Below are 461,373 nucleotides of genomic sequence, written 5' to 3'. Positions count from 1 at the left end.
CGTCTTCGGCTGCACGATGGCGGAGGTCACGGCGGCGACCGGCGGCGCGCAGCGCGAGCTCGCCGTCCCGGCCCGGTGGATGAACGAGCATTCCGGCGCTCCCGTCGACCTCCTGGGCGGCGTCCGCGACGCGGAGTGCCTCGCGCTGTTCGGCCGAGCGTAGCGCGCGGGACGGAGGGGATCGCCGCCGGAGCCCGGGCGCGGGTGACCGCGGCTGACGAAGGACTGCTGCTGAGGAAGCAGACGCGCTGAACCGCTGCTTGGATCCGAGCAGCGCGCGGGGCGAGCGCGCCGGAGGGGCGCCGAAAATCTCGGTCGGACAAGGGCGATGCGCGGCGCCGGCCTCGGGGCACGCGCGTTGCAGCGAGCGGCGCGCCAACACGGCCATCGACCTTTCACCGGCGACCTCGGCGCGCCCCTTTCCTTCTCGGGAGTCTTCATGACCGACCGTATTGCTCGTCTCAAGGCCTCGCCCTCCGTGGCGGTCAAGGAAAAGCTCGATTACCCCGTCATCGACACGGACATCCACACCAACGATTACTCTCCGGCGCTCGAGGATTTCGTCGCCACGTACGGCGGCGCCAAGCTCGTGGACGATCTGCGCAAGGCGCTGAGCTCACGCCGGCGGAACGCCGAGAACAGCAGCGGCAAGGACTGGTACGCCCAGACGCCCGAGGAGCGGCAGCATCACCGCACGGTCCGGTCCCCGTGGTGGGCGCGGGTGACGCGCAACACGCTGGACGTGGCCACGTACCACCTCCCGTCGCTGCTCGCCGAGCGGCTGGAGGAGCAGGGCTCCGACTACTCGGTGCTGTTCCCGAACAACACCCTCGCGCCGCTCGCCGTGAAGGACCGGGCCGCGCGGCAGGCGCTGACGCGCGCGATCAACCACTACCACGCGGATCTATTTCGCAAGTACAGCGACCGTCTCACCCCGGTGGCCGGCATCCCGCTGAACACGCCCGAGGAGGGCATCGAAGAGCTGGAGTTCGCCGTCAAGAAGCTCGGCCTCAAGGCGATCAACATCTCCGGCGGCGTCCGCCGCCCGATCAAGGCGATCGCGGAGAAGTACCCGCCGGACCAGCACCCGGAGATCGCGAAGTACGCGACCTACATCGACTTCTACGGCATCGACAGCGAGTACGACTACGATCCTTTCTGGGCGAAGGTGGTCGAGCTCGGCGTGCCCGTGCTCACCCACTATGGCAGCCAGGGCTGGACCGGGCGCTCGTCGATCAGCAACTACATGAACAACCACATCGGCCACTTCGCCGACGGCTCGGAGGCGTTCGCCAAGGCGCTGTTCTTCGGCGGCGTCACCCGCCGCTTCCCGGGGCTGCGCATCGGCATGCTCGAGGGCGGGGCGGACTGGGGCGCGCGGGTCTACATCCACCTCGTCGATCGCTTCCAGAAGCGCGGGCCCGAGGGCCTCAAGCACTACGACCCGGCGGCGACCGACCGCGCGCTCCTCACCGAGCTGTTCCGGCGCTACGGCGCGGATCTCGTGAAGGGGCGCTCCATCGAGGGCGAGCAGCTGATCGCCGACACGCTCGGGGTCGGGTACACGAGCGACGCGCGCCAGCCCGCGCCGGAGCACCGCAACGACTTCGCGGCCGCGGGCATCGAGAAGATCGAGGACATCCGCGATCGCTGGGTGAACAACTTCTTCTTCGGGTCCGAGTCGGACGACCGCACCATCGCGGCCGCGTTCAACGACAAGGCGAACCCGCTCGGCGCGAAGATCAACGCCATCTACTCCTCGGACGTCGGGCACTGGGACGTCCCCGACCTCACCGAGGCGCTCGCCGAGAGCTGGAACCTCGTGGAAGAGGGCGTCATCAGCGCCGAGGACTTCAAGGCGTACGTCTTCGAGAACCCGTACAAGCTCTACACCGAGGCCAACGCGAGCTTCTTCAAGGGCACGCGGGTCGAGGAGAAGCTCAAGCAGAGGGCGCAGGCGAAGGGCGACGAGCGGCGCGGCCCGCAGCCGGGCGCGCGGAACGAGGGCTCACCCGGCAAAGCGATCGAAATAAGCGCGTAGCCCCGCCGCGTCGAGGCCCGCCCCCAGCGCGAACATCAGCGCCAGCCGCGCCTTGGGCCCCGAGAGCGCGCCCGCGGCAATCACCCCGAGGCCCTGCAGCCGCCGCCCGCCGCCGGGCGCGCCGTACGTCGGCGTGACCCGGCCGCCGGGGCAGCGCGAGGTCAGCACCACCGGGATGCCGGCCTGCACCAGCGCCGCGATCGCCCCTTCCCAGCTCCCGCAGACGTTCCCGGCGCCCGAGCCCTCGATCACGACCCCGCGCGCCCGGGCGTCGAGGAGCGCGCGCAGGAGGAGGTCGTCCATCCCCGACGCCATCTTGACGAGGTAGACCCGCGGCTCGGGCGAGGCGAGCGGGAGCTGCGGCGTCCTCGCCGGGCGCGCGAAGACGCGGACGCCCTCGCCGTCGACCGCGCCGAGCGGCCCCGCGCCCGGCGAGGCGAAGGTGCCGAGCGCGGTCGTATGGGTCTTCATCACCCACCGGGCGGCGTGGATCTCGTCGTTCATCGCGACGAGCACCCCGAGCCCCCGCGCCGCCGGCGCGACCGCGACCCGCGCCGCCGAGACCAGGTTGCGCGGGCCGTCGGCGCCCGCCGTGCTCGCGTCGCGCATCGCGCCGGTGAGCACCACCGGGGTGTCGCCGTCGAGCAGCAGATCCAGCCCGAACGCGGTCTCCTCCAGCGTGTCGGTGCCGTGGGTGACGACGACGCCGGCCACCTCGGGATCGGCCTGCAGAGCGCGCGCGGCGCGCGCGACCTCCGCGATCCTGTCCGGGCCGAGGTTCCAGCTGCTCTCGAGGCAGAGCTCGGTGACCGCGATCTCGGCGACGCGCCCGAGCGCCGGCACGCCGGCGACGAGCTCCTCCGCGCGGACAGCGGGCACGGCGGCGCCCGTCTGCGGATCGACGCGGCTGGCGATGGTGCCGCCGGTGGTGACGAGGTGGAGTCGAGGCATGGGGTGGCTCCTTGGCAATGTCATCGTCGAATTGAACCTGGAAATCTATGGGGAGAAGGCGGAGAATGGGTCTGACCCGTGCCGAAACCTTCCCCTCTCCGATCGGTCGACCCTGCCGAGGCGCGCGCTGCTTCCGAGGAGCTCTCGTTTCACGAGGCGAGCCTCATGCCCGGATCGCCGTCCATGAGGGCGAGCCGAGATCTGGCGAGCGCCGTCGGACCGGCGGCCATCATCGTCATCTCGTTCTATATCGCGGCACAGCTCATCAGCCAGATCGCGAGCCTCAAGATCGGCGTCGTCTTCTCGCTGGCCGTCGATATGGGGACCTTCATCTATCCCCTTACCTTCACCTTGCGGGATATGGTCCACAAGACCATCGGCAAGCGCGGCGCCCAGACGCTGATTTTTTGCGCCGGCGGGGCCAATCTCCTGATGGCCCTCTATCTCCTCTGGGCCGCACGAGCGCCGTCCGACCCGTCCTGGGGTCTCGGCGAGCAGTACTCGGCCATCCTGAGCCCGGTGTGGCGAATCGTGCTCGCGAGCATCGTTGCGGAGGTCGTGAGCGAGCTGCTGGACACCGAGATCTTCCATCGGGTGCGCGAGGCCTACCTGAGAAGGTCCGGACCCAGGCGCCAGTGGCTCGCGGTCCTCGCGAGCAACTCCGTCAGCGTTCCGGTCGACAACCTGGTGTTTTGCTTCGGCGCCTTCGCCTTCGTGCTGCCGTTCGACGTGATCTGGCAGATCTTCGCCATCAACCTCGCGACAAAATTCGCCATGACCCTGATAAGCCTGCCGGGCATCTATCTCGTACCCGACAAGAAGGGCAGCGACGTCCCGGAGCGGCAGGCCTAGGCCGCGCTCCGGGGCCGCCCTGAGCCCGCCTTTTCGATCACCGCAGGTGCGCGAGCGGCAGCCCCGCGACGGGCGCGCGGAACGTGAGGAGCCGCGGCATGGCCAGCGACCCCATGTAGCACGTGCGGAGATCGGGCCCGCCGAACGTGATGCTCGTGGGCAGCTGCACGGTGTCCCCGGCGCAGGCGCCGAGATCCATCGGCTCGATGGTGCCGCTCTTCTGCTTGAGGGTCATCGCCTCGAGGACCTCTGGGCGCGGGTCCTCGAAGACGGTCTGGTGGCTGCCGTCGGGGAAGATCACCGAGAGGCCGTTGCGGCAGACCGCCGCCACCCAGATGTTGCCCTCGGCGTCGAAGGCGAAGCCGTCCATGTACCCGCCGATGCCGAGGTTGTCGGGGCCGAACTGCTCGGGATCGCCGAGGCTGCCGTCGTCCCGCACCGGGAAGCGGAGCAGACGGCCGGGGATGGTCTCGACGGCGTAAAGGAACTTCTCGTCGGCGTCGAGGCGCACCTCGTTCGTCATGCTGAGGTTGTCGGCCACGATGCGCGGGCCCTTCTCGTCGACGAGCACGATGTACCCGTCGCGGATGTTGCCCGCGACGGCGAGCCACCACGGGAGCTGCCGTGTCAAGACGGAGATCCAGAGGCGGTCGCGCGAGTCGACGAAGCAGAAGTTCACGGCGCCGAGCGGCTGGCCGTCGATGGAGTCGAGGAGGACCTCGGACCGGCCGTCGCGGTGGAGCTTGTAGACCTTGCCGCCGGACAGGGCGGCGACGATGAGGTTGCCCTGCCGGTCCATCGCCATGCCGTTCGGCTCGCCCACGTCCGGGCCGAGGGTCGCCTGCCTGCCGTCGGGATCGATGCGCGTCGCGATGCCGCGGGCGTCCGAGGTCCAGAGCGTGCCGTCCGCCTCGGCGATGACGCACTCCGGCCGGACCAGCCCCTGCCCAACGTGCTCGATCCGGGCCGGATCGAGGGTGAAGCCCCGCACAGATGACATGAATCGACCTCCCGGCGCGGCACCCCGCCGCGCGCTCGACGCGGGCGAGCATACCACCCCCATCCCGTCCACGAGGGGGTATCGGGAGGCGCCGCGTCACCCGGCCGGCCAGGCCGAACGAGCGCGACGCGCGAGGGCGAGGGCGAGGGCCTCCGTGGCCGGCGCGGCGGGCAATCCTCGGCGCGACGTCAACATTGCGAGCACGTTTCATCCGTGGAACACGGGTGTCGCACCGGAATCCGGATTGAACCCCGTTGTCACGTTCATGTAAGATCCATTTCTACATGGGAAGTCGTCTTCAATCGTGGAGCACGCTGGTGGTAGCGCTCAGCCTCGGGGTTGCCCTCGCTGCGTGCTCGGCGCAAGGCCCAGGCACCGAGACGTCCGCAGCGTCTGGCGGCGGCGGGGGCACCACGACGGGTGGAGGCGACAGCTCCAGCTCGGGCGACGACTTCAACCCCACGGGCCCGGGTGTCGGAGGCGGCGGGGGCAGCGTCCCGCTCGGGTTCACGGTCGAGCCGAGCGACCTCCAGACGATCCCCGTCGCGGCGGGGCAGACACCGCCTTCCGTGAGCTACATGGCGATGCGGATGGACGCGCCCATCAACGTCGGATGGTCGGTCGACCGCGGCGAGCTCGGGGCCATCAGCGCGGGTCCCGCGAGCATGGCGACGTTCACCCCCAGGGGGACCATGGGCGGCCTCGTCACCGTGCGGGCCGGCTTGAACGGCGAGACGGTCGAGCGCAACGTCTTGATCCAGCTGACCGCCGCGCAGAACGGCGCGGACGCGGCCGTTCCGGCCCAGGCGCAGCAGATCGCCACGGATCCGACGCAGCTCACGCGCGGCGGCGGCGTCGGCGGGGTCGGCGGCGAGGGCCTCGGCGTGGCGGTCACGAGCACGGCCACCCTCGACGCCTTGGAGCATCCCGCCAGCGACGGCGGGGCGGAGCAGCTCAAGTTCCTTTACCCGTACGACGGCACGGTGTGGCCTCGAGGCCTGCTCGCGCCGCTCCTGATGTGGCAGTGGGCGCCCGGAGACGCCGACGCGATCCAGATCGAGCTCAGGACCACGAGCGGCTCGTTCTCGTGGAAAGGGACGTTCGGGCGGCCCGAGATCCTGTCCACCACCGGCCGGCCGTTCATCCGGCACCCGATCCCCCAGGACGTCTGGACCATGGCCACCGACAGCGCCGGAGGGCCGACGCCCGACGGCTCGCCGGACCGGCTCACCGTGAGCCTCACCGTCGCGCGCGAGGGACGGGCGTACGGGCCGATCTCCCAGACCTGGACCGTCGCCCCGGCCCGGCTGTCGGGGATCATCTACTACAACTCGTACGGCACCCGCCTGGCGGAGAACTACGACGGGGCCGTGGGCGGCAATGGCCGGTTCGGCGGGGCCGTGCTGTCGATCCGGGCGGGAGACACCGCGCCCCAGCTCGTCGCCGGGGGGAACGGCGGCAACAGCCAGTGCCGGGTCTGTCACTCCGTCTCGGCCAACGGATCACGGCTCTTGGTCCAGAACGGGCTCGACTCCTACGGCCTGAGCGCGGCCTACGATCTGACCCCCGCGGGCGCCACCGAGCACGCCCTCTCGACTGCCGCGCCCTTCGCTGCGATCTCTCCGGACGGGTCGATCGCGCTCACCCAGGCGGGCGAGCTCCTCTCGCTGCCGAGCTCCACGCGCCGCCCGACCTCCGGGCTCGACGAGGTGGCCTACGAGCTCGGGACGCCGGCGTTCTCGCCGGACGGCACACACGTCGTGTTCAACGCGATGTCCGGCCCTGGCGCGAACCCCCGCAGGAAGCTCTTCGTGATGAAGTTCGACGCGACGACGGGCGACTTCACCGATCCCGAGGTCATCGTCGACGACACCGGCGAGCCCGCGGGCACGCGCCCGGGGTGGCCGGCGTTCCTCCCCGACAGCAAATCGGTCGTGTTCCACCACCAGACCGACCCGGGCAACGAGGGCGACGGCTTCGGCGATCTGAGGACGCGCCGGGGCGCCAAGGCCCATCTCGCCTGGGCGAGCATCGATGGATCCGGCACGGCCGTCCCCCTCGATCTGCTGAACGGACGGGACGGCCCGGGCTCGGTCTACCTGCCGAGCCTGAGCGCGCCGATCGTGATGACCTGCACCGCAGACGAGACTTCGGTGGGCGACATCGACAGCCGCCACAAGGACGACGTCAACATGAACTACGAGCCGACGGTCAACCCCGTCGCGTCGGGCGGCTACGCCTGGGTCGTGTTCACCAGCCGCCGCCTGTACGGGAACGCGGCGACGATCCCGCCGTTCTGCAGTGATCCCCGGGGGGTGGACCTGGTCACGAACATCACGACCAAGAAGCTCTGGGTCGCCGCCATCGACCTCGGCGCGACGCCCGGCACCGACCCGAGCCACCCCGCGTTCTACCTGCCCGCGCAGGAGCTGCTCGCGGGCAACGCGCGCGGGTTCTGGGTGCTCGATCCGTGCCGATCCGAGGGCGCGCCGTGCGATACGGGCGATCAATGCTGCGGCGGGTACTGCCAGCCCGGCGCCGACGGCGAGCTCGTCTGCTCGAACGCCCCGCCGGACGGACAGTGCTCGCAACCTCAGGAGCGGTGCGAGACGGCCGCCGACTGCTGCGATCCGACCAACCGCTGCGTCAACGGGTTCTGCGCCGTGGAGGGGCCCCTCTAGCGCCGGTCGCGTTCATCGATCGAGAGGATCGAGCCGCCAGGACGCCACGGCCGATCTGAAAATGAAAGTGAATTTCATTTGCGTTTCGGAGGACCCGTGCTATCTCGGACGCACCGTCGAGCGCGGCTCGTCGGGACGCGCTCTCCGCCGCCGATCGCGCCTCCGCTCCTGCTCGTGGGCTCGTGGGCTCGCGCTCAGCCGGGACGAGGATTCGATGACCCCTGCCATCGCCCGCGAAGATCTCCTCTCCACCGACGCCTACGACCTCGTGCGCGCGAGGTACCGCGGCCGCATCATCGAGCTGAAGCGCCGGCGCCGCGTGACCGTTGGCCTCCACGTCTCGGTCCTGTTCGAGTCGCGCGAGACGGTCCTCTACCACATCCAGGAGATCCTCTGGCTCGAGCGCCCCGTGAGGCCCGAGCGCGTCAGGGAGGAGATCGCGGAAAACGACCGCCTCGTCCCGAGGGCCGGCGAGCTCACCGCCACGCTCATGATCCATGGCGGGCCCCCGCTCGCGGGTCAGGCCCTGATCGCGGGCCTCGCCGCGGGGCAGGCCGTGGTGATGCTGATGCTCGGCGAGCGGAGGGTCGCCGCCGAGCTGCTCTCCCCCGTGGACGACCCCTGTTGCCCCGTGCAATACCTGCGGTTCCCCCTCGACCACGCCGCCGTCCGCGCGCTGCGCGAGCGGCGCGTGGATGTCCACCTGGGCGTCCACCACGCGGGCGGGCTCGAGACCGTCGCGCTTTCGCGCGAGACGGTGGACGAGCTCGCCCTGGGCCTCGGCGCGGACAGCGCGCCGGCCGCCCGCGCTCCGATGCTGTCGTCTGTCGCCGATTGTCCGTGAAAGGAATGGATATGACCGTGCTGGTGGGCAAGAAAGCCCCTGACTTCTCCTGCGCCGCCGTCCTGCCGGACGGCTCGATCTCCGACGCGTTCCGCTTCTCGAAGGCCGTCGAGTCGAAATATGGGCTCCTCGTCTTCTATCCCCTCGACTTCACCTTCGTCTGCCCCTCGGAGCTGATCGCGCTCGATCACCGGATCGAGGCGTTCCGCGAGCGCAACGTCGAGGTCATCGGGATCTCGATAGACTCTGCGTTCACGCACCACGCCTGGCGCGAGACCCCGGTGGAGCGGGGCGGCATCGGGCCGGTCCGCTTCACCCTGGCGGCCGACGTGAAGCACGAGATCTGCCGCGCCTACGGCGTCGAGAACCAGGACGGCGTGGCCCTTCGCGCGGCGTTCCTCGTCGACCGGGACGGCGTCGTGCGCTCCGCGATCGTCAATGATCTGCCGCTCGGGCGCAACATGGACGAGCTGATCCGGCTGGTCGATGCGCTCCAGTTCCACGAGCAGCACGGCGAGGTCTGCCCGGCCGGATGGCGGAAAGGCGAGCGCGGCATGACGGCCTCGACCACCGGTGTGGCCGCCTATCTCTCCGAGCACGCCGGCCAGCTCTGACCGACAACGAGGCGCGCCGCGGTCCACACGACGCGCGCGCGCCTCGCCGACCCGCCGCTCGAGCTCGTCGTGCGCCCACCTCAACGCGCCGCGACGATCATTCCATCGAGCCACGATCTTTTTCCACGACATGTTCTCCGATCGTGCGAATCGGAGGTTCCAAACAAATCCTGGCAATTCGCAGACTCGATTCGGAATGGGCCATACCCCGTGATGGATCGGGGCGCTCCCGCCTATCCAACCACTTTTTCCACCTCACGACGCGCAAAGGCCCTTTTCGTCCTGCTCGGGTGTGCCATGAATCTGCGCGTCGATGCCGCTCGTCTTCCTGCCCGACGATCTCCGCTTCTTCCTCTGGGACGACTCGGCCCCTGAGGGTCTAGCGGCCCGGTCGCTCGGCGAGACGACCCCGGCCGAGGCGGTGGTGGTCACCGAGGCGGGGCGCGCCGTGAGGAAGACCGGAGAGGCCGCGCCGCTCCTCGACGGCGTGTCCGCCCTCGCCAGCATGGCCCAGGACGATCTCGGGCGAGCGCCGCCGTCGGTCGCGGCGTGGAGCCTGGCGAGCAAGCTCGCGCTCGACCTCGTGGTGCGCGAGCGGGTCGTGCCCCGCGTCGCGCCCGCCAGCGCCGCCGGGGAGCGCGCCGAGGCCCGCTGGGCGGCGTCGCTCGCCGCCCCGGAGGACGCCGCGCGCGTCGCGGCGCTCGCCCGCGCCATGCCGCCCGCCGCGCACGCGGTGCCGGCCGGCGCGCAGGCCGCCGGCGCTCCCGATGGCCGCGGAGGCCGCGGGCGCCCCCGCGCGGGCGCCGCCCCGGAGGTGTGGTCCGCGGAGGCCCTGCTGCGCGCGTTCCTCGACGCCGTGGCGGACGCGCTCGCGCGCGGCAGCGCGACGAACCGCCCCAAGGCGCCGCCGCGGCCGGCGCACGCGCCCTGGGAGCACCGGCTGGTCCTCGCCCTGACGGGCCCGCAGGCCGCCTTCGCCACCGAGGGGCTCGCCGAGCGCGCGCTCGTCGCCGACCTCGACGCCTGGGCCCGGCCCGCGCTCGGGGCCTGCGACGCGCTGCGCGCGTGCTTCCGGCTGGAGCTGCCCGAGGGCGACCGCGGCTTCGCGCTCCGCTTCCTGCTGCAGGCGACCGACGATCCGAGCCTGCTCGTGCCCGCCGCCGACGTGTGGAAGGCCCGGGGGCGCACGCTGAAGGCGCTCGGGCGCGCGTTCTCCGATCCGCAGGAGGCGCTCCTCGCCGCCCTCGGCGCCGCCGCGCGGCTGTTCGCGCCGATCGCGCGCGCCCTCGGCGAGGCGCGGCCGGAGCAGGTGGCGCTCGAGCCCGCGGAGGCGTGGGCCTTCCTCGCGCAGGCCGCCCCGGCGCTCGGCGAGGCCGGGTTCGGCGTGATCGTGCCGGGCGAGCTCCTCGTCTCGGGGCAGCGCCGCCTGCGCCTCCGCCTGCGCGTCGGCGGGGCGGGCCGCACGGCCGGCGTGGTCGCGGGCGGCGCCGGGCTCGGCCTCGACGAGGCGCTCGACTTCGCGTGGGAGGCGGCGCTCGGCGACGAGCCGCTCTCGGCGCGCGAGCTCGCCGCGCTCGCGCGGCAGAAGTCGCCGCTCGTCCGCCACCGCGGGGCCTGGGTCGTCGTGGTGCCCGAGGAGCTCGCCGAGATCCAGCGGCGCCTCGAGGCCGGCGGCGGGCGCCTGCCGGCGCGCGAGGCGCTGGAGGTCGCGCTCGCGGGCGAGGCCGAAGTCGACGGCCTCTCGGTCCCCGTCGTCGCCGAGGGGGCGCTCGCGCAGGCGATCGCGCGGCTGCGGTCGGGCGCGGAGCGCGCCGCCGCGCCGCCCGCGGGGTTCGCCGGGGCGCTGCGCCCGTACCAGGCGCGCGGCGTCGCGTGGCTGCAGACGATGGCGAGCCTCGGCCTGGGCGCCTGCCTGGCCGACGACATGGGCCTCGGCAAGACGGTCCAGCTGCTCGCGTTCCTCTCGGGCCGGCGCGCGGCGGCGCCGGAGGACGCGCGGCCGGCGCTGCTCGTCGCGCCGACGTCGGTGGTCGGCAACTGGGAGCGGGAGGCGGCGCGCTTCGCCCCTGCCCTGCCCCTCGTGCGGCACTACGGCGAGGGGCGGGCCCGCTCCGCCGAGGAGCTCGCGGCGCGGGCGGCGAGCGCGCGGGGCGACGGCAGCCCGGGCGGCGCGCTCGTCGTGACCACGTACGGCCTCCTCCGCCGCGACGCCGCGGCGCTCGCCGGCGTGGACTGGGCGGCGGTCGTGCTGGACGAGGCGCAGAACATCAAGAACGCCGCCTCGCGCACGGCCCGCGCCGCGCGCGCGCTCCGCGCCCCGCACCGCGTCGCGCTGACCGGCACGCCCGTCGAGAACCGCCTCGCCGAGCTCTGGTCGATCCTCGAGTTCGCGAACCCCGGCCTGCTCGGCCCGCTCGAGGCGTTCCGGCGCGCCTACGCGGTGCCCATCGAGCGCTACGGCAACCGCGAGGCCGCCGAGCGGCTCCGGCGCATCGTCGGGCCGTTCTTGCTGCGTCGCGTCAAGACGGATCCGACCGTGGTTCCGGACCTCCCGCCGAAGATCGAGGCGCCGGTCTTCTGCGCGCTCACGCGCGAGCAGGTGACCCTCTACCAGGCGGCGCTCGACGAGGCGATGCGCCGCATCGAGGAGGCGGAGGGCATCGCCCGGCGCGGGCTCGTGCTCGCGCTCCTGACGATGCTCAAGCAGATCTGCAACCACCCGGCGCAGTACCTCGGGGAGGCGGGGCCGCTCGCGGGCCGGTCGGGCAAGCTCGCGCGCCTCACGGAGATGCTCGAGGAGGCGCTCGCGGAAGGCGATCGCGCGCTCGTGTTCACGCAGTTCCGCGAGATGGGCGATCGGCTGGTCCGGCACCTCGCGACGTCGCTCGACACCGAGGTCCTCTTCCTGCACGGCGGCACGCCGCGGCTCGCGCGCGACGAGATGGTGCGGCGGTTCCAGGACGATCCGCGGGGGCCGCGCGTGTTCGTCCTCTCGGTCAAGGCCGGCGGGGCGGGGCTCAACCTGACGGCGGCGAGCCACGTGTTCCACTTCGATCGCTGGTGGAACCCCGCGGTCGAGGACCAGGCGTCGGGCCGCGCGCACCGGATCGGGCAGCGGAGCGCGGTGCAGGTGCACAAGCTCGTCTGCGCGGGCACCGTGGAGGAGAAGGTCGACCGGATGCTGGAGCAGAAGCGCGACCTGGCGGCGCGGGTCGTGGGCGAGGGCGAGGCGTGGATCACCGAGCTCGACGACGCGTCGCTGCGCGAGCTGTTCGCGCTGTCGCGGGACGCGGTGGCGCTCGCGGGCGAGCTGGACGACCGCGACGAGCCGGAGCCGGACGGCGAGCGGCCGGAGGGGGGCGAGCCGGGGGAGCGGCCCGCACAGGGCCGGCAGCGGGGCTCCGCGCGAGCTGGGGCGCGCGGCCGGGGCGAGGCGCGGACATGAGCGCGCCGCGCTGGGCGCTGATCCGCCGCGAGGCCGGGCCGAAGCCGCCGCCGCCGGCGCGGGGCATCCGGATGAAGCGGGCCGGCGCGACCTGGTGGGGCAAGCGCTGGGTGGAGGCGCTCGAGCGGATGTCGCCGGACGACGCGGCCCGCCTCGGGCGCGGGCGCACGTACGCGCGCGCCGGGCGGACGCACGACCTCGAGGTGAAGCCGGGACTGGTCACGGCGCGCGTGACCGGCTCGCGGCCGCAGCCATACAAGGTGATCCTCACGATCGCGCGGCTCGACGACGCCACGTGGGCGAAGGCGATCGCGGCCATGGCGGCGCGGGCGAAGTTCGCGGCGGACCTCCTCGCCGGCCGGATGCCGGAGGAGATCGACGAGGCGTTCCGGAGCGCCGGGGCGAGCCTGTTCCCGGAGCGGCCGGAGGACCTCACCACGGCCTGCTCGTGCCCCGATTGGGCGAACCCGTGCAAGCACGTCGCCGCGGCGCACTACGTGCTCGGGGAGGCCCTCGACAAGGACCCGTTCCTGCTGTTCGAGCTCCGCGGGCGCACGCGCGCGCAGGTGATCGAGGCGCTCCGCGCCGCCCGGGGCGCCGCGCCGGGCGGCGCGAGGGGGCGGAGGGCGCGCGGGGGCGCGGGCCGAAAGCGCGCGCCCTGCGCCGCCGACGAGCCGCCCGTGGCGACGGTGACGCTCGGCCCGATGGAGGCGAGCGACTTCGACGCCTGGCGCGAGCCGCCGCCGGCGCTCGACGTGGCGCTGGCGCCGCCGCGGTCGCGCGGGGCGCTGCTGACCCAGCTCGGCGCGCCGCCCGGGTGGACCGAGGAGCGATCGCCGGCGGAGCTCCTCGGGCCGCTGATCCGGGCGGCGTCCGAGCGGGCGCGGGAGATCGCGATGGCGGAGGGCCCTCGTCGAAGCGGAAAATCCGATCGTTAGACTACCTAACGATCCGGGTGGCGCGGCGCCACGCGCCCGCGCGGTGGTGGTGGCCCATTTGCCCCGGAGCGATTCCCATGAAGGCGGGAAGATCATTGATCTTTTCTTCCCGCCTTCATGTTCAAATTCGGCCACCACCCGCGCGGTGGACCAGGGCGGTCCAGCTCCTGGACCAGGTGGAGCGCTGGAACCGGGTCGAGGCGCGCCCGCGCGCGCCCCGTCAGAAGCTCCGCGCGGCCGGGGTGCCCGCGCGGGACGCGGCGGCGCGCACTGCGGCGCGCTCCGACTCGGAGAGCACCACGTTCAGCTCGAGCACGTCGCAATCGCCGCTCCGCTCCACGTTGACGCTCACCTGGTCCAGATCGATCCGCTCGTACTTCGAGATCACCTGGAGCAGCTCCTGCTTGAGCCGCGGCAGATAATCCGGCTCGCCCGTCGGGCGCACGCGCTCGCGCGCCACGATGATCTGCAGACGCTCCTTCGCCACGGTCGCCGACTTCGGCTGCGACCTCCGGAAATAATCCATGATCGACATGGCACAACCCCCTAGGCGGTCGCCGCCTGGCCGCCGAAAATCCGGCTGAAGAACCCCTTCTTGGCCGGCTCGAGGAAGCGGTGCGGCCGCTCCTCGCCGAGGAAGCGCTGGACCACGTCGAGGTAGGCCTGCGCCGCGTCGCTCGTCGGATCGAGCACCACGGGCGTCCCGGCGTTCGACGCCTGGAGCACCGCCTGCGACTCCGGGATCACGCCGAGCAGCGGGATGCCGAGCAGCTCCAGCACGTCCTTGTGCCCCAGCATCTCGCCCTTCGCGACGCGCGCCGGCGCGTACCGCGTGAGCAGGAGGTGCGTCTTCACCGGCTCCTCGCCGAGCTCCGCCCTCCGCGTCTTCGCGTCGAGCAGGCCGAGCACGCGGTCCGAGTCGCGCACCGAGGAGACCTCGGGGTTCGTCACCACGATCGCCTCGTCCGCGAAATACATCGCCATCTGGGCGCCCCACTCGATGCCGGCCGGCGAGTCGCAGAAGATGTAATCGAAGCCCGCGGCGCGCAGCTCGTCCAGGATGCGTCCGACCCCGTCCATCGTGAGCGCGTCCTTGTCCCGCGTCTGCGACGCGGGCAGCACATAGAGGGTCTCGATCCGCTTGTCCTTGATCACCGCCTGGCGGACCGTCGCCTCGCCGCGGATCGCGTTGACCAGATCGTAGACCACGCGGCGCTCGCACCCCATCACGAGGTCGAGGTTGCGCAAACCCACATCGAAATCGATGGCAATCGTCTTGTAACCGAGAGCCGCGATACCGGACGCGAGGTTTGCGGTCGTGGTGGTCTTGCCGACTCCGCCCTTGCCCGAGGTGACGACGACTACCTTTGACACCAGAAACCTCCTTAGATGGTTCGAAAGACGTGGCTGTCCGACGGCCGAGCCCGCCCGGATGCCCGTCTCTCCGGCGCTGAGGAGGCGCCGTCGACGTGTTCGGAGCTCGGCGCCCACCCGATTCCCTTGAGGCCGGGGACGCGCTCGACTGGGTACGTCATGGCGCGCCGAACGAACAACTTTTTTGCGGCGAAACTTGCAGCGTACCCCATCCGGCGACCTGGTTCCAAATTCCCTACATGTAGGCAAACGCTGCACGGCCGCGGATCGCGGGCATTTTTGCGGGAAGAGGCGGCCCGGTCGCCGGGATCTCCGGGTCGATCGCCCCGCGCCCGCTGCGCGCCCGCGGCCTTTGGCGCGGTCGCTTATGCAATACTGTTGTCGGAATGACACCGGGTCAGCGGATCGGACCGCATCACGCGGTGGAGCGGCGGGCCGGGGCGGGCTCGCTCGGCACCGTCTACCTCGCGCGGCACGCCGAGACCGGCGAGCCGGCGGCGATCAAGGTCCTCCGGGATCCGAGCGAGGAGGCGCTCAAGCGGTTTGCCCGCGAGGCGCGCGCGCTGGCCGCGCTGCAGCACCCCCATATCGTCCGGTACGTCGACCACGGGGTGATGGCGGACGGCGAGCCGTACCTCGTGATGGAGTGGCTCGAGGGGGAGGACCTCGGCGCGCGGCTCGCGCGCGGGCGGCTGGAGCCGGCCGCGGCGCTCCGGCTCGCGGCCAGGGTCGCGGAGGGGCTCGAGGCCGCGCACGGCCAGGGGGTCGTCCACCGCGACATCAAGCCGCAGAACCTCTTCCTCCCGCAGGGCGACCTCGATCGGGTCAAGATCGTCGACTTCGGCCTCGTCCACCTCCGCGACGCCACGTACGCGCTGACGCGCGAGGGGCAGACGCTGGGCACGCCGTCGTTCATGCCGCCCGAGCAGGTCACCGGCGAGCAGGAGATCGACGCCCGCGCCGACCTGTACGCGCTCGGGTGCGTGCTGTTCGCGTGCCTGACGGGCCGGCCGCCCTTCGCCGCCGCGCAGCTCGTGGCCACGCTCGCCAAGGTGGTGTTCGACGAGGCGCCGCCGCCGAGCTCGCTCTGCCCGGGGCTGCCGGCGGCGCTCGACGCGTTCGTCGCGCGGCTGCTCGCCAAGAAGCCCGCCGCGCGGCCCGCCAGCGCCGCCGCCGTTGTCGAGGCGCTGCGCGCGCTCGAGGCCCGGCTCGGCGGCCCGGCCTCGTCGAGCGCGCCCGCCTCGTCGGCCGCCCTCACCGGCCGCGAGCGCCGCGTCGCCAGCGTGATCCTCGCCGCGGGCGCGGGCGACATCGGGCGCGGCCTTGCCGCCGCCGACCGGACCGCCCCGCTCGGCGGCGCCCCCCCGCTCGACGCCCTCGCCCTGACCGCGCAGGCGCTCCGCCAGGTCGTGACGCGCCACGGCGCCCAGCTCGAGCTGCTCGGCGACGGCTCCCTCGCGGCGCTGCTCCCGGGCGCCGGCTCGCCCACCGAGCTCGCCACGAGCGCCGCGCGCTGCGCCCTGACGATCCGCGGGCTCCTGCCCGGCGCGCGCGTGGCCCTCGCGACCGGCTGGGACGAGGTCGAGCGGACGCAGCCCATGGAGCAGGTCATCGACCGCGCCAGCGCGCTGCTCGAGGGCCGCGCCGAGGGCCCGGCCGACGGCGCGCCGCCGATCCTGCTCGACCCGATGACCGCGGCCCTCCTGAGCGACCGGTTCGAGGTCTCGCGCGGCGCGGGCGGGCTCGTGCTCGTCGGCGAGATCGAGCCCGCCGACGAGGCGCGGCGGCTCCTCGGGAAGCCGACGACGTGCGTGGGACGGGAGCACGAGCTGCTCCTCCTGCAGGCGACCTTCGACGAGTGCGCCGCCGAGTCCGAGGCGCGCGCGGTGCTGGTCACGGCCGGCGCCGGCGTCGGCAAATCGCGCCTGCGCCACGAGCTCGTGCGGCGCCTCGCGGCGCGCGGGGAGCCGGTCGAGGTCTGGACCGCGCGCGGCGACTCGATGCGCGTCGGCGCGCCGTTCGGCATGCTCGGCCAGATCGTCCGGCGCGCGGCGCGGCTGCTCGACGGCGAGCCGATCGCGGCCCGCCGGCAGAAGCTCGCCGCGCGCGTGTCGGCGCACGTGCCCGAGCCCCTGCGGCGGCCGGTCACCGAGTTCCTCGGCGAGATGGTGGGCACGCCCTTCCCGGACGACGACAGCGTGCTGCTCCAGGCGGCGCGGCAGGACGCGAAGCGCATGGGCGACCAGATGCAGTGGGCGTGGGTCGAGCTCGCCCGGGCCGAGTGCGCCGCCCGGCCGGTCCTGCTCGTCCTGGAGGACCTCCACTGGGGCGACCGGCCGACCGTCGAGTACGTCGACGCCGCGCTCCGGCTCCTCGCCGGCGAGCGGCTGATGGTGCTGGCGCTCGCGCGCCCCGAGGTGCGCAAGGCGTTCCCCGGCCTCTGGGGGGATCGCGCGCTCACCGAGCTCCGGCTCAAGGAGCTGTCGCTGAAGGCGTGCGAGCGGCTCGTGCGCGAGGCGCTCGGGCCGGGCGCGCCGGCGGCCACGGTCGCCGAGATCGTGGGGCGGTCGGCGGGCAACGCGTTCTTCCTCGAGGAGCTCGTGCGCGCGGCGACGGAGGGCGGCCCCGGCGGCGTGCCGGAGACGGTGCTGGCGATGATGCAGGCGCGCCTCGGCGGGCTCGTGCCGGAGGCGCGGCGGCTGCTGCGCGCCGCCAGCGTCTTCGGGGAGGTGTTCTGGCGCGGGGCCGCGCGGGCGCTGCTCGGCGCCTGGGTGGACGAGCCCGAGCTCGACGCCGGCCTCGCGGAGCTCGAGCAGCGCGAGCTCATCGCGCGCCGGCCGGACGCCAAGTTCCACGGCGAGGTCGAGTACGCCTTCCGGCACGCGCTCCTGCGCGACGCGGCCTACGAGATGCTGACCGAGGACGATCGGGCGCTCGGCCACCGCCTCGCGGGCGAGTGGCTCGCCCAGTCGGGCGAGACCGACGCGATGGTGCTGGCGACGCACTTCGAGCTCGGCGGCGAGCGCGGGCGCGCCATCCACTGCTACCGGCGCGCGGCCGAGCAGGCGCTCGGCGGCAACGACTACGCGGCCGCGATCGAGCGCGCCGAGCGCGCGATCGCGTGCGGCGCGGCCGGCGACGAGCTCGGGGAGCTCGCCACGATCCAGGCCGAGGCGCACCGCTACCGCGGGGATTTCGCCTCGGCCGAGCGGCACGCGGTCGCGGCGATGGCGGCGCTGCCGGAGGGGAGCGTGCGCTGGTACCGCGCGGCGAACCTGGTGGCCCTGGCGGCGACGCCGCTGGGCCATGAAGAGAGCGCCACGGCGCTCGCCCGGACGCTGTGCGCGCGCTGGTCCGAGCGGGCGGCGCGCGGCCCCGAGCTCATCGTGATGGCGCAGGCGGCGAGCGGGCTCCTGGTCCTGCGGGGCGAGTGCGAGGACGCCGAGGCGCTGTGCCGCCGGATCGACGCGGTGGCCGAGCGGTTCCGGGGCGATCCGGCCGTGAGCGCGACGATCCTGCGCCTCGGCATGCACCGGGCGATCCTGGCGGGGGATCTCGGCACCGCGCGCGAGCGCTGCGAGGCGGCGGCGCACGGCTTCTCGCAGGCGGGCGACGCGCGCATGGCGTGCAGCTCGCGGAGCAACGCCGGGCACCTCTGCAACGAGCTCGGCGCCTATGCCGAGGCCGCGGCCCTGATCCGCGCCGCCCTGGCCGACGCCGAGCGCCTGGCGCTCGCGAACACGGTGGCGCACGCCAAGGAGAACCTCGGCCGCGCGCTCCTCCACCTCGGCGCCCTCGACGAGGCGCGCGCCCTGGAGCTCGAGGCGCGCCGGCACTTCGTGGCGGCCGGCCAGCGGCGGCTCGAGGGCGGCACCTACATCTACCTGGCCGAGGTCTTCCGCCTCGCCGGGGACCTCGCCGCGGCCGAGGCCGAGGCGCGCCGGGCGTGCGAGCTCCTCGCCGACGTCCCCCCGCTCGTGCCGTGCGTGCTCGCGACGCTCGCGAACGTGCTGCTCGCCCAGGGCCGCGCCGCCGAGGCGCTCGAGAGCGCGGCGCGCGCCGCCGAGCTCGCCTCCGCGGCGGTGACCTCGCGCGGCCACCTCGAGACGGGCGAGTCCCTGGTCTACCTGGTGCACGCCGAGGCGCTCGCGGCGTCGGGCGACCTCGGCGGGGCCCGCGCCGCCGTCGCGCTCGGCCGCGATCGGCTGCTGGCCCGCGCCGCGAAGATCGCGAACCGCGCGTGGCGCGCGGGCTTCCTCGAGAACGTGCCCGAGAACGCCCGCACGCTGGCGCTCGCTCGGGCGTGGCTGGGCGAGCATCGATGACGTCGCGGTCCGCCGGCGAGGGACGATGCGCCCCATCCAGGCCTCCCCGCGGCGGAGCCCCATCGCGAACAATTAGTTAGCCTGGCGAAGTCGCGCCCTCGGGCTTCGGACGACGCGCGCAGCGCTCGCCGTAGCGCGTCGCGCAGCCCATGTCACCGCTGCGCCGAGATCGCCCGGTGGGCCGTGATGCGCGCGGCAGAAAAAGATCCCTGTCCGTGCAATTCGAGCGAAGGACGACCGAGGTCGCCGCATTCACCAGGTACAAACGAGCGGCGGCGCAGGGACCCGCCGAGCCTCGAGGACCGAGGCCGCTGGGCGCGCCGGACGTGCGTCGTTCTCCGGTCCTCGGGGAGCTCTCGGGGCAGCCCAGGTCCACGCCTGGGCCCCTCTCGCTCAGCTCGACAGCCAAGCGGAGCTTATCATGAGAAGAAGCATCATTTTCGTGGCCGCAGCAATCCTCTCGGCGTGCACGGGAGAGGTGGACGACCTCCCCCTGGCCGAGACGGACGAGACGCCCGCGGGCATCATCGGAGGCACCGTCGACGAGGGCGATCCGGCCGTGGCGATGCTGCGCATCTACCCGCGAGGCGAGGACTTCGGGGCGATCTGCACCGCTTCGCTCATCGCTCCGAAGGTGCTCCTGACCGCGGCCCACTGCGTGACGCCGGACAAGGTCGACGGCGGGACCGTCACGGCCTTCTTCGGCACCGACTCCTTTGGCGAGGAGGGGCTCTGGGTGAACGTTGTCGAGACCCACATCGACCCCGCGTACGACCACACGAACCATCAGGCGGGGCACGACGTCGCGGTGGCCATTCTCGCGGAGCCCGTCGCCATCCAGCCGCTCGCGTACAACCGGGCGCCGCTGACCGCGGACAGGGTCGGCGAGCCGGGCCGGCTGATCGGCTTCGGCGATGATCACGAGATCTGGGGGTTTGGCGGCCTCAAGCTCCACGTGTCGACCACCGTGCACACCGTCACCCCGTCGCTGGTCGGTCTCGGCGACCGGGACCACCACACGTGCGTGGGAGACTCGGGCGGGCCTGCGCTGATGGACGTGAACGGCGTCCCCACCATCGTCGGCGTGACGTCGTTCGGAGGGGTGCAGGCGCCCAGCATCTGCACCGACGGCTGGCATGCGCGGGTCGACCTCTCCCTCGACTTCATCGACCCGTTCGTGAACGCGCCCTAGCTCCGCGTCGCCCGAGCGGCGTCGCCAGGGTTCCTTCCCCCGCCCCTCGCCTTCACACCTACATTTCGAGCCAAACGCCACGATCCACGGACGTGAGATCGCGGTTCTTCGGGACCAGGCCCCGGCCACCGTGCCCCGAGCCACACATTCGCCTGAATTGTGCCTCGGCCCCCAAACCTCCCCTTACGGAACATTTACATCCCGCTTGACAGCGAGATCCTCGTTCTCGTAACACGAAGGATCGAGCATGCTCGCTGCTGCGTCGACTTTCACGCGAGGGTATCCCGCGCGACCGAGCGAACCACGGACGAGGAGGGATCTCATGAAGACGACGGGACGATGCTGGGCGGCCTTCGGGCTCATGCTGGCGGCGGCGGCGTGCGGATCGGGCGATGCCGGCGGCGAGGGCGCCGACAGCGACATCATCACGCGGGCGGATATACCGGACAACGAGTTCTTTCCGATGGAGCTCGAGTCGAGGATCGACAGCCTCGTCGCCGAGCTCAACAAGACCTCGCTCGAGCCGATGCAGATGGTCGTCTTGCTGAAAAACCTGTCCGACTTCTTCGAGCCGATCGCCGTGGGTGCGAACCGGGCCATCGGCGAGCTCGAGGCCATCGGGAACGTGCTCGGGCCCACGGACCAGCCGGACGATGATCCAACGACAACGCAGGACCTCCAGAACCAGCAGATCCAACAGGCGGTGGCGGACCGCGCCAAGGGGATCGGCGTCTCGCCCTTCGGCGACGTCAACAAAGCCGCCATCGACGAGGCGGCCGCGGCCGGGGTCCACGTGGTGACGTTCGACAGCGACCTGGTGGACTCGAAGCGCTCGCTCTACGTCGGATCGCTCGGCTACTCTGCCGGAAAAACGGCCGCGAGCACCCTGCTCGAGATGCTGCCCGAGCCGCCAGGCACGGTGTTGATCCACGGCATCACCGGAAAGGATTGGCCCGACGCATTCGACCGGACGCAGGCGGCCCAGGATGTGATCGGGAAGGCTGGCTACACGTTCACGGTGACCCAGGCCGCCTTCGTCGGCGAAGAGAGCGCCGACGTCGACCAGATGAAGGCCGTCCTCGAGGCCGCGAACCCGCCCGTCGTCGGCATGCTCGGCCTGTTCAACATCTCGTACCGGCTCGTGATGGCCGCAGAGGCCGCGGGCATCGAGGGTGTCCCCATCGTCGCCTTCGATTACGATCCGAAGACCGTCGAGTACATGCGCGAGGGGCGCATCCGGGCCACGCACACCCAGCGGCAGTACTACGAGGGTTACCTCGTGCCCTACATCCTCTACGGCATCAACACCATCGGCCTCGACGCGACAAAGCAGATCCTGGCCCCGCTGGTCGACGACAAGGGCCGGGTCAACATCGGCATCGACGTGGTCCTGTCGGAGAAGATCGACGACTACAACGACTTCCTCAACACGATCGGCGCCATCCAGTAGCGGCGGCGCAGCTCGCGGGAGGCCCGGCGCGGTTCCTGCCGGGCGCCGCCGGCGCCGTGGGATAGACTGGGGCCATGACCGTCATTCGCTTCTACCGCGCCGGCGACGCCCACGGGTTCTTCTCCAACTTCTCGCGCCACCCGTTCACGCTGAAAGGCAAGGTGTGGCCCACGAGCGAGCACTACTTCCAGGCCCAGAAGTTCGCCGGCACGGACCACGAGGAGGAGATCCGGAGTGCCCCCGGCCCCGGCGAGGCGGCCCGCATGGGCCGCCAGCGGAGCCGCCCGCTGCGCCCCGACTGGGAGCAGGTGAAGGACGACATCATGCGCGAGGCGGTGCTGGCGAAGTTCACCCAGCACGAGGATCTCCGCCGCGCCCTGCTCGACACCGGGGACGCCGAGCTGGTCGAGCACACCGCGAACGACGCCTACTGGGCCGACGGGGGCGACGGGAGCGGGCGGAACATGCTGGGGAAGATCTTGATGGAGATCCGCGAGCAGCTGCGCCGCCCGGCCTGAGGGCGAGCCGCCGCCCGCGCCGGAAGGTCCGAAGGCCCTCGCATGCCGCCGGGCGGCGCCGCCGCGGCGCTCAGAAATCCGCCACGTTGAACGGCTGCCCAGATACCGACGAATCGGGCCCAGTCCCGACCGGGTGGGTCTCGGCGATGCCGCTGATCGTGCCGGAGACGGCGCTGCCGGTCAGCTCGCCGCTCAGGTACACGAAGACCTCCCTGAAATCGGTGGGATCGACCTCGGTGACCTCGTACGAGCCCTGGAGCGCGTCGAGATCGATCCTGTGAAAGAAGCGGCCCGCGCCGACCTGCGGGACCCTGAGCGTGACCGCGAACGACTCGTCGAACGCGCCGTCCTCGGTCGAGAAGGCCAGCGGGACGTCGAGCTGCAGGTGATCCGCGCAGTCCACGGCGATCGCCGTCGACTCGGCGCCGCCGGGGCCGCTGTCCGCCACCTTCGCCACCGTCGATCGCACAAAGCGCGCCGCGACGATCTCGCCCGCGGCCACCGTCGCCGTGGTGCTGCCGCCCTGCGACCACGCGAGCGGGGCGGAGCGCTCCCCGGAGAGGGCGGAGAGCGCGTCTCGCGCCGAGAAGCCCAGCGGGGAGACGTCGTCGGCGCCGATGTCCTCCTTCACCTCGTCGCACCCGCCCTCGTTGACCTGGACGCCGCCGATCTGGCCGCCCGGCGCCGTGTCGTCCGAAGGCCCTCCGCCCTCGCCGGACACGCACCCCCACAGGCCAACGCTCATCACCGCCGCCGCCACCCAAGAAAGACAAAGCCGCTCGCGCATGTTCATGACCTCCTGCGGCCTACCTTGCGTCGGCCCCCGGAGCGACGCCAGCTCAGCTTCGCACATTTCATAGAGCAAACAGGCCTAGATATGTGCGAATCTGCGCTACGTGAACCACGAATCCCTCGCAAGAGAGCTGATCCGCGCGCTCCGCGGCCGGCGCTCGCAGCTCGGCTTCAGCCGCCGGCTCGGCTTCCGCACCAACGTCGTGTACACGTGGGAGTCGGGCAGGCGCTGGCCGACCGCGGCCACGTTCCTCGTCGCGGCCCGGCGCGCGGGCGTCGACGTCGCGGGGGCGGTGGGGCGCTTCTTCCCCTCGACGCCCGCCTGGCTCGCGCACACCGACCCTGCGTCCGCCGAGGGCGTCGCGGCGCTCCTCTCGGAGCTCCGATCGATGTCGCCCATCGTCGACGTGGCGCGCCGCGCGGGCAGGAGCCGCTATGCGGTCGCGCGCTGGCTCTCGGGCGAGGCCGAGCCGCGGCTCCCGGACTTCCTGCGGATGGTCGAGGCCTGCTCGCTGCGCCTGCTCGACTTCGTGGCCCTCTTCGCCGACCCGGCGGCGCTCCCGGCCGCGAGCGCGGCGTGGCGCACCCTCGAGGCCCAGCGCCGCGCCGTCTACGAGGAGCCGCTGCTGCCCGCGATCCTGCTCGCCCTGGACATGCCGTCCTACCGCGCGCTGCCGCGCCACGAGCCGGGGTGGATCGCGCGGCGGCTCGGGTTCCCCGTCGAGGACGAGGCGCGCTGCCTCGACCGGCTCGCCGAGGCCGGCCAGATCCGGAAGAGCCGCGGGCGGTGGATCGTCGCGCCGATCCGGACGGTGGACACGCGCCCCGACCCGGACGCCGAGCACCGGCTCAAGTGCTTCTGGGCGGGCGTCGGGCTCTCGCGGCTCACGCGCAAGGCCGAGGGGCGCTTCTCGTTCAATGTGTTCACGGTCTCCGAGGCAGACCTGGCGAAGCTCTCCGAGCTCCACGTGAGCTATTACCAGAACATGCGCGCGGTGATCGCCGAGTCGCGGCCGCCCGAGCGCGTGGTCGTCGTCAACCTGCAGCTCTTCCCGCTCGACGGGGGCTGAGCCGCCGGCGGCGCGCGCGGAGCGCCCCGGCGCGGCGAGCGGCGCGCGCGATTCACACGATGGCGAACGCCCGCACCGGGAACGTGCCGAAGGCGCGGACCTTCACCGGGACGGCGAAGAAGCGGGCGCCGGCGGCGGGGAGCCGTTCGAGCCCGGTCATGTGCTCGCAGATCGGGATGTCCGCGCCGAGCAGGATCGAGTGAACCGGCCGCGTGGGATCGGCCGTGTCGTCGATGTTGTAGGTGTCGACGCCCACGAACGCGGCGCCCGCGCCGGCCAGGAGCCGCGCCGCGCCCTGCGTGAGGAACGGGTGCCCCTCGAAATAGCGATCCGTGCGCCAGTGCTCGCTCCAGCCGGTGCGCACGAGGACGGCCTTCCCGGCGAGATCGAGCCCCTCGAAGGCGCCCTCGTCGATCGCGCGCCCGGACCGATCCCGCGCCTCGACGACCACGCTCTCCAGGTCGGCCAGCGATTCGAGCGGCAGGGCGGCGAGGTCCTTGCCGTCCGCATAGCGATGGAACGGGCTGTCCACGTAGGTGCCCGTGTTCGCGACCATGTCGATGCGGCCAATGTGGAATTCGACACCTTCCGCGTAGACGGCGCGGGACTGCTCGCGCGAGAGGAAGTCGCAGAGGATGGGCGCCGGCACGCCCTTGTACGTCACCATGCCGTGCTCGACGGTGTGGCTGAGGTCGACGAGGATTCGTGAGACGGGGGGGGTGGTCACGGTCCGCTCCTTGGGAGGGTCTCCGCGCGGCGGCGCATCTCGCGAGCGCGGTCGGGTCGCCGAGCCGCCGTCAGTCTCGCGAAAGCGCGCGACGAGATCCAGAAATCGGGCAATCCAGGCGAGTTGACACCCGCCCACATGCGCCGATAGAGTGTGACCACGGGGATGTCGCGCTCGGCCCGAGGGTCCTCGGGGCGAGCCATCGTGGATGGGTGCCGCATCGGGCGCTGGGTCGGGTGCTGTCATCGAAATGGATCATCGCGGGGAGATCGAGCGTGCCCGCGTGGAGAGCTGGATGCCTGGGATGAGTCGAGCCGTGCCGCGCCGAGCGCTCCTCCTGTCGGCGCTGATCCTGTCGACCGGCGCGGGGTTGGGCTGTCGGTCCAAGAGCGGAGGCGCGGAGAGCGGCTCCGTCGCGCCGGAGCGGGCCGCGAAGGCGGAGCCGGCGGCGTCCGCGTCGAAGCCCGCGCCGAAGGGCGCCGCGATGGTCACGATCGCGCGGGAGCAGCAGGCCACCTGGGTGCGCAATTTCAACCCGTTGCTCGCCGAGGGGAGCGTGCGCTTCCCGACGGTCGCCGGCATCTACGAGCCGATGCTCATCTACAACACGATGAGGAACGAGTACACGCCGTGGCTCGCGACGAGCTATGCGTGGAGCGACGGGAACCGGAAGCTCACCTTCACGGTCCGCTCGGGCGTGAAGTGGTCGGACGGACAGCCGTTCTCGGCGAGGGACGTCTCGTTCACGTTCGCGCTGCTCAAGAAGCACCCGGCGCTCGATCTCTCGGGGGTGTGGAGGTTCCTCGGCGCGGTGACCGCGGAGGACGAGTCGACCGTCGAGTTCGTCCTGAGGCGGCCCTATGTCCCCGGGCTCAGCTACATCGGCCATCAGCCGATCGTGCCGGCGCACGTCTGGAAGGACGTCGCCGATCCGGTCACGTTCGCGAACGAGAACCCGGTGGCGACAGGGCCGTTCACCGAGGTGAAGGTCTTTCAGAACCAGGTGTACGAGCTCGGCAAGAACCCGCACTACTGGCAGGAGGGCAAGCCGGCGGTCGACGGGCTGCGCTTCCCGGCGTACCCGAGCAACGATCAGGTGACGATGGCGCTCGTCAACGGCGAGGTCGACTGGGCGGGCGCGTTCGTGCCGGACATCGAGCGGGTCTTCGTCGCCAAGGATCCGGCGCACCATCATTACTGGTTCCCGCTCGTCGGCGGCACGGCCACGCTGTACCCGAACGCGACGAGGAAGCCGTTCGACGACGTGCGCGTGCGCAAGGCGATCAGCATGGCCATCGACCGGGAGCAGATCGTCAAGCTCGCGGCCGACAACTACACGCACGGCGCGGACGCGACGGGGCTGGACGACTCGTACGAGCGGTTTCGCAGCGAGAAGGCGGTGGCGGCGGGCGACTGGGTGAGGTTCGACCCGCAGCGGGCGAACGAGATCCTCGACGACGCGGGGTATCCGAGGGGCGCCGACGGGATCCGGACGAGGAACGGCAAGTCGCTGCGCTTCGAGATCAACGTGGTCAGCGGCTGGTCGGACTGGGTCCGCGCGGTGCAGATCATCGCGCAGAACCTGCAGACCGTGGGCATCGACGCGACGATGAGGACGTACGACTTCAGCGCGTTCTTCGCGGCGCTCCAGAAGGGCGCGTTCGACATGTCGATGGGGTGGACCACGGTGGAGCCGACGCCGTACAACTTCTACCGAGATCTCATGAGCACGGAGCTCCTGAAGCCCGTCGGCGAGGTGAGCGCGCGCAACTGGCACCGCTTCGGGGCGAAGCACGCCGACCCGCTGTTCCACCAGTTCGAGGCCGCGACGGATCCGAGCGACCAGAAGCGCATCCTCGACGCGATCCAGATGATCTTCGTGGAGGCCGCGCCGGTGATCCCGCTGTTCAAGAACCCGTCCTGGGGCGAGTACAGCACGAAGCGGTTCACCGGGTTCCCCACCACCGAGAACCCGTACGCCAAGCTGACGCCGAACAACCCGCCGGAATACCTGCTCGTCTTGACCGAGCTGCGGCCGAGGTGAACGCCCCGGGCGGGCGGGGGCGGAGGATCAGTTGGTGTCGTCGGAGGCGGGCTTCGGCGTGACGTCGAGGTTCACGGTCGCGACGGCGCCGTCCTCGACCTGAGCGGCTTGGCCCAACGAAGCGGCCATGACGGTGACGATGTAAGCACCCGCGGCGAGAGAGGGCACACGGAAGTTGCCGTCCTTGTCGGTCACCGGCGTGTGGCGCTCGAAGCCCTGCTTGCCGCCGCGGTTCGAGGCGACGAGGAGGCGCATCCCAGCGAGGGGCTTGTCTCCGGCGGTGACGCGCCCGCGGAGCTCGCCGGTCCCCGCGCCGAACAGAGAGATGTCGCGCTTCACCGCTTTGCCCTCCTTGACTTTCACGGACACCATGGTCGACCGGCTCTCATCGCGCAGCTCGACGCGCGCCATCCCGGCGGGCAGGTCGTCGATGCGATAGCGGCCCTCCTCATCGGCCACCACGTTCACGAAGCCGACGGAGCGGGCGAGGAGCGTGATCTTGGCGTGGGGGATCGGCGAGCCGTCCTCCCGGCGCGCCACGCCCTGGATGCTCCCGCCGGAGGACATGACCACCTTGACCGGCTCCACCTTGCCGCAGTCGGAGATGTTCGAGGCCAGCGTGGTCACCGCGTGGCTCCCGTCGTAAGCGCGCACCTGGATGTCCCCCGTGGGCACGTGCTCGAGCCGGAACGTGCCGTCGTCCCCGGTCTGCGTCTGCTGCACGTCGGCCGAGGACCGGAGGACCTCCTCGCTCACGGAACCGGACCCGAGGCGCGACTCGGCGTCGACGAACACACCCGGCAGCGGTGTGCCCTGCGCGTCCTCCACCCTCCCGGAGAGGGCGCACCCGCGGGAGAGCGAGAGCTCCACCGTGCCGGTCTGGCCGTGCTCGACGGAGAGCATCTCGGAGAACGCCGGCGCGTGCTCCTCGGCCGTGGCCTTGAGGATCACGTCCCAGGGGGGGATCTGGTCGATGCGAAAGGTCCCATCGGGGCTGTCGAACGTCTGCGAGTACATCGGCGGCGGCGCCGGCACGTCATCGGGAATGGCGGAGAGGACATCGATGGTGAAGCGGCGCACCGGCTCCCTGCGCTCGTCGAGGACGCGCCCGGTGATGACGCCGCTCCGCGAGAGCACGAGGCTCACGGTGTCGCCGCTGTGCGCGACCGTGTTGGTCGGGCCGTAGCCGGCCAGATCGGCCTTCAGCTGGTACGTCCCGTCCGGCAGCCTGAGCTCGAAGCGCCCGCGCTCGTCGCTCTTCACGGCGCGCGCGATCGAGGGGATGTTGCCGGCGACCTCGAAGGTCATTGCGGCGACGGTCGCGCCCGCGAGCGCGTTGCCGTCCGTGTCGTAGATGTCGCCGACGATCCGCGGGCCCTCGGGCTCGCGCGGCCCGGACGGCGCGGGGGCTCTCAGGACGGCCCGGTTACGGTAGGTGGACGGTCTCCTCGCTGTCTCGCTGCCGGCCTCGTCGCTGCCCGCAGAGAGGGTCTCGTTGGCCCTGGGGCGGGCGAGCAGCAGCACCACGGCCGCGATCGCGAGGGCGAGCAGGGCCAGCAGGAGGAGCCTGCTCGAGGACCTGTGAAGGAAGCTTGTTCTTGAGCTGTGCTGTTGCATCGTCGTGTCTCCAGGTGGCGCCCCCCCGGCGACCGCGCGGTCGTGCGGCGAACGCCTGGCACAAAAAGGGAGAGCCGCCGGCGAAAGCCGGCGACTCCCCTCCCGCCAGAGACCGGCGCGCCGCCGGTCACCGGAGCTCCCGTGTGCACCCCGGGAGCTCCGGCCGGCCGCCGATCTGCGGTGTTCCGATCGTGCGTCGAGGATCAGCTGTCGGTCGTGTCCTCGGCCTCCTCACCCTCGTCCGCGTCGATATCCTCGTGCCCGTCGCCAAAGCTCAGAGCGGTGCCTTCGAAAGAGTAATTGACGTTATCGAGGCCCTTGAAGCTGATCGAGCCCCACAAGTTGCCCTCGCGGTCCATGGCCCCCGCAAGCACCTGAACCCGCTTCTTGGCATTCCTGTAGAAGAGATTGCTGCGCTTGTTGCGGTCATTGGCGATGTAACCAACGTTCGGCTCCCTGTCGAGGTCCCTGCAGTCATAGTTGCCGGAATTCAGCTTCTGCAGCAGGAAGAAGTTGGTGCTGCCCGGGATATCCCCCTCGAAGACCACCTTGCAGGCGCGCGCACAGAACTCCACCGGGAAGCCGAGGTACTCACCCTCCTCGTCCTCGATGTAGACGGAAGGATCGCACTTCAACCTGTTGGCTTCGCTGATCTCGTAGCCACCGCTGATCTTGACATCCCACTCAAGGGTGTGCGCCATCGCGCCGGCGGAGAACGTCGCGGCGGCAAAGACAACAAGCGACGAAAGAATGGACTTCTTCATAATACCCCTCCAAGCATGACAACAATGAGCGTTCCCACGCCGGGACACGCCTCCCGGCGCACGGCTCCGCATCCGCCGGTGGGCCAGAGCGACGCCTGGTCGCCGGCTCACCTGCCTCCGCGGGCCCGAAGGCGGTCACGCTCTCGGCTGAGTTCTGCGTGACAGCGAGCGGTAAGCTATTCCACGAGTGCGCCGGTGCAAGAGCTTTTTCGGCTCATGGTATTGTTTCAGGGTAGTCGCGCTGGACGATAGTTGTTTGTTCCAGCGTCGCCAGCCTGCGGGAACACTGGGTTCGTCCTCGCCCCATCCATGCCTGTCGGGATCTGTCACCGGTGCTTCGACGTTGGTCCGGACGCGAGATGTCGACCACGTCCGATCCGACGAAGGTCGTTCGAACCGAACGACCTCTGCCCTGCGCGAGCGGCAGAAGGGCGGCGAAGGCTGCCTGTACGAACGCGCGCGTCCCGGGTGGTCCTCCGCCGAGGACTCGGTCGGCGCCCGTGCAGGCGACGCCCCGGCGGTCGGTTCGCCCCGGATGGCCAGCGGCGGCGTCCCGAACGGCGCGGCGGGCCGCCGCCTGCGGTGAACCTCGGCTGGAGGCGCCGCTGGCGCTACAGCCGCGTGACCACGAGCCCGTCGTTCTGCACCGAGATGCGGGCGGGCTTGCCGCGGTGCTCGTCGGGGATCTCGTCGGCCATGAGGTAGCGGCCGGCGATCGAGACGAACTCAGCCTCTAGGCTCATGCAGAAGATGCTCGCGTCCGCGTTGTTGTGGGCGCCGGCCATGGCGCGGCCGCGGAGCGGCGCGTAGACGTGGATGTTGTCGTTGGCGATGAGCTCCGCGCCCGAGCTGACCGGCGAGAGGACCACGAGGTCGCCGTGGGGGACGTAGATGACCTGCCCGCTGCGCACCGGGTGCCGCACGGTGAGGCCCGCGGGCGGCGGCTCGGCCGCGTCGGCCGCCGGCGCGGCGTCCCTCGGGCGCCGGGCGGGCCCAGCCGCTCCGCGGTCGGGGGCGGCCCCAGCGCCCCCGCGGTCCGCCGGCGCCGGCCCCACCGCGACGGGCCCCGGCGTTGGGGTGAGCCCCTCGGCTTGCGCGCCCTGGCGCGGCGAGCGCGTGAGCGGCGTCCGCAGCACGCCCAGGCCGGCGGCGACGGCCCGCTCGCGCTGGGCGTCGGTCGGGTTGCGCACGGCGATGGGCACGAGGTTGTGCTTCCGCAGGAGGCCGGCGAGGGCGCCGAGGTCGACAGGCTCGTCGCCGAGGGCGTCGAGGTCGAGCAGGATCGGCAGGTGCAGGAAGAAGTGCGGCATCTGCGAGATGTGGTCGGCGAGCTGACGCTCGATGGCCGGGACATCCGCCGTCCGCAGGCAGAGCATCGTGATGGCGGGCATGGTGCCCTTGAGCGCAAACGCCTGCTGCTCCTGCCGCTTCTCCCCTCGCCTGCCCGACACCATCGCTGTCCTCGCTCGCAAAAAGGTGCTTCCGCCGCGGCACTGTAACCCGGATCCGGCGGCGCGCGCCGGAAAAACCGGCGGGCGCGCTGTCGCCGTCAGCGCCGTCAGCGCCGTCAGCGCCATCAGCGCCGGCGCCGCCGGCGCCGTCGCCCCCGACGGGCCGGCGCGTCGCCGCTTGGCTGGCCGCCGCGGGCGATGCTAACGGTGGTTTGGCCATGCCCACCGCGCGCCGCGCCTCCGTACGGCGGCTCGACCTCGATCTCCACGCGGCGGCCTCCTCCGGTCGCCCGGGGGCTCCGCCCGTCGAAGCGCTCGGCCGTCACCTCGCCCTGGAGGTCCCCGGGGTGTTCTCGGAGGCGGAGCGCGCGGCGCTCGTCGAGGGGGTTTACGCCGCACGCGACGCGTGGACTGCCGACTTCGGAGGCGAGCAGTTCTCGCTGGGGCGCGCCTTTTATACGCACCTGGAGCAGGGGCGTTCCCGGGAGTACTTCGCCGACGCGGCCGCGTCCGACGCCCGCGTCGAGCGCCACCTCCCCGGCCTCCAGCGCCGGATGCGCGCGCTCGTCGCGGCGCTCACCGGCGGGCTCGCGCAGCCCCGGCGCGGCTTCTGCGGGCCGGGGGTGCACGTCTTTCCCGCGGGGGAGAAGGTCGCGCGCGAGGGCGGCGTCGTCCACTTCGACACGGAGGGGCTCTCCGACTACCACCTTGCCCGGCGGCTCCGCGCGATCACGGTGGTCGTGATGCTGGAGCTCCCCGACGCGGACGGCGGGCTCAAGCTGTGGGACGTCCTCTACGACGGGAGGGACGATCCGGGCGACGAGGCGCTCTCCGCGCAGAGCCTCGTGGCGAGCTATCGGCCTGGGGGCGCGCTCGTCATCGACAGCTACCGGCTGCACCAGATACAGCCGTTCTCCGGCGGCCGAGACCGGATCTCGGCGACGGTGCACGCGGCGGAGATCGATCCCGGCCGGTGGGAAACGTGGTTTTAACGAGGGGAACTGGGCGGCTGACGGAAGCTGCTCTACACGATCTTCCGCAGATAGTGAAACTTGGGATCGTTCAGATCCTCCGCCGTGAGCGCCCACCCCTCGTCGCGCGGGATGAGGTAGACGACATCCGACTTCACGCTGGCGAAACTCACGTGCCCGAGGTTCTGGAGAATGTGGCCGAACACGTCGCGGCGCCAGAGGCGGTCCTTGGGGATGTCGCAGACGGCGCAGAGCATCCGATCCGTGGGCGAGCCCTGGACCAGCAGGAACGCCATCGTGAACGTCAGGTAGCGCGGCTGGCCGCGGTACGGGTCTGGCGTCCCCGACGGCCCCCTGCGCGCGCCCTCCTCGGTGGTCATGCCGCGGGACCACATGCTGAAGTCGTTGAGCGCGCGGGCGTTGTCGTCGAAATAGTCCCAGCACCCCTTCTCGAGGACATGCAGGTTGGACAGCAGCGCCATCTGCGCGCGGCGGTACTGGTGCCATTTCTGGTTCAGGCTCATCGTCTCGCAATGGCCCTGCACGCACTCGTGCAGCGTGCGCTGCAGGACGCTCCCCGGGTCCATGCGCGCGCACACCTCCATCGCGAAGATCGAGTGCTCCACGCTAGCCTCCGTACCCTCCCGAAGCCCGGTTCCACGAGCCGCTCCGGCTGAGCGCCGCCCCGAGGATCGCGCCGGTGCCGAGCGCCACGACGACAGGCACCGTCCCGAAGCCGTCCGGGACCGGCGGCGTCCCGCCGGCGGCGCCGCCGCTCGAGAACGGCGTCGCCCGCACCATCGGCACATACCCCTTGCCCGGCCGCCGCACGGCGGGCTCGACCGGCGCCGGCCGGGGCGGCGCCCCCCACGGGTAGTCCACCCAGAACCAGCCGTGCGACGCGGCGCTGCCCCCGTAATAGTGAGGAGGCCAGTCCTCGGTGGCGTCCGCGGGCTTCGCCTCCGCAGGATCGGGCGCGAAGACGCTCGCGGCCATCATCGCCACGTGGAGCTGGCGCATCCGGTAGGCGACGAGATCGTCGTTGAGATCGTCCGTCTCGGTCGTGTCCGCCTCCGTGGGAACGACGTACAGCACGTAGCGGACGCCGCGCTCCCACAGGGTGTCGGCGGACGGCAGCCGCGCGACATGCCGGTTGTCGAACTGCGCCGAGTCGTCCGAGTAGGGCGAGAGCCGCTGGCGATCGAGGACGAACATCGTCGCGCGCGGGCCGGGGTGCGGGCGGGCGAAGAGCGGCTGATAATACGCCGCCGCGGCGAGCGTCTGGTGCGCCTTGACGACGCCGCGCGGATGCGGCCAGTTGTCGAACGTGAACACCGGATCGAACGCCTCCGCCGCGCCCGCGGCGAAGGCCACCGACTCCGGGCCATCCAGATCCACGATGACCGCGATGTCCCGGCGCAGGCCGCCGGCCGTCCGGGCGGCGAGGAGCAGGGACGCGAGCGCCTTGCCGCTCCGGTAGGCGCGCTCCATCGCCGGCGTGAAGATCGGCCGGAGCACGCTGCCGAGCGGCGTGATCGGCGCCGGATCCCCCTGGGCGACGAGCGTGGGCACGGCGGAGGGGGACTCGAACAGCGCGGGCACATAGTAGGCGCGCATGGCCTCGTCCGCAGGCCTGAGCTCGGTCGCCATCCTCGCGATCGCGGCCTGATCGAACGGCTTCTTCGACTCGCCGTCGAACGTCACGCTCTCTTGCGCCGCGCCGAAGCTCCAGCCGAAGGTCCGCTGCATGTCGAGCGCCCGCTTCCTCTGGACCTCGTGATCGTCCTCGGAGCACCCTTCACCCGCCACGGCGATCGCCGCCGCGACCCCGGCGAGCCCGACCGCGCCGAGCGCGACCAGGATCGCGTTCCGCCGCGAGGCGTCCTTCGGCGCCTCGGCGAGGCCCTTGTGCCACCAGCGCGCGCCGACGATCCCCGGCTTGTCGAGCAGCTCGTCCCGCTCGAACGGCTCATTCGGCCGGCTCACGCGGCGGCCTCCTCGCCGTCGCGCGGCGCGCCGTCGGCCGCCGCGACGCCTCCCGCCTCCGCGACGGCCCCCGCCCGCGCCGCCCGGCCGTGGTCGCGCCGGAGCGCCTCGATGAACTCCGGGGTGAAGGTGCCGTCGATGCGCACAGAGTACCTGAAGAAAGGATCCGCCTCGACGCCGTGGTAGTCGTGGTCGTTGAACCAGTAAGCCCGGCCCGCGACGGCCGTCTTCCGCCGCGCCCGCTCGTCCCAGAGGAACAGGCGCTTGTTGCCCGCGGGACAGAGCGTGATGAAGTGATCGGGCTCGCGCTCGACGCCGCGGTCCCCCTCCGCGCGCGCCCCCTCCCCTTCCCCGTCGCGGTGCACCGTGCCGTGATCGTTCGCCTCGAGACCCATGATGTTGCAGCGCCCGATCGACGAGAACGGCAGGCGCTTCACGTAGGCGATCGTCTTCGGGAAGAACGAGCGCGCGAGCCGGGTGAAATCCTTGCCTTCGCTCCGGCTCTTGTCGCTCCAGTAGCGGTTCGGGATCAGCTCGACATAGACCTTCCAGGGGAAGTAGACCCCATGGCGGAACTTGAGCCAGAGCATCTGCCGCCGCGAGAGCGGGATCTCGCGCTCCTCGCCGAACTCGAGCGTGGCGCGCGCCGAGCGGTCGATCGCCGAGGGGTCGTCCGAGAGGCGCTGGAAGGTGGCGAACTCCTCGTCGCCGAGGCCGCGGATCACCTCGCCGTAATCCGCGAGCGCCTCGCCGAGGCGCGACGGCGGCATGATGCCCATCGTGCGGTGGCTGCCGCCGGTGTAATCGATCGGCACCTGGGTGAGCCCGAGGCAGATCTCGTCGTGGAGCTCGCCGAGCGGCGCGAGGTCGAGGTACGGCGCGAGGTCGATATAGGGCCGCGCGAAGATGCCCGTGATGCCCTGAGTGCCGGAGTCGCTGGGAGATTCGACCATGGTCCGCCGCGGAGCCGGGCCGTCGCCGGCCGGTGGACGTACCCATATCACAAAGAGCGGCCCGCCCCGCAAACCCTACGCCCGAGAGCGCCGGAGCGCGCCTCGCGCGGGCCCTTCGCGGCGCGCGCCGGGGCTTGTGACGGCGCGGCGCGTTCTGTAGCGTGCGTCCCATGGATCTGTCCTACGTCATGGGGTTCGGGCTGGGCACGACGCTCGCTCTTCTCGCCCTCCTGCGCATCGGGCAGAGGATCTTCTCGCCGGCGCACACGGTCGCCCGCGATCTCGCCGAGAGCAACGCCGCGCGCCGGCTGCTCACGGTGGGCCAGGTCCTCGCGGTGTTCCTCGTCGCCGCGAACGCCGTCAAGAACTGCCTCGACGGGTCCAGCTTCGCGCGCGATCTGCTGTGGGTGAGCGCGTTCGCGGTCGTGGGCCTGCTCCTCGTGATCGCGACCGGCGAGCTCGGGATCCGGCTCCTGCTCAAGGCGCGGCTCCCGGCCGAGATCGAGCGCGGCAACGCGGCCGCCGGGCTCGCGGCGGGCGCGCACTACGTCGCGACCGGGCTCATCACCTCGCGGGCGATCGCGGGCAAGGACCTCGGCGATCTCGCGATCTCCCTGGGCTTCTTCCTGCTCGCGCAGATCACGCTGCACGTGTTCATCTCGCTCTTCCGGGCGCTCACCACCTACGACGACGCCGAGCAGATCCAGGGAGAGAACCTCGCCGCCGCCCTGAGCTACGCCGGCGCCTCGATCGCGGTGGCGATCATCATCGCGCGGGCGCTCGAGGGCGACTTCGAGGGTCTCTTCATCTCGCTGAAGGGCTATGGCGGCGTGCTGCTGTATCTGCTCGCGCTCTACCCTGTCCGGCAGCTGCTCGTGCAGAGCGTGCTGCTCGGCGCGCCGCTCGCGCTGCGCGGCGGCCGCCTCGACGCCGGCATCGCGGCCGACCGCAACGAGGGCATGGGCGCCCTCGAGGCGGCGACCTACCTCGCGACCTCGATCGCCATCGCGCGCCTCCTATGAGCCACGCTGTCCGGGCGTACGACGCCTTCGCCGCGAGGATCGTCGAGACGGGCCTCATCACCGATCCGTGGTTCGACGGGGCGCCGCGGTTCCGCGAGGAGCCGGTGCTCGTCACGGCGGCGGAGCAGCGCGCCCTCTACCGGGCCGCCGAGGAGGTCGCGGCGGTGTACAACGAGCTGTGCCTGCTGGTCGCGGACGAGCCGTCGCTGCTCGACGACTTCTTCTGTCTGACGCCGTGCCAGAAGGCGATGTGGCTCTCGTCGCAGCCGCTGTGGCACGGCATCGCGCGCGCCGACGTCTTCCTGACCGACGAGGGCCCCGCGATCGCCGAGCTGAACTGCGACACGCCGACGGGCGAGGCGGAGGCGGTCGTGCTGAGCGCGCTCGCCGCGGCGGACCACCCGGGCGCGGTCGACCCGAACCGCGAGCTCGGCGCCCGGTTCTGCGCGATGGTGGAGGAGGTCGCCCGCGCGCTCCTCGGCGAGGCCGCGACGCGGCGCCTCGGGTTCGTGTATCCGACGGAGTTCACCGAGGATCTCTCGGTGATCCGCCTTTACCGGCGCTGGCTCGAGGAGCGGGGCTACGCGGTGTTCCTCGGCTCGCCCTACAATCTCGCTTACGACGAGCGGGGCCTGTCCCTGTTCGACGTCCCGTTCTCGATCCTGCTGCGCCACTACAAGACGGACTGGTGGGGAGAGCGCTCGAGCGTGTGGACCGACGAGCAGATCCCCGACCCCGAGCCGCTCGCGGGCCCGCTCGGCGCCGTGCTCTCGGCCGCGGCCGACGGGCGCGTCGCCGTCCTGAACCCGCTCGGCGCGGTGCTGCCGCAGAACAAGCGCTCGATGGCCTTCATGTGGGAGCACCTCCACCGCTTCTCGCCGCACGCGCAGTCGGTGATCCAGCGCCACGTGCCGGTGACGTCGCGGCTGGAGACGGTGCACCCCGAGATGCTCCGCGCGCAGCGCGAGGAGTGGGTCCTGAAGAGCGATTATGGCGCCGAGGGAGAAGAGGTGATCCTCGGGCGCCACACGTCCGACGACGTCTGGCGCGCCTCCCTCGCCAAGGCGCGCGAGGGCCGGTGGATCGCGCAGCGGTACTTCGCGGCCCTCGAGAACGAGCGGCGGGAGTCGGTCAATTACGGCGTCTACCTCATCGCGGGCGAGGCGTGCGGCATCTACGCGCGCGTCCAGGCCGGGATGACGGACGCCGCCGCGCTGAGCGCGCCGGCGCTGGTGCGGTAGCCGGCGCGAGCGCCGCCCGCTATCGCAGTGCCGGCTCCTTTGTGCACTCGAACAGCATCGCATAGGGCCGCGCGAGGTAATTGCTCCAGAACGCCTCCCCGAGCGCCTCGATGCCTTCAGGCGCCACCTCGGGCGAGCGCCATCGGATCTCTCGAAACCCTGCGCGCCTCAGCGCGGCCTCATAGCCGCCCCGCGTCCAGTAGTGCGTCGAGATCGTCAGCTCGGCGTCGACCGTCGTCACCGTCACCTTCATCGGCGCCGCGTCCTCGAGACGACCGTCGACGGAGGCGCGCAGGCCGTAGGCGCTGTAATACGCAGGATCGTTCACGGCGAACGCGTCGTTCGGGTGAATGGCCACGAACCTCCCGCCGGGGGCGAGCGCCTCGTGGATGCCTCTGCACATCGCGGCGAGCTGATCGGGCGACGATGCGTGCGGCAGGACGTAGCAGGCCGTCACGAGATCGAAGGGGCCCAGCGCGCCCGCGTCGGCGATGTCGCGGCGCACGTACTCGACGCCGAGAGGGCTCCTGGCCTCCTCGCCGCGCGCGACGTCGAGCATCCCCTCGGAGAGGTCCAGCCCGACCACCCGGCGCGCGCCCCTCTGCTTGAGCATCCTGGTGATAACCCCTGTGCCGCAGCCGACGTCGAGGACGGCCTGGCCCCCCACATCACCGAGCGCCCTGGTGAGCGAAAAGTAGTCGACATGGCGGCGCACATCCAGGGCGACGGCCCTGCCATAGGTGTTCGCGAAGCTGTCATATTGACTCGACATGACCAATGACCTCCACCCGCGCTGAGTCACCTGCCCTACCCGTTCAACCCACGATCGACCTAACGCCTCTCGGTGCTGGTCTCGGCCGGTCGGCCGGCCTTCAGAAGCAGCGCCACGACGTCGTCGACGCGCTCGATGGGCGGCGGCCTCGGAGAGCCGTCACCGAGCCGAGCGCAGTAGTGGTCAATTTGAACATGAAGGCGGGAAGGCGGGAAGAAAACCTTAATGCTCTTCCCGCCTTCCCGCCTTCATGTGGACTCTCTCTGGGCAAAGTTGACCACTACCCCGAGCGCGGTGCGACGGCGATCGAACACCCCGGAGCCAGAGGCCGGCCGGCTCGCCAGCGCCGCTCAGAAGATCGCGCTCTTCCGCGCGCCCGAATCGGTCGTGCGCTGTCGGGGGAGCGCTCCGCCCGTGCTCCGCGGCGCCTCGGACGCGCGGGCGGGGCGCGCTGCGGCGGGCCGCGGCGCCGGCTCCGCCGCAACGGCGGGGGGCGGCGCGGGCTCCGGCGCCGCCGCGACGGCGAGCGGCGCAGTCTGGGGCCCTGCCGTCGCGAGCGGCGCTGCCACGAAGGCGGCCGGCGGGACGGCCGAGCACGCACCCGCCTGGGGTGCCCTGGACGTCTGCACCGCCGGCGCGCGGCGGGCGACGGCGCGCACCTCGCCGCCGACCGCGCGCATCGCGGCGGACGAGCTTTGCAGCTGCGCCCGGGGCAGCGCGGTGGCGAGCGCCATCCCCATCCCGAGCGCCGCGAAGAGCCCCGCGGCCGCGAGGCGCCCCCGGGGCCGCTGCGGCGGCGCAGCGCGCCCGACCGAGGCTGGCCCCACCGAAGCGGGCGCCACCGAAGCGGGCGCCACCGAAGCGGGCGCCACCGAAGCGGGCGCCACCGAGGCCGGCGCCGCCGAGATCGGCGCCGCGTCCAGGGCGCCGACCGCGGCCACGAAGGCGGAGACCATCGGCTTGATGGCAGGAAATCGCTCTTCAGGGTTCAGGGCGAAAGCGCGCTCGAACCACGCCTCCAGCTCGGGCGGCGCCTCCGGGGCCAGCGTCGATAGCGAAGGTCGCTCGCCGGCGAGGATGGAGGCGAGCACATCGGCGATGGTGCCGCCGACGAAGGGCTGGTGGCCGGTGAGCGCCACGTGAGCGACCACCGCGAGGGCCCACATGTCGAGCTGCGGATCCGCGTGCCCGTCGCAGGTGTGCTCCGGGCTCAGGTAGGCCGGCGTGCCCAGCACCACGCCCTCCGCGGTCTGGCGGGGGAAATCGGCCGGCAGATCCTGGCGGATCCACTTGGCGATCCCGAAGTCGGCGACCTTGGCCCGCAGGCGGCCGTCGCGTCCCTCGCGGAGGAGGATGTTCGACGGCTTGATGTCGCGATGCACGATCCCGAGGCCGTGCGCCACCGAGAGGGCCTCTCCGATCTGGGAGAGGAGCGCGGCGAGCTCGGCCGCCGGCACCGGCCCGCGCTCCTGGATCAGCTGCCGGAGGGATCGACCGCGCACGTACTCCATGACGAGGTACGGGCCTACCGCGGGATCTTCGCCGGCGTCGTGCACGGTGACGATGAGGTCGGTCTTCCGCCCGAGCTGCGCCGCGACCTGCGCCTCGAAACGGAAGCGCTCCATGGCGTCGATGGGCAGGCTCTGCCGCGGGAGAACGAGGAACTTGAGCGCCACATCGAAGCGCCGGACGCCGTCGTGCGCGCGCCACACCTCGCCCATGGCGCCGTGGCCGAGCGGATGCGCGAGCTTGTACCGTCCAGCGACGAGGCGGCCGGGCTGGAGCTTCGCTCGGGTCCCGTCCCGTCCGGCGTCGCGCGGCGCCGCCGGAGACGGCTGCGCTGGTTGCAGCTGCTGCACGCTGAGCGTCGAGGCGTCGCGCGCGATGTCTCTCGCCGAGGGATCGGGCCGTCGATCCGGAGCGGGCGGCTGGAGCATGCCCGTGACCTTCGTGGCGCCCCCGTGTCCCAGACCGGCGAGCGTGCCCATTCGCGGACGACCTGGGTTGAGAGGCCGGGACATGTCCGCAGCGTATCGCGAACGCGGGGACCTTTGAATCGCGAACACCCGGATCCCTCGCGCACGCAGCCCCGCAAGCCCACACGACAGCGTCGCGACGCGCACCTGTACGGCATGTTTCGCTCACCAACGCTCACGACGCGGCGCGGACGCGCGCCTCGCCGGCCCGGGGGCTCCTGGGGGCCGCGCGGCGGCCTCGCGCCTCGCACACGCGGCCGAGGCGTCCGCTCTCCGGTCGCCGGCGCCTCCGGTCCGCGATGCGAGAAGCGCGGAGAGCCGACCCGAGTTGATGTAGGACTCCTGAAGCGGCCGTCTCTTCGCGGGCGCGCTGATCGAGGAGGGATGATGACAAAGATTGCACTCGTCACGGGCGCGAACCAGGGCCTCGGCTACGCGATGGTCGCCCGGCTGTGCCAGGAGCTGCCCGCCGGAAGCACCGTGTACCTGGCGGCGCGGGATCCTGCGCGCGGCGAGGCGGCCGTGGCTCGCCTGCGCGAGGAAGGGCTGCAGCCGACGCTGGCCCAGCTGGACGTGACCGACGACGCCAGCGTCCAGGCCCTGGCGGAGACGCTGGCGCGCCGTCACGGCGGGATCGACATCGTGCTCTCGAACGCGGCCGCGCGCATGGTGAAGGAGCTGCCGCAGGCGGCCCAGGTCCGCACCCTCATCGACACGAACAACCACGGGACGTACCGGATGATCCGCGCCTTCGTGCCGCTGCTCCGCGACGGCGGGCGGTTCCTCGTGGTGGCGAGCGCCTTCGGCTCGCTGCGCAAGCTGGACCCGCGGCTTCACCACCACTTCGACCCTGCCACGCGATCGCTCGAGGACATCGAGCGCGTCATGGACGAGTACGTGGAGCTGGTCGAGCGCGGCGAGGCGGAGGCCCACCACTGGCCGGCGTGGATCAACATCCCGTCCAAGATCGCGCAGGTCGCCTCGATGAAGGTCGCCGCGGGCCAGCGGAAGGACGAGGCGGCGCGACGCGGGCTCCTCATCGCGGCGGTCTGCCCTGGGTTGGTGGACACCGAGGCGTCGCGTCCGTGGTTCGACGACATGTCGTCCGCGCAGTCGCCGATGGATGCCGCGAAGGACGTCCTCTGGATCTGCACGCACCCCGCGGGACCGCCAGACCTCTATGGCGAGCTTGTGCAGCACCGTCAGATTATTCCTTGGACTTGATGGGCGACCCGACCCAGGTTGGCTCGTCTCGACCCAACCCAGGTTGAGGCAACCCCGGACCGACCCAGGTTGAGGCAACCTCGGACCGACCCGGGGCAACCCCGGCCCGACCCAGGTTGAGGCAACCCCGGTCTGGGAGAGCAACCCAAACCTCGGTCGGCTCGCCGCGCGGGATCGCTCAGCCCGGGTCAGGTCGCTGAGCTCTGCGGTGCTGGGCGCGCCAGGCAGCGGGGGTGACGCCGTGATGGCGCCGGAACAGCCGCACGAAATGGCTCGAATCGGCGTAGCCGACGCGCTCGGCGATCACGTCGACATACTCGTCGGTCGCCAGGAGCCTCCGCCGCGCCTCGGCCAGACGCCCCTCCACGATCCACGCGACCACCGTGCGCCCGGTGGCCTGCTTGACCGCGGTGGTCACGTGGGCGGGCGTCCGGCGCACCGCCTCCGCGACCTCCTTCAAGGACAGGGGCCCGAGGCACCGGGCCTCGATCACGGCCAGCGCCTCCGCCACGATCGAAGGACGCTGCGCCGGCGCGGCCCGGACGCTGCCGCTCGCGCGCACGACCTCCGCGAGCACCAGCGCGAGCAGGCTCTCCGAGACCACCGGCAGCGCGCCCGCGGCCTGCTGCTCGCGCTCGAGCTCCCGGAGCAGATCGAGCACGTACGCCTGCCGCGCCGCGGGCAGCTCGACCACGGGCGACGCCCCGTGCCGGACCCGGTCGAGCGGGGCGAGCAGGTCGCCGTAGCGCGCCGGATCGAGGCACGTCCGGCAGAAGCCGATCCCCCACATCTCCGCATGGCTCGCCGACAGGACGCGGTGCGCGTCGCCAGCCGGAATGAGGTGGAGGTGCCCGGCCCGCAGCTCGAACTCGCCGCGGTGCTCGACCCGCATGCGGCCTCCGACATGCAACGCCAGGGCGACGTACGTGTGGACCGCCGGGCTCTGCATCGGTCGCGCGTAGTCGCCGTGGCACACATGCCGCATGAACCGGATCGGCGTGGGGTCGAGCTCGTCGTGGCTCACCCGCGAAGCGTACCACCTTCATCGCGGCGTGCTCGCGGCGCGAGAGCGGCAACCGAAACGACGCCAAGCCCACCGAAAAGACGGCCAAGGACGCGCTCCTCCGACGGCGGCGGGAAGACGCTTCGCGTCCCGTGCTCCCGGAGCCCGCCGCGGGCTCGCGTCACGAGCCTTCCGGGAGCGGAATGAACTCGGTGTCATCGCCGGGGATCGTGGGGAAGCGGCCCTCGCGCCAGTCGGCCTTCGCTCGCTCGATGCGCTCCTTGGAGCTCGCCACGAAGTTCCAGTAGATGTGGCGAGGTCCGTCGAGCGGCGCGCCGCCGATGAGCATGAGGTTCGTCGCGCCGATCGCCTCCGCGGCGACGGCCGCGCGCGGACGGAGCACGAGCATCGCGCCCGCGCCGAAGCGCTTGCCGTCGCAAGCGATCGCCCCGTCGACCACGTAGATCGCGCGCTCCTCGTGCTCGTCATCGATCGGCAGCGTCGCGCCGGCGTCGAGCCGAGCATGCACGTAGAGCGTCGGCGACAGGACCCCCGTGGGCGCCTTCGCGCCGTAGGCGGTCCCGGCGATGACGTGGAGCTCCGCGCCGTCGCGGCGCACGACGGGCATCGTCTGGCGCGGGTGATGCTCGAAGCGCGGCTCGATCTCCTCGTCTTGCTGCGGGAGCGCGACCCACGTCTGGATCCCGTGCATCCTGGCGCCGCGCGCCCGCACCTCCGGCGCGGTTCGCTCCGAGTGGACCACGCCGCGCCCCGCGACCATCCAGTTCACGTCGCCCGGCCGGATCGGCTGCTCCGAGCCGATGCTGTCGCGATGCACGAACTCCCCTTCGAGGAGATACGTGATGGTCGCGAGCGCGATGTGCGGATGCGGCCGGACATCGATCCCCTGACCCGGCGCGAAGTCGACGGGGCCCATGTGATCGAAGAAGAGAAAGGGCCCGACGTGACGTCGCTGCGCCGCTGGGAGCGACCTGCGCACCGTGAAGCCGCCCAGATCCCGCGGGCGCGGCTCGATCACGAGGTCGATGTTCGCGCTGTCGGCGCCCAGGCACTCCGGTTCCTTGTCGGGATATCGGCTCATCGAAAACTCCTTGCTCCCATGGCGCTCGTGCTCGTGGCGCTCAACCTAGCGCCCCGACGCGCGGGGCCGCAATCCCGTTCTTCCTCGCGCCCGGGGCCACGGCCGCCCTCGCCCGGCGAAGGGCGACGAGGAGAGCGGGAGCGTGCGATCGACCGCATCGAGATCGCCGACGGCGGCAGCAACTCGACCTCCGATATCGCTCCAGCCGCCCCTCTCCAGGACCGAGCGGACCCGGCCGAGGCTCCGGGGCGACCCCGACCTCGGTCGGATCGTCCATCGGAGTGTCGATCGATTGCCAATAGATCGTCGCATTCTCACGAGGGCGGATCGCTGATCCTCTATCCGCGGCGCCGCATGTGCAGCCTGGATGGACGACAGAGACCTTGCGCGATCGCCGCATTGCGCCGTGATGATCGCAGTACGACGCAACCACTTTTCAGGCCGTATCCCGCGCAAAGATCAGCGTCATCGATTATACTCCTCATCGATCCCGGGGCTCCGACGAGGCGCGATCCTGCAAAATTCCGCCTCCGGAGGCCTCTCGTTTTATGTGCGTCGTGCTGGCGTATCGCGCCTGGCATGCGCTCGAAGAGGAGTGGATTTATGAGATTGCCTACGATGGCCATAGCTTTGTCGATGGTGAGTTTGGCCAGCGCCGCATGCGGCGGGGTTCCGGGCGGCGGCGAGGGCGACGGAGGCTCCCAGAACAGCACCGGCACCGGCAACGGCGCCGACACCGGCACCGGCACCGGCACCGGCACCGGCTACGATGACAGCTTTGGCAGCGGGAACGATCTGGGATCGAGCGGGAATTCCGGTGCAAACGGCGCCAGCAGCGGCGGCTCGACGGCAGCAGGGCAGGCGTGCGCCACCGAGACCTCCCAGGCCGGGTTCCAGCAGGTGTACCTCGCCTTCGCGTTCGACGTGTCGGGCAGCATGGGCGCGAACGATGTGCCCTGGCGCGATCGGTCGCTCAAGTGGGATCCCGTCGTCGCCGCGACGAAGCAGTTCTTCGTGGATCCCGCCTCGGCCGGGTTCCGGGCGTCGCTCACGTTCTTCCCTGGCGCGGGACAGATGTGCAACGCAAGCACGTACCTGGCGCCGAACGTCGCGATGACGCCGCTGCCGTCTCCGGCGTTCGGCGAGGCGATCGATGCCGTCACGCCTCAGGACGACCGGAGCTGGCGCATCGGCACGCCGACGGCATTCGTGATCGAAGGCACGACCGCGTACATCGAGGAGCAACGCCAGCTGAACCCCGGGAAATACGCGATCGTCCTCGTGACCGACGGCTATCCGGAGCAATGCCGCCAGTCGAACTCGATCGAGGCCGTCGTCGAGCGCGTCGAGGCGGCGCGCGCCGCCGGCATCTCCACGTTCGTGATCGGGGTCAACAGCCCGCCGGTGGAGGGCGCGCCGCCGAGCCTCGATGAGAACCTGCGCGTGATCGCGGCGGCGGGCGATACAGGAGAGGCGTTCATCATCGACACCGGCAACGCGGCGGACACCACGGCCGCGTTCAAGGCGGCCGTCGAGGAGATCCGCGGCGCCGCGGTCTCGTGCACGATCCCGATCCCGCCGCCCCCCGACGGGAGGACGTTTGACAAGCAGAAGGTGGACGTGAAATACACGAGCGCCACGACCAACACCCCGACGTCGCTCGTGTACGATCAGGCCTGCGCGGCCGCCGGCACCTGGCGCTACGACGATCCCGCGAACCCGACCGCGATCGTGCTCTGCGACGACACGTGCGCCGTGGTGCAAGCCCAGGTCGAGGTGTCCCTGGGCGTCGACTTCACCTGCGAAGACGTGCTCGAAGTGCCGCTGTGATCGGCGGCGCTCCCCGGCCGGCGCGATCCCCTTCCAGGGATTTCGCCGGCCAGGCGAGCCGATCACGGCGGACGCGCGGCGGGCGAATCGAGCTTCGACGAGCTCCCTCCGCGGAAGGAGCTCGCGCGGATCATCGGGTCAGCGCGAGGTAGTGGTCAACTCTGCCCAGAGAGAGTCCACATGAAGGCGAGAAGGCGGGAAGATCATTCAGGTTTTCTTCCCGTCTTCCCGCCTTCATGTTCAAATTTGACCACTACCCAGCGTGACGTCAGGGACCACCGCGACCCAGGAACTCCATGAGCCAGGCCATGGCCGGCCGCATGGTGCCGTTCGAATGCTGAATGCCGGTGTTGTCCCGCCAGGTGGTGCCGACGATGTAGCCCCACAAGGTGATGCCCGGGACGGCGGGGTGATTCCAGAACATCGTGAACTGCTCCTCCATCACCCTCTTCTGCTGGTTGTCGTCCGCGATGCCGATATCGTACTCGGTGATGTACACGGGCTTGCCCAGCGCGGCGAGCTTGTCGAGGTAGCCCTTCACGGTGCTGGTGTTGATCTTGTAGGCGTCGTGGGCCTGAGCGCCGAGCGCGTCGACCGGGGCGCCCGCGTCGATGACCGCCCTCGCGATCCGCACGAAGTTGTTGTGGTCGTTCTCGTACTCGATGTTGTTGTAGTCGTTGAGGATCAAGACCGCGCCAGGGCAGAACTCGCGAGCCCACTTGAAGGAGTTCACGATCCAGTCCCAGCCGCTGGCGCCGTCGCCGCCGATGCCGTTCTTGTACGAGGGCGTGGTGTGGGGCGGCGGCTCGTTGACGACGTCGATGTACTTCGTGTCGGGGTAGCGCTCGCAGAACGACTTCATCCAGTCCCGCACGGCCGCCTGCTGCTCCGACCCGGCGAGGCCCCCGACCCAGTTCGGTTGCTGGCTGCCCCACACGAAGACGTGGTGCTTGAAGATGATGTTGTTGTCCTTCGCGTACTTGTAGATCGCGTCGAGCTTGCTCCAGTCGCGACGGCCGCGGGAGCTCTCGACGGAGCCCCACTTGCCCTCGTTCTCGGGCGTGATCTGGTTCCAGTAGGTCGCGAAGCCGTTGCGCACAGCGCCGCTCGTCGTGATGTTGCCGACGAACTTCGCGGCAGGGGTCCCGCCGCCTCCGCCGGCCCCGTTGTCCTCACCGCCCGCCCCGCCTCCGCCCGCGCTCGAACCGCCGGTCGTCGAAGAGCTGGTCGTCCCCGCCCCCCCGGTGCCGCTGGTGACCGAGCTGCTGCTGCTGCTGCTCGTCGTCGGGCCAGCGCTGGCGCCGGTCGTGGTCGTGGTCGTGGTCGTGATGGTGCCCGCTCCCCCCTCGCCGCCCGCGCCCCCCTCGCCGCCATCGCCCCCGTCGGAGCAGCCAGAGAGGGTCGCGAGCCCGAGCACGATCCACGTCGTGCCGCACAGCCATCGAGAAGAACGGTTCTTGTTCATGTTGGACTTCCGAGATTTGAGCGATTGGGGTGGAGATTTCAGGAGCGGGAGCGCCGACCGACAGCGACGCGAGCCGGAGCGCACACGCTCAGCGATGCCCACGCCGGGAGCCCGGCGCCTACAATTCCCGCGACCGGTGGAAGTGATCTGCGACATTCGCCTGAAAATGCCTACGCTTGGCGTTTTTCATCGAGAGGAAACATGCAGTGGCATTGGCTCCCCTGCGCCGACACGGCAACTTTGCACCTGAAGCCGAACTTGCGCCGCCGAGACGGTCGGTACAAGGTGGTCCGCGCCATGTCCGAGTTGAGCCGTTCGCAGATCGAGCACTTCATCACCCAGGGCTTCGTCCGCATCGACGCGGCGTTCCCCCGGGCGCTGGCCGACGAGGCCCGCGCCATCCTGTGGCGCGACACAGGCATGACCCCGGACGACCCCAAGACCTGGACGAAGCCGGTGGTTCGACTCGGGCACTACGGCCAGCGACCCTTCGTCGAGGCCGCGAACACCCCGGTGCTCCGCGCCGCGCTGGATCAGCTGGTCGGCAGCGGGCGCTGGCAACCGTGCGCCGCCCTCGGCACGTTCCCCATCCGCTTCCCCTCGCCCCTCGACCCGGGGGACGCGGGCTGGCACATCGACGTGAGCTTCGGCACCGAGAGCCCCGATTTCATGGAGTGGCGCGCGAACGTCCGGTCGCGCGGCCGCGCGCTGCTCATGCTTTTTCTCTTCTCGGATGTCGGCGAGGACGACGCGCCGACGCGCATCCGAGCGGGGTCGCACCTCGACATCGCGCGGCAGCTGGCGCCGGCGGGCGAGCCGGGGATGACCTTGCGCGAGCTGGCCGCGAACGGCTTCGCGGAGACGGCGCATCGGCCGCAGGTGCTCGCGGCGGGCGACGCGGGAACGGTCTATCTGTGCCACCCATTCCTCGTCCACACCGCCCAGCCGCACCGCGGCGCGCGGCCGCGCTTCATGGCTCAGCCTCCCCTGCTCCCGACCGAGCCGCTATCGCTCGAGCGCGAGCGCGGCGACTACTCCCCCGTCGAGCAAGCCATCCGCCTGGCGCTGAGCGGCGCGGCGGCCATCTCTCCGGACGGGACGCGCGAGCTCGCCCCCTAAACGCGCGGCCTTCTCGCGTAGAGGAAGCGCGCGTAGCCGAGCTCCGCGGCGTTCTTCGTGAGCTCGACGTTGGCCCACGCGACGACGTCGCCGAACGGCCGGTCCTGGAAGGGCCACCGCGTCCGCCGCGTCGAGCGCAGGTCGTCGTCGGTGGCCTGCTCGATCGCCGCCCGCCACCGTTCCTGAAGCCCGCCGACCCACGCGCGCACGCCGTCGGCGTCGCCAGGCCAGGTCACGTCCTCGCGCGCGAGGGCTCCGTCGCCGAACGAGTGGTCGAGCACCATCGACCACCAGAACCCGAGATGCCACGTCACCCAGGCGATGCTCGGCGGGCCGAGATCGTATCCCTCGTGCTCCGGCCAGTCGGCGCGCCACGTTCCATCGTCGGTCCGACGAACGTGCAATCCCTCGTCCGCAGGGCGCCACAAGCACTCTTCGGTGGTGAGCCCGTCGAGGTGGAAGCTGGTGAGCTGCCACGCTATCTCGAGCTGCCGGACCAGGTAGCCGCGAGCCTCGCCGGTCACGGGCGGAGGCGGGACCTCAGGGCTCTCGCGTCTCATCGCCCCAGCCTAGCACGGTCGCCCGCCCGCCGAGGGCCGAGGGGATTCACAGCCCGAGATAGGCCCTCCGCACTTCCTCCTTCCTCGCCAGCGCGCTCGCCTCGCCCTCCAGGTGGACGCGCCCCTCCGCCAGCACATAGGCGTAGTCGCTCACCGCCATGGCCATGGCCACGTTCTGCTCGACGAGGAGCATCGTCAGCCCCTCGGCCTTGAGCCGGCGCAGCGACTCGAAGAGATCGAGCACCAGCCGGGGCGAGAGGCCCAGCGACAGCTCGTCGAGCATCAGCACCTTCGGCTCGGCCATCAGCCCCCGCGCGACGGCGACCATCTGCTGCTCGCCGCCGCTGAGCGTGCCCGCCTTCTGGCCGCGCCGGTCCGCGAGGCGCGGGAACATCTCGAACACGCGCTCCAGGTTGCGCCGCAAGCCCGGCTGGGCCCGCCTCGAGAAGGCGCCGAGCTCGAGGTTCTCGAGCACCGTCATGTCGGCGAATAGCTGCCGCCCCTCCGGCACCAGCGCGAGCCCCTCGGCGGCGCGGGCGTGCGCGGGGAGGCGCGTCACGTCGTGGCCCGCGAACACCACCGAGCCGCGCCACGCGGGCAAGAGCCCCGTCGCGGCGCGCAGGAGCGTCGTCTTGCCCGCCCCGTTCGAGCCCACGAGCGCCGTCAGCCTCCCCGGCTCGAGGCGCAGGCTCACCCCCCACAGGATCTGCACCTCGCCGTAGCCCGTGACCAGCTCAGTCACCTCGAGCGCTGCCGCCATCCGAGCCTCCTGCCAAGAGCTCTCGCCCGAGCTTCGGGTCGCCGAGGTACGCCTCGATCACGCTCGGATCCGCGGCCACCGCCCGCGGCTCCCCCTCGGCGATGAGCTTGCCATAGTCCAGCACCACGATCCGATCGGAGAGGCTCATCATCGCCTGCATGAGGTGCTCGATCATCAGGATCGTGACCCCCTGCGCGCGGATGTGGCGGATCATGTCGATCATCCGGCCGACCTCGGCGGGGTTCAGCCCCGCGAGGACCTCGTCGAGCAGCAGCAGGTACGGCCGGGCCGCGAGGGCGCGCGCCAGCTCCAGCCGCTTCTTCTGCGCGACGTTCAGGCTGCCGGCCAGCTGCGCGGCGCGCTCGCCGAGGCCCACCAGCGCGAGCACCTCGTCCGCCACCCTGGCGGCCGCGCCGCGCCCGTGGCGCTCGCGGCCGTAGCAGGCGCCGAGCATCACGTTCTCGCGCACGGTGAGGTCGTGGAGCGGCCGCACGATCTGGAAGGTGCGGGCCAGCCCGAGGCGCGCCACGCGGTACGGCGGCAGGCCGGTGATGTCCTGGCCGCGGAAGACGATACGGCCCTTGTCCGGCGGGTGCACGCCGCTCACCACGTTGAAGAGCGTCGTCTTCCCCGCGCCGTTCGGCCCGATGAGGCCGAGGATCTCCCCGTCCGCGACGCCGAACGTGACGTCGCTCAGCGCTTGCAGGCCGCCGAAGCGCCGCGCGATCCCCTGGACGTGCAGCATCATTCGAGCACCCCCCGCGCGCGGGGCAGCCGCGCGCGCAGCCAGCCGACGACCCCGGAGGGCACGAACAGGACGATGAGCAGGAGCACGCCCCCCGCGAAGGCCAGGTGGAGATCCTTGAAGAGCGGCGTCGTGAGCAGGAAGCTGCGGAGGCGATCGTACGCGGCCGCCCCGAGGACCGGCCCGAGCGCCGTCCCCGCGCCGCCCAGCATCACCATGACCAGCGTCTCGATGGAGGTGTGCAGGCGGAAGGCGTCGCCCGGCTCGACGTTGCCGTTCTTGAAGAAGTAGAGCGTGCCGGCCACGCCCGGGAAGAACGCCGACAGCACGTAGGCGAGCGTCTTCAGCCGCGGCGCGTTCACGCCCATGACGAGCGCCGCGTCCTCGTCCTCGCGGATGCTGAGCAGGCCGAGCCCGAACCGCGAGCTCTTCACGAGCAAGCTGATGGCGACCACCACCACGGTGACCGCCAGGAGCAGGGAGTACGTGAGCCACAGCGCCCTCGACGGGCCGCCGTACTCCCCGTACACGGAGAAGTTGATCGACAGCCCCGTCGCGCCGCCGAACAGGGAGACGTTGTTCACGAAGGCCCGCGCCGCCTCGTTGATCCCGATCGTGGCCAGCGCGAAATAGGCGCCCCGCAGGCGCAGGATGGCGAGGCCGAGCAGGCCGGCCAGCGCGGAGGCGGCGAGGCCGCCGGCGAGCATCGCGAGGTAGAGCGAGGCGCCCCGCTGGCTCAGGAGGTAAAAGCCGGTGTACCCACCCAGCCCGAAGAACACGATGTGGCCGAAGTTCACGTAGCCCGTGTACCCGAGCAAGAGGTTCAGGCTGGAGGCGAGCGTGACGAACATCAGCAGGGTGAACATCGCCTCGCGCAGCGTGTCGCCGCGCGTCGCGAGCGGGAGGGCGCCGAGCGCCGCGACGAGGAGGAGCGTCAGCCAGAAGGCGGGGCGTCGGTGCGCGTTCATGTGCGGGCTCCCATGAGGCCGCTCGGGCGGAGCAGCAGCACGAGGACGAAGAGGGCGAACTCCACCACGGGCACCCAGCTCACGGGGAGGAAGATGGGGATGAGCCCCTCCAGCATGCCGAGCAAGAGCCCCCCGGCGAGCGCGCCGATGGGGTTGCCGAGGCCGCCCAGCACGCCGATGACGAACGATTTGAGCTGGTACGACTCGCCGCTCAGGATGGTGAAGGGAAAGAACGTGGCGATGAGCGCGCCGGACGCCGCCGCGAGCATCGTCCCGAGCCCGAAGCTGAGGGCCAGCACGCGAGAGGAAGGGATGCCCATCAGCTCCGCCGAGGCGCGGTTGCTCGCCACCGCGCGGATGGCCTTGCCGAGCCGCGTCCGGCGCAGAAACAAGGTGAGCGCCGACGCGACGAGGATGGCCATCAGGGCCGCCATGAGGCGCGTGCCCGGGAGCGCCACCGGGCCGAGGCGCGCCGTGCCGAGGGAGTAGTCGATGTTGCGCGGGGTGGTGGTCAGGAGCGCCGTGCCCAGCCCGATGAAGATCATGTTGACGGCGAACGTGGCCAGCAGGGTCGTCAGGTGGTGCGGCGCGTGGATCACGCGGTGCACGGCCACGGGGTAGATCAGGAGCCCGAGCAGCAGGCCCGCCCCGGCCACGGCGACCAGCCCGACATACGGGTTCACGCCGAGGTGCGTGAACAGGAAGTAGCTGGCGAACATCCCGAGCGCGATGACCGCGCCGTGGCTCAGGTTGATGATGCGCAGGATCCCCCAGATGAGCGTCATGCCCATCGCCGCGAGGCCGTACACGAACCCGAGCATGAGCCCGTCCACGAGCGACGTCAGCAGCTGGCTCGGGCCCGCGGCCGCCTGGTCGCGGGCCGGATACAGGGGTTTGGCCGTGCTGGCGTCCTCGGGCCAGACGACCCGCTTGACGAGCCTCCCCTGCTCGTCCTTCTGCCACTGGATGTAGACCATCTCGTGACCGACCTGGCGGCCGTGCCGTTTCGCGCTTGTGTCGTACTTCGTGTGGCCGAAGAACGTCAGCATGTCCGTGCCGTCGAGCGCCGCCTTGACCTTCGCCGTCTCCAGCGACCCCGCCCGCGCGACGGCCTGCTCCAGGATCAGGCCCGCGGCGTAGCCCCCCGCGCCGTGGTACGACGGCGTATCGCCGAACCGCTCTCTGTAGCGAGCGACGAAGTCGTGCACCGAGGGCCCGTGCCAGGGGAGGCCCGCGGCGCGCGCGGCCTCGGGGCTGTACTTCACGGTGGATTCCCACTGGCTCGGCCCGATCACGCCGAGCGCCGCCGCGCCGAGCTCGCCGAACCGCGGCTCCGGCGGCGCCACGAGCAGCGCGACGAACTTTGCGTGAATGCCCTTCTCCGCGAGCTGCCTGGCGAAGGTGCTCGTGTCGGCGAAGTGGCCGCCGCCCATGATGGCGTCCACGTCGCCCGGCATCCTGTTGATGAACGGCGCGAAGTCGGTGGTGCCGCTGGCGTAGCCTTCGAAGAGGACGATCTCGTAGCCCCTGGCCTCGCCGTGGCTCTTGGCCGCCGTGACCACGTCCGTGGAGAACTTGTCCCGCTCGTGGACGATCGCGACCCTCTTCGCCGACGGGTCGAGGTGGGCCAGCAGATCGAAGGCGCCGGTCAGGTAGCGGCTCGCGGGCGTGTAGGTCATGAAGGCCAGCGAATAGCCCTTGTCATGCGTCGAGTCCGACGACGCGCCCGCCGTGACCATGACGCGGCCGTACTGCTCGGCGATGACGGCCGCGGCGTCCGTCAGGCCGCTGCTGTACGGGCTGATCAGGAAATCGGCCCCGTCCTCGTTGATCAGCCGGGTGTAGAGCTGCTGGACACGATCCTTGTTGCTCTCGTCGTCATAGAACCGGATATCGACGGTGACGACGCTGCCGTCGGCGAGGCGGATGCCGCCGGCCTTGTTGACGTCGTCCACCCACATCTTGATGCCGTTGGTCTGCCGGGTCGACTCGACGTTGACGTTCCCCGTCAGCGACGCGGTGAACCCGACGATGGCCGTGCGCGAGGGGGCCGCCGAGGTCCCTTGCCGCTCGAGCGCGCTCGGCTGCGCTCTCGCGGGCGAGGGCGCGCTCCACGCGATCGCGACCAGCGTCAGGAAGAACAGGGCCAGCCTTCGCATCGCGGCATCCTACACCTCCGCGCCCACGTGCGCGCACACCATCCGCGGCGCCGGAAGCCGGCCCCCCCCGCCACGGCTCACGCGACGGTCCGCTCGGGGAAGTCGATCTGCTCCCACCGGTCTCCGGTCATGACCGCGCGCTGCTCGGCGTGGCGATTGAGCTCGTGGGGATAGCCGAGCGAGACCGCGCTGACCTCGTCCAGGCGGCGCAGGCTCGCGTCGTCGAGCGCGAGCGCCGCGGCGCCGAGGTTCTCGTCGAGCTGAGCGCGGGTCCGCGGCCCGAGGACGGGGGCGCTCGTGCCGCTCGTCGGCGGCGATTTCGTCTTCCTGCCCGCGCCCGAGGCGTATTCGCTCCGGAGCAGCCCCAGGGCGCGCCTGCGCGCGGCCGAGGACGTGACGCCGCCGGAGGAGTTCTACCGGTCGCGGCTGATCGTGCACGGCGGCGGCGGCGCGCCCGTCACCGTGGTCGCCGGGTGCTTCACCTTCGCCTCGCCCGACAGCGAGCTGCCCGGTCGGTCACCGGCTCTGGCCACAAAAAGAAACCGCCCGCAGGCCGAGGCCTGCGGGCGGTCGTCACGATCTGCGGCTCGGTCTACTTGAGACGAGCCAGCATATCGACCTTCTCCTTGTCGAGCTCGGTCCAGGTGCCCCAGCCCGTCTTGTCGGCGTCGGTGTACTTGTGGCCGTAGATGCCGCCGGTATCACCCGACTCGGGGTTGATGGACCAGTAGGTGAAGTCCGTCATCCCCTTCTTGATCAGGTAATCCGTGTACATGTTCTGCCACTCCCAGTCGTAGCGCTTGCCGGCAGGCAAGTGCGCCCACAGCTGGGCCAGCCCCGGATCCATCTCGTTCTTCGGCCAGTCCTTCACGCCGCCGAACTCGCCGGTGATCACGCAGAACTTCTCGTCGTGGAGGAACCCGAAGTGCTCGTCCCACTGCTTGGTCAGCCTCTCGACGGCCGCCGGGTTGGACCGTTCGATGTCCAGCCCGCACTTGGCCTTGGCGGCCTCCTCGTCCTCGAGCCCGGCGCACCCGGCCTGGGACTGATCGACGTGCTGCTTCTGAACGAACACGGCAGGCCCGTAGGTGTGGGGCGAGAAGCAGAGCCGATCCTTGGGGATCTGGATCGGGTAGGCGTGCTGCCCGAAGAAGTTCTCACCCCAGTTCGGGTTGAGGTTCTCATCGCCGTGGGGCTCCGGCTCCGACGTCAGGCCGCTGGTGCCCTCGGGCTGGAAGCTGCCGGACACGCCCTGGACAACGGCGATCATGTCGTCGTTCTCCTCTTTGATGACGTCGTAGCACGCCTTGGCCATGTCTGCCCACTTGGCCCAGGAGTACTTCCACGGCTCGTTGAAGCAGTCGATGCCGATGATGTTCTTGATGTTGAGCTTCTTGGGCAGCTGCGCGATCGTGCGGATGTCCGCGAGCCACTTCTCCATGCTGTAGGCGTCCTCGCCCATCGTGCAGTTGTAGGCGTCCGCCTTGTAGTCGTAGTTCTCGCGATTGCTGTCCACGTAGGGCGGAGCATCGTCGAGCCTGCCCGCGCGCCACCCGAGGTGGTTCGAGCAGGAGTGGATGCCGATGATGACGTTCAGGTTGTTCTTGTTGGCCTGGACGAGGAAGTCCTCGAGCGCCTCGCGCGCGTTGGCGTACGGGTAGACAGTCGCGTTGTTGTTCCTGATCTTGGGCGAGGTCCTGCTGTAGTCGCCGTCCGGGTGGTTGGCGACCAGGGTCTGCGGCGCGATCGGAAGCCGGATGGTGTTGAACTTGAGAGCGGAGCTCGTGAGCTCCTGCATCGTCTGCTCGATCGTGCGCGTGGTATTCACCCAGTTCATCGACCCGATGAAGAGCTCCATGGCGCCGGGGCGCTGGAGGTCGTCTTGTCCCTCGAGCCCGAACCAGTTGCCGCCGCGAACCTGGATCGCCGTGCCGTCCTGCGTCAGGCGGCCATCGGCGTTGACCCGGAAGCGGCCGGGCGGCGAGCCATCGGTCGCCGGCGTGGGATCCCCGTTCGGGTTGGTGGTGCCGCCGCCGCCGCCGCCGACGCCCGTGCCCGTGGGCATGCCAGCGCCAACGCCGCTGCTGGTCGGGGTGCCAGCGCCAACGCCGCTGCTGGTCGGGGTGCCAGCGCCAACGCCGCTGCTGGTCGGGGTGCCAGCGCCAACGCCCGCGCTCGCACCCGCGCCGCCCGAGCCCGTGGTGTCACCGCTGGACCCGTTCGAGCTGTCACCGCCGCAGCCGATGGCCAGCAGGCCGGCGATGGAAAAGGAACACAAAAAGATATGGCTTCCTCGGATTCTCATAGCTCCGCTCTTTCTTTAAGCCCGAACTCAGCGCACGGTACACGGCTTCGAGCGTCCACGCCCCCGTGACACAACCGCAAGCCAATCCAATCTCAAGGCTTGGTCGCGCTCGACGTCGACCCTGTGCAGAATTCGCAGACAGGCAACACCGACGGGTTGCCAACCGGGGCTGTACACTACCCGCCATAAAACAAGGGGTCAAGATGGGACGTGCCCCGCCATGCGGGCATGGCTGGATAATTATCGACAGAGTGTCGCTTTCCCACGGGGGTGGATCTCTTCATCGTCTCATCGATCCGAAGAGCGCACGCAGCAGGGATGTCCCTACAGCCTTGGCCTCGCGGAGCTTGACTTTCGGATCGGCGACGAATTTTCCGGGCCTCGACGCGCCGCCATGATGCTCCGTGTCAAGCTCTCGCGGCCTCATGATGCTCTGTGTCAAACCCAGGGAAACGGCGTGTCATTGCTCACGGCGGTCGAGCGAGGGCGCCGTCACCGTGCGCTTCGCCGTCATGCGGGGCGCTGGTAGCGGTGCTCCTGCGTGAGCCCGCCGTAGCCGTAGGCGCTGGCGCGCAGGTCCGCGATATGGATGTAGGAGTGCTCCGCCACCTCGCCGAGGAGCTCGCGCATCGCCTCGTGGACCGCCCTCAGGTAGGCCGCCTTCTCGGCCTTGGTGTTGGTCTCGTCGGTGATGCTGACCATCCAGTGATACGAGCGCGCGCCCTGCTGCGACAGCGCGCGCCCGGCGACGAACCAGCGCGAGGGCTCGATGAAGTCGATCACCACCGCGGTGAGCGACGGGTCCTTGTGCAAGATCTGCGCGGTCAGCGCGCTCGCCGCGGCGGCGGTCCGCTGCGCGAGCGCGTCGTCGGCGGGGCCTGAGATCTGGATATGGATATAGGGCATGACGGCTCCTTTCGAGTTGACGCCCTCATTCTAGGTCGCCATCATTGCGCAGAGAAGCAGAACAATTTCGTCCTATTCGGCAGAAATTCTGATGAATCACCTCGAGCCGCTCTGGTTGCAGAGCTTCGTCGCCATCGCCGCCAGCGGCGCGGTGGCGCGCGCGGCCCAGCAGGTGCACCGCACGCCCTCCGCCGTGAGCACGCACCTGCGCCAGCTCGAGACCGCGCTCGGCGCGCGCCTCGTCGAGCGCACCACCCGCTCGCTGCGCCTGAGCGCGCAGGGCGAGCGGTTCCTGCCCTACGCGCAGCGCCTGCTCGAGCTGCAGGCCGCCGCCCAGGCCGCGCTGAAGCCCGCGCCGCAGCAGGGCGTGTGGCGCATCGGGATCAGCGAGTACTTCCTTCCCCACCGGCTCCAGGCGCTGCTCGCCTTATTGGAGCATCAAGCGGCCGGCGCCCGGCTCGAGCTCCTCTGGGCGAGCTCGGCGGAGCTGCGGCGGCGATGGCAGGCCGGCGACGCCGATGCGGTCGTCGTGACCGCCAGCGAGCCGCTCCCCGACGCGCGCCTGCTGCGCCGCGAGCCGCTCGCGTGGGTGGTCGGCGCCGGCGTTCGACCGCCGGCCGAAGGCGCCATCCCGCTGGTCCTGCTCGGGTCGGACTGCCCCGTGCGCGCCATGGCGCTCGGCGCGCTCGCGCGCGGCGGACGATCCCACGAAGTGCGGCTCACCTGCAGCGGCAGCCAGGCCGCGGTCGCCGCGGTGCGCGCGGGCTGGGGCGTGGGCTGCCTCAACGCGTCGGCCGTACCGCCCGACCTCGTGAACCTCGCCCAGCAGGACGCGCGGCGCTGGCGCTCCCCCGGGCGGCTCTCCTTTTACGGGCTGTCCCGCCCCGGGTTCCAGCGCTTGCTCGGCGCGCTCGCGGCGTGGGCCAAGGCGGCCTGACGCCTCGCTGGCCGACGCTCCTCGCGGGCGCGGCGCCCCGGCCGGCGTGACACGGCACCCCTCTTCTTGACTTGACGCGGCGCTCGGGAGGAGAACCAATGGGCGTTTTCCTGTATCGGCTCGATATCGCCGCGGGCCGGCCGATCGCCGTTGACAGCGACCATGTTAACGTTCACATTCCGGCCTCGAAGGGGGTCTTCTGGCGCGTCGCTCCGGATGGGTGGATGCGCGCTCGGACCTTTTCATCGACGACGGCGCGATGGGTACCACCGGCGAGGAATCGTGAGGCTAAATCGATGAAGTCGAGCTGGATCCCGCGCGTTTCATGTCTGGTGGCGCTCTGCGCTTGCGGCGACGCACCGGACAGCGACGCGACGACCGACGGCGGCAGCACGTCGGAGGGCGGCAATCTCGCGGCCGGCGGCTCAGCGGGCGGCGGCGCCGGAGGCGCCGGCGGTCCAGGCTCGGGCGGCGCGGCCCAGGGCGGCTCGGCCGGCACGGGCGCCGGGGGTGCTTTCGTGCCCGGCGGCGATGGCGGAGGCGGCTCCGCTTACGTCCTCGACTGCGGCACGAACGGCGTGGCTATCGAGAGCGCGGGCCCGCCCGAGAACCGCGTCAACTACGTCATCATCGGCGACGGCTATGACGCCGAGGCCGTGAACACCACGTACCTCGAGCACATCGAGGCGGCGATGGCCCTGCGCTTCAGCAGCCCGATCGGCGAGCCGTACGGCAGGTATCGCAAGTTCGTCAACATCTGCGCCATCAAGGTGGTCAGCCCCTCGAACGGCGTCCCGGGCGTGCTCGGTTGCACCGGCGACGACGAGAGCCGCCTCGCGGACTGCGATACCCGCGCGGCGGACGCCGCGCTCGAGGCGAACCTCCCCGCCGGCTTCGAGGTCGACTGGCACGCCATCGTGCTGAACAACGATCGCTGGTGGAACACGGGCTCCTCCTGGATGCTCTGGTCGGGCGCGCACCCGGAGGCTGCCGGCGCGGCCCTGCACGAGGGCGGCCACGGCTTTCATCAGCTCGCCGACGAGTACTGCGCCAAGGCGACGGGCTCGGGCTGCGGCGCGAACACGTGCGGCGGCAGCGGCACCGAGTACGTCGAGGTGAACTCGACGGCCGATTGCACGACGACGGCCGGCAAATGGGACAAGTGGCTGGGCTACGACGCCGCCGACGCCACGGGCCTCCAGGGCACCTTCGTCGGCAGCCGCTACGTCGATGGCGGGCAATATCGCCCGTCGTCGAACTCGATGATGAACAGCCTGTTTGGAGGCCACAAGAACACGAGCTTCAACCCGGTCTCGCGCGAGAAGATGATCATGGATATCTGGATGCGCATCAAGCCGGTAGACTCGGCCGATCCGCCCGCCGGCGCCGTCACCGACCCGGCGGCGCTCGCGGTCAACGTGATCGATCCCGAGGTCATCAGCGTCGATTGGACGCTCGACGGCGAGGTGATCGCGACCGACGGCGGCCCCGTCTACAACGTCGCCGCGGCGGGCCTCCCTCCGGGCACGCACACGATCGTCGCCAGGGCCTACGACAACGCCGGCGAAGAGTGGGTGCGCTACCGCAGCGGCGAGTGCCTCGACCCGCCGCCGTCGACCGACCCCAGATACTACGATCCCTGCTGGGGTCGCGACAACTGGCCCCGCTCGCAGGAGACGGTGACGTGGACGGTGACGATTCGATGAGGTCGACGCGCGGGCGCTGGGGCGTGGCCGCGCTGGTGCTCCTCGGCGCGGCGCTATGGCTCGTCGATCGCTCGCGAGAGCCCGATGGACGAGGGCTGCCCTCGTCCCGGCAGGGAGCGTCGCAGGCGGAGACGCCGCGCGAGGCGGCGTCGCGCCACACGGCGAGCGCGCCGCCCGCGCTGGCCGCCAGCGCCGAGCCCGCCGCGGCGATCGGCGACCTGCCGGTCCTCGGGCCGAGCCCCGACGACCGGCACGACGGCCCCGCTCATCCTCACCCCATCACACAGCGCCACCTCGAGATGCAGCATGAAAACGGTCTGATCGCGCTGCTGAACGACGCGATGAGCGCGCGGGACGGCGCGCGCATGCGCGCGCTCGTGCACGAGTATCGCCGCACCCACCCCGGGGACCCGAGCCGGCTGCAGGACGGCTACGAGATCATCGCGGGGTGCCTCGAGGCGCCCGGCGAGGCGTCGAGAGCGGCGGCGGAGGGCTACTATGCCGAGCATCGCGCCTCGACCGTGCGGCGCTTCGTGCGCGCGATCTGCCTCGAAGGTGGTTGAAGGAGGCCCGCCCGAGCTGGCGCACGACGGGCCGAAGGGCGCCGCGCCCGCGGCGTCAGGCGTGATCGGACCGGCACGGTCCGGGAATCTCTGAGGCCGACCAGAGCGCTGCGCAGCGCCGCGCCGCCGTAAGTGCCATGGGCAGACGGGATGTCTGCGTCCTCCGCTGCAGCTCGTGGCCGCAAGGCGCTGCGCGTCCGTGTCTCTGCCGCGCAAGCGCACCTCGCGCATGCGCCGAGGGTCGTCCATTCATGAACAGCCGGGAAAGGCCGTATATGACATCCGATGAAGAACATTGCAGGGCCAATGCGTCGACGCGATTCCACCGAGCGGTCACGCGCGGCCGGCGCGCCCATCGTCCGTGCGCCGCTCCAGGCAGACGGGCGCTCGGCGCGCTCGGGGCCGCCTGGAGTCCCATGGTGCGGATGGGGGTCCTCTGCGGGGTACTGCCGCTCTCTTTGTCCGTGTTGTCCGTGCTGGGGGGTGGTTGTTCGGGATCGGACGACGCGTCGCCGAAGCCCGGCGATCCAGGCGCGCAGACCGGCGGGCCGGGCGGGCAGGCGGGAGGGCCGGACGGACAGGCCGGTGGCCCGAATGGGCAGGCGGGAGGGCCGGACGGGCAAGCGGGAGGGCCGGGAGGGCCGGACGACCCGGCGCCGCACCCGGAGGATCCGGAGAAGTACGTCGCGTTCGAGCCGGGATCCGACAGATTCCCCCTGGTCGCCGCCGGCAAGGCCGCGCCGCTCGTCGTGAGCTCGAGCGACCACGCGGGCGTGATCCGCGTCGTGAGCGACCTCAAGGCCGACATCGGGCGGGTCACCCTGGTCGAGCCCGAGGTCTCGCTCGACGCGATCCCGGCGGCGGAGGACGTGGTGATCATCGGGACGCTGGGCAAGAGCAAGCTCGTGGACCAGCTGGTGAGCGAGAACAAGCTCGACGTCGCCGGCATCGCGGGCCGCTGGGAGACGTCCCTCCTGCAGGTCGTGAACGATCCGGCGCCGGGCGTCCGCCGGGCGTTCGTGATCGCGGGCAGCGATCAGCGCGGGACGATCTTCGGCGCCTACGACGTCTCGCGGAACATCGGGGTGTCGCCCTGGCACTACTGGGACGATGTCCCGGCGCACCAGCACGACGCGCTGTACATCCTGCCCGGCCGCTACTCGCAGGGGGAGCCGAAGGTGAAATACCGCGGCTTCTTCATCAACGACGAGAACCCCGCCCTGGGCACGTGGGCGCGCAACACGTTCGGCCCCGCGCCCAACACGAGCCGCCCGAACGGCTTCAACCACGAGCTCTACGCCAAGGTGTACGAGGTGCTGCTCCGGCTCAAGGCCAATTACCTGTGGCCGGCCGTGTGGGGCAGGTCGCTCTTCGACGATGATCCCGAGAACCAGGCGCTGGCCGCCGCGTACGGCGTCGTGATGGGGACCTCGCACGAGGCGCCGATGATGCGAGCGCAGGACGAGTGGGATCGCTACGGGCAGTCCGGGGGCCGGTACGGCGGCAACGGGCAGTGGAACTTCGACAAGAACACGGAGGCGCTGAAGAAGTACTGGACCGACAGCATCCAGCGAATGAAGGACTACGAGAGCGTGGTCACCGTCGGGATGCGCGGCAACGGCGATCTGCCCATCGACGACGGCGGCAACATCGATCTGATGCAGCGGATCGTCGAGGCGCAGCGGAAGATCCTGGCCGACGTCACGGGCAAGGACGTCACCGCCATCCCGCAGGTCTGGACGCTCTACAAGGAGGTCCAGCGCTTCTGGGACGAGGGCATGCGGGCGCCGGACGACGTGATCATCAACTGGTGCGACGACAACTGGGGCAACATGCGCGAGCTGCCCGATCCGTCGGCGCCGGAGCGGTCGGGCGGCTACGGGCTCTACTACCACTTCGACTACGTGGGCGGCGGCCGGAACTACAAGTGGATCGACACGAACCTCCTCCCCAACATCTGGGAGCAGCTCCACCTGTCATATCGGTACGGCGTCGATCGGCTGTGGGTGGTGAACGTGGGCGACCTGAAGAACGAGGAGCACCCGCTCGAGTTCTTCCTGGACTACGCGTGGAACCCCGAGCGGTGGCCGATCGAGCGCCTGCCCGTGTGGGAGCGGCAGTGGGCGGCGCAGCAGTTCGGGCCGAAGCACGCGGCCGAGATCGCCGAAGTGCTGACGATGTACTCCAGGCTCCAGTCGCGCCGGAAGCCGGAGCTGCTCAACCGGGTCATCACCCTCAACCCGAACGCCAACATCGCCACGAACCCCGACAGCGCCGTGGTTTACGCCGACGGGAGCCCCTTCAGCCTGATCCACTACGGCGAGGCGGAGCGGGTCGTCGCGGAGTGGCAGGCGCTCGCGGCCGAGGCGGAGCGGATCAACGAGGAGCTGCCGGAGGCGTACCGGGACGCCTACTACCAGCTCGCGCTCTACCAGGTGAAGGCCAGCGCCAACCTGTACGAGCTCCGCCTGGCCGGGTTCAAGAACATCCTCTACGCCGCCCAGGGGCGCGCCGCCACGAAGGACATGGCCGCGACCGCCGAGGCCCGGCTCGCCGACGACAAGGCCATGTCGGACTACTACAACAATGCGCTGGCCGGCGGGAAGTGGAAGGGCTTCCAGACGCAGCCCAAGATCGGCTATGGCGGGCCGTATCCGGACTCGGGCTGGCAGCAGCCGGAGAGGAACGGCACCCTGCTGGACGACTTCATCTGGCCGGAGCTCAAGCAGATCAACGTGCCGCGCGCGGCGGACATGGGCGTGGCGATCGACGGGTCCGACAAGGTCTGGCCCGCGGAGCGGACGCCCGCGGTGCTGCCCGAGCTCAGCCCGTTCCAGACCCAGCCGGCCCAGTACATCGAGGTCTTCAACCGCGGTCAGGAGCCGTTCGATTACCAGATCGAGCCGTCGGTGCCCTGGGTGAAGGTCTCGCCGAACAACGGCACGATCGAGAAGGAAGTGCGCGCGACCGTGAGCGTGGACTGGGCGGCGGCGCCCCAGGGGACCACGGAGGTGCCGATCACGGTGACGGCGTCGAACGGGCGCACCGTGGTCGTCCAGGCGGTCGTCAAGAACCCGGAGGTGAACCGCGAGGCGATCGAGGGGTTCGTGGAGAGCAACGGGTACGTCTCGATGGAGGCCGAGCATTTCACCCGGGCCGTGAGCGCGGACCCGATCTCGTGGCAGCTCATCCCGGACATCGGCCGGACGGCGGGGGGCATGACGCCCTTCCCCGTCACCGCGGCCAGGCAGACGCCCGGCGGTGACAGCCCGCGCCTCGAGTACACGATCCACCTCTTCACGACCGGGAAGGTGACGGTCTGGGCGTACCTGTCGCCGAGGAACAACGTGCTGCGCACCGACGGCCTGAAGTACGCGGTGTCCATCGACGACGGGCAGCCGCAGATCGTCAACGTCACGACGGCGCTCAACGGCATCCCGATGAACAAGTCGTGGGAGAGGAACACGTCGGACAACGTGAACCGCACGTCGACCACGCACACCATCGCTCAGCCCGGCGCGCACGTGCTGAAGCTCTGGATGGTCGATCCGACCGTGGTGGTGCAGAAGCTGGTGGTGGACACGGGCGGGCTCAAGCCGAGCTACCTGGGGCCGCCGGAGAGCTTCCGCGCGACGCGGTAGCGCGACGCGGGGTGACGTCGACCAGCTACGACAGCACCGGCCCGTCGGCGTCCACCACCTACCATTAGGGCAACACCAGCACGATGTGGCTGACCTCGTGGGAGACGACGACCGACAAGACGTCGAGCCTCGCGTCGGGGAGCCACGACGGCTGGCACACACGCTCGCAAGGACACGGTGCCGTGGCCGGGTGACCCCCCACCTGGGTTGAGCCGCCCGCCCGGCCTCAACCTGGGTCGCCCCGCCCCCCTCGCCTCAACCCGGGTCGGGCCGACCCTCGGGCGCCCGCAGCGCCCCCACGATCGCCTTCCGCAGACAGGCCGCCGCCGGGTCCTTGTGCGTCCGCTCGTGCCACGCGAGCCACATCTCGTGCCCGAGGTCCGCCACGGGCAGCTCGACGACCCGCAGCGGGAGGTGCGACGCGAGCGCCTTCGCCGCGCGCCGGGGCATGCACGCGACGAGATCGCTGCCGGCCGCGGCCATCGCCGCGGGCGCGAACCCGGGGACCACCAGCGCGATCCGGCGGACCAGACCCTGCGCGCGGAACGCCCGCTCGACAAGCGCGTGCCCCCGGCCCGGACGGCCGAGCGTGATGTGCACGTCGATGAAGCCCAGCCGCGGAAACGCGCTCCGCGTCAGGCGCCGGCCCACGACCGGATGATCCCGGCGGACCACCCCCACGGTCGGATCCCGGTAGAGCGCCGCGACGCGGAGCCCAGGATCGCGCCGCCGCAGCACGATCGCCGCGTCAATCCCGCCCTGGGCAAGACCCCCCGAGGCGATCAGGGCGTCGATGCTCACCACCCGGAGCCGCGCGAGCGGCATCTCCCGCGCGAGCGCCGCCGCGACCAGCGGCACATCCGCGATCTGCGAGTTGTCGGCGCAGGCGAGCGTGAGCTCCCGGGTGGACGAGCGCGGGTCGAACGTCCGCCGGTGCTCGACCACCGACCGCACCTGGGCCATCGCCGCCGCGAGCTCCGGCAGCAGCTCCTCGGCCGCCGGCGTCGGCGCCATGCCGCGGCCATCGCGGACGAGCAGCGGATCGCCGAGGAGCTCGCGCGCCCTGGCGAGCGCGTTCGAGACCGCCGACTGCGTGACGCCCAGCCGGCGCGCGGCGCGCGTCGCGCTCCGCTCCTCGAGCGTCACCGCGAGCACGTGGAGCAGGTTGAGATCGATGGCGGATAGATTCACCACGGTGATGACATCTATCACGATCCATCACTGGAGGTGGCACGCGGCCCCTGTCTAGATACGGCCATGTCCACCCGCGAGAGACGCCCGACACGCGCTGGATTCGCGCCCCTCTGGCTCGCCGCCGCCGGCCTCGCCGCCGCCGCCGGCTGCGACGATCTCCGCCAGTGCGATCCCCCCGATCCGGAGCGCCAGGCCGCGCTGCCCGCCGCGCTGTCGCAGACCGGCCTCTACGCCGACATCGCCGCGGGGACGGTGGCGAGCGACGTGGTGGCCTACGCGCCCGGCTTCGAGCTCTGGAGCGACGGCGCGGACAAGCAGCGGTTCATCCGGCTGCCGAAGGGCGCGCAGATCGACACAAGCGCTCAGGATGCATGGCAGTTCCCCGACGGGACCCGCCTCTGGAAGGAGTTCCGGAGGGACGGAGTCCTCGTCGAGACCCGCCTGCTCGCCAAGGTGGGCCCCGCCCCCGAGGACTGGGCCGCGGTCGCCTATGTCTGGAACGCCGACGGGACCGACGCGCTGGCGACGCCCGGCGGCGCCGAGGACGCGCGCGGCACGCCGCACGACGTGCCCGCGGCGGCAGAATGCATGGGCTGCCACGGCGGGACCGAGAGCCGCGTGCTCGGGTTCTCGGCGATCCAGCTCGCCGCGAGCCGCGGCGAGGTCGACCTCGACGTGATCGCCGCCCGGGGGATGCTCTCGGATCCTCCGCGCCGGCCGGTCCGGCTCCCGGGAGACGCCGTGGCGCAGGCCGCCCTCGGCTGGCTGCACGCGAACTGCAGCCACTGCCACAACAGGACCCGCCCTAGCAGCGACGGCGCGCGCTGCTACGACCCGCAGCGCAGGTTCGACTTCACGCTCCGGGTCGACGAGATCGCGTCGGTCGAAGCCACCGCCACCTACCGCACCGCCGTGGGCACGGTGATCCGCCCGGGCGATCCCGACGACAGCGACGTTGTGGAGCGCGCCCGGAGGCGCGATCCGGACTGGCCTTCGATGCCGCCCCTCGGGACCGAGATCGTCGACGAGGACGGCCTGGCGGCGCTGCGCGCCTGGATCCGTCGCCTCTAGACCAGAGCGCGGCGCTCGGCCGGGCAGGACGGCGTTTTTGCCACACTGAGACAGTCCGCGACGGCCAATCGAGCGGCAACTCGTCGCGCGGCCTCAGCCGCGACGCGAATCGCGCGCTGCTCGCCTGGCACATGGATTGCCAACACGCCGACAGCGCGGCGCCAGGAATCCAGGACGAAACCGCTTCTCCTCGGCCCGACCACCACCATGTCCACCCGCTTCGACAGCCTGATCACGCGCCTGCGCAGCGCATGGAAACCGGTCAAACAACCCACCGCCCCGCGCGCCTACCGGTGCCAGTGCGAGCGGCCGGTGTTCTTCCGCAACAGCGAATGCCTCGCCTGCAAGACGCCGCTCGGTTATGAGCCCGAGCGCGCCCAGGTGATGCCGCTGAAGCCCGGCGCGACCGAGGGCACCTGGCAGCTCTGGCACGACGCCGCGGCCGCGCCGCGCCTCTACCGGCGCTGCGGCAACTTCGACACGGCGTCCGGCTGCAACTGGCTCGTCCCGGTGGCGGCGGAGACGCCCGCGCTCTGCGCCGCGTGCCGGCTCAACCGCACCATCCCGGACCTCACCGTCGTCGAGCACCAGGCGCTGTGGCGCCGCATCGAGACGGCCAAGCGACGGCTCGTGTCGCAGCTCCTCGCGCTCAACCTGCCGGTGAAGTCCAAGGTCGGCGAGGATCCGGAGCACGGCCTCTGCTTCGACTTCCTCGCCTCGCCGCCCGACGGGCCCAGGGTGATGACCGGCCACGCCGACGGCGTCATCACCCTGAACATCGAGGAGGCGGACGACGCCACGCGCGAGCGCATCCGCGCCGCGATGCGCGAGCCCTACCGCACGCTGCTCGGGCACTTCCGGCACGAGATCGGCCATTATTACTGGGACCGCCTGGTGCGCGACACCGGATGGCTCGCGCCGTTCCGGGAGCTGTTCGGCGACGAGCAGCAGGACTACGCCGCCGCGCTGAAGGCCAACTACGAGCAAGGCCCGCCCGCCGACTGGCCGCAGCGCTTCGTCAGCGCCTACGCCAGCATGCACCCGTGGGAAGACTGGGCCGAGACCTGGGCCCACTACCTCCACATGGTCGACACCGTGGACACGGCCCTCAGCTTCGGCATCGACGCCGACGAGGTGGAGCTCGACGTCGAGCCCTGGGGCGCCGACGCGCTGTGGCGGCCGGACGATCCAGGGGCCGCGAGCTTCCTCGGCTTCCTGAACGCCTGGGTGGAGCTGACGGCCGTGCTCAACGAGATGTCGCGCAGCATGGGCCAGCACGACTTCTACCCGTTCGTGATGCCGCGCCCCGCCGTGGCCAAGCTCCAGTTCATCCACCTCGTGGTGAACGGAGCCCTCGCCGCGACCCAGCCGGCCGCGACCCCGCCCGCCGCGACCTCGCCCGTCGCGACCGCGCCCGCCGCTATACCAGCGCCTTAGGCCAGGTGAACGAGAAGGCCGCGCCGCGCCCGACGTCCGAGTCGAGGGCGACGGTGCCGCCGCTGCTCTCGACGATCTTCTTCACGAGCGCGAGCCCGACCCCCGTGCCCTCCGACCGGTCCCGCGCCTCCAGCGTCTGGAAGATGATGAACACCTTGTCGTGGAAGCGCGGCGAGATGCCAGGGCCGTTGTCCGCCACCGTGAAGCGCCAGTGCGAGCCGGCGTCCGCGCACGAGACCACCGCGCGGCCGTTCCCCTTGTCGGGGTGGTGCTTGATGGCGTTGCCGATGAGGTTCATGAACACCTGCTGGAGCAGCGCGCGCTCGGCGACGACGCTGGGCAGCTGGCCGGCGATCTCGACGCGGAAGCCCCCCGGCGGCGACAGGAGATCCACCACCTCGTCGACGAGCGGGCCCACGGCGACCACCTCGGTGGGCACGCGGATGCGCCCGACGCGCGAGTACGCGAGGATGGCGTCGATGAGCGCGTCCATGCGCTGCACGCGGATGCGCAGGAGCTCCAGGTTCCGCTTGGACACGTCGCTGAGCCGCTCGCCCTCGTCGTCCTCGATCCACTGCGAGAGGTTCGCGATGCCCCGCAGCGGCGCCTTGAGATCGTGCGACGTGATGTAGGCGAACTGGTCGAGCTCGCGGTTCATGCGCTGCAGCGCCTCCGTGAGCCTCGCCAGCTCGTCCGCGCGCTGGCGCAGCGCGAGCTCCGCGTTCATGCGCTCCGTCACGTCGGTGCACGCGCCCGTCATCGTGAGCGGCCTGCCCTCGGCGTCGCGGAGCATGCGGCCGCGATCGAGCAGCCAGTGGACGCTGCCGTCGGGCCACACCACGCGGAACTCCAGGTCGAAGTCGGCGCCGTCGTGCACGCAGCGATCGAGCGCCTCGAGGACGCGCTCGCGATCGTCGGGGTGGACGAGGCCCGTGAACTGGTCGATGTGGCGCGCGGTCGCGCCCGCCGGCAGGCCGAAGAGCCGATCGAGGTTCTCGTCCCAGTCGAGCTCGTTCGTGGCCGGGATCCAGCGGAACGTGCCGGTCGCCGAGGCGTCGAGCGCCGCGCGGAGGCGCTCCTCCTTCTCCTGGAGCGCGCGCTGCGCCTGCCGCTGCTCGGTGATGTCGTGGCACGTGCCGAGCATCCGCGCCGGCCCGCCGTCGGGCGCGCGCTCGACCTCCGTGCGCGCGTGGACCCAGCGCGTGGCGCCGTCGGGCCGCACGATGCGGTAGGTCATCTCGCCAGCGCCCGCCTGCCAGAGCAGCGCCTCGAGCTCGGCGGCGACGCGCGCCCTGTCCTCCGGGTGGACGCAGGCGATGGCGGCGTCGGGCCGGACGCCGCCGCTCTCGCTCGGCAGGCCGTGGATGCGGAGCTGCTCCTCGGACCAGTCGAGCTTGCCCGCGGCGACGTCCCACGACCAGCTCCCGAGGTGCGCGACCTCCTGCGCCTTCGCGAGCTGCTCGCGGCTCTCGCGCAGCGCGCGCTCCGCGCGGGCGCGCTCGATGGCGATGGCGGCGAGGCGCGTCGCGACACGGACGATCTCCTCGTCGGCGGGGGTGGGCGCGCCGGGCGCGGACCGGTACACGGCCCAGGTGCCGAGCACCTCGCCCTTCGAGGAGACGATGGGCGTGGACCAGCAGGCGCGCAGCCCGAGCGGCAGGGCGAGCTGGCGGAAGTCGGCCCAGAGCGGATCGGTCGCGATGTCCTCCACGACGACCGGCGCGCGGCGGTGGGCGGCGGTGCCGCACGAGCCCGCGCGCGGGCCGACGAGGATCCCGTGCACCGCCTTGTTGTACGACGCCGGCAGGCTCGGCGCCGCGCCGTGCAGGAGGCGGCGGCCGTCCTCGCTCGCGAGCAGGACGGTGAAGCGGCGGCCGGCCGAGAGCTCCTCGGCGTCGCGGCACAGCACCTCGAGCGTCTCCTCGATGCCCTGGTCGAGGGCGATCATCTCGAGCACCTTGCGCTGCCACCCGAGGAGGATCTGCTGCCGGCGCTGCAGGGTGGCGTCCATCATCGAGCCGATCATGCGGACGGCCTTGCCGGTCGCGTCGCGCAGCACGAGGCCGCGGTCGTAGATGTACGCATATTCGCCGTCGGCGCGGCGGAAGCGGTACTCGCCGCTCCACGTCGTCGCGGTGCCGTCGATGGCGTCGTGGATGCTGCGCGAGACGCGCTCGAGGTCGTCGGGGTGGATGCGGCCGGTCCAGCTCTCGGGCCCCGGCTCGAGGTCGTCGAGCCGGTACCCGAACGTGCGCTCGAAGTTCTCGTTCCACCAGACCGTGCCGGTCGTGAAGTCCCAGTCCCAGATGGTGTCGTTCGTGGCCTTGGCGAGGAGGTGGAAGCGCTGATCGCTGAGGCACATCAGGTCCTGCGCCATCCGGCGCGGCGTCACGTCCTCGAGCGCGCCCTCGTAGCGCGCGACGCGCCCGGTCGCGTCGCGGATGGCCCGCGCGGTGATGCTGACCCACAGGTGCGTCCCGTCGAGGCGCACGAACTCGACCTCGTAGCCGTGGACGGCGCCCTCCTGGTCGAGGATGCGCATGATCTCCTGCCGCTGCCGCTGGTCGGCGTAGAAGCCTGGGACGGGCAGGTCGAGGAACTGCGTGTGGTCCGCGTAGCCGAGGAGGCGCGCGAACGCGCGGTTCGCGTCGATGAAGCGCCCCGCGGGCGTGGTCGTGAAGAGCGCGACCGGGCACCCGGCGTAGAACGAGGAGAGGCGATCCTCGCCGGAGAGCGGGGCGAGCTCCGCCTCGGCGCTCGCCGTCTCGGTGCGGGTTGCGGCGTGGGGTTGGCTGATGCGGAGGTCGTCGTTCATCCAGGGGCGTCCTTGCGGCGGGACACCTACCTTTGCGGGCGCGCTCGCACGAGCGCAAGCGCCATGCGCTCCGCGGCGTCATTCGGCGCACGCCCCGGCGCACTGCCGCGCCCGCCGCGCCCGGTCACCCGCGCGATCGCGGGCGCACCCCCGGCGAGCGGCATGCTCGCCGCTCCTACGCTGACAGCGCCGAGCGACTTCGCGCGACGCCCGATGTGCTGAATGACCCCGGTGCGAACACCCCACGTCCCGCCGAAGGACGCCGTCGTGCGGCCCCTACGGGACATCCATCAGCGACAGGTTGACCGCATCGCTGACCTCCTCCGCGCGGATCGCCTCGATCATCGCGTCGAAATCGTCCCAGTACCACAGCTGGTCCTCGTCGACCCCGAGGTGGTCGTAGCCCGGGAGCCCGTGATTCGTGAGCAGGATGATCATCAGGTCTCGCGCCGGATCGGGGTCGATGACCATGAGCGTCCCGGCGCCGCCGGTCTTGCTGTACGCGACGGTCGAGGTGTGATCGCCGCCGGGCCACGCGCCGGGATCGTACATCTCCCACCCGAGACCCTTGCCCGAGTAGAACAGGTTCTGGGCGAACGTGGTCGCCGGCGTCGGGAGGCCCATGTCGCCCGTCTGCAGCGTCGTCATGCGCTCCACCGAGGGCCGCGACATGATCCGCTGGCCCGGACAGGACAGGAGCATCGGGTTGCAGAGCGCGTCCGGGCCCCAGACGTGGACGCCCCGGTTCAGGAGCATCTGCCCGAATTTGGCGAGATCGAGCGCCGTCGAGAACAGGCCGTCGCACCCGGTCAGGTGGCCGTGCTGAGGGGTCCCCGTGTTCTCCTCCACGTCGTAGTCGGTCTCGTCCTGCACCTCGCCCCGCAGGTAACGCCCGCGCACGCTCGACCACGCCGTCCCCACGAAGCGCTCGCCCTTCGCCGGCATGTAGACCTTCGGCCGGTAGGACGTGCTCGACATCTCGAGCGGATCGAAGATGTTGGTCTTCATCAGCCCCTGCAGCGAATCGCCGCCCGCCTTCTCCAGCACGTGGCCGAGGAGGCGAAACCCGAGGTCGCTGTAGAGGACCTTCTGGCTCGGCGTGTAGAGCAAGGGCGCCGTGAGCATCGTGCGCCAGCGGTCGCTGGCGCCGAGGACGCCGCTCGCGTCCATGTCCTCGCCCGACACGTAACGCATCAGGTCCCTGACCGTCACGCGCGCCTTGTCCGGGCTCGTGGCGAACTCGGGGAAGTACGACGCGACCGTGTTGTCGATCTTGAAGCCGGGGAACCGGCCGGACTCCTGCATCCTCATCGCCAAAAAGACGGTGAACGGCTTCGTCATCGACTCGAGATCGAAGATCCCGTCGCGCGGCATCGGCGGCGAGGGCATGTCCGGCCAGCTCGCGTTGAACCCGTCGCGCTCGCCCAGCGCCTCGTGGAGCACGATCCGCCCATGGCGGGCGACCAGGAGGACGGCGCCCTGGATCTCCCCGCCCGCGATGGCGTCCTCCAGGGCCAGCGTCGCATCGCGCAGCCCGTCGCTGCTCATGTACACGGACTCCGGCTCCGCGGGCTGCAGCCTGCGGGGCCACGCGCCGCTCGAGGGCTGAGAGGCACCCCCGTAAGCGACGTCCGGCGCGCCGAGGCCCGCCAGGACCGCCAAGGAAGACACGAGAATAGACGTCGTTCCCATGGATGATGCCTCCTCGCCAGAGCTGCCCGGCGACAAAAGGTCGAGACCACCATGATAACGCGCTCTCCAGCGCGCCAGCTAGCCGGGTTTGTCCCGACAACGATGCTGGTTTAACGTACGCAGACGCCCCGCGGACACGCGGTGTCAAGACGAAACGAGCGCCCTTGTGCGAAGGCGCCGCCGCTCTGCACACGTGTCCGATGAACGCTCGCAAACAATCGCGCCGTCAGATGTTGCATAGGCCACATGCGGTGAGCGCGTCGCGCCCGACCTCTCCGTCCACGATGCCGCGGCGCTCCTCTTCGGCTTCGGCGCGCGGAGGGCGGGCGGGTCAGTCGATCGGTCCGCAGCCGAGCGCCCTCGATCTCTCGCGCGCCCGCGCCGCGGTCTGCGAGGGCGGGCTCGCGCCTCCCCAGCGCGCGACCACGCTCGCGTAGGCCTGGCACGCGCCGGCGATGTCCCCCGTCTGCTCGAGGGCCTGACCGAGGAACCAGAACGAGCGGACGTACGTCACCGGCCAGTCCAGCATATCGCACGTCATGACCGCCTTGCGGAGCGCGGGGATCGCGTGGCCGGGCATGCCCGCGAGGTGGTAGACCGCGCCGAGATCCGCGTGGACGTGGTGATCGACCTGATCGCTCATCAGCGCGCTGACCGGCAGCGCGGGGACAGCCTCCGCGGCCTCCTCGAAGCCCTCGATCCAGCGCGCGTGCGCCCTCACCACGGCGGAGAGCGCGCGCTCGGCGCCGGCCGGAGCGCCCGGCGGCGGCAGGTGCTCGGCGCGCCGCTCCTGGAACGCGGGCCAGGAGATGAAGCCCGCATGCAGCATGACCCGCAAGAGGTCCGCCGAGCCGCTGGCGCAGGCGACGTAGTTGTCGAGGCACGTCTCCGCGATGCGCGCCGCCTCGATCTCGCGATCGGTCTCGAGATAGATATCGACGAGCGCGCGGGCGACGTCGGCGTGCGCCCTCGACTCCGCGCTCATCCGCAGGCGCGCGCTCCGCAGCAGCACCTCGGCCTCCGCGAAGTCGCCCGTGAGCGCCCGCACGCTCGCCTCGTCGATCAGCGCGACGTAGCGCCGCTCCGAGTCCGGCAGCGAGACCCAGCCCTGCCGCAGCGGCACCATCACCGCGTCGGCAGACCGCCCCTGCGCGTAGCTCGACGACGCGAGCTTGCGCTGGATCGCCTGGCCCCTCGCGCCCGTCATCCACAGCATGAGCTGCAGGTCCTGCTCGACCTCGCCGCAGCTGCCGAGCGCGCTGTGGATCTCGCTCCTGACCTCGTAGCAGCTCGCCGCCTGGGGTGAGATCGCGAGGCACTGGTCGACGGCGGCGGCTGCGTCCTGGAACGACCCGAGGTGCCGCAGCGACCGCGCCAGCGCGGCCCAGCCCTGGGCGCGCTGGGGCTCGCTCGTCGTGGCCCGCGTCGCCGCCTCGACGCTGGCGTGGATGTTCCAGCGCAGCGCGTGGCGCGCGAAGAGGGCGAGCACCTCCGCGTCGCGCGGGCGCTGCGCGGCGAGCGCGGAGAGCCGCGCAGCGCAGAGCGCCGCGTCCCCGGGATCGCCGCCGAGCAGGGGCTCCATGGCGTGGAGGAGCGCTCGCTCGCGGGCGTCGAGCCCGTCGCGCAGCGCCTCGGCGCGCGCGTAATGCATCCGCGCCTCGGCGCGCTCCGGCGCGTAGATCGCGAGGCGGAGGTGCGCTGCGGCCAGCGCGTCGTCGAGGGCGATCGCCTGCCGCAGGCGGTCCGCCGCCTCGCCCTCGTTGGCGTCGCCGACGGCCTCGAGCGCGGCCGCGTACCGGGACAGCGCCCGCGGATTGATCGCGGGGGGCGGCGGCCGCTCCTCGACCGGAGCCGGACCCCCCCGCCACGCCAGCACCACGGCGACCAGGCCCGCGAGCGCCACGGCGAGGCCGATCGTCCAGGCCGCCGCCCGGGCGGCGGTGCGCCTTCCGGTCGAGCGGGGCTCCGCCGGGGGCGGCGGGGTGTTGGGGCGCTCGGTCGGCGCCATGGGGTCGACCTCGGCTTCCTCCACCGCCTCGCCGTCCGGCACCCGGACCGGCGGCCCGGAGGGGGCGGGCGCCGGCGACGCCGGCGCGTCCGAGCTCGGCGCCGCGGCCTGCTGCGCGAGCGCGGCGAGCACGCCGTGGACCTCGCCGAGGTCCGAGGGCCGGGCGTCGCGGGCCACGGACAGCATGCAGCGCACGAGGCGCGCGAGCTGCGGGGGCACGCCGGGCGCGGCGCTCTCCAGCGGGGGGATGCCGCCGGTCACGATGATCTTGAACACCTGGCCGGCGTTGTCGGCGCGCGTGGGGAGGTCGCCCGAGAGGCACTCGTAGAGGAGCAGGCCGAGCGACCAGATGTCGGTCCGGTGATCGACCGGATCTCCGAACACCTGCTCCGGGGACATGTAGCAGGGCGTGCCCAGCCTCGTCCCGCTCTCGGTGAGCCCCGGCGTCCGAGCGTCGTGCCCGCTCGCGGCCGTCAGCTTCGCGATGCCGAAATCGAGGACCTTGACCCGCTGGCTCGAGCCGTCGACGAGGAAGATGTTCTCCGGCTTCAGATCGCGGTGGATGACGCCCCGCGCGTGCGCCGCGGCGACGGCCGAGACGACCTGCAAGAAGATGGAGGCCACCTCCGGGAGGGACATCCTCGGCCCGCGAGACAGCCTGTCGGCGAGCGACTCGCCGGAGAGCAGCTCCATGATCATCACGGGCGCTCCGTCCTCGAGCGCGACGTCGTGCACCGCGACCACATTGGGGTGGTCGAGCTCGTGCGCGATCCTCGCCTCGCGCAGCAGGCGCAAGCGCACCGCGCCGGACACGCCCTTCACGAGCTTGAGCGCGACCCGCGCGCCGGTCAGCGCGTGGCTCGCGGCCCAGACCACGCCCATGCCCCCTTCGCCGAGCAGCCGATCCAGCCGGTACTGGCCTGCGACGATGTCGCCGGGGCGAAAGCTCCGCCTCCCGCCCTCGGCTCGCTCGTCGCCGTCGCCAGGCGGAGACCCCCTTCCCAGAGCGTCCGACGTCGCCTGGAGGTCCTGCGTGTCGCTCCCCTCCGGTGCGCTGCGCACGACAGACTACACTACGCGTCCGGTCTCACCTGTCCAGACCGAAAGCAGCCCGCGCCTACCGCAGAGAGAGCCGCTCCACGAACGCCGGCCCGAACACGCCGTCCACCCGCATCGCGTAGCAGCGGAAGAACGCTCGACGCGGCCCGGAGGCGGGTCTATCCACGCCGTCATGGAAAGCTCGCCGCGCGCGCCCCGGTGCGGACTCGCCCTGCTCGCCTCGCTGGCCCTCGCCGGCGCGCCGGGCTGTGGAAAGGACATCCAGCGGCCCTCGCCGGAGCCGACGCCCGGCGCTGCTCAGGAAGGAAAGGCCATGTCGCTCTACGACTTCACCGTGAAGACCATCGACGGGCAGGACCGCTCCCTCGGCGACTACCGGGGCAAGGTGCTGCTCGTGGTGAACACCGCATCGGAGTGCGGCTACACGCCGCAGTACGCGGGGCTCGAGGCGCTCCACGATCGGCTCAAGGATCGCGGCTTCGCCGTCCTCGGCTTCCCCTCGAACGATTTCGGCGCGCAGGAGCCGGGGACGGACGCCGAGATCGCCGCCTTCTGCTCCACGAAGTACGGCGTCAGCTTCCCCATGTTCTCGAAGATCCCGGTCAAGGGGGGCAGCAAGCACCCGCTCTATGCCTTCCTCACCCAGGCCCCGCCCGCCGGTGAGGTGAAGTGGAACTTCACCAAGTTCCTGATCGGCAAGGACGGGTCGGTGCTCGCGAGGTTCGAGTCGTCCGTGGCGCCGGACGACCCGAAGCTCACGCAGGCGATCGACAAGGCGCTCGGCGGCTGAGCGAGGCAGCGCCCGAGCCCCCGCCGCCGGCCGAGACGAGGCGGAAAGCTGCGCGCGTCCGAGCCGCCTTCAGCGGCTCGGAACCCACGAAGCGCCTACGGACCGACGTAGCGGTAGACGCGGATCCAGTCGTACTCGGCGCGCGTGGGGGCGGTGCTGCTGTCGACCGGGCCTGCCCAATCTGGCGAGCCAGAAGCCCAGATCGTCATGAGGATGTTCTGAGGGAGGACCATGCGTCCCATCTCCTCGGTGGCAGTGTGCAAGAGCGCTCCGTCGACGTAGAAGCGCGCCTCACCGGGCACCCATTCGATGACATAGGTGTGAAAGCCCGCTGCGGGGTTGAAGCCCAATGTAACGAGCTTGGGGAACTGGAGGTGGCCGGTGGCTGGATCAGCGGGCGGGATGTTCACCATGTGGTTGAACTGAACGCGATCGGTGTTTTTGCCCAAAAACTCGATGTCGAGCTCGTTCCAGTCGTCGGGCGGCCATGGGGTATAAATGAGCACCAGAGAAGAGACGACCGCGGAGCCCTGCGCGAACCGCGCTGACGCTTCTATTCTTCCGTAGGTCAGCGTCTCGCGAGAGCGCATCTCCACGCCGCGAAAGGGCTTGCTGGTATCGTTGGCTGCCGTCAGCGAAAGGCGCAGGATGCCGTCGCTGACCGCCGCGTTTTCGCCGGTGAACTGCGCGAGATTGCCGTCCCAGCTGTGGGTCATCAGCTGCCAGCGAGCGAGGTCGACGGTGTCGAACGGATCTTCCCAGGCGAGCTCGAAGCGGCCATCCCCAGCGCCGCCTCCAGCGGCGCCACCCGTGCCGCCAGCCGTCGCGCCGCTCGTCGCGCCGGAGCTTGCGCCGCTCGTCGCGCCGGAGCTTGCGCCCCCCGTACCACCTGCGCCGCCGGTCATGGGCATCTCTGGCGGCATGCCGCCATCGCCGCCGGTCATGGGGCCGGCAGCAGCCCCACCCGTCGCCGTGTTGGGGGGACCTCCACCGGTCCCGGGGGAGGAGCCCGGATCCGGCGAGCCGTTGGAGCATCCCGAGAACGCCAGGAGCGCGAGCAAGGCGAGGGCTGATCGACTTCGCATGCCGATCGCATACCCAACCGCCGCACGGCGAGCATCCAGGTTTGTGCGTTTCCGCAGCCTGAAGGCCGATTCGCGGAGCAGCGATGCCGGAACGAGGGGTCTGGTCGCGCGAGCTACCCGGGATCTCGGCGATCGTGCCGTGCGCTCAACGGTTCCAACCTGTCGGCGAGCAGCTTCCGGGTGCCTGGGTCGAGGAGCGCGCTGGGCGCCATGCCCAGCAACTCTCTGATCACCTGGTGACAGCGCGAGTAGCTGCCGAACCCGGCGTCGAGCGCCGCGTGAGTCAAGTGGATGCAGCCCTGTTCGAGCAGCTCGAGGAGCTTCAGCGTTTGCAGCCGGTTCTTGTACTCCGTCAGCGACAGCCCCTGGTCGCGGCGAAACTTGCGGCTCACATCGCCGCGGTTGCTGGCCAGGCGCCGGGTCAGCTCGTCGCGGCGGAGGCTCGGCGCCTCGACCAGCAGGGCCGCAGCGCGGTGGCCAAGGCTCACCTGCGGAGGAGGCGTCGTCTGGGCCAGCGCTGCGAACAGATCGAGCAGCCGTCCTTCGACAGCCGGGTCGTCGCGGCTGCTCGGCACCTGGGCCATCGCGTCTGCACAAGCCAGCAAGGCCGCCTCGTCGAGGCGCTGCGGAGGCCGAGAGAAGCTCGGCGCGCAGCCGTGCTCGCGCGCGAACGCATCGATCAGCTCGGGCCGGAACCCTACCACATAGAGCTCGAGGTCCGGGCTGGCGTCTTCGAGATAGTGATCCAGCCCGGGCGGGTACCACAACAGGGATCCGCGGCCCATCGGAACGCGACGATGCCCCACGCGAAAGATGGCGGTTCCCCGGACGACGAGGTTGAACTCCGGCTCGTCGTGGAAATGGGCTGGTCGCCGGTAGACGGGATGATATCGCCAGGCCTGGGCGCGTCGACCTTCGGGCATGGGGAACGACTGCCACAGCAGGTTCACGGTAAGTCCAAGGATAGTGCAGCCTGGTTAGGGAAGCACTCATGAAAAGCGGGGGCCAGGACAAGCAAACGGCTTCCGTGGAGTCATGCTCTCGCGGCTGCCCGCGTCTCGTACAGCCACGCTGTAGCTGTTCGGGGTCCACGGGCTCAGCGCCGATAGAGCCGCTGGAGCCGCTTCACGAACGCCGGCTCGAACACGCCGTCCACCCGGATCGAGTAGCGGAAGAACGGGTCCGGCTCGACCCCGTGGTAATCCATGTCGTTGAACCAGTAGATGGGTGCCTGGACGACCGTGCGCTCCTCCCCTTCCCTGTCGCAGACATAGAATCGCTTGCCGCCGCGCGGCGCGAACGAGATCGACTGCGCCACGCCGAGCGCGCTCCCGGGCTCGGTGTCGCGGTGCGCGGGCGCGTGGTCGTTCGCCTCGAGGCCAAAGAGCACGCAACGCCCGATCTCGACGAACGGAAGCCCGCGGAGGAACTCCACCGTCCGCGGGAAGACCGCCCTCGCCTCTGCCGAGAAATCTTTGCCGGCGCCGGAGTGCTTGTCCTCCCAGCGGTCGTTCTCGAGGAGGTGATAGCAGACCTTCCAGGGGAAATAGACGCCGTAGCGGTACTTCAGGTACAGCATCTGCGCCCGCGAGAGCGGGTGATCGGTCTCGTCTCCGAAGGTGTGCTCGCCGCCGCGATCGAGATCGAAGGCGGACGGGTCGTCGGCGAGCGCCACGAAGTCGCGGAGCTCCTCGCGCGAGAAGCCGCCGATGACCTGCCCGTAGTCCACGTACGGGTCCTCGTGCACCCACGGCGCGACCACGCCCATCCACTTCAGGCTCCCGCCGGTGTACGAGGGCTCGACGCGGCAGAGCCCGAGCACGATCTCGCGATCGAGCTCCGGGAAGCAGGACGTGTCGATCAACGGCGAGAGATCGATGTACGGGCGGCCCCACAAGCCGCACAGCTTGCTCACGACGCCCCCGCGCCGAGCGCCGCGAGGTACCGCTCGGCGACCCACCGATCGAACGCGTGCACGCCGTCCTCCACCGCGGCGTACGTCGACGGCGCGTAGCCCGGGGCGCGCATCCCGCGCTGCTGGCGCTCGCAGATCGACCGATCCTCGCGGTTCACGGTGTCCCAGAAGGCGAACACGTCGGCCGGATCGAAGGCGGGGGTGAACGCCGCCGGGTGGAAGTAGGTGTCGGCGACCACGAGGGTCCGGTCCGGCGCGCGCGGGGTGAGCCGGTACGTGAGCAGGTAGTCGGGCTGGAGGCTCGTGAGCAGGCCCGGGAAGAGCATGGCGTCGCGCACCCGCCGCCGCTCCGCCTCGGGGACGATCAGCGGCCGCGCCCCGCGCGCCGCGCCGAGCGAGACCGTCTCGGCGCCGGGGACGAGCTCCATGAGCCCGCCGAGCCACGGGCCGCCCCCGCCCCAGGACACGGCGTCGTCGCACGGGGTGAGCCGCTCCAGCGCGGGGTGGACGCGCGGGAAGTGGTGAGACTCCTGGAAGTTCTCGACGCAGAGCTTCCAGTTCGCGGCCACCTCGTACTCCACCCGCCGGCCCCGCCGGAGCGAGCGCAGCTCGGGGCGCGCGAGCCACGGCGGCGCGCCGCCGAGCGCGCTCTCGATCGGGGGCGCTCCTGGGTCGAGCGCCACGAAGAGGAAGCCGAAGAGGGCGCCCGCCCGCGCGGGCAGGAGGCCGTGCGCGCCGCGGTCGAAGCCGGGGGGCGCGTGGGGCGCCGCGCGCAGGGCGCCGGAGAGCTCGTAGGTCCAGCCGTGGTACGGGCACGCGAGCTGAGAGAGCCGGCCGCACGCGCCGTCGACGAGCGTCGCCGCCCGGTGGCGGCAGACGTTGTGGAAGGCGCGGATCTCCAGATCCGCGCCGCGGAGGACGAGGACCCCCGCCGGCGTGAGCGGCGCGAGCACCCACTCGCCGGGGCGGGCGATCTCGTCCTCGCGGCCGACGCAGACCCACGAGCGACCGAAGATCTCGGCCTGATCGAAGGCGAACACGTCCTCGTCCCAGTAGGCGCGCGCGGGCAGCGGGCGGGCGGCCGGGAACGGCGCGAGCACGGCGCGGAGGTCGGCGGGGGAGAGCGGGAGCGCCGGCAAGCGGGGCGATGCTACCAGAACGGGAGCGAGGCGCGCGCCGCGCGGCGCGCCGCCGGAGCGCGGCTCAGCGGGTCGGGCGCGCGTCGACCCCGAAGGTCAGCTGCGCCTCGTCGACCTCGACGCCGCGGAACCGCTGCACGTCGACGCACGGCTGGTCCACGTGGGGCGGGCACAGGTCGCCCTCGCACGTCTCCTCGGTCGTCCGCGTCACGACGCCCCTGACCGTCGACCCGTCGACCGTCATCGAGACGCTCACCCGCAGGCGGGAGATCGTCCTCGTGGCGCCGACGATCTCCCGGAAGCGGTCGTCGTCCCCGTCGTCGTCGGCGTCGACGAACCCGTCCTCGAGCTCATCGCGGTCGTCCAGCTTGTCGCCGTCGGTGTCGACAACGCGGTCGCGCGACGGATCCGTGTCGTCCTCGCCGTCCTTGTCGGCGTCGACGAACGGGTCGACGTCGTCCGAGATGCCGTCCTGGTCGGCGTCGGTGACCCTGTCGCGGAAGGGAAACTCGATGTCTTCGGAGCTGCCCTCGAAGGTATACGGGTCGTCCTCCGAGGAGCCATGCAGCACGAGACCGCCGGTGTCGAGCACCGCCTCGTCGTCGGTCGGGAGGTAGAGGAGCAGCGTCTGGCCGTCCCGGAACGTGGTGGCGTCGTACTTCTCCGCGAGGATCGGCCGGTCGCCGGGGAAGCAGCCGGGTGCCTGCTCGGGCGCCTCGAGGGCGACGCGGTACACCGCGTAGTCGCCCGCGGAGAGGCCGCCGCACGAGGCGACGCCGGCCAGGGCAGCCAGGAGGGCGGCGCGGGCCGAACGCGCACGAACGTCTCGTCGATCAAGCATGTCCATCTCCTCCGCGGCGCTCGGGGAGGCGCCACGGTTCAGCACTCGAATACGTCGCTCCCGCCGCACGAGTAGTAGCACTGTTCGCAGTTCAAGCACCTGTCGTAGCTGGAGTACGTCTGCACCCCGTCCGGATACACCTCCAGGCACTCATCGACGCAGGCGTCGTTCGCGCAGGTCACGAGGCACTGGACGAGGAAGTAGCAGTCGTCGCTGATCGTGCACGCCTCGAGCTCGTCGGCGCAGCTCCCCTCGTTCGCGCACGCGACGCACCCGCTCGTGGCGCTGCCGCAGACGCCGATGTCGTCGCAGGCGACGGCGCTGGTCTCGCAGTCGATGACGTCCGTGCCCTCCTCGCAGTACCCGGAGCCCTCGGGCTCGTCGCACTCGCCGTTGTTCACGTAGGGGCACGGCGCGCCCGCGCAGTCGGCCGCGTCGGTGCCCTCGTCGCAGATCCCGGTGCCCTCGGGCTCGTCGCACTCGCCGTTGTTCGCCTCGGGGCAGGTCGCGCCCATGCAGTCGTCGACGTCCGAGCCCTCGTCGCACCGGCCGGTGCCCTGGGGCTCGTCGCAGGTCCCGTCCTGCACCGACGGGCACGGCACGAGCTTGCAGTCGTCGACGTCCGTGCCCGCCGGGCACCGGCCGGCGCCCTCGGGCTCGTCGCAGATGCCGTTGCCGGTGTACGGACAGAAAGAGAGGCAGTCGGCCGGGTCGGTCCCGGCCGCGCACGTGTCGGTGCCCTGGGGCTCGTCGCAGATGCCGTCGCCGGCAGAGGGGCAGTGATCGCGACCTTTTGGCTCGAGACAGCCCAGCAGGGCCGCCGCGTGGGCGTTGCAGACCTCGGCCAGGTGATGACCATCCACGCACCGGCCCTCCAGGCGGACGCAGTCGGCATAGGCCTTGTGCTCGTCCTGACAGCGCTCCTCGGCCCGCTCCTCGATGGCCTCCTGCTCGGCCTCGCACAGGCCCTCGTCGTCCCCGGAGCAGTCCTCGCAGGCGCAGCGGGCCTCGCAGACCGTCGCGTAGACCGGCGGCCCGCCGTCGCCGCCGCCCGAGGTGGCGCAGGCGGCGAAGAGGCTGACGAGAGCTGCTGTGATCATCACGTGTGCGACACGCATGGGATCTCCTCATCATCTTCTGAAGCGAGGGCTCGTCCCGCCGGAGCGCAGCGCGCCGCCGCGAAGCCGGCGAGGGCACTACGACACGGCTGGCGCTGGGAGCTCCAGGTACCCTTCACCTGCGCACACCGCGCTCGTCCGATCCTCGCTTCGAATGTGATTGTAAAATTCTTCCAAAGGAAAACGGCTACGTATACCAGCTCAGCAGGCGGCCGGTCAATCATCGAGGCGGCGCTCGCGGCGGGCAGCAGCGGAGTGCGCGCGCTCGAGCTGGGCTCGAGTCGGGAGATCACAGCGGGTCACGCAGCGTGGCGACCGTGCGGCGACGTGTGGCATGTGAGGCGCGCGGGTCAGGAGGTCGACTCGCGCGGCGGGCGGAAAAACGATGCTGCTGCCCGCAATGCGTGCTGCGCGCGGCATGAAGCGGACCCGACAGTCCCGCGTGGTCGCCGTCGAAAAGCTGCTCTGAACGGGGCCGGCGGGGGCGGGGTGAGAGCGGCGTCGATCGAGCGCGGCGTTTCCGGGTGCTCTCCGCGCGGAAGAGCGGAGAGGAAGTGAAAAGAGCCGTTGGCATCCGTGTCGTTTCGACAGAAGATGCGCGCGCGCCCATCGCGCTGCGGCGCCTCGCCTCCGACGGCCGGCACCGCGTCACTGGACCCCTACCGGCTGGAGAGCAGCGGATGAAGATGCGATCTTTGGTGTGCCTCTTTGCGTTGAGCTTGGTGACCGCGGCGTGCGGCGATGACGACCCGACGACCCCCGGGACCGGCAGCAGCGGCAGCACGACGACCAGCGGCAGCACGACGGCGGGAACCGGCGGCGCTGGCGGCGAGGGCGGCGAGGGCGGCGAGGGCGGCGGCACCGGCGGCGAAGGCGGCGGCACCGGCGGCGAAGGCGGCGGCACCGGCGGCGAAGGCGGCGGCACCGGCGGCCAGGGCGGCACTGGCGGCGACGGCGGTGGTGGCGGCAGCGTCGCCTCCACCACCTCCGGCACCGGCGGCGACGGCGGCGGCGGCGGCAGCGTCACCTCCACCACCTCCACCGGCACTGGCGGCGACGGCGGCGGTGGCGGCAGCGTCACCTCCACCACCTCCGCCACCACCGGTACCGGCGGCGACGGCGGCGGTGGCGGCAGCGTCACCTCCACCACCTCCGCCACCACCGGTACCGGCGGCGACGGCGGCGGCAGCGTCACCTCCACCACCTCCGCCACCACCGGTACCGGCGGCGACGGCGGCGGTGGCGGCAGCGTCACCTCCACCACCTCCGCCACCACCGGTACCGGCGGCGACGGCGGCGGTGGCGGCAGCGTCACCTCCACCACCTCTGCCACCACCGGCACCGGCGGCGACGGTGGCGCGGGTGGCAGCGAGCTCGGCGCCGATGGCGTTGCGTGCTCGGAGGATGCCGCGTGCCAGGGCGGCTTCTGCCTCACCGAGATGTACGGCTGGCCCGCCGGCACCTGTTCAGGCTTCTGCGAATCGAGCAGCGACTGCGCCGGCGGCGGCTCCTGCGGATTCTTCCCGAGCGGCGCCGGCGTCTGCCTGGACGCGTGCACGGACTCGAGCGAATGCCGCGACGGCTATGGATGCTTCAGCGGGTTCTGTCAGCCGAACTGCACAAGCGACGCGCAATGCTCGGAAGTGGGCGTGTGCGACGAGGAATCGGGCTTCTGCGATGCACCCGGGGTCCCGGACGGCAGCCCCTGCACGCTGAACAACGAGTGCGCTGGCGAGTGGTGCATCAGCGAGGTCGGGGACGGCTGGCCGGGCGGCTACTGTACGACCGAGTGCGGCGGAGAGCTCGGCGAATGCGCCGACGGCAGTACCTGCGTCTCCGGCGTCTGCCTGGCCTCCTGCGACGCGGAAAGCGACTGCCGCGACGGCTATACGTGCAACAGCGACGACGGCATCTGCGTCCCGTCCTGCACCAGCGACGCTCAGTGCTCGGACGGGTACGTCTGTAGTCCCACGGGCCTCTGCGACCCGCCGGTGGTGACGGGGGATGGCGCCGACGGCGCCGCTTGCACCGGCGACGGCGACTGCGCCGGCGGCTTCTGCATCACTAACGCCAACTGGCCTGAGGGCTACTGCACGAGCTTCTGCGACGAGGAGAGCCTCGCCTGCGCCGGCGGCGGCGCCTGCGTCACCAGCGGCCTCTGCTACGCCGAGTGCGACACGGTGGAGGACTGCCGCGAGGGCTATTTCTGCACGTTCTCGCTCTGCCAGCCGTTCGAAGCCTCCGAGGACTGAGCGGTTGCCGGCGGCCCGCTCGATGGAAGAGCGGGCCTCTCGGGCCTTCTCCCTGAGGCGGCGAGCCCCGGTTCAGCCGGGCTCGCGCCCGCTCCGGCGGCGCCGGCGCAGCGCCGCCAGCGCGATCAGCGCGAGCGCTGCCGCCCCCGGCCCCTGGCCCGGGATCCCGGCCGTCCGGCAGCCGCAGCCGCTGGTGCTACCGCCGGCGCCCCCGGGCGCGGCCCCGCTCGGTCCGGCCGCGCTCCCGGCGCTGCCCGCGGCCGCCGCGCTCCCGCTCGCCCCCGCCGCGCCGCCCCCGCCCACGCCCGCGGCGCCGCTCGCCGACGACACGGAGCTCCCGCTCGCCCCCGCCGCGCCGCCCCCTCCCCCCGCGCCCGCGGCGCTGCCGGACGCCACCGTGCTCCCGCTCGCCCCCGCCGCGCCGTCCCCTCCCCCCGCGCCCGCGCTCGCGGCGCCGTTCGCCGACGAGGCGCCCGGCGAGCCCGTCTCGGCGACCAGCGCGAGGTACGCCTCGGCGAAGCGCTCGCCGAGGAGCTGGTACGCGGCGGAGTCGAAATGCCACGTATCGTCGGCCCGCCGCGGGGCGAAGTCGTCCGTGTCGACCCACGCGACCCGAGGGTCTTCCTCGGCCACGGCCACCTGCGCCGCGCGCACGGCGTCGATGTTCGCCTCTTTGCCGGCGGCGATGGGCCCGCCGTTCGCCGGGTAGAGGTTGTCGCTGATCCGGCCGAGCACGACCGGGAGCCCGGGCGCGCCGAGATCCTCGCGGATCGCCGCGATGAAGCCGCGCAGCGTGTCGCCGTAGGTGAACGCGGCCGCCCACCCCGCCTCGTTCTCGCCCTGCATCCAGAGGAGCCCGGCGATCTCGACATCGTGCCCCTCCGACTCGAGCCGCGCCAGGGCGTTGTCGAGCCGCGTCGGCTCGTCGGGGTAGCGGAGGGCGCGATCGCCTGTGTACGTCGCGGAGTCCAGCTTGCCGAGGAGCGCGTGGTAGAGCTGCGATTTGTAGAGCACCTCCGGATCCGGCCCCAGCCCGCGCCCCCAGTGGTCGACAAGGTTCGTGCCCCCCTGCGCCAGCTTCACGATCGCGATCCGGTGCTCGGGGTACGCCGCCGCCATCGCGTGGCCGAACGTGATCTCCGGCCCGTAGCGGCGCGCCTCGCCCTTCGGCTCGAGCGGCCCCCAGTCGGTGCTCGTCGCCGCGGCGTACGGCCCCCCCTCGCGCGCGTCGGGGTTGTGGTGGTCGTACCAGATGTCGGGCTGGCTCTGGAGCTCGGCCGGCAAAGCGGTGCCCACGCCGTAGCCGACCATGTTGGACTGGCCGGCGAGCACGAACAGCTTCACCGGCTGTGCCGCGGCGGACGCGGAGAGCGAGATCGCGAGAGCCGCCACGGCGATGCAGGACCGCTTCATGACACGGTATATTCTCCGCTGGCAGCGCAGCGTCAATACGCCGGCGCGCGGCGGGGGCCGCCGTCCGATGAGGTCGAACGCGACGGAGCGGCGGCGCGATCTTCGACCTTCGACGCTTGAATGCGCCGTTCGTCCGGCGTTCACAGGACAGGATGTCGGGGGTTTACCCCGCAGGTGCGCAACCTCGTCGAGCTCGCCTCTCGATCGCGATCAATCACGATCAATTCCCTTCGGGCGTCGCGTGGTAGGCGGCGCTCGACGTCGCGTAGACCCCGTTTGTCGCGTACGAGTAGCGGTGGGGCCGGACGTGATGCTCCGAGTGGCGCGCGCACCAGAGATCGGCGGCGCCGGTCTCCTGCCGGCGCTTCACGCACTCGGGGCAAGGCGGCTCGATCTCGGGCACCCGGCCGGCGGTCGCGTGATCCTTCGGCCGCACGATCCACACCGGGCAGCGCGCGAGCCGGGCGACGCGCTCGGCGACCGAGCCGAGGAGCAGCCGCTCGAGCCCGCGGTGGCCGTGCGAGCCGACGACCACGAGGTCGGCGTCGAGGTCGGCGGCGAGCTGAGCGATGTTCCCAGCCGCGTCGCCGCGGCGGAAGTGGACGACGACGCGCTTGAGCCGCCTGCCGTCGAGCTTGGCGCCCAGGGCGCGGACGCGCTCGCTCGCGCGCGCCTGGAGCTGCTGGAGCGCCACGTCGGGCTTGGTGGCCGCCGCCGGCGCCCGCGAGAGCCCGACGCCGACCCAGCTCTCGGGCTCGACGTAGACCACGTGCACCTCCGCGTTGTCGCGGCAGCAGGCGGACTCGAGCGCCTGATCGAGCGCGCGGTTGCTCAGATCCGAGAAGTCGATCCCGACCACGACGATGAACCGACCCGTTGCGCCCACGCTCGACATGACGTCCTCCTCAGCCTCGTTGCCAGTCCATCCGGGCCGGTTGTCCTGCTCTGCCCGGCGTGCTGCGCGGCGCGCCTCTCGGCACGCCGCGCGCGCGCTGCTCGCAGGGTTCGCACGGGCCGTGCCATGCGCTCCGAAAGGCGGCGAGCGGCGGGCCCTGCCATGCGCTCCGAAGGCGGAGAGCGGGCGACTCGCGCGCTGGGCGCGTCGCCCCGCGCGCGGCGGACCTCCGCGCGCGGCGCGCGGGGCGTGCATGCCTTTCGTCGCGGCGCAAACGGCGCGCGGCGGCGCGGGCGCGGCGCTCGGGGCCTGCCGCGCCTGCCGCGGCGTTCCGGGGCGCTCGGGCGTGGCACGGGCGGTGCTCATCGCAGGGCGCGCCTCGGAGCGAAGGCCGCGGAGGCGAGCGGAGAGATGACGATGACGACCCTTGGACCGATCAACGGAGAGCACCCCATCCCGCAGCACGCGATCCGCAGCGCGCGCATCGTTGGAGACGACGGCGAGGCGTCGGTCGTCGCGACCGTCTATTGCCCGCTCAAGGAGCGGTCGGCCACGGTGCCCGAGTGCGAGTCGTGCCGTCGGTTCCACGCGCTGCATTTCGACGCGGCGTCGCGCACGACGTCGGTCGTCTGCCATACCGAGCGCGCGATGTCGGCCATGGGGAGCGCGGACCCGCTGGCCGGGGTGGGTCAGCACGTGAATCCGGCGGCGCCGCTCGCCGGGATCATGAGCCGGGACGTCATCTGCGTGCGGCCGGAGGTCACGGTCGACGAGATCGCGGCCCTGCTCATCCGCCACGGGATCAGCGGGATGCCGGTCGTGGATGCGGACGGCAAGCCGGTCGGCATGGTGTCGCGGGCCGACGTGCTCCGGGCGGCCGAGGAGCGCGGCGACACCGAGGAATCCGAGCGGATGAGCTTGCACCCGGACGACGTCGCGCCGCTCGACATGGAGCAGGGCTTCTACGTGTACGAGCCCGTCAAGGTCACCGCGCGCGACGTGATGACGCCCGTCGTGGTGCAGCTGCACGAGAGCGCGAGCATCCGGCAGGCCGCGTCGCTGATGGCCTACGAGGGCGTGCACCGGCTGCCGATCGTCTCGGACGACGGCAAGGTGGTGGGCATCCTGTCGTCGCTCGACGTGCTGCGGTGGTTCGGGCGGAGCTGCGGATACCTGATCCCGCCGGGGCGCAGGAGAGCCTGAGGGGAGAGCGCCCCGAGCAAGAAGTTACGCGGACGTGTCTGCGGATCTGGGGGTCGACGTAGGACATCATACAGATCTGTCTGCGAATTTGGATCCAACAGTAGCGCATCATACAGATCTGCCTCCGGAGAGAGGCACTTGGTGTAGTTCATCATACAGATTTGTATCCGGGAGAGGCTCCTGGTGTAGCTCAGCATACAGATCTGTCTCCGGAGCGACGCTTCTGGTCTAGCTCAGCACACAGACCTGCCTCCTGCGGTGGTCTCGAGCCTTCCCGCGCAGGCGAGGTTGCCTGATCACGGCGGGCGACTCGCGACCGCACGCGTCCGCAACTTGCCGCGCTGCCGCCTGGCTGATAGCTCGCTGAGGGCATTCACGAACGGAGGCAGCGGATGAGCGAATACCGGACGACGGCGGCGGCGCCGGTGCTGGTGGCGGCGTTCCTGGGTCAGATCTTCGGGGTGGATCCGGTCACCGGGCGCGTGCTCTGGGAGCGCAAGCAGGACGGGGCCGGGTACTCGTCCACGGCGCTCCTGATCACGCCCGAGGCGATCTACGCGGCGACCTTCAACGGCGTCGCCTGCCTGCGTTACCCGACGGGCGAGCTGCTCTGGGAGGTGAAGACCACCACGCTCGGCCGCGCCACGCTGCTCCTGGAGGGAGACCGGCTCTTCGTCGCCAAGCAGGGCGAGATCGAGTGTTTCTCGCTCACCGGCCAGAGCCTCTGGCACAACCGCTTCAAGGGCAAGGGACTGGGCCCGGTCGCCCTGGGCGTGCCGGGCAACGTCGCCCAGTCCGACGACAAGGACTGACGCGCCGATGGCTACACCTGCAACGGTCCACATCGAAGTGGAGCTCCCTTCCGACCTTGCCCAGCTCCGCCTCCCGGAGGGGGTCGACCGCCGGCTCCAGGCGCTCCTGGACAAGCAGGATCGCGGAGAGCAGCTATCGGCGGATGAGGCCATTGAAGCCGAGGGGCTCGTCGATCTCGCCGAGTTGCTCAGTCTACTTCGGCTCCGCGCGTCGCCGAAAGAGCCAGCGCCTGCGCGATGAGCCGCGACAGCATGCCTGCCGCGCCATCCGCCGGCGAACCCCCTGCGCCCGCGCGCAATCGCTGCACGCGCGCCCTCGCCGGCGGCTGGAAGTCGGAGGTCGCCAGCGCCGCGCACGCGGCGCATCAAACCAGCTCAGGTCGCCCGCCGCGCTGACCACCGCTGCCAGAAGCCGAGCTCCGCCCGGTGGTCCGCATCTTGCTGACCCTCTTGCAGACGCCTGAATCGCTCGGATCGTCACGGACGCCCAGCGCCCGGGGAGGCCTCATGAGCTCTTCGACCCTTCGCATCCAGGATTGCATGACCAAGAGCCCGCACTCGATCGGCGCCGATCAGAAGGTCGGCCTCGCCCGCAAGCTCATGCGAGGACATCGCATCCGGCACCTGCCGGTGCTGCGCGGCGGCCGGCTGGTCGGCATGATCTCCGAGCGGGACATCTACTGGATCGAGACGCTCAAGGACCAAGAGGGCGACGAGCTCCTCGTCAGCGAGGCCATGTCGCCGAGCCCCTACGCCGTCGCGCCGGACGCGCCCCTCTCCGAGGTGGTCCGCGAGATGGCCGAGCACAAGTACGGCTCGGCCGTCGTGCTGAACGGCGCGCACGTCGTCGGCGTCTTCACGACGACCGACGCCCTGGCCGTCCTGGCCGCCTTGCTCGCCGAAAAAGAGACCGCCTGACGGCGGCCCGGCGAGCGCCGCGGCCCGCGCCCGCGCCGGCAACACCCCCTCCACTCCCCACCAGCACAGCAGGAAGAGGAACTCGATGCAACAGACGGTCACGGACTGGCAAACGCGCTTCGCCGACAAAGTGAAGACGGCCGAGGAGGCCGTCCGCGCGATCCCGCGGGGGCGGCGCATCCTCGTCGGCTCGGGCGCCGCGGAGCCGAGCGAGCTCGTGAACGCGCTCGTCGAGTCCGGCGATCACCTCGCCGACAACGAGATCGTCCACCTGATGACCGAGGGCCCCGCGCCCTACGTCCGCCCCGGCCTCGAGCGGCGGTTCCGGCACACGGCGTTCTTCATCGGCCAGAACGTCCGCGAGGCCGTCCACGAGGGGCGCGCCGACTTCATGCCGGTCTTCCTCTCCGAGATCCCCAGCCTGATCCTCTCGCGCCGCGTGCGCATCGACGTGGCCCTCATCCAGGTGAGCCCCCCGGACGCCCACGGCTTCGTCAGCCTCGGCGTCTCCGTCGACATCGTCCGCGCCGCCGTCGACTCGGCCGATCTGGTCCTCGCCGAGGTCAACCCGCAGATGCCCCGCACCCACGGAGACTCGTTCTTGCACGTGGATCGGATAACCCACCTCGTCCCGGTGGATCGCGAGCTGCCCGAGCGCGCGATCGAGCCGCTCGACGAGATCGACCGCGCCATCGGCCGGCACGTGGCGACGCTCGTGCCCGACGGCGCGACCCTCCAGACGGGCATCGGCAAGATCCCGAACGCCGTGCTCGCCGCGCTCGATGGCCGGAGCGACCTCGGCGTCCACACCGAGATGCTCTCCGACGGCGTGATGGAGCTCGTCCGGCGCGGCGTCATCACGAACCGCAGAAAGTCCCTCCTGCCAGGGAAGCTCGTGACCTCGTTCCTCCTCGGGAGCCGCGCCCTCTACGCCTGGGCCCACGACAACCCCGTCCTCGAGATGCGCGGCTGCGCCTTCACCAACGATCCGCTGATCATCGCCCGAAACGACCGGATGATCGCCATCAACGCGGCGCTCGCCGTCGATCTGACAGGCCAGGTCGCCGCCGACACGCTGATGGGCCGCTTCTTCTCCGGCATCGGGGGGCAGGTCGACTTCATCCGGGGCGCCGCGCGGAGCCGCGGCGGCAAGCCGATCATCGCGCTCCGGTCCACCGCGAAGGACGGCACGATCAGCCGGATCCAGCCGGCGTTCGAGCAGGGCGCCGGCATCGTGACGAGCCGCGGGGACGTGCACTACGTGGTGACGGAGCACGGCGTCGCCGACCTCTGGGGCCGGAACATCCGGCAGCGCGCGCTCGCGCTCATCGAGATCGCCCACCCCGATCACCGCGCCGACCTACTCGCCGCCGCCAAGCAGCGCCGCTACGTGTTCAGCGACCAGGTCGTCTCGCGCGCGGACTACCCCTCTCAGGAGGCGCGGGCGGCGAGCCTCCCCTCGGGCGAGGCGCTGCTCTGCCGGCCGGTCAGGCTCTCCGACGAGGCCGCGCTGCAGGACCTCTTCTATCGCCTCTCGGACGAGAGCGTCTATCGCCGCTTCATGAGCCACAAGCGCGAGCACCCCCACGAGGAGATGCAACAGCTCGTGAACCTCGATTACGAGCAGAACATGGCCATCGTCGCCTGCGCCGGCCCGGAGCGCGACGCCGTGGTCGGGATGGCCCGCTACGACGTCGATCCGAAGAACAACCTCGCCGACATCGCCTTCGTGGTCCGCGATGAATGGCAGGGAAAGGGGGTCGGCACCCTGCTCATGCGGCGGATGGCGGAGATCGCGAGGGCCCGGGGGCTCTCGGGGTTCGAGGCCGACGTCCTGCTCTCGAACAAGGCGATGATGCGGGTGCTCGAGAAGAGCGGGCTGCGCCTCAGCCTCGATCTCGAGGCCGGCGTTTACCACGTCACCGCGCGCTTCGACGCGCCCGAAGGCCGCGCGCCGGCGGCCAGCCCGAGCAGCGCGGCGACCGGCCATCCATGACTCGCCGCGTCCGGCCTCGTCGACGCCGCCCGCCGCGCGCCCGGCCTCGTCGACGCCGCGCGCCGCCCGCCGCATACGGTCCCGCCGCATACGGTCCCGCCGCACGCGGTGAAGACGCGTCGCGGCGCAGCCGCGGACTCGGTCGAGCCGCCTCCGAGGCAGCGCTCCGTGCCGCGCCCCACACGCCGAGACGGGCGCGTGCCTCGCTGGGCGCGCGGCGTGCGCCGCGAGATCGCGCCATGGTAGAGTGGCGCGCCTGTCCATGAGCCCCCTTGATCGCAACGAACTCGTGACGAAGCCCGCCGCCGTCGTGCCCTCGCTCGACGATCCGCTCGACGAGGCGCCCGGCGGGGCGGCCGCGCCGGCCTCGGCGTACGACGCCGCGCTCCGGGAGGCCGAGGAGCTCCGCCGGCGGCCCTATGTCTCCGCGGGCCCGGAGAACATCATCCGGCAGCACAGCAAAGGCCGGATGACGATCTGGGAGCGCATCCGCGTGCTGACCCCCGAGCCGCCGCGCGTGCTCTTCGAGAACTGGGGGCCGAACCTGGACGGCGCCTCGCTGGTCACGGCGATCCTGCGCATCGGCAGCCGCGACGTCGCGCTCTACGGCCACGATTTCACGGTCCGCGCCGGGTCGATGGACGCGACGAACGGCCGCAAGCTCGCGCGGCTGTTCCAGCTCGCGGGAGAGCGCGGGATCCCGCTCATCGGCCTCAACGACAGCGCCGGCGCCTACGTCCCCGCGGGGGTCGGCGGGCTCGACGGCTACGCCGAGGCGTTCGCGGCGCTGCGCAAGATCAGCGGCGTGGTGCCGAGCATCATGTGCATGTTCGGGTTCAACGCCGGCGGCGGCTCCTACCTGCCGCGGCAAGGCAGCTTCGTCATCCAGCCGGGCGGGACGTTCTTCGGCCTCACCGGGGCGGCGGTGGTCAAATCGGTCCTCGGCGAGGTGGTCTCGCCCGACGACCTCGGCGGCCCGCGGGTCCACGGCGCCTCGGGCGTGGCCGATCTCACGGTGCCGGACGAGGTCGGCGCGCTGCGCACCACCGTCCGCCTGCTCGGCTACCTGCCGAGCAACAACCGCGAGAGCCCGCCGTTCCAGCGGACGAGCGATCCGCTCGACCGCGAGACGAACGAGATCGACACGCTGCTCCGCAGGGCGCTCTCGTCGCCCACGGGCTTCAACACGCCGCTCGATATCAGCATCATCATCCAGCGCATCTGCGATCACGGCGACTACTTCGAGGTGCAGCCGCAGCGCGCGCGCAACACGATCACCGCGTTCGGGCGGATCGGCGGGCGCGTCGTCGGCTTCGTGGCCAACAACAGCGCGGTCGCCTCGGGGCAGATCGACGTGGCGGCCGCGTACAAGAACGCGCGCTTCATCCGCTTCTGCAACCTCTACAACATCCCGCTCCTCTTCATGGAGGACACCACCGGCTTCCTCCCGGGCCGGGAGCAAGAGGCGATGGGCATCGTGCAGGCCGGCCGGGCGATGCTCGACGCGATCATCGACGTGCGGACCCCGCGCATCCTGCTGCTCGTGCGCAACGCGTTCGGCGGCGCCTACGCCTCGTTCAACAACTACGCGACCGGCGCGGACGTCGTCCTCGCGCTCCCCACGACGCGCGTCGCCGTGATGGGGCCCGCCGGCAAGGAGTTCGTCTACAAGGACGAGCTCCGCAAGGTGCGCGCGCAGGCGAGCGCCAGGGAGAAGGCGGGCGTCAAGGAGCGGCTCGGCCGCGGCCTGGACGAGGCGAAGGCGAAGGCCGAGGCCCGCGAGGAGGCCGCGGCGTGGCTGAAGGCCAGAGAGGCTGAGTTCGGCGCGCGGTACGAGCGGGAGCTCATGAACCCGCGCGAGGGGCTCAGCCTGGGCTCCATCTCGCGGCTCGTGATGCCGCGCGAGCTCCGCGCGGTGATCGGAGAGAACCTGGAGTTCTTGCTCCGCCATTACCAGCCAGGGCCGTTCACCGGGGTTCAGCGGGAGTTTCATTGAGCATGGATGGGTTCGGGAGCACGCGCGGTTACGACCGCAATCCGATGGTGGCGCGCGACCGCCGGCTCGGCCGAGCGAGCTCGGCGTGGGCGCGGTCCTTCGCCGCCGACGACGTGCGGCCGCTGATCGTCGGCCGGGGTCCGATCCGCAAAGAGGCGATGGACGTCTTCGCCCAGATGGGGATCGAGCACTATGGCATCCTCCTCTCGGAGAAGGACTCGATCGTCTACACGCACGCGCTGGCGCCCGAGCTGCGGTGCATCCACCCGGCGCACGTGCACCGGGTCAAGGACTATACCGGCGCGACGAAGGACGAGCGCGTCAAGCTGATGCACGAGATCGTCGCGATCGCGCGGGCCGGCGGCTACACGCACGTGTTCGCGGGGTACGGCTTCATGGCCGAAGACGAGGAGTTCGTGCGCACCCTCGAGGAGGCGGGGCTCGTCTTCATCGGCCCCCGCTCGTCGGTCCAGCGCGCGGCCGGGCTCAAGGACGAGGCGAAGCGCACGGCGCTCGCGACCGCGGTCAGCGTGACGCCCGGCATCGACGACGCGACCCGGCGGATCGTGCTCCGCAAATGGCCCGATCACGCGGCCCTGCGCGCGGCCGCCGAAGGGCGCGGGCTGCTGCGCGACCCGGGCGCCGCGGCGCGGCTCGCCGAGGGCGTCCCCCTCGCCGAGGCGGCGGACGCGCTGCTCGCGGCGGCCTACGCGGCGCGCGTGGACCTCTACACGACCGACGAGCTCTGCGCGGAGCTCGAGCGGGGCGCGGCCGAGCTCCTCGCCCGCCACCCGGGGCGGCGGATCCGGCTCAAGGCCATCGGCGGCGGCGGCGGCAAGGGGCAGCGGCTCCTCGCCGGCGTCGCCCAGGGCGCGGCGGAGCCGGAGGCCGCGGCGCGCGCGCGGGCGGCCGAGGTCCCCGCGCTGGCGCGGGAGGTCCTCGCGGAGGTGAAGGCCGCGGGCGTCGGCGACAACAAGAACATCCTGCTCGAGCTCAACGTCGAGGAGACGCGGCACAACGAGATCCAGCTGATCGGCAACGGCGCGTGGTGCGTCGCGCTGGGCGGGCGCGACTGCTCGATCCAGATGCACGAGCAGAAGCTGCTCGAGGTGGCGATCACGCAGGAGGGGCTCCGCGAGGCGATCGAGCGGGCGCGCGCCGCCGGCGACGAGCGGCGAGCGGCGTCGCTCGAGCGCGAGCTCGCCTCGCTCGCCCGGATGGAGGCCGAGGCGGAGCGGTTCGGGCTCGCGGTGGGGCTGAACTCGGCGTCGACGTTCGAGTGCATCGTCGAGGGCGATCACCATTACTTCATGGAGGTCAACACCCGGATCCAGGTCGAGCACCGGGTGTCGGAGCTCTGTTATGCCCTCCGCTTCGAGAACCCGGCCGATCCGGCCGACGCGTTCGAGGTGACGTCGCTCATCGAGTGCATGGTCCTGCTCGCGCGCCACGGCGAGCGGCTGCCGCGGCCGGTCCGCGTCCGGCGCGAGGGGTCCGCGGTGGAGGCGCGCCTCAACGCCACGAACGGCGCGCTGGAGCCGCACGCGGGCGGCGTCATCGTCTCCTGGAGCGATCCGCACCCGCACGAGATCCGCGACGATCAGGGCATCTGCGTGAAGAACCCCGACACCGGGGTGTTCATGCATTACCGGCTCGCGGGCGCGTACGACAGCAACATCGCGCTCCTCGTGACCTACGGCGGCTCCCGCGAGGAGTCCTACCTGCGGCTCTGCGAGATCCTGCGCACGACGACGCTCCGGGGCAGCGATCTCCACACGAACCTCCTGTTTCATTACGGGCTCGTGCACTGGTTCCTCGCGCGGGACGTGTGGGCGAAGCCGACGACGCGCTTCGTGGTCCCGTACCTCACGCTGGTCGGCCAGCTCTCGGCGGAGCTCGGAGGCCTCGATTTCGACGCGATGTGGGCCGAGCTCGGCGCCCGCCACGAGCGCCGGCTCGCGGCGCAGGCCGGGGACGGCGCGGAGGCGGGGCTCAGGAAGGTGTTCGCGCTCAAGGACACGCTCGTGCGCCGCCCCGTGGAGCGGATCTGCGCGGAGCCGCACCTGCTGTCGGCGTGGCTCAGCCGGAACCTGGGGTCGTTCGAGGTCCGGTCCGGGCGGGTGCGCTGGCTCAAGAACCCGGTCGAGGTGCTTTCGGACACGTACTGGCTGCTCAACATGACGCCGCAGCCGCACGCCCCCGCGGCCCACGTGATCTGGGATCACGACGAGGCGCTCCTCGCGCGCGCGCTCGGCTTTTACCGGCGCCTCGGCGAGCGGATGGGCCAGGCGGGCGGCGCGCCGTCGTGGCCCGCGCTGCGAGAGGCCCTGTCGCAGCCCGCCGCGCCTCCGGGCTGGGACGGTGAGCTCTGGCGGCGGGTCCGCGGCGCGCACCTCGGCTTCCAGGCGGGGCTGGAGCTCCTCGACGCGCTGGTCCTCGCGGGCGACGCCGCGCGCTTCTTCGAGCTCCGGGTGCGCGAGGACGGCGAGGTCGTCATCCCCGAGCGCCTGCTCGACCGCGAGCTCGCGGCCCGGATGCGCAAGGTCCTCGCGCCGCCGCCCGCCACGCGGGCGAACGAGATCGTCGCGGTCACCGGCGGCATGTTCTACGCGCAGGAGGCGCCGGATCGGCCCCCCTTCGTGGCGAAGGGCAGCCACTTCGAGGCGGGCGATCCGCTCTACGTCCTCGAGGTGATGAAGATGTTCAACAAGGTGCTCGCGCCGTTCTCGGGCACGATCGAGGAGGTGCTCATCGACGGCGGCGAGGGGACGATCGTGCAGAAGGGGCAGCCGCTCTTCCGCGTGAGGCCGGACGAGGCGCACGTCGAGGAGGACGCGGCCGAGCGCAAGCGCCGCCGGCGCGAGCAGACGACGCGCTATGTCGACGCCATCTTCGATCCGGCGGGGCCCTGACGAGGCGAGCGCCGCGGCGCCCTGCCCCGGCGCTGGGCGCCCCTCCGCGGCTCGCCTTGACGGGCGCGCCGGGACCAGGGATCCTCGCGGGCATGCGATTCGCCGCGCTCGGGTCGATCGTGCTCTTCGCGGGCAACGCGCTCCTCGCGGGCGACGCGCGGGCCGAGCGAGCCGCGCCCGTCGCTCCCGTCGACACCACCCGGCGCGACGTGGGCGTCGGCCTCTCCGTCGGCGGGTTGGTCCTCGGCTCCGTCGGAGCGGGGATGTACTTCCTCACCCGGCCGCGCGGCGAGGATCTCTGCGGTTGCGCGTCGAAGGCGTGGGTCTTTCCCACCGTGCTCATGAGCCTCGGAGGCGCCATGGCCGTCACCGGCATACCGCTCTGGGTCACGGGGCAGATCCAGAGCGATCGCGCGAAGACCCAGGCGGAGCTGCACATCGGCCCGCTCGGCGGAGGCGTCCGGCTGCTGTTCTGAAGGGCAGCGGCGGACTCGGCTCACCTTCCGCGGTCGCGTGCTCAACCCGCCCTCCGCGCGCCGGCGGCCCCCCTCCGCCGGCAGCTCGCCTCGTCGCGCACAGCGACTCGGGCCTCGGGCGCCTCAGGCCGCCGGGGCGCGGCTCGCCGCGGGCGCGGCCATCGCCGCCGCCTCGCCGGCCGCGGCGGGCCTCGCCGAGGCGGCGCCCGCCGGCCGTCGCGTCCAGAGCCCCGCGACGAACGCCACGAAGGCCACGACGCCGGCGATGAACACGCTGTCCCCGACGAGGCGCATCCAGCGCAGCGCCTCGAGCACCGGCTGCTGCAGGAACTCCGCGCTCCGCGCGTACCACAGCCCGCGGTCGACGCTGGCCCACGCCTGCGCGAGGCCGATCGGCAGGAGGCTCAGCGCGATCATCAGCCCGAGCCCGGCGTTCATCCCCCAGAACGCCACCCGGAGCCGCGCCTCGTTCCAGACCGCCTCGGGGCGCAGCCGGCGGAGCATCACGAGCACGAGGCCGAGCGAGAGCAGGCCGTAGACGCCGAAGAGGGCGGCGTGCGCGTGCACGGGCGTCGTGTTCAGGCCCTGCATGTAATAGAGGGCGATCGGCGGGTTGATGAGGAACCCGAACACCCCCGCGCCCACGAAGTTCCAGAACGCGACCGCGACGAAGAACTGGATGGGCCAGCGATAGGCCTGCATCCACGCGCTCCGGTGCTGCATCCGCCACGTCTCGTGCGCCTCCATCCCGACGAGGACGAGCGGCACCACCTCCAGGGCGCTGAAGCTGGCGCCGACGGCCATGACCGAGACCGGCGTGCCGCTGAAGTACAGGTGGTGGAACGTGCCGGGGATGCCCGAGACGAGGAAGATGCAGGTCGACAGGATCGCCGCCCGCGCCGCGCTGTCGGGCCGCACGAGCCCGAGCCGCGTGAACAGGAACGCGATCGCCGCGGTGGCGAAGACCTCCATGAACCCCTCGACCCAGAGGTGCACGACCCACCAGCGCCAGTATTCCATGATCGAGAGGTGCGTCTTCGCGCCGTAGAACAGGCCCACGCCGTAGAACATCCCGATCGCGACCGTGGCGCCGGTGAAGAGCAGCACGATGTGCCGGCTCACGTCGCGCCGCGCGAGGGCGGGCCAGAGGGCGCGCAGCATCAGGAAGAGCCAGAGCGCGAGGCCGCCGAAGAGCGCGATCTGGAAGGCGCGGCCGAGGTCGACGTACTCGTACCCCTGGTGCCCGAACCAGAAGGACGCCTCGAGCGCGAAGCGCTGCTTGACCGACAGCCACTCTCCGGCGAGCGAGCCGAAGACCACGAGGACGAGCGCGCCGAAGAGGACGTTCACGCCGAGCCGCTGCCCCCTCGGCTCGCGCCCGCCCACGGCCGGCGCGAGGAAGAGCCCCGCCGCGAGGAAGGCCGTGGCGATCCAGAAGACGCCGAGCTGGACGTGCCAGGTGCGCGTCACCGCGTAAGGCAGGTAGTCGGCGACCGGCAATCCGAAGACCTCGTGTCCCTCGACCGTGTAATGCGCGGTCAGCGCGCCGAGCGCGACCTGGAGCGCGAGCAGCGCGACCACGACGACACAGTATTTGCCGACGGCCCGCATCGACGGGGTGAGCACCCAGCCGGCCAGCGGATCGCGCGCCGGCGCGGGGGCGGCCGCGTCCTCGGCGCGGCGGAAGGCGTGATACCACACGAGGGCGCCGATCCCCGCGAGCAAGAGCACGATGCTCACGACCGACCAGACGACGCTGGGGGCCGTGGGGACGTTGCCGATGAGCGGCTCATGAGGCCAGTTGTTCGTGTAGCTCGCGCCGGTGCCGGGGCGCTCCGCGGCGCAGGCCCACGAGGTCCAGAAGAAGAACGCCGTCAGCTTGTCGCGCCGCCCCGCGTCCGGGACCGCGCCCGTGTGCAGCGCGTAGCTCTCGCGCAGGCCGGTGAGCGCCGGCTCATCGCCGAACAGCGCGCGGTAGTGCGCCGCGGTCTCCTCGATCGCCAGCGCGCGATCCTCGGAGATCGTGAGCGTGCCGGTCGCCGGGTCGACGGCGCTGTCGCGCATCGTCCGCTGGAGCCGCGCCTTGAGCGCGGCCTGCGCCTCGTCGGGCAGCGCCGCGAACGGCGCGCCGTGCGCTCGCTGGCTCCAGAGCGAGAGGAGCGCCTCGGCCTCGCGATGGAGCCAGTCGGCCGACCAGTCCGGCGCCTGGTAAGCGCCGTGCCCCCAGACGCTGCCGACCTGCTGTCCGCCGATGCTCTGATAGACCAGCTGCCCATCGAGGATATCGTCCTTCGTGAGCAGCACCCGGCCGGACGGCGTCCGCACGATCTCGGGGATCGGCGGGGCCTTGCGGTACACCTCCCGGCCCATGAAGCCGAGGATCAAGAATCCAAGGGTGATGACGGCGGCGAGCGCCAGCCAGAGTCGTCGTAGGCTATGCATATCGACCTCGTTGTTCGCGCGAGCCCGCGGCGCGCCCGCGCCTCCGCGGCGCAGCTCCGGGCTCAGGTCGTGACGCCGGGTCATCAAGCAGGCGGCGTGCCGCTCCCCTTCCCCGCTTCATCTCGTGGGTGCTGGGGCGCACGTTTTGCGCCTGCGCGCACCCGTTGCTCGACGTCCTCTGCCGCGCGGGGGCGCCGGTGCGCCTGACGCGAGGCGAGGAGATTGGCGGGCTCATCGGTCGCTGATCGGTGGTTGAAAGGAGCTGTGGACAGAGGAGGATCCGAATGGCAATCACAGGTCATGGACGACCGAAGAACAGACCGCCGGTGGGCCCGGCGCAGGGTGGCTCGGGTGCTCTTGGCGTTCGCCGGCGCGGGCGCGCTGGCCGCGTGCTCGCCCAAGCGCGCCGAGGTCACGCCGCAGCCAGCGCCCACCGACAGGATCCTCACCGGCGCCGACGCGCTGGGCGACTGGACCACGGACGCGCCGGGGGTCAAACGCAAGATCACCGCCGCTGACCTCCCGCCGCCCAACGAGGACGAGTCGGTGGTCAACCGGCCGAGCAAGGCAGATCGTCCAGCCGGTGTGTTCCCCAAAGTGCCGTCAGGATTCACCGTCACCGAGCTCGCCACGGGCCTGGACGAGCCGCGCGTCCTCCAGGTGGCGCCGAACGGCGACGTGTTCGTGGCCGAGAGCGGGGCGGACCGGGTGACGGTGCTCCGGGACGCGGACGGCGACGGCAAGGCCGAAGCCCGCAGCGCCTTCGCCGAGGATCTCAACCGCCCCTTCGGCATCGCCTTCTATCCGTCGGGCACCGACGCGCCGACGCACGTCTACGTCGCGAACACCGACAGCGTGGTGAGGTTTCCTTACAAGACGGGCGACACGAAGGCGAGCGGCCCGGCCGAGCCGCTGGTCACCGACATCCCCTCGGGCAAGGAGATGGTGGGCGGCGGCGGCCACTGGACCCGCGATATCGCCTTCAGCAAGGACAATCAGCGGATGTTCGTGTCCGTGGGCTCGCGGTCCAACGTCGACGACGACGAGGACGAGCACCGCCGCGCCTGCATCCTGGCCTTCACGCCCGACGGCAAGGACGAGACGCTCTATGCGTCCGGCATCCGCAACCCGGTCGGGCTGGCGATCGAGCCGTCGACCGGCGCGCTCTGGACCAGCGTGAACGAGCGCGACGAGCTGGGCGACAACCTGGTCCCCGATTACGTGACGCGTGTGCAAGAGGGCGGCTTCTACGGCTGGCCCTGGTACTACCTCGGCCCGAACCAGGATCCGCGCCACGAGGGCAAGCGCCCCGAGCTGAGGGACAAGGTCCTCGTGCCGGACGTGCTGATCCAGTCGCACTCGGCGTCGCTCGATCTCTGCTTCTACACGGGCCACCAGTTCCCGGCCGACTACCAGGGCCACATCTTCGCCGCGGAGCACGGCTCGTGGAACCGCTCGCGGCGCACCGGCTACAAGGTGATCCGCATCCCGGTCAAGGACGGCAAGGCGGAGGGGTACTACGAGGACTTCATGACCGGCTTCGTCACGAGGACCGGCGACGTGTGGGGCCGTCCGGTCGGCGTCGCGGTGGCCAAGGACGGCGCGCTGCTGGTCAGCGACGACCAGAGCAACACCGTGTGGCGGGTCGCCTACGGCGGAAGCCGCGCTCCCGCCGATTGAGAAGCGCTAAGCGGCCGAGCCGCGGGAGCGGGGCGTGGCCGATCCACGCGCTGGCTCGACTCCCCGCGTCGGCGCTCGGCGCGTGCGTACGAGCGGGCGGGACGCTCTTCCGTGCAGCGGCTTCATGCGTGCACGCCCGAGGCGCGACCGCACGGCCGGCTCGATCCTGGCGAGCGCGCCATCGATCGCGGCTTGCTTCGACGCATCTCGATGCTCGGTAACGACGCTCGGCAGCCCGGAGAGGACCACCTTGATCCGGCAGATCTTGTCGATGCCTCCGCGCGGCCCGTTGGTGTCCGTCAGGCGAACGCTGATGCGTTCGATGGACGCACCGAACTTGCTGAGCCTCCTGCCCAGCTTCTGGCGGATGTGCTCCCGGTCCGTGGGATCGAGGTCCACCCCGATCGTGCGCACGTGGGCAGGCGGCTGCCCGCGGGAGCTCCCGGCCCGCTTGACGGGCCGCGGGAGCTCGGCCGGCAGCGCTGTCCGAAACTTGCTTGCCGCCACCTTGCGAGTTCGATCACCCATGATAGGTCCCCCGCTGCTTGCGGGGAGCGCTGCCGCGACGGGGGTGCTGCATGCGCCTCATCGCCGAGCCGAGCTCGGCTCCCGAGCCGAGCTCGGCCACGAGCTCATTGCGTGGGAGGCCGGCCCTCGCAGGCGTCCACGCCGGCGGATCGCTCGCGGGAAACGACTGCTGACAGGCCTCGTCCACGACGTCGACATCACGCAGGGGCCTGGCCGGCATGCCCACTTTTCCAGCCTGCCCGGCGCGCTGCTCCTCGCCCCGACGCCGCTCGTCGCCCGGCTGTTCTACGTCAATCCGGGCCGCCCGTCCCTGCGTGCACCCCATGGCGTGTCCCCCGCCCACGACATTGCGCCTTGCCGCCGCGTCGGCAAGCTCTTTCGCGGCCTCGAAGACGATCTCGGACAGCCGAGCTGCCTGTGGCCATGGCAGAGCCGCGCTCGTCCGCCGTGCCGGACGTACGCGAATTGCCGGAATCCCGCCCGCAGCCAGACATGCCGCATCGCGGCAATCAGGCCCGCGCCCCGAGGCAATCAGGCCCGCGCCCCGATAGGAGAAATTCATCTGTACGGCATGCGCTCTCGTCGTGCCCCGCCTCGTGGTCCGGTGGGCCCCGGACCACAATCCTCTGGTCATTTCGTAAATAGTATTGTTGAATCACGGGGCATCGGCTTGCCCGGTGCGCTCGAGGAGCGACGACGAGCTCTGGTCCTCAGGTCACGGGCCTGCGGCTCCTCGTCGAGCTCACCCGGACGTGCGGTTTCCTCTACATGGCTGCCTGACAGGAGCGAGGGGTATGTCGAAATTCCGCTTGAGTCGACGCGCCATGCTGCGAGGCGCCGGCGCCATCGCCGTCGCGCTCCCGTGGCTGGAGATCATGGGGACCGAGCGCCCGGCGCACGCGCAACCCGCCCCCGCCCGGCGCTTCCTCGCCGTCTACACGCCCGGCGGGACCGTGATGGACCGCTGGCGTCCGACCGGCACCGAGACGAGCTTCACCCTGGGCCCCATCCTGGCGCCGCTCGCGCCGGTGCAGGACCGGCTGCTCGTCGTCGACGGCCTCGACATGAAGAGCGCGCGCGGGGAGCAGCACCAGGCCGGGATCATCGCCTGGCTCACGGGCACGGAGCAGGAGGGCTCGAGCAACGGCGGCTACGGGAGGGGGCCGTCCATCGATCAGGTGATCGCCTCCCGGATCTCCGCCGGTCGGAAGGCGAAGGCGAGCCTCCAGCTCGCGGTGCGCTGGGCGACGGGCAAGTCCCACGGCCTGATGTCGCCCATGAACGTCGTCAATTTCGAGGACACCGCGCCGTACAGCCCCATCCCGCCGCGCCTCGATCCGGTGGAGATCTTCACCGAGCTCTTCGGCACGCTGAACCCCGGCGCCAGCGACGACGCCGCCCTCCGCCTCGCGCGGAAGCGATCGATCCTCGACTTCCTCGACGGGCGCTACGCCGCCCTCTCCGCGCGGCTCGGCGCGGCCGACAAGCAGAAGATCGACCAGCACCTCACGAAGCTCCGCGAGATCGAGCAGAGCCTCGGCAGCACGCCGGCCGCGGCGGGCGCTTGCCGGGTCCCGACGGGGGTCGACACGTCCGACTACGACCCGAGCTCGGGGCTCAACGCGGACGACAACGGCGCGAACGTGGACGCCTCGACCGACGCGGCCATCCCCAGGGTGGGCAAGCTGATGACGGACATGCTGGTGATGGCGCTCGCCTGCGACATCACCGCGGTCGGCACCCTGCAGTGGAGCGACACCGAGGCGAAGCACACGTTGCCGTGGCTGAACCTGACCGAGAACCACCATTTCTACCAGCATAACGGCGGCTACAAGCCAGTCGAGTGCGCGCGCATCCACACCTGGTACTCGCAGCAGCACCTCTATCTCTTGCAGGAGATGGAGAAGATCGACATGGGCGGGCATTCGCTGCTCGACGAGAGCGTCGTCTTCTTCGGCTCCGAGATCTCGGATCCGGCGACCCACGCGAAGAAGGACATGCCGTTCCTGCTGGCCGGCGGCGGCGGGGGCCTGCGCACCGGGCGCTGGGTCCAGTACCCGAGCCTCCCGCACAACGACCTGCTCGTCTCGATCTTGAACCTGTTCGGCGACCCCCGGACCACGTTCGGCTCGCTGGCGCACTGCACCGGGCCGCTCACGAACCTCACGTAGGCCCGGCCTTGCGGGCCGCGCTGCGAGCAGATTTCCGGCAGCGAGACCCGAAGGAGCGTAAGCTACCGCAGTGACACCTCCCCGCGTCTTCGAGGTCGTCGTGCCAGACTCCATCTGGGTCACCGAACGCCCGGTATGGTTCAGCGGCGTTCGCCTGCGATCGAGGACCACCGTCGTTCGACTCTCGGGCGATGCCCTCTGGGTTCATAGCCCCTGCACCCCCACGGACGACGTGTGCGCGGCGCTCGATGCGCTCGGCGAGGTGCGCTGGATCGTGGTGCCCAATCGATTCCACCACCTGCAAACGCCGGCCACTGCCGCTCGATACCCGGACGCGCTCGTCGTCGGACCAAGGTCTGCAGAGGCGCGCAACCCGCGCGTCCGCTCGACCATGGGCACGGACGATCCCGCGTATCTCCGCGCTACCCCTGAGCTGACCCCTATTCAGCTGAGGGGCGTTCCTTTTCTCGACGAGACGGTCTTCTTCCACCCGGCGAGCGGCTCTCTGATCGCCGCAGATCTGCTCATGTCCGCCTGCGCGCGCGACCACTGGACCTGGCGAGCTGCAGCGCGCATCACGGGACGCTACGGGAAAGTCAGGACGCCCCCCGACGTCCGAATGCATGCTCGCGCGAGCACGGCGGTGGCTGAGTCGATCGCGCAGATGCGCGCGCTGCCGCTACAGCGGATCCTGGTGGCCCACGCCGATCCGATCACGGATCGACCCGCTCAACGGCTCGCCGAAGCCTGGGACTTCGCTGTTCCTCCTCACCTGAGGCAGCCCGGCGCCACGCTCTAGCGTCGCAGCGCACCGAAGGGCCCGGCGGCACGGCGAGCGAAGGAGAATCGCTCGGCGACGAAAGAGGCTGAAACCATGGAAATCTCTACGGTTGTCGGCGACCGCTCGCCATCGACCGGTTCTTCTGGCGGGACTCCTGACCCGCGGTACTAGCCTCCTGGCCGAGCGCCCCCGCTCCCCCGGACCATGCGACCCTGCCTCCTGTTCCTCGTGCGCCACGGCCGCACCGCGGGTAACCGCGGCGGTCCCGCGACGCCGATGAGCGGGTGGACCGACACGCCGCTCGACGCGCGCGGGCGCGAGGAGGCCGAGGCGCTGGGCCGCCGCCTCGCCAGAGGCCCGGCGTTCGACGCCGTGTACGCGAGCCCGCTGAGCCGCGCGCTCGAGACGGCGCGGATCGCGGCCGGCGCGTGGGGCCCCGTCCGCCCGCACGACGGCCTGCGCGAGATCTGCTGCGGCGACGTGGACGGCGCGCCGATCGAGGAGGTCAAGGCGCGCCACGCCGCGCTCTGGGAGGCGAACCTGCGCCAGGACGACGACGACTTCCGCTGGCCGGGCGGGGAGAGCTACCGCGAGTTCCGCGCGCGCTGCCTCGCCACGATCGGCGCGATCGCCGCGGCGCACCCGGGGCAGCGCGCGCTCGTGGTCACGCACGCGGGCGTCATCGGCCAGATCCTCGGGGCGCTGCACGGCGTCCCGGCCGCGCGCTGGGAGCCGTTCCGGCCAGGCAACGCCAGCCTCACGTCGCTCTCGTGGCAGGGCGAGCGCGGCGTCCTCCTGCGCTTCGACGACCGCGAGCACGTCAGCGCCAGCACGCGTCGGCCCGGCGGATGACGCGCAGCCAATCCGCCGCGTTCCGGGCCGCGGCCGCGCGCGCGTCCGGCGTCGCGCCGGGCTCGCTCGCCCGGCACGCCAGCGCGAGGTGGACCCCGAGCGCGCCCGCGAGCGCGTTGGACGCGGCCGCGAACCAGTAGGCGTCGCGCAGCGGCCGGGTCAGCGCCGGGGCGAGGCCGCGCGCCGAGAGGTAGCCGGCGAGCAGCGTGTCGTGGCGGCGCCGCGCCTCCGGCTCCCAGGTGCCGAGGGCCTGGAGCCACGAGCTCACGTCCTCCAGCGGCGAGCCGATCCGCGCGCGCGCCCAGTCGAGCAGCACCGGCTCCACGACCCCGTCGCGCCGGCGGACCATGACGTTCCCCGGGTGCACGTCGCCGTGGATCACCGCGCGGCCGAGCGGCCGGAGCTCGAGGAGCTGGCGGCGCATCGCGGGCAGCGCCGCCACGACCCGCCGCAGCGCGGGCAGCGACCGGGCGAGCGCCGGGACCTCGCCGCGGGGCAGGCGCTCGGCCAGCGCGAGGGTGCCCCGCGCCGCGGCCAGGTTCTCGGCCTCGTAGTCCCACGCCGGCAGGGAGGCGCCCGGCGCCGTCGCGTGGAGGCGCGCCAGCCGCTCGAGCACCTGGGCGGTGTGCGCGCTGTCGGACCAGGGCCAGGCGTGCGCCGGCTCGATCCGCTCGAGGTAGAGCAGCCAGCGCCCGCGCCCGAGCCGCTCTACGCCGAGCAGCTCGGGCGAGAAGCGCCGCGCGACGGACCTCGAGAGCCGCCGGTAGACGGCCGCCTCGCGCGCCGCGGCGCCGTGCACGAGCTTGGCCACCAGCGCGACCCGGAGCGCCCGCGCGCCGCCGCGCAGCCGCGCGGTGACCAGCGCGACCTCCGAGCAGAGCCCGCCCGGGAGCGGGCGCACCTCGATGGCCGCGTCGCCGGCGGCACCGCCGTGGCGCGCGGCGAGGAAAGCCGCCACCGCGGCGCGATCCAGGGCACTTCGCGTCATCGATCACCTCCCCGAGCCGACATCGATCGCCTCCCCGAGCCGACGATGCGCCGAGTCCAGCTCACGATCCACCCTGCACCTCGAATCCGGTCCGCGCGCCGGCGCCGTGCGCCCGGCGATGCCGGAGCGGCGGCGCGCGGCCGCGCTGGAGCGGCCTCCCCGGGCGGCGGCGCGCGACCGCGAGGGCGGCGAGCGCACAAGGCCCGGAGAGCCTGTTCTGACTGGCTTCGGTTGCCCGGATGAGTATTCTCCCGTGCGGGTGTCGCGGCGGCAGAGCGCCGCGACAGGTCATCGCGGGACGGTCGGGCCGCCTTCCCCCCTTTGCGCGACGCCGCTCGCGCCCTGGCGGTCCCTTGAGTCGATCCCCATCACAGCACGCCCCCGGAACCTGGGCCCCCGCGCGCCGCATCGCCGAGCGCGTCCTCGGCCCGATCGAGCGGTTCCTGCACGTCGAGGCCGCCAGCGGGATCGTCCTCTTGGTCGCGTCCGTCGTCGCCCTCGCGTGGGCGAACTCGCCGTGGGGCGACGCGTACGAGCACCTCTGGCATCTCCCGATCACGATCGGCGCCGGCTCGCTGGTGTTCACGCAGCCCCTGCACTTCTGGATCAACGAAGGGCTGATGACGATCTTCTTCTTCGTCGTCGGCCTGGAGATCCGGCGGGAGATCCACGAGGGGGAGCTCTCGGATCTCAAGCGCGCGGCGCTGCCGGTCGCCGCGGCGCTCGGCGGCATGATGGCGCCCGCGCTCCTCTACCTGTCGCTCAACATGTCGCCCGCCTCGCGGCACGGCTGGGGCGTCCCCACGGCGACCGACATCGCGTTCGCGGTGGGCGTCCTGGCCTTGCTCGGCAAGCGCGTGCCCCCTGCCCTGCGCGTGCTCCTGCTCGCGCTCGCGATCATCGACGACATCGGCGCGATCATCGTCATCGCGCTGTTCTACTCGTCGGGCGTCGCGTGGAGCGGGCTGCTCATCGCCGGCGGCGGGCTGCTCGCGGTGCGGCTGCTCCAGCGGTTCGGCGTCCGCTCGCCCGCCGCCTACGTGGCCCCTGGCGCCGTCCTCTGGTGGGGCATGCTCAGCGCCGGCGTCCACCCGACGATCGCCGGCGTCGTCATCGGGCTGCTCACGCCGGTGCGCTCCTGGTTCGGCAGCCACGGGTTCCTCGCCGCGGCGCGCGACACGGTGGACCGGGTCGCCACGCTCGTTCAGCGCGACGACCACCGCGCGGACGAGCTGCTGCAGCCCCTCGGGCAGATCCGGCAGGCCCAGCTCGAGGCGCTGCCGCCCGTGGTCCGGCTCCAGGCGGCGCTCCACCCGTGGGTCGCGTACGGCATCATGCCGCTGTTCGCCTTCGCCAACGCCGGCGTCCGCGTCGACGGCTCCTCGCTCGGCCACGCGGCCTCGGGGACGATCCTGCTCGGGGTCATGCTCGGCCTGGTCGTCGGCAAGCCGATCGGCATCTTCCTCGCGAGCTTCGCGATGGTCCGGCTCGGCGTCTGCGCCCTGCCGCGCGGCGTCGGCTGGCGCGGGATCGCGGTCGTGGGCTGCGTCGCGGGCATCGGCTTCACGATGGCGATCTTCATCGCCGGCCTCGCGTTCGACGACCCCGCGAAGCTCGCCGCGGCCAAGCTCGGCGTCCTGCTCGCCTCGGCCGTGGCCGCCGTGGTGGGCCTCCTCGTCGGCAGGCTCGCGCTGCCGGCGGCCCCGGCGCTCGGCGCGGCGCGGACGGCCGCCGAGGCCGAGGCGTCGACGGAGCAGTAGCCCCACCCTCCGCGAGGAGTCCGGGCAGGAACCCAGAGGCGGACGCGATCGATCAACGATACGGTCCCTGACGCGGCGCCTCGCCGTCGAGCACCGACACGTCCACGTTCTCGTCGAGCCCCTCGAGCTCCTTCACGTGCCACTCGACCAGCATGCAGCCCGCGCAGATGTACGCCTCGAGCTTGCCGACCCTCCGGCTGCTCCAGACGCTCGGCTGCGCGATGGCGAGCTCGCTCCGCCCGTCGGCGTCCGCGTCGAGGACCTTGGGCGCGTGGAGGATCTTCCTCGCGCCGCATGCGGGGCAGCGTAGCTCGTCGCGCATCGACGCGGATCGCCGCTCGAGCAGCGCCTGGACCTCGCGCTCGAGCCGCCCCACCCGCTCCTCGAGGGAGCGCCCCGCCGGCGCGCTCGCGGCGTGGGCATCGGTGACGGGATCCGCGACGTGCGCGCTCGCGGCGCGGGAGAGCCTGGCGCCGCAGTCCGGGCAGAAGACATAGGCCTCCGGGTTCGAGCGGGCGCACGTGGGGCAGACCATGGCGACAGGATACGGGCGATTTCCCGCGGAGCGAACGGCAGGAAGGCCCGATCTCACTCCACCAGGATCTCCACGGCCACGAGCCGGTCCTCGCGTGTCCCGTCACCGGTGCGCACCATGCGCAGCCGAAAAGAGGGAAGGCATGCCCGCGCGACCCGAGCCGCCCCGGATCCGTCCGCGCGAGTCCGTGCTCATTGGCGACGCCCCTCCAGGGCTGCCTTGATGCCAGCGTGAAAGGCAGGGGACGCGGGGTTTTCTTCGAAGTTGACGATTCTCAAGGTGGTGTTCATAGCGATTGCGGTCCGCACCGCCTCCGCACCAACGTCCCCAATGGCGTTGTTGCGCAGCCGGAGAATCTTGAGCGAGGCGTTGTTGCGAAGGGCGTCGCCGACGCTCGCTGCGCCGACGTCGCAGATCTGGTTGTGGTTGAGGCTGAGCGCGATCAACGAGCTGTTGGATGCGAGCGCCTCTCCAATGGCCGCGGCGCCAACGTCGCCGATCTGGTTCCGCCCGAGCCCCAGCTCGACCAATGAAGTGGACGCTCGGAGAGCCTCTCCGATCGCCTTGGCCCCAACATCGCCCACTCGGTTTTCGTTGAGACACAGCGTCGCGAGAGAAGCGTGTTTTCTCAGGACATCTCCCAGAGCCTCGCCGCCGACGTCCCCTATCTCGTTGTTGAACAGCCACAGCTCCTTGAGCGCGGTGTTGGCGAGGAGAGCGTCTCCGATGGCCTTGCAGCCAAGGTCCGTGATTTGGCAGCCGCCCATCCTCAGGATAGTGGTCTTGCTCGTCTCGAGAGCCTTCGCGATAGCCTCCACCTGGGTTTGCCGGAGCGCGCCGTCGACCGTGACCTCGACCTGTCCGGCGTGGAGCCGCGTCACGGCTTCCTCTGCGCCGACGATCACGGCGTCCCTCCTGCAGACTACATTGATAAATGGGAGCGTCGCGCTGCTGCCCGCAGGCTCGTCGATGTCGGAGAACTCGACGAGCCCGTACGGACCGAACTCCCGCTTCACCGACTCGGCGTCGTAGAAGTACATCGGAAGACCGGGCAGGCGCTCGTACCAGTCGTCGCCGAGCCGGAGCCCATGTCCGTACATTGGCGCCTTCTTTGAGATGATCGTGAAGATCATGTGCCCACCGGGCGCCAGCTGGCGGTAGCAGTCTCGAATGAGCTTCTCGCGACCGCGGGCATCCAGGAGGAAGACAAGCCCGTAGCAGAAGATGCCGTCGTACTGCCGGCGGTCGAAGGGCATGTCGGTGACTGATCCGTGGACGATGGGGATCTCGAGACCGAGTCGCGAGCGGGCAAGCTCGATCGCCGCCGCAGAGATCTCGATCCCCGCCACTGACATCCCGCGCTCGAGGAACGGCTTCGCGTTCCTGCCGTAGCCGATGCCGGGTATCAGGACACTCTTGACACCGGCTCGAGCGAACGTGTCGCGCGCGAGAGAAGCAGACGTCGTCGGCTCCAGTCCCCACATCAGCTGCTTCTCGGCGAACGCGGTTTCCCAGAATTCGGTCATGATGGTTTGGCTCCTGCTCGTCGTGGACTACTCATGGCCTTTGGGGCGCCTCCACGATGTACTTCTTCACATGAGGGCGACGCACACGCCGGCCAGGACGGCGCGGCGCTGGGAAGGGGCGTGGATGGCTTGATCGGCGGCGCCTGCTCGTGTGGATGGATTCGCCTTCATCGTTCATCTCATGTCACTGGGAGGCGCGGGGCGAGCGGCCACCCGAGTCCGCACGTCCTCGCCCAGGGCCGCGAGCGTCACCTCGCCGAGGCGCGACAGAAGCAGCGACTCCGCAGCCTCGAACGACTTGCTAAGAGCCGCGTTGACCGCCTCTTCGACGGCGCAGCCGGGCGTCTCCGTCCGGTTCCCAATGGCGAGCAGCGAGGGCGAGCCGAGCGCAGTGTAGATGTCGCGCAGGGTCACCCTCGCGAGATCGCACGCCAGGGACCACCCCCCCCCATGTCCCTTCTCCGACCGGACGTATCCCTGCTCCCGGAGACCGGCCATGACTCGCCGGATCACCACGGGATTGGTGTCCATGGCTTTCGCCATCTGCTCGGACGTCAAGGGCCCCTCGTGCTGGGCCATGTGCAGCAGGACGTGAAGCACCCCGGAGAGTCGGCTGTCTCGTCTCACGCAACTTATGATGTTACATGACCGGAGGGTTGTCAAGGAGCACGGGCGCGGAAGCTCGGCCGTCGACCCGCGCCCAAGCGCTTCGGCGGCCTTCTCGAAGGGAAGCGCTCGCGGCGAGCTCGGCGGCGCCCCGCCGCCGCGGCGCGACCGTGGCGCCTGAGCAGCAGCGACGGCGAGGTCTCGGCGCAGTCCCGCAAACGCCTATTCGTTGGCACACTCCCAACGCGGCGAAGTGCTGGCGAGCCTCTTCCAGTCGGCGATGACGCGGACGGAGGGCTTCAACGAGGAGCGCGTGGGTATCGGGTGAGCGCGGCGCCGGTCCGGGTCGCGGCGCGTCCGCCGCGGAGGCGCGGTGAGGCGGCGCCGGCGATGGACGCGCCGCGGGCCCGCCCCGCGGCAGGGCTCCGCGCGAGGGATGTCTCGGTGCGGTCGGGGCCGGGGCGGACGCTCGACAGCCCCTCTCGGCGACCTCTGAAGATCGGCGGTGTTCGATTCATGAAACCCGTACGATCGGCAATCGGGACATCGTCGAGCACCACCTGATTACGAGTGCTCCCGACGCCTCGTTCGCGGCGGGCTCCGTCGCGGTGTGCGAGCCCGGCGCGGTCGTCGCGGGCCACGCGGGCCACGCGGGCCACGACTGCCGGCCGGGAGCGATCGCCTCATGACGCAGCGCCGCGACCACATGCCCCTCCACGCCGAAAAAAGCCGTACGTCCCGCTTGACCTTCATTCCGCGGTTGTGTGTAATCGGCTGCGCTGCGAATAGCCTTGAATTGTGGACCGTCACCCTGCCACGGCGTCGATGGACTCGCCCATCGACGCGTGAGTACCAGTGTGATGCAGCATGGTATCCGTGCCGACCGCGCCCCTGAAACGTCGGGGGCGCGCCCGTGTCACCGGCTGCCGCCCTGGAGCTCACTCCGGTGCTCCTGGGACGGTTCTGAACGAGATGCGTGACGCCCTCGCGTCGCTGCTCGGGCTCGCACACGGCGGCTGATGTTCTGCCCCTGAAGAGACTCCTGCCACCACACACGACATGACCTATCACGACTTCAGCTCCGAGGACGCCAGCATTCACCGATCGTTCGAGCTCCAGGCCGGGCGCACGCCCGGCGTCGTGGCCGCATCCTTCGGCCCTGACCGGCTCACCTATCAGGAGCTGAATCGCCGCGCGAACCAGCTCGCGCACCACCTGAGGAGCCTGGGCGTCGGCCGCGACGTCCTCGTCGCGCTCTGCGCCGAGCGCTCCCTGGAGGCGCTCATCGGGCTGCTCGCGGCGCTCAAGGCCGGCGGCGCCTATGTCCCTGTCGACCCCGCGTACCCGCGGGAGCGGGTCGCCTTCATGCTCGAGGACGCCGGGGCGCCCGTCCTGCTCACCCAGGCGCGGCTGCTCCCGTCGCTGCCGCGCCACGGGGCGCGCGTGGTCCTCCTGGACGGCGATCGCGATCTGACCGCGGGCTTCAGCGGCGAGGACCCGCCGGACACCACGGGCCCCGACGACCTCGCCTACGTCATCTACACGTCGGGCTCGACCGGCAGGCCCAAGGGCACGCTGCTGACGCACCGCGGCCTCACCAACCTCACCCGCGCGCTGGCCGAGCGATTCGACGTGGCGCCGGGCTGCCGCGTGCTCCAGTTCGCGTCCCTCAGCTTCGATGCGTCGGTCTGGGAGATCGCGATGACGCTCGCCCGGGGAGGCACCCTGGTGATGGGGGCGCAGGCCGAGATGATCCCCGGGCCCGCGCTGCTCGATCGGATGCGCGCGGAGGAGGTGTCGATCGCGACCTTCCCCCCCTCCGCGCTCGCCGCCTTCCCCGAGGGCGCGGAGCGCTCGCTGCCCGCGCTCCGGACCCTCATCGTCGCCGGCGAGACCTGCCCGGCCGACCTCGCCGCGCGCTGGGCGCAGGGGCGCAGGTTCATCAACGCCTACGGTCCCACCGAGTTCACCGTGTGCGCCACGATGGCCGACGGGCTCGACCCGGTTCGGGACCCCGGCGAGCCCCTCTCCATCGGCCGGCCGATCAGGAACGCGCGCTGCTACGTGCTCGACGATGCCATGCGCCCGGTCCCGGACGGCGAGGCCGGCGAGCTCTACCTCGGTGGACCCGGGCTGGCCCGGGGCTACCTGGGACGGCCCGAGCTCACGGCGGCGCGGTTCGTCCCCGATCCGTTCAGCTCCACCCCGGAGGCCCGGCTCTACCGCACGGGGGACGTGGTGCGCCGCCTGCCCGGCGGCGATCTCGCCTTCCTCGGGCGCGTCGACCAGCAGGTGAAGATCCGCGGCCACCGCGTCGAGCTCGGCGAGGTCGAGGCCGCGCTTGGGCGCCACCCCGCCGTCCGCGCGGCGGTGGCCGTCGCCAGCGAGGGCCGCCTCGTCGCCTACGTCGTCGCGCGCCCGGACGCGCCGGACGCGCCCCCGGCCGCCCCCCGGGCCGTCGTGCCCGCGCTGCGCAGCTTCCTCCGCGAGAGCCTCCCCGAGGTCATGATCCCGTCGACGTTCGTGCTGCTCGACGCGCTGCCGCTCGGCCCCAGCGGGAAGGTGGACCGCGCGGCCCTGCCGCCGCCGGACGCCGCCCGGCCCGATCGCGGCGACGGCGAGCCCCTCGCGCCGCGCAACCAGATCGAGGCGGCGATCGCCGCGGCGTGGGCCGAGGCGCTCGGGATCGAGCACCTCGGCGTCCACGACGACGTCTTCGACCTCGGGGCGCACTCGCTGCTCGCCGCGCGGGTGCTGTCGCGGCTGCGCCGCGCGCTCGGCGTCGAGCTCTCCCTGCAGAGCCTGTGCGACGCCCCCACGGTCGCCGCGCTGGCCGAGCTCGTGGAGTCGCTCCCCCGGCCGAAGCAGCGCCCGGCCGCCGCGGCCATCCGGCCTGCGCCGCGCGACCGGCCCATCCCCCTCTCGCACGGGCAGCGGCAGATCTGGCTCCACGCCTCGCTCCACCCGGGCGCGCTGTTCTACAACGAGCCGTTCTCCCTGCGCCTCCGCGGGCCCCTCGACGTCCCGGTCCTGGGGCGCGCCCTCGACGAGCTCCTCAGGCGCCACGAGATCCTGAGGAGCGTCGTCGCGGTCGTCGGCGGCGAGCCCGTGCAGCAGATCCTGCCCCCGGCGCCGCTCGATCTGCCGGTCGTCGAGCTGACCGCGCTGCCGGCGCTATCGGCTGAAGCGCGGTGGGGGCGCGCCGTCGCGCTCGCCACAGACGAGGCCCGGCGCCCGTTCGATCTCGCCCGCGGCCCGCTGCTCCGGGCCACGCTGGTCCGGCTCGACGAGGCCGACCACGTGCTGTTCGTGGTGGTGCACCACATCCTGATGGATGGAGTCTCCATCTTCGACGCGCTCCCGAGGGAGCTCCACGCGCTCTACCAGGCGTTCGCCGCGGGCAGGCCGTCGCCGCTGCCCGAGCGCGCGATCCACTACGCCGATTACGCGGTCTGGCAGCGGGAGCAGCAGCTGAGCGGCGCCCTCCAGCCGCAGCTCGATTACTGGAGGCGACAGCTCGCCGACCTGCCCACCCTGGAGCTGCCGACCGACAGGCCGCGCCCGGCCGCCCCGAGCCTCGCGGGGGCCCGCCACTGCGTCGCCCTGTCGCGGGAGCTCACGCTCCGGCTGAAGGCGCTGGCCAGGGAGCAGGGCGTCACGCTCTTCGTGGTCCTGCTCTCGGCCTTCAAGGCGATGCTCTACCGGTACGCGCGGCAGGACGAGGTCGTCGTGGGCACGTCCGCGTCGTGCCGCCACCCGCCGGAGACCGAGGACCTCCTCGGCTTCTTCCTGAACACGCTCGTGCTGCGCACCGACCTGCGCGGCGACCCGACGTTCCGGCAGCTGCTCGGGCGCGTGCGAGCGGTGAGCCAGGCCGCGCTCTCGCACCAGGACGTGCCGTTCGCCAGCGTCGTGCAGGCGCTCCAGCCGAAGCGGGTCCCCGGCCAGAACCCGCTGTTCCAGGTCGCCTTCGTGCTGGAGCCGCCCGTGCCGGCGCTCGATCCGGGCTGGACCCTGAGCCAGCTCGACGTGGACACGGGCGCGTCCAAGTTCGACCTGATGCTGGAGCTCGACGAGCGCGAGGATGGCATCATCGGGCGCATCGAGTACAGCACCGCGCTGTTCGACGCCCGCACCATCGAGCGGATGGCGGGCCACTACGAGGCCCTGCTCGAGGGCGCGTCGCGCGACGTCGATCTGCGCCTCTCGGCGCTGCCGCTGCTCACGCCCGAGGAGCGGAGCGCGCTCCGCGCGTGGGGCACCGCCCCGGCCGGCCCCGGGTCGGACGCGTGCATTCACCGCCTCTTCGAGGCCCAGGTCGAGCGCTCTCCCGAGGCCGTCGCGGTCGTCTTCGACGACGGCGCGGGCAACGTCACGTCGCTCACCTACCGGGAGCTGAACCGGCGGGCCAACCAGCTCGCGCACACCCTGCTCGGCCTCCGCGCGCCGGGGGCGCCGGGGCCCGGGGCCGCGCCCGGCCCCGACGAGGGGGCCCTCGCGCGCACCGACGAGGGCGCCCTCGCGCCCGAAGACCGCGTGGCCGTGTGCATGTACCGGTCGATCGAGATGATCGTCGCGCTCCTCGGCGTGCTGAAGGCGGGCCTCGCCTTCGTGCCCCTGGATCCGACCTACCCCACCGAGCGCCTCGCGTTCATGCTGGAGCAGGCCCGGGTCCGCGTGATGCTCACCCAGGTGCGCGTCGGCGCGGTGCTGCCGGGGTGCCGCGCGCGCGTCCTCTGCCTGGACGCGGATCCCGAGGAGATCGGCCGGGCGCGCGACGACAACCCGACGGAGCTGACGACGCCGGACCAACTCGCCTATGTCATGTACACGTCGGGCTCCACCGGCCGGCCCAAGGGCGTGGCCGTGCCGCACCGGGGCGTGGCCCGGCTCGTCAAGGGCACGACGTACGCGCGCTTCGCGCCGGACGAGGTCTTCCTGCAGCTCGCGTCGATCTCCTTCGACACGTCGCAGTTCGAGATCTGGGGCGCGCTCCTCAACGGCGGCCGGCTGGTCGTCATGCCCCCCGCGCCCGCGTCGCTCGACGACCTGGATCGCGTGATCCGGCAGCACGGGGTGACCACGGTGTGGCTCACCGCCGGCGTCTTCCACCTCCTCGTGGACGAGCGGATCACGGCGCTGCGCGGCCTGCGCCAGATCGTGGCCGGGGGGGACGTCCTGTCCCCGCAGCACGTCAACCGGGTCCTCGCCGAGCTCCCGGGGTGCCGGATGATCAACGGCTACGGGCCCACGGAGGCCGCGACGTTCGCCTGCTGCGCCGCGGTGGAGCGCCCGGTCGGCCACACGGTGCCCATCGGAAGCCCGATCCCCGGCACGAGGGTGCACGTGCTCGACCGGGATCTCAACGAGGTCCCGGCCGGCGTCCCCGGGGAGCTCTGCATCGGCGGAGAGGGCCTCGCGCGCGGCTACCTCGATCTGCCGGAGCTCACCGCGGAGCGGTTCATCCACGATCCCATCGGCGGCGAGCCGGGAGGGCGGCTGTACCGGACCGGCGATCGCGTCCGCCTGATGCCGGACGGGCAGCTCGAGTTCCTCGGCCGCATGGATCAGCAGGTCAAGGTCCGCGGTTACCGGATCGAGCTCGGCGAGATCGAGGTGGTCCTCGGCGAGCACCCGGCCGTGCGCGAGGTGGTCGTGGTGGCGCAGCCGGCGCGCTCGGGCGACCGGCGCCTCGTGGCGTACGTCGTCCCGCACGGCGGCAGGGCCGCGGCGCCGCCCGCGCAAGCCGGGGCCCGCGCGCGCCCGTTCATGGCGGATCCGACCGGCGGGCTCGAGCGTGCGATCCGCGATCACGCGCAGCGGCGGCTGCCCGACTACATGCACCCCTCGGCCATCGTGCTGCTCGACGCGCTGCCCCTCACGGGCAACGGCAAGGTGGACCGCCGCGCCCTGCCGGCCCCCGTCGAGCTCCGCCCCGAGAGCGCGCCCATGGTGGCGCCGCGGAGCTCGCTCGAGGAGCGGCTCACCGCGATATGGCAGGACGTCCTCGGCATCGAGCGCGTGAGCGTGCAGGACAACTTCTTTGATCTGGGCGGCCACTCGCTGCTCCTGATGCGCCTCCACGAGCGCGTCCGGGAGTCGTTCGGCAGCGATCTCTCCATCGTCGATGTGTTCGCGCGCCCGACGGTCACCGATCTCGCCGCGTTCCTCGCGAGCGGCAGCGGCGGCGGGAGCGACCTCTCGGAGGCCAACGCCCGGGCGCTGAAACAGCGAGAGATCCTGAAACGAAAGAAGCAGGCAGCCAAGAGCAGACAGAATGGATCCACTTGATCAACCCGTCCCGGAGGACCAAATCGCGATCATCGGGATGGCCGGCCGCTTCCCGGGCGCGAGGAGCGTCGACACCTTCTGGCAGAACCTGCGCGATGGGGTCGAGTCGATCGCGGCGCTCTCGGATCAGGATCTCGCCGCGGCGGGCGTGCCCCCGGAGGTGGCCTCGGACCCGAGCTACGTCCGCGCGCGGGCCGTGCTCGACGAGGTGGAGTGGTTCGACGCGGCCTTCTTCGGGATGACCCCGCGAGAGGCCGAGATCCTGGATCCGCAGCACCGCTTCTTCCTGGAGTGCGCGTGGGAGGCGCTCGAGCACGCCGGGTACAACCCCGAGGCGTTCAAGGGGACCATCGGCGTCTACGCGGGCGCGAGCGGCCACGACACGTACTTCCTGAGCAACCTTTACCCGAACCACGAGCTCAGGAAGGCGATGGACTATCAAGTCTACGTCGCCAACGACAAGGACTTCCTGCCCACGCGGACCTCGTACAAGCTGAACCTCCGCGGGCCGAGCGTCGCGGTCCAGACCGCCTGTTCCACCTCGCTCGTGGCCGTCCACATGGCCTGCCAGGCGCTGCTCACCTACCAGTGCGACATGGCGCTGGCCGGCGGCGTGGCCATCAACGTCCCCACGCGGTCGGGTTACCTGTACCGGCACGGTATGATCCTCTCGCCCGACGGGCGCTGCCGCGCGTTCGACGCCGAGGCGCAGGGGACGGTGGTCGGCAACGGCGCGGGCGTCATCGTGCTGCGCCGGCTCGAGGACGCCCTCGACAGCGGCGATCACATCGAGGCGGTGATCCGGGGCTCGGCCGTCAACAACGACGGCTCGGGCAAGATCGGGTTCACCGCGCCGGGCGTGGAGGGGCAGGCGCAGGTCATCGCGCAGGCCCTGGCGATGGCGAACACCGATCCCGAGACGATCAGCTACGTGGAGGCCCACGGCACCGGCACGCGCCTCGGGGATCCCATCGAGGTCGCGGCGCTCACCCGGGCGTTCCGCGCCCGGTCCCGCGGCCAGCGCAAGGGCTGGTGCGCGCTCGGCTCGGTCAAGCCGAACGTCGGGCACCTCGACGTCGCCGCCGGCATCACCGGCGTGATCAAGGTCGTGCAGGCGCTCCGCCACCGGCAGATCCCGGCCAGCCTGCACTTCAAGACGCCGAACCCGGAGATCGACTTCGCGAACAGCCCGTTCTACGTCAACGCGGCGCTCGCGGACTGGGAGCCCGGCGACGGGCCCCGCCGCGCCGGCGTGAGCTCGTTCGGCATCGGCGGCACCAACGCCCACGCCATCCTCGAGGAGGCGCCCCACGCGGCGGCGGCGCCCGGCGGGCGGTCCTGGCAGCTCCTCCTGCTCTCCGCCCGCACGAGGACCGCGCTCGACACGATCACCGAGAACCTCGTCGGGTACCTCAAGGCGCACCCGGACGTCAGCCTGCCGGACGTCGCGTTCACGCTCCAGGTCGGCCGCAAGACGTTCCCGCACCGGCGCATGCTCGTCTGCAACGACGCAGACGAGGCGGTGAGCCTGCTGTCGACGCTCGGGGAGCGGCGGGTCCTCGCGCACGTCGAGGAGGCCATCGATCGCCCGGTCGTCCTCATGTTCCCGGGGCAGGGCACGCAGTACGCCGGCATGGCGCGGGAGCTGTACGAGCGGGAGCCCACGTTCTGCGCCGGCGTCGATCTCTGCGCGGCCATGCTCCAGCCCGAGCTCGGGTTCGATCTCCGCGAGGTGATCTACCCGCCCCCGGGGCGGGAGGCGGCGGCCGCGGAGCTGCTCAAGCAGACGCGCTTCGCCCAGCCCGCGCTCTTCGTGATCGAGTACGCGCTCGCCACGCTCTGGATGGAGTGGGGCATCCGGCCCGCGGCGATGATCGGCCACAGCCTCGGCGAGTACGTCGCGGCCTGCCTCGCGGGCGTCTTCTCGCTGGAGGACGCGCTGAAGATCGTCGCCCGGCGGGGCAAGCTGATGCAGGAGATGCCGCCGGGCGCGATGCTCGCGGTCCCGCTGCCCGAGGCCGAGGTGCAGCCGCTGCTCGACGAGGGGGGCGGCGCGCTCTCGCTCGCGGCCGTCAACGGGCCGGCCGCCTGCGTCGTGGCCGGGCCCGAGGACGCCGTCGAGGCGCTCTCCGACCGGCTCTTCGCCGAGCGCGAGCTGGAGTGCACGCGCCTCCAGACGTCGCACGCGTTCCACTCCCGGATGATGGAGCCGATGCTCGCGTCGTTCACCGCGATCGTGGCCCGCGCGCGCCCGAGCGCCCCGAAGATCCCGATCGCGTCGAACGTCACCGGCACCTGGCTGTCCGCGGCCGACGCGCAGGACCCCGGGTACTGGGCGAGGCACGTGCGCGAGCCGGTGCGCTTCATGGCGGGGCTCGGCGAGGTGCTCGCCGATCCGACGCGCGCCCTGCTCGAGGTCGGCCCGGGCCGGGTGCTCGCGACCCTGGCCAAGCAGCACCCCGCGCGGGGCGCCCGCCGGGTGATGCTCTCGTCGATCCGGCACGTCCACCACCGCCAGTCCGACATCGGGTTCCTGCTGGAGACGCTGGGCCAGCTCTGGCTCTCCGGCGTCCGCGTCGACTGGTCGGGCTTCTACACCCACGAGCCCCGCCGGCGCGTGCCCCTGCCGACCTACCCGTTCGAGCGGAAGCGGTACTGGATCGACCCGCCCGCGCCCGCCGCCTCGAGCGCCGCGCGCCGGCCGGCGCGCAGCGCGCCGGAGCCGGCCGGCCTGCTCCACCTCCTGGCCTGGAAGCGCTCGGTGCTGTCGGGGTCGATGAAGGCGTCGGCCCGGCCGGCCAGGGCGCAGTGCTGCGTCGTCTTCGCCGACAGCTACGGGCTGGGCGCCCGGATGGAGATGCGGCTCCGCCGGGACGGCTACAAGGTCATCACCGTGCGGCCGGGCGAGGGCTTCGCCGAGACGGGCGAGGGCGAGTTCACCGTCGCCCCCGCGAGCCGCGCGGACCACGCGTCCCTCTTCGGCGCGCTGCGCGCGGCGGGCGTGTCCCCCTCGCGCATCATGTTCCTGTGGGGCGTGACCAAGCCCGCGCGCGCGCCGCTCGACGCCGGCCGCCTCGCGGAGGCCCAGCGGCTCGGGTTCGCCAGCCTCGTCGCGCTGGCCCAGGGGATCGGCGACGCGGGGATTCGCGACGAGGTGCGGCTCGGCGTCGTGACGAGCCACATGCAGAAGGTGACCGACGCGTCGGTGCTCTGCCCCGAGAAGGCCACGCTGCTCGGCCCGTGCGAGGCCATCCCCAGGGCGTACCCGAACGTCTCGTGCATCAGCGTCGACATCGACCTGCCGGAGCCGCGGACGCTCCAGGAGGCGAGGCTCATCGACCAGCTCCTCGCCGAGGTCACGCTGGAGCAGACCGAGCCCGTCATCGCCTACCGGAGCGGCGAGCGCTGGGTCCGGATCTTCGAGCCCGCGCGCATGGACCGCGCCGAGGGCCTGCCGCCGCGCCTCAAGGAGGGCGGCGTCTACCTGATCGCCGGCGGGCTCGGGGCCGTCGGCTCCGCCCTCGCGGAGCACCTCGCGAAGGTCGCGCGCGCGAAGCTCGTGCTCACGGGCCGGACGGCGCTCCCGCCCCGGGAGGCGTGGGGCGGCCTCGCCGGCGCGGGCGTTTCCGGCGCGGGCGCCCCCGCAGCGCTGCGCCGCAAGGTCGGCGCGGTGCTCGAGATGGAGCGGCTCGGCGCCGAGGTGCTCCTCGTGACGGCCGACGTCACGCGGCTCGACGACATGCAGCGCGCCGTGGCCGAGGCGCTCCAGCGCTTCGGGCGGATCGACGGCGTCGTCCACGCGGCGGGCGCCGGCCGCGCCGTGCCCCTCCACCGCATGACGCGCGAGGAGGGCGAGGCGCTGCTCGCCCCGAAGGTCGACGGCGCGCTCGTCCTCGACGAGGCGCTCCGGGGGCTCCGGCCCGATTTCGTCGCGTTGTGCGCCGCGCGGACCGCGGGCGCCCGCGGGGCGGGCCTCGCGGGCCAGTGCGCCGCGACCGCCTTCCTCGGCGCCTTCGCGCAGCGGCGGGCCGCCGGGGACGGCCCGCTCACGATCGCGATCGAGTGGGACCCGTGGCAGCAGAAGGACACCTCGCGCGGCAAGGAGCTCGAACCTGCGCCCGCGTCGAGCGACGGCGGTCCGGCCTCCGCGGAGGAGGGGCTCTCGCGCGACGAGGCGCTCGACGCGTGGATGCGCGTCCTCACGAGCCCCACGCCCCACGTCCTGGTCCTGAAGCGGGAAGCGCAGGCCAGGCAGCGCGCCGCGGCCAGCTCGAGCGCGCCCGGCTCGAACGCGCCGCCCTCGCGGGACGTCGAGTCCGAGGGCATCCCGAGATCGGTCCACCCGCGGCCCGACCTCGGTACGGCCTACGTGGCGCCGCGCGATCCGCTGGAGCGCGCCGTCGCCGAGACGTGGGAGAAGCTGTTCGGCATCGAGCGGATCGGCGTCCACGACGACTTCTTCGCGCTCGGCGGCGACTCGCTGCTCGCCGTCCAGCTCATCTCCCGGCTGCGCAGCGTCGTGAACATGGATCTCCCCGGCCACAGCCTGCTCAACGCGCCGACCGTGGCGGCCCTGGCCGAGCTCATCGCGCAGTCCGACTCGCCCTCATCCACCTCGCTGTCGAGGCGCTCTCCCGCGCGCCTCTTGCCCGCGTCGCTCGTGCGGATCAAGCCCGGCACCGGGCGGCCGCTCTTCCTGATGCACCCGGTCGGAGGGCACGTTTACTTCTACCACGATCTCGCCACCTGCCTGGACCCGGCGCAGCCCGTGTACGGGCTGCAGGCGCAGGGCATCGAAGGCAAGGCGCCGCCCTTGACCCGCGTCGAGGAGATGGCCGCGCGCTACCTCGAGGCGGTACGGCGGCACATCCAGCCGGAGGGCCCCTACGTGCTCGGCGGGTCGTCCTTCGGCGGGGTCGTCGCCTTCGAGATGGCGCACCAGCTCATCTCCGGGGGCGAGCGCGTCGCGCTTCTCATGATGATCGACACGCCCGCGCCCTCGGCGGTGTTCCCCGAGGATCTCGACACCCCCGAGCGCCTCGCCTACCTGATCAGCGGCGATGCGAGTCTCCCCGTCCCCGCGGAGGAGATCCGGCACCTCTCCCCGGACGAGCAGCTGCTCCACGTGCTCCAGCGCAAGAAGGGTGTCTCCCGGATGTTCCCGAAGCTGGCGCTCCAGGAGCTCGCCACGTTCCGCAAGATCGTCACCGCCAACCTGCAGGCGATGCTGCGCTATGTCCCCCGCCCCTACCCGGGTGACGTGCTCTTCTTCGAGGCGAGCGAGCGCGACGCCATGACCGTGAACAACCCGGCGCGGGGATGGCGCGATTTGATCCAGGGCCAGCTCACTGTCCACGAGGTCCCTGGCAATCACATCACCATGAATTTGCCGCCGAACGTGCAAGTCATGGCCGATCATCTGCGCGCGGCCCTCGAGGCGGCGGGACATCAGGGCTGATGTTGACGCCCGGCCGGCAGGCTCTTTACCATGGTGTGGAGCGGCGACGGCGGCGCCCCCCGCGCGGTCGCGCGGGCTCGAGTGCGGCCAGGGCGCGCGGCGGAGGTGGAGAATGTCGAAGATCACCGCGGAGCAGGCGAGAGAGGAGCACGTCGCGCTCCTCAAGGCGTGGACGAAGGCGGTGGGGGCCGTCAAGGACTACGGCTTCCTCGATCGCCACCTGGCCGAAGGCTGGCGGTACGTCGATTACAACGGAGTGCAGCGCGGCAAGGACGAGTACCTGAAGCTCGTCGACAGCATGTTGACGTACACGCAGGAGCTCCGGCAGTGCGACGTGCGTATCGTCGGCGGGGACGTCGCTATCGTGAGCGGCGTCTACCGCTCGCGCGCCGAGCTCAAGGGCGGTGTCAAGCTCGATAACACCATCGCCTTCACCGCGGTCTGGGAGTTCAAGGGCGGTGAATGGAAAGCCCTCGTGCACCACACGACGAGGATCCATGACGCGTCGTGATCGACGTCCGCGCCGACCGCGTCGACCGCGTCGAAGCGCTCCGGCGGCCGGCGCCTCGCCGGCGAGGCCGGAGAAAACGTTGACAGGGATCCTGCTTCGAGTACCGTCCACTCAGGGTCGTCCTATCGACGATCACCAGGGCTCTCATGGATCTTCGCCGGTTCCTCACGCACGCGGTGCAGATCGCATCTGCGCTGTCGAAACTTCATAAGTCAGGCACCCTTCACCTGGACATCCGCCCCGCGAACCTCTCCGTGCACCCGGAGAGCGGGGAGGTGTCGCTCGACGGTGGGCTGGCCGTGGTGCGCGGCGATCTCGGCCTCTCCGACGAGACGAAGATCAACCCGGAGTCGCTGCCCTACATCGCGCCGGAGCGGACGGGCCGCGTCGACTGGCCGATCGACGAGCGCGCCGATCTCTACTCGCTCGGCGTCACGCTGTACGAGCTGCTCTCCGGCAAGCTGCCGCTCGACGCCGAGGACGCGCCCGCGTGGGCGCACGCCCACATCGCGAGGGCCCCTGTGCCGCTCGCGGAGCTGGTGCATGACGTGCCCCGGATCGTCTCCGAGATCGTGATGAAGCTCCTCGCGAAGTCTCCGGAGGAGCGTTATCAGACCACCCGCGGGCTCTGGTCGGATCTCCTCATGTGCCAGACCGAGCTGGAGGAGCTCGGGATGATCGACTCGTTCCCGCTCGGGACGGCCGACATCCCGGACCGGCTGCAGCTCCCGACGAAGATCTACGGCAGGAGGCGCGAGCGCGCGATCCTGCTCAAGGCGTTCGAGCGTGTGGTCGCCACGGGCACGGCCGAGCTCGTGCTCGTCGCCGGGTACTCGGGCGTCGGGAAGACCTCGCTCGTGAAGGAGGTGCAGGCGCCCATCGTCCGCGAGCGCGGAGCGTTCATCTCCGGGAAGTTCGATCAGCTCCAGCGCGACATCCCCTACCGCACGATCGCCCAGGCGTTCGGGGAGCTCGTCCGGCAGATCCTGACGGAGAGCCCGCAGTCGCTCGCGGGGTGGAAGCACCGGTTGAGCGACGCGCTCGGCGAGGAGGGGCGGGTCATCATCGACATCATCCCGCAGCTCTCGCTGATCCTCGGCGAGCAGCCGCCGGTGCCGCCGCTCGCGCCGAACGAGGCGCGCAGCCGCTTCGTCCGCGTGTTCCATGCGTTCCTCGGCGTGGTCGCGCGCAAGCGGCACCCGCTCGTGCTGTTCGTGGACGACCTGCAGTGGGCAGATCCCGCCAGCCTGAGGCTCATCCGCGACGTCATCGCGGCGCCCGAGAAGCGGCACCTGCTCGTGATCGGGGCGTACCGCGACAACGAGGTGACCCCGTCGCACCCGCTCATGGAGGTGCTCCGGCAGATCCACGCCACGGGCGCGCGCGTCTCGACGCTCAGCCTCGACCCGCTCCCGCACGAGAACGTCCTCGAGCTCGTCATGGACACCTTCCGCTGCGAGGACGAGCTGGGGGCTCAGCTCACCAGGCTCCTCGTCCAGAGGACGGGCGGCAACCCGTTCTTCGTGGGCCAGTTCCTGACGGAGCTCTATCGCCAGAAGCTGGTCTGGGTCGATCCCGTGAGCGCCGTCTGGTGCTGGAACATCGAGGCCATCGCCGCGCAGAACCTGACCGACAACGTCGTCGACCTGGTGCTGGGCCGCCTCAGGCGGCTGGACGGCGAGACGCAGCGGGTCCTCTCCCTCGCCGCGTGCCTCGGCGCCCGCTTCGACGCCGAGGTCCTCTCGGCCATGTACGGCGAGTCGACCGAGACGACGCACGCCGCCATCTCCCCGGCCATCCGCGAGGGGCTCGTGGCGCGCCGAGGCAGCACGTACAAGTTCCTCCACGACCGCGTGCAGCAGGCCGCGTACCTGCTCATCCGCGAGGGCAACCACGCCTCGACGCACCTGCGCATCGGGCGCCTGCTGCTCGTCCAGACGCCGGAGGAGGCGCTGGAGGACCGGCTGTTCGAGATCACGAACCAGCTGAACATCGGCGCCTCCTTCATCACCGATCCGGGCGAGCGGCGCAGGACGGCCGAGCTGAACCTCCGCGCCGGCAGGAAGGCGAGGGCCTCCGGGGCCTACGGCTCCGCGGTGGCCTACTTCGCCGCGGGCTGCGCGCTGATCGGGGAGGACGACTGGGCGGGAGCCGACGATCTGCTCGCCTTCGCGCTGCACCTCGATCTCGCCGAGAGCGCGTGCGTGAACGGGGAGTTCGATCGGTCCATCGACCTCTGCTCGATGCTCCTCGAGCGCGCGCGCACGCAGCTCGACAAGGCGGCGGCCTACCGCGTCCTGATGCAGAACCACATGGCCCGGTCCGAGCACGACGCGTGCATCGGCGTCGGGCTGGAGTGCCTCGCGCTGCTCGGCATCAAGCTCGGGAGGCAGCCGGCCGACGAGGAGGTTGTCGCGGAGATCACGGCGCTGCGCGACGCGCTCCGCGATCACACGGCCGACGAGATCCTCGGCCAGCCGAGGATGACGGCGCCGCCGATGCTCGCGGCGATGGGCGTGATGGCCGTGATGTACGCCTCGACCTTCTACACCGATCCGAACCTCAACGACCTCCTGGTCTGCCAGATGGTCCGGCTCAGCCTGCTCCACGGCAACGCGGAGCCGACCGGCATCGGGTACACGTGCCTCGGCAAGGCGCTCTGCCAGAAGCTCGGCGCGTACCAGGACGGCGACCGGATCGGCAGGGTGGGCTACGAGCTGACCGAGAAGATGAACGCGCTCGTCTACAAGCCCGAGGTGGCCAACCTCTATGGCTGTCTGATCTCGGTCTGGACGCGCCACATCGACACCGGGATCGCCTGCCAGCGCGTGAGCATCCAGGCCGCGAACGAGGTCGGGAACCTGACGTGGGGGAGCTTCAGCAACATCCAGCTCACCCTGAACGTGATCGTGCGGGGCGACCCGCTCGAGGAGGCGTACAAGGTCGCGGTGAGCGCGCTCGACTACGCGACGAAGGCGAAGATCACGTTCGCCGCGGACGCGGTGACGAGCATGCTGCGCCTGGTCCAGGCGATGAGGGGCGCCACGCGCCACCTCGGCACGATGAGCGCGGACGACTTTGACGAGCAGGCGTTCGAGGACCGCCTCGAGAAGGAGAGCTTCCCGAGCGTGCGGCTCGTCCATTACGTGATGAAGACCGCGCAGCACCTCCTGGCCTCCAACCCCGACGAGGCGGCCCTGGCCGCGGAGAAGGCGGAGCGCAACATCTCGGGGGGCAACGGGATGTTGTTCTCGGCCGAGTACCACTACTTCGGCGCCCTCGCCCGGGCGGCCCGCTTCTCCGGGGCCCCGGCCGAGGAGCAGGCCGGGCTCCGGCGGTCGCTCGCCGGCCACGAGGAGCAGCTGCGCGTCTGGGCCGAGAGTTGCCCCGACAACTTCGCCGGCAAACACGCGCTCGTAGCGGCGGAGCGCGCGCGCGTCGACGGCAGGCACGACGAGGCCGCGGCGCTCTACGATAAGGCGATCGTGGCCTTCCGCGAGTCCCGGTTCATCCACCAGGAGGCGCTCGCGAGCGAGCTCGCCGCCCGGTTCTACCTGGATCGCGGCTACAGCGGCCTGCCGGGGCTCTACCTGCGGGAGGCGGTGGCGTCGTACTCGCGCTGGGGCGCGAGCGAGAAGGTGAGGCAGCTCGAGCAGCGGCATGCGCTCGTCCTGAACCAGGAGCAGCGCCGCGCGACGAGCAGCGGCGTCATGACGATGGCGGCGGAGGCCATCGACGCGCAGACCGCGGTGAAGGTCTCGCGGTCGCTCTCGAGCGACATGACGCCGAAGGAGATGATGGAGTCGCTCATGCGGCTCGTCGTCGAGCACGAGGGGGCGGAGCGGTGCTGTCTCCTGCTCATCGGGGACGGCCTGCGGCTCGCCGCCGAGGCCGTGGTGGACCGCGACGGCATCAGCATCCGCGTGTACGAGCGGAGCACGGCGCCGCTCGCGACCCGCGTCCCGGCGTCGATCGTCAACTATGTCGAGCGGACGCGGGAGCGGGTGGTGCTCAGCGACGTCGGGGCGAGCGGCGCCTTCGCCGGGGACGAGTACCTCGTGCGCGAGCGGCCGAAGTCGGTGCTGTGCATGCCGCTCATGAAGAACCCCGGCGAGGTGGGCGGCCTCCTCTACCTGGAGAACCGGCTGGTCCACGGCGCGTTCATCCTGCGCCGGCTGCCGCTCCTCGAGTTCCTGGCCGCGCTGTCGCTGCAGAACACCGTGCTCCGCGGCGAGCTGGAGCAGGAGGCGCTGAAGGTCCAGCGGACCGAGGAGGCGCTGCGCCGGAGCGAGAGGGCGCTCCGGGATCTGGCGGAGTCGAGCGACGTCCCCACGTGAGGCGCGGGCCGCGCCGCCGCACCGGCGTGGTGTGGCGGCGCGGCGTTCAGGCGCTCTCGAGCACGTGGCCCACGCTGTCGAGGAACGGCCTGTCCGACACGGAGAGGTGGAGCTGCACGAACCGCCAGTGATCCCCGTGGCGCTCCACCGTGCAGGTCAGTCGGAGCGCGGGCAGGTCGAAGCGCACGCCGCCCATGGTGGCGTGGATACCGAAGCCGGCCGTCCCGGCGCAGGCGGCCGCTCCCCCGGCCAGCAGACGCACCTGGACATCGCCGGTGATCCTGCACACGAGGTCCTTCAGGATCTCGCTCTGCCGCCGGAACGAGGCCTCGATCTCGGCCCAGCGCGTGAAGTGCAGCTTGTCGTGTGTGCCGTAGAAGATCAGGGCATCGTCACGTACGAACATGTCGCATAACGCGTCCACGTCGCCTCGCTCGAAGGCGCGCGCGAACTCGACGAGCATCTGGCGAACCGAATCTTCTGGACTTGCCGGCTCTCTCTCCGAGGACTCCATGCGCTCCGCTGCTCCCGTACCGATCCGAGCCTGATCTCGGCCGAGCATACAGCACCCCGGAGGCGACGCGCGACGCCCTGCGCGCGAAAGCGCTCGGAGCCCGGGCGGCTGCGCGCGACAAGGGTCGTCGCGGTCACGAACACGTAACACCACACGACCCCGACCAGCGCCAGCCGACCAGGTGCCCCCTCGAACCCCGGAACCCAGCTGACCAGAAACCCCACGAGCAGGAACAGCAGCCCCACGCCCTGCAGCTGCGCGATCGACATCCGCTTCAGGAGGGCGCCGACCGAGAGCGAGGGCAGGTACATGCTCAGGAGGTGCACCTGGATCACCCAGCTCGCCTGCTGGACCGAGCGCTGCTCGACGCCGCACATCTGGAGCGGCGTCGGCACCATGAGGAGGCTCATCACCAGGAAGGCGCCCGCGCCCATGGCCACCATGGGCCAGTACAGCGCGCGGGCGCGCGCGTCCGGCGCGGCGGAGGCCTCGGCGGCGCGCGCCTCCTGCGGCCCGTACGCCGCGAACGGGAGCGCCGCCATGAGCTGGAGCGCCGCGAGCATCAGCAGGGCAGCGGGCATGTACCTGGATGTCCGCCCCTCCAGCAGGCCGAAGAGCGTTCAGCGCGCGCCGGCGTCCGCCGCGGCGTCGGCCCCCGCCGCGGCGTCGGCCCCCACCGCGGCGTCGGCCGGCACGGGCTCCGGCGGCGCGCACGGCACGGTCGAGACGACCGCCCGCCACCGCGCCCCTTCGCGGACGTGCACCCGATCCGAGCGGAGGGCCGGCAGCGACCGCAGCGCCGCGAGGACCGCCTCGACTTCCCCGCTCGCCTTCTCCCCGGGGCTCGGCGGCACCTCGACGCAGCCGTGCAGCGCCTCCACGTCGTCCAGCCAGGCGAGCGCGGGCCGGGCTTCCTGGAGCCAGGGCCACCCGCCCTCCGGCTCGGCGACGATCGGCTCGGGCGCGATGGCGCGGTCCTGCACCGCCACCTCCGCGCCGAGCTCCCGCGACAGAGCGCGCCCGAGCAGGTCGGCCGCCGGGGCGCCGAGCGCCGGGCCGACGTGCACGACCTCCACGACGGCCGGCTCGTTGTCCGGGAACCGGAGCCGCCACGCGACGAGCGGCCCCGCCGCGTGCGGCCACGCGCCCCCGAGCGACGCGGCGAGCTCCCGCTGGACGAGCGCGAGCTCCGGCTCCTTGGGCGCCACGTCGATGGGCGCCGAGCTCGCCCGGACCGAGGCCGCCACCTCCTCCAGCGCGCTCGCGTCGAGCACCGCGATGACGTCGACCTTCGGGGTGACGCCCGCGACGACGGCGATCCGATCGCGCAGATCGCGCTCGAGCCGCTCCGCCTCGTCGGCCCGGCCGAGCAGCACGAGGCGCACGGCGACGCTGCCGTGGTCGACGGTGACGCTCGACCGCACCGTGCTCTGCGGCAGCGCGTCCAGCATGCGCACGATCGCCGTGCGGACGCGCACCTGCCACGACACCCGCGCGAGCGCCTCCCGGAGCGGGAGGTACACGGCCCCGAGGAGCGCGAGCGGCATCATCACGCGGAAGATCCACCCGTGGCGGAGCTCGAAGAAGACCTGCAGCGCGCGCGCCACGCGGCGGATCGCCCCCGGCTTCTGCTTCGCGAGCTCCGCGTGCTCGAGCTCCGCGGTGCTGACGGCGCTGTAGCCGAGGAGCAAAAAGCAGAGGATGGCGAACAGGAGGATCGCGCAGAGGTTCGCCGTGAAGAGCAGCGCGGCGCCGCTGGCGATGCTCTTCACCCGCGTGCCGATCCCGTAGCCGACGACGCAGAGCGGGGGCACGAGCGCGATGCCGATGGCCGTGCCCGCGGCGGTCGAGGTCGTGTCCGAGCCGGGCCGCACGGTGGTGTAGGCGGCCGCGATCGCGCAGAAGATCGCGATGAGCAGATCGAGCGCGGTCGGCGAGGTGCGCGCGGCGATCTCCGACGTCACCTCGTAGAACGGCAGCGTCAGGGTGAGCGCCGCGGCGCTCGTCACGACCATGACGACGCTGAAGGCGACGCGGGTGAAAGAGCGCAGCGCCAGGAACGGCGAGCCGATGGCGAGGCCCATCCCGAGCTCGACGATGGGCCCCATGAGCGGCGAGATCAGCATCGCGCCGATGACGACCGCGCCGCTGCCGAGGACGAGCCCGAGCGAGGCGATGCCCATGGCGAGGAAGAGCTGGAGCCAGTAGCCCGCCGACCCCTTGGCGCTCCGCTCCAGCATGCTCCGGACGATGGCCTCGCGCGCCTCGGGCTCGATCCCGAACGCGGCCGCGATGCGGTCCTGGAGCGCCCCCCACGCGGCGTGCGTCAAGCCACGACCCCGGCGCCCCGCCCCGCGCGGCCCGCGTCCAGCCCCGCGCGGCCCGCGTCCAGCCCCGCGTGGACCACGCGCAGGAGGCGCCGCACCGCGCCGGCGTCGGGCAGCCGGTAGGCGGCGCGGCTGCTCGCGTTGCCGACGTGGATGGTGCACGCGGACGGCGGCAGCGCCGCGAAGATGTCCTCGTCCGTGCGGTCGTCGCCGATCGCGATCACCGCCGCCCTCGCCGGCACGTCGTCCAGGATGAGCGGCACCACCCTGCCCTTGTGCACGCCGCGCGGCCGGACCTCGATCACCTTCGCGCCGGCGAGCAGCTCCAGCGCATCCATGGGGATGCGCGCCTCGAGGCGCGCGCAGAGCTCGCGGACGTGCTGGCTCGCCAGCTCGGGCTCGGCCGTGCGGTAGTGCCAGGCCAGGGTCACCGTCTTCTCCTCGATGAAGGTGCCCGGGGTGCGCCGGGTGACGTCCTCGAGGATCTTCCGCACCTCGCCCTTCCAGGCGGCGGCGTCCGGCTCGAGCGCGACCCAGTCGTCGCTCGCCTTGGGCCGAGACCAGAAGCCGTGCTCGGCGTGGAGGTGGAGCGGCAGCGCGCCGAGCCAGCGCTCGATGTCGGCGCGCCGGCGGCCGCTCACGACGTGCACGCGGTCGCGCTCGGACAGCGCCCGGAGCAGCGCGAGCAGCTCCTCGTCCGGCGCGGCGAGGTCGGGCACCGGCGCGAACGGGACCAGCGTGCCGTCGTAGTCGAGGATCCACACGCGCTGCGGCGCCCGGCGGACGCTCTCGACGACGCTCTCGGGCATCCCCCGGCGCGACGGGGGGGCCACCGCGGGCGCCGCTGGCGCGGCGCGGTCGAGATCGTCGAGGAACGTCTGCGCCCAGGTGTGCACGTCGTGCGTGGCCACGCGGCGGCGCAGCGCCGCCATCCGGAGCCGCTGCTCGGCGAGCGGCATGGCGATCGCCTGCTTCACGGCGGCGGCGACCGAGCCGATGTCGTACGGGTTGACGGAGATCGCCTCCGCGAGCTCGGAGGACGCGCCCGCGAACTCGCTCAGGATCAGGGCGCCGTCGTCGTCGATCCGCGCGGCGGCGTACTCCTTCGCGACGAGGTTCATGCCGTCGCGCAGCGGGGTGACCAGCATCACGTCGGCGGCGAGGTAGAGGGCGACCACCTGCTCGAACGGCAGCGAGCGGTGCATGTAGTGGATCGGCGTCGCGTACGTCGTGCCGTACTTGCCGTTGATGCGGCCGACCATCTCGTGGACGAGCCGCCGGAAGTCGGCGTACGCGCCGGCCGACTCGCGCGTGGGCACCGCGAGCTGGAGGAAGCGGACGTGATCGCGCAGCTCCGGCTCGCGCTCGAGGAACCGCTCGATCGCGAGCAGGCGGCGCGGGATCCCCTTCGTGTAGTCGAGCCGGTCGATCCCGAGCACGATCTTGCGGCCGCGCGCCTCGGCGCGGATGCGCGCCGCCTCCTCCCGGACGCCGGGGTGGCCCGCGAGCCGCTCGATCTCCGCGGCGTCGATGCTGATGGGGTGGACCCCCAGGGCGACCGCGCGCCCGTCGTGCTCGATCGCCGCCTCGCCCGGCTCGACGCCGAGCACGTGCGCCGCCGACGCGGCGAAATTCCGGCGGAAGCCGGCCGTGTGGAAGCCGATCAGGTCGGCGCCGAGCAGGCCCCGCACGATCTGCTCGCGCCACGGGAGGATGCGGAAGACCTCGGCGGACGGGAACGGGACGTGGAGGAAGAAGCCGATCCGCGCCCCGGGGAGGCGCCGCCGGAGGAGCGCCGGGAGGAGCAGGAGCTGGTAGTCGTGCACCCAGATCGCGTCGCCCGGCGTGTACTGCGCGGCGACGACGTCGGCGAAGTGCTCGTTGACGCGCTGGTAGGCCTCCCAGTCGAGCTCGGCGTCGAGGTTCACCTTGTCGAGCAGGTAGTGGAACAGGGGCCAGAGGACGCCGTTCGAGAAGCCGTCGTAGAAGCGGTGCTGCTCCGCGGCGCCGAGGTGCACCGGCACGGCGCGCATCCCGGCGAGCGCCGCGTCGGCGTCCTGCCGCTGCTCGGGGGAGAGGCTCGCGACGCTGCCGGGCCACCCGATCCAGACCGCGCAGTGGCGCTCGTGCGGGCCGCGCATCGCGGCGGCGAGGCCGCCCGAGGAGCGCGTGAGGGAGAGCGCCCCGCGATCGACGCGCACGCTGATCGGGAGACGGTTCGAGACGATGAGCAGTCGGGCCATGGAATTCCCCTCCTCTGCGGTGACGAGGCCGCTCGCCGGGCGCGAGGCGCGGCGCCGCCCTCGTCGGCCGGGCGCGAGGCGCGCCGGCGCCGGGACGAGCCGCGCGCCTCGCGCGAGGCCGCGTACCGCCGAAAACGAACAGGGCGCGACGCCCACCGCGGGGTCCGCCGCGGGCGCGCGTGGCTGAGCGAATACTTTGAACTCAAAACATATCGCGCGGCGTCGCGCAAGCTGATCCGGCGCGCCGGACGGCCGCGCGCGCCGATCGGTCGTCCACCTCTCACCTCGCCGCGCAGGCGTGTCGCGGCGCGTCGGGCGCCGATGGAGGTCAGGCGCATCCTGTCAGGCGCGACTCGCTCGAGGATGTCTGTTCGATCGCGCGGTATCGAGGCGGTGCATCGAAGCTGGCACCCCACCGCGCCCCTGCTACGCCACCCGCCACGGATACCCACGCTGGCGACATGGCCCACGCTGGCGACATGGCCCACGCTGGCGACATGGGGCCCACGCTGGCGACATGGAAGGAGTCCAAGCATGGCCCAGACACGGAACAGCGTGACGAGCCCGTGGGGCGAGCGGACGCCGTACTTCGGCGAGCATCAGTGGCCGGCGCGGGTCGACGAGCAGACCCAGGAGGAGCCGGAGCGATGGGTCCAGTCCTGCTGCGTGCTGTGCACGAACGGGTGCGGGCTCGATATCGGCGTCAAGGGGAACAGGATCGTCGGCGTCCGCGGCCGGGCCCAGGACGTCGTGAACCACGGCCGGCTGGGCCCGAAGGGGCTCCACGGCTGGGTCGCGAACAACAGCCCCGACCGGCTGACCCGGCCGCTGATCCGCACCGGCAAGAAGCCCGGCGACGCGTTCCGCGAGGCCACGTGGGACGAGGCGATGGCTCTCATGACCCGCCGGTGCAGGGACGTGGTCGCGCGGTACACGCCCGGCGCGGTCGCCATCTACAACAGCGGGCAGCTCTTCATCGAGGACTATTACACGCTCAGCGTCATCGCCCACGCCGGGCTCCGCACGAACCATATCGACGGGAACACGCGGCTGTGCACCGCCACCGCCGGCAGCTCGCTCCGCGAGACGTTCGGCCGCGACGGGCAGCCGTCCAGCTACCGGGACCTCGACGTCGCCGACTGCATCCTGCACGTCGGCCACAACATCGCCGCGACGCAGACCGTGTCGTGGATGCGCATCCTCGATCGCCGCCGGGGCCCGAACCCGCCCAGGCTCGTCGTGATCGACCCGCGGACCACCGACACCGCCCGGGAGGCCGACGTCCACCTGACCCCGCGCCTCGGCACGAACGTGGCGCTGCTCAACGGGCTCATGCACCTGCTGATCCAGAACGGGCATGTGGATCAGCCGTTCATCGATGCGCACACGGTCGGGTTCGAGGTGCTCCGGGAGAAGGTCGCGGCCTATCCGCCCCGGCGCGTCACCGAGATCACCGGCGTCCCCGTGGACCAGCTGAACGCCGCGGCCCGCCTGCTCGGGACGAGCGAGCGGCTCCTGGCCACCGTGCTCCAGGGCGTCTATCAGGCGCACGAGGCCACGGCCGCGGCGTGCCAGGTCAACAACCTCGTCCTGATCCGCGGCATGATCGGCAAACCCGGCTGCGGCGTGATCCAGTCGAACGGCCAGCCGACGGCCCAGAACACCCGCGAGACCGGCGCGGACGGCGAGTTCCCGGGGTTCCGCAACATGAACAACCCGGCGCACGTGGCCGACCTCGCGCGCGTGTGGAACGTCGAGCCGGACGTGATCCCCACGTTCGCGCCCCACACCCACTGCACGCAGCTGTTCCGCCTGGCCGAGCAGGGGTCGATCCGGATGCTCTGGATCATCGGCACGAACCCGGCTGTCTCGGTGCCCAACCTGCCCCGCATCCGCAAGACGCTGGCGAAGGAGGATCTCTTCGTCGTCGTCCAGGACGCCTTCCCGACCGAGACGACGCGGTTCGCGGACCTGGTGCTGCCGAGCGCGATCTGGGGGGAGAAGACCGGCACGTTCACGAACGCCGATCGGACGGTGCACATCTCGTACAAGGCCGTCGACCCGCCCGGCGAGGCGCGGCCGGACATGGATGTCTTCGTGGATTTCGCGCGCCGCATGGGGTTCACCGACAAGGACGGTCGGCCGCTGATCCCGTGGGACACGCCCGAGGGCGCGTTCGACGCGTGGCGCGCGTGCACCAAGGGCCAGAACTGCGATTACAGCGGCCTGACCTATGCAAGGCTCACCGGCGGCTCAGGCATCCAGTGGCCGGTGAACGACGCGCACCCCGACGGGACCGAGCGGCTGTATACGGATCTGCGCTTCCCGACCGGCGCCGACGCGTGCGGGAGCTACGGGCACGACATCGAGACCGGCGCGGCGGTCTCGCGCGAGGAATACTCGGCCAACGACCCGGCGGGCCGCGCGATCCTCAAGGCCGCCGACTGGTTCGCTCCACCGGAGTCGCCCGACGACGAGTACCCGTTGTGGGTGACGACCGGGCGGCTCGTTTACCATTTTCACACGCGAACGAAGACCGGACGGTCGCCGGTGCTGCAGGCGGCGGCCCCGGACGTGTTCGTGCAGATGAGCGCCGAGGACGCCGCGCGCATGGACGTGAGCGAGGGAGAGATGGTCGACGTCGTGACCCGCCGCGGCCGGGTGCGCGGGGCGGCGAGGATCGGGGATATCCTCCCAGGGCACCTGTTCATCCCGTTCCATTACGGATACTGGGACGAGGAGGGGACGGACGGGGCCGAGCCGGACGGGCGCCCTCGGGCCGCGAACGAGCTGACGATGACGACGTGGGACCCGGTGAGCAAACAGCCGGCCGTGAAGTTCGCGGCGGCCAGGCTGCAGAAGGTGAGCGCCGCGCGCAGCGCCGCCGCGAAGATCGCCGGCGCGGCGGAGCGGGCGGTCGCGCGCGCCGGCGCCGCGGCCTCGGCGGTCGCGTCGGCGATCGCGCGCCCTTCCGGCGACACCGCGGAGCGGCAGCGCCTGGGCGACTACCTCGGCCTGCTCCGGCTGGCCCACGAGCGGTTCATCGCGGCGTGCGACGCCGCCTCCGCGCACGAGCTCAACGAGGGCGAGCTGTCGATGGGGCTCTCGCGCTTGCAGGAGCTCTCGCGGCGGTCGCTCTCGTGGCTGGAGCCGGCGGCGCGCCCGTACAACCCCGCCCCGCCGGCGGGCGACGCGAACGAGCTTGGCTCGCTGCCGGAGAAGATCCGCCTGAACCGGGCCAGAGAGGGCAAGCTCGGGCAGCTCCGCGGGCTGCACGAGCTCTACGTGCTCGCGGCCGACCTGCACATCACGCTCGTCGCCGTGAAGAAGACGGCCATGATGCTGCTCGACCGCCCGCTCATGGCGAGCTGCGACCGCATCGAGGAGAACACGCACCGCCAGCAGGCGTGGCTCCTCACCCAGGTCGGCGCGCACGCGCCGCAGGTCCTGGGCGTCCCGTTCTGAGCCGGCGCGCCCGCAAGGCCGCGCGCGGGGCGGGCCCGCCGGCGCGCGGCGGGCCGCCCTGGCGCACGAGCGGCACGAGCGCGGCGCGGCGGGCGCTACGCGCGGGCCTCTCGCTGAGAGATCGAGCTCAAGAGCGCTGACGACCTCGCCCCGCCGTCCTTGTCGGCGATGTCCGACAGGCTGATGACGCCGACAGGATGCTTCTGGTCGTCGACGCAGACGATCCTCGACTTCTTGTGGTTGCTCATGAGGCTCGCCGCCACGTTCACGTCCTCGTCCGGACGGCAGCAGACGACCTCTCTGGTCATGACGTCTTCCGCCCGTGTCGACGCGGCCTGACGGTGCTCCGCGAGCACCCGGATCGTGAGATCGCGATCGGTGAGGGTCCCGATGACGGAGCCGTCATCGCCGCAGATCGGAACGAAGCCGATGTTCCGCGACTGCATCAGCTCGGCGACGCGCTCGACGGGCTCGCCCGCCTTGCAGCACGCCACGTCGGTCTTCATGAGCTCGGAGCAGTTCATGGTCTCTCCTCCTGGCATCGAATTCCGCTTCGTGTTCGAGACGCCCATCGTCTCGTCTGGAGATCCAGCACCAGCAAATGACGAGCCATCGCGCCGCGAGGCACGGGTGTCGAGCTCGCGACGAACAGGGGATGGCGCGAGATGCGATCCCGCGACGACCGAGCGGGCACGAGGCGGCGGCGCTCTCCAGCGCTCGGTCTGGTCAGTCCCCTGCCCTACCCCAGCCGCAGGCTGACCTCGTGCCGGCGTCGCCCGAGCCGGCGCCGGCCGCGGGGAGAAATCGTCGTCGGGCCGATGATCCTCGGCGGCTCGAGGGGTCAAAGAGACAGAGGCCGCGGCGGACCGTCCCGCTGCGCCCCGAGGAGCGTGAGCCATGGCGATCTTGACGATGACGACGTTCGTGACGCTCGACGGCGTGATGCAGGCCCCCGGCGGGCCGGGCGAAGATCCGAGCGGGGGATTCACCTACGAGGGCTGGGTGCGGCCCCACTTCGACGACGACCTGGGCGCCTTCATGGTCGACGTGTTCAAGCGCGCCGACGCGTTCTTGCTCGGGCGCGGCACCTACCAGATCTTCGCGTCGCACTGGCCCCGCGTGACCGACCCGGCCGACCCGATCGCCAGCGCCCTGAACGCGCTGCCCAAGCACGTCGCCAGCCGCACGCTCGGGCGCGCCGAGTGGGGCCCCGCGACGATCGAGCGCGACGTCGTCGCCGGCGTCGCCGGCCTGAAGCAACGCTACGAGCGCGAGGTGCAAGTGCACGGCAGCGCCGGCCTCGCGCAGACGCTGCTCTCGTACCGCCTCGTCGACGAGCTGCACGTGCTCACGTTCCCGGTCGTGCTCGGCGCCGGCAAGCGCCTCTTCGAGCGCGTCGCGCCCACGGCCTTCGAGCTCCGGGCCACGCGCGCGACCGGGCGGGGCGTCGTGCTCAACACCTACCGGCGCGCGGGCGAGCCGACGTTCGGCTCGTTCCTGCTCGACGGTTGAGCAGCCGCGGGCGACGCGCGGCAGCGTTCGCTCCCTTCTTCTTCTCCGTCACCAGGGACGAACTTGGGCGACGAATTTGCCGTGGCGAACCGTCGCGATCCATCGCATTTGCCGCGATTTTGGGGGCATCAGGCGATTGATCGCCCCCCTTCGGAGGGCATGGACCCAACCCGGGACCAACCAGTGAGCCCGGGGCTTGGCGTGCTCGCGCCAGCCGACCCGTCGCCTCGGGCCGCCGTGGTCGCCTCGCTCGCCGGCACTCTGAGCCGCGCCGTCGCCCTCGGGGATGAGGAGGCGGCCCGTGTAGTTCACGAGGCGATCGGGCGGCTGCTCGGGCTGCCGGTGTCACCGAAGCGGTGAGCAAGCTCGCGCGGACAATATCCTGCCGTATCGGGAAGGTCTGACTCCGCCCGCAGGAAGAAGGCGGCCATCTGGCCGCCGAGCGGCCACCTCCGCGCGGTTCCGAGGTCGTCGAGCCGCCCTACCCTGCGAGGTTCTCGTGGTTGATTGAGCTCAAGTCACGCTGTAGCTTCGCACGAATCTGGCGCAAGCTGCGGGGCCCGGGTGCCCACCGTCCCGCCAAGCCCGAACATTGATCTGCCCGAGGCTTGGAGGGTCGCGCCAGTTCGCCAGGCAGCAAACTGCAACTGTAGTACTAGCGGGCGACGAGGGCGAGCACGTGATCGCCGCCGTGTGCGTCGATGCTGCTCACGCCGCGAAAATCAGGAATCTGTATTGGAACCGATGAGCTCTTGAATTCACCGTTGCCCAGCGCGCCGAACTCGCCACGCCCCCAGCTCCAGACTGTAGCGTCCTCTGCCAGCGCCACGCTATTGTATGCTCCTCCGGCGATCGCATTGACTTTGACAGTGATTGGCGCCTGAGCCTCGACCGCCGTGAGGCTCCTATTTTCATCTACATTAACAACCCCAAGCTGGCCGGATCCATTGTATCCCCATGACATCACCCTACCATTGGAATACAGCGCCAGCCCATGGAACCCTCCGGCAGCAACATGGGTCACCTCGGCCCCCTCCAGCCCCCGCACAAGCGCGGGCAGCAGGACATTCGTCTCTGTCCCATTGCCCACCTGCCCAACTTCGTTGCGCCCCCAGGCATAGACGCCGACCCCTTTCCCGAGCGCCACACTATGCGAGGAACCACATACAATCTCGTCAATAGAAATATCAGAGAGGGCAGTGACCTGGATGGGGATGTGACTGTCCGTCGTGGTCCCGTCGCCGAGCTCACCAGAGCTATTGCTCCCCCAAGCCCACACCGTGCCGTCCTTCTTGAGCGCGAGGCAATGCTGTTGCCCCGCCGCGATGGCGTCCACATCATCTATATATGCCATGGTCGGCTTCGAGTGTGGCTCATGGTCGCTTGAGCTGTCACCCAACTCACCATAAGAGTTATCTCCCCACACCCAGACCTTGCCGTCGATATCGAGGGCCATGCTTATATACCCTCCAGCGGCGATGGCCTTGACATCAACGAGACCTCCAACAACCGTTGGAACCGGGATAGCAGCCACACCGGAATCGACGCCCAATTGACCGAACTGGTTGTTGCCCCAAGCCATCACCGTCCCGTCAGTCAACAAGGCCAGGCTGTGACTCGCCCCCGCAGAGACCGCCTTCACGTTCACGCCCGCCGGTGGTGATACAGTGATTTCGACAGGGCTCGCGCGGTTCACCGTGGAGCCATCACCGATCTGGCCGAACTGATTGGCTCCCCACGCGTACACCGCCATCGTTGCGCCGCCGCCGGTACCTCCACCGATGCCTCCGCCGGTCGTGGCTCCGCCTGCACCGGCGTCTCCCCGCCCATCTGTACCCCCGCCAGAGTCACCTGACAGGTCAGAAATGCCAACGATGCGACCACACCCCGCGCCGGCAATGAGCGCTCCAGTGAACAACCCCATAAAAACAAACCGACCATCCACTTTCACCATCACATCCACCCCCAACGCTCGAAACACAATATCTACATTATCTGCAAGGCCACGACCTCACATTCACTTCCAACGAGACGTAGACGGCGTCCGAACCACAGCCGTCTACGCAAACAGACACATTACGCCATGCGGAGTCCGTCCAGTCACCGAGCGGCCACCTCCGCGCGGTGCCGAGCTCGCCGAGCCGCCCTACCGCTGCAAAGGTTCTCGCGGTTGATTGAGCTCAAGCACCTGCCCGCCGGCGTTCACACCGCCTCAACCCTGCGAGCATCTGTGGATCCCGTGCGGGGCCCCATCGGATCGACTCCAGCGTTTACGACCGTTCCGCTGGCGACCGACCAAGGATGGATTGAATCATGTCGGTGCGCTCAACGTGCGGATCGTATGCTGAGAGAGCAGGCGAGGAACACGAATATGATTGTAGCATGACAATGCCGATCATCCATGGAACGAAGCTCTAGCGCATCCAAGGAACATCGCCCTGAACGCTCGTGGCGCTCCCGGCGAACCACACCGAGGCGGACGCCCGGGCTGCGGCCACGGTGCGGGACTGCAAGCCCGTGATCAACATTCCATCGTTCAGGATGTGCAAGGCATCGGCGAATCCGCAGGAATATCGTCCCAGAAAGAGGCGCTGATCCGCTAACGCCCCGTCACGTCCCGTTGTAACGAGCCGTCACGTGCGCTCGGAGTCGGCCGTCGCGTCGGCCGGGAATACCCCGCACCGCGGTCGGCCTTCGCGTGCATCTCAAAAATTCCCTCGGAGAACCGCCTCCATCCCGTTCTGCCCGATCACCGGCGTCACCTGCAATCCCGCCTTGCCATTCGCGGCCGGGCCGCTCTTTGGGGCCAGGTTCAGGAGGATCGCGGCCGTGGCGATTCCGACGCCGCCCACGACGAACCCTGCTGTCGATATTGCAGCCGAGGTGCGCGCGTCCTCGCCGAGGGCGATCCCCTCGTCATCGCACCGGCTCTTGTCGCGATCCTTGCAGTGCGACAACGCCGCGTCCCATTGCGAAAGTGTCTTGAATCCGAAGCCAGCGCCAAGGCCGATCCCAACAAGACCCACGGAACCTGCGGCAATCGCGCCGAGGTGAAACCCGTTCATGCCGGCTCCAGCCGGTGCCGGCGCCGGCCTTGGTGCCGGTGCAGCAGCGGCAGACGCAACGCCAGCGTCGTTCTTCAGGACGGGCACGCGGACCTCCAAGGTCGCTCCCGCGAGGACCTGCGCCGTCTGCTCCCACGCCTTCTTGCCCGGGGCCGTCGCCCGGATCGTGTGCTCCCCGGGATCGATCGCGGCAGGCACGTTCCACGTGCTGGGGTCGACGTCTGCGCCGTCGCGCTCCACCCGCAGACCTACAAGGTTCGCGATCTCCGCGGGGACCGTCAGGAGCAACATCGGCACCTTCGGCTTCAACGCCTCGGCGCGTTCCTTCGCCCGCGCTTCGCGGTCGCTGCGGCCGGCCGCCCTAGCGCTCTCGGCGACCTCCAGGAAGATGGACCACGCACTGCCGGTGAGTCCGACCGACTCATAACATTCCGCGAGGCGGTACTGGGTCACCATTCCTGGGTCGAGCTCATGGCTCTTCTTCAGCATCGGGCACGCGTCGGTGTACTTGCCGTTCTTCATCAAGGCGAGGGCCTCGTCGAACAACGCCTGCGCCTCCGCCACATGGGGCGAGGCCTGCGCGCTCGAAGGCGCCGCAGGAGGCGAGCGCTGCGCCGCTGAAGGCGCCGCCTGGACCGTTATTGCCAAGGCGATGCACGCCGTGAGGTGCCCGTGGACGTGTCGCGTTCGACTCGCTTTCATCTTGCCCCCGTGTTCCATGGCTCCGACTCAGTAACGGCCTCCGCCAAAACCGTCATCCCCGACCCTTCTGCCTGTCGTCCCGGGGGCGCGAGACCTCGTGCTTCGCGCCGGTGCCGGCTGTGGCGTCGCGGCCATGGCGCTCGCCGGCGGTAGGGATGACCGTGACGCCGCGGCCGGGGCGCTGGCGCTGCTCATGGGAGCGGGTACGGCGGCCTTGTTGTTCATCGCCGGCGGTTCCATCACGGAGGCGTCCGCTGCAGGCTCGGCGAGCCGCACCGTGTGAGCCGAAGAGGACGCCTGGTGCGCGACGTCTGCGTTTCTCGGAGCGGCCGTGTCGGCTGCGGCCCTGAGCTGCTGCGAAGCAACCCAGCCGCCGCCGGCCAACGTCAGGAGCGCTGCTACGCCGATCACCAGAGCTGCTCGCGACATCGTCGTGAGCGGCCGATCGGCCCTTCTCGAGGCGTCAGGGGCGCTGGTCCATGACGCGGTCACCGTCCGAATCGACTCGGTCAAACGAGCAGCGCTCGCCCCGTACGGCAGGAGCACCGGTGCGGGCTGCCCAGCGGGCGCTTTTGTCGGTGCAGGCAACGGCAAGCAAGCCGCCGGTGGTGCATGTGCCGGCTCGAGCATCGACCCATGCCGCGGCGCCGGTGGCCGGGGGACCAGGGCGCTGCTCGAGGGCAGGGCGGCCACGCCTGGCGCAGGTGCGTCGGCGATCTTCGTGGCGTCGTGGGGGAACGGCGCTCTCACGGTGGCCGTGCCGGCCGCGAACCGGGCGAGCGCCACCCCGAGCTCGTTGGCATCCGCGAAGCGGGCCGCCGGGTTCTTCTCGAGACACCGCAGGATCAGGGCCTCGAGACCCGGTGGCACATCGGGCCGCACAGCCCGCAGCGAATCGGGGCTGTCAGCGAGCACCGCCGAGCAGACCTCCGTGATCGTGCTGCCCGAGAACGGGACGCGGCCCGCAAGCATCCGATACAGGATCACGCCCAGCGCCCACACGTCGCTGCGCGCATCCGCGTTGCGCGCCCCGCGCATCTGCTCGGGCGACATATAAAGTGGAGTCCCGAGGACCGTGTTGGTCCGCGTCGCTTCCACGCCGTCGAAGGCTGGATCGGCGACCTTCGCGATGCCAAAGTCCAGCACTTTCACGCGCTCATCACCGCGCGGGCCGCTGGCCAGGAACAGGTTCGCCGGCTTGAGATCGCGGTGAACGATGCCGATCGCGTTGGCCTCGCCGATGGCGTCGCACGCTTGCACGATATAGCGCGCAGCGCGATCGACCGGCAGAACCACCTCCCGGTCAAGGACGGTCTTCAGATCGATGCCGTAGAGCATCTCCAGCACGATGTACGGCACACCGGTCTCGAGTCGGCCGACGTCGTGGATCTTGGCCACGTAGTCGCTCTTGAGGCGCGCTGCGGCGCGGGCCTCTCGGAGGAAGCGCTCGGTGCCCTCGGCGTCCGAAAGGGCAGTCGGGAGCATGACCTTGATGGCCCGCAGCTCGTGCAGATCCAGGTGCATCGCCGCCACGACGACGCCCATCGCGCCAGCGCCGAGCACGCGTTCAACCCGGTACTTCCCGGCGATGATCTGTCCGCCCCAGACAGGTATGGTGGTAGCCTCGATCATGTCGGCCACTCTCCCTCCTCTCCAGACCCGTAGCGCGCGAGGCTCCCTGGGTCGAATGAAAATGGTCCTTCGCCCTGCGCGCGCAGCGTCACCGCGACCTTCCCATCCGATGCATTGACGCTCTGCCTCCGCCGTAACGGTCAGATGTCCAAGGAGTCTTCCATGCCGCACCCTAGGGAACGCATGGATTTCGAGTACCTGAGCAGACAGCCTAGCCCGCCCCGAGAAGCGTTATTGGCCTGAACGTCACGTGGAGAATCGACGCCCCGTGAACATCGGCGCCGGACGTCCGCACGTCCCATCCATAACCTGTCCCGTCTTTACCAGGCGGTTCACGTCGATGTACCGGCTCATGAGCACGTCCGTCTGGGTCGCTGCGCACAGCGCGAAGCACGCGCCGTCGGTTCGGGCGTGCGTCGGAAGCCGGTGCGCGCGCTGAGCACGGCATTCAGCAGCCGCTCGTCAGCAGCGGCGAGAGACTCCGGAGCTGTGCTGTCGATGATCGTGCGATCTACTGGGAGGCCCGGCTCAGAACGGCGCGTCGCCGTCCTCCGGAACGATGATCGACTTCAGCGCCCCATCCTGGCAGTCGGCCTGGAGGCGGATGCCCCGCTCGGCGTCCGACAGGTCGAATCGGTGGGTGACGATGGGCTCGACGTCCACCGCCCCCTCGGCGACGAGGCGGATCGCCCGCGGGTACACGTGCCCCATGCGTCGGGAGAACTTGACCTTCAGCCCCTTGCGTCGGCACAGCGCCGCCGGCAGCGAATAGCGGTCGCCCTCGGGGATGCCCGCCAGCAGGATCCGCCCGCCGATGCGCGCGGCCTCGGCCGCATGGTGGAAGCCGTCGGGCGAGTTCGTCGCCTCGAGCACGAGGTCGACGCCCCGGCCGCCCGTCCACTCCGCGACGGCGGCGGAGGTCGGCGCAGCGTCGTGCGCGCCCAGCCTGCGCGCGGCCTCGGCCCGGTAGGCGATGGGATCGACCGCGAAGACGCGCTCGGCGCCGGGATGCGGGAGCAAGAACGTCATGGCGCGTCGAGCCTACCATCCCGCCCGACCACAACAAAATTCCACTCCTGCGGCTCCTCCGGGATGCGCCATCAAAAAAAGTTGAGTGGACGCCTCCAAGTGGTGACCGAAAGCCAGCACCTCATCCCACAACCACGTCGAGCTCTGGAAACGGTGATCTCGGACGTTCCGTAGCGGCGGCTCAGCGGGCCCTCGGTCTCGGAGTGATCCGCGACCAGCTCACGCGCGCCACGTCCGGCAGCGCCGGCGCCGGCGTTCGTCTCGTTTTCGATTGGCTTGAAAGGCGAGTACTACAATGAGAGCTATTGCTTATGGGACCATGGCCCTGGTCGTGGCGGGAGCCCTGGGTGCGTGCGGCGGGTCCGAGTCGGGCGATGACGGCTCCGGCGGCGCTCCGAATGCAGGCAGCGCGTCAGGGCAGACATCCAGCGGCGCGTCCGGGCAGACGTCCAGCGGCGCCGCGGGGCAGTCGTCCAGCGGCGCCGCGGGGCAGACATCCAGCGGCGCGGCGGGGCAGACGTCCAGCGGCGCGTCGGGCGGCGGAGACCCCGGCACGGGCGGCACCGACAGCCCAGGCGAGTCCATCTGCGGCGTGACGCCGGCCGCCGCGACCGGCCACGTCGCGCTGGAGAACCTGTGCCGTGGCGTGGTGGCCGTGCGCTCGGGCGAAGGCAACTTCATCAGCTGGCGGTTGATGGGCTACGAGGATCCCGAGATCGGGTTCAACGTCTACCGCGACGGCGCCAAGGTGAACGACGCTCCCATCACCGACTCGACAAACTACTTCGACTCGGGAGCCCCCGGAGACGCGAAATACACCGTCCGAGCCGTGATCGATGGCGCCGAGCAGGGCGACTCGGCCAACACGCGCGGCGGGGACTCGGGCACACCCACGTGGGCGCGAAACTATCTCACCATTCCGCTCAAAACACCCGACAATTACCAAGCCGGCGACGCCTCTCCCGGCGATCTCGACGGCGACGGCGACTACGAGCTCGTGGTCAAAGAGCAGAACAACCCGCGCGATCCGTCGCAAGACGGCCGCACCGGCCAGCCCAAGCTCGCGGCCTACGACACCGACGGCACCTTCCTGTGGCGCATCGACCTGGGCATCAACATCCGCGAGAGCGAGCACACCACGCCCTTCGTCGTCTACGACCTGGACGGCGATGGCCGCGCCGAGATCGCCGTCAAGACAGCGCCCGGCACACGCGATGGGAAGGGAGCGTTCCTGCACACCGGTCCCGCCGCCGACGATGACGACGCGCGAGACTACCGCAACGGGGCGGGCAAGATCTTGAGCGGACCGGAATACCTCACGGTCTTCAGCGGCGTCGACGGCGCGGAGCTCGCGACCATCCAGTACCACGCCCCCATCACGAGCGGCAGCTTCGGCGACAACAACGGAAACCGCTCGGATCGCTACAACGCCACGCTGGCCTTCCTCGATGACTCGGGCCAGCCGAGCGTCGTCATGCAGCGGGGCTACTACGCCCGAACGACGTTCGGAGCATACAATTACCGCGAAGGCCGGCTGAGCCTGCTGTGGAGCTTCGATTCGTCCGCGAACGGCAACGGCGCCTTCGCCGGCAAGGGCGTACACAGCGTCATGGCGGCGGACACGGACGGCGATTTGAGGCAGGAGATCATCCCTGGCGCCGCGACGATAGGCCCCGACGGCAAGGGCAAGTGCGCCGTCGACTTCTATGGACACGGCGACGCGATTCACGTCGCCGACCTGGTCCCCTCACGCCCCGGGCTCGAGGTGTTTCAGCCGACCGAAGCGGACGGCGTGCCCTCCTACTTCGTGCGAGATGCGGACACCTGCGAGGTCCTGTGGCGCGGCCCGAACAGCGACGGCGAGGGACCGGGCCGCGGCGCGGCCGACGACATCTCGCCCGACAACCCCGGAGGTGAGGCCTGGACCAACACCGCAGGCCTGTTCAGCGCGGAGAGCGGTCGCAACATCGGCTCCCGTCCCCGCCAGGTGAACTTCCTGATCTGGTGGGACGGCGACGAGAGCCGCGAGCTGCTCGACGGCAACACCGTCACGAACTTCGACGGCGAAGGCAGGGGCTTCACCGCGAGCGGCTGCACCTCGATCAACGGCAGCAAGTCGGTGCCGACGCTCAGCGCGGATCTGTTCGGCGACTGGCGCGAGGAGGTCGTCTTCCTGTGCGGCGACAGCCTGCGCATCTACACCACCGATCAGATCACCAGGCGCCGCATCTACACGCTGATGCACGATCCGCAGTACCGTGCCAACGTGTCGGCCCAGAACGCTACTTACAACCAGCCGCCGCACACCAGCTTCCACATCGGCGACGGCATGAGGGAGCCCCCCAGACCCGACATCACGGTGCGGTGATACCGGCGCGCCGTCGTGCGCCCGCTCACGGCGCCGCCGCCGCGCGGGGCCGGCGCGACGGGCTGGAGCGCGCGATCGAGCAGGTCATGGCGATCGAGCAGGCCATGGCCATCCCGACCCCGACGACGCGCGCCAGGGCTCCGTGGAGGGCGCCGGGATGCTCGGAAAAAAATCTACAATCACCGGCGCGCGCGACGGCTCATGGTGGGCGCATGACCCGACACGACAGCCACGCTTTTCATCTCTCCGACACCTATCTGCAGCTCCTCGACGGCGGCGCCGCGAAGCCGATCCCTGTGGACGCCGAGTTCTGGGCGAAGATCGGCGAGCGCGAGGAGCTGCACGCCGGCCGCATGGTGGGCCTCTTTCACATGGACAAGAGCCCCGATCACCGCGAGGTCCACCCCCGTGGCGACGAGGTCCTGATCCTGCTCTCCGGGGCGGTCGACGTCGTGCTGGAAGACGAGCTCGGCGAGCGCGTGATCGAGCTGCGCGATCAGGGCGCGTGCATCGTCCCCCGCGGCGTCTGGCACGGGCAGATCGTGCGCGCGCCGAGCGTGATGATCTTCATCACGCCCGGCGAGGGTACCCAGCACCGCGCGAGCTGATCCCACGCGATGCCCGGCGGCGGGCCCCCGCAGCGCCTGCGGGGGGTGCTGGCCGAGAGGCTGCCGGTTCGCGACGTCGCTCGCGAGCTCGGCCCGACGCGGCGCCGAGCCCGCCGTTGCGTTCAAGCGTGCAGCCCGCTCGCTGCCCACGCTCGGACGCATGAACCGTCCGATCCAGCCACTCCAAACGCTCGTCGCTCACGCCGCGTGGGCCAACCGACAGCTCTTCGCCGCCCTTCGCGACATCGATGCCTTCGGATCGCAGAAGGGCGCAGACCTCATCTTGCGCGTCCTCGACCACATCCACGTCGTCAGCCGCATTTTCCAGGCCCACCTCCAGGGCGTCTCGCACGGCTACGAGTCCACGCAGAGCGCCGTCCTTCCTGCGCTCGAGGAGCTCGATCGCGGATCCGAGGCCATCGACCGCTGGTATGTGGATACCGCGGCGTCGCTCGGACCGGAGGAGCTCTCACGACCTCGCGATGTGCGCTTCACCGACGGAAAGGTCGTGCCGATGACCGCCGCCACGATGATCCTCCACGTGGTCACACACACGACCCATCACCGCGGAAACGTGGACGCCATCATGTACCAGTGCGGGATGCCGCGCCGGAGGGACGGATTCCCCGAGTTCCTCGTCAGTCGAGCGTCCGCCACGTGATCGAGCTCAGCCCCTGCGTCGGCGTCATGCCGAACTGCTCCCGGAAGACGCGGCTCAGGTGGGCGCTGTCCGCGAACCCGGCGGCGGCCGCGGCGGCGCTCAGGCTCGCTCCCCCGTCCACCGCGGCGATGGCGCGGCGCAGGCGCTTCCACCGCAGGTACGCCCGCATCGGGAGCCCGACGTCGCGCGCGAAGGCGTGACGCATCTGCCGCGGCGAGAGCCCGGCCTCGTGCGAGAGGCGCGCGAGGTCGACCGGGTCGGGGCCGTCGAGGTAGGCGCACATCCGGCGCGCCGCCGGGTGTCGCGGCTCCGGCGGCTGACGCAGGTCGACGGCGGAGAGGATCGAGGCCATGAGGGCGCGCGCCATCTCCGGCGTGGGATCGCGGGGGACGCTCACGTCGATCGCGTCGCGGCCCCACGTCGCGCACCGGGGCTCGGCGTCACGAGAGAGCGCTCGGCTCGCCACGTCGTCCCCGTCGAGGAACAGCATCGCAGCGTGCGCGCACGCGCCGTGTCGATGGGGCATGCGTGGGGGAATGACGGCGGCGCCGGCGTGAAGGCGTCCGCCGGCGCCGTCCTCGATGCACAGCCCCTGCGGCGCGATGACGACCTGGGCCGCGTGATGCGCGTGGCGCCTCGTGGCGACGAGGGGGCCCACGTAGAGCATCCACGTCTCCGAGGCGAACACCGTACCGTTCAACCTCGCCGGCGTGCTCAACGGTGGCTGGCTCCCTCGGGGGATGTCGACATCCGCGGGTTCATCAGCTCGCCCATGCTAGCTCAGGCGCTCTGGAGGGCGAGGGGCTTCCAGGGCGGCCGCGAAGCGGACGCCGGGGTGCGGAGCGGGGCGGAGCCCCGAGGAGACGCGGCGAGGTCCAGAGCCGGGCGTCCGCCGCGGGAATCGGTTTGATCTCAAACAATGAGCGAGCTAAGAATCCGGTCATGAGCCTGTCCTTCTCTGGACCCAGGGGGTGGATCGAGCAGCGCTGGATCGTGTACGCGCTCCTGCGGGACAGCATCCAGCACCACCTCGAAGACGGGTGTCCGAGCGAGGAGTTCGCGGCGATCCATGGCGCGGCCGGGGCCCTCGGCGGGCAGCGCGTGGTGCTCCCGGCGCAAAAGCTCCACGACGAGCTTCGGCGGGCGCGGGCCTCGCTCGCGGGGCGCCCGCTCGACGCGCTGGCGATCAGCGGCCGGACCCGCGCGGTCCTCAGCCTGCGCTGGCCGCCGCCGGCGGAGCGAGAGACGATGCTCGTCAAGGACTGGGGCGACTCGGTGCCGCTGCTGGGCTCGCCGCCCGGCGACAGCCTCGACGACGTGTTCGGCCACCTGCTCGACGGCCTCCTGCGCATCACGGAGGGAGCCTCCGCGTCGGATCACGTCGAGGTCATGGACCTGTAAGCGCAAGCTCACCGGATCCGGAGGTCGATCGTCATGTCCTTTCCGCCCCGCTGGACGGCGATCGCGAGGTTGTCCGCCGAGCGCAGCCGGGCATAGGCCTGGAGGGCGCTCTGCGGGTCCGTCAGATCGAAGCCGTTGATCGACCGGAGGGTGTCCCCCTTGCGCAGGCCGACCGCGGTCAAGAGCGAGCCGGCCCCGACGCGCGAGAGGCGGACGCCGATCACCCGCTCTCCCTCGCGGACAGGGACAATCCGCGCAGAGCGCATGAGCTCGCCTTGCTTCTCCAGGACGAGATCGATCGCCGTCCGGTCGACGATGAACTCGGTGTCGCTCACCTTCCGGATCTTCGACGCGATCTCCGGCGGGAGCGCGCCGCGCTTCGGCGGCTTCGGCGCGGCGCGGGGCGCGGGCGGCGCCGGCGCGCGCCGGTTGTCGCCGATGCGGACCTGGCAGCGCGCCCCCGGCTCGGCCAGCCACACGCGGTCCCAGCCGATCGCGAGCACCGAGCGGCCCTCGACCGCGTCGCCCGCCCGGCGGAGGAGCGGCTCCCCTCGCCCCACCGCGATCGTGGCGAACGACCAGGCGGGATCCTCCGAGGCGGCGATGAGCAGCACGCGCGCGTCCTCGCAGGTCGGATCCAGCAGCGGATCGCCGAACGCCGCGGGGTCCTCGTCCGCCTCCTCGCGCGCGGGCCTCGGCGTGAGGGGCCCAGTCCTCGAGTCGAACGGGTTCCGCGCGAGGATCGCCGCCGCGCTGGTCGCGTGATCGCTGGGCGCGAGGACGGGCGGCGGCGGCGGCGGCTCCGGCCGAGCCGCGGGCAGCCCGGAGAGCCACGCTTCCTCGACGAGGTACGAGATCCCGGAGGCCTGCTGGTACGCAGCCGTCATGATCATCCCGCCGAGGAGCGCCGGGAAAGCTCGCTTGATGAGGACTTCCGGGATCAACGTCGTCTTCCAGATCGGGTGTCCGCGCGAGCGCCGGCGCCCCCCGCGACCCGAGGGCGGCCACGGATGGAGCGCGGGCGCCCGCGCGGGTGTTGCTTGCACGCCTTGCGCGCCGCGACCCTCGCGCGAGCGCAGCCTGCCCGTGGTGGAGCAGCATCCGTGCCCACGTGGCTTGGGAGTTGCTGCCCGCAGGCGCATGACGACAAGGACAGGCTCCGCACCGCGCCCCCGCCCCATCGCGCTCCTCGCCGCGATCGCCGCGATCGCCGCGACCGCCGCACCTCTGGCCGCGGGATGCGCGCCGGACCCGCAGAACGCGCCCTGTTCCAGAGATGCCGAGTGCCGGCGCCGCGACGAGGATCTCAGGTACTGCATCAGCGCGACGTGCGTGGAGTGCCTCTCCAGCGCGATCTGCGGCGCAGGGAACGAGTGCGTCGACGGGCGCTGCGTGCTCCGGTGCCGGGACGCGCGCGACTGCCGATCCGACCAGCTCTGCCGCGACGGCACGTGCGAGGACCGGTGACGTGCGACATCGTGTCGCATCTGGGACAATGGATCGCATGAACGCGCGAAGCCGAGAGGGGCGGACCATCATGGGGCTGACGCTCCAGCTGTGGCTCATGCTCCTCGTGCCGATCGTCCTGGCCGTCGCGCTCTACGGGGCGGTCATCCACACGACGCGGCACCAGTTCCTCCGCAGCCAGGCGGCCGCCGAGCTGCGCCACCACGCGAGCCTCGTCGAGGCGGCGATCGGCGGCGCCGTCGAGCGGGGCCAGGTCGAGCTGCTCAAGCACCGCATCGAGCGGCTCGCGCAGGCCGACCGCATCCTCGGGATCGCGGCGTTCGACGCGGCCGGGGGCCCGATCCTCGTGACCGATCCGATCGCCGGCGAGGCGGCGGAGCTCGCGGCGCTGGCGCGGAGGGCGCTCTCGACGGGCGCCGAGATCGAGGAGGAGCGCACGCTCGGCGGGGCGCCGGCGCTCGTGCGCACCGTCACGTTCTCGCAGCGCGGGCTGTCCGTGGTCGCCGTGGTCGTCCGGGAGCTGCGCTACCTGGACGCGTTCGCGCGCAGCTCGAACCGCGGGCTGGCGCTCGCCGGGGCCGCGCTCCTCGCCGCGACGGCGCTGATCGCCGCGTTCGCGAGCCGGGCGACGGTCGGGCGGCCGGCCGGCGCGATCGTGGCGGGCGTCGAGCGGGTGGCGCGCGGCGAGCTCGGGGTGACGGTGCCCGAGGGGGGCGCCGAGGAGCTCCGGCGGCTCGCGCGGGCGTTCAACGCGATGACCGCCTCGCTCGCCGAGGCGCGCGCCCACCTGGAGCAGGAGCAGGCCGCCCGGGCCGCCGTCGAGCGCAAGCTCCAGCAGGCGCACGCGCTGTCGGCCGTCGGGCAGGTGGTCGCCTCGATCGGCCACGAGATCGGCTCGCCCCTCAACGTCATCCTGGCGCGCGCGCGCCGCCTCGCCGACCAGCCCGGCTGGCCCGACGCCGCCCGCGGCGAGCTCGAGACGATCGCCACGCAGTCCGAGCGCATCTCCCGCGTGGTGGCGCGACTGCTCTCCATCGCCCGCCCGCCGCGGACCCTCGGCCGCGGCAGCGACGTGGCCCAGGTCGCGCGCGAGGTGCTCGCGTTCCTCGGGCCGGAGTGCCGGCAGCGCGGGATCACGACGCGGATCGACCACGACGAGGCGCCGCTCCACGTGGCGCTCGACGCGGATCACCTGTTCCAGGTGCTGTTCAACCTGTGCCTGAACGCGGCGCAGGCGCAGCCGAACGGCGGCGAGATCGCGGTGCGCCTCGCGCAGGCCGACGGCCGCAAGGCGTCGTTCGAGGTCGAGGATCGCGGCCCGGGCGTCCCGCCGGGCGTCGCCGCGCGCATCTTCGAGGCGTTCTTCACGTCGCGGGGCGACGGCGGCGGCACCGGGCTCGGCCTGGCGATCGTCGAGGGGATCGTGCGCGACGCGGGCGGCTCGGTCGAGCTCGTCCGCACCGGCCGCGGCGGCGCCTGCTTCCGCGTCACCCTGCCGCGCGGCGCCGCCGCGCCGCTCGCCGCGCGCGGCGTGGGCGTGGAGGCGCGCGCGTGAGCCCGCGCGCGCGGGTGCTCGTCGTCGACGACGAGCTCGAGATGGTGAAGCTCGTGGCCGACATCGCCCGCGACATGGGCCACGAGCCGACGACGCTGACCGCGCCGCTGCTCGCGCTGCCGCTCCTCGAGGAGCGGGAGTTCGACCTCGTCGTGACCGACGTGCGCATGCCCGAGATGGACGGGATCGAGCTCATCGAGCAGATCGCGCGCTTCGACCCGCGGGCGGCGATCATCGCCATGACGGCGTTCGGCTCGATCGACACCGCGGTCCGCGCGATGCGCGCCGGCGCGTTCGACTACCTGCCGAAGCCGTTCCAGCCGGCGGACATGGCGCTGCGGATGGAGCGGGCGCTCGGGCAGCGCGCGATGACGGTCGAGCTGACCGAGCTGCGCTCGGAGGTGGCGCACCGGTTCTCGATCGCCGGCATGATCGGCCGCAGCCGGGCGATCGAGGAGGTGATCGCGCTCGTGCGGCGCGTCGCGGACAACCCGGCGACGGTGCTCGTGAGCGGCCCGAGCGGGAGCGGCAAGGAGCTCGTGGCGCGCGCGCTCCACGGCGAGAGCCGGCGCCGCGGGCGGAAGTTCGTGGCGGTCAACTGCGCGGCGATCCCCGAGGCGCTCATCGAGGCGGAGCTGTTCGGGGTGCGCAAGGGCGCGTACACGGACGCGCGCAGCGATCGGCCCGGGATGTTCCAGGAGGCCGACGGCGGGACGCTCTTCCTCGACGAGGTGAGCGAGCTCGCGCTGCCGCTCCAGGCGAAGCTCCTGCGCGCGCTCCAGGAGCGGGAGGTCCGCCCGGTCGGCTCGGTGTCGTCGGAGCCGGTCGACGTGCGCGTCATCGCGGCGACGAACCGCGACCTGCGCGCGGCGGTCGCCGAGCGCGCCTTCCGAGAGGATCTCTTCTACCGGCTCGCGGTGATCGAGATCGCGATCCCGCCGCTCAAGCACCGGACGGACGACATCGTGCCGCTGGCCGAGCACTTCCTGGCGCGCGCGGCCGCGAACGCGGGCAAGCCGATCGCGGGGTTCTCGGGCGCGGCGCTGAAGCGCCTGCTCGCGTACGACTGGCCCGGCAACGTCCGCGAGCTGGAGAACGCGATCGAGCGGGCGGCGGCGCTCTGCGACGGCGGGCGGATCTCCCCGGACGACCTCCCGGAGGGCGTGCGCGCGCGGCGAGGCGCGCCGGATTTCCTGGAGGCCGCGGCGGATCGGCTGATGACGCTCGACGAGCTCCAGCGCGAGTACGCGCAGATCGTCCTCAGGCGCGCGGGCGGCAAGAAGCAGCGGGCGGCGGCGCTGCTCGGCGTCGATCGGCGGACGCTGCAGCGCTGGTTCGGCGGGGGGAGCGAGGGCGAGGAGGGGGCGTGAAGCCAGGTTTCACCCCGCGAGGAGCCAGGCGGGTACTGGTCGACTTTGCCCAGGGAGAGTCCACATGAAGGCGGGAAGGCTGGAAGATCATTCATGTTTTCTTCCCGCCTTCCCGCCTTCATGTTCAAATTAGACCACTACCCATGCTGGCCCATCGCGGGCCCTGTAACCTCCGGGCGAGGTCTCTGTACGTACGGGCCGAGAGATGCACGACGTCAAAGAGATCGAGGGAACAACCCATGAGTTCAAGCTGGTCAGCCTCCTCCACTGGGTCGACACGGTAAAGATCGAGAAATGGCTGGTCTCGCCGGGCGATGAGGTGACCAAGGACCAGCCCCTCGTCGAGGTGGTGACGGACCTCATCGGTCTGGAGTTCGGCCCAACGCACATCGGCGCGACGCTCCCCGCGCCGCGGGCCGGGAAGATCGTCCTCACGCGCGGGCAGGAGGGTGAGACCGTCTCGCTCCCCTCCGTGCTGGTCGCCTACGCGGTCGATCGCGGCGAGCCCGCGGCCATCGACGACCGATCGACCGCCGACCCGATCGCCGCGATGGTGCGCAGCCTCGCCGAGCTCACCAGGAGGAGGGACGAGGCCGCCGTCGCGGATCGCAAGAACGAGCACATCATCGCGGTCTGCCTGAGCGATCACGATCAGAAAAGGGACGAGCTGCTCCGCCGCTTCGGCAAAGCGGCGCTGGAGCCGCTCCTCAAGCTGCTCACCGAGGAGCCCCTCGGGCACGTCCGCTTCGAGGCGGCCACGCTGGTCCGGGAGCTGCGCAGCCACGCAGCGATCCCGGAGCTCGTGCGGGCGCTCGCGGACGCGCGCGACGACGTGCGCGCCACGGCCAGGGACACGCTCGGCGGCTTCGATCCGCGGCACGTGCGCGCGGCCCTGCTCCGGGCGCTGGCGGACGGCAGCGCGGCGGTGCGGTGCGCCGCCGTCGCGGCGCTGGCGCGGCTGGGCGACGCGTCGATCGTCCACGAGATCGAGCGCCGGCTCGACGACGAGGACGCGGCCGTGCGCCATGCCGTGGCCCTCGGGCTCGTCGAGTTTCACCCGGAGCGCGCGGGCGACGCGCTCTCGCGCCTGCAACGCGACCCGGACGAGGCCCACCGGAGCGATGCGGTCGCGCTCGTCGCGAGGATCGCCGCCGGGCCGGACGCGCTCGAGCGCCTCGCGCCCTGGGCCGGCGACCCCTCGCCCGCGGTGCGCGGCCAGGTCTACGCCGCGCTGGCCGGCCACGTGCAACGCACGCGAGGCGAGACGCTGCTGAAGCCGCTCCTCCGCCACACGGACGCGGGCATCCGCATGGACGCCGCGACGACGCTCGCGTCGATCGGCAGCCCGCTGGCCTCGCAGGCGCTGCTCGATCTGTCGCGAGATCCCTCGCCCGGCGTACGCCGGCAGGCCCTGTCCGCGCTGTCCTGGCTGCTCCACCCGGTGCACGCGGCGCACCTCGCGAGCGCGTTGCGCGATCCCGACCCCGGCGTGCGCATCATCGCCGCCTCTGCGCTCGCCCGGTTGCGCGACCCGAAGGTCGCGGCGCACCTCGCGAGCGCCCTCCGCGACCCGGATGTCCGCGTGCGGGTCGCGGCCGTCGACGGGCTCGCGGATCTCATGCTCTACCGGCGCACGCCGCTCCTCCCGACGATCGCCGCCGCGCTCGGCGACGAGATCTCGTGGGAGCAGCAGGGGCGCATGAGGCCCCTGCACTCGATGAGCTCTCATGTGCTCGACGCCATCGGCCGGGTGCTCGCCGCCGCCGCGGGAGACGGCGCCGCCGGGAGCACGTCGCCGAGGTCGGACGAGACCCGCGCCCTCCTGCGCGGCGCCCTGATCCGCGCGCTCACGCAGACGCCCTCGGCCCCCGTCGAGGCCGCCGCGGGGGTCGCCCGCCTGCTCGCCGATCCGGCGCTCGCCCCTGCGCTCGCCCTCGCGCTCTCGCGCAACGCGCCCTTCCCCGGGCGCAGCCAGCCTCTTTGCGCCGCGCTCGACGCCATCGGCGACGCCGCCGTCGCGCCGCTCGTCGACGCGCTCGTCGGCGCCGATCCGGAGGCGCGCCAGGCGGCCGCGGAGGCGCTGGAGCGGTACGCCGCCGCGGAGGCCGTGGACGCCCTGCTCGCCGCGCTCGGCGACCCCGCGCCCGCGGTCCGGGCGAGCGCGGCGGCCGCCCTCGCCGCGCACGGCGGCGGCAGGGCCGTCGAGCCGCTGATCCGCGCGCTGGGCGACCCGGAGTACGCCGTGTGCTGCAAGGCCGCGCTGGCGCTCGGGAAGGTCGGAGACGGCCGCGCCGTGCGGCCCCTCGTCGACCTCGTCGAGGGGCTCCTTCAGCGCCGCGTCGAGCGCCTGGAGGACCCGGAGTACAACAAGCTGATGAGCGGCGTCCGCGCGCTCGCGTACCTGCGCGATCCGAGCACGCTCGAGCTCATCGCGCGCTCGCTCAGCCACGCCGATTTCCGCGTCCGCCGTGACGGCGCCCGCTCGCTCGGGCACTTCGGCGGACCGGTCGCCCGGGAGCTGCTCCGGTTCGCGCTCCAGGACTGGTCGCCCGAGGTACGGCGCTTCGCGCGGGACGCGCTGGCGTCCATGAGCGCCTGACGAGACATCCACGCTTCGACGCGGAGCGGGACGGGGCGCGGAGCGGCGCGCTCGTACGCGCCGGCGGGCGCCCGGGCGGTCAGGAGGGGCGGTGGCCCTGAGCGCCGAGGAGGCTCCGGGTGAGCGGCCCCCCGTCGACGAGGAGCTCGTGCAGCGCCTCCTTGAGGTCCTCCTCGGCGACCGCGGCGCCGCGCCCCGCGTCGGCCGCGAACAGCGCCGCCCGCCTCAGGAGCTCGCGGATGAACGCCGCGCTCACCCCCTCGGTCCGCGCGATGAGCGGCGCGAGGTCGTCGCCCCTGAGCGAGAGACCGCGCCCGTAGAGCGCGAGCAGCCGCCGCCGGCAGTCGGCGTCCGGCAGCGGGACCTCCACGGCGAGATCGATCCGCCCCGGCCGCGCCGCCAGCGCCGGCTCCAGGGCCTGCGGGCGGTTGGTGGTCAGGAGGAAGATCACGTCGGTGTCCTCGGCGAGGCCGTCCATCTGGTTCAGGAGATCGAAGAGCAGCGGGGAGCGGCAGCTCGAGTCCGTGCTCTCGCGGTCCTGGGCGATGATATCGACGTCCTCGAGCACCACCAGCGACGGCTGGAGCGACCGCGCCATCGCGCAGGCCTCCTTGAGGAGCTTCACACCGAGCCCGGTGAGGAGCAGGGTGGTGCGCTCCTGCATCTGGCTCGCCAGGTACATCGCGGTCAGGGTCTTGCCGGTGCCCGGGGGCCCGTAGAGGAGCAGCCCGCGCTTCAGGTGTCGCCCCGAGGCGAGCAGGGACTCTCTGTGCCGGGAAAAGCCGATGGTCGATCGCTCGAGCCGCGCGAGCAGCGCCTCGGGCAGGATGAGCGATTCGCGCGCGATCCGCGGGAGGCTCTGGAGCTCGATCTTGGTCGCGGCCGGGAAGACGTCGGTGGCCTCGCTCAGGGTGACCACGCGGCTGCGGTAGACGTTGAGCCGGCGCATCAGGACGCGGAGCTCGGCGAGGAGGCGCTGGGCGCGCTCGTTGTCCCGCGCCATCACCTCGACGGTGAGCTGCTGGCGCCGGAACCCGGCGTCGTTCGGGCCGCGCACCAGCAGCGCGAAGCGCTCGTCCCCGTGGCCGAGGAGGTAGATGCCGCCGGCGACGCACGCGATGACGCGCTCCTCGTCGAGTCGGACGTTGCGGTACTGCACGGGGCCCAGCGAGGGCGGCGCCCCGCCGACCCCGGGTATCGCCGGAGGCGGCGAGACGAGATCGGGGAGGCTCACCCCGCGGAACATATCGCCGCCGGAGACGCCGAGCAGCTCGGCGGTGAACCCGCCGTCGCGGAGGTGGGTCTCGATGGCGAGCTGGAAGTTCGGGTGGTCCGAGGGCGAGAACTCCTCGGCGACGACCGGGAGGGCGCGGGGGTCGGCGCCGAAGTGCGCGCGGAGGCGGCCGAGGAAGAACGGCTCTTGCGCGGCCTGGGCCGCCGCCATGGCGCCCATCAGCTCCGTGAGAGAAGGTGTGGGGTTTTGGGGCTTGTCGTTGTCCATGATCTCGTCTCCGGCGTGGGGGGGGACGATATCACGCGACTCGGTGAGCTCGTTGGAGCTGTCGGTTTTGTCGGCGGAGCCGTGGATTGTACTTTGGACGTTATGATCGCCGCCGGTCGTTCGGAAAGTTTTCGGAAGATTGGAATCGCAATGGGATACTCCGGGAATCGCGCACGCGCACGCGCACGAAGGACGAGCACGGAAGACGAGAGACGAGAGACGAGAGACGAGAGACAGGTGGAGGCCGGCGTAGCGGACGGTGCCGCGGGGGGGGCGAAATTCACAAGCCTTCAGGGGGAGAGCCGAGACTCCAGCGCGGCTCGGAAGGGATGATGAGGCCCAGGATGGTTGATGGATATCAAGCCTCGACGGGGCGCAGGCGCCCTGCTCCGGGTCGACGGACCGTCCTTCGTTGCGTGGTCCGCCCCTCCGGAGAGGCGGACCTCCTGGACGAGGTCGAAGCAGGCCTCGTGTCCGGCGGCGATGCGCCGGCGCGACGCAGGATGGGTGTGCGAGGCGCGCCACGATCCCGGGCGGCCGGGGCGCCGGGGTCGCCGGAGCGAGCGGGCCCGGCCGCCGGAGGAGCGCGCCGGGTTTGCATCGGGCACGAAACCGGATCAATCGAGGACATGGAAACAACTGCGACGCAGCACCCGCAGGAGCTCCGCCAGCCGAGGCAGCTGAGCCTGAGCACGCTCCTCGCGGCCGCGACATGTCTCCTCACGGGCACGGCGATCGCCGTCGTCGCCGCGCTCGTGGTCGCCTCGACGACGATGCAACAGGCCACCCGGATCCTCGGCGACGCGAGCGAGAGCGTCCGCCTGGCGGACCGGCTGCAGGTCGACCTCTTCCTCGACGCGCACCAGCTCAGCCGCAGGGCCGGGTTGGGCAGCTTCGGGGCGATCGCCGACGACCATGCGTGGGAGCGCGAGCTGAGGGAGGGCCTCGCGGAGGCGCACCGCTACGTGAGCAGCCCGGAAGAGGGCAGCGTCCTCGAGGACGCGCAGCGGCGCGTCGACGCGTACCTCGCCCGGCGCCGCGCCGCCGACGACGTCAGCCTGCCCCCCTCGTCGGCCGCCGTGGCGCCCGCCGTGGACGCGCTCGACTTCGACGATGCCTTCCGGGCCCTCGATCGCCTGGTCGAGATCAACCTCGAGCAGGCCCAGGCGTCGAAGGCGCTCGTCGCGCGCCTCGGCCAGCGCGCGAGCTCCGCCGGCGTCGCGGCGGTCATCTTCTTCATGGCCGGCGCGTCCCTGGTCCTCCTCAGCGCGCGGCGGCTCGTCTACGGCCCCGTCGTCGCGATCCAGGAGGCCATCGGCCGCTACGGCGCCGGGGATCGCGCCGCGCGCGCGCCGCTCGTCGGGCCGCGCGAGCTCGGCGACATCGCGCGGGCCTTCAACAGCACGGCGGAGTCGCTCGAGCGCCAGCGACAGGCGCAGCTCGCGTTCCTCGGCGGCGTGGCGCACGATCTCAGGAACCCTCTCTCGGCGCTCCGGCTGTCCGTGAGCTTCCTCAGCCTCGACGGCCCCCCGCCGGATCCTCGCGTCCAGCGGACCATGGCGCTCGTTGGGCGGCAGGTCGATCGCCTCGAGCGCATGGTCGGGGATCTCGTCGACGCGTCGCAGATCGAGGCGTGCAAGCTCGACCTCAAGCTCGAGGAGCGCGACCTGCGCGAGCTCGCGCAGGAGGCGGTGGAGCTCTACCGCCCGGTCTCGCCGGAGCACCCGATCGAGCTCTCGCTCCCCGAGGCGCCGGTGCCCGTCCGCTGCGACGCGACCCGGATCGAGCAGGTGCTGAACAACCTCCTCTCGAACGCGCTCAAGTACTCTCCCGCCGGCGGCCAGGTCGACGTGACGGTCCGCGGCGGCGACGGCCGCGCCGAGATCGCCGTCCGCGATCGGGGGGTCGGGATCCATCCCACCGATCTGCCGCAGCTCTTCGAGCCGTTCCGGCGCCTCAAGGCGTCGGCGGGCGCGATCCCGGGGACGGGCCTCGGGCTCGCCGTGGCGAAGCGCATCGTCGAGGCGCACGGCGGCCGCGTCCTGGTCGAGAGCGAGCCCGGCGCCGGCTCGGTGTTCCGGGTCGAGCTGCCGCGCGCGTCCTGACCGGGCGCGCCGCCGCCGTGGAGGTCGCGTGGACCGCCCGGGACGGCGGCTTGACACCGCCGGTCGCGGCGGCGTGAATGCGGCGCGTGGATCCATCGCCGAGCCCGTCGTCGCGACCGAGCGCGCCGCGCACCGCGCCGTCCGGCGCCCCTGCCCCGCAGCGGCCGACGGTCGCCTCGATGCTCGCGCAGCCCGCGCCGGGGGTCGCCGCGACGGGCGCCGTCTCGATCGCGCCCCGGAAGCAGGCCGCGTGGATGCGGCCGACGCCCCTGCTGGTCGGCAGCGCCGCCCTGCTCGGGGTCGACCTCGCCCTCGCGATCACGCCGCGGGCGTCGGCCGCGCTGACCATGGTGGAGACGCTGCTCGTGCCCGCGTGGGTCGCGGCCGTGGTCTCGCTGGAGCGCCTGCGCAAGGCGCTCGCCGGCGCCAGGGTCGAGGCCCGCAGGCCCCGGCTCGCGCTGTTCCTGCTCGCGTTCGTCCTGCTGCTCGCGTGCCTCGGCGAGAAGTGGCTCCTCGTGCTCGGGCAGCCGGCCGAGGTGCTCGGGCAGCCGGTCGAGGTGCTCGGGCAGCCGGTCGAGGCGGTCGGGCAGCCGGCCGCGGCTCCGGGGCAGCGGGGCGTCGCGCTCTACCGCACGTACACGGTGCTCGCGTTCCTCGTGGCGCTCGGGGGCCTGCTCGGGCGCCGGCCGCTCGAGCGGCTCCTCGCCGCGGCCGCGGAGCACCCGGCCCGGCTCATGATGATGTCGTTCGCGGTCGCCACGCTGCTCGGCAGCTTCCTGCTCACCTTGCCGCAGTCGCTGCGGGACATCGCGCACGCCTCGTTCATCGACGGCCTGTTCATGTCCGCGAGCGCGGTGTGCGTCACCGGGCTCGCCGTGCACAACGTCGCCGCGACGTACACGCCGTTCGGCCAGGCGGTCCTGCTCCTCCTGGTCCAGGTCGGCGGGCTCGGGATCATGGTCCTGTCGACGTTCTTCGCCATCGTGGCCGGCAGGAGGCTCCGGCTCCGCGACGCGGCGGTGATGGCCGAGATGATCGACGCCGAGTCGTTCGCCCGGCTCCGCCGCAACGTCGCCGCGATCGTCCTGTTCACCCTCGTCATCGAGGCGGTGGGCGCGCTCGCGTTGCTGTTCAGCTTCCTGCCCCACCACCAGATCGCCTCCGGGCCGGTCCCCGGGGAGCCGCTCTCGGGCGCCGGCGATCACCTCTGGGCGGCCGTGTTCCATTCGGTCAGCGCGTTCTGCAACGCGGGCTTCTCGCTGTTCGGCGAGGGGCTGGTCCCGCTGGTCGGCTCGCCCGCGGTCTCCGCGGTCGTGGCGGCGCTGGTGATCCTGGGCAGCCTGGGCTTCCCGGTGCACGACGAGCTCCTGAGCCGGATCCGGCTGCGGCTCCGCGGCGAGCGGCCGCCGCGGCTGTCGTTGCACAGCCGGGTCGTGCTGCTCGCGACGGCGGCGCTGCTCGTGGCGGGGACCGCGGGTTACCTGCTGCTCGAGGCGCGCCGGTCGATGGCCGGCCTGTCGTGGCCCGTGAAGGTGATGGCGAGCTTCTTCCAGTCGGCGATGACGCGATCGGCCGGCCTGAACACGGTCGACTACAGCCTCATGGGCCCGGCGACCTGGATGCTCGCCTGCATCCTGATGTTCATCGGCGGCGGTCCGGGCTCGACCGCGGGCGGGGTCAAGCTCACGACGTTCGCCGCGCTGCTCGCGGCGCTGCGCGCCGAGCTGCGCGGCGAGGAGGCGCCGCGCCTGCTCGGGCGGACCCTGCCGGCGGCCACGGTGCGCCGGGCCCTGGGGGTCGCCTTCCTCAGCATGGTGCTCGTCGCGGGGCTCCTCCTGGTCCTGCTCGTCCTGGAGCCGCACAACCCGATGGGCCTCGCGCTGGAGGCGGTCAGCGCGTTCGCCACGGCCGGGCTGTCGGCGAACATCACGCCGTCGCTGAGCGCGCCGGGGAAGCTGGCCATCACGGTGGCGATGTTCATCGGGCGCATCGGGCCGCTGACCCTGGCGCTGGCGCTGGCGAACCAGGCGCGGGCGCGGAGCTACCGGCTGCCGGAGGAGCGCGTGGGGATCGGGTGAGCGGGGGCGGGGCGAGCGCGATCCGAGCTGGGCGCTCCCCTCTCGACATGGGAATCTCCAGGTCGGCTGCCTGGATGGGCGCCGGCGTCGAGATCGGATCCGGCGGGGGCGCGCCGATCAGGAGCTCGTGCAGGAGAAGGTCAGTCATGATGGCGGCCTCCGTCCGGCTCGGCGCATCGGCCCCAGGAGCGCTGAACGCGGCCTGAACTGCACAGGTCGTGCGCAACGGTGCGCGGCCTCGCTCTCCTTCCGCATCTCCACCACCGCCGACTCCGTCTGTTCGCGATAGGACAGCGCCGAGGCGGCGCGAGGGCCCTTCCCCGATGCGCTCCGCTCACGGTAGTTTTCCTTCTCCTGCCTCAAGGAGATGCGCGCCTGATGGAATCTGACTCGAACGCGTTGCTCGGGGAGTTCTTCGCCGGCTGTCCAGACTTGCTCTTCGTCGCGTCGGCCGAGGGGGCGCTGCTGCACGCGAGCGACGCGCTGCGGGAGGTGCTCGGCCCCGCGGCCTTGCAGGGCGCGACGCTCGCGGAGCTCGCTCACCCGGACGATCGCGCGGCGCTCGCGGAGGCCTGGTCGAGGCTGCTCGCTGCGGAGGGTCCCGTCACCTTCCGCGTTCGCCTGCGCGACGGAAGCGGGGCGCACCGGCCGCTCTCCTGCAACGCGAGGCGGTCGTCGGACCGCGGTGTCGTCTTCGGGACGCTCCGGGCCACGACCGAGGCGACGGAGGAGGAGCTCAAGGCGCTTCGCTCCAAGGCGCGCATGTTCGACGCCATCGTCGAGCACCTGGACGACACCGTGATCTGGGGGCTCGATCGCGATGCGGTGTGCTTCTACCACGAGGGGAAGGGGCTCGCGAACGCTGGGCTGAAGCCCGGGCATCTCGTCGGGGCGAACTGGTTCGAGATCTTCGACGATGAGGCGCGCAAGGCAGGCATCGACCTTCATGCGTGGTTCGACGGGACGACGCACCGCCATCGCGACGAGTTCTTCGGCATCTACTGGGACCTCTGGGCCATTCCGCTGCGCGACGATCGCGGTGAGCCCGGGGCGGGCGTGGTCTGCGTGTCCTTCGATATCACCGAGGCGAAGCGCGCCGAGAAGGAGCTGCGCACGCAGCTCCAGCAGATCGAGGCGCAACAGCGGGTCATCCGCGACCTCTCCACGCCGATCATCGAGGTCTGGGACGGCGTCCTCACGCTCCCGATGGTGGGGACGGTCGACAGCGTTCGCACCGCCGACGTCATGGACAGCCTGCTCTCGAAGATCGTCGAGAAGCAAGCGCGATACGCGATCCTCGATCTCACCGGCGTCGAGGTCGTCGACACGAAGGTCGCGAGCCACATCATCGAGCTCGTCACCGCGATCCGGCTGCTCGGCGCCGAGGGCATCGTCGCCGGCATCAAGCCGAACGTCGCCCAGACCATGGTCGCGCTCGGGCTCGACATGTCGCAGCTCAACACGCAGCGCAACCTTCGCGCCGCGCTCAACCACGCGATCCGGTCCATGACCCGCGCCCAGGCGCCGTCCGTCGCCGCGAGCCCGGCGCCCGCCCAGAAACCGGCGCCCTGAGGCCGCGCGCCCCGGCGGCTGCGCCGCCGCGTTCCCTAACAACCGAAACTCATGCCTATCACAGATCACACGGCGGGAGCCGGCGCCGCGCAGCAAGTGGGCTTCACGGGGTCGCAGAAGGAGTCCCGAACCCGAGGTCGTCCTCCCCGAGCCACGTCAACCTGGCGCCAGGTGGGGCCAGAGCAGGTAGAATTTGCGGCACAATCCAGCAACCCGCGAGGAATGCCTGGAGCTCGTCGACGCCATGGAAGTGGCGCGAGTACGGCTCATCGAACCCCTCGATTTCAACCAGCACCCGGAAGTCTCCGCCTGAAACGGGATCGCGCTCTGGCAACCCGATACGAACGATGATGTCGCGAACGTCGCTCGAACCGGCCAGGGTCATTTGAAGCGTGCGCACCAGCGATCTGGGAGGCGTATGCGTGCTCATGGGTTAGCCCTTGCACTTCCTGACGCATTCACCTTCCGTCCGTGCCCCATGCCTCCCCCCCCGCCTCCGGATGGTTCTCCCACTCCGAAGGCGGCGTCAACGGTGATCCAGGTCGCAATTATGTCCTCGACATCTTCACGCCTGCAGCGCGAGGGCAGCGGAACCCGTGACGAGAATTCCTACACCGCGCTCACGGGAATCGGCCCGGGCTCGTTCGGCTCCGTGGAACCCCCGCGCGCGACGTCAGGCGGAGCGGGCGCCGCTGATCGCAAGCGATGCCGGCCAGGCCGCGCCGATCGGGGTATCTAAGGCAGGCCGATCAGGCTACGGTTCAGCCACCGACGCCCCATGACATCAGCGTTCGTGCGACCCGCCATCGAGTCCGATCTCCCTCGCCTCCCCGAGATCGAACGCTCGGCCAGCGAGGCGTTCCGGGGGACGGACCTCAACCTCGATGCCCTCGCGAGCGTGACGCCGGCCGACGGCTGGCGGGATGCGCTCCGGGCAGGGACGCTCTGGGTCGTCGACGACGGCGCCGGCGCGCCCATCGCGTTCCTGGGCGCCGAAGCGATCGGCGACGAGCTTCATATCCGCGAGCTCGACGTCGCGCTCGAACGCCAGGGCCAGGGGCTCGGTCGGCGCCTGCTCGGCCATGTCATCGCGTGGGCGCGGAGCGCGAAGCTCCAGGCGATCACCTTGACCACGTTCCGGACCGTCCCCTGGAATGGGCCGTTCTACGCCGCCATGGGCTTTCGCGAGCTGCCGCCGGCCGAGACGCCGCCGCGGCTCGCGGCGATCCTGAAGAACGAGGCGCGTCAAGGCCTCGACCCGGCGCGGCGCTGCGCCATGCGGCTCGACCTCGGCGCGACGTGACGGCGCCAGGAGATCACTCGTCCGACAGATACGCGACCATGAAGCACATCTCCTGATTCGTCCCTTCCCCCCAGGGCACGTCCTGCGGCGGGAGCTGGAACTGCCCCTCGCTCTCGGCCGCGTTGTCCCAGGTGCACTCGGCCACGAATCGATCTCCCGTCCCCCAGCGCAGCGGCTCGTCGAACATATAGAGCGCTTGGTGGTGGAACTCGAACTCGCCGCGCGCCGCGCACTCCTCCTCGCCGCCGTCGCGCTCGACCCAGGCCCGGTACGAGCGGCCGAGCAGGTGCATGTGCGGCAACAGGCCGTAGACGAGCCGCGGCGGGCCCTCGTTCTGCGTGCTGCTCCGCTCGGTGTGCCCCTCGACGCCGGCGGGGATCGTGAAGGGCACCGGGCCGAAGACATCCATGTAAACCTCGGCGCGGGGCTGCTCGCGCGAGAGCTGCAGTCGATACCCCGACCGATCGCGGCTGCTCGTGCCCCGGCGCCCGAAATAATGCATCTGCAGGACGAGCTGCTCGCCTGGCTCGACGCGCACCCCGGCGCCCTCCGGCAGCCGCGTCACCCCGACGCCCGGCGCCCAGCTGTGGAGGAGCTGCCAGTCGAGCTCGATGACCGGATCGCGGCACGGGAAAGCGCGCGTCCCCGGCGGAACGCCGTATCCGATACCGGCGTCGCCGGCGAGATCCCGATACACGGCCATGTGGTGCACCACCGCGGGATCGCCGACCATCGCCTCGAACGCCGTGATCCAGGCGGGCTCCGTGAAGGGGTTGTCGATGATCGCGCAGAAGTACTCGTTGCCGTCGTCGTCGAGCGTCACGTCGTGCGCCTCGGGCATCTCGAGCGTGGCGTCGGGCGCCTCGATGGTGTCCTTCGCGCGCTGCGGCGGGGGCGCGTCGGCCGGATCGCCGAGCGGCGCGCCCTCGCTGGCCCAGGCCTCGAAGCGAGAGCGCTCCTCGACGGTGAGGCTCATCCGCTCCGCGCCCGCGTAGCTGCGGCAGCTCGGGTCGAGCACCGGCGGCGGCATGTCCCCAGCGCTCACCCGGAGGGCCATGAGCTCCGCAAGCCGCTGCGCCGTCGGGGCGTCCGTCAGCGCCACCCGGCCGACGCCCGCGCCGTCGTGGCAGGAGGCGCACGAGCGCTCCACGAGCGGCTGGATGTCCCGATACCACGTCACCTTCGACCCCGACGGCGAGGGCGCTTCCTCACCATCCCCACACCCCATCACCCCCACCGCCCCGAGCGCGAGCACCGCCGCGCTCCGCGCCCCGCGCACGGACCTGCACCACGTCATCGCACACCTCCGCTCTGCACGGCCGAACCAGGAGCCGCGGCCCTCAGGCCAGCTCCTCTCAATCGGTCGTTTCAAACAAACGTTTAAACTGCGCGCGATGACGTGTCAAGGACAGGGCAGACGACCGCGCGGAGCGCGCAGCTTTCCGACGGAGCGGAGAGTTGCAGGGGGATGGACCTGCCGGCAGCCCGCCGGGTGCGGCGCTGCCTCAGCGCCCGGCCGGACGTCGCGAGAAAATCCCCCTGAAATGGAAGAGGTTAGCCAGCGCTGTCGCCAGCAACGTGCCCACCGTGAGCTGCCGTGGCGAAGTACGCGCCCGGCGCCACGCCGAGGAGGCGCCGGAACGACGCGATGAAGGCGCTCGCGCTGCGGTAGCCCACACGCTCGGCCACCACCGCCACCGGCACCCCCGCGGCCATGTGCGTGAGCGCGGCGCGCAGACGGAGATGGGTCCGCCACTGCCCGAACGTGGACCCGGTCTCGGCCAGGAAGAGCCGGGCGAGCGTGCGCGCGCAGGCGCCCGCGGTTCGAGCGAAGGCCGCGAGCGTCCGCGGATCCGCCGGGTCGGACAGCAAGACGTCGGCGACGCGGCGGGACCGCGGATCGCGCGGCAGGGTCAGCTCGATGGGGTTGGCCTCCAGGGGCCGCAACAGGTCGAGCAGCAGGCGTTCGGCGTGGCCGCGCGACCGCGCGGCCGCGCTCGGGTCGGCGAGGAAGCCGATCAGCTCGCAGACGAGCGGCGACGCGGCGACCACCGTGGGGGCCGTCCAGCGGATCCGGCAGCCCCGGCGACGGACGTACACGCTCCGCATCGTCGCCGGCCGCGACGCCTCGACGGCGTGCACCACCCCTGCCGGGATCCACAGCGCGCGCGGCGGCGGCAGCACCCAAACCGCGGCGCCGACGCTGACCGCGAGCACGCCGCGGGCGCACCACACGAGCTGGTGCACGGGGTGCTCGTGCCAGTCGAAGCGCCGGCCGCTGGACATCTCGAAGCTGCCCACGACGATGGCGCCGGCGTCCGCGGGCAGGCCGAAGGACGGTTGTCTCTTTGTCGACATCGATTGGCAGAGTAGCGCATGGCGGACACCCATCGAGCCGACTACCGTTTGCGCATGTCGATGAACCGAATCCATCAATGGCTCTGCGCCTCGGAGCGCTGGGCCGACGCCGTCGAGCGCCAATTCCTCCCCTGGGCCCTGGCCGGGGTCGAGCTCGGGGGCGAGGTGCTCGAGATCGGGCCCGGCTACGGCGCGACGACCCGGGTGCTCCTGAAGCGGACGGCGGCGCTGACCGCTCTCGAGACCGACGCGGCGCTGGCGGACCGCCTGGCGCGGCAGCTCGATCGGCGAGCCCGCGTGGTCCACGGGGACGGCACCGCCATGCCGTTCGCCGACGGGAGCTTCACGGGCGTCAGCTGCTTCACGATGCTCCACCACGTGCCGTCGCCGGCGCTGCAGGAACGGCTGTTCGCCGAGGCGCTGCGGGTGCTCAAGCCGGGCGGGATCTTCGCCGGCGCCGACAGCATGCCGAGCCTCGGCTTCCGCCTCGTGCACATGTTCGACACGATGGTGCTCGTCGACCCGGCCACGCTCCCGCAGCGCCTCTCGACCGCGGGGTTCGTCGACATCGCGGTCGAGGCGGCGCCGCGCCGCGCGTTCAAGTTCCGGGCGCGCAAGCCGACGCGCCCGGCCGCGGCAGCGCACGGCGACAACGTCGCTCGTGGCGAGGCCGGCTAAGCAGGCACGAGCGCGTGCAGCGACGACAGCACGTCTTCGACGGCGCGCACGAGCGACGGGTCGAGCGTCACGCCCGCGGCGCGCCGATGATCGCCGAGGCGACGCCCGGCTGGCGGAGGATCCACGCGATCGCGAGCTGCGCGAGCGTCAGGCCGGCCTCCGCGGCCAGCGGCCGGAGACGCTGCACGATCTCGAGGACCCGCGGCTCCAGGAAACGGCGGTACAGGAACGAGCCCGCCGGAGACGCGCCGCCGACGCTCGTCGCGCCCCGCGACTCGGGCGGCAGCGGCCTGCCCGGCAGGTACTTCCCCGTGAGCACGCCCTGCGAGAGCGGCGACCACACGTTGTCTGCGGCGCCACGGCGGCGTCAGGACAGCTGCTCCGCCCGCGCTCGGGCGACCTCCGCCGGGGCGCGCAGGCGCTCCCATGCCTGATCGATATAAGCGAGGCACTCCATGACGGATCCCTGCTTGCCGGCCTCCCGCCACCCGCGCGGGATCGGGCGCTCGACGGGGCAGACGGTGTACTGCTTCTCGTGATCGACGACGACGCGATAGGTCGCTGCGTCCTGTCCCTCTCCCTGGCTCATCTCTACCTCTCTACCTCCGCGGGTCGGCCCGATTGCGCTGCGGGGTCGCACGATAACCTCGGCGCTCGCGCCGTCGAGCCGGAATCTCCGAGCTCGGATCGCAGGATCAGGCCGTCTTCGCCCGAGACGGCGTCATGCCGGGATCGACGCCCATGTCATGGCATGCGTCACGAGCGCGCAGCGCCGGGGCATCGGGCCCCCGCGGCGCATTCATGACTCGGGCGCGTGACACGTGAGCGAGCGGGGGACGGCGCGAGACGCTGGAGAAGAGCCCGTAGGGATCGCCGGCCCGATAGAAGCGGGTGGTGGCCATGGGGTGGGCTGGCGTCGCGCGCACGACGCGATCCGACGGGCGCGACAGCCGCGGACGCGAGGCGGCCGCGCACTTGCCATGACCTCGTGGTCTGATGTGGTGTGCTTTGCGGCCATCGCGCGGCTCGCTGCGGGGCGCCTGGCCGAGGGGGTCGACGGCCCGCGGCGGAGGTGATAGCCATGCTCTTCATCATGCCTGAAGCCTCTCGAAGCGACGACCTCGACCGCTTCTTCGAGCTGTCTGTCGACCTGGTGGGGATCGCCGGATTCGACGGATACTTCAAGCGCATCGGCGGGGCGTGGGAGCAGACGCTCGGCTTCTCGCGCGAAGAGCTCCTGGCCAGGCCCTTCCTCGACTTCGTTCATCCCGAAGATCGCGAGCGCACCGTGACCGAGTCGGCGAAGCTGTTGTCCGGCGAGGCCACCGCGACGTTCGTGAACCGATATCGACGCCGTGACGGCTCGTATCTGTGGATCGAGTGGAACTCGGCAATCTACCCGGACGCTGAGCTCGTCTATTTCGTGGCGCGCGACATCACCGAGCGCCGGCGCGCCGAGGAGGCGCTGCTCGCGGCCGAGTCGCGGTACCGGGCGGCGATCGACGGGAGCCTCGACGGGTTCTGCCTGCTGCGTCGCACGGTCGGCGAGCCGGGGGAGACCGTTGATTTCGTGTTCACCGACGCCAACCTGCTGGTGAGCCAGGTGACGTCGAAGCCGCGCGAGGAGATCCTCGGCCGGCGGGTCGCCGATGTCTTTCCCGCGGTTCGCGATTTCGGGCTCCTCGAGAAATACGAGCACGTCTTTCGGACGCGCGAGCGGCTGCTCGTGGAGACGGAGAGCCCGCTGCCCGGGGGCAAGCGCCTGTGGCTCCAGTACCAGATCGTCCCGCTCGACGACGGAGTCGCGGTGACGGTCAAGGACATCACGGCGTCCAAGCAGCTGGAAGCGGAGCTCCGGGAGGCTCTCCAGCGCCGGGAGAGCGACGCCGAGGCGCTCCAGCGGAAGAACCGCCAGCTCGCCGAGGAGAACGCGGAGCGCGAGCGCGCCGAGGCGCTGCTGCGGCAGCAGCAGGAGACGATGCTCGCGATGTCGACGCCGATCATCCAGGCGTGGGAGGGCGTGCTCGTGCTGCCGGTCATCGGCGCCGTGGAGACCGCGAGGGCGGCGCAGATCATGGAGCGGCTGCTCCCCGAGATCGTCCGGACACAGGCGCGCTTCGCGATCCTCGACCTGACCGGTGTCAGCGCGGTGGACGCCGCGACCGTGTCGCACCTGCTCGCCGTGGTGCGCGCGGCAAGCCTCCTCGGCAGCCAGTGCCTCGTCTCCGGGATCTCGCCGGCGATCGCGCGGACCATGACCGAGATCGGCAGCGCGGAGGGGGCGTTTCTGACGTTCGGGCTGCTCCAGAGCGCTCTCCGTTACGCGCTCTCCCGCTGCAGCGCCTAGGCCGCGCGCAGGCCGGCAGTGCTGAAAATTGAACATGAAGGCGGGAAGGCGGGAAGGCGGGAAGAAAATACCAATGATCTTCCCGCCTTCCCGCCTTCATGTGAACTCTCTCCGGGCAAACTGAGCACTACCCACAGCCCGCAGGCTGTGGGGTGAAGGCCGCCTCATCGTCGATGCATGGATGAGTTGACGCGTCCTACCGGCCGGGGCATCAGCGGGCGCCGTCCTGCGCCGCTCGCGCAACGACAGGTCCTCTTGGAGGAACATGCGTCTCCCGTCGATCCTCTCGCCGAGCTCCCTCTTCATCGCGATGACCGCCGCGCTCTGCGCCTGTGGAGGGACCGCGGTGCCCGCCGACGCGCCCGCCGACGCGCCCGCCGATGTGTGCCCGGTGGTCGACGAAGGTCCGCCGCCGGTCTGCCCGGAGGGCTGCGTGTGGAACGGCACGGAGTGCAGGCAACATCAGGGCATCGTCATGCCCGACCGGCGCGACCCCGACGGCTCGCCCTGACATCGCCGGCGGCTCACCCTCGCCTCGCGCGCCGTATCCCCCGGCGGGGTCTCCGACGCGCGCGCGTCGCGGCGCCTTCGCTCAGCGCCCGCCGGCCCCGCCTTGCCGGCGCGGGCCGACCGTGGCCTCGCAGCGGGCGAGCCACGCCGCGGCCTCGTCCATCAGGCGCTGCGCCAGCGCCCGCCGACCCACCCCGGCCACCTCGGCGTCAGCCACCGCCCTCGCCAGCTCCTCCGGGGCCGCCTCGCCCCGCCGGGCGAGGTGCAGCTTCTCCCACAGCGCCGCGGTGGCCGCGACCCCCATGTCCCCGCCCTGCTCCGCGGCGAGCCTCGCCTCCCGCGCGTCCGAGAGCGCCTCCTCCTCCCGCCCCAGGGCGGCGAGGATCTCGGCGCGGCGCAGCAGCGTGTGGGTCCTCATCGGCCGGTCGCCGAGCGCGCGCTGGATCTGCTCCGCCGCGCTCGCGTTCCCGAGCGCCTCGTCGAGCTCGCCGGTGTGCCGGAGCGCGTAGGCCCGGAGCGACAGCGCCGCCGCGCGGAGCGCGGGATCGCCGGCCTCGGCCGCCAGCTCCGCCGTCCGCCCCGCGGTCTCCGCCGCCTCCCCGGGGCGCCGCGCGCGCATGAGACAGGTGGAGAGGTTGTGCCGGAGCAGCCGGCTCTGCCCCCCCATCCCCTTGGCGTCGGCCAGCTCTACCAGGCGGAGCAGCCGCGCGATCGCGTCCTCCACGCGGCCGAGCTCCGCCTCGAGCACCGCGAGATCCCCCTCGGTGTGGATCTGCTGCCAGGTGGAGCCCGTCGAGACCGCGAGCGCGAGCGCCCTCGTCAGGTCGTGCTCCGCCTGAGGAAGCGCGTCGCGGCCCGCGGCGTGGCAGAGCTCGACCCGAAGCACCCGCGCCGCGAACTCCAGGGCCGGGCCGCACGGCTCGGCGAGCGCCACCGCCTCCCCGGCGAGCGCCATCGCGCGCGCGGGCGGCAAGACCCCGGCGAGCGCCATCCGGGCCTCGCAGCGCAGCGCTGGATCGCCGAGGCGATCCGCGTCGCCGAGCAGCGCGGGATCCTCGGCGGCCTCGGACAGCCCCCGGGCCACCTCGAGCCGCCGGATCCGCCGCCGCACGTCCTGCGCCAGACCGCGCGCCGCAGCGCCCGGGCCCGGCGCGGCGCGCGACGCCCCCGCCGGAGGGGCGAGCGCGAGCGCGCCCCCGGGCCCATCGAGCCGCGCGAGGCGGGCCTTCGCCTCCTCGAACCGCCGCGCCCGGACGAGCACGCGCACCACCTCGAGCTCCACGTCGAGGCGCGCCTCGGGATCGGCGGTGAGCGCCGCGAGCTCCTCGCCGAGCGCCGCGGCCTCGGTGAAGAGCCCGGCGGCGACCGCCCCCTCCATCGCGCGCCCGAGCCACGCGCGCGCCTCGTCGCGGGCGCCGAGCTTCTCGTACCCCGCGGCGAGGAAGGCCGCGTCCGCCTCCGCGCTCGGCCCCCCGGCGATCGCGTCGAGCAGCGCCCGGTGCAGCCGGTGGAACCAGGGGCGATGCCGGACCAGGTTGAGCGCCGCCTGGCGGACCATCTCCTGCGCGAAGCCGTACTCGTGCCGATCGCCCGAGACCGCGAGGATCCCCGTGTCCACGAGCGCCTCGAGCGCCTGATCCACGCCCTCGGCCTCGCCGAGGGCGCGGCGGAGGGTCGCGAGCGCGAGGCCGCCGCCGTGGAGGGCGACCGCGGCGAGGGCCGAGAGCGCCGCGCGGGCGGGCGCGCTCGCCGGATCGAAGAACGACGCGAGGCGGTCCTCGAGGAGCTCGGCCACGCCGGGCACGCCCTCGCGCAGCACGCGCTCGTCCGCCGCGCGAAAGGAGCCCTCCTGCCACGCGATCGCGCCCCGCTCGCGCCATACCGAGAGCGCGTGCAGCACGAAGAAGGGGACGCCGCCCGAGCCCCGCACGACGGCCTGCTCGAGCGCGACGTCGACGGGGCACACCGCCCGCGCCAGCGCCGCGGTCTGCTCCGCCGCGAGCGGGCCGAGCGGGAGGTGCCTCACGGCCGGGCCGATCTTGCCGCGGGTCTTGCCGAGCAGCGCTCGGAGCGGCGGCGAGGGGCTCGGCTCGTCGCGCGCGGCCGCGACGACGAGCAGGCGCGCCTTGGCCCCGAGCTCGGCCCGCTCGACGAGCAGCCGCAGGAGCCCCAGCGTCTGCGCGTCGGCCCACTGAAGGTCGTCGATGATCAGCGCGACGGACGCCCTGGCCGCCGTCCGGAGCAGCGCGTCCTCGACCCCCTCGAGGGCGTCGTTTCCGCCCTGGGGGCCGGGGAGCGCGGCCGGCCGGAGGGCCTGGTCGATCGCGTCCCGCAGCGGGCCGAACGCCTCGCGGCCGCCGCCAGGCAAGGCGTCGAGGCCGCGGAGCAAGGGCCTGAGCGCGCTCTGGCGCTCGGGGGAGCAGCGGATCCGGAGCGTGCGCTGCGCCGTGAAGCCGGCCTGCTCGACGGCCGCGTCGAGCAGGCGCGTGCGGCCGATGCCGAGCGGCCCGGTGAGCAGCGCGACCCGCGGGCGGCCCTGCTTCGCCTCGCGCGCCGCGCGCTCGAGCGCGGCGCAGACGTCGGCCCGCCCGACGAGCGGCGGCGCCGCGCGGAGCTCGCGGGGCGCCTCCACGTCCCCGCCGAGCAGGCGGCGGACGGCCCGGTCGAGCCGCGGGTCCTGCTGGCGCTCCCCCGACGCAGGATCCGTGGCGCGCCACGGCCTGCCCGGCGCCGCGGGCGCCTCGGGGAGCAGCAGCCGGCCGCCGTGGTACGGGAGCCACGGCAGCAGCGGCACCCGGCGATCGCCGAGGACCGCGCAGGGCTCGCCGGCAGGGCCGGGCGCGCCGCCGTCGGGCCGGCCCTCGACGCCCGCCGCGCCCGCGGCGGGGACGTGGATCGGGATGGCGAGGAGCTCCGCCGCGCGCTCGAGGAAAGACGCGATCCACCGCGCGCGCTCGTCGATGACCACCTCCGGCAGGGTGAGCGTCGCGTCCGGCTGAGAAGGCGCCGCCTCCAGCAGGCTGGGCGTCGCCCCCGGCAGGGCGGGGCCGCGCAGGAGACCGCCGAGCTGCTCGGGGAGCCGCGGGTCCGCGGCGAACGCGAGGCAGCGCGCGAGCGCCGGGTCGATCGAGGAGAGCTCCTCGTGGAGGGCGCGCACGAGGTAACACCAGGAAGAGGGGGTGGGCCGGGCCGCGCTCCGGAGCTGCTCGAGCAGCGCGCTCGGGCGCGGCGCGTCCGGGGCCGCGGCGAGCACCGCCATGCCCAGGGCAAAGGCATACCGCAGGACGCCGAGGCCGAGCTCCCCCAGCGCTCTCCCCACCTCGGCCGCGTCGGCCGTGGACGCGGGCCGATCCGCGCGCCGGACCCGGTCGAGGAGGGGCGCGAGCGGGGGCGGTGTCGCGGGCTCGGCGCCGGGGAGCGGCCCCTGGGCCCGGCCGAGAGGCGGCGGCGGCGGGCCCCCCGCGAGCGTCGCGCGGGGCGGCGTGAGCCGGTCGCGAAGGCGCTCGAGCGCGCGCGCGACCCCGTCGGCGTGGCCGGGGCGCGCGCGGGGATCGGGATCGCAGAGCAGCGCGATCAGCGCCGGGAGCGACGTGGCCTCCGCGGCGTCTGCGCGCGTGAGCGCCTCGGGGCGCGGGGCGGAGGGGCCGAGGTGCTCCCGGGTCCGCGCCGCCGCGTCGGGCATGCGTCCGTTCCCCAGCTTGAACAGGGTCACGCCGAGCGCGTAGAGGTCGCTCCTCGGCGTCGGGGGCGCGGCGAGCGCGAGGCACTCGGGGGCGATGTAGCCCGGGGTGCCGACGAGCGCCGGGACGCGGATCGTCGAGTCGGCGCCGCGCTCCGCCGTGGGCCGGTCCTCGCCGCCCGAGGCGCCGGCGGTCCGCGCGTCCGGATCCACGGCCCGAGCCGCGGCGAGCGGAGAGCTCCCGGCGCCGTCGCCGGCGGGGCCGAGGACGACCGAGGGCGCGCCGACCACGATGCCGAAGTCGATGAGCTTGTAGCCGGACGCCCCCTGGACGATGTTCTCCGGCTTGACGTCCCGGTGCACGAGCCCCGCGGCGTGGACCGCGGCGAGCGCCCAGGCCATGCTGATCCCGACGTCGAGGACGCGGCGCTCCTCGAACGGGCCCTGCGCGCGCAGGACGACATCGAGGCTCTGGCCGGGGACGCGCTCCATCACCAGGCCGATGACGCCGTGGGCGTCGTCCCGCTGGAGCGAGTAGAAACGGACGATGTTGGGGTGCTCGACGCGACAGAGGGCGCGCGCCTCGTCGAGGATGCCCTCGCGCCACCGGCTCGCCTCGGCGGGAGAGCCCGCCAGCGTCGCGGGGAGGACGAACAGCTTGATCGCGACCTCGCGAAACGTCCTCCCGTTGTAGGTCTCCTCCGCGAGCCAGACCGGCGCGAAGCCGCCCTCCCCGAGGCGGCGGAGCAGCCGGAACGGGCCGAGGTGACTGATGACCGGGGGGCTGAGCGGCTCGGCGGGCATACGGCGACGAGCGCGCAGGATAACGCACCGGGCCGGCGCGGCGGAACGCCCGTCTCCGGCAGCGCGCCGGACGCGGGCGGAGCCCGGCGGGCGCTCCATGTAGCTATCGCGACCACCGTGACCGACCTCCACGCGAGGTCGTTTGATCAAACGGATCGATCCGCTCGATCGAAGGATCACATCGCGCGACCCGCGCGAGGCTCACCCCGGTGCCGGCGCTCACATCTTCGGAAGCCGCGGGGTGAGGCGCACGCGGAGGGTCGACGGAGGGGGCGAGCCGATGATCGACAGCACCACCGACGGCCCGTCGTCGGGCGACCAGGACGCGCTGCCGGTCACCCTCCCGTCGGCCACGCAGCCGAGGAACTGCTCCGCGGCCTTGCACTCGTCCGGGATCACGAAGCTGCGCTGAGCCGACTTGCCGAACATGCGGATCAGCGCGGCCTCGGTGGCGCGGAACGACGTGACCCAGCCCTGCGCGTCCTCCGGCGGGCGGACGACGAGCTCGACCGCCGAGAGGCGATCGTCCTCGAACGCGAGCTCCGCCGACGCGCCGGCGATGCTCTCGGTCGGGGTGCCGCTGCAGCGGGCGACGCCGTCTTCCTCCTCGCTCCACGTGTGCCCTGCCGCCTCGCAGGCCGCGAGGGCGGTCGCCCTCGCGGCGCCGAAGACGAACCCGAACGCCTCCAGCGGCGCGGGCGGCGCGGCCGGCCGGGCGCGCTCGGCTCGCGCGGCCGCGCGCTTCGGCGTTGCGCCCTCCTCGCCGCCTACGGCGATGAGGCGATTGTGCGCTTCGACGGCGCTGTCCATGCTGCTGAAGGACCAGATCGTGAGCGGGATGTTGACGGCGATCGCCGCGGCGCCCACGCCCGCGAGCGGCCACAGCGGGTCGCGCTCGCCCGTCATCTCCTGCGAGAGGGGCACGCCGATCAGGAGGCCTCCGGCCGCGGAAACGAGCGACCCGAGGAGCAACAGCGCGTGCGCGCGGCTCACGTGGGGCGCCGCCTCGGGCTCCTTCGCGAGCCATTCCTGGACGCCGCTGATGGCCTCTCCATCTTGCGTGTACCGCACGTCGAAGAACCCTGTGTGGAGCTCGATCGGTCGGCTCGGGTCCATCTTCCGCTGAGGCGCGACGCACCCCAGCCCATGGAGCGCCAGCGCCACCGTCATCCACGTCATCGCTTTCATGCCGTTGCCTCTCTTCTCGAGCCCACGCTGCCTCGCCTCGCCGCTCACAGGGCTTTAGGGTCGCCCGCCCGGCGGGTCGAAAGCGCCGAGGGCGCGCTCTGACGCCGTGTCTTTGCGGCGCCCGGCAAGGGGTCGCGGGGTCGCGAGGAACACCTCTGGCACGGGCTGTGCCAAGCGGGACTTGCGATGGGTACGGGCCGCAGCGAGGATGGGGCGATGCCCAGACGGCGGTGGTGGACGTGGGCGATGGTGATGGGCGCGATCGGGGCGGGCCCAGCCTGCGCGTCCACCTCAGAATTTTACATGACGACTGTAACATCGGATCTCCAAGGCGCGACGTGGAGAACTGCGGAGGTGGATGAAGCAAACCGGTTGACCGCCGAGGCCGATGCGCGGAAGGCGCAGGGCAGGTACGAGGGCGCCATCCCCCTCCTGAAGCGCGCCCTGGCCCTCTACGAGAACGTGCTCGGGACCAACCACCCCACGGTCGCGAAGGCCCTCAGCAACCTGGGCGTGCTGTACCGTGAACGGGGAGACTACGCGCAGGCGGAGCAGCTGCACCGACGTGCCCTGGCCATGCGGGAGAAGGCGCTCGGGCCCGACCACCCGGTCGTCGCCTCGTCGCTCAACGACCTTTCGGTGCTCTACCGCACCAGGGGAGACTACGCGCAAGCCGAGTCGCTCGCCGAGCGCGCGCTGGCCCTCCGAGAGAAGGCCCTGGGGCCCGACCACCCCGACGTCGCCCAGTCGCTCGCCACGTTGGCGGTGCTGTGCGGGGACAAGGGGGATTACGCCCGGTCCGAGTCGCTGCATCTGCGCGCGCTGGCCATCCGGGAGGACGCGCTCGGGGAGGGTCACCCCGACGTCGCTCTGTCCCTCAACGACCTGGCGGCGCTGTACCGCGCAAAGCGAGATTACGCGCAGGCCGAGCTCCTCTCCGAGCGCGCCCTGGCCATCCAGGAGAGGGCCTTCCCGCCTGACCACCCCGCCGTCGCCCTCGCGCTCAACAACGTGGCCGTGCTGTACGGGAAGCGGGGGGATTACGCGCGCGCCGAGCCGATGCACCAGCGCGCTCTGGCCATCCAGAGAAAGGCGCTCAGCCCTGATCATCCCCACGTCGCTCAAACGTTCCACTTCCTCGCGTCGCTGTACCTGGACAAGGGGGAGTACGCGCGCGCCGAGGCGCTCTCCGAGCGCGCCCTGGCCATCCGGCAAAAGGCGCTGGGGCCATCCCACCCCGACGTCGCCCAGTCGCTCAGCAATCTGGCAGCGCTGTACATCGCGCAATCGCGCATCGACGAGGCGGTGAAGACAGCCGGGCTGGCGACGGACATTCAGGATCGCAATGCGGCCGCCGTCCTCGCGACCGGCTCCGAAGATCAAAAGCGCTCCTACATGAGCACGCTGGTCGACCAGACGCATCTGGACATCGCGCTGCACATCCAGCACGCGCCGGCGACGTTGGACGCCGCGCGCCTCGCGCTCACCGTCCTGTTCCGGCGCAAGGGCCGCGTGCTCGACGCCATGACCGGCAACTTCGCTTCGCTGCGCCTGTCGCGCGACCCCGGCGACGGGGCCCTCATCGCGCGGCTCACGTCGGTCTATAGCCAGCTCGCCGCCGAGGTCTCCCGCGGACCGCAGAACGCTCCACCGGCGCAATACCGCGAGAGGCTCGCCACGCTCGAGCAGCAGCGGGAAGCGCTGGAAGCGGAGGTCGGAGAGCGGAGCGCCTCGTTCCGCGCCGAGCAAAAGCCCGTGATCCTGCCCGACGTGCAGGCGGCGATCCCCGAAGGCGCCGCGCTTGTCGAGATCGCGCAGTATCGTCCTTACCACCTCCGCCCCGACACGCGGTCGGGTCACTGGGGCGCCCCCCGCTACGTCGCGTATGTCCTCGGGCCGGGCGGCGACCCCGCCTTCACGGATCTCGGCGAGGCCGCCCCCCTCGAGGCTGCCGTCGATGCCCTCCGCCGCGCCCTCGCCGACCACGATCTCACGCACGACCCCAGGCCGGCCGCCCGCGACCTCGACCGGCTCCTGATGGAGCCCGTCCGAGCGCTCCTCGGCGACACCCGCTGGGTCTTCCTCAGCCTCGATGGCCCCTTGCACCTCGTCCCCTTCGGCGCGCTCGTCGATGAAGAGGGCCAGTACCTCGTCGAGCGCTACCTCTTTTCCTATCTCACCACCGGACGTGACCTGCTGCGCTTCGAGGACTGGAAGGCCGCCTCGCGCGAGCCGCCGCTCATCCTGGCGAACCCGGCCTTCGACGAGAGCAGCGCCCCATCCGCGCCCGACGCGACCCACCGCGGCGTCCGCTCCATCGATATGGTCACCCAGCGGCTCCTGCCGCTCCAGGGCACCGCGGCAGAGGCCCGCACCATCGCCGCGTTCTTCCCCGAGAGCCGCGTGCTCCTGGGCGCGCGTGCCACGGAGGAGGCCGTCAAGGCGGTCCAGGGGCCGCTGCTCCTGCACCTGGCCACGCACGGCTTCTTCCTGCCCGAGCAGCCCGTGCCCGCGGCGCTCCTGACGACCCCCGGGCACCGTCCCACCCTGGCCGAGCTCGCCGCCCTCCGCCAGCGCGAGAACCCGCTGCTCCGGTCCGGAATCGCGCTCGCCGGCTTCAACCGACGCCGGAGCGGCTCCGACGACGGCGTGCTGACGGCGCTGGAGACCGCCGGGATCGATCTCCACGGCACGCGTCTGGTGGTGCTGTCGACCTGCGAATCCGGGCTGGGCGAGGCGACCTCGGGCGAGGGGGTGTATGGGCTGAGGCGCGCGCTGACGATGGCCGGCTCCGAGACCCAGGTGATGAGCCTGTGGCAGGTCGACTCGGGGCGGACCCGCGAGCTGATGCAGGCCTATTACCAGCGGCTCGCGGGCGGCGCCGGCCGGAGCCAGGCGATGCGCGACGTGCAGCTCGCGATGCGGGCCAATCCATCGACGGCGCACCCGAACCTGTGGGCGAGCTTCATCGTCTCGGGCGACTGGCGGCGGATGGAGACCCAGGTGCGCTCGCCGGAGGCCGTCAAGGTCGCAATGGGCCCGCGCGGGTGCGCCTGCGAGCAGACCGGCGGCGAGCCGCACGCGCGCGGCGCCTGGCTGGCCGCCCTGCTCGGGCTCCTCGTCGCGGCGCGGAGGCGCCGCTCACTGCGGGCGTGAACGGCCTGGTTCGGGCGATGGTGGGAGGATGCGATCATGGATGGGTGCAGGAAGACGCGGATGATGGCGGTGCTGGTCGCGGGCGGGCTCGGGCTTTCGTGCGCGGGCTGCTCCTTCGCCTTCAGCCGCGGACCCAAGACCGACCCCAAGGAGACGGGTCCCGAGGCGGCGCTGGACTGCACGGATCACCCATGGTGGGCCATCATGGACATCTCCATCGTGTCCAGCATGGTTTTAACGCTCATCATTCCGGCCGCGACCGAGACCGGGGTTTGGGCCAGGGAATACAAGCCGTACGCCATCAGCCCCGAGGCGGGCGCCCTCGTCGGCGGCGCCGGGATCGTGGTCTCCGGGATCTCGGCGATCCATGGCTTCAACGTCCTTGGCCAGTGCGCGAAGGCGCATCATCGAAAGAAGGAGCTGGGCGAGGGCATGGGGAGCGCGCCTCTGGTTCATGAGGAGCCCCGCCGCGACGCTCGCCCCCCTGCCCCGCCGCCGGGCGCCGCCGGCTTCGTCTTTGGCGAATTGATGGATGAGGCCGCCGCGACCTGCTGGGGGGCCGGGCTCCAGTGGAGCGAGGCCGCGGGCGCTGCCCGTTGCAGCGGCAAGCCCTCCGGGGAGCTCCCGGGCGCCTCGGCGCAGCTCGAGTTCACGGACGGCCGTCTCTCGGCGGTCGAGCTCGTCATCGACCCGGCCGAGGATGCGGCGGGCCTCGCCGGCGCGTTGCGCGACACCGAGGTCGCGTTGGTCCGGCTCTTCGGCAAGCCGGGCCAGCGCAGCTTCGTGATCCCGGACGAGTGCAAGGCCGAGGAGGCGTTCCTCGGCTGTGTGATCGACGGCAGGGTGACCGGCAGAGCGTCGTGGTCGCTCCCCGATGGGCGGACCATGACGCTGTCCATCGCCGGCGCGCCGCCGCCGGCGACGATCCGCGTGCGCATCACCCCGAAGCGGCCGGAGCCTTGAGCTCGAGGCCGGGCGCTATGCCTACGCGCCGTCGCTCGTGCCCCGAGGGCGCGTCGACCGGACGAGCATCTCGTGGAGCAGCCACAGGCCCGCGGCCGTGAGCACCGCGAGCGTGCCGATCGACGGGAGCCCCACGCGCGCGGCGAGCACGCCGCCGATGCTCGGCAGGACCGCGCCGCCGACCATGGCCGCGCTCGCCTGGAACCCGATCGCGTGCGCGGTGTAGGGGCCGAGCCGAGCCGGAGTGCGGGACATCAGCGTCGGGTAGATCGGCGCGAGGCCGAGCCCCGCCAGCATGAGCCCCGCGGCCCCTGGCCAGGCCGGGCCGACGGCGAACAGCGCGGTTCCGAGCAGCGCCACCACCGTGGCCATGCGCAGGAGCCGGTCCGCGCCCACCCGATCGATCGCCACGCCGAGCACGACGCGCCCGACGCCGATGCTGCCCCAGTAGGCGCCCGCCCACACCCCGGCCGTCTCCGCCGCGACGCCGCGCGCCTCGGTGTTGAGCGTGAAGCTCCACTGCCCGAGCATCACCTCGAGGCCCGTGTAGAGGAAGAACACCGCGATCTGCAGCCACACGCGGCGCTGCCGCAGCGCCGCGGCGAGCGGGACGCCCGGCGCCGGCGCCTCCTCCGGGCCTTCGGCGGCCGCGGCCCGCGCGCGGAACGACCCCTTCACCACGGCGAAGGCCGTGGTCAGGAGCAACATGATCGCGCCGATGATCGCGTAGCCCGAGCGCCACGAGCCGGTGGTCGTGAGCGCCGCCGTCGCGATGAGCGGCCCGAGCGCCGCGCCGGCGCAGTAGCAGGCGTGCAGCCAGTTCACGTGGCGCGCGGAGAAGTTGCTCGCCGCGTAGGCGTTGAGCCCTGCGTCGATCGCGCCCGAGCCGAGCCCGGTGATCAGCCCGCAGAAAATCAGCAGCGGCCAGAACGGCGTCGCCGCGTAACCGAGCAAGGCGACCGTGATGAGCCCGCTGCTCAGCGCGAGCAGCTTGCCCACGCCGAGCCGATCCACGAGCTTCCCCGCCGCGACGCTGGACGAGAAATACCCCACGCCCGTCCCGACCAGGAGCGCGCCGAGCGCGCTCTGCGGGAGCCCGAACGAGGCGCGCAGCGAGGGCCACGCGACGCCGAGCACCGCGTCGGGCAGGCCCAGGCTCACGAACCCCACGTAGGTGAGGATCAGGAGCGGCGGCACGCGGGCGGCCTCTCCCCAGGCGCCCCGCTGGCCCTGGATCGACGTGTCTTCCGCGATCTCGGTGGAAGCATGAACGGGCGAGATTGCATGTTTTCCACCCGCCCGCCACCTACGTGAGGGCGGCCCGTTCATGGGCGGAACTGCCGTGCCTGCTCATCCGCCAGGCAGCCAGCCAGCCAGCCCGCGCGCGGCCCCCCACGCTGGCGCGCGGTCGCGTAAGATTGATGCCATGCGAACTTTTCACCCTTTTCTGCCGCTGACGGCGGCCCTGCTCCTCGGATCGCTGCATGCCACCGGCTGCTCGGACGGCTCGTCCGCGGCGGCGGATGGGCCGTCCGGCGCCAGCGACGCGGGCTCGCGCTGCGATCCGTCGGGCGGCGGGCCGCACTGGCTCCTCGAGGGGGAGACCGTGACGTTCCCCGTGGCGTGCGCGACCGGCCTCGCGCTCGCCGGCGACGCGTTCGAGGTCGGCCCGCTCCCCGAGGGCGCCGCCTACGACCCGATCGCGCGCGAGGTGACGTTCTCGCCCGGGCTCGATCAGGCGGCCGTCTACGACATCGAGATCCGCGTCGCGCAGACGTCCGAGGTCGGGCGCGTCAAGGTCGGCGTCGCCGACGCCTTCGCCGATCCGTCGAACGTGCCCGTCGTCGATCCGGCCCGCTACCCCGAGGAGTACGGCCTGCCGGTGCTCTTCCTCTCGCCCGTCCCCAAGGACAAGGAGTACGCCCCGGCCACGGTGATCTACCGCGGCCACACGTACGCCGCGGAGGCGGAGCTCCGCGGCGAGAGCTCGCTCTCGTACCCGAAGCGGAGCTACACCCTCAAGTTCCCCAAGGACGACAAGTTCAACGAGCCCGACGAGGCGGGCGGCTTCACCGATCGTCGCAAGGTCGTGCTCATCACCACGTTCGACGACAACTCCTATGTCCGGCAGCGCCTCGCCTACGACCTCTGGAACCGCCTCGATCCCGAGCACATCCAGGTCAAGACCTACAGCGCCGTCCTGTACCTCGACGGGGAGTACGCCGGGCTCTACACCGTCGCGGATCACATCGACGGCTACCTGATGGAGGACCACGGCTACCCGCAGGACGGCAACCTCTACAAGGCGGTCAGCCACGACGCGAACTTCGCGTTGATCGACCACGCCGGCGAGAAGAAGGAGACGCTGCACGACGGCTTCGAGAAGAAAGAGGGGGCGCCGGCCGAGGGCGAGCCCGGGGCGTTCTCGGATCTCGACGATCTCGTGACCTTCGTGTCCGAGTCCGACGAGGCCACGTTCGCCGCCGAGATCGGGGCGCGGATCGATCTGCGCGACTACGAGGACTGGTGGATCTTCGTCACGTTCATCATGGCCAACGACTCGGCCGGAAAGAACAGCTACCACTACCGCGATCCGGCGTCGGACGGCGTCTTCCGCTACGCGCCGTGGGACTTCAACGCGAGCTTCGGCCAGTCGTGGGAGACCGAGCGCGAGCCGGCCTCGGAGCGCGTCGAGTACCGGGACGCGAACCTCCTCTTCGAGCGCCTCCTCGAGGAGCCCTCGATCGGCGACCCGCTGCGCGCCCGCTACGGGCAGGTCCTGCGCGGCGCCTTCGCCGAGGCCGAGATCCACGCGATCGTGGACGGCTACGTGGAGCGCATCGACGCGAGCGCGCGCCGGGACGAGGCGCGGTGGGGCGAGGCGTACCGGAGCTACGACGGCTGGAGCGGGCGCGACGACTTCACGACGTACGAGGAGGAGATCGCGTACCTGAAGGCGTGGATCTCGGAGCGGTGGCAGCACCAGGACGAGCTCTACTGAGCGACGCGCGGCGGGCGGCGCGGCCCGCCCACGCCGCGCCGCCGCGCCGCCGGCAGCGGCGACCCGTGGCGCTCCCGGCGCATCCGTGAGACCTTCGCGGCGCCGCGCCCCGAGGGGGCGGCGCGCGACCGGAGATCATGAAATCGAAGAGCGTCCTCGTCATCGGGCTCGGCCGGTTCGGCACGTCGGTCGTCGAGACCCTCTGGAAGAACCGGGCCGAGGTCATCGCGGTCGACAACAACCCGGAGGCCGTCGACGCCGTGAAGGACAAGACCTCGGCCGCGTTCGTCGGCGACGCCACCGTCCACAAGGTGCTCGAGGGGATCGGCGCGCAGTACGTGGAGACCGCGATCGTGACCTTCGGCGAGCACTTCGAGCCGTCGGTGCTCTGCGTGGCCTCCCTCGTCCGGATGGGCGTGCGCGAGATCATCGCGCGCGCCGCCACCGATCGCCAGGCCGACATCCTGCGCGCGGTGGGCGCGACCCGCGTCATCCAGCTCGAGACCGAGATGGGCCGCCGCGTCGGCGCCGACATCACCATGCCGCTCGCGCAGGACCTCCTCGACCTCGCGAGCCATTACCGCGTCGTGCCCTGGAACGCCCACGGGCCGCTCGTCGGACAGACGCTCGCCGGCTCGAAGATCCGCCAGCGCTACCGCATCAACGTGCTCGGTGTGCGGCCGCACACGAACAAGCTGCCCGGCGACAAGCCGCGGCTCGAGGCACCCACACCGGACTACGTGATCCGCGACGGCGACACGCTGCTGCTCGTGGGCGACAGCGACGACGTGAGCCGGTTCGTGGCCGAGGTCGGCGGCTGATCGCGCCGCGGGCCGCGCGCCGCCCGCGGGCGCGGCGCGCGCGGCGGCCGATGTGTGAAGCAACGTGAAGCACGGTCCTGGCTGCGCGATGCGTCTTTCCGCCTCGGCCTCGCCATGCAAGAGGGCGGGCCGCATGCCTTCCACAGCGTCCTCCGTGATGCGCCTCGTCGTCTCGGAAGCGCTGCTGCTCGCGGTCGCGATGACCGGCAGCGCAGCGCGCGCGCAGCCCGCCGGCGCGCCCCCCCCAGAGCCAAATGCCGCCGAGGGCGACTCGGGCGGCGCCTCGGTCCCCCGCGGCGGCGCCGGCGCGGTCGTCGTCCCTCAGCCGGGCACGCCCCCGCCGGCGCCCGCCGCCGTCAGCCCGCCGACGCTGCTCAAGTACTCCCCGCCCGCGTATCCGATCGAGGCGCAGCGCGCCGGCGTCGAGGGCAGCGTCATCCTCAAGCTCGACATCGACAAGACCGGGCGCGTCACCAAGGCCGAGGTCGCGACGCCGGGCGGGCACGGCTTCGACGAGGCCGCGCTCGCGGCCGCGCCCGGCCTGGAGTTCGCGCCGGCGCGGCGCCCGGACGGCACGCCCGCGGCGGCGCGCATCCTCTACCGGTACGCGTTCACGCTCACGCCCAGGCCCGCCGACGCGGCCGCGCCGGCGCCGCCCGCGGACGTCGAGACGGTGGTCGGGACCGTCCTGTCCGCGGGCACCGGCGAGCCGCTCCCGGACATCGCGGTCACCCTCGTGCGCCCCGACGGCGGCCGCGAGGAGGCGAAGACGGACCAGGGCGGCAAGTTCCGCTTCAAGAACCTCCCCCCCGGCAAGTACCGGGTCGAGGTCGCCGCCGCGGGGTTCGAGCCGTTCGCGGCCGAGGAGGAGATCGCGGCCGGCGAGGCGATCGAGGTGCGCTATCGCATCGCGCTCGCCGCGCCGCAGGACGGCAAGGCGCCGGGCATCGAGGTGACCGTGCAGGGCGAGCGCCCGCCGCGCGAGGTGACGCGGAGGACGATCGAGCGGCGCGAGATCGACCGCATCCCCGGGACCGGCGGCGACGCGCTGCGCTCGCTGCAGAGCCTGCCGGGCGTCGCGCGCAGCGGCTTCGGGCTGCTCATCGTGCGCGGGTCCGCGCCCCAGGACACGCTCACGTTCGTCGATCGCACCCCGGTGCCGATCATCTACCACTTCGGCGGCCTCTCCTCGGTCGTGCCGACCGAGATGCTCGAGAAGATCGACTTCTATCCGGGCAACTTCAGCGCCGTGTACGGCCGCGCCATGGGCGGCATCGTGGACGTCGGGCTCCGCTCGCCGAAGCAGGACGGCAAGTACCACGGCGTCGTCCAGCTCGACCTCATCGACGGGCGCGTGCTCCTCGAGGGCCCCGTCCCGTTCCTCAAGGACTGGACGTTCATCGCCGCGGGCCGCCGCAGCTGGGTCGACGCGTGGCTCGGGCCCGTGCTCAAGGAGGCGGGCTCCAGCGTCACGCAGGCGCCCGTCTACTACGATTACCAGTTCGTCCTCGAGGGCCGCCCCTCCGCGAGCGAGCGCGTGCGCGCGAGCTTCTACGGATCGGACGACGCCTTCAAGATCACGCTGGACAAGCCGCCGGAGGACGAGCCGGCGCTGACGGGCGATTTCGGGCTGCACACCGCCTTCCAGCGCTTCCAGCTCAGCTACGAGAACCGGATCGGGAGCCGGGATCGGCTCCTGTGGTCGATGGCGCTCGGCCGGGACATCGCCGACTTCGAGATCTCTCCCCTCGCCTTCAACGTCGTCTCGACGTCGCTCGACCTGCGGCTTGAGCTCTCGCACAGGTTCGCGCGGTACCTCACGATGAACGTCGGGACCGACCTCTCGGGCGGCGTCGCCACGGTCAACATCCGCGCGCCGTCGCAGCAGCCCGCCGGCCACCCGTCGAACCAGCCGTTCTCGACGTACCCGTTCCAGGACCGGTCGTTCGACGGCGCGTACTCGCGGCCCGCGGCGTATGCCGAGCTCGAGGTCGTCCCCTCGTCGCGGGCGCGGATCGTCCCCGGGGTGCGGGTCGACTACGCGCTCGATACGCAGACGCTCGACGTGAGCCCGCGGGTCAACGCGCGCTACGACATCCGGCCCGGCTTCCCGCGGACGACGGCCAAGGGGGGCGTGGGCCTTTATTATCAGGCGCCGCAGTTCGCGGAGAGCATCGAGCCGTTCGGCAACGCGGAGCTCAAGTCGAACCGCGCCGTGCATTACGGCCTCGGCGTGGAGCAGGAGATCACGCCGCAGGTCGAGGTGACGCTGGACGGGTTCTACAAGCAGCTCGATCGGCTGGTCGTCTTCTCGCCGGAGAAGGACGACTACGCCAACGACGGCACCGGATACGCGGTCGGCGGCGAGCTCTTGTTGAAGTACAAGCCGGACGAGCGCTTCTTCGGCTGGGCGGCGTACACCCTCTCGCGGTCGGTGCGCAAGGACGGCCCCGACGAGGAGGAGCACCTCACGCAGTTCGATCAGACGCACGTGCTCACGGTGCTCGGGAGCCTGCGGCTCGGCCGGGGCTGGGAGCTGGGCGCGCGCTTCCGGCTCGTGTCGGGCAACCTGCAGACGCCCTATGTCTGCGATCCGGAGGAGAAGGGGTGCAATCCGAACCGGGTGAACGCGATCTACCACGCGTCCTCTGCGAGGTATTCGCCGATCCCGCTCGGGGGTGATTACAGCGAGCGGATGCCGCTGTTCCACCAGCTCGACATCCGCGCCGACAAGACGTGGAAATTCAAGAGGTGGCAGCTCGGGCTCTACCTCGACATCCAGAACGTCTACAATTACATGGCGGCGGAGGGCATCAGTTACAACTTCAACTACACGCAGCGGGAGTACGTGACGGGGCTCCCCTTCCTGCCCACGCTCGGGCTGCGAGGAGATTTCTGATGAAACGGACCGCACCGCCCGCTCGTCGCGCGCTGCTCGCCGCGCTCTCGACCCTGGCCGTGGGCATCCCCTGCTGCGCGGGGAGCGACATGGCCCCTTCGTCCGAGGTGAAGGGGCTCCGCGTCCTCGCGGTGACGGCGGACAAGCCGTACGCGGCGGCGGAGGAGCTCGTGACGTTCCGGATGACGTACGCCGACGCGAAGGGCGCGGAGGGCGGCGCGCCGCGGAAGGTCGAGGTCACGTGGGTGGGCGGCTGCGTGAATCCGCCGGTCGGGGTGGACGAGCACCTCGGGTGCATCCCGCAGTGGCTGGGCACCTATGCGGCGGGAATCGTCGCGAATCCGGGCGGTGCCGGCGGCGACGGCGGCAGTGGTGGCGCCGGCGGCAGCGGCGACGGCGGCAGCGGCGGTGCTGGCGGCGGCGGTGGCGGTGCCGGCGGCGGTGGCGGTGCCGGCGGTGCCGGCGGCAGCGGCGGTTCCGGTGGCGGTGGCGGTGCCGGCGGCGATGGCGGCAGCGGCGGTGCCGGCGGCGACGGCGGCAGCGGCGGCGGCAGCGACGAGGAGCGCACCGTCCCCTTCGCGCAGCAGGAGATCGGTCCGGAGAAGAGCGGCGAGCCCGATGCGGTCTCGTTCACGTGGAAGCTGCCCAAGGAGATCCTCAAGGACGCGAGGCCCACCGAGACGGGGACGGTGTACTCGTCGGCTTACGTGCTGTTCGCCGTGTGCGCCGGCACGACACGCGTGGCGTCGGCGCCCGAAAAGGCGGGGTTTCCGCTGGAGTGCGTCGGCGACGACGGGACGGTGCTCGGTCCGGACAGCTTCGTCGTGGGCTACACGCAGGTCTACGTCTTCAAGAAGGAGCGGCTGAACGCGAACCCGCCCATCGACGACTTCACGCTGAAGCTCGATGGCAAACCCGTCACTCCGGGCGAGGACGGTGTGCCCGTCGTGAAGCGGTGCGTTCGGTCGGAGGAGCAGGCCCAGGGCTGCGGCCGGACCGAGCCGGCAGAGGACGAGTGCACGACCTACGAGATCGAGGCCGTCGTGCCGGCGGAGGCCGCCGAGGTGGACGAGGAAGCCGCCGGCCTCGGCGGTCCGCCGGCGCGCGAGGCGATCTGGGTCGACTACTACACGGACGGGGGCGAGTTCGACGGGGCGCGCCGCCTGGTGAACGACACGACCGGCGCCTCCCGCGGGGGCAACGGGACCACGTGGACGCCGCCCTCGGAGCCGGGGCGCGTGTCGCTGTGGGCGGTGGTTCACGACACGCGGGGCGGCGCGAGCGTGAGGCGACAGGAAGTGCAGGTGGAGTGACGCCAGGACCACGCCGTCCCGCGCGAGGAGCGGGTCAGCCCTCGGCGGCGGTCAGGCGCACGCGGAACGGCGCAGGGTACCCGTGGACGCGCGGCAGGGGGTCGATCGCGCTGGGGACGCCGGCCCGCAGCAGCTGTTTGACGGCGAGCGAGATGTGCAGGATGGCCACGTACTTGCCGTGGCACGTGTGGATCCCTGACTCCCAGAACAGGTAGTTCTTGCTCGGCAGGCGCCCCGGCCTGAACTGGTCCGGGGCGTCGATGTGCTCGTGGTCATGCATCGCCGAGGCGCTGCAGGCCATCACCAGCGCGCCGGCGGGGATCTTCTCCTCGTGCCGCGTGCCGCGCCCGACCGTGTAGTCGCGCACGCAGAGGCTGGTGACGCCGGTCGACGGGGGACGGAAGCGCAGCGCCTCCAGCACATAGCCGGTGATGGCGGCGTCGTCCTCGACGTTCACCACGTTGAGCGCGTCGCGCAGGACGCGCGGGCGCTTCATCAGCTCGACAAGGGCGTTGACGATCGCGCCGCCGCTGAGGTCCACGCAGCCCATGAGCAGCCCCAGGATCACGTCGCGGATCCCCTCGTCGCTCTCGTAGGTCTCGGGGACCGCCTGCATGAGCAGGTAGCGGTCCAGCACCGACGGTTGCTCTGGCGGGGGCGACTTCGCCAGCTGCTTCTTCCGCGCGGCGACGATCGCGTCGATCAGCGGCAGCGCCTCCTGGCGAGCGGCCCTCGCCGCCGCCACGGCCGCCGGGTCGTTGGTCGGGTTGAGGAAGATCTCGTGGAACAGCGCGTGGGTCCACGCCACCACCTTCTCCGTCGGGATCTCGCCGACGCCGAGGTACCGGGCCATCGCGCCGGCCGGCACCCTGAGCGCGTAGTCGCCGGTGAGGTCGAACGGCTTGTCGACGCCGACCTTGGCGAGCAGCCGGTTCGCCTCCTCCACGACGATCTGACGGTAGCGGGGCAGATCGGCGCGCGGGAACGCGAGGCGCAGGAGCGACTTCTCGTGCTCGTACTTGGGCGAGTCGTTCATCGCCAGGATGTTCTGGCCCACGTTCTCGACGAGCTTGGGCGCGATGTTGTCGACCGAGAAGACGTCGTTGGCGTTGAGGACCTCGACGACGTCGTTGTACCGGGTCACGAGCGTGATGGCCGGGATGGAGAAGATGGGCTTCTCGCGCCGCAGCTGGCTGAGGAACGGGAGCGGCTCCTCCCTCAGCCACTTGAAGACCATGCCGGCCTCGATCTGCTTCCGCTTGACCGGATCGTTCTCGTTCGACAGCGCGCTGTGGAGGGCCTGCAGGTAGTCGAAGGGCGGCGCCTTGGCAGCGTCCGCTCGCCCGTCTTCTTCGATGTGAATGCTCATGAGGCGAATTCCTTTCTCGCGTGCCGATCAGATCGCGACGCTCTGGGGGACCATCGACGGGAGCAGGTACAGGTACGGCTGCTCGCGGGTGCGGTTGCGCTCGGTGATCTCCCGCTCGATGTGCGCCAGGCGCTCGCGGTAGCGGGCGAACGCCTGCTTCGCCGCGGGATCTTGCAACAGGCACTTCATCGTCATGAGGCTCTCGCTGGTCAGCGGCGGGCCCATGCTGAGCGAGCGGCTGAGCACCATCTGGCGGATGCTCTGCGCGCGCCCCGGGAGGCGCTCCAGCGGCTTGAACAGCCGCTTCTCGCTGCCGTTCAGGACATCGCCGAAGGAGCGGTAGGTGGCAAACTGAGCGTTCGGGATCCAGGTGTAATAGTCCGTTTGCCCGAAGTTGACGGCGGCGTGGTACGCGGTCGCCGTGAAGATGACGTTGGTGGCGATCGCGATCAGGTCGTCGAGGCTCGTGAGCTTCGCGAGCTGTTTCTCACTGTCCGGCGGGAGCAGGCTATCCATGCCGCCGAGCTCGGGAGACACGAGCTCCTTCATCCACGCTTGCAGGCTGGCATCGCTCGCCAGGCGCCCCGGCGTCGGGTAGGCGATCTTCAGGACCTGCCCGACGTACTCCTGGATCGCGTCCCAGTGCAGCAGCGCGTCGTCGCGGTAGTGATAGCCGACGAGGTCGCGGACGTCGCGCGCTGCCAGGTCGTGGGGGAGCGCGCTCTCGTAGAACCGGTAGGGCTTGCCGCGGTAGCCCTTGATGCCCTTGCCGCTGTAGGCGCGCGTCAAGAGCTCGAACGAGCCCATGTTGGCCACCGAGCTCGTGATGTCGAAGAAGCGCCCTCGCCCGAGGAAGCGCCGGCGAGCCAGCTCGTTGATGGCCAGGGTGTTGAAGAAGTGCGGCCTGAGCAGCTGATGGAGCGGATGCGTCGCGGGCAGGTTGCGGTAGGTGCTCACCGCGAACGGCTCCACGACGAGGTGCGCGTAGAGCAGGTGGGTCACCTGGCCTTGGAAGATGGCGTCGGCGCTCGCGACGGCGATCTTCGCCGTGAGCCAGTCGTCCGACGGGCCCGAAGGGGTGAAGATCTTGTCGGGGTGCGCCCCTTTCTCGGCGCGCGAGTCCACGAGCCGGATGGCCACGGGCAAGAGCTCGCCGGCCGCGGTCTGGTGCAGCATGCAGGTCGGCGCCAGCGGGTACTTGCCCAGCTCTTCCTGCACGTCGGTGTCGACGATGTCCTTGAAGATGCGGTAGTCGAGGAAGTAGAGCTGTCCGCTCTCGCGCACCGCCTCCAGCGTGCGGCCGTCGGCGATCGTCACCGGCTTGGGCTCGGCGCCGCTCAGGAAATCGGCGAGATCGGCCTGGGTCGCGCGGCGGATGTGCGCCGGGTTGATCCCCACGAGGCGCTGCCGCCCGAACTCGGCGTCCTCGGCCCACCGCGTCGCCACGAGGGGCCTGCGGATGAAGGTCCACGGCTTGAAGAACTCCTCGAACTGGTCGAAGCTCTCCCAGTTGTCGACGGACTCGAAGATGGCGCCCAGCCCCAGGTCGGACGTGGCCCTGAGGATGAACTTCCCCTCGCGATAGCGCCTGTACCCGTACGCGAACAGGTGAAGCGTCTGCGCGATTTGCAGTCCGGCAGCGTCCTTCCACTTGCCGAGGTTGAGCGCCAAGATCTTCTTGATCGGAAAACCTTCCCCCGGCGGCACGGAATCGCTGCCGGCCGGCAGGTTGGACCCGAAATTGCGCCAGTTCGGTGTCGAGCTGGGCTCCCTCATGCTCGTGCTCTCTTCTCCGTCTCAGACGGACGGTGGATTGGGTGGTTCACGTCAAGCATCGCTCTCGCGTCGCAGCGGTCCGAGCGCGCGCCGGAATGGTTCCGTCTCAGTCGCAACAGGACTCAATCATCCAGCGCCGCCCCCCGTCCTCGACCTGCCCCCGCAGCCGATCGCGTCGCCCTTCAACGTAGAATCGACCAGGTGCGATTCCACGAAGAGCCGTCGCGCCGAGTTGCACGCGATCGATGCTTACGCGTGCATTGTCGAGGCTGCTAGGAAACCGTGGAGCGTTCACGCGTGTCAAGCTCTTTTGTTCGGCACCGGGGCGAGCGGCCGGATGCCGCGCCCCCCCTGCGCCGGGCGTGTTCGCTCCCGACGTACCGCTACCTCGACGACGTATGGCTTGAATGGCAACCGCGCAAGTCGTCCGATTCGTGCTCGTATCCCGCTCCTTCCAGCAGGATTTCCCCGCCGCCAGCGGCACAGAGCTGCCAGGGCGAGCCGAAAGGGCGGTGCCCCGATTGCGAGACGTCGGACCGGAAGCGAACCGCCATGACGCCAAGGGCGCCGAGAAACCCTTGAAGTTAGTTAGTCTAACCAACTTGAACACCGATGCAGCGGATAGGGCGGACGCAACTCAGGCAACTGACGCAACTGACACCACCGCCCCTCCGGAAGAGGATGGCCGAGAGCCCCTGAATCGCGGGCCGCCCGAGCGCCCGTCGCGAGCGGCCGGGCGGCGGGCTCAGCCGCCGGTTCATCGTCGCGCTCGGCCGGCTGCGTCGCGCGGGATCGCGCGAGCCCGTCGACGTCGCGCGCGCCGGCGCTTGTGCCGGGGCCCGCGCTCCCGTACGCATCCGTCATGCCGCCCCTCGATCTGCACGTCGCCTTGTTCGGCGCCTCCGGCGCCGGCAAGACGGTCCTCCTGGCAGCCTTCTACCGGGCGCAGACCCAGCCCTCGTTCCAGCAGGAGTACGCGTACAAGATCCAGGCGGTCAACAAGGCGCAGGGCAACCAGCTCCTCGGCCGGTTCTATCGCCTCGAGGAGGGCAGATTCCCGGACGGCAGCACGCGCTTCGACGAGTACGAGTTCGACTTCTTCCCGAGAGATCTGCCCGAGCCGGCGGTCCGCATCCACTGGTACGACTACCCGGGACGCTGGTGGGAGGACGAGCCGGTCGACGCGGACGAGCGGGAGGCGATGCGCCAGGGCCTCCTCCGGCTCGGGATGAGCCAGGTGGGCATCCTCCTCGCGGACGGCGCGAAGTACCGGGCCGAGGGCACCGGGTACATCCGGTGGCTGTTCGAGCACTTCGCCGACGAGTGCGATCGGCTGCGCCGGGCCAGCGCCGCCACGGGCGACGAGGTGAGCTTCCCGCGGGAGTGGATCCTCGCCCTCAGCAAGGCCGATCTCTTCCCGCCGGACTACGGCGCGCGGGACTTCGAGCGCGAGGTCTGCCGGGACGCCGACGATCAGCTCGCGAAGCTCTGCTCGGTGCTCCGCGCCGAGCACGCGTTCGGGCACCGCTTCATGCTGCTCTCGTCGGTCGCCGCCCCGGCCGGCGCAGAGGTCGATCCGAGGACCTCGCTCGGCGTGCGCACCCTCGCCCCCGCGATCCTGGTGAGCACGGTCGAGGGCGCGGTGCGCGAGGCGCAGGCGGCGAGAAAGGAGAAGTCGGCCGGAGAGACGTTCTTCCAGGGGCTGCGCGATCTCGTGCAGTTCGTCGACTCCCTCGACGACTTCCTGCCGAAGCGATACCAGATCGTGAGCAAGATCCTGCGGTTCATCTCGATCAAGGACTTCGCGACCACCCGGCTCGACCGGCTCAAGAAGACGCGCGAGGACGCGATCCGGAAGGGCGACACCTTCACCGCGGTCCTGACCGCGATGGTCGCGGCCCTGCGCGACGACGAGGGCGCCCGCGCCTACCACCAGAACCAGTGAGGTCGTCATGCCCGCGCCCGCGCCCCTCGTCGAAACATCGCGCCTCCTCTGGAGGACGCGCGGCGAGCACTGGGATTACGAGTTCATCTGTGTCCCCGAGATCCCGGCGCTGCCCGCCTGGCTCTCGACGCTCGAGGCGATGCTCGGCGACGCCGACGCGGGCGCCGGGGAGCTCCGCTATGGCCTGCTCGAGGTCGACGAGCGCGGGCAGAGGGCGCCGCGCGCCTATCCCTACGTGGCGGTGAGGTTCCTCGATCCGGCGCGGAGGGACTGGACCGGACGGCAGGTCCAGCACTTCGCGGCCTGGTTCCCGCCGGTCCCGCCCGAGGCGGCCGCGGCGCTGCCCGAAGCGGTCCCCGTCGACTGGCACCTTCGCGTGCTCGACGGGCTCGCGGGGACGTACGGCTCCGGCGAGGTGTTCGGGCTCCCCGAGGCGGCGATCCGCGCCTGGAAGCGGAGCCACGAGGAGAGCCGGGCCGCGCGCGCGATGGCGATCGTCAAGGCGACCCCGCCGGTGGCGCTGGGCGACGGCGAGGCGGCGCCGTCGCGGTGGACGCGGGTGCCGACCTTAAAAAAAAAGCCACCGGAGCCGCCGGCCGCGGCGGGCCTCCTCTCGGCGGGCGCGGTCCCTAGCGCCAAGGGCCGGCGATTCGGCTGCTTCGCGATCGGCGCCATGATGCTCGCCGCCTTCGGTCCACCGGTGCTCGCTTGCGGGGTGCGCCTCCTCGGCGCCTGACGGCCGCGCCGCGCGCGCCATCCGACGGGGAGCCGGCCCCGCCACCGCCCGCCGGGCGACACAAGGGCATCGCTCATCCGTCCTGCGCGTCCGAGATCTGAGCGCTCGGCGGCGCTCGAACCGGCGACAGAGGGCAATCACACCTCGATTTTCCGCTTGCTCGCTGTTTCTTGAGACCCCATCCTCTTCCTGGGGTGGGGAGCCGCGCGTGCGCCGCCGGTCTCGGGGTCCAATCCTTTCGGTTCTATCTTGAGCGAGCGCTCCTCGCGTCAGGCCGCTCGCGACGTTCGCGCCGCTCCGCCCAACGCTCCATGCGCCCGCGTCACTGTCTCGTGTCCCCGTGGCCATGCTGTCGATCGGAGGTGCGCCCGTGAATTCAGCGATCGTCATACCGCTCGTCGTCGCGTCGTCGTGCTTCGTCTCCGCCGCTGCCGCCGCCGAGCAGGCGTGCGGGTACTCCAGCGCCGGCTGGAACGCGCCGAACGGCGCGGCCGTGTTCAGCGTCGGCTCCGGGCTGATCGGGGACCTCCTGAACGCGGTCGGCGAGATCAGGACGCACTCCATGCTGTCGCACGGCCCCGGGAAGTGGGTGACGCACGCCACGATGAAGCAGCCGACCGAGAACTCCTGGCCTGCGGTGTGCAGCACGCCCGTCACGCCCAGCGACCTGATCGAGGGCTATCCTGGGCTGTCGCAGGTCAACCAGGGCGGGATCTACCGCTTCCTCTACGGGAGCGGCGGGAGCGGGCCGGCCTCGTTGACGTATCAGGTCGGCGACGGCAAGAAGGCCGCCTCGATCGGCGACGCCATCTGGTGGGAGGTGGCTTATTACGCCGATCACTCGATCGTCGATGAGGGGGTCGAGATCGATCGACCGAACATCCGTGGAGCCCGGGTGCGCTACTCGCTGTACCAGTACCGCACCACCGAGGGCACGCCGACCGGCGGGCCGGCGTGGAACAACGGCATGGTCTGCTCTTCCTTCCTGGCGTACGCGCACTACGTCGACGGCCAGGGCGCCATCCCCCCGTACACGTACGGCCACGAGAAGCTCGCCAACGCGGCCAACGCCCTGTACGCCGGGGTGAGAGACAGCTGCGAGAGCAGCCTGGGGTTCTGGGGCTCGATCGGCACCTCGATCGCCTGCCTCACCACGGACATCTGCGGGAAGGCCGCCAATCAGGTGGCGAACTGCATGGCGTCGCACGCCTGCGACACCAGCAGCGGCAGCTTGTGGAGAGGCGTCCGCGACACGCCGAGCACCGTCGCCGTGTCGATCAGCCCCGACCGCATCGGCGGCTGGAGCGGGCACGTCTGGGGGACGCAGCCCGGCGCGACGGTCTGGTCCGCCGATATCGGGCACAACGTCCAGTGGAACTCTGGAGGCAACGTCTACGGGTGCTGGTACTGACGCGCGTTCGAGCACGATGACGTGAGGAGCTCAGGCCATGACGACCAAGGTCGGTGCGCATCGGTCCAGGGCGCGATGGGTTGGCGCGGCGGTGCTCGCCGCCGCGCTGGGGCTCTCGATCGGGTATCTCCGCGCTCCCGGCGCTCCCGAGCCCGTTCGGCCGGCGCGGAAGGCGAGCGCGCCCGAGGCCCCGCCCGCCGCGAAGCGCGCGGCGAGCGCGGCCGCGGCGAGCGCGAAGCCGCCCGCGGGCGATCCGGCGCCCGTCATCGACGGGGTCGAGGTCGAGAAATCGGAGGTGTGCGCCGGCGAGGAGAACCTCATCACCGTGCGCGCCCACACCACGAACGGGACCGACGACTACCTCCACGGCGTCATCGGCGGGCACGCGGGGTCGCGGGTGCCGCTCCGCATCTGGCCGGACGCGGACGGTTCGTATGAGATGCCCGTCATCTCCGTGTTCGGGCGGAACAACGTGATGCGTCAGATCGAGGTCCCGAGATACACGGTCAAAGCTTGCAAGCCGGAGCGGCTCGTCGCCATCACCCACAGGCTGCTGCCCAACACGGCCGATGAGGTCGAGCTCGCGGCGCGGATCGTCGACGTCGGGGCCAAGGACGACCCCGACGCGAGGCCGTTCAAGCCCGCGCGCTATACCTGGGTGTTCGACGACGGGGAATCGGAGGAGACGGCGGCTCCGTTCGTGACCCACAGCTACGAGCGCCGCCCGCAAACCTCGCTCGTCTCCGAGTTTCTGCTCCGGGTGGAGGTCCGCGGCGACGCGGGGGACAAGCTCACCGGCCGCGCCCTGCTCCAGATCCCGAACATGATCTTTCAGAACTTCGCCGAGCGAGGGGTCGTGACCGTCCTGGCGACGCCGACGCCCCGCTTTCCCAGGCAGGACGGCGACGGCGTGGTGCGGCAGTCCTTCCGCCTCTGGCATCACCGCGACGCGCCGGTCCGGATCGATGCGGTCACGGCGGTGCGGCACTACATCCAGGCGGCGAACAGCTCACCGCACGAGCAGGCCTCGCTCGGCCTGGCCGAGATCCCGCCGGGTCAGGGCGTCGACGTGGCGGTGAAGCTCGACACGCGAGGCGAACCGGACGTCTTCACGATCACGTACTTCCTCGAGGGGAAGACGGCGGAGGGGTACCCGGCGCGCGGGACGTTCTCGCTGATGCGGCCGCCGCCCGCGCCGACCAAGCAGTCGAACATCCCGGTCACGGAGCCGGTCCTCCTCGCCAAGATCAAGCGGGCGCGGGAGCTCCTCGCGCAGGACTTCGTGACCGACGAGGACATCTGGCGGCTGGAGCGAGAGGGCAAGATGGCCGATCTCGACGGCTCGCCGTCGGGCGCGCCGGCGCGGTAGGCCGCTACGAGCGCGCCACGCCGGGCTGCGCCGCTCGGGGCATCGCTCGATGCTCTCCGAGCGGCGGTCCGTCGTCAGTAGCCGCAGAGCTCCCACGGGGCGGCGCAGCTCTGGCCGGTGACCGTAGAGGGGTTCGTCGGGCAGGTCCACCACTCGCCCTGGAAAGGACGCGGGTTGCAGTGCGGGAGGCACTCCACCCACCCCGACGAGCACGAGTTCCCTACCGAGACGGTCGGCTGAGCCGCGCAGAACCAGCGTTTTCCTGCGAACCAGCCGGGGTTGCACACATCGGGCGCCCCGGCGACGGGCGGATACACCGTGGCGACCGCCTGGATGTCTACCGCGTCGAGGCTCTCGCTCCCGAAGCGCACGCCGTCCTGATCCGAACACCCACCCCAGTAGGTCATGATGGAGTCGTAGTCGTAGAAGCCAGGGTTCACGACGATGTACCGGCGGCTCGAGGGCCACCCGCTGGCGGCCTCGCTCGCGGGCAGCGGCTGTCGTTGGCTGCAGCCGCTGGGGACCAACGGGTGATGCCACTCGTGCAGGAAGCCGATCGCATGACCCATCTCGTGGATCGCGTACTGCTCCACGCAGTCGAAGCTGTATTCGACGCGGGTCGTCTGCCAGTTGTACTTGATGCAACGGTTGAAGTCGGCGCCCCAGGGCTTGAACTGGACCAAGCCGCCCTTGTTGTAGACGCCGATCGAGTCCGACTGGTTGGGGGCGTCGGGGTGGATCCTGACGCCGACGTAGTTCATGCGCGTGGCCGGCAGGAGCGAATCGCAGCTCTCCCAGCCGGTGAAGCGAACCGAGCTCCAGCGCTCCCAGCTGCCCTGGAGCGCGGTGCGCACGCGCGTGACGACCTCCGCGAGCGAGGGGTTCGGCGCATGGATCAGCCCGCCCGCGGCGCCGTCGGCCCTCTGCTCCGCCGAGCTCGTGGGGTCGATGCAGACCGGGATCCGGACATAGCCGTCAGCGTCCTCAGGCCAGCGACTCGCGCTGTCGAAGACGCTCGCCTCGGCGGACCTCGGCGCGGCGGAGACGGTCAGCGCGGCGCCCAGCGCTGCGAGGAGCAGCGGACCGAGCGAAGAGCGAAACCGCACATGTCCTTCAGGGCCCCGCGTCGTGCGGTGCACCGAGACATTCTCGAGCGGGCTCATGGACGCAAACGCATTGCGATGGCCTTGCAGCATGTTCTTCTCCAATCGACGAGGGTTGTTCTGCCGAACGCGGCTCCGGCGTGGAGCTCGACGCGGTTCACCGGCTTCGCGCCAGGGTCGTGGACGAGACCCGAGCACGGGGGAGGTCGACGCCGCACCGGCTCGCGGCGTCTTCACCCTGCACCTACGATGAGCCTGCCGCTCGGTTTCGCGGAAATGTCACCCCGCTGCCCGGCGGGCGAAGCGCGGACGAGGCGCTCGTCCCCACGGTAGCGCCGGTGCCGCTGCATCCACCGCGCTCCTCCATGGGTCGCTGCCCGCGGGTCGCCGAGGAGCCGGCCCCGGGGCGCCGATCCTTGGCTCGGCGGCCCTAGCTAGCGGCCTCGCAGATGACCGTGTAGCTCCGGGTGGTGGCCGGATCTGAACATGAAGGCGGGAAGGCGGGAAGAAAAGATCAATGATCTTCCCGCCTTCCCGCCTTCATGAGAATCACTCCGGGGCCAATATCCCGCGATCCCCGCGGCCGACAGCATAAGGCCGCTCGAACCCAGGGGATCCGAGCGGCCTCGGTCGCGCGGCCCCCCGCCGCGGGCCGCTCTGTCACCACTTCAGAGCTTCGATCATCTTCTCCCCATAACGCGTGCCCATGATAACGACGGACGCATGATCGAAATGGTACTGATCCATCACGTTCGTCCCCTGCTGGCTGATCCAGTATCCCATAGGCAACATGTCGGCCGCTTGGTGCACGAGGTTGTTGTGACCGCTGCAACATCCGCCCGCGGGGAGCTCTCCGAGAATGAAGGGAACGTCGTAGTCGACCCCCCAGGCCGCCTTCACCTCGTTATAGAGCTGAACGACCTTGCCGGGCCATGAGCTCTGGCCGTTGTCGGACTCACCCTGGTGGAAGATGATGCCCGCGAAGCGCGCGTTCTCGGCCGTCTTCGCTTTGGCGATCTTGTTCAAGATCATCGGGTGATGCGAGCCGCCAGAGATGAACGTGTTGATCGACTCGCCGCTCTCAGCGGTGGCGACCAGCCCGATCGTATCCCCCTCAGGCAGCTTTCCGAGCAGGGTCTTGCCGAACCAGATGCCCGGGTCGACGGAGGTCGACAGGTTCCATCCTTTTTCACCAGGGCAATCGCTGAGCGGCGGATTGGCCAGGTTCCACTGTCCGGCCGGCTGATTGCATCCGCCGAGGACCTTGAGCCGCTCGTCAGAATTCTTGTCGCTGTCCTGCTTGTCGGCGACGCCAGCCATATTCGACTGGCCCATGAGCATGAAGATGTGGAACGTCGGATTTGCGCTCGGCGCGCCGCCGGTGCCTGCCCCGCTGCTGACCGACGCGGTCCCTCCCGTGGCGTCGCCCCCAGTCCCCGCGCTCGCGCTGCCTGTCGCGTCGCCCCCGGTCCCCGCGCTCGTGCTGCCCGTCGTGGCGCCGCCTCCAGTCCCCGCGCTCGTGCTGCCCGTCGTGGCGCCGCCGGTCCCCGAGCCGGCCCCTCCGGTGTTGTCGTCCTCACCGCCCGCGCCGGACTCGCCACAACCGGACGCAGCGATGATGCAGAGAATTGGGAGGAGCAGGAACCTGGGTGTGCCTCGGGTCGTGCGGTTCATCTCGGTCATGGTCGTTACCTCGTCGCGCCGGGGCGCGATCTGAAGAGAATGGCGGAAGTGGTAGGCCGGCGTCGCGATGCCGGCGCGGCGAACCTCGCCCGCAAAGAGCTCAGCGCCGGGGCCTAGCTTATCGCATCTTGGGCGCATGGCGTCCAGGATTCGGCTTGTAGGACGACACGAGGAGAAGACCTTGACGCTGGATTTTTTCATCATCGGCGGCGTTCGTTCTTCGCTTCGCCTCAAGCGCCGACCGATCCTTTCGAGGCGAAGCGGTTTCATGATCCCGGACCGCGGAAATTTGAAACGGACGCGTCGCGCGGGCAACGCAGGGGACCCATCACGAGGCAACCGCGCTGTCGTGCTCGTGCTCGTGCTCGAGAGAGCCCCTGTAGGGAGCTGGAGCAACCGCGACGGAGCATGGCTGGACGTCGTGCGAGATCTCCGGACGATCGTCGAAGACCTCCGCGATCGCCGCGCTCCGCGCTCCGCGCTCCGCGAAGCGCGCCAGGCTCTCGATAGCGTCAGGGCAAGGCGGTGGTGATCACGTCCTTCGTGGTCGCCGTGCTCTGGCCGGGGCGATCGACGCAGGACGGGTAGTACTGGCCCGCCCCGTTGATGTTCTGGCAGACCCGGTCGCAGGACCCGACGATGCGGATCAACCCGCACTCCGCGATGCTCCCCCCGGACGTCAGGTGGCCCGCGGCGCAGTCGCGCTGGTACGCGCGCGAGTTGTCGACCGTCGTGCTGTTGTAACAGGCGTTGAGGTACGGCTGCGCGGCGAACAGGTTGCCCCAGAAAGCCCCCTCGATGTCCGGATAATCGATGAGCTCCTGGCTGGAGGAGAGCGTCTTCAGCGGATCCCGCAGCGAGCGGGCGGACAGGAGCACCGGTACTTGATAGTAGTTCACGCGCGCCGCCACGCAGCTGGAGACCATGCGCTGCCCGGCCTCGTCGAGCGGCCCGGTCGCCCACGCGCGCGCGACGCCGAGCAACCCGGGGTAGCGCTCATCGTGCCTGGTGCCGCTCGAGTCGGTCCACGAAAAATTGAAAGACGACGAGCTGCTCAGGGCGCAGCTCGTCGCATAGCGCACGAACTCGCGCGCCAGCGCGCCGCTCGACCCGGGATCCTGGATCGCGGCGAGGTTCCGCGCGCTGAGGCCGTTGAGGTTCAAGGCGTTGAGGTTCAGGGCATTGAGGTTCAAGGCGTTGAGGTTCAGGGCGTTGGTGCTGAGCGCGTTGCCGCCCAAGAGGGCGCCCTGGGATTCCCCCACAGGCTCGTCCCACGCATCGGTGTCCTCTACCTCGGCGACGCAGCCCGACAGCACCCCTGCCCAACCAAGCACGATGAATGTCCGCTTGAGAGACATGGATTCCCCCGTGTTCCTGGCGCATGATCCGACGGCGCCCTGCGCGCGGCGCGCGCGGGCTCCCATCGATTCGCTGGATGGGTTCAATATTCTACTTTTTCCCGCGCCGTCGCGCCGGTGAAAGTCGCTTCGGCGGCGGCGAGATCGATGTCAGTCGCGTCCGCCTCCGCCATCGTCAACGCCGCGTGCCAGCGCCGGAGTCGCCCGCCCATGACGGTCGGAATGGTGGCGGCGGCCGCGAGGGCGCGCTCGAGCTGCGCCCGGGCGTCGGCGCGCCGGCCGCGGCGCAGCGCGGCGAGCGCCCGCGCCTCGAGCACCTCGATCCGCTCCTGCCCGACCGAGCAGCGCGCGGAGCGCTCCTCGAGCGCGGCCCACGCGGCGCGGTCGTCGTCGCGGGTCGCGAGCTCGATCATCGCGCAGAGCACGTCCTCCGAAGGCTTCAGCGCCTCGCAGCCGGCGTCGTCGCGCGCCGCGCGGAGCCGCCGGGCGATCCGGCGAGCGCCCGCCTCGTCGCCCTGGTAGAGGCGCAGGCGCGCGATCAGGAGCGCCACGACGACCGGCGCGTGGCGATCGCCGCAGCGGGGCGCTATCGCCTGGACGGCGCGCGCATGGGGCCGCGCGGCCGCGAGATCGTCCATCAGGTACAGGTACTCGGCGAGGTTGTAGCGGCCGACGAGCTCGAACGCGGGCTGGCCGAGGTCGCGCCCGAGCGCGATGGTGCGCTCGAAATCGGCGATCGTCCCGGCGCGGTCGCCCTCCAGGGCCCGCGCGAGCCCGCGGTTGTTGAGCGCGGCGCCGAGGTGCATGAGATCGCTGCGCTCCTCGCAGCTCTGGATCACCGCGTCGAGGTCCCGCGCCGCCTCCTCCACGCGGCCGAGGCTGGCCAGGATGAAGCCGAGCAGCAGCCGCGCGATGATGTGCGTCTCGTGGCCCTCGTCCCCGAGCCGCGCCGCCTGCGCCGCGGCGCGCGTCAGCACCGCGGCGGCCTCGTCCTCGCGGTCGGCGCGGTGGAGCGAGCGGCCCACGCCGAGGAGCAGCCGGGCGCCGAGCAGGGGCGAGGCCGCCCGGTCGGCGAGGCGCTCGGCGGCCGCGACCCGCTCGCTCGCCGCCCGGTACTCGCCCGTCCAGTCGAGGATCATGGCCTCGTCGAGGAGGAGCTCGATCTCCGCCCCCGGCTCCGACGCCGCGGCCGCCGCCTCGCGCGCCGCGGCGAGGTCGGCGAGGGCCTCGGTGTGGCGCCCGAGCCGGAAGCGAGCGAGGCCCCGCGCGCGGCGCTCCTCGGGGAGCAGCGCGCCGAGCAGCGCCTCGACGCGCCCGTAGCAGCCCTCGGCGTCGACGTAGGCCCGGCGCGCGGCCGCGAGCTCGGCGCCGCGGGCGAGGAGCGACGCCGCGCGGGCGGTCAGGCCGCCGCGCTCGCAGTGCGCCGCGAGCACCAGCGGATCGGCCTCGCCCGCGGCCTCGAGCCAGTCGGCGGCGAGGCGGTGGCCGAGCGCTCGGTCGTCCTCGGTGAGCTGCGCGTAAGCGCCCTCGCGCAGGAGCGCCTGGCGGAAGGCGTACTCCTCCTCGCCGGGGAAGCGCCCCTCGCGGTGGCGGACGCAGAGCTCCCCGGCGACGAGCGCGGAGAGGTGCTCCGCGAGCGGCTCGGCCTCGTCGCCCCCGAGCAGGTGCGCGACGGCCCCTCGCCAGAACACCTCGCCGAGCACGCTGGCGGCGCGCAGGATCCGGCGCGCGGGGGGCGCGAGCGCCTCCAGCCGGACCTGCACCATCGCCACCACCGTCTCGGGCAGCGCGTCGCCCCGGCCCTCCGCCGTCGCGCGGATCAGCTCCTCGAGGAAGAACGGCTGGCCCTCGGACTGGGTGACCAGACGATCGATGAGGGCGCCGTCGGCCGCGTCGCCCAGCGCCTCCCGCGCGAGCTGCGCGCACGCCCTCGGCGGGAGCTGCCTGAGCCAGAGCTCCTGGCGCCCGCGCTCGGCCCAGAGATCGGGGTACGCTTGCTTGACCTCGGGGCGCGCCGTGGCGAGCACGACGAGCGGCTGGTCCGCGAGCTCGCGCAGCACCGCGTCGATGGCCGCGACGGAGGCGCGATCGGCCCAGTGCACGTCCTCCAGCGCGAGCACCACCGGCTGGGCCGCGCACTCGGCGCGCAGGAAATCGCGGAGCGCGCGCTGCATCTGCTCGCCGAGCAGCTCGGGATCCTGCCGGGCGGCGCGGAGCGGGAGGCTGTCCTCGTCGGGGAACGGCACGCCGGCGAGCTCGCCGAGGAACTCCTCGATCCGGCGCCGATCCGCCTCGAGCACGCGGCGGGCGACGTGGGCCCGGAGGAGCGCGCGCCGCTCCTCGAGGGGCTCGCCGCCCTTGATCCCCGCCGCGCCGCGGATCGCCTCCGCGAGCAGGCCGCCGGTGGATCGCGCGCGGAGCGGATCCCCGAGCCCCGCCCAGATCTCGGCGGGCGCGCCGGCGCGGCGGAGGGCGGCGAGGTGCTCCTGGAGGAGGCGGGACTTGCCCATGCCCGCGGCGCCGATGACGAGCACCGCCCGGGCGGCGGGCTCGCCGGCGCAGGCGGCGAAGGTCTGCTCGAGCAGGCGGAGCTCGTGATCGCGGCCGACGCAGGGCGTGGGCCTGCCGAGGAGCGGGCGCCACGGCTCGGCGGCGCTGCGCTCGCCGCGGAGCTCGAGGGCGCCGGACGCGGCGATGGCGGCCTCGAAGCGGGCCTCGAGCAGCCCGGCGGTGGTCTTGTCGAGGAGGATCGGCGGCGCGCCCGCGCCGTCCGCGCTCCGGAGCAGCCCGGCGGCGCGCTGGATGGCGTCGCCGACCGGCAGGCCGCGCCCGAGCTCGCCCCAGCCGACGGTGATCGCGATCGGGCGATCGGGGACGCGCTCGCGCAGCGCCAGGGCGCAGCGCGCGAGCTGCGCGGCGACGTCGGTGGGCACGTGCGGCCGGCCGACGATGAGCACCGCGGTGCCGTCGGCGAGCAGCTCCAGGCGCCCCTCGAAGCGGGCGGCGACCTCCCGGAGCGCGCCGGCGTCCGCGCCCGCCTCGCAGGCCGAGAGGGTGGCGTCGAGCGCGGAGGCCCTCGCGCGGCCCACCACCGCGACGCCGTGGAAGCGGCGCTCGCTGGTGGTGAGCGCGGAGCTCGGCGGCGCCGGGATCGACCCGCCGTGGACCTCCTCGGCCGCGAGCGCGGCGTGGACCGCGGCCCCGTCGCGCGGGCGCCGCGCCGGATCCTTCTCGAGCATGTGCGCGAGCAGCGCGTCGAGCCACGGGGGCGCGTCGGGGCAGAGCTCCGACAGGCGCGGGGGCTCGTCGAAGATGATCCTGGCGAGGAGGGCGATCAGGTGATCTGCCTGGAACGGCGGGGCGCCGGTGAGGCACTCGAAGAGCACGCAGCCGAGCGAGAAGATGTCGGCGGGCGCGCCGACCGCATCGCCGCTGCGCGCCTGTTCCGGGGCCATGTATTCGGGCGTTCCGACGAGCACCCCGGCGCCGGTGATCGGGGCCATGCCCGGGAAGCGGGCGATCCCGAAATCGAGCAGCTTGGGCTCGTCGATCCGGCCGCCGACGAGGAAGATGTTGGCCGGCTTGAGATCGCGGTGGACGACCCCCAGCGCGTGGGCGGCGCCCAGGGCCGCGGCGACGCGCGCCCCGAGCTCCACCGTCTCGGCGACCGTGAGCCGCCGCCGCGCGAGCAGGCGGGAGAGGTCCTCTCCCTCCAGCCACTCCATGACCAGGAACGGCGTGCCCTCGCGCGCGGCGTCGTAGGCGATGTACCGGACGATCCCAGGGTGTGCGAGGCGGGCGAGGAGCTCCGCCTCCCGCGCGAAGCGCGCGACGTGGTGCGGCGACGGATCGTGCAGCACCTTCGCGGCGACCCGCGCTCCGGTGGTCATGTCACAGGCGCGGTAGACCGCGCCCATGCCCCCGATCTCCGCGAGCGCCTCGACGCGGAAGCGCCCCCCCAAGAGCTCCCCCGAGCGCACCCATCGAGGATAGACGGAGAATGCGGTTCGTCCAGTGATGGTGTGAATTTGGACCGCGGATCCGCGCGCGCGGCGCCCGGGGCGCATCGATGGTTGGACCCGATTTCGACCCAGGTGGGACCGATGCCGGGCCGCTCTGGGCGAGCTCCCGCAGGCCGCGCGCCGCCTGCGCGGCGTCCTTCGAGCCACGGCTAAGTCGTTGATACATTTCGTTTCTCGGGGGGCGGGCCCAGATCACAGCGAAGCATGTCCGCCAGCCGGGGCGGATTCCGCAGTTGACGCTTGACGTTTCCGAGGCGTTTCGATTTTCTGTTCCTGCGGGAGGCGCCAGGGTCGGCACGTGCGTGCCAGGAGGAGAGCGGGGGCGGCGTAGGGGTGCGAGGCGTGAGCGGCTCCTCGCCCGGGGGTCGCGGAGCGCCCTGGTTCCTTCACGCCGTCAGGAGGAGCGCCGCTCTCGCCCACACGACAGAGCCAGCGCCGGCCGACGAAAGCGAACGGGAATCCGATTCAATGAACCGACACAGCCAAGCGCACCTCGGACAGGACGCTTATCAGGTCACGGAGACCGTGGCCGTATTGCCGCGGAGCATCTGGCGGCGCGCGCGCCACGCGACCTCCGGCGCGAGCGTGCTGCTGCACTCGCTCCGGCGCGCGGTCGCGCAGCCGCGTCGGGTCCTGGAGCTCGAGCTGCAGAAATGGCGTCGAATCGGCGCGCTGGCGATCGACGGCGACGTGTGCGAGGTGGACGGCGAGCCGTCGCTGATCGTGGAGGACTTCGGAGGCGCGCCGCTCGCGATCCCTGCGGACGGGCTGGACGTCGGAACGTGCCTGGAGCTCGCGCTCGGCATGGCTCGCTCGCTGCATGGCTTGCACGAGCAGGGGTGGCTGCACGAGGACGTGAGCCATGGCAGCTTCCTGGTCAACCTCGCGACGCTGCGTGTCGAGTTCGCTGACCTCCTGGCGGTCTCCGAGGGCGCGGCGGGCGGCGCCGCCTTCGAATTCGCGACCTCGCTCGCCCACGTCGCGCCAGAGCGGACGGGGCGCCTCAATCGTCGCCCCGATCACCGTGCAGACTATTATTCTCTCGGCGTCACGCTCTTCCAGATGCTGACGGGCCAGCTGCCGTTCGCGGCGAGCGACGCCATCGGCTGGGCGCACGCGCACGCGTCCAAGCGCGCGCCGCTCGTCACGGAGCTGTCGCCCCACGTGCCGCCCGTCCTCGCGCAGCTCGTGTCCAGGCTGCTCGCGAAGGATCCTGACGAGCGCTACCAGAGCGACCACGGGCTGCTGAGCGACCTGACCACGCTGTGCGAGAGCTTCCGGCGGACGCGGGCCTTCCCTGCCCTCGTCCTGGGGGCGAGCGACGTCTCCACCGAATTCGTGGTCAGTCGAGACGTCCAGGGGCGCGACGCCGAGCTGTCGGAGCTGGGAGGCGCCCTCGACGGCGCGCGCTCCGGGAAGAGGCTGCTCGTGCTCATGCCGGGGGCGCCGGGGGCCGGAAAGTCCGCCGTGCTCGCGGAGTTCCTGAGGCGGCACGGCGGAGCGCCGGCGCGCCTTTTGTCGACGGCGTTCGAAGAGCGGGGCGAGGCCGTGCCGCTGTCGGGTCTGGCGCACGTGCTGCGAGGCCTGGCGGGGGACCTGCTGTCGCTCTCCGAAGCCGAGCTGACCGAGCTGCGGAAGCGCGTGACCGCGGCCCTGGGGCACAACGCAGGTCTCCTGACCGAGCTCGTGCCGGCGCTCTCCTGCGTCACCGGCGCCGCCACGTCCGTCGTGGCGTTGAATCCCCTCGAGGCGCAGCGCCGGCTCAAGCACGTCTTCCTCTCCTTCATCCGTGTCTTCGCCACGGCGGAGCGCCCCCTCGTCTTCGTGCTCGACGACGCTCAGTGGCTCGACGCCGCCTCCGCCGAGTTGCTGTCTGCCCTCCTGACGAACCCGGACTCGAGCCACGTGATGGTGCTGGCCGCGTTCCGCGGCGGCGACGTCGGCGACGTACCGACGCTCCTGAACCTGCGGAACGCGTCGCGCCGGACGAAGGAGGTCGTGCTGACATTGCCGCTCGGGCCGCTGTCGTCCGACGCGGTGGCGGAGATCGTGGCGCGCTCGATGCGCGCGCCCGTCGCCGAGGTCCGTGGGCTCGCGGAGATCGTGAAGCGCAAGACCGACGGCAACCCGTTCTTCATCGGCCAGCTGCTCGTCTCCTTGCATCGACAGGGCGCGCTGCGCCTGGAGGTCGAGCGCGGCCGGTGGTCGGCCGACGCGCGGCGCGCAGAGGCGCACCCCGCCTGCGACAACGTCGGCGCGCTGATGGCGGAGCGGCTCGAGAACCTCGGCCCCGACGCGGCGAGGCTCCTGTCCGCCGCGGCGTGCTTCGGGATGCGCTTCGATCTGCAAACCCTGTCCGAGGCCGTGGACAGGCCGGTCGCGGCCTGCCTCGAGCTCGTCCGGGAGGCGCTGGCCCATCGCCTCGTGTCCGAGGTCTCGGCCGAAGCTCGAGCGGAGCGGCCGGAGCCTGTCCGGGGTCACGAGCCCGCTTCGTACGCCTTCGAGCACTCGCGCGTGCGGCAGGCGGCGCTCTCGCGCGCCAGCGACGCGGAGCGCGTGGCGCTCGACGCGTCCATCGGGCGGGTCCTGCGCGAACGCCTGCGGGGCGATCGCGCGCCGGGTCGGATCTTCGAGGTGCTCCGTCACCTGAACGCCGCTCGCGGCGCGATCCATGACCGAGGAGAGCGCCTCGACCTCGTGGAGCTCAACTTGACCGCGAGCGACCAGGCGCTCCAGAGCGGCGCGTGGAGCATCGCGGGGACCCACGCCGAGATCGCCGTCGAGCTCCTGGCCAGCTGCGAGGGCGAACGTCCTAGGGATCTGGCCTTTCGAGCGATCTTCGCGCGCGCCGAGACGGCCTTCGTCCTGGCGGATCCGCGCGTCGACGCGCTCTGCGAGGAGGCGCTCGGGCTCGCCCCCGACCGCCTGGCGCGCGGCCGCGTTCATGTCTTGAAGACCCGGATCCTCGAGCACGGCGGGCGAATGCAGGACGCCGTTGTCCAGGTGCGCGCGGCGCTGGCCGAGCTCGGCGTGCGCTTGCCGGAGGCGCCCGACGAGATCAACCAGGGCATCGGGGAGGGTATCGGCAAGCTGCAAGCGCACCTCTCGCGCGTGACGATCGAGGGCCTGCCGGCCCTCCCGAGGGCGGAGGACCCCGAGTCGCGCCTGGCCCTCGAGTTGCTGGCGCAGGTGATCCCTCCGGCGTTTCAGACGTATCCGCCCCTGTTCTTCCTGGCGGAGCTCATCATGTTCGACCTGGCGCTGAGCCGCGGCGTCGACGCGGTCTCGTGCAAGAACTTCGCCGACTGCGGCATCATCCTCCTCGCGGTGCTGGGCGACTACGATGCTGCCTATCGCATGGGCCTGGCTGCCTTCGAGCTCTTGAAGCGCTTCTCGCCGACCCCGGTCGAATCGGGCGTGTGCTTCGTGTTCGCGGCCTTTCTCGCGCACTGGAAGGAGACGTACCGAGATCTGTTCGCGGTTTACGACCGGGGGGAGAAGAGCGGGCTCATGCTGGGCGACCTGCAGCACGTCGCCTACGCCAAGAACGATCGCTCCCAGCGCTCGTTCCTGGTCGGCGCGCGGCTGCGGGCGTGCCGCGAGCAGGTCGCGGAGCTGCGGCGGTATTTGACGCACATCTCGGCGGCGGGCCAGCTGGTCAGCGCGCTGGTCGTCGAGCGAGCCGTCGCTCGGCTTTCGGCGCGCGAGTCGGAGAGGGAGGCCGTCGCCGCGGCCGACCGCGAAGCGACCGCCGTGTTGACCGCCGAGAAGAGCACCCAGTACTGCTACGCCTACGGGCAAGCCCAGATGATGACGAGCTTCATCCTGGGCGACTTCGCGTCGGCGCGGCAGTGGATGGAGTTCACCCGGGAGTTCTTGATCATCTCGGCGGGGCAGTTCTCGCTCCCCGATTACAGGCTCTTCGAAGGGCTGCTGGCGGCGCGGGCGTGCCGCGAAGGAGGCCCGGAGACGCGGGAGGCGCAGCTCGCGGTCGTCGAGGAGAACCTGAAGCAGCTCGAGGTCTGGTCCCGCCTGTGCGCGGAGAACTTCGCCCACAAATATCATTTCCTCGCCGCCGAGCACGCGCGCCTGACGGGGCAGCCGCTGCACGTCGTGCTCGCCCGCCACCGCGACGCGATCCGGACGGCCGGAGACGGGTTCATCCACCTGCGGGCGCTCGTCCACGAGCACCAGGCAGAGATGTGGCTGTCGCTGGACGAGCCCCTCCACGCGAGGACGTGCCTGGAGGCGGCTTACAGGCTCTACAACGACTGGGGCGCGACGGCGAAGCTCGAGTCGCTCGCGCGCGAGCACCCCGCTTTGCTCGCGGATGCCGTCCTGGGAGAGATCGCGACGCCGCGCGGCGCGGCGGCGGCCGGCCTGGGCTTCGACGGCGCGTCCCTGCTCAAGGCGACGCAGAGCATCTTCGTCGAGGTCGAGCCCGAGCGGCTGTTCGCCGCGCTGATGGCCACGTTGATCGAGAACGCCGGGGCAGAGCACGGCTGCCTCGTCCTGCGAGACGACGCCGATCGCACGTATTACGTGGAGGCGCGCGCCCACGTGGAGCGCCCGATCGCGAGCCTCCCGCGGCGCGTTGCGTACTCGGAAGCCGAGTTCCTGTGCCCGAGCGTCGTCAGCTACGTGCTGCACACGGGAGAGGCCGTCACGCTGGACGACGCGTCGAAGGCCGGCGCCTTCCTGGAGGACCCGCAGATTCGAAGGCGGGGGGTACGCTCGGTGCTGTGTGCTCCCATCATGCGCAAGGGAGACGTCCTGGGCGCGCTGTACGTGGAGAACAACGTCAGCCCGTATGTCTTCACGCGCGAGCGCCTGGCCGCGCTGCAGGTGATCGCCAGCCAGGCGGCGATCTCGATCTACAACGCGCAGCTCTACGAGGAGCTGGAGCGACGCGTGGCGCAGCGCACCGAGGAGCTGGCGCTCAAGAACCGCCAGATCGCGTCGATGCTCGACAACCTGGACGATGGCGTCTTCACCATCGACCGGAGCCGGCGCGTCGAGCCGGGATACTCTCGACGATTGACGGAGATCCTCGGCGATACCGATCTGGTCGGTCGAGACTGCCTCGCGCTGTTGTTCGACGGATCGAGCGTGCGCCCGGACGCGCGGAGCGCGGCGGAGGCGGCGCTGTGCTGCGCCTTCGATCAAGAACAGTGGCTGGCGGCGCTGAACGTCGACCACCTGATCCGCGAGGTGGAGCGCACGGGCCCCGGCGGCAAGCCCCAGTTCCTCGAGATCTCCTGGAGCTTCATCGCGTCGGAGTCAGATCGCGTGGAGCGCATGCTGGTCACGGTTCGCGACGTGACCTTGCTGCGCAGCCTGAAGCAGACGGCGCGCAACAAGGAGCGCGAGGTCGACATCATCGTGCAGGCGCTCGATCGCGGGGTCGACGCCACGCGCGCGTTCTGCGCCGACTGCCGCGCGCTGCTGGCCGAGAATCGCGCGGCGCTCGGGCCGGACGGCGAGCTGTCCGAGCGGCGCTGCGACGCCGCCTTGCGCAACCTCCACACGCTGAAGGGCAACGCTCGCCTGCACGGCTTCACGCACCTGGTGGACTGCCTGCACTCCGCGGAGAGCGCCTATCAGGCGCTGCGCCGAGCGCCAGGGCAGCCGATCGAGAGGCACGCGCTGCTGGAGCGCCTGGACGCCGTCGAGCGAGCGGTCGCCGAGTACGAGTCGGTTTGCCAGGAGAAGCTGACGACCGCGCTCAAGAGGCCGGACGAGCGGAGCGAGAGTGTCCTTCAAGACATCCGGGGCCTGGTCGCGACGGCAGATTCCACCGACGCGCAGGAGCTGGCGCGCAAGCTGCGTCGCGCCCTCGCGCGGCTCGACCCGACGTCGGTAGCGCGCGTCGTCGACGAGACGCGCGAGATGTTGCCGAGCTTGGCCGCCGAGCTCGGCAGGCCCCCGCCCGCGGTGCTGACGGAGCACGCCGAGGCGCAGCTGGCCGGCGACTGGACGGGGCTCGTGAAGGACATCCTGGTGCAGTGCTTTCGCAACTCCCTCTATCACGGCATCGAGACGCCCGACGCGCGAGCGCTCGCCGGCAAACCGGCGCAGGGCCGCATCCATGTTCGCGCGCGGAGCGGACCGAGCGCGCTCGAGCTGCAGATCTCCGACGACGGCCGCGGGCTTCCGCTCGAGAAGCTGCGCCGGCGGGGGGGCGATCCTCCTCTGCCGGATGAAGCCCTGGCCGACCAGATCTTCCTCTCCGGCGTCTCGACCGCAGAGACGATCGGTCGAGTCGCCGGTCGAGGCGTCGGGCTCGACATCGTGCGCGAGCGCCTCCGGGCGCGCGGCGGGGACGCGCTGGTGCGCTTCACCGGGGAAGAGCGCGATGGCCACCGGCCGTTCATGCTGGTCCTCCTCCTGCCGAAGAGCGCGGTCGCCTCCCGCTCTGGCGGGTAGCGCTCACCCGTGAGCAGCGGGTCGCGTCCTGACTCGCGGCGGCGGGCCATGGTTTGAGCGCATCGCGGCGCATCGCGGTGCGCCGGCCAGAGGCGCTGGCTCGACGCGCCGGCGCCCTCTACACTCGCCGCGACCGTCGCGCCGCGGCTGGCGCGACCCCAACGCCCGACGGAGATCCCCAGTGAGCAACCATCCCGCATTGACACCTGGCCGCGTGGCCGTGGTGACCGGCGCTGCCAGCGGCATCGGCCTCGCCGCCGCCGAGCGCTTCGCGCGCATGGGCCTGAAGGTCTGTCTCGCCGACCTGGACGGGCCGGCGCTGCGCGAGGCGTTCGCGTGCGTCGCCGCGGTCGCGGCCGGCGGCGAGGCCGACGTGCGAGCGGCCCCGACCGACGTCGCCAGGCTGGAGGACGTGCAGCGCCTGAAGCAGGTCGCCTACGACGCGTTCGGCGAGGTGGCGGTCCTGATGAACAACGCCGGCGTCGGCGACGGCGCCAAGCCGTGGAGAGACATCGAGCGCTGGCGCCGCCTCATCGAGGTCAACCTCTGGGGCGTGATCCACGGCGTGCACGCGTTCACCGAGGCGATGCTCGCGCAGGGCACCCCGTGCGCCATCGTCAACACGGGCTCGAAGCAGGGCATCACCACCCCGCCGGGCGACGCCGCTTACAACGCCTCCAAGGCCGGCGTGAAGGTGGTCACCGAGCAGCTCGCTCACGAGCTGCGCAACGTCGCCGGCAGCAAGATCACGGCCCACCTGCTCATCCCGGGGTACACGTTCACCGGCATGACCGCGCGCGGCCCGGAGAAGCCCGCCGAGGCGTGGACCGCCGAGCAGGTGGTGGACATGATGATCGCCAGCATGGGCCGGGGCGATTTTTACATCCTCTGCCCGGACAACGCGGTCACGCGCGAGATGGATGAGCGCCGCGTCCAGTGGGCGGCCGACGACCTCATCCGGAACCGACCCGCGCTGTCGCGCTGGCACCCCGACTTCGCGGAAGCGTTCGCGGCCTACATGGCGGGCGCGGCGAAGCCCTGACGCGTAGGGCTCCTCCGGAGCAGGAGCCCTGTGTGGGCGGATGCAGATCAGGCCCACGCACACCCCACGGCGTCGCGCTGCCCTGGCGCCGCCGCAGCGGCGTGGGGCCGTCCCCGTTCCCGTCCCGCGCGATCGACGGACCCATGATCGTCTCCGATCGCGGCTGCGATTGTAAAAAGAAGAGCGGACTGGATGAGCTTTTAGCGCTCATGTAAAAACGATGTTTCATCTCTGCTGACGGCCGAGGCGATTACAGCCTCACGGACTCGGAACGCTCCGCCTGTTGCTCTGGCGCTCGGGTCCGATGTAGAAAACCTGCGATTCGCCCCTCGACGAACGGGCGCGCGCGTCCCAGTCTACGCGCACCGGATATGCTCGCGCTCCCCACACAGCCGCTTCAGAGCCACTGGTGCAACAAGGGCACGGTAAACATCTGGTGTCCTGCGCCGGCGTTGCTGGTCACGTGCGTCACCGGGGTGCTCGTCGAAGAGGGCGCTCAGGCGATCGAGGAGGTGATGTTGCGCCGGGTCGCCGCGGACGGCCGCGTCCTGGTCTTCAACGACTGGGAGGCGATGACCGACTACGATCTCGCCTCGCGCACGCGGCTGACCGAGGCGACGATGTCCGTTCTCGATGCGATCGAGGGAGGGCACTTCCTGCTCGGGTCGAAGGTCGTCGTCTTCGGGGTTCAGGTCGCGAACACGGCCATCCGCAAGCTCACGGTCCACCCGTCCCGCGCCCTGTTCGAGCGCGCGTTGCAGGACGCGATTCGGGAGCGTACGCCGGTCGGGATGACGTAGCATCCTGTCGCCTGTAGCCGCCCTGAATGACGCGAGGTGTGCCGAACACCCCGGCTCGAGGAGGCGCTGTCCATCTGGGCGAAGGAGCCGGCGGCTCGGCGCCGCCACCGATCATGCGATGCTCGCTCGCGGGCCGACCGAAGTTGGGCATACGTGGGAGCAAGCGCCCGGAGCGCGGCGGCGGCGCCCCTCTGTCCTCGCAATGAATCGTTAGTGATCCTAACCATAAGCGATCCTAACTATCGGCGGGACGACGAGAAGAGCTTCAGAACGGGGAGGCTTCATGCCATCCACGCATTACGCCACGCATACCAATTTTACCAGCGCGATACCCAAAAACCTGACGTTCCAAAAAAAACACAACACGCTTATGCCGAGCTCGCGATTCCGGCGAGGATCAGGTCGATCCCGACGAGGAACTCTTTGCGGTCATCGTGGCCGGGGAGATAGGCGGCGACGCTTCGCGTGAACGGGTACTCACGGGCGTCGAGCTCGCGCCAGCGCGCCGCTGCCCCCTCGAGGAAGTCGGCGCGGTTCGTCGACGGCGCGAGCTCGCGGCGCGCGAACTGGATCGCCGTGGCGTTCTGGATGCTCACGCCGATGACGTAGCCGAGCAGCGTCGACGCCGCGGAGAACTGGGCGCTCCCGCGGACGCCCAGCGCCTCGACCTGGCGGCCGAGGCGCTCGTAGATCCGCAGCATCGCCGTCTCCCACGGGGCGCGTGAGAGCTGCGCACCTACCCACGGGTGCGCCTCGATCGCGTCGAACACGCCGAGCGCGATGCGATGGATCGCTTCGCGCGGCTCGGTCGAGCCGCGCACCTCGCCCATCGTGCGCGCGACCACGGCGTCGGTCGCGGCGACGAGGAGCTCGCTCTTGTTCGTGACGTGCCAGTAGATCGCGCCCGGGCCCGTTGCCAGGCGCGTCGCGAGCGCGCGGAACGTCAGCCCATCCTCACCGTCCGCGTCCAGCAGCGCGATCGCCGCTTCGACGATCCGCTCGCGCGAGAGCGCATCCTCGCGGCGTTTCTCGCGTTCCGGCCCTCGCGTCGCCTTCTTCGCCACGGCTCCATCTTGACAGTCCTGGAGCGGCGCTCCAAGTAAATTCGTGGAACGATGTTCCACAATGAATACCGAGAGGGATCACCATGACTTCCATCACCATCATCGGCGCAGGACTGGGCGGGCTCACCCTCGCGCGCGTCCTCCACGTCCACGGGATCCGGGCGACCGTGTACGAGGCGGACGCCTCCGCCGAGGCGCGTACCCAAGGCGGGATGCTCGACATCCACGACTACAACGGCCAGCTCGCGCTCAAGGCCGCCGGCCTCTTCGACGAGTTCCGCCGCATCGTCCACGTGGGCGGTGAGGCGATGCGCATGGTCGATCCGCAGGGCACGGTCCTCCTCGACCAGCCGGACGACGGCACCGGCGTTCGCCCCGAGGTGCTCCGCGGCGACCTCCGGCGCATCCTCCTCGACTCACTCCCGCCTGACGCCGTGCGATGGGGCCGCAAGCTCATGGGCGTGCGCGCGCTCGGCGACGGAAGGCACGAGCTCACCTTCGCCGACGGGTCGACCGTGACCACCGGCCTCGTCGTCGGCGCCGACGGCGCGTGGTCGAAGGTTCGGCTGCTCCTCTCCGACGCGAAGCCCGAATACGTCGGCACCGCCTACATCGAGACGTACCTGCTCGACGCCGACGCGCGGCATTCCGCCAGCGCCAAGCTCGTCGGCGGGGGCGCGCTCTACGCGCTCACGCCCGGCAAAGGCATCATCACGCACCGCGAGACGAACGGCGTCCTCCACACCTACGTCGCGCTCACGAAGCCAAAGGCGTGGATCGAGAGCATCGACTTCACCGACCCGAAGGCGGCGCGGGCGCGCGTCGCCGCGGAGCTCGACGGCTGGACCCCGGCCCTGACCGCGCTCATCACCGACGGCGAGACCGATCCGGTCCCGCGCATGATCCACAAGCTCCCCGCCGAGCATCGCTGGGATCGCGTGCCCGGCGTGACGCTCCTCGGCGACGCCGCGCACCTGAGCCCGCCGGACGGGGAAGGCGCAAACCTCGCGATGTACGACGGCGCGGAGCTCGGCGAGGCCATCGCCGCGCACCCGAATGACCTCGAAGCCGCGCTCGCCGAATACGAAGGAGAGATGTTCGTTCGTGGAGCGAAGGCCGCTCCCGAGGCCGCGGCCACCTTCGAGCTTTGCTTCGGCGAGACCGCCCCGCACGGCCTCATCGCATTTCTGTCGGGCGGGGAAGCGCGATCGAGCGGCTAAGATGTATCCTGGTCATCACCGCCCCTGAAGAGCTCCCGGAAGAACCGCTCCCGGTGCAGCAGGAAATCGCGCGTGAGCGCGAAGTGCTCCGTCTCCTCGTACGCGACCTCCGCGATGCCGTCCTCGGACAGCCGGTAGATCGTCGCCCCGGGATACGCGAGCACGATCGGCGAGTGCGTGGCGATGATGAACTGCGACCGCCCCCGCTCGACGAGCTCGTGCATGTGCGCGAGCAGCGTCAGCTGCCTGGCCGGCGACAGCGCCGCCTCCGGCTCGTCGAGGAAGAAGAGGCTCTCGGGCTTGAACCGGTGCTTCACGAGCGCCAGGAACGACTCGCCGTGCGACTGCTCGTGCAGCGACGTGCCGCCGTAGAACTGGGTCGCGCCCAGCTCGTCCACCTGCGTGGCGACGTTGAAGAAGCTCTCGGCGCGCAGGAAGAAGCCGTTCTTCTCCCGCCGCGCCCCGCGGACGAGCCGCATGGCGGCGTGGAGCTCGGACTCGGAGCGCCGGGTCGCGAAGTTGAAGCCCTTCGAGCCCCCCTCGGCGTTGAAGCCGGCGAGCAGCGCGAGCGCCTCGATGAGGGTCGACTTGCCGGAGCCGTTCTCGCCGACGAGGAAGGTCACCTTGGGGTCGAGCGCGAGCTCCTCGAGGGCGCGCACGGCGGGGATGCTGAACGGATACCTCGAGAAATCCTCGACCCGCTCGCGCAGGAGCTGGACGGAGCGGATGAAGCCCCCCGGGAGGTGTGCGCGCTTCATGACGCCGCCGAGGCGGCGCCGCGCGCCCGCCCGCGCGCGCTCCGGGCCGCCACGAGGCCCAACGCCGTGCCCATCCCCTCGCGGGACGAGCGGCCGGGGTCGGCGGGCAAGGACGAGCGGGAACCCAGCCCGCCGCATGCAGAAGGGAACGCGCGCATGCGCCGACTATAGCCGGCGCGAGCCGGCGCGATCACGTCCCGCGCGCCCCGCGCACGCCGGCGGGAGGCGCCCTGCTCGCGTCGCTCGCGCCCTGCTCGCGTCGGCCGCGCGCTGGTCGAGTCCCCCCGCGCGCCCCCACCGATCGGCCCCGCCCGGCCAGCGCGCACGCCGCCGGCCGCTCGCGCCAGCAGCTCCGATGGGCTCCTGTCATCGCCGCGTGACAGCGGCTGTCCGCGCGGCGGTCCACTGTCACGCCGCCGTTCCACCGCGACGGGAGAGGGCGACGAAATCCGCGGATCGCGCGGCGCTCGCGGCCGTGGCACGACGCATGCTCATGTCCTCGGACGCGACGGACGACGAGCACCGCCGCTTGCCTCCTTGACCGGCACGCGCGCCGGAACGAAGCTCGAAACTCTCTTGGTTGAGGAGATCGCGATGAAACGCTCCAGCTGTAAGCTAGGAATGGTGATGTGGGTTGGGCTCCTCTCGGCGGCCTGCGCGCCGTCGCTCGAGGCTGAGGTCGCGGTGGACGCGCCCGGGCTCGAGGCGATGATCGACAGCCCGGGCATGCCCGGCGAGAACGGCGTCCCGAAGGCCGCGTGGCACTATTGGAAAGGTACTGTCGCCACGATCCTGTCGAAGCCGATGCTGGACCAGGAGACCGGCGAGTACAGCCAGGCGATCGTCGACTCCGGGATCCTCGCGGACCCGGGCGGTCTGGAGATCTTCAAGCACGTCAAGGAGTGCACCCTCGGGGGGGTGGAGTTCAAGGAGACGGTGCTCGAGGGAATGGTGCTCGGCGCGTCGAAATGGGAGGCGGAGGGGCTTGAGGAGGCCACGATCGAGAACGTGCTGGAGTGCGTGGTCGCGTTCGTCAACGACATGACCGATGGGGTGGAGATCCTGATCACGGGGCCGAACGTGGGCGGCGCCAACGACGGGATCACTTACCCCGAGTTCATTCATGGCGAGGCAGTCTGGTGCGCGCACACCCGCCCCATCTCCGGCACTCCCCCCACCCCCGGCGGTCCCCCCAACCCCAGCGCGCTCGTCGACGTCTTCGTCACTGTCTACCCGACGAGCAGGTTCGTTCATGGGTGCGGGGTCGACGCCAAGGACGCGCTGAGGCAGCGGGTCTGTGACGTGCCGGACGACTGCGGCCTCACCTTCGGCGGGATCCTGGAAAAGAGCCCCCAGTGCAAGGAGGTAGGCCCGTCGGGGCAAGGTCTCTACGAATGCTACGGCAAGCCGTGCACGATGACGAAGCTGAAGGACTACAAGCCGGACTGGTGCGACCCGCCCACGTGAGCGCCGGGGCCATCCGGGGCTCCGCGCCGCGGTGAGCCCGAAGACCCGCGGGCGCGCTCAGGGCGCGGCCGCGGCGGGCGCCTCCCCCGCGAGCCGCCGCGCCTCATCGAGCCGCGCGCCCACGGTCCGGGCGCGCAGCGGGTTCGCCAGGATCGCCGCCTCGAGGGCCGCGGCCCCGCGCCGGGCGGCCTCCCGCCGGGCCGCCGGGTCGGGGGCCGCCGCGGCGCGCAGCAGCCAGAGCTTGCCCTGGGCCACGAGCGCCCGGTCGGACCGCGGGTTCATCCCGAGCGCCGCCTCCGCGTGCCGCAGCCCCTCGGCGACGTCGGCGGCGGCGTCCTCCCGGCGGTCCGCCCGGACGGCGGCGCGGGCCTCGTAGATCTCGGCCAGCAGCGCGTAGAGCCGCGGGTCGGCGCGGGGCTCCTCGAGCACCGGGCCGAGCGGCGCGAGCGCCGCGTCGAGCCGCGCCGCGTCCGGGCGACCCCGCGCCGCGCTCCCCTGGAAGCCGACGAGCTCCGCCTCGGCGCGCTTCACCCGCTCCCACACGTCCCAGGGCGCCTCGGCGATGGTGCGATCGAGCACCTCGCGCGCGACCCGGATCGAGGGCTCCGGATCCTCGCCGCGCGCCGTCCGGACGCGCGCCTCGAGGATCGCCAGCATCGCCCGGAGCGACGCCGGGAACGCGACCGCGCCCGGCGCCATCTCCCGCGCGCCCGCCTCGATGCGCGCGAGCGCCGGGCCGGCGTCGGCGCCGGCGTCGAGCGCGTGCTGCGCGAGCGCGTGGTCCAGCCAGACCCGCCAGTACGGGGCCCACTTCCAGGACGGGTCCGTTCGCTGGATCCCGTCGATGATCCCGCGCGCCCGCTGGACCGCCTCGTCGGGCGAGCGGCCCGCGCGGACGAGGTGCTCCACCTCGTGGACGCCGAGGATGAGCCGCGAGGTGCGCGCGTGGCCGAAGCCCGGATCGAGCGCGAGGGCGTGGTCGCAGCGGACCCTGGCGCGCTCGAAGGAGCTCCCCGGATCCTGGCCGCGCAGGGACAGATAGCGGCCGCGCTCGGCGAGGACGGCGCAGAGCTCGTTGAGCGCCCAGGCGAAATCGGGCTCGCGCTCGAGCGCGGCCTCGTAGCCCTGGATGGCGCGCTCGAGGGCCTCGCCCTGCTCGCGGGCGGTGAGGTTCGCGCGGTACGCCCGCGCCCGGGACACGCTGGCGACCACGTACCGCGCCATGGCGTCGTCCGGGCTCCGCCGGAGCGCCTCCTCGGCGCGCGCGCTCGCCTCGACGAGCGCCGGCTCCGCGTCCTCGCGGAGCTGCGTCCCGACCGCGATCCACCACGCGAAGGCGCTGTGGACCCGGGCCAGCGCCGCGTACGCCTCGGGGCTGCGGGGGCTCGCGGCGATCGCGCGCCCGCACGCCTCCCGCGCCCGCTCGAAGCTCGGGCGCATCGAGTCGCCGTGCATGCCGGCGGAGCGCATGGTCTGGGCCCAGAGCTCGCACTCGGCGGCGTGGACCGAAGGGTCGGAGCGGCCGTGATCCGCGGCGATCCGGTACGCCTCGGCGGCGCCATCGAACGGGCCCTTCATCTTCTCGAAATCGAAGGTGGCGGCGTCGTGGCGGTAACGGCTCCCGATCGCGAAGAGCACGTCGCCCTCCAGCTTCTTCGCCTCGTGGAGCCACGGCGCCCCCGCGAACGCCTCCCGGGCCTTCTCCAGCGCCGCCTCGTGCCGCCCCTCGGCGAGCGCGAGCAGCCCCTCGGCGTACGCGGGCGCCTCGAGGGCCGCGACGGCGCCGCCGAGCGCCGCGCGGAGGTGCGCGACGGCCGGCGCCTTGAGCTCGGCCTCGAGCGCCGCGATCCGCGCCTCGCGCTGCGCCGGGTCGCGGATGCGGCGGGTCTCCTCCAGGCCGCGGCGGTAGAGCTCGGAGAGCGCCGCCCCGGCGGCGTAGTCGAGCCCCGGCGACCGGTACCCGGCCCGCTCCGCCGCGCGGAGGTGCTCGAGGGCGGCGGCCGGCTCCTGGAGCGCGAGCAGGCCGCGGCCGAGCGCGTACTCCCCGGGGCCGCGGCCGGCCTCGCCCGCCTGCGCCATGCGGGCCTCCACGGCCCGGAGCCGGGCGCGGACCACGTCGCGCTCGCGCTCGACGTCGTGGAGCGGCATGCCGTGCGCGCCGCGGAGGAAGAGCTCCATCTCCTTCACGGTCTCGCCGAGCTCGCGCGCGAGCGTGGCCTGCTCCGCGGCGGCGCGGCGGCCCCGCACGAAGACGCCGGCGACGATCAGCGCCGCGACGACCAGCGCGGCCGCGCCCGCGACCGCCGCCCGGTGCCGCCGCGCCTGCCGGGCGAGGCGGCGGCCGAGGGACGCGCGGCGCGCGAGCACGGGATCGCCGTCCAGGAAGCGCTGCAGGTCCTCCCCGAGCGCCCGCGCCGACTCGTAGCGGGCGCCGGGCTCCTTCTCGAGGCAGCGCATCACCACCGCCTCGAGATCTTGAGGAATGTCGCGGTCCAGGGTCCGGAGCGGCGGCGCGTCGTCCTCGAGCACCTGGCGGAGCACGTCCATCACCGCGCCCCCCACGAACGGCGGCCGGCCGGCGAGCAGCGCGTAGAGGGTCGCGCCGAGGCCGTAGACGTCGGTCCGCCGGTCGAGGGCGCGCACCCGCCCCGCCGCCTGCTCGGGCGCCATGTACGCGGGGGTCCCGAGGAGGGCGCCGGTGAGCGTGGGCCCGCTCTCCCCGGCCTCGCGCGCGATGCCGAAGTCCATGAGGTACGGGCGGTAGGCCCCGTCCTCGCCGCGCTCGAGCATGACGTTGCTCGGCTTCACGTCGCGGTGCACGAGGCCGAGCCGGTGCGCCTCGTGGAGCGCCGCGGCGACGGCCCGGACGGCGCGCACCTTCTCCTCGAGGGTCAGGTCGCCGCGCGCCTCCTGGAGCGACCGGCCGTCGATGTAGCGCATCACGAGGAAGGGCACGTGATCGGCGACGCCGGCCTCGTGGACCTCGCAGACGTTCTCGTGGCGGAGCCGCGCCTGGGAGCGCGCCTCGCGCAGGAAGCTCCCGTCGACCTGCGCGCCCGCGGCGAGGAGCTTGATGGCCACGCGCCGGCCGAGCCGGAGATCCCGGGCCCGGTAGACGACGCCCATGCCGCCCCGGCCGAGGAGGTGGAAGTCCTCGAAGCGGGCGTGGAGCGAGGGCGGGATCGGCGAGGGCGCCTCCGGCGCGGCGCTCGGGCGGCGGCTCTCCTCGCCGAGGCCGAGGTCGGGGGTGGGCTCGGGCGCCGCGGGCGCGGCCTCGGGTGCGCCGGGCGCGCCGTCGGGCAGGACGCCCGGCGCGGCGGGCGGGGCCGGGCCGGTGAGGGTCGCGTCGTCGCGCCCGCGCCGCGGCCACGGCGGGGTCGCGATGCGGGGGTCGTCGGCGTCCGTGGACCGGATCATCGGGCGCGGAGGCCGTGGCGCTGGATCAGCCGGTGGACGAGCTGGCGGGAGACGCCCATCGCGTCGGCCGCGTGCGAGATGTTGCCCCCGTGCTGGCGGAGCTTCTCGGTGACGTAGGCGCGCTCCAGCTCCTCCAGCACGACCTCCCGCGCCTCGGGCAGCGGCAGCTCGAGGAGCCTGCGGAGGCGGGCGTCCCCGGGCCCCGCGGGCGCCTCGCCGGAGGGCGCACCGCCGGAGGAAGCCGCGCCGGATGGATCGAGCCCCTGCGGCGCCGGCGGCGCGGCGCCGACGATCTCGTGCAGCAGCTCGGGGAAGAGGACGAGCCGCGCCACGGTGTTCCGGAGCTCGCGCACGTTCCCCGGCCAGTCGTAGGCGTCCAGCAGCGCGAGCGCGCCCGGTGGCAGGTCCGCGAGCGCGCGCGGCGGGTCCCGCGCCGCGAGGAAGCGCTCGACGAGGAGCGGGAGGTCGTCCTTGCGCTCCCGGAGCGCGGGGACGTGGACCTCGACCACCGAGAGCCGGAAGTAGAGATCGGCCCGGAACGAGCCCTCCTGGGCCTTCGCGCGCAGGTTCCGGTGGGTGGCCGCCACGATGCGCGCGTCGAACGGGACCCACTCGTTCGACCCGAGGCGCCGGATCTGCCGCCCCTCGATGGCGCGGAGCAGCTTCGGCTGGAGGTCGAGCGGGAGCTCGCCGATCTCGTCGATGAAGAGCGTGCCCCCGCTCGCCTGCTCGAGCAGGCCCGGCCTCGCCGCCGCGGCGCCCGTGAACGCGCCCCGGGCGTGGCCGAAGAGCTCGCTCTCCACCAGGTTCGGGGCGATGGCGCCGCAGTCCACGACCACGAAGGGGCCGTCCTTGCGGCGGCTCCGCGCGTGGATCGCCCGCGCCAGCACCTCCTTGCCGGTGCCCGACTCGCCGAGCAGGAGCAGCGTCTCGTCGGTCGGGGCCGCGCGCTCCAGGCGGGCGAACAGGGCGCGCATCGGGAGGCTCCGCCCCGCGGCCTCGCCGAACGCGTCCGCGGCCGACAGCGGCAGGACCGCCGCGGGGCCCGCGGGGCCGACGACGATCTCGGAGCCGCCGACCGTGGCGGGGACGCCGGGCGGGAGGAACGCCTCGCGGATGCGGACGTCGCGGATCAGCGTGCCGTTCTTGCTGCCCAGGTCGCGCAGGAGCACGCCCTGCTCGGTCAACCGGATCTCGCAGTGCCTGCGCGAGGCGCGCGGATCGGCGAGCACCAGATCGCAGTCGGCGCCCGCCCCCACGACGATGGGGCGCAGATCGAGCGGCGCGGTGAGCGTGCGCCGGTCCGGGAGGGCGACCGTCACGGAGAGCGCCGGGAGCCGGAGGGAGCGCCCCTGATCGAAGCTCGTGAGCGTGCAGGTCGCGCCGGGATCGTCGCCCATGATCGCCATGGTGCCCTCGAGGGGGGCCGCGTCAATCAGGAACCAGCGCGCCCGCGGGGCCGCGCCGGCGCCCGCGGGGCCACGCCGGCGCGCCGGGAGGACCGCTGTCATGCCGCCGCGACAGCCGCCGTCGCGCACGCGTGACAGCTGTTCCGGCGGCGTTCCGGCGGCGTTCCGGCGCGGGGCGCGGCGCTCGCCCGCGATGCGCGGATCGGCCTGAAAACGCGGCGATCCGCGCCGCCCGTCAGCGCGGCACGTCGGTTGCGATGCGCCCTCATCGAACGCGGCGAAACGCGGATTGAGGAGGATGCGGACATGACGTCTCGGTACAGCGGCGCGGGCAAGGTGGAGCACCAGGGGATCATCGGCGCGCGGGGCGGGGCGAGGCTCGGGCTCGTCGGGCTCGCGGTGCTGGCGAGCGCGGTCTCGATGAGCCGCCCGGCGGCCGCGGTGAGCGCCGAGCCCGGGCTGCGCGAGATCCCGCTCGACGCGACCGGCGCGACCTTCCGCGCCGAGGTGATCGGCGACGAGCACTTCGACTACCTGCGGATGGCGGACGGCACCGTCGTCGTGCTCAACGACCTCTCGGGCGACTACGAGGTCGCCGAGCTCGGCTCGACCAGGAGCGGCGCCGTCGCGCTCGTCCCCTCCGGGGTGCTGGTCCGCGATCTCCGCGCGCAGGGCGGCGCCGTGGATCCGGCGTTGCTCCCGCGCATCGACGCCGAGGAGCTCGACGCCCTCTGGGAGGCGGCGATCCCGCGCGCCGCGGGCGCGCTCCCGCGCGCGGCGGGGCTGGCCGCGACCTCCGCGATCCGGCGCCCGCTGCTCACCATCCAGCTGGAGTTCACCCAGGGGGGCGGGATCGCCCTGCCGGGCGCGTTCACCGGCAACTTCGAGACCGACATCGCGCACTGGAAGCAGACCCTGTACGGGAGCCTCCCGGGCTCGGTGAACCACTATTACGCCGACATGTCGCGCGGGAAGTTCTCGTTCACCCGCGCGCGGGAGACGCAGGGCACGGCGAACGACGGCATCGTCCGGGTCAAGCTCCCGTTCGCGCACCCGAACAGCAAGAAGGACTTCGCGCTCCTCGAGCCCTACCTGAAGGAGGCGCTGGTGATGGCGAACCCGTTCGTCGACTTCGCCTCGTACGACGTCAACGCCGACGGCAAGGTCCGCGGCGACGAGCTCAACGTGCTCTTCGTCGTGGCCGGCTACGAGACCTCGAACGGCAGCAAGACGCCGTCCGTGTGGGCTCACGCGAAGGACTTTGAAGCGCCGATCACGCTCGACGGGAAGGTCCTCCCCGGCTACGCCGCGATCGGCGAGCGGCAGGTCCACAAGATCCGCGGCGTGCCCACCACGATGCCGGCCACCGTGGGCGTCATCGTCCACGAGCTCGGGCACGCGGCGATCGGCCTGCCGGATCTCTACAAGGGCCCGACCCCGGTCGGCGCGTGGTGCGTGATGGCGAGCGGGAGCTGGGGGAGCACGGACGGGGCGCCCGCCGGCTCGGTGCCCGTGGCGATGGGCGCCTGGAGCCGGCTCAAGGCGGGATTCCTCGCGCCGACCGTGATCGAGCCCGGGGCCCCGGCGCACGACATTCCCATCGTCCAGTCGGCCGGCGCGGAGCTCTTCGGGCAGAGCGTGGCTCCGACGATCTACAAGATCGAGACCTCGGATCCGGACCAGTACTTCCTTGTCGAGAACCGGCAGAACGAGGGGTACGACCGAGGCCTGCAGCGCTGGTTCGACTTCGAGGACGTCTCTGGCGGCGTGGGCATCTACCGCATCGACGAGGCCAGGAAGGCGCGCGCCGGGAAGGTCGCCTTCATGGCGAGCAACCCGAGCTCGCCGAGCTCCCTCGCCAACCTTTACAACGCGGAGGGCGGCCGGACCTTCACGCCGCTCACCGATCCGAGCAGCGACGACGCGGACGGGCAGTTCACCGGCCTCTCGATCACGGGCTTCAACGCCGCGGGGCCGATCATGCTCGCGCACGTGAGCTACGTGCCCTTCGCCTGCAACGCGATCACCGCCTCGGTGGCGGAGCACGAGATCCACGGCCGCGCGCAGAAGCAGATCGTGGACTTCGGGGACGAGCAGATCTTCCTCGGATACCGCACCACGGGCGCGCACGAGGCGCTCGGGCTCGACAAGAGCGAGGTCGTCACGCTCCACGTGGAGGCGCCGGGCATGTGGAGCGTCGGGGGCTGCGACTGAGCGGGGCGACCTCCTTGTGGAGACGATCGCCTCGCCGGAGCGAGATTGAACGGGTAGAGTCGCAGTCGCGATGGGGCGCGTCACCTGGGGCGAAGGCAACGTGATCGACGTCGAGACCCGCAGGGGGCTCTTCGTCCTCGTGCAGATGTGCAGGTCTCCCTACCTCCTCTTCTTCCGTCACTTCCGCCGGGATCGCGACTGGCAGGGGACACGGCTCGCTCCGACGGACGTCCTCTTCTGCACGGCCGTCACCCGGCAGTTCCTCGGGTCGAGCACCATCGGCCGGGTCAAGGGCGTGGCGCCGTTGAACGTCGACCTCCCGACCGTGTGGATCCACCCCGACGCGACGAGCCGGCGGGTGACGGTCTGGGAGGGCACGCCTCACGAGCGCTCGTTCATCACGATCGGTCGCGGCGGGGCGCTCGTGCGCGAGGACGTGAACCGTCACGCCGGAGGTCCGTTCAAGCATCCGAGCGGCGTGTTCGACGAGATCCTCGAGCCGTCCGTCGCCGACATCGAGACGATCGAGAGGCACGAGCTCACCTCCATCGCCGTCTTCCCGCTCCTCCAGGAGCGCCTGTTCCTCTGCCATGGCGCGGGGAAGAGCGTCGATCCCGAGAAGCACCTGCTCTTCGATCTCCCCATGCCCCTCGCCTTCGAGCCCTATATCGCGCTCATCGCGGCGTCGACGGAGGAGGAGCGCCGTGTGTTGCAGCGGCGATACGTCGCCGCGTAGACCTCTGGACCGTCGGCCCGCACTTATCGCTTCCGCCCTTCCTCCTCGGCCTTGCGCCTCACCTGCTCCTCCTCGGAGATCCACTCGCTCTCCAGGACGAGCTTCAGGCGATCGCGCCGGAAGGTGAGGATCGCGGCGATCGGCGCCTCCACCTCGCCGCCTCCGGCCGCGCCGTCGGGCGCCGACCGGTAGCAGACGATCGCCCCGTCGGCGTCGACCGTCGGCGGGCGCCGATCGGCGTCGATCATCACGGGCGCCTCGATCTCGGGCCACCCTGACATCGGGTCCGCGAAGTCGAAGAACCGCAGCTCGTACGGGCACGCCCAGATGCACCCTTCGACGACGAGCATCGCGACCGACGGCTCGAAGCGCATGTCCACCCAGCAGAAGCCGACCCCTTCCCTCGCCTCCTCCGGCAGGTGGTCGCGGCGCTCCCCGGTGTCGAGCTCCACCACCGTCTGGCCCTGGTAGTCCTCGCCGCACACCAGGTAGTCGTGGCCGTTCGGATGCGCCTCGACGAAGAGGAACGGGAACGACCCGAAGTTCCGCTGCACGACGGCGATCGGGTCCGCAGCGCCTGTCCTGTAGACCTCGCCCTGGGTGTAGTTCCAGGTGCCGTGTCCGGTCGAGTAGCTCGAGACCACGAGCCTGTACTTCCCCGTGGGGCTCGCGCTCTCCTCGCGCGAGCCCTCTTCCTCGTTCTCCGGCCGGAAGAACGCCTCCTTCTCGGCCGCGCGGTCCGCCGATTCGTCCGTCATGTCTCCTCCACGCTCACGGCCTCCGAACTGTACCAGCCGCGCGACTGACACAGTGCTTTCAGGCGGCGCGCCCCCTGTGCCTTCACCGGCGAGCGCCGCCTCCTTACGCTCTGGCCCATCCCCGACCGGAGCTTCCCCCCATGACCGAGCTCGTGCCCCTTGCGACCTATTGCTTCGTGATGTCCAGCACCCCCGGGCCGAACAACATGATGCTCACCGCCTCGGGCGCCAACTTCGGCTACCGCGGGACGCTGCCGCATGTGCTGGGCATCAGCGTGGGCGGCGCGGTCCAGACCTTCGTCACGTGCCTCGGCCTGGGCGCGCTGTTCACCGCGTACCCGGCGCTCCACGGCGCGCTGCGCGTGACCGGCGCGCTGTACCTGCTCGTGCTGGCGTGGCGGCTGACCGGCGGCGCCGCGCTCAAGGGCGCCGATGTGCCGCGGCCGCTGTCGTTCGCGCAGGGGGCGCTGTTCCAGGCCGTCAACCCGAAGAGCTGGGTCAAGGCGATCACGTTGGCCTCGGTGTTCATGCCGGCGGGCATGGGCGCGGCGAGCGGCGCGCTGCTCGTGTCCGCCGTCGGCCTCGTCGTCATCTTCCCGTGCATCTCGGCGTGGGCGCTGTTCGGCGTGGCGCTCCGGCGATTTCTGACCGATCCGCGACGGCAGCGGGTGTTCAATGGCATCATGGCCGGCGCGCTGGCGGTGCTGGCGCTCCTGTTCCTGCGCTGACCCATGTTCTCGCTCGACCGCGACTCCGCCGTTCCCCTCGCCGACCAGATCGAAGCGCGGCTGCGCGCGCTGATCGAGGGCGCGCGGCTGCCGCCCGGCGCGCGGCTGACGTCGATCCGCCAGCTGTCCGGTCAGCTGGGCGTGAGCCCCAACACCGTGGTCGCCGCCTACGATCGGCTGGCGGCGGCCGGGCTCGTCGAGTCGCGCGGGACGTCCGGCTACTTCGTGTGCGAGGCGGCGTCGCCGATGCCGAGCGAGGCGTGGCTCGAGGCCGGGGACGAGCAGGAGCCGGTGTGGCTGGCGCAGCAGTCGAACGACCAGCGCGCCGGCGTGCTGCTGGCGAGCAGCGGCGCCCTCCCGGCGAGCTGGCTGAGCGACGCCATCCCCGCGACGGTGCTCCAGCGCGCGCTCGCCCGGAGCGACGCCGGCATGGCGGCGCGCTGCCCGCCGCAGGGGCTGCCCGCGCTGCGCGAGCGGATCGCGACGCTGCTGCGCGCGCAGGGCATCCCGGCCGACGCGGGCCGCGTGCTCACCACGTGGGGCGGCACGCACGCCATCGACCTGATCTGCCGGAGCACCCTCCAGCCGGGCGACGCGGTGCTCGTGGAAAACCCCGGCTATTTCCTGATATTCGGCCGCCTGCGGCAGGCGGGCTACCGCATCGTGCCGGTCGCGCGGAGGCCCGACGGCGTGGATCTCGGGGCGCTGGAGGCCGCGTGCCGCGAGCACCGGCCCAAGCTGATGTTCCTGCAGAGCGTGCTGCACAACCCGACCGGCTGGGGCTCGAGCGCCGCCAACCTGCACCGCGCGCTGCTGATCGCGCATCAGCACGGCGTGCTCATCGCCGAGGACGACGTGCACGGTCACTTCCACCCCGGGCACCCGACGCGGCTGGCGCAGCTCTCGGGGCTGGACGGGGTCGTCTATTATTCGAGCTTCTGCAAGGCGCTGAGCCCGGCGCTGCGCCTGGGCTACATCGCGGCCGAGCCGGGGCGGCTGAAGCCGCTCCTGCGCGAGAAGATCTACTCGGTGCTGACGACCGGCGCGCTGAACGAGCTCGTGCTGCTGGAGGTGCTGTCGGCCGGCAGGTGGCGCAAGCACATCGACCGGCTGCAGCAGAAGCTCGGCGCGGCGCGGAACGCGGCGGCGCGCCGGCTGCGCGACGCCGGCGTGCTGCTCGACCATCCGGGCGAGGGCGGGCTGTTCCTCTGGGGCGCGGTGCCGCGCGGCGTGGACGTCGACGAGCTCGTGAAGGACGCTTATCTCAACAAGATCCTGCTGGCGCGCGGGGCGACGTTCATGGCGGACGGGGCGGGCGATCCGCACCTCCGGTTCAACGCGGTGTTCAGCCAGCACGCGCGGGTGGCGGAGTACCTGGCGCAGCGGTTCGCGGCGGTGGCGAGCGCGCGGGGGGCGATGGAGAGGGCCGGGGTGGTGGCGTAGCGGGCCGGCGGGTGGCCGCCGGCGTCACGCCTGCTGGGACGGGTCGCGCGTCGCCGGCGTGGGTGGCGCTGGCCTACGGGTCCTCGCTCACGCGCGTCTCGCGGACCTCGTAGTGCTGCGATCGGGCGTCGAAGCGGGCGAGGACCTGGCGCGCCTTCGCCGGCACGTACGCGGTCTCGTAGTCCTCGCCGGCGAACGCCTTCACGTCCTCGATCGAGTCGAACCCCATGATGGTGACGAACTCGACCTCGTCTCCGAGCGGGCGCCGGAGCAGCTCGATGCGGCGGAAGCCTCTCACCTGCTTCGCCAGGATCCCCGGGAAGATCTCCGTCTTGAGCAGGGCTTCGTACGCGTCTGCGTTCTCGGGGGTTGTCCAGCCGTGCCAGATCCGTCGAATCATGCGACCTCCTGCAGCAGCGCGCCCGGGGTACACGATCCATGCCCCGCGCTGCGGGGCGTACGAAACGCCAGAGCTCTCGCTCCTGTCAAGCGCGCCGCAGCAGACGCCCCCTCGAGGACAACCGGAACGCCCGATGCGACGCGACGCGCTCGCGACCGATCACTTGTGCGTCGGGACGATCTTCTTGAGGGTACCGTCGTCGTTGAAGTAGGCGCGATCCACGCATGTCGATCGCCGGTAGCTGCCGCCGGTCGGCAGCCCGGCGTTGTGGTACGTGAGGTAGCTGGCGCCCTTGAAGTCGAAGAGCGACTGGTGAATGGTGTCGCTGTTCGGCACCCGGTCCAGGATGACGCCCCGATGTTGCCACGGCCCTTCCGGCGATGTGCTGGTGGCGTAGGAGATGGTCTCCGGGAACCCGGAAGCGTACGTCAAGTAATAGAGGCTGCCGTGCTTGGAGAGGAACGGCGCCTCGGTGTAGCTGGGGATGTCCTTGAGCACATGGATCTGGGCGCTGCCGAGGCTGCGGTTCTGCATCTTTCCGCTGCCGTCGGTGGTGTAGGTCTCCCCCTTCAGGTGGATCATATCCTGCTCGAGCTCGACCCAGTACAGGACTTTATTTCCCCAGTACATGTAGACCCGGCCGTCGTCGTCGACGAGGACCGTCGGGTCGAGGTTGCGCCACGAATGCTCTGCCGTGCCCTGGGTGTCGGCCAAGAAGATGAGCGGGACGCCACGTGCGTCCTTGAACGGTCCTTCCGGCTTGTCCGCGACCGCGACGCCGATCGAGATCCCGTAGCCGGACTGGCCACCCTCCACCGGCGCGTAGAAATAGAACTTCGGGTTGCCGTCCTTGTCGTCGCGATGGACCACCTGCCCCGCGTTGGCGTTGCCCGTCGACTCGCCGCCGCGAGCCCAGGAGAACACATCGTAGCGCATCACCGCGCCCTTGTTCTCCCAGCGGATCATGTCGGACGAGGTCCAGAGCCGGTAGTCGAACATGCGATAACCGCTCGCCCCCTCGGCCTGCTCGTCATGGCCAGTATACAGGTAGACCTTGTTGTTCCAGACCATCGCGGCGGCATCCGCGGTAAAAATGGGGTCTCCAGGACCGCTCGTCGGATCTGGCGCGTCGTACTTGATGATGGGATTGTCGAACTCCGTCGGGGGTGGCGCGTCGTCCGCGCCGCCGGTGCCGCCGGTCCCGCCGCCGCCCTCCCCGGGATCGATCGTCCCGCCCGTGCCGCCGCCGGTGCCGCCGGTCGTGGCGGAGCTGCCGGTCGTGGCGACGCTGCTGGTGCTGCCGGTCGCGGTGGTGCCAGTTCCTGCCTGTCCACCGGCGGCTTCGGCCTGTCCACCGGCGCCTCCGGCGCCGCTCGACGCTTGGCCCGACGAGTCGCAAGCCGTGAGCCAGAGCCCAGCGATGACGAGCGCCAGAGACTGCGCTCCTAAGAAATGGAGTTGTCGCCTCTTCATGATGGACCTAGCCGGCCGGGGATCTGCGAGGTTTCGCCGCCCAAAGCGGGATCAGGCCCCTGAATGAGCAAGGATCCGAGCCGGAGACCCTATTGTTAACGTTAACATAACCGATGTCAAAGCAAAATGACCCTCGCGGGGCTCTCGACCGCGACGGGTGCGCAGCGGCGGCCGGCCACGGCGTCCGCGTGAGCTGTCCCAGGAGAGCTCGTCTCGAGCTCCTCCGGGAGCACGGAAGGGAGCGCCTCGGGCACGGGAGGCTCCGGTGGTGTCCTGGATGATAGGTGCTCCCCCGCGCGGCCGTCTGGTAGGATCGTCGGTTGCGCTCGTGGCGGTCCCCGCACGGGACGGCATCACCCTCCCCCAACTCCTGACGAGGTCCTACCATGTCTACCACCGGTCGACGTCATCGTGGTCTGGTCGCCTGCCTTTCCCTCGCCGCGCTCGCTACCGCCGGGTGCGGCCCTGAGGCGGAGCCGGCGGCCGTGGCGGATGATGCGTTCGACGAGGCGGCGCTCGAGGCGCGCGCGGCGCCGAAGGCCGGCCACCACGCGGAGCACGCGAAGAAGAAGTGCCGCCGCCACGTCGGCGTCCACGAGGAGTGGTCGTCCGTGGCGCCGCTGCCCCAGGCGCGAGAGCGGCACATCGCGCTGCTCATGCCGGACGGCCAGGTGATGGTCGCCGGGGGCAGCGGCGACTACCCCTACCCCACGACGGTCGACTTCTACAATCCTGCCACGGACACGTGGACGACCGGCGACGCGCTGCCCTACCCGATGTCCCCCGTGGGTGCGGCGCTCCTGCAGGACGGCAGGGTGCTCTTCAGCCCGGGAGGGCTCGTCTACGACCCGAGCACGGGCGCGACGACGAGCGTCCCCCTCACGCCCGCCGAGGCGGCCCGCGGATGGGAGTTCGCCCAGACGGCGCTGACCCCGCTGCCGAGCGGGCTTTTGCTGCGCACGGGCGGCAGCGACGACGACAGCGTGCTCAAGGAGGCGGTGCTCTACGATCCTGCCGCGAACACCTGGTCCAGCGCAGGGTCGATGTCGGTGACTCGCCACCTGCACACGGCGACGCTGCTCCAGGACGGGCGCGTGCTCGTCGTCGGCGGCTACACGTTGAACGGCAACGAGATGCCCGAGGGTCGCACCAGCGTGGAGATCTACGATCCGGCCACGGGCGCGTGGACGGCGGCGGCGCCGACGAACCTGCCCCGCATGCAGCACACGGCCACGCTGCTGCCGAGCGGGCGCGTGCTGGTGGTGGGCGGCGGCGGGAGGATCTACGGCGGAACCGAGGAGGAGATCGTGGTCCTCGTCGACGCCGGCGAGACCGCCGAGATCTACGACCCCGCGAGCGACACGTGGACGTCGACCCCGCCGCCGAATTTCCGCCACACGTGGGCGTCCGCCGTGGCGCCCCTGGATCACGGCCGCGTGATGGCGGTCGGCAGCGAGGGAGCCGAGATCTACAAGGAGGCCAACAACACGTGGACGGTGATCGACGAGCCGATCCAGAGAGGCTTCCACACGGCGACGACGCTGCAGGACGGGTCGGTGCTCGTCACGGGCGGGTATGACGCGACGTACTTCGTCAACCCGCCGACGCTCGCGAGCGTGGAGCGCTACGGGGGCTGCAAGAAGAGGCATTGACGCGTTCACGCCCCAGCGCCGGCGCTACCGCGGGAGCTGGGCGATGATCCGAAGCGGTCCCCCCGAGCCGCCGCGGATCTTCATGGGCAGCGCGAACACGAGGGCGCCGCGCGCCGGCAGCGCCTCGAGCGAGGCGACGTTCTCGAACGCGGGGATGTCGGCGCCGAGGAGCACCCGGTGCGCGATGAAGTCCCTCGACGGCCCGTGATCGATGCTCGCCGTGTCGATGCCGACCGAGGCCACCTTCCGCGCGACGAGGGCGCGCGCGGCGTCCTCGCCGATGCCGGGAAAGTGCAGGTTGGACGCGTCGCCGCGCCTGTCGTCGCCGAGGTAGCGCTTCCGATCGGGCCAGCGGCTCCCCCAGCCGGTGCGGATCAGCACGACGGTCCCGGGCGCGATGGCGCCGTGTTCCCGCTCGAAGGCCTCGATGTCGGCCCTCGTCACGCGGTAATCGGCGTCCTTCGCAGCGGCTGCCGACACGTCCACGACGGCGGCCGGCGCGACGAGGCGCGAGATCGGCACGGCGTCGGCGGTGCTCTTGCCCTCCGCGAAATGGATGGGCGCGTCCAGGTGCGTCCCGCCGTGCTCCGGCGCGCAGAAGTCGTTCGACGCGTAGAAGTATCCAGCCTCGGTGGGGCCGTGGTGCACCCGATTCAGCACGAAGCCCGTCGCGGCTGTCGGCCAGTAAATCGTCCTGTCGTCGAACGGGTACGTGAGATCCACGAACCTCGCTCCCTCGGGCAGGCGCAGCCGGCCCTGGGTCGCGGCCGCCTTGGGCGTCGAGGCCTCGTTCCCGGCGGCGCACCCGATCGCGAGCGCGAGCGTCACTGCGGTGAAGAGCGCACAGAACATCGCACGTGCCATGGTTCCCTCCCGGATCCCGACCGGAGGCCCGAGACGCCGCGCCCCCGCGTCGTGTGAGCGCCAAGGCTACGCCCCGGCGAGGAATCGACGAGAAGTAAACCGCCAAGGCGCGCCAAGAACACCAAGATATTGTCTTTTTCTTGGCGTCCTTGGCGCCTTGGCGGTTCGAAGCTCTGCGCTCTCAGGCAGTTTCAGCTCGCTGGTCGCAGCAAGCCCACCAGGCGGGCAATCACGATCCCGATCGACGCCCGTCGGTCAGCGTCCACGCGCTCCAGTGGGCGTAGCGCCCCGACATGTGCTCGCGCCTCCACCCGCGATCGACCAGCGCCTGCGCGAGCACCTCGCGCAGCCAGCCGTGGGTGACCGCGAGCACGCTGCCGCGCTGGGCCGCGAGCCCGATCAACCACTCGGCCGCCTCGGCGGCCTGGCGCTGCTGCGCCGCGGGCGGCGGCTCGGCGCGGAGCGCCCCATAGGCCTTCCGGAGGCCGATCGCGAGCGCCCAGACCGCGAGCGGCGCCCGCGCGTTGCCCAGCGGCGGCGCCGGCTGCTCCAGCTCGCGCAGCAGCGCCGACGTGGCGATCTCGCCGCCGGGGAGGAGCAGCTCGGCCGAGGCGCGGGCGCGCGGCAGATCGCTCGCCACCACCGCGCCCGCCTGCGTCGCCAGGGCCCGGAGCGCCGGCGGCGGGCTTTCCCCGGGCAAAAGGCCCGCGGCGTCGTAGGCGTCGCGCCAGCGCTGGAACCCGGCGGCGTCGATCCAGCCGGTGTGGACGTGCGCCGAGCGGCCGTGCCGAACCAGGATGATGCGCGCGCTCAACGTCGGTCCTCGCGGCGGCCGCGGCCGGCGCGCGCCGGGTCGGTCGCCGGCAGCTCCCCGAGGAGATGGTCGACGCAGGTCCGGACGGCGGCCGTCAGGGCTCGATGCGCGCGATAGACGAGGCTGACGCCCCCGGCCTCGGCCTCGTGGCCCTTGAGGACGCGGACGAGGCGCTTCGCCGCCACGTCCTCGGCGCAGAACACCTCCGGAAGCAGCGCGATGCCGATGCCCGCGAGCGTCGCGCGGTAGGCGGCGGAGGACTCGCTCACATAGAAGCGGGGCTCGAAGGCGAAGCGCCGCCTCCGGCGCCCTTGCCCGAGCGTCCACGTGGCCATCCCCTCGGTCGCGTGCAGCGCGATGCAATCGTGGCGCGCGAGGTCCTCGACCCGCTGGGGAACGCCCCGCGCCTCGAGGTAGCGCGGGCTCGCGTACAGCAGCTTCCGCGTCGCCCGCCACAGCTCTCGCGCCACGAAGTCGGTGGTGTCGTCCACCTTGCCCGGGACGATCGCGATATCGAAGCTCCCGGCGAGGAGATCGACACGCCGCGAGTCGATCTCGAGGTCGACCGACACGCGGGGATGCTTCGCGAGGTAGGTGCAGACGGCGCTCGCCACCGCGGCGCCGAGGGGGACGGGCGCCACGATCCGCACGCGCCCGCGCGGCTCGCTCTGGAGCTCGCGGACGTGGTGCGTGCCTTGCGCGAGGTCGTCGATCGCCCGCTCGGCGTGGCCGAAGTACGCGCGCCCGGCGTCGGTGAGCCGCAGCCGCCGCGTCGTTCGCTCGAGGAGCCGGACGCCGAGCGCGGACTCGAGCCGCGCGATGCGCCGGCTCACCGTGGAGACCGGCACCCCGCGCTCGCGGGCGGCGGCCGAGAAGCTGCGCGCCCGGACGACCCGCACGAGGAGCGCGGCGTCGTTGAGGTCCAGATCGATCTGTGCGTCCACGGCAACAGTTCCTTCCCTCCGAGCACACTAATGCGCTCCGGCGGCGGGCGCTAGGTTCGACCCCGTCAAGAGCGCCACCGTCACGGGCCGCGCGGCGCATGGAGAGCCGCGTGGTCCCCGGGACGATCGCGCACGGTCGCTGCGCCCGACGCGGCAGGAGGTTGTCATGATCATCGTCACTGGAGCCAACGGTCAGCTCGGCCGAGCCATCACGGAGCGGCTCCTTCAGCGCGTGCCCGCCGCTCGGCTCGGCGTCAGCGTGCGCAACCCGGAGCAGGCCAGCGCGCTCGCCGCGCGCGGCGTCCGCGTGCGTCGGGCGACCTTCGAGGACCCCGCGAGCCTGCGCCACGCCTTCGAGGGCGCGTCGCACGTCCTGATCGTCTCCGTCGACAGCGCAGGCGAGGCCGCGGTGCGCCAGCATGGAGCCGCGATCGAGGCGGCGCGCGCGGCGGGCGCCCGCCGCGTCCTCTACACGAGCCACATGGGCTCGAACCCGGCGTCCCGCTTCGCGCCGATGCGCGACCACGCAGCCACCGAGGCCTTGCTGCAGGGGTCGGGGGTCGCTTTCACCTCGCTCCGCAACGGGTTCTATGCCGCGTCCGCGCTCATGCTCCTCGAGCGGGCGCTCGAGACCGGCAAGCTCGTCGCGCCAGAGGACGGCCCGGTCTCGTGGACCGAGCACGGCGACCTGGCCGACGCGGCGGCGATCGCGCTGACGGACGAGGCGCGCCTCGAGGGGTCGACCCCGCCGCTCACCGCCTCCCCCGCCCTCGACCTCGCGGAGATCGCCGCGATCGCCTCGGAGCTCCTCGGGCGCTCGATCACGCGGGTGACCGTCAGCGATCGAGCGTTCCGAGCGGACATGGTGTCTCACGGCGTCCCCGAAGAACGGGCGGACTTGCTCCTGGGCCTGTTCGCGGCGAGCCGGGAGCGCGAGTTCGCCGCCGTGGATCCGACGCTGGAGCGCCTGCTCGGCCGAGCGCCGATGTCCATGCGTCACTACCTGGCGGCGCGCCTGTCACGCTGAGGGCACGGGGCGCGACTCGCCTGTCAGCCCCGGGGCTCCTTCATCGCCTCTGCTTCATGAGGGCGAGCACGTCCACCGCATTGACGAGCAGGTACTCGAACTTCCCCAGCGCGTGGAGCTTCCTGATGTCCTCGGGACGCGCGGTCTGACAACCGATCGAGCTGAATCCGAGGCCCGGATGGAAGAGCACCTGATCCATCCACGCCCCCATCCCCTCCGACACCTGCCCTCCGGAAGTGGCCGTCTCGGACGCGCGCATCTCGGCCTCGTCGAAGAGCCCGTCGTGGTTTGTGTCGCGGTATGCGGGGAGCCGCCCGCGGTTCGCTCCCGAGGAGCGGAGGACCGCGAGCGCCGGGTGACCCTTGTAGAGGTCGGACAGGGCCTCGACATGATAGTGCCCCGGCCTCAGCATCCCGACGTCGGGACGGCGATCGCCGTCGAAGTCCGGAGAGGCCATCGAGCTCGTCTGGTACGGGTGCGTCGCGCCGCGGAACTCGTACACCTTCTCGTCGCCCTGGAAGCTCAGCAGCACGAACGCGTCGTCGTACTCGCTCCGGCTCCTCACGGTATGCGTGCGCAGGCCGAAGAGGCGGACGCCGCGCAGGCCGAGCAGGGTCGTCCTCGATCCCGCGGGATCGTGCCCCACCAGCTTGCACAGCATCGTGTAGTGCGTGAGCCGGGCCTCCGGCGGCGCGTCCTCGGCTGGCCAGAGCGGGCCCGCGTCGGCGGCGCCCATCTGTTCGAGGATGAGCGGGTGCGTCGTCGGTCCGATCTTGCCGTCGACGGAGAGGTCGAAGCGCCGCTGGAACCATGCGATGCGCTGCACGAGCGCCTCGGTGTAGGTGCGCTTGCTCTCCTGCTGGTCGACGCCGAAGAAGCCCCGCAGCATGACCAGCAGGTCGAGCGCGCGGGCGTCATTGTATCTCGCTGCCTCGATCGCCTGGGCCGTCGTCAATACATCGCTCATCGTGCAACCTCCCCGCCGCTTCGCGTGACGGACGCGGATCGCGCGCCCCAGGGAAAACGTACCGCGATCTCGGCACGAAGGTCCATGCCGAGGTTGCCCGGAGCGCCGTCCAAGACGCCAGACCAGAGCCATCGACGAGCGTCTCACCCACGCCGCGCGCCGCGCCGGCGCTCTCCCCCGCGCCGCGCCCCCGACGGCGCGAAGACCTCCGCGAGGTATTCGACAAACACCCGTACCTTCGGCAGCAAATGCCGATTCTTCGGGTAGAGCGCGTGAATCGGCCAGCTCATCGTCCGAGCTTCCTCCAGCACGGTCACGAGCGTCCCCTCGGCCAGCGCGTCCTTCACGAGGAAATCGAACATCGCCACGATCCCGCTCCCCGCGAGCGCGAGGCGCTTCAGGACATCCGCGTCGTTCGCGTGGAACGGCCCGGAGATGGGCACATCGAGCACGGCATCCCCGTCCCCGGTCGGGAAGCGAAACGGATCCGGCCGCCCATCGCGCAGGTACCCGACGCAGTCGTGGCGCGCGAGATCGGCCGGCGCCTGTGGCGCGCCGCGCCGCGCGATGTACGACGGCGCCGCGCAGTGGACGATGCGGCTCGCGCCGAGCCGGCGCGCCACCAGGCTCGAGTCGCCGAGCTGGCCGATGCGCACGAGCAGGTCGAGCCCCTCGGCCACGGGGTCGACGTGCTGATCGCGCAGCGTCAGGTGGACCCGGACGTCTGGATAGCGCGCCGAGAAGCGCGGCAGGCTCGGCGCGATCACCTCCCGTCCGAGCGTCACCGGCGCGTCGACGCGCAGGAGCCCCACCGGCTTCGTGCTGGCGCGCGCGATCGCCTCGGTCGCCTCCCCGATCTCCTCGACGATGCGCACGCAGCGCGCATAGAAGGCCTGCCCGTCGTCGGTCAGGCGGAGCGACCGCGTCGTGCGCGAAAGGAGCGCCACGCCGAGCTCCCGCTCGAGGCGCATCACGCGACGGCTCACCGCCGAGGGCGTGACGCCGAGCCGGCGCGCCGCGCGAGAGAAGCTCCCGGTCTCGACGGTGGCGACGAGCAGCTCGATCGCGGCTAGCGAGATCATGATCTGTGCCGAAATAGCACAGGTGACGTTCCCTCGCGCGGACTACTGCGCCCGGCGGAATGGATCTACGGATGGGGTGTCCAGGGAGGACACGCCATGAAAGCTGTCATCATTCGAAAGAACGCCTCCGAAGCCGACGCATGGACGCTCGCCGAGCGCCCCGCGCCCAGGCCCGGTCCGGGACAGGTGCTCGTGCGCATCCGCGCCGCGTCGATCAACTACCGTGACCTCATGGTCGCGCGCGGCCTGTATCACGGCGAGCGCAAGGACGACCTCATCCCCCTCGCGGACGCCGCGGGCGAGGTCGTCGAGGTCGGCGCCGGCGTGCGCCGCTGGAAGACCGGGGATCGGGTCGTCTCGACGTACTTCCCGACGTGGGCGTCGGGGCCGTTCCGCCAGGCGTACCGCGCCGCGCAGCTCGGCGCCGGCCAGAACGACGGCGTCCTCGCCGAGCTCGTGGTCTTCGCCGAGGACGGGCTCCTCCCCGCGCCCGCGCACCTCGGCTTCGACGAGGCGGCGACGCTCCCGTGCGCTGCCGTGACCGCGTGGTCCGCGCTCTTCGAGTCGTGGCCGCGCCCCGCGCCGGGCGCCACCGTCCTCGTCCAGGGGACCGGCGGCGTGTCGCTCTTCGCCGCGCAGCTCGCGCGCGCCGCGGGGCTTCGGGTCATCGCCACGTCGTCCAGCGCGGCGAAGATCGACCGCCTGCGCGCGCTCGGCGTCACCGACACGATCGACTACCGGCAGCAGCCGGAGTGGCACGAGGAGGTGCTGCGCCTGACCGGCGGCGAGGGGGTAGATCGGCTGATCGAGGTCGGCGGCGCCGGCACGCTCCCGCGCTCGCTGCAGGCGGTGAAGGCCGGCGGCGTCGTGAGCCTCATCGGGCTGCTCACCGGGGTCGGCAGCCAGATCGATCCGATGCCGATCCTGTTCCGGGCGATCCGCGTCGAGGGCGTCATCGTCGGCTCGCGCCAGTCGTTCGTCGATCTCACGGCGACGCTCGAGGCGCACGCGATCCGCCCCGTGATCGACGAGGTCTTCCCGCTCGAGCGGGCGAGCGACGCGCTCGCCAAGCTCGCCGCGGGCAAGCACTTCGGCAAGGTCGTCATCCGGCTCGACTGAAGCGCAGCGGACACGAGCCCCTCGCGCGCCGGATCACGCCGGTCGCCCTCGCGCGAGGGGCAGGCTCGCTGTCACGCCCCGCCTTCGCCGCCGTCGCGGCCGTGCCAGCAGGAGACCTCCAGCCTGTCCCCCAGCGGGACCTCCACCGATCCGTAGCCGCTGCCCGCGCCGCGCACGTACTCGAGATAAGGCCGCAGGTCGTCGGGCGCGAGGTCGAGGTCGTCGGCGACGATGAGCGCGCCCATCCGCAGGCGGGGCTCGAGCATCCGGAGCACCGGCAGATAGAGGTTCTTCCAGCCGTCCAGCAGGACGAAATCGACCGGCCCCTCCACGTCCCGGAGCGTCACCAGCGCGTCCCCCTCGCGGATCTCGACGAGATCGCCGAGCCCGCTCTCATCGAGGTTGTTCCGCGCCCGTCGCACCTTCTCCGGGTGCATCTCGCTGCCGATCACCCGCCCGCCGCCCCCATCGCGGACGGCCGCGGCCAGGAACAGCGTCGAGATCCCGAACGACGTGCCGAACTCCACCACCGTGCGCGCCCTCCCCGCGAAGGCGAGGAGGTGCAGCAGCCGGCCGACCTCGCGCGAGACCGGCAGATACGCGTCGGCGAACATCTGGGCGAGCCTCTCGGCGTCCGGGCTCGGCCCGCGGCGCTCCCAGTCGCCGCGCACGCGGGCGATGATGCGCGGATCGCCGCTGTCGGCGTCCTGGAAGAGGCGGTCGAGGATGCTTTGAACGCGCGGCGAATCGAGCGTGGTGCTCATGATGGCGATTCTCCTCCGGGGCTCACGGCGACGGCGCTGCTGCCCTCGCGGCTGCCCTGTCCGACACGGAAGGTGCGCCCGAGGAGACATGGCTTCCAGTGCACGTACGGTAAGGTATCGTTGCGTCCCATGCACTCCATGGATCTGAACCTGCTCGTCGCGCTCGACGTGCTCCTCGAGGAGGAGAGCGTCCTCCTCGCCGCGCGGCGGATGCACCTCAGCCCCTCGGCCATGAGCCGCACGCTCGCGCGCGTCCGCGAGGCCGTGGGCGACCCGATCCTCGTGCGTGCCGGCCGGCGGCTCGTGCCGACGCCGCGGGCCGCGGAGCTGCGCCCGCGCGTGCGCGCGGTGGTCGCCTCGGCCAGCGCGGTCCTGCGAGAGCGGGGCGCGGTCGACGTCGCCGCGCTCACCCGCAGCTTCGCGGTGCGGACCAGCGACGGCATGCTCGGGCTCGTCGGCGCCCCGCTGCTCGACGCCCTGAGGGCCGAGGCGCCGGGCGTCACGGTCCGCTTCCTCCCCGAGGGCGACGAGGACGTGGCCGCGCTCCGGGAGGGCCGGATCGATCTCGACGTCGGCATCATCGGCGAGATGGGCCCGGAGATCCGCGTGCAGGCGCTCGCCAGGGACCGCTTCGTGGGCGTGGTGCGCCGCGGCAGCCCGCTCGCGTCCGGCAAGGTGACGCTGGAGCGGTTCGTCGAGCACGCCCACCTCGGGGTCTCCAGGCAGGGGAAGATCTGGGGCCCCATCGACGACGCCCTCAAGAAGAAAGGGCTCGCCCGGACCACCGCGGCCGTGGCGTCAGGCCATTATGCGGCGCTGTGCCTCCTCGCCAGCTCCGACCTCGTCGGTGCGTTCCCGTCGAAGTGGCTCGCGCACGCCGCCCCGCGCTTCGATCTCGTCACCTTCCCGCTGCCCGTGACCACGCCGGGCATCACCATCGCGCAGGCGTGGCACCCCCGCTTCGATGCCGACCCCGCGCACCGGTGGTTGCGCGACCGGCTCCGCCGCGTCTGCCGGTCGATCGCGGAGCTCGGGGCGTAAGCCACGCCATCCACGGATGGCTCGCGGGTGAACACCTCACCGCCGCTGCTGCGCGCTCGCTGCCTGCTCCTTGCTCATCTGCCGGATGCAGTGCTGGAGCGCCGCCCGGAGGTTCCCCAAGGTGGTCGTGCCGGTCAGATCGAGCCCGAGCGCCACGACGGTCTGTGCGACGTTCGAGCGGATGCCCGTGATGATGCCCTCCGCGCCCAGGAGCCGGATGGCGCCGACGAGCTGGATCAGGTAGGCCGCGGTCTTCGTGTCCACCATCTCGACGCCGGTGAGGTCGAGGATGGCGTAACGCGCGCTCGTACGCACGATCGCCTCGAGCAGGGAGTCCATCACCTCTGCGGTCCTCGCGCTGTCCAGAATGCCGATCATGGGCAAGGTCAGCACGCCGTCCCAGACCTGGATGATGGGCGTCGACAGATCGCGGATGACCTGCTGCTGGCGCTCGATGAGCTCCAGCCTGTTCCGGAGCTCCTCCTCCGTTTTCCTCGCGTCGGTGACGTCGAGCGTCAAGCCGAGGACCCCGTAGATCTCGCCGCGCGCGTCACGGACCGGGATCTGCCAGTTCTCCCACGACACCCCGTACGTCGAGAGCGTCGAATGGCCGGCCTCGCCCGCGAGCGCCCGCCGCAGCATGGCATTCTGTGGATGATCCGCAAAGAGCTCGAACACGCTCTTGCCGACGAACTGTCCCTGATCGAGCCCCGCGGACGTGGCCGCCTTGCCCTCGTGGAACGTGAACACCCCGTCGCGATCGACGGCCCAGACGACGACCGGCAGGGTCTGCGTGACCGTGTGAAGGATGTGCTCCTTCTCCTTGAGAACGCGGAGTTGCTCGGCCCGCTCCGTCACGCATTGACCGAAGACCCCGATGCCGCTCACCTCCCCCCGCTCGTCGAGGAGGCGCTCGTGACTCCACTCGAAGACGGCCAGGTCCCCGCCCTTCCGGGCGTGGGACCACACGCGGGGCGCCGCCCCGTCCTCTCCGAGGAGCCGCCGCCATGCGCTGGGATCACCGCGCACGGGCAACAACTCATCCACACGCCGGCCGACCGCCTCCTCCCGCGTGTAGCCGAGCAATCGCTCGGCCGCCTGGTTCCAGTCCTCGATCGTGAGATCGCAGCCGTACTCGACGATGGCCAGCGGCGCCCGCTCGAGGAGCCGCGCGCGCTTGCTCGCAAGCTTCATGGACTCGACGTCTGCCTGCGATCCGGCGGAACCCTGCATGCATGAAGATTTATCTTGAACGTTCATCACCCGTCGAGAGGGTTCGTCCACGCGCCGAACGGTTCTTGCTCCGCGTCTGCAAGGTAGACCTCGATGACGCGGCGACAGCACACCTCGGGCCACATCTGCTGCGCCCTACGACGATGGCGCTCGACATCCGGACCGCATCATCGGCCCGCGATGAAGCTGTCCTGGTAGCCCGGGTCCTCGACGTCGAGCGCGGCCGGGGTGGCCGCGAGCGGGCGGGTCGTATCGAGCATGACCGCGAGCTCGCTCGTCGCGCGGCTCCCGAGGCTCGCCTCGTACGCGCCGGGGTGCGGCCCGTGCGGGACGCCGGCCGGGTGGTGCGAGATGCTGCCCGGGCCGACGCCGCGGCGCGAGGTGAAGTCGCCGCGGCAGTAGAACAGGAATTCATCGCAGTCGACGGACGAGTGGGGATAGGGACAGGGGATCGCCTCCGGGTGGAAGTCGATGGGGCGCGGCACGAAGCTGCAGATGAGGGCGCCCCGCGCCGCGAACGTGCCGTGCCAGTCCGGCGGCAGGTGCACGAGCCCGACGCGCGCCTGGAAGCGCTCGATCGGGAACGCGAACGGGTACACCGCCCCGTCCCAGCCGACGACGTCGAGCGGCGAGCGCTCGCAGGCGAAGCCGTGGAACGCGCCGCCGCGCTTCACGACCAGGGAGCGAATGCCCTCGTCGAGCGGGCCGACGAACGTGGGCCGCCGGAAATCGCGGTGGGCGTAGGGCGCGTCCATCCGCAGCTGGCCGACCTCGTTGCGCCACTGGCGCGGGAGGTGGATATCCGCGGCCTCGATCGCGAGCCATCGCTGGGGCGCTTCGTCGGGGAGGAAGCGGTAGAAGAGCCCCTTCGGGACGACGACGTAGTCGTCCTGCTCGAAGCGGAGATCGCCGAGCACCGTGCGCAGGAGCCCGCTCCCGCGGAAGATGAAGAACAGCTCGTCGGCGTCGGCGTTCGCGAAGTACACCGGATCGGCGGCGTCCGGCTGGGCCACCCCGATCACCACGTCGTCGTTGAAGAGGAGCGGCACGCGGCAGTCGATCGCGGGCCCGGCCCGCCGCGGCAGATCGTGCGTCCTGTAGTGCCGCTTCGCGAGCGGACGCGGCGGCGCGGCGACCGGCAGCGCGAAGCCGTGCTCGGCCCGCGCGAGCCGGTGCTCGTGCGGCCGCCGCTCGTGGTAGGCGATCGTATAGGGGCCGTCGAAGCCCGCCCGCGTCAGGCACTCCTCGTAGCGGAGCTCCCCCGCCTCGCTCCGGAGGGCGATGTGGTGCTTGCGGGGGACCGTCCCGACGGCGACGCGGTCGAGCATCAGCCGCTCCCTTGCGCGCTCTGTTGCCGCTCGATGCTCTCGAACAGCGCCCGGAAGTTGCCGGCGCCGAAGCCGCGATCCCCCTTTCGCTGGATGAGCTCGAAGAAGAACGGCCCCGCGTCGGGGTCGCGGTGCGTGCCCGACGACTCCTTGAGGAAGATCTGGAGGAGATAGGATCGCGCGCCGTCGCCGTCGACGAGCACCTCGAGCTCCCGCAGCGCCGCCACGTCCTCGTCGATCCGCCCGACGCCGAGCCGCTGCAGGCGCTCGGGCATGAGGTCGTAGTAGGCGGCCGGGGTCGGCATGAACTCCACCCCTCGCCCGCGCATCCCGCGCACGGCCGTGAGGAGGTCGTCCACGTCGAGCGCCACGTGCTGCACCCCGTCGCCGCGGTGCTCCTCGTTGAAGACGTTGATCTGCGAGCTCTTGAAGTAGGGCCGGTAAGGCTCGTTGTTGGCGAACTTCACGCCCGAGGCAGGGTCCCACATCACGGCGGAGCGCAGGCCCGAGCCGTGAGCGGCGCCCGTCCCGACGTCGTTCGTGTGAAACTCGATCTTCCAGAACGGCTCGAGCCCGAGCACGTGCTCCATCCAGAGCAGGGCGGGCGCCATCGTCTGGAAGTTCGACGTGATGTGATCGAACCGGGCGATCCCGAACCGGTTCTCGCCGCCGCGGGGCGCGTCGTAGGCCACGCAGCCGGGGAACAGCGCCCGGTAGCCGCGCCGCTCCACGAAGCGGAAGGTGGTGTCGCCGAACGGGCTCGTGATCGAGAACGACGCGAACGATCCGCCCGCGTCCGTCGCCCGGTGGATCTCGTCGATCGGCGTGCCCCCGCGGCGGTCGAGCAGCCGGAAGGCGCGGTCGATATCCTCCACCTCGAAGATGATCGTGCCCACCCCGTCGGGGTGCTTGCGCAGGTAGCGCCACGCCCGCCCGCCCTCGCCGATCGGCTGCGAGCAGACGATGACGCACTCGCCGGCCTGGAACACGATCGACTGCTGCGCCGCCGCCGCGCTCAGCTCCGGCGAGCTCGCGGCGATCTCCTGGAAGTCGAGCTTCTCCGTGTAGAACCTGCGGCTCCGCTCCAGGTCGCGCACGTAGTAGTGCAGGGCCTCTACCCGCTTGATGCCGATCGACTCCACCTTGGCGCTCATCCGGCCACCACCCGCTGCGCGATGCGCCCGAACAGGCTCTCTCCCGAGCGATTCAGCATCTCGATCATGATCGTGTCTCCTGGCTTCATGAAGGGCGTCCTCGCCGCCCCGTGCGCGAGGATCTCGAGCATGCGCTTCTCCGCAAGGCACGACACGCCGCGCGCCGGATCCCGGTTCGAGACGGTGCCGCTGCCGAGCAGGGTCCCGGCCGTGAAGCTGCGGGTCCTGGCGATGTGCTCGATGAGGTCGAAGAACGAGAAGTGCATCTCCGGGCCGGCCTCGGGGTCGCCGACGAGCGCGCCGTTGTACGTGGAGCGCAGCCGCAGGTGGACGCGCCCGTCGCAAAACGCGTCGCCGAGCTCGTCCGGCGTGATCGCGAACGGGGAGAACGCCGTCGCCGGCTTCGAGCAGAAGAACCCGAAGCCCTTGGCGAGCTCGGCGGGCACGAGGTTGCGCAGCGTCACGTCGTTGGCCAGGAGGAACAGGCGGATGTGCCGGTGGGCCTCGTCGCGGCGCGTGCCCTGCGGGGTGTCGCCGAGGACGGCGCAGACCTCGGCCTCGAAATCGAGGCCCCAGGCCTCGTCGCGCAGGACGATGTCGTCGGTCGGCCCGAGGAGCACGCCGGAGCCGCCCTGGTACACGAGCGGATCGGTCGTGAGCGTCTCCGGAGGCTCGGCGCCGCGCGCCTTACGCACGAGCTCGATGTGGTGGATGTACGCCGACCCGTCGATCCACTCGTACGCGCGGGGCAAGGGCGCGGCGAGCTCTTCCACGGCGAGCGGGGCCACGGCCGCGCCGCCGCGCTCGATGTCGTCGGCGATGCGGCGCAGCGCCGGCTCGGCGCGCTCCCAGTCATCGAGCGCGGCCTGGAGCGTGGGAAAGGCGGCGCCGGCCGGCGCGTAGGCGAGGCCGTCGCGGCGGACGACGATGAGCGTGCCGTCGCGGCCGGGGCCGCGGAGAGAGGCGAGCTTCATGCGGGGGCGAGCTCCTCGGAGGCGACTGCGATGACTTCGTATCCGATCCTTCTGGCGCGCGGCATAGGCATACTCACCTATGCGCGCCGCGCTCGCGCGCGTCCGGGCGCCTCGCCCCGCTGCGCGGGCGGCAAGCGGATCGCGACCACGGCGCTCCCATCGTTCAGGGGATCACTTTTGCAGTTGGACGCCGAGGAACAGGGCATTCCCCTTCGCCCCGGACAGATCGCTCCTTTGATAGCCGAGCGCCACGCGCGCAGCGTGCCCTTCGATGATGTAGCCCATCTGGGCATCGATGAGCAGGTAGGGGTCGGCGTTCTTCGGCTTCGCTTGTTGCAGTCGGACGAGAGGCTGCAGCTTCCCGACGCCGACCTCGCTCGCCGTGAGGTAGCTCGCGAGCGCGAAATAGGAAAAATCGAACCTCTCGAATTCGCCAAAGTACTTGTAAAATGCGCCTTCGAGCGTGATCGTACCCGCCGCGGGGAGGTTCTTTTCGAACAGGAGGTCGGCGTTGAGCTCGGCATAGGTGTCCGTGCGCGGGGTGCCTGGGGGCATACCCGCCGCAGGGGGCGGCAACGATTCGACGGAACCTTCCCTCTGCACTTCGCCCGCGACGCCGAGCGCGAGGATGTCCTTCTCTCCGAGGTACGTAGACTTCTGGTAATAGGCTGGCTCCGGGTCGAGCAAGCTCAGGTTGAGCCTCGCCGTGTAGAGCGGGCTCACCGAGGAGTCATGCAGGTTGAACGCGCCCACGTAATACTTGAACAGGCCGCCCGCTACCTTGCCCCAGGCGGTCACCCCGTCGTTGCGTCCGAAAGGCCCCTGCCTCGGCCCGATCGGCGGCGCATAGGGCTCGAAGAACCCGGGATAGTTCCACGGCCCCATCGACCACGGCCCGGAGAAGGCGGAGCGATCCGAGGGCACGATCATTCGACCGATCCAGACGTTCAGCAGATCGTGAAACTTGACCTTGGCGATGGCGTCACGGAGGGTCGCGCTGCCCGCGATGTTGCCCCCGGTCGGGGTCGGCCCGAACTGGGCGACGATCGCGCCCTGCACCCCGATGAACCGGTTGATCTCGCCCGAAAACGATAGATCCAGCTCTCCGTCCCCGAGCAGCCGATCCATCTTCTCGCGCGCGCTGGGGTTCTGTAGGCGGCCTCCGACGCGGGCCCAGGCCGCGACGCTGAGCGGCAGCTTCCATGGCTCCTTCTCCGCCGGTGGCGCCGGCGGAGCTGGGCTGGGCCCGGCAGCGCCCTGCGGTGCTGGCGCGCCGGCGTGGGCTTCGGCGGACGGCGCTCGCGACGCGCTCGCGTCTTCAGGGGGGCTCGCGGGCTCGGTCGCGGGAGCCGCGATCGGCGGGTCTTCGCCGGTGGGCGCCGGCGGCGCTTCGGGCTGCGCCTGTGCCCGTGCCGAGCGATGGAAGGAAGTGATGCTGAGGATGACGGCCAAGATACCTGCGCCAAGTTCGCCCCGGCGTATCGACGATCTCGTCAGTGTGCTCATGCGTTCTCCGTGTTGTGGTCTCAGCCGCGACCGCGCCCTAGCCGATCTCGTGAACCGTGAGCCGCACCCGGTCGGCCAGCCGCTCGCCCACGGCCAGGGCCAGCACGGCGTTCAGCCGCTGAAGCCCTGGCGCCGAGGTGCGCATGCGGATGGAGGTGCGGAAATAGGTGAGCCCGGGGTCCACGGCCTCGCCGCGCCCGAGCGCCGCCTGCACTTCCGGGGGCCTGGCGCGGACGCCTTCGGAGAGGATCTCCACCGTTCCATGGCCGGCGATGTCGAGGATGTAGTGGGCCGAGATGTCGGTCCGCCCGTCATCCCAGATCGTCTGCCAGTCGCCGCCGCCCGGCAGCACCCGCCCCTCGAGGCCGCCGGCCACCGTACCGCCGACGATGGGAATGAAGCGCCTCCCGGGCGGGCCCGGATCGACGGTGACCGGCGTGTCCACCGCCACCTCGAGCGTCATCAGGGGGACGAGGGGCGGGCTCACGCGGCGGGCTCCGAGGCGCGCTTCAGGCCGGTCAGCACCTTGTAGCGGGCGGCGATGGCCTCCAGCTCGCCGGGGGCGAAGACGTCCTCGATGCGGTCGAAGCCGTTCGGCGCGCGGTCCTGGGCGATCTGCATGCACTGCTCCGGGCCGTTGCCGCGATTGGCCGCGACGATGGCGGCGGTGGCGGGCAGGCGCTCGGCCTCGTAGGCGGCCAGCGCCTCCACCGGATCGGCGTGGGCGGCGAGCGCGCGGACCAGCGCGCGGGCGTCGAGGATGGCCTGGCTCGCCCCGTTGGAGCCGATCGGATACATGGGGTGGGCGGCGTCGCCCAGCAGCGTCATGCGCCCATGGCTCCAGCGCGGCAGCGGGTCGCGGTCGACCAGCGGGAACTCGTAGATCGCCTCGGCGTCCCGGATCAGGCCGGGCACATCCAGCCAGTCGAAGCGCCAGGATTCGAACCTGGGCAGGAAGTCGGCGGGGTCGCCGCGCCGATTCCAGTCCTCCCTTCGCAGGCTCTCGGCGACGGCGAGCTCGGCGATCCAGTTGATCCTCTGGCGGCCGTCCGGCCCCGGTGGGGAGATGGGATAGGCGACGAACTTCTCGTCCTGATGCCCGGCCATGATCATGCTGGCGCCGGTGAGGAAGGGCGCCGCCAGCGTGGTCGCCCGCCACAGGATGCGGCCGCCATAGACCGGCGGCCCCTCGTCCGGATAGAGGCGGGCGCGCGCCGCCGAGTGGATGCCGTCGGCGCAGATCAGGAGATCGGCGGCGACCTTCCGGGCCACGCCCTCGCGGTCGACGAAGCGCGCCGCGATGCGGCCTCCGTCCTCCGCGTGGTCCGTGAGGCGCCGGTCGCAGATCACCCGGTCGGCGCCCAGCCGCTCGACGGCGGCGTCGAACAGCACGCCCTGCAGGGCGCCGCGGTGCAGGGAGATCTGCGGCGCGGCGTGGCCCGCGAAGCGGCCGCGCGGCTCGCCCCAGATGCGCTGGCCGAAGCGGTTGTAATAGACAAGCTCCCGGGTCGCGACCCCCTGGGCCAGGAGGGCCTGGACAAGGCCCAGCTCGTCCAGCACCTCGCCGGCGTGGGGCAGGAGGTTGATGCCGACCCCGAGCGGCAGGAGGGTGGGCGCGGCCTCGAACACCGTCACCTCGTGGCCCGAGGCGTGGAGCGAAAGAGCCGCGGCCAGGCCGCCGATCCCGGCGCCCACGACGATCACCTGCATGAAATCCTCCGCAGACATGCGGCTCGGCGCCGCCTGTCGTTATAGACCGTAACAATCGCTCCGATCCGAGCGGCCCGGCGCGCGGGCGGGCGCGGATCGGCGCCACCATGGCCTCAATCACCGGCAGCTGGACGCCGCCGGCCGCCGCGGCGCGGCTGCCGGGCATCCCAGGGATGGTTGAGGGTGGACGCAGCCTAAGAGGTGCGGTTATTGAACATAACTGTCATGCTTGTGTTGTTGCGGACCTGCTGTTCTCTCTGCGTTCGTGGAGATGCAGGCGACTGCAACGAGCGTACCCGAGCCCGCTGGATCGAGGCATAGGCATACTCGCCTATGCCTCGACGCGAGACGAAGGGCTCGACCGCCGGGCGGGCGACGGCGGGCTCCGCGGCAGGTCGGTCGGCCTGCCGTCCACTGCGCCCTCGATGATGCCGAGCGCGCCCAGCGTACGCAGCAAGCGGCGCGCTCGCTCCTCGGGCAGACGACAACGCGTCTGCCACCTCCGCTTCCGACGCAGGCAAGGCCTCGATCGCGCCGAGCTCCACCGCTGCGACCAGGGTCTCGGCCTTCTAAACACCCACCAGGTCCGCAGGGAGCGCCGCGGAATCGCTGCGCAACGCGGCCCGTAGCACCGTCACGGTGCGCCCATCCTCATCGATGGCCTCGAGCGATCCGTCGAAGCGCTCCACGCGCGCCTGGCCGTTGTAGAACGGCTCGACCATCGCGAACCGCTGCGCGTACGCGGGCTGCCCGCGGCCGTCCACGTGCGTCCACCCCTGGTCGTCACGGGCGCGAGCAAAACCCTTGTGAAACGCGTCCAGGTCCAGAAACCAGCGGCCATGGACGAGCTCGCCGCGCCCATCGATGTGTGTGGAGCGGCCGTCCTCGCCCTGTGCGACCGCGATGCCGTCGCGGTAATCGCCCGCGTAGCGCCACCGCGCCGCGTACACGGGGCGGCCGGCCTGATCGATGTGACGGTACAGTCCCTCGCTGTCGCGGACCACGCACCGGCCGTCCTGGTAGTTGCCGCACCAGGAGTACCGTGCTGGATAGAGCTCGGCGCCATCCGGCAGGATGTGATGCCAGCCCTCGGAGCTCGAGACAGCAGCGCGCCCTTCGTAGAAGCCGAAGGTCCTCTCGAACCTCCGCGTGTAGGCGGGCTCCCCGCGAGCATCGATGTGCCAGGCCGCGCTGCCGCGCCGAACGGGCGAAAGGCCCGGGGCGTGGAACGCGAGCACCTCATCGAAGCGCGCCGCGTACAGCGGCTCGCCGTCCACGAGGTGGTGGGTCCGCTCCGGGGCGACCCGGGCACGTCGCCAGTCGTTCATGGCTCACCCGCCGGCCGCCGCATGTTGCACCCCAGGCAGAGCGCACGGGTCCGGTAGGTCTTGAGCATCCGCCGGTACGATTCGCCGTTCCAGATCTCCATCAGCCCCGCGTCGTGGAGATTTCCGAAATCGCCGAGCGTCCTGCGCTGCGCGTCCGGGGCGCAGCACGGGTCGAAGCGTCCCTCGGCGCTGATCCACACCTCCTGGCCAAGAAACGGGCATCGGCCTCCCGGAGCCACGTCCTCGGGCGCGGACTCATCGAGCAGGAAGATGTTCTCCAGCAGCACGTGCTTGCCGTTCGGCAATACGCGCTCCGACGCTGCCTCTCGCGCGGCCAGCACGGCCTCGTTCCAGCGCCGGATCGCCCCGGGGTCGCGGCGCATCGAGAGCGGCTTGAGCTCCTCGAAGTGCGCCCAGAGGTGGTGTCCCTTGACGCGGTCCACGCCCACGCGGATGGCGAGCCGCACGATGTCGGCGAGCTCGGCGACGTTCGCCTCCAGGAACGTCAGCTGGAACGTGACCCTGCAGCGGTTCCCGCCGGCGGCGGCGTGCGCGTCGCGGACGGCGATGAACGCCTGCACGTTCTCGAGCACCGCCTCCCAGCGCGCTCCGAGCATGATCAGCTCGTGCGTCTGCCGGGTGGCCCCGTTCCAGGAGATCTTCACGTCGGAGGTGATCGGCACGAGCCGTTCGGCCCACTCGCGGGCACCCCGTCGCGGGAAGGTGCCGTTCGTGGTCAGGTTGAGCTTGACCCCGTGCTCCCGGCAGAGATCGACGATCTCGTCGAAATGGTCGTACAGGAGCGGCTCGCCCATGGTGGACGGGATCACCTCGCGGAGGCCATGGCCGGCCGACTGGGCGATCACGCGACGCACGAGCTCGATCGGCATCAGCCGGCGCGGCTTTCCAGCCGCCTTCCGCGCCTCCTGCAGAGGGCTGTAGGGCGAGTGCTCCTCGCACATGATGCAGCGGAGGTTGCAGGTGTCCGGGTTCGTGTCGAACGTGATGCGCCATGGCCCCTGGCCGGGCTCTATCCGGGCGGCGTCGCGGCGGGCCATGACCTCGGCGTAGATGCGCTCCATCGCCTCGACGTGACCTGCGAGGTCGGGCACGTGGCCCGACGCGGACTGCGCGTACCCTCGCTGGCCCAGGCGGCGGGCGAGCGCTGGATCGTCGGCGAGGCGCTGCATCTGGCGCGCCATTGAGGCCGGATCGCGGTGCTCGAAGAGGAGGCCGTTGACCTCGTGGTGTACGTACTCGGCCATGCCGCCGGCGCTCGCGGTGATCACCGGCACGCGCGCCTCCAGCGCCTCGTGGATGACGAGCGGCGAGTTCTCGACCCATATCGATGGCACGACGATGCAATCGACCCTGTCGAAGACCGCGCGCACGATGTCCTCGTTGCGGTACTCGGGCAGCCACTCCACGCGGGCGGCCCCGTCGCCCGGCAGCCGCTGCGCGATCGCGCGGAGCGCCTCGGTGTCCTGGCCGCGCGGCCGACCCCAGATACGGAGCCGAGCGTCTCCCCTCACCTGGCCGAAGGCCTCGAGGAGCTGGTGGATGCCTTTCGCGGGGATGTGCGTCCCGATGTACCCGAAGGTGAACGGCTCCCCCGGGGTTCGCGTGCGCCCGCCGAGGCGGGAGAGGTCGAAGCCGTAGTCCAGGTAGACCAGCTTGCGCTCGGGCAGGCCGAACGCCTGCCGGTACCTGCGCTCCAGGTAGCGCGCGGGCGCGATGAATACATCCACGAGATCCGTAATCTCGCGCACGTGGCGCATCCGGCGCGCGACCCAGCCGGTCCAGTAGGCGACGTCTTCCTCTCGCTCGTCCGGCGCGCCCGAGAAGAAGCGCGCATAGCAGCGCTCGGCGCACTTCCGGTCCTCCTGGCCGTCGCACGCCGCCCAGAGATCGTTCGGGTCGGCCGGATGCGTCTGCATGAACTGCCCGCGCGGGCACATCACCCAGTAGTCGTGCAGCGTGTACACGATGGGGATCCCTCGCCCGGCGGCCTCGGCGACGAGCGAGGTCGAGAGGTGGTTGAGGTGACCGATATGGACCACGTCGGGCCGGAGCCGGTCGCAGAGCTCGGCGAAGCGCTGGTCGACGCCCGCGTGCCGGTAGCCGTCCCGGACGCGCGGCGTGTTGACGAGGTGGAGCGAGATGCGCGGATCGCCGCTGTCCTTCTCGTGGCGGACCGCATAATCCGGCGCGAACGGGTCCTCCTCGCGCGTGAAGACGTGGACCTCGTGGCGACCGGCGAGGCCGCGGCAGAGCGTCTGCGTGTAGACCTCCGAGCCCGCGTTGTAGCGCATCGGGTAGCCGTGGATGACCTGCAGGATCTTCATGCCCTCTCCTCAGCACGACCGTGGAAATCCAGCTCTCGCCACAGATCACGCCGCTTCATTCCCATCGCGCGTGCTTCCTGGCAACCTAGCCCCGCTTCCCGGCGGGCGCCGGCATGGTCACCTCGCGCGGCGCAGAGCCGCGCACGAAGGGCGTGCAGCCACGGGACAGGGACGCGGAAGGAGGTCTCGCGTAGGACCACCTCGGCTGCATCGAGCTCATCGGCCGCTTCCTCCAGCATCCCCTCGGCGAGCGCCGCACGCGCCGTGATGAGCGCCGCGTCAGCCTCGATGAGTCGGAAGCCACAGCCTTGAAAGAGGCGCCGCGCTTCAGCCAAATGCCGCCGGGCCTGGTCGGGATCCCGGTCCGCCCAGAACAACGCGCAATCGAGGAGACAAGGCGCGAGGTGGTCCCAGCGCCCTGCATCTCGAACGAGCCGCCCGGACTCCTCGAACCGCTGGATCGCTTCGTCCGTCCGCCCCAGCATGACGAGCGTCCGGGCGTGCGCGCGCATGGCCAGGCCGCGGCTGAGCAGCGAGCCGGCGTCGGGGTCGTCACTGTAGGCCAGCTGGACGGCCCGCGCCGCGCGATCCTGGGCAAGTTCGACCTCGTCGAGGTCGAGCAGCAGTACGGCGAAGCTCGCCAATGGGTAGTGCGCCACCCCCACGTGGCCCGAGATCTCCCGATCGCGGATCAGCTCGATCTCCTCGAAGGTGGCGCGCGCCTCGTGCAGCCGCCCGAACCCGTGCATCAGGTGGCCACGAAAATCACGCGCGCTCAGGCGAGGCCGGAGCTCGCCAGAGGCGTCGGCGCGGCGCACCGCGCTCTCCACGCACGCAAACGCCTCCGTGAGAGCGCCTCTCAGCGAGTGGACGGAGGCCAGGTTTCGCACGGACCCGGCTGCCTCCGCCGTGAGGCCGGCGGCGTCCGCCGTCCGCACGGCGCGCTCCAGGAGGCGCACGGCATCGGACGTCTCCCCTTGCGCGCGGAGAAGCACGCCCGCGCTGTTCTCGAGCCAGTGCCGCTGCCACGGAGCGAGCTCCCCCGGGAGACGAAAGGCGCGACGGTCGAAGAACGCGAGAAAGGCGCGCCGGTCTTCGGCCACGGCGCCATACGCCTTGAGGCTGGTGTGACGCTCTCCCTGGCGGATGCGGTCGTGCAAGACATCGAACGATTCGCACCATCGCCGGGCCTGAACGCCGTGTGCGACCGCCGCGTAGAGCCGATCGAGATCCTCGCGACGTACCGCGTCCTCGCCTCTACGCGGAGGCTGGTCGCGAAACCACTCGAACAGGACCTCGTGTGCGGCGCGAGCCCCCGCGGGATCGACCGCCTCGAGGCGGCGTCGCCAGTAGCCGCGCACGAGGGGGTGCTGATCCCAGCCGCCCGTCTCCGTCGTCAGGAGCAGCGCGGTCTTCTCCAGGCGCGCGCAGGTTCGCCGGAGCTCCTCGGGCGAAGCGTCGCCGATGGACGCCGCAAAGCCGGTGGCGCGTCGATGGGCGCCGACCGCGGAGAGCGTGGCGAGATCCACGGGCCGCTCGCAGAGCGCGACGACGCCGAGCACCGCGCGAGCCTCGGGTTTCAGGCGCGCTTCATAGAAGGCGAGGATACGCTGGATCCGGCCGCCGTCGTCAAGTTGCTCCGCGCCGAAGTCGAGACGATCGGCCGCGAGGACGTCGCCTCCGTGCGCCTCGCTCAGGTAGTCGGCCACGAGGGAGAGGGAGAGGGCGTGACGGCGCAGGCGACCGGCCAGGCGCCCGAGCTGCTCGTCGGAGCCACGCACGCCTCGGCTCCGCAGCACCTGGATGGCCGACGCCACGTCGATGGGGCCGAGCTCGATCCTGCGGACGCCGGTGCCCTCGAGGTTGAGGGGTGGGCGCGTGGTGATCACGCATAGCCCACCGTACATCTGAGATGCCAGATCACGAACCAGCAGCCGGATGGGTCTGTCGATGAGCTCTCCACGATCGTCCTGCAGCGGCTCCAGCCCGTCGAGGACCACGATCGTGGGGCGCTCCCGTATGCGCCGGACCAAACGGCTCACGCTCTCCAGTGGATCTTGCGACGGACTCTCGCCGATCGCTTCGAGCAACACGGACACGGCGGCGGAACCGTAGGGGCCGCCGCCGCGGTCCTGATCTTCGATGGAACAGGAGATCACGGCGTCGACTCCGCCGTAGGCCGGCTGCAGGCCGTCGAGCCAAGTCCGGACGAGCTGCGTCTTGCCGGCGCCCCCTTCGCCGATCACCACGACGGCATGGACGGCCCCATCGTCGAGCGCGTCGTCCAGCAATCGCTTCTCCTGCTCACGACCCACGATCCCCCGCTCGGGCGAAGGAAGGCCGCCGAGCGCAACACCACACCTCGGCCCGAGCCGGGCCGCCCGCAGCGAATCGCCGATGCGGCGCGCGGCCGCGTCGAGGGCTGTAGCGCGATCGGCGGCGCTCACCACCGGCACAGGGTCCTGCATCGGCCCGAATCGACGCAGCGCCTCGTCGGCGTCGTCGATGCATGCTTGCCATCGCACGAGCGAGACTTCGGCCCGCCTCCGGGACATGAGGGCAGGACGGGCGACATGGGTCCACTCGGCCCAGTCGAGCAGCCGGGCGGTGACGAGGATGACCACGTGCGCGGCTGCACGGAGGCGCTTCTCGAGCTCGCGCGCCACGTGCTCGCCGGCCGTGATCCAGGCGTCCAACAGCTCGACCCCCTCCTTGCGGCACACCTGCTCGAGGTACGGGCGAAGCGCCTTCGCGCTGTCGTCGTCGGCCGGACAGTGGAGCAGGAGGAGCTGCATACCGAGGAGAGGATCGCACGAAAGCACACCGCAGGGCAGCGGCGTGGCCCTGGATGGTCGCTGGGGCAGGAGCGCCGCTCCATGGAGCAGCTCGCTTGGCCGGAGGTCCACGATGATGCGTGGCGGTCGCCGGTCCGGCATCTGTGGGAAGGGGTGCGCGGGCACAGGAGCCCCCCGTGAGCTCGGCTGCGCGCCCCGCCGCGTCGTCCGATCGATCGCGGCGCTCGGCTCCTGTGCCCCGCCCGCCGCGCGACAGCATCAGGCGCGAGGCAAAACGAGAAAATCAGCCAGATTCCAGCAATGCTTTGTGCGCTGCGGGCCGGATGAGCAACTCACCGGCAAACAGCTCGACCTGCGCCGCGTGAGCAACGATGGAACCGAGACAGCCTGAGAAATCCATCGAGAGCATTCCGGAAACGTCTCCGAGTTTCTCGCATCAACACGCATTCACCCTTCACATATCGATTACGTAACCATCCACGTAGAATCGTGGTAATAGCCTGCCCTCCGAGCGCCCCGGACGTCGGCGCTCGAGCCTCGGTGCCGCCTGGCTGCCGAGGCCACAACCCCGCATCGAAACGCTGCAGCTCGCGCGCTCGCCCGGCTCAGGCCCTGGCCCTCGCCGGCTGCGACAGCGCACCCCACAGCGATCGCCATGGACCCGAACCGCCTGATCGCCTCGCTCCAGCGCTCCCGCGCGGCCCTGAAGCTCGACACCGCGGACCTCTGTTACCTCGTGGCCCTGCGCGCGCGCGCCGAGAGGGCGGCGCTCGCGTCCTTCGAGGAGGACCTGCTGGTCGACGTCTTCGAGCAGATCTGCGAGATCACCGACCCGGGCGCCGAGAACCCTCGCAAGCGCGCCACCCACGCCATCCAGCGCCTGCGCGAGCAGCGGCTCCTGGCGCGGGTGGACGGGGCCGGCCTCGTGCGCGCGGGCGAGTACACGCTGACGCGCCTCGCGGCCGCGGTCGTCGACTTCTTCTTCGACGATGAGGCGCTCACGCGCGAGAGCCTCACCCTGCTCACGGGCGTCCTCACGGCCCAGCTCGTCCACGTGCTCGGCGCGGCGCGGAGCGCAGGGACGGCCGAGGCATGGCACGCCGACGTGGTGGCGCCGCTGCAGATCACCGTGCGCGATCTCGTCGCCGGCATCGAGCGCCGCCAGTGCGGGCTCGACCTGCAGCAGGAGGAGATCCGCGAGAGGATCGGGGCCCTCCTGCAAAGCGACTGGTTCCGCGCCGTGGAGACGTGCGAGGAGCTGCTCGAGGCGACGGCCGCCACCCTGCGCGAGCTGAACGAGGTCCTGCTGCGAGACACGGGGCACATCCAGGCGCGTCTCCAGGAAATCGAGCAGCTCGCGGCCGACCGGGGCACGCCCGAGGCCGCCGAGGCGGCCCAGCGCGCCGCCGAGCACGTGGATCGCGTGAGCGCCTGGGGCCGAGACCGGCAGCGCGCCTGGTCGGAGTACTACCAGTACGTCCAGCGCTTCCTGCGGGACGTCGTCCGGCTGGATCCGGATCGGGCGCTGAGCCAGCGGCTGCGCGACCAGCTCGTCGCCTGGCCGGATCGCCCCTTCGCGCTCATCGCCGCGCGCGCCCCCTCGATCCGGCTGCTCCGGCCGCTGGAGGCGCGGGTCGCTCGGCCGCCCGTCGTGCAGCCTCGCGGGGCGTGGCGCACGCCGCTCGAGGAGCAGCTGCCGGACCCCCGAACGGCCGATCAGGAGGACCGCGTCCGCGCGGCCCTCGCCGCGGGAGCGGCGACCCTCTCGGAGGTGCTCACCGCCGTGCTGCCCGGGGTCTCCGAGGAACATCGGTTCGTCGCCGTCGGCCGGATCGCGGCGCAGCTCGCCGCGGAGGCGCGCCCCCGAAGCGCGCTCGATCCGCCCTGGGTCGAGGTGCCGGGGGAGCTGAGCGTCGAGGAATGGAGCCTCATGGCGGCCGCGCCCGATGTGGTGCCGTCGCGGCTCCCTTCGCCGGCGCACGTCGGGACATCGCCGTCGCGGCTCCCTTCGCCGGCGCAGGTGGGGACACCGCCGTCGCGCGTCCCTCCGCCGGCCAGGCCAGGGCGCACGTCCGAGGAGGCACCATGACGTCGGCGCCGTTCTCGCGCCTCGAAGAGGTGGTCCTCGATCCGCTCTTTCCGGAGGTCGACCTCGCCCTCCGCGCCGGGCGGCACGTGGATCGCGACGACGGCGATCGGTACAGCTTCCTCGTCGATGCTCAGGAGCTGCTCGAGCCCTTCTACCGCCGGTACGGCTGCGAGCTCACGCACGCGACCGAAGGCTACTTCTACCTCCTGCCCTCGGGCGACCGGCTCGGCCGGCGGCACCTCACGGCCGGCGAGATGCTCGTCGGCCAGACGCTCGCGCTCCTGTACCTCGATCCGGCGACCGTGCAGTCCGGCGGCGTCGTGCCGCGCGCGCAGCTCGTGGCGCGGCTCGAGGGCCTGATCGGCCGCCAGCGGCTCGTCGTCGCGCTCAACCCGAGGCGGAAGCGCTACGACGAGCGGATCGCCGAGGAGACCGTGCGCCTCGAGATCGACAAGGCGCTGCGCGCGCTCGCCGCGCTCGGCTTCGTCGACCTCCAGGAGGAAGGCGGCCGCGGGGCGGCGCCCGCGGCCCGCGCCGAGCGCCTGCGGGTGCGAGCGCCCGTGCTGCGCTTCGCAGAGCCCGTGCGCGGGCTCGGCGACCGCGCCGAGGCGCTCGGGCGCCTCGTGGCCGAGGGGAAGGTGGCGCTCGGGGACGCGCCGCCGGCTGGGACGGACGAAGAGGAGGAGGAGCCGTGAAACGTGTCCAGGCCGCCGCGCTAGCCCTCGTGAACTGGCGAGGGGTGTTCTGCAGGACATACGATCTCGACCCCAACGTCACCGCCCTCGAGGGGACGAACGGCGCGGGCAAGACGACGGTGATGATCGCCGCGTACGTCGTGCTGCTGCCCGACATGAGCCGGCTCCGCTTCACCAACCTGGGCGAGCACGGCGCGACGGGCGGCGACAAGGGGATCTGGGGCCGCCTCGGCGACCCCGGGCGCCCCTCGTACGCCTTCCTCGATCTCCGCCTCCCGCGCGGCGAGCGGCTGCTCGCCGGCGTGCACCTCGAGCGCCGCGCCGAGCCGACCGTCGAGCCGACGCCGCTGATCGTCACGGATCTCGCCGCCGGCGCCGCGCTGGAGGACGTCCTGCTCGACCGGGGCGAGCTCGACATGGTCCCCGATCTCGGCCGGCTCCGCGAGATCGTCGCGCGGGCCGGCGCGCGGCTCACCACCTTCACCTCGGCCAGGGAGTACTTCGCGGCCCTGTTCGATCGCGGCGTCACGCCGCTGCGGCTCGCGACCGAGGAGGAGCGCGGGAAGCTCAACGAGCTGCTCCGCACGAGCATGACCGGAGGCATCTCGCGGGCGCTCACCTCGGAGCTGCGCGGCTTCCTGCTGCGCGAGGAGACGGGCCTCGCGGACACCCTCGTGCGGATGCGCCAGAACCTCGACGCCTGCCGCAGGACGCGGCAGGAGGTCGAGGCGGCGCGGCGGACCGAGGGGGAGATCCGCGAGGTGTACGACGCCGGGCAGAGGATGCTCGCCGCCGCCGTGCACGCGACCAAGGAGGCCGCCGAGGAGCGCGCGAAGCGGCTCGACGAGGCGCGGCGGGCGCTCGCGGCGGCCGAGGCCGAGCGCGGCGGGCTCGAGATCGAGGTGGACGACGGGCGCGCGCGCAGGGACGTGGTCCGGAGCGAGCACGCGGCGGTCGAGGCGGCGGGGGTCACGGCCCGTGGAGTCGTCGAGCGGACCCGGCGGGCCCGCGAGATCGACGAGCGCATCCGCGAGCGGACCGCGCGGCGCGAGGAGGCCGCCGCGCGGCAGGGCGCGGCGCGCGCGGCGTGGGAGCGCGCGGAGGGCGCGCTGGGCGAGGCGCGGCTGCGCCGGGACGAGGCGCGCGAGGACCGCGAGCGCGCCGCCCGGGGGCTCTCGGACCTGCAGAGAGGCATCGAGGAGCTGGCCCGGCGAGCCGCCGCGCACCGCATCGCGGTGGCGTCCCTGGAGGAGGCGGCGCGGCGGCTGCCCGGCGAGGACGTCCGCCCCGAGACCGCCGGCGAGGTGATCGCGCGCTGCGAGGCGCGGCAGGAGGCGCTGGACGAGGAGATCGTGCGGCTCGATCGCGAGATCGGGACGGCGGCGCGGCGCCGGCGCGAGTTCGCCGAGGTCGCGGGCGCGCTCGGGCGGCTGGTCGGCGCGGAGATCCCGGCCGCCGGCGCCTACGAGCGCGCGTCGCGGGCGCTCGAGGAGTCCCGGCGCCTGCTCCGGCTCGTGGAGGAGCGGCCCCGGCTCGCGCCCCGCCTCGACGAGACGCGGGCGCACGCGCGGCGGCAGCGCGCCGCGCGCGGGCAGGCGGACGCGCTGTCGGCGCCCGACCGGCCGCTGTCGACCGCGGCCGACGTCGCCGCGGCCCACCGCGACGCCGAGGACGAGCTCCGCGACGCCGAGGAGCGGAGCCGCGACGAGGCCGAGGCCGCGCGCGACGCCGAGGCCGCGCGCGAGGCGGCGCGATCGCGCGCCCGCGATCTGGAGGCGCTGGCGATCCGCTGGCGGGAGGTCCGCACCGCGGCGGACGCGCTCTCGGCGCGCGCTGGCCAGGGGATCAGCTCGCGGGACGATCTGGAGACCCTGCGCGCCGCCCTCCAGGCGCGGCGCGATGAGGTCCGCCGGGGCGGAGAGGAGGCCGAGGCGCGGCGCCGGGCGCTCCAGGACGAGGCGCTCCGGCTGGAGCAGGCCGGAGGGCAGGTCAGCCGGGCGCTCTTGAAGGCGCGGGATCTCGTGGGGGGCGAGCTCCTGGCGGGGCGCTTCGAGGAGGTCGCCCTCGAGGACGCCGCCGCGGTGGAGGCCCTGCTCGGCCCGCTGCACGAGGCGATCCTCGTCGAGGACGCGCGCGGCGCTGCCGAGGTCCTCGCGCAGGCGACCGAGCGCCCCGCGACCGTGTGGCTCCTCGGAGGAGACGCGCCGCTCGCGCTCGACGAGGAGGGCCGGCCGCCCGGCGAGCTGCTCGGGCGCGACGCGCTCGTGCGGAGCGCCGAGGGCGTCCGCCTGACGCGCCTGCCCGAGCGGCCGACGCTCGGGCGCAGGGCCCGGTCGCGCCGCGTCCGCGAGCTCAAGGAGGAGGAGCGCGAGCGCGCGGAGCGGGTCGAGGCGCTGCGCGCGGAGGAGCGAGGGCTGGATCGCGCGCTCGACGAGGTCGCGCGGCTGCTCCCGGACGCGGCGATCCTGGAGCGCGACGACCCCCGGCCGGAGCTCGGCGCGGCGCGGGAGGCCGGGGAGCGCGCGGCCGAGGCGGCGCGGGCGCACGGCGAGGCGGCGAGCGCGGCGCGGGCGCGGGCGCAGGGGCTCGCGCGGCGGACCGCGGCGCTCACGCGGCTGCTCCCCGAGGCGTGGCTCCTCGACGCCCGAGATTTCGATGCAGAGGCCGCGGCGCTCGTCGCGCGGCTCGCCGAGGCGCAGCGCGCCGAGGCGGAGCTCGCGCGCACGGCGCCCGACCGGCGGATCGTGGAGGGGCGGATCGAGGTGCTCCGCGCGGCGCCTCCCTCGGACGACGATCTCGCGCGGATGGGCGCGCGGAAGGCCGAGGCCGAGCGCGCGCGCGACGAGGCCGGCCGCGCCCTGCTGGCGCTGCGCCGCGTGGAGGAGAACCGCGCCGCGCTCGCGTGGACCGACGCGGAGGCGGCGCTCCGGCGGAGGCGGGGGCTCGCGCCGGCGCTGTCCGAGCAGCTCGATCGCGCGAAGCAGGCCCTGGATCGGGCGGAGGAGCGCCTCGATCGGGCGGAGGCGGCGGAGCGCGCGGCGCACCAGGCGCTCCAGGCCGCGGACGGCGCGGTGGGCAGCCTGGACGAGGCGCTCGCGCGCCATCGCGAGGAGCTGGCCGAGACCGGCGTGGAGGATCCGAGCGCGGCGGCGCTCGAGCGGGCGGAGCGGGAGCTCGCCGCCCTGGAGGAGCGCCGGGCGGCGCTGAGCGTGCAGGAGCGCGAGCTCTCGGAGGAGGTGGTCCGCCGGGAGGTGCGGCTGGACGGCGCGCGCGGGAGGGAGCAGGAGGCGCGCCGCCGCGCGGAGGACGAGGAGCGCCTGTTCCGGCCGGCCCAGGAGCGCTGGGAGCGCCTGCGCGCGCTGGCGGAGGCGCAGGGCGCGCTGGCGTCCGCGCTCTCCGCGCGCTTCTCGGCCGAGCTCGCCGGCGCTGGCAGCCCCAACCTCTGGCCGCGGGCGCGCGAGCACGGCGCGCTCCTCCTGGAGCGCCTGGGTCGCGCCCAGGACGGCGCCGTCGTGGCGGCCGAGATCAAGGGCCGCATCGGCAGCGCCGAGCTGACGTCCGGCGAGGCGTACCTCGAGGCGTGGCAGCGGGTCCGCGACTGGTTGCTCCGCCGGATCCCGCCGCAGATCGCGGAGGTCGACGACCCCATCGAGGCGCTCGCCCGCCTGTGCGAGCACCTCGCGCGCCTGCAGGACCGGCTCGCGCGGCAGGAGGGCGATCTGCGCGGCGAGTCCTCCGACGTTGCCCGGAACATCGAGACGCAGATCCGCAAGGCGCAGCACAACCTCCGTCGCATGACCGAGGATCTCGATCAGGTCCGCTTCGGCAACATTCACGGGGTCCAGGTCCGGGTGCAGCGCGTGGCGCGGATGGACCAGGTGCTCCAGGCGCTCAAGGAGGATCCGGCGCAGGATCTGCTGTTCAAGACGTCGATGCCCATCGAGGAGGCGCTCGAGGAGCTGTTCCGGCGTCACGCGGGCGGGCGCACGGGCGGGCAGCGGCTGCTGGACTACCGCGAGTACATGGATCTGCGGATCGAGGTGCGTCGCCAGGCGAGCGCGACCTGGGAGCTGGCGAACCCGAGCCAGCTGTCGACGGGCGAGGCCATCGGGGTCGGGGCGGCGATCATGATGGTCGTGCTGGCGGCCTGGGAGCGCGACGCGAACCTGCTGCGCGGCAAGCGCTCTCTGGGGACGCTGCGCCTGCTCTTCCTCGACGAGGCGACGCGGCTCTCCCAGGACAGCCTCGACGTGCTGTTCGACCTCTGCCGGAGCCTGGAGCTGCAGCTGTTGATCGCGGCGCCCGAGGTGGCGCGCGCCGAGGGGAACACGACGTACCGGCTGGTGCGCCGGGTGGACGAGCGCGGGCGCGAGGAGGTGCTGGTCACCGGTCGCCGCGTCGCGCGGGAGCTGCATGGCTGATGTGGGGCGCGTGATGTGGGGCGAGTGATGCGGGGCAAGTGATGCGGGGCAAGTGATGTGGGGAGAGGAGCAGGCGCGGCTCGCGCTGCTCGAGCTCTGGGCCACGGGCAAGCTGCGCCGCCGGTCCTCCCAGGGCGCGGTGTGGTCGCACCTGGCCGGGCTGCCGTGGACGCGGCGCACCGGTCGGCGGGACGAGGTGGCGCTCGTGGAGACGCAGCGCGAGGAGGTGCGGTCGCTGCTCGACCGCGTGTGGCCCGGCTGGGCCGAGGCGCTGGAGGAGCTGCGGGCCGCCGGGCTCCCGGTGGACGAGCGCGGCTGGCATCGGCTCAAGGATCGGGAGCGCGCCGAGAGGCTCCCGCGGGCGCTGCCGCCGCGGCTGAACCAGCGCACCGCGACGGCGGCGGTGGCGGCCCGCTCGAAGGCGGGGCTCACGGAGGCCCGTCGCGAGGCGCTCGGGGGCGTCGAGGTGACCCGGGATGGGCTGGTCCGGCTGAGGCCGCACGCCGGGCTCGTCGTGCGCCGCGGTGACGGTGAGGCAGAGCTCGATGTGGAGGTCGTCGTCCGGCTGCTCGGGGAGCTCGTGGTGACCGAGCGCGCGCTGCGCGACGGGACGCGGCTTCACGGCGAGCGGCCGGCGGCGATCCTTCTCGTGGAGAACGTGGGCGCTTACCTGGACCTGACACCCCCGCACGGCTGGCTGGTGGCGCTGGTGCCGGGCTGGGACACGGCGACCGTGCGGGCCTTTCTGGACGAGCTGGACCCGAGGCACGAGGTGCCGGTGGTCCACTTCGGCGATCTGGATCCGAACGGCGTCCGTATCGCGCGGCACCTGCGCGCGCTGCGCCCGGACCTCCGGTGGGCGATCCCCGAGCTATGGGCGGAGTACCTGGAGGAGCGCGCGCTGCGGGGGGAGTGGCCCGAAGATCTCGATGTCGCGGGGGAGCCCGCCCTGGTGCGGGAGCTGTACGCTCGGGGGTTATGGCTGGAGCAGGAGGTGATCGTCCTGGATCCACGGCTCCCGGAGGCGCTCGAAGGGTACCTGCGGTAGAGCGGGCATGCGGTGGGGGCGTGAGCGATGGATCACGCGCCCAGCCGCCACCTGTCGAGCGAGAGGAGCAGCTTCTCCTTGATGGCACCTTCGTCCCCGAGCGCGGCGAGATTCAGATCGAAGTAACGGTACGCGTATTCATCTCCGCCGACCCTCACCTTGTGCTCGGCCCCATTCTTCCTGTTGGCCATGCGCGAGAGCTGGTTCCAGGCGGAGCTCCAATCGGGCTTCTTGGCGCGTGTGCGGTGCAAGCCGATCCGGAGCTCGGAGGCCGCCGCCTCGGCGGACTTGAAGCTGGTAGCGTCAGGTTCGCCGTCGCAGGAGTCATCGTATCCCGTATCGGCGATCGCATGGATGTGGATCTTGCAGTGGGTTCCGTTGCTCGATCCCTGCCAGACGCACTCGACCTGGTAGGCCGGCGTCAGGTCCCATGCCCAGTGTTCAGGCCGGAAGAAAGGCTTCGTTGACTGGGGGAGCCTCGCGACGTTGATGGGAGCCCATCGGTCGAACTCGAAGCCCCGCTCGGCCAGGAATTCGTCTGTCAGTTGCAGCAGGTCGCACAGCCGCCGATGGTAGGCATGCAGGAGCCTGTACGCGCGACGCACATCGGCGAGCGCCCCAGCCAAGTCGACATTCTTCTCGTTCACCGGATCCTCCACCCCTGGATTGTGGACACCGAGCCCTCGCCCCCGAGTCGTTCTGTGGCCGCTGGCAACGACGAGAACCAGGTTTTTCTACGGTACCCCCACGCTTCGAGCGCCGCAGCCATGTCGCGCAGGATCGCCGATTGCGGCGATGCGCGCGTCGAAGCCTCGATCGGATAGAGCGTTTCGCGCAGATCTTCCCACCGGATCGTGAGCACCCCGGCGACATCGCTCGCGACCTCGCGCCGGACACGGGCGAGGTTGCCATGCCCCTCCTGCATCACGATGCCTCCCACCGCGATGAGCCATAGCTGCTGCTTTGAGTGCGCGGGCACCGCCCGCGCCGCGCGGATCTGCTCCACCCACTGTGCCGGGTCCTGGAATCCCCGATGCTTGGCCTCGATCAGGAGCAGCGTGTCGCCCCACGAGACGAGCACGTCGGGCTCGACCCGCACCTTGTTCCGCCCTCCATCCCCTGGCCGAAGGCTGGGCCAGAACGACCACGAGGGCACCCCCACCGGAGGGATCGCGGGCATCGGCAGACCATCGCCCAAGGGCTTGCTCGCGCCACGCAAGATGGCCCACGCGAGCTCGGCCGGCAGGTACTCCAGCCGCTCGAACACCATCGACGTGAGCGGGTCCTCGAGCTCCGTCAGCCCGTCGGTCGCCGTCCCCTGGGTGCTGCGCTCCTCCGGCGTGTCTCCGTCGCTTTCCTCGTCGACGCCGACGTCGATGCCGACCGCCATGCGGCCGAGCTTCCCGTGCTGGAGCGCCTTCAGCATGCACGACGAGGCTACAGTCTCGCTGCGCCGGCTGTCATCCGTGACAGCGTGCTCGCCACCTACGCCGTATCTCGCACGTGCCTCGTGGTCGTCGCCGGGCACGCGCTCCTCCGGCGTGCCTGCGGACCTCGGCTCGACGAGGCGGCGACGCTCCGCCGCGTGCCGCCGTCGACGAGGCGGCGACGCTCCGCCGCGTGCCGCCGTCGACGAGGTCTCCCGACGGGAGCGTAGCCGGCAGCGTGAAGTGGGATTTCTTACATTACAGCGCCCAGGGAGGCGGGACGCCCAGGGGATCGCTCGGCTGGAGGGTGGCCTCTCCATCGCGGAGATGGGTGCCACCCGTCTTTTGTTGGCCTCTCGACGTACAGCGCCAGCGGGAACCCGGCGAGCGCCTCGCTCCTCGGGCGGGGCGAGGGCGGGGGTGCAGCCAGGGAGAGGTGCGTGCCGTGTGGTACGATGGCAAACACTGAACCTACATCGGCGACCTAGAGACCCCTCCCTCCGCGGCAGCGAACCGGCTCGGCCATACACGAGCCCAGTACCCCAGCGGGCGAGCGGCCCTCGACTCGTCCGCGCCTCATGAGCCCGGTTTTCACCCTGCCACCGCACCGCGGGCGGACGCATGGTTCTCCCGCGGCCGGCCCTCTCACGGACGGCCGCCATCCGAGAGAACCGAAAGGAAGCGCACATGTCCCAAACTAAGCCTACCCCCAACGATCAGCGGTCCGTCACCAAGAATCCCACCAGCGACGCCTACCGGGCCGACCGCGACAACCGGATCGCCCAGGGTCACCCCAACCCGCCGCCTCCTCCTGCGCCGCAGCCCGAGACGTCGCAGCCGACGAAGAGATGACGGGCTCGGAGGCGCCCTCGTGCTCCATGCCGGGGCGCCTCCCTAGTTCTCGAAGCCGCGACCTATGTCCAAGGCCAAAGCGATGAGCCCCCCTGTCATCCCCGGGTCCTTGCCGATGCGCGGGGGCCTCCTAGCCCTGCTTGCCTCGGCCTTCCGGGTGCGCGACCGCATCCAGGATCGGCCTGGCGGCATGTCCACGACCACCGCCAAGCGCGTCCTTGGAGACGCGCCGCAGGTTACCCCCGAAAAGCGGGCCGCCCTTGTCCGGGTGGTGATCGAAGCCCTCTTCACCCCTGACTACCTCGCCGCGCGAGGCCTCACGGCGAACGAGATACACATCCACAATGAGCTCGTGGCCGCCGCACTGGAAGACGTGCTCGACCGATGGGACGAGCTCGCGCGGCTGTTGAATCCCGGCGCGCTCCCGTCCGACTCCTTCTTCTTCTCGACTCTCCTGCAATGCACCGGGCTGCTCGCCGATGCCGTCGTACGGTGCGCCGCGTACCTCGTGCTGTACCGAGACCTACATCCCGTTCTCGAGGCGATCCCGGCGTGGTACCAGCAACCTGGTCTCAAAGGCGTCTACGACGATCTGGTCCGTCGGGCGCGCAGAGACGACCTATCCCAGGAACGCCTCCGCCGGGACACCCGCCTGGACAAGCGCACCTTGCGGGTACTTCGGAACGGCAAGGGTGAGCTGCCCCAGGGCGAAACCCTCGTGCAGTTCGCCAGCGCGCTCGCGACGTACGACGTGGCGAGCCGCACCGGCAGCCGGCTGTCAGCCGCCGAGATCGAGCTCGAGCTACGCGTTGCCTGTGCGGTCGCCCGCGTGCGCGCTCATGTACAGGCCGATCGATCGCTGGGCACCATCCTCGGCGAGCACTTCGCGCACCTCCGGCGGCTGCGCTCAGAGCTGCGAGCATACACACGCGACGAGCTTGCGGTGGTCGTCGTTCGAGGCATGCGTTCGCCGCAGGCCGACGCACTACAGCGTATCTTCCAGACGCACGCGTTCGAGAGCATCCTCAGCTTGATCATGCAGGAACAACAGCGCGCAGCGCGCATCCATGCGCTCATGAGCACGCAACCCGAACAGGCGATGCGCGAGATGGCCGCGGAGATGTCGGACATGGCACAGCGGCTACGACGCGACCTGGAGCAGCACGAGTTCCTGGGAATGTCCAAGGTAGCATGGCTACCGGTACGGATCTTAGAGCAGGGCGCCGCACTCTTCGCCGAGCTCACCAAGGCGCCGGCGGAGCGCTCTGCCGCGCCGGAGGCAGCCTTCAGGAGCTTGTACGAGAGCAGCGATGAGCTCGAGGCGGAGTCGCTGGCCCTTCGGGCACTTGCTCCATGGGAGCACCTCACCGCCGCCGCGCGCGAGGCGCTCCTCCGCGAGGCGGTCGCGCGTTCGCCCTCTTCTGTGTTCGCTCGTGGCTATCTCGCCGACCATCTTGTTCGCCACGGCAGGACCGACGAGGCCATCGCGCACCTCTACGCTATCCTGGGCGAGAGACCAGACGATCACGAGACTCGGGAGCATCTGGCCCTGCTGCTGGTCGACGCAGCGCCTCGCGAAGCGCTCGCCGAGGCCGAGACCGTGCTTGCGCATGGCGGCCGGACGGCCATATCCCACTATGTACACGGCGAGTGCCTCATCAAGCTCAACCGTCTATCTGACGCCGAGGCTTCTTTTCAGCGAGCATTGAAGATGAACCCCCGCCACTCCCCGTCCCTGCACGGCCTGGCGAGGTGCCGCCGTGCCCTGGGCGACGAGCGCGAAGCGCGCAGGCTGGAGCAACAAGCGGCCTTCTACGGCGGCGCAGCAGGGGGCATCACAAATCAAGAGCACAGTGAGACCGCAAGACGCTCGCGACAGCCTTGAAGGCGGGCGGCCACTCTCAACTCAGGCGAAAACGGAGATTGTTGCCCACTTCGCCCGGGTGATGATCGTTGAGCTCGTCCGCTAGGTAGCCATGTGCGCCCGGACAGGGCTGCCGCACAAGCAGCCGCCGGCTCCGGCTTCGCGAGGCTTGCAGCAGCGGACCTATGGCCTTCATCAGGCCCGAGCTCGTCGCGCCGGGCCCGGGACCCACGCGGCCACCAGGGTGGGTAGATCGAGCACCCGTCTCGTGACCCGACACCTCGCGCGATCCCCTGATATGCTCCGGCCCCTTGAGGCCGTTGCCCGCGCTCGGGCACCGCCGGAGGCAGGAATGCCCGCGAGACGATCGCTCAAAGCGCCCGACACCACCGCTACCTTTCAGCCCTTCGGCCCCCCCGCGGAGGCATCGACGCCCACGGTCCCCTCGGTCCTCGCCGTCATCTCCGCAGGGCGGCTCCTCGACCTCTGCCGCTTGCTCGGCTGCGAGGTGCGCGACATCGCCGGCAACAAGGACCGCCTCGCCTCCAGGCTCTCCGAGCACCTGGGCGGGCGGCTCCCTACCCTGCTCCGTGAGCTCGGGCGCGACGAGCTCCGCGCCGTCTGCCGCCGGCACGGCCTCGACCCGTCCGCCCGGGCGCGCGGCGACCTCCAGGCGCTCGTGCTCGAGGCCGCGGGGTTCGATCCGCGCGCGGCGACGGTACGGCCGCCCGCCGCCAGCGCGGACAGCCTGCCGGCCAAGGGCCAGATCGTACACGCCCGGCACCGCCAGTGGCTCGTGGACGACGTCGTCCTGGGCGCGGGCGACGAGTCGCCGCTCGTTCGCCTCGTCTGCCTCGACGACGACGATCCTGGACGCCAGCTCGACGTGCTCTGGAACCTCGAGCTCGGCGCGCGCGTCGTCGAGCCGGAGACCCACGGGCTGGGTGACGCCTCGCGGCTCGATCCCCCCGCGCACTTCGGCGCCTACCTGCACGCCCTGAAGTGGAGCGCCGTGAGCGCCGCGGACGCCACCCGCTTCCAGTCCCCCTTCCGGGCGGGCATCAAGCTGATGGCTCACCAGCTCACGCCGCTCATGAAGGCGCTCGAGCTGCCGCGCGCCAACCTGTTCATCGCCGACGACGTCGGCCTCGGCAAGACCATCGAGGCGGGCCTCGTGCTCCAGGAGCTGCTCCTGCGCCAGCAGGCGAGCTTCGTCCTCGTCGTGTGCCCCGCCTCGGTCTGCCTCCAGTGGCAGGGCGAGATGCAGCGCCGCTTCGGCCTGCGCTTCGAGGTCATGACCCGGCAGTTCGTCGCCTACCGGCGGCAGGAGCACGGGTTCGGGATCAACCCCTGGAGCACGCACAACCGCTTCATCGTCTCGCACGCGCTCCTGCGCCGGCCCGAGTACCGCGATCCGCTCCTTCACCACCTCGGCGAGCGGGCGCGCAAGGGCCTGCTCATCCTCGACGAGGCGCACGTCGCCGCGCCGGCCTCGGCCAGCAAGTACGCGACCGACACGGACATCACGCGCACGATCCGCGACCTCGCCCCCCGCTTCGACAACCGCATGTTCCTCAGCGCCACGCCGCACAATGGCCACTCGAACAGCTTCAGCGCGCTGCTCGAGATCCTCGACCCGGTTCGCTTCACGCGCGGCGTCCCGGTCGAGGGGAAGAAGGATCTCGATCCGGTCATGGTGCGCCGCCTCAAGCGCGATCTCCGCCAGCTCGGCGTCGAGCGGTTCCCCCGGCGCCTCCTCGTGCAGCTCGCCCTCTCGCACCGCGGCGGGACCTGGCGTCTCGAGCGGACGAGCTACGACGCCGAGACCGGAGAGGAGGGCAAGACGGTGGCGAGCGACATCGGCCAGGGGCAGCCGATCGAGCTGGCGCTCGGCGAGAAGCTCCAGCGCTACATGGAGCTCTGCGCGCCGGAGTCCGGGCAGGGCCGGCTCCCGTTCATCCACATGCAGCAGCGGCTCCTCTCGAGCCCCGAGGCGTTCGCGCGTACGCTCGAGGTCCACGCGCAGGGCCTCGCGAAGAAGGGCGGCCCGGTCGCCGCGCCCCAGCAGCAGAAGCTCGCCCTCGAGGCGCGTGCAGCCAGGGGCTCGGCCACGACCGACGTCGAGGCCGACCCGGAGACGCACGGCCTCGCCGACGAGGCGCTCGCCGAGGAGAGCGACGCGGCCGTCCGGCGCGCCAGCGCGGCGCTCCCGAGCCCGACCGACGAGGCCCGCGCGCTCCTCGCCGAGATGCGCGCGCTCGCCGAGAAGGCCCGCGGGGAGCCCGACGCCAAGTCGCTCGCCCTGCTCGGCTGGATGCGCGAGCACCTGTGCCCGGCCATCGGCCTCGGCGCGGACGCGCGCGCGAGCCGCGCCTGGACGCCGCGCCGGGTCATCCTCTTCACCGAGTACGCCGACACGAAGCGCTACCTCGTCGAGCTCCTCACCGCGGCGGTCGCGCACACCGAGGAGGGCGAGCAGCGGATCATGCAGTTCCACGGCGGCATGGGCGACGACGCCCGCGACGAGGTGCAGCGGGCGTTCAACAGCGCGCCCGACGAGCACCCCGTGCGCATCCTGGTCGCGACCGACGCCGCGCGCGAGGGCGTCAACCTGCAGGCGCACTGCGCCGACCTCTTCCACATCGACATCCCCTGGAACCCGGCCCGCATGGAGCAGCGCAACGGCCGCATCGACCGCACGCTCCAGCCGGCCGCGGAGGTCCGCTGCCACTACTTCGTCTACCCGCAGCGCAGCGAGGACCAGGTGCTCGAGACCGTCGTGCGCAAGATCGCCACGGTGCAGCGCGAGCTCGGCTCCCTCGGTGCGGTGCTGCTCGGCCAGATCGAGGCGGCCCTCGCGAACGGCATCACGCGCAAGGCGCGCGCCACCGTGGAGAAGGTCGGCTCCGATGCGAAGACCGCCACGGTCGACGCCGAGCTCGAGGCGCGGCGCACCGATCTGGAAGCCGTGCGCGCCGAGGTCGAGCGCGCCGGCCGGCGCCTGGAGAGCTCCCGGCGCACGCTCGAGGTGGAGCCCGAGTCGCTGCGGGGCGTCGTCGAGATCGGGCTGCGGCTCGCGGGCGCGTCGTCGCTGAAGGACGCGGGCAAGACCAGCGACGGCCGCGCGACGTACGAGCTGCCGGCGCTCGATCGCTCCTGGGAGGCGACGCTCGACACGCTGAGGCCGCCCCGCGCGCGCACCGAGGACTTCTGGGAGTGGCGCCAGAAGCCCCCGCGGCCGGTGACCTTCCACCCGCTGGCGAGCCTCTCCGAGGGGGCCGAGCAGCTCCACCTCGCGCACCCGCTCGTGAAGCGCATCCTCGATCGCTTCCTCGCGCAGGGCTTCGGCGCGCACGACCTCACCCGGGTGAGCGCCGTGGTCGCGCGGGGCGAGAGCGTCGTGCGCGTGATCGGGTTCGCCCGCCTCACGCTCTTCGGCATCGGGGCGGCGAGGCTCCACGACCAGCTCGTGCCGGTCGCGGCCGCGTGGTCCGGCGAGGCGAGCGAGATCAAGCCATACAAGGACCGCGCCACGTCGGTGAACGCGATCACCTCGACCGAGCGGCTCCTTGCGGGCTCGGGCCGCGCGCCGAACGCGACGATCGGAAAGCGCATCCAGCAGCACGCCGACGCGCTCTTCCGAGCCCTCTGGCCGCACCTGGAGGCCGAGGCCGACGCGCTGGCCGTCGAGGCGCGCCAGGGCCTCGCCGAGCGCGCGCGGCGCGAGGCCGACGACCTGCGCGGCCTCCTCGCGCGGCAGCGCCAGGCGATCGACAAGGCGGAGGCGCGCCTCCGCCAGCCGGACCTCTTCAACGTGCAGGACAAGGAGCAGAAGCGCCAGGTAGACCTCGATCTCCGGCACCTCGAGCGGCGGCGCACGGCGGCCGCGAGCGAGATGGAGTCCGAGCCAGCCGCGATCGAGGCGCTCTACGACGTTCGCATGTCGCGCCTCACGCCGGTGGGGCTCGTCGTCGCATGGCCGGAGTCGATGACATGAAGGATCGCGACGTTCTCTTTCACAAGAAGTGGCTCGGCCTCGCGCAGCCCATCGAGGGGCTCGTCTTCAGCGTGCCCGCGCTCGCCGACGCGCAGATCGCCCCCGAGGAGCGGCCGGAGCTCTCGGCGGCCTTCGAGGCGCAGCTCACGGGCGATCCGCCGCGCATCCGGAGCCTCGAGGCGTTCTTCCGCGACTTCCTCGGCTACGCGTCGCCGGGGATGCTGGTGCCGCGCGCCGAGCTGCCGGCCGAGCTCTCGTTCTATGCCGCCGAGGGCGGGCAGGAGATCCGGCCGAGCTTCGCCCTCGGCCGCGGCCCCTTCACCGCCGACGATCCGTTCGCCGCGTTCGACGAGGCGCCGAGCGTCTCTCAGGACGGGGCGGCGAGCGACCGCGGGTCGCGGGCCTCCTCGGAGGCCGCCGCGCAGGCGGCTGCCTCCGGCGCGAAGAAGCCGTGGTTCGCGCTCCTGTGGGACCTCACGGAGAGCGGCGCCAGCCTCGACCTCGACGAGCCGGAGAGCGAGACCGGGGCGTGGCGCTACCCGCCGACGGCGAAGCTCGAGCGCCTCCTGCGGCATGCCGGCATCCCCGTCGGTTTCCTCTTCAACGGCGCGCACCTGCGCCTCGTCTACGCGCCGGCGGGCGAGTCGACGGCGCATCTCACGTTCCGGGTCGAGCATTTGCGCGGCTCGGAGGGCCGCCCGCTCCTCACGGCGCTCGACCTGCTGCTCCACGCGCGGCGGGCGTACAGCGCCTCGCCCGAGCACACGCTCGAGGGGCTGCTCGCCGAGAGCCGGCGCCGGCAGGCCGACGTCACCGAGGAACTGGCGAAGCAGGTCTTCGAGGCGGTCGAGACGCTCGTCGCCGGCTTCGAGGCCGCGGCCGCGCGCGACTGCGGGCGCGACGAGCTCGACTGGCTGAGGCAGGCGATCGAGGCGGGGGGCGACCACTTCTACCAGGGCGTGCTCTCGGTCGTGCTGCGGCTCGTCTTCCTGCTCTACGCGGAGGACCAGGCGCTGCTGCCGGTGGAGCACCGCACGTACGCCGAGCACCTGAGCCTCGGCGGCCTGTACGCGCGGCTCAGCCACGACGCCGGCGCCCACCCCGAGAGCATGCACCACCGCTTCGGCGCGTACGGGCAGCTCCTCGCGCTCTTCCGGGCCGTCTTCTTCGGCGTGAAGCACGGCACGCTCGAGCTCCCGCCGCGGAGAGGCCGCCTGTTCGATCCGAACACGTACCCGTTCCTCGAGGGCGGCTTGCCGGGGTGGACGGCCGCGGTCACCGACCAGGGGGCGCGGGCGCAGGCGCGGCCGCCGAGCATCGACGACGGCACGGTCTACAAGGTGCTGCACCGGCTGATCGTGTTCGGCGGGCAGCGGCTCAGCTACCGCACGCTCGACGTCGAGCAGATCGGCAGCGTCTACGAGTCGCTGATGGGCTACCACGTGCTCCGGCTCGAGAGCCCCGCCGTGCGGCTCGGCAAGTTCGGCGTGTGGGTCGAGACCCGGGCCCTCCGCGCGATGAGCCCGACCGACCGGGCGCGGTTCCTCAAGGAGACGTGCGGCCTGAACCCGGGGCCGGTCCAGGCGATCGAGAAGGCGGTGAAGGAGGCCGGCAAGGACGACGGCGCGCTCGCGGAGGCGCTCGCGGGGTATGCCGCCGGTCGACGCGGCGAGGGGAACCGCCACCGCGCGGGCGCCGGTCGGCTGGCGCTGCAGCCCGGCGAGGAGCGGCGCCGCACGGGCAGCCACTACACGCCGCGCTCGCTCACCGAGAAGGTCGTGCGGCGCACGCTGGAGCCGCTCCTCGCGTGCCTGGGCGATGCGCGCACGCCGGAGCAGATCCTGCAGCTCAAGATCTGCGACCCGGCGATGGGATCCGGCGCGTTCCTGGTCGCCGCGTGCCGCGAGCTGGCAGGGGAGATCGTCGCCGCGTGGACGCGGCAGGGAGAGCTGGCGCGCGTCATCGAGCAGCACGGCGATGCGCACCTGCATGCGCGGCGGCTGGTGGCGCAGCAGTGCCTGTATGGCGTCGACAAGAACGCGGCGGCGGTCGAGCTGGCGAAGCTGTCGCTGTGGCTGGTGACGTTGAGCCGGACGCTGCCGTTCACGTTCGTGGATCACGCGCTACGGCACGGGGACAGCCTCGTGGGGCTCGATTTCAAGCAGATCGAGGCGTTCCACTGGGCGCCCTCGGGGCAGACGGAGACGGTCCGGGTGCTGCTGCGGGACGCGCTCGACCAAGCGGTGGAGCTCCGGCAGCAGATCCTGGCGCTGGCCGACCACGAGGATCCGGTGTCGCAGGGCGAGAAGCGGCGGCTGTTCGAGTTCTCGCAGCAGGCGATCGAGCGGGTGCGGATCGTGGCGGATGCGTGCGTGGGGGCGTTCTTCGCCGAGACGAAGGACGCGGCGCGGGAGAAGGAGCGGAAGCGAAGGCTCGCGCTGGTGGAGACGTGGCTGGGGCGGGAGAGAGGCGCGCTGGACGCGAGGCGTTCCGAGAGGGAGAGGGCGGCGGATCTCGCGGCTGCGGCGGCGGCGCGCGAGGAGCTGGAGGCGCTTTCGGCCGAGGTGCGCGAGAAGCTGCCGCCGTTCCATTGGTGGATCGAGTTTCCGGAGGTGTTCTTCGAGGAGCGACCGGACCCGCTTCAAGGGGGAGAGGTCACCGGCGTGGCGCAGGTGGACGGCATTGTCGGGAACCCACCGTTCATGGGAGGCAGCCTCATCTCGTCACGGTTAGGAATCGGATATCGCGACTGGCTATTCCAATTGCACCCTGGCGCTCAGGGCAAGGCCGATCTCGTGGCACACTTCTTTCGACGAGCAGCCACGTTATTGGGCGAACATGGAGCTTTCGGCCTGATCGCAACGAACACCATCGCCCAGGGCGACACTCGCCAGGCAGGGCTATCACCGCTGACGCAAGACGGATGGCGATTCTACGACGCGACATCGTCAATGTCGTGGCCGGGCGCTGCCGCAGTGATGGTTTCGGTCATCCATGGCGGACACGGGCGGGTGTCGACTCTTGGCAACACTCGTCTCGACGGCAGGGAGGTCCCGTTCATCAATTCACGACTGGACGCACGTGCCGAGCGCAGCAATCCTGTGACACTGACCTCCAACTCCGAATTCAGCTTCAAAGGCGCACTTCTATATGGCGACGGCTTCGTCCTAAAATCCGAAGAGCGCGAGACTCTCATCACAAAAAACAAACAGAACGGGTCGTATATATTTCCGTATCTTGGCGGAGAGGAGGTCAATACCAGCCCAACGCAGTCATTTCACAAGTACGTCATCAATTTTGGCGCAATGCCACTCGATCAGGCCGAGCACTGGCCCGACCTAATCAGTATACTGAGAAGTAAAGTTAAACCCGAACGAGACAAGTTAAACAGAGATTCGTACCGAACGCGATGGTGGCAATTCGGCGAGCGAATGCCTCGACTGTTTTCAGCCCTCAGCAAACTCCGCCGATGTATCGTAACAGCACGCGTAACCAAGCATCTATGCTTTTCATTTCAGCCTACAGACAGAGTATTAAGTGAGCAGCTTTACGTCTTTCCGCTTGATTGCGCCTCCACCTTCGCCGTACTCCAATCCCGCATCCACGAGCCATGGGCACGCCTGCTCTCGTCGTCCATGAAGACGGATCTGCGCTACTCCGCCTCCGACTGCTTCGAGACGTTCCCCTTCCCCAAACCCGACCCGCGCACCGTCATCCCTCAACTCGAATCGATCGGCGAGCGCCTCTACGACACCCGTGCGCGCTTCATGGTCGAAACCAACCAGGGCCTCACGAAGACCTACAATGCCCTGAAGAACCCCGCCTGCGACGACCCGCGCATCCTCGAACTGCGCCATCTCCACGAGGACGTAGACCGAGCCGTCCTCTCCGCCTACGGCTGGAGCGACATCGCCGTGCCGCCCTACTGTCCGCTGACGGACAAGGACCGCGAGGCGCTCCAGGCGTTCGAGGACGAGGTCATCGACCGCCTCTACGTGCTGAACGCCGAGCGCGCGCGCGAGGAGCAGCGGCTCGGGCTCGTGGGGAAGAAGAAGGGCCGCGCGCCAAACGACGACGGCGATGCGAACGACGACGCGCCGCAGGAAGCCGCGGCACCGAAGAAGCCGGGCAAGGGCAAGAAATCCGCGACCACGCAGGGAAAGCTCTTCTGAGCCGAGCCTGCGCGCGTGCTCCAGCTACGCCCTCCCCTGCTTCGGCGGCCATTGGCCCTTGAGAATGGCCGGCACGCCTTCAGGCCACAGGAGCGCGTCCTCGAGCTTGATCCCGCCTTCCTCCGGATCTTCGTACGCATCCCACCCGCAGGCGGGTGGCTTGATGCCTTCATGCTCCATGAGCGCCCGTGAAATCTCGATGACCTCCTGAGGCAGCTCAGGCGGTGCCCAGGACGCGAAGAGCTCACGCAGCCGTATCGCGAGCGGCAGGCGGCGTTCGTAGTGCACCGGCTGAAACTGCGGTGCCATATGGTGAGCGCCCCTCGCCACGTATGCCGTATAGACATCCAGCAAGCGCAGGATGTGCTCGCGCGGCGGCACACGGCTGAACGTCCGGTAGACACGCGGGGCAGCAAACGCCGAGAGCCAGTAGATGACATTGATGATATCCGTCGTGTCCTCGATGTCCTCGCTTCCATCGCCGTTCGTAAACGTGAGGGTGTTTCCATCCTCGAACGTGACTTTCATGGCTCCTCCCTCACCAGTACGTGCATTGAGGTTTGCCGGGGCCCCAGCCATGCGTGATCAGAATGTAGGCTCCAGCCACGAGGCTACCGTGCTTGAGGCAGCCGTAGGCGCACCACGACTTGAAAAGGAGGTTCCCGAGCCCCCAGGGACACCAGGGACACTCACCCGTTCCACAGTGTGTCACCATGCAAAACGCCTGCTCGCCGTTGCTCAACGGACACTCGGTCGTCTGAGGGCACCCATACGGCTCATTGAAGCACGCGAAATCGGGGTAGACGCCGTCGGTCGCGGCCAGCGTGGTCGCCTCGGGCGTCTCGATCCAGAGGCGCGCCGAGTCCCACCCGGCCGGTGCGTGCTGCTCGATCAGCGCGTCGAGCGCCTCGAAATCGAGCACCGCTGGATCGACGACCTGCGTTTCCACGACGCTCGCGACCATCACCGCCGCATAGGACGCCGCCATCGTCTTGAGCGCGACCTCGTGGGGGTCGATGCTCATGAGCTCGTCGTAGGCTGCCTCCGCCTCGGGCGACATCGACTCGCTCTCCTCATCGTCCTCTAGGTCGTCGTCCGTCTCGCTGTCCTCGTCGGGGTGCGCCGGCGGCGGGTGCTCCGCGGACTCGTGCTCGATCTCGTCTCCATCGGATGGCCGGAGATGGATCGTGCATGCCGGAACCAGCGCAGCGCCCATGCCCCCCGTCAACACGAGCGCACCCACGGGATGCATCCACGCCTGCATGATGGCCTCCCTGACGCGGCGCACCGTATGCAGGCTCGCGAGCGGCGTCCATGCGGCCCTCCCGGGGTGTGAACGTAGGGGCATACCTGACCCTTTCTCTTCCCGAGATCGACCACGTGACCGCGCACGGAGAGCTCGCCTGAGCCGAGCCTGCGCGCGTGCTTGGCGGCCGCGAGCGCGTCCGCGGGCTCGCCTCGCCTTCGTTCTCCGGTATAGGGTCCGGCCGTCCGCACCATGAAGATCACCCGCCTCTCTCTGCGCGACTTCCGGGGCTTCAGGAGCGTGGATCTGGACGTTGCGCCGGACGTCACCGCGCTCGTGGGCGTCAACGGCGCCGGCAAGACCGCGATCCTCGACGCGCTCGCGCTCCTGCTCTCGTGCCTCGTGGAGGGCATCGGCTCGGGAAAGCCCGACGAGATCGCGCCGCGCGCGAGCGACGTCCGGGTCGGAGGGTCGACGGCGCAGCTCTCGGTGACCGCCGAGATCGACGGGCAGCCCGTCCAGTGGAGCATCGCGAAGACGATGCCGGGGCACCCACCACCACCTGCGGCGCCGGGTACCCTCGACGCGCTACGTGCGCCCGTGGTCGCCGCACAGGACACGATCGCGCTCGGCTCCCCTGTCCTTCCGCTCGCCGTCTACTTCCCCACGAACCGGAGCGCGCTCGGCATCCCGGAGCGGATCCGCCGGCCCCACGCCTTCGATGCGCTGAGCGCCTACGACGGCGCGCTCGAGGTCGGAGCGAGCAACTTCCGGGGCTTCTTCGAGTGGTTCCGCGAAGAAGAAGACATCTTCAACGAGCAGCAGGTCCGCGAGATCTTCAACGAGCAGCAGGGCCCTCGCGAGCCCGCCACGCCGTCGCAGCTGCCGGCCGTCCGCAGGGCGATCGAGGCGATCCTGCCCGGCGCGCGCAGGGTCCGTATCGAGCGGCGGCCGCAACGCATGACCGTCGAGCTGAACGGCACGCGCCTCGACGTCGCCGGCTCTCGGACGGCGAGAAGTGCCTCCTCGCCATGGCGGGGGACCTCGCGCGGCGCATGGCGCTCGCGGCGCCGAAGGCGGAGAACCCGCTCGAGCACCCCGCGGTCGTCCTGATCGACGAGATCGAGCTCCACCTCCATCCCGGGCTCCAGCGGGCGATCCTGCCGCGGCTCCAGGAGGTGTTCCCTCGGGCCCAGTTCATCATCACCACCCACTCTCCCCAGGTGCTCGCCTCGCTGCACGCGGCGAACGTCCGCGTCCTGGAGCGCTTCGAGCTCCGAACACTCGACCGCGGCACCTGGCGGCGCGACACAAACCGCATCCTGGAGACGGCCTTCGGCGATCCAGGACGGCCTCCCGAGGTAGCGGCCAAGCTGAGCCGGTTGCGCGACGCCGTCGATGCCGAACGCCACGACGACGCGCGCCAGCTCATCCGCGAGCTGTCCACCATGATCGAAGGGGACGACCCCGACGTCTTCTTCTACCAGCAGTGCCTGCCGCCTGAAGACACCACAGCAGCTCCTGCTGGCTGAAGACACCGCCGAGACCGCTTCGCCGATGTCGAGCAGACGCTCGGCCTCGACTCGGGAGACCTCCCCGTGCTGCGGGAGCAGGCGTGGAAGGCATCTTGCGCTCTTCCGAAGAAGCACACACCGAACCAGAACGACCGACCCACTCGGGCCACCTTCTTCCCGAGTGGATGAAGCAGCAGGGCTCACGGCTTCCCGAGATGCTCGGCGTCATCGAGGAGCGCCTCCGGTGAGCGCGCCAAAGGGTTGCCTTCACGCCGGCATGGACGCGATCCTGCTGCGGTGACCCCTGTCGACGTCCGCCGTCACCTCGTCGAAGCCCTCGAAGCCGATCTCATCGGCCCCTTCGTGCCCGACAGCCACGCGCAGGGCGGCCAGGAGATCCTGCCGATCCCGCCGTCGCGCTGGTACCTGACCGGCTTCCTCGCGCCGCAAGGCGGCCGTGTCCCCGATCCGGACGATCGCGACTCCACCGACACCGCGCTCGCCGCCGGCAGCGAGAGCCAGAACGAGGACGCCGGCAACGAGGAGCCGGAGCCCAAGCGGCCGGTCCGCTTCCCCGCCTCGATGGGCCTGTCCGTGTTCCTGCCCCCTGGCAAGGACGACACGATCCACGTCGATGTCTGGTACGCGGACTACGACAAGATCGAGGTCGCGCTCGACCACACCGACAAGAAGGTCCCCGGCTGGAAGCGGGTGCCGTACGGCCCGGTCCGCGTCGCGGTCCCGCTCGACCCGAGCGTCCTCCAGCAGAAGGACGGGATCGCCGTCCCCGGCTCGCGCAACCTCATCTTGAAGGGCGAGCTCCGCACGACGGCCATGGATGGCCTCGATCCCGGCACGCGCGTGCTGAGCCTGTTCCTCGTGAACGACCGCACCGCGGTGGAGCAGGACCGCGACACGCAGTTCGCCTTCCAGGTGCGGATGGAGCTCACCTACGAGCGCGGCTTCGTCTCGCGCCCCAACCGGCGCGGCGAGGACGGCGACGAGGATCAGCGCGCCCTCGCGCTCGCCTTCCGCGATCACAGGGAGTGGGCCGTCGGCCACAACACGAGCGTCGAGCGCCCGGTGGAGAAGAACGGCAAGGTCATCCGCCTCCGGACCACGCAGCTCCCCTGCTTCGAGGTGCCGCGCGTCGCTCACCGGAAGATCGATGACGCCGCGCTGGGCATGATGGACCTCGGCAAGCTCGACGCCAAGGGCATCGCGAACGCGCTCTCACCCCTCATCGAGGCGTACGGCGCGTGGATCGACGACCAGCGCTATGCGGGGCTCGACCGGGCATCGCTCGCGGACACGCGCGATGACCTGATGAGCAAGGCGGCGAGGGCCAAGGAACGCATCGCCGCGGGCATCGCCCTGCTCGGCAAGAACGAGGCGGCGCTCAAGGCCTTCAAATACATGAACCAGGCGATGCACGTCGCGGCGCTGCAAGCGGACAAGACCCGCGAGGATCCCCGCTACACGGGCGGCAAGCAGCCCGAGTGGCGCCCCTTCCAGCTCGCCTTCGTCCTCTTGAACCTGCCGTCGGTCGTGGACGCGAGCCACCCCGAGCGGAAGCTCGCGGAGCTCATCTACTTCCCCACGGGCGGCGGCAAGACCGAGGCCTACCTGGGCCTCATCGCGTTCGTGCTCCTGCTCCGGCGCCTCCGCGGGCAAGGCACGCCGCACGAGGGGCGCGGGGTCGCGGTCCTGCTCCGGTACACGCTGCGGCTCCTCACCCTGGACCAGCTCGGGCGCGCGGCCACGCTGATCTGCACGCTCGAGGAGCTCCGGCGCCGCAACCCCAAGGAGCTCGGCAACGCCCGCTTCACCATCGGCCTCTGGGTCGGCGCGAGCGCCAGCGCCAACCGCTTGAAGGATGTGCACGAGGCGCTCTCCGACTACACCCCCGGCAGGACCGACTCCCCCTTCCCGCTCACGACCTGCCCGTGGTGCGGCGAAGCCATCAAGATCCAGAACATCAAGCTCGTGGACGCCGACGGGAAGCCGACGAAGAAGAGCTTCGCGCGCGCCGCCGTCTACTGCGACAACGGGAAGTGCCTCTACACCGAGGCGAAGACGCCGGGCCTCGGCCTCCCGGTGCTGTTCGTCGACGAGCAGATCTACCAGGAGGTCCCGAGCTTCCTCGTCGCCACCGTCGACAAGTTCGCGATGATGCCCTGGCTCGGCGATGCCGGCATGCTGTTCGGCCGCGCGACGCACCTCGACGAGCAGCGGGCCTACGGCGTGATGCACGATCCCAGGCCCGGCGCGAAGCCGCTCCCCGAGGGGCTCTTGCCCCCCGAGCTCATCGTGCAGGACGAGCTGCACCTGATCAGCGGTCCGCTCGGGACGATGGTGGGCCTCTACGAGGCCGCGGTCGACTACCTCTGCGAGCACCCCATCGGCGGCGCGCCCCGGCCGCCGAAGGTGGTCTGCTCGACGGCGACGGTCCGGCGCGCGCGCGAGCAGATCAAGGCGCTCTTCGGGCGCACGATGGTCCTCTTCCCGCCGCGCGGCATCGCCGAGGGCGACACCTTCTTCTCGGAGGTCGAGCGCGACACGCCCGGTCGGCTGTACGTGGGCGTCGGTGCGCCCGGCCGCGCGCTCCGCGCGGTCTCGGTGCGCTCCTACGCGGCGCTGCTCGCTGCCGCGCGCAAGCACTTCGATCCGAAGGGCGACCCGAAGCAGCCGGCCGACCCGTACATGACGCTCATCGGGTACTTCAACAGCCTGCGCGAGCTCGGAGGCATGCGGCGCCTCGTCGAGGACGAGGTACGCAACCGGGTCGACAACATCGAGGAGGAGAAGCGGCCGCTGCTCTTCCTCGGGCCGCACCCGTGGGCCAAGAACCGCAACCTCGAGATGCCGGCCGAGCTCACGTCGCGCGAGCCGACCGAGCGCGTCAAGGAGACGAAGCAGCGCCTCAACGCCCGCCGCACCTCGACCGACCCCGAGCCGCTCGACGTGGTGCTCGCCTCCAACATGATCTCGGTCGGCCTGGACGTCGACCGGCTGGGATTGATGGTCGTCACCGGCCAGCCGAAGACGACAAGCGAGTACATCCAGGCGACGAGCCGCGTCGGGCGGGCCTACCCGGGCCTGGTCGTCACCTGCCTGAACATGATGCGGCCGCGGGATCGCTCGCATTACGAGCGCTTCGTCGCGTACCACGAGAGCCTGTACCGCGAGGTCGAGGCGACGAGCGTCACGCCGTTCAGCGGCCAGGCGCTGGATCGAGGCCTCGTGGGCAGCCTCCTGTCGATGATCCGGCACGGCGTCCCCCGGATGGAGCCCCCGGCGGGCGTGATGAGCATCCATGAGCAGCGGCCCGCGGCCGAGGCGATGGTCGCGTGGATGGTCGCGCGGGCCAGCCATCACCGGCACTTCCCCGAGAAGCAGTCCGAGGACCGGATCGCCGAGCTGGTGCGCGCGCGCGGCCGGAGCTTCCTCGACGCGTGGGAGCGCGTCGTCGACAAGGCGCGGACGGGCGCGGCGAGGCGCGTCTACAGCAAGAACGACCGCGCCGGCCAGGAGGGCCTCCATCTCCTGTTCACGGCGAGCGACGACCCGCCCGACGACCACGACGCCCGGTACTTCCAGGTCCCGACGTCCATGCGTGACGTCGAGCCGAGCGTGCATGTCTGGCTGCGGTTCAAGCAGCTCGACGAGAGGGGCTGATGAACGATCCGAAGAAGAGGAAGGACGCCCGCAGGGCATTGCGTTCGGACGGCCAGCTCCGGCAGAGCCAGCTCGTCAGCACGTTCGGCCCCGGCGCGATGGTCGACCTTGTCGATCGCGCGGTCGTCATCGGTGGCCTGGAGCACTGGAGCTATGGCGCCAAGGGGTATGTCGCGCTGGACGACCCTCGGCTCCGGCGCTCGCTCATCCCCCGCCTGAAGGCGCTCGATCCGGACCTCGATCTGGCGCGCGAGGGCTATTTCCGCATGGCCCCCGAGGGCGACGCGCGCAACCACCATCCGGGCGTCGGCGTCCGCGCGCTCGAGTTTCCCCGGTGGTTCGTCTGCCAGAAGTGCCGCCGTCTGGCGCGCGCCTCGGAGCAGTTCGAGAACAAGAACGGTCGCTATCGCCACGAGTGCGCGAAGAACAAGTGGTCGAGCGTCGTGCCGGTCCGCTTCGTCGCCGCGTGCAAGCGCGGGCACCTGTCGGATTTCCCGTGGATCCCGTTCGCGCACCTGGGCCGAGAGGGCGTGTGCGACCGGCCGGAGCTCTACCTCGAAGAGAGGGCGATCGGCGATATCGGGCGCATCCTCGTGCACTGCAAGAATTGCGACGCAACGACGCCCATGAGCAAGGCGACGATGCTGCCCTACAACTGCAACGGAGATCGCCCCTGGCTCGGCGGGCGCGCGGCGAGCGAGCCGTGCGACCAGCGCGGCGAGCTGCTCGTCCGCACGGCGTCGCACGCGTACTTCGGGCAGGTGGTGAGCGCGCTGCGCCTTCCGGACCCGGAGCCCGACCCACTGCGCCTGCGGCTGCGCGAGAAGGACGTCTGGAAGGCCGTCCAGAAGGTCAAGACGGCAGAGCAGCTCTCGATGATCGCCGGGCTCATGGAGCACGTCGCGAGCGCGATCCGCGACGCTCCGGCGGAGAAGGTGCTCGCGGCGATCCGCGCCGAGAACGAGGCCACGACCGCGACCTCGGAGCGCCCCTTGCGCAGCGCGGAGTACGACCGGCTGGTCAACGCGCCGCACGAGCAGCCTGGAACGGTCCCTGACCGGGGCGTCCAGTTCGCGGCGTACCGGGTGCCGAAGCCGCGCATCGAGCTGCCGCCGGGCATCGGCGGCCTCGTCGTCGTCCCCGAGCTCCGCGAGGTGCGGGTGCAGGTGAGCTTCAGCCGGTTCGACTCGATCGGCGCCAACTTGCAGGGCGAGTTCGAGTTCGCCGGGCGCAAGGTGAAGCCTACCGTGCTCACGCTCCCCACGGGGAACGAGAAGTGGCTCCCGGCCGCCGAGGTCCGCGGCGAGGGCGTCTTCGTGGAGCTGGACGAGAAGGCGCTCTCCGACTGGGAAGAGCGTGACGCCATAAAAGCGCGCGCCGAGCAGCTCGAGCGGGCCTTTGGCTTGGACAGGAGGGGCGAGTTTCCGGGCATCCGGTTCTTCCTCCTGCACTCGCTCTCGCACCTCTTGCTCACCGCGGTGAGCCTCGAGTGCGGCTATGCCGCCAGCGCCATCCGGGAGCGCATCTATTGCGGGCAGGCCGAGGTCGATGGGCCGAACATGGCCGCCGTGATGCTCACGACGGGCACGACCGGCAGCGAGGGCACCCTCGGCGGCCTCGTCGAGGAGGGGCGGAGGATCCAGCATCACCTGCGCGAGGCGTGGGATCTCGGGCGGCTCTGCTCGAACGACCCCGTCTGCGCGGCGCACGACCCGAGCTCCGAGTCGAGCGATCGCCGCACGGAAGGCGCCGCGTGTCACGGCTGCCTCTACATCGCCGAGTGCTCCTGCGAGTGGTTCAACCGGTTCCTCGACCGCGCGCTGGTGGTGCCCACGATCGGCAACGACCCCGAGCTGGCCTTCTTCCGGGAGCGCCCATGAGCAGCGCCGCCGGTTCCCGGCCCACGTTGAGGCACGTCGGCACCGGGGTGCTCGCGGCGCTCCGGGAGGCGATCGCGTCGGGGCTCTTGCGAACCCCTGTGGACCGTGCGTCGCTGGTCGGCCTGGGCATCCGTCATCAGGTCGAGACGATTGAGCACGCGCTCGCCGGCCACAAGATGGCCGCGTGCCTCGCGATCCTCGACGTCGCGCTCGCCGAGCGCGAGAACCGCCGGCCGGCACCGGAGCTCGTGTGGACGGGCCCTGACGTGCCCGTCGGGACCGCCCGAGATACCGCGGTCGTGCTGCGGTCGCTGTTCGAGGGCGCACAGGAGAGCGTGCTCCTCGCCGGCTACAGCTTCGATCACGCCGAGGATGTGCTGGCGCCGCTGTACGGCGCCATGCGGAGCCGCCGGGTCGACGCCCGGTTCTTCATCGATATCCCCCAGATCGAGCGCCGCGTCGCCGCGGATGCGCACCTCACGCGGTACTTCAGCAAGTTCCTCGCCGAGAGCTGGCCGTTCGGCGAGCCTCGCCCGCGCCTCTACTACGACAAGCGTGCGCTCGCGCCCGGCCCGCCGTACTGCAGCCTGCACGCGAAGTGCGTCGTGGTGGACAGCGCGAAAGCCTTTGTATCCAGCGCGAACTTCACGCAGCGAGGCCAGGAGAGGAACATCGAGGTCGGCGTCCTGATCGAGGACCCGAGCTTCGCGAGCTACCTGGCCGGGCAGTGGCTCGGCCTGATCGACGCGCGAATCGTGGGTGAATACGCCATAGCATGACCCCGACCAGTTCTATTATCGCGCAGCGCTGCCTGGGCCACATCGAGATCCACGGGCAGGCCAAGGCATTGCGCGCTCGGACGGTGGCCTCTCCACCGCGGAGACGGGTGCCACCCATCTTTTCTTGGAGCCACGTCCACCCGGAGACGGGTGCCACCCATCTTTTCTTGGAGCCACGTCCACCGCGGAGATGGGTGCCACCCATCTTTTCTTGGAGCCACGTCCACCGGGAGACGGGTGCCACCCATCTCCCGCGTGGACGCGCCACCTCACCCGGATGGGTTCACGGCATCCCGCCCGCGTCCGGCAGGGGCGCCGGGACGGCTTCGGGCTTCTTGGCGGGGGCTTTCCGGCGGGATCTCCCGAGGTCGTCGACCATCTCGACGTAGGGCGCCAGCAGGAACGCGGCGAGCGCCTCGCTCCCCGGGATCTCCGGGTCGGCGTGGCTCTCGATCTTCTGGATCAGGCTCCGCAGCGCATCCCGGGCGGCGCTCCACTGCGGCCTGCCGTCGGTCGGCCCGCCCTCCTTGGCGAGGACCACGGTCGTGAAGCCGTAGGCCTCGCCGAAGCGCGCGTGGGCGGCGACGAGCTGCCGGTAGTGCCGGGTCCCGCCGAACCCCTCGATCACCGCCTGCGCGCGCTCCTCCTCCAGCGTCTTCATCCGCTGGACCATCGCGGCCCACTGGATCCGGGGCCGGCGCGTGATGAAGCGAAGCCCCTCGGGCGCCGGGAAGAGCTGCGCATACAGCCAGCGCGCCTCGAACGGCGACGGCGCCTCCTGATCCTCCGAGAGCCCGGCCGCTCCCGCGTTCCACTGCTCGAACGCGCGCCATCGGTCGTCGCTGTCGGTGTTCGCCGCGCTCCGCTCGGCCTCGCTCGGCGCCGCATGGCGCTGGTCGGCCTGCGCGCTCGCTCGCTGGCCGCGGAACCCCTGAAGCTCCGTCGCGGCCGCGTCGAAGCGCTTCCACGGCCTGTCGATGTGCGGCGGCAGCGCCGCGAGGGGCTCGAGCCCCCTGGGCAGCGGCGCGTCGGCCTCCTTGCGCTTACCGCCCTTGGGCCGAAGCACCGCCGCGACCCGCGCGCTCATCTGATCTCGGAGACCGATCACGTCGTCCGCGACGAGATCCGGGGGCAGGACGATGGTCGAAAACATCGGTGATTCACTCACGGGGTAAACCTCCTGTGCTATCTGATGGAATCCGGCCTGTTGCCGTGGCGACACGCCGTCGTTTCGTTGCGGCGTGGCGGCACGGCAACCGACGTGCCGGCGCGAGGTGCGTCCCTATCTCGGCGCAGCGTCTGAAGACGACGACGGGGTGAGCGCAACGACCTGTTATGTGCCGCAACAGATTGCGCTGTTGCGCAACGCTCCCGTCGGCGGCTCACGATGGCCCCGGCGATCGCGATCAGAAACCACCGAGGGGGGCAATCGCGCGGCGGCCTCCGAGAGCCGCGGCAGCTCGTCGCTCCTCGCGTCCGCTCGGACCTCGGCGAACGCGACCGCGCCCGACCCCACGCGGGCGCCGGGCGCGCGTGCGAGGATCGCCTTCGGGAGCCAGATCCTCGGATACGTAGCCAACGCCACCGGCGACCCACACCCGCCAGCTTGCGCGCAGGTTCTCGACGGTCGGAGCGCGCGTGCTACTACGGCGCCGGCCATGAACGCATCGAAGGCGATCGAGGAGCGGGTGGACCGCTTCGTGAAGGATATCCTGCGCCTGGTCCGACGGGTCCAGGAAGAGCACCGCGCCACGGCGCGCCGTGCTGTAGCGGCGATGCTGACCGATCCGGGACGGCCGGCGGCGAACGCCCCCTCGGAGCGCCGTCCGAAGCGCCGGAAGGCGCCCGCGCCCACCCAAAAGAGCGTGGCTGGGCCTGTGAGGAGCAGGAAACACGCCACGCGCTCGGGAGCGCCGAGCGCCTCGACGACGGCGGCACCGGCCACGAAGAGGATCGTGGCACCAGCATCCGGCGCGGACCGTACCACGGCTGGCATGATGGCCGCGACCGGAGCCTCCACGAGCGAACGGGAGGCTGTGGTGCTCGAAACCGTTCGATCCCTCGTGCGCGGGACGGCAACGGAGATCGCCACACGCAGCGGGCTGCCGAACGGGAGCGTCTACGTCGCGCTTCGCGCGCTCATGGCTCGCGGCCGCGTGGCGAGAGCCGAGACAGCGAGGGGCTTCGAGTACAGCCTCGTTTCGCCAGGCGAGATCCGTCCCTTCAAGCGCGTGAGGGCTGCGAGGCCCGCAAGCCCTGCCGAGACGGAACGGACCGCCGACGCCGCGCTCGCGGACTAGAAGATCCCGCTGCGGAGAGCTCTGGCGCCGGTGATCCTCGAGGGCCGTCACGCCCGTCTTCCGGATGAGCTCGAGACGCGCGTGCGTGCTTCACCAGCGCACGTGGAGCGTCGCGCTCCAGCTCGCCGCGCCTTCGCCCGATGGCCCCCGCGATCTCGTCGGCCGCGATCGGTGGCAACGCGACCATCTCCGTCTCCTCCCGAAGACCCGGGGCGACGCGGCACTAGCGCGAGCGCCCAATCCGCACGCCGAAATACGTGGGCCCCCACGCAGCCGCGCCCGGGTCGAACTCCGGCGGCGCCAGGTCCGAGAACGCGACGTCCGCACACACGAGCCAGATCGACGGCGACCTCTCGGCCATGAGCTGGCGCGCCATCGCAGAGGTCTCGATCAGGTTGTGCATCGGAACCACGCCGGCTGCGACCGGGGCCTCCTCCTGATCGAACGGCAGCCGCACCAGATACACGTCCTGGTCCCCCCACGGCACCTCCGAGCGCGCCACCTCCGCGCTGGCCGCGATGATCCCGCCGCGCTCGTCGCTCGCAAGCCGCGCGCAGAGCCACGCGAGCACAACGTCCTTTCGTGCATCGCCATCCAGACATCGCTCCGATCGCGATCGCGCTGGAATCGGAGCGTCGTGAAGCCTGCCCCCCGTCGCGAGCCCCATCTCCTCCACGAGCTCGACGAGCGCGACACCCCGGTCCATGGGCGCGCGGCGGCGCAGCGCGGCAGCAGCGGCGGCGCGCACGCGCGCGTCGCTGTCGCGCAGCCGCGCCCGGGCGAGGTCGACGGCGCTCGCGTCCTCGCCGAGGAGCTCCAGCACCGCGGCGCGGAGCGCGGGGCTGGGATCGTCCATCCGCGCGATGACCGCGCCGCGGTGCTGCCCCTGGGCCCAGAGGAGCCTCGCGGCAGGGATCCTCAGCGCATCGAGCTCCTGCACATCGTCCAGCATCCCGAGGAGGGGCTCCGCGGGAGCGTCCGCGGGCGCCAGCGACTCCAGCGCGACCCGGCTCACCTCGGCGGCGTAGTCGCCTCGCTCCACGATGGCGCGCAGCCGGCCCGCGTGCTCCGGCCGGCCCGCGATCGCCCGCGCCGCGGCGAGCTGCGCCGGATCGCCGTCCATGTCCGATGGCCCGTCCAGCATCGCCGCGATCCGCTCCACGGAGCCCGCGTCCCGCGCGAGCGCCGTGATCGCCGCGGCGCGAACCGCGGCGGAGGGCTCGTCGAGGAGCTCCCGGACGCGCGGCGCCGCCGCCTCGTCCCCGGCCAGCGCCTCCGCCGCCGCGGCGCGCACGGCGCCGTCGCCGTCCCCGAGCCGTCGCAGGAGCGCTTCCCGCGCTTCTGCCGTCCCGGCAACGGCCCTCGTCGCGACCGCACGCCACCAAGGGTCTGGATCGTCGAGCCGGCGCACGATGGCCTCATCCCCGGCGTCGCCGAGCGCGCTGGCCGCATCGGCACGGACGAGCACATCGGGGTCGTCGAGCAGCGCGCGCACCCCCGCGACCGAGGAGGGATCCCGGGCCAGGTCACGCAGCCTGCGCCGCCGCTCCACGCGCTGGGCCGGACGGAGGCGCGCACGCAGCCGCGGGAGCGACCCCGGATCGTCGCGCAGCGCCTGCATTGCCACGGGTCCGACCGGGGATGGCGCGTCGATGTACCGCCGGAGCAGCGGAATCGCCGGCGGATAACGGCCGAGGACCTCAATGGCGGCCCGGCGGACGTGGGGATCTGGATCTTCCAGGCAAGGCATGACGCTGTCGAACAGCGCATCCTGGCGCGCGAGGCTGCTCACGGCGCGCGCCCGCACGAACGGCTCGGCGTCCTCGACCAGGGCCCGACGCGCCGCGACGGACGCCGCGTCGTCCCGCAGAGCCGACGCGGCGACCCCGCGGAGCGTCGGGCTCCGATCGGACAGCAGCGCTCGAATCATCTCCTCCTCGCCGGCGCGCAGGGTCTCCACGATCGCCACGCGCACGGACGCGTGCTCGCTCGCATCCGCGAGCCGCCCTGCCCTCACCTGCCGCGCCACCGCATCGAAGCCGAGCACCGACACCGCTGCCGCCCGGACGAGCGGCGAGGGATCCCCGGCCGCCAGGCCAAGCAGCGCGCTCGCCGCTTCCGGATGGCGACGCAGCGCCCGCGCGGCCGACGCGCGAACCAGGGCCACCTCGTGCGCGAGCAGGGCCCGCACATAGGGGCGCTGCTCCGGATATGCCCAGAGGTCCTCGAGCACGAAATCTCGGACATCACTCGCCAGCCCGGCGAGTCGGCCCTTCACCTGCTCGATAACCGCCGGCTCTCTGACCAGCGCACGCACCAATGCGCCCTCGAGCCGAGGCGCCTCTGGATCCACCCCAGAGCTCGGCAGCGGCGCCTCGAGCTCCCGGCGCAGGGCGGGCGTGTACCTGGGATCGCCGGCGAGCAACGTCGCCGCCGCCGCGCGCACGCCGCACGACGGATCGCTCGCCAGGAGGTGCGCCGCCATCGGTCGAGCCAGAGGATCGGCGCGCAAGCCGGCGACCGAGGCGGCGCGCACCTCGCGTTGCGCCGCGGTCACCCCCTGGCGCAACACCGGCAGGCTGCTCGGCGCGAGCGCCACAGCGAGGAGGGCCGCCTCGCGGATCGCGACCGGCTCCCCGGCGAGCGCGAGCTCCCGCAGCCGCTCCTGAGAGGCCCAGTCGTCCCTGAGCGCGTGGATGGCCGCCACGCCGACCTCCACGTCGGACCAGCCCGAGGTCTCCCAGAGGGCGATCATTCCATCGGACACGGCGGTCACCATCGCCTCCGGTCAGCGAAAGCCGAGGTGGACGACCGGCCCATGGTGCCGGCTCGCCGAGCCCCGGTCCGGCTGGCTGAAGTTCTGGCCGTCCACGGGCGGCACCTGATGGCTTTGCACCCCCCAGCTTGGCCAGCATCCGGCTACAGTTGGGTACCGGAGCGACGCGGAGGCCGAACGGACCGCTGCGGCGTGGGCGCCCTCTCTCGATGCTGTGAGTCGCCCAAGGACGAAGGACGGGAGCTGAAGCGGGGCCATCGGGGCTTTCCTCGGAATTCTGAGACGCCGCGGCGACGGATCACGATGCCTTGCAAGGCATGGTCTCAAGCGGCGCTCACGGGAACCACGCCGCGACCTCCACCACCTCGCGCGCCGCCCCGGCCAGGCCCTCGTCGCCCGCGAGCGTCGCGAGGAGCGGCACGAGCCGCACGAGGCTGACGCGGTCGCCCGCGAGCGCGGCACTTCGGTACTCGCCGGCGAGCGCGTCGAGCAGGAGGCCGAGCGCCGCAGCGGCCCCGTCGGGCGGGAAATAGCGCGCCAGCGGGACCAGGTCGAGCAGGCGGTCCCGCTCGTCGGCGCCGAGGCGCAGGGCTAGCGGTAGGGCCCGGCGCGTGAAGTCGGGCGCGTGCGCGGGGTCGTGGTGCGCCAGGAAGCCGAGGGCGCTCTGGAGGCCATCTTCACTGAGCGGCCCGACCGCGGCGAGCAGCGTGTCGCTGTCGCCCGTCGCCGCGAACCAGGGGCCCACGTCGAACAGCAAGCCGAAGCGCTCGCGCGGCTCGGCCTTCCGGATGGCCTCGTCGATCCGCGCCCGCAGGCGCGCCGGCTCCGCGGCGAAGGGGAGGCTCCGGGCCAGCGCCCGCACGCGCGATGCTTCCGGCAGCGCCTCGAGCAGGTCCTCGGCGGGATCGCCCAGCGCACGGAGGCGCGGGATCAGCCCCTCGAAGAGCTCGGCGGCGTGCTCGCCGAACTGGGGAGCCAGCGCCGCGGCGCGGCGGGCTTCCGGGGCGTCGAGGAGCGGCACGAGCTGCGTGAGCGTCCAGTGCCACTGCAAGCCGTACGGCTCGATGTGCTGCTCCACCGCAGCGAATGCGGCGCGCACGCGGTCGGGATCGCCGAGGACCCCCGCGAGCGCGGCGAGCACCCGCGCCCGCGCGGGCCCAGGCAGCGCCTCCGCATCGGGCCAGAGAGCCTCGGCGACCGCGCGCGGGAAGTGTTTGGCGAAGCAGTCGACATCACCAGGATCTCCGTCGCCGTCGCGGAGGTGCCGAGCGCGCGCCGCGCTTCCTCGAAGCCAAGAATCGTCCACACGGAGCTCGTGACGAGCAGGCAGCGGACCCGCGCGGCCAGTGCCGCCACGACATCGCCTCCGGCCGCGGCATCGATCAGGAGGCTCGCCGCGCACGCCGCCGTCGCGTCTATGTTGGCGATGAGCCCCGACAAGTTTACAACCTCGCAACGAGATCTGGTGTAAATAGTTAAACTCGCCAGCGCTTCAGAGTCACCGCGCTCAGCGCTCGACGACGTCAGGAAAGCTGAGGTCGACGACCTGGACGCGGTGCGCTAGCAGACCGCTGGGACACGAGGGATCATCATCGCTCTTGGATCGCACTCCAGCGATCCCACATCTGCCTCCCGTGCCAGCTCCACTGCTCGGTCTCCTCTGGCGCCAGGCGAATCGCCTGGATTTCATCCCGTAGGATCGGGAGGGCGAGGCCGGCCTCGTCCCTCGTCAAGACGACCTCCCGGAAGCTGATGTCAACGATGCAGACGCGCTGCGCTCTCCACCACGGATCGGCCCACCCCGGTGCTGCTCCGACCACCAAGTCGACGGTCTCGTCCTTCTCGTGAGCGCGCTTCAGCTGCTGGTGGAGGCTGGCGTCGCCGGGCAGGGCCCAGTCGGTCGCCAGGGCGTCGTCGACGAAGCCCCAGCAAAGCCGAACGGCGCCATGGAGGACGCCGTACTCGTAGAAGGCGTGGAGCGCCTTGACATCGCTCTCGAGCCGGCGCGCAAGCCTCTGGTGGTCCCCTTCGGAAAGGTAGCGCGCCACCTTCTCGGGATCGCCGAAGGGACGGCGGATGCAGGTGGTCCCCGCGATGAGGAGCTCCGGCGTGATCTGCAGCGTGCGGCCCGCGCGGTTCAGGCGTCTGGATTTCTGTGGCGGATTGAGATCCACAACCCGGCAGCGGCCCGCATCGAACCCCAGCGAGCGTAGCGTGTCGCGGATGTCGAGCCCCGCGATCACATCGAATCGCTCCAGCAGGCCGGCGAGCTCGGCGACGTCGCGACCGATGAAGGCCCTGATCGATCGCTGGCCCATGTCGAGCAACGCCACGGCCTGCGGATCTTCCGCGGAAGGTACCGCGCGAAGGACGGCGCGGCGGGACGAGCGCGCGATCTCGGCGTCGCGTTGCGCCTCCGGGTCGAGCTCCACGCGGCGGACCACGCTGCCCTGCCCCCGTGCCGTGCGTTGCGCCGGCTGCACGAGCACCGGCTGCGGCAGCCCGCGGATCGCCCGCCGCGTCGCGATGAGACCCGGCGCGACAGGGTTCAGCGTGAGCCGCCCGTCGTTCCCCGTGACGAACAGATCGCTCCTCCCTGGCCCGTTGCGCGGGCCGAGCTTCTCTCGATGGCTCGTGAACCCGGCGAGGAGGGTCTCGATCTCCTCTGCTGCCATCGGCATCTGCCAAGCATCCAGCACGGCGGCGGCCTGTCGGATCCATGGCAAGCTCGTCACGGAGCGGCCGCGAAAGGCCGCCGCCACCTCCTCGATCGAGAGCGGGACGTCATCACCGGGTACAGGTAACGTGGGCGTCGGGGGCTGCGGCTCCACGCGCTCGTCGGGGGGGTCGGCCGCCCGCAGCAAGGCGCGCATCAGACCGAGGTCGACGACCTTGCGGCGTATCACGTCCCCCAGGATACCGCGCGTGTTTCGGGCGTTGGGACGGAGCTGAGGATCCTTCGAGACGCGGGGATTCGGCTTTGCCATGCCTGCGCACCCTACCGCAAGGCCCGTCCCGAGACTCGCGTGATCGGATGGGAGGCGGCCAGTTGCTGGTGCGCAAGCCGGGTGAGAAAAAGGTGAGTCCAATCGGAATGGATCGAAGTTGATAGGCAGCCCCGTGGCGCACCGAGACCACCGATACCTTTTGGAAGAAGCTGACCGCAACACCCTACCGCGCGCCAAACCGATCCCCCCGCCACGGTCAAGCAGGTCATCGGGCTGCTCCGGCAGATGCTCGACGACGCGATGCCGCAGCACATCACCACGAATCCCGTGGCCGCCCTGAAGAAGCGCGTCCAGAAAGCCGCCAAGCGCCGCGCCCGCGACGCCACCGTCGAGCCCTGGACCTACCTGGAGCCGGACGAGCAGCACCGCATTCGCACCAGTGACGCCATTCCCGAGGCCGACCGCCTGAGCATCCTCTTCGCTCTCCTCACCGGCCTCCGCCAGGGCGAGCAGTTCAGCCTCGAGCTCGCCGATCTCCGCCTCGCTGCCGACGCCCCGCACGTCGTGGTCCGCTTCGGCTCGAAGAACCAGCCCCCCAAGAACGGCAAAATCCGCCGCGTCTACCTCTCCGCCGACGCCGTCGACATCTGCCGCCGCTGGCTCGCGCTCCTCCCCACGTACGCCCCCCACAACCCCGAGGCCCTCATCTTCCCCGGCGCCCGGGGCGGTCGCGTCTCCAAGGGCAAGACCCCGCTCATCCGCAGCGAGATGGTCACCCTCCCGACCGGCACCGGCCGCCGGAAGCAGAAGAAGCTCGACCTCTTCGACCGCCACCTCGCCGCCGCGGGCGTCACCCGTCCGGTCCGCTGGCACGACCTCCGCCACAGCTGCACCAGCTCGCTCGTCGCCGGCTGATGGGGCCGTCGCTGGACGCTCGAGGAGGTCCGCGAGCACCTCGGCCACACCTCGATCGCCTCGACGCACCGCTACGCCCACCTGAGCGAGACGGCGATCAAGGGCGCCGTCGTCCTCCAGACGCCCGGGTGGGCGCCGCGGCTGCCCACCTCTCCCTCGATTCCGCGTGAGCTTTCGGCTCTAACCCCTCGGAATCATTCAGTGGGTCGACAGGGACTCGAACCCTGGACCTACGGATTAAAAGTCCGCAGCTCTACCGACTGAGCTATCGACCCGATTCAGCGGCCGGCGAACCTAGCAGAAGCCCCTGGCAGATTCCACCTTCTCTTTCCGTCCGCCTCCTTGCCCATCCCTCGGCCCGTCGCCCTTCCAGCTCGCCGCCCCTTCCAGCTCGCCGCCCCTTCCAGCTCGCCGCCGCCCCCTTCCCGCCGCCACGCCACGCCGCGTCCCCTTGCGCCCGGCCGTCTCCCGCCGCGCCGCGCCACGCCCTGCGCCCGCCCGCCCGGTCCCCACCTAGTTCCCCCGTCCGCCCCACCTCCCCCTCTCCCCCGTCTCCCCACCCCGGGCTCTCCGTCCCGTCCCTCGCTCCCCTCCCCTCGCTTCCCCCTCACCGCCGCCTTCCTCACGCCCTCGCCTCGCGCTATGAGGTCGCGCCATGTCGCCGTCACGCCCTTCCGCCGCCTCCAAGGAATCGTTCGCTTCGCTCTTCGAGCAATCGGAGGGAGCTGGCAAGCAGCGTCGCCGCCAGTACCACACGGGTGAGACCGTCGAGGTGACCGTCGTCGCGATCGCTCGCGAGGCGGTCTTCGCGGATCTCGGCGGCAAGCAGGAGGGCATGTTCGAGCGGGCGGGCCTCATCGATGGCGAGGGCAAGCTCCGCGTGGCGGTCGGCTCGCGCGTCTCCGCGGTGGTCTCTGGCGTCGATTCGGGCACCGGCCAGGTGCGCCTCACGCCGGTCGTCGTGCGCGCGAGCGACGACGGCGCATCGTCGATCTCCGTCGCCTCGCCTGCCGCGGGCGGCGCGCCGCTGCTCGTCGAGGGAGCGCGGGTCAAGGGCAAGGTGACGGGCATCGAGCGGTACGGCATCTTCGTGCAGATCGCTGGCACCTCGGGCCGCTCGGGCCGTGGGCTCGTCCCGACGGCCGAGACGGCGACCCCGCGCGCGGCCGACCTGAAGAAGCACTTCACCGTGGGTCAGGACGTCGAGGCGAAGATCCTCAGCGTGGACGAGTCCGGCAAGATCCGCCTGTCAATCTCCGCCCTCCGCGCCGACGAGGAGCGCGGCCAGTTCGAGTCGTACGCCAAGGCCGAGCGCTCCGGCGACGCCGGCGACAAGGGCGCCAAGCAGCCGACCCCGCGCAATTTCGGCACGCTGGGCGACCTGCTCGCAAAGAAGGTCAAGCGCTAGCGCGCCGCTTTCCCCTCTCCTCTCCCCGCCCCGCCTTCCCGCGCCGTCTCCCCGCCTTCCCGCACCGTCCCGCTCGCCCTCCCCACCCGCCCCACCGGCAGGACATTGCATCTCCCCCTCGGTTGAGCGTACACCTCGCCCGCTCAGCCCCTTGCAACCCCTGCGTTCGCTTCTCCTCGCCCCCTGGTCTCGCGCCCGCGCCCGAGCCCACGCTCGCACCCGCGGCCCAGCTCGCCCTGCCTTCGCCTTCGCGCCGCCGATGCTTCCCCTCGCTCGTGCTCGTGCCTCCGCCCTCGCCTTGCTGGCCGCGGCCTGCTCTCCGGCCCAGGATCCCCCCGGCAGGGCGACCGACGATCACCGCGCCGGCTCCCCTGAATCGACGGCCCCGCTCGCTCTCCCCGCCGCCTCCGCCGCCGCTCCGGGCCCCTCCGCGGCCGACCCCGCAGTGCCCTCGTCGGCCGCGCTCTCGCCCTCGCTTCGCCCGCTCTCCCCTGCGCTCGCAGGCCAGGCTTCCTCTCCGGGTTCCCCTGCTTCCCCTGGCTCCCCCGCGCCCGGCGCAGTGTCTCCTGCGTCCCTCACGTCGGCGGTCGCCTCCTCCCCCGCCGCGAAGGAGGCCACCCTCCCGGGCCAGGGCGCGAAGATCGCCAGCATCGCGATGCGCACCTGGATCTACGTCGCCCCCGACGAGCGCTCGACGAAGCTCGGCTACCTGCGCGCCGGCGCGGTCGTCGATCGGGCCGAGCTCCCGGCGGGTACCGACGGCTGCGCCGGCGGCTGGTACCGGATCGCGCCGCGCGGCTACGTCTGCGTCGGCAAGGGCGCCTCGCTCGCGCTCGAGCACCAGGTGGTCGCCGCCGCCGTGCGCGGCCCGCGCCGCGGCGCCCCCGTGCCGTACCACTACGTCATGTCGGGCTCGCCCCCGCCGCACCTCTACTTCCGGCTCCCGACCCTCGAGGACCAGCGCCGCGTCGAGGGCTCCACGCTCAGCGTCCACCTCGCCCGCACCGCCGGTGCGCCCTCGACGTTGCCGCTCGACCCCGTGCCCGACTTTCTGCTCGCCGGCCGGGATCTCCCCAAGCCCTACGGCGCCGAGGAGAAGCTCCACTACTCCGTGCACACGGGCCGCGCCAAGGAGAGCTCGGCGTTCGGCCTGATCACCACCTTCGAGTGGACCAACCGCCGCTTCGGCCTCACGACCGAGCTCGACCTCATCCCGCTCGATCGCACGCGCCCCGCGCGCCTCAGCGCGCTGCGCGGCGTGATCATCAAGGACCTCGACGCCGACGTCGCCGACGCTCCCGCGAGCGCCTCGGACGCCGCGCCTCCGCCCGGCGCGCCGCCCCCGGCCGCCGCGCCGCCCCCCGCCGGCAGCGCCTCCCCGATCGCCAGCGCCCCTTCCTCCCCGGCCGCCCCCCAGACCGACTCCGCGAGCTTCTCCATCGCCGAGCGCCCGGCCGACGAGCTCCCGCCCGCGCCGCCTGGCACCGACCCGCGCGTCGATCCCAGCCTGAAGGGCGCCCCGGCGTTCGTCCGCGTCCACGGGGCGAGCCGGCAGCGCGTGTCCGCCTCGGGGCGCGCGCTCGTCGACGCGGGCGCTGCGCCGTTCCGCTCGGGCTGGGTGCTCACCGGCCGCACGCGCGGCGGCGCCAAGGGGCTCGTCGAGACCACGGAGGGCTCATGGCTCGCCGGCGGCCACCTCGTCATCGCCGAGCTGCGCAAGGATCCGCAGGGGTTCGCGCGCGACGGCAAGAAGTGGATCGACGTCTCGATCCGCCGCCAGATGCTCGTCGCCTACGAGGGCACCCGACCCGTGTTCGCGGCGCTCATCTCCAGCGGCCGCAGCGGCATGGCCGACCCCGAGGAGACCGACGCCACCGTCCGCGGCTCGTTCTACATCCACGCGAAGCACGTCTCGACCACCATGGACGGCGACGACGAGGCGGCCGAGGCGTTCGATCTGCGCGACGTGCCGTACACCCAGTACTTCCACGAGGGGTACGCGCTGCACGGCGCCTACTGGCACGACGAGTTCGGCAAGGCGCGCAGCCACGGCTGCATCAACCTGGCGCCCGCCGACGCGGCCTGGCTCTTCGAGTGGACCGAGCCCGCCGTCCCGCCCGAGTGGCACGGAGCCGTCAACATCGAGCGCGGCGGCACGCTGGTCTACGTGCACGGCTGAGCTGCGTGCGCGGCTGAGCTGCGCGCACGGCTGAGCTGCGTGCACGGCTGAGCTGGCTTCGCGCAGCCCAGCGCGCCGGAGGCCTCCGGCGAGGGGCCGCGCGCCGCCAGCTCGCCCGGCGCACGCGCTGGCTCTCCCGTCCCGGATACTACTGGCAGCTCGCCGGCATCTGCGCGCCGAGCAGGAGGCCGCGCAGGGTCGAGAGCGCCTGCCGGCCCTGCGGCGAGTTCGCCAGGCCGTCGCAGGCCGAGGCCGCCGCGAGGTAGCCGCCCTGCTGCTCGGGCGGCGCCGACTTCGCGTTCTGGCGCAGCGCCGCGCAGCACTTCCGGATCCCGCTCGGATCGCCCGTGGCGACCGGCTTCTTTCCGGCGTCCGCGTCCGCCGTGTCGGCGTCCGCGTCCGCCCCGGCGTCCTCTTCGGGCACGATCTGCGTGGTGGGCGTCGGCGTCGGGGCCGGCGTCACCGCGGCCGGCGCCGAGGGCACCGGCGGCGGCTCCTCCTCCTCCTTCTTGCACCCGTTGCTGACCAGAGCCACCGCAAGGGGGAACGTCAGCGCCCCCAGAACCGTGAAGAGCCGTGTAGATTTCATCTCACCTCAAGTATCCGATTCGCGTTTGCGTGGGAACTTCTGTTCGACGAGGAACGCCCCGATCGCAACCAACTTCCCCGAGCGCACGCGGTCATGATACCCGCCGACTGCACGCCCTCGGCGATCCGAGCGGTCGAAGTATGGGCGTCGCGAGCCCGGTCGCAAGATCGCGAACGCCGCCGACGGCCGCGCCTCAGGTGCGCCCCGACCTCGTCTGCAGGCGCCTCCGCCGCGGCGACGCGCGCGACGCGCACGACGCACGACGGCGCGCGTGTCGCGACGCACGACGGCGCGCGCGCAGGGCGGAACCGAGCGCAGCGACGCGCGACGGCCGCCTCGAGAGGCGATCCCGCGCGCGCCCCTGGCCCAAGCGCGCGCTCGTGCGCATGTCCAAATCACGAAAGGACACGCCGACCGGCCGCCTGAGCGTCACGACTCCAGCGTTCGACCGATACGGCTGAAGCAGAAGCAACCATGAAGAGCACGCAGCACAAGGAGTGGAAGAACGAACACCCATCCGTTGTCAACAGCCCCGCAGACGACACCTCGGTCACGTTCTCGATCGACGCGCCGGCGGCCGGTGACGACACCGCCGACGCGACCTCGCCCGCGGCGCGGGCCGCGGACGACGACCGCGACGTGCCCTCGGGGCAGATCGACCTCACCGTGCTGAGCGCCGGCGCGGCAGGCGCTCCGCCCAAGGTCCTCGACGTCTTACCTATCTTCCCGTTCGGCGAGCCGCCCGCGTCCATGCGCGGCCCCGCGTCGATGCGCGGCCCCGCGTCCACGCGCGGCCCCGCGTCCGCCCGCACGCCAGCGGCGCCGTCGCCCGACACGCCGAGGCGCGCGTGGCGCGTCCGCTCGGCCGCCGCCCTGCTCGCGGCCGCCGCCGCGGTTGCGGCCCTCACCGCGGGCATCTCGACCCCGGACACCGCCCCCGGCCCTGCTGCAACGGCTGGGCTCGCGGCTGCGGCGCGCGCGATCGAGGCGCGGCTCCCGCGCATCGAGCCGACCGCCGTCGCGGCGACCGCCGCCGCGACGGACGTGGCTCCAGAGCGCGCGCCCGCCTCGACCGACGCGCCCGGCGCCGCCGTCGCCGCGCAGCGCGCGCCCGAAGGCCGCGCGCGGTCCACCGGCGCAGCCGCCCCGCCGCGCGCCAACGCCGGCCCGGCGGCGCCGAGCTCGACCGACCGCCGTGCCCCCGCCGACCCTTGCGGCGGCGACCTCATGTGCGCCATGCGCCGCGCGACCGGCGGCTGATCCGCCGCAGCGGAAGCGACCCGCGGGCCGCTGCTGAATGACGCCGATCGGTCGCTCAGCGGCGGCCTCTCCTCCACGCCGCCCCGCGGCCTCTCCTCCACCGCCGCCCCGCGGCCTCTCCTCCACCGTTGCGCGCACCTCCGCCGCCGATCACCTCAGGCCGGGATCCCGCCCGGCCCGGCCCGACCGGCCGCGCCGCTCAGGCCGAGGCCGGGCTCGGGCCGCACGCCGAGCCGGCGTGCACCGCGATCGAGTCGAGCAGGCGGTTCAGGTCGAACGGCTTCGCGACCGACGCGCACGCGCCGACCTCGCGGGCCCAGGTGCCGGCGTCCACCGCCGCCGTCATGACCAGGATCGGCGCGCGCGGACCGGGGGACGACGCGTACGCCCGCGCGAAACCCCAGCCGTCCATGACCGGCATGCGCATGTCGAGCAGGATGAGGTTCGGCCTGTTGCGCTCGAGCAGCGCCAGCGCGGCCTCGCCGTCGCTCGCCGAGAGGACGTCGTACCCCTCCTCCATCAGGGTGATCTCGAGCATTTCCCGGATCTCCTGGTCGTCGTCCACGATCAGGATCTGCTTGCGCCGTGTCACGCGGCTCCTTTCGGTCTGCAGCTTGGATCCATGCTCGGCGCTCGCCGGCCTCTCCGCCCCGGTTTGACAGGTTCCGTCTGCCACGAGTTTCCCCCCGCACGGGCGCCCCCCGTGCGATCTCCACCCAGGCAAACGATGTCACGCCGGCGTCCCACGTCGCACGTGACAAGCGCAATCTCGATCGCGGCGCCCGTTCGGGGCAGAAGCTCACGGCCGCGGACGCGCGCCGGCCAGCGAGGACGCCGCGCGCTCCCCCGCGATCTCCATCCTGGGCACGAGCGACGCGTCGAGGTCCGTCCTCCCCTCGCGCGCGAGCTGCTCGATCGCGCGCGCCGCGCGGGCGACGTCGCCGGACAGGAGCCCCACCGCGAGCCCGCCCATGCCCTCCGGCACGCCCGCGAGCCGCGCGTGCGCCTTGTCGAGCAGGCGCACCGCCCCCGACGGGCTCCGCATCCGCGTGAGCTTGTGCAGGGCGGCGGCGACGAGGATGAGCCCCTGGAGGAACGCCTTCCGCACCGGGTCCGGCTCGGCGCGCCACCCGTCCTCCCACAGCTCGTGCGCCTCGTAGAACAGCCCGGCGCGGTAGGCGAAGAGCCCCCGCAGCACGATCGCTTCGAGCTCGGCGTCGGACGGGTTCATGGCGCGGACCGGCGAGAGGAGGCGCAGAGAAGCCGGCGGAGGCCGTCGACGATAGCACGCGGGCCGGCGCCCCCGCGCTCCGGCCTTCCGGTGCTACGCTCGGCGCGTGCAGCGGTGGATCCTCGTCGCGGTGATCGCTGGGCTCCACCTCGTGGCGTTCGCGATCGGCCTGTTCCTGCGCCGCCGCCGCCGGCGCCGCGCCGAAGCAGCGCGCGCCGCCGCCGCGCCTCGCCGGGCTGACGCAGCGCGCGCCGCCGCCGCGCCTCGCCGCGCGCAGCGCTGACGCGGCCCGCGCCGCCGCCGCGCCTCGCCGCGCGCAGCGCTGACGCGGCCCGCGCCGCCGCCGCGCCGCCGCCGCGCCGCCGCCGCGATCGGCCGCGCTCAGCGCGCGAGCAGGCTGCGCAGCCGGTCGAGCGCCGCCGGGTGCGCCCGCACCGCGAGCCGTCCGCCGGCGTCGTCGTACTCCTCCGAGAGCACGCGCGCGTTCTCGTAGATCTCCCCGATGAGGCTCTGCTTCGCGTACGGCAGGAGCAGCTCCGCCTCCACCATCGACTGCTCGAAGAAGCCGATGATCGCCTCGCGCAGCGCCGCCACGTCGCCCGGGATCTTCGCCGAGAGCAGCGTCGCCTCGGGGAACTCGAGGCGCAGCGCCTCGCGCTCCTCCTCGGAGAGCCGGTCCACCTTGTTGAGCAGGAGCCGGCTCGGCACCTCGCTCGCGCCGATCTCCGAGAGCACGCTGCGCGTCACCCCGAGCTGATCGCGGAACGTCGGGTCCGACGCGTCGGCCACGTAGAGCAGGAGCGACGCCTCGAGCGCCTCGTCCAGCGTCGACCGGAAGCTCGCCACGAGATCGTGCGGCAGCTTCTTGATGAAGCCGACCGTGTCCGAGACGAGGATCCGCGGGCGCACCTCCGGGTGGAGCGCGCGCACCGTCGTGTCGAGCGTCGCGAAGAGCTTGTCCGCCACGAGCACCTCGCTGCCCGTCAGCGCCCGCATCAGCGAGGACTTGCCGGCGTTCGTGTAGCCGACGAGCGCCACGCGGCGCTGCCCCTGCCGGAGCGCGCGGCGCGTCGACTGCTCGCGCTGGACCCCGGAGAGCTCCTGCTTCAGCTCCGCGATGCGATCGCGGATCTTGCGCCGATCGAGCTCGAGCGCGCTCTCGCCGGCGCCCTTGCCGCCGATGCCGCCGCGCTGCCGGTCCCCGCCGCCGCCCGTCTCGCGGAGCCGCGGCGCCACGTAGTTGAGCCGCGCGATCTCCACCTCGAGCTTCGCCTCGCGGCTCCGCGCGTGGCGGTGGAAGATCTCGATGATCACGCCCGCTCGATCGAGCACCTGCGCGCCCGTCGCGCGCTCCAGGTTGCGCGCCTGGCTCGGCGAGATGTCGTGATCGACCGCCACGACCGTCGCCCGGCGCGCCTCCCGCCCGCCGGCGTCCGGCGCCGCGCCGCCGCCGTCCTCATCCGCGTCGTCGACCTCGTCCTCGCCGAGCTCGCCGTCGTCGTCGCCTTCGCCGCTCTCGGCGGCCCGGCGCGCGCGCGCCTTGTTCTTCCGCTCCGGCGCGCCCGACGGCACGACGCCGCTGCCGCCCGTGAGCTCCGCGAGCTCCTTGAGCTTGCCTTCGCCGAGCACCGCGGCCGCCGCGAGCGCGCTGCGCCGCTGCGACACGGTCGCGATCACGTCGAAGCCGAGCGTGTGAACGAGGCGGCCCAGCTCGGCCAGATCCGCGGCGTGCTCGACATCGTCGACGCCGGGGAGCTGAACCCCGACGAGCACCGCGAGAGGACGTTCCTGTTGAGTCGTGGTCATACGGTGGTGTTTGAGGGCGGGAGCTTCGCCTCATCCCCCCCCGCGACGCAAGCCGCCGCGCGCTCTCCGGCGCGCGCCCCGGGCCTCCCTGCGGCGTTCCCCGCGCTCCCCCCGGCCCTGCCACGACGCCGCGCAGGCCCCCCCTGACGCCGCCACCCAGGCCGTCACGCCCGCGGCGGCGCGCCGCGCCCGCCGCGCTCGCTCCGCCTCACCGCCCTCGGGCCGCCTCGCGGTGCAGCCGCGCGGCCTCGATGGCCATCGACGCGAGGCGCCCGAGCTCCGTCGCGACGCCCGCGTCGTCCTGCCGGAGCTCGCGCTCCACCGCCCACAGGCTCAGGAGGCCGAGCCTCCGGCCGCGCGCTACGAGCGGCACGAGGATCGCCGACCGGGCGCCGAGCTCCCGCAGCGCCGCCAGGTGCTCCGGCCCGCGGGCGATCCGCTGCAGCCACGGATCGGTGACCAGCGGGATCAGCGTGGCCTCGCGGCGGGCCGCCGCGTCGGCCATCGGGCCGGCCTCGCTGAGCAGCAGCGGCGGGTGCTTGAGGAGCCGCGGCACGAGCGCCCGCGCCTCCGGCAGCCGCGCCGACGCGACGAGCCGCGGGAGGCCGCCGTCGTCGTGGTCGAGCGCGCACAGGTCCGCGAAGCGCTCGCCGCCGAGCCGCACCAGATGCTCGACCGCCGCGTCGTGATCGGCCGACTCCGCCAGCGCCGCGCTCGCCGCGACCAGGAGCTCGCGGCCGCGCTCGGCCTTCCGGGCCTCGGTCACGTCGTCGACGATCATCACGGCCGCGGTGATCCGCCCGTCGGCGTCGCGCACCGGCGTCGCGCTGAAGCTCCCGAGGCGGCGCTCCCCGTCGCCGCGGACGAACTCGAGCTCCTCGCGGGCGACCGTCTCGCCGCCGTGCAGCGCCCGGAAGAGCAGCCAGCGCGCGCGCTGGTCGTCGTCCGCCTCGCTGAGCAGCGTCCGCAGCGGGGCGTTGCTCGGGGTCTCCTCGGGGCCGCGGACGATCTCCGCGAAGCGCCGGTTGCTCAGCGCGATCGTGCCCCCCGTCCCCTCCGCGACGGCCACGCCGACCGGCAGCCGCTGGATCGCCGTCTCGAACCGGCCGCGCTCCGCCGCGAGCTGCTCGCGCAGCTGCGCCTGGGTCGCGAGCGCGGCCGCGCGCTCGGCCGCCTTCCGGAAGAGCAGCCGGTCCCCCTCGGAGAACTCGGACACGCGGCGCGAGCTCACGACCGCGACCCCGACGAGGCGCCCCTCCGACAGCATCGGCACGCCGTAGAGCGCGTGCAGCGCGTCGCTCGGGCGCTCGCTCTGCGCGCCCGACTCGGGCCCGGCCGCGCCGCCCCCGGCGTCGGTGGCCAGCGGATCCGGCGCCGCCGAGCGCAGCGCCACCGGGCGGCGCTCGCGCACCACGCGGCCGACGAACCCCTCGGCCAGCCGGTAAGCGCGCAGGCCCCAGAGCGCCTCGTCGACGCCCATGGCCGCGCGGATCCGCAGCACCTCGCCCTCGATCAGCAGCATCACCGCCCAGTCGACCGAGCGCGCCGACTCGAGCAGCACCTCGAGCAGCCGCCGCAGCAGCCGGTCGATGTGCACGCTGCCCATGCCCTCGGCCGAGACGCGATCGAGCGCCCCGAGCGCGCGCTCGCGGCCGGCGGCGCTCCGCGTGGCCGGATCGATGATCACCTGATCGAGCGCCTCGTGCAGGACGGTCATCTCGAGCCACGACGCCTGCGTGCCGGTCCGCTCGAGGAGCCGGAGCACGCAGCGGCGCAGCACCGAGTACTGGGCCGTCACGTCCTCCAGATCGAACCCGTCGCGGAGCCGGTCGAGCACGCGGAAGCCGAGCAGCGGCTCGGGGAACTCGGTCGACAGCGACTCGACGCCGGTCCACGAGTCGCGCGCGTCGTCGCTCTGCGGCACGACCGCCGACGACACGGCCGCGTCGAGGCGCTCGGCGATGCGCTCGAAGACGGTGGGCAGCTCCTCGCGCAGCGCGAGGTAGCCCGGGGACTGCTCGCCCGGCGCGCGGCGCCGCTCGGCGCGCTCCCACGCCTCCAGGATCCCTGCGCCGTGGGTGCGGAGGAAGGCGGCGAGCGGCGACTTGGGAAGGTCTCTGGGAGCCATTCACGCGCTGGCCGGAGCCTAGGCCCTCTCAGTCTACGCCAGCCCGCGAGGGCGTAGATCGAGAAACGAACCGGACGCGGCCTTCAGCGCCGCCCGCCCGCTCCCGCACGGACGGCGCGGCGCCGGGAGCGAGCGCTGCACCCGGTCGCTTCGATCGGCGCTCGGGCCGACGCTCGCCGCGCCCTTCCATAAGCGGTTGATGAAGCCGCGCGCGGTCGTTCGCGTGGGCACGGCCTCGCTCGCCCGCCGTCGCGCCGCCCTGCTTCAGCCCGCGCGCCTCGCGGGCCCGCGTGCGCTCGATCGCGCGCGGGCCCGCGAACGCCGCGCCAGCGCGAGCGCGCCGGCGGCCGAGAGCGCGAGCGCGATCGCACGCCGGCCGCCGGGCGGCGCGGCGGCGTCGGCGCTCGCCGCGCCCGGCGCGCCGAGCTTGCACCCGCACCCGCCCGCCTCCTCCGCGGGCCCCGCGGAGGAACCTCCGCTGCCGGCGCCGCTGCCGCTGCCGCTGCCGGCGCCACCGCATTGACGGGAGCCGATGGTGAGCTCGGTCGCGCCCCAGAGATCCGTGCAGGTCGAGGCCGCGCCGCTCTCCGGCGCGCACTCGATCGGGCCGCAGAGCCCGTCGCGGTGCAGGAGGGCCTCGAAGCTCTTTCCCTCGTCGAGCGAGCGGCCGACCGTGAAGCCGTCGACGACCTCGTCGCCGCAGGCGAAGAGCGCCGCCCCGGTCCAGGTCAGGCACCGCGCGCCGACGCCCGACATCTTCGTGAACTCGAGCGAGCTCGCGGCCGCGCGCCAGATCCCGTCCTGCGGGCCGCTCACGAGCACGGTCGCCCCGTCCGGCGACAGCGCGAAGCCGAGGAGGTCGCCCTGGCTCTCGAACACCGTCGCGAAGGTCTGCCCGCCGTCGCGCGAGACGAGCAGCGCGTCGCTGGGATCGCCGTCGAGGCGCACGTAGATCGTGTCGGGATCGGCGGGATCGATCGCGCCGATGTACGGCAGCCGCTTGTCGTCGCTCCCCGGGATGTCGAAGCGCTCCCAGGTCGTGCCGCGGTCGTCGGTCCGCTGCAGGGCCCCGGCGTAGTCCGGCCCGCCGAAGCGGCCGCTCAGATAGATGCGGTCGCGGTTCGAGGGGGCCGCGTCGACCGTCTGCGCGAGGAAGTCCTCGGGCAGATCGGCGCTCGACTTGGTCCAGCTGTCCGCGTTGTCGCTCGTCTCCCAGAGCTGGGTCAGGAACCGCCCAGCCCCGAGCCCCGAGCTGATGACGAGCACGGCCCGCGAGGGGTCCTCGCGATCGGCGGAGAGGTCGATGACGTAGCTATCCGAGAGCTCGCCCGGGGCGAACGACCAGTCGCACCCGCCGTTCTTCGACGCGCTGAGCCCCTCGAAGACGCCGGCGATGATCGTCCCGTCGGCGAGGAAGGCGACCATCGGGTCCTCGTTCCCGCCGAAGCCGACGACCGGCTCGCAGATCCAGCGCCACTCCTCGCCGCCGTCGCTCGTGGAGAGCAGGCCGTAGGTCGCGCGCACCAGCAGGCGCGACGGATCGCTCGGGTGGCTCGCGATGAGGCCCGCGGCCGGGAAGCGGCCGTTCGCCGAGGCCGGCGCGGCGAGCCCCAGCGCCGCGACCAGCGCCGCGGCCGACGGCGCGAGCCGGCGGCGCCGCGGCGCGCTCGTTCCCCTTCGCGGTCGAGGCGTCTCCTCTGCAGAGCTGTGCACGGGGCGGAAACTTAGTACACCTCGAACGAGAATTCCGCCTCGTCGATGAGGGACGCGGCCAGGGCGCGGAACTGCATGTCGTAGGTGCCGGTCATCGAGAACGGGACGTTGGCCACCTCGTACAGGCCCGGCTCGATCTCCACGGCGTCGTGCACGGATTCGTGCCGCATGCCGAGCATCGTCGAGTAGACGCGGAGCTTGATCCGCTGCACCGGCTTCCTCGAGTCGAGCCAGGTGAGCCTCACGTGGAAGGTGTTGGCGCCGACCGCGAGCGGCCCGGTCGACGCCACCGAGAACTCGATGCGCTCGTTCAGGCCGGAGCCCAGCCGTTTCCCGGGATCCGGCTCCCACCCCTCGGCGCCGCAGCCCTGGAGCGCGAGGAGGGCGAGCGCCGCGACCGCCGCGACCGCCGCGCGGCGTGCCCGCGCCCCGCGGCGCTCCCTGGGTGATCTCGTCGACGATCGATCGCGCGGTTCAATCATGTCTCCCCCACACGTAACGGAGGCCCGCGGACAGGGCGGCGAAGGCGCCCTCGCTGCGGCCGATCCCCGCGATCGGCACGTCCACCTGGAGGTTGCCGACGGCGGTCCAGCGCGCGCTGACGTCGTGGGCCAGCACGGCGAGCAGCGCGGTCCGCTCGTGCGCGCCGCCCTTGCCCGGGCGGCCGGCCTGGCGCGCGTATCCCTCGCGCTCGTACACGCCGCCCACGCTGAGCGAGGTGCCGGAGGCCCACACGGGCCCCGCCGCGGCGAGGAACTGCATGCGCGGCGCGGCTTGCACCTCGCGATCTCTCGCGGCGTAGTAGCTCGTGCGGACGCTGGTCGAGAAGGAGAACAGCGCCTGGAACGAGCCCCACGACTTCTCGAGGAGGATCCCCGGCCGGAATTCGGCCACGCCGAGGCCGGTCGTGTCCGCGCTGGCCGCGCCGAGGCCGATCGCGCCGGCGCCGCCCGTGCCCACGCCGGTCGCGCTGACGCCGACGGGCTCGAGCGCGTCGTTCTGGCCGTGTCCGGTCGGGAGCGTCACGCCGAGCGTGAACGCGGCGGACGGGAGCCACGGGGACATGACGCCGTCGACGAGCGCGACCCGGCCCGAGGCGCTGATGTCCCCGACGCCGCCGCCCGCGGCCGTGTCGCCGGGGCCGGCCCCGGCCCACGTGCGCAGCAGCGGGACGGAGATGCCGAGCTGGAGGCGCTCTCCGGCGCGCACCGTCCACCCGACGTCGGCCCGCAGCTCGCGGTGGTAGACGCCCTCGCCCTGCGTGGTGAAGTCCCGCGCCGGCGACCAGCTCCCGAGCTGCTCCGTGAACCGGAGCGAGAAGCTCGCCGCGGCGCGCTCCGAGGGCGCGAGCCACTGGGCGATCCCGTGCCCGGTCCCGCAGCAGGCCGACGCGCGCGCGGTGCCCGGAGACAACGCGAGCGAGAGGAGGAGCGCGGCGCCGGCGACGGCTCTGGGCAGCACGGCCGCTGCTATAGGCGACGCGGATGGCCGGCGACAATGCGTCATGTTGTCGCGCGGGGGGCGCCGCAGCGCGCTCGGGCCGCCCCTTTCCGGCGCGCCCTCCAGCGCCGCGCGTCTCGCGCTGCCGCGGACGCTCCGCTGTCCCGCGCGGGCGCTCCGCCGTCCGGCGCGGGCGCTCCGCTCCGGCGCGGCAGGATCAGCGGGCGAGCGCCTGCCGGTAGACCTGGACGTAGCGGCGCGCGGGGCGATCCCAGCCGAGGTCGAGGCGCATGATGCGGCGCTGGACCGCGGGCCAGCGGGGCGACGTCAGGGCCGCGAGGGCCCGCTGCACGCCGCCGACGAGCGACGTGGCGGTCGGCTTGTCGAACAGGAACCCCGTGCCGGTCTCCAGGGCGGCGTCGAGGTCGACGATCGTGTCGACGAGGCCACCGGTCCGGCACGCCACCGGGGCGGCGCCGTAGCGCTGCGCGTACAGCTGCACGAGGCCGCACGGCTCGAAGCGCGACGGCACGACCACGAGGTCGGCCGCGGCCATGAGCCGGTGGACGACGGCCTCGCTCACGCCGCCGAGGAACTTCGCGCGCTCGGGCGCCTTGGCGGCGGCGGCGGTGAGCTTCTCCATGAGCTCGGGGTCGCCCTCGCCGGCCACGACGACGCTGACGTCGCCCTTCAGGATCTTCGGCAGGGCGCTCGCGAGCAGGTCGCTGCCCTTCTGCGCGACCACCCTGCCGATGGACACGAGCAGCGGCCGATCCGGCCGGATCTCGAGCCCGATCTCCTGGAGGAGCGCGCTCTTGCAGCGGCCCTTGTTGCTCACGTCCTCGGCGTCGTAGCGCGCGATGATGGCCGGGTCGGTCATCGGGTTCCAGACGGCGTAGTCGATGCCGTTGACGATGCCGGTCAGCTGGTTCGTCCGGGTGCGGAGCACGCCGTCGAGCCGCTCGCCTTGCTTGGGCGTGAGGATCTCGTTCGCGTAGGTGGTGGAGACGGTGGTGAGCGCGTCTGCGGCGAGGATGCCGCCCTTCAGGAAGTTGAGCTGGCCGTAGAACTCGAGCCGGTCCGGCCGGAAGTGGTCCTCGTCGAGGCCGAGGGCCCCGAGCGTGTCCTTGGGGAAGAGGCCCTGGTGGGCGACGTTGTGGAGGGTGAGCACGGTCCGGCCGGGCACGGACTGCTGGTGGCGGAGCAGGTACGCCACCATGGCGGTGGGCCAGTCGTGGGTGTGGACGATGTCGAACGGCGCGCCGGACCTGGCGCGCTGGCGGACGAGCTCGACGACGGCGCGGGAGAACAGGGAGAACCGGCGCGCGTTGTCCTCGTAGTCGCGCCCTTCCTCGCCGTAGATGCCGGGCCGATCGTGGAAGCCTGGCACGTCGAGGACGATGAGCTCCACGCCCGTGCTGAGCCGCCCGTCGAAGAGCGTCACCTGGATCGGCCCGCCTGGCGACACCTTCGGGTCGACCTCGAGCGGCATCGGGGTGAGGCGGCGCGCCATCATCAGCCCGCTCGAATCGAGGGCCTGGTAGCGGGGCAGCGCGATCGTCACCTTGTGGCCGAGCAGCCGGAGCGCCTTCGAGAGCGACGACACGACGTCAGCCAGCCCGCCGACCTTGACGATGGGCGCGATCTCGGAAGCAGCGAAGAGGATGTCCATGCGGGCGCCGTGTGTAGCACGAACCGGGGGGCGCACGGGGCGGCTTCCGCACACCGGGGGCGGCGTTCGGGAGGGGTTCAGGGCTTCCCGAGGCCGTCAGGCGGACGGGCCGAAACCGGCTGCGCCGTGCGCCGGCGGCGTGTACCCGAGCAGCGCTTCCGCGATCACCCGCGCGACCTCCACCAGTCCTTCGTCGCCTACCGCCCTGTGGAGGAGCGGCGCCGTCCACCAGAGCGAACCGTGCTCCCGGAGCAGCTCCTCGAGGCTCCCGACCGGGAGCTCGAGGACGCTCAGCGCGATCGCCTCCTCGATTTCGAGCCAGCGGGCGCAGCGCGCGAGCGCGGCGAGCGTGTCCGTGTCGCCGGCATCCCGCTGGAGCGACACGGCCTCCTGCAGGAGACGGCGCCGGAGCGGCGCTCCCACGCAGGGCGCGAGCGCCGCGCGCGCCTCGATGCCCATGGCATCTTCCAGCCGCGCCAGCCTGGCGACGAGCTCCGCTTCCTCGAAGAAGGCGACGAGGACCGGCGCATGTCGCTTGATGAGCTCGGCCCAGCGCGCGGCATCGAGCCCCGAGGTGGCGCCTCGGACGTGGTCGATGGCGCGAGGGCTCGGGGTCCCCGTCCGGTACGCCGCGAGCCGAGCCTCCATGCGGCGCAGGGGCTCCGAGAACCGCCGGTCGAACGCCGAGAGGCCCTCGTCGCGCAAACCCAGCGTAGCCAGACGCTCGACGAGCGCGACGGCGTCGTCCGCGCCGGCCTCGTCGAGCGAGGCCAGACACTGCGCGGCGTCGACGCACGCGAGCAGGGCCGTGCGCACCTTGCCGTCCAGCATCACCGTCCCCTCTGTCGCCCACGCGCGAGCCTGGTCGATCGCGCCCGCGCGCGCTTCGTCGGGGAGCTGCGGGGCCAGAGCGACGAGCCACTCGCGCGGCGCGCCGCCTCGCGACTGGATCTTGTCGTAGAGCATCTTCGCTCGCTCCGACCCGAGCCCATCCATCGCGCCTGAAGCGGTGCGCGCGAGCTCGTCGGGCCGCAAGGCCGCGGCTTGCGTGAGCGCCTCATCGAACCAGGCGCTCGCCTCGTCCAGCGGCAGGAGCGCGGACGCCAGGACCAGGCTGTCCACCGCGCTCTTGCCATGCCGCATCGAAGCGATGTGCGCTGCGCGTCGCGCCGCGACCTCTCCGCCCGGGAGCTCCGATCGCGCGAGCTCCAGGAGGGCGCCGGGGCGTAGCATCGCGTCAGGCGCGTGCATCACGGCGTGGAGCGCCAGCGCGAGGACCGGCCCGCGAGAGGGCGGCGCCATGACCCGGACGAGCGCAGCCGCGGCCTCGGCCAACCAGGCGTACTCCTTCCCGGCTGCGCCCTCTGCGGAGAGCTCGCCACGAGCGCACGAGCCCTCATGGGCGTCGGCGAGCGTCCACCCTACCCAGTCGGCGAGCGAACCCCGATCGGTCCGCGCTTCCAGCGCCTCTACCGCGGCGGAGAGGCCGCGCTCGATGGTATTGGCGTCGAGATCCGCGAGCCCTGGTCGAGCCGTCATCGCCGCTCGATGGCATCTTCGAGGGCCTTTTCGTCATGCTTACCGGGCATCGTCGTCGTCCTCCTTGTCCCTGGAAGCAGCCGGACCGTCTTTGCGGGAGCAGTACGCCTGCTCGGGGTGCCGCAGGTTCTCGGGGTGGGTCCGCTCGAGGAGCCCCTCGCTGACCATGGGCGAGAGGTGCCGCTCGACGAGCTTCGCGGCATCGGCGAGGCCCAGCACGGCGGCGCGCTCCGACGGCTTCCAGGCGCGGAGCTCGGCTAAGTGGAGGATCGCCTGTGCGGCAAGAGCAGCAGATGGTCAGGCGACGGTAGTGGTCAACTTTGCCCAGAGAGAGTCCACATGAAGGCGGGAAGGCGGGAAGATCATCAAGGTTTCTTCCCGCCTTCCCGCCTTCATGTTCAAATTTGACCACTACTCGGGCGACTCGGCCACGGGAGGCTCAGCCGGCCTCCCGTGATGCATTGAGATAAAAGCAGCCGTTCGAATCAGGGCGTCACGCCACCCCCTCGCCCCCCGCCTCGGCAGAGCCGCCCCCGCCCTCCACCGCCTCCGCCTCTTCGTCGAGCGCCTCCTCCGGCTCCGCGCCCGCCTGCGCCGCGTGCGCCCGCGACAGGAGCCGCGGCGTGATCTGCTCGAAGTCGTCGCCGTGGAAGTAGTACCCGATCTTCCGGACATGCGCGTACCGCTGCACGATCAGCGTCCACAGCCGGTCTCGCGCGTCCTCCGCCGGCAGCTTCTCCCGCTTCTTCGCCTCCGCCCGCGCGCCGGTCGGCGTCAGGTTCTCGAGCAGCCACTCGCTCGTTCGCCCGAGCTTCTCGATCTCCTCCCGCGTGAACGGGTGCAGCCCCTTCAGCGCCTCCGCGCGCGCGGTGAACAGCGCCGCGAGCTCCATCCCGTCCCGGGCCGCGTCGTACTTGCCGGAGCCGGCCCGGATCTGCGCGACCCGCTCCCGGTCCAGCAGCCCCCGCCTGGCGAAGAGCTCCGCCTGGGTGAGCAGCTCCTCGCGCGGCCCGCTGATCTCCGCGAGCGCCTTCTCGATCTCCTTCGGGCTCGCGACCCGGGGCAGCGCCTCGCGCGAGGCGAAGAGCAGCGCACGGGCCATGTCCGGCAGCTCCTGCACTTGCTTCACCGGGATCTTCGGCAGGTGCTCGCGCACGGCCTGCACCTGCTCCTTCGTGCCGAGCACCGCCGCGACGCCGCGCTTCGCGTTCACGAGCACGAGGCGCGGATCCGCGCGACAGACCTGCACCTCCTCGGCGCGGAGCTCCGCGCCGATGGGCTGGTAGTGCTTGTAGAGGGCCTGGTAGCTCAGGACCCGTTCCTCTCCCGCGGCACGCGCCGACGGGGCCTTTTCAGGTCGGTTGGTAGGTTTCGCCATGGTCGCCGAAGCTAACCAGGGTCGCTCATGGCACCAGATTTCCGGCACGAATCGGACACTCGGCGCTCCGCACCCACCTGCCGCAGCTGCCGTACACGCTCGGCACACTCCCGCCGCGGCGGCCGGACACGCTCCGCACCCACCCGCCGCCGCGCCGGCACGCATCGGACCGCCGCCGTACACAAATTTGTAAGCTGAACTGCATCCGGGAGTTCCTCCCGTACACATTTTTGAATGATGGCTTACTTCCAGGTGCAGTTTCGCAGACACTTCTGTATGATTTTTTACTTTAAACTCGACCCGCGCAGACCCTCCTGCGTGTTGCGCTACTCCCAGGTGCCCCTGCGGACGCGCTCCTGCGCAACCGCCCGCTCCGAGACGCAGCCATGACGGCAGCGCTGCGCGCGGGCCGACGCCCGGGTGTCGCCGCAGGGGCGGCGCTGCGTTCTCCGCGCGGAGCATCTTTCCACCCGCGCCGCATCCGCCGCCGGACACGTGCGCGGCGCAGACACGCCGTCCCGGCCTGTGTATCTTTACCTCGTGAGCAGCACACTTATCTTCCCCAGGCTCTCTTGGTCCCTCGCCCTCGTCGCCGCCGGCATCGCCCTGAGCTGTAGCGGCACGAACGAAGGCGATTCCTCATCCCAGGGCTCCGGCGCCTCGAGCGGCATCAGCGGCAGCGGCGGCGGCGCGACCACCAGCGGCAGCTCCACGGGCGGCGGCGAGGAGCCGATCTTCGTCGGCAGCGGCGGCGGCCTGCTCGCCACCAGCGGCAGCGGCGGCGCCGGCGGCAGCTGCCAGCAGCTCGACATCGCCTTCGAGCCGCAGACGCCGACCGTCATGATCGTCGTCGATCGCTCCGGCAGCATGTACGACAGCGGCTTCTGGGACCCGCTGAAGACCGCCGTGCTCAACGTGGTCGAGAGCCTGCAGGCGAAGGTGCGCTTCGGGTTCCTCACGTTCACCGGGATCGCCCCGGATCAGTGCCCGCTGCTCGCCGGGACCGACGCCATCGCCCTCAACAGCCACGCCGACATCGCGGCCGCGTACGAGGTCGCCTCCATGCGGCCGGGCCAGAAGCTCGAGACGCCGACCGGCATGACGTTCAACGAGACGATCATCCCCGATCTCCTCGCGTTCGGAGAGCCCGGCCCCAAGTACATCCTCTTCGTCACCGACGGCGAGCCCGATCGCTGCGATGACGGGCCCTCCGTCTGCGCGCGCGACGACGTCGTAGGCGCGGTGCAGTCGGCGTACGAGCAAGGCATCGGGACGTTCGTCTTCGGCCTCGGCGACGGCGACTTCGCCGAGCACCTCCAGGACCTCGCGAACGCCGGCGCCGGCCAGCCGGTCCGGCGGCCGCAGAACACGACCCAGTCCTGCTTCACCGGCGCCGGCACCTACGCCGACGTGGGCGGCACCGCGATGTACTACACGCCGGACCCCACCAACGCGGACGCCCTGGAAAACGAGCTCAACGCGGCCATCTCCGGCGCCAAGAGCTGCACGTTCGACCTCCAGGGCTCGATCGCGGTCGATCTCGATCACGCGTCGGAGGGCCAGGTGCTCATCGACGGCGTGCCCGTGCCCTACGACGCGCAGAACGGCTGGACCATGGAGAGCCCCACCCAGCTCGTCCTCGTCGGCGACGCCTGCGAGAAGCTCAAGGCCGCGACGCAGGGCATCTCGTTCAACTTCCCCTGCGAGATCATCGACCCGCGGTGAGCGACGCGGCGCCGCGCGCTCGACGCCGCGCGCGCCGGCGGCGCCTTTTCCGCGCACGCGGGCGGCGCTTTTGCTAAAGCCGTACGCCAACCTCGACCCATGACCAGGATCAGCGCGCGGGAGCTCGCCGGGACGAGCGGCCCCTTCGGCCGCGGCACCCAGGTGGTGCGGCCGGAGGAGGTGCCGGAAGGGTCGGTCGTCACCGTGCTCCGCGTGCCGCCCGAGTCGGCGGGCATGCGGCTCGACCGGTTCGTGCAGTCGCAGCTCAAGCGGACGAGCCGCACGCGCGCCGCCGAGATCGTCGCCCGCGGCGCCTACTCGCCCGAGGCGCGGCGCCTGCGCGGCAGCGATCGCGTGCGGCCGGAGCAGTGCATCCTCCTCTGGCGCGCGCCGTGGGACGAGCAGGCGCCCGACACGGCGATCCCGGTGCTCCACGAGGACGACGCGCTGCTCGCGGTGAACAAGCCGCCGAGCCTGCCCGTGCACCCCACGGCGCGCTACCACAAGAGCACCGTCATCAAGATGATGGAGGCCGCGCGCCCCGGAGAGCGGCTGTTCCTGGCGCACCGGCTCGATCGCGAGACGAGCGGCGTGCTCCTCCTCTGCCGCACGCCCGAGGCCGATCGGACGGTGAAGGCGCAGTTCGAGGAGCGCACCGGCGTCCTCAAGCGCTACGTGGCGATCGCCTGGGGCTGGCCCGAGCGCGACGACTTCCGCGTCGAGCTGCCGCTCGAGCTCGACACCGGGAGCCGCTACAAGGTGAAGATGCGCGTCGCGCCGCCGGGCCGCGGCCTCGCGTCGGCCACCGCCTGCGAGGTGCTGGGCCGCCGCGCCGACCCGCTCACCGGCCGGCGCTACTCCATGATCCAGTGCACCCTCGAGACCGGCCGGCAGCACCAGATCCGGGTCCACCTCGCGTCGAGCGGCCTGACGCTCGTGGGCGACAAGCTCTACGGGCCGGACGAGGGGCTGTTCGCGCGCGGCGCCGACGGCGAGCTCACCGACGACGACCGCCGCGCGCTCGAGCTCGACCGCCACGCCCTCCACGCCGCGCTCCTGGAGCTCACGCACCCGGCGACAGGCGAACGCGTGCGCATCGAGGCGCCGCTCTCGGACGATCTGCGCACCTTCTGGGACGCGCTCGACGCTTGATCGGCGCCGATCGGCGCCCGCCGACGAGGGCCGCCTCCCGAGGCGGGCGACGCCCCGCGTGCGAGGTCGGCGCCCTCCGTGCGAGGTCGGCGCCGCCGCGCAGGGCCCGCGCGCGGGGTGCTGGACGACGACGACGATCGCGGCGAGCGAGCGGCCGCGGATCTTGTGCCGTCGCGCCGACTTACGTACGATGGCCCGGATGACGCGTGCGCGAGACGACCTCGAGGCGCTGCGGGATCCAGCGCTTCGGTCCACACCGCTCGAGGCCGAGAGCACCGCCCAGAGCACGACGTCCGGTCCGGTCGAGACCGGTCCGGAAGAGACACGGCAAATCGCTGGAGCGCCCGCTCCGGAGGAGCGCCCGCGCGCGGAGGGCGAGCGCCCCGAGACGGACCGGCCGCAGCAGGCGGGCGCGGAGCAGGCGAGCTCGGAGCAGCCGGGCTCGGAGCGGATGGAGCCGGCCTCGTCCGCCAGCTTCGGGCCGCTCTCCGTCGAGCCGCGCTCCCGGGGCGACGAGAGCCTGGATCGGGAGCGCTACGAGCGGTACGCGATGCCGGCGAGCGACCTCCCCGCGGCGAACGTGCAGGCCTTCCGCGGGGACGCGGGCGGGGTGCTCGCGATCGTCCGGCGCGCCGTGCAGTCCGTGACGCGCGATCCGGCGCGCCACCGGCGCCGGCTGCCGAAGTCTCGCTTCGACGCGATCCGCAGCTTGCCGGAGCTCGCGATGGCGCTCGACTACGCGGTGGCGCGGATGCAGCCCGAGAGCGCGCCGCCGGCCGAGGTGACGGAGCGGCTCGACCAGCTCTACGAGGCGCTGCGCCCGACGCTCGCGGCGGCCGAGGCCTGCTTCCCGCGCGGCATCGTCCCGGAGACCTACGGCATCGTCCGGCGCGCGCTCGTCGCCGGCGATCCCGCGAGCGCGGCGGCCACCATCACCAACCTCATCCTGGACCGGTGGAACCACGTGCAAGGCCGGATCTCCCTCACCCGGGAGGAGGTGACCCGGATCAACGGCACCGCGAAGTGGCTGCTCAGCAACACCCGCGCGCCGGAGCGCCTCGACTCGCGCGACATCCGCGATCGGCTGTGGTCGCTGCTGCGCGAGCGCTACGAGCAGCTCCGCGCGATCGCCCAAGAGGTCTCCGGCGACGACTCGCGCGACTACGCCCCCGAGCGCCTCGCCGCGGACTGAACACCTCTCTCATCCACGCACCACCGTAGGCCCCCGGGGCGGGGCGTCGTCGCGCGCGGTGGCCACGGCCTACATCGCGACAGACACCTTGGTCTGCGATGGAGACGAGTGCACGCCCGCGGGCACGTTGGCGTTCGTGCCGTTGTGCGCGGTCATGCACGTCTGGAAGACGACCGGCTGCCCCTCCACCTTGACCTTCGCCGAGCCCTGCTTGAACTGCACGGGGCCCTTGATCGTGCCGGAGACCACGCCGCCCGCCGCCCCGGCCTCGTCGCCGGCGCTCATCGGGATCACCGTCTGCTTGGTGATCACCGGCTGGTTCAACACCTTCACCTTCTTCGCGCAGGTCCCCGGGTTGGCCTGCACGAGCTGCGCGGTGTTCGGGTAGGGCACCGGCACGGGCGGGGCCGGCGGCGCCGGGGTCTTGCACGTGTCCGGGAAGGCCTCGCACGTCCCTCCCTGCCTCGTCGCGATGGGAAACATCGGCCCTCCTCCGCTCATCCGAGGTGGATGCGCTTGCCGTCGATCTTCACGTCGTCCTCGGCCTCGATCGAGGCGTGACCCCCCTTGACCGAATAGGCCCCGGAGACGCGCGCGCGCACGCGCCCGGCCAGGAGCTCGTCGAGGTCCTCGACGCGGCGGAAGGAGCGCTTGAGCCGCTCGAAGACGTGGGCCGCGAGCGTCTCCATCCGGTCCGCCACCACCTTCACCTGCTCGACCGCCGCCGAGAGCTGGACGCCTCGATAGCTCGCCTCCGCGAAGAGCACCTCGGCCCGCTCGCCGACGAGCTTCAGCGCGCGGGCGCCGAGGCGCGCCTCGGTCTGCCCCAGCGCGAGCGACGGCCGCGCGCCCGCCTCCCCGTCGCCGGCCTCGAGCGTCACCCCGCCCGCGCCGCGGCACCGGATCGCGCCCCCGGCGACGAGGTCGATGTTCCCCTGCGGCGCGGCGAGCGCGAGATCGCCCGCGGGCACGGAGAGCAGGCCGCGGCCGAGATCGGGGCGATACTCGAAGACCAGGCGCCCGCCCGGGTCGCGCACCTCGATGCGCTCGCGCTCGCCGTCGGCGGACACGGCCGCCGAGGCGCCGGACCGCGTGGTGAGCCGCCGCTCCGAGGCAGGGACCGCCTCGTCGCCGAGCACGCCGACGACGTAGCAGCGCTCGAGGTCCTCTCCGGTCACCAGCACAGGATGACCCGCCTCGAGCCGGGGCAGCGGGGACATCGCCACCACCGCGCTCAGCTCGAGGGCGCGGCCCTCGTGCTCGACGCGCACGACGCATCGCCGCTCGCTCGCGACCTCGACCACGGCGGCGCGCCGCACGTAGCTCGCGGTCGCTTCCTTCGGGCTCACGCTGGACAAGGCAGGCTTCGACATCGTCCCTCCGCTTCGGGTGACTACGCGCTGGGCGGCTGCCAGTCCTCGGCAGCGGCCAGCTCCGGATCGGTGCCCCGGGCCTGCTCGCGGTTCGCGAGCGCCCAGAGCGCGCCGGGATCGTCGATCCGGTGCAGGTTGGCGCCCGCCACGTCGGCCTGCGCGAAGTCCGCGTCCGCGAGCCGCGCGTGCGAGAGATCGGCGTAGCCCAGCCGGGCCCTGCAGAAGAGCGCGCGCGGGGCGTCGACGCGCACCAGGATGGCCTCGCGCAGGTCGGCCCCGGTCAGGTTCGCGCCCCCGAGCGCCGCCCCCTCGAGGTACGCCCTGCGGAGGTTCGCCTCGCGCAGGTCGGCCTGCTGCAGCTTGCTCCCGCTGAAGTTCGCGGCCCCGGCGTCGGCGCGGCTCATCGCCGCGCGGTGGAGCGCGGCGCCGCTCGCGTCCGCGCGGGTCAGCGTGGCGCCGTGCAGCCGCGCGCCCGTGAGATCGGCGCCGGAGAGATCGGCGTCGGTGAGATCGGCGCCCGACAGGTCGGCGCCGCGGAGGTCGGCGCCCGCGAGGCGGCAGCGCACGAAGGCGTTGGCCTCGAGCTTGACCTTCGAGAGATCGGCGCCCGAGAGATCGACGCCCGTGAGCCTGGCCCGCCGGAGATCCGCGCCCGCGAGCTTCGCGCCCGCGAGCCTGCTCGTCAGCAGGCGGGCCCCGGCGAGGATCGCGCCCTCGAGGACGGCGCCGCTCGCGTCGCACCCGTCGAGCACCGCGCCCTGGAGGCTCGCGCGCGAGAGCTTCGCGCCGGTGAGCGTGCCGTCGGTGAGCGCCGTCCGGTCGAGGACGGCGTCGGTCAGGTCGGCCCTCGTGAGATCGACGCCCTCCGCCGAGATCCCGCGCAGCTCGGCGCCGGCGAGGATCGCGCCGGTGAGGTCGGCCCCGTCCAGGATCGCGCCGTCGAGCCTGGCGCGCGAGAGCTTCGCCGCCGACAGCGAGGCCTTGGCGAGCCGCGCCCGCCGGAGGTCGGCGCCGCCGAGCTCGCAGCCGCGCAGGTCGGCGCCGGTGAGATCGACGCCCGCGAGCTTCGCGCCCGCGAGGTCGCTCCCCGCGAGCTCGGCCTGGGCGAAGCTGCCGCCGGTGAGATCCATGCCGCGGAGGTCGCAGCGCGCGAGCCGGCCGCCGCCGTGATCGCCCGCGAGCGCGCCCAGCGCGGAGAGCGACGCGCCGTCGAGCCGGAGGCGGTCGACCCGCGCGCCCGCGAGCGGCGGCGCCGCGGGCGTGACCTCGACGAGGGCGGCGCCGTCGAGGTGCGCTCCGCGGAACGACGCGCCGCCGAGGTCGCAGCGCTCGATCCGGACGGCGCGGAGGGTCGCGCGGTCGAGGCGCGCCGCGGAGAGGTCGCAGCCCGAGAGCGCGGCCTCCGCGAGGTGCGCGCCGGAGAGATCCGCGCCGGCGAGCTTGCCGTCGCTGACGGAGGCCCGGTCGAGCCGCGCTCCCTCGAGCGACGCCGCGGTGAGGGTGCAGCGCTCGAGGATCGCGCCGGTGAGATCGGCGCCGGCGAGCCGCGCCCCGGCGAGATCGACCCCCTCGAGCACGGCCCCCTGGAGCCGCGCGCCCGTGAGATCGGCGCCCCCGAGGTCGAGGAGCCGGCGCTGCAAGCCGCGCACGCCCGCGCCGGCGAGCGCGTCGACCTGCTCGCGCGCGAGCCCGGCGGCGTCGAGCGGGACCTCCACGACGGCCTCGCGATCCACCGCCACGTCGAGCGAGCTGAAGACCGCGCCCGCGAGATCGGCGCCCGCGAGCTTCGCGCCGTGGAGGTCGCACGAGATGAACATCGCCCCCGCGAGCCGCGCGCCCGAGAGATCCGCGCCGGCGAGGCGGACGCGGTGGAGCGCCACCTTCTCGAGGGGCGCGCCGCGCAGGTCGGCGCCGGCGAGATCGATCTCCGGCAACACCGGAGGGCCCGGCGCCGGGCTCGCGCGGAGGCGGTCGAGCAGGGCCGCCACGTCCTTGCCGGGGGCGACCGCGCTCATCCCGCGCTCCGCCCGGCGAGCTTCGTCGCCTTCAGGTTCGCGCCGTCGAGCCGCGCCTCGGCGAGGATCGCGTCGAGCAGCTCGCACCCGTACAGGTTCGAGCCGCGGAGGTCGGCGCGGGTCAGGTTGGCCTGCTCGAGCGTGGCCTGGAACAGGTTGACCGCGGTGAGCAGCGCCGCGTCGAGCTTCGCCTTGCTCAGGTTGGCGTTCTTGAGGACGGCGCGGTGCAGGTTCGCGCCCGACAGGTCGGCGCCCGAGAGATCGGCGCGGATCAGGGTCGCGCCGCGCAGATCGGCCTCGCGCAGCGACGCGCCGGTCCAGCTGGAGCCGTCGGCCCTCGCCGCGCGGAGATCGACGCGCCGGAACGACGCGCCGTCGACGGCGCGCGCGCCCGTGAGATCGGCCTCCGCCATGGAGACGCGCTCGCCCGAGGCGCCGTAGAGGGAGGCCTCGCGCAGCGACGCGCCGCCGAGCTGCGCGCCGTCCAGCGCGCAGCCCGTGAGATCGGCCGCGTCGAGCGAGGCGCCGCGCAGGTCGGCGGCGGTGAGCCTCGCGCCGCGGAGGCGGGCCCCTCGGGCGTTCGCCCCGCGCGCCCGGACCTCCGCGAGGTTGGCGCCGCCGAGCTCGGCCTCGCGCAGCGACGCGCGCTCGAGGTTCGCCTGCGCGAGCGTGGCGCCCGTGAGATCGGCCTCGTCGAGCCTGGCGCCCGGGAGCGCCGCGCCGCGGAGGCCGGCCTCCGAGAGGTTGGCCGCGGAGAGGTCCGCGCCCGTGAGGTCGGCGCCGAAGAGCTCGGCCTGGACGGCGACGGCGCGCGCGAGCGAGGCGCGCGTGAGATCGGCCCGCTCGAGGCGGGCGCCCGTCAGATCGGCGCCGTCGAGGCGGGCCTCTCGGAGGCGCGCGCCCGTGAGATCCGCGCGCGTGAAGACGAGCCCGCGCAGGTCGAGCTCCGACAGATCGAGGCCCGCGAGCCTCGCGCCGGCGAAGCTGCGCCCGCCCTTCGCGCGCGCCGCGACCTCCTCGCGCGTGAGCGCCGCCGCGGCGGCGGGCCGGTCCTCGGGCCGCGCCGGCTCGTCGAGCAGCGCGGGATCGTGGCCGTGCTCGACGAGCAGCCGCCGCGTCTGCTCGCGCGAGTCGCGCTCGAGCCGCGCCGCGGCCTCCGGATCGTGCCGCAGCTCTCCGACCACGATCGCGAGGAACGCGTCGGGCGAGGTGACGCCGCGCAGCCGCTCGATCACGTCGCGCGGGACCCCGGATTTCTCGAGCATCGCGCGCGCCTGCGCGAGCCCGGCGATGATGTCGGGGTCGACGTCGCCGGGCTTGCCCGGCTCGCCGTCGGGCACGCCGGACGCGCGCGGCTTCGCGGCGACCTCGGGCACCTCCGGGCGCCGCCACCACGCGGGCTCGCGGTAGCGAGAGGCCGGGAGCGGCGGCTCCGCGAGCGGCTCGGCGACCAGCAGGACCCGGCGGAGCTCGTCGTGAGCGCGCGACGCGATCGGGGTGAGGCCGCGCCAGACGAGGGCGAGCCGGCCCGCGTCCATGTCGATCCAGAGCGTGTCGAGGTGGAGCGGCACCTCGCGGATCTCGGCCCTGCCGCGCGCCGCGGCCTCCACGAAGCAGCGCGCGCGCAGGCCGGGCAGCCGCGATTCGTAGCGCGGGAGCTCGGGGTGCAGGTTCTCGAGCGCGATCGCCTCGTCGCCGCGCAGATAACCCGCGATCTGCTGATCGTGCGGGGCGGCGTTGAAATAGCCCCAGTCGAAGTCCTCGGGGAGGCCGGGCCAGCGCTCGGTCAGCCAGCGATCGTCGTAGGTGCCGACGCCGGCGGTGCGCTGCGCCCACGTCCGCTCGATCGGGCCGAAGCCCGCGGGGTCCGGGGTCTGCCGCGGCGAGTCGATCAGGCTGCCGGGCAGCTCCAGGTTGGGCAGCGGCCAGCGCTCGACGCCGACGGCGGTCTTGACCTTGCCGCGGCCGCGCCCGAGCGGGTTCTTCGCGAAGCCGTCGCCGCCGAAGCTCAGCTCGTACCGGAGCGGCATCGCGCGGAACGGCCGCGGCTCGGTGGCGACCTCGCCGTCCCAGACCCGGTCGCCGATCACCGCGATCCGCTTGCGGAGGCGGCCGACCTCCAGCGCGGCGTACGAGACCGGCTGCGCCTCGCCGCGGGGCGTGCGGCAGGTGCCGACCAGGAGGACGTCGGCGCGCAGCTTGAAGTAGGCGAAATCGGAGGCGTATACGAGGCTCTTCCCGGGGTCGTCGTCGAGGTGGCGATCGCCCTCGAGCAGGAGCCGATCGCCCGGCGCGGCGAGCGCGGCCGGGGCGTTCGGGGCCAGCGTGAAGGTGCCTTTGACGATCACCGTCAGGCTGGTCGCAGGCGGTCGCACCCGGCCCACGAGCCAGCCGAGCTTGAGACCGGTGTCGTTGAGGATCTCCACGCGCGGCCTACTGGATGGTCAGCGCGTTGTTGGCGCCCAGGGTGATCTGTCCATCGAAGTTGGCGCTCGAGCTCTTGAGCCGGACGTTGCCGCCGGTCATCAGCTTCAGGATCGCGCGTCCGTCCTCGGTCTGGAGGTAGATATCCTTCCCCGCGTTGACGACGATGTCCGCGTCTGGATCGAGCCCTACAAAGGAGTCCTTGGAGTTCGCGAGGAGCACCCCTCCTGGCCCACTGTCGCCCTCCCCCACGTAAATCGCGCTCTGCCTCGTTCCCGCCGCGTCGTTCTGCCCGATGAGGATCCCCTTCTTGTCCATCTTGATCTCGGCCTGCGACTTCGGGTCCCCGGCCTTGTCCTTCAGCGCGACGACCACCGAGGCGACGAGCCCGACGGCGAACGCGGCCGCCGCGCCCCCGAGGCACCCGGCGGGGACGGCGGCCACGCCGCTGCTGTCGACGGTCCCCGCGGCGGTGCACCCCGAGAGGACCGCCACCGGGACGGCGGTCGCGGCCGCGATCCCGGCGAGCACCGCGTTCCGGCTCCCGCCGACGCCCTCGTGATCGGCCTTGATGCGCAGGTGGATCTCGTCGCGCGCCTTGAGCTCGTGATCGCCCGCCGTGCTGATGTCCTTGCCCGCGACGTTCGAGTACTTGAGGCCCGCGCCGAACTCGACGGTCATGCCCACGCTCGCGGTCAGCGCCAGCGCCAGGCTGAGATCGATCTTGCCGCCGAGGAAGACCGTGTTCGTCATGCCGAACATCGCGTCGAACTTGTAGCCGCCGTAGAAGCTCTCGGTGTCGCCGAAGGTGTAGCTGTCGCTGGAGTTGTGGCCCATCTCGCGCTTGCGCCAGGTCTTCTTCCCGGCCGCGTACACGTCCTGCTCGAAGAACTCGACCCGATAGACGGGATCGGCGTTGTACACCTCGAGCGTGCCGGCGCCGAGGTTGAGGCGGTACTTGCCGCCGACCGTGTCGGTCTTGTTGCCGCCGACGAGGACCGTCTCGTCCAGCTGGATGCTCTCCCGGTTGTTGCCGCGGACCACGAGCGTCCGGTCGCCGTCGGTGTACTCGAACCAGCCCGGGTACGTCTTGGCCGGGTCTCCGGCGCGGAGGTCGTCGGCGTTCTGCACGCCCGGCTTCGTCTTCGCGCTGTCCGCGGGGTCGGCGTGCGTGAACGAGTCGAGCAGGGCGTTCTCGGTGGTCGAGTCCGACGCGCCGATGCGGAAATAGCTCGTCTGCGTGCCCGTGGCGTCGTCGTAATCGGGGGTCTTGAGGATGAGCCAGGTCCCGGTGACGCTGAATTTCACGTACTCGATCGACGCGCTCACCACGCTCGACTCGTTCCCTGCGCTGTCCTGGAACTGAGCGCTCACCGTCTTCTGGCCGTAGCCGTCCGAGAGCGTCCACGACGCGCTGGCGGTCGCGGCTTGCCAGGCTCCCCACTCGCCACTCTCGTTCTTGAGCCGCACCTTCGCGACGGGGGAGGTCCCGTCGGTCGCGTCGAGCGTGAGGGCGACCTGCTGCGTCGCCGTGTCCGCGGCCCCGCCGTTGATCGCGATCGAGGCCGCCGTCGGGGCCGCGGTGTCCAGCGTGATCGAGGCCGACGCGGAGCCGAGCACGGTGGACCCGCCGTCGCCGAACTGCACCGAGACCGTCTTCTCGCCGTCGCCCGACGGCAGGGCGTAGCTCGTGGAGGCCGAGAACGCCGCCCACGCGCCGAAGGTCTTGCCGTCGCTGCTGAACCGCATCCGCGTCGCGTCCGTAGGCGCGGTGAGGGTGAGCGTGACCGACGTCGAGTTGGTGTAGCTGGCGCCGTCGTTGATCGAGATGCTCATGGCCTGCTCCTCGGGGGGTCCTCCGGTCCTCGCGGCGCCTATCCCTGCGCCTTCGGCGCGCCGGCGATCATCCGCTCGATCCGGTCGCACGCCTCCTTGATCTGCCCGAGCGCCGGCGGCGCCACGTAGATCGTCGTGCGCTCGTCGCGGCCCCCGTCGCGCAGGCGCAGCGTCAGCACCGCGAGCGGCGCGTCGAGGTGCACGCCCCGGTCCGAGCCGGCGATGCGGTCGACCCGCCAGTCGAGCCCGACAAGCACCTTGCCGTGATCGAAGATCGACTCCTCGAGGATACCCCGCCGGATGACGGCCTTCGCCGCCTCGTACCACGAGAGCACGACGACGCCGCGCGCGTCGTCGCCCGAGAGCGCCGCGACGTCCTCGGCGACGTCGGTCGCGGCCAGATCGAGGCTGCTGGCGCGCGAGAGCACGAAGCGGCACACGCGCAGGCTCGCTTGCAGATCCGGCGCCGAGAGGTCGTAGAGCCGGCAGAACGCCTCCGCGCGCTTCTCCATCGCCGCGTCGACGGCGCCGGCGAGGCTCGGCGCCAGGATCTCCCAGAGGCCCTGGCGGGCCTTGTCCGGCAGGTCGAGGAGCCGCCTCCAGTCGCGGACGACGTCGGCCGGCGCGGGCTGGCCGTCGAGGCAGCGGAGGCGCGCCTCGGGGGGGGCGGGGGCTCGGTTCATGCGGGGATCCTCCATCTCGTGTCAGCGTCGGTCGCGGATCTCGATCGTCGCCCCGGCGGCCGTCGTGATGCGGTGGCGATCGGCGGTCGCGGCGTTGACGGCCGACGGCGCCGCCGCGTTCGGGACCGCGCCGACGATGATCGGCCGATCCGGATCGCCGTCGGCGAAGACGAGGAGCACCTCGGCGCCGGGCCGCAGCGGGAAATGCATGTTGTGGTTCGGCCCGGCGAAGGGCTGCGCCATCCGCACCGGGTGCGAGCTCTTCTGCTCCCCCGGGAGCGCCGTGTCGAAATGGAACTGCACGGTGTAGCGGCCGTCGCCGTCGAGGCGCGCGACGCCGCCGGCCTCGCCCTCGGGGCCGGGCTGCACGACGCCGGTGACGAACCCGTGGATGCGCGGCCTCGGCGTCCGCCGCGGCGGGCGGTAGTGGATGCTCGCGGGCACCGCCGTGAAGGTGTTCGCGTACGACGCCGCCACGTCCGCCTCGTCGAAGGCGGGCAGCGTCGCGGTGTGCTCGACCCCGACGAGGAGCAGGCCCTCGGGCGCCTCGAACCGCGGGTGCTCCCGCAGGACGGTGCGGTGCCCGGCGCTGAGCTCCGGCCGCGCGCTCTTGCCCTCGTAGACGCGCTGCCCCGAGAGGCGCTCCTCGGCGCGGATCTGGGCGAGCTCCTTCGCCTCCTCGGCCGTCTTGACGTGGCTGCCGTACTCGACGATTCCCCCGCCCGACGCCCCCTCGAGCGTGTGATACGCGGCGAGATCGAGCAGCGGCTTGCGGTAGTTGTAGTCGTGCACCACGTACGCCGAGGGGACGAGCTTGCGGGTCACCTCGATGGCGAAGACGTCGGACGCCTCGCCGCGCGGCCGGAACTGCACCTCCGCGGCGCCCTCCACGGGGCGAAAGCCCCCCGGGTGGTCGGTGAAGACGAGGACGTCGCGGTCGCCCCGGTGCTCGAAGTAAAAACAGATCCCGAGGTGCTCGGCGAGGCGGCTGATGAAGGCGAGGTCGCTCTCCTTGTACTGCACGATGAGCTCGCGCAGCGGGTACGCCTTGAGGAGGCGAAACTCGACGTCGCCCGCACCGAGGCCGTGCCGCTCGAGCTTGCGCCGGATCACGTCGGGCACGCTCGCATCCACGTAGATCTCCTGCGTCTCGACGAGCGTCAGCTTGAACGCGCGCGGGACGACGCGGAGGCGGTAGGCGCGGCGCTCGGCTTCCGGGTCCAGGCGATCGAGGATCTGGCCGAGGATGCCGTGGATCCGGCGGATCTCCTCGCCCTCGATGAGGACGACGACGCTGATCGGGGCCCCGGGCACGGCGTCTTCGGGCAGGTCCCGCTGCGGATCGCACACCACGTCGAGGTCGAACGCGAAGACCCGGGAGATCTCCTCGCGCCCCGAGAGCGCGCGGACCCGCACGCCCGCCCACGAGGCGCCGGCAGTTTCGACGAGGATTTCCATGGCTCGGCTGGCTCCCTTGAGCGTGGAGAAGGACCGCCGCCTACGGGCGCCCCTTGCTGGACCCGTAGATGACCTGCTGGATGTCGAGCTTCTGCGGCTTCGGGGGCTTGCGCGGCGGCGCGGGCTCGATCGCGCGGTCGCTCGCGGCGCCGCCCCAGGGCGATCGCGGCGCGGGAGCCGCGGGAGCCGCGGCGGGCGGCGGCACCGGAGCGACCGCCGCGGGCGACGGAGCCGCAGCGGCGGCAGGCGGCGCAGGAGCTGCGGCCGGTGGCGCGGGAGAAAGCCCGGTGCGTCGAAACGGGAGGAGGCTCTCGGCGACGGCGTGCTCCTGTTCGCCGGAGGAGAGCGAATGGGTATCCGCGACGGAACGCCGCTGCGGCGGGCGAGGCGCCTGCGGGCTGGACGCCGCCGCGAGCGACGGCGCGGCCCCCGGCCGGAACGGGAGCGGGGCCGCCGACGCGGCGGGGGCTCGGCTCGCCTGCGCGGCGGGAGCCTCGAGGCGCCGGGCGGGGCCGCGCGGTTCGCGCGCCTCTCCGTCCTCGCCGGGCAGCTCGACCGTCGCCCCGGCCTGCTCGGGCGTCGCGCCCGCGCGCGGGGCGACCATCGCCATCTCGGCGGGAGCCAGCGACGCGGGCGGGGCGCCCGGCAGCTCGACGCCGACGACGACACGCACCGCCGCGAGCGCGGCTTCGCCCGCGAGCGGGAAGCTGCGGCGCCAGAGCAGCGAGCACGCCTGCCGGTCGCCGTCGACGTGCAGCGTGTCGAGCACGAGCTCGAGCGGCTGCCCCTCCCTGACGCCGAACGCGGAGAGGCCCTGGACGCGCGCGAGGGCGCGCGCCCCGGGGAGGCGCGTCCGCAGCACCGGGAGCGTCGGGTGGAGCCCCTGGAGCGCGAGCCACTCGTCGCCGCACAGGGCTTCGACGCGCTGATCGGGGGGTGCCGCCTGGAAGTAGCTCCAGTCGAAGTCGTCGGGGATCTCGAGGATGGGCGCCTCGAGCGCCTTGCGGCTCGTGCGCCCGAGCAGCCGCGTGCGCGACGGCCACACGCTCCCGAGCGGCGCGAAGCCCGCCGGGCGGTCGCGCCGCGCGGGGTCCAGGACGGTCGGGGAACGGGTGCCGAACGGGTTGTCGGCCATGCCGATCCCCCCGAACGCGCGCTCGTAGGCGAGAGGGATCGCCCTGTCCGCGCCGCCGGGCTCGATCGAGAGCGCCTTGTCGAGGATCGGGCGCTCGCCGGCGAAGAGCGCGAGGCGCACCGAGAAGGGCCCCGCAGGCAGGCCCGGCGGCGCGTGCGCGTGGCCCGTGAAGAACACGTCGACGCGCGCGAGGTAGGGCGCGAGGTCGCTCGTCAGCCGGACGCTGCGACCCGGGTTGTTGTGATGGTGGATATCGGCGTGGATGATCCCCTGCGGCTCGACGGGGATCATCTTTGCGCCGTCGACGAAGGCGAAGGTCGCCTTGGCGATCACCGTGAGGTTGAGCCGCCCCCGCGCGCGCCACGCGACCCCCGCCACGGCCACGCCGGGAGGCGCCGCGATCGCGCTGGGAGTGAGCGAGGCCTCCGGCTTCACCGCACCATGAAACCACCGGCGCATCGCGAGGGTCAAGCCTGCCACCGACGACGCCGACACGCCGTCGCGACGTCCGCCCGGCCGCTCGCCGACGACGTTCCTCGGCCTCGCAGCGCGGGTGGCGAGGGAGGGGCCGGCGACGACGGCAGGCTCCGAATCCGGTGAGGGGTCCAATCCATCCATCGGTGTTGGACATCGCTCTCTGTCGGACATCGCTCTCTGTCGGACATCGCTCTCGGCGAGAGAGCACCCATGTCCGACCGATACCGCTGGCGGCGCGCGATCGACGTCGGTGCCGGCACGCAGGGGCCCCCTCGCCGCGCGGGGCGACGCGGCGCCGCTCGGGTGTACGGCCGCGCGCGCCTGGTCTAGACTGCCGCCGTGCAGGAGCTCCGCAAGACCGTCTGCAACCGCGACTGCCCCGACGCTTGCAGCATCGTGGCCACCGTGGAGGACGGCCGCGTCGTGCGCCTCGGCGGCGACCCGGACCACCCGATCACGCGGGGCTTTCTCTGCTACCGCACCTCGCGCTTCCTGGAGACGCAGTACTCGCCCGAGCGCTTGACCACGCCGCTGCTCCGCAAGGGCGGCGAGCTCGTGCCGGTCTCCTGGGACGAGGCGCTCGACACCGCGGCCGAGCGGCTGCTCGAGATCCGCCGCGCGTCGGGCCCGGCCGCGATCTTCCACTACCGGAGCGGCGGCTCGCTCGGGATCCTCACCGGGATCGCCGACGCCTTCTTCGCGCGCTTCGGGCCGGTCACGGTCAAGCGCGGCGACATCTGCTCCGGCGCGGGCGACGCCGCGCAGCTCGCCGATTTCGGCGAGGAGGACAGCCACGACCTCGCCGACCTGAAGAACGCCCGGCACATCCTCCTCTGGGGCAAGAACGTCTTCACGTCGAGCCCGCACACCCTGCCGGTGCTGCGCGAGGCCAAGGCGCGCGGCGCGGAGCTCGTGCTCATCGATCCGGTGCACAACAAGACGGCGTCGCTCTGCGCGGCGTTCTACCAGCCGCGCCCGGGCGGCGACTTCGCGCTCGCCATGGCCGTCGCCCGCGTGCTCTTCGACGAGGGGTGGCTCGATCCGCGCGCCGCGGCGTACTGCGATCACCTCGACGAGCTCCGCGCGCTGGCGCGGCGCCGCTCGGTCGCGGCGTGGTGCGGCGAGGCCGACGTGCCCGAGGCCGCCGCCCTGGACCTCGCGCGACGCCTCGCCGACCGGCCGACGGCGATCCTCGTGGGCTGGGGCATGGGCCGGCGCACCTCGGGCGGGGCGATCGTGCGCGCCCTCGACGCGCTCGCGGCCGTGAGCGGGAACCTCGGCATCCCCGGCGGCGGCGTCTCGTTCTATTTCAAGCGGCGCGGCGCGTTCGATCTCTCGTCGTTCCAGGGCGACCGCCCCCCGCCCCGCACGGTCTGCGAGCCGCTGTTCGGGCAGGAGGTGCTCGGGATGAGCGACCCGCCGATCCGCGCCGTCTGGGTGACCGCCGGCAACCCGGTCGCGATGCTGCCCGACTCGCGCGCCGTCGCGGAGGCGCTCGCGACGCGCGAGCTCGTCGTGGTCGCCGACTCCTTCCTCACCGACACGGCGCGGCTCGCCCACCTCGTGCTGCCCACGCGGACGCTCCTCGAGGCCGACGACGTGCTCGGCGCCTACGGCCACCACTACCTCGGCGTCGCCACGCCCGTGGTCCCGCCCCCGGACGGGGTGAAGAGCGATCTCGAGATCATGCAGGCGCTCGCGCGGCGCGTGGGCCTCGGCGACGCGCTCGACGGCAGCGCCCGCGACTGGAAGCGGCGGGTCGCGGAGCCGAAGCTCGCGCCGCTCGGCGTCACCCTCGAGGCGCTGGAGCGCGGGCCGGTGCGCAACCCGCTGGCGCCGAAGGTGCTGTTCGAGGACCGCAAGTTCCCGACCGCGAGCGGGCGGGTCAACCTCATCACCGAGGCGCCGGAGGAGCGCGAGGATCCCGACGCGCGCGAGCTGCCGCTCTTGCTCATGGCGCTCTCCACCGACAAGTCCCAGTCGTCGCAGTGGGCGAGGCCCGCGCAGGGCCCGGCCGTCGTGACGGTCCACCCCGACGCGGCGGGCGGCGTGGCCGACGGCGCCGTCTGCCGGGTCGTGTCGCGCGTCGGGGCGATGACGGTGCGGCTGCGCCACGATCCCGCGCAGCGCCGCGACGTGGCGCTCATCCCGAAGGGCGGCCACCTCCACGACGGCCGCTGCGCCAACGCGCTGATCCGCGCCCGCACCACGGACATCGGCGAGGGCGGCGCGCTCTACGAGGAGCGGGTGCGCATCGAGCCGATCGCGCCGGCGGATCGGCCCGAGCCCGCGCCGTAGGCGGCCCCGTCCGCCGTCGTCCGCGGGCGCGACGGCTCCCCGGCTTGACACCACCGCTCCGGTTCAGGAAGGTTGTTGGGATGTCCTCGATGGTGGCGATGCCCCCGATCCCGGCGAGCTCCACCGCGACCGCGGACGAGGTGGTCGGGCCGGACGTGTCGGCGCTCGTCACCGAGGACGACGCCTTGGACAACTTCCCTTCCGAGAAACAGCAGCGGCTGCTCACCGAGGCGCTCTACAGCTCGTGGTCCGGTCCGCCGCCGGCGCAGGAGGGCGAGCGGCGGAGCTTCCTCGCAGCGGCCAACGTCGGGCTCTTCGCCACGACGAAGGAGCCGCCGCTCGTGCCGGACGTGTTGCTCAGCCTGGACGTCGCGCTGCACGAGGCGTGGTGGCAGAAGGAGCACCGGTCTTATTTTCTCTGGGAGTTCGGCAAGCCGCCCGACGTGGTCATCGAGATCGTCTCGAACCGGGAGGGCGACGAGCTCGGCCTGAAGCGGCGCCGGTACGCGTGGATGCGCGTCGCTTACTACGTCGTCTGGGATCCGGCCGGCCACCTCGGGGGGCCAGCGCTGCGCGCCTTCGAGATGCGCGGGCACACGTACGCGCCGATGGAGCGGGCATGGTTCGAGGCTGCCGGGCTGGGGCTCTGCCCGTGGGAAGGCGTCTACGAGGGCCGGCACGACCGCTGGCTGCGCTGGCACACGGCCGACGGCGGCGTGGTGCCCACGGGGGCAGAGCGCGCCGAGCGCGAGCAGTCGCGCGCCGAGCGCGAGCGGGCGCGCGCCGAGCGGCTCGCGGCGCAGCTGCGGGCGCTCGGCGTCGAGCCGGACGAGAGCGGCTCCTGACCGCGCGGCGCGCCGCCGCTCAGTCCTCCTGCGCGGGCGCCCGCATCGGCTCTCGCGGCGTGGCGCGCTCGGGCGGCGGCGCGGCCGAGCCCTCCACGGCGTCCCCGATCTCGCGCGCCACGTCCTCGACCGTGCGCAGGCTGATCCGCCCGGCGAGGACCAGGGTCGCGCCGATCTCCCGGCAGTCGATCGGATCCAGCCGCACGGGCGACGCGAACGCGTTGACGGCCGCCATCTGCCCCGCCGCGTAGTCGAAGCGCGCGCCGAACACGAGATCGCCGAACCGCGTGTAGGACACCAGGCCGAGCGACGCGTGCACGCCGCTCATCCGCTCGAGGAAGAGCTTCGACTCGGCGGACATGGGGCCGCGCAGGCCCGACAGCGCGTTGAAATCGGTGACGGCGCCGCCGAGCAGGCTGAGGTCGCGCGTGAGGAACACCTCGGCGCCGAGCCCCACGTTGACGATGGGCGCCGCCCCCTCGACGATGTCGAGCCGGCTCCGCCTCCGGCTCGTCACCGCGCCCCCGTCGACCGCGATCTCCTCCCGATCGACGGAGGCCCGCACGAACTCTCGCTGGCCCAGGTAGAAGAAGCCGTCGAGCTCCAGGCGCAGCCTGCTCCACTCCGCGCTCGCGCCCACCGCCAGGCGCGCCGGCGACGGGGCCACGAACTCCCCTTCCCCGGCCCAGGTGCGGACCGCCGCCGTCCCGGTGGCGCGCGTGTCGTGATAGCTCGCGTCCAGCGCGTCGAAGAGGTGCACGCTGGGCGTCCGCACGCTGATCCCGGCGGAGAACACCGGGCTCAGCCGGTACGTCACCCCGAGGTGCGCGAGCCCGTCCCAGGAGTCGCCGGAGAGGGCGGCCTGGTACGTCACGCTGCTCGCCGAGCCCGTGCCGGTGTCCTCCACGAGGCTGGCGACGTCGAGCGCGCTCGTGTAGCGGGTGCGCACGGCCGAGAGCGAGACGCCCACGGCGAGGCGCTCGGTGGCGCGGTAGCTCCACGAAGGGCCGGCGCTGAAGCGGCCCCACGCGTAGCGGAACGTCTGCGCCTGGTTCACGCGGCGCGAGGCGGACTCCCCCGAGAACCGGAGCGCGTCGAACCCGAACTCGTTCTCCTCGGTCTTCGCGAGGCAGGCGGCGAAGGTCTGGCGGCCGACCCGCGCCCGCCGCGGCTCCGCGTCGCGCGCGCCGCGCTTCCAGTCGAAGAAGTAACACGTCGCGTCCGGGAGGGAGTCCAGGCCCTGATCGGTCACCGTCGCGCGATCGAGCCGGAGATCGCCGTACAGCGCGGCGTCGACCGGACCTGGCTGGTGCCACGCCTCCAGCGTGCGGTGCGCGTAGCGGAAGAACGCCGACGAGAACGCGATGTTGCGGTCCTCGATGCGGATGATGGTGGCCGGGTTCAGGAAGGGCGCGGCGCCGTCGACCCCCAGCACGACCCCGGTGCCCCCGAGGAGCGCCGACCGCCCGCCGAGGAGCGCGGACTCGTACCGCCCCTGCGCGTGCGCCGCGGAGGCGCCGAGCGCCCCGAGGAGCGCGCCGGCGACGCCGAGCAGCGCCCCGCGCGCGCCGGAGCGGCGGACGCGGGCGCGCGGGCTCGGCGGCATGGCGGGCGCCAGCATGGATCGCGGCGCCGCGACGGCAACGGCAGCGGCGCCCCGCTGTGGCAGGACGCGACGTGCGCGCTCCGGGATCGGCACTAGCGGCGCGCCGCCAGCGCGCCCAGGCCGAAGGCGATCGCGTCCTCGGCGACGGCGGCGAGCGGGCCGGGGATGCGCGTCCCGCGGCCGAGCCATGTGCGGGCGCGGTTCCCGACGAGCGCGCCGATCGCGGCGGCCGCCGCCCCGATCACGGCGCCGGCGACGCGCATGTTCTTCTCGGGGCTCTGCGTGCCGACGGCGGCTCCCAGGACCGCCCCGATCGCGAGGCGCGCGCCGAGCGGACCCGGGGCGAGCCGGCTCGGCGCCGAGGGCAGCTTGTCGAACAGCAGCTCGCCGCCCGCGAGGACGCTCAGCGCGCGCTGCGCGGCCGGCGAGCGGATCGCCCGCCAGAAGCTCCCGCGCTGGCCGTCGAACGCGCCGCGCCGCGCGCTGGCCGCGAGGATCCTCACGCCCAGCATGGAACGCATTCCCGTCACCAGCCCGAGCCCCGCGGCCTGCCCCAGGAGAAGAATCTCCGAGGTGCGCGACCGCCGGGCGCCTCCCACGACCGTTGTCGTCTCCATGGAGGTACCGCAGAAGCAACGCATATGCCCTGGTTGGCCTGGGGCGCGCGACGTACATTGCGAGGGAGAGCTCCCCCGAGCTCGGAGACCGGTCCGCCATGCCTGTGACACCCCTCGCCACGCTGAAGACCGTCGATCTCGAGGACGAGCGGCTGAGGCGCCTGAACGCGCTCAGCCACTTCCTGGACAACGCGATCCGCATCCCCGGCGTCGGCTACCGGGTCGGCTACGACGCGGTGATCGGGCTGATCCCGGGGGTCGGGGATCTCGTCGGCTTCGGCCTTTCGATCTACATCGTGCTCGCGGCGACGCGTTACCGTCTCCCCGCCTCGACGGTGCTGCGGATGATGCTCAACGTGGGCCTCGAGACGCTGATCGGCACGATTCCCGTCCTGGGTGACCTGTTCGACGCGACGTACAAGGCGAACGCGCGCAACCTCGACCTCCTGCGGTCGCACCTCGCCGCGCGCGCCCAGGGCGGCGCGCGGCCCTCGGATCTGGGCTTCTACGCGGGGCTGGTGGTCGCGGTCGGGGGCGTCCTCGCGCTGACGGGCCTGCTGCTGTTCTCGCTGGTGCGCGCTCTCCAGGGTCTCCTCGGCGCGTGAGGCGTGGGCCGCGCCCGCGGCGGCGGCGCGACCGCGCTACCGGGTCGACACCGACAGGTGGGCCTGCAGCGAGATCATCTGCGGAGTGTCCGCGCCGTCTCTCGGCTCGAGGGACGTGAAATAGCTCTTCCAGGAGGGTCCGGCCGCCCAGTAGGTCCAGCCCACATAGACGTCCTTGTTCTGCTCCAGGTAGATCGCGACGTTGGCGATGGCCTTCAGGCATACCGCGCTGGAGCCGCCGCTGAACTCGCCGAGGAATCCCTTCTTGCGGTGCTTCCTGAGCCATTCCGTGAACACCTGCAGGCGCTCGACCCCGACGGTCTCGCTGACGCAGGTGGGCGACTTTCCCGAGGAGTCCTCGTCGAGGTGCTGGTGGACCTCGAACGCGACGTACCCTTTCGGGTCGGCGATCTTGAGGAGCGCCTCGGCGTTCGAGGTCCCGTAGAAGGTCGCGTTGAAGCTGTGCGCGCCTGACCACCCGTTGCCGGGGACGAGGATGAGGTTCGTCGCCCCGGCGGCGCGGATGGAGACGATCGCGGCGTTGGCCGCCTCGATCCACGTCTCGGTCGGCATGTCGTGCGGCTCGTTCATGAGGGCGAACACGACCTTCGCGTTGCCCTTGAACTCGACGGCCAGCCTCCCCCAGAACTCCGCGAAGTCCGCGATGGGGATCTCCGCGCCCACGACGCCCGTCGCGTAACGAGCGTAGTTGTGCACGTCGAGCACCACGTAAGCGCCCTTGGCGGTCAGGGTGTTGACGGTGGTCGTGAGCCGGTTCAGCTCCGCCGCGTTGAGCGGCTGATTGCGCGCGGGCTGCAGGCGTTCCCAGCGGAACGGCACCCGGAAGGTGTTCATTCCCTTGGCGATGAAGTAGTCCGCGGACGTGTACCCCTTGGAGAACGCGGGATCGGGGTAGTTGTAGTGGACCCCTGGCGTCCCTGGCAGGTTCCCCTTCCCGAAGGCGTCCACCCCGAACTCGGCGCCAGCGAGGCTGATCCCACGCAGCGAGAGCGGCCTCTCGAGGAGCTCCGCATTCCCCGCGCCTTGCTTCTTCTCAGCCCCCTCCCCCCGGCACCCTCCCAGAGCAGCCCCGATCCCCGCCACCAGCGCCCACGCGACCGCTCTCCTCACAGGCCCACCTCGGCCCCGATAAGACCCCGGCGCCCCCAGGACGGCAAGCCTTCCCACTCCGCTGGATCCACCCACGAGCGCGACCGCGCCCTCCCCCGTCTTCTCCGCTCGGCACGACGCTGGCCGAGCGGCGCGCACCCGCACAGGAGACGGGCCCAGATCGGCGTTTTCGGCGCGCAGGCGTACTCTGAGTACGCCGAGCACCGAAAACGCCGAGGTGGGCCCGTATCCGCAGCGGGTGCGTGCCGCTCAGTCGCGGGAGCTGATGAAGAGGCGGAGCACGTACCAGAACAGCATGGCGACGGACGCGAAGAGCTCGAGCGCGGCGCCGACGTGCCGGTCCTCCGGGAAATGGTGCAGGACGTTCGACGTGTCGTAGAGGATGGCGGCGCCGGCGAACGCGACCATGGCGACGCTGAAGAACGTGCCGAGCTGGAAGCCGAACAGCAGCGAGGCGCCGATGAGGACGAGCGCGCAGATGCCGCCCCAGCGCAGGAGCGCCCCGAGGAACGAGAAGTCCTTGCGGGTCACGAACGCGATCGCGGTGAGCCCGGCGAAGCCGACCATCGTGACCATCGCGGCGCTCTGGATCGCGCCGGGCGCGACCATGTCCGCGATGTAGAGGAGCGGCACGAAGATGATCGCCTGGGCGACCACGTAGCCGACCAGCGCCGCGTACTGCACCGGCTTCGACATCGCGGTGTGCGCCGCGCGGCTGGCGAGCCAGCTCACGAGCATGAACGCCCCGAGCACCACCAGCCAGCTCGTGCCCATCATCGCCCTGGCGATGACCGAGGCGGCGCCGGTCTTGAAGAGCGCGACCTCGATCCCGGCGAAGAGCACGATCGCCCCGAACAGGTGATTGTACGTTCGCACGAGGAAGCGCTCGCGCGAGTCCGCGGCGGCACGGATCACCGACGAACGGCTCCCGTATCCTACGTAGTTCTGGTCCATGTTCCCTCTCTGGTAAGCCTCGACGTTCGGCGCTAGGCTTTCGGCTTCGGCTTTCGAAGCTAGCACGGGGCATGCCCGGCCCGCACGCAACACGCGCGCGACACGGCGGCCCGCTGCGGACGCGCAAAGCCGCGACGCCGTGAGCAACGGCGCCAGAGCCAGCGCTCCGCCGCTCGCCCCGAGGCAGGCCGGGACCGCCCCATTTTGCCCCACCGGTACCGCAGGGCACCGGTACGGCTCATCCGGCGCCGCGGCGCGATGAGGAAAAGCCGGCCGCCCCATTTTGCCCCACCGGTGCCGCAGGACGCCGGCACGGCCCGTCCGACGCCGCGGCGCGATGAGGAAAAGCTGGCCTCGATGCCTTCGCCTCGTCGAGGTCCCTGAAGGATCGCTTAAATCCCCTTGGGGATCTTGTCGAGGTCCACCTGGGAGAGCGCATGTCGGATCAGCGCGCTCCGGTTGGCCTTCGTCATGCCGCGCGCCTTGAGGGCGCTGACCATCTCGTCCAGCCTCTCGAGATCCTCGGTGTACATCGAGATGCAGATGACCTTGTAGTGCTGCGGTCGCTCGGGCGGCGGCGCAGCCCCCGGCTCGGCCGCAGCGCCGGTCGCCCGCCCCTTCGCGCGCGAACGCGGCGCATCCGTGGGTGTATAGAACGCCCCGGACAGAACCCCTTCCACCTCGTCGCGATCGAGCAGCGCCCGCGCGGCGCCCCCGAGATCGCCTTCGCTCTTCATTGCTTCCTCCAGCTCCCTGCCCGGTCGGGGCGCCGCGAGTGCGGGCCCTTCATCCAGCGGGACCCCGCGGTTGCGGGTCCCTCCCTTCAGCGGGACCCCGCGGTTGCGGGTCCCTCCCTTCAGCGGGACCCCGCGGTTGCGGGTCCCTCCCTTCAGCGGAACCCCGCGGTCGCGGGTCCCTCCCCTCATCGGGACCGTGCGGCCCCGGATCCCTTCATGCGCCGGCCGCCGCAGCGCCCGGCCGCTCTGCTGCCGCGTCCGCCCGATCGACGCTCCACGACCCCGCGTCGCGCGCCGCCCCTGCCTCCGAGCCCGTCACGCCGCGCTCGCGGCTCTCGATGATGCGATCGACCACCGCCAGGTAGTCGTCGGCCGCCGGGGTCCCCGGCGCGTACTCGAAGATCGTCTGCCCCTGCGCGGGCGCCTCCTTGACCTTGATCGCCTGCCGGATCGGCGCGAGGCAGCGCTCCCCGAAGTGCTGCTTCATCGTGCCGACCGCCTCGCGCGCGATCTTCGCGCGGCCATCGAAGAAGGTCGGCAGAACGCCCCAGATCTGCACCGGGTGGTGCAGCAGGGCGTTCACGTTCTTCACCGTCTTGATCACCTGCCGGACGCCGACGAGCGACAGGTAATCGCACGCGACCGGGACGAGCACGCTGTCGGCGAACACCAGCGCGTTCTGGTTCATCAGCGACAGGCTCGGCGAGCAGTCGAGCACCACGTAGTCGTACTCGGCCGCCGCTGCGGACAGGCGATCCGAGAGCACGCGATCCCGGTTCTGGCGGCCCGCCAGGTAGAGCTCCGCCGCGGCCAGCGTCTCGTTGGAGGGCAAGAGATCCAGGTTCGGCCGCACCGTCCTCGTCGCGTCCGCGATCCGGAGCCCCATCACGAGCACGTGATAGAGCGAGCGCTCGGCGCTCGCGCCGAGCGAGACCGAGACGTTCCCCTGCGCGTCGGTGTCGACGAGGAGCACCCGCTTGTCGCGCGCCGCGAGCCCGGCCGCCACGCTCACGGCCGTCGTCGTCTTGCCCGTGCCGCCCTTGTGGTTGAACACGGCCAGATACCGCGGCACCCCGGCCGGCCGCTGCGGCGGCCGCTTCGCGCCCATCGCGGGCGACAGCGAGACCGCGACGGCCCCTTGCCCCCTGGGCTCGCCAGCCGGCGCGGCCGGCGGCGCGGCCGACACGGCCGGCGGCACGGACGGCTCCTCCGCCTCGCCTGGCGCGCCCGCGCGCGCCGCCGCCGCGGGCGACGCCGGCTCGCCCCTCTCCCCGGCAGCGCCGGCCGCGCCCCCGGCGAGCGGCGCATCGCGACCGGTCGCCGGCAGCCCCTCGGCCGGCGGCGCGGCGGCCGCCGAGGCCGCCGCCGCGATGTCGCCGAGCCGCACCCCCTTGGCCTCGCGGACCAGCTGCGCCCGGCACTCCAGCGAGCACGCGTAGTTCCGGCGCCCGGCGACATAGAGCACCTGAGACACGAGCTGCGGGGAGAAGCGCTTGGCGCACGCGTCGCACGTGGCGAGCGAGGCGCCCCCGTCCCCGCCGAGCTGGCTCTTCTCCAGGCACTTCTGCGAGCAGAAGAAGGAGAAGCCGCCGTCCTTCTCCTCCATCTGGTACCGGAACTGGACCTCGAATCCGGTCCCGCACACGCTGCACGTCTCGCTGATTCCGCCCACAGCTCGCTCCTTCGCGCCGCGCACAGCGCTTTGCCCAGGCGCAGCCTTGACCATCATCACAGTCAAGGCACAAAGGTCAACTTTTCTGCGAGCACGGCTCACCCTTCCAGCACAAGGGTGAGAGCGCATCCCGGGAGGGGCCCGGGACGAGGGCCAGTCGGGGCGGGACCGGGGCGGCAGGCTCAGTGACGGAAGTGCCGGACCCCGGTGAACACCATCGCGACCCCCGCCGCGTCCGCCGCGGCGATGACCTCCGGGTCCCTCACGCTGCCTCCGGGCTGCGCGACCGCCGTGATCCCGTGCTCGGCGGCGAGCGCCAGGCCGTCCGGGAACGGGAAGTAGGCGTCGGACGCGAGGACGCTCCCGCGGGCCCGCTCGCCCGCCTTGCTGCAGGCGATGCGCACGCTCTCGACCCGCGACATCTGCCCGGCCCCGACCCCGACCGTGCTGCCGGGCACCGTGAGCACAATCGCGTTCGATTTCACGTGCTTGCAGACGCGCCAGCCGAGGTCGAGCGCCTCGAGCTCCTGCGCCGTGGGCGCCCGCTTCGTCACGACCTTGCCGCCGCGCACCTCGCCGCCCGCGGTCGCGTCCCGCTCCTGGACCACGAGGCCCCCGCCGACGCGCTTGAACGTGAGCTCCCGGTGATCCGCGGGCAGGAGCGCGCCGGTCGCGAGCACCCGGAGGTTCTTCTTGGTCCGGAGCACCTCCAGCGCCTCGGGGGCGTAGGCGGGCGCGATCACGCACTCCAGGAACGTCTCGACGAGCACCTCCGCGGCCGCGCGGTCGACCTCGCGGTTCAGCGCGACGATCCCGCCGAAGGCGCTCACCGAGTCGGCCTCGCGCGCCGTCCGGTAGGCGGTCGCGAGGTCGCCCGCGACGGCGACGCCGCACGGGTTCGTGTGCTTCACGACGACCGCCGCGGGCTGGGTGAACTCGCGCACCGCCTCGAACGCCGCGTCCACGTCGACGAGGTTGTTGAACGAGAGCTCCTTGCCGCCCGCGCCCAGCGACTCCGCGAGGGCGAGCGACCCCGCGGCCGCCCCGCGCTCGCGGTAGAAGGCGCCCGACTGGTGCGGGTTCTCGCCGTACCGGAGCGGGTAGGCCCGCTCGAGGGCGAGCGTCAGGAAGCGCGGGTACGGCTCGCACTCGGCGGCGTTCGGCTCGCCCTCCTCCGGCAGCGACGAGAGGTAGCCCGCCACCATCCCGTCGTAGGCCGCCGTGTGGGCGAACGCCTTCGTGGCCAGCCGGCGGCGCGTCGCGCTCGACACCTCACCCGCGCCGTCGATCTCGGCGAGCACGGCGTCGTAGTCGGCCGGATCGACCACCACCGCCACGCGCGCGTGGTTCTTGGCCGCGCTGCGCACCATCGACGGCCCGCCGATGTCGATGTTCTCGATGATCTCGGGGTGCGTGACCCCCGGCCGCCGGACCGTCGCCTCGAACGGGTAGAGGTTGCACACCACGAGATCGATCGGCTGGCCCCCGAGCCGCGCGAGGTCGTCCTCGTCGATCGCGCCGCGCATCAGGATGCCGCCGTGCACCCGGGGATGCAGCGTCTTCACCCGGCCATCCATCACCTCGGGCGAGCCGGTATAGGCCTCCACGCCGACGACCGGCACGTTGGCGTCCTGGAGCGCCCGCTGCGTCCCCCCGGTCGAGAGGATCTCCACGCCCTTTTCCGCGAGCCGCCGGGCCAGCGGGAGCAGCCCCGTCTTGTCCGAAACCGAGATCAATGCGCGTCGAATCATCGCGACGCCAGCTAGTGCGTCTCGGCCCCCGCCGCCAGCCGATCCGTCACCGCTGTCCGCGGCGCGCCGCGCTTCCGCGTCGCGCTCGCGCGCTCCCGCTCAGGCGCCCGGCGGGGCGGCCGGCGTCGGCTCGCCGGCCGCGGCCGGCGGCGCCTTGACCGGCGCCTCCTCGGTCACGAGCTCGCCGTCCCGGTACTCCAGGACGCCCTTGGGCGGCCCGAAGACCGCGTAGGCGTCGGGCAGGATCAGCGCCTCGCGGAGCACGTCGTCCACGTGCTCCACGAGCACGAGCCGCAGCGCCTTCAGCACGCGCCGGGGCACGTCCCGGAGATCCTTCCGGTTCTCCTTCGGCAGGATCACGGTCGAGATGCCGCCGCGGTGGGCCGCGAGCAGCTTCTCCTTGAGCCCGCCGATCGGCATCACCCGGCCGCGCAGGGTGATCTCGCCCGTCATCGCGAGATCCCGCCGGACCGGCACCTTCATCAGCGCGCTCACGAGCGCGGTCACCATGGTCACGCCCGCGCTGGGCCCGTCCTTCCGGACGAAATCGGGGAAGTGAATGTGGACGTCGACCTTCTGATAGACGTCCGCCTCGAGCCCGAGGCGATCGAGGCGCGAGCGCACGTAGCTCATCGCCGCGTGCCCGCTCTCCTCCATCCCCTTCTCGAGCAGCCCGGTGATGACGAGCTTGCCCTTGCCCGGCACCACGGTCGCCTCGGCCGGGAGCAGGTCGCCGCCGACGTTGGTCACGGCCAGGCCGTTCACGAGGCCGACCTCGTCCCGCTCCTCGCGCCGGCCGAGCCGGTACTTGGGGACGCCGAGATACTTCGGGATGCTCTTCGCGACGACCTCGATCGGCTTGTCCTTGCCGTCGGACACGACCTTCCGGGCCACCTTGCGGCACACGCTCGCGATCTCGCGCTCCAGCGAGCGCACGCCGCTCTCCTTCGTGTAGTGGTGGATGATCGTCCGGAGCGCCCCCTCCGTGAAGTCGAGCGACACGTCCTCGAGGCCGCACTCCTTCCGCTGCCGGGGCACGAGGTACTTCACCGCGATGTTCAGCTTCTCGAACTCCGTGTAGCCCGAGAGCTGGATGACCTCCATGCGGTCCTGGAGCGGCACCGGGATGCCCGACAGCGTGTTCGCCGTCGTGATGAACATCACGTCGGAGAGGTCGTAATCGAGATCCAGGTAGTGGTCGTTGAAGGTGTGGTTCTGCTCCGGATCGAGCACCTCGAGCAGCGCCGCCGCCGGATCCCCGCGGAAGTCGGTCGACATCTTGTCGACCTCGTCGAGCAGGAACACGGGGTTGTTCGTCCCGACCTTCTTGAGCGACTGGATCAGCTTGCCGGGCAGCGCGCCGATGTACGTCCGCCGGTGGCCGCGGATCTCCGCCTCGTCGCGGACGCCGCCGAGCGACAGCCGCACGAACTTGCGCCCGGTCGCGCGCGCGATCGACTTCGCCAGGCTCGTCTTGCCGACGCCGGGCGGACCGACGAAGCAGAGCACCGGGCCCTTCAGCTTCTTCGTCAGCGCCTGGACCGCGAGGTACTCGAGGATCCGCTCCTTGATCTTCTTCAGGCCGTAATGGTCCTCGTCGAGGATCTTCTCGGCCTCGACGAGGTCATACCGCTCCTCGCTCTTGTCGTACCAGGGGAGCTCCAGGATCCAATCGATGTAGTTGCGCACCACGGTCGCCTCGGCGCTCGTGGGGTGCATCATCTTCAGCTTCTTGAGCTCCTTCTTGACCTTGGCGGCGGCCTCCTTGCTCATCCGCTTGGTCTTGAGGGCCTCCTCGATCTCCTGGATCTCGTTCTTGAACTCGTCGCGCTCGCCGCCGCCCAGCTCCTTCTGGATGGCCTGCATCTGCTCGTTGAGGTAGTACTCCTTCTGCGTCTTCTCCATCTGCTTCTTGACGCGACTCCGGATCTTCTTCTCCACCTGGAGAATCTCGATCTCGGCCTGCATCAGCTCGATGAGACGCTCGAGCCGCTTCTGCGGCTCCTCCATCTCGAGCAGCGCCTGACGGTCCGTCAGCTTGATGGTCGGCAGGTTGGCGATGATGGTGTCGGCGAGCCGCGAGGCCTCGTCGATGGCCTGCACCGCCATCAGGACCTCGGGCTGGATCTTCTTGTTGAGCTTGACGTACATCTCGAACGTCGACTGGACCGAGCGCATCAGCGCCTCGACCTCGACGCTCGCGACGGAGCTCTCGACGATCTCGTCGTACTCGATCAGGAAGTACGCATCGCTCTGGACGTAACGGCGAATGCGCGCCCGGCGCTTGCCCTCGATGAGGACCTTGACCGTCCCGTCCGGCAGCCGGAGCAGCTGCATGATGGCGCCGACCGAGCCGACGCCGAAGATGTCGTCCGGCGTCGGGTCGTTCGTCTTCGCGTTCCGCTGCGCGGCGAGGAAGATCTCCTTGCCGCGGTTCATCGCCTCGTCGAGGGCGGCGATGCTGCGCTCGCGCCCGACGAACAGCTGGGAGACCATGTGTGGAAAGACGATGATGTCGCGCAGAGGGAGCAACGGGACGATGCCGCGCTCGGGTGCGTTCTTGCCGCGATCACTGTCGTTCTTGAAGAACATCCGCCGTCTTTCCGGGAGTATCGGGAGGCCGGGGCAGCCCCGCCTCGGTTGTCACACGTGGCTTGCTTGACTGCTGTACTTGCGCCGGAGCGGCGCGCGCCCCACGGGGGACGCGCGCGGCGCCGGCATCCTCGGAGGAGGCGCGCCCAACAAGGGCGCGCCGGACGCGCGCCGTCCAGCGCGGCGCGGGCCTGCGCCGCGCGCCCTGGACAGCGGCCCCCCTGGGGCGAGCGCTACGCGAGCTCCGCCTCCTTCGTGTACACGATGAGCGGCGGCTCGTGCTTGACGATCACGTCCTCGCTGACGACGACCTCCTTGATCCCCGTTCGGGACGGGACGTCGTACATGATGTCGAGCATCGCCGACTCGAGGATCGCGCGCAGGCCGCGGGCGCCGCTGTTCCTCTCCAGGGCCTGACGGGCCACCGCCACGAGCGCGCCCCGGGTGAACTTGAGCTTCACCCCGTCCATCTCGAAGAGCTTCTGGTACTGCTTGACCAGGCTGTTCTTCGGCTTCGTGAGGATGTCGATGAGCGCCTCCTCGTTGAGCTCGTGCAGGGTCGCGAGGATCGGCAGGCGGCCGATGAACTCGGGGATGAGCCCGAACTTGAGGAGGTCCTCCGGCTGGACGACGCTGAGCAGATCGCCCAGCTTGAAGTCCTTCTTCGCCTTGATGTCGGCGCCGAAGCCGAGCGTGTTCTGGCCGATGCGCCGCTGGATGATCTGATCCAGGCCGACGAACGCGCCGCCGCAGATGAACAGGATGTTGGTCGTGTCGACCTGCAGGAAATCCTGCTGCGGGTGCTTGCGGCCGCCCTTCGGGGGGACGTTGGCGATCGTCCCCTCGATGATCTTGAGCAGCGCCTGCTGCACGCCCTCGCCGGAGACGTCGCGCGTGATGCTCGGGTTGTCGCTCTTCCGGCTGATCTTGTCGATCTCGTCGATGTAGACGATGCCGCGCTGCGCGCGCTCGACGTCGTGATCCGCGTTCTGGAGGAGCTGGACGATGATGTTCTCGACGTCCTCGCCGACGTAGCCGGCCTCGGTCAGCGTCGTCGCGTCCGCGATCGCGAAGGGGACGTTGATGATCTTGGCGAGCGTCTGCGCGAGGAGCGTCTTGCCGGAGCCCGTCGGGCCGAGCAGGAGGATGTTCGACTTGGACAGCTCCACGTCGTCCGAGGAGACCCGGCTGTCGATGCGCTTGTAGTGGTTGTGCACCGCTACGGCGAGGATCTTCTTGGCGCGGTTCTGGCCGACGACGTACTCATCCAACGTCGCCTTGATGTCGGCGGGCTTGGGGACCGGGGTCGACCCGGCGTACGGCTCGTCCTTCTCGACCTCCTCCGCGATGATGTCATTGCAGAGCCCGATGCACTCATCACAGATGTACACCGTGGGGCCCGCGATGAGCTTCTTCACCTCTTTCTGCGACTTGCCGCAGAAGGAGCAGCTTAAATTGCCATTCGAGTGATCGTCCCGCCTTCGCTCCACTTCGACCCTCAGTGCGGTCTGCCAACGCTTCCGCTTCGATGAGCGGTGGGGTCACGCCGCGGCGGCCCCTTCCGCTCGGGATGGGGACGGCTTCCACCGTCCCCTGGATTTTCAGCGATGCGCAGCCAAACGCCGCGCTCGGATTCTAGTCCGGTGCCCGTACCGTCGCAAGCTAACGGGGGTGGTCTCCAGCCTGTGGCCGAAGTCAGGGAATCGCCCGATGGCGCCGCGACGCGCGCCGCCGATGAGGCTGCGCGCCTCGGGAAAACCAGCGGATCGAGCGAGCGCAGCGCGCTCGACCAGCACGTCGCGCTCGACCGGCGCGGCACGCTCGCCGCCGCTCGCCCCGCCGCGCGCAGGCGCCCCGCCGCGCGCACGCGCGCCGCGCCCGGCGCGACGTGGCGGCGACGCGCGACACCGCCGCGCGCGGCGCGACGCCGCGGCCCGACGCGGCTCCGCGCCGGCCCTCCGCCAGAGCACGCCCGCCGGACGAGGGGGCGCGGGCACCTACTTGTTCCGCTTCGGGAAGACCTCGTCGATCAGGCCGTACTCCTTGGCCTGCGTCGCGCTCAGGTAGAAGTCGCGCTCGATGTCCTTCGCGAGCTCGTCCCGGTTCTTGCCGGTGGCGTCGACGAGGATGTCGATCAGCGTCTCCTTGATCTTCTTGATCTCGCGCGCCTGGATCTCGATGTCCGTCGCCTGGCCGCGCGCGCCGCCGAGCGGCTGGTGGATCATCATCCTCGCGTGCGGCAGCGCGAAGCGCCGGCCCTTGCGGCCCGCGCTGAGCAGCACGGCGCCCATCGACGCGGCCTGGCCGATGCACATCGTCGACACCGGGCAACGCACGTACTGCATCGTGTCGTACATCGCGAGCCCCGACGTCACCACGCCGCCCGGGCTGTTGATGTAGACCTGGATCTCCTTCTCGGGATCCTCGCTCTCAAGGAAGAGGAACTGCGCGATCACGGCGTTCGCGACGAAGTCGTCGATCTCCGTGCCGATGAAGACGATGCGGTCCTTGAGGAGGCGGCTGAAGATGTTCCACTCCCGCTCGCCGCGGTGGGTCACCTCCGTGACCGTCGGGAGGATGTAGGCCTTCTCGCGTTCGAGAAACTCGATGGCTTGGGTGCGGGTTTCGACTCGTCGGGTCATCCGGTGCTCCGGGGGGTTTCCTGCCGCGCGGCAGGGGTTCTACTCCTGGGCCAGACTGCGTCCGATCGCAAGACCGAACGCGCCCGAGGTTACCGGAAAATGGCGGCCGCCCGCTGCGGTCGCGCACGGAACTCGCGCCGCGCCCGCGCCCGGCGCTGGCGCGCCGTTCGCTCGACGTGCGCTCGATTTTCGCTCAGCATTTCGCTCAGCGCGCGCTCGACCTACGGGGTGCGGCGCGATGAGGGCGCCGCGCGCGTCCTGTGCGCGGGCGCGGGCGCGGCGCGACCCGGACGAACCGCGCCGCCGGCGCCGAGCCGGCGGCGCCGAGCCGGCGGCGCCGAGCCGGCGGCGCCGAGCCGGCGGCGCGGCGCCGCGGCTAGCCCGCGTCGGTGACCTTCGCGGCGGCCTCGATGATGTCGAGGATCTTGTCCTCGAGGATCATCCCGGCGAAGAGCTCGCGCTTCTGCGGCTCGCGGTACTCCGCCTTGATCTTCGCCACGTTCTTGCCGGTCTGCTCGGCGAGCTCCTGGTAGCCCTTCTCGAGGTCGGCCTCGGTGATCTTGACCTCCTTCGCCTTCGCGATCTCGGCCATGACCAGCCCCGCGCGCACCTTCATCTCGGCGTCGAGCCGGACGCGGGCGCGGAACTCCGGCGTCGGATCGACGCGCTGACCCTGCCGGCGCGCCGTCGCGAGCAGCTCGCGCTCGGCGAGCTGCGCCTGCTGGTCGACGAGCGACGGCGGGACCGGGATCGGGTTCGCCTTGCAGAGCTCGACGACGAGCTGCTCGGCGACCGCGTCGCTCGCCCGCTGCGTCAGCTCCTTCTCGAGCTTCTTGCGGAGCGACTCGCGGAGCGCGGGGAGGCTCTCCTCGCCGCAGTCCTTCGCGAACTCGTCGTCGACCTCCGGGAAGATGCGCTCCCGCAGGTCCTTCAGCGTGATGTGGAAGACCGCCTGCTTGCCACGCAGATCCGCGTTCGAGTGCTGCTCGGAGAACGTGACCGGGACGTCCTTCGCCTGGCCGGGCGTCATGCCGAGGAGCGCGTCCTCGATCTCCTTGAAGACCTGGCCGCTGCCGAGCTCGGTCTCGATCTCCTGCTCCTTCGTGTCGCGCAGGGCGCCGGCGACCTCCAGGGTGAAGGAGATCGTCGCCATGTCCCCCTTGGCGGCGGGGCGCTCCGGCTCCGGCGCCTGCAGCGTCGAGTGCTCGCGCCGGAGGGCGGTGATCTCGGCGTCGATCATCTCCTCCGACGGCGTCGTCGAGGGGCGCTTCACCTCGAAGCCCTCCCACTTCACCTCGGCGATGTCGGGCCGGACCTCGAAGCGGGCCTTGTAGGAGAACGCGTCGTCCGGGCGGAGCTCGGCGGGCGCGATCGCCGGCTGGGACAGGGGCTGCACCTGCTTGTCGGCGAGCGCCTGGTTCAGCGTGGCGTCGACGAGCCGCTGGGCGACATCGGCGTGGATGCGGCCGCCGTAGAGGTGCGCGAGCACCTGGCGCGGCGCCTTGCCAGGCCGGTAGCCCCGGACCCGGGCCGTCCGCTGGAGCGCCGTATAGGCCTTGTCGACCTCGCTCCGGACGCGGTCCGCGGGGACCTCCACCTGAAACTCCATCAGCACGGGAGAAAGCTTTTCGACGTTGACTTGCATGGCGTTTTTTTCGAAGGGCGGCACTCGTGCCACGCGCCGCCGGGGGGGTCAAGACGGCCGAAAGGACGCTGCTTTAAAAAAAAGGAGCCCCGGCGGAGAGGCGGCCGCCGGGGCTCGGGGATCCCGGGAGGGATCGTGCAAGCTGATGCGGAGCGAGAGGCTCGCGCCGGTGCGGACGCCGCTGCGGCGCTCGTGCGCAGCAGCGTCCGCACCGGCGCGAGCGCGGGGCCTGCGAGGCTGGCCCGCGCCGCGCGGCCCGCGCTCAGTCGTCGTCCGAGACGTCGAAGGGGTCCTTCTCGAAGTCGAGCTCGGCGTCGAACGACGACTCCTCCTCGACGATGTCCTCGAGCGAGAAGCCCACGCGGTTCGGGCGGAGAATCTCCCGCTCGAACTCTGCAAAGTTCTGATACGACCTGGGAAGCGGCATCTGTCCTCCTCACATGTGCCGAGGCGACGTCGGGGCGTCGGTCTGCTCGGCGAAGCTGGGCACCACGTCCGTGAGATCCTGGGCGGTCAGCGCCGGCCCTCGACGCGCGTCGAGGGCGGACGGCGGCGCGAACCGAGCGTCGACCTGCGTTGAAGCGAAGGCGAAAGCACGAGGACCTGCGCAGGCGCGAGCAATGCAGGCTCGCGCCCGTCGCACCAGAACGCGCGGGCGAGGATCCGATCGACCGGGCCGGCGTCGCCGCAGGGCAACAGCGCCCCGTTGAGGCCGAAGCAGCGGCTCCGCCCCGAGGCTCGCCCGCGGGCCAGCGGCCCCGTCGTTCGTTCACCTACACCCACATCAAGCGACATGTGGGTCACTGTAGACGCCCCCGCCGTTCAGGCCAACAATCCGGCGAGCGAACCGGTGAACCGGGCGTGAACGGGCGTGATCCGGGCGTGAACCCGGTCGTCAATCGGTCGTGCACCGCTCGTGAATCGCGCGCGGATGAGCGGCGGGGACGCGTGCATCTCTCGACGTGCCGATGGGGGTCGTGTAAGCAGCCGGGTCGGACGCGACACAGCACGATGCCACCGCCCAACCAGGGGGGCGCGCCCGGCAAGACCGGCTCCGCCTCCAAGCCTTCGCCTGTCGTCCTCGCCGTCGCCAACCAGAAGGGGGGCGTCGGCAAGACCACGACCTCGGTCAACCTGGCCGCGAGCTTCGCCGCGGCGGAGTGCCGGACCCTGCTCGTCGACTGCGATCCGCAGGGGAACGCGTCGAGCGGCGTCGGCGTGCGGCGGGGGAGCTTCGAGCTGTCGCTCTACGACGTGCTGATCGGGCGGGCGGCGCTGAAGGAGGCGACCGTCGCGACCGAGGTGCCGCTCCTCGACGTGGTGCCCGCGACGCAGGATCTCGTGGCGGCAGAGCTCGAGCTGGTCGACGCGGACGACCGCGCGACGCGGCTGCGCCAGGCGCTGCGCCCGCACCTCGACGGGTACGCGTTCGTCGTCCTCGACTGCCCGCCGTCGCTCGGGCTGCTCACGCTGAACGCGCTCACGGCGGCGCACCGGGTGCTCGTGCCGCTCCAGTGCGAGTACTACGCGCTCGAGGGGCTGACGCACCTCATGGCGACGATCGACCGAGTGCGCAACGCCTTCAACCCGGAGCTCACGGTCGAGGGCGTCGTCCTCACGATGTTCGACGGGCGCAACTCGCTCACCCACCAGGTGGCCGACGAGGTGAAGGCGCACTTCCGCGTGTTCGACGCGATCATCCCGCGCAACGTGAAGCTCAGCGAGGCGCCGTCGCACGGCAAGCCGGCGCTGCTCTACGACGCGCAGTCGAAGGGGGCGCAGGGCTACCTGAGCCTCGCGCGCGAGATCCTGGACGGCCCGCCCGCCGCCGCGGCCGATCCGAAGAAGCGGCAGCGCGGGGACGCGGAGGGGGAGCCGCAGGCCGAGGCCACGACCACCACCGGAGCGCGCGCGAGGGACGCACGACCGAGATCATGAATGCCGATCAGAAAGGGGCGCGGCGCGCGCTCGGACGGGGGCTCGACGCCCTGCTCCCGGCGGCGCCGCCGGCGACAGCGACGGCGGCCGAAGGGCGCAGCGTGTTCGTGTGCGCGATCGAGAAGATCGTGCCGCAGAAGGGGCAGCCGCGGCAGCACTTCGACGAGGCCGAGCTGGAGGAGCTCACCGGGAGCATCCGCGAGCACGGGCTCATCGAGCCGCTCATCGTGCGCAGGACGCAGGCCGGGAACGACAGTTTCGAGCTCATCGCCGGCGAGCGGCGGTGGCGCGCGGCGCAGCGCGCGGGGCTCCGGGAGGTGCTCGTCGTCGTCAAGGACGTCTCCCCCAAGGAGGCGTTCGAGCTGGCCCTCGTCGAGAACGTGCAGCGGGCCGACCTCAACCCGATCGAGATCGCCGAGGCGTTCGACAGGCTCCTGCGCGAGCACAGCTACACGCACCAGACGCTCGCGGAGCGCGTCGGCAAGGACCGCACCACGATCGTCAACTCGCTCCGGCTCCTCCGGCTGCCGCCGCGCATCCGCACCATGGTGATCTCGCGCGAGCTCAGCGAGGGCCACGCGCGCGCGCTGCTCGGGGCGCCGAGCGACAAGGTGATGGCCGACGTCGCCGAGCGGACCGTCCACGGCAAGCTCCCCGTCCGCAAGGTCGAGGCGCTGATCAAGGCGGCGAAGGAGAAGGAGAGCCGCGCCGCCGGGGACGGCGAGGATCCCGGCGAGAAGAAGCGCGCGGGGAAGTCGCCCGCGATCAAGGACCTGGAGGCGCGCCTCATGCGGCGGCTCGGGACCCGCGTCGAGGTGCGCGACGAGGGCGGCCGCGGCGAGCTCGGCATCACGTACGGCTCGCTCGACGAGCTCGACAGGATCATCGCGCTGCTCGGCGCGTGAGCCGCCGCGGGCGGGCGCGCGCTCGCCCCCGGCCGGCGAGCGGGATCGCCCCCGGCGGGCAGGCGCGCGCGCGGGCTCGCGCCGCGATCGCGCTACTTGATCCGGGCGCTGAGCTCCTTCACCTTGGCGCGGGCGCGCTTGCCGATCTCGGTGTCGCCGCCGTGCTTGCCCGCCTCGGTGAGCGCCGCGAGCGCGCTCTGCGGCCTGCGCTCGGCCAGGAACGACAGACCGAGGTAGTAGTGCGCGGCCGCGAACTTCGGGTCCACCTTGATCGCGGCCTGGTAGTCCGCGCGCGCCCCCGGCTCGTCGCCGAGCTCGTGGCGGCACGTCCCGCGGCGCACGTGGAACTCCGCCTCCGGCTTCAGCTTGATGGCGCGGTCGAAGGCCGCCACGCAGTCGGCGAACGCCTTCGCCGGCCCGAGCATCCGCCCGATGGTCGCGATCGTCGCCACGTCGTCGCCGGTGGCGGCGAGCGCCTTCTTCAGCTCCGCCGCGGCCCGGTCGAGCTCCTTGGCCTCGAACAGCATCGCGCCGTAGGCGAAGCGCGTCGCGGCCGAGTCCTCGGCCTTGAGCGCCGCCTCGTAGTGCTTGCTCGCGTTCGCGACGTCGCGCTTCAGGCCGTACGCGTAGCCCAGGTTCTGGTGGAGCGCGGCGCGGCCCGGCGCCTGCTCGATCGCCTTCGTGAGCACCGCGATCGCCTCGTCCGGCCGCGCGGGCTCGTCCAGGTAGAGCGCCGCCAGGTTCAGCGCCGCGGCCTCCAGCTTGGGATCGCGCTCGAGCGCCTTCTTGTACGACGCCTCGGCGCCGGCGCGGTCGTTCGTCTTCTCGTGCGCGAGCCCGAGGTAGTAGTGCGCCTCGGCGTTGCCCGGCTCGTGCTCGATCGCCCGGAGGAGGTGCGGCTTCGCCTCCTCGTACCGCTCGTTCTTGATGTAGGCCACGCCCCGATCGAGCGCGCTCGTCGACGTCCCCTTCGAGGTCGCCGCGTCGCTGCCGTCCGGCGGATCGGCGAGCAGCGGATCCCCGAGCTGCTCGCGCGGGGCCTCCTGCGCTCCACCACACGAGGCGGCGCACGCCGCGACCGCCACCACCGCCACGCCCCGGCGCGCGGCGGCCGCCGCCCGCGCCGCGCGCGAAAACCACCCCTTGTTCATCCGACACTCCCTTCGCCGTCCAGGCCCTGGAGCACCGCGTGCAGCCGCTCCTCGACCTCTTGCATCCGCTTGCCGTTCGCGATCTTCGTCCCGTCCGCCTCGCTCACATAGAACACGTCGGCCACGCGCGTCCCCTCCGTGTTGATCTTGGCGACCGAGATCGACAGGCCGAGCTGGTAGAGCGCGTCCGAGATCGCGAACAAGAGGCCCGGGCGATCGCGCGCGAGGACCTCGATCACCGTGTGGTGCGACGCGCGATCGTCGATGGAGATCTGCGTCTTGACCTTCGGCGTCGGGCGCTCGCGCAGGCCGCCGCCGCGGCGCTTCTTGGCGACGTCGGCGCCGGAGATCTGGCCCGAGAGCACCGCCTGGATGTCGGCCACGAGCTTCGGGATGGCGCGGGCCACCCCCCCTACCCCCTCGCCGCGGTCGCGCACCCAAAACAGGTCGACCGCCTGCAGGCGCACGCCCGCGGGCGGCGACGACCCGGTCCTCGCGCGGAGCGCGACGCCGTCGTCGTCGCACGCGCGCGAGTGGATCTGCGCGGCGTGGACCTCGAGGCGCGAGGACGCGAGCGCCGCCGTGATCGCCGCCAGCAGGCCGGGGCGATCGGGCGCGACCACGCACACCTCCGCGGCCTCCGGGTGGCGCGACGGCACCAGCGCGACCGAGACGCTGTTGCCGCTCGACTCCTGCTGCCGGGCGAGCTCGGCGTGCGCCGCGATCGCGGCGGGGCTGTTCGCGAGGAGGTAGCGCTCGGGCATCGACGCGAGGTAGCGCGCCAGGAAATCGCGCTGCGCGCGCCGCTCCGCCTCGTCCGCGGCCGGGAGGTCCTCGAGGGCGCCCACCGTGCCGCTGATCGCGCGCGCCATGCGCTGATCGTCGATCCCGAGCGGCCCGCTCTCCCCGCGCGCGCCGCGCAGGGCCGCGTCCGCCGAGAGGTAGAGCTCGTCGAGCATCCGCGCCTTCCACGACGTCATCGACGTGGGGCTCGTGGTCGAGATGTCGGCGACCGTGAGCAGGTAGAGATCGCGCAGCCCCTCGCGGCCGTGCACCTCCCGGCAGAACTCCGAGATCGTGGCCGGGTCGTCGAGGTCGCGCCGGGTCGCGATGAGGTACATCACGAGGTGCTTCAGCACGAGGTGGCACGCCTCGTCGATGTCCTCCGGCGGGAAGCCGAGCCGCTCCAGGATGTCGCGCGCCATCTCGGCGCCGCGCCGGCTGTGGTCCTTGCCCCCGATCGCCTTGCCCACGTCGTGCAGGAGCGTGGCGAAGAACAGCATCGTCGGCCGCGTCGCCTCGGCGGCGAGCCGGCACGCGAGCCCGAACTCGCCCGCGAGCTCGCCGCGCACGAGCGCCGCCAGCCGATCGACCGCGGCGACCGAGTGCACGTCGACCGTGTACACGTGGTAGACGTCGTGGTGGACGCGCCCGACGACCGGCGAGAACTCGGGGATCATCGCGAGCAGGAGGCCGAGGTCGTGCAGCTCGCGGACGACCGAGCCGCTCTGGAGCGCCGTCTCCTTGCACGTGGCCACGAGGGTCCGGAACAGCGCGGCGGCCTCGGGGCTCTCGCGGAGCGCCGCGCAGAACGCCGCGTCGCCGGCGGCGCGGACGATCGCCCCGCGCGCGTAGGGCAAGAGCGGGACGCCGCGCTCGACGGCCGCGGCGACCAGCCGCAGCGCGATCGGCGGGTCGGTCCGGAGCAGATCCGGATCGCTCATCGTGATGCAGCCGTCGAACAGGCGGATGCCCCCGCCGAGGTCCTCGTCGCGGCGGCGGCGCCGCGTGAGCGTCGGCGTGGCGCGCGAGACGATCATGTCGAGGGCGCGCGAGATGGTCCGGGCGCTCCGGTAGTAATCGCTCATCATCCGCTCGATCGCCTCGGGCGACACCGAGGGCTCGTCGGGCGGCGGCGCGGCCTTCCGGGCGGCCTCGGCCGCCTCGTTGTAGCCGAGCACGCCGGCGACGAGCTCCTGCTCGTCGAACGTCAGCCGGTCGGTCCTCCGGCCGGAGTGGGCGTGGAGGAGGTTGCGGATGCGCCAGAGCATCTCGGCGGCGCCCTGGATCTCCTCCGCCTCGCGGGCGACGAGCGCGCCGAAGCGGACCAGCGCGGCGAACTCGCCGACGCCGTAGCGCGCCTTCGCCGCCCAGCGGGCGACGTCGAGGTCGCGCAGCCCGCCGGCGCCGTTCTTCACGTCCGGCTCCAGGAGGTAGACCGAGCCGCCGAAGCGCTCGTGGCGCTGCGCGATCTCCTTGCCGAGCCGCTCGATGAAGCGGGGCAGCTCCGAGTGCGCGAAGAGGCCCGCGGCGGCGCGCTGCCACAGCGACTCGGAGAGCGACGCGTCGCCGACGACGTGCCGCCAGTCGAGCAGGCTCGTCGCGGTGGGCAGGTCCTCGCGCGCGCCCTCGACGAGGTCGTCGATGGTGACGACCTGGTGCCCCACGGTGACCCCCATGTCCCAGAGCGGGTAGAGCAGCGCGTCCGCGATGGCGCTGGCGCGCTGGGCGTCGCGGGCGAGGATGCGCACGTCGAGGTCGCTCCGCAGCGCGACGGCGCCGCGGCCGTAGCCGCCGACCCCGGCGATCGCGACCGCGTCCCACGCGGCGCGGCTCGGGGAGCCGGACTCGCGCAAGAGGTGGAAGAGGCGCGTCAGGAGATCGTCGAGCAGGCGCGCGTGGCGCCGGCCGAGGGCGACCCCGAGCGCGGAGGGATCCGCGGCCGGCGTGGAGCCGCTCGGCACGGCGCGGTCGAGCCCGGCGCGCTCGCGCGCGTAGGCGGCGCGGAGCTCGGCGAGCCCGCTGGGCCTGGACGTGGGGGAGAGATCGACGCTCATGCGGAGGGCTTTCGCTTTCTCAGGCGCCCGGGGCGCGGAAGGCGGTGACGTGGGCGTTCACCCGGACGGGGGTGAGGCCGGCGCCGCAGAGGCGCGGCGCCTCGCTCGCGGCGGAGAACAGGAGCCCGCCGGGGCCGAGCTCGGCGGCGAGGCGGCGGGCCACCGCGTCGCCCGCGGGCTCTGCGAGGTACAGGAGGACGTTCTTGAAGAAGATGATCTGGAAGCCGCCGCTCGGCACGGCGTGGACCAGATCGCAGACCTCGAAGGAGACGACCTCACGGAGCTTCTGGGAGACGTGGAGCGCGCCGCCCTTCTGCTCACAATAGCGCTGAAGCAGGGCCGGCGGGAGCTGGTCGGCGGCCTCGGCCGAGTAGACGGCCTCGCGCGCCGCGTCGATGGCCGGGGCGGCGCGGTCGACCCCGAGCACGCTGAAGCGGCGGCCGGCGCTCGCGAGGACCATCCCGAGGGTATAGGCCTCCTCGCCGGTGCTGCAGCCGGCCGAGAGGCCGGCGATCGGGACGTCGGGGGGGATCTTCGGCAGCACCGCGGTGGCGATGGCCTCCCAGATGATCGGATCGCGGTAGAACCGCGTCTCGCCGACGCGGAGCGCGCTGACGATGTCCTCGACCGCCTCCCTGTCCTCGTGCAGGCGCTCGGCGGCCGCGAACGGGGACACGCCGTGCCGCGCGGCCACGCCGCTCAGCACGGCGAGGACCCGCTCGCGGACCCACCCCGGGGCGGCGAGGCTGCGGCCCAGGCCGAACCTGCGCTCGAGCTCGGCGAGCGCGAGGTCGACGGCCCGCTCGGCGGAGCGCGCCGCAGGACCTCCTCCCGCTCTCGGCGATCTGGCCATCGGGGGCGCCGCGGTCAGCCGAGGAAGCCGGCCTTCCTGGCCTGGGCTCCCTTGCCGCCGCCGTCGAGGGCGATGGCGAACACGTCCTTCAGCGCGAGCACGAAGGTCTCGCCCTTGGTGCTGCGCGCCTTGAGGAGCCCGCCCACGCTGAGGACCGCGTCGATCTTGGTCACCGGGAGCGACACGCCCTCGTGGGCGGCGTAGAGCGTGAGCACGCGCCCTTCCGGGAGCTCGGCCCAGCCGTCCTTGTCCGTCTTGGCCTCGGCCGTGTCGAGGGCTGCTTTGAGGATGTCGTCGGTCATGAGCAACGTTTCCGCCCCGCGCCCGGCCGCGTCAAGCGCGTGCTGTCCCTTACTGGATTGAACGGCGATCGGGGTCGTACGGGACCTCGTCCGTGGTACCGTAGTGCGCCGATGTGGAGAAGGCCTCCCAGCCAGCCCCCTCAGGACGGGGCCGCCTCCGGGGCGCAGCCGGGGGGCGCGATGCCGCCGGGGTGGGAGCCCGGGGACCACCTCTTCGTCGACGACATCAAGAAGTCGTTCGGGCCGACGAAGGTGCTGCACGGCATCACCATGCACCTCAGGCGGACCGAGACCGCGGTGATCATCGGCGGGTCCGGCGCGGGCAAGACCACGCTGCTCCGGCTGCTCATCGGCCTGGAGCGGCCGACCACCGGGCACATCTGGGTCGACGGCGTCGATATGGGCGCGCTCGGCGACTACGAGATGAACCGGATGCGCCAGCGGTTCGGGATGGTGTTCCAGTACGCGGCGCTGCTCGACTCGCTCACGATCTTCGACAACGTGGCGTTCCCGCTGCGCGAGCACCGGAAGCACATGTCGAAGCGGGACATCCGCGACAAGGTCGTGGGGATGCTGAACTCGCTCGGCCTGGAGAACAAGGAGGACCGGATGCCGTCGGAGCTGTCCGGCGGGCAGCGCAAGCGCGTGGGCCTGGCGCGCGCGCTGATGCTCGAGCCCGAGATCCTCATCTACGACGAGCCGACGAGCGGTCTCGATCCGCTGACGAGCCGGATGGTCGACGATCTGATCGAGGAGACGCGGGCGCGCTTCAAGGTGACGAGCGTGGTGATCTCGCACGACATGGCGAGCACGTTCCGCATCGCGCACCAGGCGTTCCTCGTGATCCAGGGGCGGGTGGTCGCGTCGGGGACGCCGGACGAGCTGGCGTCGGGCGACAACGAGCAGGCGCGCCAGTTCATCGCGGCGGCGGGGGTGGCGCCGGAGAAGGTGTCGCGGGTGAACCGGCCGGCGCTCGCGGACAGCACGAACGGCGACGGCGGGCAGGTGATCGAGTTCCGGAAGGCGGCGGAGTAGAGGGCGGATCGCGGCGGTGCCGCTACAGGCGGAGCACCGCGACGCGGCTGCTACAGGCGAAGCACGGCGACGCGGCGGCCGCGGGGCGTCGTCGCTTCGGAGAACCGGGGTGCGCTCCGGGCGAGCCGGCCGCGGGCGTCGAAGATGACGAGCGTCCCGCGCCGTTGACGCAAGCGCGAAAGGTACTCGTCGAGCTGGGCGAGGCCCTCGCGGAGCGGGTCCTTCTGGCCCTTGCGCCACACCTTGAGCTCGACCGCGCGCCGCTGGACGGCCCGGGAGCCGTCGGGCTTGCGGTAGGGGAAGCGGACGAGCAGATCGATGCGCCCCCGGCCGACGCCGTACTCGCGATCGATGAAGCCGCCGCCATTCACCGCGCGCTGCAGGAAGGCCATGAGGACGAGCTGGGGGGCGACCTCGGGGTACGGCATCCCGGAGGCGAGCACCTCGCCGTGCTCGTGCCAGAACGCGGCGAACGCGCGGAGCAGGCGCCGGAAGGCGAGGCGGCCGTCGGGCAGGAGGAAGCGCTCGGGCGGGGCGTCGATCCGCTCCTCGGCCGATGACGAGAGGACGCGGGCGATCACCTCGCGGTAGATGGGGTTCGCCACGCGCAGCGGCTTGCCCTGGGCCACGAGGCCGAGATCGCGGACGTAGGAGGCGTCGTCGTCGTAGGTGTCGCCGCCGCCCTCGTACGTTCCCGCCAGCATGGGCTCGAGCACGCGGCGGACGCGCGGCTCGGCGAGCTTGCTGACGAGCGAGTCGAGGTGGGTGGCGCGCTCCAGGATGAGGCGCTCCTTGGCCTGCTCGACGTGCGCCCGCGTGATGGCCTCGCCGGGCGGAACGGCCAGCTTCTCGACGATCTCGCGGCCGAGCGCGTTGACCAGCCAGGGCTGGCCGGCGGTGAGCTCGAAGGCCCGGGCGAGCGCCGCATCGAGGAAGACCTGGCCGGTGTCCTCGGTGTGCTGGGCATAGAGCGCGCGGAGCTCTTCCTCGGAGAAGTCTCCGAGCCGCAAGGACTCGAGCTTGATGTTGAACGGGCTCGCGGTGCCGAGGCGCTCGGGATCGCCGCCGCTCGCGACCTTGTAGTCGCGCACGTCGCGCAGGCCGCAGAGGATGACCGAGGCGGCAAAGTGATCGGGACGGCTGGGGAAGCCGGCGCGGAGCTGGCGCAGGATGCTGAGGAGGCCCTGGCCGCGCAGGGAGTCGATCTCGTCGAAGATGAGGACGAGCGGGCGCGGGCAGGCGCGCGCCCAGGCGGTGAGCGCCGCGGAGAGGAGGCCCTCGTCGCCCTCGAGCGAGAACGGCGGCGGCTGGAGCTCGGGCGGCAGCGCGATCTCGGCCGCGCGCGCGAGCTCGCGCAGGACGGCGCGCTGGGCGGAGCCGTAGTCGTCGCCCGCGGCGCTGCCCTCCTCGCAGGAGAAGAGGACGGCGGCGTGGCGGCCCGAGGCGGTGAGCCGCTCGGCGGCGGCGCGCAGGGCGGTGGTCTTGCCGGTCTGCCGGGGGGCGTGGACGACGAAGTAGCCCATCTGCTCGACGAGGCCGGGGACCTCGGGCAGCCGGCTTTCCGCCGGGATCATGTAGTGCAGATCGGGGCGGCAGGGGCCGGTCGTGTTGAAGCGGCGCTTCACCCGCCGAGCCTTGGGCCAGCGGCCGGGAAGAAGCAAGGGAGCAGCCGTCGAGCGCGACGGCGCGACGGGCGCGATAAAGTGAAGCGAATGGAGCGGTGGTTCTGGATCGGGCTCGGCGGCGCGGCGGGAACGCTGGCCCGCTACGCGCTGTCGACGTGGTGCGAGGGCCGCTTCGGCGCCGGGTTCCCGTACGGGACGCTCGCCGTCAACGTGATCGGGTCGTTCTTGCTCGGCGCTATCGGCGAGGTCGCCGCGACGACGGAGCTCCTGTCGCCGACGCTCCGGCTGGGCCTGAGCACCGGCGTCATGGGCGGCTTCACCACGTACTCGAGCTTCAACAACGAGACGATCAGGCTCATCCACTACAAGTCGGCGGCGGCGGGGCTCGTCAACATCGCGATCACGCTGGTCGGCTGCCTGCTCGCCGGCGTCCTCGGGATGGTCGTCGCGAGGCGGCTCGTGGCGAGCTAGGGCGGTGGTGGTGGGCGGTAGCCTGTGGCTTGGCCGGGCTGGTCACACGAGAGCCGGCGTGCGAGCGTCGCCGCCATGGTGTCCATGCGCCACGAGAGCCTCGTGGATCTCTTCAAGAACCGCCCCTCCCTCGCCGCCGAGCTGCTGGCCGAGGCGCTCGGCGTCGCGCTGCCGGTCTACTCGGAAGCCCGCGTCGCCTCGGTCGCGCTGAACCAGACGCAGCCCGCGGAGTACCGCGCGGATCTCGTGATTGTCCTCCATGCAGGAGAGGCGCCCGCGCGCGTGATCGTCGTCGAGGCGCAGCTCAGGCGCGACGACGACAAACGGTTCACGTGGCCCGCCTACCTCGCGGTCGCGCGGGACCAGCACCGCTGCCCGGCCCACTTGCTCGTCGTCGCGCCCGACCCCGCGGTCGCCGCGTGGTGCGCGGAGCCGATCGAGCTCGGCGTGCCCGGCTTCGTCCTGCGTCCACCCGTGCTGCGCAGCGAGGACGTCCCCGTCGTGACGGACGTCGCCGAGGCGGCCCGCCGGCCCGAGCTCGCGGTGCTCTCGGCCATGGCCCACGGCGCCACCGATCGAGGAGCGGCCATCGCCGGCGCCGCGCTGCCCGTCATCCACGGGCTCGATGACGAGCGGGCCAGGTTCTACTACGATCTCGTGGTCATCTCCCTCAACGAGGCGGCTCGCCGGGAGCTGGAGGCAATGATGAAAGGCTACGAGTACCAGAGCGATTTCGCCAGGAAGTACATCGCGCTGGGTCGCGCCGAGGGTCGCGACGAGGGTCGCGACGAGGGTCGCGACGAGGGCCGCGACGAGGGCCGTGTCGAGGCGACGGCGCGCAGCGTGCTCACCGTGCTCCGAGTCCGCGGCATCGACGTGCCGGACGCCGTGCGCGAGCGCGTCATGGCCCAGAAGGATCCGGAGGTCCTGGAGCGCTGGCTCGAGCGGGCTGCCGCCGCCGCATCGCTGGCCGAGGTGCTCGACGAACCCAGCTGAGCTGGGCGCGGCGCACGGCGCTCCTGGTCCTGAGAGCGAGGATCAGCCGTCGGCGTCGAGGGTCGGCGTCGTCTCTTCGGTCACCAGCACGGGTGGCGCGTTGCCCTGCGCTCCACTTCCGCTTCCGCCGGGCGGGGGCTTGTCTCCGCCGGGCGGGGCCTTCTTGGCGGAGCTGCCGGAGCGGGCCTCGAACATCCAGGCGGCCTTGTTCAGCTCGGGAACGAGGATGGTTCCATCGACCCGGCGCGCCGCCCTGAAGGCGCGGAGGATCTTCTCGATCACGACCGCGACCCTCCCGTCCTGCAGATCGAGCGCCCGCTGCGTCACCCGCCGCCCGGCGGCGACCTGGACGCTGGCGATCCCGCGCACCCGCTGCGCCGTGGCCCGGAGCGAGGCCGCGCAGTCGGCGCCGACCCCGTAGTCCTCGAGGAGCTTCGCGTCCTGCACCGGATCCGCCCGCCGGGTCTCCTCGATGAAGCTCGCGAGCGCCTCGAGGCCCTTGGCGAGGCTCTCCGGGGAATCCGCGCGCCCCACCACGGCGTCGACCCGCGCCATGCGGCGCGCGCCGAGCGCGTTGCGCAGGCCGTCGTAGCAGAGGTCGCGCTCGCCGATGCCGTCGCGCATCGCGCTCCGCCCCTGCACCTCGAGCGCAGCCCGCGCGCCGGCCGCCTCGGTCGCCTCGGCGTCGTGCGACCGCTTCATCGCCTGGAGCCGGCCCGCCTCGGCGACGAGCAGCGGCAAGAGCGCGTCGGGCATGCGCACCTTGGCGCGCTGCGATCCGGAGAGCGAGCCCAGGATCCGCCGCGCGGAGGCGACGAAATGCGGGGCGTCATCGATGAGGCTCTGCGAATCGATGCGCGTGCCCTCCGCGACGAGGTCCTCCTCGGGGATGCCGGCGTACGTCCGCGCGGCGAACGCGCCGTCGGCGGGGCCGAGCTCGCGCGCGAGCGCGTCGAGGGTGACGGTGGCGGGTGAAACGGCAGGTGCCTCGGCCGGCGAGGTCGCCGGCGCGGGCTTCTTGGTCTTGGAAGTGGCCATGGGAGGAGAAGCTACGGGAGTGCGTCAAGGAAAGGAAAGCGGGCGCACCGCGGGGCAAGATCGCGTCGCGGCGATCCGGCCGGCGGGGGGACACCGCGCCGGCGTGGCAACAGGAGGCCGGCGATGGGGCGCGCGTGGTGGGGCGCGGCGCGCGCGCGCCGGGTGGACGGAACCGCGGCGGCGGGCGGCGCGCGCGAGAGCGACAGGCAGCCGCGCGCAAGCCAGGTCAGGCCAGCGCACCATCGGGGCCGAGGCGCGCGCGCGGCTCGGCGAGATGCGCGCACAGGCGGATCGAAGGAGCGCACGACGCGGGAGAGGCGCACGGGAAGCCCCTCATCCTCGCGCGCCACAGAGCTCGGGAACGCGCACGACGCATCCGAACGCGCGCACGACGCAGCGAGAACGCGCACACCACGCGCGGGTAATGAGCGCACAACGCACCGGGAACGAGCGCACAACGCATCGCGTCATCCCGGTGATCGATGTCCACGTTGCGCACGTCGTCCGGCAACAGCGGTTCGCGTGAATTGCAGCGGTTATCGAGATCCTGGAGGCGGTCGAACTCCATCCCCGGGAAGGTCGCCGCCGGTCCCAGGCGCGTCAGAGAAGTCGCGCCCCCGTCCGGCCCCCCCGGGTCACTCCACGAGCCCGCGCTCCCCCGCCGCTTCGTCCAGCCGCACGAACCTCGCTCCACCCCGCGCGGTCTCCTCCACGAACGCCCCCAGCGCCTCCATCCGCCTGCCGAGCGGCACCCGGAGCTCCGGCTGGTACGGCGCGAGCGCCTCGAGGCCGTCCCCCCGGTCGAGGAAGTCCATCCCGTGCAGCTCCAGGTTGACGAGCACCTCCCCGGCGCAGGCGCGCGCCAAGAGCCTCGCCCCCGTCGCGCCCGCGAGCCCCACGCTCGTCCCGATCACCGGCAGCCGCACGCCCGGCGTCACCTGGATCGGCAGCTCGACGAAGCGCCGCCCGCCGCGCCGGTACCACGGCCGCCCGGGCCGGTACGGCCGCCGCGGCGCCGCGAGCACCCGCGGGGTGTCGAGGATCGCCGCCGATCCCCTCCCCTTCGCGCGCTGCACCCCCATCGCGAGCGCCTTCGCCGCGTAGTACGCCGGGCACGGGAACACCGAGGAGTCGAACGCGACCCCGACCGCGTCGAGCGCGTCGAACAGCGCGTCGCTCACCGTGTACCCCGGCGCGCGGAAGCCCGTGGGCCGCCGGCCGACCGCCTCCGCGATCGCCTCGGCGCCCAAGAGGACGTCGGCCGCGATCGCGGGGCGCGGGAGCCGCGAGAGGTCGTACCGATGCGTGTACGAGTGGTTCTCGACCGCGTGGCCCGCGTCGCTCAGCGCGCGCAAGGCCGCCGCGCTCGCGGGGCGCGCGAGATCGCGGCCGATCGCGAACAGCGTGACCGGGATGCCGTGGGACGCGGCGAAGGCCGCGATGCGCGGCAGCGCCGTGTCATAGACGGCGCTCGGCGAGACCGCCGCCCCGGAGCGCTCCGGGACGGCGAGCCCGTGAATGGCGAAGTAGTTCGGGACCTCGTCGAGATCGATCGAGACAGCGGCGAGGCGCCCCCCCATCGGACCGCGTCAGCTCGCGGCCATCTTCGCCACCTCGGCGGCGAAGTCGTCCTCTTTCTTGGCGATGCCCTCGCCGCGCTCGTACCGCACGAAGCGCGTGAGCTTGACCTCGCCGCCGGCCGCCTTCGCCGCCGCCTCGCGCAGCTTGTCGATCGTCTGGCCCGCCACGCCGCGCGACGCCGCCTCGACCGACTCCTGCTCGATCAGCGCGACCTCCGAGAACCACTTGTTGAACTTGCCCTCGATGATCTTCGGCCACGCCGCCTCCGGCTTCGGCTTCGGATCCTCGCGGAGCTGCGCCTCGAAGATCTCCTTCTGCTTCGCCTTCAGCTCCTCCGAGACCTCGTCGCGACGGAGGACCAGCGGGCTCATCGCGGCCGCCTGCATCGCCGTGTCCTCGACGAACTTCTGGACCTCGGGGTGATCCGCCACCGCCTGGCTCGAGGTCTCGACCGCCACGAGCACGCCGATCTTGCCGCCGAGGTGCACGTAGGCGTGCGCGACGCCGTGCTTGCCCTCGGGGACCGACACCCGATCCCACCGCCGCACCGCGATCTTCTCGCCGATGCGCGCCGTCAGCTCCGTCGCGACGTCGGCGACCGGCTTGCCGCCGATCGAGAGCTGCGCGACGTCCGCGCCGTCCGCCGCCTTCTCGGCCGCGGCGAGCACGTCGCCGACGAACTGCCGGAACGCGTCGTTGCGGGCGGCGAAGTCGGTCTGGATGTTGACCTCGACCATCGTCGCGCTCCGCCGATCGGCCGCGACCACCGCGCGAACCTCGCCCTCGGTGGCGGACGCACCGGCCCGCTTGGCGCTCTTCGCGAGACCCTTCTTCAGGATGATCTCGACCGCCTTCTCCATGTCGCCCTCGGCCTCCGTGAGGGCGCTCTTGCAGTCGCTCATCCCCGCCTGGGTACGCTCACGAAGCTCCTTGATCGCCTGCGCATTGATGCCGGCCATGGCTCTTTCTCCTTCAACCTAGATAGGAAGAGGCCGCGCCGAGCGGCCCCTCTTCATCGCACTTCAGACTGGTAACCACGAGGGCCCGCGCGACGAGCCGCCGGACCGCAGAGGCACAGAGGGCGCAGAGGCGTGAAATTTTCATTTCTGTCCCCGCGCCCTCCGCGCTCCCGCGGTCCCCACCGCTCCGGGCGGCAGGCGACGTTGGTCACCCCGCCGCCCGAGCGCCGGGCCGCTCTCCGATGCGGCTCGCGCCGCGCTACGACGCCTGCTGCTGGCGCGGACCGCCGCGGCCGCCGCGGCCGCCCTGGTAGACGTTGATCTCGTCGCGCTGGCCGCGGCCGCCGGCCGGGGGCTGCGAGCCGTGCGCGCCCTCGCCGTGATCCTTGCGGCGCTGCGCGCCCTCGACGCACGCGTCCGCGACGCGCGCCGTGATCAGCCGGATCGAGCGGATGGCGTCGTCGTTGCCAGGGATCACGAAGTCGACGAGATCCGGGTCGCAGTTCGTGTCCGTGATGGCCACGACCGGGACGTTCAGCTTGCGCGCCTCGCTGATCGCGATCGACTCCTGGTGCGGATCGATCACGAAGATCGCCGCCGGCAGGCCGCCCATGCCCTTGAGGCCGCCGAGGTACTTCTCGAGCCGCTCGCGCTCCTTCTCGAGGCGGACGACCTCCTTCTTGAGCAGCTGCTCGTAGGTGCCGTCCTCCTTCATGCGCTCGAGGGTGCGGAGGCGATCGAGGCCCTGCTTGATCGTCCGGAAGTTCGTCAGCGTGCCGCCGAGCCAGCGGTTCGTGACGAAGTACATGCCGGCCCGGCGGGCCTCCTCCTGCACGATGTCCTGCGCCTGGCGCTTCGTGCCGACGAACAGCACGTGGCCGCCGCGGCCGACGGCGTCGGTCAGGAAGTCGTACGCGCGCTTGAAGAGCCGCGTCGTCTGGTCGAGATCGATGATGTGGATGCCGTTGCGCGCGCCGTAGATGAACGGCCGCATCTTCGGGTTCCAGCGCTTGGTCTGGTGGCCGAAGTGCACGCCCGCGTCGAGCAGCGAGCGGAGCGGGAGCGGGAAATCCCCCGGCTGGGGGGCAACGGCCTGCATGGTGTCGGCCGCCGGGGCGGATGCGGAGATGCTCGTATCGGTCACGGCTGTGTCCTTTCGGTTGGTCCGCCGCTCCCCCTCCCGCCGCCAACCCCACGCACGGACAGGAGCGTCCGAGCCGATGGGGCACCGGGCCGCGGAATGCCGTGGGTGCCAGGAGAGCGTGTGGATTTCGTCGCAGCGACGGCGAGGATTCGACCGCCGCTGTCCCCCTCATCACGAGACCGTGAGAAGGGGGCGGTTTGCTACCCCGATGCGCCGCGCTTGTCAAGCGGAGGCGGCCGTGAACACGGGGCCGATATTTTCAAGTATTTATGCAAGGTTGCGCGGGGTTATCGAGCCGCCGGAGTTATCGGGGTTATCAGAGCGAGCGCGCCGCGGCGTTCGGCGAGCGCGCCCGCGCCTCGCCTCGCCTCGCCTCGCCCCGCATGATTCCGACGCGGCCGTGCTGCGCGGGCGAGACCGCGCGCGGCACGAAACCGCTGCGCCGCGGGCCGCGGCGCGCCGTGTCCCGGCATCCACGATGGCGTACACTCGGCGCGTGCGAACCGCGTCACGACGCTTCCTTCCTGCACGCTTCGCCCCGATCTGCGCAGGCCTCGCGGTCGTCTCCGCCTGCATCGCCACGGCCCCGAGCGGCATCCGCCGGCAGACCGACGGCGACGGGGGCGGCGGCGGCGACTTCGGGGTGGATCCGCAGACCACGTCCTCGTCGTCCAGCACCGGGCTCCCGGACGCCGATCCGCACGCCCTGCTCGGCGCGGACCCGACGCACGGCCCGTTCAACGGGGGCCAGCGCGTCCTGCTCCACGGAAACGGCTTCAGCTCCAAGGTCCGCGTCTGGTTCGGCGACGTCGAGGTCGATCCGTCCGCGATCGTGCCCATCGATCCCAGCCGGGTCCAGGTGGTGGCGCCGCCGGGCGCGGCCGGGCCGGTGGAGCTCGCGGCGCAGAACGGCGACGACGCCTCGACCCGACGATCGCTGCCGGGCGGCTACGTCTACGACGCGCTCTATGCGTCGCCGTCGAGCGGGCCCATCTCGGGCGGCACGGCGATCGAGCTCATCGGGCAAGGCACGCGCTGGGACGCGACGACCGTCGCCAGGATCGGTCAGAAGCCCTGCACGTCGCTGGCCGTGCTCGGGCCGACCCGGCTCGCCTGCACCGTGCCCCAGGGCACGCCCGGCGCGAAGACGATCTCGGTGACGACCGGCGACGAGACGATCCTCGTGCTCGACGGCTACACCTACGAGGACAGCCAGAACGGCTACAAGGGCGGGCTCAGCGGCGGCCACCTCGCCGGTCGGCTCAAGGTCCTCGTCTACAACAACTTCACCGGCGACCCGATCCCGGGCGCGCGCGTGGTCGTGGGCAGCAGCCTCTCGTCCGCGCTGCTCGGCGAGGCCGACGCGTCCGGCGTCGCCGTGTTCGAGGACGCGTCGCTCGACGCCCCGCGGACCGTCACCGTCGCCGCGACGTGCCATAGCCCGATCTCGTTCGCCTCCGTGCCCGTCGACACGGTGACCGTGTACCTCGACCCGGTGCTCACGCCCGCCTGCGGCGCCTCCGGCGATCCGCCCCCGCCCGTCGGCGGCAAGGTGGGCAGCGCGGCCGTGCTCGACGGCGAGCTCGTCTGGGACACGGCGCTGGACCCCGGGGCCGCCGCGTGGGGCAACATCCCGAGCCCGCAGCGCGAGACCGAGCGCAAGGCGGCGTACGTGTTCACGACGGGGGCCGACCCGCTCGCGACCTTCCAGCTGCCGCCCGAGTACCAGGCGATCACCCCGGACACGCCGGGAGAGCTCGGGCACGGGTTCACGATGTACCTCGCGCCCGGCAACCGCTCGATCTACGCGCTCGCGGGCGTCGAGGATCGATCGACGGACCCGCCCCGCTTCACCGCGTACGCGATGGGGATCGTCCGCGGGATCCCGCTGCTGCCGAACCGGGTGACGACGGACGTGTTCGTGCGGATCGATCAGCCGCTCGATCACGCCCTCACGATGGAAGTCACCGCGCCCGCGAAGGGGCCGAAGGGGCCGGATCGGATCAAGGCGAACGTGTCCTTGATGATCGGCAACGACGGGTTCGCCACGCTGCCCGCCGGCGCCCAGAGCCCGCTGATCCCGTTCGACGGGCGGCTGTCGTTCGTGGGCGTCCCGCCGCTCAACCGCGATCTGCTCGGCGCGAGCTATCACTCGTCGGCGCGCGCCGTCACCGGCCAGGCCGGGCTCGCGCCGCTGTCCGTCGTCGGCCGCGCGCTCTCGACCACCACGAGCGCGCCGGTGCGCATCGGCGATTTCGTGGGCGTTCCGACCCTGGAGACGCCGGCGCAGAACGGCGCCTGGGACGGCGCGCACCTCGCGACGTCGTTCGCCGCAGGCGCGCCCGTGGACCTCAGCGTCTACGACATCGCGAGCGGCAGCGGCCTCATCCGGTGGACCGTGGCCGTGCCCGCCGGGTCGCACGCCGTCGAGCTGCCCGACATCCGGCAGCTCGGGCTCGATCACGGCGCGCTGCCGCCGGGGCCGGTCACCATCGGCGTGTACGGGGCGCGGATCGACGGCTTCGATTACGGCAAGCTCGTCTACCGGCAGCTCACGCCGCAAGGGATGTCGGCGTACTCCCTCGACAGCTTCAGCGCGCACCTGTGATGAGCGAGCCGCCCCCCCCGACGCGATCACGCAGGTCACGCCGCCGCGCCCGCCCGCGGCGCGCGGCGGCCGCCGCCCTCCTCGCCGCCGCGGCGCTCGCGCTCGCGCCGAGCTGCTTCGACAGCGGCCTCCGGTGGGGCGAGGTCCCGGACGATCCGCCGCCGCCCCCGCCGTGCACGGCCGGCGAGATGCGGTGCGGCGCGGAGCTCTCGCGCTGCGAGGAGACCGCGGCCGGGCCGGCGTGGGTGACGCTCGAGGACTGCGCCGCGCAGGGGCTCGTGTGCGCGTCGATCGACCTCGGGTGCAGGGAGTGCGTGCCCGGCGTGACGTCGTGCCGAGGGCAGGACGTCGTGACGTGCGCGCCGGACGGCAGCTTCGGCGGCGTGCTCGAGACGTGCGATCCGGACGCCGGCGAGGCGTGCCGCGGCGGCGGCTGCCTCCACCTCTGCGCGGCCGCCGAGGTCGAGCGGAGCAACGTGGGGTGCGAGTACTGGGCGGTCGATCTGGACAACGCGCTGATCGACGCGACCAGCAACGCGGCGGCGCAGCAGTTCGCGGTGGTGATCTCGAACCCGCAGCCGGACGTGCCCAACGAGGTCCACATCTTCCAGGACGACGGCGCGCCGGGCGATCCGCCCGCCCCCGTGGAGATCGCGAGCGCGCTGATCGCGCCGCTCTATCTCCAGGTGTTCAAGCTCGGGCCGCGCGAGGTCGATGGCAGCCCGGAGGGCGAGTACAACGCGGGCACGCACACGGCGCTGACGCGGCACGCGTACAAGATCACCTCGAAATTCCCCGTCGTCGCCTACCAGTTCAACCCGCTGGAGAACGTCAACGTGTTCTCCAACGACGCCTCGCTCCTGAAGCCGCGCGAGGCGCTGACGTACAGCCCGGGCGCGCTGTCGACGGCGTACGTGGTCGCCGGGTGGCCGCAGACCATCGCGAGCACGGACGATCCGGACACGAACTTCGATCCGCTGAACCCGACCGATCTGCGGGCGTTCTTGACCATCGTCGGGACGCGCGAGGACACGACGGTGCAGGTGAAGACGACGGCGAAGATCGTCGGCGGCGGGCCGGTCCCGGAGACGCCGGCGGGCGGGTCGATCGAGGTCAAGCTCGGCGCGTTCGACGTGCTCAACCTGGAGACCGGCGGGTTCAACGAGGACTTCACCGGCTCGGTCATCAAGGCCGACCAGCCGATCGCGGTCTTCACCGGCGGCGAGGCCTCGGACGCGCCCCACTTCCCGAAGCTCGCGGATCGGCGCTGCTGCGCCGATCACCTGGAGGACCAGCTCGACCCGATCCGCGCGACCGGCAAGCGCTTCGCCGTGCCGCACACGCCGAACCGGTCGCAGACGGTGAAGCAGGCAGGCGCGCAGATCGAGGTCGTGCCCGAGCCGGAGTTCGTCAGGATCATGGCCGTGAGCAGCAAGGGCGCGGCGATCACGACGACGCTGCCGCCGCCGGACGACCGGATCACGCTGTCGTCGCAGGGCGAGTTCCACGAGGTGATGGCGTGGGGCGACTTCGTGATCGACAGCTCCGAGCCGGTCATCGTGTCGCAGATCATGGCCAGCCAGAACGCGACCGGGGTGCGGCAGGGGCTGCCGGGCGGAGACCCGAGCCTCGTCATCCTGCCGCCGATCGAGCAGTTCCGGCAGGACTACGTGTTCCTGACGCCGGACAAGTACGCGTTCGACTTCATCTCCGTGATCGCGCCGCCGTCCGCCGTCGTGCGGCTCGACGGCGTCGCGCTCGGCCCGGAGGAGTGCGAGATCGCGCCCGCGGACGGGCTCACCGACGAGCAGCGCGGGGGCCGCGCGCCGCCGTTCGTCGTCTACCGCTGCCAGCTGAGCTTCGCGTCGATCGATCCGACGCTGCCGGCGCCGGACAACGTCCGGCCCGGGCGGCAGCGCGACGGCGTGCACCGGATCGCGGCCTCCGCGCCCGTGGGGCTGCTCGTCACGGGGTTCGACTCGTTCGTGAGCTACGCGTACGCGGGCGGCACCGAGCTTCGGGAGATCGCGGCGCCGGACTGAGCCGCGGTCATTTGCCGGCGCCGCCGAGCAGCCCCTTCAGCTTCGCCACGAGGCGGAGCGCGTCGAGCGGCGCGAGCCGATCGACGTCCACGGAGCGGAGGGTCTCGAGGACGGCCGCCTGCTCCGGCGTCACGGCGGCCTGCGCCGGGACGAACAGGTCGAGCTGCGCGGCGCCGCCGCGCGTGCGGCCGCGGAGCGAGGCGTGCTTGCCGCCCGGCAGCGCGGCGCCCGACTCCAGGGTCGCGAGGATCGCGCGGGCGCGCGCGAGCACGCCCTCGGGCACGCCCGCGAGCCGCGCGACCGCCACGCCGTAGCTGCGGCTCGCGGGGCCAGGCTCGAGCTTGTGCAGGAAGATCACGTCGTCGCCGTGCTCGCGCGCGGCGACCGAGTAGTTCGCGATGCCCGGCGCGCGCGCCGAGAGCTCGGTCAGCTCGTGGTAGTGCGTCGCGAACAGGGCGCGGCAGCCGATCGCGTCGAACAGGTGCTCGGCCACCGCCCAGGCGATCGCGAGGCCGTCGTAGGTGCTGGTGCCGCGGCCGATCTCGTCGAGGATCACCAGCGAGCGCCGCGTGGCGTCGCGGAGGATCTCGGCCGTCTCCCGCATCTCGACCATGAACGTGCTCTCGCCCCGCGCGACGTTGTCGCTCGCGCCCACGCGCGAGAGGATCCGGTCGACGAGGCCGATCTCGGCCTCGCGCGCCGGCACGTAGCTGCCCATCTGCGCGAGCACCACGATCAGCGCGACCTGGCGCATGAGCGTCGACTTGCCGGCCATGTTGGGGCCCGTGATCAGCCAGAGCCGCTCGCCCGAGAGATCGAGGCGGGTGTCGTTCGGCACGAAGTGCCCCGCGGCCGCGTAGCGCTCGACCACGGGGTGGCGGCCGTCGCGGATCGCGATCGCCTCGCCGGCCGTGACGTGCGGCCGCACGTAGTCGTTGCGGTGGGCGACGTCGGCGAGGGCGGCGGCGACGTCCCACGCCGCGAGCCTGCGCGCGAGGGCGCGGAGGCGGCCCTCGCTCTTCGCCACGAGGCCCCGCAGCCGATCGAAGAGCGAGGCCTCGCGCTCCAGCGCGCGCGCGCCGGCGTGCTCGATCTTGTCGGCGAGCTCGTCGAGCTCGTCGCTCGTGTAGCGCTCGCCGGTCGCGACGGTCTGCTTGCGGCGGAAGCTGTCCGGGACCTTGGCGACGTGCGCGCGCGTCACCTCGATGTACCAGCCGAAGACGCGCGTGTACTTGACCCGGAGCGACGGCGCGCCCGTCTGCGAGCGCAGCTTCGCCTCGAGCGCGAGGATGAGCTCGGTCGCGTTCTTCTCGACGGCGCGCGCCTCGTCGAGCTCCTTGTCGTAGCCCTCGCGGAAGATGCCGCCCTCGCGCGCGTTCGGCGGCGGCCGCTCGATCAGCGCGGCGGTGAGCTCGGCGCAGACGTCGGCGGCGACGTCCACGGCCGCCGCCTCGGCGAGCAGCGGCGCCGCGCCCCCGTCGCCGAGATCGGGGATCGACCGGACCGCGGCGACCGCCGCCGGGGCCGCCGCGAGGCCGTCGCGCAGGCAGCCGAGGTCGCGCGGCGTGGCCTCGCCGAGGAGCGCGCGGACGCTGAGGCGCTCGAGGTCGCCGACGCCGCCGAGCGCCTCGCGCAGCTCGCCGCGGGCGCGCGGGTTCGCGACGAAGAGCTCGACCTCGTCGAGGCGGCGGCGGATGGCCGCGACGTCGGCGAGCGGCGTGAGCAGGCGGCGGCGCAGGAGCCGGGCGCCGCCCGGGGTGACCGTGCAGTCGACGACGTCGAGCAGCGTGCCGCGGCGGCCGCCGTCGGCGGCCCGCGCGAGCTCCAGGTGCGCCTGGGCCGTCTCGTCGATGCGCAGCGTGCCCGAGGTGTCGTGCGGGGCGATGCGCCGCACCGGGATGCGCGCGCCGGGGCTGCAGCGGCGCGCGAAGCGCAGCGCCCGCGCCGCCGCGCGCACCGCCGGGAGCGGGTGCTCGGCCAGCGCCGCGGCCGAGATCGGCTCGATCGCGGCGTCGTCGAGGATCGACGCGACGTCGGCGCTGTCGAGCTCGTCGTCGTCGCGCAGCGCCGCGCGGCAGGAGAGCGAGGTCGCGGCCGCGCGGATGTCCGGCAGATCCCGGGCGATCAGCGCCTCGCGCGGATCCGCCCGGGAGAGCTCCGCGAGCAGCGTCGCGGCGTCCGGGACCGAGGTGGCCGAGAGCTCGCCCGTCGAGAGATCGAGCAGCGAGAGGCCGTACGGCCCGCTCGCCGCGCCGGCCTCGCCGGCGTCGCCCCGCCGCGCGCCGCCGCCGTCGACGGCCGCGAGGTAGTGGTTGGCGCGCGCGTCGAGCTGCTCGGTGTCGGTCACGAGCCCCGGCGTGACGACGCGCACCACCTGCCGCGGCACGAGCCCCTTGATCTTCGACGGGTCCCCGCACTGCTCGCAGATCGCCACCTTGTGGCCGAGCGCGAGGAGCCGCGCGATGTACCCGTGCGCCGCGTGGTGCGGGACGCCGGCCATGGGGACCTCCTCGGGCTCCCCCTTGTTGCGGCTCGTGAGCGTCAGGTTCAGCGCGCGCGACACGAGGACCGCGTCGTCGTTGAACATCTCGTAGAAGTCGCCCATCCGGAAGAAGAGGATCGCGTCCGGGTGGAGCGCCTTCGCGTCCTCGTACTGGCGCATCACCGGCGTGAGCTTCTTCCTGGCCGCGGGCTGCTCGGACAGTTGCATCGCCGGGGTTTTAACCGCGACGCCCGGTGAGGTCTACGCGGGACTCGCGCGTTTGCAGCGCGTTGTTCCCGCGGTTTTCGTGGAAAACTCGGCGCAGAAACCGGAATGGCGCGCGAGCTCGGCGACCGGCTCAGTGGAACTGGCGCACGACCTCGACGCCGTTTCCGCCGAGCAGGATCAGGCCCTCGAACGAGCCGTCGGTGACGGCGATCTCCCCGGTCGCCGGGACGGGCCGGATGGCCTGGGGCTGGAGCTCCACCTTGTTCCTGACGAGGTCGATGAAGAGGGGGTTGAACGCGCCCTGGGTGGTGAAGCGGAACTGCATGTCCTGCTCGGGCACGCCGCCCGTGATGGCGAAGCGGAACATCGGGTTGAGGAACGCGCCCGGCGCGCCGTCGGTCACCCGCCCGTCGACGAGCGTGTGCGCGACGCGCCCGTTGAGCCGCGCGAGGCGCGCGTCGCACGAGTTGCGGCACCTGCCCGTCTCGGGATCGGCGATCACGTGGTGCAGGAAGCCGGTCGCGTTGCTCCGGACCACCCACTGGCGCGCCGGGCGGACGTCGAGCTGCACCTCGCCGGGGAAGCAGCACGCCGCGAACGCGACCTCGTCGACGGCGGGATCGCGCGACTCGAGCGCGAGGCGGTCCTCGTAGGCCTCGGCGACGCGGAGCCCCGGGCGCGACGTGATGACGCTGCCGTACTTCGCGTTGCAGCTCTCGAACGAGCACACGGCCGGATCGACCTCGTCCCAGTAGCCGGCGTCCTCGCCGGGGAGCTCGGACGTGATCTGCACGAAGTCGGCGAGCTCGGCCGCCTGCGCGTCGGCCTCGCCCTCGGGGGCGCCGGCGGCGAGCAACTGCTCCCTGACGCTGGCCCGGCTCTGCACGCCGCGGCGGCAGAAGCGGGCGTCGCCGCTCCTCACGGCGCCCTCGTCGAAGTGGACGAAGGTCCGCGTGAAGCCGGGGAGCGTCCCCTCGAAGGTGACGGTCCACGCCTCGTTGACGAGGTGCACGCGGGGGTCCTCGAGGTTCATCGCCAGGGCGTGCTGCGGCTCGCCGGACCTCACCACGAGCCCCTGCTCGTCGAGCGCGCTCTCGCCGGCGTCGGCCGACGCGATCGCCTCGCGCTGGGCGCCCACCGCGAGCGCGAGCGCCGGCGCCTCCGGCTCGGGCGGGAGCGTGGCGCGCATCTTCGGGCTCTCCGCGGAGAGCTGCACGACCGTGCCGATGCGATCGTAGAGGATCGGCAGGCTTTGCACGCCGGGCTCGAGGACGCCGGCGGCGTCGTTCGTCGCGACGTATTCCTCCGAGCGGAGCGCGTGCGGGAGGACGACGTTGCAGGAGACCTCGCCGCTCGTCTTGAGCGGATCGCCGCCGGCAGGCGCCCCGGCGCAGCCCGCGCGGGCGCTCTGCTGCTCGGGCCCGCGGCAGGCCGCGTCGAGGTCGTCGACGTCGACGACCGCGACCTGGCCGTTCGTGAGCGCGAGGTACGCGAACGAGCCGCGGAGCTTGAGCGGGCCGGCGCCGGCGTCGCGGCCCGGCGACGTGCGGTACAGCGTCTCGAGGTCGCACGAGGCGACGTTGATGTCGCACTGCTTGAGGCCCGGATCGGGATCGCACCGGAGGCCCTCCGGCGCCACGCCCGTCGCGGGGAGGATGGCGGGGGCGTCGCGATGGATGATCGCGAGATCGCGGACCGGCGCGGTCAGCCGGATGCGGTCGGGGGGCTGGAACGGGTTCCACTCCGGATGGGGGCGCGCGAGCGGCGACCGGCTGGACGCGCCGTCGCTCACGTCGAAGACCATGACGCTGCCGTCGCCCGCGTCGACCGCGTAGAGATAGCGGCGGAAGTCGGGCGGCAGCGCCTGGCTCACCGCGATGCGGCTCGTCGTGACGACGCGCGCGGGGTCGAGCGTCGACGCGGGCAGGAGCGGGGGCAGCTCGGCCGGCGCGCAGGGCGTCGGGAGGTGGACGACGTGGATCACCGGCGCGTCGAGATCGCCGATGAACAGCCGGTCGCCCGCGAGCGCGAGCCCCGCGGGCCGGGGCGATGCGACCGCCTGCGCGGGGGTCGCCGGGGTCTCCGGCTGGACGCACGCGGCGGGGCCGTCCGGCGCCTCGTCGGGCGCCGGGGCGGGCGGCGAGAGGGGCAGCGAGACGTCGAGGGGGACCCACCGCTCCACCTCGCACGGCGCGAACCCGCCCTCCTGGTACCGCTCGTCCTGGAGGAGCGTCTGCGCGTCGATCACGGCGAAGCCGCCGAGCTCGGGCATGCTCACGAGGAGCTTCTGCCGGCCGAGCCCCTCCTGGCTCAGGTCGCCGCCCCCGCCGCCGCAGGCGTCGGCGGCCGCCTCGGCCTCCTCGGGGCTCGCCGGCTCGACGTCGTAGGCGCCCGAGCACGAGGCCCGCAGCTTGCCGTCGGGAGCCGGCGGATCGGAGGCGAGCAACACCTCGCCTGGCGGCGAAGGGAGCGAGCACGCCGGCCACGAGGTGAGCGACGGGACCGGACAGCCGGTGCGCGGCACCACCTTCGCCGACGGGAGCGCGAAGATGCCCGAGCGCCCCGGCTCGGCGACGGCGACGAACGACGCGGTGCCGCCCGGCGTCGCGATGATGTCGACCGGCTGGGCGCCGACCGGGAGGAAGCTCGCGCCGGGCGTGCCCGTGTCCTGATCGAGGATCGGCGCGCTCTCGGTGGTCAGGTCGATGACCGCGATCTCGCCGCGCAACGTCTGCGTCACGAGGGCGTAGAGGTGCGGCAGCGTGGCCTTGCCCCCGCTGGCCGCGTCGACGCCGAAGTCGCTGGGCGACTTGGCCGTGCGGTCGCCGCAGTCGGTGATCGGCAGCGATCGCACCACGCCCGGCGCGTTCGGATCCGGCCGGTCGACGGCGAGGCAGACGAAGGCGCTCTGGCCGGACTGGGACAGCGCCTCGACGGCGACGGGCTCGGGGTCCTCGGCGCACCCGGCGAGCGCCAGGACGGAGGCAGGGGCGATGACCGCGGCGCGCAGCTTCATTGGGACTCCCGGGGCGGGACCGGCGTGCCCACCGTGAGGATCATCGATGGGGGCATGGTCTTGCGCAGGTCGAGGTCGACGACGCCGAGGTACGAGTCGGTAAAATGCGCGATGTACATGAGGGAATAGGGTTCGCAGCCGTCGCTGCCCGGCGCGCAGTCGCAGCGCTCCTTCTCGTCGCCGCAGGCGTAGCCCGTGTCGAACGCGAGCGCCTGCGGCCCGCGCCCGGTGGTGATGACGGCGTCGATCTCGCGCGCTTCCGGGTCGTAGGAGAAGACGCGCCCCGCGTCGAACGCGGCCGCGAAGACCCGCCGGTGGCGCTGGTTGTCCGCCCCGATCACCTCGCCCACCTCGACCCGCGACGGGTAGGCGGCGAGCGGCGCGGCGTCGCCGATCTCGACCGTCTCGTGCGCCGATGCCCACCGCTCCTCGGGCCTCTCGGGATCGGCCGATGCGTTCTCGACCAGGGTCGTGATCACCTTCCCGATGATCAGCGAGTTCGGGAAGCGGTGCGCCACGTACAACTCGAGCGGGATCTCCGTGCACCGCGCGAGGCACGCGTAGTCGGCGTCCCCGCAGCCCGCCTCGCACGCCTGCCGCTCGTGCGCGTCGATCGCGATGCCGCGGGAGTCGGTGCCGTTCGCGAGCGCGGTGATCTGGGTGGCGTCCGACTGGGAGAGGAGCGCCGCCGCGCCCTCGGACGCTTCCCGGTAGCGGATGAGGTCGAGCTGCGGCGACGCGATGTACGTGAGCGCGAACGCGGGCTGGTAGTCGATCTCCTGGTCGGCCGCCTTCAGCTGGGTGATGAGGCGCGGGCGCGGCACGGCCGCGAGCTCCGTGGGGCCGAGGGCGAGATCCGTGAGGACCGCGGCCAGCTGCGGCCTCTTCCCGCGCTCCCACGGGTTCACGATGACGCTCGCGGTGTCCTCCGTCTGGTGCGAGACGACGACGCTCGTCCCGTCCGGGCCGGCGGCGATGCCGAACGGCTCGAGCGGCAGCTTGCGCCGGAGGAGCTCCTGGCCCGGATCCTCGCCGATGCGGTGGTCTCGGCCGCAGCGCCCCCCCGCCTCGGCCGCGCCGCAGTCCAGCTGAAAGCAGGCGTCCCCGCTGCAGCGCTGCGCGTCGGGGGCGTCGAGCCGGTCGTCGGCGACGTCGAAGAAGGTCACCGACGGGTCGCCGCGGACGGGCACGAACAGCCGCGCCTTGGGCGCGTCCGCGTCGCCGCCGAGGAGCGGCCGGTGCACGAGGAGGATGTTCGACGCGAACGCGCCGATGACGGCCGAGCTCCGCACGACCTCCTCGTCGCCCTGGAGGGAGGAGAGATCGAGCGGCGCGCACGGCCCCGGGTAGAGCAGCGGCGCAGGGTTGGCGCCGAGGCCCACGGCCCCGCACGCCGCGCTCACGGTGACGCCGTCGCCCGCTTCGGCCGGCGCGAGCGACGCCTGGAGCGCGAGCGCCCGCTTGCGCAGCCGCTGGAGATCCAGCGCCTGGACCGTGCCGCCGTTGTACTGGAGATCGAAGTCCGAGTTCGCGACGTAGAGGACCCGGCCGCCCGGGGACGCCGCCAGGCCGGTCGGGAAATAGAGCCCTTTGCCCGGCGGCGGGAGCCCCTCGCTGTCGACGAAGCAGCCGGCACCCCCGAGCCCGCCCAAGATCGAGGCCGCGAGGCCCACGCCGACGATGCGAGGTGTCTGGAGAAGTGCGCGGCCGAGCTTCATGCGGGCGCGGAGACTAGTCAGCGGCACGAGCACTGGCAACCCGCTCCACGAGTTCGTTTGCGGCGGACGCGCGCGGCGCACGCCGGCGCGAGCGTCGGCGCGCGAAGCCGGCCCCCGAGAGCGCGCGGCGCCGAGCGGCAGCGCGACGTCCCGAGCGCGGTCCCGTTCCGTACGCGCGCTGGGCCCTCCCCGCGCGATCACGGCGCGCCCTCGAGCGCTGGGCCCTCTCCGTAGGAGCGCCGCGGCGCCCCTCTCGTCTTCCAGGGCGCGGGCGAGGCGGGCCGTGCGCCGCGCGGCCTCGCCGCGGCCTCCGCGGGCGTCTCGGCGAACAAGGACCGAGGCGCTCGCTCCTCCGGTGGCCGCGGGGCGTGCCGCGGCGCAGCACGCCCCGCGGCCGGCGCCGGCGAGCGCACACAGCGTGGCGGCGCCGCCGCCCGCGAGGTGTGCTGTGGCGCCCGCCCGCCAGCGCGCGCCCGGCGACAGGACGCAACGTCGCTCTCCTGCGCCGATTGGTACCCAAGGTGCGCCCTTCCGGCGCGGGCTCCGCTGCCGAGGCCGGGGCAAGATCGATCGCCGTCGTCCGTCCCCCTGCATGTTGATCTCGGAGACGCGGCGCGCCTTTGCTACGTTGGTCGCCGGGACATGGCCGATCTCGCAGCCGCCCTTGTCATGGGAATCGCCCTTCTCGGGCTGATCTATTGGTATTTTCGTTCGAACAACGGCGACCGGGCACGGCCGCGCGCGGCGACGACGCCGTCGCACGGTGGCCCAGGCGCCGAGGCCCTCGATGAGGGGGAGGCAGATCTCGAAGGCTCAACCGGCGCAGCAGGCCCGCAGGAAGGCGTGCCCGCGGGCGAGAGCTCTCACGCGAAGACCACGGGTGGACACGGCCGCGCGGAGCGCGTCTCGGGCGCCGACTGGAAACGTGCGAACGGGCCGGCGCGCCGCGACGACGACGATGACGCCTTCGACGACGACGACGACGACCTGACGCTGATCACGCTGGCGCCGCCGGAGGTGCTGCAGAGCACGATCAAGCGCCCGAGCGCGCCGTCGTACGGCGGCGACGACGACGACGACGATGACGACGATGAGCACGAGCGCGAGGAGCCCTCCGCCGTCCCGATCATCTACGACGACGAGGCGGCCGTGGACGAGCCGACGAGCTCGTCGCCGCTCCTGCTCATCAGCGCCGTCGGGCAGACGGATCCCGGCCAGAAGCGCAAGAAGAATGAGGACTGCTACCTCTGCCTTGACGAGCACTACCTGTTCGCCGTGGCGGACGGCATGGGCGGCCACGCGGGCGGCGACGTCGCCAGCCGCCTCGCGGTCGACACGATCGCGCGGGCGTTCAAGGACCCGTCGTTCTTGGACAACGACGCCGAGAGCCCCTACCCCGACGTCCCCCGCCGCGGCAGCGAGCTCGCCGTGGCGATCCAGCGGGCGAACCAGGCCATCTACGAGCGCGCCCACGCCGAGCGGAGCCTCACCGGCATGGGCACGACCCTCGTCAGCGCCCGGTTCTCGCCCAACAAGCAGCGCCTCTACATCGGCCACGTGGGCGACAGCCGCTGTTATCGCCTCCGCGACAACGAGCTGACGCAGCTCACCACCGATCACACGATGGGCGCCGCGGGGATCACCGGGCCGATGGCCAACCACCTGAGCCGCGCGATCGGGATTTCCCCCGCGGTCAAGGTCGACCTGATCATCGCTCGCCCGCACCCCGGCGACGTCTACCTCCTCTGCTCCGACGGCCTGTCGAAGATGACGACGCACGAGGCCATCCGCGACATCCTCCTCGCCGAGCCCGATCCCGAGAAGGCATCGCAGGCGCTCATCGAGAAGGCGAACGCGGGCGGCGGCCGCGACAACATCACCGTCATCCTCGTCCGCGTCAGCGACCCCAAGGATCTCGCGCGGCTCGCCTCGCGGGCCGGCGCGGGCGCCGGCGCGAGCGCCGGCGCGGGCTGATCGCCCGGCGGCCTCTCCCCCTCTCTCGTCCTCTCCCCCTCCCTCGTCCTCTCCCCCTCCCATCGACATCGACCCCGCACAGCGCCGGCCGAACGGCCCGCGCTGTCGGCGGAGCGCGCGCGCACGCGCTCGTCGCGCGCCATTCGCGCGCCGTTTGGCCGCTCTTACGGACAGCGTGCTTCGATTGCCATGAATACGCCCACGTTCGCTCGATGGACCGCACGATAGCCACATACGTACGCTGGCCAGAATCGTCACAGATTCGGATCTCGGCCGCTCGCAAATCACGCCAACGAGCCCATTACGCATCATCCTCCTCGATTATCACGCTGCGTGGGGCTCGCCGGGCTCGAGATTGCGCGCCAAAGAAGCGTCATGAGCTCTTGACGCGCTATGCCTCGAGAGCTCTCAATGGCCGCCGCCAACAGCCCATCAGCGGAGCCATCGAACCGGAATGCCACGCTTCTCTCTCTGCAAGATTGTTTTCGCCACTCTCCTGCTCAGCGCGCCCGCGCCGGCCGCGGAGCCGGCGCGCCGCACGCTGCGGATGCATTACAGCGAGGATCCGCGGGCGGCGTCGTGCCCGGGAGAGGGCGCGCTGCGCGAGCAGGTCCGGCGGCGCACGGGTTACGATCCCTTCCGCGACGACGCGCCCGAGGCGGTCGACGTGGCGATCGCGCCTCGCGGCGCGGCGCTGGTCGCCACCCTCACGTACCGGGACGAAGATGGCAGGGAGTCCGCCCCGCGCGATTTCAACGTTCCGAGCGGCGACGCCGCCTGCGCGCTGCTCACGAGCTACGTCGCGCTCTCGATCGCGTTCACGCTGACGCCGTTCTGGCGCGACGAGCAGGTCCCCGCGACGGCGCCGCCTCCCCCCGAGCTCGCGCCGCCTCCGGCCCCGCCGCGGCCGCGCGCGCCGCCGGCGCGCCCGCTCCCCGCGACCGAGCCCGCCGGGCGCCGGAGCGCGATCCGGGGCGGCACCGGCGTGTTCGCGCAGATCGGGCTGACCGATCAGCTGGTCGGCGGCGTCTCCTGGTTCTGCGAGGCGCGCTGGTCGGACCGCCTCTCCGTCGGTCTCGAGGTCCAGGATGCGTTCCTCCCGCTGAGCGCAGGCCCGAGCGAGGGGGGATGGAGCCTGGGCGCCTCGAGCGCCGACCGGCGCTCGGACGGGCAGCCAAGCGCCGACCGGCGCTCGGACGGGCAGCCGGTGCACACCCGCATGCTCGTGACGACCGCGCTCGTCCCCTGCCTCCACACGAACGACCTGCTCGCCACCTGCACCGTCGTGGAGCTCGGCGTGCTGACGCTCGCCGGGCAGCCCGGCGGCCAGAGCGGGCTGCTCCTTGTGTTCGTGGCGCTCGGGCTCCGCACCGGGGTCGAGCTCGCGCTGAACGACCGGCTCTCGCTCTCGACCCACCTCGAGCTCCTCACGGCCGTGAGGCTTCAGAAGGCCCCCCCCCCTATCGATGTCCTGAGGGCTCCTCATCTGAGCGCGTCCGTGGGCGCCGGGGTGATCGCGGCGTTCTGAGCGCGCCGGTCGGCGCGAGCGCGCGCGGCGGCTCCGGCGCACGAAAAGGCGCGCGGGAGGCTTCCGGCAGGGCTCATGACGGTGAGGACGGCGCGGCGGCACGGATTGTGGCTGGAATTTTCGACCACCGGCCCGGTCGTCGACGCGCGCGCTCGGGCGCCGCGCGGCGCGCGGCGCCCGAGCGCGCGTCGGCCCAGGTCGCCCGCCGGCGCGCGCCCCGCGGCGCAGAACGCCTTCTCTCTGGCACGAAGCCGCGAAATTCGCGTAGCCTTTCCTGACGGTGCTCCCGGAGTTCACCGATCCGACCGACCGCTTCATGATCGAAGCCCGCAGCCGAAGCGGCGGCATGGGCGATATTTTCAAGGGCACCGATCAGACCACCGGCGCCCCGGTCGCGATCAAGGTCCTGCGCGCCGCCGCGTCGCCCCAGGAGCGCGCCCGCTTCGCGCGCGAGATCGCGATCCTCGCCGATCTGCGGCACCCGAACATCGTCCAGTACATCGCGCACGGCACCTGGCTCGACGGGCGCCTCTTCTTCGCGATGGAGTGGCTCGACGGCGAGGACCTCGGGCAGCGCCAGCGACGCGCGCCGCTCGGCCTGCGCGACTCGGTGGAGGTCGTCCGGCGCAGCGCGGCCGCCATGGCGGCCATCCACGCGCGCGGCGTCGTCCACCGCGACCTCAAGCTCTCCAACATCTTCCTCGTCCGCGGCAAGGGCACCGCGATCAAGCTGATCGACTTCGGCGTCGTCAAGCTCGCGACCCCGGACGACTGCCCCACCGAGCGCGGCACGATCATCGGCACCCCGCACTTCATGGCGCCCGAGCAGGCGCGCGGCGAGCCCGTCGACGCGCGGGCCGACGTCTACTCGCTGGGCTCCGTGCTGTTCCGCCTGGTCACCGGCAGGAACGTGTTCGAGACCGAGCACGCGATCGCCCTGCTCGGCCGCCTCGTGCTCGAGGACCCGCCGCGCGCGCAGCAGATCCGCTTCGACGTGCCGGAGGCGCTCGACGAGGTGATCACGCGCGCCATCGCCCGCGATCGCGAGCTGCGGTACGAGAACGGCGGCGAGCTGGCGCGCGCGCTCGCGCGCGTCGGGGAGCTCAACAACGACCCCCCCGCGACCGACAGGTCCGCGTCGGCGATCCGCCGCGCGGCGGCGCCGGAGGTCCGGTCGGGCCCGGCGAGCCCCGCCGGGCCGAGCGACGAGCGGCCGCAGGTGCGCCTCGCGACGAGCGAGCGGCGCGTGGTCGCGTGCGTGCTCTTCGAGCTCGGCGCCGGCCCGCTCCGCCCCGAGGTGGACGTCGCGCTCCGCGAGGTCCTCGGCGACGACGCGCGGCTCGAACCGCTCCTCAGCGGGAAGATGGTCGCGGTGCTCGGGGTGGAGCGCTCGCGCGGGGACGAGGCGATGCGCGCCGCGCGGGCGGCGCTGACCGTCGCCAGGTCGACGCCGGGCGCGCGGGTCTCGGTCGCGGTCGGGCACGCGGTCCGCGGCCGCGCGAACCTCGCCGGCGAGGCGCTCGAGCGCGCGGCGCAGCAGCTGGAGTCCGCGGTGCCCGGCGAAGTCCGCATCGACGGGTACGCGACCGCGGCGCTCGAGGGGCGGTTCGTGGTGCAGGAGGACGCGCGCGGCGGCGTGCTCCTCCACGAGGACGCGGCCGGCTTCGACGCGCGCAAGCTCCTCGGGCCCCCCACGCCGACCATCGGGCGCGAGCACGAGATCGCGCGGCTCCAGGGCATCTACAGCGACATCGCCGAGGACGCGGTCCCGCGCGCCGCGCTCGTGACCGGCCCGGCCGGCATCGGCAAGAGCCGCGTCCGCGCCGAGCTGATCCAGCGCCTCGACATGGCGCCGCACGCGCCGGTCATCCTGCTCTGCCGCGGCGATCCGATGAGCCAGGGGTCGGGGCTCTCCGGCCTCGGCCGCGCCCTGCGCGCGCTCATGGGCATCCACGACGGCGAGCGCCTCGACGAGCAGGTGCAGAAGGTGAACGCCCACGTGGCGGTGCGGCTGGCCCGCCCGCTGCGGTTCCTCGCGGGCTTCATCGGGGAGCTCGCCGGCGTGCCCTTCCCCAACGACGGCAACGAGCCGCTGCGCGCCGCCCGCGAGAGCCCGCAGCTCATGGAGTCGCGCACGCGGATGGCGATCGAGGCGTTCTTCCGCTCGAAGTCCGAGAGCACGCCGCAGATCCTGGTCATCGAGGACATGCACTGGGCCGACAGCACCACCGTCGAGCTCGTCGACTGGCTGCTCGGCTGCACCGACCTCCGCTTCGGGGTCTTCGGCTTCGCGCGCCCCGAGCTCGCGAGCCGGTTCCCCTCGCTGTGGCAGGAGCGCAACGTGACCCGCGTCGCGCTCTCCCCGCTGTCGCCGCAGGCCGCCGATCGCCTCGTGGCGACCGCCCTCCCCCAGGCCGACCCGGCCACGCGCGGCGCCATCGTGCAGCGCGCCGGCGGCTACGCGCTCTTCCTGGAGGAGCTCATCCGGCACGCGGCCGAGGGGCGCGACGACGTGCCGCTCAGCGTGCAGGCGCTGGTGCAGCACCGCGTCGATCGCATGTCGAGCGGGGTGCGCGAGGTGCTGCGCGCCGCGTCCGTCTTCGGCCCGGTCTTCTGGACCGCGGGCGTCGAGGCGCTGCTCGAGCGCGCCGTGGGCGCGGAGCTCGCCGAGCTCGAGGCGGGCGAGATCATCGCGCGCCAGCTCGAGCCGCGCGTCGCCGGGCACGCGCAGTGGACGTTTCGACAGTCGCTCGTGCGCGACGCGGCGTACGCCTCGATCCTCGAGGAGGACCGCGCCGCGCTCCACCGCGCCGCGGCCGCGTGGCTCGAGTCCGCGGGCGACGTCGACCCGGGGCTCGTCGCGCGCCACGCCGAGGCCGGCGGCGAGAAGACGCGGGCCGCGCTGCTCTACGCCCGGGCGGCGCGGGCCGCGGTGGCGAGCGGCGAGGAGCTCGACGCGGCGCTCGATCTCGCGACGCGCGGGCTCGCCTGCGGGGCCGAGGGGACGACGCGCGCGACGCTCCTCGTCCACCGGGGCGAGGTGTGCGAGCTCCTGGGCCGCGCCCCCGAGGGGCTCGACGCGGCGGAGGAGGCCGCGCGCCTCGCGCTGCCCGGCTCGGACCTGTGGGGCGAGGCGCAGCTGCTCGCGGTGCGGTGCATGATCGCGGCCGGCCAGAGCGCCGAGGCGGACGCGCGCGCCGCCTCCGCGCTCTCGCCGCAGTTCGCGGCGGCGCTCTCGCCGCAGATCCGCGCGACGCTGCTCGCGTCGCGCGTGCGCGCCCTCGTGGACCTGAGCCGGCCCGCCGAGGCGCTCGGCGCCGCGGAGGCGGCGGTCGAGGTCGCGCGCGCGAGCGGCTCGACGGCCGCGCTCCTCCACACCCGGGAGGCGCACCTCGCCGCGCTGATGCACGTCGGCGACCTGTCCGCCGCGGCCTCCGCGGGCGCGTCGCTCGTCGCGGACGCCGACGCCGAGGGCGACGCCGTCATCGCGGCCAAGGCGCGCCTGAACACCGGGTCGGCGCTGAACCAGCTCGGCCTGTTCGAGGAGGCGCAGGCGCTGCTCGAGCGCGCGCTGCACGGCGCGCGGAGCCGGAAGCTCCGGGCGCTCGAGGGCTTCGCGCTCCACAACCTCGGAATGTCGTACGCGCGGCTCGGCAACCTCGAGGAGGGCATCGCGCACGAGCGCCAGGCGGGCCGCATCGCCGACGAGTGCCACGTCGCGCGCCTCAGGATCGCCGGCCGGCTGTACGAGGCGATCTTCCTCGTCTGGCGCGGCGCGCCCGGCGACTACGGCACCGCCCACTCGATCGCGCGCTGGCTCTGCGAGGAGACCGCGCGCCACGCGACCGCGCTGCAGGCGATGGCGAGCTTCGCGCTCGCCCGCGTCCAGCTGGCGCGGCGCGAGCTCCGGGCCGCGGTCGACGCCGCGCGGGAGGCCGCGCGCCACCTGGAGGGCGGGCCGATCGAGGAGTGGAACGACGCGATCCGCCTCACGCTCGTGGAGGCCCTCCTCGCGGTCGGGGAGGAGCGCGAGGCGCACGCGGCGCTCGACGCCGCGTTCAGCGCCCTCCGCGCGCGCGTCGACGCCCTCCGCGATCCCCGCCACCGCGAGGCGTTCCTGCGCGGGAGCGACGACGTCGGGCGGCTCATCGCCCTCGCCCGCGAGCGCCTCGGCCGCTCGCTGCCCGCGGCCTCGGCGGCGCACGCGGCGGACGCGTCCGTCCATCGCGCCGCTGCAGCGCCGTCGCGAGGCAAGGGCGCGACGAAGACCGCCAGCGCCGTCTCGCGGAAGGATCGCGCCGACGCGCCGGGCGGCGACCCCGCGGGGCAGCGCGGCGCGGGGCCGGCGCAGGGCAAGGAGGCGCACGGCGACGGCGCGGCGGCTCCGGCGCGCGAGAAGGGCGCGCCACGTTCTTGACGTTGGGTGGCCAGGTAGCTAAGGCCATGCCCGATGCAAGACAACGCTCCTGAGCGGCCCTCCGCGCGCTGCTCCACGCTCTCCAGCTCCGTGCGTTCGGCCGACGCGAGCCGGTGTGCTGCGCCCGCTGCCCGCCGAGCCGCGGGCCGGCGCCCCGCGGCGCGCCTCCTGCCGCTGCTCGCCGCCGCGGCGCTGGGCGGGGCGGCGCTCCTGTCGTCCGCGCCCGCGTCGGCGCAGTCGAAGATCGCCGTCGTCGACGTGCGCCGCGCCATGCTGGAGACGGAGGAGGGGCTCCGCGTCCAGGCGACGCTCAAGAAGCTGTTCGACAGCCGCCAGGTCGAGCTCGACACGAAGCAGCGCGCGCTCGCCGACGAGCGCGACAAGCTCGACAAGGAGGCCCAGGCGGGCAAGACGCCGAAGGACGCGCTCCAGCGCCGGTTCGAGACGTGGCAGCGCCAGGCCGCCGAGCTCCAGGCGACGATGGTCGACTACCAGCGCGAGATGCAGCGCAAGGAGAGCGAGCTGACCACGCCGATCCTGCAGAAGGTCCTCGGCCTGCTCCGCCGCCTCGCCGCGCAGGAGGGGTACGACCTCATCCTCGACAAGTCGGCCGCGCCCTATTACCGCGCCGATCTCGAGCTCACCGACCGCGCCATCCAGATGTACAACAGCGGGCAGGTCGGCGACGCGGCGCCCGCGAAGGGCGCGCCGCCGGCCAAGGGCGCGGCGCCCGCGGCCCCGGCGAAGCCGGCCGCGCCGGCCAAGAAGTAACCGAGCCGCGTCGGCCCTTGGAGCGGCGCGCGCCGCTCCGTCGGGGAGGTGATCCGGTGAGCTCTTCTCTCGTCGCCCGGGGAGCGCGCCTCGCGGCCTGGATCGGGCTCGGCGCCGCGGGCGCCCTCGCCGCACCCACGGCGTGCCTGTACCCCGACTACACCTTCGACGAGCCGGAGCCTTCGGGGAGCGCCGGCACGGGCGGCGACGCCGGCGCGGAGGACTGCTCGAACGGCGCCGACGACGACGGCGACGGGCTTGTCGACTGCGCGGACCCTGCGTGCGGCGACTTCGTGTGCACGACGGCCGTACCGGAGGGCTGGAGCGGCTACTTCGCGCTGTTCGACGGGGAGCCCTCGAGGGACCCAGGCTGTCCCGACGCGTTCGCCGCGGGGGAGCCGTTCATCGGCAACCGCGGCCTGTTCGCGCCGCCGGCGAGCTGCACGTGCTCGTGCGGCCCCGTGCAGGGACAGCGGTGCGCCGCGCTGGAGAACATCGCGATCAGCGTGAGCGACGCGCCGTGCGATTCGCCCTGGGTTTGCGCCTGGAACCTGGAGCCCATCCCCGGCTGGATGCCGGATCAGTGCGCCGGGCCCGACGGCGTCTTCGGCGGCGGGGCGGCCTGCGAGCCGGCGGAAGACCTGTGCGATGCGAGCGCCGAGGCGCACCCGTGCGTCGTGTCGGTCTCCGCGGAGCCGCTCGGCGCGACCGGGGGGAGCTGCACGCCGAACCCCGTGCAGATCGATGCGCCGCCTCCGCGATGGACGGGGCTCGGGCGCGCGTGCCCCGCGCCGCCGGCTGGCCAGGGCTGCAACGTCGGCCGGGTCTGCGTACCCAGGCCGGGCGCGCCGTTCGAGGGCGGGCTCTGCATCGCGAAGGACGGCGACAACGCCTGCCCGCCGGGCGCGTACACCGAGAAGCACGTGTTCTTCACCGAGATCGAGGACGACCGCGCCTGCAAGGACGACTGCTCGTGCGGCGATCCGTCGAACGGCACGTGCCGGACGACGATCGCCCTCTACGCCGACAACGCGGAGGACACGTGCGAGACGCCGGTGGTCGAGGTCCTCGCTGGCGGGTGCGAGAACGTCGAGGGAAACCCCACGATCGTCGGGCGCAAGGTGACGTCGGCGACGCCCACCGGGGGCGCGTGCGCGCCGAGCGGCGGCGCTGCGACGGGGGCGGCGCGGGGCGCCGCCCCGAGGACGTTCTGCTGCCAGAGCCAGGGCTGAGGGGCCCGGGGGGCGCCGACCGGCCCGCGGGCGCCGAGGCGACCCGGCCGGAGCGGCCCCGGCGGCCTCAGAACCTGCCGGCGACGCTGAGGCCCGCGAGGTCGGCGCCGGCGCCCGCGGCAGGACCTCCGCGCGGCGCAGGCGCCCGCCGGCGCTCCGCCGCGCCGCGGACCGGGCAGCGGCGGCGCCCGCGGCCGGCTCGGCGGCGCCGCCGCTGCTCGTCGCGAGCAGGACGATGCCCGCGGCGACGGAGGCGACGCCGAGCCCGATCGCCGCCTCGGCGACGCCCGTGTAGAGCCGGCCTCGGTCGGCGGTGGGCCTGGCCGAGGGAGGGCAGCTCCTGTCGCCGCCGCACAGCGCGTCGAGATCGCTCAGCGTGCCGGCGCGGAGGCCGAGGAAGACGCCGCCCGCGGCGCCGAGCGCGATCCCGGCGCCGAGCGCCACGAGGCCCGGCACCTTCGACGGCTGCCCCGCCGCCGGCGCTCCGTTCGCCGTCGCCGCCGTCGCCGCCGTCGCCGCCGTCGCCGCCGGCGCTCCCGGCGGCGGCGCGCCCGCGGTGGGCGCGGCGGCCGCCGGCGGCTCGGCGATCGTGATCTCCACGGTCTTCGCGTGCCCCTCCTCGAGCGTGACCGTCTCTCGCACGGCCTCGCGGCCGCCGATCCGGGCGGCGACCACGTGCGGCCCGGGGTCGACGGGGATGTCGCCGCTCATCTCCGCGGCGCCGAGCGCGGTGCCATCGAGCAGGATCGTCGCGGTGAGCGCCCCGGCGCCGCGGCGGATCGCGAGCCTCGGGACGCGCGCCTCGAGATCCTCGATCCGCGCGCCGACGTTCGCGGTGACGTCGTTCGCCCTCGGGTCGCCCGCGGCCGCGGCCGCGGCCATGCGGTAGTTGCCGAGCGCCGAGACGAGCTTGCCGAGCCGCGCCTCGCACTCGGCGATGTTGAACAGCACCTGCGGCGTGCGCCGCACGCTCGCGACCGCCTGGAACCTCGCGAGCGCCGCGGCGCAGTTGTTCGCCGCGCTGAGCGCGACGCCCTCCTGGAAGAGCACCCGCGCCGCCGCGAGCTCCTCCTTCGTCTGGGCCCTCGCCGGAGGCGCCGCGACCAGCGCGGCGCCGAGCGCCGCGGCCGCGAGGATCCGCCTGCCGGTCTTGCGAAGTCCGCCCTGGTCCATGATCCCCTCGCGGGCGCAGGGCCCCGCTCGGGCCATGGTCCCTCCATGGCGCGCGGCGCGGCAAGGCCGGCAGACCGCGCCGCCTGCGCGGCGCGACGGCTCGGCGCTGGAGTTCCTCCTGCTGCCGTGGCCCGCGCGACGAACGAGGCGCTCCGCGACGCCGCCCGCCCCCTCGCCTCGCTCACCCCGCGCGCCGGCGCGGCCGCGTCCAGCGCCCCGGGGCGCCCGAGGCGCGCGCGGCGATCGGCCGCCACGCGGCGATGGCCTCCTCCTGCGCCACCACGAAATCGTGCGGATCGAAGCGCACGAAGGCCCCGGTGCGGACGATGAGCTCGCGCTGGAGGTGCCGCCGCTCCGCCGGGGTCACCCGGCCCGCGTCGAGCTCGTCGAGCACGACCTCCGGCGAGTACGGTCGCCCGCGCCGGTACCGCGCGCCGAGATCCCAGCCCTGGCAGCGCTCCATCCAGAACGCACGCCAGCGCGCGGCGTCCACCGTGGGCAGCTCCACCAGCTCGGGCGCCGGCGCCGGCGGCAGATCGCGGGGGTCGCTCACCAGCTGCGCGAGCTTGAGCTCGCGGGGCTCGCCCACGTCGGGGTCGGGCGGATCGGCGACCACGATCTCCTCGTCCTCCACCGCGACCTCTTCCCACATCCCGGCGCCGGTGATGCGCTCCAGCGCGAAGGCCGCGGCGAGCTTCACCGCCTTGTCGCCGTCGCGCTCGAGCAGATCGATGAGCGGCGGCACCGCCGAGGCCGCGCCCGTCCAGCCCACGGCCGCGAGCAGGCCCTCGCGCGGCGCCTCGAAGGCGCGCGCGACGAGGTGCCGCGCGTCCGCCTCGTCGCCCGCGATCGCGAGCAGGAGCGCCGCCGCGTCGCCGCCCTCCGGCGCATCAATCGCGCCGCGCAGCGCGATCGATGCGTGCGGGTGGTCCGAGAGCGCCATGGCCGTCCAGGCGGCCTCGCGGAGCGCCGGGTCCTCGGCCGCGAGGGCCCGCTGGATCAGCTCGGGCAAGCGCTGGCTCGCCCCGCAGCCGAGGTGGTAGAGCGCCCGCGCGGCGACCGGGGCCGCGTCGTCCGAGGCCGCGGCGACGAGCTCGTCCTCGGTCGCGAGGCCGCGGTACGCGAGGACGTCGATCGCCATCGCGCGGACCAGCGGCTCGGGCTCGCGGAGCAGACCGCGGAGCGCGAGCGGCAGGAGCTCGTGCGGTGCGAGCTTCAGGGCGGCGCCGAGCCCCTCGATGAACGCCTTGTCCCGGTCGCTCCGGAGCAGCGCGAGCTCGGCCGCGGCGAGCGCGTCGCGGCCCGCGAAGCAGCCGAGCACCATCGCGCTCGCGAAGGCCAGGCTCGGGTCCTTCACCGGGGCCTCGGCCACGAGCCGCGGCACGTGCTCGAGCGCCGGCGCCCCGATCGCCGCGATCACGTCGATGGCCGCCAGCATGCGCCGCTCGAGGACCAGCGCCCCGCGGAACGGGTCGCCGAGCAGCGGCGCCCGCTGCATGCCGACCATCGCGACCTCCTCGAAGCACTCGCGGGTGCGGGCGCGGAGGAAGGCGAGATCGTCGATCGCGGCGCCGATGTCGCGCGCGAAGCCCGGCGGCGGCGGGCGCGCGGGCGGATCGTCGTCGCGCCGCGCCGCGAGCGGCCGCGCCTCCGCCGCGGCGGGGAGCGCGCCGGGCGCGGGCGCCCGCTGCTTCAACGCCTCGACGGCCGCCTTGAGCTCCTCGAACGTCTTCGGCCGCGCGATCGGCGGCGGCGGCTTGGCGACGAGCTCGGCCGGGGGCGGCTCCGGGACCTTGATCCTCGGCGCGAGCGACGCGCGCGGGACCGCGTGCAGCCGCGGCCGATCGCGGCTCGCCCGGATCGGCGGCGGGTCGAGCGGCGGCGCCGGCGGCACGGCGGCGAGCCGCGCCTCGGCGCGCTCGAGCCAGCCGCGCGCGCTCCGCAGCAGCTCGCCCACCGCCGCGAGGCCCGCCTCGAGCCCCGCCGCCTCGCCGACGGCCGCAGCAGCGCCGTCGACCGCCGCCGCGGCGGCGCGCACGGCCGCGACGCGATCGGCGCGGCCGTCGAAGGCGTCGTAGATCGCGCCGAGGGCGCGTTCCAGGGCGCGCGCGGGCCCGGTCAGGTCGGTGACCGGCTCGACGTCGTGCTCGAGCGACAGCGCCGCGCGGCGGAGCGCGGCGTGCGCGCTCTCGAGCGCGTCGTGGGCGAGCAGGTCGAGGCTGCCGGGAGCGGAGGGCTGCCCCTCCTGACCGCCGGGCGCGACGAAGGGCAGGTACGAGAAGGACACCCGCCATGGATACACCCACGCGGAGGAGGCCCCAAGCCGCGCGCTGAGGTAGCCTGGCCGCGCGATGAAGGATCCTGCGCAGGACGTCGAGGTCTACGCGACGCTGGCCGCCCGGCTCGCGGACCCGGGCGAAGACCGCGCGGCGCTCCTCGCGGAGCACGGGCTCGACGAGGCGGGGTGGGAGGCGCTCGACGACGCGTGGCAGGCGCGGCTCTCCGAGGCGGACGAGGACGACGGCGATGAGGTGGGCGTGCCGCCGCTCGTCGCCGCCTTCGCCGAGACGTTCGCCCGGGTCCAGCGCGGCCGCGCGAAGGGCGAGCTGTCGTTCGAGCGGTTCCTCGAGGCGGCGCGCGCGATGAAGCGGGGCACCGACATGGCGACGGTGCTGAGCCGGCTGGACCTGACGCTGGAGGACTACCTGAGCGCGCAGCAGCGATGGACCGCGGCGATGCTGGAGGACGACGAGCTCATGGCGCAGTTTCAGCGGGCGATGAGGTAGCGGGGATGGCCGCGGGGCGAGATCGGCCGGGGCGGCCGGCGCATCGCTGAGCGGCGGAGGGGCGTAGGCTCGGGGAGGCATGGTGGAGAGCGAGGGGCGCGAGGGGACGGTCCGATCGATCACGCTCGAGGAGCTCGCCGCCATCGCCGGGGCCCTCGAGGCGGGCTTGCCGCGGGACGAGGTGCTCGTCGGGGCGGGGCTCTCGGTCGAGGCGTGGGAGGCGGCGCGGGAGCGCTGGATGTCGAGGCTCGCCGCGCAGGCCGCCCGGGGGCAGCTGCGATCGAGCCAGCGGTACCTGGAGCTCGTCGCGGAGCAGAGGGGCCGCGCCGAGGCGAAGGCGCGGGACGCGCGCCGGAAGCTGGAGGGGCCGGTTCCGGTGGCGCCTGCGGCGCACCTCTCCCCGCTGCGGAGCGCGCCCCGGGACGGGGCGGCGCCGACGTCCGCCGCGGGCGCGGGCGCAGGCGGCGATGCGGCTGCGCGCTCGCCGTGGGCCAGGATGGGCGCCGGCGCGCCGCCGGTGCCTGGCCGCGTGGAGGTGCCGGCGCTGGCGTCGGCCGTGCCGTCGCCGCCCCCGCCGGCCATGCCGCCGCCCGTGCCTGCGGTCACCCCCGCGGCGAGCTCGGAGCCGCCGCCGACGGCACCGAGGGGCGGCGTGACGCTCTTCGGCATGCAGGCGGTCGCGCCGCGCGAGGCGCTGCCCTTCCGTCGGGACGCTTCGAGCGCACCTCCGGCCGAGAGCGCCGCGACCCCGGCCGCGGCGAGCCTGAATGCCACGCGCATCGGGGCGGTCAGCCCGCTGTCGGCCGACAAGGCCTTGCCCTTCGCTCGCTCGGCCCCTGTCGCTCCGACCGACAAGGCCCTGCCCTTCTCGCGCCCCAGCCCTCCGCCTCCAGCCGACAAGGCCCTGCCCTTCGCGCGGACGGGCCCTATCGCTCCGACCGACAAGGCCCCTCTGCCCTTCTCGCGATCCGCGCCTTCACCCCCGACCGACAACGCCCTGCCCTTCTCGCAGTCCACCCCTCCGCCTCCGGCCGACAAGGCCCTGCCCTTCTCTCGCCCTGCCCCTCCGCCCCCGGCCGACAAGGCCCTGCCCTTCTCTCGCCCTGCCCCTCCGCCCCCGGCCGACAGCGCGCTTCCCTTCGCGCGCTCCGCCCCTGCGCAGCCCGTCCGAGACGAGACCGCGCCGCTGCCACCTCAGCGTTCGTCGGGGAGCTGGGCCCTGCCCTTCCAGCAGCCGAGCTCCGCCTCCGGAACGCCCGCGAGCGCGTCGACCTCCCCGCCCGCCGCGCGGGCGCAGGCCGAGGTCGACGAGCAAGAGATGCGGCGCGTGGAGCGGATCACCCTCGGAGAGTACGCGCACATCTGCGCCGACCTGCGAGAGCGCCCGGGACACGAGCAGCAGATCCAGAGCCGTGTTGGGCTCAGCCCGCAGGGCTGGGCCGCGCTCCACGCGATGTGGCACGAGCGCTTCCAGGCCGATCCGGCGCTCAAGGCGCGGTGGCAGGCGCTCATCGAGCAGAGCGCGCAGCGCTAGTTCCACCCATCAGGAGTACGACCAGGGATCCCGAGAGAGAGCTCAACGCAAAGGCTCAAAGGCGCAAAGGCGCAAAGGCGCAAAGGCGCAAAGGCGCAAGAAGAACAAGTGTTATGCATTTTGCGTGTTCGCTCGGCATCTTTGCGTTCAAGTTTCTCTTCGCTCGCGAGGCAGATCGCGCTCGCTCCAGTGCGCGACGAGAAATGGGCGTTCCTCGTCGCTGAGCTGCAGACGATCTCGCTCGTCCCCCTCGATCGTTATCGCGAGATCGTGCGTTCCGCCGGCCTGGAGGTGGCGCAAGCCGTCGAGATCAGCGCGAGCACGGTGAAGACGGGCCATAAGGTGCGGGAGAGCATGAACGCCAACGAGACGGGAGACCGTAGTCCCCCGTTCGACAAGGCGGCTCACGGCGTCGAGGGCGCCGGAACGAGCTCGGGCGGCTTGCGGTTCGGGTCGGGAGGTGGACCCTGGACATGCCGGCCGCAGCTGCGGCCCGGGAACCCTTCCGAGGCTCCGAAGCGGTCGCACGTGGGAGCGCCCATCGCCTTCGTGCACTCGGCGTCAGATGCGCACGACCTGCAACGGCCCTCCAAGCAGAGATATGCCCCGCACGGGTTGAGCGTGGGGAGCGGCTCGCACGTCCGCCCGTACACCGGCCTCGACGCCGACGTCGCGGCGCAGCGACCCCGATCGCAGAAACCGTCACCGCACTCGCCGTCCTTCGTACAAGCTCGCTCCGGCACGTCCTGAGGCGGCCGCCGGGGCTCCTCTTCGACGACCGCCGCCGCGGGCGCGGCGGGCGGAGCCCCGGGCGGCGGAGGGCCGGGCGACGCGGCCCCCGCGGAGGCCGCCAGGGGCGGGTCTGCGCGCCCCACCGGATGCCCGGCGGGGCGCTCAGGCTTCTCTTGCGCCGCCGCACACGCGGTCAAGCCCGCGAAGACCAAGCAGGAAGCATGCCAGAACAACGGGCGTCGGTGTCGGGCGCGCGGAGCCTTATCCATCGCAGCTAGTTGCACCCCACAGCATTACCACCAGGACCTCCAAGATAGAAGAAGCGATCCCACGGGGTAGCGCCCGTCGTCAATGCACTGCGGGTGTAACATGCAGTGTCGACGGGTCCCATGGCAAAGTGCACGCCCGGATACCAGCCGACTCCAAGCAAGTCTAGGTACGTGGGATTTCTCACATAGGAGGCAAACGCGTATCCAGCGGTATCGAATTGTCCGCTCCCCATGTCGGTCCACGTCCAATCGGTAGGCGTTGGATCATAGACTTCACCGTACCAAGCCGCTTCACAGGCGCTGATACTCAGCAGGTTGAACAGGCTGGCTGGATAGTATCCGAGCCAGTTCCCGTTGTGCGCGACCCACCAGTTGCTGCTTGAGTCTTGAGAGATATCGAAACGACTCTCCTGCTGTGTTGCCAGCCCCGGCGTCGACGCGAGCACCACGGAGTTGGGGCCGTACGGGCGGCCCGCCGCGGGCACCAAGCCGGTGACGAAGGTGTCCCATCCACCCACGTTATTGCCGATTGTCGTGGGGCCATGCGTGAAGAACTCGACCTGAATGCGCGTCTGCGAGTTGCCAAAGTTGGCCCTGTCGCGAGACACCACCGCGCCGACCATCTCCAGCGTGGTAGGCTCGTTCCACCCGCGGCATAGGGTCGCCGCTTCAATCAGGGTCAAAGTTCCCGTCTCTACGTCGCCCTGGAACTGGTTGATCACGCCGGCGATCGCCTTGTTTGCAGCGGTCGTGCTGAGCCCGGCGTAAAGCCGATTCTGACCTGCCGGCTGCCCGCTCACCTGATAATTTTCGATGTAGTCTTGAAGTGACTGGGCGTCGGTCTCACCCATCACGTACACCGAGAAATCGGGCCTGTGGATCGGCGTCGTCCCCTTCGGTCCGCGTAGCTCTGGATAAGCTTCGAGCTCGGTGCGCGCGAGCTGGGCGCCGGACGCAGGGCGGAGGTCTTTCTCCGACCAGGGCGGCGGCGGCGGCGCGAGGCGCGCGCCGGGGATCGTGTCCGAATCCACCCAGTCGATGATGTCGCCCGAGTAGGCCTGGGTCGTCTCGACGATCCGATAGCCGCGGTATCGATCGGCCAGGAGCTGATCCACCTCTGCTTGCCGCCGTTGCTGCTCCGGCGTGAGCTGAGGCGGATCGACCCGCCGCACGGCAGGCTCCGGCAAACGACTCGATGCCTCGAGATCCGCGACGCCGATACCTTCGGGCGGCGCGGAGCCGTCATCATCAGTCCCTGCGCATCCGGACAGAAGAGATGCAATCAACAATGGCAGGTATACGCGTGAGTCGGCTCTCATGATCGCTCCTCTGCATCGTGGGCGCGTCGCCGCCGGGGCGGCAGGTCCAGGGGCCAGCGCGCGTCCTCCAAGCCCCGACACGATCGAGCAAGCCATGCTGGCTGCCAGCCCGATGAAGGTGCAGCGCGCGTGCCATATCGGGACGCGTTGGTCCCTCGCTGCGCAGAAGCAATGAAACCGGATCAGTTCACCATCAGGAGACAAAACGGAGCGGAATCGAGCGCTTTCACCGCGCGCAGTGCGCCAGTCCCTCGGTCGAGCGCCCGCTCGGCTCGTGACATGTCACGGAACATTCGTGATATGTCACGGTAGATCGCGGCGGCGCCCCAGAGCGGCCGCTGGCCCGCCGCGCCGGGCCTGGGGAGCTCGCCGGCAAAGTGTGTAGGAATCCCTCGCGCGCTCGACGGCGCCCCCTCCGCCGCGAGCTCTCCCCGGCGAATCCCGTCAGTTCAACCGGAGCAGCCTCCCCACGATCCGGAACAGCCCCCGCGACGCGGCGCTGATCCGGCTGCCCACCACCTCGATGTCGCCGTCCTCGCGGATGCGAACCGCGCCCCGGCCGGAGCGGAGGAGCAGCTCCTGCTCGCCTTCGAGGGTGATGGTCCCCGCCTTGAGGTGGAGCGCCTTCGGCCGCTGCGTCGTCAGCGCGCCGACGATCAGCGGCGGCTCGCCCTCGCAGAGCTCGACGAGCACCGCGTCGCCGCGGGCGTGCGCGTCGGCGATCACGTCGGGATCGACCTCGGGCGCGACCAGCGCCTCGACCTGCCCCGCCGCGCCCCGCACGACGATCCGCGCCTGCCGCCCGGCGACAGCGGCCACGCGCGCGGTCCGCATCGCGACGCCGAGCGGCTGCGCGCCCCGCGCCGGGAGCGGCGCCGCGGCCTCCGCGGCCGGCCCGGCGAGCACGTCGTCCAGGGTCACGCGCGGCGCCCCCGACGCCCCCCCGGGCTCGCCCTCGGGCTCCAGCTCCTCCACCGCGGTCGGCGCGCCGGACCGCCCGGGATCCCCGTCAAACGAGGCCGCCATCACACCTCCGAGACCTTCTTCGGCAGCTGGATCTTCGGCGCCAGGAGCGCCACGAGCGGAGAGCTGATGGTGACGCCGCCGCCATTGATCACCACCTCGCTGGCGCCGCACTTGAACACGATGGCGCCCTTCGCCTCCACCTTGTGGAACGCCCCGATGAACGTCGCGGGCCCCACCGCCTGCACCACGTGCGAGCCCTTCAGCTTGTCGACGACCGCGCCGCCCACCATCGCCGTGCGCGAGCCGGTGATCGTCTCGCTCTCGCCCGCGTTGCTGAGGACCACGAGCCCCGTCGCCTTCTCGCTCTTCGAGCCGGTGACGCTCTCCGCATAGCTGCCGAACGCGACCTGCACCGTCGCGGCGCCGACGTCGATCGTCTTCTTGCCGGTCACGTTGTTGTCGATGTCCCGGATCGCGCCGAGGATCTTCATCGAGCCCACGTCCTCCTTGTGGGTGCCCGCCACCTTCGCGGTCGAGTGCCCGGGCCCCTTCTCGCGATCGGTCGCGTCGACGCCGTCGACGTTGCCCTCCGGCCCGGCCGCGTTCGCCATCGACTCGCCGCCGCCGCCGGCCGCGTCCATGCCGAGCGCCGAGGCGAGCGCCTCCGGCTGGACGAAGACCCGCCCGGCCAGGCTGCTGTGCACCGCGTTCGAGGCGATCGACGCGAGCATGTTCGGAGGACCGGAGCCGCCCGGCGCGCCGCCGCCCCCGCCGCCCCCGCCGCCGCCTCCGCCCATCGAGGCCGCGAGCTGGCTCGCGCCGGGGATGCCCGACGCGCCCGCGATCATCGCCGGCATGCGGCCCATGTCCCCGCCGGCGACGGCCCGCATCGCGCCCGCGACCCCCTGCGCCTGCTGCGTCAGCGCGTTGATCGGCCCCATCACCTGGTTGATCGCGCCGTCGACCTGCCCCTGGATCGCCGAGATCGCGTTGTTGGCCATCACGCTCGCGAACTGCACCGCCGCCTGCGCCGCGAGCGCCAGCATCGCCTCGAGCGGGTTGCCGTCCATCTCGAACTGGTTGCCGCCCACCGTGGTCGTCGCGTTGCCCTTCGCCGTCACGGCCGACACCGCGTTCACCTCGAGGGTGCGGTTACCGCCCACGCTGATCGTCTGATCCGCGCCCACCGTGTTCGACGAGCCCTTCGTGATCTTCGTCGTCTGGTTGCCGCCGACCTCGAGGGACGCGTTGTTCCCGACCACCGTGGTCTCGTTGTTGCCGATGTTCTTCTTGGCGTTGTTCGCGGCGGCCGTCTTCATGTCGTGCTGGGCGTGCACCATGATCTCCTCGGCGCCCGCCTTGTCCTCGAAGCGCACCTCGTTGGCGCCGCCGCCGCCCGGCGTGCTCGCGGTCCGGATCGCCGTGCGGGTCTTGCCCTCCGGCAGCGCGTACGGCGGCATGTACACGCCGTTGTAGAGGCGGCCGGTGACGATCGGACGATCGGGGTTCCCCTCGAGGAACTCGACGATCATCTCCCAGCCGATGCGCGGGAGCATCATCGAGCCCGACGTCTGGAGCTGCGCGACCCGCATCCAGCACGAGGCCTTGTCGTCGGCGACGTCGCTGCGATCCCAGTGGAACTTCACCTTGCAGCGGCCGTGCTCGTCGGTGTGGATCGCCTCGGGCTGCGCGCCGGCCGGCGCCACCACGGTCGCGGTCTGCGGCCCCTCGATGACCGGGATCGGGGTGACGCGCCGCGGCCTGTACTTCACGTCGGCCGGCACGAGCCGCGCCCGCGCCCGCGAGCGCGACGCGCCGCCCTCGCGCTCCTCGCCGTCGTCGTGGACGAAGGTGTGCGTCACCGCGAAGAGGAAGTACTCGCCGTCGAGCTCGCCGGCGTCCGTGATCGTGAGCGTGTGGCCGACCGCGAGCCGCGGGCAGACCGCCTCGATCTCGATCGTGCGCCGCTCGACCTGCTCCTCCTCGAGCCGGATCTGCGCGAGCCGCTGCCCCTCGCTCGGCTCGAAATAGCCGCCCGGGTAGTCGTAGCGCTCGAGCTCGGCGTGCTCGCTCGACGCCGCGCTCGCCGTGAGGTCGAGCTGCGGCCGCTTGAAGTCGAAGTCGCGGAGGACGAACTTGCCGGAGCGCACCCGCTCGAGCTCGCGGATCGCGTAGATCGCGTCGCGCTCGTCCGCCGCGCTCAGGCCCGTGCGCCGCCGGAACGGCAGCGCGGGGTCGCCCGGGATCGGCGCGGCGATGGCGCTGTCGTCGTCGAAGACGAGCAGCTCCCCGTCGGCGTCCACCTCGACGAAGCTGTAGATGCCCTCGTGCTCCATGAGCCGCGAGATGAACGCGAGCGCGCTCTCCTGGTACTGCACGCAGTACTCGCGCTTCGGACAGTCGCCGCTGAGCCGCCACTCGACCCGGGCGACCCCGTGCTCCTCGAGGACCTGCGCGACGATCTCCTTGGCGCTCATGTCCTGGAAGATGCGGGAGTCGACGCTGCGCGCGAGGAGCGCGAGGGAGGACACGACGCGCACGACATAGCGCGCGCCGACCGCCTCCATGCCGAGCTCGGTCGTGCCGATCGACGTCGCGGCCTCCACCGTGCCGGCGAGGACGCGCGGCGCCTCGCCGGGCGCGCCGAAGGAGAGCGCCGCGGGCTTGCCGATCATCGCGTCGAGCTCCTGGAACACGTGGAGGATCACCTCCACGTCGACCACGAGCGGCCTGCCCGCCTCGTGGATCGACTCGAAGCGGAGCACCCGGGCGGCGGGGACCTCGTCGATCGTGAAGTGCGCAATGGTCTCGCGTGCCACGTTCGCCTCCTGCTCCTCAGTTGTCGATCACGAGCGCCGCGGTGTCGGCGACGTCGCCGTCGAGCTTCGCGGACACGCCGAGGATCGCGACGCTCGCGGGCGTCAGCGACACGATCGACGCGCCCATCACCAGCGTGAGCGCGCCGGTCGCCTCGAAGACGACGTTGTTCGCCTTGACGAGGTGCGCGCCGCCCGCGAGCTCGGTGTAGGTGCCGAGCGAGCTCTCCACGCGATCCCCGTTGGCGACGTTGACGATCGCGCCGCCGACCTTCACGTTCATCGATCCGCCGACCTGGACGCCGCGCCCGGCCTTGACCGCGATCACCTTCGCGCCGGTCGCCGTCTCGCTCCGGTCGCCCTGGACCGTCACGGAGCGGTGGCCCAGCGCGAGCTCCACGAGCGCCGCGCCGACCTCGTGGTTGAAGCCGGCCAGGGTCTGGTCGGTGACCGACCCGACCACGAGATCGATCTGGTTGCCCGAGACGTTGAGCGCGCTGTCGCCGGCGACGTCGCGCTTGTGATCCCCGCCGATCTTCATGTCGCGGTTGCCGCCGATCGAGAGCGAGTGGTCGCCGCCGATGTCGTCCACGTGGAAGGTCTCGACCTTCATCGCCTGGTTGCCCGCGACCGAGATCTTCTGGTTGGCCCCGACGCTGCTCGTCATGCTGTTCGTGACGTTGGTCGTCTGGTCCGCGCCGATCTTCTTCGCGTGGTTGTTGCCGATCGACTCGGTGGCGTTGTTCTTCACCTCGGTGGACATGTCCTTCGAGGCGTTGATGAACATCTCCTCGCCGCCCTTCGTGTCCGACATCCGGAGCTCGTTGCTGCTGCCCCCGCCCGGCGTCGTCGCGGTCTGGAGCGAGCTCTTCCCGGCCTCCTTCGGCAGCGCGTAGGGCGGCGGCGTCAGCGCGTTGTACATGCGGCCCATCACGAAGGGCCGATCCGCGTCGCCCTCGACGTGGCGCACCGTGACCTCCCAGCCGACGCGCGGCAGCAGCATGGAGCCGCCGGTCGGCACCTGGCTCGTGCGGATCCAGCGGCTCGACGTGTCGTCCTTCTTGCCGGAGCGATCCCAGTGGAACGACACCTTCACCTGCCCGCTCGCGTCGGTGTGGATCTCCTGCCCCGAGGGCCCGGTCGTGATCGCGGTCTGCGCGCCCGGGATGACCTGCTCGCGGGCGCGGCGCGGGGGCCGGTAGCGCGTGGTCCCGGTCGGAACGCCCCAGAACTCGCAGGCCATCCGGACGTCGCGCGCGCCCTCCGCGGCGGCGTCGCGGCCCGAGAGCTCGAAGTTCCGCGGCCGGCTCCCGGCGATGCGCGAGCGGACCACGAGGTACTCCTGGTTGAGCGGATCGTACGGGTGGCCCTCCACCGAGAAGCGCCGGCCCGGGAGCAGCGCGAGCGAGCCGGTCTCGCCGCGCACGACGTCGCGCTCGGCCTGCACCGCGTCGAGCAGCACCTTGGCGAGCCGCTCCGCCACGCTCACGTCGGCGGTGCGCGCCGGGTACTCGTAGATCTCCAGCGCGTGCTCCCCGGGGTCGCTGCTCTCGGCCGACGCCTCCAGCTTGAGCGAGGGCTTCTCCGGGTTGTAATCGCGGACGAACACCTTGTCGCTCCGCACCGAGACCTCGCGGGAGAGGCGCGCGACGCGATCCGCCGAGCCCGCGACGCCGAAGTCCTGGAAGAACGGGAGCGAGGTCGCGCCCTCGATGTCCTCGAGGCCGGCCTCTGCGTCGCTGAAGACGGCCACGTCCTGCTCGCCCTTCGTGTGGATCGCGAAGTAGATCCCCTCCTCGGCGAGGAGGCGGTGGACGAAATCGAGGTCCCGCTCGCGGTACTGGACCGTGTAGACCCGCGCGGGGTGCGGCTCGGTCACGCGCCAGTCCTGCTGGCCCGCGGGCACGCCCGCGCCCTCGAGGACCTCCTTCACGATGTCGACCGCGCTCTTGTCCTGGAAGATCCGGCAGTCGGCGCGCTGCGCCAGGTTCCACAGCGCCGGCGCGACCTGGATCCGCAAGGTCGGCACGTCGTCCGGGTCGGGCAGGAGCTCCGCGAGCACGATGGTCCCCGCGAAGGTGCGGGTCTGCGTGTCGTCGCTGCGCGACAGCGTGAAGACCGCGCGCTTGCCGAGGACCTCCTTCGGCCTCGGGAGCGCCGCCGCGTCGTCGAGCAGCTCGCACTCGAGGTGGGTGAGCTCCGAGAGCTGCTCGGAGAGCTCGAAGCGCAGCACCCGGTAGACCTTGCCCTCCACGCTGACGGAGGGGATCGCGAGGACATGATGGTCAGCCACTCTTCACCTCACAAGCGCCCTTGGACCTCACGATCCGAGCTTCATCGACGCGCCCATCTTGACCACCAGCGCGCCCTTGACCGCGATCTTGGACCCCTTGATCACGATGGGCCCGCCGCCGAGCTTGAGCTCGCTGCCGCCGCCCTTGAAGACGCCGACGGCGCCGAGGAGCGTGATGAGCGGCGCCTGCACCACGAGATCGCCGTTCAGCTTCTGGTAATGGAGCCCGCCCACGAGGTTGGTCACGCCGGCCGCCACGTGGGAGAGCGAGCCCTTCGTGAGGTGGAGCTCGGCCGCGAGCGACGTCTGGTCCTTGTTCGCGGTGATCTGCTCTCCGTGGCTGCCGTTGATGATCTGCGCCTTCACGGCGCCCACCGTCTCGGTCATGCCGCCGAGGACGTTGTCGTTGATCGAGGCGAGGCTCCCGGAGAGCTGGAGCGCGCCGACCTTGCGGCTCATGTCGCCGGTGATCGACTGCTCGACGCCGTTCGAGATCGTGATCTGGTTGCCGCTCACCGTGTAGGAGCGATTGCCGGTGACCTTCTCGACGTAATTGCTGATCGCGTTGGTCGTGTCGTTGCCGCCGATCGAGATGCTCTGGTTGCCCGAGATCTTGTGCGAGAGCACCGCGCCGACGTCGAGCGATTGATTGCCGGCCACGGAGATCGACTCGTCGACCTTGACCGACCGGGAGCCGTTCACGCTGATGTGCTGCTCCTCGTTGACCGCGACCTCCTCGACCTTGTCGTTGCCGATGGTGACGTTGAGGTCCTTCTGGGCGTGGATGCCGAAGCCCTGGCTGCCGGAGCTGTCGGACATGCCGATCTCGTTGTGGCCGCCCGCGCCCGGCGACGACATGCTCTTCAGCGAGCCGGACGCCTTCGAGGCGGGGAGCGCCTGCGGCGGCGTCTTCTCGGCGTTGTAGGTGCGCCCGAGGGCGACGGGCCGGTCCGGGTCGCCGTCGAGGAAGGCGACGGAGACCTCCCAGCCGACGCGGGGGAGGATCATCGAGCCGCCCATCGCGATCTGCGAGACGCGCAGCCAGCAGCTCGAGGTGTGGTCCTGCTGGCCTTGCCGGTCCCAGAAGAAGCGGACCTTGATGCGGCCGTATTTGTCGACGTGGATCGCCTGCTCCTGGGTGCTCGACCCCGTGACGACCGCGGTCTGGACGCCGCGGATGCGCGGCCGCCGCGCGCGGCGCTCGGCCGCGAAGGGGGCGCCCTTGGGGATGCCGCGGAAGTGGTTCTCGACGTCGACGTTGGTGTCTCCGCCGGTGAGCGTCTGGTTGCCGCGCGAGACGAGGTGGGTGACCACGAACTCGCCGTTCAGGCACGGCTCCGCGGCGCCCTCGACGAGGAACGGCTCGCCCACCTTGAGCCCGGCCGCGCGGCTCTCGCCCTCGCACACGTCGGCGTCGGCGGCGAGCTCGCGCATGCGGGCGTCGGCGCGGCGGGCGCCCACGCTCCCCTTGGTGAAGCCGGCGGGGTACTCGAAATAGGGCAGGACGAAGGCCTCCTTGCGGGGCAGCGAGGACTCGGGCTTCACGTCGGGCTTCTCGAAATCGTAGTCCCGGAGGTGGACGCTGCTCGTGCGCAGCGCGCGCGTCCGCGTGAGCTTCTTGAGCGGCAGGCTGCCCGGGAGCCCGCCCTGCGCCATGCGGAAGAGCACCGGCGTCCCCTCCTCGACCGCGAAGGCGGCGGGGTCGTCGGTGATGATCATCGTGTGCCCGCCGGCCTCGTGCCGGAAATAGTAGAAGAGGCCGTTGTCCTCGAGGAGGCGTGAGACGAAGTTGAGGTGCGACTCGCGGTACTGGACGATGAACTCGCGCGGCTCGTACTCCTTCGCGGTCCGCCACTCGACCTTGTCGCCGAAGCCCGCCTCCTCGAAGATCGTCTGCGCCACCTGGACGATGGTCTTCTCCTGGAAGATGCGGCACCCCTCGCGGTGCGCGAGCGCGGCGAGGGCGGGCCGCAGGCGGACGTCGAACTGGCGGGAGTCGCCGGCGATGCGCGCGAAGCCGGCGCGGTCGACGATGCCGTCGAACAGGCGCTCCTTGCCGGAGGTGTCGGTGACGCGGAGGCAGAGGCGGCTGCGCAGGCAGTCCTCGACCCGGAAGGCGGCGTCCAGCGTCGCGAAGCGCACCTCGACCGTGTAGGGGGTGGAGATGGCCTCGACGGCCTCGAAGCGGGTCACGGCGGTGTCCGCGGGGAGCTTGTCGCCCTCGAGGGAGAAGGTGGCGAAGGTGTCGGCCATCGGGGCCATGGTAGGCGATCGGCGGGCGGCGCCAAGCCCCGGCGCCGGGCGGGGCACGGGACCGACGCGGGGAGAGGGGCGTGGGGGGCGCATCGTGCGGATCGCAACGTCACCAGCCATATCGGACTTTTGCGCGGCGCGGACACCACCTGACCCCTCTGCTTCGAGGGGATCATGAAGGAGCTGAACCTCGCGATCCGGTCGACGAGGCGCTCCTCCGCGGCCGTCCGTCGACGTCCGCGGGCGCGCGTCCGACGCACGAAAGCCGGGCGCAGAGCGCTTCAGCCGGGCGATTTCAGCCTTTCCTTCGGGATGTCCGTGAACATGACGACGCTCCACTGCGGTGGCTCGCGCCGTATTCGATGTCGTCGTGGCCGCTGAGGCCGGCGTCCCGATCGCGAGCGCGGCGAGGAGGCGCCGCCATTGCGGCGCGCCGCGAACGCGCGCATCGTCGCGCGGCATGGCCGCGCTCGACGTCGAGGTGTCCGTCCCGCAGCTGCGGTGCTTCCTCGCGGTCGTGGACGCGGGCTCGGTCGCCGAGGCCGGGCGCAGGCTCGGGATGTCCGCCGCGAGCGTCTCGAAGGCGATCACGCGGCTCGAGGACGGCGCCGGCGTGAGGCTCCTCCATCGCTCGACGCATGCGATCTCCCTCACCGACGCCGGCGAGGCGCTTCTCGAGCCCGCGCGCGAGGCGGAGGCCTTCGCCGAGGCGTCCGCGCACGCGTCCGATCGCGGCGACGGCGGGATCGTACGGCTCACGGCGGCGGCCGGCATGGTCCGGCACGTCCTCGCGCCACTCGTGGGCGAGCTTGCGCGCGTGCATCCGGACATCCGGGTCGACGTCCGCGTCACGAACCGGGTGCTCGACCTCGCCGAGGGCGGGCTCCGCCGCGAGCGGCGCCTGACCCCCGGCCGGCTGACGAAGCTGCTCGCGTTCCTGAACGCGCGCGCCCCGGACCTCTCCGACTTGCTCTGAGCCCACCCCCGGACTCTGGCAGGCCGCCGCGGCGCGCTGTGGGAGCGGCGGCGGCGGGGGTCACAGCGGCGGCCAGCGCTGCTCGTCGCGCCCCCGTGCCCCCGCCTGGGGTGGCGCCGCGTCGAACTCGGGGCTGAGCGCGCGATCCGCGCTTCAGGGCACCGGGATCACGATGCAAACAGCCCAGCTCACGCGTTCGTCAGGTTGATCTCTGGAAACCCGGTCCATGCCTGGTCGAACCACGAGAGCTGGCCATTTTCCTCATAACTGCTGAGCATCGCCGGAATCAAATGGAGCGCGCCGTACAGCGCCTGGAAAGCATCGATGCCGACTCCGTGGGTCTTATGTGCTTCCCCCGCTCCAGCGACTTCCACGTCAGCTTCCCAGCACAGAGCGGACGGCCTGTACTCGGGGGCCCACAGTCGCACCCGGATGCTTTCTTTGGTCCCGCTCGGAAGTGTCAGACTGATGGTACGCTCCGCGATCACGTCCGGCATGCCCCACCAGCTAGCGCGCTCGTCGGCGATGTCAAGCGACCTAGCTCAGCAAGCTTGCAGGCACTTCTTCTGCCCGTTTTGGCGCGCCTGTTCGCAGATGCTCCTCATGAACATGGGCGCGCGCTCGTCACAGTAAAGCTCCCATCGCGTCGACATCGCGAAGCATGCAGTAGGGCAACTGGAAGGGCACTTCCTGTAGGCCAGGGCTCGCCCTTGGTTGCTCTCCGAAAAGCAGTGAACCATTTGCGGTCGCGTAAAGAACACTTCGAGCGCTGATCCGCACATGAGCCTCCAGATGTCGACCCCCTTGTCTACCGCATCTTTGCATCGTTCTATTGCTGTGAGCGACTCGCCAGACTCCAGGGTCTCCTCGTCCAACACGGCCTCCGATCCAGATGTCGGGTCAACCGTACACGAAGGGATGGAACAGCAAATGAGAGCGGCGGCGATGGTGTTGAATGTTCGCATGCCACCCCAGTTGCGACCGGCGTGCCGGGCTCAAGTGTGCTGCCCGGAGCCGCGCCACCCCTCTTCCGAACGAGAAACCAAAGGCTTTAGGGCAGGAACAGTCCGCATCGGGAACCATCCTCTATGGATCCCCTCCCTGCCCGGCCCCGATGCGCGCGCCGACTGGCTTCGTGACGCCCCGGTGCCGAGGCTGGTGCGCGGACCGCTCTTCGCGGCCGGGGCATTCGCTTCCGAGGGGGCGCGAGCGGCGCGCCGTCGCGCTCCACGCTCACGGCTACCGCAGCGCCGGACCCCGGCTTCGTGGGCTTGCTCTTCGGAGGTCTCGGCGATGATCTCGTCGCGCTGGCCGCTGGCATACGCGGCACCACTGCCGCGTCGAATCTCCCCAACCTCTGACGCGCGGCTGCGTCACGCGCGCCGCTGGCTGCCGTTCTGCCAGGCGATGAGCGCGAACCAGACCATCATCAAGATCGACGCCGGCGCCAGCACCGTCGGTGGCAAGAAGGGCGAGACGAAGCTGTAGGCGAAGAGCAAAGCGCCGGCGGGGACGCCGACGAGCTTCACCGGCAGCGAGCCGGCGCGCGACACCGTCACGATCCATATGCCGGCGAAGATGTGGGCGCCGAGCCGCACCGGATCGGCGACGGCGCGGGGCACGTCGTTGAGCGCCAGCACGCCGGTGGTCACGTCGAGGAACAGCCAGCCGTAGCCGGCCATCCGCGCCCACTCCGGCGCGCGCAGGCTCGGGACCAGCGCGAAGACCGCGAGGTGGAAGGCGAGCCCCGGGTACTCGGGCCACAGCGCGCCGGGGGCGACGGCGAAGCTGACGATGACGGGGGCGAAGCACAAGAACGCGGCGCTGGCGGCGACGCGCGGCGAGCAGGGGGCGGCGGACGATTCGTTCATGCGTGGGCTCCTCGCTTGTCGAGCGCGAGCATGCGGTGCGACCGCGGCGTCGTCTTGGGCTTCCTTGCGCCAACGTCGGCGCGCGCGACCGCGCGCGTCATCCTCGAGCGCTCGTGCGAAAACTTCGGCGAGCGCGGCCGCCGGCGCCGGTTTACCCTCGGAGGATGCCGAGAGACGCTGCGCCCGTGCGCACCGAGCTGCGCGCCTACGCCGACGTGCCCGGCGTGCGCTCGCTGCTCGTCGACGCCGACGAGCGGCTGTGGTGCGCGGTCAAGGAGACGTACGCGGTGGCGCTGATCCACCGCGGGCGCGCGGAGTTCTGGTCGCGCCGCGGCGGCGTGGCCAGCGCGCCGGGCGACCTGCACTTCGACGCGCCGGCGAGCGTGCACAGGGATCTGCGGCGCGACGGGCCGGCGCGCTTCCAGATCGTGAATTTCGACGCGGCGCTGGTGCGCGACCACGCCGAGCGCCGCGGCCTTCGGCCGAGCCTCTCGCTGCGGGTGCCGCTGCTCGAGCGGCGCCACCCCGATCGCCGGCCGCTGCTCGCCCTCCACCGTGCGTACCGCGGGCGGCCCGACCCGCTCGCGCGGCAGGTCGTCGTGGCCGAGGCGCTCGACGCGCTGGTGCGCCAGCTCGACGGCGCCGATGCGCGGCCACACGCCAGCGTGGCGCGCGGCCGCCTCGGGCGCGCCATCGAGCTCATCCACGCGCGCCTCGGCGAGGCCCTGTCGCTCGACGATCTGGCGGCGGCGGCCGGCCTCGATCGCTTCCAGCTGTGCCGTGCGTTTCGCGCCGAGCACGGGATCCCGCCGTACACCTACGTGCTGCGCATGCGCATCGCGCGCGCGTACGCGTGGCTGGCGGCGGGCAGGCCGGTGAGCGAGGTGGCGAGCGCGCTCGGCTTCTGCGATCAGAGCCAGCTGCACGGCCACTTCCGGCGCGCCTTCGGGATCACGCCCGGCGCCTTCGCCCGCGTCGCCCGCCGCTCGCGGTGGTCGAGCGACAGCCACGCGCCGCTCGCGGACATCGAGCGATAGGCCAGGCGGAAGGAAACGTCGTGCAGCAGCGCGGAGCCCGGCTCCGCCGACCGAGCGCGCCGCTCAGTCGGCGTGGGCGGCGGCGAGCGCCCTGATCCGGGCCGCGTCGTCGGCCGAGAGGGGCGTGTAGACCAGCATCGCGAGGTCCGGCCGGCCATCGACCGCGAACGCCGAAAATTCGAGCGCGATCTCCCCGAGAACAGGGTGGCGTAGGCGCTTCACGCCCTCGCAGGCGCTGTGGACCTCGCTGTCGCGCCACATCGTGGCGAAGTCGGGGCTCTTCGCGCAGAGCTCGTCCACCAGCGGCTGCACGGTCGCGGCCGCCCCGGCGCGGGCAGCGTCGCCCCGGAACACGCCGACGACGAACCGCGCGGCGCTCTCCCAGTCGAAATCGGCCGCGCGCGTCCGGGGATCGAGGAAGATCAGGCGGAGCACGTTGCGCTCCTCCGACGGCAGCGCGCCATAGTCGGTGAGCACGGCGGCCGCCGCCCGGTTCCAGGCGACCACGTCCCAGGTCGCGGTCCGGACGATGGCGGGGCAGGCGTCCAGCGCGTCGAGCACGCGCTGCAGCCGCGGCGTCACCCCTCCCGACGGCTGGTAGCGGACCTCCGGCGGCCGGCCGAGCCCGAGCAGGAACAGGTGCTCGCGCTCCGCCTCGGTCAGCATCAGCGCCTTGGCCAGCCGGTCGAGCGCCTGGGCGGAGGGCGCGCCGCCGCGGCCCTGCTCCAGCCAGCTGTACCACGTGGCGCTGATCCGGGCGCGCTGCGCCACCTCCTCGCGCCGGAGCCCGGGCGTGCGTCGCCGGCCGCTGGCGTAGCCGAGCGCCGCCGGATCGAGCCGGGTGCGCAGTTCGCGGAGATAGGCGCCGAGCGAGCCGTTGCCGGGCATAGGGGTCCAGCCTGTTGAGGGTTATACCTGGATAAGCTCTCAACTTTACCCCCAAAGGCGCGCACCCAACAATCGCCGGCGAACTGTTCAGGAGGCATGGCGATGCGCGTGTTTGTAACGGGCGCCACCGGCTGGGTGGGCAACGTGGTGGTGGACGAGCTGCTGGGCGCCGGACACCAGGTGCTGGGCCTCTCGCGCTCGGAGGAGAGAGCGGCGGGGCTCGCCGCGAAGGGCGCGGACGTGCTGCGCGGCACCCTCGACGACCTCGACCTGCTCGCCGAAGCGGCGGGCAACGCCGACGCGGTGATCCACCTCGCCTTCAACCACGACTTCTCGAGGTTCGCCGAGAGCAGCGAGCAGGACCGGCGCGCGATCGAGGCGATGGGCGAGGCGCTGGTCGGGACGGACAAGCCAATCCTCGTCACCACAGGGTTGGCGCTGATCGCCCCCGGCCGGGTCGCGACGGAGGCGGACGTGCCGCCGCTCTCCGATCCCAGCTTTCCCAGGAAGACCGAGGCGGCGGCGGCCGCGCTCGCCGACCGCGGCGTGCGGGTCGGCACCGTCCGGCTCGCCCCCACGGTGCACGGGATCGGCGACCGCGTCTTCATGGCGATCCTGGCGGGGCTCGCGCGCGAGAAGGGCGTGTCGGCCTACATCGGCGACGGCGCCAACCGCTGGCCCGCGGTGCACGTGTCGGACGCGGGTCGGCTCTATCGCTTGGCGCTGGAAGCGGGCGCGCCGGCCCGCGTTTATCATGCGAGCGCGGAGGAGGGGATCGCCTTCCGCGCGATCGCCGAGGCGATCGGCCGCGCGCTCGACCTGCCGGTCGAGCCGCGCCCGCGCGAGCATTTCGGCTGGTTCGCCGATTTCGCCGGGGCCGACGCGCCCGCGTCGAGCGCCCGCACGCGCGAGCTCACCGGCTGGGAGCCCACCGGGCCGACCCTGCTCGCCGACCTCGCCCAGCCGGCCTATTTCGCCGGATGAGCCGCGCTCGAACAGGAGCATTCATGGTGGCTGCGCCGCGGCCTCGCTCCGGACGGCGCGCAAAGACCGTTCCCTCAGTCCAATCCCGCCCTTCCGGGAGTCCAGTAGGTCTTCGTCTTGATGTTCCGCACGCCGGCGCGGCGCAGGGCATCGCGCACGCCAACGACGAGCTCGGAGCCGCCCGTCAGCGCGACGACCGCGTCGGGTGAGGCCGAGAGCCTGGCCCTGACGGCGTCGACCGTGGCGGCGGTGTCCCCGCGCGGCACGACGTCGACCTGGCGGAGGTCGACAGACTCGGCGGCTGCCCGAACGTCGGAGGCGGCCTCCGACTGGATGACGGCGTGGACCTGCCCCGGCCTCTCCGCCGCGAACGCCGCAGCGACCGCGACGCTGGTCTCATCGCCGACGAGCACGACCGGTCCCGCGTCGAGCGAAAGCGAGCGCTGAGGGCCCACGAACGGCAGCTCGTCGCCCGGCCGGGCGTTCGACATCCAGCGCGCGCCGGGCCCGCCAGCATGCATCCATCCGAGCAGCACCATGCCGTCCGGCGAGGAGATCGGCGTGTACGTCCGCATGTCATCGGAGGGCAGCAGCAGCTGGACCTTTGCGCCAGCGGAGAACCCCTGCACGTCGCTCCGCAGGCGCAGCCGCTGGAAGCCGCCGAAGGCTCGCACGGAGACGACGGCGGCGCGCTTGAGCGCCACGCCGGAGAACAAGCGAACGATTTTACCTTTGACCGACGACATCGTTTGTCTCCTCGAGCACCGTCGCGTGGTTCACGAAGGAGCTACGGACCCAGCGCGCGAGCGCGGCTCCCTCCCCCTTCGTCACGGGTTCCTCCTCACGACCCGATTATCACCATCGCCGCGCTCTCCCGTCAAAGCCGATCCTGTCGACGCCGAACAGGCTCGAATGTGCTCGCCGCCGGCGGGCGCGCGCCGTGGCGGCAGGAGATACCGTGGCGCGCCGGCATGAACCAGGCGCCTAGCGCTCAGACCTGCGCCATGCCGCCGTCCACGAAGAGCTCGGCTCCGTTGGTGAAGCTGCTGTCATCGGAGGCGAGGAAGACGGCGGCCTTGGCCACCTCATCCGGCGAGCCGAGCCGCCCGAGGGGGACGCCGGCGACGAGGCTCGCCTTGATCTGCTGCGTCTGCTCCTCGGTCGCGCCGAGCCCGCGCAGCCCTGGCGTGTCGATCGGCCCCGGGCTGAGCACGTTGACGCGGATGCCGCGGTCCTTGAGGTCGAGCGCCCAGGTGCGCGCGAAGCTCCGCACCGCGGCCTTGGTCGCGCTGTAGACGCTGAACGCAGGGGTTCCGGTGGAGGCCGCCGTCGAGCCGTTGAGGATGATCGACGCCCCGTCGCGCAGCAGCGGCAGCGCCTTCTGGACCGTGAACAGTATCCCCTTCACGTTGATGGCGAAGGTCTTGTCGAAATGCTCCTCGGTGATCGCGCCGAGCGGGGCGAGCTCGCCGCCGCCGGCGTTGGCGAACAGGACGTCGATGGGGGCGCCTCGCTGCTTCACCACCTCGAAGAGGCGATCGAGATCGGCGAGGCTCGAGACGTCGCTCCGGACGCCCGTGGCCCTCTCGCCGATCTCCCTCACGGCCGCGTCGAGCTCCGCCTGCCGCCGCCCGGTGATGAAGACGCGCGCGCCCTCCGCCGCGAACCGCTTCGCCGTCGCGAGGCCGATCCCCGTCGTGCCGCCCGTGACAACCGCCACCTTCCCCTGGAGTTTGTTGCTCATGGTGTCCGTCCCTTGCTCGCGGCGCTCAACGTCGCCGGCCCCCTGGAGTTAGAACCGAAGCGGGGCGCGGCCAGCCGGCGATCGTGGCACGCTGCGTTCCGCTAGCAGAACGAAGAGATCATCGATGCAGGATCTGAACGACTTCTTCTTCTTCGCCGAGGTCGTGGCGAACGGCGGGTTCGCGAAGGCGGGGCGCGCGCTGCGGCAGCCGAAATCGAAGCTCAGCCGGCGGATAGCGCAGCTCGAGGCGCGGCTCGGCGTTCGCCTCATCGAGCGCTCGTCCCGCCGCTTCAGCGTCACCGAGGTGGGGCAGGCGTTCTATGAGCGCTGCCGAACCGTCATGCGCGAGGTGGCGCTGGCGGAGGCCATCGTCGCCGAGGCGCATGGCGAGCCGCAGGGGCTCGTCCGGTTGAGCTGCCCCACGGGCTTGATGGCGCTGGTCGGGCCCACCTTGCCCTCTTTCATGGAGCGCTACCCGCGCGTCGCCCTGCAGGTCATCCCCACCAATCGGCGCGTCGATTTGATCGAGGAGCGAATCGACATCGCGCTTCGGGTGCGCACGAGGCTCGACACCGACGCCACGCTCACCCGGAAGACGCTCGCGAAGAGCCGCCGGCTCCTCGTCGCGAGCCCCGCCCTGGCGCGTCGACTGGGCGGCGCGCCGGACATCGCCGCGCTCGCCTCCGTACCGACCCTCAGCCAGAGCGAGCAGGCCGGCGGAGATGCGTGGGAGCTCGTCGGGCCCGACGGACAGACGCACGTCGTGCATCACGCGCCGCGCCTCTCGTGCGGCGACTTCGCCGCCCTGCGAGAGGCGGCCATCGCAGGGCTGGGCGTGGCGTTGTTGCCCGATCACATCGCCGCGGCGGACTTGAGGGCTGGCAAGCTCGTCCGCGTCTTCCCCGAGTGGTACGTGACCGAGGGCATCGTCCACCTCGTGTTCACCTCGCGCCGCGGCTTGCCGCCCGCGGTCCGGGCGCTGATCGAGCACCTCGCGAGCCACATCCATGACGACGTGATGAAGGAGGGTATCGACTGAGGATGCTCCCCTCCCCCCTCGTCACTCCCAGCATATAGCACACCGGGGGGCTTACGGGGAGACCCGGGTCGTGCCGTAGAGTCGCTGGCGTCGGCCGGACCCTCTGGCCGACGTCAGAACCTTCAGGAATGGGAGGAGCGACATGCGAGCGTTGTTGTCGGCGTATGGGTCGCGCGGGGACGTCGGACCGATGGTGGGGCTCGCGGTGCGGCCGGGGGCACGCGGCGCGGACGTGCGGGTGTGCGCGCCGCCGAGCTTCGCGGGGACGAGCGTGATGCCGACCGGAGGCTTGCGATGACCGGGCATGCCGTGGTGATCGCCGGCGGAGGTCCGACGGGGCTGATGCTGGCGGGCGAGCTGGCGTTGGCGGGCGTCGATGTCGCCATCGTCGAGCGGCGCGCCAGCCAGGACCTCGCCGGTTCGCGCGCGGGCGGCCTGCGCTCACGCACCATCGAGGCGCTGGATCAGCGCGGAATCGCCGACCGGTTCCTCTCGCAGGGTCAGATCGCGCAGATCGTGGGCTTCAAGTGTGCAGGATGCGGTGAACCTGGGATGGAAGCTGGCCCAGGTGGTCAAGCGGAGCTCGCCAGAGGGCCTCCTCGATACCTACCACGCCGAGCGCCACCCGGTGGCCGCCCGCGTGCTGCAGAGCACGATGGCGCAGATCCCGCTTCGCCGTTCGGACGACCGCACGAAGGTCCTGGGCGACTACATCGCCGAGCTCCTCGGGATGGACGAGCCTCGCAGACGGCTGGGCGCGGAGATGTCAAGTCTCGGCGTTCGCTACGATCTCGGCGAGGGGCATCCCCTGCTCGGGCGGCGCATGCCCGATCTCGACCTGGTCACCGAAAGCGGCCCGCTGCGGGTCTTCACCCTGCTGCACGAGGCCCGGCCGGTGCTCCTCAACCTCGGTGAGCCCGGCGGCCTCGACATCACCTCATGGGCGGATCGCGTCCAGTCGATCGACGCCAGGTACGCGGGCCCGTGGGACCTTCCGGCCATCGGGGCGGTCGCGGCCCCCGCCGCCGTCTTGGTTCGGCCCACGGATACGTGGCCTGGGTGGGAGACCTGACCCGGGTGGGGCTCGCAGACGCGCTGACCACGTAGTTCGGACCGCCTGCCAGCCCTCCGACGCGAGGCTGTCGCTGCGGTCAGGGCAAGACGCCGCGGACCGGCAGCCGCGATGGGGTTCGCACGAAGACCATCGTGCTCCACTCGATGGCGGGGTTGACCAGATCGATTCGCTTGAATCGAGCGAGCAAGGACTCGAGCGCCACCCTCGCCTCCAGGCGCGCGAGGAGGTGGGCGACGCAGAAATGGACGCCGTGCCCGAACGCGACCGACGCCCCCGTCCCGGTCTTTGGCACATCGCGGTCCAACTTGAACTCGTCGGGGTCGGGGAACGCGGCCTCGTCGCGGTTGGCGGACGCGAGGATGACCGTCACCGGAGCGCCGGCGGGCACCTCGACGCCGCCCACCTCCGCTCCGGGCATCGCCTTGCGGAAGATGTTATGGGTAGGCGGGTCCCACCGGAGCATTTCTTCGATGAAGCGAGGGATGAGCGCCGGGTTTTCGCGCAGCCGCTCCGCGTCCGCGGGGCGCTCGGCGAGCGTGATGATCGATTTGCTTATCAATGTGGATGTGGTGTCGAACCCCGCTGGGACCAGGACGAAGACGAACGACATGAGCTCTTCCGGGGTGAGCTTATGGCCGTCGATCTCGGCCTGGAGGAGCGCGCTCACGAGATCATCGCCGGGCGCGCGCCGCCGCGCCTCGAGGACGTCGCCGAGGTAGAGCTCCATCTCGGCGACGGACGCGCGGACGCGCTCGGCGTGCTCGGGGCTCTCCGGGACGGGCGTGACGCTGAGGATATCGTCCGTCCACCGCTTGAAATTCAAACTTCCGCAGCTCTCGGGTCATGGGAATAGCCCTCCTGGGAGCCATTCTAGACGATACGGTCCGTCCACACGGCGGCCGTGTCAGGCCGCGACGAGCCCGCCATCGATGGGCAGGGCGACCCCGGTCACGAACGACGCCTCGTCGCTCGCCAGGAAGAGGGCCACCCGAGCCGGCTCGATCGGGTCCGCGAACCGGCCGATCGGGTGGCTCGCGAGGACGCGTTGCTCCACGGCCCCGTCCTCGATCCACCTGTCGAACATCGCGGTGCGCGTGCCCCCGGGGCAAATCGCGTTCACCCGCACGTTGCGAGCCGCGAGATCGACGGCCGCGGCCTTGGTCAGCCCGATGACGCCGTGCTTCGACGTCACGTACGCGGACAGACCGGGCGTCGCAACGAGGCCTCCGACGGAGGACGTGTTGACGATCGCGCCCCCGCCGGCCTTGAGCATCTCCGGGATCTGGAACTTCATCGACAGGAAGACGCCCTTCAGGTTGATGTCGATCACGCGATCCCACTCGTCCTCCTCGAGCTCGGGCACGCTCTTGACGGCTTGCTCCACGCCTGCATTGTTGAACGCGACGTCGAGCCGCCCGTACCTCTCCACGACGGCCGCGACCATGGCGGCGCAGTCGGCCGCGCGCGACACGTCCGTCGGGACGAAGATGGCTTCTCCCCCTCGGGCGACGATCTCCGCGGCCGTCCTCTCGCCCTCGGCCACCCGGCGAGCGGCGATGACCACCTTGGCGCCCTCCTGGGCGAACAGCAGCGCCGCGGCCTTGCCGATTCCCATGTTTCCACCGGTGATGAGCGCGACTTTATCTTGCAACCGTCCCATAGGATTCGCTCCGGATCTGTGGGCCTGATGAACCACAGGCCATGTCATGCCAGCGCGCGGCGCCGAGGCGCTCCGCGGCGCGTCGAGGAGGGCAGCGCCCGCGTCGAAACGCAGCGGATCGCCCGCGATCGCGGCGCCCGTCAGCGTCGCGCGCAGGTGGGTCGAGGATGACGAGAGCCGCGACCTCGGGACGGAGGATGTCCACCCTCCGCCGGCGCGGCTTGGGCGAAATTGACGGGACGCGCGCCGCGCGCGATCCACGGGAATGGGCCTGGCACAGCGCGCGTCGGCCCACTAGGCTCCGGAGCATGCCGAGCGCTCTGCCAGCCTGCGATCCGGACGATCCGCTGCGGATCGAGATCGTACGACCGAAGGCGCTCTCCGGCGTGACCGTGGCCCGCTGCCGCAGCGATGCCCGGCGCCACCGTTCCGTGAAGGACCGCTTCGCGTCGGTCTCCTTCACGGCCGGCCAATGCGCGTGGCGGGCGCGCGGGCGCACCTGGACGGCGAAGCCGGGCGCGCTCGCGCTCATGCTCCCGGGTGAGGTGCATCGCGAGGAGCGCCGCGACGGGCCGGCGCGCTTCCAGGTGGTGCTCTTCGACGACGCGCTGGTCGACGAAGCGCGCCTCTCGCTCGGAGGCCGGCCCTTCGCGCCCCGGCCAAGCCTGTTCCTCGAACACGGAGCGCCCGAGGGCGCGCCGCTCCGCGCCCTGCACGCGCTCGTCCACGAGGGCGACGCCGAGCCCCTCGCGCTCCAGACCGCGCTCGCCGAGTCGCTGCGCTCCCTCGTCGCGCTCACCAGCCCGGGTCACGCGGAGCGCGGACGCCCGTACGCCTGGGGCGCCCCCCTGCGCCGCGCGCTCGAGCTCATCCGCGAGCGCTTCGTCAGCGCGCTCTCTCTCGACGAGATCGCTCTTCACGTGGGGCTCGACAAGTTCCAGCTCATCCGCGCCTTTCGCGACCAGCTCGGCGTGACGCCGTATGCCTATGTGACGCAGCTGCGCATCGGTCGCGCCCGAGCGCTCCTCACGCGGGGCGTGCCGCCGTCCGGGATCGCCGCGCGCGTCGGCCTCTACGACCAGAGCCAGCTCAACCGGCATTTCAAGCGCATCGTCGGCATCACGCCGGGGCAGTTCGCGCGCGCCGTGGTGTGAGCGCGCCTCGGATCGCTCGGCTCTCCCCGGATCGCGGCAGCGCCTCGATGGGCGCGCTCAGGCGCCGGCGAGCAAAAAGAGCCCGTAATCGCCGACGGGCGTGAATCCGAGCGACGCATAGGCGGCGATGGCCGCGCGGTTCTCGGCGCCCGTGAAGAGGATCGCGCGCGCCGCGCCGCCGTCCCGCGCCGCGAGCAGCGAGCCGGCGACGGCCGCGCGCGCGTAGCCGCGCCCGCGCAGCTCGGGCGGAGTCCACACGCCGCCGACCTGCACGATGTCGGGCAGGCGCGCGTTGAAGAACGTGCACGACACCGGCCGTTCGCCCGCCACGAGCACGTAAGCGTCGCCGTCCTCGTGCTGGCGCGCGACCTGCTCGCGCGACGACGCGTCGAGCGCGGGGCCGGGCGACCAGCCGAAGAGCTCGACGGAGTAGGCGGCGCGCCAGCGGGCGAGCCGATCGACGTCGGCGGGCTCGGAGCGGCGGCAGAGCACGCCGCCGGAAGCGAGCGAGTCGGGCACGCGGAGCGCCGAGAGATCCAGGGCGAACAGTGTCTCGCGGGCGTCGCGGGCCGCGCCGTGCTCGGGCAGGCCGAGCGCCTCGCGGGCGCGGGCGACCTGCCCGTACGGGCCGGAGACGCCGAGCCGCTTGGCGCGACCGGAGCGCTCGACGGCGGCGCGCGCGACGGCCTCCGCGTGGACGGGCGCCTGGACGAGCACGAGCCCGTTCCAGCAATGCGCGGCGACGGCGACGATGCGGTCCTGCTCGAACGCGGCCACGTAGGTGGCCTCGTAAGGTCTGCCGCGGTCGGCGAGGCCGGCGGCGCGCACGTTGGAGCGCAGGAACATCGAGCTGTCGGCGTGCTGGACGAGGAACGCCTCGAGGGCGGCCTCGTCGCCTGGCGCGAGGGTGCGGAGGTCGATCACGACAGCGCGAGGATAGCGCGCCCCGGCCTGGGAGGGGGCCGGTCTCGAGCTCGTCGGGTTCAGTCGGGAGTCAGGCGGCATCCATCCACCCGCGCGCGTCGCACTCGTTGCAGGGGAGCTCAATTCCGAGTCCGGGCACCGGTTCAACGACGCGTTTGCCGTTGCACTTCGAGCAGACGGACGACCCCGGAGGAGGCTGCGGGATCAGCTCGAGAAGCTCGACGATGCCCGTCTTCCGGGCGCCGACGATCAGCGCGGAGTGTGCGCTCAAACCACCAACCTCGACGAGCTCATCGCCGTCCCAACCACGGAGGTCTTCGAGGACGCGGCCGTCGGAGGTCAGATAGGTCATGACGTCGAGCGCGCAGGCGTTCGAGCAGGGGCGGTGGGATTTGGAAGGGCATGCGAGGACCTCCTGCGGGGTTGCCGTGTCTGCCTAGCTATCCGTCGATGGGTCAGCGGAGGACCGGCCCGCTCGCGGCTGGGGCGATCGGCTGAGGGCGGGCCGGCCGTCCAGGAGGACGCCGACGAGGACGCCGAGGTAGGCGCCCGCATGGATCCCGCAGCAGACGAGGTACCGTGTTGCGGCGCCAGGGGGCCACGCGCCGAGGCTCGCCTCGCGCACGCCGAACGGGTCGAGCGCCGCCATGACGGCCGGGCAGAGCGCGAGCGCCGCGGCGAGCGCCGCCACGATCCTGGCCAGCCAGGCGCGCCACGAGAACCGGTCGCTGCGCGCGGCCCGGACCAGGCCCACGCCGGTGACGAGGGCGCCGAGCGGCAGACCTCCGCGGAACCCCGTCCACGCGACCGCGAGCCGGAACGGCAAGCTCGACGCGGCGAGGCCCTTTCCGTCGAGGAAATACTCCGGAGAGATCGTGGCGGTGACCTGATCGAAGAGCGCCCCGCAGGCGCCCGCGGCCAGGGCGCCAGCGAGGATGGCGAGGTGCTCGCGAGCGCGGGTGGGCGAGGCGGGGGGGCGAGGCCGCACGGCGCCCAGGATACGATGGCCGGAGGCGACGGCGGCAAGCTCGCCGGCGCTCACTCGATCACGAGCGGCCGCGCCGGGACCACCGCGCGCGGCAGCTCCTCGTGCGCCACCCGGGCCTGCGCCTCGGGCGCCGTCACCTTCCCGGCGAGCGCGAAGCGCACCGGGATCTCCACCAGCGTCGAGAGCCGCCTCGCGTCCAGGGAGGCCCGCAGCGCGAGCACGCCGTTCACCTGCCGCACGCCGTCGAGCGGCGCGGCCAGCGACACCCCAGGGGGGAGCGGGATGCGCACGTCGACCTCGATCGGGCGGCCCAGCGCGTGGCGCAGCGAGACCCCGAGCTTGGCCGTCGCGCCCGCGCGCGGGCGCTTCGGCCAGGAGATCTCCGCCTGCACGGGGCTCACCGCCGCGGTCGGCGGTCGGCTCCAGCGCCGCAGCGCCGGGCGCTCCAGGCGCGCCACGACCGCCGGCCCCGCCACCGCGACCGCCACCTCCGTCGCTCCCGCGTCGAGCGGCACCACGAGCCGCCCCGACGGCCCGACCTCGACGTCGCGCCGCGCGCCGCCCGACGTCACCGTGACCCGCGCGACCTCGCGCCCCTCGCCCCCATGGGCCAGGAGCGCGCGCACCGCCGCGAGCGTGCTGGCCGGCGCGCCGTAGCCGCCGCGCACGTCCCGCTGCACGCCCACCCAGCCGAGGAGCCTCGCGGGCGGCGCCGCGCTCCGGCCGAGCCCGGCAGCGCGGAGCAGCGCCGCGTAGACGACCGCGCGCGCGCTTCGGTCCTCGGCCTGCTCCGGCGGCAGCGTGATGCCGCCGGTCGGGCCCAGCGCCACCCAGGCGCGCAGCCGGTCCGCCACGTTCGCGGCCAGCGCGGCCCGGTGCGGCCGCTCCGCGAGCGCGAGCAGGACGCGGGCGAGCGCCACGCGATCGCCGCTCCGGATCACCTCGTCCAGCGTGCTCGTGACGAGCGCGTCCCAGCACGCGTTCACCGCGCCCCCGGCCGGCGAGGGCTCCACCTCGAGCGCGGCGAGCGCCGCCGTGGGCTGGAGCGGCTCGGGCGGGCAGCGCGCGTCGAGCTCCGGCAGCTCCTCCACCACGGCCGCCGGGGCGAAGGTGCGCGCCCGGAGCGCCGGGGGCCAGAAGCCCACGTCCTTCTTGCTGGCCCTGTACGCGAGCAGCCGGCCCACGGCGCGGCGGCCGATGTCCTCCGCGCGCGCGACGAGCGGCGCGCCCTCGCCCCCGCGCGCCGCGGCCCAGCGGCCCACGAGCGCCGCGACCTCCACCGCGTCCGCCATCGCCCCGGCGGACGTGAGCCGATCGGGATCCATGGCCTCGAGCGCCGCGGCGAGCGCGCTCGCGAGGCCGCGCTCGACGACGAGCCGGGGGCGGCCGGTGAGGCGGTAGCGCTGCGCGTCCGCCGACACGCGCAGCGTGGCCGTCGCGCCGCCCTCGACGCCCTGGGCGTGGGTCAGATCGGTGGGCTCGCCCGCCGGGCCCACGTCCCACGCGTGCACGAGCGCGTCGCCCGGCGTCCCCTGCGCCTTCACGGCGACCGCGAGCTCCGCCCGCCCCGCGCGCAGCGCCCGCACCCGCGCGCGCACCGGCGCCGCGCCCCCCGCGGGCACGTCGACCGCCGCCGCCCGGCCCCGCGCGTCCGCGAGGGCGGCCGCCCCGCGCGCCGTGAGCTCCACGGTCGCGCGGAGCGGCCTCGGCGAGCGGTTCCGGACCGAGATCTCCACGTCGACCTCGTCGCCCTCGACCCACGCGGCGCCCGCCTCCACGCGCGCCGAGAGCGGCTGCGCGGTGGGCACGTCGAGCGTGGCCGTGGCCGGCGTGGCGCCGTCCGGCACGCCCACGAAGGCGATCCGGTAGGTCGTCTCGACGTCGCCGAGCGGAACGCGCATCCGCAGCCGACCATCCCTGTCCGTGCGCTGGGGCGGCGACCAGAAGAACACGCCCCGCGCCGCGCCGTACGAGGTCCGGGCGGCGGCGCCCGCCCTGCCGCGGCCTTGACCGAACCCCGCGCCGGAGCCCGAACCCACGCCGGACAGGCCCAGGCCGCCCAGGCCGCTCCCCTCGCCCAGCGACGTGCCCGTGAGCTCCTCCAGGAGGCTCTCCCACGCCGACACGGTGGCGTCGCCGACCTCCATGTCGAACCTCGCGTCGACGAGGCGATCCTCGCCGACCGCCCTGGCGTACGGCGTGCCCGAGCGGAGCACGCGCTCGAACGGATCGCGCACGTCGTCGCCCGTGCCGATCCGGCCGTCGGGCCCGGGCGCGTGCAGGGCGAAGCCGCGCCGCACCGTGAGGAACGGCGCGGGCGGCGCGGTCGTCGGGGTGAACTGGATGGTGCCGCCCCAGGGATCGCGCAGGAGCGACTCCTCGAGCTGCTCGTCGCGCACCAGGCGGCGCAGCAGCGCGTTCGGATCGCGGAGCGCCGGCTCGTCGGCGTCGAGCAGCCGCTCGCGCCGGAACGCGCGCGCCGCGGCGAGGATGCGGAAGAGCTTGAGGCGGGTGACGCGGCGAGCGACGTGATCGAACGTGACCTGCGGGTCCACCGCCAGGAGGTCCGCGAGAGAGAGCGGCTCGCCGCCGGGCGTCTCGGGCGGCGCATCCATGGCGGCCGTGACCAGGGTCATCAGCTCGGGGTTCCATGCATAGGCGCCGTCCGGCCCGCGGCGGCGCACGTCGCGCAGCCGCTCCGGGTCGCTGGTGGCCTCGAACACCGCCCCCTCGAGCGAGCGGAGCACCTTCCCGAACGCCTCGTCGAGCGCCGCTTTCGCGGCGCCGGCCGGATCGATCGCCGGCGCGATCGCCGCGCGCGCCCGCGCGCCGAGCTCCGCGCGCCGGAGCGGATCGAGCGCGGGATCGCCCTCCAGGAAGGCGCCGCAGCGCTCGGGCTCGACCATGCCCTGGCAGAGCCGCGCGCGCGTGTCGAGCGCCGCGAGGCCGCCGACGCTGCCCCCGCCGTGCAGGTCCACGACGACGGCCGCGACGGTCCCGGGCAGCCCGCGGCCGGCCCCGTCGGTGAGCGCGAGGTCCACGTCGACGGCGCCGCGCGGGGCCGCGCGGCCGCCTGCGATGCGGGCCTCGAGCCGCGGGAGCACGCGCGGCGCGACGAGCACCGCGCCGCCGGCCTGCCGCGCGGCGGCGCCCTGCCGGGGGGCGGCAGCGCTGAGCGTCCAGACGCCGGCGGCGCCCTCCGGCAGGCCGAGCGCGCCGCCCTCCGGGCCCCCGGCGATCCAGGCGCTCGCCGCGCGCGCCAAGCTGGCGGAGGGCTGGACGATCACGCTCCAGCCGGCGCCGTCCGCGGCCCTGCCGCCCTCCGGCCGGCGGCCGGCGCGGGCGTCCGCGCCGCCGGCGTCGATCACGCGGAGCGCGAGCGCGTCGCCCGCGCGGGCGAGGAGCCGCTCGGGCCGGAGCAGCGCCGTGGCCTCGCGGTCGACGGAGACGCACAGCGCGAACGGCTCACGCCGCGACGCGAGCGCCGGGAGCTCGCCCGCGGGCCGCACGCGCACCGCCGCCGCGACGCCGCCGGCGCACGGCCCGACGTTGCGGAAGGCCCCGAGGTCGGCCGGCGCGTCCCAGGCCACCTCGGCCTCGCCGTACGCGTCGGTGGTCACGGTGGCCTGGAGGTGGTCGCCCTCGACGGTGAAGGTGCCCTGCACCGGCTTCCGCCGCGCGTCGCGGACGCGCAGGAGCATGCGCTGCGCGGCGCCCGGGACGATGGCGCCCGCCTCCGGGAGCAGCTCCGCCTCCGAGGTGGGGCTCTCCACGGAGACGGTGGCCTCGCGCTCGAGCTCGTGCCCCTCGAGCGAGGCGCGCGCGACGAGGCGCAGCGTGGTCCCGACGCCCTGGACCACGGTGGTGGGCGCCGCGGCCGCGCCGCGGACCTCGCCGGCCGCGTCGGTGCGCGCGGTCGTGGTGAGCTTCTCCCACGCGGCCCTGTCCTCGGGCGGGCTCGTGCCCTTCGGCCCGGTCCAGACGCGCACCGGCAACCCGACCACCGGCTGGCCGGCGCCGTCGCGGATCCGGATCGCGTAGGCGGCGCGGTCGCCGGCGCGCAGGTCTTGCTCGGACCACTCGGCCAGCATCTGCGGGGCGCCGGGCGTCTCCTCGCGCGGCGAGAGGGAGATCTGCGCGGCGTTCGAGGAGGCCCCTGCCGCGCCCCGCGCGCGGGCGCGGAGGACCCAGCGCCATCCGGGCTCGTCGATCCAGGGGACGGGCACGCGCGCCATGGCGACGCCGGCGGCGTCGGTGGTGACCACGGCGGTGTGCCGCACGACGCCGCCCTCGAGCAGGCTGACCTCGACGGGGACACGCGGGGCCGGCCGCCCCGAGGCCTGGCTCTGCACGGTGATCCACGCCGACGTCGCGCCGCCCGGCACCACGCGCGCGTCGGGGACGTGCAGGTCGACGAGGAGCGGCGCCTGGCGCTGCACGGTGAGGGTCCGGGTCCGCTGCCGATCGCCGGCGCGCACGCCGAGCAGCAGCCGGAGCTCGCGCTCGGGCCCGTCGGGGATGGGGACGTCGAGGTGAGCGCGCCCCTTCGCGTCGGTGGTGACCCGCACGGGCGGCGGCACGGCGCTGACCTTGCCGAGGTGCTCGGGATCCCAGGTCGCCTCCACGGTGGCCGCCTCGAGCGGCCGGAGCGTGACCGCGGTGGGGAATCCGAGCGCGAGGACCTGGACCGGCAGGGCGGCGCCGGGGGCGCCGCGGTCGGGCGCGTGGACGAAGAGGTCGAGGCCGCGGGCGACCGCGTCGCGGTGGTCCGTGGCCGCGTCGGAGGTCGCGGCGGCGCCGAGGGCGGCGGTGACGAGGAGTCCGGCGAGCGGGAGGAGGGGCCTGGGCATCGGTGGCTTTCGACAGGGCCGAGGCGGGCAGGTTCCTGCACAGGCCGAGGGGAGCAGGTTCCTGCGCTGCACGGCGGATCGGGATGGCCGGCGCGGCGCGCGATGGGGCCGGCGCTCCGTCCGGCGATGGGCTCCGGCGCGATGGTACCCTCCGCGGCATGTCCCTGAAGATCACGCGCCGTGCCTTCTTCGGCGCCGGCTGCTGTGCTGCGGCCGCGTGCGCGGTGGACGGGCTCGCCGTCGAGCCGTCGTGGCTCGAGGTCACCGAGCACGACGTCCCCGTCGCCGGGCTCCCGCGCGCGCTCGACGGCTTCCGGATCGCGCACCTCTCCGACCTGCACCTGCGCGCGCTCGGCGGCGTGCACGACAAGGCCGCGTCCGCCGTGCGCTCGCTCGGCGCGGACCTCGTCGTGATGACCGGCGACTCCATCGAGGACGAGGGCGCGCTCGGCGCGCTGGAGGAGCTCTGCCGCAGGCTCGCCGCGCCGGGGCGCGAGGTGCTCGCCACCCTGGGCAACTGGGAGCACTGGGGGCACGTGCCCCTGCGGCGCCTCGGCGAGGCCTATGCGCGCGCCGGCGCGCGGCTGCTCGGAAACGAGTCGACGCTGCTCCGGAGCGGGATCGCCGTCGTCGCGACGGACGACTTTTGCAGCGGTCATGACGATGTGGAATCGGCCCTCTCGCGCGCGCCGGCCTCGCCCGTGCGGCTGTTCCTCACGCATGCGCCGGGCCTGTTCGACAGGCTGCCTGCCGGAGCGCCGCGCTTCGACCTCGGCCTCGCGGGGCACACCCACGGCGGGCAGATCCGGGCGCTCGGCGTGCCGGTGTGGGTGCCGCCCGGCTCGGGCCGGTTTCGCTCGGGGATGTACGCCACGGAGCGCGGCCCGGTCTACGTGAGCCGCGGTGTCGGCACGAGCGTCCTGCCCGCGCGGCTCACCTGCCGGCCGGAGCTCGCCCTCTTCCGGTTGATCGCCGGATGACCGGCCGCCTCGGCGCGCCGGCGCGCGGCGATGTTACGCGCGCGGCCATTTTCCGGGGGCGACGCGATGGCCGTGGAGCGCTGGAGCGACGTGCCGCTCTGACCACGCCGCCGGCAGGATCGACGACGTCGAGAGGAGGGTGTCGGCAACCACCGTGTGTATGTCGTCGCGCTTCCCCACGCGGTAGCTGATGACCAGCTTTGACGTGCTCGCCATGCCGACGAACACGCACGCCTCACCGACCTCCGCCGAGTCGCCAGGCTGCACGCGCGCCTGCTTCTTCTGGACGTACGACCAGATCTCGTCGACCTGGACCGTGCGGCAGTCGACGTCGCGCACGAGCCGGTTGTGGAGCCCCTCGCAGCCCTCGCCGACGCGGAGCAGGAGCGACAAGGATCGCCGGCTTGCTCACCTCCGTGAGCCGCATCGTTGGCCGGATGCCGGCTCCCTCGACAAGATGCGACACGACCTCGACGCGCTTCGCCATGGGCAGCACGTGCGCCATGCAGGGCCTTGCCTTTCCCCGGTCGGCGGCCCATGCTCGCGGTGCGATGCGCGTTCGGCGGGCCACCGCCGGATGTTTCGCAGCCCTGTCTCCGGGGTCCAGCCGGGGAGAGGGCGCTTTGCTAAGTAGCCTGAAAGATAGCACGAGACGCCTGTGTTTTCGGCGTTTCGGTGTGACTAGGACACACGCTGTCATAGCCGGTGCACGCGATTCCGGCCTGTTACAGGACGAAGAGCAGGCGGTTTCGCCGAATGTGTAATGGCGAGCACAATGTGGTATACCGGCACACATGAGAGCGCCCAACAGACCAATTTTCTTGTCGTCCACCCCCTTTGGCCTCGCGTTCGCCGCCTTCCTGGCGCTTGGCTGCGAGGCAGTTCTCGGCATCCGTGACGTGGAGCGCGACGTTTCGGGTGGAGGTGCTGGACTTGAAGCCGCATCGGTAACCAGTGCGAGTGGCGCGGGAGGCGGGGTCGACGAGGCGGCCGAATGCACCTCCGAGACCCAGGCGACGGACTGCGACGACCGCAATCCATGCACCGCGGACGCGTGCGCAACAAAGTCATGCGTCCACGTTCCGCTCGACGGCGTGCCGGCTCCGCCGTCCGGGCAGGTTGCAGGTGACTGTCAGCTTGTTACTTGCGTTGCGGGTCGCCCGGAGGTGGCGGCTGACGATGACGACGTTCCAGACGATGGCATGTTGTGCTCTAAGGACGTGTGTCAAGGTGGCATTCCGATGCACACCGTGCCCACGGGCGCGACCTGCTGCGCCGGAGACATGGACTGCCAGCCGTGCCACTTCTGCGGCGAGGACACGGGCATCTGCGAGCCGGTCGCACCGGGCACCACTGGCCTGGGCTGCGCGACAGACGAAGTGTGCGATTCAGCTGGAACATGCAAACTCGTCAACGGTCATGCATGTACGAATGCGGACGAGTGCAGCAGTGGGACGTGCATCGACGGCGTATGTTGTAACGCCGCCTGTGACGCTGCCTGCCAGGCGTGCAACATCCAGGGGTTGGCGGGCACGTGCTCGAACGTCCCGCTCGGCGCCGAGGACGGGATGGACTGCAGCGACAGGAACGTATGCGACGGCGAGGGCGCTTGCAAGCTGGCGGAAGGCCAGAGGTGCACCACGCACGAGCAGTGCGCGAGCGGCAACTGCATCGACATCGTCGGGGCCTGCGGCGAGATCCACGAGCCCTGAGACATCTTCGTTGGCGACACGCCAGGCGCGTCAGTCTGGCGTTTCCCCTCAACACTTGAGGCAGCTCGGCCGCCAAGGCGGTTGCGGGCCGGTTGGTCAATTTTGACCATTACCTGTCGGCAACCTCGGGGTTGAATTTCAATTCTCCGGGGAGGGTGTCGACAGGTCGTTGTGGTTCAACCGGCTCGACGGCATCGCGGCGGCGCCGCCTGGCAGCGGCAGCGGTCGCGGCCGGTCTGGTAGCGGGCGCTGGCCGTCTTCGGGTCGAAGATCCGGCACATTCACGACGACCGGCGAGCGTGCCACGGCCGGATGACGCGGTTTATGCTCGGATCCGCGTCTCCCGCAGGGACGATTCCGCCGCATGCCGGCCACCACCAGCCCCTCCTTCGAGCTCACGAGCTCCAGCGTTGCGCAGCGTCACCCGAGTCTCGGGCGTGTGCTCGAGTGCCTCGCGTTGCTCGCGAGCGTGGGCCCCGTGCTCGCCGGCGCGCTCGCCGACGTCCTCGGGCAGAAGCTCGCCTCCCCGCTCTTCGGTCAGGTGGCCCGCGACATCCTGGCCTGGAGCAGATCCGGCTTCTTCGCCGGCCTCTTCTTCGTGCTGGTGAGCGCCCTCGTCACCTTCGCTCCGCGCATCCGGCGCGGAACGGTGCGCGTGGCCGCCGGCGCGACCGGCTTGCGCCTCACCCGTGGCGCCGCGGCTCGCTGGATCCCGCGCGCCGCGATCCGCTCCGGCCTGGTCGTGCCCGAGCCGCGCCCCTGCGTCGCGCTGGAGCTCCGCGGCGGACGGCAGCTCGAGGTGCAGGTCGAGAGCGAGGAGGAAGGCGCGCGGCTGCTCGCGGCCCTCGGGCTCGGACCCGAAGCGCGACGCGTCGCGGTCTCGCTCGGCAGCGTCAAAGGCGACCGCGCGGCCGTCTGGGCCCGCTACGTGGTCTCCGCGCTCGTCCTGGATTTCGCGAGCGCCTGGTTCGACGACCTCAGCGTATTCGTCGATCGCTCCGCCTTGGGAAACGCAAAGTCGCTGGCGTTCTTCGTGCTCTTCAACTGGCTCATCCGCGCCACCGCTCGTCCCGCGCGGCTCGTGGTGGGCAGCGACGGCGTGCTCGTCGAGCGCCCCTTCTCGCGCACCTGGCTCCCCTACGCCGTGCTCACCGCGGTCCGGACGCGCGGCGATCGCCTCCTCCTGGTCCGCCAGGGGGACGATCGCCCCGTCGAGCTCCGGGCGGAGCGCGGGCTGGTCAGGGCGCTCGCGCTGCGCGTCCGCGAGGCGCGCAAGCGCGTCGCGGGGGGCGCCGCCCCGCGCGGCGCCGACGCGCTGGAGCGGCGCGGCCGCGACCCCGCGGCCTGGCGCGAGGATCTCCGCAGGATGGTCACCGCCAGCGACTACCGCGCGGCCGGCCTGACCCTGGAGGACGTGCGCCACGCCCTCGACGACACCAGCGCCCCGCCGGATCGCCGCATCGGCGCTGCCCTCCTCCTGCGGATCGCCGGAGTTCCCGAGGCGCAGGACCTCATCCGCGTCGCCGCCGAGGCCACGGCCGACGCCGAGCTCCGCGCGGCGCTCGAGCGCGCCGCCGAGGACGAGCTCGACGAGGCATCACCCGCACGGACCGTGCGCGGAGCCCCGCGCCGCACGAGGGTGCATGGGTGAACGCCCCTCACGGGCAATCTATCGTGTCGTACCGCGCGCCTTGCGCGGCCGGCCGCCCTCGGCGCGAACGCCCGGCGGTCTTTTCCTCGCCCCCTTCTCTCGGTCATCCCGCTGCGGCAGGCACATCACCCGCGCGGCGACGGACATGCCCTCCACGAAGGTCTCGCGCGTCGCGGCGCCGTACTTCAGGCCGCGCGCGGCTGCGTACAACGTCTCCGCGAGCTGCCGCGCGGTGACGCCCGCGGGCGCGTAGGCGGCCACCAGCCCGGAGGCGCGCAGGGCCTCCTCCACGGCCTCGACGAACTGCCCCTCACGCTCGTCGACCGTGGGGCCGACGAGCTCCTTCGTGGCGGCGTGGAGATCCGCCGCGTCGGACCCGAGCGCGCCCACGAACTGGCCCACCCACGTGTCGAACGCGGCCACGAGCCGCTCCTCCAGCGGGCGCTCCGCGTCGGCGAGGGCGGCCGCGGCGGCGGCGAGCGCGGTGTCGAGGAAGTACGCCACCGACGCGCGAAAGAGCTCCTCCTTCGTGGCGAAGTGGAGATAGAGGCCCTGTCGCGAGACGTTCGCGGCCCGCGCCACCTCGTCCATCGACGTCTTCCGGAAGCCGAAGCGCAGGAACACCGTCAGCGCCGCGTCCATCAGCTTGCGGCGGCGCACGTCGTCGGCGGGCCTGTCGGTGGAGCTCGCTTCGCTCACGAGGATCGAAGTTGCCAGCAAACGCTTCAATCGTCAATGTCAAACTTGACAAACTGAGCTCCAGTTGTAAACATCGTCCTGTGCGCCCGTTCGGCCGTCCGCCTCGTGCGGTCAACGGGTCTTCGGCGCCCTGCGCGACGCCCTCCTTCTGCGTGGCTCGGCGTGGGCGCCGCGCTGGTCACCATCGCCGTCGGACTCTGGCTCACCAGGCGCCACGCCCGGCAGGAGGTCCTCCCTTCATGAATGATTCCCAGCGTCGCAAGGGGCTCCGGCTCGAGAGAGCGCGCGCCTCCGCGCAGTTCAAGGGCGGCCGGTTCCAGAACCCGTCGGGCGCCGGCCCCGGCATGAACGGCTCTGCGTTGCCCGTGATCGGCGAGTACTTCTTCGGTCGCGGCCAGCGGACGCCGCCCGGGCCCCTGCCCCTCGCGCGGCCTCACGAGACCTGGGCGCGGCGGAGCGCGACCGGCCTGCGGGTCACGTGGCTCGGCCACAGCACCGTGCTGCTCGAGATCGACGGCCGCCGTGTCCTCACCGATCCGGTGTTCGCCGAGCGCGCCTCCCCCGTCGCGTTCGCGGGCCCGATGCGCTTCCACCCCGTGCCGGCGGCGCTCGACGAGCTGCCGCCGCTCGACGCCGTCCTCCTGTCGCACGACCACTTCGATCACCTCTGCGCCCCCACCATCGAGGCGCTGGCCCGCACGCGCGTGCCCATCGTCACGGCGCTCGGCGTGGGCGCGCACCTCGAGGCGCTCGGCGTCGACCCCGCGCGGATCACCGAGCTCGACTGGCACGAGGGCGCGGAGGTGGGCGGCGTTCGCTTCACCGCCACGCCGTCGCAGCACTTCTCGGGGCGCGGGCCGACGAGCGGCAACAAGACGCTCTGGGCCTCCTGGGTCATCGAGGCAGAGCGGCGCAAGGTATTCTTCTCCGGCGACACCGGGCTGTTCCCCGAATTCGCGGACATCGGCCGTACGCACGGCCCCTTCGACCTGGTGATGCTCGAGGTCGGCGCGTACCACCCCGCGTGGGGGGCAATCCACCTCGGCCCCGAGAACGCGCTGATCGCGTTCCAGATGCTCGGCGGCGGCACGCTCCTTCCGGTCCACTGGGGCACCTTCAACCTCGCCCTCCACGACTGGAACGAGCCGGCCGAGACGTTGCTCTCCCTGGCGGCCGAGCGCGGCGCGCGCGTCGTGACGCCGCAGATCGGCGCGGCCTTCGAGCCCGATCACGTCGACGCGCCGACCCCGTGGTGGCGCGCCGTCGCCGGCGCGCGCTGACGAACGAGGCGGTCCCAGGCGGCTCCCCTTCGCGCGAGCGCTGTCGGCGGCGAACCGCGCCTCGGTTGACAGATCCCGGGCGGCGGGGCATCGAGAGCTCGGGGGCGGGCGCCATGGCGCCGCGCCCCTCCGGCGCAGGCACGGGCGGCGTGGCGGTGACCCGAGAACTCGTTCTTCAGCTCGGCGCGGCGGGTCAGGGGCCGCTCTTTCTGCAGATCGCGCGGGCCGTCGTCGAGGACATCGAACGGGGCCGCCTGCGCCCCGGCGAGCGGCTGCCCTCCAGCCGCAAGCTCGCCACCCAGCTCGGCGTGCACCGCAAGACCGTGGTCGCCGCGTTCCTCGAGCTCGCGCGCCAGGGGTGGATCACGAGCGCGCCCGCCACCGGGACCTACGTCTCGAGCGATCTGCCCGCCAAGCTGCCCCCCTTTCGCCGACGGGCCCTCGCCGACCGGGCCGGGTTCGACCTGCCCCGACGCCCCTTGCCGGCCCCGTCCTCGACCCCGCGCGCCGGCCTGCTCCTGCTCGGCGGGGTGCCCGAGCTCGGCTTCGTGCCGAGGCTGGAGCTGTGCCGCGCCTACCGCCGCGCGCTGCTCGGCGCCGGGGCGCGCGCGCTGATGGACTACGGCGATCCCCGGGGCGAGCCGCGCCTGCGCCGCGCGGTCGTCGAGCTGCTGACCCGGGCGAGGGGCGTGCGGGCGAGCGTCGCGTCGGTCAACATCGTGCGCGGCAGCCAGCAAGGCCTCTACCTCGCGGCGCGCGCGCTGCTCGAGCCGGGCGACTGCGTGGCGATCGAGGCGTACAGCCACCCTGCCGCCCGCGGCGCGCTCGAGCTCGCGGGCGTGGAGCTCGCGCCCGTGCCGCTCGACGGCGAGGGGCTCGACGTCGCCGCGCTCGAGGCGCTCTGCGCGGCCAGGCGGGTCAAGGCGGTCTACACGACGCCCCACCACCAGCTCCCCACGACCGTCACCTTGACCGCGGCGCGGCGCGTGCGCCTGCTCGAGCTGGCGCGGCGCCGGCGCCTGCTCGTGCTCGAAGACGATTACGACCACGAGTTCCGCTACGAGGGGCGGCCGGTGCTGCCCCTCGCGTCCGCCGACCGCCACGGGGTGGTCGTCTACCTGGGCACCCTGTCGAAGATCCTGGCCCCGGGGCTGCGGCTCGGCTTCGTCGTATCCACCCCCGACGTCGCCGAGCGGATCGCGGCCTACCGGGCCTTCGTCGACCACCAGGGCGACCACGCGATCGAGCGCGCCGTCGCCGAGCTGCTCGAGGACGGCGAGATCGATCGGCACACGCAGCGGGTCCGGCGCGCCTACCGCGCCCGCCGCGACGCGCTCTGCGAGGCGCTCGCGCGCCACCTGCCCGGGCTCGAGTTCGCCCCTCCCTGCGGGGGCATGGCCCTCTGGGCGCGGGCCCCTGGCGTCGACGTCGACGCGTGGGCCCGGCGCGCGCACGCGGCGGGCGTCTCCTTCCAGCCCGCGAGCCATTTCGCGCTCGGTCGATGGCCGCTCGACTTCGCCCGCTTCGGCTTCGCCGCGTGCGACGAGGCCCAGCTCGCGGACGCGGCGCGGCGGCTCGCGCAGACGTTGCCGAAGGCGCGGTCGAGGCCCGCGGGCGATCGCCCCTGACGCGCGCCTCGCTCCCCGCGGCGCGCGGGCGACTGGACTACGCGACATCGACGATCTGGCCCCAACGCAGGGTGCCTGCGCGAGTTAGGGTCTGACCGAAGAGGAGACCCGGATATGGTCAAAGCTTTCTTCGCCAGCATGACATTCGGCGCGGCATTGCTCGGCTGCGCCCAGATCGAGGCGCCGAGCCCGCCCCCCGCGGAGGCGGAATCGGAGGGCCAGGCATCGCTCACGACGCACACGAAATGGCTTGTGCAGCGGGGTGCGCGCCTGCTCTTGCTCGGCGTCACCAGCGACAATCACGCCCTTTATCAGGAGGGAGAGCGCGTGTACGCGACCGCGCTCGAGCCGGGCGCGACGAGGCAGCTCGTCGCCCAGGTGCCTCCCGGGAACACCGCGTTCGTTTACACCGTCGGCAAGGTCGCGTTCTGCTGGACCAACCCCGACCGGAGCTTGCCCGGCTTCGGGGTCAGCCCCCTCATCGTGTGGAGCGCGGCGTCCGGCCCGCGCGAGGCGTCCGCCGCCTCGCCCATCGGGACCTTCGCGACCTCGGCGAGCGCCGACGGCCGCTCGGTGCTCTTCCCCACCCGTGGCAACGCCGACGGCAGCGTCGGCGACGTCGAGCTCGCCGCGACCGACATGAGCGAGCGCACGACGCTGCTCGGCGCGGTGCCGATGGGCTTCCCGCTGGGGTATTGTCGGCCCTTCGCCGCGTTCGTCGGCCGCCACGGCCGCTCGCACCCGGTCGCGCTGCACTGCGAGGGCGGCGCGAGCTCTGCCACCTTGTCGAGCTGGGAGCGGGGCGAGAGGGTCGACCTGCTCGGCGGCGTCGCGACGCCCCCCTTCTTCAGCGCCGACGCCGGCGGCGGGTCGTTCTTCACGACGCTGGCGGGCTCGGGGCACCCCGTCGTCGTCTCCGACGACGGCGCGGTGAGCGCGCTCGACGAGGTGCGCTCGCGAATCGGCTTCTTCGCCAAAGGCAGCTCCGTCGTGTACACCGCGCAAACGGAGGCCGGCCTCGAGCTGCGCCGCGCCGCGCCGGGCGACTGTCGGTCGACCGAGACCATCGCCGACGAGGTCGGGGGCATTCTCACCGTGCTGGCCGGGTCGAAGGTCATCACCGACGCGTGGGCGTCGCCCGACGGCAGCAAGGTGGCCTTCTTCACCCAGCGCGACCCCGCGACCGGCCTCTCCGACGTGGCGCTCGCCGACGCGCGCGGCGGTGCCCCGCCCCTGTCGGTCGACCCGCAGACGCGGAACGTGCTCGGCGGCCCGCCCTTCAGCGCCGACTCGAAGCACGTTCTGTTCGCCCGCATCGTCGACCTGACGACCGGCACCGCTCCCCTCTTGGCCTCGGGCGAGGGCGGCGTGCGGCAGTTCAGCGACGACGGGGGCTGGAGCTACCTGCCGGCCGTCCGCGGCCTCGTGTCGTTCAACGACAACACCCATTTCGACGCGGAAGACTTCGCGCGGTCGACGGCCGACCTGAAGGTCGTCGACCTGTCGCGCGAGCCCCTGAAGCCTCGGCTCATCGCGCCGGGGGCGAACCTGACCTACTTCAGCAGCCACGGCGGCCGCCGCCTCGCCTTCACGACGGACCTCCCCGGCACGACGGCCGGCCTCTATTCGGCCGAGGTCGGCAAGTAGCCCGCCCGCGGAGAAATCATCGGTCGCTCGAAAAAAAATCTTCGCGCCCCACGCCGGCAGCCCCATGGGCAGGCCAGACGCCGGGAACAGCACCTCGCCCCTCGGCGTGCACGGGCGGCGTGGGCGCGCAGGCGGCGTGGGTGCGTCGGCCCGCCGCGCGACGTGCTACACGGTGGGCTCACGCCGGCCCTCCGGGGCGGTCGCCCCCCGAGCATCGATATGACTCAGCCTCAGCCCAACAATCCTCTTCACGGCGTCACGCTCCAGATGATCCTCGAGCACCTGGTCGCGCAGCACGGCTGGGAGCAGCTCGGACGCATGATCGACATTCGCTGCTTCAAGTACGATCCCAGCATCAAATCGAGCCTGCAATTCCTGCGACGGACCCCGTGGGCCCGACAGCAGGTGGAGGCGCTCTACGTGCGGGATAAAGCCAAGCCCAGCCCGTAACCGAGGGGCGCGGCGCTCGCGACCTGGACATGGAGGCCGCAGGAGGTCGGCCTCCGTCCCGCGCTGGTCAGGCGCCCGGGGCGCGCACGAACTGCTCGTAGACCACGAGCGTGACCGGCTTGTCGTTGGCGACCTTCACGAGGATGCTCTTGACGCGCAGCCATTCGAGGCCGGTCTTGCCGGCGCCCACGCGCGGAACGCCGATCCGCGCGATCCCCGCCCCGGCGGCGTGCGTCACCATCGCGGCGAGCGCGCGCTCCAGCGCGGCGAGCGAGGGCCTCTTCGTCGCGTTCTCCTGGATCGCGAGGCTGTACACCGTGTCGTCGCCCTCGCTCCAGGCGAAGGCCTCCCCGAGCTGGAGCTTCCGCTCGGCGCTCCGCTGCTCGAACGCCGGGAGCAGGCCCGGCCAGCGCTTCTTGAACGCCACGGAGATCCCCGTGTCCATCTGGCCCACGCAGCTCACGCCGTGCGCGTACGCGTGAAGATCCGGGGTGTTGAGGAGGTCGCCCTTGGTGAAGATCGTCGGCACGCGGCGCACCCTAGCACTTCCGCGGTCAGCTTCGTGAGATCCCGACGGGCCCGCGCACGCGAGGCGAGGAGGCGCCTATGCCCCGGCCACCTCGAGCGCGCGGTTCCGGCCCACGCGGTACGTCCGCATCGGCGCTCTCCCGTACGAGCCCGCCGTGCTCGCCCCAGCGCGCGGCGCGCTGGAGCGAGCGGCAAGGCTCCGGCGGCGAGTCCACGCGAGCGGCGGGCGCGACGTTCGGCCCGAGCTTGCTCGTTCGCGATGGTCGATCCGTCGCCTCGGGCCGCCGTGGTCGCCTCGCTCGCCGAGACGCTTACCCGCGCCGTAATCCTCGGGGATGAGGAGGCGGCCCGAGCCCCGCCGCGACCGGACCGAGCGCCGCCCCGGCGCGGACCATCGCTCCCGAGGGCTGCGACCCATCGTCGCCCGGTTCCCCGGGGCGGGCTTCGGCGACATCGTGCTGATTGCTCGGGATACGATGATCCGTGCGCGCACTTCATGATAGGACGAGACGGCGCTGCGGCTGGCAGCGCCAAGCAATGCTTTTGACCGTGAATCCACAGCCGGCGGCAGCTCGCCGCACAGCGAGGCTCTGCCATGCCGGCGCCGCAGCGAGGAGCTCTCCCATGAGAACCGCCCATCCGTCGATCTCTGTGTTCGCGTTCGCCTGGATGATCTCCGGCTGCATGGCGGCAGCCGAGCCGCACGACGATAACGATGAAGCCGTCGGCGAGGGCGCAGCGTCTCTCGTCGCCTGCGAGGCGCTGCCCTCCGGCGACCTCGTCACGAACGGCAGCTTCGAATTACCGGATCTGCCGATTGGCAGCGTGTGGATCACGTCCTCGCCGACCGCGGTTCCCGGCTGGCGGCCTGCCTATGGCGAGATCGAGCTCCGCGACCGCACGGTCGGCGGGCTCCCCGCGCACGGTTTCCAGAACGTCGAGCTGGACTCCTCGATGTCGAGCGGCATCTACCAGGATCTCACGACCATCCCGGGAGCGGTGTACGAGCTTCGGTTCGCCTTCGCCGCGTCCACGCCATGGGGCGGTCTGGACGAGCACGCGATCGACGTCGTATGGGACGGCGGAGTGGTCGCCTTCCTCTCGACCAGCAGCCAAAACTGGGTCTATTATACCCTCACCGTCATCGCCTCCGGCGCGACGACCCGCCTCCAGTTCAACGATGTGGGCTTCTCGAACGGCATGGGGACGTTCCTCGATCACGTCACCGTGGTCCCCGTCCACCTCGATACGGACGAGGATGGGGTCCCGGACCTGTGCGACAACTGCCCGGAGCAGCCCAACCCCTCCCAGGCCGACGTCGACGGCGACGCCATCGGCGACGCCTGCGAGGTCGAGCCCCAGTGCGTCGTCGTGCAGCGCGGCACCTACGGGAGCGTGCAGGATACGTATATCCAGCCCGGGATCTCGTGGCCCTACGGCGATTACCCGTATCTCGTCACGACGACGCTGCCGGCGGACGTGAAGGCGGGCGTGCTGGCGTTCGATCTGTCGTTCATCCCGGCGGGCTCCAACATCGAATCCGCGGTCCTCACGCTGTCCCACCCGTGGAAGGCGAGCGCCAGCACCATCGAGGTGCACCGCGTGAACGGCCCTTGGCAGGAGTCGACCGTCCACGCCGGCAACTTCCCCGGGTACACCCCGGCCGTGGAGGCCGTGATCGCCACGGTCGCCGAGGCGGACGCCTCCGTGAGCGCCAGCGTGGCGCCCCTCGTCCAGGCCTGGGTGGATGGATCCCAGCCGAACTACGGCGTCGCGCTGCAGGACGTGAACGACCGGACCGACATCCGGTCGAGCGAACATGCGAACGTCGCCCTCCGGCCGAAGCTCGAGGTTTGCTTCACGCCGGCCGAGTAGCGGGGCCGCGCCGGGGCGCGATCGCGCAGCGGCTGCCCCCGGGACGACATCGGGTGCCGGCCGCCGGAGCGGCCGCTCAGCACGGGATCTCGACGCACGCCCACACGGCAGCCCCCGTCGGCTGGAGCTCGCAGGTGCAGCTCCAGGGCGGGGAGCATCGAGCGCAGACCTGCCCGAGGAGTTGTTCGCAGCGCTGGCCGTCGAGCTGCGAGGGATCGGCCGGGCACTCGAACGGCGGGCAGACGTCGGGCGCCTGGCACGACCACGCGCCGTTCGTGCACCGGCAGATCGGCCCACACGTCTCGTAGCCGCAGACCAGGCCCTCGGTGTCGCAGCAGCCTCCCTCGGGTGGGGGCGATTTCGGCGGGTGCACGTCGTTCTGCTGACCGGTCTGGGACGAGGAGCAGAGCGTGTCCGTGCCGCTGCACGCGCACGACATCGCCGTGCTCTTGCACTGCAGGCCTGGCGAACACGCGGCTCCCGGCGGTTCGGAGAAGGGGATGCAGCTGCCGCCGGCCCCAGCTCCGCCGGCCCCAGCTCCGCCGACCCCAGCGCCCGCAGCCCCCGTACCTTCGGTGCCCGCGCCACCGGCCCCTGTGCTGCCGGCGCTCACGCCGCCGGCGCCGCTCCCGCTCGAGCCCGCGGCCTGCGAGGAGCCCTGAGGGCCTTCGACCGGCGCGCCGCACGCGGCGGCGACCGCAGCGGCCGCGGGGATCAGGGCTGCGGCGAGGAAGCGGCGTGCGTGACCCATGTCGCCCACATTACCACCGGGGGCGACGGCTAGGAATGATGGGAACGCGTCGTCCGCAACGTCGACCCTGGCCATGGAGTCGTCCTGGAGGGTTCGAGGCCGATGATGGCGTGGTCAGCACGGAATGATGGGTCGGCCATCCTTCGATGCTGGGACGTCCATCGGCGCAGCCTGCGGGGGCAGCCCCGGAGCATGACCCGGCCAACCTCCAGCACGGGTTCAGCAACGATCGCGACGCTCGCGATCGTTGCACGTGCGCCGCGGCGCGCGCTTCGAACGCTCCGGCAGGCGTCGACGGAGATCGGGGGTCCGTGTCCGCGTTTCTCCTCGGGCGCCGAACGACCAAAAACGCGCATCCGATGAGGGGGTCTGCCCAGTGTCAAGAAGCATTAAGCGCAAACTGGGGTCCTTGACGGTGCTCGGTCGCGATGACACATCTGCCCGCAACGCTGTGAGCGCCTCGGCGGCATCCAGCGGGGCGCTGCGCCGGTCTCCGTGATGAACGCGCGCCCGTACACTGCTGTTTCGGTGCTCGAAGCCCCGTCGAGCCCGAGGCGCAGCGCGGCCGAGGACAGCGACGGCGGTCGTCTGGTTCGTTCTCGAACAGGATATCGTTCACCCTTGTTTTTGATGCTCCTATGCCAGTCAACCAAACCAAGCTCTCCAACGTCGTATTCCGTCATGTCGCTGTGCGTCGGGCCTTGCCTGCCGCCCTGCTGGGGCTCTCGGCCATCGCCCTGGGCTGCGGCGACGCCGAGCCGGTCGCCCAGGTGTCGGCGCCCGTGGTCGCCAGCGAGCCGGCCAGCGCGCCCGCTCGAGCGCTGCGGAGGCTCCAGGACAAGTCGCTGGCGTCCTCATGGATTCCGAGCGACGTCTCCGACGTTCGCGTCGTGATCAAGTTCCACGAAGGGACAGGCGTTCGGCTGCGCGGCTCGCTGCTGAGCAGCGATCGTATCGGCGATCTCTCGAGCGCCGCAAGCGGCCTCGATCCCGAGCAGCTGCAGCATGATCTGGACAGCATCACCGCGCTGCTCTCGAAGCGTTCGCTCGATCTCAAGCCCTTGTTCCCGTTGCCGGAGGCGCGGCTCTCGTCGCTCAAGAGCAGCGGCGAGCGACGGAGCGCGATCCAGCTCTCGGATCTCGGGCTCTACTTCGACGCCCCCTGGTCAGGAGGGCCACGGAGCGCGCTGGTCGAGCTGGTGGAGGCGCTGAACGCCCACCCGAGCGTGGAGATCGCCTATGTGCAGCCGAAGCCCGAGCTCGCGACCGCGGCCCCGGAGGCGGGCGCCGGCCTCGTGGCCCTGGACGCGAACACGCCGGATTTCACGTCCCTGCAAGGCTACGTGAGCAGCGACGCGAACGGCATGGGGGTGGCCGAGGCCCGGTCGTTCCCGGGCGGCCGTGGCGAGAACGTCCGGATCATCGACGTCGAGCAATACTGGGTCCCCGACCACGAGGATCTCCCGGCGCCCTTCTTCTACGCGCCCGCGCCGAGCTCCGGGAACGCCGATCACGGCACCGCCGTGGCAGGCGTCATGGTCGGGCAGGAGAACGGCTTCGGCGTGACCGGGGTCGCGCCGCTCTCGGGCGTCGGCTACGCGAGCTGGTTGAACAACGGCGTCGGCCCCGCGATCGCGCTGGCCGCCGAGCAGCTGGACGCCGGCGACATCGTGCTCATCGAGGTGCACGCTCGCGGCCCGGCCACGGCCACGTGCACCTGCAACTCCAGCCAGTGCGACTTCGTTCCCATGGAGTTCTTCTCGGCCGAGTTCGATGCGATCCAGACGGCCACGGCCAACGGGATCATCGTGGTCGAGGCGGCCGGCAACGGCTCGGTGGATCTGGATCATCCGTCGTACGGAGGTGTCTTCGACCGGACCGTCCGGGACTCCGGCGCGTTGATGGTGGGCGCGAGCCTGTCGACCTCGCGCAGGCCGACGTGTTACAGCAACTCCGGCGGCCGCGTGGATGTCCATGCCTGGGGAGAGTACGTGACCACGACGGGAGGTGCCGGTGAGCTCTACAGCGGAACGCTGGGCGAGCGGGACCGTTATACCGCGACGTTCTCCGGGACGTCGAGCGCCTCTGCGGTCGTGAGCGGCGCGGTGGCCGTGGTGCAGAGCGTCGCGCAGCAGGCGTCAGGGCCGCTCACGCCGCAAGAGTTGCGCGATCTGCTCGTGAATACCGGGAAGCCGCAGCAGTCCGAGCTGAGCCGCGAGATCGGCCCGCTCCCGGATCTCGCCGCGGCGGCGCCCCTGGTGGCCGACCCCGGGAGCTGCGGCGACGGCGTTTGCTCCGCGCTCGAGAGTTGCCAGTCGTGCGAGGTGGACTGCGGCACCTGCTCGACCTGCGTGCCCGCGGACTGCGGGTCGGCGGCGCACGTGACCATCCCTTACGTGAACAACGGTCCTATCAATACGTGTGTGTTCTTCGACGCGGCGAGCTCGAACCTGAACTCCTGGAACATGGCGACCGTCGAGCTCAACGGAGTCAACATCTCAAACACGTGGGTTCCGTCCTCGAGCTATCCCGCTACCTGCGACGGCGGATACTACCTGCGTCTGGTCGGCAGCTTCCCCTGGTCTCACGTCGAAGTGAACTGAGGCGACGCTGACCACAGGGCGCGCGCGGCGGGGAGCAGGAAAAAGAGCGCCGCGAAGCCTCGCCATGCACCTCCGCGTCCTCGACGCCCTCGACCGCGTCCCGCCCCGCCGCCGTCGCCCTGCTCGCTGACCTCGCCGCGGCGCGGCGGAGGCGCCGCCTCCACTGTCACTTCGTCAGCACGCAGGCCGCCGTGGCCCAAGGCGCCCCGCTACTGGGCGGCATCCCAGACGCGTTGCTGCCAAGCGCTCACGTCCCCATCAACGTCGGCAGTGTCGTGAAGCTCGAGGTGACGCATGAACCGTCCAGGAGCGGGCTCCACAACTTCCTCGAAAGAGGGGCCGAGCTTCTCGAGCGCCCCGCCGAGTACGCGCCCCGCCCCCCGTGACGCTGGGCGAGATCCCGCTCGACCCTCCAGGCAGGTCCACGGGATCGAAGAGGAGCTCGGGCGACCCGGTACTACGACCCGCGATGGCGCCGCCGGTAGCGGTCGTCCTCGTACGATGAGAACTTGCCCCATCTGTACACATGGCAGGCCGAGAATGGACGCTCTTGCCCGCTGCAGACCGGGAGCTCTCTCAGCAGGTCGGCATCCAGCGGCTCCGGGCTCGTGATGCGCGCCGCACCGCCCGCGTCGAGCGCCTGCCCGGCCGCGAGCACGACCCCCTCGGCGCTGTCGGAGACGACGTCGGTGCCTTGCTTGAAGCCTGGAACGTCGAGTTCCACGACGTTCACACCCGGCCCTGACCACGCGCGCGTCCTGCCACGCGTGCCGGGCGCGAACGTAGAAATCCCGAGCTCACGCGCGACCGCTTCACCGACGAAGCATGACGACTCCAGACGCGGACGAGCCACGATGTGAGGGCGATGATACGCCACAACATAGCCGTCCAGGAGCGCCATCACTTCCCAGTAATGGCACACGTCCTCAAAAGCGAGTGTGAAATACTCGGGTCCATCAACATGACTCCCGTAGAAGACGCAGCCGTCCTGTGCAAGCCACACCCAAGGGTCGTCCAGCATCCACAGGGGCAGGAGGGTCTGTGAAGGGTCCCGCGGATCGGCGCGCGTACCGTATTCTTGCAGGTCGTCGCGCTCCCACGGAACTTCGCCGCGCAAGTAGCGCAGCGATGCATGGATACCGAAGACGCCGCTCGGTGTGCGGCAGAGCCCGCCCGTGAGCATCTCAGCGCGAAGCACCGCGCTGGAGCAGGGCCAGCGTATCGTCGCGAGCTCCCTCTGGAGCTCGGAAGACGGCACGGTCCACTCGACGGAGCGGTGAATGCCGAGCCGCCGAAGCAGTTCCTGAGCAAGCGCGCTCAGCGCGCCGGTATCGTGTCTGGGTTCGGACATGTTGTTGACAGGCCTCTAGGTGTATCTCCTGCGCGGTCCGAGGTAGTTGGGTTTCGGTGGGCTGTAATTCGTCATCGGACCAGTGCCCGCCGCGTTCATGTATCCGGGCTGCACAGCCGAGGTGGCAGGTGCCCCCCATCGCGCTTGGAGATTGGCGATGAGTTGCGAGCAGTTCGGACATGGAGCACGGGGCGTGCCATCCTCGTGCTGCGATGAGATGGCTCCAATCGCTCCGAGACATCGCTGGATCTGCGCACGATCTCGCGGGTTGTTGGGGTTGAGCGGCTGCCCGCCGTTGTGCTGCTGCTCCCACGCGCGAATGTAATTGGTGAGCGCGTGGGGCTCGCCGCAAGTGTGCGGCGGGCGACCCGACGGACCCGTGTGCTGGATACTGCCGGTCTCCGGGTTAGCGAACGGCCCGCGCGGTAGAGCGTTCCAAACGACGGGATGAATCCCCTGCGGCGAAGAGTGATTCGGATGCCGGGTGCTGTGGCCGGTCTGGGTGATCGTCCCGTCGCTCGACGTGACGGTGGTCGTCACCGGCTGTAGACCGAGCGGATCGACATACCGGTACGGCTGGCTCCGCGCATACTCGAACGCCCCCGTGCCGCCGCTGAGCCCCGAGGGATCGGCGTTGATGAACAGGCCGAGCGCAGGATCGTAGTAGCGATGGCGGTTGTACGAGAGTCCGGTGTCTTCGTCGAAGTATTGCCCGAGGAAGCGCAGCGGCGTCGTCGCCGGCCCCTCGAAGCTTACGGCGCCCCAAACGGAGCTGCGCACACGAGAGAGGATGGCGCCGTCGCCTGCGACGAGCAGGGCCGGGAGATCCGCAGGGCCGGCCACGTAGTGGACCCACGGCTGATGGACGGCTTGGCCGTGCCGATGGACCGTGTCACGGTGCGCCAGGGGAGCGCCGACGTCGTCGTGCACGTAGAGCCGTTCATGAACGATGCGCCGCTCGTGCGCCGCGACTTCGAACGTCGTTTCGTGGAATAGGAGGCCCTGGCACCAAGCAAAGCGGGTCTCGGTCACCGCCCCTCCCGGCGGGCCGCGCCGCCGGAGCACGAGGCGCCCATCCGTGTCGTAGGTGTACTCGACGCGCGTGCCGTCTGGCAGGCGGACGGCGGAGAGGAGGCCGCGGCCGTTCCACTCGTAGCGCGTCTCCCCGCCCGCGTCGTCCGTCTTGCGGACGCGCCGCGCCTCCGCGTCGTACTGGTACGACTCCCCTCCACGCCGCAGCGGTGTGCCCCCGGGCCCGTAGACCCGGGACGGGCCGCCCACCTCGTGCGTGTGACCCGAGCCATCGTAGGCAAAACGCTCGACACCCGCGCGCGTGGATCGCTGGACGACGCGCCCGAGGGCGTCATAGGCGTACGTCTCCCGCTCGCCGTCGCTCGTCGCGCGCTCGAGCAGCTCGCCGCCGCGCGACACGGCGAACGCCTCTGCGAACGTGGTCCCTTCGGGTAGCCGTCCGACCCAATCCGGCGAATTACGGCGCGCCTCGTGCGCTCCGATCACACGGCGCTCGAGCAGGGCGCCCATGCCGTCGTAGCGGCACACGATCGAGCCGCCTTCCGGCAATGTGCGCGCCACCTCGCGTCCCAGGCCGTCCAGCGTGCGCTCGATGACGCCGCCGTCGGGCAAGTGGATGCGCGTCGCTCGACCCATGAGATCGCGAGCCACCCGCAGGCGCCCCCCGGCCGGCGAGCGCCGCTCGACGACTTGGCCGACCGCGTCGACGATGTACTCGACCGGCAATGCTGCCCCCGCGACGGTCGACGTCTCCTTGATGAGATGGCCTCGAGCGTTGTAAGCAAACGTGGTCCTCACGCCGCCCGCTGCCGAGGCGATCAGCCGCCCCTCGGAGTCATACTCGAACGACTCCTCGCTCCCGTCGTCGTACGCCCGCTTGATGACGCGACCCGCAGCGTCGCGCTCGATCTCGGTCCGCTCCCCCGCGCCGTTCTTGTGCGCGGTGAGCTGCCCCGCAGCGTCGAGCTTGTAATCGTACCTCCGCCCGTCGAAGAACGTCTCTGCGATCACGCGGCCCGCGACGTCGCGGTTCACCGTGTGGATCTCGCCGCGTTCGTTCACGATCTGGACGAGCTGCCCCTCACGATCGTAGCGGTAGTGGATCGACTCACCATTCGGCTTGTCGAGGCGATACACCATATGGTGCCCCGCCCAGTGCATTCGCCATGTAGCGCCATCCGGAGTGCGGTACGCGGCGATGTGTCCGTCCGCGTCGTGCTCGACGGCCGTCACCGCGCCGTTCGGGAGCGTGATCGACTGGAGCACGCCCATCGCGTCGTAGTGGTACGCTGTCCGGTATCCCTCTTCGTCGGTGAACCCGACTATCCGGCCGATGTCGTCGACCTCGATCGACCTCGCCCGGCCGTTCGGCTCGATGAGCCGCACGAGGTTGCCTTGTGCGTCGTGTTCAAAGCGGGTCAGGGCGCCGTTCGGCATCTCAGCGGAGAGGCGCAGGCCGCGCGCGTCGTACGTGCACCGCAGGAGCAGCCCGAGCGCATCGGTCGTCTCCAGGAGGTTCCCCGTGCCGTCACGCACGTAGGAAATGGCGTGGCCGAGCGAGTCGACCGCCTCGACGAGGTACCCTGCCGCGTCGCAGCGAAACTGATTGGTGGCGCCGGTTGGATCGACGACCGTACGGACGCGCCCGTCCTCACCCCGCTCGTAGCGCGTCACGTTGCCGTTCGGGTCGGCATACGCGATCATGCGCCCCTGCTCATCGTAGCGCATCGTCTCGACCCACACGCCCGAGGCAAGATCGATGGTGCCGCCCGCGTTGTGATCGAAGCGCCGCGTCTGCCGCGAGTCGATCACGGTGGTGGTGCCCTCCTCGTAATCCAGGCGCACGTGGAGCATGCCCTTCGCCTCGGTGATGCCGTCGGCGAGCACAGGGGGGACGGCGTCGGCGAGCGCTGGATCTCGAGCACCCTCGTAGTCGACCCACGACTCGACGCAGCGACCGCGCGCGTCGTACCGGTAGTGGACACACCGGCCCGACGGGAAGCGCTGCTCGGTGAGCCGATGCTCCCGATCGTAGGCGTACCGAAGTCGCCGCCCTTCGGCGTCGATGACCGCGACGAGATCGCCGCGCGCGTCGTACTCGTAAGATCGGTACGACAGCGTACGCCCGTGCGAGGTCCGGATCTCGAAGCGTGCGATACGCCCGTTCGCACCGCGACGGACGGCGACCCCACGACCGGCGCTGTCGACGATCCACACGAGCGCGCCGCTCGGATCATAATCGAGCGTGATGACGTTGCGGGCGCGGTCGAAGACCTCGGTGAGGCGATAGCTCCTCACCGGCTCGCTCGACGTGGCCTCGAACCGGTAGAGGACATCCTCGTCATCCGCGAGGACGATGAAGTCCGGGCCGATGCGGAACGTACCGACGCCGCTCACGGTCAACGTCTCCTGATCCGGCTCGAGCGGGTGCCGGACGGGGTCGCCGAACGGCGCGTGGACTTCGAGCGACCTGCGGTGTCGAACCAGAGACCAGGCGAGCGAATGAGACCAGCCGTGGCCGAGGCCGACATCGCGCTCGTGAGCTGACGAGGAATACGCGCGCTGCAGTGCGTAGACCAGCGGCCCCACGAGGGGTACGTCCGTCTCTCGCGCGGTGTACACACGGCCGCTCACCGGATCGACCGGATCGCCAGCGTGCGTCCCGCCGCCGCCGCCGTGCACGGGGTTCATGCATCCTCCGCCGCTGCCCGGCCCACACGCGCCCGCGCCCTTTCCGCCCCCGTTCGCCCCCTTTCCGCCGTTCTTCCCGCCCGCGCCTTGCCTACCGGCTCCAGCCTGCCCGTTCTTCCCGTTGCCCCCTCCCCCGCCCGCACCACCTCCCATGACGAAGACGCCAGGGTTCATGCCAGGAATGGCGGGGATATTCGGTACGGGAGCCGTGCGGGCCATGGGAGAACGGTATCACACCCGCCCGGAAGTCGGCCCGGACTCACGCTTCTGCGATCGAGGCTGTCTCCTCCGCCATCACCGGACACATGGATCGCGCGCGGCGTGCACACACGAAACGGTCCGCGAAACACAATGAGAACAGATTATTTCAATACGGCATGCCGAAGGAGCCGTGAAGATGCGCAGCCGATCCCTCCTTGGCACATCTCAGCCAGCCCGCGCCCCGCCGCTCTCGCGCTTCACCCCGGCGCCGCGACCACCACCACCGCGCGCTCCCCGCCGTCGCTCCCGGCCAGCGAGACCGCGCACGGGTGCGGCGCGAACCCGCGCGCGAACGCCTCCGACGCGATCGCGAGGTGCAGCGGAATCGCCGCGGCGCCCAGGTGGCCTATCCGCTGCGCCGGGCTCTCCACCTGCTGCGGATCGCAGAAGAGGTGCTGTGTGCGCACCGAGGCCGCCTGGAGCTCGAAATGGCGGAACGTCTCGAACGTCAGATCGGTGAGCATCCAGCCGGCGCGCAGCCCGCGCTCGGACAGCGGCGCCAGCGCCGAGCGGAGCGCGGCGGTGAGGCCCGCGGCCTGGAACGCCGATTCGTCGTTGTCCGGGCGGGCCCGCTCGTGCGCGGTGGCCACGCCGACGATCTGCCCCAGGTCGCGGAGCTGGGCGCGGCGCGCGACCTCGGGGCGCATGAGCACCACGAACGCCGCGCACTCCCCCGGGATCAGCGAATCGAGGTTGTCCGGCCGGAAGATCCGCCCCGCGGCGTCGAGCGCGGCGATGCGCGCGGGATCGTAGTCGGTGTGCACACCGCCGAGCAGCGCCGCGTCGATCGCCCCCCGCCCGAGCGCGTCGTACAGCTCCGGCAGCGCGAACCCCGCCGCCGCGGCCCCGCGCGTCGAGACCTTCACCGCGAGCTCCGGCGCGTGCGCCTGGCCGCGCGCCGCGAGCTCGGCGCCGAGCCGCTGCGCCGGCGCCTCGCCCCCCGGCGACCGCTGCCCGAGGTGCTCGTCCAGGCACAGGGTCATCTGCATCCGCAGCCCCCGCGCCGCGGGGCCGAGCTTCTCGAGCGCCTCGCCGAGCGCGCGCTCCGCGAGCAGGGCGGCGCGCTGCGCCCCCGTGACGAGCGGATCCAGCGTCGGGAGGAAGCACATCGTGAGCGGCTCGCCGCTCGCGTCCACGAGCGGCGCCTCGCGCATCGCCGCGGCCGCGGCGCGGTGCGAGAACGCCGTGTCGATCGCCCGCAGCCCGATCGGCGTGACCGCGCCCGCGGCCACCATGACGGCGAGGGGCCTCACGCGCGCCCCCGCTCGCGCACGACCACGCGCGCGTCCTTCATCCGCCGCGGCGCCTTGACGTGCGCGCGCCAGACCATCTCGACCGCCACCGGCTTCTGCGGGCCGGTGGCGTAGAGATCGATCAGCACCGTGTCGAGGTGCGGCGCGAACGCGGCCGGCGCGCGGTCCTTCACCTGGAACTCGATCTCCACCTGCACCCGCGGCAGCTCGAAGCTGAGCGCCCCCTCGGGCGTCAGGTTGAGCGTCCGCACCGGCTCGCCGCCCGCGAGCGGCGGATCCGCGATCAGGCCGGGCGAGGCGCAGAGGTTGTAGCGAGGGTCGAAATCCTCGGGCAGGAGCGGCGCGCGGAGCTCCCGCCAGGTCGCGTCGTACGTCCCGGCGTACCGGCGGCGCGGCTCCCAGTGCCGGCCCACGACCCCGATCCCCGCGGGCGGCGGCGCGGTCTTCGCGGTCCGGATCGGGAACGCGGGGTCCTCGATGTTCGGCGCCGGCTGGTGCGTGAGCGAGGCCGGCGCGCCCGTGACGCCCATGCCGATCGGGTTGCGCGGCTCCTCGACGATCGCCGCGGGATCCTCGTCGTCCCGCCCGCCCCACGCGTGGTCGTAGCGCATGTCGATATGCTCGATCGGCGAAGGCGCGGTGAGGCCGGCGCCCTTGTCGACCCAGAGCCGCCTGCCGAACACGACGAGCGACTTCCGGAGCGGGCCGACCTCGACGCGCACGTCGAAGGACGGCGCCGGCCTGCCGTTCGGCGCGTACGCCCGGGCCACGAAGATCACGTCGGTGGCCGGCTTGAAGAGGCACACGTCCGCCGGATAGGCGACGCTCTCCGGCTTGTCCTCCTCCCAGGGCAGATCGGCGAGGCGGACCCCGCGCGCGCGCTCCGGCGGCGAGAGCTCGAAGGTGCCGTCCTCCTGGAGCTCGAAGCTCGCCTTGACGATCGCGACCAGCTTCTCGCCGTCCCGATCGACGAGGAGCTGCGGGTGCGCGGCGAAGTCCGTCTTGTTGTCGAGCGGGGGCTGGTCCATCGCGGGCGCATTATCGACAAGATCGGCGGCCGTGTCTCTCCGGCGGCGCGATCACCGCGCCCCGGCCGCCTCGGCGGCGTAGGCCTCGAGGCCGTGGCCGCGGAGCATCGCCTCGACGAGCGCGATCGGCTCGGCGCAGGCAGGGTCGTCGTCGCCCGCCCCGGCGACGACGACCGGCAGCGCCCGGGCCACGACGAGCCGCGCCGCGCGATCGCGCAGCGCGAGCGAGAGCGGCAGCGCGCCGATCAGGCGATGGCCGTGCAGCGCCGCGCGCAGGTAGAAGCGCTCCCGATCCGGGGCGGGCGCGGGCGCCGCGAGCAGCGCGGCGAGCAGGTCGGGCTCGGCCAGCGCGAGGGTCGTCGCCGCGATCCACTGCGCGGCGCGCCGGGCGAGATCCCGCTCGCCCCTCCAGCCGGCGTCCTCGCGCGCCCGCCGCGCCGCGCGCCCGTGCAGCGCGGCGAGCCACGGGCCGAGCGCCGCGGGCTCCAGCGGATCGGGCCGCTCGAAGCGCGCGATGGCGCCGCCCGTGAGCCCCTCGGCCTCGACGGCGTCGGCGAGCGCGAAGAGGCCCGCGGCCACGTCGGGCGGCGGCGCCGCCGCGGCGAGCCGCCGCGACCACGCGACGAGCTCCGCCCGCGACGCGGTCGCGCCGGGCGAGATCGGCGCGCGATCCGGCAGCGCTGCCACGTCGATGCGCTCGTCCAGGTCGCCCCGCACCCGCAGCCGCGGATCGAGCAGCGGGGCGCCGCCGGGGCGGCCCGCGCTGGCCAGCACGCAGGCGCACTCCGCGGCGACCGAGACCCGCACCGACTCGCCGTCGTCCACGAAGCTGGTCGGGAAGGTCCGGCACCCGAGCGGCTTCGCCTCGGGCCCGCCGATCGCGTGGAGCGAGCAGCGCCCCTCGCCCTCGAGGTAGGCGCACCGGCCGTCCCGCATCGCCACCACCGAGGCCGCGCACGGCCACGTCCCGCGCTCGGGCGTGAAGGCGCGCTCGTGCCGGGCGCCGCCGCTCAGCACGTCGGGCCGCAGCGCCCGCGCCCGCGCCGCCTCCTCGGGGTCGAAGAGGATCGAGGCGTAGATCCGGCAGCAGCTCCCGCGGCCGTCGCAGTGCAGGCCGAAATCGGGCAGCACCTCCAGCGGGCGCTCGCGGCCGCCGCGCTCCTCGGGCGCGCGCGCGGGCCTCGCCCCCGCCGCCGGCTCCGAGCGCGCCGCGTCCTCGCCGGCGGACTCGGCCTCGGCCTCGAGCAGGCCCGCGGCGTGGAGCTGCGCGAGGAACGCGTGCGCCGCGGGCGCGCGCGCGTGCGCGCCCTCGCGGGCGGCCGCGATCACGATGCCCTCGACGTCGCGCGTCCCGTCGGCCGCGGAGAGCAGGACCCACTCCCGCGCGCCGAGCTGGAGCAGCTGCCCGGAGCGGACGTCGTGCAGGATGATCCGCTCCTCCTCGCCGACGAGGTGGCGCCGCACGAGCACGTGGGCGGCGAGGCGAGGGCGCGCCGGCAGCGTGTTCGGGCTCACCCGGGCACGCTAACCGACGCCGGCGGCCGCGCGCCACCGAAACGAGGCGAGCGGGCCCCGCACCGCCCTCCCCGCCCGTGACCGCGCGGGCCCCTCAGCGCACGCACTTCACCCATGCGGCCGTGAAGTGGTTCCACTTGCCGCTCTCGCCGGCGTTGAACCCGGTGAAGCCGTCGTCGAAGTTGAGCGCCCACGCCGCCGGAGCGTTCCTCGCGGCCGTGTGCGAGGCCCAGTACCAGTCGTTGCTGCGGGCGCCGTACTGCGTGTCCGGGAACATCGTTCTGTTGATCGACGGCGCCACCTGGGCTTCGTCGACCAGGGTCGCGAGCTCCCGGATGCTCGGCAGGCGCCAGGCGCGATCGTTGAGATCGTTGAGATCGAGCGTCGCGCAGTAGCTCTCCGCCTCGGCCCAGGTCATCGTGGTCGGCGAGTAGCCCTGCTGCCAGACGAGGCCCGTGTAGTTGTCCATCACCTCGCCGGGCGACACGACGGTGTACTGGTCGGACGGAGCCACGGCCGGGCTGCTCGGCGCCTCCCCTTCCCCGTTGCCTCGCACGCAGCGCAGGCTCGCCGCGGTGGCCTTGGAGGTTGCGTTGCTGACGATCCCGTCGCTCAGGTTGAAGGCCCACGCATAGTCGCGCCCTGCGCCGGCGCCGGCCTGCCGGATCGTGAGGATCCAGTCGGACGCCGTCTTGTGGAATCCCCCCCGCGCCCCCGGGAATGCGGTCTTGTCGATGGCCGGGCTCTGGGTGAAGTCCACGATCGACATCATCTCGATGCGGGTCGGCAGGCGCCAGTCCGAGGCCCCGCCGACCGTCAGCTCGTCGCAATAGCGGATCGCCTGTTCCCACGTGAACGCCTCGGAGGGAGGGCTCTCTTGCCACTCGAGGCACGTCACGTTGTCGCGCACCACGCCGCCCCCGAGAGCGGAGTAGCTCGCGGGGTTGGGCAGGCCGCTGCCCGCCGGATTGGGCATCGGCCAGCACGCCCACTTGTGCGATCCGCAGGCCGCGGCCTTGCCGCAGGTGTCGGGCGCTCCGCCGCCCGCCCCCGTCGCTCCCCCGTCGCCCGGCGCGCCGCCGCCCGCGGTGGTCCCCTCGCCTCCAGCGCCGCTGCTCGCAGCGGGCCCCGCTTCGCCGGCCCCGCCGCCCGTCTCGGCGGTGCCCCCGGTCGTGAGGGCGCCGCCCGTCCCCGACGCGGCGCTCTCGGTGAGCGCGTCGCCGCGATCGCCGGCATCCCCGCTCCCGCCGGCGTCCCCGCCGCTGGAGCACGCCGCCGCCGCGAGCGCCAGACCGAGCGCCGTTCCCCGTCCGGCGCGCGCGGCCGTGCTGGACATCGCCAGGGTCGCGTGAAGGACCCACCGCTCGCTTCGATTCATAAGCACCTCTGTCAAGTCAAGCCGGCGCCGCGTCGGCGGAGCTCATTCCTGGGTCATGAGAGAGAGAAGAAACCACAGAGGCACAGAGGGCACAGAGGGAAGAGATAAGAAAAAAAAGCTGATTCTCTCTCTTCTCTTCCCTCTGTGCCCTGTGGTTTAAATTATCCCCCATCACGGGATCAGGAACGGGCCTCGTGAGCGCGGCGCCGGTACGCAAGAGATAAACAAGCTCGAACCGCACCAACCTATCATACGCCGCGCCACCAAGGTACATCTGCGGTGCGCGGGGTCGCAGGACCGGCGCGCCTTCCGCAGGCCGGCCCACCGACCCTGCGCGCGACAGGACGGGCGCGCGCTCTCGTGCGCTGGCAAATCTTCAACCAGCCGGCAAAGCGCGGGTGGCTCAAGCTTCTGGTGACTGAATCCGAGGTGCTCGAGCGACCTGGTCAAGAACGAAAGGAATCCATCGCACCTCGATCGCGGCCGGCAGGCGACTCGTGAGGACCGGCCGGCCTCTGCCCCGAAGCCGTTCTCCTGCGCCGCTGCGGGCAGCGCGCTCCAGGCGAGCTCGTTCGTGGGTCTTCGCCGTCGGGATCGCCGCGATCGCCAGGGCCCACTTTCGCTCGCCCCATCCAGGCGCAATGGAGCGCGCATGCCGCTCTCGAGCAAGAAGACGTCCATCGGCAGCTCCAGCAACAGCAGGCCGAAGAACAAGAACAAGCGACATCACTGGAAGCGCTACCGAGGCCAGGGCAAGGCACATCACGGCTAGTCCCGGCCGCCAGAAGTCCGGCCAGGGATGGCCGGACTGTCTGCACCGCTTCGCGGCGGCTCCGCGCGGGCGAAATTTGCCTTGTTTCCTCGGGGCTCCGCGGCGCCCCGCACCCCGGCGTCCGCTTGGCGGCCGTTCACCGCGGCACGTCAGCGCACCCGCAGCTGCGCCGCCGATTCACCGAGCTTTTCGCCCTGCGCATCCACGATATGCAGCTTGTACGTTCCGGCGCTGGCCGGCACGGCGATGGACGTAGCGTCCCCCGCCGCCTTCGTCATCGTCGCGCCCTCCGTGAACGTGCCGGTGCCGGCCGGCGCGAGCCACACGGTGTTGGCCGCCGCGCCGGCGCTCCTGATCTTGATTGTCTTGGTGCCAGACGCCACCGAGGCGCTCGCCGGGAACACGTAGTCTTGAACCGCGAGCAGGCCGCTGGGGATGATGCCCCGGTGCTCTTCCTGGACGCCGGAGCTGAGGCAAATTTCGTACTGCGCTGCCGGCCACATGTTGTCCGGCACCGCGACCGGCGGGTCGATCCTGCTATCGGGCGGGTTGACGCCCATCTTGTTCACCGTGGCGTACGTCCTCAGGATGGTCAGGTGGTGCTTGGCCCCGAAATCCTCGCAGTTGATCGTGTATTTCACGCCGGGATCGATGTCGAGCACGTTGTCGTTCTGCGTGATGTACGCGCTGCCCTCGTCGTTGTGCAGGCCGTACGTGGGGCCGCTCGTCGCGGGCGGAATGCCCTTGACGTAGTTTTCGTTGATGGTCGTGCCCGGCATCTGACCTAGCGTGTAGACCGCGCCGCTGTCGTGCAGCCTGCTCAATGTATCGATGAATCGATTGTTGTTGATCGCGTTGTCTTTACAGGTGGTCGAGTCGGGGAAGTTCCGCCATCCCCAACCCAGGTTGATGCCGTTGTAGGCCGTCTTTTGGATCTGGTTATAGGTGATCTTCAGGCCATCGACGAAGAACGCGGTGATGCCCGAATGGCCACCGAAGCCAGGCAGTGAGCTCACATCGTACAGGAGGTTGTTGCTGATGGTGTCGTTTTTACAGATGCCCTCGACCCCCGGGCCGAACTTTTGGTGCGGGCCGGTGTCGCCCACGTACAGGTGCTGCGGGTGGCCGACCGTGATGCCGCTGCCGGCGATGTCGGTGATGTAGTTGCCGACGATGGTGGAATTTACGACGTCGTTGATGAAGGAAATCCCTTCATTGCCGCTGTGCTTCACCACGTTCCCGACGAAGTCGATCGAGTCGGCGTTGTTGACCGTGATCATCCCGGGCAGCGTGTCGGTGATCTCGTACTTGCTGTTGTGCCAGTTGCCGTCGCCGTAAGCGACGTAGATGGTGGCGCCCTGTACCGTCGCTTTGCCGCGCGACTCGCCCACGCTGTACAGGTTGTAGTCGGTGTTGGCGAAGGTGATGCCCTGGAAGGTGAGGTCCTTGACGCGGCGAGCGGTGGAGTCGCCGGCGATGTCGATCAGCTTCTCTGCGATCGGCGCCTGCACGTCGGCTCGAGCCATGTCTTCGCCCTGCCGCGGGTAGTAGTAGAGGGTGCCGGTCGTCTTGTCGAAATAGAACTGACCGGGCGAGCTCAAGAACTCGCGCGCGTTGTAGATCGTGTGAGTACCAGACACGCTAAAGCCCGAATTCCAACCCGGGGTTTGCGCGATGGCGCCGTAGGGCTGCTGAAAGAGCAGCGCGCGGAAGTTGTCTTGCGTCGTGGTGACATCGCGAACGCAAACGATATTCTCGTTCCAGGTGGTGCCGTTCACGATCTCGAGATCGTCCATATTGCTGGCGATGGCTGGTACCGCGGCGAGGTCGTACTTGGCGCCATCGCTGCCGCTGCCGCTCGCCCAAGCCCAGCCCTGCTGCCCGGCCGTCACTCTGTACGTCCCGACCCCTCCGCGCGACGTGACCCGCTTGCTCGTCATCAGGGCACGAGCATCGTTCACGTACAGGTTGCGCAGCTTCGTCGTTCGGTTCAGCTTGGCCTTGTAGATATTGCCTGTGTCCGGCGTCCATCCGGTCACCTGCGTCGCGCCGTTCAAAACGGGCTTTTCCCCGGGGTAAGCCTGGTAGTAGATGCGGTGGCCGTTCGTGCCCGAGTCCGGCGGCGTGAAGACGATGGCGTCGGTGAGGCTGTACGTGCCAGCTCGGAGGTAAACGTAGATGTCGCCGGTCATGTCGGCGTTGACGGTGCGGACGACGTCGCGCGCCCTGGTGACCGTCTTGAACGGCGCGCTGGCCGTGCCTGGATTGTCGTCGCTGCCGGAAGGCGACACGTAGTACGCCGCTTGCCGCGTCCCGGTCTCGTCTGGAACCTCGCCGCCGCCGCCCGCTCCGCCGCCCGCTCCGCCACCGGCCATCGCGCCGGCGCTGCCGCCGCCCCCGGCCTCTGCCGCTCCTCCGGCTCCTGCAGTGGCGTCGGCTCCGCCGGTCGCGCCGCCGCCAGCCGAGCCGTCACCGCCAGCCAGGTTGGGGCTCGTTCCGTCCGATGAACAAGCAGCCAAGCCAGCGAACGCCGTGAGCGATGCGGCGACCAGAAGCTTGACATGACGAACGGTGGAATCGAGACTCTCACGCATGATTATTGCCTCGAACGTAAGGTGATCCAGCCGCCGACGCGAAGCACCGCGCTGCCTCCAGATCACGTCAATTCAGCAAGGGATCGACCCGCGGCGATGCTGCCGCGAGCGTTGCTAGGGCCTCGCGAAGGAGCGGTGCGTCGCGAAGCGGGCGTCGCGAAGCGGAGACGCCAACCGAGCATGTGCGCCGGGACGCCGCGCGGCGATAGGCGCTGCATCCCTGCCGAGGGCCAAGCCGCGCCGCGTTGGACCAGCTCCCACCGGCCGTGGCGTGAAGGCGGCCCCTTCGATGCATGAATGAGTTGTTGCTGCAGCGTCCCTTTTCCAGGAGAGAGGCGGATGGCGTAAGGAATTTCCGACACTTGAGGTCAGCGCGGCGATTCGCCCTTGAAATCCTCGAATCGTCTTCCATCCAGGCGGCAGGCGCGTCTTGCTATGGCATCCCATCGGAGCCCAACCGCTGCTTCCTCCCCTGCACGCGCTTCACCTGAAGCCAGGAGCCCGACCGACGCCGTGAACGTGCATGAGGAGAGAGGCCCGGTACGCATGGCGCACCTATCCAGGGCACGGCGAGAGAATACCCAGGGCAAATGTTAACGTTAACATGGCTGGCGTCAAACGAAATCGACCGGCGCGAATGTCCTCGATCCCAAGGGGTGCGCAGCGGCGGCGGGCCGAGGCGGCCGCGTGAAAGAAACGTCTGGCGCAGCTGCTGGCGTGCTTGGAGATAGCTGCCTGACACGGGGCGACTGTGCCCAGGTCGAGACTATTCGCTCCAGCGCGCGCGGCCGGCCGCGCGCCCCACGAGCGCCGCGGCCGCCACCGCGGCCCGCGCCCGCAGCGTCGCCCGGGGCAGGCGCGGCTCGGCCGGCGGCGCCACGAACGCCTCCAGCCACGCCTCGGCCGGCGGCCGCGCCAGCACCCCGCCGAGGTCGAACAGCGCGAGATCCTGCACGCCGGCCGTCACCGCGACGGCCACGTCCTCGCGCAGCTCGGCGACCGAGCGGTACACCGGCTCGTCGCCGAGCGCGCCCCTCCCCACCGCGCCCACCGAGGCGCCCGCCCTCGGACCGAACCGCCGCGCGGCGGCGCCGCACCCCCAGGCGAGCAGCGCGACCGCGTCGTCCCGCCCGAGCGCGCCGCGCGAGTACCCCTCGAACAGCGACGTGTACAGCATCGCGCCGACCCGCCCCCACGGCGGCGCCGACACGGGCGTCCCGAGGATCCGCTCCCAGCCGCCCGCCGGCCCGTCCGCCAGGACGAGCGGCACGATCGCGGCCGAGGTCGCCACCCCGCGGCCGTGGATCGCGCCCGCCATCTCCACATACGCGCGCTGCGCGTCCCGCCACCGCGCCTCCCGGCCGGCCGCGTCCGCCCGCGCTCCCCGGACCCCGCCGCCGAGCAGCGCGATCGCCCCGCGCCCGCCGTCGAGCGCCCGGCGCACGTCCTGGATCGGCGGCTCGAGATCGACCGCGACCTCCGCCGCGGCGAGGCCGCGCGCGTCGAGCGCGTCGAGCAGCCGCGCGACGAACGCGCCGAACGCCGCCGCGTTGCCGGCGCTCGCCCAGCGCCCGTCCTCGTCCGCGATCATCGGCCACACCGCGACCCCGACCCCCGCGTCCGCGCACGCCGCCGCGAGATCCGGCAGGCCCGCCGCCGTCTGGGGCCGCACCGCGATCGCGAGCTCCAGCCCGTACCGCCGGAGGAGCGCGAGCGTTCCGGGCGCACGCACGACCTCGAGCGGCAGGAGCTCGCTCCAGATCCGGCGGCGCGGCGTCACGCCCGCCGCCCGCGCCGCAGCGTCCGCGCGCTGGCCAGCGCGCCCCCCGCGCCCCGGCCCCGCCGTTTCCTTCCGAACCCCGGGCAGCGCCCGCTACACTCGCGCGCCATGAAGATCCTCTACGGCGTCGTCGGCGAAGGGATGGGGCACGCCATGCGCTCGCGCGTCGTGATCGAGCGCCTGCTCGAGCTGGGGCACGAGCTCGAGATCATGGCGTCGGGGCGCGCGACCGATTTTCTGTCGAAGCGCTTCGCGGGGGTGAACCGCATCCACGGGCTCCACATGATCTACGAGGAGAACCGGGTGCGCCGCGGCAAGACGCTCTGGTCCAACGTGCTCTCCGGCGCGACCGGCATCCCGAAGAACATCGCCGCGTACTTCGAGCTCATCAAGGACTTTCGCCCCGAGCTCACCATCAGCGACTTCGAGTCGTGGACGTACCTCTACGCCAAGCTCCACCGGCTGCCGATCCTCTCGATCGACAACATGCAGATCATCAACCGGTGCACCCACGACGCGGAGATCGTCGCCGGCCACGAGGCGGGCTTCCAGCTCACGCGCGCGTTCGTGAAGAGCAAGCTGCCGTTCTGCCAGCACTACGTCATCGCCACGTTCTTCCGCCCCCCGGTCCGCAAGCAGGAGACGACGCTGGTGCCGCCGATCCTCCGCCCCGAGATCATCGCGGCCAACCGCCGTCCCGGGGAGCACCTGCTCGTCTACCAGACCGCCGAGGGGAACGAGGCGCTCGCCGAGACGCTCGCCAGGACCGGGCTCGAGTGCCGCATCTACGGGATGCGCCGGAGCATCACCGAGGAGCAGGTCGAGGGGAACCTGCGCTACCGCCCGTTCAGCGAGGAGGGCTTCATCGACGACCTCGCCTCGTGCCGCGCCGTCATCGCCGGCGGGGGGTTCACGCTGATGGGCGAGGCGGTCTACCTGCGCAAGCCGATGCTCGCCGTCCCCCTCGGGCGCCAGTTCGAGCAGGTGCTCAACGCCCGCTACCTCGAGCGCGAGGGGTTCGGCCGCGGCGCCGACTCGCTCGACGACCCGGCGGTCGTCGCGGATTTCGTGAAGGCCATCCCCGGCTGCGAAGAGAAGCTCGCCGGCTACTCCCAGGACGGCAACCGCCGGCTGTTCCAGGTGATGGACGAGCTGCTCGATCGCGCGCACGCCGGCGTGCTCTGAGCGCCGCGCAGCACGGCGCGCGGCGGCGCCGGCATGCTCCGGGCGCCGTCGGCGCGGCGCCCGGCGGCGAGGCGGCGCGCCCGCATCCGAGCGCGCCGCGCCCTGCCGAGGCCTCTTCTACTTCGGCCTGCAGCCCTTGATGTCCGAGCCGGAGATGCCGTTGCACTCCTGGTCGGCCGGGCAATCCGCCTGCTCGACGCACACCTTCAGGCACTCGAGCGCCGCCGTGTCGTCCGGCTTGCCGCAGACCGACCCGTCCTCGCACTCGCCGTCCGCGCCCTCGTCCTCGCACGCCTCGCCGAGCGCCGCCTCGCCGCCACAGCCCCAGACGAGCAGCGCGCCCACAACGAGCCCCATCCCGATCCACGTGGTTCGCATACCATGACCTCGCAATTTTACGGCACAACTGCAAGCGGTGGAGGAGCGCGCGCCCGCCGCCCCGCCCTGGCGTTTCAGGCCGCGGCGTGGCGTCGTCCTCCTCGGCCCCTCCGACCGCCTCCGGATGCTACCGCGCGTTGCGGCTCTTCGCGCTCGGGCGCTGGCTCCACGACGCCGAGGCGGTGTCCTCGATCCGGATGAGGACGGCGGTGATGTTGTCGCGGCCACCGTTCTCGTTGGCGCAGTCGATGAGCTTGCAGCACGCCTCGGCGAGCACGGCGTTGTCCTCGATGATGCGCGCGATCTCGCGGTCGTCGACGAGCCCGTGGAGGCCGTCGGAGCAGAGGAGGAAGACGTCGCCGGCCTCGACGCGCTCGGCGCGCAGGTCGACGTCGACGCTCGGGCCGATCCCGAGCGCGCGCGTGATCACGTTGCGGGGCAGGTACGCGAGATCGCTCTCGGTGAGGTCGGGCCGCTCGAGGAGCGCGTCCGCGATCAGCGAGTGGTCGCGGGTCAGCTGCGCCATATCGCCGTTGCGGAGCAGGTAGCAGCGGCTGTCGCCGGCGTGCGCGACGTAGAACTTCCGCTCCCGCGGCGAGAACGCCGCGGCGACGACCGTGGTCCCCATCCCGCGGTAGAACCGCGAGTCGTCGGCGTGCGCGAAGATGCGCGCGTTCGCGTAGGTCACGGCGGCGCGGAGCCGATCGCCGGTCGACGCCTTGCGTCGCTTGCCGTTCGCCTCGCGGAAGTAGCCGGCGATGGCGCTCGCGGCGATGCGGCTCGCGACCTCGCCGGCCTCGTGCCCGCCCATGCCATCCGCGACGACGTAGACGTTGAACTCGGGGAGGAGGATGTATCGGTCCTCGTTGTGGATCCGCTCCCTGCCGACGTCCGATAGACCTGCCGCGATGGCGCGCATTCGCCCCGAGTCTAGACGACGCTTGGCCTCCCAGGGAACTGGGTTAATCTCCCCCGCCATGCCCGACCTGGTGATCGACAACCCGTATACCCTCGAAGAAGCCGTCCGCCGGCCCCTCGCCGACCCGACCGAGGTCGACCGCCTCCTCGACGCCGCGGCCGCCGCCGCGCGGAGCTTCTCGCGCACATCCCTCGCCGAGCGCGCCGCCCTGTGCCTGCGCGCGGTCGAGCGCCTCGAGGCCAGCGCGCCGTCGATCGCCGCCGACATCACCCGCATGATGGGCAAGCCCCTGCGCCAATCCCGCAACGAAATCGCGGGGATGGCCAAGCGAGCTCGGCACATGATCTCGATCGCCGAGGCCGCGCTCGCCGACGTGGTCCTCCCGGAGCTCCCGGGGGTGGAGCGGCGGATCGTGCGGGCGCCGCTCGGTGTGGTGTTCAACCTCCCGGCCTGGAATTACCCGCTCCTCACGGCCGTGAACGTGGTCATCCCCGCGGTGCTCTCGGGCAATGTCGTGCTGCTCAAGCACTCGCCGCGCTCGCCGCTCTGCGGGGAGCACTTCGCGGCCGCCTTCGCCGAGGCCGGCGCGCCCCCCGGCCTGGTCCAGGCCTTCCACTGCGACCACCCGACCTCCGAGCGCATCGCGTCGGATCCGCGCGTCAATTTCGTGGCGTTCACAGGTTCCGTCGAAGGCGGACGGCGGATCTACGCGGCCACGTCGAAGAAGGTGGCCGTCGACGCCGGGCTGGAGCTCGGTGGGAAGGACGGCGCCTATGTCGCAGCCGACGCCGACCTCGAGAAGGCGGTGGACGGGATCGTCGACGGCGCCTGCTACAACGCCGGACAGAGCTGCTGCGCGGTCGAGCGCGCGTACGTCCACCGCGATCTCTATCCGAAGTTCGTGGAGGCGGCGCTGGAGCTGATGAAGGGGTACGTCCTCGGCGATCCGACGGACGAGCGCACGAACCTGGGTCCGATGGCGCAGCCGCACGCGCCGGCGTTCCTGGAGGCGCAGGTGAAGCAGGCGCTGTCGCGGGGCGCGCGGGCGCTCTGCGGCGGCCGGGCGACGCAGGTCGACGGCCGCGGGCGGTTCTTCCAGCCGACGCTGCTGGTCGACACGGCGCCGGATCTCGACGTGATGCGCATCGAGTCGTTCGGGCCGGTGCTGCCGGTGGTGCCGGTCTCGTCGGACGAGGAGGCGCTGGCGCTGATGAACGACAGCGATCTCGGGCTCACCGCGTCGGTCTGGACGCGGGACCGCGAGCGCGCGGCGCGGCTCGCGCGCGATCTCGAGGTCGGCACGGTCTACATGAACCAGTGCGACACGCTGGATCCGGCGCTCCCGTGGACGGCGGCGAAGAACAGCGGCAAGGGAGCGACGCTCTCGACGCTCGGGTTCCTGCACCTGACGCGGCCGAAGGCGATCAACTTCAAGCTCGGCTGAGCGCCGAGCGGGCAACTTCAAGCTCGGCTGAGGGCCGGCGCCGCCCGGCTCGACACACGCGCAAGGGAGGCCGTGCCGTTCAGGCCTCCCCCGCGCCACGGCTCATGGGGAGTAGTGAAAGCATGGAAACACAGCAGCTCTATCGCGGGCGTCTCATCGATCACATCCAGCTCGTCGTGGCGGACATCGCGGCGAGCAAGAGGTTCTACCAGGCGGTCTTCGACGCGGTCGGCGTCCCCATCGGCGGCGAGGCCGACGATTACTTCTGGGCCGACGAGCTCTTCGTCTCGAGCGCGAGCTCACAGGCCGCCGCGGGCGAGCTCACCGGCCGGACGCACCTCGCGTTCCAGGCGAACGACCGCGCGACGGTCGAGCGCTTCCACGCCGCCGCGATCGCCGCGGGCGGCAAGGACAACGGCGCCCCTGGCGAGCGCCCGTACCATCCCGGCTATTACGCGGCCTTCGTGCTGGATCCCGACGGGAACAACATCGAGGTCGTCCATCACGGGCCGGCGAACAGGTCGGCGGACGCCATCAAGATCACGTTCTGAGCAGCGCGAGCCCCCGGCGCCCCTCGGGTCGACGCCGGCGGCGCTGCGATGCGGTGCGCTGCGATGCGCTGCGCTGCGACGTCGTGGCGCATCGGCGGCCTCACGAAGCGAGGCGACGCGGAGCGCGCTTGACATCAAATCATATCCGTCGTCTCATCCATCCTCCCCATTGGACCATTCTTAACCACTGGAGCAGCATTGAACACCTGGAAGATTGCGGCGGTGGCCGGCGCGCTCGCGATTGCCTCGGCCCCGAGCGTCGCGCGCGCGGATTGGTACATCGAGGCCGAGACCATCCAGTATGACTTGTATCCGTACGCGGTCGGATACGGCTGGGGCGCCAACGCCGACGCGTTCCTGCAGCTCAACTGGAACGGCGGACCTTACAAGTACTTCTACGTCGCGAGCGCGGGCTCGTACGTCCTCCACGCGCGCCTGGCCGGATCGATCTGCAACGGCTATCCGGCCGCGCTCTTCTTCATCGACGCCGTGGCCCGCGGCCGGCGCCCGATCGGCGCCGGCTGGACGCACCAGACGTCCGATGCGGTGTGGCTCGAGGCGGGCTGGCACTCCTTCGCGGTCGCGCTCGAGAACGACTACGCCGCGGGGGGGTGCAACCGGGACATCTGGTTCGACGCGGCGTGGATGTACGGCAACACGTCGATATGATGCGTCGCGACGAGCGCGCGGCTGCGAAGCGGTGTGTTCTCCCGCTTCGTCCCCGGCGAGCGCGTTGCGGCGCGTCGCGCTGATGGTCACGTCGCCGGCTCCTCCACCTCGATTCGCTTCCTCGCGACCGGCCTCGCCGCGACGTCGTTGAGGACCACGCCGAGGATGCGGCGCTCGCCGAGCTGCTCGACGGCCCGCGCGAGCGAGGACGCCCGCGTCACGGAGGCGCGGGCGACCACGAGGACGCCGTCGCAGGCGTCCTCGATGACGTTGGCGTCGCCCGAGCCGAGGACCGGCGGGCCGTCGAGCACCACGTAATCGTAGTAGCGCCGGAGCGCGCGCATGGCGGCCTCGAAGTGGATCGAGTGGAGCGCCGCGGGGTAGCTCGCCTCGAGCGACGGCTCCGCGAGCACCGAGAGCGAGGGGCTGAGGGCGATCACGCCGAGCGGGCGGGCCTCGCCGACCATGCGCCGGCGGAGCTGCTCCGAGAAGCTCGCGTGCGCGGGCAGCCGGAGGCCGAGGGTCGCCGCGACGCGGGGGCGCGCGAGGTGGCCCTCGACGAGGAGGACCCGCGCGCGCTCGGCCTCGGCGAGCGTCATCGCGAGGCGCGCCGCGACCGCGGTCTTGCCCTCGGCCCGGCCGGGGCTCACCACGGCGACCGTGAGCGGCTCGCCCCCTCGCCGCTGATCGAGCCGGTGCCGGAGCACCCGGAGGGCGGCGAGCGCCGACGCGGGCGCGCCCCGGAGCAGCTCGAACACCCCGCACCCGTCCGGATCGACGTCGGCGCCGAGGATCTCCACCTCGGGCTCGCGGAACCCGGCGCCGCCGGCGTACGCGAGGTGGCGCGGGCCCACCCAGGCGAGCGGCCCGCCGGGCGCGCCAGAGGCCGGCTCGGCCACGCTCCAGGCCTCCTCGGCCGCGCTGGAGGCCGGCTCCGGCGCGCTCCAGGGCGAGCGCGGGCCGGCGTCGCCCTCGAGCTCCAGGCCGTCCGGGAGCGCGTCCTCCTCGCCCTCGGCGAACCCGGGTTGGCCCGGCTCGAACCCGGGTTGACCCGGCTCGGCGAACCCGGGTTGACCTGGCGCTGGCCCCGCCGGTTCGATGGGCCGCTCGCCGCCGTCCTCGTGCGCGGCGGCGGGCGCCGGGCCGTACGCCGGCACGATCGCGCGCTCGCGGAGCGGCGGCTGCGGCGGGAGCTCCGGCATCGCGGCCAGCAGGGCGGGGCCGCCGAGCGCGTGGATGTCGCCGCCGTCGTACAGCATGTCGTTGAGCAGCACCCGGGCCCCGGCGACGCCCAGCGCAAAGAAGAACGTCACCGCGGCCCCCGCGAAGAACACGCGGCCCCGACCGCGATCCGGCCGGCTCGGCAGGTACGCCGGATCGAGGACGTCGAGCTCGGTCTCGCTCTTGTTCTCCGCGGCGTCCGCGGAGAGGTCCGCGGCGCGCTCGTTGGCCTGAACGGCCTTCAGGTACTCGCGCGCCCGCTCGAGATCGAGGCGGAGCCGGTGCCACTCGGTCTCGAGCTCGATCACCCGCTCCTCCGCGTCCCCGTCGGACCCCGCCGGCGCGCGCCGCGCCTCGCCCCCCGCAGCCTCCAGCGCGCGCCGCGCCTCGCCCCCCGCCGCCGCCCTGCCGCCGCCGGCGCGCGCGCGCAGGCCCGCGATCTGCCGGAGCAGCGCGCTCCGCTCCGCCGAGAGCGCCGCGCGCCGCGCCGGCGTGAGCTCGCCCGCCTCGCCGCGCGGGACCTCGGTGAGGCCCGCGCGCACGAGCCCGAGCGCGCTCTCGGCGGCCGCGAGCTGGCTCCTGGCCGCCTCGACGCGGCGCTTCGCGGCGATGGCGTCCGGGTGGATCGGGGTCACGGTCGACAGCTTCTCGGCGAGCGCCGTCTCCGCCGACACGAGCGCCGCGGCGGCCGCGTCGCGGGCCCGCTGCGCGTCGATCACGCTCGGGGGCAACGGCTGCCCCGGAGCCGCCGCGGGCGAGCGCGCGGCCCCGAGCAGCGCCTCCACCCGGGCGAGCTGCCGCTCGAGCGCGGCGAGCTGCGGGTCCATGGGCCGGGCCGGCGGCGAGGCGCGGGCGGCCGCGGGCGCGGGGGCGCCGGGCGAACCGAGCGGCTGGGGCGCCGGCGCGTACGGCGAGTCGTTGAGACCCCACTGGAACTGCGGGTTCTTGGCGAGGAACGTCGCCAGCGCGCGGCTCGCCTCGTCGACCTTCGAGCTCGCCTCGGCGAGCTCGCGCCGCAAAAAATCGCGGGTCATCGTCGCGGCGCCGAGGCTGTCGCGGCGGTAGTCGTCGATCAGGATCTGCGTGAGGCGGGCGGCGACCTGCTGCGCGACGCGCGGGTCGTCGTGGGTGAACGAGATGACGTACGTATCGCTGCTCTGCGCGCGGAAGCCGACGTGGCTCTTCATCTCCTCGACCGCCTCGACCATCGAGCGGGCGGTCTTCTCCGGGTACAGCCCGAACGCCTCGATGACGCCGGCGAGCGTCCCGCGCGCGATCAGCGCGTCCTTGAGCTTGGGCCCGAGGCGCGCCGCCCGCGCGGTGCTGCTCTGGGGGTCGCGGCCGGTCTGGATGGTCTCGCGGTAGAGGATGGTAGCCTCGCTCCGCCACACCCGCTTCGTGGCGAGCGCCAGGGCGAGGGAGATGGAGAGCCCGACGGCGATCATCGCGGCCATCCCGCGCCAGTACATCCGGACGCGGCCGAGGACGCTGATCGCGCGATCGAGGCGCTCGCGGGGTGTGCTCTCCGTGCTCAGGCTGGACATGATGTTCCCCGCACCGCGGGCAGCGCCCTCCGGCGCCGCGCGGCGCAACGGGCGCGCCCGGGGCGCTTTGCCCCCGCACGGCAAGGCGCGTGCTCGCGGGCGCGTCACCCAGAGGCGCACCCGCGCGACGGGTCGAGGGGCGCGCAGATGGGGTGAGGAGGACGAGCGCCGTGGACGCTCCGCGTACATCGCCGGCCTCCACGCGGAACGTGGCCAGCCGCCGGTCCCTTGACACGGGCAGGTCGAGAACTATCGTCTAGATATATCTTTTAGACTATCGGCTCCGGCGCCGCAGGGCGGCCCGGGCCGTGGGGCCGGGGGTGGTCCGCCCACGCGCGCGCGGCAGCTGAGTGCTCGCCGTCGTGGCGGTCCGCCGCCGAGCAAGAGAGGGATCGCGTCTATGTTCTGGGGATTTGAACATCATCATGGCCACCACCATCACGCAGGCCCGCGCGGGCCGAGGGGTCCGTTCGGGCGGGGCCGGGGCGGGTTCGGCGGCGGGCCGCCCGGCTGGTGGGGGGACTGGTTCGGAGGGCCGCCGCTCCGCGCCGATCGCGGCGGCGTGCGCTACCTCGTCCTCGACGCCCTCGCCGAGCGGGCCCGCCACGGTTACGAGGTCATCCAGGCGATCGAGCAGCGCAGCGGCGACACCTACCGGCCGAGCCCCGGCGTCATCTATCCGACGCTGCAGATGCTCGAGGAGCTCGGCCACGCGCGCGTCATCGAGGCCGACGGACGCAAGATTTACGAGATCACCGACGCGGGGCGCGAGGACCTCCAGGCGAACCGCGAGTACGTCGACGAGTTCTACGAGCGCTTCGCCGAGACCTCGTGGGAGCGCTTCGCCGAGGATTTCGGCGACGTCATGAAGCGCGTCGGCGCGCTCATGCGGCTGCTGCGCCACGCGATGCACCGCGGGCGCCTCACGCCCGCCGTGCTCGCTCGCACGGTGAAGGTGCTCGACAAGGCGGCGGCCGAGATCGAGGAGCTGCTCGCCGAGGATCCGGAGAAGCGCCCCGGCCGGCGCCCGTGATCCGCGCAGCGCGGCGCCGGCGCGCCGAGGGCCGCAGCCCGCTTCGCGCGCCCCCGCGGGGTGACCTCGCGGCACGGGCGCTGATCCGATGTCGTGACATCGGTCATCCACCGACCACACACGCATTCAATCCTTCACATCACACCTCCGAGCGCGCCTGAGGCCACGTCCGTTCACATCGGACACGAGGGGCACGTCGTGTAGGCCGCGCAATGTTGGCTCGCCTTCCAAACGATCTTGTGATCGAGATGCGGTTAGCATAATGTGCTTTTTGCGCTCGGCGGGCACGGGGGGCGCAGGGGGTCGACGCAGAGCAGATCTGCGGACCGCTCGTCTGGCGAGTGGCGTCTGAGGAGAGTGCGCTGGGGGCCTCGCGCGGCGGCGCGCCGCGGGGGAATGCGCGGTGTTCCATCGATGCGGCGGATCCAGCGCGAGCATCGTGCGGAGGCGGAACGTGAGCATGAAGTCCATCGAGCACGTCGTGCTCGTCATCCTCGAAAATCGCTCCTTCGACAGCGTCCTCGGCTGGCTGTACGCAGACCCGAGCGCGGGCCCGGCGCTGAACATCCCGGAGCCCGCGCCGGGAGAGCGCCGGTTCGAGGGCCTCGCGGGCCTCGACCTGGCGGCGTTCACCAATGTCGCGGAGGGGCTCAGCTGCGCGCCCGTGAAGGGCGCCTCGGCCATGAACGTGCCCTGCGTCGCGCCGAATGAGGAGTTCGCGAGCGTGAACGTCCAGCTCTTCGGAAACGACGACATCCGGCCCGGCGACGCCCCCACCATGAAGGGATTCGTCAAGGATTACATGACAGCCCTCAAGAAATCGGGCGTCGCCGGCGGCGATCCGGACGCGCTCCGGGACCTCGCCGGAGAGGTCATGGAGAGCTACACCCCCGACCAGCTCCCGGTGATCAACGGGCTCGCAGAGCACTACGCCGTCTGCGATATGTGGTTCTCGTCGGTGCCGTCTCAGACGAACCCCAACCGGGCCTTCGCCTTCTGCGGTACGTCCCTCGGGCTGACGGACAACGGCTGGCTCGAGAAGGACCCGAGGGCCAAGCTGGTCGAGGAGAAGGTCGGGTATCGCCTCGGCGACGACCAGTTCGAGACGACCACCCTCTGGAACGCCCTCCATGAGGCCGGCCACGACGACTGGTCGATCTTCTGGCAGACGAGCACGCTCCCCGAGAAGATCTCGATCGCCCTCACCGGCGGGAAGAGCCGCCTCCAGCCCATCATCGAGCACATCGTCCAGTTCGCGGAGGACCTCGACGCCGATCACCAGAAGTACCTGATCGAGCTCTCGTCCGGCGAGCTCCCGTCCTGCTACACGTACCGGCTGTTCCCCGGCCTGCGCACGATCCCGGGCGTGGAGCGCCGCTTCGCGCGCATCGAGCGGTTCCACGAGCAGGCGCGCGCCGGGACGCTCCCGCGCTTCAGCCTGGTCGAGCCGTTCTGGACCGTCTCGCAGGAGTCCACGGATCTCTCGTGGGAGCAGAGCCTCGCCACCGCGATGGGGAACGACTACCACCCGCCCGGGAACCTGAGCGCGGGGGAGACGTTCCTGCAGAGCGTCTACATGAGCCTCATCGCGAACAGGGCGGCCT

General features: G+C 72.0%; 322 protein-coding genes, 1 tRNA gene and 5 pseudogenes (2 of these 328 running past the window's edge). 149 read left to right on the top strand and 179 right to left on the bottom strand.

Going from position 1 to position 461,373, the window contains the following annotated elements; all coding sequences use genetic code 11:
• Positions 1 to 163, top strand: partial view of a nucleoside deaminase gene (locus WMF26_RS20075; RefSeq protein WP_061624564.1) — the 3' portion only. Its footprint begins 293 nt before the window's first position; only the last 163 of its 456 coding nucleotides appear in the window; its start codon lies off the left edge, out of view; the stop codon is at positions 161 to 163.
• Positions 164 to 439: 276 nt separating this feature from the next.
• On the top strand, positions 440 to 2,041 hold the full coding sequence (locus WMF26_RS20070) for an amidohydrolase family protein (protein ID WP_438002428.1): 1,602 nt from the start codon (positions 440 to 442) through the stop codon (positions 2,039 to 2,041).
• Here the strand turns inward: WMF26_RS20070 and WMF26_RS20065 are convergent.
• Positions 2,009 to 2,992, bottom strand: coding sequence for an asparaginase (locus WMF26_RS20065; protein ID WP_438001639.1), 984 nt, complete (start codon positions 2,990 to 2,992; stop codon positions 2,009 to 2,011). The genes WMF26_RS20070 and WMF26_RS20065 overlap by 33 nt on opposite strands.
• A gap of 165 nt (positions 2,993 to 3,157) precedes the next feature.
• Between WMF26_RS20065 and WMF26_RS20060 the strand changes: the two genes are divergently transcribed.
• Positions 3,158 to 3,844 (top strand): queuosine precursor transporter, encoded by a 687-nt coding sequence (locus tag WMF26_RS20060; RefSeq protein ID WP_438001638.1) that lies wholly within the window; start codon positions 3,158 to 3,160, stop codon positions 3,842 to 3,844.
• A 37-nt stretch (positions 3,845 to 3,881) separates the two neighbouring features.
• Here WMF26_RS20060 and WMF26_RS20055 read toward each other — a convergent pair whose 3' ends face one another.
• Positions 3,882 to 4,844, bottom strand: a complete 963-nt coding sequence (locus WMF26_RS20055; RefSeq protein ID WP_438001637.1) for an SMP-30/gluconolactonase/LRE family protein — start codon at positions 4,842 to 4,844, stop codon at positions 3,882 to 3,884.
• Between the two features lie 317 nt (positions 4,845 to 5,161).
• Here WMF26_RS20055 and WMF26_RS20050 point away from each other — a divergent pair, with 317 nt between their 5' ends.
• From WMF26_RS20050 to WMF26_RS20030, 5 genes are all read left to right on the top strand, one after another.
• On the top strand, positions 5,162 to 7,525 hold the full coding sequence (locus WMF26_RS20050) for a hypothetical protein (RefSeq protein ID WP_438001636.1): 2,364 nt from the start codon (positions 5,162 to 5,164) through the stop codon (positions 7,523 to 7,525).
• Between the two features lie 214 nt (positions 7,526 to 7,739).
• Entirely contained in the window at positions 7,740 to 8,369 is a 630-nt protein-coding gene (locus WMF26_RS20045; RefSeq protein ID WP_438001635.1) for a DUF3501 family protein, read from the top strand.
• Positions 8,370 to 8,380: 11 nt separating this feature from the next.
• A complete protein-coding gene (locus tag WMF26_RS20040; RefSeq protein ID WP_438001634.1) occupies positions 8,381 to 8,983 on the top strand; it encodes a peroxiredoxin in 603 nt (200 codons plus the stop codon).
• A gap of 313 nt (positions 8,984 to 9,296) precedes the next feature.
• Positions 9,297 to 12,428 carry a DEAD/DEAH box helicase gene (locus WMF26_RS20035; protein ID WP_438001633.1) on the top strand — a complete coding sequence of 1,044 codons (3,132 nt, stop codon included), beginning with the start codon at positions 9,297 to 9,299 and terminating at the stop codon, positions 12,426 to 12,428.
• Positions 12,425 to 13,366, top strand: coding sequence for an SWIM zinc finger family protein (locus tag WMF26_RS20030; RefSeq protein ID WP_438001632.1), 942 nt, complete (start codon positions 12,425 to 12,427; stop codon positions 13,364 to 13,366). The genes WMF26_RS20035 and WMF26_RS20030 overlap by 4 nt, the downstream gene beginning before the upstream one ends.
• A gap of 220 nt (positions 13,367 to 13,586) precedes the next feature.
• Here WMF26_RS20030 and minE read toward each other — a convergent pair whose 3' ends face one another.
• A complete protein-coding gene (gene minE, locus WMF26_RS20025; protein ID WP_061621502.1) occupies positions 13,587 to 13,901 on the bottom strand; it encodes a cell division topological specificity factor MinE in 315 nt (104 codons plus the stop codon).
• 11 nt (positions 13,902 to 13,912) lie between these two features.
• Positions 13,913 to 14,740: a septum site-determining protein MinD gene (minD, locus tag WMF26_RS20020; protein ID WP_020736015.1), complete on the bottom strand. Its 828-nt coding sequence runs from the start codon at positions 14,738 to 14,740 to the stop codon at positions 13,913 to 13,915.
• Between the two features lie 386 nt (positions 14,741 to 15,126).
• On the opposite strand from minD, the gene WMF26_RS20015 reads away from it, so the two are divergent.
• The 4 genes from WMF26_RS20015 (at position 15,127) to WMF26_RS20000 (ending at position 22,225) form a co-directional block, all read left to right on the top strand.
• Positions 15,127 to 19,065 carry a serine/threonine-protein kinase gene (locus tag WMF26_RS20015; protein ID WP_438001631.1) on the top strand — a complete coding sequence of 1,313 codons (3,939 nt, stop codon included), beginning with the start codon at positions 15,127 to 15,129 and terminating at the stop codon, positions 19,063 to 19,065.
• 442 nt (positions 19,066 to 19,507) lie between these two features.
• Positions 19,508 to 20,257: a S1 family peptidase gene (locus WMF26_RS20010; protein WP_438001630.1), complete on the top strand. Its 750-nt coding sequence runs from the start codon at positions 19,508 to 19,510 to the stop codon at positions 20,255 to 20,257.
• Positions 20,258 to 20,579: 322 nt separating this feature from the next.
• Complete coding sequence (locus tag WMF26_RS20005; RefSeq protein ID WP_438001629.1) at positions 20,580 to 21,707, top strand: substrate-binding domain-containing protein; 1,128 nt, start codon at positions 20,580 to 20,582, stop codon at positions 21,705 to 21,707.
• 74 nt (positions 21,708 to 21,781) lie between these two features.
• Positions 21,782 to 22,225: an NADAR family protein gene (locus WMF26_RS20000; RefSeq protein ID WP_061623012.1), complete on the top strand. Its 444-nt coding sequence runs from the start codon at positions 21,782 to 21,784 to the stop codon at positions 22,223 to 22,225.
• Positions 22,226 to 22,295: 70 nt separating this feature from the next.
• Here the strand turns inward: WMF26_RS20000 and WMF26_RS19995 are convergent, their stop codons facing one another.
• Positions 22,296 to 22,970: a hypothetical protein gene (locus tag WMF26_RS19995; protein ID WP_438001628.1), complete on the bottom strand. Its 675-nt coding sequence runs from the start codon at positions 22,968 to 22,970 to the stop codon at positions 22,296 to 22,298.
• Between the two features lie 151 nt (positions 22,971 to 23,121).
• Here WMF26_RS19995 and WMF26_RS19990 point away from each other — a divergent pair, with 151 nt between their 5' ends.
• The gene (locus WMF26_RS19990) at positions 23,122 to 24,087 is read left to right on the top strand and encodes a DUF4423 domain-containing protein (RefSeq protein WP_437320926.1); all 966 of its coding nucleotides are present in this window, start codon (positions 23,122 to 23,124) and stop codon (positions 24,085 to 24,087) included.
• Positions 24,088 to 24,139: 52 nt separating this feature from the next.
• Here WMF26_RS19990 and WMF26_RS19985 read toward each other — a convergent pair whose 3' ends face one another.
• Positions 24,140 to 24,814: a cyclase family protein gene (locus WMF26_RS19985; RefSeq protein ID WP_438001627.1), complete on the bottom strand. Its 675-nt coding sequence runs from the start codon at positions 24,812 to 24,814 to the stop codon at positions 24,140 to 24,142.
• Positions 24,815 to 25,130: 316 nt separating this feature from the next.
• Between WMF26_RS19985 and WMF26_RS19980 the strand changes: the two genes are divergently transcribed.
• Positions 25,131 to 26,858 carry an ABC transporter substrate-binding protein gene (locus tag WMF26_RS19980; protein WP_438001626.1) on the top strand — a complete coding sequence of 576 codons (1,728 nt, stop codon included), beginning with the start codon at positions 25,131 to 25,133 and terminating at the stop codon, positions 26,856 to 26,858.
• A gap of 27 nt (positions 26,859 to 26,885) precedes the next feature.
• Here WMF26_RS19980 and WMF26_RS19975 read toward each other — a convergent pair whose 3' ends face one another.
• The 3 genes from WMF26_RS19975 to minC all read right to left on the bottom strand — a co-directional run bounded on the left by WMF26_RS19975 (position 26,886) and on the right by minC (position 30,693).
• Positions 26,886 to 28,475, bottom strand: a complete 1,590-nt coding sequence (locus WMF26_RS19975) for a carboxypeptidase regulatory-like domain-containing protein (RefSeq protein WP_438001625.1) — start codon at positions 28,473 to 28,475, stop codon at positions 26,886 to 26,888.
• Between the two features lie 203 nt (positions 28,476 to 28,678).
• Complete coding sequence (locus WMF26_RS19970) at positions 28,679 to 29,239, bottom strand: hypothetical protein (RefSeq protein ID WP_438001624.1); 561 nt, start codon at positions 29,237 to 29,239, stop codon at positions 28,679 to 28,681.
• 611 nt (positions 29,240 to 29,850) lie between these two features.
• Positions 29,851 to 30,693 (bottom strand): septum site-determining protein MinC, encoded by an 843-nt coding sequence (gene minC, locus WMF26_RS19965; protein WP_438001623.1) that lies wholly within the window; start codon positions 30,691 to 30,693, stop codon positions 29,851 to 29,853.
• Positions 30,694 to 30,908: 215 nt separating this feature from the next.
• On the opposite strand from minC, the gene WMF26_RS19960 reads away from it, so the two are divergent.
• On the top strand, positions 30,909 to 31,682 hold the full coding sequence (locus WMF26_RS19960) for a hypothetical protein (RefSeq protein WP_438001622.1): 774 nt from the start codon (positions 30,909 to 30,911) through the stop codon (positions 31,680 to 31,682).
• Positions 31,683 to 31,714: 32 nt separating this feature from the next.
• Here the strand turns inward: WMF26_RS19960 and WMF26_RS19955 are convergent, their stop codons facing one another.
• Genes WMF26_RS19955 through WMF26_RS19945 form a run of 3 tightly spaced genes read right to left on the bottom strand, consistent with a single transcriptional unit; the run spans position 31,715 to position 34,600 of the window.
• Positions 31,715 to 32,287 (bottom strand): hypothetical protein, encoded by a 573-nt coding sequence (locus WMF26_RS19955; RefSeq protein WP_438001621.1) that lies wholly within the window; start codon positions 32,285 to 32,287, stop codon positions 31,715 to 31,717.
• A gap of 1 nt (position 32,288) precedes the next feature.
• The gene (locus WMF26_RS19950; protein ID WP_438001620.1) at positions 32,289 to 33,647 is read right to left on the bottom strand and encodes a hypothetical protein; all 1,359 of its coding nucleotides are present in this window, start codon (positions 33,645 to 33,647) and stop codon (positions 32,289 to 32,291) included.
• On the bottom strand, positions 33,644 to 34,600 hold the full coding sequence (locus tag WMF26_RS19945; protein WP_438001619.1) for a hypothetical protein: 957 nt from the start codon (positions 34,598 to 34,600) through the stop codon (positions 33,644 to 33,646). Before WMF26_RS19945 ends, WMF26_RS19950 begins: the two co-directional genes overlap by 4 nt.
• A gap of 170 nt (positions 34,601 to 34,770) precedes the next feature.
• Here WMF26_RS19945 and WMF26_RS19940 point away from each other — a divergent pair, with 170 nt between their 5' ends.
• Together WMF26_RS19940 and WMF26_RS19935 are read left to right on the top strand one after the other, a co-directional pair.
• A complete protein-coding gene (locus tag WMF26_RS19940) occupies positions 34,771 to 35,622 on the top strand; it encodes a DUF350 domain-containing protein (RefSeq protein ID WP_061623759.1) in 852 nt (283 codons plus the stop codon).
• Positions 35,619 to 36,863 (top strand): glutathionylspermidine synthase family protein, encoded by a 1,245-nt coding sequence (locus tag WMF26_RS19935; protein ID WP_438001618.1) that lies wholly within the window; start codon positions 35,619 to 35,621, stop codon positions 36,861 to 36,863. The genes WMF26_RS19940 and WMF26_RS19935 overlap by 4 nt, the downstream gene beginning before the upstream one ends.
• Before the next feature lie 19 nt (positions 36,864 to 36,882).
• On the opposite strand, the gene WMF26_RS19930 is transcribed toward WMF26_RS19935, so the two are convergent.
• The 3 genes and pseudogenes from WMF26_RS19930 to WMF26_RS19920 all read right to left on the bottom strand — a co-directional run.
• The gene (locus WMF26_RS19930) at positions 36,883 to 37,635 is read right to left on the bottom strand and encodes a class I SAM-dependent methyltransferase (RefSeq protein WP_438001617.1); all 753 of its coding nucleotides are present in this window, start codon (positions 37,633 to 37,635) and stop codon (positions 36,883 to 36,885) included.
• 222 nt (positions 37,636 to 37,857) lie between these two features.
• On the bottom strand, positions 37,858 to 38,610 hold the full coding sequence (locus WMF26_RS19925; protein WP_438002427.1) for a pentapeptide repeat-containing protein: 753 nt from the start codon (positions 38,608 to 38,610) through the stop codon (positions 37,858 to 37,860).
• A gap of 59 nt (positions 38,611 to 38,669) precedes the next feature.
• Positions 38,670 to 39,356, bottom strand: a pseudogene (locus tag WMF26_RS19920) (serine/threonine-protein kinase); the annotation flags it as partial.
• Positions 39,357 to 39,998: 642 nt separating this feature from the next.
• Between WMF26_RS19920 and WMF26_RS19915 the strand changes: the two are divergent.
• Positions 39,999 to 40,835 carry an SDR family NAD(P)-dependent oxidoreductase gene (locus WMF26_RS19915; RefSeq protein WP_438001616.1) on the top strand — a complete coding sequence of 279 codons (837 nt, stop codon included), beginning with the start codon at positions 39,999 to 40,001 and terminating at the stop codon, positions 40,833 to 40,835.
• A gap of 178 nt (positions 40,836 to 41,013) precedes the next feature.
• On the opposite strand, the gene WMF26_RS19910 is transcribed toward WMF26_RS19915, so the two are convergent.
• Positions 41,014 to 41,859: a helix-turn-helix domain-containing protein gene (locus WMF26_RS19910; protein WP_438001615.1), complete on the bottom strand. Its 846-nt coding sequence runs from the start codon at positions 41,857 to 41,859 to the stop codon at positions 41,014 to 41,016.
• A 160-nt stretch (positions 41,860 to 42,019) separates the two neighbouring features.
• Positions 42,020 to 42,940, bottom strand: a complete 921-nt coding sequence (locus WMF26_RS19905; protein WP_061625887.1) for a pirin family protein — start codon at positions 42,938 to 42,940, stop codon at positions 42,020 to 42,022.
• 603 nt (positions 42,941 to 43,543) lie between these two features.
• On the opposite strand from WMF26_RS19905, the gene WMF26_RS19900 reads away from it, so the two are divergent.
• A complete protein-coding gene (locus WMF26_RS19900; protein ID WP_438001614.1) occupies positions 43,544 to 44,770 on the top strand; it encodes a vWA domain-containing protein in 1,227 nt (408 codons plus the stop codon).
• 268 nt (positions 44,771 to 45,038) lie between these two features.
• Here the strand turns inward: WMF26_RS19900 and WMF26_RS19895 are convergent, their stop codons facing one another.
• On the bottom strand, positions 45,039 to 46,235 hold the full coding sequence (locus WMF26_RS19895) for an endo-1,4-beta-xylanase (RefSeq protein WP_438001613.1): 1,197 nt from the start codon (positions 46,233 to 46,235) through the stop codon (positions 45,039 to 45,041).
• A gap of 297 nt (positions 46,236 to 46,532) precedes the next feature.
• On the opposite strand from WMF26_RS19895, the gene WMF26_RS19890 reads away from it, so the two are divergent.
• Positions 46,533 to 47,354, top strand: coding sequence for a phytanoyl-CoA dioxygenase family protein (locus WMF26_RS19890; RefSeq protein WP_438001612.1), 822 nt, complete (start codon positions 46,533 to 46,535; stop codon positions 47,352 to 47,354).
• On the opposite strand, the gene WMF26_RS19885 is transcribed toward WMF26_RS19890, so the two are convergent.
• From WMF26_RS19885 to WMF26_RS19865, 5 genes are read right to left on the bottom strand one after another with little or no spacing between them, the layout of a single operon-like run.
• Positions 47,351 to 47,914 carry a DinB family protein gene (locus tag WMF26_RS19885; RefSeq protein WP_438001611.1) on the bottom strand — a complete coding sequence of 188 codons (564 nt, stop codon included), beginning with the start codon at positions 47,912 to 47,914 and terminating at the stop codon, positions 47,351 to 47,353. The two genes, WMF26_RS19890 and WMF26_RS19885, sit on opposite strands and share 4 nt — an antisense overlap.
• Positions 47,915 to 47,960: 46 nt before the next feature.
• The gene (locus WMF26_RS19880) at positions 47,961 to 48,674 is read right to left on the bottom strand and encodes an ABC transporter ATP-binding protein (RefSeq protein WP_438001610.1); all 714 of its coding nucleotides are present in this window, start codon (positions 48,672 to 48,674) and stop codon (positions 47,961 to 47,963) included.
• Positions 48,649 to 49,419 (bottom strand): ABC transporter ATP-binding protein, encoded by a 771-nt coding sequence (locus tag WMF26_RS19875; RefSeq protein ID WP_438002426.1) that lies wholly within the window; start codon positions 49,417 to 49,419, stop codon positions 48,649 to 48,651. Before WMF26_RS19875 ends, WMF26_RS19880 begins: the two co-directional genes overlap by 26 nt.
• Complete coding sequence (locus tag WMF26_RS19870) at positions 49,419 to 50,387, bottom strand: branched-chain amino acid ABC transporter permease (RefSeq protein ID WP_061625892.1); 969 nt, start codon at positions 50,385 to 50,387, stop codon at positions 49,419 to 49,421. The genes WMF26_RS19875 and WMF26_RS19870 overlap by 1 nt, the downstream gene beginning before the upstream one ends.
• Positions 50,384 to 52,546, bottom strand: coding sequence for an ABC transporter substrate-binding protein (locus WMF26_RS19865; protein WP_438001609.1), 2,163 nt, complete (start codon positions 52,544 to 52,546; stop codon positions 50,384 to 50,386). Before WMF26_RS19865 ends, WMF26_RS19870 begins: the two co-directional genes overlap by 4 nt.
• A gap of 297 nt (positions 52,547 to 52,843) precedes the next feature.
• Between WMF26_RS19865 and WMF26_RS19860 the strand changes: the two genes are divergently transcribed.
• Positions 52,844 to 53,146, top strand: coding sequence for a hypothetical protein (locus WMF26_RS19860; RefSeq protein ID WP_438001608.1), 303 nt, complete (start codon positions 52,844 to 52,846; stop codon positions 53,144 to 53,146).
• Here WMF26_RS19860 and WMF26_RS19855 read toward each other — a convergent pair.
• Both WMF26_RS19855 and WMF26_RS19850 read right to left on the bottom strand, forming a co-directional pair.
• Positions 53,139 to 54,611, bottom strand: coding sequence for a glycoside hydrolase family 5 protein (locus tag WMF26_RS19855; protein ID WP_438001607.1), 1,473 nt, complete (start codon positions 54,609 to 54,611; stop codon positions 53,139 to 53,141). The genes WMF26_RS19860 and WMF26_RS19855 overlap by 8 nt on opposite strands.
• Before the next feature lie 750 nt (positions 54,612 to 55,361).
• Complete coding sequence (locus tag WMF26_RS19850; RefSeq protein ID WP_437338637.1) at positions 55,362 to 55,757, bottom strand: tautomerase family protein; 396 nt, start codon at positions 55,755 to 55,757, stop codon at positions 55,362 to 55,364.
• A 91-nt stretch (positions 55,758 to 55,848) separates the two neighbouring features.
• On the opposite strand from WMF26_RS19850, the gene WMF26_RS19845 reads away from it, so the two are divergent.
• From WMF26_RS19845 to WMF26_RS19830, 4 genes are all read left to right on the top strand, one after another.
• Complete coding sequence (locus WMF26_RS19845; protein ID WP_438001606.1) at positions 55,849 to 56,694, top strand: LysR family transcriptional regulator; 846 nt, start codon at positions 55,849 to 55,851, stop codon at positions 56,692 to 56,694.
• Positions 56,695 to 56,990: 296 nt separating this feature from the next.
• The gene (locus WMF26_RS19840; protein ID WP_438001605.1) at positions 56,991 to 58,400 is read left to right on the top strand and encodes a M64 family metallopeptidase; all 1,410 of its coding nucleotides are present in this window, start codon (positions 56,991 to 56,993) and stop codon (positions 58,398 to 58,400) included.
• Entirely contained in the window at positions 58,397 to 58,963 is a 567-nt protein-coding gene (locus WMF26_RS19835) for a hypothetical protein (protein ID WP_438001604.1), read from the top strand. Before WMF26_RS19840 ends, WMF26_RS19835 begins: the two co-directional genes overlap by 4 nt.
• Positions 58,964 to 59,379: 416 nt before the next feature.
• A complete protein-coding gene (locus WMF26_RS19830; protein ID WP_438001603.1) occupies positions 59,380 to 62,604 on the top strand; it encodes a glycosyl hydrolase 115 family protein in 3,225 nt (1,074 codons plus the stop codon).
• A gap of 255 nt (positions 62,605 to 62,859) precedes the next feature.
• On the opposite strand, the gene WMF26_RS19825 is transcribed toward WMF26_RS19830, so the two are convergent.
• Positions 62,860 to 63,816, bottom strand: coding sequence for a LysR family transcriptional regulator (locus WMF26_RS19825; RefSeq protein WP_438001602.1), 957 nt, complete (start codon positions 63,814 to 63,816; stop codon positions 62,860 to 62,862).
• 45 nt (positions 63,817 to 63,861) lie between these two features.
• On the opposite strand from WMF26_RS19825, the gene WMF26_RS19820 reads away from it, so the two are divergent.
• Together WMF26_RS19820 and WMF26_RS19815 are read left to right on the top strand one after the other, a co-directional pair.
• Entirely contained in the window at positions 63,862 to 64,869 is a 1,008-nt protein-coding gene (locus WMF26_RS19820; protein WP_438001601.1) for a hypothetical protein, read from the top strand.
• A 207-nt stretch (positions 64,870 to 65,076) separates the two neighbouring features.
• Positions 65,077 to 66,306: a zinc-binding metallopeptidase family protein gene (locus WMF26_RS19815; RefSeq protein WP_438001600.1), complete on the top strand. Its 1,230-nt coding sequence runs from the start codon at positions 65,077 to 65,079 to the stop codon at positions 66,304 to 66,306.
• Here WMF26_RS19815 and WMF26_RS19810 read toward each other — a convergent pair.
• The 3 genes from WMF26_RS19810 to WMF26_RS19800 all read right to left on the bottom strand — a co-directional run bounded on the left by WMF26_RS19810 (position 66,290) and on the right by WMF26_RS19800 (position 73,883).
• Entirely contained in the window at positions 66,290 to 69,121 is a 2,832-nt protein-coding gene (locus tag WMF26_RS19810) for a PAS domain-containing protein (RefSeq protein ID WP_438001599.1), read from the bottom strand. The two genes, WMF26_RS19815 and WMF26_RS19810, sit on opposite strands and share 17 nt — an antisense overlap.
• A 276-nt stretch (positions 69,122 to 69,397) precedes the next feature.
• A complete protein-coding gene (locus WMF26_RS19805) occupies positions 69,398 to 70,813 on the bottom strand; it encodes a serine hydrolase domain-containing protein (protein WP_438001598.1) in 1,416 nt (471 codons plus the stop codon).
• A gap of 331 nt (positions 70,814 to 71,144) precedes the next feature.
• Complete coding sequence (locus tag WMF26_RS19800) at positions 71,145 to 73,883, bottom strand: protein kinase domain-containing protein (RefSeq protein ID WP_438001597.1); 2,739 nt, start codon at positions 73,881 to 73,883, stop codon at positions 71,145 to 71,147.
• Positions 73,884 to 74,052: 169 nt separating this feature from the next.
• Here WMF26_RS19800 and WMF26_RS19795 point away from each other — a divergent pair, with 169 nt between their 5' ends.
• Positions 74,053 to 74,670: a glutathione peroxidase gene (locus WMF26_RS19795; RefSeq protein WP_438001596.1), complete on the top strand. Its 618-nt coding sequence runs from the start codon at positions 74,053 to 74,055 to the stop codon at positions 74,668 to 74,670.
• A gap of 95 nt (positions 74,671 to 74,765) precedes the next feature.
• Here WMF26_RS19795 and WMF26_RS19790 read toward each other — a convergent pair whose 3' ends face one another.
• The 6 genes from WMF26_RS19790 to WMF26_RS19765 all read right to left on the bottom strand — a co-directional run bounded on the left by WMF26_RS19790 (position 74,766) and on the right by WMF26_RS19765 (position 80,768).
• A complete protein-coding gene (locus tag WMF26_RS19790; RefSeq protein WP_438001595.1) occupies positions 74,766 to 75,614 on the bottom strand; it encodes a family 16 glycosylhydrolase in 849 nt (282 codons plus the stop codon).
• A 254-nt stretch (positions 75,615 to 75,868) separates the two neighbouring features.
• Positions 75,869 to 76,705: an AraC family ligand binding domain-containing protein gene (locus WMF26_RS19785; RefSeq protein WP_438001594.1), complete on the bottom strand. Its 837-nt coding sequence runs from the start codon at positions 76,703 to 76,705 to the stop codon at positions 75,869 to 75,871.
• A gap of 146 nt (positions 76,706 to 76,851) precedes the next feature.
• Positions 76,852 to 77,670 (bottom strand): hypothetical protein, encoded by an 819-nt coding sequence (locus WMF26_RS19780; protein WP_061629838.1) that lies wholly within the window; start codon positions 77,668 to 77,670, stop codon positions 76,852 to 76,854.
• Positions 77,667 to 78,809, bottom strand: coding sequence for an aromatic ring-hydroxylating oxygenase subunit alpha (locus tag WMF26_RS19775; protein ID WP_438001593.1), 1,143 nt, complete (start codon positions 78,807 to 78,809; stop codon positions 77,667 to 77,669). The genes WMF26_RS19780 and WMF26_RS19775 overlap by 4 nt, the downstream gene beginning before the upstream one ends.
• Positions 78,810 to 78,873: 64 nt before the next feature.
• Positions 78,874 to 79,650, bottom strand: a complete 777-nt coding sequence (locus WMF26_RS19770) for a hypothetical protein (protein ID WP_438001592.1) — start codon at positions 79,648 to 79,650, stop codon at positions 78,874 to 78,876.
• 38 nt (positions 79,651 to 79,688) lie between these two features.
• Positions 79,689 to 80,768 carry a latent transforming growth factor beta-binding protein gene (locus tag WMF26_RS19765; protein WP_438001591.1) on the bottom strand — a complete coding sequence of 360 codons (1,080 nt, stop codon included), beginning with the start codon at positions 80,766 to 80,768 and terminating at the stop codon, positions 79,689 to 79,691.
• A gap of 680 nt (positions 80,769 to 81,448) precedes the next feature.
• Between WMF26_RS19765 and WMF26_RS19760 the strand changes: the two genes are divergently transcribed.
• On the top strand, positions 81,449 to 83,020 hold the full coding sequence (locus WMF26_RS19760; protein WP_438001590.1) for a hypothetical protein: 1,572 nt from the start codon (positions 81,449 to 81,451) through the stop codon (positions 83,018 to 83,020).
• Positions 83,021 to 83,092: 72 nt separating this feature from the next.
• Here WMF26_RS19760 and WMF26_RS19755 read toward each other — a convergent pair whose 3' ends face one another.
• Both WMF26_RS19755 and WMF26_RS19750 read right to left on the bottom strand, forming a co-directional pair.
• Positions 83,093 to 84,433, bottom strand: a complete 1,341-nt coding sequence (locus WMF26_RS19755) for a sialate O-acetylesterase (RefSeq protein ID WP_438001589.1) — start codon at positions 84,431 to 84,433, stop codon at positions 83,093 to 83,095.
• A gap of 220 nt (positions 84,434 to 84,653) precedes the next feature.
• Positions 84,654 to 85,328: a universal stress protein gene (locus tag WMF26_RS19750; protein ID WP_438001588.1), complete on the bottom strand. Its 675-nt coding sequence runs from the start codon at positions 85,326 to 85,328 to the stop codon at positions 84,654 to 84,656.
• A 417-nt stretch (positions 85,329 to 85,745) separates the two neighbouring features.
• Between WMF26_RS19750 and WMF26_RS19745 the strand changes: the two genes are divergently transcribed.
• From WMF26_RS19745 to WMF26_RS19715, 7 genes are all read left to right on the top strand, one after another.
• Positions 85,746 to 86,531, top strand: coding sequence for a CBS domain-containing protein (locus tag WMF26_RS19745; RefSeq protein WP_438001587.1), 786 nt, complete (start codon positions 85,746 to 85,748; stop codon positions 86,529 to 86,531).
• 392 nt (positions 86,532 to 86,923) lie between these two features.
• Positions 86,924 to 87,343, top strand: coding sequence for an outer membrane protein assembly factor BamB family protein (locus WMF26_RS19740; protein WP_438001586.1), 420 nt, complete (start codon positions 86,924 to 86,926; stop codon positions 87,341 to 87,343).
• Positions 87,344 to 87,850: 507 nt separating this feature from the next.
• Positions 87,851 to 88,261, top strand: coding sequence for a CBS domain-containing protein (locus tag WMF26_RS19735; RefSeq protein ID WP_044985985.1), 411 nt, complete (start codon positions 87,851 to 87,853; stop codon positions 88,259 to 88,261).
• An 85-nt stretch (positions 88,262 to 88,346) separates the two neighbouring features.
• Entirely contained in the window at positions 88,347 to 90,257 is a 1,911-nt protein-coding gene (locus WMF26_RS19730; RefSeq protein WP_438001585.1) for a GNAT family N-acetyltransferase, read from the top strand.
• 262 nt (positions 90,258 to 90,519) lie between these two features.
• Positions 90,520 to 92,253, top strand: a complete 1,734-nt coding sequence (locus WMF26_RS19725; RefSeq protein WP_438001584.1) for an acyl-CoA carboxylase subunit beta — start codon at positions 90,520 to 90,522, stop codon at positions 92,251 to 92,253.
• A gap of 2 nt (positions 92,254 to 92,255) precedes the next feature.
• A complete protein-coding gene (locus tag WMF26_RS19720) occupies positions 92,256 to 95,165 on the top strand; it encodes a biotin/lipoyl-containing protein (protein WP_438001583.1) in 2,910 nt (969 codons plus the stop codon).
• Between the two features lie 92 nt (positions 95,166 to 95,257).
• A complete protein-coding gene (locus tag WMF26_RS19715; RefSeq protein WP_438001582.1) occupies positions 95,258 to 95,641 on the top strand; it encodes a hypothetical protein in 384 nt (127 codons plus the stop codon).
• Between the two features lie 123 nt (positions 95,642 to 95,764).
• Here the strand turns inward: WMF26_RS19715 and WMF26_RS19710 are convergent, their stop codons facing one another.
• On the bottom strand, positions 95,765 to 98,083 hold the full coding sequence (locus WMF26_RS19710) for a nitric-oxide reductase large subunit (protein ID WP_438001581.1): 2,319 nt from the start codon (positions 98,081 to 98,083) through the stop codon (positions 95,765 to 95,767).
• Positions 98,084 to 98,425: 342 nt separating this feature from the next.
• Between WMF26_RS19710 and WMF26_RS19705 the strand changes: the two genes are divergently transcribed.
• Positions 98,426 to 99,763, top strand: a complete 1,338-nt coding sequence (locus WMF26_RS19705; protein WP_438002425.1) for a PQQ-dependent sugar dehydrogenase — start codon at positions 98,426 to 98,428, stop codon at positions 99,761 to 99,763.
• A gap of 6 nt (positions 99,764 to 99,769) precedes the next feature.
• Here WMF26_RS19705 and WMF26_RS19700 read toward each other — a convergent pair whose 3' ends face one another.
• Positions 99,770 to 100,291: an HPF/RaiA family ribosome-associated protein gene (locus WMF26_RS19700; RefSeq protein ID WP_438001580.1), complete on the bottom strand. Its 522-nt coding sequence runs from the start codon at positions 100,289 to 100,291 to the stop codon at positions 99,770 to 99,772.
• An 824-nt stretch (positions 100,292 to 101,115) separates the two neighbouring features.
• Between WMF26_RS19700 and WMF26_RS19695 the strand changes: the two genes are divergently transcribed.
• The 3 genes from WMF26_RS19695 (at position 101,116) to WMF26_RS19685 (ending at position 104,095) form a co-directional block, all read left to right on the top strand.
• Positions 101,116 to 102,462 carry a DUF1552 domain-containing protein gene (locus WMF26_RS19695; RefSeq protein WP_438002424.1) on the top strand — a complete coding sequence of 449 codons (1,347 nt, stop codon included), beginning with the start codon at positions 101,116 to 101,118 and terminating at the stop codon, positions 102,460 to 102,462.
• A 100-nt stretch (positions 102,463 to 102,562) separates the two neighbouring features.
• Positions 102,563 to 103,261, top strand: a complete 699-nt coding sequence (locus WMF26_RS19690) for a DUF4336 domain-containing protein (protein WP_438001579.1) — start codon at positions 102,563 to 102,565, stop codon at positions 103,259 to 103,261.
• Between the two features lie 186 nt (positions 103,262 to 103,447).
• Entirely contained in the window at positions 103,448 to 104,095 is a 648-nt protein-coding gene (locus tag WMF26_RS19685; protein WP_437338595.1) for a histidine phosphatase family protein, read from the top strand.
• Here WMF26_RS19685 and WMF26_RS19680 read toward each other — a convergent pair.
• Positions 104,064 to 105,083 (bottom strand): phosphotransferase family protein, encoded by a 1,020-nt coding sequence (locus tag WMF26_RS19680; RefSeq protein WP_438001578.1) that lies wholly within the window; start codon positions 105,081 to 105,083, stop codon positions 104,064 to 104,066. The genes WMF26_RS19685 and WMF26_RS19680 overlap by 32 nt on opposite strands.
• Positions 105,084 to 105,436: 353 nt before the next feature.
• Between WMF26_RS19680 and nhaA the strand changes: the two genes are divergently transcribed.
• Positions 105,437 to 106,843: a Na+/H+ antiporter NhaA gene (nhaA, locus tag WMF26_RS19675; RefSeq protein WP_438001577.1), complete on the top strand. Its 1,407-nt coding sequence runs from the start codon at positions 105,437 to 105,439 to the stop codon at positions 106,841 to 106,843.
• Positions 106,844 to 106,895: 52 nt separating this feature from the next.
• Here the strand turns inward: nhaA and WMF26_RS19670 are convergent, their stop codons facing one another.
• Both WMF26_RS19670 and WMF26_RS19665 read right to left on the bottom strand, forming a co-directional pair.
• A complete protein-coding gene (locus tag WMF26_RS19670; protein WP_438001576.1) occupies positions 106,896 to 107,378 on the bottom strand; it encodes a double zinc ribbon domain-containing protein in 483 nt (160 codons plus the stop codon).
• Between the two features lie 191 nt (positions 107,379 to 107,569).
• On the bottom strand, positions 107,570 to 108,904 hold the full coding sequence (locus WMF26_RS19665) for a methyltransferase domain-containing protein (protein ID WP_438001575.1): 1,335 nt from the start codon (positions 108,902 to 108,904) through the stop codon (positions 107,570 to 107,572).
• Here WMF26_RS19665 and WMF26_RS19660 point away from each other — a divergent pair.
• The gene (locus tag WMF26_RS19660) at positions 108,903 to 109,037 is read left to right on the top strand and encodes a hypothetical protein (RefSeq protein WP_438001574.1); all 135 of its coding nucleotides are present in this window, start codon (positions 108,903 to 108,905) and stop codon (positions 109,035 to 109,037) included. The genes WMF26_RS19665 and WMF26_RS19660 overlap by 2 nt on opposite strands.
• Before the next feature lie 41 nt (positions 109,038 to 109,078).
• Here the strand turns inward: WMF26_RS19660 and WMF26_RS19655 are convergent, their stop codons facing one another.
• Entirely contained in the window at positions 109,079 to 109,531 is a 453-nt protein-coding gene (locus tag WMF26_RS19655) for an Rrf2 family transcriptional regulator (protein WP_438001573.1), read from the bottom strand.
• 1,038 nt (positions 109,532 to 110,569) lie between these two features.
• Between WMF26_RS19655 and WMF26_RS19650 the strand changes: the two genes are divergently transcribed.
• From WMF26_RS19650 to WMF26_RS19635, 4 genes are all read left to right on the top strand, one after another.
• Entirely contained in the window at positions 110,570 to 115,801 is a 5,232-nt protein-coding gene (locus WMF26_RS19650; protein WP_438001572.1) for an amino acid adenylation domain-containing protein, read from the top strand.
• Positions 115,788 to 121,259 (top strand): SDR family NAD(P)-dependent oxidoreductase, encoded by a 5,472-nt coding sequence (locus WMF26_RS19645; protein WP_438001571.1) that lies wholly within the window; start codon positions 115,788 to 115,790, stop codon positions 121,257 to 121,259. Before WMF26_RS19650 ends, WMF26_RS19645 begins: the two co-directional genes overlap by 14 nt.
• A 112-nt stretch (positions 121,260 to 121,371) precedes the next feature.
• Positions 121,372 to 121,770, top strand: coding sequence for a nuclear transport factor 2 family protein (locus WMF26_RS19640; RefSeq protein ID WP_438001570.1), 399 nt, complete (start codon positions 121,372 to 121,374; stop codon positions 121,768 to 121,770).
• Between the two features lie 146 nt (positions 121,771 to 121,916).
• The gene (locus WMF26_RS19635; protein ID WP_438001569.1) at positions 121,917 to 126,107 is read left to right on the top strand and encodes an ATP-binding protein; all 4,191 of its coding nucleotides are present in this window, start codon (positions 121,917 to 121,919) and stop codon (positions 126,105 to 126,107) included.
• Positions 126,108 to 126,153: 46 nt separating this feature from the next.
• On the opposite strand, the gene WMF26_RS19630 is transcribed toward WMF26_RS19635, so the two are convergent.
• From WMF26_RS19630 to WMF26_RS19615, 4 genes are read right to left on the bottom strand one after another with little or no spacing between them, the layout of a single operon-like run.
• On the bottom strand, positions 126,154 to 126,570 hold the full coding sequence (locus WMF26_RS19630) for a nuclear transport factor 2 family protein (protein WP_061614382.1): 417 nt from the start codon (positions 126,568 to 126,570) through the stop codon (positions 126,154 to 126,156).
• Complete coding sequence (locus WMF26_RS19625; protein WP_438001568.1) at positions 126,489 to 127,202, bottom strand: hypothetical protein; 714 nt, start codon at positions 127,200 to 127,202, stop codon at positions 126,489 to 126,491. Before WMF26_RS19625 ends, WMF26_RS19630 begins: the two co-directional genes overlap by 82 nt.
• Before the next feature lie 39 nt (positions 127,203 to 127,241).
• Entirely contained in the window at positions 127,242 to 128,951 is a 1,710-nt protein-coding gene (locus tag WMF26_RS19620; RefSeq protein ID WP_438001567.1) for a DUF389 domain-containing protein, read from the bottom strand.
• Entirely contained in the window at positions 128,948 to 131,191 is a 2,244-nt protein-coding gene (locus tag WMF26_RS19615) for a bifunctional alpha,alpha-trehalose-phosphate synthase (UDP-forming)/trehalose-phosphatase (protein ID WP_438001566.1), read from the bottom strand. Before WMF26_RS19615 ends, WMF26_RS19620 begins: the two co-directional genes overlap by 4 nt.
• Before the next feature lie 534 nt (positions 131,192 to 131,725).
• On the opposite strand from WMF26_RS19615, the gene WMF26_RS19610 reads away from it, so the two are divergent.
• The gene (locus WMF26_RS19610) at positions 131,726 to 134,656 is read left to right on the top strand and encodes a molybdopterin oxidoreductase family protein (protein WP_438001565.1); all 2,931 of its coding nucleotides are present in this window, start codon (positions 131,726 to 131,728) and stop codon (positions 134,654 to 134,656) included.
• A gap of 95 nt (positions 134,657 to 134,751) precedes the next feature.
• Here the strand turns inward: WMF26_RS19610 and WMF26_RS19605 are convergent, their stop codons facing one another.
• Positions 134,752 to 135,180 carry a CBS domain-containing protein gene (locus tag WMF26_RS19605; RefSeq protein WP_437338588.1) on the bottom strand — a complete coding sequence of 143 codons (429 nt, stop codon included), beginning with the start codon at positions 135,178 to 135,180 and terminating at the stop codon, positions 134,752 to 134,754.
• A 373-nt stretch (positions 135,181 to 135,553) separates the two neighbouring features.
• Between WMF26_RS19605 and WMF26_RS19600 the strand changes: the two genes are divergently transcribed.
• A complete protein-coding gene (locus tag WMF26_RS19600; protein ID WP_438001564.1) occupies positions 135,554 to 136,168 on the top strand; it encodes a dihydrofolate reductase family protein in 615 nt (204 codons plus the stop codon).
• 655 nt (positions 136,169 to 136,823) lie between these two features.
• On the opposite strand, the gene WMF26_RS19595 is transcribed toward WMF26_RS19600, so the two are convergent.
• The 4 genes from WMF26_RS19595 to WMF26_RS19580 all read right to left on the bottom strand — a co-directional run bounded on the left by WMF26_RS19595 (position 136,824) and on the right by WMF26_RS19580 (position 142,596).
• Positions 136,824 to 138,122: an RCC1 domain-containing protein gene (locus WMF26_RS19595; RefSeq protein ID WP_438001563.1), complete on the bottom strand. Its 1,299-nt coding sequence runs from the start codon at positions 138,120 to 138,122 to the stop codon at positions 136,824 to 136,826.
• Positions 138,123 to 138,873: 751 nt separating this feature from the next.
• Complete coding sequence (locus WMF26_RS19590) at positions 138,874 to 139,779, bottom strand: hypothetical protein (RefSeq protein ID WP_438001562.1); 906 nt, start codon at positions 139,777 to 139,779, stop codon at positions 138,874 to 138,876.
• A gap of 183 nt (positions 139,780 to 139,962) precedes the next feature.
• Positions 139,963 to 141,567 (bottom strand): protein kinase domain-containing protein, encoded by a 1,605-nt coding sequence (locus WMF26_RS19585; RefSeq protein WP_438002423.1) that lies wholly within the window; start codon positions 141,565 to 141,567, stop codon positions 139,963 to 139,965.
• A 528-nt stretch (positions 141,568 to 142,095) separates the two neighbouring features.
• Positions 142,096 to 142,596 (bottom strand): zinc-binding dehydrogenase, encoded by a 501-nt coding sequence (locus WMF26_RS19580; RefSeq protein WP_438001561.1) that lies wholly within the window; start codon positions 142,594 to 142,596, stop codon positions 142,096 to 142,098.
• 592 nt (positions 142,597 to 143,188) lie between these two features.
• Between WMF26_RS19580 and WMF26_RS19575 the strand changes: the two genes are divergently transcribed.
• The 3 genes from WMF26_RS19575 to WMF26_RS19565 all read left to right on the top strand — a co-directional run bounded on the left by WMF26_RS19575 (position 143,189) and on the right by WMF26_RS19565 (position 146,233).
• Positions 143,189 to 144,964 carry a rhamnogalacturonan lyase gene (locus WMF26_RS19575; RefSeq protein WP_438001560.1) on the top strand — a complete coding sequence of 592 codons (1,776 nt, stop codon included), beginning with the start codon at positions 143,189 to 143,191 and terminating at the stop codon, positions 144,962 to 144,964.
• Positions 144,965 to 145,176: 212 nt separating this feature from the next.
• Positions 145,177 to 145,572, top strand: coding sequence for a cupin domain-containing protein (locus WMF26_RS19570; protein ID WP_437947675.1), 396 nt, complete (start codon positions 145,177 to 145,179; stop codon positions 145,570 to 145,572).
• Positions 145,573 to 145,732: 160 nt separating this feature from the next.
• Positions 145,733 to 146,233 (top strand): DinB family protein, encoded by a 501-nt coding sequence (locus WMF26_RS19565; RefSeq protein WP_438001559.1) that lies wholly within the window; start codon positions 145,733 to 145,735, stop codon positions 146,231 to 146,233.
• Here WMF26_RS19565 and WMF26_RS19560 read toward each other — a convergent pair.
• A complete protein-coding gene (locus tag WMF26_RS19560) occupies positions 146,211 to 146,951 on the bottom strand; it encodes a helix-turn-helix domain-containing protein (RefSeq protein WP_438001558.1) in 741 nt (246 codons plus the stop codon). The genes WMF26_RS19565 and WMF26_RS19560 overlap by 23 nt on opposite strands.
• A 224-nt stretch (positions 146,952 to 147,175) precedes the next feature.
• Between WMF26_RS19560 and WMF26_RS19555 the strand changes: the two genes are divergently transcribed.
• The gene (locus WMF26_RS19555) at positions 147,176 to 147,634 is read left to right on the top strand and encodes a hypothetical protein (protein WP_438001557.1); all 459 of its coding nucleotides are present in this window, start codon (positions 147,176 to 147,178) and stop codon (positions 147,632 to 147,634) included.
• Positions 147,635 to 147,642: 8 nt separating this feature from the next.
• Here WMF26_RS19555 and gspC read toward each other — a convergent pair whose 3' ends face one another.
• The gene (gene gspC / locus WMF26_RS19550; RefSeq protein ID WP_437338577.1) at positions 147,643 to 148,578 is read right to left on the bottom strand and encodes a type II secretion system protein GspC; all 936 of its coding nucleotides are present in this window, start codon (positions 148,576 to 148,578) and stop codon (positions 147,643 to 147,645) included.
• Between the two features lie 196 nt (positions 148,579 to 148,774).
• Here gspC and WMF26_RS19545 point away from each other — a divergent pair, with 196 nt between their 5' ends.
• The 4 genes from WMF26_RS19545 to WMF26_RS19530 all read left to right on the top strand — a co-directional run bounded on the left by WMF26_RS19545 (position 148,775) and on the right by WMF26_RS19530 (position 154,625).
• Complete coding sequence (locus WMF26_RS19545; RefSeq protein WP_438001556.1) at positions 148,775 to 149,101, top strand: hypothetical protein; 327 nt, start codon at positions 148,775 to 148,777, stop codon at positions 149,099 to 149,101.
• A gap of 37 nt (positions 149,102 to 149,138) precedes the next feature.
• Positions 149,139 to 150,656, top strand: coding sequence for an ATP-binding protein (locus tag WMF26_RS19540; RefSeq protein ID WP_438001555.1), 1,518 nt, complete (start codon positions 149,139 to 149,141; stop codon positions 150,654 to 150,656).
• Positions 150,653 to 152,026: a sigma-54-dependent transcriptional regulator gene (locus WMF26_RS19535; protein ID WP_437338574.1), complete on the top strand. Its 1,374-nt coding sequence runs from the start codon at positions 150,653 to 150,655 to the stop codon at positions 152,024 to 152,026. The genes WMF26_RS19540 and WMF26_RS19535 overlap by 4 nt, the downstream gene beginning before the upstream one ends.
• A 205-nt stretch (positions 152,027 to 152,231) precedes the next feature.
• Complete coding sequence (locus WMF26_RS19530; protein WP_438001554.1) at positions 152,232 to 154,625, top strand: HEAT repeat domain-containing protein; 2,394 nt, start codon at positions 152,232 to 152,234, stop codon at positions 154,623 to 154,625.
• 79 nt (positions 154,626 to 154,704) lie between these two features.
• Here the strand turns inward: WMF26_RS19530 and WMF26_RS19525 are convergent, their stop codons facing one another.
• A complete protein-coding gene (locus tag WMF26_RS19525; protein ID WP_438001553.1) occupies positions 154,705 to 156,126 on the bottom strand; it encodes an AAA family ATPase in 1,422 nt (473 codons plus the stop codon).
• Between the two features lie 629 nt (positions 156,127 to 156,755).
• Here WMF26_RS19525 and WMF26_RS19520 point away from each other — a divergent pair.
• The 3 genes from WMF26_RS19520 (at position 156,756) to WMF26_RS19510 (ending at position 161,881) form a co-directional block, all read left to right on the top strand.
• Positions 156,756 to 158,231, top strand: coding sequence for an ATP-binding protein (locus WMF26_RS19520; protein WP_438001552.1), 1,476 nt, complete (start codon positions 156,756 to 156,758; stop codon positions 158,229 to 158,231).
• Positions 158,232 to 158,308: 77 nt separating this feature from the next.
• Positions 158,309 to 160,309 carry a TrkH family potassium uptake protein gene (locus WMF26_RS19515; protein ID WP_438001551.1) on the top strand — a complete coding sequence of 667 codons (2,001 nt, stop codon included), beginning with the start codon at positions 158,309 to 158,311 and terminating at the stop codon, positions 160,307 to 160,309.
• Between the two features lie 378 nt (positions 160,310 to 160,687).
• On the top strand, positions 160,688 to 161,881 hold the full coding sequence (locus tag WMF26_RS19510; RefSeq protein WP_438001550.1) for a PAS domain-containing protein: 1,194 nt from the start codon (positions 160,688 to 160,690) through the stop codon (positions 161,879 to 161,881).
• A gap of 103 nt (positions 161,882 to 161,984) precedes the next feature.
• On the opposite strand, the gene WMF26_RS19505 is transcribed toward WMF26_RS19510, so the two are convergent.
• Positions 161,985 to 162,311: a DUF6968 family protein gene (locus WMF26_RS19505; RefSeq protein WP_438001549.1), complete on the bottom strand. Its 327-nt coding sequence runs from the start codon at positions 162,309 to 162,311 to the stop codon at positions 161,985 to 161,987.
• A 348-nt stretch (positions 162,312 to 162,659) separates the two neighbouring features.
• Here WMF26_RS19505 and WMF26_RS19500 point away from each other — a divergent pair, with 348 nt between their 5' ends.
• Positions 162,660 to 163,184 (top strand): GNAT family N-acetyltransferase, encoded by a 525-nt coding sequence (locus WMF26_RS19500; protein WP_438001548.1) that lies wholly within the window; start codon positions 162,660 to 162,662, stop codon positions 163,182 to 163,184.
• 13 nt (positions 163,185 to 163,197) lie between these two features.
• Here the strand turns inward: WMF26_RS19500 and WMF26_RS19495 are convergent, their stop codons facing one another.
• A complete protein-coding gene (locus WMF26_RS19495) occupies positions 163,198 to 164,481 on the bottom strand; it encodes a hypothetical protein (protein ID WP_438001547.1) in 1,284 nt (427 codons plus the stop codon).
• A 257-nt stretch (positions 164,482 to 164,738) separates the two neighbouring features.
• A complete protein-coding gene (locus WMF26_RS19490; protein ID WP_438001546.1) occupies positions 164,739 to 165,542 on the bottom strand; it encodes an AraC family transcriptional regulator in 804 nt (267 codons plus the stop codon).
• A 54-nt stretch (positions 165,543 to 165,596) separates the two neighbouring features.
• On the opposite strand from WMF26_RS19490, the gene WMF26_RS19485 reads away from it, so the two are divergent.
• Positions 165,597 to 166,220: a class I SAM-dependent methyltransferase gene (locus tag WMF26_RS19485; protein WP_438001545.1), complete on the top strand. Its 624-nt coding sequence runs from the start codon at positions 165,597 to 165,599 to the stop codon at positions 166,218 to 166,220.
• 67 nt (positions 166,221 to 166,287) lie between these two features.
• On the opposite strand, the gene WMF26_RS19480 is transcribed toward WMF26_RS19485, so the two are convergent.
• Positions 166,288 to 166,563, bottom strand: coding sequence for an aldo/keto reductase (locus WMF26_RS19480; RefSeq protein ID WP_438001544.1), 276 nt, complete (start codon positions 166,561 to 166,563; stop codon positions 166,288 to 166,290).
• Positions 166,564 to 166,587: 24 nt separating this feature from the next.
• Complete coding sequence (locus WMF26_RS19475) at positions 166,588 to 166,809, bottom strand: MbtH family protein (RefSeq protein ID WP_438001543.1); 222 nt, start codon at positions 166,807 to 166,809, stop codon at positions 166,588 to 166,590.
• 492 nt (positions 166,810 to 167,301) lie between these two features.
• Here WMF26_RS19475 and WMF26_RS19470 point away from each other — a divergent pair, with 492 nt between their 5' ends.
• Together WMF26_RS19470 and WMF26_RS19465 are read left to right on the top strand one after the other, a co-directional pair.
• The gene (locus tag WMF26_RS19470) at positions 167,302 to 168,567 is read left to right on the top strand and encodes a PAS domain S-box protein (protein ID WP_438001542.1); all 1,266 of its coding nucleotides are present in this window, start codon (positions 167,302 to 167,304) and stop codon (positions 168,565 to 168,567) included.
• Positions 168,568 to 168,832: 265 nt separating this feature from the next.
• Complete coding sequence (locus WMF26_RS19465) at positions 168,833 to 169,078, top strand: hypothetical protein (protein WP_438001541.1); 246 nt, start codon at positions 168,833 to 168,835, stop codon at positions 169,076 to 169,078.
• Between the two features lie 81 nt (positions 169,079 to 169,159).
• On the opposite strand, the gene WMF26_RS19460 is transcribed toward WMF26_RS19465, so the two are convergent.
• Positions 169,160 to 173,560: a serine/threonine-protein kinase gene (locus tag WMF26_RS19460; protein ID WP_438001540.1), complete on the bottom strand. Its 4,401-nt coding sequence runs from the start codon at positions 173,558 to 173,560 to the stop codon at positions 169,160 to 169,162.
• Between the two features lie 219 nt (positions 173,561 to 173,779).
• Positions 173,780 to 174,748 carry a hypothetical protein gene (locus WMF26_RS19455; RefSeq protein ID WP_438001539.1) on the bottom strand — a complete coding sequence of 323 codons (969 nt, stop codon included), beginning with the start codon at positions 174,746 to 174,748 and terminating at the stop codon, positions 173,780 to 173,782.
• Between the two features lie 354 nt (positions 174,749 to 175,102).
• Here WMF26_RS19455 and WMF26_RS19450 point away from each other — a divergent pair, with 354 nt between their 5' ends.
• Positions 175,103 to 177,904: a tetratricopeptide repeat protein gene (locus tag WMF26_RS19450; RefSeq protein WP_438001538.1), complete on the top strand. Its 2,802-nt coding sequence runs from the start codon at positions 175,103 to 175,105 to the stop codon at positions 177,902 to 177,904.
• Between the two features lie 60 nt (positions 177,905 to 177,964).
• Positions 177,965 to 178,867 carry a hypothetical protein gene (locus WMF26_RS19445; RefSeq protein WP_438001537.1) on the top strand — a complete coding sequence of 301 codons (903 nt, stop codon included), beginning with the start codon at positions 177,965 to 177,967 and terminating at the stop codon, positions 178,865 to 178,867.
• A gap of 21 nt (positions 178,868 to 178,888) precedes the next feature.
• Here the strand turns inward: WMF26_RS19445 and WMF26_RS19440 are convergent, their stop codons facing one another.
• A complete protein-coding gene (locus tag WMF26_RS19440) occupies positions 178,889 to 180,064 on the bottom strand; it encodes an MFS transporter (RefSeq protein WP_438001536.1) in 1,176 nt (391 codons plus the stop codon).
• A gap of 229 nt (positions 180,065 to 180,293) precedes the next feature.
• On the opposite strand from WMF26_RS19440, the gene WMF26_RS19435 reads away from it, so the two are divergent.
• From WMF26_RS19435 to WMF26_RS19420, 4 genes are all read left to right on the top strand, one after another.
• Positions 180,294 to 181,868: a CotH kinase family protein gene (locus WMF26_RS19435; RefSeq protein WP_438001535.1), complete on the top strand. Its 1,575-nt coding sequence runs from the start codon at positions 180,294 to 180,296 to the stop codon at positions 181,866 to 181,868.
• A gap of 137 nt (positions 181,869 to 182,005) precedes the next feature.
• Positions 182,006 to 182,689 carry a potassium channel family protein gene (locus WMF26_RS19430; protein WP_020735879.1) on the top strand — a complete coding sequence of 228 codons (684 nt, stop codon included), beginning with the start codon at positions 182,006 to 182,008 and terminating at the stop codon, positions 182,687 to 182,689.
• A 133-nt stretch (positions 182,690 to 182,822) separates the two neighbouring features.
• The gene (locus WMF26_RS19425; RefSeq protein WP_438001534.1) at positions 182,823 to 185,588 is read left to right on the top strand and encodes a TonB-dependent receptor domain-containing protein; all 2,766 of its coding nucleotides are present in this window, start codon (positions 182,823 to 182,825) and stop codon (positions 185,586 to 185,588) included.
• Complete coding sequence (locus tag WMF26_RS19420; protein ID WP_438001533.1) at positions 185,588 to 186,901, top strand: hypothetical protein; 1,314 nt, start codon at positions 185,588 to 185,590, stop codon at positions 186,899 to 186,901. The genes WMF26_RS19425 and WMF26_RS19420 overlap by 1 nt, the downstream gene beginning before the upstream one ends.
• A gap of 34 nt (positions 186,902 to 186,935) precedes the next feature.
• Here WMF26_RS19420 and WMF26_RS19415 read toward each other — a convergent pair whose 3' ends face one another.
• Complete coding sequence (locus WMF26_RS19415) at positions 186,936 to 188,270, bottom strand: cytochrome P450 (RefSeq protein ID WP_437947648.1); 1,335 nt, start codon at positions 188,268 to 188,270, stop codon at positions 186,936 to 186,938.
• A gap of 27 nt (positions 188,271 to 188,297) precedes the next feature.
• Entirely contained in the window at positions 188,298 to 190,046 is a 1,749-nt protein-coding gene (locus tag WMF26_RS19410) for a lipoxygenase family protein (RefSeq protein WP_438001532.1), read from the bottom strand.
• An 862-nt stretch (positions 190,047 to 190,908) separates the two neighbouring features.
• Between WMF26_RS19410 and WMF26_RS19405 the strand changes: the two genes are divergently transcribed.
• From WMF26_RS19405 to WMF26_RS19390, 4 genes are all read left to right on the top strand, one after another.
• Positions 190,909 to 191,991 (top strand): hypothetical protein, encoded by a 1,083-nt coding sequence (locus WMF26_RS19405; RefSeq protein WP_061628792.1) that lies wholly within the window; start codon positions 190,909 to 190,911, stop codon positions 191,989 to 191,991.
• Between the two features lie 7 nt (positions 191,992 to 191,998).
• On the top strand, positions 191,999 to 192,727 hold the full coding sequence (locus tag WMF26_RS19400; RefSeq protein WP_438001531.1) for a hypothetical protein: 729 nt from the start codon (positions 191,999 to 192,001) through the stop codon (positions 192,725 to 192,727).
• A gap of 370 nt (positions 192,728 to 193,097) precedes the next feature.
• Positions 193,098 to 194,138, top strand: a complete 1,041-nt coding sequence (locus WMF26_RS19395; RefSeq protein WP_438001530.1) for a hypothetical protein — start codon at positions 193,098 to 193,100, stop codon at positions 194,136 to 194,138.
• A 37-nt stretch (positions 194,139 to 194,175) separates the two neighbouring features.
• A complete protein-coding gene (locus WMF26_RS19390; RefSeq protein WP_438001529.1) occupies positions 194,176 to 195,507 on the top strand; it encodes a hypothetical protein in 1,332 nt (443 codons plus the stop codon).
• Positions 195,508 to 195,581: 74 nt separating this feature from the next.
• Here WMF26_RS19390 and WMF26_RS19385 read toward each other — a convergent pair whose 3' ends face one another.
• The 4 genes from WMF26_RS19385 to WMF26_RS19370 all read right to left on the bottom strand — a co-directional run bounded on the left by WMF26_RS19385 (position 195,582) and on the right by WMF26_RS19370 (position 203,631).
• Positions 195,582 to 196,670 carry a hypothetical protein gene (locus tag WMF26_RS19385; protein WP_438001528.1) on the bottom strand — a complete coding sequence of 363 codons (1,089 nt, stop codon included), beginning with the start codon at positions 196,668 to 196,670 and terminating at the stop codon, positions 195,582 to 195,584.
• A gap of 600 nt (positions 196,671 to 197,270) precedes the next feature.
• Positions 197,271 to 198,497 carry a sialate O-acetylesterase gene (locus WMF26_RS19380; protein ID WP_438001527.1) on the bottom strand — a complete coding sequence of 409 codons (1,227 nt, stop codon included), beginning with the start codon at positions 198,495 to 198,497 and terminating at the stop codon, positions 197,271 to 197,273.
• A gap of 308 nt (positions 198,498 to 198,805) precedes the next feature.
• Complete coding sequence (locus WMF26_RS19375) at positions 198,806 to 199,651, bottom strand: hypothetical protein (RefSeq protein ID WP_438001526.1); 846 nt, start codon at positions 199,649 to 199,651, stop codon at positions 198,806 to 198,808.
• Between the two features lie 83 nt (positions 199,652 to 199,734).
• Positions 199,735 to 203,631: a serine/threonine-protein kinase gene (locus WMF26_RS19370; RefSeq protein ID WP_438001525.1), complete on the bottom strand. Its 3,897-nt coding sequence runs from the start codon at positions 203,629 to 203,631 to the stop codon at positions 199,735 to 199,737.
• A 510-nt stretch (positions 203,632 to 204,141) separates the two neighbouring features.
• On the opposite strand from WMF26_RS19370, the gene WMF26_RS19365 reads away from it, so the two are divergent.
• From WMF26_RS19365 to WMF26_RS19355, 3 genes are all read left to right on the top strand, one after another.
• Entirely contained in the window at positions 204,142 to 210,099 is a 5,958-nt protein-coding gene (locus WMF26_RS19365) for an AAA family ATPase (protein ID WP_438001524.1), read from the top strand.
• Between the two features lie 199 nt (positions 210,100 to 210,298).
• The gene (locus WMF26_RS19360) at positions 210,299 to 211,141 is read left to right on the top strand and encodes an SDR family NAD(P)-dependent oxidoreductase (protein WP_438001523.1); all 843 of its coding nucleotides are present in this window, start codon (positions 210,299 to 210,301) and stop codon (positions 211,139 to 211,141) included.
• Between the two features lie 371 nt (positions 211,142 to 211,512).
• Positions 211,513 to 211,941 (top strand): hypothetical protein, encoded by a 429-nt coding sequence (locus WMF26_RS19355; RefSeq protein ID WP_438001522.1) that lies wholly within the window; start codon positions 211,513 to 211,515, stop codon positions 211,939 to 211,941.
• Positions 211,942 to 212,309: 368 nt separating this feature from the next.
• Here WMF26_RS19355 and WMF26_RS19350 read toward each other — a convergent pair whose 3' ends face one another.
• Positions 212,310 to 213,005, bottom strand: a complete 696-nt coding sequence (locus WMF26_RS19350) for a TetR/AcrR family transcriptional regulator (RefSeq protein WP_438002422.1) — start codon at positions 213,003 to 213,005, stop codon at positions 212,310 to 212,312.
• A gap of 83 nt (positions 213,006 to 213,088) precedes the next feature.
• Here WMF26_RS19350 and WMF26_RS19345 point away from each other — a divergent pair, with 83 nt between their 5' ends.
• Positions 213,089 to 214,225, top strand: coding sequence for an FAD-dependent oxidoreductase (locus WMF26_RS19345; RefSeq protein ID WP_438001521.1), 1,137 nt, complete (start codon positions 213,089 to 213,091; stop codon positions 214,223 to 214,225).
• On the opposite strand, the gene WMF26_RS19340 is transcribed toward WMF26_RS19345, so the two are convergent.
• Positions 214,222 to 214,983, bottom strand: a complete 762-nt coding sequence (locus WMF26_RS19340) for an AAA family ATPase (RefSeq protein ID WP_438001520.1) — start codon at positions 214,981 to 214,983, stop codon at positions 214,222 to 214,224. The genes WMF26_RS19345 and WMF26_RS19340 overlap by 4 nt on opposite strands.
• Positions 214,984 to 215,577: 594 nt before the next feature.
• Between WMF26_RS19340 and WMF26_RS19335 the strand changes: the two genes are divergently transcribed.
• On the top strand, positions 215,578 to 216,450 hold the full coding sequence (locus tag WMF26_RS19335) for a hypothetical protein (RefSeq protein WP_438001519.1): 873 nt from the start codon (positions 215,578 to 215,580) through the stop codon (positions 216,448 to 216,450).
• 57 nt (positions 216,451 to 216,507) lie between these two features.
• Here WMF26_RS19335 and WMF26_RS19330 read toward each other — a convergent pair whose 3' ends face one another.
• Both WMF26_RS19330 and WMF26_RS19325 read right to left on the bottom strand, forming a co-directional pair.
• Positions 216,508 to 219,867 (bottom strand): protein kinase domain-containing protein, encoded by a 3,360-nt coding sequence (locus tag WMF26_RS19330; protein WP_438001518.1) that lies wholly within the window; start codon positions 219,865 to 219,867, stop codon positions 216,508 to 216,510.
• Complete coding sequence (locus tag WMF26_RS19325) at positions 219,864 to 221,378, bottom strand: sigma 54-interacting transcriptional regulator (protein ID WP_438001517.1); 1,515 nt, start codon at positions 221,376 to 221,378, stop codon at positions 219,864 to 219,866. The genes WMF26_RS19330 and WMF26_RS19325 overlap by 4 nt, the downstream gene beginning before the upstream one ends.
• Positions 221,379 to 221,582: 204 nt before the next feature.
• On the opposite strand from WMF26_RS19325, the gene WMF26_RS19320 reads away from it, so the two are divergent.
• Positions 221,583 to 223,490: a M6 family metalloprotease domain-containing protein gene (locus WMF26_RS19320; protein WP_438001516.1), complete on the top strand. Its 1,908-nt coding sequence runs from the start codon at positions 221,583 to 221,585 to the stop codon at positions 223,488 to 223,490.
• 70 nt (positions 223,491 to 223,560) lie between these two features.
• Complete coding sequence (locus tag WMF26_RS19315) at positions 223,561 to 224,226, top strand: hypothetical protein (protein ID WP_438001515.1); 666 nt, start codon at positions 223,561 to 223,563, stop codon at positions 224,224 to 224,226.
• Positions 224,227 to 224,249: 23 nt separating this feature from the next.
• Here the strand turns inward: WMF26_RS19315 and WMF26_RS19310 are convergent, their stop codons facing one another.
• Positions 224,250 to 224,984 carry a hypothetical protein gene (locus WMF26_RS19310; RefSeq protein ID WP_438001514.1) on the bottom strand — a complete coding sequence of 245 codons (735 nt, stop codon included), beginning with the start codon at positions 224,982 to 224,984 and terminating at the stop codon, positions 224,250 to 224,252.
• A 140-nt stretch (positions 224,985 to 225,124) separates the two neighbouring features.
• On the opposite strand from WMF26_RS19310, the gene WMF26_RS19305 reads away from it, so the two are divergent.
• Together WMF26_RS19305 and WMF26_RS19300 are read left to right on the top strand one after the other, a co-directional pair.
• Positions 225,125 to 225,712: a LysE family translocator gene (locus WMF26_RS19305; RefSeq protein ID WP_438001513.1), complete on the top strand. Its 588-nt coding sequence runs from the start codon at positions 225,125 to 225,127 to the stop codon at positions 225,710 to 225,712.
• Positions 225,713 to 225,715: 3 nt separating this feature from the next.
• Complete coding sequence (locus tag WMF26_RS19300) at positions 225,716 to 227,155, top strand: PLP-dependent aminotransferase family protein (RefSeq protein WP_438001512.1); 1,440 nt, start codon at positions 225,716 to 225,718, stop codon at positions 227,153 to 227,155.
• Positions 227,156 to 227,228: 73 nt separating this feature from the next.
• On the opposite strand, the gene WMF26_RS19295 is transcribed toward WMF26_RS19300, so the two are convergent.
• Complete coding sequence (locus WMF26_RS19295) at positions 227,229 to 227,555, bottom strand: antibiotic biosynthesis monooxygenase family protein (protein WP_438001511.1); 327 nt, start codon at positions 227,553 to 227,555, stop codon at positions 227,229 to 227,231.
• A gap of 159 nt (positions 227,556 to 227,714) precedes the next feature.
• Positions 227,715 to 229,028, bottom strand: coding sequence for a glycoside hydrolase family 43 protein (locus WMF26_RS19290; RefSeq protein ID WP_438001510.1), 1,314 nt, complete (start codon positions 229,026 to 229,028; stop codon positions 227,715 to 227,717).
• Positions 229,029 to 229,513: 485 nt separating this feature from the next.
• Between WMF26_RS19290 and WMF26_RS19285 the strand changes: the two genes are divergently transcribed.
• Positions 229,514 to 230,680: a Kelch repeat-containing protein gene (locus tag WMF26_RS19285; RefSeq protein ID WP_438001509.1), complete on the top strand. Its 1,167-nt coding sequence runs from the start codon at positions 229,514 to 229,516 to the stop codon at positions 230,678 to 230,680.
• Positions 230,681 to 230,704: 24 nt separating this feature from the next.
• Here the strand turns inward: WMF26_RS19285 and WMF26_RS19280 are convergent, their stop codons facing one another.
• The 3 genes from WMF26_RS19280 to WMF26_RS19270 all read right to left on the bottom strand — a co-directional run bounded on the left by WMF26_RS19280 (position 230,705) and on the right by WMF26_RS19270 (position 233,302).
• A complete protein-coding gene (locus WMF26_RS19280) occupies positions 230,705 to 231,544 on the bottom strand; it encodes a cyclase family protein (protein WP_438001508.1) in 840 nt (279 codons plus the stop codon).
• Positions 231,545 to 231,773: 229 nt separating this feature from the next.
• Entirely contained in the window at positions 231,774 to 232,358 is a 585-nt protein-coding gene (locus WMF26_RS19275) for a histidine phosphatase family protein (RefSeq protein WP_438001507.1), read from the bottom strand.
• A complete protein-coding gene (locus tag WMF26_RS19270) occupies positions 232,355 to 233,302 on the bottom strand; it encodes a LysR family transcriptional regulator (RefSeq protein WP_438001506.1) in 948 nt (315 codons plus the stop codon). The genes WMF26_RS19275 and WMF26_RS19270 overlap by 4 nt, the downstream gene beginning before the upstream one ends.
• A 166-nt stretch (positions 233,303 to 233,468) precedes the next feature.
• Between WMF26_RS19270 and WMF26_RS19265 the strand changes: the two genes are divergently transcribed.
• Positions 233,469 to 234,329: an NAD(P)H-binding protein gene (locus WMF26_RS19265; protein WP_437338515.1), complete on the top strand. Its 861-nt coding sequence runs from the start codon at positions 233,469 to 233,471 to the stop codon at positions 234,327 to 234,329.
• A 40-nt stretch (positions 234,330 to 234,369) separates the two neighbouring features.
• Here WMF26_RS19265 and WMF26_RS19260 read toward each other — a convergent pair whose 3' ends face one another.
• Positions 234,370 to 235,296, bottom strand: a complete 927-nt coding sequence (locus WMF26_RS19260; RefSeq protein ID WP_438001505.1) for a peptidoglycan-binding protein — start codon at positions 235,294 to 235,296, stop codon at positions 234,370 to 234,372.
• 143 nt (positions 235,297 to 235,439) lie between these two features.
• Entirely contained in the window at positions 235,440 to 236,378 is a 939-nt protein-coding gene (locus WMF26_RS19255) for a LysR family transcriptional regulator (RefSeq protein WP_438001504.1), read from the bottom strand.
• 96 nt (positions 236,379 to 236,474) lie between these two features.
• Here WMF26_RS19255 and WMF26_RS19250 point away from each other — a divergent pair, with 96 nt between their 5' ends.
• On the top strand, positions 236,475 to 237,497 hold the full coding sequence (locus tag WMF26_RS19250; protein WP_438001503.1) for a zinc-dependent alcohol dehydrogenase family protein: 1,023 nt from the start codon (positions 236,475 to 236,477) through the stop codon (positions 237,495 to 237,497).
• A gap of 71 nt (positions 237,498 to 237,568) precedes the next feature.
• Here WMF26_RS19250 and WMF26_RS19245 read toward each other — a convergent pair whose 3' ends face one another.
• Positions 237,569 to 238,261 carry an O-methyltransferase gene (locus WMF26_RS19245; RefSeq protein ID WP_438001502.1) on the bottom strand — a complete coding sequence of 231 codons (693 nt, stop codon included), beginning with the start codon at positions 238,259 to 238,261 and terminating at the stop codon, positions 237,569 to 237,571.
• Between the two features lie 129 nt (positions 238,262 to 238,390).
• Here WMF26_RS19245 and WMF26_RS19240 point away from each other — a divergent pair, with 129 nt between their 5' ends.
• Complete coding sequence (locus WMF26_RS19240) at positions 238,391 to 239,302, top strand: LysR family transcriptional regulator (RefSeq protein WP_438001501.1); 912 nt, start codon at positions 238,391 to 238,393, stop codon at positions 239,300 to 239,302.
• A gap of 36 nt (positions 239,303 to 239,338) precedes the next feature.
• Here WMF26_RS19240 and WMF26_RS19235 read toward each other — a convergent pair whose 3' ends face one another.
• From WMF26_RS19235 to WMF26_RS19185, 11 genes are all read right to left on the bottom strand, one after another.
• The gene (locus WMF26_RS19235; protein ID WP_438001500.1) at positions 239,339 to 240,496 is read right to left on the bottom strand and encodes a PAS domain-containing protein; all 1,158 of its coding nucleotides are present in this window, start codon (positions 240,494 to 240,496) and stop codon (positions 239,339 to 239,341) included.
• Between the two features lie 206 nt (positions 240,497 to 240,702).
• Positions 240,703 to 241,863, bottom strand: coding sequence for a homogentisate 1,2-dioxygenase (locus WMF26_RS19230; RefSeq protein WP_438001499.1), 1,161 nt, complete (start codon positions 241,861 to 241,863; stop codon positions 240,703 to 240,705).
• Complete coding sequence (locus tag WMF26_RS19225; protein WP_438001498.1) at positions 241,863 to 243,017, bottom strand: 4-hydroxyphenylpyruvate dioxygenase family protein; 1,155 nt, start codon at positions 243,015 to 243,017, stop codon at positions 241,863 to 241,865. Before WMF26_RS19225 ends, WMF26_RS19230 begins: the two co-directional genes overlap by 1 nt.
• Positions 243,014 to 243,991, bottom strand: a complete 978-nt coding sequence (locus tag WMF26_RS19220) for a fumarylacetoacetate hydrolase family protein (protein ID WP_438001497.1) — start codon at positions 243,989 to 243,991, stop codon at positions 243,014 to 243,016. The genes WMF26_RS19225 and WMF26_RS19220 overlap by 4 nt, the downstream gene beginning before the upstream one ends.
• A 171-nt stretch (positions 243,992 to 244,162) precedes the next feature.
• Complete coding sequence (locus WMF26_RS19215; protein WP_438001496.1) at positions 244,163 to 245,497, bottom strand: hypothetical protein; 1,335 nt, start codon at positions 245,495 to 245,497, stop codon at positions 244,163 to 244,165.
• Positions 245,498 to 245,534: 37 nt separating this feature from the next.
• Positions 245,535 to 245,984, bottom strand: a complete 450-nt coding sequence (locus WMF26_RS19210) for a DUF3237 domain-containing protein (RefSeq protein WP_437338505.1) — start codon at positions 245,982 to 245,984, stop codon at positions 245,535 to 245,537.
• Positions 245,981 to 247,207, bottom strand: a complete 1,227-nt coding sequence (locus tag WMF26_RS19205; protein WP_438001495.1) for a flavin-dependent oxidoreductase — start codon at positions 247,205 to 247,207, stop codon at positions 245,981 to 245,983. Before WMF26_RS19205 ends, WMF26_RS19210 begins: the two co-directional genes overlap by 4 nt.
• A gap of 569 nt (positions 247,208 to 247,776) precedes the next feature.
• On the bottom strand, positions 247,777 to 248,535 hold the full coding sequence (locus WMF26_RS19200; protein ID WP_438001494.1) for a WG repeat-containing protein: 759 nt from the start codon (positions 248,533 to 248,535) through the stop codon (positions 247,777 to 247,779).
• Positions 248,532 to 250,880, bottom strand: coding sequence for a glycosyltransferase (locus WMF26_RS19195; protein WP_438001493.1), 2,349 nt, complete (start codon positions 250,878 to 250,880; stop codon positions 248,532 to 248,534). The genes WMF26_RS19200 and WMF26_RS19195 overlap by 4 nt, the downstream gene beginning before the upstream one ends.
• Positions 250,877 to 253,675, bottom strand: coding sequence for an AAA family ATPase (locus WMF26_RS19190; protein WP_438001492.1), 2,799 nt, complete (start codon positions 253,673 to 253,675; stop codon positions 250,877 to 250,879). Before WMF26_RS19190 ends, WMF26_RS19195 begins: the two co-directional genes overlap by 4 nt.
• 283 nt (positions 253,676 to 253,958) lie before the next feature.
• Positions 253,959 to 254,084 (bottom strand): hypothetical protein, encoded by a 126-nt coding sequence (locus tag WMF26_RS19185; RefSeq protein ID WP_438001491.1) that lies wholly within the window; start codon positions 254,082 to 254,084, stop codon positions 253,959 to 253,961.
• 246 nt (positions 254,085 to 254,330) lie between these two features.
• Here WMF26_RS19185 and WMF26_RS19180 point away from each other — a divergent pair, with 246 nt between their 5' ends.
• The 4 genes from WMF26_RS19180 to WMF26_RS19165 are packed head-to-tail and all read left to right on the top strand — an operon-like array spanning position 254,331 to position 261,928.
• On the top strand, positions 254,331 to 255,764 hold the full coding sequence (locus WMF26_RS19180) for a condensin subunit MukF (protein WP_438001490.1): 1,434 nt from the start codon (positions 254,331 to 254,333) through the stop codon (positions 255,762 to 255,764).
• Positions 255,761 to 256,459, top strand: a complete 699-nt coding sequence (locus WMF26_RS19175) for a chromosome partition protein MukE (RefSeq protein WP_438001489.1) — start codon at positions 255,761 to 255,763, stop codon at positions 256,457 to 256,459. The genes WMF26_RS19180 and WMF26_RS19175 overlap by 4 nt, the downstream gene beginning before the upstream one ends.
• Entirely contained in the window at positions 256,456 to 260,880 is a 4,425-nt protein-coding gene (gene mukB, locus WMF26_RS19170) for a chromosome partition protein MukB (RefSeq protein WP_438001488.1), read from the top strand. Before WMF26_RS19175 ends, mukB begins: the two co-directional genes overlap by 4 nt.
• A gap of 55 nt (positions 260,881 to 260,935) precedes the next feature.
• The gene (locus WMF26_RS19165; protein ID WP_438002421.1) at positions 260,936 to 261,928 is read left to right on the top strand and encodes a Wadjet anti-phage system protein JetD domain-containing protein; all 993 of its coding nucleotides are present in this window, start codon (positions 260,936 to 260,938) and stop codon (positions 261,926 to 261,928) included.
• Between the two features lie 32 nt (positions 261,929 to 261,960).
• Here WMF26_RS19165 and WMF26_RS19160 read toward each other — a convergent pair whose 3' ends face one another.
• Positions 261,961 to 262,575: a hypothetical protein gene (locus tag WMF26_RS19160; protein ID WP_438001487.1), complete on the bottom strand. Its 615-nt coding sequence runs from the start codon at positions 262,573 to 262,575 to the stop codon at positions 261,961 to 261,963.
• Positions 262,572 to 263,318 (bottom strand): hypothetical protein, encoded by a 747-nt coding sequence (locus tag WMF26_RS19155; protein WP_438001486.1) that lies wholly within the window; start codon positions 263,316 to 263,318, stop codon positions 262,572 to 262,574. Before WMF26_RS19155 ends, WMF26_RS19160 begins: the two co-directional genes overlap by 4 nt.
• A gap of 724 nt (positions 263,319 to 264,042) precedes the next feature.
• On the opposite strand from WMF26_RS19155, the gene WMF26_RS19150 reads away from it, so the two are divergent.
• The 4 genes from WMF26_RS19150 (at position 264,043) to WMF26_RS19135 (ending at position 274,240) form a co-directional block, all read left to right on the top strand.
• Positions 264,043 to 264,207, top strand: coding sequence for a hypothetical protein (locus WMF26_RS19150; protein ID WP_438001485.1), 165 nt, complete (start codon positions 264,043 to 264,045; stop codon positions 264,205 to 264,207).
• 190 nt (positions 264,208 to 264,397) lie between these two features.
• On the top strand, positions 264,398 to 266,092 hold the full coding sequence (locus WMF26_RS19145; RefSeq protein WP_438001484.1) for a tetratricopeptide repeat protein: 1,695 nt from the start codon (positions 264,398 to 264,400) through the stop codon (positions 266,090 to 266,092).
• Positions 266,093 to 266,423: 331 nt separating this feature from the next.
• Entirely contained in the window at positions 266,424 to 270,068 is a 3,645-nt protein-coding gene (gene drmD / locus WMF26_RS19140) for a DISARM system SNF2-like helicase DrmD (protein WP_438001483.1), read from the top strand.
• Positions 270,065 to 274,240: a DNA methyltransferase gene (locus WMF26_RS19135; protein ID WP_438001482.1), complete on the top strand. Its 4,176-nt coding sequence runs from the start codon at positions 270,065 to 270,067 to the stop codon at positions 274,238 to 274,240. Before drmD ends, WMF26_RS19135 begins: the two co-directional genes overlap by 4 nt.
• A 24-nt stretch (positions 274,241 to 274,264) precedes the next feature.
• Here the strand turns inward: WMF26_RS19135 and WMF26_RS19130 are convergent, their stop codons facing one another.
• Together WMF26_RS19130 and WMF26_RS19125 are read right to left on the bottom strand one after the other, a co-directional pair.
• Entirely contained in the window at positions 274,265 to 274,768 is a 504-nt protein-coding gene (locus tag WMF26_RS19130; protein ID WP_438001481.1) for a hypothetical protein, read from the bottom strand.
• Between the two features lie 10 nt (positions 274,769 to 274,778).
• A complete protein-coding gene (locus tag WMF26_RS19125) occupies positions 274,779 to 275,504 on the bottom strand; it encodes a hypothetical protein (protein WP_438001480.1) in 726 nt (241 codons plus the stop codon).
• Positions 275,505 to 275,738: 234 nt separating this feature from the next.
• Between WMF26_RS19125 and WMF26_RS19120 the strand changes: the two genes are divergently transcribed.
• The 5 genes from WMF26_RS19120 (at position 275,739) to drmC (ending at position 283,337) form a co-directional block, all read left to right on the top strand.
• Positions 275,739 to 276,599 carry an AAA family ATPase gene (locus WMF26_RS19120; RefSeq protein WP_438001479.1) on the top strand — a complete coding sequence of 287 codons (861 nt, stop codon included), beginning with the start codon at positions 275,739 to 275,741 and terminating at the stop codon, positions 276,597 to 276,599.
• Complete coding sequence (locus tag WMF26_RS19115) at positions 276,518 to 277,018, top strand: AAA family ATPase (RefSeq protein ID WP_438001478.1); 501 nt, start codon at positions 276,518 to 276,520, stop codon at positions 277,016 to 277,018. Before WMF26_RS19120 ends, WMF26_RS19115 begins: the two co-directional genes overlap by 82 nt.
• A 279-nt stretch (positions 277,019 to 277,297) precedes the next feature.
• On the top strand, positions 277,298 to 280,678 hold the full coding sequence (gene drmA, locus WMF26_RS19110) for a DISARM system helicase DrmA (protein ID WP_438001477.1): 3,381 nt from the start codon (positions 277,298 to 277,300) through the stop codon (positions 280,676 to 280,678).
• Positions 280,678 to 282,558, top strand: a complete 1,881-nt coding sequence (gene drmB / locus WMF26_RS19105) for a DrmB family protein (protein WP_438001476.1) — start codon at positions 280,678 to 280,680, stop codon at positions 282,556 to 282,558. Before drmA ends, drmB begins: the two co-directional genes overlap by 1 nt.
• Positions 282,555 to 283,337, top strand: coding sequence for a DISARM system phospholipase D-like protein DrmC (gene drmC / locus WMF26_RS19100; protein WP_438001475.1), 783 nt, complete (start codon positions 282,555 to 282,557; stop codon positions 283,335 to 283,337). Before drmB ends, drmC begins: the two co-directional genes overlap by 4 nt.
• A 283-nt stretch (positions 283,338 to 283,620) precedes the next feature.
• Here the strand turns inward: drmC and WMF26_RS19095 are convergent, their stop codons facing one another.
• Entirely contained in the window at positions 283,621 to 284,490 is an 870-nt protein-coding gene (locus WMF26_RS19095) for a hypothetical protein (RefSeq protein ID WP_438001474.1), read from the bottom strand.
• 505 nt (positions 284,491 to 284,995) lie between these two features.
• On the opposite strand from WMF26_RS19095, the gene WMF26_RS19090 reads away from it, so the two are divergent.
• Positions 284,996 to 285,637 carry a helix-turn-helix domain-containing protein gene (locus WMF26_RS19090; RefSeq protein WP_438001473.1) on the top strand — a complete coding sequence of 214 codons (642 nt, stop codon included), beginning with the start codon at positions 284,996 to 284,998 and terminating at the stop codon, positions 285,635 to 285,637.
• Between the two features lie 223 nt (positions 285,638 to 285,860).
• Here WMF26_RS19090 and WMF26_RS19085 read toward each other — a convergent pair whose 3' ends face one another.
• The 3 genes from WMF26_RS19085 to WMF26_RS19075 form a co-directional block, all read right to left on the bottom strand.
• Positions 285,861 to 288,404 carry a HEAT repeat domain-containing protein gene (locus WMF26_RS19085; protein ID WP_438001472.1) on the bottom strand — a complete coding sequence of 848 codons (2,544 nt, stop codon included), beginning with the start codon at positions 288,402 to 288,404 and terminating at the stop codon, positions 285,861 to 285,863.
• 343 nt (positions 288,405 to 288,747) lie between these two features.
• A complete protein-coding gene (locus WMF26_RS19080; protein ID WP_438001471.1) occupies positions 288,748 to 289,719 on the bottom strand; it encodes a hypothetical protein in 972 nt (323 codons plus the stop codon).
• A 283-nt stretch (positions 289,720 to 290,002) separates the two neighbouring features.
• Positions 290,003 to 291,502: a hypothetical protein gene (locus WMF26_RS19075; RefSeq protein ID WP_438001470.1), complete on the bottom strand. Its 1,500-nt coding sequence runs from the start codon at positions 291,500 to 291,502 to the stop codon at positions 290,003 to 290,005.
• Between the two features lie 144 nt (positions 291,503 to 291,646).
• On the opposite strand from WMF26_RS19075, the gene WMF26_RS19070 reads away from it, so the two are divergent.
• Positions 291,647 to 292,276 (top strand): tyrosine-type recombinase/integrase, encoded by a 630-nt coding sequence (locus tag WMF26_RS19070; protein ID WP_438001469.1) that lies wholly within the window; start codon positions 291,647 to 291,649, stop codon positions 292,274 to 292,276.
• Between the two features lie 202 nt (positions 292,277 to 292,478).
• Here the strand turns inward: WMF26_RS19070 and WMF26_RS19065 are convergent.
• A tRNA-Lys gene (locus WMF26_RS19065) sits at positions 292,479 to 292,551 on the bottom strand.
• A 380-nt stretch (positions 292,552 to 292,931) separates the two neighbouring features.
• Here WMF26_RS19065 and WMF26_RS19060 point away from each other — a divergent pair.
• Together WMF26_RS19060 and WMF26_RS19055 are read left to right on the top strand one after the other, a co-directional pair.
• Positions 292,932 to 293,684, top strand: a complete 753-nt coding sequence (locus WMF26_RS19060) for a S1 RNA-binding domain-containing protein (RefSeq protein WP_438001468.1) — start codon at positions 292,932 to 292,934, stop codon at positions 293,682 to 293,684.
• A 559-nt stretch (positions 293,685 to 294,243) separates the two neighbouring features.
• Positions 294,244 to 295,863 (top strand): L,D-transpeptidase, encoded by a 1,620-nt coding sequence (locus tag WMF26_RS19055; RefSeq protein ID WP_438001467.1) that lies wholly within the window; start codon positions 294,244 to 294,246, stop codon positions 295,861 to 295,863.
• 148 nt (positions 295,864 to 296,011) lie between these two features.
• On the opposite strand, the gene WMF26_RS19050 is transcribed toward WMF26_RS19055, so the two are convergent.
• Positions 296,012 to 296,452 carry an acyltransferase gene (locus WMF26_RS19050; RefSeq protein ID WP_437338412.1) on the bottom strand — a complete coding sequence of 147 codons (441 nt, stop codon included), beginning with the start codon at positions 296,450 to 296,452 and terminating at the stop codon, positions 296,012 to 296,014.
• Positions 296,453 to 296,926: 474 nt separating this feature from the next.
• Between WMF26_RS19050 and WMF26_RS19045 the strand changes: the two genes are divergently transcribed.
• Positions 296,927 to 297,712: a hypothetical protein gene (locus tag WMF26_RS19045; RefSeq protein ID WP_438001466.1), complete on the top strand. Its 786-nt coding sequence runs from the start codon at positions 296,927 to 296,929 to the stop codon at positions 297,710 to 297,712.
• 199 nt (positions 297,713 to 297,911) lie between these two features.
• Here the strand turns inward: WMF26_RS19045 and WMF26_RS19040 are convergent, their stop codons facing one another.
• Positions 297,912 to 298,304 carry a response regulator gene (locus tag WMF26_RS19040; RefSeq protein ID WP_061629655.1) on the bottom strand — a complete coding sequence of 131 codons (393 nt, stop codon included), beginning with the start codon at positions 298,302 to 298,304 and terminating at the stop codon, positions 297,912 to 297,914.
• 207 nt (positions 298,305 to 298,511) lie between these two features.
• Positions 298,512 to 298,943 (bottom strand): DUF309 domain-containing protein, encoded by a 432-nt coding sequence (locus WMF26_RS19035; protein ID WP_438001465.1) that lies wholly within the window; start codon positions 298,941 to 298,943, stop codon positions 298,512 to 298,514.
• A gap of 106 nt (positions 298,944 to 299,049) precedes the next feature.
• Here WMF26_RS19035 and WMF26_RS19030 point away from each other — a divergent pair, with 106 nt between their 5' ends.
• Positions 299,050 to 299,226, top strand: a complete 177-nt coding sequence (locus WMF26_RS19030) for a hypothetical protein (protein ID WP_020735772.1) — start codon at positions 299,050 to 299,052, stop codon at positions 299,224 to 299,226.
• A gap of 98 nt (positions 299,227 to 299,324) precedes the next feature.
• Here WMF26_RS19030 and hflX read toward each other — a convergent pair whose 3' ends face one another.
• From hflX to WMF26_RS18985, 9 genes are all read right to left on the bottom strand, one after another.
• Positions 299,325 to 300,749, bottom strand: coding sequence for a GTPase HflX (hflX, locus tag WMF26_RS19025; protein WP_061624278.1), 1,425 nt, complete (start codon positions 300,747 to 300,749; stop codon positions 299,325 to 299,327).
• A gap of 208 nt (positions 300,750 to 300,957) precedes the next feature.
• The gene (locus tag WMF26_RS19020) at positions 300,958 to 302,877 is read right to left on the bottom strand and encodes a GAF domain-containing protein (protein WP_438001464.1); all 1,920 of its coding nucleotides are present in this window, start codon (positions 302,875 to 302,877) and stop codon (positions 300,958 to 300,960) included.
• Between the two features lie 264 nt (positions 302,878 to 303,141).
• Positions 303,142 to 304,590 (bottom strand): WD40/YVTN/BNR-like repeat-containing protein, encoded by a 1,449-nt coding sequence (locus WMF26_RS19015; protein WP_438001463.1) that lies wholly within the window; start codon positions 304,588 to 304,590, stop codon positions 303,142 to 303,144.
• An 11-nt stretch (positions 304,591 to 304,601) separates the two neighbouring features.
• Positions 304,602 to 305,072 carry a FixH family protein gene (locus WMF26_RS19010; protein WP_438001462.1) on the bottom strand — a complete coding sequence of 157 codons (471 nt, stop codon included), beginning with the start codon at positions 305,070 to 305,072 and terminating at the stop codon, positions 304,602 to 304,604.
• Positions 305,065 to 306,051, bottom strand: a complete 987-nt coding sequence (locus tag WMF26_RS19005; RefSeq protein WP_438001461.1) for a hypothetical protein — start codon at positions 306,049 to 306,051, stop codon at positions 305,065 to 305,067. Before WMF26_RS19005 ends, WMF26_RS19010 begins: the two co-directional genes overlap by 8 nt.
• 196 nt (positions 306,052 to 306,247) lie before the next feature.
• Positions 306,248 to 307,702 carry a glycogen synthase GlgA gene (glgA, locus tag WMF26_RS19000; protein ID WP_061624622.1) on the bottom strand — a complete coding sequence of 485 codons (1,455 nt, stop codon included), beginning with the start codon at positions 307,700 to 307,702 and terminating at the stop codon, positions 306,248 to 306,250.
• 96 nt (positions 307,703 to 307,798) lie between these two features.
• The gene (locus tag WMF26_RS18995) at positions 307,799 to 309,241 is read right to left on the bottom strand and encodes a hypothetical protein (RefSeq protein ID WP_438001460.1); all 1,443 of its coding nucleotides are present in this window, start codon (positions 309,239 to 309,241) and stop codon (positions 307,799 to 307,801) included.
• Between the two features lie 39 nt (positions 309,242 to 309,280).
• Positions 309,281 to 309,460, bottom strand: coding sequence for a hypothetical protein (locus tag WMF26_RS18990; RefSeq protein WP_438001459.1), 180 nt, complete (start codon positions 309,458 to 309,460; stop codon positions 309,281 to 309,283).
• Positions 309,461 to 309,734: 274 nt separating this feature from the next.
• Positions 309,735 to 310,619, bottom strand: coding sequence for a hypothetical protein (locus WMF26_RS18985; protein WP_438001458.1), 885 nt, complete (start codon positions 310,617 to 310,619; stop codon positions 309,735 to 309,737).
• A 540-nt stretch (positions 310,620 to 311,159) separates the two neighbouring features.
• Here WMF26_RS18985 and WMF26_RS18980 point away from each other — a divergent pair.
• The 3 genes from WMF26_RS18980 to WMF26_RS18970 all read left to right on the top strand — a co-directional run bounded on the left by WMF26_RS18980 (position 311,160) and on the right by WMF26_RS18970 (position 314,688).
• Entirely contained in the window at positions 311,160 to 312,344 is a 1,185-nt protein-coding gene (locus WMF26_RS18980; RefSeq protein ID WP_438001457.1) for a vWA domain-containing protein, read from the top strand.
• Between the two features lie 99 nt (positions 312,345 to 312,443).
• A complete protein-coding gene (locus WMF26_RS18975) occupies positions 312,444 to 313,496 on the top strand; it encodes an RluA family pseudouridine synthase (protein ID WP_437338400.1) in 1,053 nt (350 codons plus the stop codon).
• Positions 313,497 to 313,695: 199 nt separating this feature from the next.
• On the top strand, positions 313,696 to 314,688 hold the full coding sequence (locus WMF26_RS18970; protein ID WP_438001456.1) for a hypothetical protein: 993 nt from the start codon (positions 313,696 to 313,698) through the stop codon (positions 314,686 to 314,688).
• A gap of 69 nt (positions 314,689 to 314,757) precedes the next feature.
• Here WMF26_RS18970 and WMF26_RS18965 read toward each other — a convergent pair whose 3' ends face one another.
• The 8 genes from WMF26_RS18965 to WMF26_RS18930 are packed head-to-tail and all read right to left on the bottom strand — an operon-like array spanning position 314,758 to position 326,092.
• Complete coding sequence (locus WMF26_RS18965) at positions 314,758 to 315,171, bottom strand: PAAR-like domain-containing protein (protein ID WP_438001455.1); 414 nt, start codon at positions 315,169 to 315,171, stop codon at positions 314,758 to 314,760.
• A gap of 14 nt (positions 315,172 to 315,185) precedes the next feature.
• Positions 315,186 to 316,061, bottom strand: coding sequence for a DUF3540 domain-containing protein (locus WMF26_RS18960; RefSeq protein ID WP_437947524.1), 876 nt, complete (start codon positions 316,059 to 316,061; stop codon positions 315,186 to 315,188).
• A 20-nt stretch (positions 316,062 to 316,081) separates the two neighbouring features.
• A complete protein-coding gene (locus tag WMF26_RS18955) occupies positions 316,082 to 318,076 on the bottom strand; it encodes a pentapeptide repeat-containing protein (protein WP_438001454.1) in 1,995 nt (664 codons plus the stop codon).
• Positions 318,073 to 320,502 carry a DUF2169 family type VI secretion system accessory protein gene (locus WMF26_RS18950; protein ID WP_438001453.1) on the bottom strand — a complete coding sequence of 810 codons (2,430 nt, stop codon included), beginning with the start codon at positions 320,500 to 320,502 and terminating at the stop codon, positions 318,073 to 318,075. The genes WMF26_RS18955 and WMF26_RS18950 overlap by 4 nt, the downstream gene beginning before the upstream one ends.
• A gap of 7 nt (positions 320,503 to 320,509) precedes the next feature.
• Positions 320,510 to 322,336, bottom strand: coding sequence for a hypothetical protein (locus tag WMF26_RS18945; protein ID WP_438001452.1), 1,827 nt, complete (start codon positions 322,334 to 322,336; stop codon positions 320,510 to 320,512).
• 38 nt (positions 322,337 to 322,374) lie between these two features.
• Entirely contained in the window at positions 322,375 to 323,019 is a 645-nt protein-coding gene (locus tag WMF26_RS18940; protein ID WP_438001451.1) for a COMM domain-containing protein, read from the bottom strand.
• Positions 323,020 to 323,040: 21 nt separating this feature from the next.
• Complete coding sequence (locus WMF26_RS18935; protein WP_438001450.1) at positions 323,041 to 324,477, bottom strand: type VI secretion system Vgr family protein; 1,437 nt, start codon at positions 324,475 to 324,477, stop codon at positions 323,041 to 323,043.
• Positions 324,478 to 324,517: 40 nt separating this feature from the next.
• On the bottom strand, positions 324,518 to 326,092 hold the full coding sequence (locus WMF26_RS18930) for a DUF2169 family type VI secretion system accessory protein (RefSeq protein WP_438001449.1): 1,575 nt from the start codon (positions 326,090 to 326,092) through the stop codon (positions 324,518 to 324,520).
• A 336-nt stretch (positions 326,093 to 326,428) separates the two neighbouring features.
• Here WMF26_RS18930 and WMF26_RS18925 point away from each other — a divergent pair, with 336 nt between their 5' ends.
• Both WMF26_RS18925 and WMF26_RS18920 read left to right on the top strand, forming a co-directional pair.
• Positions 326,429 to 328,387, top strand: coding sequence for a molybdopterin-dependent oxidoreductase (locus WMF26_RS18925; RefSeq protein WP_438001448.1), 1,959 nt, complete (start codon positions 326,429 to 326,431; stop codon positions 328,385 to 328,387).
• A gap of 80 nt (positions 328,388 to 328,467) precedes the next feature.
• Positions 328,468 to 329,232: a Uma2 family endonuclease gene (locus WMF26_RS18920; RefSeq protein WP_438001447.1), complete on the top strand. Its 765-nt coding sequence runs from the start codon at positions 328,468 to 328,470 to the stop codon at positions 329,230 to 329,232.
• 19 nt (positions 329,233 to 329,251) lie between these two features.
• Here WMF26_RS18920 and WMF26_RS18915 read toward each other — a convergent pair whose 3' ends face one another.
• Entirely contained in the window at positions 329,252 to 330,853 is a 1,602-nt protein-coding gene (locus WMF26_RS18915) for a hypothetical protein (RefSeq protein WP_437947515.1), read from the bottom strand.
• 77 nt (positions 330,854 to 330,930) lie between these two features.
• Entirely contained in the window at positions 330,931 to 331,359 is a 429-nt protein-coding gene (locus WMF26_RS18910) for a DUF4126 domain-containing protein (protein WP_437947514.1), read from the bottom strand.
• Between the two features lie 194 nt (positions 331,360 to 331,553).
• Here WMF26_RS18910 and WMF26_RS18905 point away from each other — a divergent pair, with 194 nt between their 5' ends.
• Complete coding sequence (locus WMF26_RS18905; protein WP_438001446.1) at positions 331,554 to 332,060, top strand: DUF4112 domain-containing protein; 507 nt, start codon at positions 331,554 to 331,556, stop codon at positions 332,058 to 332,060.
• A 36-nt stretch (positions 332,061 to 332,096) separates the two neighbouring features.
• Here the strand turns inward: WMF26_RS18905 and WMF26_RS18900 are convergent, their stop codons facing one another.
• The 10 genes from WMF26_RS18900 to WMF26_RS18855 all read right to left on the bottom strand — a co-directional run bounded on the left by WMF26_RS18900 (position 332,097) and on the right by WMF26_RS18855 (position 345,611).
• Positions 332,097 to 333,191, bottom strand: coding sequence for a glycoside hydrolase family 5 protein (locus WMF26_RS18900; protein ID WP_438001445.1), 1,095 nt, complete (start codon positions 333,189 to 333,191; stop codon positions 332,097 to 332,099).
• Between the two features lie 249 nt (positions 333,192 to 333,440).
• Positions 333,441 to 334,145, bottom strand: a complete 705-nt coding sequence (locus WMF26_RS18895; RefSeq protein ID WP_438001444.1) for a Bax inhibitor-1/YccA family protein — start codon at positions 334,143 to 334,145, stop codon at positions 333,441 to 333,443.
• A gap of 392 nt (positions 334,146 to 334,537) precedes the next feature.
• On the bottom strand, positions 334,538 to 334,882 hold the full coding sequence (locus WMF26_RS18890) for a hypothetical protein (protein ID WP_437338384.1): 345 nt from the start codon (positions 334,880 to 334,882) through the stop codon (positions 334,538 to 334,540).
• Between the two features lie 214 nt (positions 334,883 to 335,096).
• Positions 335,097 to 336,554, bottom strand: a complete 1,458-nt coding sequence (locus WMF26_RS18885) for a ParA family protein (protein ID WP_438001443.1) — start codon at positions 336,552 to 336,554, stop codon at positions 335,097 to 335,099.
• 182 nt (positions 336,555 to 336,736) lie between these two features.
• A complete protein-coding gene (gene purH / locus WMF26_RS18880; RefSeq protein WP_438001442.1) occupies positions 336,737 to 338,305 on the bottom strand; it encodes a bifunctional phosphoribosylaminoimidazolecarboxamide formyltransferase/IMP cyclohydrolase in 1,569 nt (522 codons plus the stop codon).
• A 99-nt stretch (positions 338,306 to 338,404) separates the two neighbouring features.
• Entirely contained in the window at positions 338,405 to 340,897 is a 2,493-nt protein-coding gene (lon, locus tag WMF26_RS18875) for an endopeptidase La (RefSeq protein WP_437338381.1), read from the bottom strand.
• Between the two features lie 233 nt (positions 340,898 to 341,130).
• Entirely contained in the window at positions 341,131 to 342,387 is a 1,257-nt protein-coding gene (gene clpX / locus WMF26_RS18870; RefSeq protein ID WP_020735740.1) for an ATP-dependent Clp protease ATP-binding subunit ClpX, read from the bottom strand.
• Positions 342,388 to 342,894: 507 nt separating this feature from the next.
• Positions 342,895 to 343,539, bottom strand: a complete 645-nt coding sequence (locus tag WMF26_RS18865) for an ATP-dependent Clp protease proteolytic subunit (RefSeq protein ID WP_061626654.1) — start codon at positions 343,537 to 343,539, stop codon at positions 342,895 to 342,897.
• A 376-nt stretch (positions 343,540 to 343,915) separates the two neighbouring features.
• The gene (gene tig / locus WMF26_RS18860) at positions 343,916 to 345,184 is read right to left on the bottom strand and encodes a trigger factor (RefSeq protein WP_437338380.1); all 1,269 of its coding nucleotides are present in this window, start codon (positions 345,182 to 345,184) and stop codon (positions 343,916 to 343,918) included.
• 262 nt (positions 345,185 to 345,446) lie between these two features.
• Positions 345,447 to 345,611 (bottom strand): hypothetical protein, encoded by a 165-nt coding sequence (locus WMF26_RS18855; protein WP_020735736.1) that lies wholly within the window; start codon positions 345,609 to 345,611, stop codon positions 345,447 to 345,449.
• Between the two features lie 584 nt (positions 345,612 to 346,195).
• Between WMF26_RS18855 and WMF26_RS18850 the strand changes: the two genes are divergently transcribed.
• Both WMF26_RS18850 and WMF26_RS18845 read left to right on the top strand, forming a co-directional pair.
• Positions 346,196 to 347,122 carry a ParA family protein gene (locus WMF26_RS18850; protein ID WP_061626657.1) on the top strand — a complete coding sequence of 309 codons (927 nt, stop codon included), beginning with the start codon at positions 346,196 to 346,198 and terminating at the stop codon, positions 347,120 to 347,122.
• Positions 347,119 to 348,027 carry a ParB/RepB/Spo0J family partition protein gene (locus tag WMF26_RS18845; RefSeq protein WP_020735734.1) on the top strand — a complete coding sequence of 303 codons (909 nt, stop codon included), beginning with the start codon at positions 347,119 to 347,121 and terminating at the stop codon, positions 348,025 to 348,027. Before WMF26_RS18850 ends, WMF26_RS18845 begins: the two co-directional genes overlap by 4 nt.
• A 92-nt stretch (positions 348,028 to 348,119) precedes the next feature.
• Here WMF26_RS18845 and WMF26_RS18840 read toward each other — a convergent pair whose 3' ends face one another.
• Genes WMF26_RS18840 through WMF26_RS18825 form a run of 4 tightly spaced genes read right to left on the bottom strand, consistent with a single transcriptional unit; the run spans position 348,120 to position 353,170 of the window.
• The gene (locus WMF26_RS18840) at positions 348,120 to 349,178 is read right to left on the bottom strand and encodes a tetratricopeptide repeat protein (protein WP_438001441.1); all 1,059 of its coding nucleotides are present in this window, start codon (positions 349,176 to 349,178) and stop codon (positions 348,120 to 348,122) included.
• Positions 349,175 to 352,015: a [protein-PII] uridylyltransferase gene (gene glnD, locus WMF26_RS18835; RefSeq protein ID WP_438001440.1), complete on the bottom strand. Its 2,841-nt coding sequence runs from the start codon at positions 352,013 to 352,015 to the stop codon at positions 349,175 to 349,177. Before glnD ends, WMF26_RS18840 begins: the two co-directional genes overlap by 4 nt.
• A 19-nt stretch (positions 352,016 to 352,034) precedes the next feature.
• Positions 352,035 to 352,868, bottom strand: a complete 834-nt coding sequence (locus WMF26_RS18830; protein ID WP_061624872.1) for a CheR family methyltransferase — start codon at positions 352,866 to 352,868, stop codon at positions 352,035 to 352,037.
• A gap of 14 nt (positions 352,869 to 352,882) precedes the next feature.
• Positions 352,883 to 353,170, bottom strand: a complete 288-nt coding sequence (locus WMF26_RS18825; protein WP_020735730.1) for a hypothetical protein — start codon at positions 353,168 to 353,170, stop codon at positions 352,883 to 352,885.
• A 111-nt stretch (positions 353,171 to 353,281) separates the two neighbouring features.
• Here WMF26_RS18825 and WMF26_RS18820 point away from each other — a divergent pair, with 111 nt between their 5' ends.
• Positions 353,282 to 354,205 carry an ABC transporter ATP-binding protein gene (locus WMF26_RS18820; RefSeq protein ID WP_437338376.1) on the top strand — a complete coding sequence of 308 codons (924 nt, stop codon included), beginning with the start codon at positions 353,282 to 353,284 and terminating at the stop codon, positions 354,203 to 354,205.
• A gap of 50 nt (positions 354,206 to 354,255) precedes the next feature.
• On the opposite strand, the gene WMF26_RS18815 is transcribed toward WMF26_RS18820, so the two are convergent.
• Positions 354,256 to 355,830: an AAA family ATPase gene (locus WMF26_RS18815; protein WP_438001439.1), complete on the bottom strand. Its 1,575-nt coding sequence runs from the start codon at positions 355,828 to 355,830 to the stop codon at positions 354,256 to 354,258.
• 87 nt (positions 355,831 to 355,917) lie between these two features.
• On the opposite strand from WMF26_RS18815, the gene crcB reads away from it, so the two are divergent.
• Both crcB and WMF26_RS18805 read left to right on the top strand, forming a co-directional pair.
• Positions 355,918 to 356,301 carry a fluoride efflux transporter CrcB gene (crcB, locus tag WMF26_RS18810; protein WP_438001438.1) on the top strand — a complete coding sequence of 128 codons (384 nt, stop codon included), beginning with the start codon at positions 355,918 to 355,920 and terminating at the stop codon, positions 356,299 to 356,301.
• A gap of 84 nt (positions 356,302 to 356,385) precedes the next feature.
• Entirely contained in the window at positions 356,386 to 357,297 is a 912-nt protein-coding gene (locus tag WMF26_RS18805; protein WP_438001437.1) for a hypothetical protein, read from the top strand.
• 42 nt (positions 357,298 to 357,339) lie between these two features.
• Here WMF26_RS18805 and WMF26_RS18800 read toward each other — a convergent pair whose 3' ends face one another.
• The 5 genes from WMF26_RS18800 to rpsB form a co-directional block, all read right to left on the bottom strand.
• Positions 357,340 to 358,335: a hypothetical protein gene (locus WMF26_RS18800; RefSeq protein WP_438001436.1), complete on the bottom strand. Its 996-nt coding sequence runs from the start codon at positions 358,333 to 358,335 to the stop codon at positions 357,340 to 357,342.
• A 226-nt stretch (positions 358,336 to 358,561) separates the two neighbouring features.
• A complete protein-coding gene (locus WMF26_RS18795) occupies positions 358,562 to 358,903 on the bottom strand; it encodes a hypothetical protein (protein WP_438001435.1) in 342 nt (113 codons plus the stop codon).
• A 67-nt stretch (positions 358,904 to 358,970) separates the two neighbouring features.
• The gene (locus tag WMF26_RS18790; RefSeq protein WP_438001434.1) at positions 358,971 to 359,915 is read right to left on the bottom strand and encodes a polysaccharide deacetylase family protein; all 945 of its coding nucleotides are present in this window, start codon (positions 359,913 to 359,915) and stop codon (positions 358,971 to 358,973) included.
• Between the two features lie 9 nt (positions 359,916 to 359,924).
• Entirely contained in the window at positions 359,925 to 360,875 is a 951-nt protein-coding gene (tsf, locus tag WMF26_RS18785) for a translation elongation factor Ts (protein WP_438001433.1), read from the bottom strand.
• A 259-nt stretch (positions 360,876 to 361,134) separates the two neighbouring features.
• The gene (rpsB, locus tag WMF26_RS18780) at positions 361,135 to 362,019 is read right to left on the bottom strand and encodes a 30S ribosomal protein S2 (RefSeq protein WP_437320660.1); all 885 of its coding nucleotides are present in this window, start codon (positions 362,017 to 362,019) and stop codon (positions 361,135 to 361,137) included.
• A gap of 496 nt (positions 362,020 to 362,515) precedes the next feature.
• Between rpsB and WMF26_RS18775 the strand changes: the two genes are divergently transcribed.
• Both WMF26_RS18775 and WMF26_RS18770 read left to right on the top strand, forming a co-directional pair.
• Positions 362,516 to 364,627, top strand: coding sequence for an IPT/TIG domain-containing protein (locus WMF26_RS18775; protein WP_438001432.1), 2,112 nt, complete (start codon positions 362,516 to 362,518; stop codon positions 364,625 to 364,627).
• On the top strand, positions 364,627 to 366,669 hold the full coding sequence (locus tag WMF26_RS18770) for an IgGFc-binding protein (protein ID WP_438001431.1): 2,043 nt from the start codon (positions 364,627 to 364,629) through the stop codon (positions 366,667 to 366,669). The genes WMF26_RS18775 and WMF26_RS18770 overlap by 1 nt, the downstream gene beginning before the upstream one ends.
• A gap of 7 nt (positions 366,670 to 366,676) precedes the next feature.
• Here the strand turns inward: WMF26_RS18770 and mutS are convergent, their stop codons facing one another.
• The 3 genes from mutS to WMF26_RS18755 all read right to left on the bottom strand — a co-directional run bounded on the left by mutS (position 366,677) and on the right by WMF26_RS18755 (position 374,113).
• The gene (mutS, locus tag WMF26_RS18765) at positions 366,677 to 369,379 is read right to left on the bottom strand and encodes a DNA mismatch repair protein MutS (RefSeq protein WP_437338366.1); all 2,703 of its coding nucleotides are present in this window, start codon (positions 369,377 to 369,379) and stop codon (positions 366,677 to 366,679) included.
• Between the two features lie 130 nt (positions 369,380 to 369,509).
• The gene (locus WMF26_RS18760; protein WP_438001430.1) at positions 369,510 to 372,395 is read right to left on the bottom strand and encodes a hypothetical protein; all 2,886 of its coding nucleotides are present in this window, start codon (positions 372,393 to 372,395) and stop codon (positions 369,510 to 369,512) included.
• Positions 372,392 to 374,113 (bottom strand): hypothetical protein, encoded by a 1,722-nt coding sequence (locus WMF26_RS18755; protein ID WP_438001429.1) that lies wholly within the window; start codon positions 374,111 to 374,113, stop codon positions 372,392 to 372,394. Before WMF26_RS18755 ends, WMF26_RS18760 begins: the two co-directional genes overlap by 4 nt.
• A gap of 669 nt (positions 374,114 to 374,782) precedes the next feature.
• Between WMF26_RS18755 and WMF26_RS18750 the strand changes: the two genes are divergently transcribed.
• From WMF26_RS18750 to WMF26_RS18725, 6 genes are all read left to right on the top strand, one after another.
• Complete coding sequence (locus WMF26_RS18750; protein ID WP_438001428.1) at positions 374,783 to 376,087, top strand: PP2C family protein-serine/threonine phosphatase; 1,305 nt, start codon at positions 374,783 to 374,785, stop codon at positions 376,085 to 376,087.
• Positions 376,088 to 376,541: 454 nt separating this feature from the next.
• Entirely contained in the window at positions 376,542 to 377,615 is a 1,074-nt protein-coding gene (locus WMF26_RS18745) for a hypothetical protein (RefSeq protein WP_438001427.1), read from the top strand.
• A 346-nt stretch (positions 377,616 to 377,961) separates the two neighbouring features.
• Positions 377,962 to 382,032 (top strand): serine/threonine-protein kinase, encoded by a 4,071-nt coding sequence (locus WMF26_RS18740; protein WP_438001426.1) that lies wholly within the window; start codon positions 377,962 to 377,964, stop codon positions 382,030 to 382,032.
• A gap of 33 nt (positions 382,033 to 382,065) precedes the next feature.
• Positions 382,066 to 382,803, top strand: coding sequence for an OmpH family outer membrane protein (locus WMF26_RS18735; protein WP_438001425.1), 738 nt, complete (start codon positions 382,066 to 382,068; stop codon positions 382,801 to 382,803).
• A 56-nt stretch (positions 382,804 to 382,859) separates the two neighbouring features.
• Positions 382,860 to 384,035 (top strand): hypothetical protein, encoded by a 1,176-nt coding sequence (locus tag WMF26_RS18730; RefSeq protein ID WP_438001424.1) that lies wholly within the window; start codon positions 382,860 to 382,862, stop codon positions 384,033 to 384,035.
• Positions 384,036 to 384,348: 313 nt separating this feature from the next.
• Complete coding sequence (locus tag WMF26_RS18725; protein WP_438001423.1) at positions 384,349 to 384,924, top strand: hypothetical protein; 576 nt, start codon at positions 384,349 to 384,351, stop codon at positions 384,922 to 384,924.
• A 465-nt stretch (positions 384,925 to 385,389) separates the two neighbouring features.
• Here the strand turns inward: WMF26_RS18725 and WMF26_RS18720 are convergent, their stop codons facing one another.
• Complete coding sequence (locus WMF26_RS18720) at positions 385,390 to 387,495, bottom strand: hypothetical protein (protein WP_438001422.1); 2,106 nt, start codon at positions 387,493 to 387,495, stop codon at positions 385,390 to 385,392.
• A 64-nt stretch (positions 387,496 to 387,559) separates the two neighbouring features.
• On the opposite strand from WMF26_RS18720, the gene WMF26_RS18715 reads away from it, so the two are divergent.
• Positions 387,560 to 387,994, top strand: a complete 435-nt coding sequence (locus tag WMF26_RS18715; RefSeq protein ID WP_061621220.1) for a hypothetical protein — start codon at positions 387,560 to 387,562, stop codon at positions 387,992 to 387,994.
• A gap of 79 nt (positions 387,995 to 388,073) precedes the next feature.
• Positions 388,074 to 389,528 (top strand): hypothetical protein, encoded by a 1,455-nt coding sequence (locus WMF26_RS18710; protein ID WP_438001421.1) that lies wholly within the window; start codon positions 388,074 to 388,076, stop codon positions 389,526 to 389,528.
• Between the two features lie 1,006 nt (positions 389,529 to 390,534).
• Here WMF26_RS18710 and WMF26_RS18705 read toward each other — a convergent pair.
• The 5 genes from WMF26_RS18705 to WMF26_RS18685 all read right to left on the bottom strand — a co-directional run bounded on the left by WMF26_RS18705 (position 390,535) and on the right by WMF26_RS18685 (position 400,176).
• On the bottom strand, positions 390,535 to 391,848 hold the full coding sequence (locus WMF26_RS18705; RefSeq protein ID WP_438001420.1) for a neprosin family prolyl endopeptidase: 1,314 nt from the start codon (positions 391,846 to 391,848) through the stop codon (positions 390,535 to 390,537).
• Between the two features lie 444 nt (positions 391,849 to 392,292).
• The gene (locus WMF26_RS18700) at positions 392,293 to 392,874 is read right to left on the bottom strand and encodes a hypothetical protein (RefSeq protein WP_438001419.1); all 582 of its coding nucleotides are present in this window, start codon (positions 392,872 to 392,874) and stop codon (positions 392,293 to 392,295) included.
• The gene (locus WMF26_RS18695; RefSeq protein WP_438001418.1) at positions 392,874 to 395,633 is read right to left on the bottom strand and encodes a type VI secretion system Vgr family protein; all 2,760 of its coding nucleotides are present in this window, start codon (positions 395,631 to 395,633) and stop codon (positions 392,874 to 392,876) included. The genes WMF26_RS18700 and WMF26_RS18695 overlap by 1 nt, the downstream gene beginning before the upstream one ends.
• 16 nt (positions 395,634 to 395,649) lie before the next feature.
• Positions 395,650 to 397,923 carry a type VI secretion system Vgr family protein gene (locus WMF26_RS18690; RefSeq protein ID WP_438001417.1) on the bottom strand — a complete coding sequence of 758 codons (2,274 nt, stop codon included), beginning with the start codon at positions 397,921 to 397,923 and terminating at the stop codon, positions 395,650 to 395,652.
• A gap of 27 nt (positions 397,924 to 397,950) precedes the next feature.
• Positions 397,951 to 400,176 (bottom strand): type VI secretion system Vgr family protein, encoded by a 2,226-nt coding sequence (locus tag WMF26_RS18685; RefSeq protein ID WP_438001416.1) that lies wholly within the window; start codon positions 400,174 to 400,176, stop codon positions 397,951 to 397,953.
• Between the two features lie 460 nt (positions 400,177 to 400,636).
• Between WMF26_RS18685 and WMF26_RS18680 the strand changes: the two genes are divergently transcribed.
• The gene (locus WMF26_RS18680; protein WP_438001415.1) at positions 400,637 to 401,152 is read left to right on the top strand and encodes a LysR family transcriptional regulator; all 516 of its coding nucleotides are present in this window, start codon (positions 400,637 to 400,639) and stop codon (positions 401,150 to 401,152) included.
• A 188-nt stretch (positions 401,153 to 401,340) separates the two neighbouring features.
• Here the strand turns inward: WMF26_RS18680 and WMF26_RS18675 are convergent, their stop codons facing one another.
• The gene (locus WMF26_RS18675) at positions 401,341 to 401,649 is read right to left on the bottom strand and encodes a DUF6968 family protein (RefSeq protein WP_438001414.1); all 309 of its coding nucleotides are present in this window, start codon (positions 401,647 to 401,649) and stop codon (positions 401,341 to 401,343) included.
• An 876-nt stretch (positions 401,650 to 402,525) separates the two neighbouring features.
• Entirely contained in the window at positions 402,526 to 403,023 is a 498-nt protein-coding gene (locus WMF26_RS18670) for a hypothetical protein (RefSeq protein WP_438001413.1), read from the bottom strand.
• A gap of 164 nt (positions 403,024 to 403,187) precedes the next feature.
• Between WMF26_RS18670 and WMF26_RS18665 the strand changes: the two genes are divergently transcribed.
• Entirely contained in the window at positions 403,188 to 404,060 is an 873-nt protein-coding gene (locus WMF26_RS18665) for an AraC family transcriptional regulator (protein WP_438001412.1), read from the top strand.
• Between the two features lie 63 nt (positions 404,061 to 404,123).
• On the opposite strand, the gene WMF26_RS18660 is transcribed toward WMF26_RS18665, so the two are convergent.
• Positions 404,124 to 404,948: a helix-turn-helix transcriptional regulator gene (locus WMF26_RS18660; protein ID WP_438001411.1), complete on the bottom strand. Its 825-nt coding sequence runs from the start codon at positions 404,946 to 404,948 to the stop codon at positions 404,124 to 404,126.
• A gap of 102 nt (positions 404,949 to 405,050) precedes the next feature.
• Here WMF26_RS18660 and WMF26_RS18655 point away from each other — a divergent pair, with 102 nt between their 5' ends.
• Positions 405,051 to 405,932 (top strand): SDR family oxidoreductase, encoded by an 882-nt coding sequence (locus WMF26_RS18655; RefSeq protein WP_438001410.1) that lies wholly within the window; start codon positions 405,051 to 405,053, stop codon positions 405,930 to 405,932.
• A gap of 74 nt (positions 405,933 to 406,006) precedes the next feature.
• Here the strand turns inward: WMF26_RS18655 and WMF26_RS18650 are convergent, their stop codons facing one another.
• Positions 406,007 to 406,678, bottom strand: coding sequence for a siderophore-interacting protein (locus WMF26_RS18650; protein WP_438001409.1), 672 nt, complete (start codon positions 406,676 to 406,678; stop codon positions 406,007 to 406,009).
• Between the two features lie 245 nt (positions 406,679 to 406,923).
• A complete protein-coding gene (locus tag WMF26_RS18645) occupies positions 406,924 to 407,676 on the bottom strand; it encodes a glucose 1-dehydrogenase (protein WP_438001408.1) in 753 nt (250 codons plus the stop codon).
• A 124-nt stretch (positions 407,677 to 407,800) separates the two neighbouring features.
• Here WMF26_RS18645 and WMF26_RS18640 point away from each other — a divergent pair, with 124 nt between their 5' ends.
• The 4 genes and pseudogenes from WMF26_RS18640 to WMF26_RS18625 form a co-directional block, all read left to right on the top strand.
• Positions 407,801 to 408,715 (top strand): LysR substrate-binding domain-containing protein, encoded by a 915-nt coding sequence (locus WMF26_RS18640; protein ID WP_438001407.1) that lies wholly within the window; start codon positions 407,801 to 407,803, stop codon positions 408,713 to 408,715.
• A gap of 142 nt (positions 408,716 to 408,857) precedes the next feature.
• Positions 408,858 to 409,001 (top strand): annotated as a pseudogene (locus tag WMF26_RS18635) (glycosyltransferase); the annotation flags it as partial.
• Between the two features lie 8 nt (positions 409,002 to 409,009).
• A pseudogene (locus WMF26_RS18630) lies at positions 409,010 to 409,180 on the top strand (FAD-dependent monooxygenase); the annotation flags it as partial.
• A 58-nt stretch (positions 409,181 to 409,238) separates the two neighbouring features.
• Positions 409,239 to 409,822: pseudogene (locus WMF26_RS18625) on the top strand (FAD-dependent monooxygenase); the annotation flags it as partial.
• A gap of 44 nt (positions 409,823 to 409,866) precedes the next feature.
• On the opposite strand, the gene WMF26_RS18620 reads toward WMF26_RS18625, so the two are convergent.
• Together WMF26_RS18620 and WMF26_RS18615 are read right to left on the bottom strand one after the other, a co-directional pair.
• Complete coding sequence (locus tag WMF26_RS18620; protein WP_438001406.1) at positions 409,867 to 410,613, bottom strand: cytochrome P450; 747 nt, start codon at positions 410,611 to 410,613, stop codon at positions 409,867 to 409,869.
• A gap of 81 nt (positions 410,614 to 410,694) precedes the next feature.
• Positions 410,695 to 411,450 (bottom strand): SDR family oxidoreductase, encoded by a 756-nt coding sequence (locus WMF26_RS18615; RefSeq protein WP_438001405.1) that lies wholly within the window; start codon positions 411,448 to 411,450, stop codon positions 410,695 to 410,697.
• A gap of 308 nt (positions 411,451 to 411,758) precedes the next feature.
• Between WMF26_RS18615 and WMF26_RS18610 the strand changes: the two genes are divergently transcribed.
• Positions 411,759 to 412,604 (top strand): helix-turn-helix domain-containing protein, encoded by an 846-nt coding sequence (locus WMF26_RS18610; protein WP_438001404.1) that lies wholly within the window; start codon positions 411,759 to 411,761, stop codon positions 412,602 to 412,604.
• Between the two features lie 57 nt (positions 412,605 to 412,661).
• Here the strand turns inward: WMF26_RS18610 and WMF26_RS18605 are convergent, their stop codons facing one another.
• The 4 genes from WMF26_RS18605 to WMF26_RS18590 form a co-directional block, all read right to left on the bottom strand.
• Positions 412,662 to 413,528, bottom strand: a complete 867-nt coding sequence (locus tag WMF26_RS18605) for a GNAT family N-acetyltransferase (protein ID WP_438001403.1) — start codon at positions 413,526 to 413,528, stop codon at positions 412,662 to 412,664.
• 70 nt (positions 413,529 to 413,598) lie between these two features.
• Positions 413,599 to 413,880: a hypothetical protein gene (locus tag WMF26_RS18600; RefSeq protein ID WP_438001402.1), complete on the bottom strand. Its 282-nt coding sequence runs from the start codon at positions 413,878 to 413,880 to the stop codon at positions 413,599 to 413,601.
• A gap of 84 nt (positions 413,881 to 413,964) precedes the next feature.
• The gene (locus WMF26_RS18595; RefSeq protein ID WP_438001401.1) at positions 413,965 to 414,516 is read right to left on the bottom strand and encodes a hypothetical protein; all 552 of its coding nucleotides are present in this window, start codon (positions 414,514 to 414,516) and stop codon (positions 413,965 to 413,967) included.
• Positions 414,517 to 414,566: 50 nt separating this feature from the next.
• Positions 414,567 to 419,366: an alpha-2-macroglobulin family protein gene (locus tag WMF26_RS18590; protein WP_438001400.1), complete on the bottom strand. Its 4,800-nt coding sequence runs from the start codon at positions 419,364 to 419,366 to the stop codon at positions 414,567 to 414,569.
• Between the two features lie 158 nt (positions 419,367 to 419,524).
• Here WMF26_RS18590 and WMF26_RS18585 point away from each other — a divergent pair, with 158 nt between their 5' ends.
• Entirely contained in the window at positions 419,525 to 420,346 is an 822-nt protein-coding gene (locus WMF26_RS18585; RefSeq protein ID WP_438001399.1) for a metallophosphoesterase, read from the top strand.
• Between the two features lie 153 nt (positions 420,347 to 420,499).
• Here WMF26_RS18585 and WMF26_RS18580 read toward each other — a convergent pair.
• A pseudogene (locus WMF26_RS18580) lies at positions 420,500 to 420,851 on the bottom strand (IS1 family transposase); the annotation flags it as partial.
• Between the two features lie 1,018 nt (positions 420,852 to 421,869).
• Between WMF26_RS18580 and WMF26_RS18575 the strand changes: the two are divergent.
• Together WMF26_RS18575 and WMF26_RS18570 are read left to right on the top strand one after the other, a co-directional pair.
• Positions 421,870 to 422,058, top strand: a complete 189-nt coding sequence (locus tag WMF26_RS18575) for a hypothetical protein (protein ID WP_438001398.1) — start codon at positions 421,870 to 421,872, stop codon at positions 422,056 to 422,058.
• A gap of 364 nt (positions 422,059 to 422,422) precedes the next feature.
• Positions 422,423 to 423,709, top strand: coding sequence for a hypothetical protein (locus WMF26_RS18570; protein ID WP_438001397.1), 1,287 nt, complete (start codon positions 422,423 to 422,425; stop codon positions 423,707 to 423,709).
• 18 nt (positions 423,710 to 423,727) lie between these two features.
• Here the strand turns inward: WMF26_RS18570 and WMF26_RS18565 are convergent, their stop codons facing one another.
• Positions 423,728 to 424,429, bottom strand: coding sequence for a TetR/AcrR family transcriptional regulator (locus WMF26_RS18565; RefSeq protein WP_438001396.1), 702 nt, complete (start codon positions 424,427 to 424,429; stop codon positions 423,728 to 423,730).
• Positions 424,430 to 424,647: 218 nt separating this feature from the next.
• On the opposite strand from WMF26_RS18565, the gene WMF26_RS18560 reads away from it, so the two are divergent.
• The 4 genes from WMF26_RS18560 to WMF26_RS18545 all read left to right on the top strand — a co-directional run bounded on the left by WMF26_RS18560 (position 424,648) and on the right by WMF26_RS18545 (position 429,413).
• Positions 424,648 to 425,688 carry an MBL fold metallo-hydrolase gene (locus WMF26_RS18560; RefSeq protein ID WP_061629619.1) on the top strand — a complete coding sequence of 347 codons (1,041 nt, stop codon included), beginning with the start codon at positions 424,648 to 424,650 and terminating at the stop codon, positions 425,686 to 425,688.
• A gap of 113 nt (positions 425,689 to 425,801) precedes the next feature.
• The gene (locus WMF26_RS18555) at positions 425,802 to 427,316 is read left to right on the top strand and encodes a PLP-dependent aminotransferase family protein (protein WP_438001395.1); all 1,515 of its coding nucleotides are present in this window, start codon (positions 425,802 to 425,804) and stop codon (positions 427,314 to 427,316) included.
• Positions 427,317 to 427,430: 114 nt separating this feature from the next.
• A complete protein-coding gene (locus WMF26_RS18550) occupies positions 427,431 to 428,963 on the top strand; it encodes a TolB family protein (protein ID WP_438001394.1) in 1,533 nt (510 codons plus the stop codon).
• A gap of 219 nt (positions 428,964 to 429,182) precedes the next feature.
• The gene (locus WMF26_RS18545) at positions 429,183 to 429,413 is read left to right on the top strand and encodes a VF530 family DNA-binding protein (RefSeq protein WP_020735680.1); all 231 of its coding nucleotides are present in this window, start codon (positions 429,183 to 429,185) and stop codon (positions 429,411 to 429,413) included.
• A gap of 67 nt (positions 429,414 to 429,480) precedes the next feature.
• Here WMF26_RS18545 and WMF26_RS18540 read toward each other — a convergent pair whose 3' ends face one another.
• Entirely contained in the window at positions 429,481 to 429,942 is a 462-nt protein-coding gene (locus tag WMF26_RS18540; protein WP_061629623.1) for a macro domain-containing protein, read from the bottom strand.
• Between the two features lie 623 nt (positions 429,943 to 430,565).
• Here WMF26_RS18540 and WMF26_RS18535 point away from each other — a divergent pair.
• Positions 430,566 to 431,816, top strand: a complete 1,251-nt coding sequence (locus tag WMF26_RS18535; RefSeq protein ID WP_438001393.1) for a DNRLRE domain-containing protein — start codon at positions 430,566 to 430,568, stop codon at positions 431,814 to 431,816.
• A 76-nt stretch (positions 431,817 to 431,892) separates the two neighbouring features.
• Here WMF26_RS18535 and WMF26_RS18530 read toward each other — a convergent pair whose 3' ends face one another.
• Positions 431,893 to 432,567, bottom strand: a complete 675-nt coding sequence (locus WMF26_RS18530; protein ID WP_438001392.1) for a hypothetical protein — start codon at positions 432,565 to 432,567, stop codon at positions 431,893 to 431,895.
• 638 nt (positions 432,568 to 433,205) lie between these two features.
• On the opposite strand from WMF26_RS18530, the gene WMF26_RS18525 reads away from it, so the two are divergent.
• The gene (locus WMF26_RS18525) at positions 433,206 to 435,170 is read left to right on the top strand and encodes a S8 family serine peptidase (RefSeq protein WP_438001391.1); all 1,965 of its coding nucleotides are present in this window, start codon (positions 433,206 to 433,208) and stop codon (positions 435,168 to 435,170) included.
• 457 nt (positions 435,171 to 435,627) lie between these two features.
• Here the strand turns inward: WMF26_RS18525 and WMF26_RS18520 are convergent, their stop codons facing one another.
• The 8 genes from WMF26_RS18520 to WMF26_RS18485 form a co-directional block, all read right to left on the bottom strand.
• Positions 435,628 to 436,521 (bottom strand): hypothetical protein, encoded by an 894-nt coding sequence (locus WMF26_RS18520; RefSeq protein WP_438001390.1) that lies wholly within the window; start codon positions 436,519 to 436,521, stop codon positions 435,628 to 435,630.
• 15 nt (positions 436,522 to 436,536) lie between these two features.
• Positions 436,537 to 440,244: an RHS repeat-associated core domain-containing protein gene (locus WMF26_RS18515; protein WP_438001389.1), complete on the bottom strand. Its 3,708-nt coding sequence runs from the start codon at positions 440,242 to 440,244 to the stop codon at positions 436,537 to 436,539.
• Positions 440,245 to 440,702: 458 nt separating this feature from the next.
• Positions 440,703 to 441,758: a beta-ketoacyl synthase N-terminal-like domain-containing protein gene (locus WMF26_RS18510; protein ID WP_438001388.1), complete on the bottom strand. Its 1,056-nt coding sequence runs from the start codon at positions 441,756 to 441,758 to the stop codon at positions 440,703 to 440,705.
• The gene (locus WMF26_RS18505) at positions 441,755 to 442,786 is read right to left on the bottom strand and encodes a DUF2169 family type VI secretion system accessory protein (RefSeq protein ID WP_438001387.1); all 1,032 of its coding nucleotides are present in this window, start codon (positions 442,784 to 442,786) and stop codon (positions 441,755 to 441,757) included. Before WMF26_RS18505 ends, WMF26_RS18510 begins: the two co-directional genes overlap by 4 nt.
• 51 nt (positions 442,787 to 442,837) lie before the next feature.
• Positions 442,838 to 444,301 (bottom strand): YkgJ family cysteine cluster protein, encoded by a 1,464-nt coding sequence (locus tag WMF26_RS18500; protein WP_438001386.1) that lies wholly within the window; start codon positions 444,299 to 444,301, stop codon positions 442,838 to 442,840.
• 94 nt (positions 444,302 to 444,395) lie between these two features.
• Positions 444,396 to 445,679: a DUF1566 domain-containing protein gene (locus tag WMF26_RS18495; RefSeq protein WP_438001385.1), complete on the bottom strand. Its 1,284-nt coding sequence runs from the start codon at positions 445,677 to 445,679 to the stop codon at positions 444,396 to 444,398.
• A 921-nt stretch (positions 445,680 to 446,600) separates the two neighbouring features.
• Positions 446,601 to 449,045, bottom strand: coding sequence for a right-handed parallel beta-helix repeat-containing protein (locus WMF26_RS18490; RefSeq protein ID WP_438001384.1), 2,445 nt, complete (start codon positions 449,043 to 449,045; stop codon positions 446,601 to 446,603).
• 766 nt (positions 449,046 to 449,811) lie between these two features.
• Positions 449,812 to 450,825, bottom strand: a complete 1,014-nt coding sequence (locus tag WMF26_RS18485) for a hypothetical protein (protein WP_438001383.1) — start codon at positions 450,823 to 450,825, stop codon at positions 449,812 to 449,814.
• Between the two features lie 108 nt (positions 450,826 to 450,933).
• On the opposite strand from WMF26_RS18485, the gene WMF26_RS18480 reads away from it, so the two are divergent.
• Positions 450,934 to 452,010, top strand: a complete 1,077-nt coding sequence (locus WMF26_RS18480; protein ID WP_061628223.1) for an MJ1255/VC2487 family glycosyltransferase — start codon at positions 450,934 to 450,936, stop codon at positions 452,008 to 452,010.
• Between the two features lie 117 nt (positions 452,011 to 452,127).
• On the opposite strand, the gene WMF26_RS18475 is transcribed toward WMF26_RS18480, so the two are convergent.
• Together WMF26_RS18475 and WMF26_RS18470 are read right to left on the bottom strand one after the other, a co-directional pair.
• Complete coding sequence (locus tag WMF26_RS18475) at positions 452,128 to 452,388, bottom strand: hypothetical protein (RefSeq protein WP_438001382.1); 261 nt, start codon at positions 452,386 to 452,388, stop codon at positions 452,128 to 452,130.
• Positions 452,389 to 452,515: 127 nt separating this feature from the next.
• Positions 452,516 to 453,307, bottom strand: coding sequence for a Stp1/IreP family PP2C-type Ser/Thr phosphatase (locus WMF26_RS18470; RefSeq protein ID WP_437338319.1), 792 nt, complete (start codon positions 453,305 to 453,307; stop codon positions 452,516 to 452,518).
• A gap of 58 nt (positions 453,308 to 453,365) precedes the next feature.
• Between WMF26_RS18470 and WMF26_RS18465 the strand changes: the two genes are divergently transcribed.
• The 3 genes from WMF26_RS18465 (at position 453,366) to WMF26_RS18455 (ending at position 455,971) form a co-directional block, all read left to right on the top strand.
• Positions 453,366 to 454,751 (top strand): aldehyde dehydrogenase family protein, encoded by a 1,386-nt coding sequence (locus tag WMF26_RS18465; protein WP_061628226.1) that lies wholly within the window; start codon positions 453,366 to 453,368, stop codon positions 454,749 to 454,751.
• A 122-nt stretch (positions 454,752 to 454,873) separates the two neighbouring features.
• Positions 454,874 to 455,302 carry a VOC family protein gene (locus tag WMF26_RS18460; RefSeq protein ID WP_437338317.1) on the top strand — a complete coding sequence of 143 codons (429 nt, stop codon included), beginning with the start codon at positions 454,874 to 454,876 and terminating at the stop codon, positions 455,300 to 455,302.
• 198 nt (positions 455,303 to 455,500) lie between these two features.
• Entirely contained in the window at positions 455,501 to 455,971 is a 471-nt protein-coding gene (locus WMF26_RS18455) for a hypothetical protein (protein ID WP_438001381.1), read from the top strand.
• Between the two features lie 86 nt (positions 455,972 to 456,057).
• On the opposite strand, the gene WMF26_RS18450 is transcribed toward WMF26_RS18455, so the two are convergent.
• On the bottom strand, positions 456,058 to 458,736 hold the full coding sequence (locus WMF26_RS18450) for a hypothetical protein (protein WP_438001380.1): 2,679 nt from the start codon (positions 458,734 to 458,736) through the stop codon (positions 456,058 to 456,060).
• Between the two features lie 400 nt (positions 458,737 to 459,136).
• On the opposite strand from WMF26_RS18450, the gene WMF26_RS18445 reads away from it, so the two are divergent.
• Together WMF26_RS18445 and WMF26_RS18440 are read left to right on the top strand one after the other, a co-directional pair.
• Positions 459,137 to 459,769, top strand: coding sequence for a PadR family transcriptional regulator (locus tag WMF26_RS18445; RefSeq protein WP_437947446.1), 633 nt, complete (start codon positions 459,137 to 459,139; stop codon positions 459,767 to 459,769).
• A gap of 460 nt (positions 459,770 to 460,229) precedes the next feature.
• On the top strand, positions 460,230 to 461,373 hold the 5' portion of the coding sequence (locus WMF26_RS18440) for an alkaline phosphatase family protein (RefSeq protein ID WP_438002420.1). 923 nt of this gene lie beyond the right edge of the window; the window shows 1,144 of its 2,067 coding nt (coding positions 1–1,144); its start codon is at positions 460,230 to 460,232; its stop codon lies beyond the right edge, outside the window.

This window comes from Sorangium sp. So ce185 (assembly GCF_051526825.1).
GTDB lineage: Bacteria > Myxococcota_A > Polyangia > Polyangiales > Polyangiaceae > Sorangium > Sorangium cellulosum_D.
Note: the sequence above shows the minus strand (reverse complement) of the source record. Positions and strands in the feature narration are given on the sequence as shown.

Bases quoted from the DNA above. Each gene is read 5' to 3' on its own strand.
- WMF26_RS20070 (WP_438002428.1), top strand. From the start codon at position 440: ATGACCGACCGTATTGCTCGTCTCAAGGCCTCGCCCTCCGTGGCGGTC.
- WMF26_RS20065 (WP_438001639.1), bottom strand. From the start codon at position 2,992: ATGCCTCGACTCCACCTCGTCACCACCGGCGGCACCATCGCCAGCCGC.
- WMF26_RS20060 (WP_438001638.1), top strand. From the start codon at position 3,158: ATGCCCGGATCGCCGTCCATGAGGGCGAGCCGAGATCTGGCGAGCGCC.
- WMF26_RS20055 (WP_438001637.1), bottom strand. From the start codon at position 4,844: ATGTCATCTGTGCGGGGCTTCACCCTCGATCCGGCCCGGATCGAGCAC.
- WMF26_RS20045 (WP_438001635.1), top strand. From the start codon at position 7,740: ATGACCCCTGCCATCGCCCGCGAAGATCTCCTCTCCACCGACGCCTAC.
- WMF26_RS20040 (WP_438001634.1), top strand. From the start codon at position 8,381: ATGACCGTGCTGGTGGGCAAGAAAGCCCCTGACTTCTCCTGCGCCGCC.
- WMF26_RS20035 (WP_438001633.1), top strand. From the start codon at position 9,297: ATGCCGCTCGTCTTCCTGCCCGACGATCTCCGCTTCTTCCTCTGGGAC.
- WMF26_RS20030 (WP_438001632.1), top strand. From the start codon at position 12,425: ATGAGCGCGCCGCGCTGGGCGCTGATCCGCCGCGAGGCCGGGCCGAAG.
- minE (WP_061621502.1), bottom strand. From the start codon at position 13,901: ATGTCGATCATGGATTATTTCCGGAGGTCGCAGCCGAAGTCGGCGACC.
- WMF26_RS20015 (WP_438001631.1), top strand. From the start codon at position 15,127: ATGACACCGGGTCAGCGGATCGGACCGCATCACGCGGTGGAGCGGCGG.
- WMF26_RS20005 (WP_438001629.1), top strand. From the start codon at position 20,580: ATGAAGACGACGGGACGATGCTGGGCGGCCTTCGGGCTCATGCTGGCG.
- WMF26_RS20000 (WP_061623012.1), top strand. From the start codon at position 21,782: ATGACCGTCATTCGCTTCTACCGCGCCGGCGACGCCCACGGGTTCTTC.
- WMF26_RS19995 (WP_438001628.1), bottom strand. From the start codon at position 22,970: ATGAGCGTTGGCCTGTGGGGGTGCGTGTCCGGCGAGGGCGGAGGGCCT.
- WMF26_RS19975 (WP_438001625.1), bottom strand. From the start codon at position 28,475: ATGCAACAGCACAGCTCAAGAACAAGCTTCCTTCACAGGTCCTCGAGC.
- WMF26_RS19970 (WP_438001624.1), bottom strand. From the start codon at position 29,239: ATGAAGAAGTCCATTCTTTCGTCGCTTGTTGTCTTTGCCGCCGCGACG.
- minC (WP_438001623.1), bottom strand. From the start codon at position 30,693: ATGGTGTCGGGCAGGCGAGGGGAGAAGCGGCAGGAGCAGCAGGCGTTT.
- WMF26_RS19960 (WP_438001622.1), top strand. From the start codon at position 30,909: ATGCCCACCGCGCGCCGCGCCTCCGTACGGCGGCTCGACCTCGATCTC.
- WMF26_RS19945 (WP_438001619.1), bottom strand. From the start codon at position 34,600: ATGGTCGAATCTCCCAGCGACTCCGGCACTCAGGGCATCACGGGCATC.
- WMF26_RS19940 (WP_061623759.1), top strand. From the start codon at position 34,771: ATGGATCTGTCCTACGTCATGGGGTTCGGGCTGGGCACGACGCTCGCT.
- WMF26_RS19935 (WP_438001618.1), top strand. From the start codon at position 35,619: ATGAGCCACGCTGTCCGGGCGTACGACGCCTTCGCCGCGAGGATCGTC.
- WMF26_RS19930 (WP_438001617.1), bottom strand. From the start codon at position 37,635: ATGTCGAGTCAATATGACAGCTTCGCGAACACCTATGGCAGGGCCGTC.
- WMF26_RS19915 (WP_438001616.1), top strand. From the start codon at position 39,999: ATGACAAAGATTGCACTCGTCACGGGCGCGAACCAGGGCCTCGGCTAC.
- WMF26_RS19905 (WP_061625887.1), bottom strand. From the start codon at position 42,940: ATGAGCCGATATCCCGACAAGGAACCGGAGTGCCTGGGCGCCGACAGC.
- WMF26_RS19900 (WP_438001614.1), top strand. From the start codon at position 43,544: ATGAGATTGCCTACGATGGCCATAGCTTTGTCGATGGTGAGTTTGGCC.
- WMF26_RS19895 (WP_438001613.1), bottom strand. From the start codon at position 46,235: ATGAACAAGAACCGTTCTTCTCGATGGCTGTGCGGCACGACGTGGATC.
- WMF26_RS19890 (WP_438001612.1), top strand. From the start codon at position 46,533: ATGTCCGAGTTGAGCCGTTCGCAGATCGAGCACTTCATCACCCAGGGC.
- WMF26_RS19885 (WP_438001611.1), bottom strand. From the start codon at position 47,914: ATGAGACGCGAGAGCCCTGAGGTCCCGCCTCCGCCCGTGACCGGCGAG.
- WMF26_RS19880 (WP_438001610.1), bottom strand. From the start codon at position 48,674: ATGGCGGCAGCGCTCGAGGTGACTGAGCTGGTCACGGGCTACGGCGAG.
- WMF26_RS19875 (WP_438002426.1), bottom strand. From the start codon at position 49,419: ATGCTGCACGTCCAGGGGATCGCGCGGCGCTTCGGCGGCCTGCAAGCG.
- WMF26_RS19870 (WP_061625892.1), bottom strand. From the start codon at position 50,387: ATGAACGCGCACCGACGCCCCGCCTTCTGGCTGACGCTCCTCCTCGTC.
- WMF26_RS19865 (WP_438001609.1), bottom strand. From the start codon at position 52,546: ATGCGAAGGCTGGCCCTGTTCTTCCTGACGCTGGTCGCGATCGCGTGG.
- WMF26_RS19855 (WP_438001607.1), bottom strand. From the start codon at position 54,611: ATGCCCACGGGCACGGGCGTCGGCGGCGGCGGCGGCGGCACCACCAAC.
- WMF26_RS19850 (WP_437338637.1), bottom strand. From the start codon at position 55,757: ATGCCCTATATCCATATCCAGATCTCAGGCCCCGCCGACGACGCGCTC.
- WMF26_RS19845 (WP_438001606.1), top strand. From the start codon at position 55,849: ATGAATCACCTCGAGCCGCTCTGGTTGCAGAGCTTCGTCGCCATCGCC.
- WMF26_RS19840 (WP_438001605.1), top strand. From the start codon at position 56,991: ATGAAGTCGAGCTGGATCCCGCGCGTTTCATGTCTGGTGGCGCTCTGC.
- WMF26_RS19835 (WP_438001604.1), top strand. From the start codon at position 58,397: ATGAGGTCGACGCGCGGGCGCTGGGGCGTGGCCGCGCTGGTGCTCCTC.
- WMF26_RS19830 (WP_438001603.1), top strand. From the start codon at position 59,380: ATGGTGCGGATGGGGGTCCTCTGCGGGGTACTGCCGCTCTCTTTGTCC.
- WMF26_RS19820 (WP_438001601.1), top strand. From the start codon at position 63,862: ATGTCCACCCGCGAGAGACGCCCGACACGCGCTGGATTCGCGCCCCTC.
- WMF26_RS19815 (WP_438001600.1), top strand. From the start codon at position 65,077: ATGTCCACCCGCTTCGACAGCCTGATCACGCGCCTGCGCAGCGCATGG.
- WMF26_RS19810 (WP_438001599.1), bottom strand. From the start codon at position 69,121: ATGAACGACGACCTCCGCATCAGCCAACCCCACGCCGCAACCCGCACC.
- WMF26_RS19805 (WP_438001598.1), bottom strand. From the start codon at position 70,813: ATGGGAACGACGTCTATTCTCGTGTCTTCCTTGGCGGTCCTGGCGGGC.
- WMF26_RS19795 (WP_438001596.1), top strand. From the start codon at position 74,053: ATGGAAAGCTCGCCGCGCGCGCCCCGGTGCGGACTCGCCCTGCTCGCC.
- WMF26_RS19790 (WP_438001595.1), bottom strand. From the start codon at position 75,614: ATGACCGGCGGCGATGGCGGCATGCCGCCAGAGATGCCCATGACCGGC.
- WMF26_RS19770 (WP_438001592.1), bottom strand. From the start codon at position 79,650: ATGCTTGATCGACGAGACGTTCGTGCGCGTTCGGCCCGCGCCGCCCTC.
- WMF26_RS19765 (WP_438001591.1), bottom strand. From the start codon at position 80,768: ATGCGTGTCGCACACGTGATGATCACAGCAGCTCTCGTCAGCCTCTTC.
- WMF26_RS19760 (WP_438001590.1), top strand. From the start codon at position 81,449: ATGAAGATGCGATCTTTGGTGTGCCTCTTTGCGTTGAGCTTGGTGACC.
- WMF26_RS19755 (WP_438001589.1), bottom strand. From the start codon at position 84,433: ATGAAGCGGTCCTGCATCGCCGTGGCGGCTCTCGCGATCTCGCTCTCC.
- WMF26_RS19750 (WP_438001588.1), bottom strand. From the start codon at position 85,328: ATGTCGAGCGTGGGCGCAACGGGTCGGTTCATCGTCGTGGTCGGGATC.
- WMF26_RS19745 (WP_438001587.1), top strand. From the start codon at position 85,746: ATGACGACCCTTGGACCGATCAACGGAGAGCACCCCATCCCGCAGCAC.
- WMF26_RS19740 (WP_438001586.1), top strand. From the start codon at position 86,924: ATGAGCGAATACCGGACGACGGCGGCGGCGCCGGTGCTGGTGGCGGCG.
- WMF26_RS19735 (WP_044985985.1), top strand. From the start codon at position 87,851: ATGAGCTCTTCGACCCTTCGCATCCAGGATTGCATGACCAAGAGCCCG.
- WMF26_RS19730 (WP_438001585.1), top strand. From the start codon at position 88,347: ATGCAACAGACGGTCACGGACTGGCAAACGCGCTTCGCCGACAAAGTG.
- WMF26_RS19725 (WP_438001584.1), top strand. From the start codon at position 90,520: ATGAGCCCCCTTGATCGCAACGAACTCGTGACGAAGCCCGCCGCCGTC.
- WMF26_RS19720 (WP_438001583.1), top strand. From the start codon at position 92,256: ATGGATGGGTTCGGGAGCACGCGCGGTTACGACCGCAATCCGATGGTG.
- WMF26_RS19715 (WP_438001582.1), top strand. From the start codon at position 95,258: ATGCGATTCGCCGCGCTCGGGTCGATCGTGCTCTTCGCGGGCAACGCG.
- WMF26_RS19710 (WP_438001581.1), bottom strand. From the start codon at position 98,083: ATGCATAGCCTACGACGACTCTGGCTGGCGCTCGCCGCCGTCATCACC.
- WMF26_RS19700 (WP_438001580.1), bottom strand. From the start codon at position 100,291: ATGGGTGATCGAACTCGCAAGGTGGCGGCAAGCAAGTTTCGGACAGCG.
- WMF26_RS19695 (WP_438002424.1), top strand. From the start codon at position 101,116: ATGCTGCGAGGCGCCGGCGCCATCGCCGTCGCGCTCCCGTGGCTGGAG.
- WMF26_RS19685 (WP_437338595.1), top strand. From the start codon at position 103,448: ATGCGACCCTGCCTCCTGTTCCTCGTGCGCCACGGCCGCACCGCGGGT.
- WMF26_RS19680 (WP_438001578.1), bottom strand. From the start codon at position 105,083: ATGACGCGAAGTGCCCTGGATCGCGCCGCGGTGGCGGCTTTCCTCGCC.
- WMF26_RS19670 (WP_438001576.1), bottom strand. From the start codon at position 107,378: ATGGTCTGCCCCACGTGCGCCCGCTCGAACCCGGAGGCCTATGTCTTC.
- WMF26_RS19660 (WP_438001574.1), top strand. From the start codon at position 108,903: ATGATGGTTTGGCTCCTGCTCGTCGTGGACTACTCATGGCCTTTGGGG.
- WMF26_RS19665 (WP_438001575.1), bottom strand. From the start codon at position 108,904: ATGACCGAATTCTGGGAAACCGCGTTCGCCGAGAAGCAGCTGATGTGG.
- WMF26_RS19650 (WP_438001572.1), top strand. From the start codon at position 110,570: ATGACCTATCACGACTTCAGCTCCGAGGACGCCAGCATTCACCGATCG.
- WMF26_RS19645 (WP_438001571.1), top strand. From the start codon at position 115,788: ATGGATCCACTTGATCAACCCGTCCCGGAGGACCAAATCGCGATCATC.
- WMF26_RS19640 (WP_438001570.1), top strand. From the start codon at position 121,372: ATGTCGAAGATCACCGCGGAGCAGGCGAGAGAGGAGCACGTCGCGCTC.
- WMF26_RS19635 (WP_438001569.1), top strand. From the start codon at position 121,917: ATGGATCTTCGCCGGTTCCTCACGCACGCGGTGCAGATCGCATCTGCG.
- WMF26_RS19630 (WP_061614382.1), bottom strand. From the start codon at position 126,570: ATGCTCGTCGAGTTCGCGCGCGCCTTCGAGCGAGGCGACGTGGACGCG.
- WMF26_RS19625 (WP_438001568.1), bottom strand. From the start codon at position 127,202: ATGCCCGCTGCCCTGCTGATGCTCGCGGCGCTCCAGCTCATGGCGGCG.
- WMF26_RS19615 (WP_438001566.1), bottom strand. From the start codon at position 131,191: ATGGCCCGACTGCTCATCGTCTCGAACCGTCTCCCGATCAGCGTGCGC.
- WMF26_RS19610 (WP_438001565.1), top strand. From the start codon at position 131,726: ATGGCCCAGACACGGAACAGCGTGACGAGCCCGTGGGGCGAGCGGACG.
- WMF26_RS19605 (WP_437338588.1), bottom strand. From the start codon at position 135,180: ATGAACTGCTCCGAGCTCATGAAGACCGACGTGGCGTGCTGCAAGGCG.
- WMF26_RS19600 (WP_438001564.1), top strand. From the start codon at position 135,554: ATGGCGATCTTGACGATGACGACGTTCGTGACGCTCGACGGCGTGATG.
- WMF26_RS19595 (WP_438001563.1), bottom strand. From the start codon at position 138,122: ATGGTGAAAGTGGATGGTCGGTTTGTTTTTATGGGGTTGTTCACTGGA.
- WMF26_RS19585 (WP_438002423.1), bottom strand. From the start codon at position 141,567: ATGATCGAGGCTACCACCATACCTGTCTGGGGCGGACAGATCATCGCC.
- WMF26_RS19580 (WP_438001561.1), bottom strand. From the start codon at position 142,596: ATGACGTTCTTGCTCCCGCATCCCGGCGCCGAGCGCGTCTTCGCGGTC.
- WMF26_RS19570 (WP_437947675.1), top strand. From the start codon at position 145,177: ATGACCCGACACGACAGCCACGCTTTTCATCTCTCCGACACCTATCTG.
- WMF26_RS19565 (WP_438001559.1), top strand. From the start codon at position 145,733: ATGAACCGTCCGATCCAGCCACTCCAAACGCTCGTCGCTCACGCCGCG.
- WMF26_RS19555 (WP_438001557.1), top strand. From the start codon at position 147,176: ATGAGCCTGTCCTTCTCTGGACCCAGGGGGTGGATCGAGCAGCGCTGG.
- WMF26_RS19545 (WP_438001556.1), top strand. From the start codon at position 148,775: ATGACGACAAGGACAGGCTCCGCACCGCGCCCCCGCCCCATCGCGCTC.
- WMF26_RS19540 (WP_438001555.1), top strand. From the start codon at position 149,139: ATGAACGCGCGAAGCCGAGAGGGGCGGACCATCATGGGGCTGACGCTC.
- WMF26_RS19530 (WP_438001554.1), top strand. From the start codon at position 152,232: ATGCACGACGTCAAAGAGATCGAGGGAACAACCCATGAGTTCAAGCTG.
- WMF26_RS19525 (WP_438001553.1), bottom strand. From the start codon at position 156,126: ATGGACAACGACAAGCCCCAAAACCCCACACCTTCTCTCACGGAGCTG.
- WMF26_RS19520 (WP_438001552.1), top strand. From the start codon at position 156,756: ATGGAAACAACTGCGACGCAGCACCCGCAGGAGCTCCGCCAGCCGAGG.
- WMF26_RS19515 (WP_438001551.1), top strand. From the start codon at position 158,309: ATGCGGCGCGTGGATCCATCGCCGAGCCCGTCGTCGCGACCGAGCGCG.
- WMF26_RS19510 (WP_438001550.1), top strand. From the start codon at position 160,688: ATGGAATCTGACTCGAACGCGTTGCTCGGGGAGTTCTTCGCCGGCTGT.
- WMF26_RS19505 (WP_438001549.1), bottom strand. From the start codon at position 162,311: ATGAGCACGCATACGCCTCCCAGATCGCTGGTGCGCACGCTTCAAATG.
- WMF26_RS19500 (WP_438001548.1), top strand. From the start codon at position 162,660: ATGACATCAGCGTTCGTGCGACCCGCCATCGAGTCCGATCTCCCTCGC.
- WMF26_RS19495 (WP_438001547.1), bottom strand. From the start codon at position 164,481: ATGACGTGGTGCAGGTCCGTGCGCGGGGCGCGGAGCGCGGCGGTGCTC.
- WMF26_RS19490 (WP_438001546.1), bottom strand. From the start codon at position 165,542: ATGTCGACAAAGAGACAACCGTCCTTCGGCCTGCCCGCGGACGCCGGC.
- WMF26_RS19485 (WP_438001545.1), top strand. From the start codon at position 165,597: ATGTCGATGAACCGAATCCATCAATGGCTCTGCGCCTCGGAGCGCTGG.
- WMF26_RS19475 (WP_438001543.1), bottom strand. From the start codon at position 166,809: ATGAGCCAGGGAGAGGGACAGGACGCAGCGACCTATCGCGTCGTCGTC.
- WMF26_RS19470 (WP_438001542.1), top strand. From the start codon at position 167,302: ATGCTCTTCATCATGCCTGAAGCCTCTCGAAGCGACGACCTCGACCGC.
- WMF26_RS19465 (WP_438001541.1), top strand. From the start codon at position 168,833: ATGCGTCTCCCGTCGATCCTCTCGCCGAGCTCCCTCTTCATCGCGATG.
- WMF26_RS19460 (WP_438001540.1), bottom strand. From the start codon at position 173,560: ATGCCCGCCGAGCCGCTCAGCCCCCCGGTCATCAGTCACCTCGGCCCG.
- WMF26_RS19455 (WP_438001539.1), bottom strand. From the start codon at position 174,748: ATGAAAGCGATGACGTGGATGACGGTGGCGCTGGCGCTCCATGGGCTG.
- WMF26_RS19445 (WP_438001537.1), top strand. From the start codon at position 177,965: ATGATGGCGGTGCTGGTCGCGGGCGGGCTCGGGCTTTCGTGCGCGGGC.
- WMF26_RS19435 (WP_438001535.1), top strand. From the start codon at position 180,294: ATGCGAACTTTTCACCCTTTTCTGCCGCTGACGGCGGCCCTGCTCCTC.
- WMF26_RS19430 (WP_020735879.1), top strand. From the start codon at position 182,006: ATGAAATCGAAGAGCGTCCTCGTCATCGGGCTCGGCCGGTTCGGCACG.
- WMF26_RS19425 (WP_438001534.1), top strand. From the start codon at position 182,823: ATGCCTTCCACAGCGTCCTCCGTGATGCGCCTCGTCGTCTCGGAAGCG.
- WMF26_RS19420 (WP_438001533.1), top strand. From the start codon at position 185,588: ATGAAACGGACCGCACCGCCCGCTCGTCGCGCGCTGCTCGCCGCGCTC.
- WMF26_RS19415 (WP_437947648.1), bottom strand. From the start codon at position 188,270: ATGAGCATTCACATCGAAGAAGACGGGCGAGCGGACGCTGCCAAGGCG.
- WMF26_RS19410 (WP_438001532.1), bottom strand. From the start codon at position 190,046: ATGAGGGAGCCCAGCTCGACACCGAACTGGCGCAATTTCGGGTCCAAC.
- WMF26_RS19405 (WP_061628792.1), top strand. From the start codon at position 190,909: ATGCCGCCCCTCGATCTGCACGTCGCCTTGTTCGGCGCCTCCGGCGCC.
- WMF26_RS19400 (WP_438001531.1), top strand. From the start codon at position 191,999: ATGCCCGCGCCCGCGCCCCTCGTCGAAACATCGCGCCTCCTCTGGAGG.
- WMF26_RS19390 (WP_438001529.1), top strand. From the start codon at position 194,176: ATGACGACCAAGGTCGGTGCGCATCGGTCCAGGGCGCGATGGGTTGGC.
- WMF26_RS19385 (WP_438001528.1), bottom strand. From the start codon at position 196,670: ATGAGCCCGCTCGAGAATGTCTCGGTGCACCGCACGACGCGGGGCCCT.
- WMF26_RS19380 (WP_438001527.1), bottom strand. From the start codon at position 198,497: ATGATGAAAAAATCCAGCGTCAAGGTCTTCTCCTCGTGTCGTCCTACA.
- WMF26_RS19375 (WP_438001526.1), bottom strand. From the start codon at position 199,651: ATGTCTCTCAAGCGGACATTCATCGTGCTTGGTTGGGCAGGGGTGCTG.
- WMF26_RS19365 (WP_438001524.1), top strand. From the start codon at position 204,142: ATGAACCGACACAGCCAAGCGCACCTCGGACAGGACGCTTATCAGGTC.
- WMF26_RS19355 (WP_438001522.1), top strand. From the start codon at position 211,513: ATGCTCGCGCTCCCCACACAGCCGCTTCAGAGCCACTGGTGCAACAAG.
- WMF26_RS19345 (WP_438001521.1), top strand. From the start codon at position 213,089: ATGACTTCCATCACCATCATCGGCGCAGGACTGGGCGGGCTCACCCTC.
- WMF26_RS19340 (WP_438001520.1), bottom strand. From the start codon at position 214,983: ATGAAGCGCGCACACCTCCCGGGGGGCTTCATCCGCTCCGTCCAGCTC.
- WMF26_RS19335 (WP_438001519.1), top strand. From the start codon at position 215,578: ATGAAACGCTCCAGCTGTAAGCTAGGAATGGTGATGTGGGTTGGGCTC.
- WMF26_RS19330 (WP_438001518.1), bottom strand. From the start codon at position 219,867: ATGATCCGGTCCACGGACGCCGACGACCCCCGCATCGCGACCCCGCCG.
- WMF26_RS19325 (WP_438001517.1), bottom strand. From the start codon at position 221,378: ATGACAGCGGTCCTCCCGGCGCGCCGGCGTGGCCCCGCGGGCGCCGGC.
- WMF26_RS19320 (WP_438001516.1), top strand. From the start codon at position 221,583: ATGACGTCTCGGTACAGCGGCGCGGGCAAGGTGGAGCACCAGGGGATC.
- WMF26_RS19315 (WP_438001515.1), top strand. From the start codon at position 223,561: ATGGGGCGCGTCACCTGGGGCGAAGGCAACGTGATCGACGTCGAGACC.
- WMF26_RS19310 (WP_438001514.1), bottom strand. From the start codon at position 224,984: ATGACGGACGAATCGGCGGACCGCGCGGCCGAGAAGGAGGCGTTCTTC.
- WMF26_RS19305 (WP_438001513.1), top strand. From the start codon at position 225,125: ATGACCGAGCTCGTGCCCCTTGCGACCTATTGCTTCGTGATGTCCAGC.
- WMF26_RS19300 (WP_438001512.1), top strand. From the start codon at position 225,716: ATGTTCTCGCTCGACCGCGACTCCGCCGTTCCCCTCGCCGACCAGATC.
- WMF26_RS19295 (WP_438001511.1), bottom strand. From the start codon at position 227,555: ATGATTCGACGGATCTGGCACGGCTGGACAACCCCCGAGAACGCAGAC.
- WMF26_RS19290 (WP_438001510.1), bottom strand. From the start codon at position 229,028: ATGAAGAGGCGACAACTCCATTTCTTAGGAGCGCAGTCTCTGGCGCTC.
- WMF26_RS19280 (WP_438001508.1), bottom strand. From the start codon at position 231,544: ATGGCACGTGCGATGTTCTGTGCGCTCTTCACCGCAGTGACGCTCGCG.
- WMF26_RS19265 (WP_437338515.1), top strand. From the start codon at position 233,469: ATGATCATCGTCACTGGAGCCAACGGTCAGCTCGGCCGAGCCATCACG.
- WMF26_RS19260 (WP_438001505.1), bottom strand. From the start codon at position 235,296: ATGAGCGATGTATTGACGACGGCCCAGGCGATCGAGGCAGCGAGATAC.
- WMF26_RS19255 (WP_438001504.1), bottom strand. From the start codon at position 236,378: ATGATCTCGCTAGCCGCGATCGAGCTGCTCGTCGCCACCGTCGAGACC.
- WMF26_RS19250 (WP_438001503.1), top strand. From the start codon at position 236,475: ATGAAAGCTGTCATCATTCGAAAGAACGCCTCCGAAGCCGACGCATGG.
- WMF26_RS19245 (WP_438001502.1), bottom strand. From the start codon at position 238,261: ATGAGCACCACGCTCGATTCGCCGCGCGTTCAAAGCATCCTCGACCGC.
- WMF26_RS19240 (WP_438001501.1), top strand. From the start codon at position 238,391: ATGCACTCCATGGATCTGAACCTGCTCGTCGCGCTCGACGTGCTCCTC.
- WMF26_RS19235 (WP_438001500.1), bottom strand. From the start codon at position 240,496: ATGAAGCTTGCGAGCAAGCGCGCGCGGCTCCTCGAGCGGGCGCCGCTG.
- WMF26_RS19230 (WP_438001499.1), bottom strand. From the start codon at position 241,863: ATGCTCGACCGCGTCGCCGTCGGGACGGTCCCCCGCAAGCACCACATC.
- WMF26_RS19225 (WP_438001498.1), bottom strand. From the start codon at position 243,017: ATGAGCGCCAAGGTGGAGTCGATCGGCATCAAGCGGGTAGAGGCCCTG.
- WMF26_RS19220 (WP_438001497.1), bottom strand. From the start codon at position 243,991: ATGAAGCTCGCCTCTCTCCGCGGCCCCGGCCGCGACGGCACGCTCATC.
- WMF26_RS19215 (WP_438001496.1), bottom strand. From the start codon at position 245,497: ATGAGCACACTGACGAGATCGTCGATACGCCGGGGCGAACTTGGCGCA.
- WMF26_RS19205 (WP_438001495.1), bottom strand. From the start codon at position 247,207: ATGCAGGTGATCGTCGTGGGCGCCGGGATCGGCGGCCTGGCCGCGGCT.
- WMF26_RS19200 (WP_438001494.1), bottom strand. From the start codon at position 248,535: ATGAACGACTGGCGACGTGCCCGGGTCGCCCCGGAGCGGACCCACCAC.
- WMF26_RS19195 (WP_438001493.1), bottom strand. From the start codon at position 250,880: ATGAAGATCCTGCAGGTCATCCACGGCTACCCGATGCGCTACAACGCG.
- WMF26_RS19190 (WP_438001492.1), bottom strand. From the start codon at position 253,675: ATGCAGCTCCTCCTGCTCCACTGTCCGGCCGACGACGACAGCGCGAAG.
- WMF26_RS19185 (WP_438001491.1), bottom strand. From the start codon at position 254,084: ATGCTCTCGATGGATTTCTCAGGCTGTCTCGGTTCCATCGTTGCTCAC.
- WMF26_RS19180 (WP_438001490.1), top strand. From the start codon at position 254,331: ATGGACCCGAACCGCCTGATCGCCTCGCTCCAGCGCTCCCGCGCGGCC.
- WMF26_RS19175 (WP_438001489.1), top strand. From the start codon at position 255,761: ATGACGTCGGCGCCGTTCTCGCGCCTCGAAGAGGTGGTCCTCGATCCG.
- WMF26_RS19165 (WP_438002421.1), top strand. From the start codon at position 260,936: ATGTGGGGAGAGGAGCAGGCGCGGCTCGCGCTGCTCGAGCTCTGGGCC.
- WMF26_RS19155 (WP_438001486.1), bottom strand. From the start codon at position 263,318: ATGGCGGTCGGCATCGACGTCGGCGTCGACGAGGAAAGCGACGGAGAC.
- WMF26_RS19150 (WP_438001485.1), top strand. From the start codon at position 264,043: ATGTCCCAAACTAAGCCTACCCCCAACGATCAGCGGTCCGTCACCAAG.
- WMF26_RS19145 (WP_438001484.1), top strand. From the start codon at position 264,398: ATGTCCACGACCACCGCCAAGCGCGTCCTTGGAGACGCGCCGCAGGTT.
- drmD (WP_438001483.1), top strand. From the start codon at position 266,424: ATGCCCGCGAGACGATCGCTCAAAGCGCCCGACACCACCGCTACCTTT.
- WMF26_RS19135 (WP_438001482.1), top strand. From the start codon at position 270,065: ATGAAGGATCGCGACGTTCTCTTTCACAAGAAGTGGCTCGGCCTCGCG.
- WMF26_RS19130 (WP_438001481.1), bottom strand. From the start codon at position 274,768: ATGAAAGTCACGTTCGAGGATGGAAACACCCTCACGTTTACGAACGGC.
- WMF26_RS19125 (WP_438001480.1), bottom strand. From the start codon at position 275,504: ATGCAGGCGTGGATGCATCCCGTGGGTGCGCTCGTGTTGACGGGGGGC.
- WMF26_RS19120 (WP_438001479.1), top strand. From the start codon at position 275,739: ATGAAGATCACCCGCCTCTCTCTGCGCGACTTCCGGGGCTTCAGGAGC.
- WMF26_RS19115 (WP_438001478.1), top strand. From the start codon at position 276,518: ATGGCGGGGGACCTCGCGCGGCGCATGGCGCTCGCGGCGCCGAAGGCG.
- drmB (WP_438001476.1), top strand. From the start codon at position 280,678: ATGAACGATCCGAAGAAGAGGAAGGACGCCCGCAGGGCATTGCGTTCG.
- drmC (WP_438001475.1), top strand. From the start codon at position 282,555: ATGAGCAGCGCCGCCGGTTCCCGGCCCACGTTGAGGCACGTCGGCACC.
- WMF26_RS19095 (WP_438001474.1), bottom strand. From the start codon at position 284,490: ATGTTTTCGACCATCGTCCTGCCCCCGGATCTCGTCGCGGACGACGTG.
- WMF26_RS19090 (WP_438001473.1), top strand. From the start codon at position 284,996: ATGAACGCATCGAAGGCGATCGAGGAGCGGGTGGACCGCTTCGTGAAG.
- WMF26_RS19070 (WP_438001469.1), top strand. From the start codon at position 291,647: ATGCTCGACGACGCGATGCCGCAGCACATCACCACGAATCCCGTGGCC.
- WMF26_RS19060 (WP_438001468.1), top strand. From the start codon at position 292,932: ATGTCGCCGTCACGCCCTTCCGCCGCCTCCAAGGAATCGTTCGCTTCG.
- WMF26_RS19050 (WP_437338412.1), bottom strand. From the start codon at position 296,452: ATGAAATCTACACGGCTCTTCACGGTTCTGGGGGCGCTGACGTTCCCC.
- WMF26_RS19045 (WP_438001466.1), top strand. From the start codon at position 296,927: ATGAAGAGCACGCAGCACAAGGAGTGGAAGAACGAACACCCATCCGTT.
- WMF26_RS19035 (WP_438001465.1), bottom strand. From the start codon at position 298,943: ATGAACCCGTCCGACGCCGAGCTCGAAGCGATCGTGCTGCGGGGGCTC.
- hflX (WP_061624278.1), bottom strand. From the start codon at position 300,749: ATGACCACGACTCAACAGGAACGTCCTCTCGCGGTGCTCGTCGGGGTT.
- WMF26_RS19020 (WP_438001464.1), bottom strand. From the start codon at position 302,877: ATGGCTCCCAGAGACCTTCCCAAGTCGCCGCTCGCCGCCTTCCTCCGC.
- WMF26_RS19010 (WP_438001462.1), bottom strand. From the start codon at position 305,072: ATGATTGAACCGCGCGATCGATCGTCGACGAGATCACCCAGGGAGCGC.
- glgA (WP_061624622.1), bottom strand. From the start codon at position 307,702: ATGGACATCCTCTTCGCTGCTTCCGAGATCGCGCCCATCGTCAAGGTC.
- WMF26_RS18995 (WP_438001460.1), bottom strand. From the start codon at position 309,241: ATGACGGCTCGACCAGGGCTCGCGGATCTCGACGCCAATACCATCGAG.
- WMF26_RS18985 (WP_438001458.1), bottom strand. From the start codon at position 310,619: ATGGCGAAACCTACCAACCGACCTGAAAAGGCCCCGTCGGCGCGTGCC.
- WMF26_RS18975 (WP_437338400.1), top strand. From the start codon at position 312,444: ATGACCAGGATCAGCGCGCGGGAGCTCGCCGGGACGAGCGGCCCCTTC.
- WMF26_RS18970 (WP_438001456.1), top strand. From the start codon at position 313,696: ATGACGCGTGCGCGAGACGACCTCGAGGCGCTGCGGGATCCAGCGCTT.
- WMF26_RS18965 (WP_438001455.1), bottom strand. From the start codon at position 315,171: ATGTTTCCCATCGCGACGAGGCAGGGAGGGACGTGCGAGGCCTTCCCG.
- WMF26_RS18960 (WP_437947524.1), bottom strand. From the start codon at position 316,061: ATGTCGAAGCCTGCCTTGTCCAGCGTGAGCCCGAAGGAAGCGACCGCG.
- WMF26_RS18955 (WP_438001454.1), bottom strand. From the start codon at position 318,076: ATGAGCGCGGTCGCCCCCGGCAAGGACGTGGCGGCCCTGCTCGACCGC.
- WMF26_RS18945 (WP_438001452.1), bottom strand. From the start codon at position 322,336: ATGAGCATCTCGATCAACGACGGCGCCAGCTACACCAACTCGACGTCG.
- WMF26_RS18940 (WP_438001451.1), bottom strand. From the start codon at position 323,019: ATGAACCGAGCCCCCGCCCCCCCCGAGGCGCGCCTCCGCTGCCTCGAC.
- WMF26_RS18935 (WP_438001450.1), bottom strand. From the start codon at position 324,477: ATGGAAATCCTCGTCGAAACTGCCGGCGCCTCGTGGGCGGGCGTGCGG.
- WMF26_RS18920 (WP_438001447.1), top strand. From the start codon at position 328,468: ATGTCCTCGATGGTGGCGATGCCCCCGATCCCGGCGAGCTCCACCGCG.
- WMF26_RS18915 (WP_437947515.1), bottom strand. From the start codon at position 330,853: ATGCTGGCGCCCGCCATGCCGCCGAGCCCGCGCGCCCGCGTCCGCCGC.
- WMF26_RS18910 (WP_437947514.1), bottom strand. From the start codon at position 331,359: ATGCGTTCCATGCTGGGCGTGAGGATCCTCGCGGCCAGCGCGCGGCGC.
- WMF26_RS18905 (WP_438001446.1), top strand. From the start codon at position 331,554: ATGCCTGTGACACCCCTCGCCACGCTGAAGACCGTCGATCTCGAGGAC.
- WMF26_RS18895 (WP_438001444.1), bottom strand. From the start codon at position 334,145: ATGGACCAGAACTACGTAGGATACGGGAGCCGTTCGTCGGTGATCCGT.
- WMF26_RS18890 (WP_437338384.1), bottom strand. From the start codon at position 334,882: ATGAAGAGCGAAGGCGATCTCGGGGGCGCCGCGCGGGCGCTGCTCGAT.
- purH (WP_438001442.1), bottom strand. From the start codon at position 338,305: ATGATTCGACGCGCATTGATCTCGGTTTCGGACAAGACGGGGCTGCTC.
- lon (WP_437338381.1), bottom strand. From the start codon at position 340,897: ATGTTCTTCAAGAACGACAGTGATCGCGGCAAGAACGCACCCGAGCGC.
- WMF26_RS18865 (WP_061626654.1), bottom strand. From the start codon at position 343,539: ATGACCCGACGAGTCGAAACCCGCACCCAAGCCATCGAGTTTCTCGAA.
- tig (WP_437338380.1), bottom strand. From the start codon at position 345,184: ATGCAAGTCAACGTCGAAAAGCTTTCTCCCGTGCTGATGGAGTTTCAG.
- WMF26_RS18855 (WP_020735736.1), bottom strand. From the start codon at position 345,611: ATGCCGCTTCCCAGGTCGTATCAGAACTTTGCAGAGTTCGAGCGGGAG.
- WMF26_RS18850 (WP_061626657.1), top strand. From the start codon at position 346,196: ATGCCACCGCCCAACCAGGGGGGCGCGCCCGGCAAGACCGGCTCCGCC.
- WMF26_RS18845 (WP_020735734.1), top strand. From the start codon at position 347,119: ATGAATGCCGATCAGAAAGGGGCGCGGCGCGCGCTCGGACGGGGGCTC.
- WMF26_RS18840 (WP_438001441.1), bottom strand. From the start codon at position 349,178: ATGAACAAGGGGTGGTTTTCGCGCGCGGCGCGGGCGGCGGCCGCCGCG.
- glnD (WP_438001440.1), bottom strand. From the start codon at position 352,015: ATGAGCGTCGATCTCTCCCCCACGTCCAGGCCCAGCGGGCTCGCCGAG.
- WMF26_RS18830 (WP_061624872.1), bottom strand. From the start codon at position 352,868: ATGGCCAGATCGCCGAGAGCGGGAGGAGGTCCTGCGGCGCGCTCCGCC.
- WMF26_RS18825 (WP_020735730.1), bottom strand. From the start codon at position 353,170: ATGACCGACGACATCCTCAAAGCAGCCCTCGACACGGCCGAGGCCAAG.
- WMF26_RS18820 (WP_437338376.1), top strand. From the start codon at position 353,282: ATGTGGAGAAGGCCTCCCAGCCAGCCCCCTCAGGACGGGGCCGCCTCC.
- crcB (WP_438001438.1), top strand. From the start codon at position 355,918: ATGGAGCGGTGGTTCTGGATCGGGCTCGGCGGCGCGGCGGGAACGCTG.
- WMF26_RS18805 (WP_438001437.1), top strand. From the start codon at position 356,386: ATGCGCCACGAGAGCCTCGTGGATCTCTTCAAGAACCGCCCCTCCCTC.
- WMF26_RS18800 (WP_438001436.1), bottom strand. From the start codon at position 358,335: ATGGCCACTTCCAAGACCAAGAAGCCCGCGCCGGCGACCTCGCCGGCC.
- WMF26_RS18795 (WP_438001435.1), bottom strand. From the start codon at position 358,903: ATGGAGTTCGACCGCCTCCAGGATCTCGATAACCGCTGCAATTCACGC.
- WMF26_RS18790 (WP_438001434.1), bottom strand. From the start codon at position 359,915: ATGGGGGGGCGCCTCGCCGCTGTCTCGATCGATCTCGACGAGGTCCCG.
- tsf (WP_438001433.1), bottom strand. From the start codon at position 360,875: ATGGCCGGCATCAATGCGCAGGCGATCAAGGAGCTTCGTGAGCGTACC.
- WMF26_RS18770 (WP_438001431.1), top strand. From the start codon at position 364,627: ATGAGCGAGCCGCCCCCCCCGACGCGATCACGCAGGTCACGCCGCCGC.
- mutS (WP_437338366.1), bottom strand. From the start codon at position 369,379: ATGCAACTGTCCGAGCAGCCCGCGGCCAGGAAGAAGCTCACGCCGGTG.
- WMF26_RS18760 (WP_438001430.1), bottom strand. From the start codon at position 372,395: ATGAAGCTGCGCGCCGCGGTCATCGCCCCTGCCTCCGTCCTGGCGCTC.
- WMF26_RS18755 (WP_438001429.1), bottom strand. From the start codon at position 374,113: ATGAAGCTCGGCCGCGCACTTCTCCAGACACCTCGCATCGTCGGCGTG.
- WMF26_RS18750 (WP_438001428.1), top strand. From the start codon at position 374,783: ATGGGAATCGCCCTTCTCGGGCTGATCTATTGGTATTTTCGTTCGAAC.
- WMF26_RS18745 (WP_438001427.1), top strand. From the start codon at position 376,542: ATGCCACGCTTCTCTCTCTGCAAGATTGTTTTCGCCACTCTCCTGCTC.
- WMF26_RS18740 (WP_438001426.1), top strand. From the start codon at position 377,962: ATGGGCGATATTTTCAAGGGCACCGATCAGACCACCGGCGCCCCGGTC.
- WMF26_RS18735 (WP_438001425.1), top strand. From the start codon at position 382,066: ATGCAAGACAACGCTCCTGAGCGGCCCTCCGCGCGCTGCTCCACGCTC.
- WMF26_RS18715 (WP_061621220.1), top strand. From the start codon at position 387,560: ATGAAGGATCCTGCGCAGGACGTCGAGGTCTACGCGACGCTGGCCGCC.
- WMF26_RS18710 (WP_438001421.1), top strand. From the start codon at position 388,074: ATGGTGGAGAGCGAGGGGCGCGAGGGGACGGTCCGATCGATCACGCTC.
- WMF26_RS18705 (WP_438001420.1), bottom strand. From the start codon at position 391,848: ATGAGAGCCGACTCACGCGTATACCTGCCATTGTTGATTGCATCTCTT.
- WMF26_RS18700 (WP_438001419.1), bottom strand. From the start codon at position 392,874: ATGGCGGCCTCGTTTGACGGGGATCCCGGGCGGTCCGGCGCGCCGACC.
- WMF26_RS18685 (WP_438001416.1), bottom strand. From the start codon at position 400,176: ATGGCCGACACCTTCGCCACCTTCTCCCTCGAGGGCGACAAGCTCCCC.
- WMF26_RS18680 (WP_438001415.1), top strand. From the start codon at position 400,637: ATGGCCGCGCTCGACGTCGAGGTGTCCGTCCCGCAGCTGCGGTGCTTC.
- WMF26_RS18675 (WP_438001414.1), bottom strand. From the start codon at position 401,649: ATGCCGGACGTGATCGCGGAGCGTACCATCAGTCTGACACTTCCGAGC.
- WMF26_RS18670 (WP_438001413.1), bottom strand. From the start codon at position 403,023: ATGAACGAATCGTCCGCCGCCCCCTGCTCGCCGCGCGTCGCCGCCAGC.
- WMF26_RS18665 (WP_438001412.1), top strand. From the start codon at position 403,188: ATGCCGAGAGACGCTGCGCCCGTGCGCACCGAGCTGCGCGCCTACGCC.
- WMF26_RS18660 (WP_438001411.1), bottom strand. From the start codon at position 404,948: ATGCCCGGCAACGGCTCGCTCGGCGCCTATCTCCGCGAACTGCGCACC.
- WMF26_RS18655 (WP_438001410.1), top strand. From the start codon at position 405,051: ATGCGCGTGTTTGTAACGGGCGCCACCGGCTGGGTGGGCAACGTGGTG.
- WMF26_RS18650 (WP_438001409.1), bottom strand. From the start codon at position 406,678: ATGTCGTCGGTCAAAGGTAAAATCGTTCGCTTGTTCTCCGGCGTGGCG.
- WMF26_RS18645 (WP_438001408.1), bottom strand. From the start codon at position 407,676: ATGAGCAACAAACTCCAGGGGAAGGTGGCGGTTGTCACGGGCGGCACG.
- WMF26_RS18640 (WP_438001407.1), top strand. From the start codon at position 407,801: ATGCAGGATCTGAACGACTTCTTCTTCTTCGCCGAGGTCGTGGCGAAC.
- WMF26_RS18615 (WP_438001405.1), bottom strand. From the start codon at position 411,450: ATGGGACGGTTGCAAGATAAAGTCGCGCTCATCACCGGTGGAAACATG.
- WMF26_RS18610 (WP_438001404.1), top strand. From the start codon at position 411,759: ATGCCGAGCGCTCTGCCAGCCTGCGATCCGGACGATCCGCTGCGGATC.
- WMF26_RS18600 (WP_438001402.1), bottom strand. From the start codon at position 413,880: ATGACCTATCTGACCTCCGACGGCCGCGTCCTCGAAGACCTCCGTGGT.
- WMF26_RS18590 (WP_438001400.1), bottom strand. From the start codon at position 419,366: ATGCCCAGGCCCCTCCTCCCGCTCGCCGGACTCCTCGTCACCGCCGCC.
- WMF26_RS18585 (WP_438001399.1), top strand. From the start codon at position 419,525: ATGTCCCTGAAGATCACGCGCCGTGCCTTCTTCGGCGCCGGCTGCTGT.
- WMF26_RS18570 (WP_438001397.1), top strand. From the start codon at position 422,423: ATGCCGGCCACCACCAGCCCCTCCTTCGAGCTCACGAGCTCCAGCGTT.
- WMF26_RS18560 (WP_061629619.1), top strand. From the start codon at position 424,648: ATGAATGATTCCCAGCGTCGCAAGGGGCTCCGGCTCGAGAGAGCGCGC.
- WMF26_RS18555 (WP_438001395.1), top strand. From the start codon at position 425,802: ATGGCGCCGCGCCCCTCCGGCGCAGGCACGGGCGGCGTGGCGGTGACC.
- WMF26_RS18550 (WP_438001394.1), top strand. From the start codon at position 427,431: ATGGTCAAAGCTTTCTTCGCCAGCATGACATTCGGCGCGGCATTGCTC.
- WMF26_RS18545 (WP_020735680.1), top strand. From the start codon at position 429,183: ATGACTCAGCCTCAGCCCAACAATCCTCTTCACGGCGTCACGCTCCAG.
- WMF26_RS18535 (WP_438001393.1), top strand. From the start codon at position 430,566: ATGAGAACCGCCCATCCGTCGATCTCTGTGTTCGCGTTCGCCTGGATG.
- WMF26_RS18530 (WP_438001392.1), bottom strand. From the start codon at position 432,567: ATGGGTCACGCACGCCGCTTCCTCGCCGCAGCCCTGATCCCCGCGGCC.
- WMF26_RS18525 (WP_438001391.1), top strand. From the start codon at position 433,206: ATGCCAGTCAACCAAACCAAGCTCTCCAACGTCGTATTCCGTCATGTC.
- WMF26_RS18520 (WP_438001390.1), bottom strand. From the start codon at position 436,521: ATGTCCGAACCCAGACACGATACCGGCGCGCTGAGCGCGCTTGCTCAG.
- WMF26_RS18515 (WP_438001389.1), bottom strand. From the start codon at position 440,244: ATGAACCCCGTGCACGGCGGCGGCGGCGGGACGCACGCTGGCGATCCG.
- WMF26_RS18505 (WP_438001387.1), bottom strand. From the start codon at position 442,786: ATGGACCAGCCCCCGCTCGACAACAAGACGGACTTCGCCGCGCACCCG.
- WMF26_RS18495 (WP_438001385.1), bottom strand. From the start codon at position 445,679: ATGAATCGAAGCGAGCGGTGGGTCCTTCACGCGACCCTGGCGATGTCC.
- WMF26_RS18490 (WP_438001384.1), bottom strand. From the start codon at position 449,045: ATGCGTGAGAGTCTCGATTCCACCGTTCGTCATGTCAAGCTTCTGGTC.
- WMF26_RS18480 (WP_061628223.1), top strand. From the start codon at position 450,934: ATGAAGATCCTCTACGGCGTCGTCGGCGAAGGGATGGGGCACGCCATG.
- WMF26_RS18475 (WP_438001382.1), bottom strand. From the start codon at position 452,388: ATGCGAACCACGTGGATCGGGATGGGGCTCGTTGTGGGCGCGCTGCTC.
- WMF26_RS18470 (WP_437338319.1), bottom strand. From the start codon at position 453,307: ATGCGCGCCATCGCGGCAGGTCTATCGGACGTCGGCAGGGAGCGGATC.
- WMF26_RS18465 (WP_061628226.1), top strand. From the start codon at position 453,366: ATGCCCGACCTGGTGATCGACAACCCGTATACCCTCGAAGAAGCCGTC.
- WMF26_RS18460 (WP_437338317.1), top strand. From the start codon at position 454,874: ATGGAAACACAGCAGCTCTATCGCGGGCGTCTCATCGATCACATCCAG.
- WMF26_RS18450 (WP_438001380.1), bottom strand. From the start codon at position 458,736: ATGTCCAGCCTGAGCACGGAGAGCACACCCCGCGAGCGCCTCGATCGC.
- WMF26_RS18445 (WP_437947446.1), top strand. From the start codon at position 459,137: ATGTTCTGGGGATTTGAACATCATCATGGCCACCACCATCACGCAGGC.